Raw genomic sequence first — 461,373 nt, 5'->3', positions numbered from 1 at the left:
GAAAGATGAAAAATTTAAACAAGATATTTATTTAAATACAAAAGTAAAAGAAGCGCTTTTAGCGTACGTACAATCTTTTGATGCTCAAAGAGAAAACTACGTATTTCAATCTAATAAAACGACAAATTCAATTACGCGTCAACAAGCTTATCGGGTGATTCATAATGCTGCGGAAGCAGTTGGAATTATTGGGAAGATTGGAACGAATTCAATGAGAAAAACATTTGGGTTTCACGCGTACAAAAGAGGAATAGCGATTGCGCTACTGCAAAAACATTTCCATCACGCAACGCCATCAGAAACGCTCAAATATTTAGGTATTTCAAAAGATGAAAAGTTTAAAACGGAGATCGATGTAGATTTGTAAAAGCCGTAACTAAAAATTTTAGGGGGCGGAAAATATGAATATTAGAGAAAGTGAACTTCCGGGTATTGGTTGTAAGTTTGAAGTAATTACGAAAGGTAATGAAAAAATGGTTATCGTTATTCATGATGATGGAAGAAGAGAAATGTATCATTTTGATGTGGATCATGATGAGAGTATTTCAAGCATTTCTCTTCGCGATTCTGAAGCGAGACAAATTGCGGCTATATTAGGCGGAATGGTCTATAGGCCACAAGCGTTAGACACGATTGAGATGGCTTTTGAAGGATTATCAATTGAGTGGTTTAAAATAGAAAATAACGCACCAGTCGTACAAAAGACAATTGGTAGTTTACATGTTCGAAAAACATATAACGTAACAATCATTGCTATTTTGAAAAAGAATATGAAGAAATTTTTCAATCCAGGTCCAGATTCTATCATTGAGGCTGGTGATATGCTCGTATTATCGGGTGAAAGACATGAAGTGAAGAGAATTATTAATGAGTTGCTTTCAGCGGGAGGTGACTCATAATCGATGGATACTTTAGTCTTTGAAGTTGGAACTGCGTTAGTATTAGTAGCTTTTGCAGCTATCCTCGCTGCAAAGTTAAAGTTTTCGATTATTCCGTTTCTCATTATACTCGGTATGCTAGTGGGGCCTCATGCCCCAGATTTAGGGCTTATCGATTTAAGGTTTATTGAAAGCGGAGAAGTAATTTCCTTCCTCGGCCGTGTTGGCGTCATATTCCTCTTATTCTATTTAGGCTTAGAATTCTCAATAAAAAAATTAATTAAATCCGGAAAGTCGATTGCTTTTGGGGGAACTGTTCATATATCGCTTAATTTTATATTAGGTTTGCTTTACGGATATATAATGGGTTTCCCCTTATTAGAAACATTAATTATTGCCGGAATCATAACAATTTCCTCGAGTGCAATTGTCGCAAAAGTAATTGTTGATTTAAGGCGATCTGGTAATAAAGAGACGGAGCTAATTTTAGGAATCATTATGTTTGATGATATCTTTTTAGCTGTATATTTGTCAGTTGTTTCAGGGTTAGTACTCGGAGGGGCAACGTCATTTGTAGGTGCTCTTACATCTGTTTTAATCGCAGTAGGCTATATGTTATTATTCTTTATAATCGCTCGAAAAGCTACGCCGTTCCTAAATAAAGTATTAGATATTTCGTCTAATGAAATTTTTATTATCGTAATATTCGCTATTTTATTCTTTGTGGCTGGTTTTTCAGAAACGATTCATGTTGCTGAGGCGATTGGAGCGTTATTATTAGGGCTTGTCTTTTCTGAAACGGAGCATAGTGATCGAATCGAGCATCTTGTCGTTCCGTTTCGTGATTTCTTTGGAGCTATATTCTTTTTCAGTTTCGGTTTAAGTATAGATCCATTTTCTCTTGGAGGAGCCGTGTGGTTGGCCTTAGGAGCAGTTTTCATTACTCTCATCGGTAATTTTATCGCTGGAATGGCTGCGGGACGTAAAGCAGGGTTATCACATAAGGCATCTACGAATATCGGATTAACGCTTGTATCACGCGGAGAATTCTCCATTATTGTCGCAAATATTGGAATTGCGGGCGGCTTAATGGCGACGATTAAACCATTCTCAGCTTTATACGTGTTAATATTGGCATCGTTAGGTCCTTTGTTAACGAAAGAGTCTGGGAGGATATACTCTCTGTTGGATAAAATATTTAAATGGAGCGCTAAAGAACGTGCGAAGCGAGAAAAAGAAGTTGGGTAATATAAAAAAGAGGAGACTGCATGAAGTGAATGCAGTCTCCTCTTTTTTATAGATTGTTGCTGCTGTCGTTTTTTTCGGTAAGTCGATATAATTAGAAAATCTCTGATATATTTTCAAGCGACAATCAATATAATTTCATTTACCGATAAACCATTATCTGAATTTCATCAACTATTAATCAGTTGCCTTCCTATTTAAAAACGACTACAATTTTACTGTTATATATGAACGAAAAAAATAGAATAGGAGGGGAGAATATGCCAAGGAAAGTATGGCTATTAGTAGCTGGGATGATTATTAATGTCACGGGTGCTTCTTTTTTATGGCCTTTTAATACAATTTATTTGCATGATCATCTAGGGAAATCTTTATCAGTGGCTGGAATGGTATTAATGATCAACTCGCTTACTGGTGTAATCGGAAACTTGCTCGGCGGTGTTTTATTTGATAAATGGGGCGGTTATAAATCAATTTTAGTAGGAATTGTCATTACACTCGTATCGATTTTAGGTCTTGTGTTCTTCCACGGTTGGCCGTTATATGTTGTATGGCTAGCATTAATTGGCTTTGGTTCTGGAATGGTCTTTCCATCGATGTATGCGATGGTTGGTACAGTTTGGCCAGAGGGCGGAAGACGAGCATTTAATGCGATGTATGTTGGACAAAACGTTGGTATTGCGATTGGAACAGCGTGCGGTGGTTTAGTTGCGTCGTATCGTTTTGATTATATTTTCTTAGCGAACTTTATTTTATACTTTGTTTTCTTCTTAATTGCTTTTATTGGATTCCGTGGTATGGAAGACAAAAAAGGGTCAGAGGTACAAAAAGAAGTCGAAACGAAAAAAGGGTGGTCACTTACACCGGGATTCAAAGCACTTCTTATTGTGTGTGTAGCATATGCTTTATGCTGGGTTACATACGTACAGTGGCAAGGGGCGATTGCAACACATATGCAAGAATTAAATATTAGCCTTCGTCACTATAGTTTATTATGGACGATAAACGGAGCGATGATTGTTTGTGCGCAGCCGCTCGTTAGTATGCTAATTCGCTGGATGAAGCGTTCTTTAAAACAACAAATTATGATTGGGATTTTCATTTTTGCGGCTTCATTCATTGTGTTAAGTCAAGCGCAGCAATTTACGATGTTCCTCGTTGCGATGGTAACATTAACGATTGGTGAGTTATTCGTATGGCCAGCGGTTCCGACCATTGCAAATATACTTGCACCGAAAGATAAATTAGGATTTTATCAAGGGGTCGTAAATAGTGCGGCGACTGTAGGGAAAATGTTCGGACCAGTCGTTGGCGGAGCAATTGTTGATTTATACAATATGGAAGTATTGTTTATCGCAATCATGGTAATGCTTGTAGTAGCGCTTATAGCAACGAGCATTTATGATAAACGAGTAAAAGTAGAAGAAACAGTTGAAGAAAAAATTGCAGTTTAGTTTGACGGAACATGTAACATGTTTTAGAATATATTTAAATTAACTCATATTTGTAATAACAGTGAAAAGGAGTAGTAGTAATAGAAGCTGGTTTAGAGAGTTGACGGTCGGTGCAAGTCAATCCACGTTTCGTTATGAACTCGCCTTTGAGTTGCAGTTGTGAAACTAATAGTAGCAATTGCCGTTAATCCACGTTACGGATCTAAGCGAATGTATATTTTACATTAATTTAGGGTGGTACCGCGGGAATCTATAACCTCTCGTCCCTTTCTAGGGATGAGAGGTTTTTTGTATTTTGGGCGGTGAAAATAAATAGAATTTCAAGGAGGGTATCTCATGAGCTTTAATCATCAAGAAATTGAGAAGAAGTGGCAAGGATATTGGGAAGAGAATAAAACATTCCGTACGCCAGATGAGACAGAAAAACCAAAATTTTATGCACTAGATATGTTTCCATATCCATCAGGTGCAGGCTTACACGTAGGACATCCAGAAGGTTATACAGCGACAGATATTTTATCTCGTATGAAGCGTATGCAAGGATATAACGTTCTTCATCCAATGGGATGGGATGCATTCGGTCTTCCAGCAGAGCAATATGCACTTGATACTGGAAACAGCCCGGCAGAATTTACAGAGCTTAATATTAATACGTTCCGTAATCAAATTAAAGCATTAGGCTTCTCTTACGATTGGGATCGTGAAGTAAATACAACGGATCCAAACTACTACAAGTGGACACAATGGATTTTCCTAAAACTATTTGAAAAAGGCTTAGCTTACGTTGATGAAGTACCTGTAAACTGGTGCCCAGCACTTGGTACAGTACTTGCAAACGAAGAAATCATTGATGGTAAGAGTGAGCGCGGTGGGCATCCGGTTGAGCGTCGTCCGATGAGACAGTGGATGTTAAAAATTACAGCTTACGGAGATCGTCTATTAGAAGATCTAGATGAGCTTGATTGGCCAGAAAGCTTAAAAGATATGCAACGTAACTGGATTGGTCGTTCTGAAGGTGCAGAAGTACACTTTAACATCGACGGTACAGATGAAAAATTCACAGTTTTCACAACGCGTCCTGATACACTATTCGGTGCAAGCTACTGTGTACTTGCTCCAGAGCATGCACTTGTTGCTGACATTACAACTGCTGAGCAAAAAGAAGCTGTAGAAGCTTATATTAATTCTGTAAAAATGAAGAGTGATTTAGAGCGTACAGAACTTGCGAAAGAGAAAACTGGTGTATTCACTGGTGCTTACGCAGTTAACCCAGTAAACGGTGAGAAATTACCAATCTGGATCGCTGATTACGTTCTTGCAACTTACGGAACAGGTGCTGTAATGGCGGTTCCAGCTCACGATGAGCGTGACTATGAATTCGCATCAACGTTCAATCTTCCAATGAAGGAAGTTGTAAAAGGCGGAGACATTACGAAAGAAGCATACACAGGTGATGGTGCACACGTAAACTCAGCATTCCTTGATGGCTTAAATAAAGAAGAAGCAATCGCAAAAATGATTGAATGGCTTGAAGTGACGAGCGCAGGAAATCAAAAAGTAACGTACCGTCTACGTGACTGGTTATTTAGCCGTCAACGTTACTGGGGTGAGCCAATTCCAGTAATCCACTGGGAAGATGGCACAATGACAGCTGTGAAAGAAGAAGAATTACCATTAGTTCTTCCGAAAACAGAAAACATCCGTCCTTCAGGTACAGGTGAATCACCACTTGCTAACATTGACGAGTGGGTAAATGTTGTTGATCCTGAAACTGGTAAAAAAGGTCGTCGTGAAACGAACACAATGCCACAATGGGCTGGTAGCTGTTGGTACTACTTACGCTACATGGATCCAAACAATAACGAAGCACTTGTAGATCCTGAAAAAGTAAAACAATGGCTTCCAGTTGATATTTATATCGGCGGTGCAGAGCACGCTGTACTTCACTTACTATATGCTCGTTTCTGGCATAAAGTATTATATGATATCGGTGTAGTTCCAACGAAAGAGCCGTTCCAACAATTATTCAACCAAGGTATGATTCTAGGTGAAAACAACGAGAAAATGAGTAAATCAAAAGGTAACGTTGTAAACCCTGATGATATCGTAGCGAGCCATGGTGCAGATACACTTCGTCTATACGAAATGTTCATGGGACCATTAGATGCTTCAATCGCTTGGTCTGAAAATGGTCTTGACGGAGCTCGTCGTTTCCTAGACCGCGTATGGCGCCTATTCGTTCAAGATAACGGTGAATTAAGTGAGAAAATTACTGATGCACCAAATAAAGAGCTTGAAAAAGCTTACCATCAAACAGTGAAGAAAGTAACAGAAGACTATGCAGAGCTTCGCTTCAACACAGCGATTTCTCAAATGATGGTATTCATCAACGATGCATACAAAGCTAATACACTTCCGAAAGAATATGTAGAAGGTTTCGTAAAAATGATTGCACCAGTTGCACCTCATATCGGGGAAGAACTTTGGAGCAAGCTTGGTTACAATGAAACAATCACATATGCAAGCTGGCCAACATTTGATGAGTCTAAACTTGTAGAAGATGAAGTTGAAATCGTTGTTCAAATTATGGGCAAAGTTCGCGCAAAATTAACAATGAGTAAAGACGCATCAAAAGAAGAAATGGAACAACTTGCACTTGAAGCAATTAAAGAACAAATCGAAGGAAAAACAGTTCGTAAAGTAATTGTCGTTCCTGGCAAACTTGTTAACGTTGTTGCAAACTAATGAATGAAAGAAAAGCTCAGAGCCTTTATGCTCTGAGCTTTTTTATATAGAAAATAATTTCTGGATCACCTTCATCTAAGTTTTCAATTATTCCACTACGCATAAATCCATTCGCTTTAAAAACTTTTTGCATATTTGCATTCGATTCGTTCGTTGAAGAAAAAATTTTTTGCGTAGGAGAATTACTTAACATATAGGAGATTAATGAGCTTGCATGGCCTTGTCTTCTTTTTGTTGGCGAAACAATGATTAATGAGAGGAACGTGTAGCTAAAGAAGTTCGTATCATACGTCAGAAAACCTAAAATAGAATTGTCTTCTTTTACAATGATGCATTTCTCCTCATCAATAGCGTGTTTAATATAATTTCGTCTACTATCGTCTCCGATTACATCAATATCTATATGTAAGATTGAATCTAAATCGTCGTTTGAAGCTTTTGTTACGTTCTTCAATAGAAATACCTCCTTTTAAAGTGGAGAAAGAATAATCAGTCAATTGATTCTATCACGGATGAGGAAAAAGGTGAGGAATTCTTATGCAGACAAACACCTATTTTTAACTAGGAAATATGATACAAAAGGTAGGTTAAATTGAAAACAAGGGGTGAAAGGAATGAAAGGGATGGACAATAATGCACCGCATGGCTTCTTCGGAGGTGGATCGGATAGTTATGAACAAATGATGTTAATGGGAGGAGCAGGGCAACAAGGATACGGTGGAATTCCGAGCTGGATGGGTGGAGTACATGGAGGATTTCCAACATCGGTGGCTGGAGCACAAACAGGGATTCCGACATTGGTAGGAGGAGCACAAGGGGGAGTACCTGTAGGTATGCCAACTACATTTCCATCTTTCGTAGGAGGAGCACAAGGAGGAGTACCTGTACCTGGCGTCGGTGTTGTAGCTGGTGGAGTCGGAGGCTTCCCTCAAGGTGTTCACGGTCATCATGTGCACCACGGCCATCACCAACATCATGGTCATCACCAACATCATGGTCATCACCAACATCATGGTCATCACCAACATCATGGTCATCACCAACATCATGGTCATCACCAACATCATGGTCATCATCAACATCACGACCATCACCAACATCATGGCCATCATCAGCAACAAGTACATCATCACGGTCACCACCATATTCATCCGCAAGCTGTTCTTTTCCAAACACACCAAGGCCAACATCATCACCAAGGCCAACATCATCACCAAGGTCAACACCACCACCAAGGTCAACACCACCACCAAGGTCAACACCACCACCAAGGTCAACACCACCACCAAGGTCAACATCATCATCAAGGTCAACAGCATCATCAAGGTCAACACCATCACCAAGGTCAACATCATCACCAAGGCCAACAGCATCATCAAGGCCAACAACAATATCAGCAATATCAACAACAGCAACAATCGTCTCCTTGGACAGGGGGAATTGGAGCAGGAGGAGCAGGGGCAGCAGCAGGAGCAGCTAGTATTAGTGGAGCAGCAGGACACGCGGGGCACGTGGGTCATTAATGAGCTGCAGAAAAAAAGACATAATAAAAAACTGCTAGGAAATCCTAGCAGTTTTTTTCAGCTTCTTGGCGCTGACGTTCAATTTCAGCACGAAGTTGTGGTTCTGGTGCTTGCCAGCCTTCTGGTTTTAAAATTTTGCCGTCGCCTTCACGGAATCGAGGTTTCCCATCAGGGAATAGTTTTGCCATGTTTGCGTTGTTTACAATCTCGAATCCTTTATCTGGACGTACGCCCATTTCTGCAAACGTTCCGAATGCAAAGTAAATAAGGTCAATAAGTGCATCGTATTGATCTTCAACAGTAGTTGCTTCTAGAAATTCTTCTAGCTCTTCTTGCATAAAACTTGCACGGATTTTTGCGCGCTCTTCTGTTAGTTTTGTTGGAGTATTTGTTACAGGATGTCCGAAATCTTCATGCATTTTTGCAACAAGCTCGTACCCTTTATCTAAACCTTTTTCGTTTGTCATGTTGTTTCATCCTTTCTCACTTTGTGCCGAATTTCATTGTAACATAAGGTGATTATTAAATAAAAAAGGATGTTCTAAAAATATATTGAAACATTCTCTTCTTAGTATGGGTTGTTACTATTGTCAATTTTTGTAGGTAAATCGATATTTTGTGTCGAATCGTTGATATATTTTGAGTTATGGTAGATATATTTGAAAAATCGTTGATATAAATTCATGTACTGTAGCGCTGATTCCAAAATAGAAAATAAAAAGGATGTCATCTAGTCAAAAATCTCGACTTATGAGACATCCTCGCTCGTTATTCTTCTTTTTTTATTAAAATGGATAAAATAAGGTCGATGCCGAACATACCAACGAGTAACATCGGTATAACGACAAGTAAATAACGTGTGAAGGAAACATTTTTTAAGTATGTATGAGCAAATAAAAAGACGCCGAGAAATAAAATACCGTTTAAAATAGGCTTTACTAATTTTTTAGACATAAGCTCCCCCATAAATATCTTCTCTCTCTATCTAAAATAAAAACTCCTCTATCCGTTGTACCATGCCGGAGAGAGGAGTTCAATCATTTCTCATTCAATTACACCAGAATTTGTAATGTTTACGGTGTATTTTATATGAATCGGAACATCTTTGTACATTTGTCTCCACTCTTCTAATTTGAAGGGGCGATAATGGTGTTTATATTTTGCTCCTAGCCCGAGGGGATCGACGCCTAAAGATTTGAACTGCTTAATTAATTTGGCAGCCTGTACGTCCAATTGTTTTTGTACATTTTTTTCAATGTTTTTTGTGTTCTTGTTATTTTCTAAGTTAATTTGTTTTGATAATTCTTGAATACGTGCATCAAGATGAACGTGAATGAAAAAAGAAGGCTTTCCGTTTTTAATCTTTATATCGTAAGTTGGAACAGAACGAATATTATTAATCATTACGTACGCAGAATCTGTTTTAAATTCATGTGAATCTAATTTATGTTTTTCTAACAGTCCTTTAAATATGAACATATCTTTTTGCGCAATTTTACCGATATATTTATCTTTTTTAAAAAGACCAATTCCGGTGATTTTTATTTTATCACCATGTTTCTTTAAAATTGGAATATAGTAGTCTTGCCCTTCTTGATAATAACGGAATGCTCCTACATGCAGATTATCCGTTGGTAAAGGACCGGTCTCCATATTATGTTCTAGCAACTTTTTTATATAAATTGCAACGTTATATGAAGTTGTATATTTGCCTTTTAAAAGTTCGGTACCATTCCCCTCTAATAAAGCAACATATAAAGCGTTTCCTATATTCACATCTCGAAGTAATGTATCGAATGAAGTAGACATTCCTTTTTTTGCAAGTCTTATCGTATATAGAGCGACACGCATTTGTCCGCTAGCAAACGGTTGAGAAGACTCTAAAGATGTGTCTGCTTTTACTTGTTTTACCGCATTTGCGCTGCCTTCAAAAACTTGAACTTTATTTCCTTTTTTCTGAATGGGACAAACGAATGTCACTTTTATTTTATTATCTTTTGCTACATCAAAAACGCTTCCTTGAATAAGTTGTACATCATCGATAATATTTTTTTGTAAACATCCAGTTAAACTGAAGAATGTTATACAAGAAATAAGTATTAATTTGCTTTTGATTTTTTCCATTTTCTTTTCACCCACACAATAATAAATAGAATTGGGATGTATACATAAATGAGCCAAAAACTAACTTTTGATGCATTACTAATAAAGTTATTAATATCGTGTCTGTTTGTTAAAAGTTGTGAAACAATGAGGGTGATAAGGATGAAAGCAATTAAAACACCTCTTTGTTTTACGCGAAATATTTCGTGAGTTCCTCTCACTGCAGCCCATAAGGGGAGGATGAAACTAGTGACAATAACGAGTGCATAAGCTGAAATTGCAATATATTCTAGTCTTTCTATAAATGGTAATTGGATTACTTGGGTCATAGAAAGTTGCGACCATATCGTTTTTAACAATTGTTTTTCACTAAAAAATGCAAAGGCTAAAAGGGTACTAAATAAATATAGAAGATTTGAAAATAGTGCCCCGTATTGAGCGTATTTATGAGATTGCATAGGTTTTTTCACAAATGGATAAACCATGAGGTAAATCTCAAAACCGGTCATACTGTAGATGGACAGTTGAGAGGCTTTTAAAATATCTGAAAAAGAATGTGTGAATATAGGAAGTAGATTATCCCAATGTGAGTATTTCAAAACAAATAGGCTAAGCAATAAATATCCCAATGTACCACCAACAGATATAACACAAATACCAGTAATGACACGAAAGCCAGAAGAAATAATGTAATAGCTAACTAAGCATAAAAAGAGTGTTAACATCCAAGTTGAAGCGGTAGGAAACATCCACACTTGAATAATTTCAACGTATGTTCGAATGACGGAAATACTGACGATTAAAAAATAAGCAGCAAAGATGATATTAATACCGTCCCCAAGCCATTTTCCAAATGTTTGCCGATGTAAATCAATTAAATTACCGTTTGTTTCTTTTAATAAGACATACATCATCCATATAAGAATATGGATACAGAATCCTGTGATTAAAACTCCCATCCAGCCGTCGTATCCAGCAGCTTTTGCAATAATTCGAGCGAATCCGAGAACTCCGGCACCAAATTGTGCACTGTGAATTAAGAAGAAAACAAAGACAGGAGATATTTGATATTTTTCTTGAACTTTACTCATCAATGCACCTCATTTCTTAATCATCAAAGTCCGATCTATGTTTTGTTGAAATTCCTTTCGTTGCTTTTTTTACATGTTGTGGTCTTGCTTGCACATCTCTTGTATCAATCATTGTTAAAGGGAAACGAATCCAAGAATCTTTAACGGATTGTTGTCTTGTCGGATAAAACAAAGCGTACGGCTTACGTAAGGACGTAAGCCTGAATAGATGAGTAAATAAGAAGATAAATCCAAGAGAAATCCCGAAAAGTCCTCCTATTTCTGCAAACATAAGAAAAGGAAAGCGTAGTAATCGAACAGCGTTACCCATTTTATAAATAGGTGTAATAAAAGAAGCGAGTGCTGATAATGCAACAATAATTAATAAAATATTACTCGTTAAACCAGCTTGTACAGATGCTTGTCCGATTACGATACCGCCTACAATACCGAGTGTTTGACCGACCTTCATCGGTAACCTTGCACCAGCTTCTCTTAATAAATCGATTGCAAGTTCTAAAAAGAGCGCTTCAATTAAAGGTGGAAACGGTACTTGTGCCCTTGATAAAATCAAAGTTTCAAGTAAGTCACTTGGAATGAGTTCATAATGATAATTTAAGACTGCAACGTATAACGGTGTAGCGCAGATTGAAAATAGAACGGCGATTAATCTTAAAATCCTTGAAAATGTAGCGTACATCCAGGAGACGTTATAGTCTTCTGGTGAAATGAAAAAATCGAAATAGGATACTGGAGTAAGTAGCACGCTTGGAGAACCATCAACAAAAATAGCGATTTTTCCATCAATGAGTGCTTTTGTAACTCTATCAGTGCGTTCTGTATTGATATAGAGAGGGAAAATCGATTTTTCACCCATCAATTCTTGTATATAAGCACTATCATTAATTTGATCATATTCAAGAGCGCGTAATGATTCCTCGAGAAAATCTACATTATCTTTTTCAGCGAGGTTGTCTAAATACATCATGACAACTTTTGTTTTGGAAAACTCGCCGATAATCATTTCTTTTGTTTGTAAATCTAAAACAGGAAGACGTTTTCGAACTAAATTAATGTTTGTATCAATATCCTCTACGAAACCTTCTTGTGGTCCAATAACAGTTGATTCGTTTAAAGGAGGGGTTGGTGCACGATAATTATCAATTGCAATGTTTGCAAGCATACATTTTTGATCTTGCTGCTTCAATTGAATAATTGCATGTCCTTTTAAAACCATGTCCTCAATTTTTTGTAAGTCATTCGTAATTGTGATACCACTCATCGGAATATGTTCCTTCAGTTCTTCTAGTGAAGCATTAGGTCGTTCCAAAAGAGTAGGCATTAAATACTTTTGCAATTTCTCCCCATCAAGTGAAGGACGATAGTAAGAAATCCAATATGGCATCGTTTCATCATCAGATGTGTGATAATTAACAAAATCACTAGACTTCTTGAGCTTCTCTATTAAATCTTGTAGTGAATGAATACGGTCTTTTTCTGGCTTCGAAAAATCATAAATACTATTACTTCCAGAGCTTTGTTGTTTATTCTGAGAAGAATCATTTTGTTTCGAGTTTTGCTGTTTCTCATGAGAAGAGTCGTCTTGTTTAGAATTTTGTTGTTTCTTATGAGAGGAATCGTCTTGTTTCAAGTTTTGCTGTTCCTCATGAGAAGAGTCGTCTTGTTTAGAATTTTGTTGTTTCTCATGGGAAGAGTCGGCTTGTTTAGAATTTTGTTGTTTCTCATGAGAAGAGTCGTCTTGCTTAGAATTTTGTTGTTTCTCATGAGAGGAATCGTCTTGTTTCGAGTTTTGTTGTTTCTCATGAGAGGAATCGTCTTGTTTCGAATTTTGCTGTTTCTCATGAGAAGGATCATCTTTTTTAGAATTTTGCTGTTTCTTATGAGAGTAATCATCTTGTTTCGAGTTTTTTTGCTCGCTACTATCACCTTTATTATGTTTCATACTTCTAGTCTGATCTTTGTTCACAATCTCTTGATTACTAGGCTGCTGCTTCGGGTTATCTGCTTCTTTTGTCTCTGTTGAATTTGATTTTTTTTTCTTACGTAGCCAATTCCAAATCATATGTATGCCCTCTTTGATTTTTGTAATATAGTGCTATTTTGTGGCTAATTTTGTATATTATTCATTTATTTATGAAAAGAAGAAGGAGATTGATTTGCATAGAAAAAAACCTTTAGTAAGCAGTTCATACTATAACGGGAAGAGGGAGAGTCTGTGCAAATTGTAAAAAAAGAGAAGTTTGCATTAAATGAGTTTACATTTGAAAATGGTAGGGAAATTCCTGTTCAAATGGGATATGAGACGTATGGTATTTTAAATAGAGAAAGGTCAAATGCCATTTTGGTTTGTCATTATTTTAGTGCAACAAGTCATGCAGCAGGAAAATATACTGTGCATGATGAGGAGTCTGGTTGGTGGGATGGGCTAATTGGACCTGGAAAAGCGATTGATACAAATAAATATTTTGTTATATGTACTGATAATCTTTGTAATGTACAGGTGAAGAACCCGTATGTAATTACAACGGGACCGAAGTCGATTAATCCAGAAACAGGGGAAGAGTATGTTATGGATTTCCCTGTGTTTACCTTTCTTGATGTAGCTCGTATACAATATGAGTTAATAAAAAATATGGGAATCTCAAGGTTACATGCTGTAATAGGGCCGTCGGCGGGTGGAATGATTGCGCAGCAATGGGCTGTTCACTACTCTCATATGGTAGAGCGAATGATTGGCGTTATTACGAACCCGCAAAATCCAACTATAACGTCAGTAAATGTAGCGCAAAATGCGATTGAAGCAATTCAACTAGATCCAAGTTGGAAGGGCGGGAAATATGGAGAAACACAGCCAATGCAGGGGCTTCATTTAGCAAACAGAATGATGTTTATGAACGCGTTTGATGAGCATTTTTATGAAACGGAATTTCCTCGTAACAGTATTGAGGTAGAACCTTATGAAAAGTTTTCTACATTAACATCATTTGAGAAAGAGATAAATAAAGTGACATACAAAAGTATAGAGTTAGTAGATGCAAATTCGTGGATGTACACTGCGAAAGCAGTTTTATTGCATGATATTGCGCATGGATTTTCTTCTTTGGAAGAGGCTCTTTCTAACATAGAAGCGAATGTACTTATGATTCCGTGTAAACAAGATTTACTTCAGCCGTCTCGTTACAATTATAAAATGGTAGACATTTTGCAAAAACAAGGGAAGTATGCGGAGGTCTATGAAATAGAAAGTATAAATGGGCATATGGCGGGAGCGTTAGATATCCATTTATTTGAAAAGAAAGTTTATGAATTTTTAAATCGGAAAGTGTCTAGTTTTGTGTAGAAAATAAATGATGTGAAAAAGGTGCAATATGTGTAGTAGGCACCTTTTTTTACATGATTTGTAGACGGAAAATATATGTAGCGATTGCTATACCGAAGAACGCTATACTAAGTAATAGAAATAAGAATGACATTTCTTGGGGAGATTTTAACTTTTTATTATTTTTCATGCTGAGTACAATAATTGCGGCGGTTAAAAAAATAATGCTCATAATGAAAAGAAAAAGTGTCATTTTAATCGACTCCTTTCATAAAACAAGTATATTGAGGATACAATGCGATAGAGATGTTTGTAAAGAATAAGTTTTACGGAGAAATTGAGAAATAAATTCTCCATTCTTTGCGTTCCTTCTTTTGCATGCTAAAATTGATTAGAAATGGTTGTTTAAAGAAGAAACGAAAGGTTTTATTGTATATAAGGAGGAACGACATATGACAGAAGTAAAAACAATTACAACAGAAGAAGTACAAGAACGTTTAGAAAATGGAGAAACGTTATTTTTAGTAGATGTAAGGGAAGATGAAGAAGTAGCAGCAGGGAAAATTCCAGAAGCGGTACATATTAAAATGGGTGATATCCCAAATAAAGTAGACTTCTTTAATAAAGAGAATGAATATATCTTTATTTGCCGTTCGGGAATGCGCAGTGAGAATGTATGCCATTATTTAAATGAGCAAGGATTTAAAACAGTGAATATGGTTGGCGGTATGCTTCAATATGAAGGCGAAATGAAATAGTTAATTACTAAAAACTTGAAACGAGTCTGTTTCAAGTTTTTTTCTTTTGCATACAGTATACAAAAGGAGGAGGGGGAAATGGGGATTAATTTGCGTAAAGTAAAAATTATTAATAATACAGGAGCTGTTAATGTCGGCGACTGTTATGATATCTCACCTTTAGCTGTAGCGAAAATATACGCGGGTGCTGGAGGATCGAGTGCGGCGATTTTTTTAAATGGAAAAAGGCAGCCAGAAGCGGTGATTAGAACATCAGTATTCCTTCCGCCATTAGCAACGAGCACACGTACATTAGGTTCGTAGAGGAAAGGTAGAGTGTAATTATGCCTGCGCATATAAAAGAGTTTGTTATTGTTAATAATACTGGGAATATATTTACAGGTGACAATTTGAGTGATACTTCATTTACTGCTACGAAATCGTATAGTGGTTCAATGGGGTGTACTTGGATTGATGTTGTTACAGTAATAGGAACAGAGACGAAGCTTTGTTTACAGCCGGGTGATTCTGTGACGACAACATATACACGAGGTACTCCTGCTGGTACTGTAACAGCAACAAATATGGGGCAAAGTGTAAATGCATCGAGTATAGCGCAAGCTGTCCCGAATACAGATAATATGGATTCAATTGCTGGACTCCCTTAAGGAATTAAGGGAGTTTTTATTATTTAAAATAAAAATAGTCTTGGGGATTATTTTTGTAAATAGATTAAGAAGAAGAGGTTTATTTATTATGAAAAAGTTGGTTTTTAGGTGGTGAAAGTGTGAAAAATCGTGATAATAAAGGGAAACAAAATTCATTAAACTCTAATTTCAGAATTTCACCAAATCTTATTGGCCCTACTTTTCCTCCCGTTCCAACGGGATTTATTGGCATTGGGATTACTGGCCCAACAGGTCCACAAGGTCCGACTGGCCCACAAGGACCAAGAGGATTTCAAGGCACAATGGGGGAGATGGGCCCAACAGGACCTCAAGGTGTGCAAGGAATTCAAGGTCCAGTCGGACCAATAGGTGCGACTGGACCAGAAGGACAGCAGGGGCCACAAGGATTGAGAGGACCACAAGGAGAAACTGGAGCGACAGGTTTACAGGGTGTGCAAGGATTACAAGGGCCCATTGGTCCAACAGGTCCGACTGGAGTACAAGGGATACAGGGTGTACAGGGATTACAGGGTCCGATTGGAGCTACCGGACCTGAGGGTTCTCAAGGAATCCAAGGAGTGCAAGGGATACCGGGAGCAACAGGTCCACAAGGGATTCAAGGAGTGCAAGGAATCCAAGGGACAGAGGGACCGAGTGGAAGTACGGGAACAACAGGAGCAACAGGTCAAGGGATTACAGGCCCGACAGGAATAACAGGTCCAACAGGGATAACTGGACCTTCAGGAGGCCCTCCAGGTCCAACTGGCCCGACAGGAGCAACAGGTCCTGGGGGTGGACCGAGTGGAAGTACAGGGGTGACAGGACCAACAGGAGCAACTGGAAATACTGGAGCAACAGGTCAGGGGCTAACCGGTCCGACAGGAAGTACAGGAGAAACAGGTGCGCAGGGGCTACAAGGAATACAAGGAATTCAAGGGCCAATTGGCCCAACAGGTCCAGAAGGGCCACAGGGAATTCAAGGTATCCCTGGTCCGACGGGAGTAACTGGTGAGCAAGGGATCCAAGGTGTTCAGGGGATTCAAGGAATAATGGGAGCAACCGGAGATCAAGGCCCACAAGGTATACAGGGAGCTATAGGACCTCAAGGTGTAACAGGAGCAACCGGAGATCAAGGTCCACAAGGTATACAAGGAGTACCAGGTCCATCAGGAGCAACGGGACCACAAGGAGTTCAAGGGATACAAGGTCCGATGGGTGAGATAGGCCCAACAGGTCCAGAAGGCCCAGAGGGACTTCAAGGCCCGCAAGGAATACAAGGAGTGCCAGGTCCAGTTGGAGCAACGGGTCCAGAGGGGCCACAGGGGATACAAGGCATACAAGGACCGGTAGGAGCAACGGGCCCACAAGGCCCACAAGGAATACAGGGAATACAAGGTGTGCAAGGGATAACGGGAGCAACAGGAGCACAAGGAGCAACCGGAATTCAAGGGATACAAGGGGAAATAGGAGCAACCGGTCCAGAGGGCCCGCAAGGAGTGCAAGGTGCTCAAGGGGCAATTGGTCCAACAGGTCCGATGGGGCCACAGGGAGTGCAAGGAATTCAAGGGATTCAAGGAGCAACAGGTGCACAAGGAGTGCAAGGACCACAAGGAATTCAAGGGATACAAGGTCCGACGGGAGCGACAGGAGATACGGGAGCAACTGGGGCGACAGGGGAAGGAACTACAGGTCCAACAGGGGTAACGGGACCTTCAGGAGGACCAGCAGGACCGACTGGCCCAACGGGACCATCAGGTCCGACAGGAGTGACAGGTCCATCCGGTGGGCCACCTGGACCGACCGGAGCAACCGGTTCGACAGGGGCAACCGGAGATACCGGAGCGACAGGGCCGGTTGGAGTGACAGGAGCGACAGGAGAAACGGGAGCAACCGGAGTGACGGGTTTACAGGGTCCACAAGGAATACAAGGTGTGCAAGGAGAAATAGGTCCAACAGGCCCGCAAGGAATTCAAGGTCCACAAGGGATACAAGGAGTAACTGGGGCGACGGGAGATCAAGGTCCACAAGGAATACAAGGTCCTCAAGGAATTCAAGGGCCAACTGGACCACAAGGAATTCAAGGAGAACAAGGTCTACAAGGGATACAAGGAGTAACCGGGGCGACGGGAGCACAAGGACCACAGGGAATTCAAGGGATACAAGGAATCCAAGGTCCGACCGGTCCACAAGGCCCAACTGGAATACAAGGAGTGCAAGGGGAAATAGGTCCAACAGGTCCTCAAGGAGTGCAAGGCTTACAAGGTCCACAAGGCCCAACCGGGGACACGGGTGCAACAGGAGCGCAAGGCCCACAGGGAATTCAAGGACCAACGGGAGTCACGGGAGCGACCGGAGCAACCGGAGCAACAGGGCTACAAGGAATTCAAGGCCCGCAAGGAATTCAAGGTCCAACCGGAGCGACGGGAGTAACCGGTTCACAAGGAATCCAAGGTCCAACAGGCCCAACCGGAGCCACTGGAGCGACCGGGGCGACTGGAGTTAGTACAACTGCAACGTATGCATTTGCGAATAATACATCAGGAAGTGTTATTTCTGTTTTATTAGGCGGTACAAATATCCCATTACCAAACAATCAAAATATTGGACCAGGAATAACCGTTAGTGGTGGAAATACTGTATTTACAGTTGCCAATGCAGGGAATTATTATATAGCCTATACAATTAATTTAACAGCAGGATTACTTGTAAGTTCGCGTATAACTGTAAATGGAAGTCCGCTTGCGGGAACGATAAACTCCCCAGCAGTGGCTACTGGTTCATTTAGTGCAACAATAATTGCTAATTTGCCTGCTGGAGCTGCCGTTAGTTTGCAATTATTTGGAGTAGTTGCACTGGCTACATTATCTACGGCAACGCCAGGAGCTACTCTAACGATTATTAGATTAAGTTAATAAGTAGAAAACCTTGGAACTTTTATGTTTCAAGGTTTTTTTATCCCAGTATTTGAGAGTAACTCTCGCTAATCAGAGGGGAATGGATAACTTCCTATTGTTTAAAGTTTCACTTTATTCACCTTAGCAAAAACATCGCAGTTCGAAAATATATTATAATAGAATGAAAAGAAAGAAATTTGGCAGAAAGGGAGGGTGGCGATGCAGGAGATGGTTAAAGACTTTTTTGGACGCCCACTTCAAGATTTACGCATATCTGTCATTGATCGTTGCAATTTTAGATGTACATATTGTATGCCAGCAGAAGTATTTGGGCCTGATTATGCTTTTTTGAAAGATGAGTTTTTACTGACGTTTGATGAAATTGAACGTTTGGCAAAAGTGTTTGTTAGCATCGGTGTACGAAAAATTAGACTTACTGGTGGCGAACCACTGCTTCGTAAAGATTTAACAAAACTTATTGCACGTCTCGTGAAAATTGACGGGCTAGTAGATATAGGGTTAACGACAAATGCAATTCATTTAACGAAGCAAGCGAAGGCATTAAAAGAAGCTGGATTACATAGAGTGAATGTTAGTTTAGATGCGATAGATGATGATACATTTAGAAATATTAATGGTCGAAATATTAATACGAAACCTGTGATTAAGGGCATTATAGCAGCAAAAGAGGCAGGGCTTGAAGTAAAAGTAAATATGGTTGTGAAAAAAGGGATGAACGATCATCAAGTACTACCGATGGCTGCATATTTTAAAGAACAAGGAATCACGCTTAGATTTATTGAGTTTATGGACGTTGGTAGTACGAATGGATGGAATTTTGATCAAGTAGTTACGAAGCGGGAATTAATTGAGACAATTCATGGAGTGTATCCGCTTGAGCAAGCTGAAGCGCATTATTTTGGTGAAGTTGCGAAACGATATCGGTATGTTGGAACAAATGTAGAGGTCGGTTTTATTACTTCTGTTTCTGAGTCGTTTTGTTCTTCTTGTACGAGAGCGAGAATTTCGGCGGATGGAAAGTTCTATACTTGTTTGTTTGCGACGGAAGGATTGGATATAAGGGAACTTCTTAGAGATAATCTTTCGGATGAAGAGCTATTACATGTTATACAAGATGTATGGATGAATAGAAAAGATAGATATTCAGATGAACGGACAGAAGAAAGTGCAAAAAATCGTCCGAAAATTGAAATGTCTTATATAGGAGGATAAGGAAGGGGGCTATCGTATGCAGGAGCGATATTCAAGACAAATATTATTTCCTGGTGTTGGAGAAGAAGGGCAGCGAAAAATAAGAGAGAAGCATGTGCTTATTATCGGCGCTGGTGCCCTAGGTGCGGCAAATGCAGAAGCGATTGTTAGAGCAGGTGTTGGAAAAGTAACGATTGCAGATCGTGATTATGTAGAATGGAGCAATTTACAAAGACAACAATTATATACAGAAGAAGATGCAAAGCAGTATAAACCGAAGGCGGTAGCGGCAGCAGAACATTTAAAAGCGATTAATTCTGAGGTGGAAATTAATCCAGTTGTAACTGATGTAACGGTGCAAGAAATGGAAGAACTAGTGAATAGTGTAGACTTAATATTAGATGCGACAGATAATTTTGAAACGCGTCTTCTCATTAATGATATTTCACAAAAGTATAATATTCCGTGGATATATGGTGGTTGTGTCGGAAGTTACGGAGTGACTTATACAATTTTACCAGGGAAAACACCGTGTTTCCGCTGTTTAATGGAGCATCCGGCGAGTGGAGCAACATGTGATACAGTTGGTATTATACAGCCAGCGGTGCAGTTAGTAGTTGCGCATCAAATAACAGAAGCATTGAAAATATTAGTAGAAGACTTTGGTGCGCTTCGTGAAACGATGCTATCGTTTGACCTTTGGAATAATCAGCAGATGGCATTTAAAGTGAATAGGCAGAAAAAAGATACGTGTTTATCTTGTGGAAGATTACGTACATATCCGAGTTTAACATTTGAAGCACAAACGAAAACGGAAGTGTTATGTGGGCGGAATACAGTACAAATTCGTCCAGGGATGCGGAAAGATTTTAATTTAGAAGAAACTAAAAAGCGCTTACAAAAAAGTGTAGAGGTAAAGGCAACACCTTATTTATTATCATTCCCGATAGAAGAATATCGATTTGTTCTATTTACAGATGGTAGGGCGTTTATTCATGGGACAAATGATATGAATGTAGCGAAAAGTTTATATGCAAGATATATAGGTTGAACCTAAAGGAAATCCTTTAGGTTCAACGGAGAGGATTACGAATTTCTCGTATAATCGCCACTTTTTCCACCTGTTTTTTCAAGTAAGTACGTTTCACCAATAATCATACTTTTATCAACAGCTTTACACATATCATACACGGTAAGAGCCGTAGCAGAAGCAGCTGTTAAAGCTTCCATTTCAACGCCAGTGCTACCTTCTGTTTTAACTTTTACTTCAATAAGTAATCGATATTGTTCATTTGATTGTTGCCAATCGAAAGAAACGTCAACACCTTTTAATAATAAAGGATGGCACATTGGGATAATATCAGAAGTGCGTTTTGCAGCCATAATGCCTGCGATTTGGGCAACTGCTAATACGTCACCTTTCCCAATTTCATTGTGAGAGATTTTATCGTAAATTTCTTTCGTAACTACAATGCTAGAGCACGCAATTGCTGTTCGAACGGTTGTTTTTTTGTCGCTTATATCAACCATCTTCGCGCGTCCTTGGTCATTAAAGTGTGTGAATGAAGACATGGAATTCCTCCTTGAAGTAATTTCTGTTTAATATATAAAGTTTAATCGAGATAAAAAAAATTGCAAATATGAGGTGAGAAACGATGGTAGAAAAACGAATTCCAATTCAAGTTGCTGAGGCAGTAGAGCGGGTAATGAAATATGCGAAGCATGGTGAAGTAGAAGAAGTTTCTATTACGGAAAGTTACGGGAGAATTCTTGGGGAAGGTGTTGTCTCAGATCATGACGTTCCTCATTTTGATCGTTCTCCTTACGATGGTTTCGCAATTCGAGCAGAAGATACGAAAGAAGCGAATCAAGAGAATCCAGTTGAATTTGAAGTGATAGGAGAAATTGGAGCGGGGTCTGTTTTTGTAGAAGAGGTAGGTTCTTTTGAAGCAGTTCGTATTATGACGGGAGCAGCTATTCCAGAGGATTGCAATGCAGTCGTAATGCTAGAACTGACAGAAGGATTTGAGAAGAACGGAAAAACATATATGAGGTTAAAGCGTCCTTTTAATAGTGGTGACAATGTGTCATTTAAAGGAGAAGATATAAAACAAAATCAAGTTCTCGTTAAGAAAGGTGTTGCAATTAATCCAGGTGTTGCTGCGCTATTAGCGACGTTTGGATATAGTACTGTGAAAGTTGTAAAACAGCCTGTTGTCGGTATTGTAACGACAGGGAGTGAATTACTAGAAGTACACGAGTCGTTAGAGCCAGGAAAGATTAGAAATAGTAACTCTTATATGATTGCCGCTCAAATTATGAAAGCTGGTGGAAAGGTCCGATATTATGGCCAACTTGCTGATGAGCTAGATGCATGTTTTACAGCTGTTCAATCGGCGATGGAGGAGGTTGATATTTTAATTACAACAGGCGGTGTTTCGGTAGGAGATTATGACTACTTACCAGCTATATATGAAAGATTACAGGCGAATGTCCTCTTTAATAAAATAGCTATGAGACCAGGAAGTGTAACGACAGTAGCTGAAGTTGATGGGAAGTTACTTTTCGGTTTATCAGGAAATCCGTCCGCTTGTTATGTGGGCTTTGAATTATTTGTGCATCCGATTATAAAAACGTATTTGTATGCGAAGGAGCCTCACGTATATAGAGCTGATGCTATTTTACAAAAAGATTTTCCAAAGCCAAATCCATTTACTCGTTTCGTAAGAGCAAACGTGACGATCGTGGATGGGGCATTACAAGCGATGCCGGTCGGTTTAGATAAATCGAGTGCGGTCTCTTCACTTGCGGATGCAAATGCGTTTATCGTGTTGCCCGGAGGAACGAGAGGATTTGAGGCAGGGATGAAAGTATCCGTATTATTGTTAGAGCATTCGGAGGGATGTGATTGGCCTTGGGCAAAGCCTCTTCAATCATACAAATAGTAGGGTATCAAAATAGCGGGAAAACAACACTTGTAGAGAAAGTTGTGCATGCTTTAGCCGAAAGCGAAATGAAAGTTGCTACAATTAAACATCACGGGCACGGAGGTTTTCCAGAAGTAGCACAAAAAGATAGTGAAAGACACAGAAAAGCCGGTGCTGTCGTAAGTAGTGTAGAAGGTGCGGGATTACTTTCACTTTCTTCGTTAAGAGAGGAATGGTCCTTACAAGAAATTATTCGCTTATATGAGTTTTTTGAAGTGGATACAATTTTAATAGAGGGCTATAAAAAAGAGAACTATCCGAAAGTAGTGTTACTTCGTTCTGCGGAAGACGTTGAACTTGTACATAAAGTAGAAAATGTAGTAGCGGTTATTACGTGGTATAATGCGCCGGTAAATTTACGAGAAGAATATAAAGTATTTCATATAACAGAAGAAAAGTTGTACATAGACTGGTTTTTACAAACGGTTAGGAGTGCGAAATGATAAATACATATTATGAAGTAATTGATACAGAAATCTCGATTGAAGAGGTAGCGAAGAAAGTAATGCGCCGTGAATGCGGTGCTGTTACAACGTTTATTGGAACGGTTAGGGAGTTTACGAAAGGGCGTCGTACATTATACTTAGAGTATGTCGCTTATAAGACGATGGCAGAAAAGATGTTACAGAAAATAGGCTTAGAAGTGAAGGAGAAATGGCCAGATACACACGTTGCGATTACGCATCGCATCGGTACATTGCAAATTTCTGATATCGCGGTTGTTGTGGCTGTTTCAACGCCGCATCGTAAAGCGGCCTATGAAGCGAATGAATATATTATGGAACGCATAAAACAAATCGTTCCCATTTGGAAAAAGGAGTTTTGGGAAGATGGTGACTCGTGGATTGGTGACCAATTAGAAAAAACGCCATATCCGGCGGGAGAGCCTGGGAAGGAGTTATAAGTATGATTCGAGTATTGTTATTTGCGCACTTGCAAGAAGAAGCAGGAACAAGTGAATTACGAATAGAGAAAGAAAATATTACGGTTGCAGAGTTAAAAGATATTGTTGCCAATGAATATAATGTACCAGTATCAGCGCCAATTATGGTTGCAATTAATGAAGAATACGCAAATGAAGATGATAAAATTCAATCTGGTGATGTTGTTGCACTCATACCGCCAGTGAGCGGTGGTTAATATTGGATTCATTAAAACGACTTTCCTGAATAGGGGAAGTCGTTTTTTTATGGTATTTTTGAGAACACTAATTTATAGAACAAGGAGGGCATTATGAAAAAAATATGTGTAATGATGACGATGATATGTTCTATCTTTCTCTTTTCTCCAAGCGACTCTTTGGCGAAAGAATCGAAAGAACAACTTTTAGAGAGTACGCTCTTAAATCGATATTACTCCGTTATAAGGCAAGCGACAGAAGATCAATATGAATGCGATTCAGTTATAAATATAAAGCGTCTCGGCAAGAAAGATGAATTCGTTCCTCGATTTGAAGTGACGCTACAATTTCTTACTTTTCAAGGTGCACATAATCCGCCAAATGACAAAGTTACACTTACTTTGGAAGATAATTTAGATCACATAAAGATCAAGAAAGTGGAAAGAGAAAAAAATGTTTCTAGTGCGATCGCAGAAAAGGTTTGCGCACAAGCGAAAGAAAAAATGAAAGCACACTCTAACAGTGTAGAGCGGTAACTGATGACATTTCGTAAAGAAAGGTAATGAGCCATGGATATATTTTTAGCGATTTTACCAGCTATATTTTGGGGAAGTATTGTGCTATTTAACGTGAAACTGGGCGGTGGACCGTATAGTCAAACGCTTGGCACAACGCTTGGTGCACTTATTTTCTCGATTGTTGTTTATATTTTTGTAAAGCCAGTATTTACTCCTACCGTTATTGGAGTTGGAATTGTGTCAGGTTTATTTTGGGCACTTGGTCAGGCGAATCAATTGAAAAGTATTGATTTAATGGGTGTTTCGAGGACGATGCCAATTTCAACAGGACTGCAATTAGTTGCGACGACTTTATTTGGCGTTATCGTATTTCATGAATGGTCCACGACAATTTCAGTCGTCCTTGGAATTTTAGCGCTCGTTTGTATTCTTATCGGTGTTATTTTAACGTCACTTCAAAGTGAAGAAGAAAAAAATGCAGAGCAAGCAGCAAATTTTAAAAGGGGCATCATAATTTTATTAATTTCAACAGTCGGTTATTTAGTTTACGTAGTAGTTATTAGGCTATTTAACGTAGATGGTTGGTCGGCTTTATTACCACAAGCAGTTGGTATGGTGTTAGGAGGTATTTTACTTACGTTTAAACATCATCCATTTAATAAATATGCGATACGAAATATTATTCCAGGATTAATTTGGGCAGCTGGAAATATGTTTTTATTCATTTCGCAGCCGCGTGTCGGAGTCGCAACAAGCTTTTCACTATCGCAAATGGGAATTGTTATTTCGACGCTTGGCGGGATTCTTATATTAGGCGAAAGAAAAACGAAACGTCAATTAACAGGTATCGTTGTTGGGATCGTTTTTATTATTGCAGCTGGAATTATGTTAGGAATTGCAAAAGGTTAAGGAGGTATTGAAATGTATAGTGATTTAGAAGGGAAAGTCGTCGTTATTACAGGATCAGCAACGGGTCTCGGAAGAGCGATGGGAGTAAGGTTTGCTAAGGAGAAAGCAAAGGTCGTTATTAACTATCGCTCACGAGATTCAGAAGCGAATGATGTGTTAGAAGAAATTAAAAAGGTAGGCGGAGAAGCGATTGCTGTAAAAGGTGATGTGACGGTCGAGGCAGATGTTATGAATCTCATTCAATCTGCTGTGAAAGAGTTTGGTACGCTCGACGTTATGATTAATAATGCAGGAATAGAAAACGCGGTACCGTCGCATGAAATGCCGTTAGAAGATTGGAATAAAGTAATCAATACAAATTTAACAGGCGCTTTTTTAGGAAGCCGTGAAGCGATTAAATATTTTGTGGAACACGACATTAAAGGATCTGTCATTAATATGTCTAGCGTTCATGAGAAAATTCCGTGGCCACTATTCGTGCACTACGCAGCAAGTAAGGGCGGTATTAAACTTATGACAGAAACGTTAGCGTTAGAATATGCACCAAAAGGTATTCGAGTAAATAATATTGGACCAGGTGCAATTAATACGCCAATTAATGCCGAAAAGTTTGCTGATCCAAAACAGCGGGCTGACGTAGAAAGTATGATACCGATGGGCTATATTGGGAAACCGGAAGAAATTGCAGCGGTAGCAACTTGGCTCGCTTCATCAGAGGCGAGTTATGTAACGGGAATTACGCTATTTGCAGATGGTGGAATGACGTTATATCCATCGTTTCAAGCTGGGCGTGGGTAATATAAAAGGACGAAGAGATAAAACTCTTCGTCCTTTTTTTACAAAAAAAATAGCGGTCAGCTATTTTAAATTTAGTGATTAATTGTATCTTGAAGAAATTCTGTTGCTTGATGTTCAGTAACATTTTGTACGAGCGCGACTTCGCTGATCATCATTTTTCGTGCATTATCTAGCATTTGTTTTTCGCTCGCATTTAATGTTCTCTCTTTATTACGGCGAAGTAAATCCCGAACCACTTCTGCGCTATCTTGTAAATTGCCATTTTTCATTTTTTCCATATTCATTGTATATCTTTGTTTCCATGAGAGTGATGGGTCTGACTCCCCGTTTTGAAATTCAAGAAGTATATCATCTAACGTACCTCGATCAACGATATAACGAATACCTGATTTTTTTAATTGTTCCATCGGAAGCATTACTTGCATATCTTTACTAATGATGCGTATCACACAATATTGACGTGAAGTACCTAATATTTCTTTCTCTTCAATTGCTTCGATAATTCCTGCACCGTGCATTGGATAAACGATTTTATCACCAATTTGAAACAAATCATCCACCTCCATATGTGGTAACCACTTTTAATGATAACATAAGTTCGTAAAAATGTCAAATTTTATATAATACCATATTGAATACATTTGAGTCAATATGTAAAAGGTCTTTTTTTATGTATTTTTTTATGGTTTTATGTGAAATAAATATAGGTGACTTTTTTAGAAAAATAGTACAGGGTGAAGAAGGGGCATATCCACTTATTTTTAAGCATAAAATGTAAAATCGCTAATACAATATACCTAAATCCGTTCTTTGCAAAGGAGGGAGAGAAGGTGGGGCACACAATAAAAATTGATATTACAAATAAAGTTGTAGCTAAATTTAGATCAAATTATTTGGAATTATATACGAGTAAATTTATGATAGGTAAGTTTTATGTCTATACTGAAGATAAACAATATGTGTTAGAAGACGGATATATATATGAAAATGGAAAGTTTTATCGCATCATAGATACGCACCGTGGCAATAATCAAGCGGCGGAGGGCTGCGATCTAGGATGGTGTGAACATGATTCGTGTGAAAGTGTTTGATGAAAGTCACGAAAAAGACTTAGAAGACGCTGTAAATGTGTTTTTGAAAAAGATTGATGATAGTCACTTTGTAGATATTAAGTACCAAGTTGGTGTTTCTATTAACGATGATGAAAACCAAATTTATTGTTTTTCAGCAATGATTGTTTATAAAGCATAAAAAAGAGCTGGGTGAGCCAGCTCTTTTTTATGCTTTATCCCGCATTAACGGGCAGTAAGACTCCCACCTCAAAATTTAGCGCATACGAGGAAGTTAGGTGGGAGGCAATTGCCCGTAAAAGCCCGATTGGTTCAACTAATAATCAGTGGGGGATGAATAAAACCCCCCACTGATTAAAGTTTCACTTTATGTTGGGACAACATGGGTTGGTAATACGTTCATAATAGATTGGGGTGCGCCTAATTTTTTTGTCGCTAAAAGGTTTGCCTCTGTTTCATGATCTTGGGCATCTTTACACATACCGAGGTGATAACGATCACCTAAAAATGGATCAATATAAAAACCGTTTTTGAATACTTTATCATTCGGATGTTTTTCATGGTGAATGTCAGAACAGTTAATGCAATAGAACATAGCTTTCATCCCGATACGATAAACTTAACTAAATCTATATAATTCAATCAAATTTACACAAGTTAGTGCTTCATCGTGTTCTCGCAACCCCGAAGGGACGAGGGGTATAACACTCCACACGAGGCAGTATCGTTACCTCCTATTATCAAGCATTTATTTTACCCATCTTGATAAATTTATCGCAGCATTTACATCCCTATCATGATGGCTATTGCACCTAACACAACGCCACTCACGTATTTTTAAACTCCACTGTCCTTCTGGTTGGACTGAATGGTCGTATTTAACGCCGCAACATGAGCAAATCTTACTTGAGGCGAACCATTTATCAGCTTTTACATACTCAGTGCCGTACTTCTCACACTTGTATGATAAACATTGAAAGAAGAAGTTTAATTTTTGAAATGAAAATGCTTTTGATAGTTTTTTGTTTTTTAACAGGTTTGAGATAGATAAGTCTTCCACAACAATCCTCATTGGTTTGGTTTTCACCAATGTAGCTGTTGCTTGATGGATATGGTTATTTCGGATATTCGTAATTTTCCTAGATAACCGCAGGTGCTCAGCTTTAGCTTTTTCATATCCGACAGATTGAATTTTTACACCTTTTTTAAATCTCCTAGACATATCTCTTTGTGCTGACTTTTTCCTTTTCAAAAGTTTTTTAACCTTAGCATCTTTGTTTATATTTCGTTCTTTCATACCATTAGAAGCTACAAAAAGCTCTTTTAAACCAACATCCACACCAATCGACTCATCGGTTAGTTCTTGTGATTCAAAGTCTTCTTGGAACCCTACACTCATCCACCAGTGACGACCATCAAAGGTAACTCTTGGATTTGATGGTTTTTTATTTCTTGGTAGTTGTTGGCTTGTTTTCACTTCTCCAATAGACTGAATATGAACTACTTTCTTTCCTATAACCAGTCTTTCATAATTGGCATAAAATCCTTGGATTAAATCTTTTTTGGATTTATAAGAAGTGTGATAACCATTTTTGTACTTTTTGAACGAATTTTTTCTCGCCTTATCAAAATCTTTTGAAGCCTGTTTGGGAACTTGTGCATTGATGTCTTCTAACCACTCATATCTCTTTCGCTTCTTGATCTTTGTAAATCGTTTCTGTAAAGCTAACTGTGAAACAGATTTTCCAAATAGCTTATAGTATCTATCACTCATTCTTTTACAATAGTTATAAGCAAATCTTGCAGCACCAGCATGGTTTCTAAGCACTTTTTCTTGTTCAGGCGTTGGAATTAGTCTGACTTTCTTCGCCAATATCATCAGAATTTAACTCCTTTAATGAAAGATTTGTTCTTCTGAATAGTAGCGTGTTCCACTAGCATTCTCCTGAGAGCACTCGGATGCAAACCTGTTAATTCTGATACTTGACTAACTCGTAAAAATTTCATTATTATCCTTACCTCATTGAATTTAACATAGCACATACGTTCGATAGATTCAATGAGGTTTGATAGATTTAATTAAATGTATCTCGTTCAACTAAGGGCGCAATTCCTTAGCCAGTTCTCTTATGAACTTCTCATGTTTTCACATGAGCGCAGACTATATGTTTATCTCTTTAGAGATAGAGGATTTTTCCACCACCATAGGCTTGTGGTGTACTCTCGTCAGTTATACGAGATAGTCGTTGAACGTTCATCTTATCCATTTTGACTTAGATGATTCGAGGCGGAAGACCCATTGTTCTAATGTTTAGGATTTAACCTTGCATCATCTGATTGATTTTTTCTGCTTTCGCAACATTCACGCTCGCCATTTCTAGCCACGTTGTAGTTCAATCAGCTTTAGGGATTGCCCGCAGTTAACCCTCCCTACTAGCCAATCACTTGACTAGCAGGGCTTACTGATATATTTAATTAACTTTGGTTATAATTGGTTAAATAAATCGTAACAGTTAGTTACCCTTTTTATTTTGTTTGAAAAAAGTGAGTCGGTAGTCATTTCGCTCCTAAGGAAATGTTGAGGAGAAGAGAAATAACTACCTACTCAAATGGTGGGCATATTCCTTCTGATTTTTTATATCTTGCGTATTGCCTCTTGAGGGAAGGAGGAGAGACGATGTACGCATGATATAAGTAAGGCACTTCTTTCAATATGAATGATGGAGTTTCATGTTGAGAGAAGTTTTTATTTTTTATTGCCTTTGTGAGTATATTATGAGGGAATGCTGAGAGGGTGTTTGTCCTGTTGAAAAAATGTTGAGAATTTCTCAACGGTAAAAAGAATTAGTGTTGACATGAAACTAAAAGGTGTTATATCATTCAAATACAACTAAAAGGTGTTATGTTTTAATGCCGGATAAAGGAGCTAAAAAAATGACTCAACAAAATACATTAAACGATATTAAACAAACAATCGTTTTTAACGCGTCTATTCAAAAAGTATGGAATGTAGTGTCAACTGCAGAAGGAATTGCATCATGGTTTATGCCGAATGATTTTGAATTAGAGGTAGGACATGAGTTTCATGTTCAATCACCATTTGGACCGTCACCATGTAAAGTGTTAGAAATTGATGAACCAAACCATTTATCTTTCTCATGGGACACAGATGGCTGGGTTGTTTCATTCCATTTGAGAGACTTAGGAGAGAATAAAACAGAATTTACATTAATTCACGGCGGTTGGAAACATCCTGATGAAATTCTGCCGAAAGCGAATGCGAAGAGCTCTATTATTCGTGATAGAATGAATGGCGGCTGGGTAGCGATTGTAAATGAAAAACTGAAAAAGGTTGTTGAAGGATAAATGTCTTCGTCAGCAGCGAAATATGATGTATTTCAAGCAATTGCTGATCCGACCCGCCGAGAAGTGTTACGGTTATTAAGTGATAAAGAGTTACCAATTTCAAAAATAACGGATCATTTTCCGATGAGTCGTACGGCTGTTGTGAAGCATCTTTATATTCTTTCAGAAGCGAATTTAGTAAGTGGAAGAAAGAGTGGAAGAGAGAAGATATATTGTTTGCAGCCGGAGCCGTTAGAAGAATTAAAGCAGTGGCTCTCATATTATGAACGATTTTGGGATAATAAATTGTCCGTGCTTAAACATATTGTGGAGAATGAAGAATAAAAGAGGATGACCATTTGGGTCATCCTCTTTATTATTGCTCACTTGTTTGTGTAGCTGGTTTTAATAAGAGCCAAGCAATAATTAATGTAAATACTGCTAATACGAAAGTACTCATATAAATAACGTGTACACTTGCTGCTAATGCAGATTGTGATTCAGTTGCTACGTTTGCTGTAGTTCCGCCGTGTCCGCCAGATACAAGATCAAGGTTTTTAATACCACGTGCGTGAATCATCGTATTGAAGATTGTACCGAATATTGCAGCACCTAACGTTTGACTAAATGTATTAATAAATGTGTTTAAACCAACGGCTGTTCCGCGTGTATGAGCTGGTACGGCTGCTTGAATTGTTACCATGTAAATAGGTGTCACAAGCCCCATGCCTAAGCCGAATAATCCGACTGCAACATAAATAAGGAACGATGGTGAATTTGTTGACAATGTAAATAATAAGAAGGTAGCAACTGATAAAATGCTAGCTCCAAGTAAAATAATTTGTTTCGTTTGTAATTTGCCAACTAAGTTACCGGAGAACATAGCACCGAACGTCCACATAACAGGAATTGGCATTAAAATGAGTCCAGCATCTGTCGCATTTTTTCCTAATACACCTTGGCTCCAAATTGGAAGGTACATTGTAATACTAATAATCATCGCACCGGCAATAAGAGTTAATATGTTTATCGTAGATAATGTACGGTTAGAGAAAAGTGCTAGCGGAATTAATGGTTCCGGAGATTTTTTCTCGATGTATAAGAAAATAATGAATGACACAGCCGCAAAGATTAATAGACCGATGATTGTAATGTCTCCCCAGTTTTGCTTACTGCTACCTGTTAATAATGCGTATAGTAAAGCAATTGTACTTAATGAGAAGACTGTCGCACCAAGATAGTCGATATGCTGCTTGGCGGCAGACTTAACAGATTCCTTATAAGAAGTGGCAAACATTAAGCAAGCGATAATTCCGAAAGGAACGTTTAAGAAGAAAATATAACGCCAAGAAAGAGAATCAACTAAAAAACCACCTACTAACGGCCCGACAACACCAGATACACCCCAAACGGCACTCATCCAGCCCTGTGCTTTCGCGCGGTCTTTCGCTTCGCTATATAAGTCTCCAATAATCGTCATTGTGATTGGCATAACAGCGCCAGCGCCTATACCTTGAAGAGCACGGAAGAAGATTAATTGTTCCATCGATGTAACGACACCGCAAAGTGCAGAGCCGATTAAAAAGATTGTAGCTCCGATAAGCAGAACTTTTTTACGACCGAATAAATCAGCCAATTTTCCGTATATTGGAGTCGAAACCGCTGTGGCAAGCATATAAATTGCGTAAACCCAGCTAACAAGTTCGACGCCTGACAAATCACTCGTTATACGAGGGATTGCTGTACTAACAATCGTTCCTTCTACGGCAGAAAGAAACGTCATTAGCATTAAAGACACCATGACTTTTTTTCTCATATGTTTTCCCCTTACCCTTTTTTAAATATTCAACAATATAAAATATAAAGGTACTAAGGTATATAAAGCAACAAATAAGTAATGGGAAGTTAGGAGGAGTGTATATTTGTCGCTTATTGTCGGTAAGTCGATATATTTGAGAAATCGCCGATATAAGTTGCAGAATCGCTGATATTTTTGAAACATCGCTGATATAAGTCGTGGAATCGCTGATATAATTTCGTGTACCTATAAAAAAGAAACAGGAATCCTGTTTCTTTTTTAATATTGCATTTTCGCATTTTCTCCAGCTGTAGTTCCAGCAATTCTACCAGTAACGAGAGCAGATGTAATGTTATAACCGCCCGTATAACCGTGAATATCAAGAACTTCTCCGCAGAAATATAAGCCATTCGTGAATTTAGAAGACATTTCTTTCGGATTAATTTCTTTAACAGATACGCCTCCGCCAGTAACGAATGCTTTTTCAATTGACTGCGTACCATTTACATTCACAGTAAATTCTTTAAAGTCTTTCACAAGTGCACGAATCTTTTCATGAGAAACTTGTCCAGCTTGTTCGCTACCGTCAATTTCATTTTTTTCTAATAAGAATAGGAAGTAACGCTCGGGAACGTATCCTTTTAACACGTTTTTAATTCCTTTTTTCGGATCTTCTTTCATTTGTTTCAGCATGCGCTGGAATAGTTGTTCACTATTTTCTTCTGGTAATGCATCAATACTCATTTGTATTGTATTCGTTTTAAACTTTTTCAGTGCTTTCACGACGAATTGACTACAGCGAAGAGCAGCAGGACCAGATAGGCCGAAATGAGTGAAGAGCATGTCCATTTTGTGAGAAATGATAGCTTTTCCTTTCGGGTTTAATACGCTTAAGTTTATATCACGTAAAGCAAGACCTTGTAATGAGCGATCACGTATAAACGGCTCGTTTGAAAGGATTGGTACTTCTGTTGGAAATAATTCTGTAATTGTATGACCACCTTTTTCAGCCCAAGCGTATCCGTCTCCAGTAGAACCAGTTTGAGGAACAGATTTTCCGCCAACAGCGATAACGACGTGATTCGTTTCTAACACTTCGCCTGTTTGTAATACAACTGCTTTCGTTTGACCATTTTCATATTCAATCGTTTCAACAGGTGTATTCGTACGGATTTTTACACCTAAATCTTTTAATCGTGTTAAAAGTGCGTCTACTACCGATTGCGCTTTGTTTGATACAGGGAACATACGGCCATGATCTTCTTCTTTCAATTTTACCCCGAGATTTTCGAAGAATGTAATAATATCTTCATTATTAAAAATAGAAAAAGCGCTGTATAAGAAGCGGCCGTTTCCTGGTATATGTTTAACGATTTCATCAAGTGGTAGACGGTTCGTTACGTTACAACGACCACCACCAGAAATCGCAAGTTTGCGCCCTAGTTTATTTCCTTTATCAAGAAGTAAGACATTTGCGCCTTCTTCTGCAGCACCGATTGCAGCCATTAGCCCAGAAGGCCCGCCACCGATTACAATAACATCATAATGCATAATATATCGACCTCATTTTCTACATTTCCTGCCTAAAAGAATAGCATGTTTTCCCTTAAAAGAAAAATAGAGTGAAGTACTGCTTGAGGGGAGAATTGTGGTACAATACAAAAGTTAGAGTTCAGCGTTATATAGGAAGTAGGAGGATTTTCGTATGTCCGATTCAAAATTTCTGCGCGGAACGCTTATTGTGACGTTAGGGACATTTTTAGTAAAGTTCTTAGGCATGATTTACGTCTTTCCGTTTCATGCATTAGTAGGCACAGAAGGCGGAACGCTCTATACATATGGATATATTCCATATACGATATTTTTAAGTATTGCAACGGCAGGGGTGCCGCTTGCTGTTTCAAAGTTTGTTTCCAAATATAATGCACTTGGAGATTATAAAACGAGCCGAAGAATGTTCCGCTCGGGAATGGTTATGATGATAGTAACAGGAGTTCTTTCCTTCTTAGTACTGTACATGACCGCACCATTATTTGCAGAAGCAATGCTTGGTAAACAAAGTTTACAAAATAAGGTAGAAGAAGTTACGACGATTATTCGCCTCGTAAGTTTCGCACTTATTGTTGTACCGGCAGCAAGTTTGATTCGTGGTTATTTCCAAGGTCACCAATCGATGGGACCGACTACGGTGTCACAAATTATTGAACAAATTATTCGTATCGTCTTTTTACTAGCGGGTAGTTTCATCGTTATTAAAATACTTGGCGGTACAGTAGCAACAGCAGTCGGAGTTGCGACATTCGCTGCATTCGTTTCAGCAGTTGGAGCACTCGGCGTATTAATTTGGTACTGGTTAAAACGTAAAAAATATTTGGATCAATATTTAATTGAACAAACTGTACCAGAATCGACAGTAAGTACCGTTCAATTGTTTAAAGAGTTATTTGCGTATGCAATTCCTTACGTTGTAATTGGGTTAACAATTCCTTTATATCAACAAATTGATACATTGACATTTAACTCTATTATGCAGGCAATTGGTCAAGGTGATATCGCAGAGCGAGCGCTCGGTATTTTCACAATGTGGACGCATAAATTAATTATGATTCCAGTATCGCTTGCAACAGCGTTTAGTTTAACGCTTGTACCAGCGATTACAAAATCATTTACGGAAAAACAATATCGCTATTTAAAATTACAAATTACACAAACATTCCAGGCGAATATGTTTTTAACATTGCCAGCAGTTGTCGGTATTTCAACACTGGCTTATCCAATTTACACTGCGTTTTACGATTCAGATCCATTAGGTGGACAAGTGTTAATGTGGTATGCACCAGTTGCATTGTTATTTGCTTTATTTACGGTAACAGCCGCGATTCTGCAAGGGATTAATCAACAAAAACATGCGATTGTCGCACTTGTTATGGGTGTTATTTTGAAATTTGTATGTAACGTAATCTTTATTCGATATTTCGGTACAGTAGGAGCGATTTTAGCTACTGCAGTCGGTTTTTTAGCTTCCGTATGGTATACGAATAGACAAATCCAAAAACATGCACACTATTCATTTGGTGTTGTATATAAGAGAACATTCCAAATTGCAGTATTAACACTTGTAATGGTCGTGGCGGTAAAACTATCACAGTGGATTCTATCCTTCATGATTTCGCCAGATGGCCGTATTGGTGCTTTAATTACAGTTGCGATTTGTGCAGGTGTTGGTGGTCTTGTTTACGGTCTGTTAGCAATTCGCACAGGAGTACTTGAAAGAGTATTTGGCGGAGAAGCGTTAGAGAAAATTCAGCGTAAACTTGGCAGTAGATTCAAAATAAAGTTGAAATCAAAAGGGGCGTAAATACGTCCCCTTTTCTATGATAAATAAAGAAGGTGAAAAACGTGAGATTAGATAAATTATTAGCGAATATGGGATACGGAAGTAGAAAAGAAGTAAAGAAATTATTGAAAGACGGCGTTGTGAAGATTGATGGAACGCCGGTGAAAGATGCAAAGGTTCATGTAAATGTAGAAGAGCAAGAAGTTATGATTCACGGTGAAGTTGTAGAATATAAAGAGTTTGTTTATTTAATGCTGCATAAACCACAAGGTGTAATTTCAGCTACAGAAGATGATAATCACGAAACAGTAATAGATTTATTAGAACTAGAAGATGCAATCTTTGATCCGTTCCCAGTTGGACGACTTGATATCGATACGGAAGGTTTCTTATTGATAACAAATGACGGGAAGTTATCACATCAATTATTATCTCCGAAAAAGCATGTGCCGAAAAAATACTATGCACACGTTGCAGGAGTTGTAACGGAAGAGGATGTAAAAGAGTTTGCTAAAGGTGTTATTTTAGACGATGGTTATGAAACGAAACCAGGTGCACTTACAATATTAAAAAGCGATGATGTTTCTGAAATTGAGCTTGTGATTACAGAAGGAAAATTCCATCAAGTGAAGCGCATGTTTGAAGCAGTAGGGAAAAAGGTTGTTTACCTAAAGAGAACAGAGATGGGTCCGTTAGTATTAGATGAAGAACTAGAACTTGGAGAATACCGAGAGCTAACAGATGAAGAAGTAGAAATGTTAAAAACATATCAAGTAGATACTGAGAAGTAGTCCTGTTTTTAGGCGCAGAAAAGACCCCTTTCTAATGAGTTAGAAAGGGGTATGTATTTATTTACATACAATTATTTTTTCGTTATGAGGTCATTCTCACTTTCTTTCCTGTTGTTGTCCACTTACCGCGGCAAGGGCTATACACGAGTTCATTAAACTGCAACACATTTAGATCACGTTGTATCGTTCGCGGTGTGATCCCGAACTCATCTACAAGGTCTTTCGTCGTTACCGTTCCGTTTTCATTGATGTACATATAAATTGATTTAATGCGTGTTAGCATACGAGTAGTTGTAGGTTTCAAGAGAAAACCACTCCTCTACTAGTTTTTTTGACCCCATTCAGGAAAGAAGGTCGTTACTACCATTGTACTCTACATGATAAAATTCATGCTTTAATCTACTTAAATTTTACAAAAGTTTAACAAAATTTCATATAGAAAAATATTGGTAGTTGACATTGTATATATGATCAGTCAACTAACACATAAAATTCTACGTAAAACGCCAAATTCCTGCAAAATTTTTTGAAAAAATAAAAGAAAAACTAATGGGAAATATCTGAATTATTACAATTGTTCGGTATTGGACTTTCGTGTATGGCATAAGGGATTTCGGTTTGCTATGATGAAAGAGATAATATAGCGAAGGATGGATGCGTGATGTCAGCGATTAATTGGACAGAAGAAGTTGCAAAACGAAAAGATGATTTAATTCGTGATACACAACAATTTTTGCAAATTAAAAGTGTGTGGGAAGAAGAGTCGGCGAAAGAGGGCGCACCGTTCGGTGAAGGTGTAGAAAAAGCTTTATCTTTCATGTTACATAAAGGAGAATTAGAAGGTTTTTCTTCTAAAAATTTAGAAGGTTATGCAGGTCATCTTGAAATGGGAAAAGGAGAAGAACTAGTAGGTATTCTTTGTCATGTTGATGTTGTACCAGAAGGAGATGGCTGGACGACTCCTGCATATAGTGCAGATATTCGCGAAGGAAAGATTTTTGCACGTGGTGCAATTGATGATAAAGGCCCAACGATGGCAGCTTATTATGCGATGAAAATTGTGAAAGAATTAGGGTTGCCTCTTTCAAAACGCGTTCGTATGATTTTAGGAACAGATGAAGAAAGTAACTGGAAATGTGTAGATCACTACTTTAAAAACGAAGAAATGCCAACAATCGGTTTTGCGCCAGACGCGGACTTTCCAATTATTAATGCAGAAAAAGGAATTTCTGATATACAAGTTGTGCAAAATGGTAGTGAAGAGAAAAAAGGTGTATATGAACTCGTTTCATTTGAGTCAGGCCGCCGTTTAAACATGGTTCCTGATTTTGCAAAAGCGGTTATTACAGGTGAAGATGTAAATGCACTTACAGTAGCATATGAAGAGTATTTAAAAACGGCTAAAAAAATAGGGAACTCAACTATAGAAGGAAATACAGTGACGTTGCAAATAGAAGGAATTTCAGCACACGGATCTACTCCAGAAAAAGGAGAAAATGCAGGTTTACTATTAGCAAACTTCTTAACTACAGTTTCACTTGATGGAAAAGCAAATGCATTTGCGACATTTGCAGCAGAAACATTTACTGGTGATATTTTTGGTGAAAAAGCTACTATTGCTTATAAAGACGAAGTTAGCGGTCCGTTAACAGTGAATGTCGGTCGCCTTTCTTATACGAAAGAAAACGGTGGCAACTTAGGGTTAAACGTACGTTACCCAGTTACGACTAACTTTGAAGAAATGATTGCGAAGTTAAAAGAATACGTTAGTATTCATGGATTTGAAGTAGCGGATTATTCTAACTCTCGTCCGCATCACGTCGATAAAGACCACGTATTAATTCGTACGCTGCAGCGCGTGTATGAAGAACAAACAGGAGAAAAAGCAGAGCTATTAGCAATCGGTGGTGGTACTTACGCCCGTTCATTGAAAGCTGGCGTTGCATTTGGCCCGCTATTCCCTGGAAAAGAAGAACTTGCGCATCAAAAAGATGAGTACATTGAAATTGAAGACTTATTAAAAGCAACAGCAATTTACGCGCAAGCAATTCATGAATTAGCGAAATAAAGGATATATGAATAATGACCGCCCTCTACTTTGGAGGGCGGCTTCTTTTTAACTGAATGAGATAAGAAAGAAAAGCAACAATAAAAAGAAGGAGATGATATAAATGGAGCCGCATTATTTTGTCGCAATTACTTTACCAAATTATATAAAAGAAGTGCTCTCTAATTATAAAGAGGATATGGAGGAGGAATTACCATTTCGCTCGTGGGTACATAAGGAAGACTATCATATTACCCTTTCCTTTTTAGGAAGTGCGACAGAGGAACAATTAGAAGGAATAAAGAATGGATTACAAACACTTATAGAAAAAAAGGAACTACCTTTCACATTACAAGGATTTTCAACATTTGGCATGGAAGACAGGCCACGTATTTTTTGGGCGAAGGTAAGTGAGAATCATGAGTTGTTTCAGTTACAAAAGCAAGTGCATGCGATTTGTGAAGGGAATGGGTTTTCTTTAGAAACACGTCCGTATCATCCACATATTACTGTTGCTCGTAAATGGATGGGAGAAAGAAAGTTTCATTTGGAAAATATAAAAAAAGTGCCTGAAATATCATTTCAAGCGGATACAATTACTTTATACGAATCTCACGTGAAGGAAACACCGAAATATAAATCGATTGCTGAAATAAAACTACAAAAATAGAATGTATGAAAACGTTTTTTATACAGGTGAATATACTATAGAGAATAATGGAGTTACTGTATAGAGTCTTGCTAATAAGAAAAGCTTTATTATTTGCAGCTCGTATACTCACACAAAGGCCCGATTGGTGGGGGCTAATAATTAGCAGGGGATACCCTGAATTGATTAAAGATTCACTTTATTTTAATTTTGAGAATGATGGTGATTTTTTTATGTTGAAAGTAAAACGTCCATTTGATGCCTATTTAGATGAAATGAATAAAATTACAATTTTGCTCCCACATGCGTATGGAACAAGTCGGACATTTCGTTTGCAAGAAGGAAATAATGTGAAAGATTTACCGATTGCTCATACTATTGCGCTTCCAGATGCAACAAAGTATGAGTGCTTTATAGAAGAGTCACTAGATGTGGGGAAGTATTATACAGTACGAGATGAACGGAACGAAGAAACGGATTTACAAATAGGCGCTGTTATTCGAACGGCAATTTTCGATGAGAAGTATTATTACGAAGGCACAGATTTAGGTGCTGTATACAAAAAAGAAGCAACAACATTTAAAGTGTGGGCTCCAACTGCGAGGCTTGCAAAAGTAAGATTTTATAAAAGTGATAAAGAATATACCGATTATGACATGCATAGAGAAGAAAATGGTGTTTGGGTTCATGCATTACAAGGGGATCATGATGGGGCTCGATATACCTTCCTCGTCTGTATTAATTTAATATGGAATGAAGCGGTGGATCCATACACAAAGTCAACGACTGCAAATGGGAAATACGGTGTTGTTATCGATTTGGAAAAGACGAATGTAACGAGACGAGAGGAATTACCACCATTACAGTCAATGACAGATGCTATATTGTATGAACTGCATATTCGTGATGCGACTATTCACCCAAATAGTGGAGTGAATAAAAAAGGAACATATAGAGGGTTGATGGAAGAGGGAACGACGGGACGGAATGGGACGTTAACAGGATTGTCTCATATAAAAGATTTAGGTGTTACACATGTTGAATTATTACCGTTATCTTGTTTCGGTGGTGTAGATGAGGCAAATCCTTCCGGCGCATATAATTGGGGTTACAATCCATTATATTACAATACGCCAACGGGGTTTTATGCTACAAACCTTGCTGATCCGTATAACAGGATAGTAGAGTGTAAGCAATTGATTGAAACATTTCATGAGAACGGTATCCGAGTAGTTATAGATGTTGTATATAATCACGTTTATGAAAGAGAACTATCATCATTTGAAAAGCTTGTTCCAGGTTATTATTTTCGCCATGGCGAAGATGGTATGCCTTCTAATGGGACGGGAGTTGGAAATGATATAGCGTCTGAACGGAAAATGATGAGGAAATTCATTATAGAGTCTATTTTATATTGGCTGACGGAATACAATGTTGATGGATTCCGATTCGACTTAATGGGGATTTTAGATGTTGATACAATGAACATAATAGAAAAAGAAGTGCGAAACATAAAGCGAGACGCATTGTTATTAGGAGAAGGATGGGATTTACAAACACCGCTTCCTCTTGAGGAAAAAGCAACGTTAAATAATGCAAGAAAAATGCCACATATCGCGCAGTTTAATGATCAATTTCGTGATGGAATAAAAGGTAGCACATTTAATGTAAATAAACGTGGTTTTGCGTTTGGTGGGCATGTAGACTGTCGGCATTTACAGTATATAGCATCAGGTAGTCTTTTAAGTGTGAAAGAAACAGGATTATTTCTAGAACCGGTACAAAGTATTAACTATGTAGAATGTCATGACAACATGACGATGTGGGATAAACTAGTGCGCAGTAATGAAGAACCGGAAGAGATTTTGAAAAAACGGCACCTTCTAGCAAGCGCAATAGTTATTCTTTCGCAAGGAATTCCTTTCTTACACGCAGGACAAGAGTTTTATCGTACGAAGAATGGAAATGAAAATAGTTATAATGCAAATGATGAAATAAATCGATTAGACTGGGATCAAAAAGAGAAAGAGATGGAGACAGTTAACTATATAAAAGGGTTAATTGCGATTCGCAAAGAGCACGGGGCATTCCGATTACAAAACGCAGATCTTATAAAAAAGCATATGACTTTTTTGCAAACATCTACAGAAGTACTTGCATACCACCTAGAGCATGTAGAATTGTTTGGGCCGTGGAAAGAAATTGTCGTTTTATTTAATAGCGGTTTGGAAGCTAAAACGGTGCAGCTTCCAAAAGAAGGAACGTGGCATGTGTTAGTAAACGAAAAGCAAGCGAAAATAGAGCCAATTTCTTCATTTAGAGGAAAGGAACTTCAATTGGCTCCCATTAGCACGTATATATTGACGATAATGTGACAAATCGCTACTTGACGATGAGAATGTAATAAATGTAGAATTGACAAAGGTGACGATTTTGATAAGTTGTCATTCTATGAGTGGTTTTGTAAAATAAAATAGAGAGTTTTTGGCTTATGCCAAGTTTTCTTTTCATTTACAGTAAAATATATATGAATCCACAACATGTGTAGAAATGTTGCGGTTTTTCTTTTCATAACTATAAAAGATAAGGATTTGTTAACGGGTAATGAATATGGAATGGTTGGAACAATTATTAGGAAAAGAGTGGAGTCTTGTACCGGCTGGTGGAGTAACGGGCGATGCATATATTGCGCAAAACGGACAACAGAAGTTATTTTTAAAGCGGAATACATCGCCCTTTTTAGCGGTATTGTCAGCAGAAGGAATTGTTCCAAAATTACTTTGGACAAGAAGGGTAACGAACGGTGATGTGATTTCTGCTCAAAAATGGCTTCCGGGACAGAAGCTAGAGCCAGAGGATATGAAACTAGAACGTGTTGCGAAACTTTTGAAGAAAATACACTCCTCTAAAGCGCTTGTGCAGATGATTCAAAGACTTGGGAAGCAGCCGCTTCACGCCCAAGAGTTATTACAACAATTGCAACTTGTTTTAAGGGGAGATATAAGGGTAGATGAAACAATTCAGCAAGGCCTTCAATATTTAACGGATTCATTAAAAAGTATTGAATACAATGAATTCGTTGTATGCCATTGTGATGTAAACCATAACAACTGGATATTGTCGGACGAAGATGAGTTGTTTTTAATTGATTGGGATGGAGCTGTCATTGCTGACCCAGCTCTAGATCTAGGTATGTTATTATACTGGTACATTCCGCGTCATGAATGGAGTGAGTGGCTCGGGTATTATGATATTGAAATGGATGAATCATTGCTTAGGCGTATGAGATGGTATGTAATAGCACAAACGATTTTATCTATTCAATGGCACACAACAAAAAAACAGCAAGCAGAAGCTGAATATTGGCATCAATATTTACAGCAACTACTTGCTTCAGAATAATACTTAAGAAAAATTGTCCATTCCAGCAATCCACTGAGTAAGTTGTTCTTGATTATTGGAAATATGGTTGTCCAAATTAGAGGAAGATTTACCCGATTGACTATAAGAATATACATCGTTTAGCATTGTTTTAGCGTCATTACTTATATTATCGTTTGCGAGTAACGATTGAATGAGGCGCTCTAATTGCTCGCATTCAGAAACTGTCCCGCAGCAATCGCTTTGGTGATTGACTAAAATATCTTTCAGCACTTCTAATTGATGTTGTTGACTAATTGGCATGAACGGATCATCCTTTCGATTGTTTTTCTCTTCTCGGAATGTAAGAGAAAAAGCTACGTCGTCATGGAATGTTTAATGCTGTATGTAGTTTTTATCAAAATGGTACATCTTATACTTGAAAGAAACGGACCGAGTGCTCGTACGTACTTGGTTTTTTGTTTGGTAGATTGATTAAAACAGAAAAAAGGAATCATTCCTTTAAAATAGCTTTGTAAAGAGAGGGAGACATCTATGCGTTTAAGACATAAACCATATGCATTAGATCGAATTAATGAGTATTCACATATCGTAATTGGAAACCCAGAAGAGCGCGCGGGTAATTGGAAAGAAGTATTTGGAAATGAACAACCCATTCACATTGAAGTAGGTACAGGTCGTGGCCGCTTTATGTACGATATGGCAAAAGCAAATCCACATATTAATTATATTGGAATTGAAAAATTTACGAGTGTTGTTGTAGATGCACTTGATAAATTAATTGAAGAAGAATTACCGAACTTAAAGTTAATAAATAAAGATGCTGAAGATTTAACAGTTTTCTTTGCAAAAGGTGAAATTGATCGTGTTTATTTAAACTTCTCAGATCCATGGCCGAAGAATCGTCACACGAAGCGTCGTTTAACGTATAAAACGTTTTTACGCAATTATGAAGAAGTGTTAGTAGAGGGCGGAGAAATTCATTTCAAAACAGATAACCAAGGGTTATTTGAATACTCTCTAATGAGTATGGCTGAGTATGGTATGTTACTAACTTACTTAAGCCTAGATCTTCATAACAGTGATTTTGAAGGTAATATTATGACTGAGTACGAAGAGAAGTTCTCTAGTAAAGGTCATCGTATTTATCGAGTTGAAGCGAAGTATCGCACAGAGCCTATGCAGTAATGCATAGGTTTTTTTATAACTAAAATAATCAGAATTTTATGTTAAAATTAATGTAAAAGGGGGATGTGTGATGGAAGAATTACGAATTGGAGATATAAAAGTGATGTGGTTAAAAGGTGGGAACACACATTTAGATGGCGGGGCAATGTTTGGCGTTGTGCCGAAAGTACTTTGGTCACGAAAATATAAACATAACGATACAAATCATATATATTTACGAACAGATCCGTTACTTTTGCAAACGAAAGATGGAAATATGCTTATTGATTCTGGAATAGGAAACGGTAAATTGAATGAGAAAATGAAGAGAAATCAAGGAGTAACGGAAGAGTCATCGGTTTATGAATCTTTAGAAAAACTGGGATTAAAGCCTGAAGATATTCACTACGTCTTAATGACGCACCTTCATTTTGATCATGCATCTGGTTTAACGAAATGGGAAGGGGATCACCTTGTACCGGCGTTTCCGAATGCGAAAGTTTATGTAAGTGAGACAGAATGGAATGAAATGAGGAACCCAAATATTAGATCCCGTAATACGTATTGGAAGGAAAATTGGGAGCCGATTGTAGAGCAAGTTGTTGCGTTTCAACAAGAAATCGAAATTACGGATGAAATAAAGATGGCGCATACAGGCGGACATAGTGATGGACATGCAGTCATTGCTTTAGAAAGCAAAGGAGAAACGATGCTGCATTTAGCAGACCTATTGCCGACACACGCACATCAAAATGTATTATGGGTCATGGCTTATGATGATTATCCGATGACATCGATTGAAAATAAGCAAAAGTGGATGAAATATGGTGCTGAAAACGATGCGTGGTTTTCATTTTATCATGACGCATATTATCGTGCAGTGAAGTGGAATGAGGAAGGACATATTGTAGAAAAAATTGAGAGAAAAACGAGTATAGAAGCTTAAAAAAAGGAGGTTGTTCCATCATATTTATTGGAGCAGCCTCTTTTTTATTGTCGGGTTTTGTCGGTAAGTCGATATATTTAAACAAACGCTGATATAATTTGAATTGCGCCGATATAATTGGGAAATCGCTGATATAAATCGAGTTGCGCCGATATATTCCGAAAATCGCTGATATAATTTTAATCACTATCCGCAATTTTTCAAAAAAAAGAGGTTCACCTAATGGGAAACCTCTTTTTATGCTGCTATTACCTCTAAAACAGTACCTGTTTTAGCATCAACTAAAAATTCAAATCGTTCTTGTATATCATCTAACATTGTTGTAAGACCGCCGCGATAAACTTCATACGCAACATCATATTTTTCAAATGTCTCTGGAACCATATGTACCCAAGAGCCAGTAATTTCACCTTTATGATTTAATGCTTGTTTCACCATTTTCAATGCTTTTTCTGAAGAAATATGGGATTGTTCTTGTACTTTGTTTGCAACGAAATAACCAGCTGCAAATCCAACGCCAAGACCTGCTACTAAACCTTTCCAGCTCATATATTCACCTCAATTCTATAAAATAAAAATAGTGTACCGATAATAATTATAAAGCAAATGCAGCTAAAAAAGAAGAAACTAGAAACATTTCGAAAATTTCGTTACAATAAAAAAGGTATTCTACTAAGGTTTGAAAGAAGGGGACTTCGTGAATAAAGAGACATTACAATTATTTCGTGCGTTAACAGAATTACAAGGTGCGTCAGGTTTTGAACATGATGTACGCCGTTTTATGAAGCAAGAATTAAGCAAATATGCTGATGAAATTGTGCAAGACGGTTTAGGTAGCGTATTTGGTCTGAAAAAAGGGGACGAAACTGGCCCACGTGTTCTTGTAGCAGGTCATATGGATGAAGTAGGTTTCATGGTTACGCAAATTACGAAAAACGGAATGCTTCGTTTTCAAACGTTAGGCGGCTGGTGGAGCCAAGTGCTATTAGCGCAGCGCGTACAAGTGATGACGAAGAATGGTCCTGTTATAGGGGTTGTTGGTTCTATCCCTCCTCATTTATTAAGTGATGCGCAACGTGCAAAAACGATGGATATAAAAAATATGCTAATCGATATAGGTGCAGATAGTTATGAAGATGCGATTGAAATTGGTGTAAAACCAGGACAACAAATCGTGCCAATCTGCCCGTTCACACCGATGGCAAATGAGAAGAAAATTATGGCGAAAGCTTGGGACAATCGTTATGGATGTGGCCTGGCAATCGAGTTATTAAAAGAATTAAAAGATGAAACATTACCGAATACATTATACTCTGGTGCTACTGTACAAGAAGAAGTAGGTCTTCGCGGAGCACAAACAGCTGCTAATATGATTCAACCAGACATTTTCTATGCGCTTGATGCAAGTCCAGCAAACGATGCTTCTGGTGATAAAACGCAGTTCGGTCAATTAGGAAAAGGTGCTCTTCTTCGTATTTACGATCGTACGATGGTAACTCATCGAGGAATGCGCGAATTCATTTTAGATACAGCAGAAACACATAATATTCCGTACCAATACTTTATTTCACAAGGTGGGACAGATGCGGGCCGTGTACATACAAGTAACTCAGGTATCCCATCAGCAGTAATTGGTGTTTGTGCTCGCTACATTCATACGCATGCTTCTATTTTACATGTTGATGATTATGCAGCAGCAAAAGAACTTATTACAAAGCTTGTAAGAACAACGGACAAAACGACGTTAGAAACAATTAAGAATAACGCGTAAAGAGGAAGGGCTGCAGAGCTCTTTCTTTTTTTAGGTAGGAGAGATGACCCAGCGATGTGTAGTAGCGGTCAGTGCTTAATTAGTGCTCGAATAATGCATGAAGACCGCGGAAGAATGTTTTTGTGTTCGGGACCAAAAATATTGTGGGAAGTCACCTTCTACTATAGGTAGAAGGGATTCCTTGGTGGTGTGTGGTAGTGGTTGGCACTTCATTTGTGCTGAAGTGGATATTAGAACAGAATAATGAATTCTTATAGAGGTGAACGAAATGAAGGTAGTAGTTGGATCGAAGAATAAAACGAAGGTTGGGGCTGTGGAGAAGGTATGGAAAGATGCTGAAATTACATCTCTTTCTGTCCCATCGGGAGTATCGGCACAGCCATTTTCAGATGAAGAGACGATGCAAGGAGCAATTAATAGAGCGAAGCGAGCATTGCAAGAAGGAGAAGCTCAAATTGGTATTGGGTTAGAAGGCGGCGTGATGAAAACGGATCACGGTTTATTTATGTGTAACTGGGGCGCACTCGCAACGAGTGACGATAAGATATTCGTTGCCGGAGGAGCACGTATTAAGTTACCAGACGATTTTTTAACGCCTCTTGAAGATGGTAAAGAGTTAAGTGAAGTGATGGAAGAGTTTGTAGAGCGGAAAGATATTCGTAGTCACGAAGGTGCTATCGGTATTTTTACAGACGATTATGTCGATCGAACGGAATTATTTGTACACGTTGTTAAGTTACTCGTTGGGCAATATAAGTATGATAAAAAGCAAGCATAAACCTTGCACCGTGTACGATGTATGGTAGTATAAAGAAAAGATTATAGTGTGAAAAAAGTGCACGCATTAGAGGAGGAAATATAGATGAAATCATTAGAAAGCATGGAACAATTCCAAGAATTAAAAAATGAAGAGAATGTAGTCTTCATGTTCTCAGCAGAATGGTGCCCAGATTGCCGTTTCGTTGATCCATTTATGCCAGAAGTAGAAGAGAAGTATAGTGATTTCTCATTTTACTATGTAGATCGTGATGAGTTTATTGATCTATGCGTAAAATTAGACGTATTTGGCATTCCGAGCTTTGTAGCGTACAATAAAGGTGAAGAAACTGGACGCTATGTAAACAAAGATCGTAAAACACAAGAGCAAATCGAAGAGTTTATTGAAGGTTTAAAATAAAACAATTAGCCAATTGAATTGTAAAAACAACCTCTACCTTCGCGGGGGAGGTTATTTTTTTGGAAGGGAGGAAAAAGAGATGAAAATGACAAGTAAAAAGATGAAAGACGAGTTAATGAAGAAATTATCTCGACCAGAATGGGATTTTCATTATGATAGCGAGAAAGAAGTTCTTCGTATTGAACAAACAAACTCGAAAAAAGGTATTAACGTATCACTTCCAGGAGTAGTAGCGAAATGGGAAGTGAACAAAGAAAAGGCGATTGAAGAGGTTGCTTATTATGTACAAGAAGCGTTAATTGCAATGCATAGAGAAGAAAATAGCACGGCGAAAATTTTACCTGTTATTCGCTCTACTTCTTTCCCAAAACAATCAGAAGAAGGAAATCCGTTTATTATGACGGATCATACGGCGGAAACACGTATTTATTACGCGCTAGATTCTAATAAAACGTATCGCCTAATTGATGAGCGCTTATTACAAAAATTAGAGCTTACAGAGCAGCAAGTGCGCGAAATGGCATTATTTAATGCTCGCTCATTAGGTTATGAATTTAAGCAGGACACAGTAGCGGATAATACATTCTACTTTTTAAACACAAATGATGGGTATGATGCGAGTCGTATTTTAAACGAAACGTTACTACAATTGATGCGTGAAAAGATCTCTGGTGACATGGTTGTTGCTGTTCCTCACCAAGACGTATTAATTATTGCTGATATCGTCAACGAAATCGGTTATGATATTATTGCACAAATGACAATGAAATTTTTTGCCGAAGGGCATGTTCCGATTACATCACTTTCATTCGTTTATGAAGATGGGGACTTTGAACCAATCTTTATTTTAGCGAAGAATCGGAAGAAGACAGATGGAAAAGAGAAAGGATGAACGAAGTGAACGTTTTTTATAACCTTGAAGGAATTGGTGACACTTTAATTGTTGCCTTACAAGATATTACTTTAGAGAACCGTACTTTTGATCGTAAAGGAGATGTTGCACGCGTATACGATCGTGAAAGCAATGTAACAGCAGGATTCAACATCTTTAATGCATCTTCTTACTTAGAAGTAAAAGAAACAGGTAACCTGACATTAACGAAAGAGCTTGTAGAAACAATCAACGAAATTTTAGCGAAGAACGGCTTTGAAGAAAAAGTAGAAGCAGATCTTTCTCCGAAATTTGTTGTAGGTTATGTAGCTGAAAAAGAAAAGCACCCAAATGCTGATAAATTAAACATTTGTACAGTAGAAATTGGTACAGAAACATTACAAATCGTATGTGGTGCACCAAACGTTGATGCAGGACAAAAAGTTGTCGTTGCAAAAATCGGTGCTGTTATGCCAAGTGGTATGTTAATTAAGCCAGCTGAGCTTCGCGGTGTTCCTTCTTCTGGAATGATCTGCTCTGCACGTGAATTAGAGCTTCCAGACGCTCCGCAAGAAAAAGGTATTCTTGTATTAGAAGATAGCTTTGAAGTTGGACAAGAGTTTAAATTTTAATTGATATAAGAAAAGAGAGGTTGTCCTTTTGGACAGCCTCTCTTTTCTTTTTATCATTCTTTGTCGGTAAGTCGAAATTTCGTATTGAATCGTTGATATATTGAGAGTTGTGATGGATATATTTAAAAAATCGTTGATATATTGAGAGTTGTGATAGATATATTTAAAAAATCGTTGATATATTGAGAGTTGTGATAGATATACTCAAAAAATCGTTAATATGATAAGGGTGTCACCTTTTTTAAAAAAATCTATATTGTATTTTATAAACAATCTAGTTAAAATTTAGAAAAATAGAAGGGGATAAACGTATGAAACAACAACCAAAAATCGCAGAACTTCTAAAACGAATTGAAACTTCAAAACAGCAAGATGTTGAGCTAGGTACTTATGAAATATATGTATTTAGTGAAGATGAACTGGAAAAAGGGCAGATCGGTTATCGATATGATAAACATAAAAATTCATTAATAAGCAATGAAAGTGGAAAATGGCAAGAAGAATGGATTGTTATTGGATATGAAACAGATATGGGTGATCCAGTTTTCGTGAATGTGGATGATGACGCTTATCCAGTCTATACGGCAGAGCGTGGTACAGAAACGTGGCAGCCTGTTTATATTGGAAGTATGGATGAGGTTATAAAACAATTATAAGAAAAACTTTGAGTCCGGTGCAAAGTGATGGGAGAGAAGCATGAAGTATATAAAAATAATGATCATGACTGCATTCATTGGAATATATATGGGAGGTTGTTCACAAGAACAGTCGAAAAAAGAAACATTATCTTATACACAAGAAAATAGTAAAGATGATAAGAAAGAAGCACCGGTAGAAAAGCAGCAAGAAGAACAAGAAAAAAAAGAAGAATCGCAAACAATTCAAACGAATGAACAAGTAGAAACTAAGCGGGAGGAAGTATCGGCCGAGGAAAAGAAAGAGGAAAATACGCCGGTGAAGCCAACTGAGCAACTTATGCAAAATAATGAACAAAAAGTAGAGAGTAATGAAAAACAAGGAAAGTTTCTCGTCGTTATTGATCCAGGGCATCAACAAAAAGCAAATTTAAATTTAGAACCGATTGGACCAGGGGCAACGACGCAAAAATATAAAGTGACAGATGGTACAACGGGTGTTGTGACGAAAAAGAGAGAGGCTGTACTTGTATTAGAAATGTCTTTTTTATTAAAAGAAAAGCTTGAAGCAAAAGGGATACAAGTAGTAATGACGAGAACGTCACAAGATGTTGATATAAGCAATAAAGAACGTGCGACATTCGCAAACGATCATAAGGCAGATTTATTTTTACGCCTTCATGCAGATGGTTCTGAAAATCCAAATCAAAGTGGGTTTGCTGTATTGACGCCAGCAGAAGGAAGTCCCTATACGAAAGAGATTTATGCAGAAAGTCTTCAAATCTCGCAAAAGATAGTAAATAAAATGAGAGAAAACAATCAGGTGAAAGTAAATGGGATTAAATTTAGGGATGACCTTTCTGGATTTAATTGGGCGAAAGTTCCTGGCGTACTATTAGAGCTCGGGTTTATGTCCAATCAGGATGAAGATAAAAAATTATCTGACCCGCAGTATGTAAATTCTTTACTGCAAAGTGTAACAGATAGTGTAGATGAATATCGGAAGAGTAAAGCTTAAAAGCAGTCTTACATGGAAGGCTGCTTTTTTCTATATGAAAACAATCGTAAATTAGAATGTTATGGATAAATATGACATGCTTAATTTTACCTGCACTTTTTGCCGAATGCTGATACAATAAAGGATGTTACTATTTAGTAGAAAGAGTGGTAAGCATGTTAGATTGGATGAAAAAGCTGTTTAACAAAGAGGAAGAACAAACAGCGATGAATAAAGAAGCAATGAAACAAATTGAAAGTCAGCCGAAAATTCCTCGTGTAAACCACTACACTGAAGCAAGAGAAGCACAAATGGCAAGCAGAAATGCAGGTAAATGCCGTTTTCCATTAATACCAGATGATGGATTTGATGAGGATGACGTAAGAGAATTACCTCACTTTGAAGAACAACCTGTTCAAAGAGGTATATACGAAGAGCAGCCTACTCAAAGAGGAATAAAAGTGGAGAGAAGTAGACGGCAGTATGTGGAGAATGCAGTTTCTACATACGAAGAGCCGGAAGTGCAATATGAACCGGATCCAGAGCCAGTCGTAAAAAAAGTATCTGTATCGCCGCAAGAAAGTAGCCGTAGACCATTTCGTCCAACAGAAATGATTTCGCCGATTTATGGATATAATCGTCCTTCAGTAGAGAAAAAGGAAGAAAAGCAGGAGGAAGAAAAGGAAAGAGAAGATCTTGAAATATCTGTAGAGGGCAAATCAGTCGTTGATGCATGGTTAGAGAAAAAAGGGTATACATTATCTTATTTCTCAGAAGGAAAAGCACCGACTTCTTCTAGTCATCAAGACGTTGATCAGCAAGGTCAACAGAGTAAAAAGGAAGAAAAGTCAGTTGTTGATCAATGGCTCGAGAAAAACGGTTATGAAATTGAGCGCCAAGAGCCAGTAGTAGAAGAAAAAGAAGTAATTCAAGAAATAAATACACCGCAGGAAGTTTCAGCGGATGAATTACTTCATAAAACGGTAGCTGAGCGTATGGAAGATGCAGAGCAAGAAAAAGATGTAGTGGTGCTAAATGAAAACATTTTACAAGAGGAATTAGTAGATTCCAAAGTAGAGCACGAGGATACAATATTATCAGAAGAAATTAAACGTAATACAGAAATAGAACAACCTATTATGGAAGTAGAAAAGCAAGCTCCAGAAGAATCAGTGATTGTCAAAGCAGAAGAAAAACTTGAAGAAACAATCATTGTGGAAATACCAGAAGAGCTTGGAGAAGTTGCAGAAGTAATGGCGGAAGCAGAAGTAGTGGTGGAAGCAGAAGAAACTGAAGAAGCAGAAGTAATTGCAGAAACAGAGGGGTCTAAAGTAGAAGCAATTGTAGAACTTGAGGAAACGCAGCAAGAAATGGTATTAGATGAAGCAATTGAACAAAAAAATGAATTCATACATGTTGCTGAGGCTGATGAACAAACGATGGAAGATGTCCAAAGTTTTGCGAATGTTTTAATTGCAGAAACAGAGGAAAGTAAACTATTTGTAGAAGAAGGGCCAGTCGCTGAAGAACAACCAGTTGTAGAAGAAGGGCCAGTCGCTGAAGAACAACCAGTTGTAGAAGAAGGGCCAGTCGCTGAAGAACAACCAGTTGCAGAAGAAGGGCCAGCCGCTGAAGAACAACCAGTTGTAGAAGAAGGGCCAGTCGCTGAAGAACAACCAGTCGCTGAAGAACAACCAGTTGTAGAAGAAGGGCCAGTCGCTAAAGAACAACCAATTGTGCAAAAAGAAGAGCCAAAACGTGAGAAAAAGCGTCATGTACCATTTAATGTTGTTATGTTGAAACAAGACAGAACGCGATTAATGGAAAGACATGCGGCTAGAACGAGTGCAATGCAATCTTCTATGAGTGAGCGAGTAGAGAATAAGCCTGTACACCAATTAGAAGAACAACCAACGCAACAAATGGTAGTAGAACCACGAGTGGAAGAACAACCAGTGCAACAAGTGGTAGTAGAACCACAAGTGGAAGAGAAACCAATGCAGCAAGTGGTAGTAGAACCACAAGTGGAAGAAAAGCCAATGCAGCAAGTGGTAGTAGAGCCACAAGTGGAAGAAAAGCCAATGCAGCAAGTTGTAGTAGAACCACAAGTGGAAGAACAACCAGCGCAACAAATGGTAGTAGAATCACGAATGGAAGAACAACCAGTGCAACAAATGGTAGTAGAATCACGAGTGGAAGAAAGACCAGTACAACAAATGGTTGCAGGGCAAGTACAAAAGCCAAGTTCAAGTACAGAACCACAAGAGAAAGCATATGTTGTAAATCAAAGAGAGAACGATATGCGAAATGTATTACAAACACCACCAACATATACCGTTCCGCCATTAGCATTATTGTCAATCCCGCAACAGTCAGCGTTAGATAATACGGAATGGTTGGAAGAGCAAAAAGAATTGTTAGATACAACGTTTAATAATTTCCATGTTGGAGCACATGTTATTAATGTATCGCAAGGGCCGGCAGTAACTCGTTTTGAAGTACAGCCAGATCCAGGTGTGAAAGTAAATAAAATTACAAACTTAAGTGATGATATTAAGCTGAGTTTAGCTGCGAAAGATATTCGTATTGAAGCACCAATTCCAGGGAAGAGTGCGATTGGAATTGAAGTTCCAAATAAAGAAAGTAAGCCAGTATTTCTTCGTGAAATTTTAAGAAGTCCTGTGTTTACAAAGAGTGAATCACCACTTACTGTTGCGCTTGGACTTGATATTTCTGGTGATCCAATTGTAACCGATATTCGAAAAATGCCACACGGACTTATTGCGGGTGCAACGGGTTCTGGTAAAAGTGTGTGTATTAACGCAATTTTAACGAGTATTTTATATAAAGCGAAGCCACATGAAGTGAAGTTAATACTAATTGATCCGAAGATGGTTGAGCTTGCACCATATAATTCTGTTCCGCATCTTGTAGCACCTGTTATTACGGATGTAAAAGCAGCTACTGCTGCATTAAAGTGGGCAGTTGAAGAGATGGAACGCCGTTATGAATTGTTCGCGCATGCTGGTGCCCGTGATTTAACGCGTTATAATACGATTGTAAGCGAGCGAGAAATTCCGGGTGAGACATTGCCTTACATTGTTATCGTCATTGACGAGTTAGCTGATTTAATGATGGTGGCACCTGGTGATGTTGAGGAGGCGATTTGTCGTATTGCCCAAAAAGCTCGTGCTTGTGGTATTCACTTATTAGTTGCAACGCAGCGTCCATCGGTAGATGTTATTACAGGTTTAATTAAATCAAATATTCCAACGCGTATAGCGTTTACTGTATCATCTCAAGTTGATTCGCGTACGATTATCGATATTGGTGGCGCGGAAAAATTACTTGGCCGTGGTGATATGTTATTCTTAGGGAACGGTACATCTAAGCCAGTTCGTGTACAAGGTGTATATGTATCGGATGATGAGATTGAAAAAACAGTTGATCATGTGAAAAAGCAAATGAAGCCGAATTACTTATTTAAGCAAGAGGATTTATTAGCAAAATCAGAACAGAGTGAGTCGGAAGATGAACTATTTTTAGATGCATGTCAATTTGTTGTAGAACAAGGGGGAGCGTCCACATCTTCTGTACAGCGAAAATTCCGCATCGGTTATAATCGCGCGGCACGTCTCATTGAAGAGATGCAATCGCAAGGGATTATTTCTGAAGGAAGAGGAACGAAACCGAGAGATGTCCTTATTTCTGAGGATGAATTCGCTGCTATGCAGGAAACAAATATATAGTAAACGGTTTTGCTGTATACTAAGAGAAAATGTTGGATAGTAAAGTAGGGAGTAAAGCGACATGAAAGAAATTGAATTAAAATTAAAAGGTGAAATAAATAGACTAACAAATAGAACATTTAAATTTGACGAACGTGTTGGAGAAGGTTGGTTCTCTGCCGTTTACTTTTTAAAGACTAGAGAAATCATTGAAGAATTTCGCCCGAAAAGTATTGTAACGATGCAATTTTTCCAAAAGGAAAATGCAGTTCTTTGCGGAACAGATGAAGTAATTGCATTGCTGCAAACATTCGCTAAAAATCCTGAGGAACTTGAAATTAACTCTTTAAAAGATGGCGATAATATTAGTCCATTTGAAACAGTGTTAACAATTCATGGTCCTTATGAAAATTTCGGATTTTTAGAAGGTGTCATTGATGGGATTTTAGCTCGTCGTACATCGGTTGCGACAAACGTATATAACGTTGTCCAAGCTGCACGTAGTGTAGATAAAGAAAAACCAGTTATTTTCATGGGAGACCGTGACGATCATTATACACAACAAGCTGGTGACGGTTATGCAGCATACATCGGAGGTATGAGCGCACAAGCGACGCATGCGATGAATGAATGGTGGGGCAGAAGTGGTATGGGGACGATGCCTCACGCATTAATTCAAATGTTTAATGGTGATGTTGTGGAAGCCGCAAAAGCATATCATAAGAAATTCCCAGAAGATGAATTAGTTGTATTAATTGATTACAATAATGATGTCATTACAGATGCACTTCGCGTAGCGCGTGAATTTGGATCAACATTAAAAGGTGTGCGTGTCGATACGTCTCGTACAATGATTGATCAATACTTCATTCGTCACCCAGAAGTACTTGGAACATTCGATCCACGTGGTGTAAACCCATCGCTTGTATTTGCACTTCGTAAAGCACTTGATGAGGAAGGATTCCAGCATGTAGACATCGTTGTAACTGGTGGATTTGATGAGAAGCGTATTCGTGAATTTGAAGCTCAAAACGTGCCTGTGGATATATACGGGGTAGGAAGTAGCTTATTAAAAATGAATATTGGCTTTACTGGTGATAACGTAGAATTAAATGGAAAACCAGAAGCGAAAGCTGGCCGTAAATATCGTCCAAACCCACGTCTAGAGCGTGTTCAATTAGAAACAAGAGAAGATATGTAAAAGAGAGAAAAACTGATAGGTGATTGACCCTATCAGTTTTTCTGTTATCATAGTATAGCGGCTTCTTTTTTGCTATAATGGACTTGATATGGGCATACAAAGAAGTACGTACGAGTTTATCCTGATAAGTGAAGAGAAAGAATAACTTCACTACATCAAAATGTATGATGATTACCAAAATAAGAAAAGATTCATATACTGTCTTATAGATAGGCCGTTGTATTAGTTCGAAATGTTGGAGGTTCTTTAAGATGACAGTTTACCATTTTGTAGGAATTAAAGGAACAGGAATGAGTTCATTAGCACAAATTCTTCATGACATGAAGCATACTGTTCAAGGGTCTGATTATGAAAAGCGTTTCTTTACACAAACAGCGTTGGAAAAGCGTAATATCTCAATCCTTCCTTTTGATAAAAATAATGTTAAAGAAGGACAAGTGATTATTGCAGGAAATGCATTCCCTGATACGCATGAAGAAATCGTAGCAGCGAAAGAATTAAACATCCCAGTACATCGTTACCACCACTTTTTAGGTGACCTTATGAACCAATACACAAGTGTTGCTGTAACTGGTGCACATGGAAAAACATCAACAACAGGTTTGTTAGCCCATGTAATGCAAGGTGCACACCCGACATCTTACCTTATTGGCGATGGAACTGGGCATGGGGTAGAAAATAGTAAGTATTTTGTATTTGAAGCTTGTGAGTATCGTCGTCATTTCTTGTCTTACAATCCAGACTATGCAATTATGACAAATATTGATTTTGATCATCCAGATTATTTTGCAGACATCAATGATGTATTTGGTGCATTCCAAGAGATGGCATTGCAAGTGAAAAAGGGTATTATTGCATGTGGTGATGATGAAGAACTTCAAAAAATTCAAGCGAAAGTACCTGTTATTTTCTATGGATTTGGAGAAGATAATGATTTCCAAGCACGTAACATTCAAAAGAGAACAGATGGTACAATATTCGATGTATTCGTTCGTAATACGTACTATGACACGTTCAAAATTACAGGATACGGCAACCACAGCGTATTAAATGCATTAGCAGTAATTGCGCTTTGCCATTACGAAAATGTTGATGTAGAAGCAGTTAAACATCAATTAACAACTTTTGAAGGCGTAAAACGTCGCTTTAATGAAAAGCCGATGGGAGAGCAAGTTATCATCGATGACTACGCACACCATCCGACAGAAATTAACGCAACGATTGAAGCTGCTCGTCAAAAACACCCAGAGCGTGAAGTTGTCGCTGTATTCCAGCCACATACATTCTCACGTACAGAAAAGTTCTTAGATGAGTTCGCAGAAAGCCTAAGCAAAGCTGACCAAGTATACTTATGTGATATTTTCGGATCAGCACGTGAAAACAAAGGTGACTTAACAATCGAAGATCTGCAAAAGCGTATTGACGGTGCAGAACTAATTACAGATACAACAACGGATGTATTAAAGAAACATAAAAACGGCGTTCTAATTTTCATGGGCGCAGGAGACATCCAAAAATTCGAAGCAGCTTACGTAAAAGAAGTTCAAGTTGCAGAGAAGTAATAGAAAAGACGCATAGCTTGGCTGTGCGTCTTTTTTGTTGTGTTCATATTTTATCCCGCTATTTGTGGGCAGTAAAACTCCCACTGATTAAAGTTTCATTTTATTTGCGTATTGACCTAGAGTTAACTCTAGGTTGTAAGATAAATATGTAAAAACAAGGGGGAGAGAACATGTATAAAATCGGTGAAGTAGCAGAGTTAACAGGGATGGGGATTCATACTTTGCGCTATTATGAGAAGTTAGGTTTATTACCACCACCAACGCGAAATAGCGGCATTCGTCAGTATACAGAAGGTGATGTGCGTCTATTAAAATTCTTATATTCATTAAAGCAAACTGGAATGTCATTAGAAGAAATCGCTGAGTTTGCAAGTGATGGATGTATTATAGAGGAAATCAAGCAGCGGAAAGAGGAAGTACCTACGAAAGTAAAAAAGAGAATTTTAATTTTAACAACTCACTTAGAGCGGTTAAAAGAACAACAGGAACAATTGCAAAAAGTAGTTCAACTAACAGAAGAGAAATTAGAAATTTATTACGGTTTTTTAGAAGAGAAAAACTCGGAGGCTGACAATGAAGAATAAAGTATATGCGCAGCTGTTAGGATTTGCGATATTTACTGGTGGGACATTTAACGCTTCGAAATATGCGGTGCAGTATTTCGAAGCGATTCATATAGCGGCATGGCGCTTTGGAATTGCTGCACTTGTGATGTTATGTCTATTAAAAATACGAAAAGATTTTGAGTGGGAAGTATGGAGACAGAATAGGGCTTATTACCTTTTGCTTGGTATAGTTGGTGTATTCGGCTTTAACTTCTTTTTCTTTTTAGGAATGAAATATACAGAAGCTATGAATGGTGCACTTATTATGTCGACAAATCCGCTCGTTACGACGTTATTAGCAAGTGTCATTTTACGAGAGAAAATAGTGAAGAGCCAAGTAATTGGAATGTTACTTGCGCTACTTGGTGTTGTTTTTGTGCTTACACAAGGCTCGTTTACCGCACTACAACATTTATCATTTTCTAAAGGGGATTTTTATATTATACTAGGGAATATTTGTTGGGCGTTATACGGTGTACTAGGTAGAAGATTTATTAAAGCTGGTAGCCCAATACAAACGACGACATATACGATGACGATTGGTGCGCTTGCCTTTATTATGATATCTTCCACGCAAAAAAGTATAGTACCCGTTTCGGAGGTTCCTTTATTAGCTTGGGGAGCGATTCTCTTCATGGCAATGGGAATGAGTGTGCTTGGTTACTTATGGTGGAATAATGGAATTGTTCAAATTGGTGCAGCGAGAACATCTTTATTTTTTAATTTAGTGCCTGTTGTTACAATGCTTATTTCTTTTATAGAAGGAGTAAATATAACACCCGCACAATGTATAGGGATGATATTAGTTGTTACGGGAGTATTGTATTCTTCCGGTTTTATACAAATAAAATCAAAAGAAAGTGTGAATATTTAACATTTTTTATTTTGAGATGTTAGAATAATAAGAAAAATAAAAAGGGGTTAAAAAACATGTTCACACTCAGAGTAGATGATGAAATTGAACTACAACTATTAGAAAAACATCATAAAGAGGAATTATATGAATTATTAGATCAAAATCGTAACCATTTAAGAAGATGGCTCCCTTGGGTAGATGGGACGAAATCCGCTGATGCTTATGATGAGATCTTTCCAATGTGGTTAAAGAAATTTGCAGAGGGAGACGGTTTTGAAAGTGGTATACGCTACAAAGGGAAGCTCGTTGGAATGGTAGGCATTCATCCGGTAAGCTGGGGGAAGAAAGCGACGAGTCTTGGATATTATCTTACAGAAGATGCTGGTGGGAAAGGCATTATGACGCGTAGCGTAAAGGCTGTACTTCATTATGCATTTGAAAATTTAAAGCTGAATAAAGTTGAAATCAGGTGCGGTGTTGAAAATGTGAAAAGCCGCGCGATTCCAGAACGTTTAGGGTTTAAATTAGATGGTATTTTAAGAGATGATGAATGGATATATGATCATTTTCATGATATTGCTGTTTATAGTTTACTAGCTTCAGAATGGAAGGAAATTCGATGAACGAGCAGATTTGTATTATCCCTTATGAAAATAAGTTTCAAGATGAAGTAGTAGATCTCGTTGTTCATATTCAGCAAAAAGAGTACAATGTCCCAATTACGAAAGAAGAGCAGCCTGACTTACTTGAAATAGAAACGTTCTATCAAAGGAATTACGGAAACTTTTGGGTTGCAACTTATGGTGGGAAAGTAGTTGGAACAGTAGCTTTGTTAGATATTGAGAATCAGCAAGTAGCGCTAAGAAAAATGTTCGTAAAAAAAGAATTTCGCGGAAAAGAATGGGGTGCATCACATAAGTTGCTCCAAACAGCAATTTCGTGGGCTGAGAATAAAAAGCTGAAAGATATTTATTTGGGAACGACAGTGAAATTTTTAGCGGCGCATCGATTTTATGAAAAGAATGGTTTTCAAAGTGTGAATGTAGAAGAGTTGCCAAAAAGTTTTCCAGTGTTAGAGGTAGATAAGAAATTTTATAGGTACATTGTGAAAAAGGTCATGTAGAAATGGCCTTTTTTTATGAACTAAAATGGAAAAAAATGTTATAATTTAAGTTAGGGGGTGCGTGTATGAACATTCCGATTCAAAGAAGTAAGTCGGTAGTAATTTTCGTTTGTCTCACGTTAGTTTTTATGTTCGTATATCCACTTGTCATGCTTTTCGCAAATAAAGAGCAGTGGATGTCAGCATTAATTGGGATGGGTTTATGCTTTATTGTAAATGTACCACTCGTTTGGGAAGTATTTATTAAAAAACATAAAGTAGAAAATGGCGTGCTAAAGTACGGTATTTTAAATGATGATATCGTATTGAAAGAGATAAGAATAATTCGTCAAGTTGGGAAGTCCCTTGAAATTACGACGAATGCATACAAAGTACATATGATTGCGATGCCGCAAGATATGACGCAGTTTGTATCACTTGTAGAAAAAGAAAATCCGAATGTGAAAATAGAAATGGTAGGGAAGAAATGAAATATGTAAAACCTTTGTTTTGCTTGGAAATTTTGTTCGTGATTGTTGGCTGCACTAGAGTATATATGAAATGGGATCTGCCTTTATATGTTCCGATATTGATTGGTACTATTGCAGTGGCGCTTTTGTATTATTTTCACTTCCAGCAAACAAAAAGCGAGAAAAGTAGCTCAATATAGAGTGAAGATAAAAAAACGCTCGGATAAAATCCCGAGCGTTTTTGTTATTATTTTAAGTTCTCTGGGTTTAAAGCTTCTAGTTCAGATACAACGAAGCGTCCGTCTTTACGGATTAGTACGTCGTCGAAGTAAATTTCGCCGCCGCCATATTCAGGGCGCTGGATGCATACTAAATCCCAGTGGATGTTAGAGTTGTTGCCGTTCCATGCATCGTCGTAAGCTTGTCCAGGAGTGAAATGGAAGCTACCATCGATTTTTTCATCGAATAGGATGTCTCCCATTGGATGTAAGATGTATGGGTTTACGCCAATTGCGAATTCACCAACGTAGCGTGCACCTTCGTCTGTATCAAAGATTTTGTTAATGCGCTCTGAATCGTTTGCAGTTGCTTCAACGATTTGGCCGTTCTCAAACTTAAGTTGTACATTTTCAAATGTATAACCGTTGTAAGGAGATGGTGTGTTGTAAGAAACTGTACCGTTAACAGAATCACGAACTGGTGCAGAGTATACTTCACCGTCTGGAATGTTTAAATGACCTGAGCATTTAATAGCTGGAATGTCTTTAATAGAGAATGTTAAGTCAGTTCCAGGACCAGTTAGGCGAACTTTATCTGTTTTATTCATTAATGTAACAAGGCTATCCATCGCCTTATCCATTTTACCGTAGTCTAAGTTACATACTTCGAAGTAGAAGTCTTCGAAAGCTTCTGTGCTCATTTTAGCAAGCTGTGCCATAGAAGCATTTGGGTAGCGAAGAACAACCCAGCGTGTTTTCGGAACACGGATGTCTCTATGAACTTTTTTACCAACTGTTTGACCGTGAACTTTCATGCGCTCACTTGGAACGTCAGCTTGTTCGTTAATGTTGTCGCCAGAGCGAAGCCCGATATAAGCGTCCATATCTTTCATTACGCTCGCTTCATATGCAGCGATTTGTTCGAAATGTTCTTCAGTAGCACCCATTAATAAAGAGCGATCTACTTGATGATCTTTTAAAGAAACGAATGGGAAACCACCAGCTGCATATGCTTCTTTTACAAGTGCAGTTACAAGTTCCTTTTGTAAGCCAAAGTTTTCAATTAATACTTTCTCGCCTTTTTGTAAGCGAATAGAGTAGTTAATTAAATTGTATGCTAACTTTTCAATGCGTGGATCTTTCATATGTAAAGCCTCCCTACTAATTATGTATCCTTTCTTATTGTAACCTACTTAGTGGAATTTGTTGAATCATTTATGTTAAAGTTAACGAATAAGTATGAAAATTCTAATGAAAAGATAGGGATTAGAATGAAACGGAAAATGATTGTATAATAGGATAAAGTATGAAAAAAGATAAAGGAAGTGATGAAATGCAAGTTCTTTTATATGTAAGTGCGGCTATTATCGCGGTTGCTTTTGCTGTGTTAGTAGTGTATGTATGTAGAACGTTGTTATCGGTTCAGAAGACGTTAGAAAACGTTGCAAGCACGTTAGAAGGTTTAGAAAAGCAAATGCAAGGAATTAGTGTAGAGACGGAGCAATTATTACATAAAACAAATGCGTTAGCTGATGATATTCAACAGAAGTCGCAATCATTAAATAAAGTGGTAGCAGGTGTAGATGGAATTGGAACAACAATCCATTCTTTAAATACGAAACTTCGTAATGTATCAGAGTCTGTTACGGACGAAATTGAAAATAATGCAGATAAAGTAGCGCAAGTTGTACAGTGGAGTAGTGCGGCGATTGAAGTATACAATCATTACCGTGCATCGAGACAAGAGAAGAAGGTTGAAAAAGAAGAGCGTAAATTAGAAAAAATTGAGAAAAAAGCTGAAAAGAACGAGAAGCGCTCTAGATTTCGTATGAGAGGTGAATCTTGATGAATATGACAAAACTTGAAACAATTGAAGAGCTTGAAGTCTTAGTAGAAAAGAACGAGCCTTATGTTCTTTTTAAACATAGTACGACATGCCCGATTAGTCATGGTGCATACACAGAGTTTCAAGCGTACTGCAATGAAGAAAGAGAAGTACCAGCGTATTACTTATACGTGCAAGGTGCGAGAGATGTTTCGAATCGTGTTGCAGAACAGTACAGTATTAAGCACGAATCACCACAAGTGTTATACATAAAAGATGGGCTAGTAGTATGGAATACTTCTCATTGGAATATTAAAAAAGATGCTTTAGAAGAGAATATAAAGTAAAAAGAAGCAAGCTAAAGGTGCTTGCTTCTTTTTTTTGTTTTTGTTGAAATATATTTAATGGTACACTATGAATAGTTCAAACTAAATAATTAGATTGTTGAAAGTGGGTTTTAAGTAATGAAGAAAATGGCATTATCCTTCGCAGTCGTAAGCTTATTACTGGGAGCTTGTAGTAATAATACGATTAGCAAGAAGGATGAAGTTATACAAAAAGATACAAAAGAAAAAAGTATGATTCCGAGAACTGCTGTTTCTAAAGATTATTATAGAACTGTTATTCCTTTAAAAGAACAAAAGGTTATTAATACAGCTAATATAAAAACAAATTCTAAATTAGATTTAGCAGAGTATGAAAATGGTTTAATGAATATTGCAATGCAACAATTTGATACAGAAAATCACGTATTACAATTAAATCAGTATATTCCAGAGAAGTTAATTGATGAACTAGTCGCGAAAGTAGAAGCACCAGTTTTAACGAATATTATAGAACAAGACTATTTCGGGAAACAGAATTCAAATGAATTAAGTTTATCTGGTGTCATGATTGGTTTATCTATGTCTACAAGTGTATCAAATGAAGAAGCCATTTCTAAAGGTACTGAAGTTGCTAAACAACTTATAGAAGCTATTAATAAAAATGATAAATATAACAAATCTCCAATTACGTTTGCTATTTTTAAACAAGAAAGTACAAGTTCGTTAAAAAATGGTACGTATATTGCTAGTGCTACCGTTCAAAAAAATGATACGAACCTTGGAAGTTGGAATACAATCGATGAAAAAGCGTATTCATATCCTTCTGATGAATTTACACAAGCACATGGAGAAGATAATACAAAAATAAGTGAATTTGGTAAGGCAATAAAAGAGTTTTCTCCTGGAGATTTTATCCCAGTTAATGCTAAAGTTACTTATAAGAAAAATCAAATGGATACATTAAATATGAATATTGTTATTAAATATAATGGTAAAACAGAATTAATGGCTCTTACTCAAATGGCTGCTCAAGGTATGTTAGAGAAATTGCCTAAAGATGCGAAAGTACAATTACAAATAAAGTCCGAGAGTAAAATCGAGGCAGTTATTGTAAAAGAGAAAAACAGCGATAAACCGTTTGTTTCCTTCTTGTAAAAAAAGACAGTTTTAAACTGTCTTTTTTTATTGTGAGTGAAAATGTTCGATGTTTTTTTATAGTAATTCATTGCGGTATATCGTGTGATAATTGTATATGTACCAGCTATAATAAGTTGTCTTTATGTGAACAAGGTATTCGCACGTATGAAAGAGCGACGTATAATACGCTTAATATCTCCGCTGTATCGATTTTAAAGAAAGAAACACATTTACCTATCGTTGTCGATGTTACGCATTCTACAGGGCAACGTGACCTTCTGCCACCAGCTGCAAAAGCAGCGATGGCAATTGGTGCAGATGCAGCGCAGTAAATGAATATCTCACAGTTCAATGACTTTATGAAAGAATTAAAAGTATTTGGAAGTAAATCACAAAAAAGAAATAAGCATTCCAAAAAACATTTTGGAACAGTTTCCTCTCTATTATATAGTGCCTGTTGTGTTCGATTTTTGTTGGTAAATCGATATGTTTAAAAAATTGTTCATATAATTTGAGTTGCAATCGATATATGCGAAAAATTGCTCATATAATTTGAGTTGTGGTCGAAATATGCGGATAATCGCCGATATAATTTGAGGTGTGGTCAATATATTTGAAAAATCGCTCATATCAATTTCATTTACTATCGTACGGTTTAAAATAAGGTTTCTACTTATGAAACATCTATATTTTTACAAAAAATACCCTTTTTTTCATAAAAAATACGAAAATACGAGAAAAGAAGCGAATTTTTTCGAAACTTTTGCGGGAAAATATTGTATGAGCCTGCGTTTTTATCGTATCATTAGTAAAAGGAAGAACTCGGGACGATTGGTGGCATCTGCAAATAGAGTTGATGTCTTTTTTTCATTCAAGTAACCGATACATAAAAATAGATAACAAAAATAGAAGGAGTGTGCGATGAGATGAACGTAACAATCTATGATGTAGCGCGCGAAGCGAACGTTTCAATGGCTACCGTATCTCGCGTTGTGAACGGTAACCCAAATGTAAAGCCTACAACAAGAAAGAAAGTATTAGAAGCAATTGATCGTTTAGGATACCGCCCAAATGCGGTAGCACGTGGACTAGCAAGTAAGAAGACAACTACAGTGGGTGTTATTATTCCTGATATCTCAAATACGTTTTATGCAGAACTTGCTCGTGGAATTGAAGATATCGCAACAATGTACAAATATAACATCATTTTAAGTAACTCTGACCAAAACAAAGAGAAAGAGTTCCATTTATTAAATACGATGCTTGGAAAACAAGTAGACGGAATTGTTTTCATGGGTGAAGATATTACAGACATTCACATTGAAGAATTTAAAAAGTCCCCAGTACCGATTGTATTAGCAGCATCATTTGATGAGCAAAATGAAACGCCATCAGTAAATATTGATTATACACAAGCAGCTTACGATGCAATGAAGCACTTTATTGAGCAAGGACATAAACGTATCGGTTTCGTCTCTGGTCCTTTCATTGATAAAGCGGGAAGCGCTAAAAAGTTACAAGGTTATAAAAAAGCTTTAGAAGAAGCAAGTATTTCATATGATGAAAATCTTGTAATCGATGGAGATTACACATATGATTCAGGTATCGAAGCATTCGAAAAGCTTTGGAGCATGGATGAAAAGCCAACAGCTATCTTCGTATCTTCTGATGAAATGGCACTAGGTGTAATCCACGCAGCTCAAGATGCTGGATTAAACGTACCAACTGATATAGAAGTACTTGGCTTCGATAATACACGCCTTGCACTAATGGTACGCCCGCAGCTTTCAACAGTTGTACAGCCAATGTATGATATCGGTGCAGTAGCAATGCGTTTATTAACAAAGTATATGAACAAAGAAAAAGTGGAAGATCACACTGTTATCTTACCTCACCGTATCCAATTTAGAGATTCAACGAAGTAAGTATAAAAAAGCTCACAGCGATTGCTGTGAGCTTTTATTCATATTCAGGATAGTATTTTTTAACTACTGTATCTACAGTTTCATTTTTCTTAACGTGTAAAAATCTTGCGTACAATTCTTTTCCTGTTTCAAATGGCGTTTCATCTAACTCAAAAACATGAAGTACTTTTTGAAACTTCCATGTTACTTGTTGATCGTATACATTATCGTACGTATTTTCTGATTGTATAGCGATCTTTTTCCCTAGATCATGAGCTTCCTCTAAACTGTTCGCTTTAACGAGAATGATACTTTCTTCAAAAAGCGTATCGTGATTCTCTTCATAATGCTCATCTATCTTACTAGGATTAGGCTCACCTGAATGAACAGATTCAAACAATAATTTTACAGCGTACATTTGGGAAATCTCCTTATGCCGAATGTTTCACTTTATAAACAATACTTGCTACAAGTGAAGCTGGTATTGTAAATACGTTACTTTGATAATGGTAATGTACTTGGGATTCTTCATAAGACATTTTGTCGTATAGTTCATTTTGTGCGACATTCATTTTTTGCTGTTTTTCTTTGAACATCTTAATGTAGTTATACTGTATTGGGACGAGAATGATGAAATAGGCTAATACGATTAGTGAAATCCATATCATTATGAACACTCCCTTACAAAGAATATTTCTATATAACAATTATATCAACAAAAGGGAAAAACAACCATTTATTTGTAACGAAAATCGATTTTCTTCCTGCAATGTTATTCTAGGCTATAATATAGAATAGGATCCCTTGTTATATGTCACATAAGTGCAAATTCAACTATTATAGGGCAATGTCATGTATAATAGAAAGAAAAGGTTTGTGAGGGGGGAGAAAAGATGATCATTCTTTGGATAATTACGCTTTGCACGACTGCTTTTTTTGCATATATGACGTTAAAACAAAATGGCTTAAAGCGATTTGTTCCAGGAAGTATTCTTGCAGGAATTGCCCTTATCACGTATGTAATTTCTATTTTTACTGAAAGTGTATCAGTGGACATGAGCACAAGTTTAATGTTCATCGGTATTACACTATTTGCAGGTAGTATTATGGTACTTATGGTTGCTGGTATTATTTTATTTATTCATATGAATTCGGAAACGTTATAACATATAAAAAAGGCATGTCCCGAGAGGGGCATGCCTTTTTATCCGTTCAATTATGCTCTATCTTTAGAAGAATTTTGTTGTTTTAATAAGTCGCGAATTTCGCCAAGAAGTTCTTCTTCTTTTGTTGGTTCTGGAATTTCTTCTGTTTTTTCTTCTTCTCTTTTAGAAGTTAGTTTGTTGAATACTTTAACAAACATAAAGATAGCTGCTGCAATAATTAAGAAGTCAAAAATTGTTTGGATGAAGTTACCATACATAATAGATGACTTACCAAATGTGATTTTTAAATCTGTAAAGTCAACGCCACCTAATACCATACCAAGTAATGGTGTGATGATATCTTTTACTAAAGAACTAACGATTTTACCGAATGCAGCACCGATTACAACCCCGACAGCTAAATCAATTACATTCCCTTTGAAAGCGAACTTTTTAAACTCGTTCCACATGTGTTAATCCCATCCTTTCCACGTTTCATTATGAAATTTATAATTCCTATCAACATATTCTATAGAAATTTACGAGAGAAATAAAGGGGAAATGGGAATGAAAGTAAATTCTGAAAAATGTATCCGTTTTAATTTTTATTTACTTTGTCAAGTAGAGTTTGTAGCATTTGTTGCGTTTTTAATCCTTCTAATCCATCTACAACAGGCTTCGTATCTCCGTGTACACATTCAATAAAATGATGAACAGCATCTTCAAAACCACGCTGCTTTAACGTCGTTTCCCATGAGGGAGAACCGCTTTGTGAAACGGAATTTTCCTGTTCGATTTCAAATGTATTCATATTTTTTACGCGAATGATTTTTCCTGCTGTTACAAGTTCAATTTGTTCTAAATTTGTACCAGCATGGCGGTGCATTGCTGTTGAAAGTAATAGTCCGTTTGTTGTTGTATATGTATGATGGCCGTAAAGAAGTTCATTTTTCTCATTTATTTGCATCATATTATGAACGACGTTAAGGTCATCATTAGCTAACCAGCGAGCAGTATCTACAATATGTAAATAATCATCTAACATAGTAAAGTCGTACGTATTTGGCCCCACTTTATTTGTACGGTGTTTTTCAATTCGAATCCATGAAATAGCATTAGCCTGTTCTTTTGCAGCAACGTACATAGGAACGAAGCGGCGGTTAAATCCGACCATTAATTTTCGATTGTATTTTTCGCTCAATTCGACTAGTTTTTCAGCTTGTTCTACTGTAGCTGCTAACGGCTTATCTACATAAACATCGATTCCTTTTTTCAGAAGTTCAGAAACGATTTCATAATGTGTAGCAGTGGAACTATGAACGAAAACTGCATCACATTCTGAAGCTAACGTTTCAATAGAATGAAAGTCTTGAATACGGTATTGCTGACAAATTTGTTTTCTTTTTTCCGCGTTAGGTGTAAATGCCCCAACAAAATGCCAATCTAATTCTTTCGTAAGTGTTGGAAGATATGCCTTTTGTGCAATACTTCCAAGTCCAATCATCCCAATTTTAGGTTTATTCATTTGTATTCCCACCCTATCAATATTGATGTAACGGGTTAAATGTAGCATAGGGTGGGGGAGGAAGGCAAAAGTTAGCTTTTTACTTACGTCCTTCTACTAGAATCTTCTCTATCTCTTCAAAATTATGAGCACGAGCATGCTCTAGTGGGGTGACACCATCATTATCGGGAATGTTTACATCTGCGCCGTGTTCAATGAGCAGGCGAATGACTTGTTGTTGTGTTTCATCGCCGTTACTTAGTACGATAGCTTCCATTAAAGCTGTCCATCCGAGATTATTGACATGGTTTACATCGATATTTGTTCGCGTGAGGAGTTCTTTTATAACAGTAATATAGCCATGTTCTGAGGCTGGGATAAGAGCTGTTCCACCGTAACGATTCGTAAGCGCTGGATCCGCAACAGCATCAATTGTTAGTTTTAAAATGTCTAAGTAACCTTCCGCACCGGCGTATAGAAATGGATTGTTTTTTATATTATCTTGGATATTTACATCGGCGCCAGCATCGATAAGAGCTTTCGCGGTCTTTATATCATTTTTGTATGTGGCAATCATAAGCGGGGTGCGTCCTTGACTATCCGTTGCATTTATATTTGCTCCTTGTTTTAATAAAGATATAACAGTGTTCGTTTCGTTTTTTTCAGTAGCTGCTAGTAGTGCAGTCTCCATGTTTGTCATCTCCTTTTTTACTTCTTGTTCTTGCGAGCATCCTTGTAAAAAAATTACACAACATATCATGCTTAATGTTTTTTTGAACATGGAATTTCAACCTCCTAATTTCAACTGTAAAATAAGAACATTAAATTTTTATAAACTGACGCTAAAATTACTATAAAATCGCTTGAGTAATTGAACATATATTTTTATGCTTATGAATATGAAAGTTGAATCAATCGGGCGTTTACGGGTAGCCCGACTTTCATCTAACTTTTTGTTTTAACCGAATTTTGAGGTGGAAGTCTTACTGCCCACAAATAGCGTGATAAAGTGAGGATGTAAATGATGTCTATTAAAACAAGATTTTTATTTTCTTATATCGCTGTTATTCTCGTCTCCATTACGCTTATTTTAGTTGCGGGATTTTTAATTGTATTTTCCATAACAGGTGACTTGGAAGCAGTGAAAAATTTTTATAAAAGTTCTTATATTCAAAAGCCGCTGACTCCAGAAGAAGAGAATGCGTATCTTGAATTGAAAGGAGCGGCAAAGCAACATCAATATCAACTATTAGATGAATCGTTCGTTGCATCACTTGAAAAAGAAGGTGTGAAAATAGTTGTAAGAAAGGGAGAAACCATTTCTTATGCTACAAAGGGTTTTGAAAGTTCGACTGTAACAGAAGCCCTTCCGAAATTTGAAGCAGCAAATATTAATAGTCGTGGTACAACGGAACTAGGCGATACATTTTATCGGTATGTAAAATTTGATTTTTCTTTTCAAAATAATGAAGAAGGGAGTATATTTGTACTAAAAAAGCAAAGTTCGTTTGTAGATCTTACACAAAAATTATTTCCGATTTTGTTCGTAGCACTTTTACTGTTAGCCATTTTGCTCATTGGGTTAGTAAGCTATTTCGTCTCAAAAAGTGTGATAAAACCAATCTTTGTATTGAAAGATGCGACGGAGAGAATTAAAGAAGGGAATTTAGAATTTCAAATTCCAGTTACATCACATGATGAAATAGGTCAATTGAATCAAGGGTTTGAGGAAATGAGGAAGAAGTTAAAAGAATCGATTGAAGTACAAACGCAGTATGAAGAAAATCGAAAAGAGCTCATTTCAAACATCTCCCATGATTTGAAAACACCGATTACATCTATTATCGGATATGTGGAAGGAATAAAGGACGGGGTAGCAAATACCCCGGAAAAAATGGATAAGTATTTAACAACGATTCATACGAAAGCAAAACATATGGATACACTCATTGATGAACTATTTTTATTTTCGAAGCTCGATTTGAATCAAGTCCCATTCCAGTTTGAAACGGTTGAATTAAATATGTTTATGCAGGAATTAATAGAAGAGATGCAGATGGATTTAAGTGAAGAAGGTATAGAAGTGTACTTACAATTACATCCATCACCACTATATGTAACGGCTGATTGCGAAAAGATAAATAGAGTGATATCAAATTTAATTCATAATAGTGTGAAATACATGGATAAAGAAGAGAAAAAAATTGCTGTAACAGTATCGAGTGATAACGATAAAGTTATTGTGAAAGTGATGGACAATGGATCAGGTATAGAATCTGATACACTTCCTTATATTTTTGAACGGTTTTATCGTGCAGAGCAATCTCGAAACTCTAGCACAGGTGGAAGTGGACTTGGTTTAGCGATTGCGAAGCAAATTGTGGAAGAACATGGCGGAGAAATTTGGGCGGAAAGTGAGCCTAGAGAAGGCACAAGCATTTTCTTCTCATTGGAAAAAGTAGAGAAATGTGGTGAGTAAATTGAAAAGAATCTTACTAATAGAAGATGAAGTAAGTATTGCAGAATTACAGCGAGATTATTTAGAAATTAGTGATTTTCAAGTTGATGTAGAGCATTCTGGAGAAATAGGCTTACAAATGGCTCTGCAAGAAGACTATGATTTAATTATTTTAGATATTATGCTTCCGAAAATCAATGGATTCGAAATTTGTAAACAAATACGTGCTATAAAAGATATTCCGATTTTACTTGTTTCAGCCAAAAAAGAAGATATAGATAAAATTCGCGGACTCGGATTAGGAGCGGATGATTATATAACGAAACCGTTTAGCCCAAGTGAATTAGTCGCAAGGGTAAAGGCACATATTTCTCGTTATGAAAGATTATCAGGAAATGTAAGTAAGCAACGTGATACGTTATATATTCATGGAATCTCTATCGATCAACGAGCGAGGAAAGTTTTTATAAACAATGAAGAAATCGCGTTTACAACGAAGGAATTTGATTTATTAACATTCTTTGTAACGCACCCAAACCAAGTATTAAATAAAGAACAGTTATTTGAACGTATTTGGGGATTAGATTCTGCTGGCGATTTAGCTACTGTTGTCGTTCACATTAGAAAGTTACGTGAAAAAATTGAAAGAGATCCTGCCCACCCGCAATATATTGAAACGGTATGGGGAGCTGGTTATCGTTTTAATGTGTAGTAAACCTGTCAAAGTGTTGACAGGTTTTTTATATGCGTAATAGTGTATTACACTTATGATTTGAATTTTAAAGGGAATATTAGGTAATTCGTGTTAAAATATAAAGAGAAATAAAACGCAGGATGGTTTGAGAGGAAGTGTTAGGTTTTGGGGGATGTACGAAAGAATATTAAATCAAACAAGGCTTTAAAGATTGGGACTAATATCATACTTATTTTATTAATTATTGGTGCAATACAAATGTTTTATGATAAAGATTATACAAATGACCATTTAGGTGGATTATTTTTGGTGGCTTTTTGGATGGTTAGAAGTATGTTTGGTATTACGATCAGCGTAAAAGAAGGAGATAAAAAGTCAGTATTTATTGATTTAGGTTTAGTCCTTTTTTCTTTTTATCTTTTATTTTATTATAGTATGAAGTTTTTCTTCTAAAAAATAAAGCTCAAAGTCATATAGAGACTTTGAGCTTTTATTAGTACATTAGTCTGTGAATTCATATGTTATTTATTTAGATTTTTTTAATAGTAACTGAACTCAAAACTGGATTTTCCCTGTTATAACGTTTTGTAAAATTCTTGTGTGATAGAAATAAAGTGGGTAGCCTCTTCTAAAAAAGGATAATGGTTACTGTCCTCAAATGGAATAAAGATAGAATTACGTATACCCTCATGCATCTCGATAGAATATTGAATTGGGCACTGCACATCGTGTCGTCCGCACATAATAAGTGTCTTTGTTTTAATAGAAGGTAAAGACCCTCTTAAATCAAATGAAGAATATTCATGAGCGAAAGCGTTCATGCGGCTGATGGACATTGTTTTTTTGATCGGTCTACAAAAATAAAAGTTATAGTTTTCTGGTTTATACAATGATAATTTTGTTCTCTTAGTAGATAGTTCCTTTCGCTCTTCATTTGTAAGATGAGGGTTTTTCAAGTTCTCGATTAGTTCTTGCATATAATGAAATTGTGGATGGTAGGAATGGTAAATACAGTTTGATGTTTTCGTATAATCACTTGCTGCAGCTCCGGTTACGACTAATGATTGTAAGGAATTCGGATATGTAATCGCATACAAAATTCCAAGCATACCACCTGTTGAATGACCGGCGAAATGCCATGTTGGAAGTTGTAATGCTTCTCGTATTGCTTCTAAGTCGTGGATTGTTTCAATCATGCTTAATTCGTTTTCTGACTGGGCGGTTACAGAGCTACCGGCATCTCGTAAATTAATGAGAAATACACGATGCGTAGCAGTAAAAACATCCGCAAAGTAATCACCAGTTTCATTAAATTGTGAATAATGGTGTGTAACACAAAGCGGTTCACCATTCCCTTTTGTAAAGAGTTCAAATGTACCACGTTTCGTGCGGAGCATTTGTCGTTTCCACATAATATCACGACCTTTTCTCGTAAAAGTTGGGCCAGGCTGTTATGAAATGAAAATATATCAGCGATTATTAGAATATATCGGCGCAACTCGAAATATATCAGCGATTATTAAAATATATCGACTTACTGACAGAAATCGACAATAAATAAAAGGAGGCTATTAAAAAACGAGCCTCCTTTTCGTTTAGTACAAAGATTTTGTCATATTATTCCGAATAATTTCAAGGGATTTCGCTACAGTTAATGCATTCTTTTCTTCAATTTCTGGTTTACGGGGGATAGGTTTATACATGTTGTCTGGATCTTCCCATGTGAGGGGAAGTTCTGTTTCTGCTTGTCCTTTCCAAGCGTCAATCCATTCTGGAGGGAGATAACCTGAGATGTTTTGGATGTTGTTCATTTCGAGCCAAATGAGCGCCCACGCTCTTGGGACGACGCGCCAGTGGTCATAGCCACCGCCGCCGACAGCGATCCAGCGACCGTCGCAATATTCATTAGCGATTTCGCGAGCGAGCTTCGGTATTTCACGGTAAATATTCATCGTTGCACAAAGGTGTGTAAGTGGATCGTAATAATGCGCATCTGCACCGTTTTGCGTTAAAATAATATCCGGTTTAAAGTATGCGGCAACTTCTTTTACGACAGTTCGATATGATTCTAGAAACGATTCATCTTCTGTAAAAGCATCGAGTGGAACGTTAAAAGAATAACTATAGCCATTACCTTGTCCACGTTCATTTACAGCGCCAGTTCCAGGGAATAAATAACGTCCGGTTTCGTGTAATGAAATGGTGCATACGTTAGGATCATCGTAAAATGACCACTGTACACCATCACCGTGATGAGCATCTGTATCAATATATAAAACACGTAAACCGTATTTCTTTTGAATGTATTTCATTGCGATGGAACTATCGTTATAAATACAAAAACCAGATGCCTTGCCACGGAAGCCGTGATGTAAGCCGCCGCCTAAATTAAGTGCGTGTTTTACTTTTCCAGAAAGAACAGCATCGACAGCTGTTAACGTACCGCCAACGAGCAGTGCACTTGCCTCGTGCATATTTGGAAACATCGGTGTATCTTCTGTTCCGAGTCCATATGTCATCGCAATTGATTTTTCTAACTTTCCTTCTCCAGCACGTTTTACCGCATGTATGTACTCCTCTGTATGAACGTAGGCAATCTCTTCATCTGTAGCCATCCGTGGTGAGATGATTTGAGAGGGAGAGATGAAACCGCCCTTTTGTAATAAATCATACGTAAGTGTGACGCGCAGTTGGTTAAAAGGATGATCAGGGCTAAATGAATAGCCCCGAAAGTCATCCGAATAAATAAACGCGCTACTCATGCTTGCATCCCCATGATGTTTGGCCATAATACGCGGTAGCCTTCTGCTTCAAGTGCATCAATCACTTTTAGCGGATTCATCGTTTGAATGCGGAAAACAAGTACTTTATCATTCTCATCTTTTGCTGGATAGACGAGAACGCTCACGATATTTATTTGTAAATCACTAAAAATAGCAACGACTTTTCCAAGAATACCAGGTTCATTTTTTACTTGAATTTCAATTTGTGAACTTGGTTGATGTGCTCCTGTTAATTTTACTAACGTGTGCAGTACTGTAGATTCTGAGATGATACCAACTAACTTACCAGCCTTTGTAACAGGAAGGCAGCCAATTTTATTTTCAAAAAATAAAGTAGCAATTTCCTCAACGAAATCGAGAGGGTGGCAAGTCATTACAGGATGTTTCATAATAAGTTCGAGCGGTTGCTTCAGCATATCGAGTGAAACTTGTTCATCTAGAATAGACGGACTTGCATCTCTTACATCCCGATCAGAAATAATGCCTACGACGTGATTATTTTGATCGACAATTGGAATGTGCCGAATTCCTTTCGTGCGAATCGTTCGGATTGCTGTTTCGATTGTATCGTTTGGATGTAGCGTAACTACATTTTGATTCATAATTTCTTCTACAATCATTCCAGTTGCCCCCTTTATTAATACATAAAACGATTGTGAAAACGTAGACGGTCAAATGCTTGAATAGAATCCGTATCGACGCGATTACCGATGCGGACCATTAAACAGTTGGCAGGATGTGAACAAATTTCAGGATCATCTGTAGCCATCCATTGTAAACCACCAGCATTCATCATCTTTTCCATTACTTTTCGGTACTCCCAAACATTTAAACCTGTTTGTTTTAAATCCCAGTGCCAATAATATTCAGTCGTCAATATAATGTAATCTTCCATATAATCGTCCATCATAGACACTTCTAATAAGTTCTTTCCGACAGAGCACCCACGGAAGGCTGGGACGACTTCAATTGCCCCGAGCTCAATTAAGTTTTCCATTTTTCCTTCTGACCATCGTTCGAGCGGATCGGGATACAAATATGTAACATATCCAACAATCGTTTGGTCATGTCTAGCAATAATGAGACGTGCTTCTGGTAATTTAGAAATTTCGACAATTGCTTTATATTGCTGCTCGGCAGGACGAAACGCAATTAAATCTGGATGGAATTCATACATTTCAAGATTATGGGTAGAGACAGGACCTTCAATAATTAAAGTGCCTTTCGCTGTTTTCAAGTTTCTAGCATTATATATTTTTTTATGAATCAATGTATTGCTCACCACCTTGAGGGTTTGTGAATCTATTAATATCGTACTTTATAATATATGCGATGTGAATCGAATTTTGTCATTAAAAATTTGTCTAAAAATCAACAAATATACTGAAAATTTTAAATAATATCATTATAATAGATAATAGAATACATAGGAGGGGGATGTAAAGTATGAAAGTAGAAACGCTTCCTGTCATTAAAGGAGAAAATAATTTGCCGAATTATGAAGAGGCATACGCGAATTTTAACTGGGAAGAGGTTAATAAAAATTTTACTTGGAATGAGACAGGCCGAGTAAATATGGCGTATGAAGCAATTGATAAGCATGCGAAATCTGATCGAAAAAATAAAGTAGCCCTTTATTATCAAGATGGATCGCGAAAAGAGAAATATACATTTAAGGAAATGAAGGATTTTTCTAATAAAGCAGGAAACGTCCTAAAAAATTATGGCGATGTTGAAAAAGGCGATCGCGTTTTTATTTTTATGCCACGTTCTCCAGAATTATATTTCGCGCTTTTAGGTGCAGTGAAATTAGGAGCAATTGTTGGACCGCTATTTGAAGCATTTATGGAAGGCGCAGTTCGTGATCGTTTAGAAGATAGCGAAGCAAAGGTGTTAATTACAACTCCTGAATTGTTAGAGCGTATACCATTAAATGATTTACCAGCTTTAAAAACAGTCTTTCTTGTTGGAGATAATGTAGAAGAAGGCGGTAAAACAGTAGCGTTCAATCCTTTATTTGAACAAGCTTCAAAAGAATTACATATCGAATGGTTAGGCCGCGAAGACGGTTTAATTCTTCACTATACGTCTGGTTCTACTGGTAAGCCAAAAGGTGTTCTCCATGCGCAAAATGCAATGGTTCAGCACTATCAAACGGCGAAATGGGTATTAGATTTAAAAGAAGATGACGTATATTGGTGTACTGCTGACCCGGGCTGGGTAACGGGAACTGCTTACGGCATTTTTGCACCGTGGTTAGTCGGAGCATCAAATGTTATTTTAGGTGGACGATTTAGTCCAGATGCATGGTATGAAGCACTGCAAGATTACGGTGTAACAGTTTGGTATAGTGCACCGACAGCGTTCCGTATGTTAATGGGAGCTGGACAAGATGCAATTAAAAAATACGACTTATCACAAGTACGCCACGTATTAAGCGTAGGTGAGCCATTAAATCCAGAAGTAATTCGCTGGGGTATGAATGCATTTGGACTTCGTATTCATGATACGTGGTGGATGACAGAAACAGGTGGACAAGTTATTTGTAACTATCCTTGTATGGAAATCCGTCCAGGTTCAATGGGTAAACCAATTCCAGGTGTGAAAGCAGCGATTGTTGATAATGAAGGAAATGAAGTGCCTCCATACACAATGGGTAACTTAGCAATTGGTAAAGGTTGGCCAGCTATGATGCGTGGAATCTGGAATAACCAGCAAAAATATGAGTCATACTTTATGCCGGGAGACTGGTATGTATCAGGTGATTCAGCTTATATGGATGAAGACGGATACTTCTGGTTCCAAGGACGTATTGACGATGTAATTATGACGTCAGGTGAGCGAGTTGGACCGTTTGAAGTAGAAAGTAAACTAATCGAGCATGCTGCTGTTGCAGAAGCTGGTGTAATTGGTATTCCTGATCCGGTGCGCGGCGAAATTATTAAAGCGTTTATCGCACTTCGAGCAGGATACGAACCATCTGATGAATTAAAAGAAGAAATTCGTCAATTTGTAAAAAAAGGCCTAGCAGCTCATGCAGCGCCACGACAAATTGAATTTAGAGATAAATTACCGAAAACGAGAAGTGGTAAAATTATGCGCCGCGTATTAAAAGCGTGGGAGTTAAACTTACCAACAGGTGACTTATCAACGATGGAAGATTAAGAGAGAAAGGTCTGAACGAAAAATGTTCAGGCCTTTCTTTTTTATGATATCATGAACTTATATATATAAGTTGAAGGGGATAGTATGATGAAAACAGAAAAAGAAAAGATGATACTAGGAGAAATGTACATACCGGCTGATCCAGTTTTAGTACAAGAAAGAGAGCAAGCACGTATATTAACGAGAAAATTAAATGATACGCCAGAAGAGCAATTGAAAGAGCGTAGCGAAATCGTAAAAGAATTATTCGGAACGACAGGAGATAATATTCATCTTGAATCTTCTTTTAGATGTGATTACGGCTATAACATTCATGTCGGTGAAAATTTTTACGCGAACTTTGACTGTACGATTTTAGACGTATGCCCGGTAACAATCGGAGTGAACTGTATGTTAGCTCCAGGTGTTCACATTTATACAGCAACGCATCCACTCGATCCAATTGAGCGTATAAGCGGATCAGAATACGGAAAACCAGTTACAATTGGCGATAACGTATGGATTGGCGGAAGAGCAATTATTAATCCAGGTGTAACAATTGGAGACAATGCGGTGATCGCATCTGGTGCTGTCGTAACGAAAGATGTGCCTAATAATGTAGTAGTTGGCGGGAACCCTGCAAAGATTATAAAAAAACTAAAATAATATTTGAACGAAGTGCCTTCCTCGTCTGCATACATTTATGAAAGAATAGATGAGGGAGGCTTTTATATGTCTAATAAATTACTTCTTGCTTTTGCTTTAATTGGAATTATAGTTGTATTTTCTTGTGGTCTTTTCTTACCGATACCAATTGGATATAGAGTATCAATGATTACAGCTGGAGTTATAATGGGTGTTCTGTTTTCAATCATTATTCCATTTGATAGAAAACATATAGTACGGAAAAATGGATATAAAATTGATTTTATAAAAACAAAAGTGTATTTTCGCTGGAATGTATTTGATACTATTTCTGTCTGCCTTGCGTTGTATGCATGCATATGTGTGCAAGCGTTAAATATTTTAGTTGCAATGGGATTTACGATTCAAAACCCATATGTTCAATTTTTTACAAATCAATCACAATTGTGGATTTTTATTGCGATTGCATATTTAATTTCCCGTATTTCATTAACGTTAAAAGGAATAAAGGAGATCAAAAATCATGGCGCAAATTGGGATTGAGGAGGAGCTCATGCTTGCGTATCAAAGTGGAGATAAACAAGCGGGAGAAAGACTATATGTTTTAATCAAACCAGCGCTATACACATTTTTATATCGATTTAACCGAGATGAACAATTAAGTATCGATCTTGTGCAAGACACGTTTTTGACGCTAGAGCGTAAGAAACATATGTATGAACTTGAAAAAGGTAAAATAAAAACATATTTATTTCAAATTGGTTATCGTCTTATGATTAATAAATTAAATAGGAGAAAAAAGTGGCGTACGCTTTTGCCATTTTTAGTGCCGATTCCGGAAAAAGAATTTTCTCACGAAGATCGGCTCACAGTAAGAGAAGCAATTTTGAAAGTTCCAGAAGAGCAAAGAGCGGTCCTAATCCTTTCTTATTATCATGACATGCAGCAAAAAGAAATTGCAGAGATATTAAACATTCCGATTGGAACGGTGAAATCGAGACTTCATAACGGGATAAAGAAATTGAAACAATTGCTGGAGGTGGACGAAATTGAGCGAAAATCCCTTTAAGAGTGAATATAAGTTAAAGCAACATTTAGATAGTGATCATGTAGAAATACCAGACTTTCCAAAAACGGTAAGTCGATTCGATCGATTAATCGGGTTTCTTGGTTCCCCAGCGAAAGATCCTGTGGAGGCGACCATTGGGAATGATTTATCGGTTGTGTTTCATGTATCGTTATTAGTTGGGGTTCCAATTCTTTCTCTTATTACGATACTCTTTATGACGTTGTAAAGGATTGGCAAGGAGAGAAACCGGGCCTCTATTTGACACGCCTATATAAATGATGGTATAAAGAAAAGTATATGAATAATTGAGCGTGGAAAGGGAGAAGTAGTGATCATTTCCCTGTTTTAGAGAGCTGATGGTCGGTGGAAATCAGCACATAGATGATCGCGAATTACGCCCCTAGAGCATCTTTTTTCGATTGAATTGTATTCAAAAGGGAAAAGACGGTGCTAAGCCGTTATGTAAATAAGGTGGTAGGCTTTTTTTGCCTGCAACTAGGGTGGTAACGCGATAATCAAAATCGTCCCTTATTTGAAGGGGCGATTTTTTTATGTTTTCAACTTTCACGCCAGTAATGAACTTAAAGGAGAGTATGTAGGATATGGGTATTTTACAAGATCTTGAATTTCGCGGTCTAATTAATCAGCAAACAGATGCTGAGGGCCTTGAGCAATTATTAGAAAAAGAAAGCGTTAAATTATACTGTGGTTTCGACCCGACAGCGGATAGCTTACACATCGGTCATATGTTACCAGTATTAATGTTACGTCGTTTCCAATTAGCTGGTCATCAACCAATCGCACTTGTTGGCGGTGGTACTGGTATGATCGGTGACCCAAGTGGTAAAAAAGCAGAGCGTACATTAAATACGAAAGATACAGTTGCTTACTACACAGAAAGCATTAAAAACCAACTTTCAAACTTCTTAGAGTTTGAAAACGTGGACAACCCAGCAACAATGGCTAACAACTATGACTGGCTTGGTAACTTAGATGTCATTTCATTCTTACGCGATATCGGTAAAAACTTCGGTTTAAACTATATGTTAGCAAAAGATACAGTAGCATCTCGTTTAGAGACGGGTATTTCATTCACTGAGTTTAGTTACATGATCTTACAATCATACGACTTCTTAAACTTATACCAACACCATAATTGCCGCCTACAAATCGGTGGTAGTGACCAATGGGGTAACATTACAGCTGGTCTTGAATTAATCCGTAAATCAGAAGAAGATGCGAAAGCATTCGGTTTAACAATTCCACTTGTTACAAAATCTGACGGTACGAAGTTTGGTAAAACAGAAGGCGGCGCAATTTGGTTAGATCCAGAGAAAACAACTCCTTACGAGTTCTACCAATTCTGGATTAACACAGATGACCGCGACGTTGTTAAATACTTAAAATACTTCACATTCTTATCTCATGAAGAAATTCTTGAGCTTGAAAAGCAAGTAGCTGAAGCGCCAGAAAAACGTGCAGCACAAAAAGCGTTAGGTTCTGAAATGACAAAACTTGTTCACGGTGAAGAAGCATTAGAGCAAGCGATTAAAATTTCAGCTGCACTATTCAGCGGTTCTGTAGCAGAACTGACTGCAAATGAAATCGAACAAGGATTCAAAGACGTACCATCTGTAGAACGTACTGCAGAAGATACAGTATTAATCGACTTACTTGTAGAAAGCAAAATCTCTCCATCAAAACGTCAAGCACGTGAAGATGTAACGAACGGTGCAATCTACGTAAACGGTGAGCGTACACAAGCATTAGACTATGTTGTAACAGAAAACGACCGCATCGAAGGTAAATTCACAATCATTCGCCGCGGTAAGAAGAAATATTTCTTAATTCGTTACTAATCAGAAACGAATATAAACAAATAGTACCCCGGATTGTAGGCTGAAAGGTTTATGATTCGGGGTTTTTATGTATGAATTTAGATTACCTTACGAGTTCTTGTAAATAGAATATGAAGAATTAATACGAGCATATAAAGTAAGCTAATGAGCATAACAATAAATGCTGTTGGATAAAATTTTGCTGCATATATAAAGAAATCGATTTGATAAATATCTTGGTAATTTGAAACGGTGCCTTTAAAATAATTCGTAAACTTAGCGCTATATTTCCATTCATCAGGATAATCTATTAAATTACTCCCCTGATACCAACTCATAAGTGTTGAAGTAATAAAAAGCATACATGCACTGCCCAATTGAACCATTTGGTTTATCGTCAAAAGAAATCAACCTCCTATTTTATGGTTATTATAGCGTGTATTCGTATTCCTGTAACCTTTTTGTTGTAATCTCCTTTTCGAGTTCATACGGAAATCACATGTAAGCGGTATGATAAACGTATAACAAATAGAAAGGAGTGGTAAAACAAAATGTCACTAGAAGCGCTCATTATTTTTTCTTTGCTAAATGCGGGTCAGCTTGCAGAGAATTCGAAGGTTGATATACATAAAGAGCAAAAAGATGCTTATGTATATGTTCAAAAAGAGGAAAATAAATAACTTTATTTTATATATACGAAAAAAGAGGGTATCCCAGAAGGTCGTTAAAAATGACCCTTTGGAGATATCTTCTTTTGTTATTCATGTATTACTTTTAATGAAATTTGTCCTCTGGGGAGGATAGGTAGCGTAGGGGGCATTTCTACTGTTAGACAACATTTTAAAAAATAAAGGGGGGTGTGAAATGTCTACGAAAATCTATAAATTATTACATAATAAAAGCCACAACTCATATGAGTGTGACTTAAATGTTTTTATTCAGCCTCAGGCTCGAAGCGTAAAGTGATTAAAACTCAAATGAAACCATAAGATATCTAGCAGGATTTATTTTCCTAGATTTGAAATTGTTATATCAATTTTGTTTCTTTTTGCAGTGTTTAAAGCGTTACTTAGTAAATCTAAAAAAGTTGTACCTGTTGGAGTAGCATGATAATTGGCTAAACTAGTTATTTTATTAGGGATTTTATTTCCCCAAGGTGGCTGTTTTTCCATGTGCTCAATATCCCAAATGACTTCGGCAGGAGGTAATTCACGTAAAATTTTTCTTATCTCTTCTACATTTTGAAGTGCTTCTTCTGTGTCCTCCCAACGTAACTTGTCGAAATATAAATTCTTCATTAATAGTGGGTACTTAGTGCCCCAACCTTCAGACTCTGTATGATATGACATGGTTGAAAAAAAGCTATGTAAAAAATCAGGGTGCCCTGTTTCATAGAAAAATATATCTACTTTAAATCCTACTGCCATTAATATCAATCCTCTCGCTTAAATATTACCTCGGGTGTTTCTTTAGACTTTTCTCTTATTTTTCTTACGATATCAAATAAAGCTTCTTCAGGAACAGTTTGTCCTCGTATATCAATGATGACAGTTTGCTTTGTACCTATAGGTAAATTATCAACCCTATCATTAACTTGTTTAACAATAACTCTAACTAGGTTACTTCTTTTTGATGAAGTAGACAAGTCATAATTTTTCACTTCCAAGCTGTGACCCTTTGTGTAAAAATCAGGTCTTGTACTAATGCTTCTAGTAACATTTTTAATTTTTGAAAGTCTTGTACATGAAGAGGGATCTCGGTGAATTTTTCTTTCAAAACAATTAACTCCTTTTATCATCTGTTTTTTGCACTTATCCATTTCTATACACACGCCAGCCATTATATTTTTTGTCCCAAACTAGCCTCAATTAGCCCCAAGTGCATACTTTTTAATGCTTTATTTTGCATTATTAATGATAAATAAAAAAAGCCCAGGCCCCTTGATAAACAAGGTTCCTAAGGCTTTTAATAATACTCTTTGCAGAGTACCGAGATTAACGAGAGTAGAACTCTACGATTAATGCTTCGTTGATTTCAGCTGCTAACTCAGAACGCTCAGCGTGACGAGTGTAAGTAGCTTCTAATTTATCAGCATCGAAAGTTAAGTATTCTGGTACGAAGTTGTTAACTTCGATCGCTTCTTTAACAACAACAAGGCTGTTAGATTTTTCGCGAACGCTGATAGTTTGACCAGGTTTAACGCGGTAAGATGGGATATCTACGCGAGCGCCATCAACCATGATGTGACCGTGGTTTACTAATTGGCGAGCTGCACGACGAGTGCGAGCTAAGCCCATACGGTAAACTAAGTTGTCAAGACGAGCTTCAAGAAGGATCATGAAGTTTTCGCCGTGCTTACCAGGCATTTTACCTGCTTGGTCAAATGTGCGACGGAATTGACGCTCAGTCATGCCGTACATGTGACGAAGTTTTTGTTTCTCTTGTAATTGTAAACCGTATTCTGAAAGTTTCTTACGTTGGTTAGGACCGTGAGGACCTGGTGCGTAAGGGCGTTTTTCTAATTCTTTTCCTGTGCCGCTTAGAGAGATTCCAAGACGACGAGACAGTTTCCAAGCTGGACCTGTATAACGAGCCATAGTTGACTCCTCCTTTAAAAATGTTTTTATTTACGTAAAATAAAAACAGACGTAATCGATATTTACGGGCATTTTGTTTTCATGTACCTTCGCTCCAGCAGCAGGGAGTTACGAGATACACCTCCGTAGAGGAACAAAATACAAACGATAAACTCACATTACAAGGCTGCCTTTTTATTTTACACAAACGCTATTATATCTTTTACCCAGAGTTTCGTCAAGCGAGTACGTTTTTGTTTTATGCATATAAATTTTGGAAATTAATATAAGAAGGAATTTAAAACAATATAAAAGAAGAGATAGAAACACAAATGAAACGCTTACATAAAATGTAGTAAAAACATTCATCAGTTTTTTAATGGTGAATATGCGGGATAAAAACATAAAGGGGATGTTTTTATGAAAAAGAAGCATATGGAGACAGCGTTAATTCATCACGGTTATACATCTGAGGAACATAAAGGAAGTTTAACACCACCGTTATTTCAAACGTCTACATTTACATTTGAGACTGCGCAGCAAGGAGAAGCGAGTTTTGCGGGAGTAGATCCGTCTTATATTTACTCAAGACTTGGAAATCCGACTGTAAAATTATTTGAAGAGCGCATGGCTGTGTTAGAAGGGGCAGAAGAAGCACTTGCTTTCGGATCCGGAATGGCAGCTATTTCAGCAACGTTAATTGGCTTTCTAAAAGCTGGAGATCATATTATTTGTTCAAACGGATTATATGGGTGCACGTACGGATTTTTAGAAGTGTTAGAAGAGAAATTTATGATTACACATTCGTTTTGTGATATGGAGACAGAGACTGATATTGAAAATAAGATTCGCCCAAATACAAAGCTCATTTTCGTTGAAACACCGATTAATCCAACGATGAAATTAATCGATTTAAAACAAGTGATTCGAGTTGCGAAGCGAAATGGCCTACTCGTCATTGTTGATAATACGTTTTGTTCACCTTATTTACAAAGACCGCTTGAGCTTGGTTGTGACGCAGTTGTGCATAGTGCGACAAAATATATTGGTGGCCATGGTGATGTTGTAGCGGGTGTAACAATTTGTAAAACGAAAGTGTTAGCTGAAAAAATTCGTCCGATGCGAAAAGATATCGGCGGTATTATGGCGCCGTTTGATGCGTGGTTATTATTACGCGGATTAAAGACGTTAGCAGTAAGAATGGATCGTCATTGTGATAATGCAGAAAAAATTGTATCGTTCCTAAAAAATCATGATGTAGTAGAAGGGGTTTGGTACCCAGAAGGGGAGTTAGCATCTCGCCAAATGAAACGGGGCGGTGGCGTTATTTCTTTTTCTGTCAAAGGCGGGAAAGAGGAAACGCAAGCGTTTATCAATGACCTTCACTTTATTACGATCGCGGTAAGTTTAGGTGATACAGAAACGTTAATTCAGCATCCAGCAACGATGACGCATGCTGCGATTCCAGCGGAACTAAGAAAAGAAATGGGTATTTTCGATAATTTAATACGTTTATCTGTCGGTTTAGAATCGTGGGAGGATATCATTTCTGATTTGGAGCAAGCGTTAAAGAAAATATCTACTGTTAGTAATCAATAAAAAAGAGTGAGCTATCGGTTTCGTACATTACGTACTTAATCGATAACTCACTCTTTTTCTTATATATGTTTTAACAGTGTTTCCACAAACTTTTCTAAATAGTGCTGATCTACTTCATCGAAACGATTTTTTTCAGGACTATCAATATCCAGCACACCAATGACATTTCCGTCTTTTATAATCGGTACAACGATTTCCGAATTAGAGGCACTATCGCAAGCGATATGTCCTGGGAATTGGTGAACGTCCGCTACAAGTTGCGTTGTTTTCGTTTCAGCTGCTACGCCGCAAACGCCGCGTCCAAATGGAATACGTACGCATGCTGGCATTCCTTGGAATGGCCCGAGAACGAGCTGATTTCCTTCTGTTACATAAAAGCCAACCCAATTAACGCGATCTAAAAATTGGTTTAATAATGCGGACGCATTTGATAAGTTTGCGACTACGTTTAATTCGCCAGTTAATAATGCATCCAGTTGTTTAATTACTGTCTCATACTGCTTTTCACGAGAACCTGCATAACTTTCTTTTGTAAACATGGAAACAACTCCCTTTTTATCGAGATGTGTAAAATATTAGCAAAATACGATGTATTTCACATGACTTTGTCGATAGAAAATTAAAGGAATTTGTCTTAAAAGTCAAGAAATTTAAACTATAGCTGTTCAGTGAGAGGAAGTGAGCGCATGAAGCAGACGAAACAAAAAGTAATTGATGCGGCAATATCGTTGTTTAATACGAAAGGTTATGACGGGACATCAGTGCGAGACATTGCAAAGCGAGCGGATGTGAATGTAGCGAATATTTCATACTATTTTGCTGGAAAGCAAGGCCTATTAGAGCAGCTTATTACTGATTTTTTAGAAGGATATATTCATGTGATTGAAACGTCCTTTGAACAGAGAGAGTATTTGTCGGCTAAAGATGTGATGGTGCAAATGGTGCGCGGGATTTTACGATATCAATTTGAAAATAGGGAACTGACACGTTTTTTTTATAGAGAGCTTTCGCTTGATACGACATTAATTCGTGAAGTGATGACCGTTTATTTTTCTAAAGAAAGATATTATATCGAGCAAATCATTAGAGAAGGACAAATGAAGAAAGAGTTTCGAAAGGTATCTTTTACAATGTTTATGACGCAATTAAAAGGCATGATAAATATGCCGTTTTTATATCCGCAGTATATATCAGAAGTATTGCATTCTTTTCCATCCGAAACATTTTTCTTAGAAATGTATACGAAGGAAATTGAGCAATGGATGGAACAAGCATTATGTAAAACGAATATGTATCAGGAATGGCCAAGAGCTGTTCATATGTGAAAAATCCCCACCTAACGAACCGAGGTGGGGATTCTTGTAGTTTCTTTTCTTTGCCATAAATTGTTACATAATAGCGCAATAATTGTTAATGAGGCTCCGGCAATTTCGATTTTGTCGACCGTATAACCTCGAAATATGGAACCGATAAGTGCAAGGACAGGAACTAAATTCATAAATAATATGCCGTTAATAGATGAAATATAGCGATTCCCCATATTCCAGCAAAACACAGCGATAACACCTGCAATAATCGACATATAAAAGAGTTCAAAACGAACGCTCACAATTGTGCGTAATGATGGTACAGTAATGACGTTTGTGTAAGTTAATAAAGTGACAATAACGATGAGTGACATTGAACCGAACAAACAAGTTAACGTTGTATATCGAAGTGGTGACCAAGATTGAAAACGAGCACCGCCATTTGTATAAATGACCCAGCAAGTAACGCCGCATAACATCAATATATTCGTAGATAAGTGACTTGCAGCTCCAAATAATAAGTGAATATTTCCTTTTGAAATGACAAGCATAACACCGAGTAATGCAACGAACATACAAAGAAAAGTGTAGTTTTGTGGACGCTTATTTTTTGTTATCCATTGTAATGATAAGGCAATTAGTGGCATGAGAGACTGAATCATCGCTGCATGGATTGCTCCAGAAGGTCCGGCAAGTTGTTGTCCGTAGAAAACGAGAAAACCATATCCAGCGAAACCGACTGTTCCGTAAAAAAATAAAGAAAGTGTTCGTTTTTCTAAGCGGAGCGAATGTGTCCCTTCAGTGATTAATAGCAAAATAAGAAAAATAATAGCTGCAGATCCGTAGCGAATAGTTGTGAAAAAGAACGGATCGATAAATTGTAAGGCGTTTGCCATTACAGGAAACATAAATCCCCAGGCAGTTACGGCAAGTAAGCATAGGAGGGATCCGAAGAGCATTTGTTTTTTGTTCAAGAGTACCATTCTCCTTTACATTTCGTTATAGTAAGTTGATGAAATAAGTATAAAGAGTAATGATTTATAGAAGGAAATATCGATTTTTTATAACAGTTATAACTTTTTGTTAGAGGTGTATATGATGGATTTAGAGGCAGTACGATCGTTTATGGAAGTAAAGCATACGCGCAGTTTATCAAAGGCAAGTAAGCTTTTACATATTTCACAACCAGCGCTTAGTAAACAAATTCAAAGATTAGAAGCGGATTTAGAGGTTACTTTACTCAAGCGTTCTGCTCAAGGAGTGGAGTTAACAGAGGCTGGTGAGATATTTATAGCAAGAATGTTACCGATTTTGGAACAAATACATGAAGTGAAAACGGAGATGAAGAAGTATCAAGAGAAACGGAGAATTTCGATAGGTATATTGCCAAGTTTAGCGGCGTATTACATATCGAAATGCAAAGATATATTAGGTGATGGATTCGAAATAGAATGGAAAATTGAGCATACGAAAGTATTAATGGAATTGTTTAAAGAGCGGAAGATTGAAGCGATGTTCATTGATTCAGTAGTAGAAGGCGCTACATATATAAAAGAAATGCGGGAGGAAAAAATTGTTTGTGTAGTTTCAAATGATCATCCTTATAAAGAGAAAACAATAATCCGAATGGAAGGTTTGGAACATGAGAAATTAATTGTGTACCCAGAAATATGTGATGTAAGGAAAATGATTATGAACATGTTTCAAGGTATAGGTGCGAAACCAATCATTGCGTTTGAAACTTCTTATGCAGAACCGATGCTTGCGATGGTCGGAGCTGGACTTGGCATCACTTTACTTCCAGAAATGTCAGTGGAGCAAGCGGTAAAGCAGGGGAATGTGCATGTGATTTCTGTTGAACCCCCACTCATGCGCAAAATCTATTTCGTATCTCATATGAAAGAGTGCCCGTTATGGCAATCATTTGAGGATAGGTAGTGAAGCGGGCGGAAGATTAAGAAAGATTACAATTGCATTTAAAGAAACATGAAATTTTAAAAAAAACTAGGTCAAAAACACGTCATTACATGGTATGATTAGTACATTGTTAGTTGTTAAATATAGGGGAATTCCCTTTTTATACATAATGCCTTCCATTTCATAAACGGAACGGACAAAAAAAGAGATATAACTAGGAGGCTTTTTTGCATGGATTCTATCCTGACGATCGTTATCATTGTAGTAAGCTCTATTCTAGTGCTGCTCATGATAGAGCTTGTGATAAGAAATCGTTCATATAAAGATATTGAAGCACTGGAGCAGTGGAAACAAGAAATAAAAGATAAACCTGTGGCAGATGAACTAAAGCGAGTAAAAGATTTGAACATGACAGGTCAAACAGAAGAACTGTTTGGTAAATGGCGTGAAGAGTGGGATGAAATCGTATCAACAACTCTTCCAAAAGCTGAAAAAGATTTAGGGCAAGCGCGAAAATTCGCCTCGCAATTCTCCTTCCGCAAAGCAAAGCATGCGATGAACGAATCCATAAGTGGTTTAGATGACGCTGATAATCGTATTACAGACATTTTAAATGAATTACAGCAACTGTTAGAAAGCCATGAAAAAAATAGCTCGGAAATTGAAGGGTTACGTGATACATATCGTAGTATGAAAAAGAGTGTTCTTGCCCATCGACACATGTATGGAGCAGCTGAGCAGAGAATTGAAGAGATGCTAGATGCCGAATCTAATAAATTTAATAGTTTTGAAGAAGCAACAAATAATGGCGACTATTTAAAAGCGAGAGAAATTGTTATTAGTTTGGAAGAAGGTTTAGCTAATTTAGAAATCATTATTCACCAAATTCCAGATTTATTGGTAGAGTGTCAAGCAACGTTACCAGTTCAACTGGAAGATTTATTACACGGACATAATGATATGGTAAGACAAGGTTATGTATTAGATTACCTGGAAATCCCTAAAGAAGTCCGCGATATGACGACACAACTACAAACATGTTTAATGGATATACAGGAGCTTCATATAACGGAAGCGGCTGAAAAAGTAGAAAAATTAAAAACTCGTTTAGACGGTTTTTATGATCAACTAGAACAAGAAGTGCATGCGAGACATTATGTAGAGCAAAAAACACTTTCTGTTTATGAAGATTTAGAAGAACTTCGTGAAGAAACAATTGAAACGAAAGCAGAAACGCAACTTGTGAAACAAAGCTATCAGTTACAAGATAAGGATATTGAGTCTCAAAAAGTAATTGAAAAGCAAATGCACATTTTAATGAAACGTTTTGAAGTGATGCAATTACGCGTTGCTGAACAAGATATTGCATTCTCTATAATTCGTGAGGAACTAGAAGAGGTTTATGAGCAATGTGAAACTTTAAAAGTACTTCATGCAGAATATAAAGAAATGCTACAAACGATGCGTAAAGAAGAATTTGAAGCGCGTGAGAAGTTGCAGGAAATGCGCAATACAATTTTTGAAACGAAACGCTTTATGCAAAAGTCGAATTTGCCAGGTCTTCCAGTGAGTATTATGGAAGATTTACAAAGAGGGCAAATGGCAATGCAAGCTGTATATGAGCAATTAGAAATAAAACCGTTAAATATGCATGCTGTAAATAGCAGTTTAGAAGAGGCATACACAACTGTTAACGGTGTAGCTGAAATGACAGAAGAGTTAATTGGACAAGCGTATTTAGTTGAAAAATTAATTCAATACGGAAACCGTTACCGCAGTCATGATGAAAATCTTGCAGAAAGCTTAAATTATGCAGAGAAATTATTCCGTGAATATCAATACGATGCAGCTTTAGAACAAGCGGCTTCTGTACTAGAGCAACTTGAACCTGGCGTTGTTCAAAAAATAGCTGAATATGTAGACAATGAACAAACCCTTTCATAAAGGGTTTGTTTTTTTGTGTAATTTTGAAGGCGATGTTGCTATAATGAATAGCGGAATACAGTAAGGTTATTCGTTTCAAAATAAAGTGAAACTGTAATCAGTGGGGGGGATTCATCCTCACTGATTACTAGCCTTCACCAATCGGGATAAAACGGAACCTTTGTGTAGTCTTAGCGTAATTACACGTATTTATGATATGATTATATGATGTGATAGCGCTGAAAGGGGAAGAACGATGATCTATTTTGATAATAGTGCGACGACGAAGCCATATCCAGAAGCCCTTCAATCGTACGTAACGGTTGCTGGGAAATATTTTGGAAATCCTTCTTCTATTCATTCGCTTGGAGGAGAGGCAGAGCGTCTATTAACACAATCAAGAACGATTGCAGCGCAGCTTCTTCACGTAAAACCTTCTGAAATTATTTTCACATCGGGTGGAACGGAAGGGAATAACCTTGCGATTAAAGGGATAGCGATGAGGAATCGTTCGCGCGGCAAACATATCATTACAACAAATATTGAACACGCGTCTGTGTTTGAGGCATATAAGCAATTAGAAGAACTCGGGTTTGATGTAACATATTTACCGGTTAACGAGCATGGTGTTGTATCGGTAGAGGATGTGAAGCGAGTGCTTCGTGAAGATACAATTCTTGTTTCAATTATTCATGTGAACAACGAAACTGGAGCAATTCAGCCCGTTGCTGAAATTGGAACGTTATTATCGAATTATCCGAAAATAAGATTCCATGTGGACCATGTACAAGGGATAGGAAAAGTACCGCTTAATTTATATGCTTCGCATATTGACCTTTGCTCAATATCTGGGCATAAATTCCACAGTGTAAAAGGAACAGGTCTTCTTTACGTGCGTGATGGCGTAAGATTAGATCCGATTTTATCAGGTGGTCAACAAGAGCTTAAGTATCGCTCTGGTACAGAGAACTTACCTGGCATTGTAGCGATGGTGAAAGCACTTCGCATGACAATGGAACAAGTGAAAGAAAAGATAGCTCATTTGCAAAGTTTACAAACAGAGCTTGTACGTTTCTTTAAAGAAATGGAAGATGTAACAATTAATACGTCGCTTGCATATGCAGCACCACACATTTTAAATGTGTCGTTTGTCGGTTTAAAACCGGAAGTGGTCGTTCATGCTTTAGAAGAACACGGTGTATATGTATCAACGAAGTCTGCTTGTTCTTCAAAAGCAAATGAAGTGAGCAGAGTGTTAGTGTCAATGGGAGTACCGCATGCAGCTGCTGCAAGCGCTATTCGTATTAGTCTAGCACCAGACAACACGATGGAAGAAGTAAAACAATTTGAAGGTATTGTAAAAGAGACAATGCCAAAATTATATGAAGTGATGAGGTAAAGAAATATGATGACATATGAATATATTTTAGTACGTTACGGAGAAATGACGACAAAAGGTAAGAACCGTTCTAAATTTGTAAGCACATTAAAAGATAACGTTAAGTTCAAACTGAAAAAATTCCCAAACATTAAAATCGATGCAACACATGACCGTATGTACATTCAGTTAAATGGCGAAGACCATGAAGCGATTGCTGAAAGATTGAAAGATGTATTTGGTATTCATAAGTTTAATTTAGCGATGAAAGTACCATCAGAATTAGAAGATATTAAAAAAGGTGCATTAGCAGCTTTCTTACAAGTAAAAGATGATGTGAAAACATTTAAAATTACAGTGCACCGTTCTGATAAACGTTTCCCAATGAAGACGATGGAGTTACTTCCAGAAATTGGCGGGCACATTTTAGAAAATACAGAGGATATCACAGTAGACGTCCATAATCCAGATGTGAATGTACGTGTAGAAATTCGCAGTGGTTACAGCTATATTATGTGTGGTGAGCACATGGGAGCTGGCGGTTTACCAGTTGGCGTTGGCGGAAAAGTAATGGTACTTCTTTCTGGTGGTATTGATAGCCCAGTAGCAGCGTACTTAACGATGAAACGCGGCGTATCTGTGGAGGCAGTTCACTTCCATAGTCCACCTTTCACAAGTGAGCGTGCGAAACAAAAAGTAATCGATTTAGCACAAGAGTTAACGAAATACTGTAAACGTGTAACACTTCACCTTGTTCCATTTACTGAAGTGCAAAAAACGATTAATAAAGAAATTCCATCTAGTTATTCTATGACAGTAATGCGTCGTATGATGATGCGTATTACAGAGCAGATTGCAGAGGAGCGTAATGCACTTGCAATTACGACTGGTGAAAGTCTTGGACAAGTAGCGAGCCAAACGTTAGATAGTATGCATACGATTAATGAAGTGACAAACTATCCTGTTATTCGTCCGCTTATTACGATGGATAAATTAGAAATTATTAAAATCGCTGAAGAAATCGGCACATATGATATCTCAATTCGTCCATACGAAGATTGCTGTACAGTATTCACACCAGCAAGCCCAGCGACGAAGCCGAAGCGTGAAAAAGCGAATCGTTTTGAAGCGAAATATGATTTCACACCATTAATCGAAGAAGCTGTAGCAAACAAAGAAACAATGGTATTACAAACGGTAGAAGTAGTAGCGGAAGAAGAAAAATTCGAAGAACTTTTCTAAAACCATAAATTACCATATCTAAAATGTGTATGAAGTCATGTTATTTATCACACTCTATACTCACAAGGAGGTGATATAACATGGCACGTAGCACAAATAAATTAGCGGTTCCTGGTGCTGAATCAGCATTAGACCAAATGAAATACGAAATCGCTCAAGAGTTTGGTGTTCAACTTGGAGCGGATGCAACATCTCGCGCTAACGGTTCTGTTGGTGGCGAAATTACGAAACGTCTAGTTTCACTAGCTGAGCAACAATTAGGCGGTTTCCAAAAATAATTCCATATACAATGGCTTAGAAAGAGCGGGTTCTCCCCGCTCTTTCTTTTTGTTGTTCGTATTAGTATAAATTCATTTCGACAAAAGCATAAAAAAATTGTCAAAAGAAGAGGGTTCAAAATTTACTGAAAATTCTTTATTATATAAGGGAGGCATAAAGAAAAAGGAGGATGTTTATGAAGAGAGAGGAATTGTTGGCACCACCATCTTATAATTTAGTTTCAGAAATAGAGAAATATACAGACGATAAAGAGAAGCTTGCTTTAATTTGGCAAGATGATAAAGGGAATAGACGAGAAGTTACATATTTTGAATTAATGCAAGGTGCAAATAAAATTGGAAACGCTTTTATAAAAAGTGGCTTACAAAAAGGGGACAAGCTCCTTATTATGATGCCGCGTTTAATTGAAGCTTACATGACGTATATCGCTGCGATTAAAGCAGGGTTTGTCGTAATTCCGAGTTCGGAAATGTTGCGTAAAAAAGATATTGAATACCGCATTGGACACGGAGAAGTAAAAGCGATTGTAAGTTATGAACCATATATCGGACAGTTTGATAACATAGGGGCGATGGAATCTCTTCAAAAGTTCGTTCTGAGCGAGCAGTCAGTAGACGGATGGATCAATTTAAAAACAGCATTAGAAACAGAAAGTGACATGTTAGAAATGGCGAAAACAGATAAAGAAGATATGGTCTTTTTATCTTATACGTCAGGGACGACAGGAAACCCGAAAGGTGTTGTTCATACGCATGCGTGGGCATACGCTCATTTACGTACGAGCGCCCCAAATTGGCTCGGAATTGAAGAGAATGATGTTGTATGGGCAACGGCTAGTCCAGGGTGGCAAAAGTGGATTTGGAGCCCGTTTTTAGCAACTCTCGGTTCAGGAGCAACAGGATTTGTATACAACGGTAAGTTTGAACCGAAAACGTATTTAAATTTATTAGACGATAATAAGGTGAATGTGCTTTGTTGTACACCGACTGAGTATAGATTAATGGCAAAGGTAGAAGACTTGACTGAGTACAATTTAGAAGCGTTACATAGCGCTGTATCCGCAGGTGAGCCGTTAAATAGAGAAGTCATTGAAACGTTCCAAAAGCACTTTGATATTACAGTAAGAGATGGCTATGGGCAAACGGAAAATACATTACTTGTTGGCGTAATGAAAGGGATGGATATTAGACCGGGATCAATGGGGAAACCAACGCCAGGAAACCATGTTGATATCGTTAATGAAGAAGGAACCCCAGTGCAGGTAGGAGAAGTTGGCGATATTGCAGTTCATATTGAAACACCAGCCCTCTTTAAGCAATATTATAAAGATGATGAACGCACAGCGATGCAATTCCGTGGTGATTATTATATTACGGGTGATAAAGCGAAAAAAGATGAAGACGGCTATTTCTGGTTTGAAGGGCGTGGAGATGATATTATCATTAGCTCTGGTTACACAATCGGGCCGTTCGAAGTTGAAGATGCACTTGTAAAACATCCTTACGTAAGAGAATGTGCGGTTGTCGCAAGTCCGGATGAAATTCGAGGGAGTGTCGTGAAGGCATTTATCGTATTAAGAGAGAATATAGAAAAGAACGAAGAAACATTAATTCCAGTGCTACAACAACACGTGAAAGAACTCACTGCACCATATAAATATCCTCGCAAAATTGAATTTGTAGATGAACTACCAAAAACGATTTCCGGAAAAATTCGTCGTATTGAACTTAGAAAACAAGAGATGGAGCTCCCTTCCAAATAATTTTGAAAATAGAGAAGTAAATAGTTGAATGAAATGTAAAAGGATGATATTATAAAAACGAACACAAGTTCGATTTTATAAACTAAAAAAAGAGGTGTCCGTATGATTTTAGGTATTAATCCGTACTTAGTTTTAGATGGTAGTGGGCAAGAAGCTGTACAGTTTTACAAAGAGGCATTAGACGCAAAAGTAGAAGTAATGCAAACTTTTGGTGACATGCCTGAAAATCCAGAATACCCGATTCCAGCTGAAGCGAAAGAGCGCGTTTTACATGCTACTTTAAAAGTTGGTAATACGGACCTTATGATTTCTGATACATTCCCAGGTCAAGGGCATGCAATCGGATCTCAAGTAACAATCGCAATTCAAATTAGTAATGCAGAAAAAGCAAAAGAAGTATTCGAAAAGTTACAAGAGGGTGGAGAAGTTATTATGCCACTTCAAGAAACGTTCTGGAGCCCAGCATACGGACAACTAAAAGATAAATTTAGCATTGAATGGCAAATTACAACGTCTACTACTGAACAAAAATAATTTTGGGAAAGCACCATTTTTAATTCAAATGGTGCTTTTTTTATACGGATTAATCTCGTAGACTAAAGGGAAAAAGGGGATGAGCATATGGGAGAAATTTGGTATGGCGGCACCATTTACACGATGCGAGAAGAGAATGAAAAAGTAGACGCTGTTTATGTTGAAAACGGTGTGATCGTTGATGTTGGGAGTAAAGAAGAGTTAGAAGACCGATATGCTACTACGGTTAAATTGCACGATTTAGAAGGCAAAACGATGATTCCAGGTCTCGTTGATAGTCATATGCATCTTATTGGGCATGGAGAGAGGTTACTCCGTCTAGATTTATCAAATTGTACATCTTATGGCGAAGTACTTACTCTTGTTCAGAAGCAAGTAGAAGACGCGCCAAAAGGTTGTTGGATTATCGGAGAAGGCTGGAATGAAAATAACTTTACAGATACGAAAGATGTTCACGCACGTGATTTAGATGCAATTTCGAAAGAACATCCCATTTTATTAAAACGAGTTTGTCGTCACGTTACATGGGTGAATTCATACATACTGCAAGAAGCGAACATAACAGAAGAGACGCAAGATCCGAAAGGCGGGAAAATTGGCCGGGATGCATCAAATAAGTTAACAGGGCTTTTATATGAACAAGGACAAGAATTAATGAAACACGTTCAGCCTGAAATTGATGAAGCTTATTTACAAAGAGCTTTGCAAACAGCGATTAAAGACTGCTGGCAATATGGAATCGTTGGTGGGCATACGGAAGATTTAAATTATTACGGTGGTTTTAGAAAAACGTATAATGCGTTTTCTTACGTTATAAAAGAAATGCCATTTAAAGCGCATTTACTCGTTCATCATGAAGTAGCAAATGAAAGAAAAAAATATGAAAATGAGCACTATATTGAATTTGGTGCGATGAAAATTTTTTCTGACGGTTCTTTTGGCGGAAGAACTGCTTTATTAAGTGAATCGTATGAAGATGCGAAGGAAACAAATGGAGTTGCGATTTTCTCACGTGAAGAGCTTGCAAGTTTAGTGAAAAAAGCACGTGATTTACATATGCCAGTTGCCATTCATACTATCGGTGACTTGTCGCTTGAATATGTCATTGATGCGCTTGAATTACATCCACCAGCAGAAGGGGTACGTGACCGTATTATTCATTGCCAGCTAGCTCGTGAAGAGTTGATTGAAAGAATGAAACACTTGCCAGCTATTATTGATATTCAACCGGTCTTTGTTTCATCAGATTTTCCATCAGTCATTGAAAAACTAGGCGAGCGTCGTCTTCGTTACGCGTATGCTTGGAAGACGTTACTGGACGCAGGCTTACATTGCAACGGTGGTTCAGATGCTCCTATTGAACAAGTGAATCCGTTTTTAGGCATATATAGCGCTGTTACACGTAGAAGTTTTATTGACGGTGTATGCTATATGCCTGAGGAAAGATTAACGGCATATGAGGCTGTTTCTTTATTTACGACAGGAAGTGCTTATGCAATAGGAAAAGAAGCGAAGCGAGGACAAATTATAAAAGGATATGAAGCAGACTTTACGATATTAGATCGAAACATATTTGAAATAGAGGCAGAAGAAATAAAAGAAGTACAAGCGGAAATGACCGTCATTGATGGCCAGGTTGTCTATAGAAAAGATGCGTAAAATATATCAGCGATTTTCGGAATATATCGACTGTAACTCGAAATATATCAGCGATTATTGAAATATATCGACCGTAACTCGAAATATATCAGCGATTATTAAAATATATCGACTTACCGACAAAAACTGACAAAAATAACGGCCCGATAGCGAGAGATTGTTGGCCGCACCAATCGGGATAAATAAATAACCGCAGAATTATGGGATCCCATAATTTTGCGGTTATTTTACTACTATAAAAATGTTCTCTGTACTTTTTCCCAGAAGGAATTGTTTTTTAATTTTACTGTTTTAATTTGTTTATCGCTTAAGCGTACAACAGCTTTTTCAACTTGTTTAATGCTAAGCGCTTCGTTATCCATGCCGATAACAGGATAATCGTTACCGTCTGGTTTAAGTTTTAAAGTTAGTGTACGTTCGTGGTTTAAGATGAACGGTGAACCGAGCGTACGGTATGTGTTGTTATTTAAAGATGCTAGTTCGCTTACTTGGAAACATGGGATAAGCGGATCGACAACGGCACCATGCAATGATTTGTTGTAAGCTGTACTTCCTGTTGGGGTAGAAACAACTAAACCGTCACCTCTAAATGTTTCGAAATATAAATCATCAACGTGAACATCTACAACGAATGTTTTAATAATGCTAGAACGTAATGAGAATTCATTTAAACAATGGAAAGATGTACCGTGATCTATATCTACCTGAATTGTTGGATATTTTCGCACTTCAATTTCATTTTTTGTAATTTCTTGAAGGGCTGTATCAACGTGATCAATGTGGAAATCACAGTAGAAAGAAATTTCATCTTTCGTAGAAATCCCTGCGTATAAGCAATCTTCTCTAAAACCAGTTTTACGAACGGCTTGTAAGAAAGTTGCATCATCTCCAACACTGACGATAGCGTTTGCATTTTTTGGTTGATCTAATATGGTAAATCCATTCTCTTCTAAAATACGATAGATTGGTTTCATCTTTTCAACGAGCGTTGCTTTGTCATCACCATAAAAGAAAAATAAATTGCGACGATCTGCCATTATGTATCCCTCCACTGCAGTTAAATTTTCTGTTTTTCGTGCTACATATCATTAGAGTCCGTTCCCTGATGATATGTTCAAATAATATATTTCGATATAAATTGTCAAAATACCTTTTTATTTTTAGAAAAATTTTTATATTCAATCTTACGGAACTCTGTTTAATGATGAATAAACTTGTCGATAATGGGTACGGAGTGAAAGGATGATACGTATGAAGTGGCTCGTAATTGGAATAATAATTCTTCTCCTTTTTATTTTGCTTATACTATTGTCGAAAATAAAGCTTAAAGTGACATTTTTATATTCAGAAATGGAAAAGCAATGTTTGTTTCAAGTGAAAATATGGATGATTCGATATACATTTGATGTGTTGGAAAGAATTGAAAAACAGCAGAAAAAGACAGGACAGAAAATCGAAAAAGCTGAAAAGGACGGCGGAATAGATAATAAAATTATGGCGCAACTTGACAGCATCGGGGAACTGATAAAAAGGCTTCAAAAAGTTCATACTATCGTTAAAGATTTTCTCAAACGAGTGAAAATCAATGGTTGGAAATGGCATACGCAAATTGGAGCAGGCGACGCAGCTAGTACTGGAATTGTCACTGGATATGCATGGGGGACAAAAGGAATGGCTGCTGGAGTTATAGGACAATATATGCATATTGTCGATGTACCAGAATTTGAAATTACCCCTGTTTTTCAAGGGAAGGGATTTGCATCAAGGTGCGAGTTAACAGCATCTTTTCGTATATTTCGTGCTATAAAAACAGGATTCAAATTACTCATGTTTATGAGAAAGCAAAAATCTGGTATGACAGAAAAATCTGTTCAAGCATAGGGGGGATATAGAGTGGACCATCCAATTCAAGGTTTAATGACAACAGCAATGCAGCATTTAAAACAAATGACTGATGTAAATACAATTGTTGGTGATCCAATTAAAGCAGCAGATGGAAGTGTAATTCTTACTGTTTCGAAAGTAAGCTTTGGTTTTGCTGCTGGTGGAAGTGAATTTGGTAAAGTAGAACATTCAGGTCGTCATCCATTTGGCGGGGGAAGTGGTGGAGGAGTTTCTATTAATCCTGTTGCCTTTCTTGTTATAAATGGAGATGGTGTGAAAGTATTACACTTAGATAAGCAGACACACGTCATTGATAAAATAATTGAATTAGCACCACAAGCTGTTGATAAAGTGAAAGAAATGATGGATAAACGAAAAGAAGATGATCCTGAATTTCAAATTTAACGAATAAAGAAGCTAATCAATGGATTAGCTTCTTTAATTTTTTTGTAAATAAAGCGATTTTATTTGCATTATCGATGGGGACAAACTATCATTTACATTGTACATATTTTGTTTAAATAAGGGAGGATTTTCAAGTGGCAAACGTAACTTTTAAAGGTAATCCAATGACTTTAGTTGGAACAGAAGTTAAAGTTGGCGATCAAGCGCCAAACTTCCAAGTATTAGCAAACGACTTATCTCCAGTAAGTTTAGAAACATACAAAGGCGAAGTAAAATTAATTAGTGTTGTACCTTCAATCGACACAGGTGTATGTGATGCACAAACACGTCGTTTTAACCAAGATGCAGCAGGTATTGAAAACGCGAAAGTATTAACAATTAGCGCTGACTTACCATTCGCTCAAAAACGCTGGTGTGCAGCAAACGGTTTAGAAAATGTTGTAACACTTTCTGATCACCGTGACCTTTCATTCGGTGAAGCTTACGGCTTAGTAATGAAAGAACTTCGTTTACTTGCTCGTGCAGTATTCGTAGTAGATAGCAATGACAAAGTAGTTTACGCAGAATACGTAAGCGAAGGTACAAGCCATCCAAACTATGAAGCAGCATTAGAAGCAGCTAAATCTGCAAAGTAATAGGAAGGAAATGACCTCTTATAAAGAGGTCGTTTTTTCTCATCTATTGCTGCGAATGGTAACGATAGATGAGAAAAAATGTTATATCATACATAACTTGAAAGGGAGCTCTTTACAGGAGGTCGCTTTTTCTTTTTGGAAAAAATCACTTTGTGGTATGATATAAGTTATGTGTAAAAGAGAGAAGGAGGAATGTACGTGAGTCAGACAGTGGAAACATTATTTTCTATTTTTGATTCTTCTACGGTAGTTTTACGTAAAGAATTAGATGTAACATATTTAGAGGCGCTTGTAGAAACAGGTGATAACTTGTTTGAAGGTGCGATTTTACAAGAGGAATTATCCGAATCAACAATTGAAAGGTTGAATCGTGAATATAGTACGTTTAATGAAGAAACATATAAAGGTGAAGAAATTCGTAAAGCATTTCAGCTAGCCATTTTAAAAGGAATGAAAGAGGGCGTACAAGCAAATCACGAAATGACGCCAGATGCAGTTGGAATGTTCATGAGCTACTTATTCCATAAATTTATGCAAGGCAAAACAGAAATTACTGTTTTAGATCCTGCAATTGGAACAGGTAATTTAATGACTACAGTATTTAATAGCGCTAAAGAAGAGCTAGCAATGAGTGGATTTGGTGTAGAAGTGGATGAAGTGCTAATTAAACTTGCTTTAGTAAATGCAAATTTACAAAAGCATGGAATCGAATTCTTCCATCAAGATGGACTAGCACCACTTTATATTGATCCAGTTGATGCAGTCGTTTCAGATTTACCAATTGGTTATTATCCAAACGAAATCAGTGCGAGTGAATATAAGTTAAAAGCAGATCAAGGAATGTCATATGCGCATCACTTATTTATTGAACAAAGTGTGAAACATACGAAAGAAGGCGGGTATTTATTCTTCTTAGTACCAAACTTTATTTTTGAAAGTGATCAAGCGCCGAAACTACATGCATTTATTAAAGAAACATGCTTTATTCAAGGTTTGTTACAGCTACCTGTTTCCATGTTTAAAAACGAGAAAAATGCAAAAAGTATATTTGTTCTCCAAAAGAAAGGCCAAGGTGTAACAATGCCGAAACAGGCACTACTAGTGGAATTACCTAAATTCTCTAATATGAAGGCTATGGAGAACATTATGGATCAATTAAATACTTGGTTTGCAACACAAAAGTAACACGATATATATGTAACAGGGTTAGTGATTAATGTAGTACAGTTGTATAGAATATGTCATATTTTTTAATGTATACAAGATTTAACTGAATTTTTTTGAAATCTGTAATATATTTTTTTTCTTGGTGTTACAATTTTTTCACTTGAAATATATGTCGGACGATGTTTAAATTAAAATCGTGAGTATAAAATTTACTGATGATGAAACGTTTTCATAGTGAGTGAATTTAATTAGATAAAATCGAGCGGTTTGTGGAATGATCCACACAACTACCAAGAGAAAAAGGGGCGAAAGACTAGATGTCAAAAATCATCGCGATTAACGCAGGAAGCTCTTCCTTAAAATTCCAATTATTTGAAATGCCAAGTGAAACAGTATTAACAAAAGGTTTAGTAGAACGTATCGGTTTAGAAGATAGTATCTTCACTATTACTGTAGATGGCGAAAAACAAAAAGAAATTACAAACATCCCAGATCACGCAGTAGCAGTTAACATGCTTCTTAGCAAATTAACTGAAAATGGAATCGTAAAATCTCTTGATGAGATTGGCGGTATCGGTCACCGTGTTGTACACGGCGGCGAAAAATTTGCGGATTCTGTTTTAATTACTGATGAAGTATTAGCGGAAATCGAAGAATTAAGCGATTTAGCACCACTTCACAACCCAGCAAACCTTGTTGGTATTAAAGCATTCCAAGAAGTATTACCAAACGTACCAGCAGTAGCAGTATTCGATACAGCATTCCACCAAACAATGCCGGAATCTGCATTCCTATACAGCTTACCGTATGAGTACTATGAGAAATTTGGTATCCGTAAATACGGTTTCCACGGAACTTCTCATAAATACGTAACTGAGCGTGCGGCTGAATTATTAGGTCGTCCAATTGAAAGCTTAAGCCTACTTTCTTGTCACTTAGGTAACGGTGCAAGTATCGCAGCAGTAGAAGGCGGTAAGTCTATCGATACTTCTATGGGCTTCACTCCACTTGCTGGTGTAACAATGGGTACACGTTCTGGTAACATTGACCCTGCGTTAATTCCATACATCATGGAAAAAACAGGCCAAACTGTAGAAGAAGTAGTTAACGTATTAAACAAGAAGAGTGGTATGTTAGGTCTTACTGGTTACTCTAGTGACCTACGTGACATCATTGCGAAAGAAGAAGAAGGCGATCACCGTGCGAAAGTAGCACTTGACGTGTTCGTAAGCCGTATCCATAAATACATTGGTTCTTACACAGCTCGTATGAAAGGCGTTGACGCTATCATCTTTACAGCTGGTGTAGGTGAAAACAGTGCAATTATTCGTGAGCGCGTATTAGAAGGCCTTGAGTACATGGGCGTATACTTCGACGCAAAACGCAATAACGTATTCGGTGAAGAAGCATTCATCAGCTTCCCTCACTCTCCAGTAAAAATTATCGTAATTCCAACTGACGAAGAAGTTATGATTGCTCGTGACGTACTACGTCTTGGAGATATTGGTTAATATATGAAAAGAAAGACGAGATCCTATAGGATTTCGTCTTTTTAATATATTTTAAAATTCCATCTGGATATAATAATTTTTCCTTCTGAATGAATGCAGTAATGGGAACCCATTTTGCATATGACGCTGTTTGCTCATCTTGTATATTCACTATTTCCATTTCATATAGTGATCTGTCTAATAAACGCAAAGAATATAGTTGAATAATCTCATGACCAATTTCCTCATCTAGATGAAAGATGTTTTCTAAGCAACCTAAATAATCGATAATTTCTACTTCTGTATGAAGCTCTTCATTAAACTCTCGAATAACTGTTTCATCTGATTTTTCTCCGAGTTCAATTGATCCACCAAGAGGACGGTAATAGGTTTCATTGTCTATATTATATTCTTGTAGTAGAAGTCGATTGTGATGTATAACAATACCAAAGGATTTTGCACGTGGGTACATGAATATGATCGCTCCTTATTCATTTATATGTGGATAATTATAAGTTGAAATATAGAGAAAATCACCTTTTTATTTCACGTTGTTGAGCTAATTGTAATACCGTCTAATAGTTCTTTCCAAAATGCTTCATTGTACTGGTATATATCCATCACTGGGCATTTTATAACGCAAATGTTTTGTAATCCCCAATCTTCTTCAGTGATAGTTGGTACATCGGCAGGAAGTAATAAAAGGACGGAGAAGTTATGCTTGACCATTTGAGATAAAATTTGTTCAAGAAAAAGTGCTTCTTCATATGTTCCCCCGGTTCGAATAAACAATATGGATTCTTCCATTTCTACTGTAGTTAGAAAACGATTAATCCGATGCTCATAATTTAATTTAATATCTGTATAAGAAGGCCAAGAAGTTGGTGTATTTACATCTGTTTTAAAGTCATGGCAGGAGTCAATTTCATAAATGTTGTCTCGTAGTCTTAATTTCGCATCATCATCCCAAAATGAGATGAAGGACAAATTTTCTAATTCTAAAAAACGGTGAAAGCGATTTTGTAATAATAAATTTACTTTCTCTAATGAAGGACTTAGCATAAAATCAATAACGCCAAAAAATGGGGATAATCCTAGTTGATATAAAGCCCAAGCAGGCCAGCAGTTTTGTCCTAAGCTAAATACAGCATTATACTTTTGTTTTATATTGGATAGATTCATGTGATTCATCTCATCCTTTTTGCTAATATTTTATGTCATTAAAAAATGGTATGTGAATGGAGATAGACAAGCATATTTGCAAAGAATAAGCAGAAATATGTTACAATAGAAAAAAATCGAACGAGGTGGTTGTTACGATGCGATCGAAGCGAGAACAAGCCATTTTAGACAATATAAAGGAATGGGAAGCGCAATTAGTTGAGCAAGAAGCGACCGATTTTCAAAAAGTGTTTGATAAATGGTTACATACTACAGTTGCGAAATTACCTGAGAAAAAACGAAAAGAATTCTTTACGAAAGCAGATGGATGGCTTTTTCATTTGCATGCACTGATTCAAAGTTCACAATCACAATTAGATGCACGTAATCGTATTTTAGGAACATCAAGATTATTTAATGAATCAATTGAACAACTTGAAGATTTGAAAGCATTATCTATTGATCAGTTAACATACATAGCAGAGCAACAAACAGCACGTCATCGTCTATATTCATTCGTGCAAGGCGGAGCAACGGGTGCTGGAGGATTATTATTATTGACAGCTGATTTTCCGGTTATGATTGCGTTAAATGTGAAGGCTGTCCAACTTATTGCAACATCGTTTGGGCATGATGTGAACAAGCCTTATGAAATGATGCTGGCGTTAAAGGTGTTTCATGCGTCATTATTGCCAGGAAGACTTCAGCAATACGCTTGGTACAACTTGCTACGAGAGCTGGAGCAAGAAGATTCGTTCTTTTATGAAGGAGACGAAGCAGTGTTACAAACAGCCTCTACCGAAGTTTTGTTAAAGCAAATTTTGAAAACATTTTCAATTTATGCTCTTCGTCGTAAATTATTCCAAGGTATCCCAGTCATCGGAATGGCAATTGGATCTACAGTAAATTATCGTTTAACAAGAAATGTTACTGAATTTGCCAATCGATTTTATCAAGTGCGCCACATAATGGAGAAAGAAAAAAAATCATAAAAAAAGCGAGAGGCCGAAGCCTTTCGCTTTTTTAATTTGTTGCATGTTTTTTGGTCATTGGAATAGATACTGGTTGCTTTTCTGCTGCTTTTTCTGCTTTTGGATAATAAATTAAATCCAATGTTTTTGCCTGTACGGCAATTGAAAGAATAGTAAAAGCAATTTCTGTCCAATTTAAATAATATAATGAAAGCGCAAGAACAATCGCGTCAAAGACGAAGAAAATTTGCCCAATTGTAAAACGAGTTCGTTTACTTAATACAATTGTTAAAATATCGTCTCCACCGGTTGCACCGCCAAATCGCAATATAAAACCGAGTCCAATACCAGCTAAAGCACCGCCAACTATTGCAGCTATAAATAAATTGTTTGATAAATCTACCGTAAATGGAGAATAATTTTCCATAAGGGAATAAAATACTCCGAATGAAATTGAACCTAAAAATGAATAGCCAACCATTTTTTTACCTAAAAATGAAGCGCACAGTAAAATAATTGGGATATCCATTATTATAGTTGAAATAGATGGTGAAATATCATAAAAATTTTGGATGAATAGTGCAATACCTACAAATCCACCTTCTGTTAAGTGGTTTTGGAAGTGAATGTGATATAGCGCTGCCGCTAAAATAAATGAACCGATTAAAACCATAAAAACTTCTTTAATAATTTGTCGACTTTGGATGTTCCTCATCGTTATTCCTTCTTTCCGTAGTTAGTAGTCCTTTTTGTGTTGTAAACTAACTACGAGCTCACATGTAGCTTTCAGTTAGTTTACGAAAAAACTAACTACGCTATATGTCGCTGAAGAAATAACGAATAATCCTCTCGTCCATCAATTCTCCCTACCTTCGTTTTAGTTTAAGTCTTAAAACGACTAAACAAAACGTGGAGTAGGATTCGTCATTTAGCAATCCTGCTCTTCTTTGTTTTGTTTAGCTAATAACAATTAAGTCCTAAACAAAACGCTACGTGTAAGAAGAGTCTTTTTTTTGCCAAATTATCCTTCGGGCAATCATAATTTCCCCACTCTCGTATTTTTTTCGCTAGACTAAAGTATCTGAGCTGAAAAATACGCTACGTGTATGATTCGTCAATACGATGCCACATGCTCCTTCGAGCGATCATGATATCAAAATCCCTTCCTTCAAGATTTATATTATTATATCATACTTTCAAAAAATGTATGCGGATGGAAACCGACAATAAACGGAGGGAATCTACAAAAATTGTTATGTTTAAATATTTTGTAGAAAAGCCTAAGTTATTTTGTAGGATTGGACAGTTTTTAGAAGTTTGTCCAATAAGTAAGCAAAGATGGTTTTTTATTCAGTTGTATTGTTTTCGTCACCTTTATCTTTAAAAAATGCATCCCAGCTAATCACACTTAAAAATGTTAAAGCGATAATAATGAAAGCTCGCATCATTTTGAGGCCTCCTTTTGTACATAGTATATGAATATCTTACTTTGTAATGTGTCATTTTTTTACATATTATATTAATATAGATAGATGAAAGGGAGAGTGGAGATATGCTAAAAGACATGTTTAAAAGAAGAGAATTAAAATGCGTTTCATGTCAGAAAAAGATTGAATATGAAGAAGAGCTAGTTGCTTTTGTGAAGTTGCCGAAAGAAAGAAGTATATTAGTAGGTCCGTTTGATGTATGTTTAGCAAAAACGGCGCAAGAAATATATTGCAAAGCTTGTTACGACAAAAAAGCATGACCCAAAGTGAATGAGGGGCATGCTTTTTTCATTGGTGTGCTTTTCCCTCAGATACATTTTGGGTGAGGCGATACCAAAGCCAAAGGTCGTTAATAATAGAGGCTAAATCAGCTATTTCAGAATTAAGCCTACAGGAAATTTCAAAATTATCTTCGTTATTTAAACGATGTTGTTTTTGATTAATGTAATGTTCAATCTCTTTTATACGATCAGGTATTTTTCCGCGAATTTGCTCCCATTTTAATAAAATACCATGCTGTGTTTTTTCAGAGATGTCTTCCCATTCTTCTTGTATGTTTGGCACTGCAATTCCTAGATGTTCATTGTATATAAAATACTTTTCCATAGACACACCTCCAATTTCCTGCCTCTATTTTACATAAAAAAAGAAAGAAATTCGACGAAATTGTTTGAAAAAAAATTATGAATTCCCCTTGATTCATTTTATGAAAGGTGTTAAAGTTTGAATTATTATAAGAAATAATGAATATTTATTCTTTAGGGGGATGTAAAATGGAGAAGAAAAAAGTTGTATTAGCATATTCCGGAGGTCTTGATACTTCCGTTGCAATTAAATGGTTACAAGAGAAGAATTATGATATTATCGCGCTTTGTTTAGATTTAGGGGAAGGAAAAGACTTAGCGTTTGTAAAAGAAAAAGCACTTTCAGTAGGTGCAATTAAATCGTATATGATTGATGTTCAAGAAGAATTCGCGAATGAATATGCATTGATGGCGATGCAAGCACACACGTTATACGAAGGGAAATATCCTCTTGTCTCTGCATTATCTCGTCCACTTATTGCGAAAAAATTAGTAGAAATCGCAGAACAAGAAGGCGCAACTGCAGTTGCACACGGATGTACAGGGAAAGGGAATGACCAAGTTCGTTTTGAAGTTTCTATTCAAGCATTGAATCCATATTTAGAAGTGATTGCGCCTGTACGTGAATGGAAGTGGTCACGTGAAGAAGAAATTGCATATGCAAAAGAAAACGATGTACCAATTCCAATTAATTTAGATAGCCCATTCTCAATCGATCAAAACTTATGGGGACGCAGCAACGAATGTGGAATTTTAGAAGATCCATGGGCAGCGCCGCCAGAAGATGCATACGAAATGACATTAGCATTAGAAGATACACCGAATAAACCAGAGTTTGTAGAAATTGGATTTGAAGCAGGAGTACCGACGACTTTAAATGGCACTTCATATTCACTGTCAGAACTAATTAAAACGTTAAATGCCCTTGCTGGAAAACATGGCGTTGGACGTATCGATCACGTAGAAAATCGTCTTGTCGGTATTAAATCTCGTGAAGTATACGAATGCCCAGCAGCAATGACGTTAATTACAGCGCATAAAGAGTTGGAAGATTTAACACACGTGAAAGAAGTAGCACATTTTAAACCGGTGATTGAACAGAAAATAACGGAACTTATTTATAATGGCTTATGGTTCTCTCCTTTAAAACAAGCGCTTCATGCATTTTTACAAGAAACGCAAAAGCATGTAACAGGTACAGTGCGTGTGAAATTATTTAAAGGTCATGCGATTGTAGAAGGGCGTAAATCTGAATACTCGTTATATGATGAGAAATTAGCTACGTATACTGCCCAGGATGAATTTAATCATGATGCAGCAGTTGGATTCATTTCATTATTCGGTTTACCGACGAAAGTATACAGTCAAGTGAATCAAAAGAAGGTGGAAGCGTGAGCAAACTTTGGGGCGGACGTTTTACAGAAGAAGCGGAAGCGTGGGTTGAAGAGTTTGGAGCGTCCATCTCCTTCGATCAACAATTAGTCAATCAAGATATAAATGGGAGTATTGCACACGTAACGATGCTAGCAAAGCAAGGGATCGTTACGAAAGAAGAAGCCGAGAAAATAAAGCTAGGTCTTCAATATTTATTAGAAGAAGCGAAACAAAATAAGTTACATTTCTCAGTTGAAGCTGAGGACATTCATTTAAACATTGAAAAGATGTTAATTGAAAAAATCGGTGAAGTGGGAGGGAAACTTCATACAGGCCGAAGCCGTAACGACCAAGTGGCAACAGATATGCATTTGTATATAAAAGAAAAGGTAGAAGATATTATAAAAGCTACAAAACAATTGCAAACTGTTCTTGTTCATCAAGCAGAAAATAATATTGAAACAATTATGCCTGGCTATACGCACTTGCAACGTGCGCAGCCTATATCATTTGCACATCATATTCTTGCTTACTTTTGGATGTTAGAGCGCGATGTGAATCGTTATGAAGATTCGTTAAAACGCATTAACATTTCACCACTCGGAGCAGGAGCGTTAGCTGGGACGACATTCCCGATTGACCGAGAATATAGTGCGGAGCTTCTCGGATTTAATGGCATCTATGAAAATAGTTTAGATGCGGTAAGCGATCGTGATTTCATACTGGAGTTTTTAAGTAACTCATCTATGCTCATGATGCACTTATCACGCTTTTGCGAAGAACTTATTTTATGGAGTAGCCAAGAGTTTCAATTTATTGAAATGAGCGATCAATACGCAACGGGAAGCAGTATTATGCCGCAAAAGAAAAATCCGGATATGGCGGAACTAATCCGCGGTAAAACAGGCAGAGTATACGGTAATTTATTCAGTTTACTTACAGTAATGAAAGGATTACCGCTCGCGTACAATAAAGACTTACAAGAAGATAAAGAAGGAATGTTTGATACAGTAAAAACAGTAGAAGGATGCCTTCATATTATGGCAGGCATGCTGGAAACGATGACTGTAAACAAAGAAAAAATGGGGCAAGCTGTGACCCAAGATTTCTCTAACGCAACAGAAATTGCGGACTACTTAGCAAGTAAAGGACTGCCATTCCGTCAAGCTCATGAAATTGTTGGGAAGTTAGTTCTACATTGCACACAAAAAGGAATTTATTTATTAGATGTACCATTTGAAACGTATAAAGAAATGAGTTCGTTATTTGAAGAAGATTTGTATGAAGTTCTTTCGCCGTATGCTGCTGTAAAGCGCCGTAACAGTGCTGGCGGGACTGGGTTTGAGCAAATTGAAAAAACTTTGGAGAAGGCGAAGGGGTTAGTTGGAGAGTTTGTAGGAATTAAATGATGTATGAGATACAAGGTAAGGTGCTTTTTATAGAAAGTACCTTACCTTTTTGTATTTAGATTTTTACAGGAGTATTTATCATTCCATAATCATAAAATGATGTTTCTCATGTATGGCTAATAGTTGAATAAATTGAATCAAATTAGGATAGTGAGCAATTGGATCTAAAAATACGATATGCCCTGCAATATTTTCTTCTATATTTTGAATGAGTTTTTTTATTTCATTTGTTTCACGTGTAAGTAATTCTTCTAATTGAGTTACATTCATAGATTGATAGACTTTTTTTGAAGGGATTAAAATCCAAGGTGCTTTCATTCCTTTGCCATGCTTTTCTTTATATTCGGCATAAATGTCATGTATGTCAGTTGCGAATGGGGTGTTTCTTCTGAGCTTGGCATAAGGGATAAGAGTGAAAGAGAATTTAATCGCTACTTTTAGCATTTTTGCAATTAAATATAGGTGATAAAAATGCTCTCCAATAGACCATTTTCCATTCTTTTGCTGATACCACAGTTGTTCTTGAGATAGTGAATGGAGATGAGGAAGGAACTGGCTTCTTTGTACATGTAATGTATGAAAATGCTTTGAGATATTTTCAGATTTCATATTTTGGTATCCTCCACACGTATTTTTCCTAATTATAACATTTTTAGTGGGAATGTAATTAAGCCTAGAACAGTCTGTTCTAGGCTTAAAATTTCATCGCTTAATCATACTTATGTCGATCTTCCGTAATTCGAATATACTCAATATCCATCAAATCTCGCAGTAATGCACCGTTACTTAGTTCAATTCCATGTGTCTCTTTAAAATGTGTACGAATCGTATCTAACATTTCGATTTCTTTCCCATTCACATCTAAAATAATACGTTCAGAATCATCCATGTAGCATCCTCCTTTTCTAAACACATATATTTTGTCCGTCTATTTCTAAAAAATGTATGTTAACGTAATGTTAGGAAATAAGAAAGGGATGGAAAATGAGACGTATTTATTTTATAGGGCTAATTTTGTACACATTAATTGTATTACATGTTGCATTCCCAAATATCTTTTCATTTGAGGATGTAGAAACAGTACACGTTGCGATATTTATTTTTGCTCTATTTGTAGTAGATTGCTTTATTTCTATATGGCTTTCGAAAAGAAAAGATATACAAGGCAAAAAAGAAATGGAACGGAAAAAGAGAAAACGTTCATTTTGGATGATGACGTACTGTTTATCTTTAGTGCTTACTGCTGCTTTTTTTAGTGAGCATATTCCATTAGAAAGATTAAATATTGGTTTTGGAGCGTTCGTATTTGCATATTATTTTTTCATGCACTTTCTTCCTTATATGAAAGAAAAGCGAGGAGAAGAGGAAGATCCGCTTGTAGAAGAAGCGAGAGAACGAGAGCATAAGAGAATAGAAGAAGATATACAAAAACTCGGAGAACAAAAATGGTATTTGAAGTCTAAAATTATATATGTTCTTTGCTTTATCACACCGCCAATCGGTTATTTGTATGTGTTCTTGCTTCGTAAAAAAATGAAAGAAGATGCAAAGCAAACGTACTTAACGGTTGCGACGATCATGATGGCATTATGGTCTTTGAAGTTCTTACCGCCATATGTGCTGGCAGTTGCAGTTGTTGTGGTTGTTTGTCTTGTATTTATAGTGAAGTATGTGAAATGAAAAACACCAAGCCCATGTGGGCTTGGTGTTTTATCTATAAATTAAAGATCACCTTGCTCCTCATCACCACGAACAACAAGGACATCGCATTTCGCATAGCGAATAATATGTTCAGAGACGCTACCAATTAGGAAACGTTCAACAGCATTTAAACCAGTTGCACCACACATAATTAAATCTACTTTATGGTTTGGAGCGATTTCTTTTGAAATTTTAGATTTAGGATTACCAAATTCTAATACAGTTTCAATTTTTTCAAGGCCAGCTTCAAGCGCAGTTTTTTTGTAGTCTTCTAATAAGTCTTCTGCAAATAGATTTGCACGTTCAGCAATTGCGCGGCTATAAGCTTCTACTGCTGAGTATGCTTTTACATCAACGATATGAGCAATTGTTAATGTTGCATTGTTTCGTTTTGCGACTTGAATTGCTTTTTTAAAGGCTTTTTCTGCTTCTTTAGAACCGTCCACCGCGATTAAAATATTTGTATATGTATTATTCATAGTAAATTCCTCCCAATCATTTTTATTACCTTTTACAACTTTATTATAAAACAAATTTTGGTAATGTGCTTGTCGGAAACGTTACAGAATTTTGAAAACTTTGTTTTAATTCATTTTAGTTGTAATTGGTGCGAGAACTTGTTACATATGAACTATAGCAATTTAAAAGGGGGCAGTTTTGTGAGACATGCGCTCATTACAGCCGGTACGAAAGGTTTAGGAAAGCAAGTAACAGAAAAATTATTGGCTAAAGGCTATTCAGTAACAGTAACATATCATAGCGATATAACGGCTATGGAAACGATGAAAGAAACATATAAAAATATGGAAGAGCGTCTACAATTCGTGCAAGCGGATGTCACGAAAAAGGAAGATTTACATAAAATAGTAGAAGAAGCGATGAGCCGTTTTGGCAAAATTGACTTTTTAATTAATAATGCTGGTCCATATGTATTTGAACGGAAAAAGTTAGTCGATTATGAAGAAGAAGAATGGAATGAAATGATTCAGGGCAATTTAACAGCGGTATTTCATTTATTAAAACTTGTCGTTCCGGTCATGAGAAAACAGAACTTTGGCCGTATTATTAATTACGGATTTCAAGGGGCAGATAGTGCACCGGGATGGATTTATCGCTCAGCTTTCGCGGCAGCAAAAGTAGGACTTGTTTCATTAACGAAAACAGTTGCTTACGAAGAAGCGGAATACGGTATTACTGCGAACATGGTATGTCCTGGTGATATTATTGGTGAAATGAAAGAGGCGACAATTCAAGAAGCACGCCAGCTGAAAAGTCATAACACACCAATTGGTAGATCTGGAACAGGTGAAGATATCGCAAGAACGATTTCGTTTTTATGTGAGGATGATTCCGATATGATTACCGGTACAATTATTGAAGTGACTGGTGCAGTGGATGTTATTCATAGACATCGATAGAACAAAATAAAATGGAGTTTTAAATAATTGGACAGTTTATCCTTCATACTGAGAGATGAGGATAATACTGTCCTTTCATGTAATATTAAATCTATCGGAAAACTTGTGTTATTTTTTTGTCAAATATTGAGATATTATGTTAGAATATAAGGGCGTAGAAAGCGCTTTAAAAAATGATTCAGGGGTCATTTCATAACTCAAGGGGGAACTAATAATGCGTATCGGTATTCCAACAGAAATTAAAAACAATGAAAACCGTGTGGCAATGACGCCAGCGGGAGCAGTACATTTAGTACAAAATGGTCATGAAGTTTTTGTTCAAAAAGGAGCAGGTTTAGGATCTGGCTTTACAGATGAAGAATATGTACAAGCTGGTGCGAAACTTGTTGAAACTGCTGAAGAAGCATGGAACCAAGATATGGTTATGAAGGTAAAAGAGCCAGTTGCAAGTGAATACGGTAATTTCCGCGAAGGTTTAATTTTATTCACATACTTACACTTAGCTCCAGAACCAGAATTAACGAAAGCATTAATTGATAACAAAGTGGTATCAATTGCATACGAAACAGTACAATTAGACAATCGTTCTTTACCATTACTTGCACCTATGAGTGAAGTAGCTGGTCGTATGTCTGCACAGATCGGTGCACAGTTCCTTGAGAAAAACAAAGGTGGTAAAGGTATTTTACTTGCAGGCGTTCCAGGGGTGAAACGCGGAAAAGTAACAGTTATCGGTGGTGGTCAAGCTGGTACAAACGCAGCGAAGATTGCAGTAGGTTTAGGTGCAGATGTAACAATCATCGACTTAAGTGCAGAACGTCTTCGTCAATTAGATGACATTTTCGGTAACCAAGTAAAAACGTTAATGTCTAATCCTTACAACATTGCAGAAGCAGTAAGAGAATCTGATCTTGTTATTGGTGCGGTATTAATTCCAGGTGCAAAAGCGCCAAAACTTGTAACAGAAGAAATGATTCAATCAATGGAACCAGGTTCTGTCGTTGTAGATATTGCGATTGACCAAGGTGGTATTTTCGAAACAACTGACCGTATTACAACTCATGACAACCCAACTTACGAAAAACATGGCGTTGTTCATTATGCAGTTGCAAATATGCCAGGTGCGGTTCCACGTACATCAACTCTTGCATTAACAAACGTAACAGTACCATATGCAGTACAAATTGCTAACAAAGGCTATAAAGACGCTTGCTTAGGCAATTCTGCATTACTAAAAGGTATTAACACATTAGATGGATATGTAACATTCGAAGCAGTTGCAGAAGCACACGGCTTACAATACGCTGATGCAAAAGAGCTTCTTGAAAAAGCTCCTGCTTTATCATAATAGAAATATATGTAGAGCCTTCCTTTTATTAGGAGGGCTTTTATTTAAGGGGAAAACATTGTACAATTAAAATAAAAAGAAATAAAGATGTAAATAGGAGGGGCAATATGGGGTATATTTATGATATTTTGTCAGTGGGTTTGCTTATAGCAGGAATTATTACAATGGTTGTAGGCAAAAAGAAAAATGATCTGAAATTAAGAGGGATTGGTATTGGGATTGTAACTGCAGTACTTATCATTGGATTACCAGATTTTGCAAAAGGTTACATGGAAGGTGTACTTTCTGCTGGAGATAGTGCATTTCCGATAAAATAGAAAGGATGATCTTTAATTTCTCTTATAGTTAGGAGAGATTGGAGGTCATTTTTTATTTGAATTTTCCATATGGAATTTTTTTCTTGTTAGTAAAATGCCTCTTATGCTAATTTAAAGATAAGTATATAAAGGGGTGTAAAGAGGGGGATTCTATGGAAAAGATAAATTTAATAGATTTAACAAAAGATATAAAAGATCAACATAAAAACTTCGTCGTTTCAAATGTAAATAGTCATTGCTTACGAATCGCTGTATTTACTGGTGAATATGATTGGCACTATCATTCTAATTCGGATGAGTTATTTATTGTATTAGAGGGAGAATTACTTATCGATTTTCAAGACGGAGAAACAGCGGTTTTAAAGCCGAATGATTCTATCTTAATTCCAGCATGTACGATTCATAGAACGAGAGCATTCAAGAGAACTGTAAATCTTTGTTTTGAAAATATAGAGGCTGATACGATTATAGTGGAGCAATTATGAGGGAATTATCTGTAGCCCAGTATAGAAAAATACTTTCGATTTTAGAAAGTAATACAAGAACCACAACTTTTGCTTATGCAGTATGTGATCAAACGATAGATGGTAGGGTTTTTGCAAACGAGGAGTTAACAGCAGGACTAATTATCACAGCTAATGGCATTCATTATTTATTTGGTAATACGCAAGATGAAAGTTATAACGAAGATGTATTTTCGTATATAAAAACGGCCATTGAAAAAACAGAGAAGAGATTTACATTGTTCACTTCGAGTGAAGAGTGGGAAATGATGTTAGAAGAGCGTTTTAGTAATGTGCTTCGGAAAATCCCGCGAATGAAATTTCAAAGAGTAACCTTTGAAGAGAGAAAGCGAGATTGTAACAAAAATACATATGAAGTGAAGCGTATTGATAGAAGAGATATAGAACGAAGTAATGAATTTACACAGGCGTATTATAAAGAATATTGGGGATCAAATGAAGCATTTTTGAATGATGGTTTTGGATTTTGTATAGAACAAAATGGGATGACTGTAGCGGAATGTGTTTCGATATTTAGTGGGAATGGATTTGCTGAAATTGATATCGTGACGCATGAAGCGTATCAAGGGAAAGGGTTAGCTCAAGCTGTCGCAACACGTTTCATTGAACATTGTATACAAAATGATATTACACCGTGTTGGGATTGTTATGTAGACAATATTCCTTCGCAAAAATTAGCTAGTAAATTAAGTTTTCATCATCCAATAGAATATGGTTTGTTTGTACGTAAGAGAATGGGGGAATGAAAATGAATGTGGAGTTAACGAGATTTAAAGTGAAAAAAGGTAAAAGTCATCGTGTAGATGAATGGATGCAGCTTCTTAATGACAATATGAAAGAAGTGCTGTTGACACTAAACGACGAGAAAATGTACGTAGAGACAATTTTCCGGGAAATAAGAGATGGAGAAGAATACTTATATTGGTATTCTGTGCAAGGAGAAGGCGGGGCTCTTGTCGAAAATTCTCATCATGAAATTGATAAAAAGCATGTAGCGTTTTGGTATGAGTGTATTGATGAAGAAGCACCGTCTGTTGATATGAAAACAGAAGTTGTTATGATTCAAGATGTTGTGAAGGAAGCGATGAAATAATAGAATAGTGTTTTTTGGAGAAGCACATTAAAATAGATGTGCTTTTTATTATGCAAAATTTTAAAAAAGAAAAGCTGTATTTAGATATTTTTAAGTGAAAATAAAGGGGGATTTCAAGAGCATTTTAGGACAAACTATAATGAAAAGACCTACCAATATACGGTGTAGTCGTAACAGGAAAAATAGAGGATTTACAAAGTTTACAAGGGTTACCGTATATTAAGGTTGCTGTTAGAGGTGTAACAGTTGAGAAATATTGATTACGAGTAATTAATGTGAATAATCAGAAAATTTATGTTATAATATGGGAAAAGGAGGTTTATATGAGGCAAATACATGGAGCAATTTATATTTACATAACAATGTTTTTCGTGGCGATATCCTATGGATTGGGGCACGTGTATTCGCATCCTATACTAACTTTTTTAAGCGGAGCATGTATGGCGTTTGCGCTTCTTGTCCACCTTTTCTCAGTTTGGATCGTAAAATTTCAATTAAATATTAGTGAAATAGAAGAAGGCACTTTTTAAAGGGCCTTCTTTTTTAGTAATATTGGCGAAGTCCTTGTAGTAATTTTTCAATTTCGTATTCAGTTTCCTTACATATAGATATTGTACGTAATCTGAAAAATAAGCTACGTAAGAAAGCTTTTATATTTCCGTATAGAAATTCGTATGATTCAATATGTAGCGTTGATTTTTGAACTTGTAATTGAGTTGCTAAATCACGAAGGGCTAATATGAGTACTTCTTCCTTTAGGCCATTTTGCAGCATTGCGACAATTGGATAAACGAGACGCTCATCTTCTTCGTATTTGTAATAGATGGAATGAACACAAACTTTGTTTAATAAAGTTTGTAATATTTCTTCGTAATATAAATTTTCCAGTTTAGGACTATTCACAAGCGCTTCAAATGTATCGGAAGCATGAGCGACACTATGCGCCCAGCCACGTTCTTGGACATAGCCTCGTAAGTCGTGCTCTTTGTTCATATATAAAATTAATTGATCTTTTACATTTAATATATCAGTCTGTGATAAGAAATTATGATTTGTATCCGCATCAATAATGGGCGCAATTAATAATGTCGTAAATGCACGGGTAAATACCGCATCTTCGTCATCCGAATGAATCTTATACAATAAATATTTATCACTGATGCTTTCTAATAATAGTTTCTGCAAGTGTGAGTGTGAAATATAGCCCTTCTTGATGAGATGATAAAAAGTAGAGTAAATAAGTTTATCCCTTAAATAACTATCAGTAACACCGATATGTTCAAGCATATTGGAACTTAAAGAATCAATATGAATTGTGTTGTCCAGTATGTAATTATTATTACGAATTTCTTCTAACTGTTGTTGTAACATATAAACCTTCTATTTTAGAAAATTCTGCATTTTAATAATATAATAAAAGGAAGAAATAGACAATAAAGTGAAGCTTTAATCAGTGGGGGGTTCATCCCCCAACTAACTTCTTTGCTTTCACCGAATTTTGAGGTTGGGGTCTTACTGCCCGTTACTGCGGGATAAATAAGTGCTTTTGAATGGAGGGCATTATGAAGAGAGCATTATTCTTTTTTATAAGTATTTTCTTTTTAGGAAGTTGTTCGATTTCGTATGTTACTTTTTCTAGCGAGAGCAAAAGTTGGACGGGGCAATATAAAGGGCATATTAAGGATGACAGTGAAGATGGAAATACAGAATTTAAAAATTTGGAGATTTCTATTCATGGGACCTTTAGTACAATGACAGAAACGTCAGAAGTTCATAAAGGAGCAAGGATTGAAATGAAATCTTCTTGTGTAAGTTGTGCGCCTCTATCTAAAGATGAACTGATAGAGATTGTGATTAAATGGGATGATAAGTATGAAGAGAAGATGGTTTTAAAGCGGAAATAGCAAACATAGAGTGAGGGATAAAAATGAGTAGGAATATGAGAGTTTCTATGTATATATTTTTTAGTGTATTTCTAATCATATTATCAGCGTGTACTACAAAACAAGTAGAGGTAAAAAAAGTACCTGAAGAAGGGTATGTCATAGTAAGAAATGATGCGGTATTTTTTGTCGGTGATAAAACGTTTAATACAAAAGTAGAGTTGCAACATTATATAGAACAACAAATGAATAAAGAACATCCATCAGATATAGTGTTGAGCTTTAAGGAGAAAAACGCATCTAATCAATTAAAAACAGGAGATAAAATAAAAGTATGGTCTTCTCACATACTTGAAAGTTACCCAGGACAAATGATTGTAGAGAAATTTAAAGTAGTAGAAAAATAGAAAAAGGCAGCAATTAAGCTGCCTTTTTCTTATTTTACAAATTGTAATTCTTTCGGGAATTTCGTTAAAATTTCTGATCCGTCTTTTGTGATGTAAATATCATCTTCAATACGAACGCCACCTACGTTTGGTACGTAAATACCTGGTTCGATTGTGAAGACCATACCTTCTTTTAATAGAGAATCGTTGCCTTCTTTTACATCTGGATATTCGTGAACGCTAATTCCAAGTCCGTGACCAAGTCGGTGCGGGAAGAAGTCTCCGTAACCTGCATCCGCGATAACAGAACGAGCAGCATTATCAATTGCGCCAAGTGTAACGCCTGGTTTACATGCTTCAACTGCTTGTAGTTGTCCAGCAAGTACAGTGTTGTAAATGCGAGTTTGTTCTTCAGAAAGTTCACCGAATGCTACTGTACGTGTAATATCAGAGCAATAACCGTCAATAATTACGCCTAAATCAAATAGTACGAAATCGCCGCGCTTCATTTGGTTAGCACCTGGAATACCGTGTGGAAGAGCAGAGTTAGCACCTGCTAATACCATCGTATCAAATGACATTTTATGTATGCCTTTTGTTTTTAATTCGTGTTCAATAATTGCTAATACTTCTAGTTCGCTACGGTTTTCTTTAATTGCATTTACCCCAACTTCAACAGCATAGTCTGCCATTTTAGCTGCTTCACGTAAAATAGAAAGTTCTTTTTCATCCTTAATTAAACGAAGCTCGCGAACTTTTTCCTCTGCTGATTTGAAAGCTGCATTTGGGAATAATTTTGTTAATTCTTCGTAACGTTCTACGTTTAAATGTTCTTTTTCAATTGCAACTGCATTTGCATTGATGCCACGGTCTTTAATTGCTTTTGCAATCATATCCCATGGTCTGTCAGTATCAGTAAATCCGATAATTTCATGTGCCCATCCAGCGTTACGTGCTTGGCCTTCTTCCATTTTAGGGCAAATTAAAATAGGCTCTTTTTCTTGGAATACAAACATACCAAGTAGTCTTTCGTGTGGTTCACAGTGGAAGTTTGTCATGTAGAAAACGTTTGGTGTAGAAGTTAAGAACGCGGCTTCTACGTTTTTTTCTTTTAGCCATTGCATTAAATTTTCTAATCTAGCATTCATCGATTGGCACCCCCGAGATATTTAATTACAAATATAACTTTACCTCGGAAGAAAGCGTTATGACAAGTAAATAGATGTTAGAAAAGACAGGGAATTGAAAAATCATGTAGAATAAAAAGTGAGAATGTGAATAGGGGAGGAATGTAATAATGAATGTATCTTATCATGGGCATTCAGTTGTAAAGATTGAAACGAATGGAAAAGTGATTTTAATTGATCCATTTTTAACGGGAAATCCGAAAACAGATTTAAAGGCTGAAGATGTAAAAGTAGATGCAATTCTTTTATCGCACGGTCATGGTGATCATGTTGGAGATACAGTAGAGCTTGCGAAGAAAAATAATGCAGTTGTTGTGGCGCCATTCGAACTAGCGACATTTTTAAGTTGGCAAGGTGTAGAAACACATCCGATGCATATTGGTGGTTCACATGAATTTGACTTCGGAAAAGTGAAGTTTACACAAGCATTCCACGGCTCTAGTTATATTGATGAAGAAAATAAGACGATTACATATACAGGTATGCCAGCGGGTATTTTATTTACAGCAGAAGAGAAAACGGTTTACCATGCAGGGGATACGGCTCTATTCTCTGATATGAAGTTAATTGGGGAACTGAATGATATAGATATAGCGTTTTTACCAATTGGTGATAATTTCACAATGGGACCAGAAGATGCTGTTTTAGCAGCAAAATGGATTCATGCGAAAACTGTTGTACCGATGCATTACAATACGTTCCCAGTTATTGAACAGGATCCATATCAATTTGTAGAAAAACTACAAAATTGTACAGGGAAAGTATTAGAAGTTGGAGAAAGTATTACGCTATAAAACAGATACCCTTCATTTGAAAAGACAAGTGAAGGGCTTTTTATGCGTGTAGTACAGCTTTTAAAGTCTGTATTTGTTTAGTTGACTCTTCTCTTTTTGAACGCGGCTGTTCAGGAGTTTCATTCAAATCCATTGCAACTTTTTTCCCATCTACACAAGCTAAAAATACTGCGCCTATAACCTCTAAAATTTTTTTCATCATGTATTCGCTCCTTTGTTTCATTTCTTGTCTTAATTGTATATGGAAGTGTGTGGACGAACTATCGAACGAGATGACAATAGCATTACATTGTTGTAATGGAATGACTAGTGGAATGTAAGGGTCATTTTGTTATAAAAAAAATAGTACAGATATACAAAGAGAGAGTGTAACAGTTTTGAAAATATAGTATACTGGGAATACAACACATGAAGAATTTAGGGAAAAGAAAGTATGGTGAAACCATTTGGCTACCAAACATAATCAAATTTTAGAACATATTAATAGCCTACCGGTAGGGCATAAAATTTCTGTAAGGCAAATTGCGAAAGATTTGAGTGTAAGTGAAGGGACAGCTTACCGTGCGATTAAAGATGCAGAAAATAAAGGATATGTTAGTACAATTGAACGTGTCGGAACAATTCGAATTGAACAAAAGAAGAAAGAGAATATCGAAAAACTAACATATGCAGAAGTCGTTAACATTGTCGATGGTCAAGTACTTGGAGGCAGAGAAGGACTACATAAAACATTAAATAAATTCGTAATCGGGGCTATGAAATTAGAAGCGATGATGCGCTATACAGAAGCGGGGAACTTGCTTATCATCGGGAACCGTACGAATGCACATCAATTAGCATTAGAAACAGGGGCCGCTGTATTAATTACAGGTGGATTTGATACAGAAGAGCATGTGAAAAAGTTAGCAGACGAATTGAAGTTGCCGATTATTTCCAGTAGCTATGATACATTTACGGTCGCAACGTTAATTAACCGCGCGATTTATGATCAACTTATTAAGAAAGAAATTGTACTCGTTGAAGATATTTTAACACCGATTGAAGAAACACTATATTTAAAGCCTAGTGATATCGTGCAGAAATGGCATGAGTACAATGAAGAGACGATGCATGGACGTTATCCAATTGTGGATGAAAATAAAAAGGTGTTAGGTATCGTAACTTCGAAAGATATGATTGGTGTTGCGAAAGATACACCAATTGATAAAGTGATGACGAAACACCCTATTACGGTAAATGGAAAGATGTCTGTCGCAGCTGCAGCGCGTATGATGGTATGGGAAGGTATTGAATTACTTCCTGTTGTGGAAGATGGAAATAAATTGCAAGGTATCATTAGTCGTCAAGATGTACTTCAGGCATTACAGATGATTCAGCGTCAACCACAAGTTGGTGAAACGATTGATGATATTGTAACGAATCAATTTATGACGCCGAAAGAAGCAAAAAATGAGCATTTGTATCAATTTTCAGTGACACCACAAATGACGAATTCAATCGGAACATTATCTTACGGTGTATTTACAACAATTGTGACAGAAGCAACAAACCGTGTCATTCGTGCTCAGAAGAAGAGTGATTCAATTGTTGAGAACTTAACAATTTATTTTGTAAAGCCGGTTCAGATTGATAATGTTGTATCCGTTCATCCGAAAGTATTAGAAATTGGCCGTAAATTTGGTAAGGTTGATGTAGAAGTACACCATGAAGGTAATGTTGTTGGAAAAGCATTACTTATGGTGCAATTGATTGATAAATAAAAAGATGGAACAAATCGTTTTGATTTGTTCCATCTTTTTTTATGTAGAGAGTGATTTATATAATATTAAATGACAGAATATTAATTTATTTAGATGGTAGACTATGTTACAATTATATTGTAAGAAAATGGATTTTGAGGAGGCGGTATGCAATATGTCATCAGAAATAATCTTCTTTGGTGGTATCGCACTATTTTACTTTCTTGTAATGATACCGATCCAATATTTATATTTACAAGGTTTACATGAAAAAAGGAAACGTACAGGATTATCTCAGCGAGAACTATATGAAAAAATGTCTTTTGAAGAGGAACAATTACATTTTCATGTGCAAGGCAACCTATTTAATATACCTTCTGCGTTTGTTGCATATATGATTTTAAAAAGTAGAGGACGTAAAAAAGCATCACAATGGTGATGCTTTTTTACGTTGCTTCATAAGCTTCTGCTTCTTTAACTGCTAATGGAAAGAAATGTTTATATTGGCGAAATCCATTAAATGCACTCGCACTACCAAATAGAACGAATAAAACACCGACGATCATACGAGCGGTTGAAAGTTCTAAAAAGAATTGGTTTATCCCGAAGAATAAGACGAATGAACCGAGTGCCATTGCGGATTTTCCTGAGAGCCAACCTTTTTCCATTGGGCGGTTTGTACGAAAGTATTTTGTTTTGTAGAAGAGGTACAACATAAATGAGACGATAATACAGAAGACTAATACTGGCATAATGCACACTCCCATCGCTTTGTGAAAAATTATAGTGAAGAAAAAAGAAATATCTAAACTTTCTAATTTTTATTATAAAGCAATTGTTCGCATGTATGAAATACTTTCCGTTATAATGGAGGATAAAGTGAAGAAGTTGAATAAAAAGGAGATTATACATATGCATGAGCAAATTTTAGGAGCAATTAAAGAATTTGAGACAATTATTATTCATCGTCATGTGCGTCCGGATCCAGATGCGTTAGGTTCACAAGGCGGTCTTGGTACGATTTTGCAAGAATCGTTTCCAGAGAAAAATATTTATACGGTTGGGTACAATGAACCGTCACTAGCATACTTACGAGTAATGGATAATATTGAAGATAGCGTATACGAAAATGCACTTGTTATCGTTTGTGATACTGCGAACCAAGAACGTGTTGACGATCAACGCTATACAAAAGGGAAGATGTTAATCAAAATTGATCATCATCCAAATGAAGATCCGTACGGAGATATTACGTGGGTAGATACGACAGCAAGTTCTACAAGTGAAATGATTTATGAGTTTTATAACTATGGAAAAGATAAAGGATTAAAAATAACAAAAGAAGCAGCTCGCCTTATTTTAGCAGGGATTGTTGGGGATACAGGTCGTTTCTTATTCCCGAATACAACAGCAAAAACACTCCTTTACGTAAGTGAGCTTGTTGATATGGGTGTGAAATTCACAGATTTATACAATGAAATGTATAAGACAAAAGAAAAAATCGCTCGTTTAAATGGCTATATTTTACAAAATTTTACGATGGTAGAAGAAGGAGCAGCTTACATTAAATTAACGAAAGAAGTATTAGAAGAATTTGATGTACTTCCTTCTGAAGCATCTGGTGTTGTTGGAGCTCTTGGTAATATTGACGGATTAAAGGCATGGGTTCTATTTTTAGAGGAAGACGATGTAATTCGTGTTCGCCTTCGTTCAAAAGGGCCAGTTATAAATAAATTAGCAATGCAATATAACGGCGGAGGACATCCGATGGCTTCTGGTGCAAAAGCATCTTCTTGGGAAGAAGCGGATCGTCTGTTTGCTGATTTACGTGATATTTGTAAATAAGAGAGTATATGTTAAAACGAAAAGAAGGAGCGGCGCTTAAGCCCTCCTTCTTTATTTTTCTTTCTCTATATCAATACTAATTTCAAGTACAGTATCAAAAGAAATTGTATCGACTTTAAAGCGGTATATACGATCGTAATGTTTGTACGTTTTGTTTTCGATTGCTTTTTTGAGTAGGTCTTTATTTTTTGCGATACTTTGAATGTTTTTCGTTAAAAGATGCTGGAGGTCATTATGGATAGAAGTGGTCATATTTTCGAGTGTTAGATTGTCTAAATCATATTTTTCTCGATTTATTATTTTTATTTTAATCTCTTGAATTGTTAAGAGACGTTTATTTTCTGTGTTCAACTTTTCTTGATCTTCGAGAAGGACGTGGAGCTTTGCTTCTTGTTTTTCTATAATTTCTCTTTGTTCTGCTATTTTACTAGCTTGTTCTTCTTGAAAAACACCGTATATGTACAAAAAAATAAACCAGCTTAACACGCCTCCAACAGCAGCACCAGCTAAAACTAAGTACCATCTTTTTGCTGTATTGGCACTTGGCACTCTCATACATGTTCCTGCGTTAGCCATTTAATAATAATAAGACCTGTTTGCATACCGCCAGTTGCGAAAAAAATAAGGAGAATTTGTTTTACGATATCTTTCATATCTCCGCCAAAGAAACTTCTTTCAAAGCTATAAAAGGTATCGAATGTTCCGCCGATTGCTGCAACGAGTGCCCAAATTCTTAAATTTTGGGCGAATTGATTAATGTAAGTTAGAGCTGGTTTTCCGATAAGAAACGCACCAAATCCACCAATTAATGAACCGCCAAGTATAACCCCAAAGGCAATAAAATAACTAATAATAAGCAGAGAGAAAAAAGTATGTTCTCTTACATCCATCGTCATTCCCCTTTCTTCTTCATATATATGGACAAAGTATGAGAAGTATGTTTTGATTTCCGCTTTCCTCATCACCTATAATGAAAGTAGTCAAATAGGTAAAGAGAGGGTACAACAGTGAAGTTTGTGCATTTACAATGTCAAACCGTTTTTAGTTTATTAAAAAGTGCTTGTAAAATTGATGAGCTTGTAGTCAGGGCGAAAGAGCTTGGTTTTTCATCGTTGGCTATTACGGATGAAAATGTTATGTATGGCGTTATTCCGTTTTATAAAGCATGTAAGAAACATGGTATACAGCCTATTATCGGCTTAACAGCTTCTATTTTTAGTGAAGAAGAAGAAAAGTCTTATCCGCTCGTCTTACTTGCTGAAGATGAAATAGGCTATCAAAATTTATTAAAGATTTCTAGTAGCATTATGACGAAGTCAAAAGAGGGTATTCCGAAGAAGTGGCTTGCGCATTATGCGAAAGGATTAATTGCTATTTCACCAGGTAAAGATGGGGAAATTGAACAATTATTATTAGAAGACAAAGAGGATCAGGCGGAAGAAGTAGCTTGTACATATCAAAATATGTTCGATAATTTTTATATGAGTTTGCAGCATCATGCGATTCAAGATGAACTGCTCCTGCAAGAAAAATTACCTGAATTTATTAGTAAGGTAAATGTCCCAGTCGTTGCAACAAATGATGTGCGCTATATTAATCAAAGTGACGCGCTCGTTCACGAATGTTTACTATCAGTTGAAAGTGGAACGAAAATGACTGATCCAGACAGGCCGAGGCTGAAGACAGATCAATATTATTTAAAGTCATCGGATGAAATGGAAGCACTATTTTCTCACACGGAAGAGGCGATTTACAACACTGTAAAAATTGCAGAACGTTGTAAAGTAGAAATACCGTTTCATGTAAATCAATTACCGAAATTTCCTGTTCCATCTAACGAGACGAATGATACTTACTTACGCCGTGTTTGTGAAGAAGGCTTGCATAAACGTTATGGTACGCCAAAAGAAGTGCATATAAAGCGTTTGAATCATGAACTAAACGTCATTTCTAGTATGGGATTTAGTGATTATTTTCTCATCGTATGGGACTTTATGAAGTATGCACATGAAAATCATATTTTAACAGGACCAGGCCGTGGATCGGCAGCTGGCTCACTCGTTTCGTACGTATTAGAAATTACAGATATTGATCCGATTGAATACGATTTGTTATTTGAAAGATTTTTAAATCCCGAACGTGTGACCCTTCCGGACATTGATATCGATTTTCCAGATATAAGACGTGATGAGATGATCCGATATGTGAAAGATAAGTATGGTCAGCTCCGCGTGGCGCAAATTGTAACGTTTGGGACGCTTGCAGCGAAAGCAGCAATTAGAGATATTGCTCGTGTAATGGGGCTTCCGCCGCGAGACATTGACATATTTTCAAAACTTATTCCATCAAAGCTTGGTATAACGTTAAAAGATGCATATGAAGAATCACAATCACTCCGTGAGTTTATACAAGGGAATCTTCTTCATGAGCGTGTGTTTGAAATTGCAAAACGTGTAGAAGGCTTACCTCGTCATACGTCTATTCATGCCGCTGGCGTTATTATGAGTCAAGAACCGTTAACAGGTAGTGTAGCAATTCAAGAAGGACATAACGATGTTTATGTTACGCAATATCCTGCTGATGCATTAGAAGAACTCGGGTTGCTCAAGATGGACTTTTTAGGCTTACGTAATTTAACGTTACTTGAAAATATTATAAAGTTTATTGTGAAAAAAACGGGGAAAGAAATTGATATAAGGAATTTACCTCTCCAAGATGAAAAGACGTTCCAATTGCTAGGGAGAGGGGATACAACGGGGGTATTCCAGCTTGAATCAGGTGGTATGCGAAATGTACTTCGCGGATTAAAACCGAATGAGTTTGAAGACATTGTCGCTGTTAACTCGTTATACAGACCAGGACCGATGGAGCAAATCCCAACCTTTATTGAATCGAAGCACGGAAAAAGAAAAATTGAATATTTACATCCGGATTTAAAGCCGATTTTAGAAAGAACATACGGGGTAATTGTATACCAAGAACAAATTATGCAAATTGCATCGAAGTTAGCAGGATTTTCGCTCGGAGAAGCGGATTTATTACGCCGAGCAGTGAGTAAAAAAAATCGTGATATTTTAGATCAGGAACGTCAGCATTTCGTGCAAGGTTGTTTGCGAAACGGATACGATGAGACATCAGCGGATAAAATTTACGATTTAATTGTAAGATTTGCGAATTACGGTTTTAACCGAAGTCACGCTGTAGCTTACAGTATGATCGGATATCAGCTTGCCTACTTAAAAGCGAATTATACATTGGAATTTATGACAGCATTATTATCAAGTGCAATTGGAAATGAAGATAAGATTGTGCAGTATATACGAGAAACGAAGCGGAAAGGTTTCCACGTTTTGCCACCGTCACTTCAGAAGAGTGGTTACAACTTCCAAATAGAAGGGAATGCGATACGTTACAGCTTACTTTCAATTCGAAATATCGGAATGGCTACAGTGACGGCATTGTTAGAAGAACGAGAGAGCAAAATGTTTGAGGATTTATTTGAATTTTGTCTTCGTATGCCAGCGAAGTTTGTAACAGAACGAAATTTAGAGGCGTTCGTCTGGTCGGGATGTTTTGACGATTTTGGTATTTCGAGAACGAATTTATGGAAAAGCCTTAAAGGAGCGTTAGAGTACGCAAATCTTGCCCGTGATTTAGGGGATGCTGTTCCAAAATCAAAATATGTACAAGGAGAAGAGCTCTCTTTTATTGAACAGTTAAATAAAGAGAAGGAAGCACTTGGCTTTTATTTATCAAGCTATCCGACAGCGCAGTATGTGAAGTTAGCAAAAGAATTAGAAATTCCATCTCTCGCTCAGGCGATGCGAAATAAGAAAAAAGTACAAAGGGCTATCGTGTATATAACAAGTGTGAGAGTCATTCGTACGAAAAAATTGCAAAAGATGGCGTTTATTACATTCTGTGATCAAAATGATGAAATGGAAGCGGTTGTTTTCCCGGACACGTATATACATTTCTCAGACAAGTTACAAGAAGGGGCAATTGTTTTAGTTGACGGTACGATTGAGCTAAGAAATCATAAGCTGCAATGGATTGTAAACGGACTATATCCGTTAGAAGAAATGGATGTTTATGAAGAAAAGAAAGATGCATCTGTTTACGTGAAATTGCCGTCTCAGTATGAAAAAAAGCTTTTGAATCAGGTTACAAAAATATTGTTTGACTATTCGGGTTTTGCGAAAGTACTAATTTATTATGAAAAGGAACATAAAATGGTACAATTATCTCGAAGTTTATCGATTCATCCAAGTGAAAAATGCTTAGGAACACTTCGTGAAATTGTCGGGGAAGAGAATGTAGTTGTGAAAATATAATGGACAATTTCCCTACACTTCGATTATTATAGTAGTAGTGTTCGTGGTCAGACCACTTGGAGAAATTGATACCAGCTAGAATAATTTGAGGAGAGTGGATAGTTTGTCAACACTTCGTGAAGAAGCACTTCACATGCATAAAGTGCATCAAGGAAAATTAGAAACTGTATCAAAAGTAAAAGTAGAAAATGCAAAAGATTTAAGTCTTGCATATTCTCCAGGGGTTGCAGAGCCTTGTAAAGAAATTTATGACGATAAAAGTAAGGTATATGAATATACGATGAAGGGAAATATGGTAGCAGTTGTGACGGATGGAACGGCTGTACTCGGTCTTGGTAACATTGGACCTGAAGCATCTCTTCCAGTAATGGAAGGTAAAGCTGTATTATTCAAGAGCTTTGCTGGTGTAGATGCATTCCCAATCGCCTTAAATACAAACGATGTAGATAAAATTGTTGAAACTGTAAAATTAATGGAGCCAACTTTTGGCGGCGTTAACTTAGAAGATATCGCAGCACCAAACTGCTTCATTATTGAAGAACGTTTGAAGAAAGAAACAAATATTCCTATCTTCCATGATGATCAACACGGAACAGCTATCGTAACAGTAGCGGGCCTTGTGAATGCGCTGAAATTAGTTGGAAAGAAAATGTCTGACATTAAAGTTGTCGCAAATGGCGCAGGTGCAGCAGGTATTGCAATTATTAAACTTTTATATCGCTATGGAGTACGCGACATTATTATGTGTGACCGTAAAGGTGCAATCTATGATGGTCGTCCTACTGGTATGAATCCAGTGAAAGATGAAGTTGCAAAATATACAAATAAGAATCGTATAGAAGGTTCTTTAGCTGATGTTGTACAAGGTGCGGACGTATTCATTGGTGTATCTGCAGAAGGTGCATTAACAGAAGAGATGGTTCGTACTATGAATGACAATGCGATTATTTTTGCAATGGCGAATCCGGTTCCGGAAATTATGCCAGAATTGGCAAAAGCAGCGGGCGCAGCTGTTGTTGGAACAGGTCGTTCTGACTTCCCGAACCAAGTAAATAATGTACTAGCGTTCCCTGGTATTTTCCGCGGTGCACTTGACGTACATGCGACACAAATTAACGAAGAAATGAAGATGGCAGCTGTACAGGCTATTGCTGAGCTTGTAGCAGAAGATGAGTTGAATGCAGACTATATCATTCCGGCACCGTTTGACGCGCGTGTAGCGCCTCGAGTGGCAGCTTACGTTGCGAAAGCAGCAATGGAGACAGGAGTAGCTCGTCGTCAAGTAGATCCAAATGAAGTTGCTGAGAAAACAAAACAATTAGCGCTGATTGGTAAAGAATAAGCGAGGAATTTCTATTGACATCATCAAATACAAAAGTATATCTCGAAATTGTAAAAAAAATCCGTTCCATTATGGAAGAGGATGGATTGGTAGCAGGGGATCGTTTGCCGTCTGAGCGGGAGCTAAGTTCACGCTTAAACGTAGGACGCTCATCTGTAAGAGAAGCATTGCGTGCTTTAGAACTGGTAGGGTTAATTGAAACGAGACGTGGTGAAGGGACGTTTATTCGAAACTTTTACGATAACGGTCTTGTACAACTAATTGCTCCGTTTCTATTGCAAGATGAGAAAACAATTCGTGATTTATTACAAACAAAACGATTGCTTGAGAAAGATATGATTCGAATTGTATGTAATTTACCGAAAGAAACATTTTCTAAAGTGCTAAGTAGATTACAGAAAGTGCTTGAAGAAAATGAAAGTTCGATTCCAATGCTTCACCAAACGTTCTTTAAAACACTAATTGAACAAGTCGATAATTATTTACTATATCGCATTTGGATGATCGTAAATGATTACGTAGCAACTCTTTCTTGTAAAGTTTCAGGAGATTCTATCAATATGTATAGAAAGCTTTATGCTACTTTGGAAGAAAAACAAGAAAATGATGCACTAAAAATTTACGATGAATTAGTAGAGAATATACAGTTTCACTCGTAATGTATAAAATTTGTCGAAATGACCATGACACGTTATGACAAACATTCTACCGCATAGCGGTTAAAGTTAAACGTAAAGAGAGAGGTTATTAGACAGATTGAGAAGATAAGGCTAACATCAAACATTGGTGTTAGCCCCATTTTCTTCTTACGCTAACCTTAGCTCTCAACGAAGGGGGTCAAATTGTGCTAAGAGATTTATTCGTGAAAAAGAAAAAGTATGCTGCAATACCTTCAGAACAAGTACGAAAAGATGTACCAGATGGCGTTATGACAAAATGTCCGAAATGTAAAAAAATCATGTATACGAAAGAACTTCTGAAAAATTTAAAAGTATGTGTGAACTGTGGATATCATCATCCTATGAATGCATGGGAGCGCCTTGATAGTATATTGGACGAAGGGTCATTCCGTGAGTATGACAAAGAAATGGTTTCATTAAATCCACTCGAGTTTCCGGGATATGAAGAGAAATTAGAGAACGATCGTAAGAAGACTGAATTGAATGAAGCGGTTGTAACTGGTGAAGGAACAATTGATGACATGCTTGTTGTTGTTGCAGTAATGGATTCTCGTTTTCGAATGGGGAGCATGGGCTCTGTTGTAGGAGAAAAAATTGCCCGTGCGGTTGAAAAGGCATACGACTTACAAGTTCCATTTATTATCTTTACTGCTTCGGGTGGTGCCCGTATGCAAGAAGGTATATTAAGTTTAATGCAAATGGCAAAAACAAGCGTAGCTTTGAAAAAGCATAGTAATGCAGGAGGGTTATTTATTTCTGTTATGACTCACCCAACGACGGGCGGGGTTTCAGCGAGTTTTGCTTCACTTGGTGATTATAATCTTGCAGAGCCAGGTGCACTTATCGGATTTGCTGGTAGACGTGTAATTGAACAAACAGTGCGTGAGAAACTACCGGAAGATTTCCAAACGGCAGAATTTTTACTAGACCATGGTCAATTAGATGCGGTTGTGCATCGTGATGATATGAAAGAATCACTTCGTAAGATTTTAGAAGTTCATCAAGGAGGGGAAATGGCTGTATGGCAGAGCTAGAATTTGAAAAACCAGTTGTTGAGCTAAGAAATAAGATCCGTGAACTGAAAGACTATACGAAAAACAGCCAGATGGACTTCAGTGAGGAGATTCGTATTTTGGAAGACAAGCTAGAAAATTTAGAGGAAGATATATACGGCAATATGAAAGTATGGGACCGTGTGCAAATTGCTCGTCATGCAGAACGACCGACAACGCTCGATTATATTGAGCACTTATTTACTGATTTTTTTGAATGTCATGGAGATCGCCTATTTGGCGATGATGCAGCGATTGTCGGCGGCATTGCGAAATATAAGGGGATGCCTGTAACTGTAATTGGGCATCAGCGCGGAAAAGATACGAAAGAAAATATTCGTCGTAATTTTGGGATGCCTCATCCAGAAGGATATCGAAAAGCACTGCGTCTCATGAAACAAGCGGAAAAGTTTAATCGTCCTATTATTTGTTTCATCGATACGAAGGGAGCTTATCCTGGTAAAGCAGCTGAAGAACGTGGACAAAGTGAAGCTATTGCCCGCAATCTATTTGAGATGGCAGGTTTAACGGTACCAGTTATTTGTATCGTTATCGGTGAAGGCGGTAGTGGTGGTGCGCTAGGTCTTGGAGTAGGAGATTACATTCATATGCTAGAAAATTCCACTTATTCTGTTATTACACCAGAGGGTGCAGCGGCAATTCTTTGGAAAGATGCAGGAAAAGCGAAGGAAGCTGCAGAAGCAATGAAAATTACAGCAGCAGATTTGAAAGAATTAGGTGTAATTGATGAAATTATTCCAGAGGCAAAAGGTGGAGCTCACCGTAATCTTTTAAAACAGTCAGAAAATATAGACTTAATGATTAGAAAAACTTTTGAACAATTAAACGGAATTTCGAAAGATGAATTAATCGAAAAACGTTATGAAAAATATATGAAAATTGGGCAAGTTTCGTTTTCAAACGCTTCCATTGGGATAAAATAAGAAAAGCGTGCGTTCCTCTTCGCGAATGCACGTTTTTATTATGAAAAGACACATCTTCTCCATTGTGTTTTTATATTTTTTCGTGTTATTTTATTATAAGGCAAATAATCTTTATGAGGTGAGTACAAATGAAACGTATTGGTGTATTAACAAGTGGTGGAGATTCACCTGGTATGAATGCTGCCATTCGTGCAGTTGTTCGTAAAGCGATTTTCCATGATATTGAAGTATATGGTATTTACCATGGATACGCTGGATTAATTTCTGGTCACATTGAAAAATTAGAACTTGGTTCTGTTGGCGATATTATCCACCGCGGTGGTACGAAATTATATACAGCAAGATGTCCTGAGTTTAAAGACCCAGAAGTACGACTAAAAGGTATCGAGCAATTAAAGAAACACGGTATCGAAGGACTTGTTGTTATTGGTGGAGATGGCTCTTACCAAGGTGCTAAAAAATTAACTGAACAAGGATTCCCATGTGTTGGTGTACCAGGTACAATCGACAATGATATTCCTGGAACAGACTTCACAATTGGTTTCGATACAGCTTTAAATACTGTTATTGATGCAATTGATAAAATCCGTGACACAGCTACATCTCATGAACGTACATATGTTATCGAAGTAATGGGACGTCATGCTGGAGACATCGCATTATGGGCTGGTTTAGCTGATGGTGCAGAAACGATCTTAATTCCAGAAGAAGAGTATGACATGGATGATGTAATCGCTCGTCTAAAACGCGGTAGCGAACGTGGGAAAAAACACAGTATTATCATTGTAGCTGAAGGTGTTGGAAGTGCAATTGACATCGGTAAGCATATTGAAGAAGCAACAAACTTTGATACTCGTGTAACTGTATTAGGTCACGTACAACGTGGTGGATCACCAAGTGCACAAGACCGTGTATTAGCAAGTCGTCTTGGCGCAAGAGCAGTTGAGTTGTTAATTGCTGGTAAAGGTGGACGCTGTGTAGGTATTCAAGATAATAAACTTGTTGATCATGACATTATCGAGGCGTTAGCTCAAAAGCATACAATCGATAAAGATATGTATCAATTATCTAAAGAATTATCCATCTAATCGGCGTAATGTCGGATATTTGGGAACGGTTTCATAATTTTCGGAGGTGCAATATGCGTAAAACTAAAATTGTATGTACAATAGGTCCTGCTAGTGAAAGTATTGAGAAATTAGAACAATTAATGGAAGCGGGTATGAACGTTGCTCGTTTAAACTTCTCTCATGGTAGCCATGAAGAGCACGGCGCTCGTATTAAAAACATTCGTGAAGCTTCAAAGAAAACTGGTAAAACAGTTGGTATCTTACTTGATACAAAAGGTCCAGAAATCCGTACTCACGACTTCGTAGACGGACAAGCTGAACTTGTAACAGGTGCAGAAGTAGTTCTTTCTACTGAGCAAGTATTAGGTACTGCAGAGAAGTTCTCTGTATCTTATGCTGGTCTTTATGATGATGTAGACCCAGGTTCTCGCATTCTAATCGATGACGGTCTTATCGAGCTAGAAGTAATCGAAAAAGCTGACGGAAATATCCGTACAAAAGTTTTAAACAGTGGAACTGTAAAAAATAAAAAAGGTGTTAACGTACCAAACGTAAGCATTAAGCTTCCTGGTATCACTGAAAAAGACGTAAAAGATATCATCTTTGGTATCGAGCAAAAAGTTGATTTCATCGCAGCATCTTTCGTTCGTAAAGCATCTGACGTATTAGAAATCCGTGAATTACTAGAAGAGCATAATGCTCAATACATCCAAATCGTACCAAAAATCGAAAACCAAGAAGGTATCGACAATATCGATTCAATCTTAGAAGTTTCTGACGGTTTAATGGTAGCTCGTGGTGATATGGGTGTGGAAATTCCACCAGAAGAAGTACCTTTAGTGCAAAAACGTTTAATCAAAAAATGTAACGTATTAGGTAAACCAGTTATTACTGCAACGCAAATGTTAGATTCTATGCAACGTAACCCACGTCCAACTCGTGCGGAAGCAAGTGACGTAGCTAACGCAATCTTCGATGGTACGGATGCAATCATGCTTTCAGGTGAAACTGCTGCTGGTCAATATCCAGTAGAAGCGGTAACAATGATGGCTAACATTGCAGTACGTGTTGAAAAATCATTACAATACGAAGATATGTTCAAAAAACGTATTAAAGAGTTCACTCCAACAATTACAGATGCAATTAGCCAATCTGTTGCGCATACAGCACTTGCTCTTGATGTAGCTGCGATCGTAGCTCCAACAGAAAGTGGACATACTGCGAAAATGATCTCTAAATATCGTCCGAAATCTCCAATCGTAGCTGTAACATCTGACGAGCAAGTAGGACGTCGTCTTGCGCTTGTTTGGGGTGTACAAGCATTTATGGCTGGGAAACGTGCAGCGTCTACTGACGAAATGTTAGATACTGCGATTCAAACAGGTATGGATGCGGGTCTAATCGGACTTGGAGACACTGTAGTAATCACTGCGGGTGTTCCAGTTGCTGAAACTGGTACAACAAACTTAATGAAAATCCATGTTGTTGGTGAAGAAGTTGCTAAAGGACAAGGAATCGGTCGTAAAGCTGCAAAAGGTAAAGTAGTTGTAGCAAAAACAGCTGCTGAAGCTGTAGCGAACGTAAACGAAGGTGATATCCTTGTTACAACAAGCACTGATAAAGATATGATTTCTGCAATCGAAAAAGCTGCTGCTTTAGTTGTAGAAGAAGGTGGCTTAACTAGCCATGCAGCTGTTGTAGGCGTATCAATCGGTATTCCTGTTATCGTTGGTGTAAACGGCGTAACAGCAACTTTAAAAAATGGCCAAGAAGTAACAGTTGATGCGGCACGCGGAATTGTTTATAATGGACATGCGGAAGTGCTATAAGAAGTAATACGGAGAGAAGGAGCGGAGTCCTTCTCTTTTTTTTACACAAAAACATGATAGAACTATTTTAAAACGTCTAAATTTGCTTTTACAAGCTGCTTGTTATGAAGTTTAATGTGAATGGGTGTCTTACTTCTGTTTAGTCTATATGAGCGTTTTAGGGGTCTTTAAAGCGATTTGTGAAAGGGGTGCAGAACTATGAAATGGTTGTTATTCTTGTTGATTTTAATACCGGCGGTTGAGATTACGGTATTAATTGGGTCGAGTCATGTAATAGGGTTATGGTCTACGTTCGCTATGATTGTATTTACTGGTGTTGTAGGTGTATATTTGGCGAAAAGGCAAGGGTTTAAAGTGCTTAGAGAGATTCAATCTAAGTTGAATAGAGGAGAAATGCCAGGCGAGGCAGTACTAGATGGTATTTTTGTATTTGTAGGAGGTATTCTTTTAGTGCTTCCTGGATATGTGACGGATGTAATGGGGTTTATTTTTGTTGTCCCTTTTACTAGGGCTTTATTGAAGCCGCTTGTTATGAAGTGGATGGAATGGAAGTTTAGAAAGAGATCTACTATTATTATTCAGAAGTAGTGCTTAGATTATAGCGATCTAAGCACTACTTTTTTTATTCTGCAAAAAGCCTGATTGGTACGGGTTAATAATTAGTGGGGGATGAACAAAACCTGATTGATTAAAGTTTCACTTTATTGTGTAGGATATATATTTCTGATTGAACATGTAAATTGGATACTATTTGTTCTTAATGAATAGGATGTAGAAAAAATCCGCTATATTGAAGTTTTATTTTTGTGTATGAAGGATCGAGGAACGTAATGAAATCTGATAAAAGCAGGGAAATCGTTAGTTGAAGCCTTATCTTATACTGGTTTGTATATTTATTCATTTACATAAAAAGTAATAAATGTAAGTAATAATTATAAAATAAATAGAATAAAAATGTATTTTAGGTTGAAAAATCCGTTTTTATATGCAAAAAAACAAGAGAATTATCCTTTTTTGGGCAATTCTCTTTTTGCATGTAGTTAGTATGAAAAAGAAGTACAAGGAATAATGAGTGGGAAATTGCACTCATTATTCCTTAAGTTTTTTGTGTGAATTAGAAATTATTGTTTTGAAGAGGGTGAACCTTTAATGTATTTCCACAAGTCATGGAAGACATGAGCTTTGTGTAATGTATTAAGTAGTACTAATGTGACTGGACCGATGATTAATCCTAAGAAACCGAAGAGCTTAAAGCCGATAAATAGAGCGACTAGTGTCGCTAATGGATCAAGACCAATATTAGATGAAAGCACTTTAGGTTCCATAATTTGTCTTTGGACAATCACGACGATGTATAGAATGAGAAGACCGATGGCGAATGCAGTGTCGCCAGTGAAAAATACGTATATAACCCAAGGGACGAAGACGGCTCCTGTCCCTAAGTATGGGAGTAAATCTACAACACCTGTAATAATCGCGATAGTAATGGCGTATGGTACGCGTAATATTAAAAGTCCGATTAGTACAATAACGGTTGTCATAGATACGAGTGTAAGTTGCGCTTTAACAAAACCGAACAAAGCTTTTCTTAAATCGACAAAAATAGTTTTTCCGTAGCCATGTACACGATTCGGTAGAAGTTTTCTTGCTTTTTGAGCAAGACGGTGCCAATCGTAACTAATGAAGAAAGTGGCTAATAAAATGAATACAAGAACAGTTAGAGTTGTTGGTAATGCACTAATGAAATTTGTTAATCCACTTATAATAGCTGTTAAAAGTTCTTTCATTTGTGTTGTTGCTTCAGTTCCTAAGTTTTGGATGTTTTTTGTAATTGTATAACGCTGCGGTTCTCCAAGATGATTAAATTTAGAAATTAAATCGTCATAGAGAGGCATAATATGATTAAGTGCAAATTGCTCTGCGAATTTAACGATATCCGGAAACTTTACTGTAACAAGTTGTAGTAAGTATGTTGTGGCAGATATTGCTTCTGTTACAAGGTATGTAACAAGCCCGACGATAGCTCCGAATACGAGAATTAAGCTAACGAGTACTGCTAGTGCGCGAGGGAATTGTAGTTTTTGATTAAGGAAATTGACGACAGGATTAATCAAATAAGCAAATGCAAAAGCGATAATAAAAGGATAGATAAGTCCTGACATGTATAGTAATACATAGAACCCAGCTACCGTTGCTACAATGACAAATATGAGTCGCAATATCATATATAGTAAGTTTCGGTTCAAAGATGTATACCTCCCATTCCAATTTGTATTAGCCTAATTCGTTCAACTTATAACGAGTAGCATTCACTGATTAAAGTTTCACTTTTATGTTATAGTGGAATGATGGATTTTCCCTGCTTTTTCAGTACATGAACGACTGTAAAAGCTTGTTGATGATGCTTCTACTATATGGTAAAAACTTCATTTTCTCTTCTTTTTATTTTACCTGTTTCTTGTTAGAAAAGAAAGGAGAGACCATCGTTTTCAAAAATGTATATATGCTTTGATTTTTTTGGGTTACAGTCTCGTTTTGTAAGTTAAAAATGCATACAAAAATGAAATTGTTGGCTTATTCTCATTGGCAAATAGACATCGATATGACATGTATAACGATAGGTTTAAAGGTATTTTTGTTTGGAAGCGAGTTCATTATTTTCAGAAAGGAAGTGCAAACATGATTAGTCAGTCAACGTTATTTTTATTCATACTACTTATTATAGGACTTATTGCTAAAAACCAATCGCTTACTGTAGCCATTGGAGTGTTATTCTTATTGAAGTTTACGTTTTTAGGAGATAAAGTCTTTCCTTATTTACAAACGAAAGGGATTAACCTTGGTGTAACAGTCATTACAATAGCAGTGCTCGTACCGATTGCGACAGGGGAAATAGGCTTTAAACAACTCGGAGAAGCAGCGAAATCATATTATGCATGGATTGCTTTAGCCTCAGGTGTGGCGGTCGCTTTGTTAGCGAAAGGCGGCGTACAATTATTGACGACGGACCCTCATATTACAACTGCGCTTGTTTTTGGGACGATTATAGCGGTTGCCTTATTTAATGGGGTGGCTGTAGGCCCGTTAATTGGGGCTGGAATTGCCTATGCAGTTATGAGTATTATACAAATGTTTAAATAAGGAATTTTATAGTAATATAAAATTTTTGAATTCTTTCTGTTCACAAAAGTCAGATAATTGTTTATAATAGAATTAGAAACTTTGAAAAGTTACATAACAGCAGAGACTTTACACCAGATAAAATAAAAACAACATAAAACAATTTTATAATGATATTGTTTTATGTTGTTTTTATCATAAAACTCTTCGGAATTCATTTTCCTCACTAACTTGTTGTTCTGAGCGTGAGGATTCGGGGAGACATTCACGCTCATGCTTTCCATGTAAGCAATGGACATTAAGAGGGGAACATCGCAACAAATGTGCATGATCGTGCATTTTGCTTGCCTAAAGAGTGAACGGGCGTTCATAATTCATAAGGGGAGCAAATAGATATAAGGAGCAAGGTTGGGAGAATTTTTCAGGAAAAGGAGAGAATGTCATGACTGTTATTCGAGGTTTAGAAGGGGTAGTAGCAACAACATCATCTGTGAGCTCTATTATTGATGATACATTAACTTATGTTGGGTATAATATTGATGATTTAGCTGAGAATGCTACATTTGAAGAAGTAGTGTACTTATTATGGCACCGCAAGCTTCCTAACGAACAAGAACTAGCGGAATTTAATGAAACTGTATCAGAATACTATAAAGTGCCAGGTGAAATTTTAACATATTTAAAACAAGTAGATTTAAAGATCGCACATCCTATGTCTGTTTTACGAACTGCAATTTCCATGCTATCATTATACGATGAGAGCTCTGAAATTATGGATGAAAAGTCCAATTATTTGAAAGCGGTTAAATTACAAGCTCAAGTGGGAACTTTAATTGCCGCTTATGCAAGAATCCGTAAAGGTTTAGATATTGTTGAACCGAGAAAAGATTTATCATTAGCTGCAAACTTCTTGTACATGTTAAATGATCGTGAGCCAAATGAAGTTGAAATTGAAGCTTTTGATAAGGCGCTTGTACTTCATGCAGATCATGAGTTAAACGCTTCTACATTTACTGCACGTGTTTGCGTAGCTACACTTTCAGATGTATATTCTGGTATTACTGCAGCAATCGGTGCGTTAAAAGGTCCTCTTCACGGCGGGGCAAATGAAAATGTAATGAAGATGTTAACTGAAATTGGCGAAGAAGAAAATGTAGAATCATATATTCATAATGCTCTTCAAAATAAAGTGAAAATCATGGGCTTTGGTCATCGTGTGTATGAGCAAGGTGATCCACGTGCAAAACATTTACGTGAAATGTCTAAGAGATTATGCGTGCTTTTAGGAGAAGAGAAATGGTATAATATGTCTATCAAAATTGAAGACATTGTAACAAAAGAAAAAGGTCTTCCACCAAATGTTGATTTCTATTCAGCTTCTGTATACCATTGTTTAGGAATTGACCATGACTTATTTACACCTATTTTTGCAATTAGCCGTATGTCAGGCTGGTTAGCTCATATTCTAGAACAATATGAAAACAACCGTTTAATCCGTCCGCGTGCTGATTATAATGGACCAACACATCAAGTATATGTTCCAATTGCACAACGATAAGCGAAAAACACTATTTCGATAGTAAAAATACGCTTTCAAAAGTCTGATTTTTTTGGGAAGATGTAATGATTAGAATATTTTAATTTGACTAACGGTTTGAACTGAGGGGTTATTCCCTCAGTTTCATACATATGAAATTTCAAACATGGGGGTTATCACATTGACGACAGGTGAAAAAATTACTGTAACTAATGGTGTTATGAATGTACCAAACAATCCGATTATTCCATTTATCGAAGGAGATGGAATTGGTCCTGATATTTGGGAAGCTGCATCTCGCGTACTAGAAGCAGCAGTAGAAAAAGCTTATGATGGTGAGAAGAAAATCGTTTGGAAAGAAGTGCTTGCAGGGGAAAAAGCATTCAACCAAACAGGCGAGTGGTTACCAGAAGAGACTTTAAATTTAATCCGTGAATATTTAATCGCAATTAAAGGTCCACTTACAACTCCAGTTGGCGGTGGTATTCGTTCTCTAAACGTAGCGCTTCGTCAAGAATTAGATTTATACGTATGTCTACGTCCAGTTCGTTATTTTGAAGGTGTTCCTTCACCTGTAAAACGTCCGGAAGATACTGATATGGTTATTTTCCGTGAAAATACAGAAGACATTTATGCTGGAATTGAATATGCACAAGGATCTCCAGAAGCAGAAAAAGTTCTTGCTTTCTTAAAAGAAGCAATGGGTGTTAATAAAATCCGCTTCCCAGAAACATCTGGTATTGGTATTAAACCAATTTCAGAAGAAGGGACAAAGCGTCTTGTTCGTGCTGCAATTCAATATGCAATTAACGAAAAACGCTCTTCTGTTACATTAGTTCATAAAGGAAACATTATGAAATTTACAGAAGGTGCTTTCAAAAACTGGGGTTACGAAGTTGCGGAACAAGAATTCGGCGATAAAGTATTTACTTGGGCTGAATATGATCGCATCGTTGAAAAAGATGGCAAAGATGCAGCGAATAAAGCGATGGCAGACGCAGAAGTGGCTGGAAAAATCATTGTAAAAGATTCTATTGCAGATATCTTCTTACAACAAATTTTAACTCGTCCACGTGAGTTCGATGTTGTTGCAACAATGAACTTAAATGGAGACTACATCTCTGATGCACTTGCTGCACAAGTAGGTGGAATTGGTATTGCACCTGGTGCAAACATTAACTATGTGACTGGACATGCTATCTTTGAAGCTACACATGGTACAGCTCCAAAATATGCAGGTTTAGATAAAGTAAACCCGTCTTCTGTTCTTCTTTCTGGTGTATTATTACTAGAACATTTAGGATGGAATGAAGCTGCGAAATTAGTAACTGATTCAGTTGAGAAAACAATTGCATCAAAAGTAGTAACATACGACTTCGCTCGTCTAATGGAAGGCGCAACAGAAGTGAAATGTTCTGAATTTGCTAATGAGCTTATTAAAAACATGGATGTAGCGATAATCAAAAACGCATAATTAAAGTGGGGGGTAAATTATGACAATCAAACGCAAGAAAGTTTCAGTCATCGGTGCAGGATTTACAGGAGCAACAACAGCATTCTTATTAGCACAAAAAGAACTTGCAGATGTTGTATTAGTGGACATTCCACAACTGGAAAATCCAACAAAAGGGAAAGCGTTAGATATGTTAGAAGCGAGCCCAGTACAAGGTTTTGATGCTAACATTATTGGAACATCTGATTACGCAGATACTGCTGATTCTGACGTTGTCGTTATTACAGCAGGTATTGCACGTAAGCCTGGTATGAGCCGTGATGACTTAGTAGCAACAAACTCTAAAATTATGAAAAGTATTACGCGCGACATTGCAAAACATTCACCAAATGCGATTATTGTTGTATTAACAAATCCAGTTGATGCAATGACATATTCTGTATTTAAAGAAGCAGGATTCCCGAAAGAGCGTGTTATCGGGCAATCGGGCGTATTAGATACAGCTCGTTTCCGTACATTCATTGCACAAGAATTAAATTTTTCTGTGAAAGACATTACAGGATTTGTTCTTGGTGGACACGGTGACGACATGGTACCTCTTGTACGTTATTCCTATGCGGGTGGCATTCCGTTAGAAACGTTAATTCCGAAAGAGCGTTTAGAGGCAATTGTAGAACGTACACGTAAGGGTGGCGGAGAGATTGTAGGCTTATTAGGAAACGGTAGTGCATATTACGCACCAGCGGCTTCTTTAGTTGAAATGACAGAAGCAATCTTAAAAGATCAACGCCGTGTATTACCGGCTATTGCGTATCTTGAAGGTGAATATGGTTATAGTGACCTTTACTTAGGGGTACCAGTAATTCTAGGTGGTAACGGAATTGAAAAAATTATTGAATTAGAACTTCTTGCAGAGGAAAAAGAAGCGTTAGATCGCTCTGTAGAATCTGTACGTAACGTTATGAAAGTTCTTGTTTAATAATTAAATATAAGCGGAAAAAGATTCGGGGCCCCGAATCTTTTTCTACTATTTAATGAAATGTTTTTTTGAAATAATATGAAAACGCTATCATTTGTAGTATCCTATAATGAAACTGTAGATTTATACTATACATTGCCCTCATCATAGTAAATTTCGGATAAGGTATCGCTTTTAGTAGGATAATAAGGTGAAAAAATCGGAGGGGGTTGTAACATGTTAAAGAAAAAAGTTCAAATTGGTCGTAAAATGGATGAAATTACAGTAGGAGAGAAACTATCTATCACTGAAAAAATTGAGGATAAAGATTTGTTATTGTATTTAGGGCTAACGAATGATGCCAATCCATTATATATTCAGCATGATTACGCATCCCAAACTCCGTATGAAAAGCCGATTGTACCAAGCATTATGCTAACGGGAATGATTACAACGGCGGTTACGAAATATTTACCAGGTCCAGGTAGTCATATTATTAGGAAGGACCTTACGTTCGTGAAGCATGTTCACCATTATGAAACGTTACAAATCCACTTTGAAGTTGTGGCTGTTTCTGAGGAGGCACATACAATTGATATGCTTGTATCTGCTCATGATGAAAAAGGAGAAACGGTTGTTAAAGGTTCATTAACGGTAACGCCACCTTTTAAATCTGTTTCCATTATGGAAAAAGCATTAGATAATTTTTAAAACATGAAAATATGAATAGCGCTAGCATACCTTTAATAAGGGAGCTAGCGCTATTTTTAGTTGAAGAATCCTTCAGCGAACCCTGCAGCAAAATCTGAACAACCCGTTTTAATCGTATCCCAGCTTGGAGCGTTAAAAGTAAGAATACATGTTACTACTAAAGTTAGAATAGGTAGTACTAGTCGCATAATAGAACCTCCGTATATATAACATTCGTATATATTAATTATTATATGAAATTATCACATACTTTAATAACTGAAGTCAATTGAAGGAGGGATTTTTTAAGTGAGATGGAAAAGGGAAGACGTTATTTTTGAAACGATAAGAGAAGCTGAAGTGTGGGCAGACGGGATCGCGAATGAAATATACGGAAGGGTATTTGATGGATATGAAACACCGGACTATAAAATAGCGTATGTTCTATCTTTTTTCTTAGCACAAAATCGAGAATTCAATGTTCATACGGAAGTAGAATGTAATGAGAATATAGAATTGTATAAAGTGTGGATAGTAACACGTTAATTGAGCCGAGTGTAATTGTTTTTAGAGATAACGAGAGCATAATCTGAATCCATGAATAGACAATTATATTGAGGGGGGACCTGTTTTCTAGTATGATGAGAATAACGGGGAAAATACTAGGGTGAAGAAGGTTTCAAGTCTATAACTTGGAGGAAAAGAATGAACAATCGTATTTTAGTAGTTGATGATGAGGAATTTATCTTAACTTTAATTGAATTTAATTTACAACAAGCTGGTTTTGAAGTTATAACAGCGATGGACGGAGAAATGGCGCTTCAAAAAGCGACAACAGAACGTCCGGATTTAATTATATTAGATTTAATGCTTCCAAAAATGGATGGTATGGAAGTTTGTAAAGAATTACGATTGCAGCGTGTTATGACGCCGATTTTAATGTTAACAGCAAAAGATGATGAATTTGATAAGGTGCTAGGTCTTGAACTTGGGGCGGATGATTATATGACGAAGCCATTTAGTCCAAGGGAAGTTGTTGCTCGTGTGAAGGCGATTTTACGTCGTACGAAATTACAGCAAGAAGAGCAAGTTGCAGAAGCGCCAGATGAAGATAGCATCCTAATTGCAGACCTTAAAATTTTACCGGAGTTTTATGAGGCTTATTTCCAAGGAAGAAAGCTTGAATTAACCCCAAAAGAATTTGAACTACTTGTTTATCTTGCGAAAAATAAAAGTCGCGTGTTGACGCGTGATCAATTATTAAGTGCTGTATGGAATTATGATTTTGCTGGTGATACACGAATTGTTGATGTTCATATTAGCCACTTGCGCGATAAAATTGAAAAAAATACGAAAAAACCGACGTACATTAAAACGATACGTGGTTTAGGATATAAATTAGAGGAGCCAAAAGGGGATGAATAAATTTCGTTCCAGGCTTCTTTTTACATTTGTTTCTCTTATTGTGTTTATTTTAGTTGGACTAGGTTTACTGTTAGAAACCGTGTTTGAAAACTATTATATAGATCATGCGAAAGAGAGAATGGTAAAAGAAACAGGATATGTTGCGGTATTAGCAGAAGAACAAGGTTTTGAGGATGTTTTAAAAAGGCCGTATGTATTTGAAAAGTTAGAAGAAAAAATACCAGCTTCTATTATATTTGTAGATGAAAAAAAGAAAGTTCAATATGGCAAAGGGCAACAATCTGCATTTAGTCAAGAGATGATTAAAGAACTTTCTGCCGAAACAGCGAAACAACGAAATAAAGTCATTACGAAAGAAACGGATCAGAAGAATGAATTTTATCATGCGGTGTTCGTTCAAGATGTAACAGGGAAACAAGGATACATTTTGGTGAAAAGTACAATTGAGCCTTTGAAAGATGTTCATCAAAAAACGTGGGGATTATTAATTATCGGATTTGTTATCGCTTGTCTTGTAGTCGTGTTTTTAGGTATGAAAATTACAGGGCAATATATTAGGCCAATTGAATCAGTTACGAAAGTTGCGATTGAATTAGCGAAGGGAAATTATAAAGCACGTGCTTATGAAAGTCATTCGGATGAAACAGGAATGCTGAGTAAAGCGATTAATATTTTAGCTCGTAATTTACAAGAGATGACACTTGAACAAGAAATGCAACAAGATCGTCTGCATACGTTAATCGAAAATATGGGAAGTGGAATGATTTTAATTGATAGCCGCGGTTATATAAACCTTGTAAACCGTTCTTATAAAGAGACTTTCCACGTAACAGATGAAGAATATTTAGATCGCTTATATTATGAATCGTTCCACCATACAGAAATTATAGAGCTTGTGGAAGAAATCTTTATGACAGAAGTGAAAGTGCGTAAACAAATGTTATTGCCACTTGGAATTGAGCGAAAGCATTTCGAAGTATATGGAGCGCCGATTATCGGGACGAACCATGAATGGAAAGGGATTGTTCTCGTATTCCATGACATAACAGAGTTAAAGAGATTAGAACAAATGAGAAAAGACTTTTTAGCAAATGTTTCTCATGAACTAAAGACGCCAATTACTTCTATTAAAGGTTTTTCAGAAACGCTCTTGGATGGAGCGATGGATAATAAGAAATTTTGCGAACATTTCTTACACATTATTTTAAAAGAAAGTGAACGCATGCAGGGGTTAATTGAAGATTTATTAGATTTGTCAAAGATTGAGCAACAAGGGTTTAAATTAAATATGGAAACCGTTGATATGAAGGGACTTATTGAAGATATTCATATGGTGCTTGACAATAAAGCAGGCGAAAAAGAAATCTCTTTACAAGTGAATGTATTAAAACGTGTCTCTGTCATTGGAGATCCTGGTCGTTTGAAACAAATCTTTATTAATTTAATTAATAATGCAATCGTATATACACCGGCTGGAGGCGTTGTTTCTGTTGAATTAGCAGAAGATAAATACAATGCTTATATAAAAGTATCTGATACTGGAATTGGTATTAGTAAAGATGAAATCCCACGTATTTTTGAACGTTTTTACCGAGTGGATAAGGCGAGAAGTAGAAATACTGGTGGTACAGGTCTTGGATTATCGATTGTAAAGCATTTAGTTGAGGCACATCACGGTACAATTACTGTGGATAGTGAAGTTGGGGAAGGGACAACATTTACAGTTGTTTTACCGAAATCGGCAACTGAAAAATAGGATGAAGGATATTTACAATATATTAACAATGGCTTAATTAAATATTAATAAAGCTCTGTTAATATAATACATGAAAACCCCTTCATCCAAGGAGTAATTTTGGACGAGAATAGTTATGCTGTTCTCGTCACTTCCCTTTATGCCAATATAAGTTTGATATATATGAAAGAAAAAAACCGTTATTTTTCTTCTCTCTATTAGTCATGTTAATATAGAGAGAGGAAAGGAACGGTTTTTTTTCTATGTGAAAATCGTTTCAAATTTGTATGGGGAGGTTTCTATTGTGGAAAAAAAAGTCGTATTAGTAGATGGTAATAATATCGCGTATCGTGCTTTCTTTGCACTACCGCTTTTAAATAACGACAAAGGTATACATACGAACGCAATTTACGGTTTTACAATGATGTTAATGAGAATATTAGAGGAAGAAAAGCCAACGCATATGCTTGTTGCGTTTGATGCAGGAAAAACGACATTCCGTCATAAAACGTATAGCGAGTATAAAGGAGGACGTCAAAAGACTCCACCTGAGTTATCAGAACAATTCCCGTTTATTCGTGAGATGCTTGATGCATTTAATGTACCGCGTTATGAACTAGAAAATTATGAAGCGGATGACATTATGGGGACGTTAGCGAAAGAAGCGAGTGAGCAAGGGTTTCATGTTAAGGTTATTTCAGGAGATAAAGATTTACTTCAACTTGTTTCTGATAATACGCTTGTATGTATACCTCGAAAAGGGATTACAGAAGTAGATGAATATACGAAAGAAGCTTTATTTGAGAAATACAGTTTATCACCAAAGCAAATTATCGATATGAAAGGTTTAATGGGGGACCAGTCAGATAATATTCCGGGTGTACCAGGAGTTGGTGAAAAAACTGCAATTAAATTGTTAACGCAATTTGAAACGGTTGAAGCAGTGTATGAAAATATCGATCAAGTAAGCGGGAAGAAATTAAAAGAAAAACTAGAAGCGAATAAAGAACAAGCTCTTATGAGTAAAGATCTTGCAACTATTATTACAGATGCGCCGATTACAGTGCATGTGGATGATATGGAGTATAAAGGATATGAAGCAAGTGATGTGATTCCAATGTTCGAGAATTTAGGATTTACATCTCTTTTGAATAAATTAGGTGTTACGCCAGAAGAAACAGCTCCAGCTGAATTAGATGATATTACATTTGATATTGTGGAAGAAGTTACAGAAGAAATACTTCAGCAAGATAGTGCACTTATTGTAGAAGTACAAGAAGATAACTATCATAAAGCGGACATTCAAGGTTTTGGTATTCAAAATGAAAATGGTTGCTACTTTATTCAGACGGACATAGCTCTTGCATCCGAAGCTTTCAAAGCATGGCTTGCAAATGGAGAAATGAGAAAGCATACATTTGATGCGAAGCGAGCTATCGTTGCACTCAAATGGAAGGGTATAGATATTCAAGGAATCGACTTTGATTTATTAATTGCTGCTTATTTACTTGATCCAGCTGATACGGATAAAGATTTCCGTACTGTAGCGAAAATGAAAGAAACGCATGCCGTGAAATCGGATGAAGAAGTTTATGGAAAAGGTGCGAAGCGTGCTGTTCCAGAGCTAGAAGTAGTAGCGGAGCATGTAGCTCGAAAAGTGCATGTATTATATGATGTAAAGCAAACGTTCTTGGAAGAATTAAAAAAGAACGAGCAATATGAATTGTTTACAGAGTTAGAATTACCACTTGCACGTGTACTAGCTGATATGGAAGTAAAAGGTGTAAAAGTTGATACGGAGCGCCTTCGTAATATGGGAGAAGAACTTGCGGGTAGATTAAAGGAAATGGAACAGGAAATTTATAAGCTTGCGGGAACAGAATTTAATATTAATTCACCGAAGCAACTTGGGGTTATTCTGTTTGAGAATTTAAACTTACCAGTTATTAAAAAGACGAAAACAGGTTATTCTACGTCAGCTGATGTACTAGATAAACTTATGAATCATCATGAAATTATTCCAAACATTTTACATTATCGTCAGTTAGGGAAATTAAATTCAACTTACATTGAAGGTTTACTAAAAGTTGTACATGAAGATTCATCGAAAATTCATACTCGCTTTAATCAAGTTTTAACACAAACAGGTCGATTAAGTTCAACAGATCCGAACTTGCAAAATATACCGATTCGATTAGAAGAAGGAAGAAAGATTCGTCAGGCATTTGTTCCATCAGAAGAAGGATGGATTATGTATGCGGCCGATTATTCACAAATTGAACTTCGTGTATTAGCTCATATTGCAAATGATAAAGGGCTAGTTGAAGCGTTCCAACATGATATGGATATTCATACGAAAACAGCTATGGACGTATTCGGTGTTGGAAAAGATGAAGTAACTTCGAATATGAGACGACAAGCGAAAGCTGTTAACTTCGGAATTGTGTATGGTATTAGTGATTACGGTCTTTCACAAAACTTAGGAATTACAAGAAAAGCAGCAGCGGAATTTATTGAAAAGTATTTAGAAAGTTTCCCTGGTGTACAAGAATATATGGATGACATCGTAAAAGATGCGAAACAAAAAGGGTATGTGGCTACCTTATTAAATCGTCGCCGTTACATTCCGGAAATTACGAGTCGTAATTTCAATTTACGTAGCTTTGCTGAGCGTACAGCTATGAATACACCAATTCAAGGTAGTGCTGCAGATATTATAAAGATAGCTATGATTATTATGGCAGATCGTTTAGAAGAAGAAGGATTACAAGCGCGTCTTCTTCTGCAAGTACACGATGAATTAATCTTTGAAGCACCAAAAGAAGAAATTGAAAAATTAGAGAAGCTTGTACCAGAAGTAATGGAGCATGCAATTGAACTCGCAGTTCCACTGAAAGTTGATTATTCTTACGGTCCAACTTGGTACGACGCAAAATAAGGAAGTGATGAAATGCCTGAATTACCAGAGGTTGAAAACGTCAGACGGACACTCGAAAATCTTGTAACAGGAAAAACGATTGAAGATGTTATTGTTACGTATCCAAAAATAGTAAAACGACCAGATGATGCGGAAATCTTTAAAGAAATGCTCAGAGGCGAGAAAATTGAAACGATAAAGCGAAGAGGTAAGTTTTTGCTTTTATATGTAACGAATTATGTTATCGTTTCACATTTGCGTATGGAAGGAAAGTTTTTACTGCATCAAGAGGATGAGCCAATTGATAAGCATACGCACGTCCGTTTCTTATTTACAGATGGAACTGAATTACATTATAAAGATGTGAGAAAGTTTGGTACGATGCATCTCTTTAAAAAAGGTGAAGAGTTGAATCAAATGCCTCTTGCTGACTTAGGTCCAGAGCCATTTGATGCTGAATTGACACCACAGTATTTACAAGGAAAATTGCAAAAGACAAATCGTAAAATAAAAGTCGTATTATTAGATCAGCGTCTTTTAGTAGGGCTTGGAAATATATATGTAGATGAAGTTTTATTCCGTTCTCATATCCATCCAGAGCGAGAAGCTGCATCTTTAACGCAAGAAGAAATCGAAAGAATTTACGAAGCAATTGTTACAACGCTAGGCGAAGCAGTGAAGCGAGGCGGAAGCACAATTAGAACGTATATGAATTCGCAAGGGCAAATTGGTTCATTCCAAGAACTTTTAAATGTATATGGGAAAAAGGGAGAACCATGTGTAACTTGTGGCACGATATTAGAAAAAACAGTTGTTGGCGGAAGAGGGACGCATTATTGCCCAATTTGTCAGCCTAGAATATAGAAAAGAGATAACATCGGATAGGCATTTGTCATATACATACAGCAGAGCTATGTATAAGGGAGGAGCTTACCGATGTACCTTTATTTATCTCTTATTTTATTAGCTTTTACATTAAGCTTAGATAGCTGTAGTGTAGGGCTGACATATGGTTTGAGAAGCGTAAGAATTCCACTAAGATCAATTATAATTATCGGAATCTGTTCAGCGGCTGTTATGCTTGTTTCAATGGGAATTGGACATATGATTGCGAAAATATTTTCACCTGTTATCGCAACGCGTATCGGTGGGCTTGTTCTTATTGGAATAGGGATTTGGGTATTATATCAATTTTTTCGGAGTGATAAAAAGGAAGAACCGAAGCAAGAAGAGAAGGTTTGGAAACTAGAAATTGCTTCACTTGGGTTAGTAATTCAAATTTTACGGAAACCGACTGTTGCAGATTTTGATAAATCGGGAACTATTTCTGCAGGAGAAGCGCTACTTCTTGGTATCGCACTTTCCGTGGATTCGTTTGGTGCTGGAATTGGTGCATCTTTATTAGGTTATGCACCCGCTATGATGGCAATATTAGTTGCAGTTATGAGTTCTTTATTTTTGTTTATTGGAATGAAGCTGGGTACAGTTTTATCGAATATGAAATGGTTACAAAAATTTACATTCCTGCCTGGGGTATTACTCATTATTATTGGAATTTGGAAAATGTAAGTATGGGCGTGGAACATTAGTTTCGCGCCTTTTATTATGAGGAGGAGAAGTATTATGACAGTGGTAATTGGATTAACGGGAGGAATTGCAAGCGGAAAAAGTACGGTATCAGAAATGTTTCGTGGGCTAAGTATACCGGTTATTGACGCAGATGTTATTGCAAGAGAAGTTGTAGAACGAGGAAAACCAGCATATAACAAAATAGTAGAAGTATTTGGAACGGAAGTGTTACAAAAAGATGGAGAACTGGATCGGCCGAAATTAGGAAATGTTGTTTTCTATAATGAAGAAAAACGATTGCAGTTAAATAAAATTGTTCATCCTGCAGTACGTGAGGAAATGAATGCACAAAAGGAAATGTACATAAAAGAAAGTATGCAAGCGGTTGTGTTAGATATCCCTCTTTTGTTTGAAAGTAAATTAACAAGTCTCGTTGACCGCGTTTTAGTTGTAGCTGTCACGCCTGATACGCAATTAAAACGTTTAATGGAGCGAAATAATTTTTCGGAAGAAGAAGCAAAAGCACGTATACAATCGCAAATGCCGTTAGAAGAAAAAGTGAAGCATGCGGATGAAGTAATAAATAATGATGGCACAATTATGGGAACGAAAACACAATTACAGGGAATTTTAAAGAAATGGAACATTATTGACTAAAAAATTGTGAAATTAATGAAAATGCTTAGTGACATATCCCCTTTTTGTGTTATACTATTATTGGGATTGGAGATAAATAGTATAACGCATTCAAGGGGGATAACATATTATGACTCGTGTGGCAATTAATGGATTTGGACGTATTGGGAGAATGGTATTTCGTCAGGCAATAAAAGAAAGCGCATTCGAAATTGTAGCAATCAATGCAAGCTATCCATCTGAAACGTTAGCACATTTAATTAAATATGATACAGTTCACGGCAAGTTTGACGGAACAGTAGAAGCATTTGAAGATCACTTATTAGTTGATGGGAAAATGATTCGCCTTTTAAACAACCGCGATCCAAAGGAATTGCCTTGGACAGATCTAGGTGTTGAAGTTGTAATTGAAGCAACTGGTAAATTTAATTCAAAAGAAAAAGCAATTCTTCACGTTGAAGCTGGAGCGAAAAAAGTTATTTTAACAGCGCCTGGTAAAAATGAAGATGTAACAATTGTAGTTGGTGTGAACGAAGACCAATTAGATATTACAAAACATACCGTTATTTCAAATGCATCTTGTACAACAAACTGTTTAGCGCCTGTTGTGAAGGTGTTAGATGAGCAGTTTGGAATTGAAAACGGTTTAATGACGACTGTTCACGCTTATACAAATGACCAAAAAAATATTGATAACCCACATAAAGATTTAAGAAGAGCACGTGCTTGCGGACAATCAATCATTCCGACAACGACAGGTGCTGCGAAAGCGCTAGCAAAAGTTCTTCCGCATTTAAACGGAAAACTTCATGGTATGGCACTTCGTGTACCAACACCAAACGTGTCCCTTGTTGACTTAGTAGTAGATGTAAAACGTGATGTGACAGTTGAAGCTATTAACGATGCATTCAAAACGGTTGCAAACGGTGCGTTAAAAGGTATTGTAGAATTTAGCGAAGAGCCTTTAGTATCTATTGACTTTAATACAAATACACACTCAGCTATTATTGATGGCTTATCTACAATGGTAATGGGTGATCGTAAAGTAAAAGTACTTGCTTGGTATGATAACGAGTGGGGCTACTCTCGTCGTGTTGTAGATCTTGTAACGTTAGTTGTTGACGAATTAGCGAAACAAAAAAATGTGCAACATATTTAAGTGAATAAGGGAGAGGGCAAGTGAATATTGCCCTCTCTTTTTTTAATTTTTTCTGAAAAGGAAAAAAATTATATGAGTATATTTTGGAAAGTGGACATACCACGAAGCGTTGTTATTACTGTATTTGTGAATCATTTCTTTTTTTTTAGGGAAAAGTAAAGAGGAAAATATGACAGAAAATCGAAAAAACTGTTGTTGCAAAATGAAAATAAACAAAGTATACTAACACTCGTAAACTTAAGAGCTGAGGTACGTAGTCACTACTTAAAGGGTTAGGACCTCTCTGGACTAACTTTCCCCCGTGGTAGTGGAGCAAGCCAAATTGCAAATTAGTTTTCAATTCGAACAGTTAGAATAAATTTACAAGGGGGAACTGTAGAATGGATACTATGGATACGATGGGTCGTCACGTGATCGCTGAACTTTGGGATTGCGATTTCGACAAGCTTAATGACATGCCGTATATTGAACAATTATTTGTGGATGCAGCACTAAGAGCTGGTGCTGAAGTGCGTGAGGTTGCTTTCCATAAATTTGCACCACAAGGTGTAAGTGGAGTAGTAATTATCTCGGAATCACATTTAACAATTCATAGCTTTCCGGAGCACGGTTACGCAAGTATTGATGTTTATACTTGTGGGGATCGTATTGATCCAAATGTTGCTGCAGAATATATTGCAGAAGGTTTAAACGCGAAAACGCGTGAGAGCATCGAGCTTCCTCGAGGCACTGGTAGCTTCGAAATTAAGCAGAGAGAAACAAAAGCTCTTTAAAAAAGAACATAATTGATTTAAAATGTAAAGAGGTGTATAATGCACCTCTTTTTTAGTTTATAAAAAAGGAAAAACATAACGTGTTCATTAGTTAGTTAAATGGAGCTCTCACACATAAGTTAGTGCTACATCTACCATCTTATTTTGTTGGGAAAATAGATGATGAAATCATGTATTTAAACTTAGAGTGGTAAGAGCATTAGAATGAGTTATATAATATTGTATATATATTTTTACGTGAATGAAGTAGAGAAAAATAAAAATCAAATTGTAAGGGAGTGAATGAATTGCGTTGTCCATCCTGTTCTCATAATGGCACAAGAGTGTTAGATTCGCGTCCGGTAGACGAAGGGCGCTCTATTCGAAGAAGGAGAGAGTGTGAAAGTTGTTTAAGTCGCTTTACGACATTTGAAAGAGTAGAAGAGTCACCTCTTATCGTTGTTAAAAAAGAAGGCACACGAGAAGAGTTTAATAAAGAAAAGATTTTACGCGGTTTAATTAAAGCATGTGAGAAAAGACCAGTATCTTTAAGACAATTAGAGGAAGTAACACAAAGTGTGGAACGTGAACTTCGTAATTTAGGTATATCAGAAGTGAAAAGTGATATGATTGGTGAAATTGTTATGGAAGAACTTCGTGATATCGATGATGTTGCTTACGTACGCTTTGCTTCTGTATATCGTCAATTTAAAGATTTAAATGTATTTATTGAAGAATTAAAAGATATACTGCAAAAAGAAAGAGAATAGAAGCTGTATTCAATTCTCTTTACATACTGTAAGTAATGAGGTAAGAGAGCTAGAAGCGTAAGCTAATAGCTCTTTTTCGCTAATAATCATTGGGGATTTTGTTCATCCCAAAATGATTATTAGCCTTCACCAATCGGGCATTTACGGGAAGGTATCTCCTGCCAAACTTCCGTGCATTCGCCGAATTTTGATGCGGGAGTCTTACTGCCCGCAAATAGCGAGATAAAATATATAATGAAGATAGAACGAATGAATTAGAGGATAGATTGGATGAGAGAAAGGAAAAGCAAGAATGCAAAAACAGTCATGGATGGAGCTATTGCCGATTGATCGTTATAAAGTAAGTACGAAAGGACTACTACATAATTACGACCGAAAAGTGTTAACGATGTTGTATCAGCCGTTAATAGGTAGTAGAGCTTTTAGCTTGTACATGACGCTATGGGGGGCGTTAGAGCAAGATCGTGTATTTGGAAAAGAGAATACACATCATTCCCTTATGGTGACCATGCAAATGCAACTTCCCGAAATATATGAGGAACGAGTAAAGCTAGAGGCAATTGGGCTTTTAAAGGTATATATTAAGAAAGAAAAAGATATTCGAATGTTTATATACGAATTGCAACCACCTTTATCTCCAAAGCAGTTTTTTGATGATATTGTTTTAAGTATCTTTTTATACAATCGATTGAGTCGGACAAAATATAATCAAGTAAAACAATATTTCTTAGAAGAAGAATTTGATTTTGCTTCTTATGAAAATATTACACGTTCTTTTAATGAGGTGTTTGATTCGTTTAATCCAGGACAGCTTGAGCATGCGCAAGAAGAACTCCGTATTCCAAAAGCGACAATGATGCCAAATAATGAAAAGGGAGATGCTCCTAAAGTTTGGAACGATTTCTTTGATTTCTCCTTATTTGTAGACGGATTGTCCGCTCTTGTTCCTAAAAAGGCGATTACAGATCAAGTGCGAGAATGTGTCATTACACTTGCTTACGTGTATGGTGTGGATGTGTTATCGATGCAAAATATCGTTCTTGGTGCGGTGACAGAGATGCAAACAATTGATATGGAAAGGCTTAGAAAAGGAGCGCGCGATTGGTACCAATTCGAAAATGGTCAAGCGTTACCAATATTAAGTGAAAGAGTACAGCCACACGCTGCACGTACGATGAAAGAGAAAGAGCCTTCATCGCAAGAAGAGATGCTTATAAAACAATTAGAAGAAATCTCACCAAAACAACTATTGAAAGAGATTTCTGGTGGTGCAGAGGCGACGAAAGCGGACTTGCAAATTGTTGAGGATGTTATGATCAATCAAAAATTAACGCCAGGAGTTGTGAATGTACTTATTTATTACGTTATGCTACGCTCAGATATGAAGCTTGCGAAAACGTATGTGGAGAAGATTGCTGGGCATTGGGCTCGTAAAAAGGTCGGTACAGTAGCTGAAGCAATGGCGCTAGCAAAAGAAGAAAACCGTCAATACCAAGAATGGGCTGAGACGAAGAAAAAAGGTCGTACAGCGAAGAAAACAGTACGAAAAGAAATGGTACCAGATTGGTTGAAAGAAGAGCCGAAAGAAAAAGAAACTGTGAAAAATGATGTAGGTGCGGAAAAAGATACAAGTACGTTAGAAGATGAACGAAAACGACTAGAAGAAGTGTTGAAAAAATATAAGCGTGATTAATAGAAGAGAATGAACGCTCTTTGAGGTGAGAAAATGGAGCATATTCAAAATTCATTTACAAAATTAATGGAAAATGAAAATTTTAAAAACAGATATGAAGTATTAAAGGCGGAAGTGATGGCACATCCACGTGTGAAAGAATTTATAGACGAGCATAAAGGCGAAGTAACAACTTCTATGATTGAGCGCAGTCTTGTGAAGTTATATGAATATATTGGACAATGTGTAGGTTGTTCAGATTGTCCGGATCTAGGGACATGTAAAAATATGCTGCAAGGATATGAGCCGAAGCTCGTTATCCAAGGTAAGATGATTGATATTCAATACGATCGTTGCATTAGAAAAGTAGCATATGATGAGAGAAAAAAATATGAAAAACTCGTTCAAAGTGTATATATGCCAACGGATATTTTACAGGCGACTATGGAAAATTTAGACCCTTCAGAGTTAAATGCACGTATTGATGCAATTGGTGCAGCGAATGAATTTTTAAGCACATATGAACCGGGTAAAAAAGTACAGGGACTATATCTTTACGGTAAATTTGGTGTAGGGAAAACATATCTTTTAGGGGCGATTGCGAATGAGCTTGCTCGAAAGAAAATAAGTTCCATGCTCGTATACTTCCCAGAATTTTTACGTGAAATTAAAAGTTCGATTCAAGATAATTCAATTGGAGAAAAGATTGATGCGGTTAAACGGGTACAAGTTTTAATGTTAGATGATATCGGAGCGGAAGCGATGTCTAGTTTCGTACGTGACGATGTACTCGGTGCAATCTTACAATTCCGTATGCTAGAAAACTTACCAACGTTCTTTACGTCTAATTTTGATTTCAAACAGTTGGAACATCACTTAACGTATACACAGCGCGGTGAAGCAGAAGAAATGAAAGCGGCCCGTATTATGGAACGAATTAAATATTTAGCGAAACCAATTACAATCGGTGGGAAAAACCGCCGTCATAAGTAAAGAGCAAGCTGAGAAGCTTGTTCTTTTTTTGTTTTGAATGCTTTTCAGCGTAGTCGAATTGTAAAACGAACAGTTCTTATTGAAAATTCATAGTAGCTTGTATCATTTTTTTCTCCCTCCCTTAATATATATAAAATTAGCAAGCCATATCGAGTGGATTTTCTAACGAAAGGAAATGCAATTCTACTAAGAGTGAACTTCCACGGGCCAAACTCTTATAGGATTTGTAACGTATAGATACAATCCTTTAGAGCGGGGATAAAAGGGGGGACAAAAGTGATTGAAATTTGCTTCGAAGAAAAAAATGATGCTATGTACGTATATAAACAACTACTGAAAAGGGCGGAAGTGTTATATAAAGAAACGAGTGTGTATTTACAGGAACAAAAAGTTGTAATTCACATACCAGTATGTGAATCACACTATATTGAAAAGATTTTATTGCCAGTCATGGTATATTTCATTGTGAATGTGAAACAAAATGAGTGGATTTATACAATTTTAAAAGAAAAGTTTTTTTATGAAGAACAAGAAGAGTGTCATCAAATATTGCATATAGCACAAGAAGTTTTAAAGGGAAGAAGAAATGGGGTTGCTCGTGAGTTAACACGTTACACATTTGAATCGTATATTAAGTCTTCTTTAAATAATTGGCTTTGTGATCCGCTCTCATTCTCGTTTTCATCATATGTTCGTTTTCGTCTTCGTACATATAGGGAAATGGTAGCTAAGCTTACTGAAGTGGCAATTGATGAGTATAAGATGGAACAAGAATATCAAATGTTCATTGAGACGCTCCGGCAACAAGTTAGTAATCGAAAGTCACGTTTGTCCTGTATGCATCTTATTTTTGATGAAAGTTTTATTTTCTATGATGATAAAGGTAGACGTTTAAAACAGGAGAAATTGGTCCAATATATAGATGAAGATTTGCTAAAGCAAAAAGATGTATATATTGATACAAAAGTAATTGCACCACTTCTTTCTATTTCACCGAAAAAAATCTATTTGTATACGAAAGAACAAGACCATAATATGATTATTACTTTGCGAAACGTATTTCAAGAACGGATACAAATACACGGATTACATGAGTTTGAACGCAATGTGAAAAATTTAAAAAATAAAGGTAACGCCCTTGATTTTCTAAGTTTTTGAGCATATAATTACCTACATAAATGAAATATATTGAAATGTCATGATGAGGACATGAGTAGTTTTCTACGATTTTCAGAGAGGGAAGCCTTAGGGTGTGAGCTTCCTAGTACGGGATTATTACTTACCACCTCTAAACTTTAGCAGTGAACGATTTTTTTAGTAATTGCTAACGGACAACACCGTTATGTTGAACTTGAGCAATTAACAATCATGTTAATTGGAACAAGGGTGGAACCACGAATTCAACACTCGTCCCTTTTTACGGGATGAGTGTTTTTTATTTTGAGAAAAAGAGGAGTGACCAGTGATGGCAGATGTAGTTAAAATTACTTTCCCTGATGGAGCTGTGAAGGAGTTTCCAAAAGGCGTAACAACTGAAGAAATCGCAGCTTCTATTAGCCCAGGCTTAAAGAAAAAAGCTGTAGCTGGAAAATTAAACGATGAGATGATCGATCTTGTTACACCAATCGAAGAAGATGGTGCAGTTTCTATTATTACATTAGATTCAGAAGATGGCTTATACATTTTACGCCATTCAACAGCCCACCTTTTAGCACAAGCGTTAAAACGTTTATATAAAGATGCTAAGCTTGAGCTTGGCATTGGTCCAGTAATTGAAAATGGCTTCTACTACGATATTGATATGGAAGAAGCAATTACAGTTGAAGACTTCAAGAAAATCGAAAAAGAAATGCAAAAAATCGTGAACGAGAACTTAGAAATCGTTCGTCATGAAGTACCACGTGCAGAAGCACTTCGTCGTTTTGAAGAAATCGGCGATGAGTTAAAATTAGATTTAATTAACGATCTTCCAGAAGATGCAGTTATTTCAATCTATGAGCAAGGCGAATTCTTCGACCTTTGCCGCGGTGTTCACCTTCCATCTACAGGAAAAATTAAAGTGTTTAAATTATTAAGCGTTGCAGGTGCTTACTGGCGCGGCGATAGCAATAATAAAATGCTACAACGTATTTACGGTACTGCATTTGTTAAGAAAGCAGAATTAGATGAGCATTTACGTATGCTTGAAGAAGCGAAAGAGCGCGATCACCGTAAATTAGGTAAAGAATTAAAATTATTTACTAATAGCCAAAAAGTAGGACAAGGTTTACCACTTTGGTTACCAAAAGGTGCAACGATCCGTCGTATTATCGAGCGTTACATCGTTGATAAAGAAGCAAGCTTAGGCTATGATCACGTATACACTCCAGTACTAGGAAGCAGAGAGCTATATGAAACTTCTGGTCACTGGAATCACTACCGTGATGGTATGTTCCCATCAATGGAAATGGATAATGAAGAGTTAGTTCTTCGTCCAATGAACTGCCCTCACCACATGATGGTTTATAAAAACGATATTCACAGCTACCGTGAATTACCAATCCGTATTGCGGAACTTGGAACAATGCACCGCTATGAAATGTCAGGTGCGTTATCTGGATTACAACGTGTACGCGGAATGACTTTAAACGATGCGCACATTTTCGTACGCCCAGATCAAATTAAAGAAGAGTTAAAACGTGTTGTAAACTTAACTCTAGAAGTGTACAAAGATTTCGGTTTAGAGAACTATTCATTCCGTCTATCTTATCGTGACCCAGCAGATACTAAAAAGTACTATGCTGATGATGAGATGTGGGAAAAAGCACAAGGTATGTTAAAAGAAGCTATGGATGAAATGGGTCTTGATTACTACGAAGCTGAAGGTGAAGCGGCGTTCTACGGTCCAAAACTTGACGTTCAAGTTCGTACTGCTCTTGGAAAAGACGAAACACTTTCAACTGTACAATTAGACTTCTTACTTCCAGAACGCTTTGAATTAGCTTACGTTGGTGAAGATGGAAAACAACATCGTCCAGTTGTAATTCACCGTGGTGTTGTATCAACTATGGAACGTTTCGTAGCATTCTTAATTGAAGAATACAAAGGTGCATTCCCAACTTGGTTAGCTCCAGTTCAAGCGCAAGTAATTCCAGTTTCTCCGCAAGTGCATTTAGACTATGCGAAGAAAGTACAAGATGAATTGCGCCGTGCTGGTATTCGTGTTGAATTAGATACTCGCGAAGAGAAAATTGGTTACAAAATTCGTGAAGCACAAATGCAAAAAATTCCGTACATGCTTGTAGTAGGTGACAATGAAGTAACTGAAAATGGCGTAAACGTACGTAAATATGGTGAACAAAAATCAGAAACAATCGCATTAGATGCTTTTGTTGACATGATTAAAGTAGAAGGAAAACGATAAGAAAGAGCCGCGGTATATCGCGGCTTTTCTTTTTAATATAAAAGAGAAAAACTAGAAAAAATAACCATGTAACTCTTATCATAAAAAAGTATTGCATGTATGCTAGTTGTTTGTTACAATATTTCTTGTTGTTAGTAAAACACATCGCGTCTTCTTGACAGACGTCATGTCCTATGATAAACTCATCAAGGATAATAGAATATTGTTTTGTGGAACAAGTAGAAGCACCCGCTTCTCACCTGATGGACGCATTCGCAGTTAGCAGGTAAATGTATTTCTTACTTAAGATTTTACAAGTGTGGGTGTCGTATGCCCGCACTTTTTTTGTCGGGTTCTATGACTACAAAATATGTTCTGAGAAAACCTTGGAGGTGGCTTACTATTAGCAAGGATATGATGATTAACGAGCAAATTCGTGCACGTGAAGTACGTTTAGTTGGCGCAAATGGCGATCAACTTGGAATCAAGTCTCGTAATGACGCTTTAGACTTAGCTGCAAATCTTAATCTTGATTTAGTATTAGTTGCTCCAAATGCGAAACCGCCAGTATGCCGCATTATGGACTACGGTAAATTCCGCTTTGAGCAACAGAAGAAAGAAAAAGAACAGCGCAAAAATCAAAAAGTAATTAGCATGAAAGAAGTTCGTTTAAGTCCAACAATTGATGAACACGACTTTAACACAAAACTTCGTAATGCTATCAAGTTTTTAGAGAAAGGCGACAAGGTTAAAGCGTCAATTCGCTTTAAAGGACGTGCCATTACTCATAAAGAAATCGGTCAACGTGTTTTAGATCGCTTCTCAGAAGCTTGTGCTGAAGTTAGTACAATTGAATCTAAGCCTAAAATGGAAGGACGTAGTATGTTCTTAGTTTTAGCACCGAAAAACGATAAGTAATAGATAGAGGAGGAAATACCTATGCCTAAACAAAAAACTCATCGCGGCGCTGCAAAGCGTTTCAAAAAGACTGGATCAGGTAAACTGAAACGTTCTCACGCTTACACAAGCCATTTATTCGCTAACAAATCTACAAAAGCTAAACGTAAACTACGTAAAGCTGGTGTAGTAAGCGCTGGTGACTTCAAACGCATTCGTCAAATGCTTGACAACTTAAAATAAGTTCGGCTGATATATAGAACAATTAGGAGGTAATATTATGCCAAGAGTAAAAGGTGGTACAGTTACTCGTCAACGTCGTAAAAAAGTTATAAAATTAGCAAAAGGTTACTACGGTTCTAAAAATACATTATTCAAGGTTGCTAACCAACAGGTTATGAAATCTCTAATGTATGCATTCCGTGACCGTCGTCAAAAGAAACGTGACTTCCGTAAATTATGGATCACACGTATCAACGCAGCAGCTCGTATGAATGGTCTTTCTTACAGCCGCTTAATGCACGGTTTAAAAAATGCTGGCATCGAAGTTAACCGCAAGATGCTTGCTGACTTAGCTGTTCATGACGAAAAAGCTTTCGCTGAATTAGCAACAGTTGCAAAAAACAACATTAACTAATTAATTAGTTGAAACCTTAGAAGAATTTTCTTCTAAGGTTTTTTGTTTGTTTTCAAAGAGAAGTTTGAAGTGAATGAAGCTCTAAAGATTTATGGACGCATCGTTATCGATATGACAAAATCAACATAAAAACTATAGCGATATAGAAGAATATGCATATGAAGTCAGGAGAATTCTCCTGGCTTTTTTCAATTATGCTCGTTTGGAAAGAAGAGTATCTTTCCTAGCCGAAACGACACTGCTATAATGGAAAGATGATATGGAACTTTCATCAGATGAACAATATACGAGCGATGACTGAAACGTATTTGTAAATTAAGGACAAGCTATTTTATAAAGAGGTAGATAGCTGACTTATTCATAAGAACTGAAACATAATAATGAACTTTGAGATGAAACAACATTGTTGCATAAAATGCGATGTTGGAGGAGGACAATAGAATGGACTTACTACAACTATTTAAATTACAAAAAGAATTAGATGACCGTATTGCAAAAGAACATGACTTACAACCGAAAAAGTTGTTAAAAGAAAAAATGCTAGCTCTTCTTGTAGAAATTGGAGAACTTGCAAATGAAACACGCTGTTTTAAATATTGGAGCAATAAACCAGCATCAGAACGTGAAGTAATATTAGAAGAATACGTAGATGGTTTGCATTTTATTTTATCAATCGGAATCGATTTAGGTATTGATAAAAACTTCCTATTCTATAAATGTGCACAAACGAATAAAACACAAGTGGAAATTTTCTTAGACACATATGCGAAAGTAATTCGTTTTACAGATCAACCATCTATCACGAACTATATTGAATTATTTACAAGCTATCTTCGACTTGGACAAGCACTTGAATTTGGACAAGAAGAAATTGAAAAAGCGTATTTAGATAAAAATGAAGTAAATCATCAGCGTCAAACACAAGGATACTAATTTAATTTTTGAATATTTCAATTTCCTTTTGTATAATAAGGTGACTGAAGAAAAAGGAGGGTGTTGGCAATGACAAAATTAGACGCGACATTGACAATGCTAAAAGAGTTAACAGATGCACGTGGTATTGCTGGTAACGAGCGTGAACCACGTGAAGTAATGAAGAAATATATTGAGCCGTTTGCGGACGAACTTTCTACTGATAATTTAGGAAGTTTAGTCGCGAAAAAAGTTGGGGAAGAAAACGGCCCGAAAATTATGGTTGCAGGTCATTTAGATGAAGTTGGCTTTATGATTACGCAAATTGATGACAAAGGCTTCCTTCGTTTTCAAACAGTTGGTGGCTGGTGGTCACAAGTTATGCTTGCACAGCGCGTGACAATTGTAACGCGTAAAGGAGATGTAACAGGTGTAATTGGTTCAAAACCACCACACATTTTACCTCCAGAAGCTCGTAAAAAGCCAGTTGATATTAAAGACATGTTTATCGATATTGGTGCTTCTAGCCAAGAAGAGGCAATGGAGTGGGGCGTACGACCAGGAGATCAAGTTGTACCTTACTTTGAATTCCAAGTGATGAAGAATGAAAAAATGTTACTTGCAAAAGCATGGGATAACCGAATCGGTTGTGCGATTGCAATTGACGTATTAAAACAATTAAAAGATGAAAAACATCCAAACGTTGTATACGGCGTTGGAACTGTACAAGAAGAGGTTGGTCTTCGTGGTGCAAAAACATCTGCGAATTATATCAAACCAGATATCGCGTTCGCAGTAGATGTTGGTATCGCTGGAGATACACCGGGTGTAACGTCAAAAGAAGCGCAAAGTAAAATGGGCGATGGACCGCAGATTATTTTATATGATGCTTCTGTTATTGGACATACAGGTTTACGTGATTTCGTAGTTGATGTTGCTGACGAACTACAAATTCCATACCAATATGATTCAGTAGCTGGCGGGGGAACAGATGCAGGTGCGATTCACATTTCTGTAAATGGTATTCCGTCTATGGCAATTACGATTGCGACACGCTACATCCATTCGCATGCGGCAATGTTACACCGTGATGATTATGAAAATGCAGTGAAGTTAATTGTAGAAGTTATTAAACGTCTTGATAAAGAGGCTGTACATAACATTACATTTAATTAATAGAAAAAAGCGAAGGAGAATCTCCTTCGCTTTTTTATGTGTTAAAAAGGTCTTTCTAATCCTGCGGCAGTATGGGCCCCTAAAATAATTAAACGAGTTAATTGCATGGCCATAAAATGCGGGGTATATATCATCCCCCTTTTTAACCATGACATAATCATCCCGATGTGAGCCCCTGTCACATAACTAATTAGAATATCACGAGGAACCATAAGATCTTTATCATCTGGTTGTGAAATTGATAAGCTTAATGTTAAATGCGTTTGTATTGTTTTCATCATTTTATAAGAGTAGTTTCCTGCAGCTTTATCCCCGAGCATAACATTATAGAAGTTCACGTTTTCTGCGATGTGTTCGAACAGAGCCAAAAATGTTGGATGTGGTGAATCGAATGTAAGTTGAAAATCCTCTTTATTTTTATTTTTCGGTTTGATTACTTCTGCTAGCTTCTCTAACATTTCTTCAATGCTTTTGTCTAATAAGTCGTATTTATCATGGTAATGGCTATAAAATGTAGCGCGATTTACAGGAGCGCGTTCTGCGATATGTTGAACAGTTACATTTTCAAACCCTTTTTCGCCTACTAAAGCGACAAAAGCATCCTGTATGAGTTGTCTCGTCCGCTTTACACGTGGATCATTTGTATTTTTAATAGACATTTTACTTCTCCTCGTTTCATTTTATACACTTAAACAACAAATCGTTATTATATTGTTGTTTAAGCGACATTTCATACTTAAATTGTCGGTTGTAGATTCGAAATAATTATTTATAATTATAAACGATAGTCCTTTAGAAATCAGCACCACTCGCAGGTAGACGAAATCCGGTTTATGCTGCTGAAGGTGTGCTTTTTTTGTTTAAAGGTTAATATAATTAACAATTAAACAGTATAAACAATAAGGGTGTAAATAGTTTAGAAAAAAATTATATGCGATATAAGGAGAGGAATGCAATGAATCAGTTTCGAAGAATGGTGATTATCAACATTATCACATTAATTGTACTAGTTGGCGGCGGCATTGGTGGTTATTACTATTACAATCAAGCGGAAAACTATTTAAAAACAGAAAATGCAAAAATTGATGGAAAGGTAATTCCAATTGCTTCACCAGCAGCAGGTAAATTGACTGACTGGAAAGCTGAAGTAGGAAAAAACTACAATGAGAACGATAAATTAGGTGCTGTCACTGTAGCTGGAGCAAATGGGGAGCAAACAGTAGACGTAACAATTCCGCAAAACGCGACAGTTGTACAATCAAACGCAACGACAAATGCTTTCGTTGGAGCTGGTAGCCCAATTGCTTATGCATTTGATATGAACAATTTATGGGTAACAGCAAACATTGAAGAAACAGATGTTGACGATGTGCAAAAAGGTCAAGATGTAGACGTGTATGTAGATGCATACCCAGACACGACGTTATCAGGAAAAGTAGAGCAAGTTGGATTAACAACAGCGAATACATTCTCTATGTTACCATCAAGCAACGCAACAGCGAACTATACGAAAGTAACACAAGTGGTACCAGTTAAAATTTCTTTAGATCATAGTAAATCAGTAAATATTGTTCCTGGCATGAATGTGACAGTTCGTATTCATAAGTAAGGGGGAGATGAGATGTCCTCAATTGCAATTGCAGGATATGCACTATTTTGTATAATCGTCTTCTTCCTTGTAAATCGTCTTTTACGAAAGAAAAAAACGAACGTGGGAGAAGAACAAGTCCCAGCCGTAAGTAAAATAGAAGTAAGTAAGGTAGAAACAGAAGAAAAAGAAATTGAACGAAAGCAAGAAACAGAAATTTCTAATGTAGTTGAGTTAGAAACAGGTAAGCAAGAAGAAGTAAAACAAGAAAAAGAAATGCCGAAAAAACAAACGTCTATGCCTATAGAGAATGTGAACGTAAAAGCAGTTGTAACAGTATTAATTCTCGGGATGTTCGTTTCTATTTTAAACCAAACGATCATTAACGTTGCATTGCCTCCGTTAATGAATGAATTTAATGTATCAACTTCAACAGCACAATGGTTAATTACAGGCTTCATGCTCGTAAATGGTATTTTAGTACCGATTAGTGCCTTTTTAGTTTCACGATTTACGTATCGTAAATTGTTCGTAGCGGCAATGTTATTCTTCACGGTAGGATCTATCATTTGTGCTACTTCAGGAAACTTTACAATGATGATGACGGGCCGAGTGATTCAAGCGGTTGGAGCGGGTATTTTAATGCCGGTTGGTATGAATATTTTCATGACATTATTCCCGCCTCATAAGCGAGGAGCAGCTATGGGATTACTAGGGGTAGCGATGATTTTAGCACCAGCTATCGGACCAACTGTAACAGGATGGGTAATTGAAAACTATAGCTGGAACTTAATGTTCTACGGAATGTTTGTGATTGGTTTAATTATTACTTTCCTATCTTTAAAATTCTTTACACTAGCTCAGCCGGTATCTAACACAAAGCTAGATGTATTCGGTGTTATTAGTTCAAGTATTGGACTAGGTAGCTTATTGTATGGATTTAGTGAAGCGGGAAATAATAGCTGGACTAGTGCAGAGGTTGTGATATCACTTATCATTGGTGTAGTAGGTATTGCAGTATTTATTTGGAGAGAGCTAACAACGGACAATAAAATGCTTGATTTACAAGTGTTTAAATATCCAGTATTTACTTTTACTTTAGTAATTAACGCAATCGTAACGATGGCATTATTCGGAGGTATGCTATTACTTCCAGTATATCTACAAAATATTCGTGGCTTTACGCCAATTGAATCTGGTTTACTACTTCTTCCAGGATCATTAATTATGGGGATCATGGGACCAGTAGCAGGTAAATTATTCGATAAATATGGCATTCGTCCATTAGCGATAATTGGATTGGCAATTACAACTTATGCGACATATGAATTTACAAAATTATCGATGGATACACCGTATAGCGTTATTATGACGGATTATATTATACGTTCAATTGGTATGTCATTCATTATGATGCCAATTATGACAGCTGGTATGAACGCGCTGCCGATGAAATTAATTTCTCACGGTACAGCAACGCAAAATACGTCAAGACAAGTAGCTGGTTCAATTGGAACAGCGATCTTAATCACACTTATGACGCAACAAACGACTGCTCACGTAGCGGATTATGGCAACATGTTAACAACGTCAAATCCAATTTTAGTTGATAAAGTACATGGTATGGGTCAAAGCTTAGCGGCTTTAGCTGGATCAGCTCAAGCGGGAGATGCGATGAGCACGCAACTATTATTCGGACAAATCTCAAAGCTATCTGCAATTAACGGTATTAACGATGCCTTCTTAATTGCAACAATACTCGCAGGTATTGCTTGGGTGTTATCGTTCTTCTTGCCATCAGGCAATAAACCAAATAGAAAAGCAGGGAATTAATTTCCCTGCTTTTTTGTGTTTTTTATGTAGTTAGATATAAAAGATGATAACTAGTTACAGAGCATAATCCTGTTATAACCAAAATCGTCCCCATAGAACGAATACTTGATATTTGTCTGCCACTTATAATAGCTACTAGTCCAGCTAATGAGAAGAAGCACCAATATAAAGTTCCCGAAATTGGAACCATTCCCTCTAAATCTATTCCATAACCTATACAAATGATAGGAACAACGATAAGTGATATGCTAATTAAACCAGCTATAACGATAAGTGATTTTCGATATTTAATTCCGGCAGCAATTAAATAAATGCCAACGATGCCTTCACATAATAACAAAATAGGGGCTAAGATAAGCCAAATAAATAAACCAGTAGATTCCATATGTAATAACTCCTTAATGAATAAAATATGAATCAGGCATGGACAATAGCTGCAAACAGTCCTATTGAGAAAATAATGAGTCCCATGTTGCGTATACTCTTAATTTTTGAATGTACCCCATTCAATCCTGCTAATAAACCAGCTAGAGAGAAAAGCATCCAATATAGGACAGGTGGAATGTGGAGAACGTTCTCTCCATTGATACCTTTGTTTAAAAAAAGTAAAAGGCATTATAACGAATGAAAAGCAAATAATCCCCATTAAGGTAACAAGTAATTTCCGATGTTTAATTTCTGTTACCATTAAAAAATACCACCAGCAATCCCGCATAGTAAGAGAAGTGGCGTAAAAAGCATCCAAATAATACTGAACATATGTAAACTCTTTTATGTGAATTAAGTTATATTTTACTACATGAGGTTTATTTTGGATATTATTAATAAAATCGAAAAATAGTTATTGGCGATTTGAAAAGCTAGAGGATAGTGTAACAAAAATTATACTGACGCCTGTCCTAACTTCTGGTGAAGAAGGAGAAAAGAAAACGAATTATCGAAAAGTGCTAACGGAAGAAGAGTTTGAAGTTGTTATAAAAGAGTAAAAAGAGGTATCGCGATGATACCTCTTTTTAACTTAAGAATGCTAACATATTATTCATAATATGAAATAACATAGCTGGAATAATGGATTTTGTTTTCTTGCATAAAATAGCCATTAATAATCCCGTGAAGAAAGTAATTACCATTACTCCGAGTGAGTATGTATGAGCGATACCAAAGAAGAAACTTGTTAAGACTGCTGCAATCCAAAATGGAAAGCGTTCAGAGAAAAAGTGGAGTAAAAAACCACGGAAAATAAGTTCTTCAAAAATTGGGGTGAGTATCGCAAAGCCGATAAGTAATAATATTTGATACTGTTCAAATACGTCTAAGTTTAGTGCAGAAGCTTGTTGCTTTGTTGCGTCTTGGAACACATATTTTAAAAAGATATAATTGAGCACGATGCTTATAGCGAAGAAAAGAAGTAAGTATACGTATGTGCGCCATTCTTTCAGTGCTTTAAAATTAAAAGATTTTAATAGTAAATTTTTTGCGGGTTCGAATTTAAAAATGAAGAATAACAACACGGTTAGTTGTAATCCGATACTTGCAGTATTTGCAATAGATTCATACAGGGCAATTTGTTTTTTATTTTCGAGTCCGGCTGTATAAATTGTTAAGGGCATTGCGAGGAACACAGTAATGAGTCCAGTTCCGAAAAAAGCAAATAAAACGGAGCTAATGAATTGTCCCCATGACATAGAGTATTTCTGTTCATAAGGAAGTTGTGTAGTGGGTTGCATATGTAGAATCACCTCTTTATATTTATATATTTAATTATAAAGTGTTTTATTTTTATATGTAACATTTAAATATTACATATAAAGGTGTATTTTCCATAAAATAATAAAAGAGGTATCACCCTATAGTGATGCCTCTTTCTCATTGATAACTATGTTCTGCCTTGTTATTTGATTTTGATTGCTCTATTTGCAATTCACGCTCTACCAATCGATCTAACTGCTGAATTGCTTTTAGTGCTTTTTCATAAGAGATAGTTCGATAGTGGTGTGCGCCGCCTGGTTCTTCGTCTGCTTCATCTGCCCACTTAATAATGTTTTGTAGAGGTGTTCTTTCAAGTGATTGTTCTACTAGGAAAGAATCAGTATGCAATAGAATTGCAACAGAAATTTCTTTGGCTTGCTTCGGATGTTCGCCTAATCGGATTAATAACTTATGAGCTCTTTCCGCTCCTTTAATTGCATGTATATCATTCTTTTTATATAAGTCATAGTCCCATTCGCCGCCTGTGTACCATGTATGATGTCCGATATCGTGAAGGAAACCGGCTTTTGTCGCAGCATCGACTGAGGCGTGATGCTTTTTGGCTAAGTGAAACGCATGGTAAGCGACAGCAATCGCGTGGACCATTCCAGAACGATTTACGTATTTTTGGGTAATGTGGTGTTTAAAAATTTGTTCAAGCGTAATACGATGCATAAAACATTCACTCCTTTTATCTAATGGTGTCTGTGAAGAAAATCGATCGGTTTAAATGTATTTTGAACATTGTACTCCATCCGGGTAGCGTTAGTAAAGTAGAAATGTTTAGGAGAAGAAAAAAATTTTCGCAAAAAAATCACCTTGGCTTATGCGAAGGTGATTTTCAAATTGCTTATTTTTTTAATCCTTGCTCTAGCGTTTCTAACATTTCGTGCTTTTCATTTTCATCAGCGTTTTTCCAAATGACTTCGAATAAAACACCAAGACCTGGAAGCATTTTTTCTTCACCGCTTTGAATTGCATCGACAATCGTTTCTTGTAATTGATCTTGTGAATTTCCAGATACATTCGCTAATACAGCACCACGTAAATTAAAACTCATTGCTTTCACCTCTTCTTCAGAATTGAAACTGACGTTAGTTTTTGTTCTTTTTTATGTAAATATGTATGAAAAATAGGCTATAATGATAAGACAAGAAGAGAGGGAAATACATATTATGAAAAACATTGATTCAGTACAAAATCCGCGTGTGAAGCAGTGGAAAAAGCTGCAAACGAAAAAAGAACGCGATAAAAAAGGGTTGTTCTTTGTTGAAGGATTCCACTTAGTGGAGGAAGCTTTAAAGGCAGGAGTTGTAACAGAACTTATCGTTTCAGATCAAACAGACCTTCCGAAAGATTGGACAGTGAATGATGTTGAAATGTATATCGTGCCTGAAGCGATTGTAAAAATACTTCGTGAAACAGAAACGACACAAGGTGTATTTGCTGTCTGTGAAAAGCATGAGAAAGAAGTAGCTCTTACTGATGGGAAATTTCTTTTATTAGACGGCCTTCAAGACCCAGGTAATTTAGGAACGATTATTCGTACAGCTGATGCAGCTGGTATTCATGCCGTTGTGCTTGGAGAAGGTTGTGTTGATGTTTACAATAGTAAAGTACTCCGCTCTACACAAGGTTCTATTTTCCACTTACCAATTGTAAAAGGGAACTTAGAAGAATGGGTAGACAAGTTAAAAGAAAATAACGTTCCTGTATATGGAACAGCTCTTGAAAATGGAGTTCCGTATGGGGAAGTAACACCAGCTGGCAGTTTTGCATTAATTGTTGGAAATGAAGGAAATGGCGTACGCCAAGAAATTCTTGCAAAAACGGATCAAAACTTGTATATTCCGATTTACGGCGGGGCAGAATCATTAAATGTTGCGGTTGCAGCAGGGATTTTAACGTATTATTTACAAAGCCCGGTTGCGAACAAATAAAAAACTTCTTATAATAAGTTGAAGTATATTATATTAAAAGTTAAATAACGAAAAACGTTGATAGAGAAGAGTAACTTACAAAATCGCCATATAGGGAGAGAATGCCTTAGACTGAAAGCATTCTTATGGTAGACGGAAGTGAATTCACCTCTGGAGTTGACGCCAGGACCATGTATATGTAAAGGCGTTCCGGTCAGAATTGATCGTTATAAATAATGAGTGGGCAGACTTGTTCTGTCAATTTAGGGTGGTACCGCGAATTTACCTCGTCCCTTTTTGGGAGCGAGGTTTTTTTATTTTTAAAATTAGGAGGGTTCCAAATGGAAGCACGTTTAAAAGAGCTAAAGCAAAAAGCGTTAGAGCTTATTGAAGAAGCGAAAGAGCTAAAGGGCTTAAATGACGTACGCGTAGCGTATTTAGGGAAAAAAGGCCCAATTACAGAAGTATTACGCGGCATGGGAAAATTATCAGCGGAAGAGCGTCCACGTATGGGAGCATTAGTAAATGAAGTACGTGAAGCGATTCAAACGCGTCTAGATGACAAAATTGGTAACTTAGAAAAAGCAGTAATTGAAGCGAAATTAGCTACTGAAACAATTGATGTTACCTTGCCAGGTCGTCCTGTTGAAACAGGTTGTCACCATCCGTTAACAGCTGTTGTTGAACAAATTGAAGATGTATTCATCGGTATGGGTTATGAAGTAGCTGAAGGAACAGAAGTAGAAAAAGACTACTACAACTTCGAAGCATTAAACTTACCGAAAGATCATCCAGCGCGTGATATGCAAGATACATTCTACATTACAGAAGAAACGTTACTACGTACGCATACATCTTCTGTGCAAGCACGCACGATGGAAAATAACAAAGAAAAAGGCCCAATCAAAATTATTTGTCCTGGTAAAGTGTATCGCCGCGATGACGATGATGCGACGCATTCACACCAATTCATGCAAATTGAAGGTCTTGTAATTGATAAAAACATTCGTATGAGTGACTTAAAAGGTACACTGCAAGTATTCGTGAAAAAGATGTTCGGTGAAGACCGTGAAATCCGTCTTCGTCCAAGTTTCTTCCCATTCACAGAGCCATCTGTAGAGATGGATATTTCGTGTATGATGTGTCACGGTAAAGGTTGTGGCACTTGTAAAGGAACTGGCTGGATTGAAATTTTAGGCGCAGGTATGGTTCACCCGAACGTACTTGAAATGGCTGGTTATGATTCAAAAGAATATCAAGGTTTCGCATTCGGTATGGGCGCAGAACGTATCGCAATGTTGAAATACGGCGTAGATGACATTCGTCATTTCTATACAAATGACGTACGTTTCTTACAACAATTCAAACGAGCGTAAGGGAAGGAGAGGATAAATATGTTCGTATCATATCGTTGGTTACAAGAGTATGTAGATATTAAAGATGTAACAGCACAAGAACTAGCAGACAAAATCACGAAAAGTGGTATTGAAGTAGAAGATGTTGAAGTATTAAATAAAGGTGTAAAAGGTGTTGTAGTTGGTCACGTATTAGAGTGTGAAAAACACCCAGAAGCTGATAAGTTAAGCAAATGCTTAATCGATATCGGTGAAGAAGAACCAGTTCAAATTATTTGTGGTGCTGCTAACATTGCAAAAGGTTTAAAAGTACCAGTTGCAAAAGTTGGCGCTGTACTTCCTGGTAACTTCAAAATTAAAAAAGCAAAACTACGCGGTGAAGCTTCTCATGGTATGGTTTGTGCTCTTCAAGAGCTTGGCATTGATGGAAAGTTAGTTTCAAAAGAATACGCAGATGGTATCTTCATCTTCCCAAGTGACGCTGAAGTTGGTGCAGATGCACTTGAAATTTTAAACTTACATGATGAAGTACTTGAGCTTGGTTTAACACCAAACCGTGCAGATTGCTTAAACATGTTAGGTGTTGCATATGAAGTAGCTGCTATTTACGGCCGTGAAGTAAAACTTCCAGCTATCGACTTACAAGAAACAGCAGAAAAAACTTCTGACTACATTTCTGTAAGTGTAGAAGCGAAAGAAGAAAACCCATTATATATTGCAAAAATGGTGAAGAACGTAAAGATTGGTCCATCACCAATGTGGATGCAAACGCGCCTTATGGCAGCTGGCATTCGTCCAATTAGCAATGTAGTTGATATTACAAACTACATTTTAATGGAATACGGTCAACCGTTACATGCATTCGATTACGATAAATTAGGTTCAAAAGAAATCGTTGTTCGTCTTGCAAAAGAAGGCGAAAAAATTGAAACGTTAGATGATCAAGAGCGTACGTTACAAGAACATCATCTTGTAATTACAAACGGCACAAAAGCTTTAGCGGTTGCTGGTGTAATGGGCGGAGCTGATTCTGAAGTTACAAATGAGACGGTAAACGTTTTAATCGAGTCTGCATACTTTGCAGGTCAAACAGTGCGCCGTACATCAAAAGACTTAGGTCTTCGCAGTGAATCAAGTGCACGTTTTGAAAAAGGAATTGATCCAACACGTACGTTTGAAGCAATTCAACACGCAGCTGCTTTAATGGCGAAATATGCTGGCGGAGAAGCACTTGAAGGTGTAGTAGAAGCTGATAACTTACAAGTACAAGAGCGTACAGTATCTGTTACGGCTGAAAAAGTAAACCGTGTATTAGGTACAGATATTTCTGCAAGTGAAATGGGTACAATGTTCACAAACTTGAAATTCCCATTCACAGAAGTAGAAGGAACATTCCATGTAAATGTACCAGCACGTCGTCCTGATATTACAATTTCAGAAGACCTAGTAGAAGAAGTGGGTCGTCTGTATGGGTATGATCACATTCCAGTTACATTACCTTCTGGAACGATGACACGTGGTAAATTAACATCAGCACAAACGAAACGTCGTAAAGTACGTCGCTTCTTAGAAGGTGCTGGTTTATATGAAGCAATCACATATTCATTAACAAGCGCTGACAAAGCGAAACAATATATGGTTGAGCCGAACGAAAAAGCTCCTGTAAATCTTGCGCTTCCAATGAGTGAAGAGCGTAGTCAACTTCGTTTAAGCTTAGTGCCACAATTGTTAGAAGCAGTTTCATACAATGTTGCACGTAAAAACGACAGTGTTGCTCTATACGAAGTAGGTTCTATCTTCTTACCGACAGAAGCAGGAGAACTTCCGAAAGAAGAACAACATCTTGCAGGTGTTATGACAGGTCTTGCTCTTCACCATGCATGGCAAGGCGAGAAGAAAGTAGTAGACTTCTTCGTTATGAAAGGTGTGCTAGAAGGATTATTCGACGTACTTGGCGTTGCAAACCAAATCGCATATGCACCAGCAAAACGTGAAGGTATGCACCCAGGCCGTACAGCTGACATCGTATTAGATGGCGAAGTAATTGGATTCATCGGTCAATTGCATCCAGAATCGCAAAAACAATTGGATGTGAAAGATACATTCGTATTCGAACTATCTCTTGTAAAAGTATTCGGTGCAGACGTGGAAGAAACTTACTACTTACCAATCCCACGTTTCCCATCGATGACACGTGATATGGCTGTTGTTGTAACGAAAGAAACAAAAGCTGGCGAAATGAAGCAAGTCATTGCTGAAGCTGGTGGAGAACTTCTGAAAGACGTAACACTATTCGACTTATACGAAGGTGAAAAAATGGAAGAAGGCAAGAAATCACTTGCATTCTCTATGACTTACTTCGATGCAGAACGTACGTTAACAGACGAAGAAGTAACAGAAGCACATAACCGTGTATTAACAACGGTAGAAGAGAAATTTGGTGCGGAGTTACGTAAGTAATAAGAAATTGCCGGATCTATTCCGGCAATTTTTTTTATGATGCGATTGTCGATATATTATAAAAATTGCCGATATATTTGAAGTTACGGTCGATATATTGCGAAAATCGCTGATATATTTTCTGGTGTCTTGCATCTTTCCCTCGAATGTAGTACATTAATTTTAGTTTAACAAAATGAAAGACGATGATAAGGAAAAGTAGTATATACTATAATCCATAGCGAGTCAGGGACGGTGAGAGCCTGATGAGGCGGTATATGTGAAGAACACCTTGGAGTTGCTAACCGAAATTGAATCTTGTATTCAAGAGTAGACTTAGACGGGAATCCGGCCTGTTACAAACCGGGAAGTATGTATTACATACGAGTTAAAGTTGGTCTTTATGACAAATTGGGTGGTACCGCGAAGTTTAACCTTTCGTCCCTTTATGGATGAAAGGTTTTTTTGTATTTAAATATATCAGCAAAGGAGAATTTCACTATGGAAAACACATTAGTAAAAAGTCTGTATAGAGATACAGAAAAGTATGCAGATCAAACAGTACAAGTATCAGGGTGGATTCGTAACTTACGTGATTCAAAAGCATTTGGTTTCATCGAATTAAACGACGGTAGCTTCTTCAAAAGCGTTCAAATCGTTTTCGATACAGAATTAGAGAACTTCAAAGAAATTGCAAAACTTCCACTTAGCTCTTCAGTTAAAGTAGAAGGTAAAGTAATTGCAACGCCTGGAGCGAAGCAACCATTTGAAATTAAAGCAGAAAAAATTGATATCGAGGGCTTATCAGATTCTGATTACCCACTTCAAAAGAAGCGTCATACGTTTGAATACTTACGTACAATCGCTCACTTACGCCCAAGAACAAATGCATTCTCTGCAACGTTCCGCGTACGTTCTATCGCAGCATTTGCGATTCACCAATTCTTCCAAGAGCGTGGATTCGTACATGTTCACACACCGATCATTACTGGTAGTGATACAGAAGGTGCTGGCGAAATGTTCCGTGTAACAACGCAAGATTTAAACAACGTATCAAAAGGTGAAGACGGACAAGTTGATGAATCAAAAGACTTCTTCGGTAAAGAAACAAACTTAACAGTAAGTGGACAGCTGAACGCTGAAGCTTATGCATTAGCATTCCGTGATGTATACACATTCGGACCTACATTCCGTGCGGAGAACTCAAACACAACTCGCCATGCAGCTGAGTTCTGGATGGTTGAGCCTGAGATTGCATTTGCTGAATTAGGCGATGTAATGGATCTTACAGAAGATATGCTGAAATATGCAATGAAATATGTATTAGAACACGCACCAGAAGAAATGGACTTCTTCAACAGCTTCGTTGATAAAACAGTTCTAGAGCGCATGAACAATGTGATTAACTCTGACTTCGGTCGTATCACTTATACAGAAGCAATTAAAGTACTTCAAGAATCAGGTGCTGACTTTAAATACCCAGTAGAATGGGGTATTGACTTACAAACAGAGCATGAAAGATACTTATCAGAAGAAATCTTCAAACGCCCTGTATTCGTAACAGACTATCCAAAAGACATTAAAGCGTTCTATATGCGTATGAATGAAGACGGTAAAACAGTAGCTGCTACTGACCTTCTAGTTCCTGGCATCGGCGAATTAATTGGCGGAAGTCAACGTGAAGAAAGAATGGACGTTTTAGTAGAAAGAATTAAAGAACTAGGCATGAACGAAGAGGACTACTGGTGGTACTTAGAACTTAGAAAATACGGCGGTACAAAACACGCTGGATTCGGTCTAGGTTTCGAGCGCTTCCTAATGTACATTACTGGTATGGCTAACATCCGTGACGTAATTCCATTCCCAAGAACTCCAGGTTCTTCTGAGTTTTAAGATATAAAAAAAGCGAGAGCAACTGCTCTCGCTTTTTTTATTGAGAAAGGTTGTAATTGCAACCTGAACTTTATAAAGTATTTCACGACTAGAAAAGATGTTGTTCATAGTTCAATTCCCACTTCATATATAAGTAAAACGAATGCGACATTTATATAGGGAAGGGGTTTTTATACAATGGGGGAAATTCCAAGTCATACAAAGTGGACATTGCGTGACAAGTATATAGTAATCACTGGTGCAACAAGTGGTATTGGATTAGCGGCAGCTAAGGTGTTTGCAAAAAGCGGTGCTAAGCTAGGAATCATTGCACGTAATGAAGCAAAAGCGAATGATGTTATGACTCAACTTGAAAATATAACGGATGGGAATGCAGTGGTAGATATATTTTTCGCTGATATGTCTTCCCAACAATCTATACGCCAGGTAGCTACCAATATTTTAGAAAGATGTCCGAGAATTGATATATTAGTAAATAATGCGGGTGCTTTATTTCAAACAAGGCAAATTACAGAGGTCGGTTTGGAGATGACCTGGGCGGTAAACCATTTAGGTCCATTCTTACTTACAGATTTGTTGTTGGAGCGTTTAAAAGAAAGTGCTCCTGCTCGCGTCATTACCACTGCATCTCACGGTCACAAAATGGCTAAAAAGGGAATTGATTTCGATGATCTAGATGCAGAACAACTGTATCGCGGTATTAAGAAGTTCATGGGCGGTCCTACAATGCGTTATGCACAAACAAAACTAGCTAACATTTTATTCACCTCTGAATTGGCACAGCGGTTGGAGGGAACGGGTGTTAGTGCTTATAGCTTTGACCCGGGGCTAGTGAATACGAATTTTAACCAGGATAATGGTCTAGCTGCTCGCTTAACTATGGCAGCAATGAAACCTTTCTCCCGTACGCCGGAGAAAGGTGCTGAAACTTTAGTATGGCTAGCAGAATCAACTGGATTTACTAATCAGAGTGGTTATTACTATGCCGATAAACAAGTAGGGGAAATGTCTGAAGCTGCCTTGGATAAGGATGCAGCAAAGCGTCTATGGGACATAAGCGAAAACCAAACACGAGAGTAAAAGAGTAGCGAGTATATGTTCAGATTATTATGTTGAATAGTTTTTTACCCTTAAGTAAAAAGTAACCTTGGGGGTGAGTGCAATGAGTAAAAAAGTGAAAAAAGACCATTCAAGATCAATCCTAGGTTCTCCAGAAGTGGAAGGACAAGGGACAACAACACATGAAACTGGTTCTCATAAAGTATCTTCATCAAATAAGAAGCAGAAACGAAGCTAATATAAAAAAGGGAGAGTCTTGGCGGCTCTCCTTTTTTATAGGGGAATTACTAAAAATGAGTTAATTTAGCGATATAGTTAGGAGAGGAAAATAGTAAATGCAATTACATTGAATCGAGAACACATGAAACAAAAAACAGGAGTTTGTAAGCCCCTGTTTTTGTCGATACTATTTCAATAAGCGAAACGCTTTCTCTGTATTAGCAAAATGCAGTTTTACAAACTCAGGTAATCTTTCTTTACCTACTTTTTGAATTAATTTAGCAGCGGCAATATCAACTTGTTTACCAGCACCTTTTGGAAGTAGCATACCAGCTTTTTTACTTAGTTCATCAAATTGTTTTACGAATGAGTAACGAGCTAAAATGGAAGCGGCGGCAACAGCTAAATGAACACTTTCACCTTTCGTAGCGAAGTAAACATTTTCACGCTGTACCTGTTTTTGTTTTGCTAAATACTTATAGTATGTATCAGGTTGCGTAAATTGGTCGATTAAGATGCCTTCTGGTGTTGTAGGAGCAATTTTCGCTAATAAGTTTGTAATGGCTTTATTGTGTAGTAAAGCTTTTAGCTTACCTTGATTATTTCCTTTATCAAATAGCTCGTTATATTTTTCATTATGAAGAACGAGAGAGCTGTAAGGAACAACGTGAAGTAGTTGTTTTGCAATAGCGGTAATTTGAGCATCGTTTAAGTTTTTGGAGTCTTTTACACCAAGTTCTTTTAAAAGTGGAATTTGTTTTGCGTCCACATATACAGCAACTACTGTCATCGGTCCGAAGTAATCACCAGTACCTACTTCATCTGATCCTGCTATAGACATTGTACCGATGGAAGCAGGCGGTGCATAACGATGAGAATCGACCGATTTTTTTACAGTTGTTTTCGGTGTTTGAGAGACAGTTTGCCAACGAGAAGCTTCTGCTTCAGCACGTCCACCTTGGAACATTACTTTTCCAGATTTATATGCTGTAATCGTGCAAGATGGCACCTTTGCCATAAAGATACCGCCTTGCGGAATTTTTGAGCTAAGTGCTTGTTTATATTGTTGTTTCATGTCTTCAATTACTGTAGAACTTGTTTGTATTACGATAGAATTTGACAAAATGGTCGCTCCTTTTTTATATTGTTATTTTTATCATATCGGATTGTTCTTTCTGTTTCCATATTATGATGGTTCATGGTATGATAAACTTTAGGATTCTGTACGTGATTGGAGGCCGGTGAGTTGTCACAACAAAAGGGAAATAAAAGTCGAATTAATGTAGAAATATATGGCCAACAGTATTCAGTTGTTGGCGATGAAAGTACAAGTCATATCCGCATGGTAGCAGCGATTGTGGATGATAAAATGCGCGAACTCAATGCCAAGAATCCTTCGCTTGATACGAGTAGACTAGCGGTATTGACGGCGGTAAACGTCATACACGATTACATAAAATTAAAAGAAGAACATGAGAAGTTGAAAGAAAGTATGACAAAAAAAGGAATGGAATAAACATGATTGATATTATTATCATTTTACTGCTTGTTATGGGATTTTTCCTCGGATTACGCAGAGGTTTTATCTTACAACTTGTAAAGTTAACAAGCTTTATTATCGCATACCTTGTTGCATACTGGTACTGTAAAGATTTAGCGCCAGCACTTGCGAAATTTATTCCGTATCCATTTGATAAAAATGTATCTGTTCCAGAATGGATTGATGCAAATAATATTGAGACAGTATTTTATCAAGCAATTGCGTTTATCGTATTATTTATTATTACAAAAATCGCACTTTCATTACTTGGTAATTTGTTAAATATGTTTGCAGAAATACCGGTGTTAAAGCAAGTAAATGCGTTTGCGGGGGCAATCCTCGGATTTTTAGAAGTATATATTATTTTGTTTGTTTTAATTATTGTTGGAAATATTCTTCCGATTGAACAAATACAAACACCATTACAAAAATCATCAATTAGCAAAATAATTGTAGACGATACACCGATTCTCTCTGAAAAGGTGAAGGAGCTATGGCAGACAGGTAGCAGAGTATAACTTCTCTTTTTTCGGAAAGAGAAGTTTTTTTCTATGAAAGAAAGGCGGGGCAATGATGAAAGTAAATAAAAAACAAGTTATTAAATTACTAGAGACAATCGGGCTTTTTATGGAATTAAAGGGTGCGAATCCATTTAAAATATCTGCATTTCGTAAAGCAGCAGCAGCACTAGAAAGTGATGATCGTAGTCTTTCTGAAATTGAAGATTTCACAAAGATTCCAGGTATCGGAAAAGGAACGGCAGCAGTTATTCAAGAATATATAGAATCGGGAACATCTGAAGTATTACAAGAACTTGAAAAAGAAGTGCCAAGCAGTTTGTTACCTTTATTAAAACTTCCGGGCCTTGGTGGTAAAAAGGTAGCTAAGTTATACAAAGAACTTGGTGTTGTGGATATGGAATCGTTAAAAGCTGTTTGTGAGGAAAATAAAGTACAAGCTTTAGCAGGTTTCGGTAAGAAAACAGAAGAGAAGATATTAGAAGCAATTGATCAAGTAGGATCTCGTCCAGAACGTTTACCGATTGCGATGGTATTACCTATTGCCGGGGAAATAGAGGAGAAGTTGTCGAATATTACCGAAGTAATTCGTTTTTCTCGCGCTGGTAGCTTACGCCGTGTTCGTGAGACAGTGAAGGATTTAGATTTCATTATTGCAACGACAGAACCAGCAGCAGTACGTGAACATTTATTGCAATTCGATAATATGATTGAAGTAATTGCAAGTGGAGATACGAAAGTTTCTGTTCGTCTTCAATACGAATATGATATTTCAATCGATTTCCGTTTAGTAAAACCAGAAGAGTTTATTACAACGCTTCACCATTTCACAGGATCAAAAGACCATAACGTAAAAATGCGCCAAATTGCAAAAGATAAAGGCGAAAAAATTAGTGAGTACGGTGTAGAGAACTTGGAAACAGGTGAAGTAAAAACATTCGAGACTGAGGAAGAATTTTTTGCTCATTTCGGTCTTCCATTTATCCCACCAGAAGTGCGTGAAGATGGAAAAGAAATTGAATTAATTAAAGAGTATCCAAACTTAATTCAGTTTTCTGATATACAAGGTGATTTACATATGCATACAACGTGGAGTGACGGTGCTTTTTCTATTGAAGAAATGGTACAGGCATGTCGTGCCCGTGGATATAAGTTTATGGCGATTACTGATCACTCACAATACTTGAAAGTAGCGAACGGTTTAACGAAAGAGCGTCTTCGTGAACAAGCGAAAGAAATTGAACGCATGAATGAAAAGTATCCAGACATTACAATTTTACGCGGAATTGAAATGGACATTTTACCGGATGCATCACTTGATTTTGATGATGAAGTATTAGCAGAATTAGATTATGTTATTGGAGCTATCCACTCTAGCTTCTCACAAGACCGTGAAACGATTATGAAGCGTCTTCGCGCTGCACTTGAGAATAAACATGTTACAATGATTGCTCACCCGACAGGACGCCTTCTTGGACGTCGCGAGGGTTACGATGTAGACACAGATTTATTAATTGAACTCGCAAAAGAAACAAATACAGTTTTAGAATTAAATGCAAATCCAAACCGTCTAGATTTAAGCGCGAAATTATTAAAACAAGCACAAGATGCTGGTGTAAAAGTAGCGATTAATACGGATGCTCATACACTTGAAATGTTAGAAGACATGGAAACAGGTGTAGCAGCAGCACGTAAAGGTTGGATTCAAAAAGATAACGTGATTAACACGTGGGATATTGAACGTTTATTAGACTATATTAAACGTAATAAGTAACACAAGGGGGACCTGCAACATGTTAGAAAGAACGTTGCGTGTATTAGAATACAATAAAGTAAAAGAACAATTACTTGAACATACAGCCTCTTCACTTGGTCGTGACAAAGTGAAGAATTTAGTACCGAGCACTGATTTTGAAGAAATTGTAGAACTACAAGATACGACGGATGAAGCGGCGAAAGTCATTCGTTTAAAAGGGAGTGCGCCATTAGGTGGTATTACTGATGTTCGCTCAAATGTGAAGCGTGCAAAAATCGGAAGTATGTTAAGCCCAAATGAACTACTTGATATTGCAAATACGATGTATGGTAGTCGCAATATGAAACGTTTTATCGAAGATATGGTTGATAATGGTGTCGAGCTTCCGATTTTAGAAACTCACGTCGCTCAAATTGTATCTTTATATGACTTAGAAAAGAAAATTACAAATTGTATCGGTGATGGCGGTGAAGTAGTCGATAGCGCAAGTGATAAACTACGTGGTATTCGTAACCAAATTCGTACTGCGGAAAGCCGTATTCGTGAAAAGTTAGAGAATATGACGCGTTCTTCAAACGCACAAAAGATGTTATCTGATGCGATTGTAACGATCCGTAACGAACGTTACGTAATCCCGGTAAAACAAGAATACCGCGGTGTATATGGTGGTATTGTTCACGATCAATCTGCTTCTGGACAAACGTTATTTATTGAACCACAAGTAATTGTAGAATTAAATAACGCACTTCAAGAAGCACGTGTGAAAGAAAAACAAGAAATCGAACGCATCTTATTAATGTTAACAGAAGAAGTGGCAGTAGAAGCTGATATTGTTTTGTCTAACGTAGAAGTAGTTGCAAATCTTGACTTCATTTTTGCAAAAGCTTTTTATGCGAAGCGAATTAAAGCAACGAAGCCAATCGTAAATAACGAGCGCTACATGGATTTAAGACAAGCGCGTCATCCGCTTATTGATCCGGAAATTATTGTGCCAAATAACATTATGCTCGGTAAAGATTTCACAACAATTGTAATTACAGGACCGAATACAGGTGGTAAAACAGTTACGCTGAAAACGGTTGGTATTTGTGTATTAATGGCGCAATCTGGTCTTCATATTCCAGTAATGGATGAGTCAGAGATTTGTGTATTTAAAAATATTTTCGCTGATATCGGTGATGAGCAATCGATTGAACAAAGTTTAAGTACGTTCTCCTCACATATGGTGAACATTGTAGATATTTTAGAAAAAGCTGATTTTGAAAGCTTAGTTTTATTCGATGAATTAGGTGCTGGAACAGACCCGCAAGAAGGGGCTGCACTAGCAATTTCAATTTTAGATGAAGTATGTAATCGTGGTGCTCGCGTTGTTGCAACGACGCATTACCCGGAATTAAAAGCATACGGATATAACCGTGAGCAAGTTATTAATGCGAGTGTTGAGTTCGATGTGAACACATTAAGCCCAACGTATAAATTATTAATCGGTGTACCAGGACGTAGTAACGCCTTTGAAATTTCGAAGCGCCTTGGATTATCTGATCGCGTTATTGATCAAGCGCGTAACCATATTAGTACGGATACAAATAAAATTGAAAATATGATTGCGAAGTTAGAAGAAAGTCAAAAGAACGCAGAGCGTGACTGGAACGAAGCAGAAGCGCTTCGTAAGCAATCTGAAAAACTTCATCGTGAATTACAGCGTCAAATTATTGAATTTAACGAAGAGCGTGATGAAAAATTATTAAAAGCGCAAAAAGAAGGGGAAGAAAAAGTCGAAGCTGCGAAGAAAGAAGCAGAGGGCATTATTCACGAACTTCGTCAATTGCGCAAAGCGCAGCTTGTAAACGTGAAAGATCACGAGCTTATTGAAGCGAAGAGCCGCCTAGAAGGTGCAGCGCCAGAGCTTGTGAAGAAACAAAAAGTGAATGTGAAAAACACAGCGCCAAAACAACAATTACGTGCAGGCGATGAAGTAAAAGTATTAACGTTCGGTCAAAAAGGTCAATTACTTGAAAAAGTAAGTGATACAGAGTGGAGCGTACAAATTGGTATTCTGAAGATGAAAGTGAAAGAATCCAATATGGAATACATTAATACACCGAAGCAAACAGAGAAAAAAGCAGTTGCAAGTGTGAAGGGTAGAGATTATCACGTGTCGTTAGAGCTTGACCTTCGCGGTGAGCGTTACGAAGATGCAATGATGCGCGTTGAAAAATATTTAGACGATGCACAGCTTGCAAGCTATCCTCGTGTGTCAATCATTCACGGTAAAGGAACAGGAGCGCTTCGCCAAGGTGTACAAGATTACTTGAAAAAACATCGCGGCGTGAAAAACTACCGTTACGGTGACATGGGCGAGGGAGGCCTAGGTGTAACAGTTGTCGAATTAAAATAGCAAACAACGAAACAAAGGGGAAACCATTATATGTTTATGGACAAACTTGCAAAAGCATTGTTAGCTTGTTGTGGAATATTTTTGGTGATTGGGGTTATTTATTTAGTTGTTTTTGCGAAGTGAAGGAGCGTCAATCGTGGCATAATGATATTGCCATAGATTGACGCTTTTAATATACGAAAAGGAACAAAATATGAAAATCAACCAATACATAAGCGAAGCAAAATCCTGCTCAAGACGCGAAACAGATCGTCTTATTAAAGCTGGACGCGTGGCTATTAACGGCGAAATTTGTACGCACGGTGCTCTCGTGAGCGATGATGATGTTGTAACGATTGATGGGCAGGTTATTGCAAAAGAAGAGAAAGAAAAGGTGTATATCGCTTTTCATAAACCAGTTGGAATTACTTGTACAGCAGCCGATCATATTGAAGATAATATTATTGATTATATCAATTACCCAGAGCGAATCTTTCCCGTTGGACGATTAGATAAAGCATCGGAAGGACTTATTTTATTAACGAATGATGGCGCGATTGCGAATCAAATTTTACACGGAGATCACGAGCATGAGAAAGAATACGTTGTGACGGTAGATAAACCTTTTACAGATTGGTTTATTGATGAGATGTCCAGCGGTGTAAAGATTAAAGATGGAATGACGAAGCCATGCAAAGTGACGAGAGTCGGCCAATCTACATTTCGCATCGTTTTAACACAAGGAATGAACAGGCAAATTCGTAGAATGAGCCGTGCTTTCGGGTTTACTGTAACAAAGCTAAAGCGAGTGCGCATTATGAATATAGAATTACATGAGCTTGAAGTGGGAAAGTGGCGGAGCGTTACAGCTGAAGAGTTAGAAATTTTAATAGGGCAGTTATAGGGAGGGAAAATTTTCTCCCTATATTTTTTTGTCAGAAAAAATAAAACTATTGATTTTTTAAAAAATAGCCCATATAATAAAAAACAACAAGTTTCGACAAGATATTTTATAAAAGTAATGATGAGGACATGAGTTGTTTTCTACGATTCTCAGAGAGGGAAGCCTTAGGCTGTGAGCTTCCTAATACGAAAAGACAATCTTACCACCTCTAAACTTCAAGAGTGAACTGCATGCATGATGCATTGTAATTCTTGGCGGATAAAACCGTTATCAATTTACACGAGCTATAAAATGAGCTTATTTCGTTATAAATTCATTTTATTAGAATAAGGGTGGAACCACGATTTCAACACTCGTCCCTTTGTTAGGGACGGGTGTTTTTTGCGTTCTTTTACGGGGAAGTATGCTTGAAAGAGGAGATTTGACGGATTTTAATTCAGAATATTTTGTCAATTGATTATTTAGGAGGTTAGTAGAAATGAAATCATCTTTAAAATTTTCTGAGATGTTTGCAATAAGTTTAATGTTATTTGCACTATTTTTCGGTGCAGGTAATATGATTTTTCCACCAGCGTTAGGACAAGGTGCTGGAACAGATGTATGGATCGCGTTATTTGGTTTTATCGTAACAGGTGTTGGATTGCCTTTATTAGGGGTAATCGTTATAGCTCTAAAGGGAGATATTAATGAGCTAGCAGGACGTGTGCATCCTATCTTCGCACTTGTTTTTATCACTGCAATTTATTTATGCTTAGGCGTATTCGTAAGCGTTCCGCGTACAGGGACAGTTGCTTATGAAATGAGTGTTGCACCATTTTTACCAAGTGAGATAGCTAGCCAATCCTATCCACTTGTTATCTTTACATTTATTTTCTTTGCGGTAACTTTCTATTTAGCTTTAAATCCTTCAAAATTAGTGGGACGCATCGGTAAAGTGTTAACTCCAATTTTATTAGCTGTTATTGCAATTATTGTAGGTAAAGCACTTATTACACCAATTGGAGAATTTGGTTCACCGACAGAAGCGTATAGTGCTCCTCTTTTCAAAGGTTTTATTGACGGATATTTAACTTTAGATGGACTGGCAGCACTTGTTTTCGGAAATGTTGTCATTAATGCTTTAAAAGCAAAAGGTGTTACAAATAAGAATAGCATTGCGAAAGTAACAATCTTTGCAGGATTTATTGCAGCACTTGGTTTACTACTTGTGTATTTAGCGCTTGCGTATCTTGGAGCTTCTAGTGTATCGCTTGGAATGGGCGCAAACGGAGGCATTATTTTAACAAACGTTGTAAATCATTTATTTGGTAGTTACGGAACATTATTACTAGGTATTGCAATTACAGCAGCATGTTTAACAACTTCTGTAGGTATTGTTGCAGCTTGTGGAGAATATTTCTCTTCCTTATTACCAAAGCTTTCATATCAAAAAGTCGTTTTCATTTTCTGTGTACTAGCATTTATGGTAGCCAATCTTGGTTTAACGCAGTTAAACGCATTAGCATTACCAATCTTAATCGCCATTTATCCAATTGGAATCGTTCTTATCGTATTATCACTTGTTGAAAACTACGTTCGTCTTCCATTAGCGATGTATGTGGGTGGTATTGTAGGAGCGTTCGCAATTAGTTTCTTTGATGGATTACACAATGCAAACCTTCAAATTGCAGCATTAGCACCTATTTTAGATAAAATTCCATTATATAGTGTAGGAATTGGTTGGTTAGTTCCAGGCATAATCGGTATAGGATTTGGTTATATAGTTTCTAAGTTTCAAAAGCAGGAAATTGCTGTAGAAAAATAGAGAAAAGAGGCTTTCTATAATAGAAAGTCTCTTTTTTTTGTAGAAAAAGCCACATATAGAGAAATTCAGATATTAAAAATTTTATACGTAATATAGTTGACAAAAAATTTATGAGTAGGCTAAGATTGACTTAGTTGTGGAAATATTGGAAGGGAAGTGAAGGAAAGGGGTTTCTATAACTATAGTGTTGTTATGGGAAGAGGTGAAAGAAGAGGAAAAGGGATAGTTTATTTTTTTTGATTTATATTGAGAATGATAATCAATGAATAAGTTTTATAATTTTTTCTCAGTTTCTATGCCTTCGTATAAGGAATAGGGTGAGATATTATTTTTAATATTCAATGAGAATGATAATCAATAATACTTATGTTACATAAAAGAATGCTAATTAAATATAGGTGGAAAAGGTTATTTTTTTCTTATAAATTGAGAATAATTATCATTTTCAAAAAGTGAAATGCAAGATAAACAAGGAGGAAACAAGAAAAATGAAAAAGTTTTCTGTATTACCCGCTTTTATTATGACATTTGTATGTATGCTAGCTTTTCTTGTAGTGCCGTTCGGACAAGCTTCAGCAAAATTAGCTGACGGTACGTATGATATTAACTACGTAATACAAAAAGCGGAAAACGAGTCAGCTTCAATGGCAAATGATTATTTTGAAAAGCCAGCTAAGTTAGTTGTAAAAAATGGTGAGATGAAAGTTCAAGTTCCAATGAACCATAGTGCTTGGATTACAGAATTTAAAGCACCGGAGAATGGAAATTTTGTTGATGCAAAAGTAGTGAGTAAGGACGAAGGGGCTGATAAAAGAACGGTTGAATTTAAAGTTGATGATCTATCAAAGCCGTTGGGAGTAAAAATTCATGTTGTTGTACCAAGTGCAAACTATGACCACCACTATACAATTCGTTTTGCGTTTGATGCAAATGTAAAAGCTGTAGGTGGCGATAACGGTGTAGTTGCTGCAACAAAAAATAATGACCAAGCGAAAACAGATACACAAGTAAAAGAAGAAAAAACGAAAGTAGAGAATAAAGAAGCGAATAAAGAAACAAATGAGAGTGGAAAAGCTGAAAAAACAGATAATCCAAAAACGGGAGACGAAGCACGTATCGGATTCTTTGCAGCGTTACTTCTTGTTTCAGGTGTTTTCTTAATTCGTAAAGCGAAGCTAAACAAATAAATATTTCGAAGGGTGATGAATATATGTTTAAACAATTTAAAATGATTATTGCCGTATTTGCTGTTTTATTTACGTTTATCGCAACACTAGGTTCACAAGATGCAAAGGCTGCTACAAAACTAGCTGATGGGAAATATAATATTGCTTTTACTGTATGGAAAGGCGATAAAGATGAATCATCTAGAATGAATAGTTATTTTGAAAGCCCAGCAACATTAACAGTTAAAAATGGAAAACAATATGTTTCATTTAAAGTGAAAGATAGTTCCTCTGTTAAAAGTTTCCAAGTAGAAAAAGATGGTCAATTTATAGAAACAACCGTGTTAAGTGAAAACAAAACAGATAATACTAGAGTTGTAGAATTTGAAGTTGCTGACTTGTCAAAAAAACTAAACGGCAAGGTGAAAATTAATATCCCAATTATTAATTACAATGCTTCATATGATATTCGCTTTGTATTTGATGGGAACAGTGTTAAATAATTAATTTTTTATAAAGGAGCGTTATTTCATTGAACAAGTATCTTAAGATTGTTGTTGCAATGTGTCTAATGATATTTACATTTGTATCAACATTACAACCACTTGCAGTTCAAGCAGCTACCAAGTTAGCTGACGGTGAATATTCAATTGGCTTCAAAGTTTTAAAAGATACATCAGATGAAGAATCGATGATGAATCAATATTCAGTAAGCCCGGGAACTTTAAAAGTGAAGGATGGGAAAAAGAAAGTATCCTTTACATTAACGAATAGTTCATGGATTACGAAGTTTGAAACAGAAAAAGCAGGCCAACTTGTTGAGACAAATGTAATTAGTGAAGATAAAGAAAAAGATACAAGAGTAGTAGAATTTGATGTGGAAGATGTAGAGAAGGTATTAAATGCAAAAGTAAAAGTAGATATTGATTTTTTAAATTATCATCATGACTATGATGTGCGCATTGTCTTTGATCAAAATAGTATTAAACCCGTTCATGTAGAAAAGCCAAATGAAAAAGAGGACCCAGCTAATAAGCCAGATCCAAATGAAAAACCTGATCCGAGTCAGAAGCCCGACCAAAAGCCTGACCCAGATCAACAACCAAATTCTAACACAATTACAGATGGTGAGTACAGCATTCCATTTAAAGTGTTCAAAGATCAAACAGATGAAGAATCCAAGATGAATAGTTACATGGTAAATCCAGGAGTATTAAAAGTAGAAAATGGTAAGAAAAAAGCCGTTATAATACTAAAAAGTAGCTCATTAATTAAAAATTTCCAAACGGAAAAAGATGGTGCATTTGTTGATGCAAAAGTAGTGAGTGAGGATAAGGAAAAAGATACAAGAGTAGTAGAGTTTGAAGTAAACGATTTATCTAAAAAACTAAATACAAAAGTATTTATCGAAATGGCATCAAGAAATTATAAGCAAACGCATGATGTACAACTTTTATTTGAACAAGATAAACTTGAAAAAATTAAAAATGAAGAGAAAAAACCAGAAGTAGAAAAACCAGAAGTAGAAAAACCAGAAGTAGAAAAACCAGAAGTAGAAAAACCAGAAGTAGAAAAACCAGACGATAATAAAAATCCAGATGCTGAAACAATTAAAGATGGTGAATACAGCATCAATTTTAAAACATTAAAAGATCAAACAGAAGAAATTTCAATGATGAACACATATACAAAAAGTCCAGGTGTGTTAAAAGTAAAAGATGGTAAGAAGTATGTATCCTTTACGTTAACGAATAGTGCTTGGATTACAAAGTTTGAATTTGAGAAAAATAGTTCGTTTGTTGATGCAAATGTAATAAGTGAAGATAAAAAAGCTGATACACGCGTAGTGGAAGTAGAAGTACCGGATTTATCGGAAAAGTTAAATGCAAAAGTAAAAGTAGATATCGATTCAATGAATTATCACCATTTTTACGATATTCAATTTGCATTTGATAAAGGTAGCATTAAGCCGTTAAATAACCAAGGCGGAAACGACAACCAAGGCGGAAACGACAACCAAGGCGGAAACAATAACCAAGGTGGAAACGACAAGCAAGGCGGAAACAATAACCAAGGTGGAAACGACAAGCAAGGCGGAAACGACAACCAAGGTGGAAACAATAACCAAGGCGGAAACAACAACCAAGATAATAACACAACAATTGATCCAAAAGCTCTTAAAGATGGTGAATACAGCATTGGCTTTAAAGTGTTAAAAAATCAAACAGATGAAATCTCAATGATGAACACATACACAAAAAGTCCAGGTGTATTAAAAGTAAAAGATGGTAAGAAATATGTATCGTTTACATTAACAAATAGTACATGGATTACGAAATTTGAATTTGAGAAGAATGGTTCTTTCGTTAATACAAAAGTGTTAAGTGAAAATAAAGAACAAAATACAAGAGTAGTAGAAGTAGAAGTAAACGATTTGTCTAAAAAATTAAATGCAAAAGTAAAAGTAGATATTGATTCAATGAATTATCACCATGTCTACGATGTTCAATTTGTATTTGATCAAGATAGTATTAAAGCTTTAGGGAATCAAGGTGGAAGCGACAAGCAAGGCGGAAACAACAACCAAGGCGGAAACAATAACCAAGGTGGAAACGACAACCAAGGCGGAAATGATAACCAAGGTGGAAATAATAAACCGAAAGTAATAGTTGATCCGAAAAATTTAGTAGACGGTCAATATGATATTACATTTAAAGTATTAAAAGATAAAACAGATGAGATTTCAAAGATGCATGACTATGTTGTAAATCCAGCGAAATTAATCGTAAAAGATGGTAAAAAATACATTGAGATGACGCTGAAAAATAGCGTGTGGATTACGAAATTCCAAACGGAAAACAATGAGCTATTCGCTGATGCGAAAGTAATAAGCGAAGATAAAAATGCAAATACGCGAGTAGTACAGTTTGAAGTAGAAGATCTATTTAAAAAATTAAACGCAAAAGTAAAGGTAGACATCGATGAGATGAACTACCATCATTTCTACGATGTACAAATTCAATTTGATACAAATAATATCGGTGCGTTAGGAACTATTAAAGAGGATCCAAAAAATGAACCAAAAAATCCAGTGACTACACCGAAAGTAGATAATGTAAAAACAGTAGGTAATCCTGATTTTAATCGAAATGCAGATGATAAGAAGAAAAACAATGCTACAGATAATGATGCAAAAAAAGAGAAAAACTCAAAAACTGCAGATACAGCACAACTTGGTTTATACATGGTGTTACTGCTAGGTTCACTTGCTTTACTAGTTCGTAAATATAGAGCGGGTAGATTGTAATTTTTGGAGTCTTGATGCATGTTCGCGTGCATCAAGACTTGTTTCATATTGTATGGAAAGGAGTGGTGATTGAGAGTGAAGAAAATTGCAAGTGTACTAATGGCTATCATTTTGTTAATGAGTATAGCCGGGTGCTCATCACCCAAAAAAGAAACAGCAAAGCAGGTAAAGAGTGAGAGTAAAGAGCGCATTGTTGCAACAACAGTGGCTGTTACTGAAATTATGGATGCGTTAGAAGTAGATTTAGTCGGCGTTCCAACAAGTTCTAAAACTTTACCAAAGCGATATAAAGGTTTACCTGAAGTTGGGAATCCAATGAGTCCAGATATGGAAAAGGTAAAATCATTAAAGCCGTCAGAAGTATTATCTGTGACAACACTTGAATATGAATTAAAGCCAGTTTTTGATGGTGTGGGTATGAAAGTAAACTTTTTAGATTTAACAAGCTTGAAAAATATGCAAAATTCTATTAGCGATTTAGGTAAGAAATATGGACGTGAAAAGCAGGCTGAAGAAGTTGTAACTAAGTTAGATAAAAAGGTTGCTAGCATTCAAAAAGAAGTAAAAGGAAAGAAAGAACCGACAGTACTTATTTTGTTAGGTGTGCCAGGAAGTTATTTAGTAGCAACAGAGCATTCTTATATTGGAGATTTAGTGAAACAACTAGGTGGTAAAAACATTGTACAAGGTGAACGAGTAGAGTATTTAGCTTCTAATACAGAGTACTTAAAGAAAGCTGATCCAGATATTATTTTACGAGCAGCTCATGGTATGCCTGATGAAGTTGTAAAAATGTTCAATAAAGAATTTAAAGCGAATGACATTTGGAAGCACTTCGCTGCAGTTAAAAATAACCGTGTTTACGATTTAGAAGAGCGTTTATTTGGAACGACAGGCAATTTAGCAGCAATTGAAGCGTTAGATGAATTGAAAAAAATGATGTATCCGTGATGCATTTTAATATAAAGGAAGAGTGGAATGAATAAAAAAACTTGGAGTTTCCTCATTGTTACTGCATTGCTTATTGTTATGACATCATTGTCAGCGATGAAAGGGAGTTTAGAAGTAGGTATTGTTGAGCTTGTACAAGGGATATTTACAGGGGGAAATGAAGATGTTGAAGTGATTAAAGATTTACGTTTCCCACGTATTATTATTGCACTATTTACTGGAGCAGCTCTGGCTGTTTCAGGTGTGCTTTTTCAAGCTGTTATGAAAAATCCACTTGCTGATGCTGGTGTAATCGGGATATCTTCTGGAGCAAGTTTTATGACACTCGTTATTATTACGTTGTTTCCACAATTATTTTTCTGGACACCAGTATTCGCATTTTTAGGCGGTGCGCTTGCGTGTTATCTCGTTTACTCTTTTTCATGGAAGTCTGGATTAAGTCCACTCCGCATTATTTTAATTGGTATTGCTATTAATGCAATGTTTACTGGATTAAATGAATCATTCGTTACGATTTGTGGATATTTTATTAAGAGTATTAAGCAAACGACGACTTCTAACATAACAATGAAGACGTGGGGCGATGTAGAAATAATGGTGACTTATGGAACGATTGGTCTTATTCTTGCTCTGTTCGTAGGAGCTTGGTGTAACTTATTATCGCTACAAGATAAGACTGCGAAAAACTTAGGCTTGCACGTGACGAGAGTTCGTCTTATTATTTCTGCCATTGCAGTACTCTTAGCGGCAGTATCAACAGCGATTGCAGGTGTTATTGCTTTTGTAGGATTACTTGTTCCGCATATTTCAAGACAATTAGTCGGTTCAGACCATAAAGTATTAATTCCATTTTCTGCTCTTGCAGGGGCGTTATTAATTTTGACGGCAGATACAATTGGAAGGTTAATTGTGCCACCTAATGAAATTCCAGCAGCAACAATTATGGCAGTTATTGGTGGTCCATTCTTAATATTCTTGCTTAGAAAGAGTGATAAAGTTCATGGAAATTAAAAATGTAACCTTTTCATACGATAACGTAACAAATCGTTTAAAGTCTGTTAGTAGTGAAATAGAAATTGGGAAAATTACAACAATTATTGGCCCAAATGGATGTGGGAAATCAACATTACTTAGTGTTATGTCTAGAAATCACGCTCCTAGCAGTGGAGAAGTAATACTTGATGGGAAAGCGATTAGTGAATATAAACCGAAAGAGTTTGCTAGAAAGTTAGCTGTTGTCCATCAACAAAATGAGGCTCCAGCAGATATTACAGTGGAAAAGCTAATAAGCTTTGGGCGTATGCCATATAAAAATATTTTCTCTCCGCAAACAGATGAAGATAGAGAAGCGATTGAGCGTGCACTAGTATGTACGAATTTACAAAGTAAGCGTGATAAGCCAATTTATGCTTTATCAGGCGGAGAGAGACAGCGAGTTTGGATTGCAATGACATTAGCTCAAAATACACCAATGCTTTTCTTAGATGAGCCGACAACATATTTAGATATTTATTATCAGATAGAAATATTAGAGTTAGTGAAAGAGTTAAATGAAGTGTATGGACTAACGATTGTAATGGTATTACATGATATTAATCAAGCCATTCGTTACAGTGATCATATTATCGTTATGAAAGATGGAGAGATTGTTACGAAAGGTAATCCTAATGATGTAATAACAGAAGAAATGGTTAAAGCAATATATGGTGTAGATGTCGTTGTAAAGCAGGATGAAGATACAGGACTATACATGGTACCAATGGGAATCTAAAGGCTGAGCATAATCCGTTTTGAGGTGATAATTTGAATAGTAAGAAAGAACGGAAAAAGAATTCATTTTTTCAACGCATACTTACCATTGTGTTTTTAGGAATCTTTTTCTATTCAATGTATGAATTGGGTGGGATTTTCATGGATTATTATGAAAATCGTAAAGTAATGGCTGAAGCGCAACATATTTATAAGAGAAGTCCAATGGAAGAAAAATCAGAGGATGGGGAAGTACGTAAGCAGTTTCAAGCTCTCCAAAAAATTAATCCGGAGATAGTTGGATGGATTACGATGGATGATACACAAATTAATTATCCAATCGTTCAAGCGAAGGATAATGATTACTATTTATTTCGTAATTACAAAGGTGAAGATATGAGAGCAGGAAGCATTTTTATGGACCATCGTAATGATGTGAAATCTCAAAATCGAAATACGATTTTATATGGCCATCGTATGAAAGACGGTTCTATGTTTGGTAGTTTAAAAAAAATGTTGGATGAAGAATTCTTCATGTCCCATCGTAAATTATATTACGATACATTATTTGAAGGATACGATGTTGAAGTTTTTTCAGTATATACGACAACAACGGACTTTTATTACATTGAAACGGATTTTGAAAATGATGCAGCATATACATCGTTCTTAAAGGAAATTCAAGAAAAATCACTGTACAAAACGGATACGGAATTGACGGCTAATGATGAAATTGTAACACTTTCTACATGTGACTATGCGCTTGATCCAGAGGCTGGAAGGCTAGTTGTACATGCAAAATTAGTGAAAAGAAATTAAAGAAAAAGTATAGAATATGAGAAGTGATAGCGCTCCTCATATTCTATACTTAAAAAATAACTGTTTTTACTGTGCTGCAGCCATTGGCATACGTACAACTTTTACATCATAGTAAGCAATTTTATTATCAAGAATATATTCTGGCATTCCGCCTTGATGTGAGTGAGCATCTTTAAATGCTGAGCTCTTTGTCCAACCTTGGAAATCTTCTTTTGCATTCCAGCGAGTGCTAATTGTTACTTCATCATAATCAACTGTATTTTGCGTTAAAAGAACTTCTAATCCTAAAAATCCTGGCATCGTTTCAACTTTACCTACTTTATTAAAACGCTCAATTAATTTATGTCCATTTCCCTTTGTAATTTTAGCTGTATTTGTAACAATAATCATGTGTATTCCTCCTATAAATCTAGCTATATTTTCAAGAACTCATATACATTAAATGATAATGAAAATCATTATCATTGTCAATAGCAATAATGAAATATATAAATTTTTTTTGAAAGTATGATGTTTATTTCATAAGTTAGTAAATATATTGCGATTAGGTGTAAGGCTGAGCGGGTTGTACTAGCAAAGCGATAATATGGTATAGTGAAACGAGGCTGTTTTTCGGCCTCGTTTTTTACATGCTTCCTACTAATAGAAAGCATTCAAATGGAAAGGAAGACATTACATGCGATCTGAAGTAACTATAAAAATAAAACCGAAATTTATAAAAGAAATTAAAAGTGGATATCCGCTTATTTTAAAAGATGCAATTCAAAATTTAAACGATATTCGTGAAGAAGGGACAATCATCAAAGTAGTAGATGAGAAGAACCAATTTATCGGAAAAGGCTATTATGGAAAACAAAATAAAGGATACGGCTGGATTTTAACGAGAAAAGAGAGTGAACAAATTAATCAATCTTTCTTTGAAAGTAAAATCAAATCTGCCTTACATAAACGAAAACAGTTTTACAAATCAAATGATACGACAGCATTCCGTGTCCTAAATGGTGAAGGTGATGGTCTTGGCGGCTTAATCATCGATTATTATGACGGTTATTACGTAGTGAGCTGGTATAGTGAAGGGATTTATACTTTTAGAGATGAAATCATAGCGGCACTTCAAAAAGTAGCAAACTTTAAAGGTATTTATGAGAAAAAGCGTTTTGATACGAAAGGGAAATACATTGAAGGCGATGATTTCGTAGCAGGAGAGCGCGGTGAGTTCCCACTTATCGTAAAAGAGAATGGTGTGAACTTTGCGGTTTATTTAAATGACGGAGCAATGGTTGGTGTATTTTTAGATCAGCGTAACGTTCGAAAACAAATTCGTGATACATATGCACAAGGAAGAACTGTGTTAAATATGTTCTCTTATACAGGTGCTTTCTCTGTATTTGCAGCACTTGGTGGAGCGACTAAAACAACGAGTGTGGACCTTGCAAATCGTAGTTTAAGTAAAACGATTGAACAATTTAGTGTCAACGAAATTGATTACGAAGCACAAGATATTATTGTAGAAGATGTATTCCTTTACTTTAAATATGCTGCGAAGAAAAAAATGAAGTTCGATATGGTTGTATTAGATCCTCCAAGCTTTGCACGTTCTAAAAAGTATACATTTAGCGCAGCGAAAGATTATAAAAACTTATTAAAAGAAACGATCGCGATTACAGAAAATAACGGTATTATCGTTGCTTCTACAAATTGTAGCGCATTTGATATGAAAAAGTTTAAAGGCTTTATCGATACTGCATTTAAAGAAATGAACGGTAAATACAAAATATTAGAAGAACATTCTTTACCAGAAGATTTTCGTACAATTGATCAATTTAAAGAGGGAGACTACTTAAAAGTAGTTTTCATCGAAAAAATTAAAGGCTAATAAAGAAAAAGGAGCTCGGGTTTACTTGAGCTCCTTTTCTTATTGAACGATATTTTGTACTCTACCGACTTGCCCGTCCTGCAATCGCACTTTAATGCCATGCGGATGGGAAGAGGAGTTTGTTAAAATATCTTTTACAATTCCACGTGTTAATTTGCCTGTTCGTTGATCTTGTTTTAATACAATATCAACTTCAAGACCGGGTGCGATATTAGAACGTTTTTGTCCGTTCATTTATACACCTGTACGTCTACGTTGGTTGTTTGTTTTTTTCGTTTGTTGGTTTTGTAATTTTTTCGTTTCTTGGCTTTGACTTTTTGCATTTTGGCCATTTCCATTTCCTTGCTTTTTCTTAGCAAGTTGTTCGCGCATTAAATCAGCTAAGCTTACTTTTTTATTCTCTGACATGATAAGTCTCCTTTATATAAAGTTAATTATGAACAATCGTAGTGAATTTCATCATATCATTGTTAAGGAAGGAAGGGAAGTTGGTTTGAAAATTCATATAATTGTTTCCAGTCTGTAGTAGTTACGATACAATTGAATTGTTAACGTTTGTAAAAAGGGGATAGAAATATGTCACATCATATTTTATTAGTTGAAGATGATATCTCAATTCAAGAGATGGTGGAAAAGTATTTAATAAAAGAGGGCTTTCAAGTTACAATCGCGTCTGATGGAGAAGAGGGAGTAAATACATATTTAAAAGGTTCATTTGATTTGATTATCCTCGACATTATGATGCCAAAGCTAGATGGCTTAGAGGTTGTACGAATCATTCGAGAAAAAAGTGCCGTTCCAATTTTAATGATGTCAGCAAAAGATACAGATGTTGATAAAGCTGTTGGATTAGGACTTGGGGCAGATGATTACATTTGTAAGCCATTTTCTATGATTGAATTAGCTGCACGTGTAAAAGCGGGTATTCGGAGGTCTACAAAATATTCGACTACGGAAACAACAGAAAAGATGATTCAGATTGGTGATTTAACAATCGATCCAATTAATTTTACTGTAGAAAAAAACGGGAACCCTCTCAAACTTACTTTAAAAGAATTTGAGATTTTAAAACTGTTCGTAAAGAATCAAAATCGTGTATTTACAAAAGCACAAATCTATACGTTAGTTTGGAATGAAGAGTATTACGGTGATGATAACGTTATTAATGTTCATATGAGAAGATTGCGTGAGAAAATTGAAAGTGATCCATCTAATCCAGAATATATTAAAACGTTATGGGGCATCGGCTATAAGTTGGAAGTGATGTAATATGACCAATCTGTTAATGGGCATTATTTTTATATTGTTATGTATCATTTACATACAATATAAGATGAGAAAAAATAGTAGCAAAAACTTACGATACACATATGAAAAATTAGAAAGTATTGTAAATGAAAAAACAGGCGAGACGTTACTCGTTATGACAGATGATCTAGAATTGCAAAAATTATTAGTGGCAATTAATCAATTATTAGATGCAAAACAGAAAACGAATGCAGATCATGCAAAAGTAGAAATTTCGATGAGAAAAATGCTTTCAAATATTTCGCATGACTTGAAAACACCACTAACAGTTATTCTTGGATATACAGAAATGTTAAATAAGGATAAAACGATAAGTGAAGAAGAACAGAAAATATTACTTGAAAAGGTTCATATAAAAACGCTGGAAGTGATGGAACTAATTCATAAGTTCTTTGATTTAGCAAAATTAGAATCTGGTGACAAGGCAATAGAGATAACAAAAGTAAATATGAATGAAGTTTGCCGCGAGAAGATTTTATCTTTTTATGATTTAGTGACGACGAAAGGATTTCATGTTCATATTGATATACCTGAAAGAAATATATATGCACTTGGAAATACAGAAGTATTAGGCAGAGTGTTAAATAATTTAATATCAAATGCAATTACATATGGAGAGGCTGGAAAGACACTCGGTATGACGTTAAGAGATGATGAAACGAGTGTGTATATAGACGTATGGGATAAAGGAAAAGGAATTGATGAATCTCATATTGATAAAGTGTTTGAGCGTATGTACACACTTGAAGATTCGAGAAATAGATTGTACCAAGGAAGCGGTTTAGGGTTAACGATTACGAAAAGACTGGTGGAAGCGATGGATGGAAAAATTCATCTTTCTAGTAAGCCGTATGAAAAAACAATTTTTACAGTTGCATTAAAAAAGATGCAGTTTTAGCTTGTAGAGAAGTAGATTCTACAAGCTTTTTTTTCAGCGTAAGGAATTTGTAAGAAACGGGTAAGAAAAAAGAGATTTCCGTTGTCTATTATAAAAATATAAAGTAGTGCGAAAGGGGAAAGTGACATGACCTATATATTAAAAACGAATCAGTTAACGAAAGTGTTTAAAGGGAAAGAAGTTATTTCTAGCGTTAACATGCATGTGAAAAAAGGAGAGATATACGGTTTCTTAGGACCGAATGGTGCTGGTAAAACAACAATTATGAAAATGATTGCAAATTTAATAAAACCGACGAGCGGCGATATTGAAATTTTCGGTGAGAAGTTAACAGACACATCTTATGAAGTATTAAAAAGAATGGGAACAATTATCGAATATCCAATCTTTTATGATAAATTAACGGCGAAGGAAAACCTAGAATTACATTGTGAATATATGGGCTATTACGATAAAAACGGCATTGATCATGCTTTACATTTAGTGAAACTACACGGCATAGACAATAAAAAAATAAAAGATTTTTCATTAGGGATGAAACAACGACTCGGTATTGCAAGGGCAATCGTGACAAAGCCAGAATTGCTCATTTTAGATGAACCAATTAACGGTTTAGATCCAATTGGTATTAAAGAGTTACGAGACTTATTTAAAATGCTCTGCAAAGAATACGGTATTACATTATTAGTTTCTAGTCATATTTTAGGTGAGATGGAACTAATGGCGGATACAATTGGTGTGATTCAAAATGGAAAACTAATAAAAGAAGTTTCAATGAAGAGTATTAACGGAAAACAAACAGAGTACATTGAAATCACTGTTCCTGATGTGAAACGTGCAGCTTATATTTTAGAAGATAAACTTGGTATAAAAAACTACAAAATAATGAGTGGAACCATGATTCGTGTGTATGATACGTCAGCGTCTCAGCAGGCCATTTCAAAAGCACTTATTATGAACGATGTGGAAATTGAAAGTATTAATAAGAAACATAGTTCCTTAGAAGAATATTTCTTAAATGTAATGGATGGAGAGGGTATTCATGCTTAATGGACTGTGGCTGAACCTGGTAAGTGGATTTATCGTAATGCTAATAAGTGGAATTTTATATTATAGAAAACCAGAGCGGAAATGGTTGTTCATTGTACTAGTGATAGGAATGTTAAGCTTCGTTACTGCTGGAATTAGAATGTTAGCAGCGTAGAGACAGGTATATAAAGAATGGAGGCGTGGTTTATATGTTTAAATTAATGAAGCTTGAATGGAAGAAACATCAATTATCTAGTTACTTTAAAAGTGTAGCAATTTGTATTATAGCAATTTTCGCTGTAGTAAGCCTTATGGCATTGGGAATGAAAGCCGAGGGAGACGTGCTCTTCTCTGACTTCACACAGAACATGGCTTTAGCAAATATTTTTATTAGGATAACATTCATTATTTTTAGTTCGGTCATTTTATCACGTTTAGTAATTGATGAGTATAAGAACAAAACGATACAACTATCATTTATGTATCCGCTACAAAGGAAAATGCTAATGAGTGCGAAATTAACAATTGTTTTTTGTTTTTGTTTTGTGAGCACGATTATCGCGACTTTCATTATTAGTTTGCTCGTATATTTTGTGAGTCCAATGATGGGACTGATTGAAACACCTGCTACGATAGGTGAAATAATAGCTATCGTTCCAGGTACTATTATAAGTGCATTTATGATATCTGGGATAAGTTTAATTCCTTTGTTTTTTGGAATGAGAAAGAAATCGACACCGACAACGATTACTTCGGCAGTAATAATTGGTATGCTGATTAGTGGTAACTTTGGTTCTGGAAATGGTCAAGTAAGTATGTTTGATTTTATAGCTATCCCAATAGTGCTCTGTTTATTAGGAATTTTCATTAGTTATCTATCGTTTCGTAAAATCGACAAGATCGATGTGGCGTGAAGCAAGCCTAAAACAAAAAACGAACTGGGGTATGAATGGTGAAAAAAATAATAGTAATTGCAATATTATTCATTACAATTGCTAGTGTAGTTTTTGGTATTAAGGTATTTCAGGGGAAAGATTTTAAGAAAGAAAAGTCTTTTGAGATAAATAATATAAAAGCAATAGAAGTAGACATTGAAAACTGGAATCTTGAATTTAAAAGTACAGACGCTAATAAAATAGTAATTTCCGCTCAAGGTGAACAAGCAGATAAAGAGATAGATCCCGTCAAAATAGAAAATGATGAAAATAAACTTGTGATTAAGCAAAAACAAAAGGTGAACAGATTTTTTTATGGTTTTACGTTTAGGAAGAAAAATAGTATATCTATAGCTATTCCGAAGAAAGAAATAGATAAAATTGTATTAAATAATAAATCGGGTGATGTGAAAATAAACGATATAGTAGTAAAAAGCATCGTGACAAGAGGCAAATCTGGAGATGGAATGATTACAGGACTATCGGCAGAGAAGGGTGAATTTACATCCGAAAGCGGGGATTTAATGTTAAAAGATAGTTCATTACAAGAAGTAAATATAACTTCCACTACTGGTGATAATTATGTAAAAAATGTAAAAAACGAAAATATGAACATCACTTCAACATCTGGGGAAGTATTACTGAAAGATATGACAGAAGGAAAATCATTATTTGTAGAAACAAAATCAGGGGATATTGGCGTACGGTATAAAGGTGTCCCGGCATCATTGAAGCTTATGGCTAAAAGTAATTCGGATGACGTAATAGTGGATTTAAAAGGATTTAAGAAAGATAAAAGTACAGAAAAAATAAAAGTAGGAACCATTGGTGATGCAAAAAACAAAGTGGAGATTTTAAGTAAGACAGGGGTAATTTATATCGATTAAAATATAAATGAAAGGAGGACTATTATGCTACGTCTTATGAAGCTAGAAATGAAGAAGTTTAAGCTTGGATGGTATGTAAGGAGAGCGATTATTGCAAATATCGCTATACTGGCATTACTGATTTTTACGAGCATCGTTTCTCAAATAGAAGGAGATCCAGAAATGAGAGATCCACAGATGGTTTTGTTAATGGCTAGTACATTAGTAAGAGCAACATTTATTATTTTTGGTAGTGTGTTAATCGCAAGGTTAATAATTGGTGAATATAAAAACAAAACAATACTACTTATGTTTTCTTATCCTATTAATCGGAAGAAAATGATGATTAGTAAGTTGGTTATTACAGCAATATTAACATTTATAACAGTTATTGTATCTAACATTTTAGTAGTAGGAGTTTTCTTTGGGATAGATAGCTATTTTTCAATTCTTCCTAATTCATTCACAATAGATCAATTGAAGCAAGAAGGGATAAACCTTGTTCCTTTAGCCGTTGCAACTGCGGGAATAAGTTTAATCCCACTATATTTCGGAATGCGTAAACGTTCAGTGCCAACTACAATTGTTTCATCCCTTATCGTTGTATCAATTGCAATGAATAGCACTACGTTTTCTGTAGCGACTTTTCTTCCCCTTCAACTAGCACTCGCAGCAATTGGAGTTGTGATTGCATATTACGGAATTAAAAATATAGAGAAGGAAGATATAACTGTATGACAAGAATAAGAAAAAAGAGTTGGCGTTACACCAACTCTTTTTTGTATATGTATGCTTCGTTACTACTCTGTAAATTTAGAGTGTGTGCTTAAATACTCTTGCACTCCTGGAGAAATATTAAAGTTATTAGGACTTTTATATTCGATAGTAAACTCTCCGTCTCTACTTGTCTCAAAGGAGATGGCATAGCTATTCATTTTAGCATCGTAAGAAGTGTTTTTGACTTCTGCATCTAGATTAAAATATTTTGTAATATATTCTTTTGATTCCGTAATTGCTGCTTGTTTTCCCCAAGGGGTACCATAATAGGTGAAATAAAGAGATACACTAATCACTCCAATAATAGAAGTTAGTAAAATAGTTCCCATAGCTATTTTTTTATTTTTTGTATTCAATTTGGTTACTCCTCTTCGTAATATGTATTCATTTTAATCTATCTTTTCCATAAAACAACCATTTAGAAAAAATAGTTTCACATGAAACAAGTTACAGAAAAAGACAAGATGTGTAAACACCTTGTCTTTTTTTGTTTTTACATTTTAGGAACTTCCATTCCGGCGGCAGCCCATTCTTCTTTTGCAGGACCATATACGCCAGGAACTGTTAAGCCAGCTTGCCTCATTAAAACCGTCATTTGTCCGCGGTGGTGATTTTGATGATTAATAAGTGTCATTAAAAATATAGAATTCGGCATAGGACGACCAAAGAAATCATTAATAGTTGCTAAATCTTTATCATTCCATTCGCTTTGAAGTGCTTCAACGAAAGCTGCATTCACTTTATGGTATTCATTTGCAATTTTTTTTGCAGAAGTTGGAACAGGATAATCTTTCGTTTCTCCTTCAAACTTTAGGCCTGTGCCAGATAGTATAACAGGAATTGCCGTTACGATATGCCAAGCAACTCTTCCTAATGTCCAATGCCCAGGCGCAATTTCTTGTGATAAAGATGCATCGGTTAATGAATTAAGCATTTTCTGAGTAGACTCTGCTTCGTATGTCCATGATTGAAAGAAGCCTTCAATTGTTTGGTACATTGTTATCCCTCCTATTTTTGTTCATAGATTAAATTCGTGAGAGATAATATAATCCCTGTTCCACAAGAAATAATTAATTAAGTATTTGCTACAATATGAAAATAATTAGAAAATATTTGTAAAAGTGTCAGGAAACGAATGTGTTCATTCGTATATATAATGAATAAAGAATGGGATAAAGAGTGGTGATAAGGGTGAAGGATATAGAAATAGTAGAAGGTCTTCGAAAACAAGACATGTTAGCATTACATACAGCAATTGATCGATATGGGGATTTAATTTATAAGGTGGTTCATAGTGTTTTAGATACGGCACAGAGCAAGGTATTAGTGGACGAATGTGTTGACGATATTTTATTAATCGTTTGGTACAACATTAGTAGTTATGATGAAAATCGTGGGAAGTTTAGAAACTGGCTTATATCTGTCGCTAAGTTTAAAGCTATTGATTATAAACGAAAAAGTAATAAGGCTTATCAATTACAAGAGCTTCAGCAAGAAATATATGAAGATAGAAAAAATGTCAATTTAACAAAAGAAGAGCGAGATTATAATTTTTACGTTTTAATTAAAGAATTGAATGAAGAAGATAAGGAAATTTTTATAAAAAGGTATTTAGATGAATATAGCGTACAAGAAATAGCGCTTGAATTCGGTATGACACGAGATACGGTATATAGCAGGCTTTCAAGAGGGAGAAAGAAATTGAAGAAGCTGTTGGGGGGAAAGAAATGAATAAAGAAAAGTTACTTCAGGAATTAAATAACTTGCAGTATAGCGATAATTTTGTAGATGATTATAGAAATGATGAGAAAATAGATAAAAAGAAAATAAATCGTACAAAAGAAGTTGTAACAAAAACAATTTTAATGAAACGTTGTTATGAGGTTGTACAAGAAGAGTTACAGGGAAGCGAAGAGATTTTATATAGTATGCTTGTCGAAAATCCTCGTGTGAAAAATTGGCAGACAGGCACAGCCATGACATTAGGGGTAGGCGTTCTTGCGATGAACTTCGGTATTAATAATGTGCTAATCGTTACAAATAAACGGTTGTATGTATTTTTTGTGGATCGTTATTATAATGAAGTTGATATAAAAGTATGTGTATTAAATGAAATAGCTTCTATGAGAACAATATTAGACCGTAAAGGTGGGAGTGAATTTCTACATATAAAGTATAAAAATGATAAGGAGTACGTATTATTGGGAAATGCTGATGATTACAGAGAGTTATTTCAAATAGTAGGTAGACTGAAAGTAGCAAATGGAATAGAACTAAAATTACAGGATAAGAAATTAAAGAGAAAGTTAACTTTAAAACGAAGTGTATTCAATATAATCATGTATGCACTTGTTATATATATTCTGTACAAAGCTTATATTAATTTTATGCCATAATAGGAAAAGACGGCTTCATATATATGAAGCCGTCTTTTAATTAACTTTCTTCCCACTCTTCCTCATCAACCATAAGAAATAAGGTGCCCCAAGTACAGCAACGACAAGGCCAGAGGGAATTTCTTTCGGATATGCGATTGTACGTCCAAGTAAGTCAGCAACAGAAAGAAGGATTGCTCCAAACAGAGCGGAACAAACGAATAATCTTTGATGATTCATACCAACAACAATTCTTGCTAAGTGAGGAGCGACAAGGCCTAAAAAGGCGATTGTACCGACAGCCGCGATATTTATAGATGCAAGAAGTGTCGCTAGTACAATTAGAGCAAGACGCGTTTTATTTACAGGCTGTCCGAGTCCAGTTGCTAAATCGTCTCCAAGTACAAGGACATCAAGTTGTTTCATTAAGAAAAAGATAATTGGTATAAGAATAAGTGATGGATATAGAATGATATTTTCTAAGTGATTCCATCCTCTTGCATACGTACTGCCTGATAGCCATGTTAAAGCAGCAGCAACATTCAAATTCGCTCTAACGATAAAGATTTGAATAATTGCTGAGCCGAGAGCCGAAATACCAATCCCTATTAAAGCAAGAGCTGTTGGACTAAATCCTGCTTTCCATGAGAAGAAGAGGACAATTCCAACTGCAAGTAGTCCGCCGATAAATGCACCAATTGGTAGGAAGAAACCTGGAAGTGCAGGGAAAACATACATAATAGTTAAAGCACCGACACCTGCTCCAGACGAAATACCAATAATCGAAGGGTCGGCAAGTGGGTTTCGTAATATTCCTTGGAAGACAAGCCCACTTATTGCAAGGCATGCGCCAGCAATAGCGGCAACGAGCATTCTTGGTAAACGAAGGTTCATCATCATATTTTTATCAAATTGCGTTAATTGCCCTGTTATAACATTTGTAATGCTTTCGATATAAGCATTACTACCGATTGTAACACCAAGAGCAATCGTCACAATACAAAGCGTGATAGATATGATGATTACCTTTTTATAAGAGTAATAGCGGGAACTAGCTCCAGCTGCATTCGCACCGTTATCATTCATATATTGTTTCGACTTCATCATACGATACACTAAATAAATAAGCCAAGGTGACCCAATCATTGCTGTGACTGCTCCAACAGGAAGTTCTGCACCAGTTGGATCTATTAATCTACCGACGACATCTGCCCCAAGTAATAATACTGCTCCCCATAAGAATGAGGAAAGAAGAAGAGTAAAGTGTTGCCGGTAACCAATAAGGCGCATTAAGTGTGGTGCAACTAAGCCAACAAACCCAATCGGTCCAACGACAGTGACAATTACTGCTGTTAAAAAGATTGCAGCAATGAAGGCGATAAGACGTGTTACTGCTGTTTTTTCACCAAGAGAAACAGCAACATCGTCACCAAGTAAGAGGATGTTGAGTTTACGAGACATAAATAGTAAAACTAGGAAAGAAATAATGATAAATGGAAAAGCAAATTGAACGCCATCCCAGTTATTTTGGATAAGAGAGCCAGCTCCCCATAAAAATAAACCAGCCGTTTCATTTTCATAGAAAAGCTGCATCGTTCCAGTAAAAGCAGAAAGCATTAATGTAACGACCATCCCAGCTAGTGCCATTCTAAGTGGGGTTCCCTTTTTCCCACCAGAAATACGGTATACAAATAAAGCAGTAATAGCACCACCGATAAATGTGAAAAGAAGTGAGTTAATTTGCAGACCTTTCGGTAAGAAAATTGTAGCCGCTACTAGAAAGAAATATGCGCCAGAGTGAATTCCCATTGTACTTGATTCAGCAAGTGGGTTTTTTGTTAATGTTTGCAAAATGACCCCAGATGCAGCAAGAGCACCTCCAGCTAAAATAGCAATTACGGCTCTAGGTAATCGAAGCATGATTAAAGTTTGGTGCTCTAGTGATTGGTTCGGTGAGATAAGAGCATCGATAATCATACTATAGGAAATATTTGCTTGACCTTGTCCGATATGAATAAAGAAAAGGAGGAGCAAGAGAGCTGCTCCTCCTCCGAATACAAGACTTGCTCGAAGTGTATGTTGTAAGCTATTCATCGTGTAATCACTTCTTCGCTGTCATTACATCTGCTACTTGTGTTGCTAAAGATTTTGCAGACTCAGGACCACCGAAAATCCAAGTGTCGCCTTTTAATTTATACATTTTGTTTTCTTTTTTGAACTTTAATTCTTCCCAAGCAGGATTGCCTTTTAGTTGAGTGTCAAAAATGTTATCTTCATCCGCTACAATGTAAATGAAGTTTGAATCTTGTACACTTTGTAATGATTCTACAGTTGTTTGTTTGAAACCATCTGCCTCTGATTTACCCGCTTCAAAAGTGTTTGTTAAACCTAATTTTTTTGTAACTTGTAAAGCTGTAGAATTGTCAGTTAAGATGCGGAATGTTGGCACGTTTTTAGCAGTAAATGCTTGTGCCATTGCAATGTTTTTATCTTTTAAGCCTGCTTTGTCAATTTTTGCTTTTGCATCAGCAAATGTTTTATCCATATCAGCTAATACTTTTTTACCTTGTTCTTCTTTTCCAACAGCTTTTGCAATTTGTTTAAATGTTTCTGTCATTTCAGCAAAGTGATCGTTGTTGCTAGTTGATGGATCAAACATAACTGTAGGAGCAATTTGCTCTAATTCGTTTTTAATTGCTTTACCACGGAATGATGCTGTGATAATTAAATCTGGTTTTAGACGGCTAATTTCTTCTAAGTTTGGTTGTTGACGTGTCCCTACATCTACAACATCTTTACTCGGTTTTGTTTTTGTATTTACCCATTTATTATAATTCTTAATGTCTGCCATCCCTACTGGCTGAACACCAAGTGCTAATAAGTCTTCTGAATATACCCACTCAAGTACAACAACTTTTTTCGCTGGTTTATCTAACTTCGTTTCCCCTTCAGCGTGTTTAATTCTTATAGTTTGATTTTTATTGTCCGCTTTTGTTTCCTTTTTCTCCTCTTTTTGCTGTCCGCATCCAACAGCGAATAGAAGAATTACTATGAAAATACTGAGAATTTTCTTCATCTTCTGCCCCCAAATAAATTATTTAATTTGCAATGTACGATATTGAAAATCGTTATCAATTACAACATCCAAATCATACTATGATGATATTTTAAGTGTCAATATATTTTTAAAATTTTGACGAAAAATAACGAATTATACAGATTTCAATATATGAGGTTGAAATCTATATGTATATGAAAATGCAGAAAAGGAATTTCGTTTAAGCAGGAAGGCGAATGTACAAGCAAAAGGGAAGGGTGTCGCATGTAATAATTATTAGAATGTACGGAATAAAGTATTTCTTTATTATTGGATAGTTGTTTTATAATTCGTTGTTTGTACTGAAAAGATTGAATTTGAAGGAAGGGATCAACATGTCTTCATGGCTCAATAATACAAATGGATATTGTGGGTGTAATAATCAAAATGGTGTACATGTTGATTCATGTTGTTTTAGTTGCGATGGGACAGTACCTAAGCTTGGTCCAACAGGTCCAACGGGGGCAACCGGTTCAACAGGAGCAACGGGAGCAACCGGTGATACAGGCCCAACAGGAGCGACAGGAATAACAGGAGCAACAGGTCCAACGGGGGCAACCGGTGATACAGGCCCAACAGGAGCAACGGGAGCAACAGGTCCAACAGGAGCGACAGGAATAACAGGAGCAACGGGTCCGACGGGAGCAACCGGTGATACAGGCTCAACAGGAGCAACGGGAGCGACAGGGATAACAGGAGCAACAGGAGCAACAGGTCCAACGGGGGCAACCGGTGATACAGGCCCAACAGGAGCAACCGGCACAAGTATAACGGCAACATACGCATTTGCAAATAATACGTCGGGTACAGCAATATCGGTATTACTTGGTGGAACAAATGTCCCGCTTCCAAACAATCAGAATATCGGTCCAGGTATTACAGTGTCTGGGGGGAACACAGTATTTACGGCTGCAAATGCAGGGAATTATTATATTTCATATTCGATTAATATAACGGCTTCATTATTAGTCAGTTCGCGAATTACAATTAATGGGGCACCGCTTGCTGGGACGATCAATTCCCCTGCATTAGCAACCACATCGTTTAGTGCAACAATTATTACGACTCTTGCGGCGGGGAGTGCAATTAGTTTGCAATTATTTGGCTTGTTAGCTGTTGCGACGTTATCAACGACTACTCCAGGAGCGGTATTAACAATTATAAGACTAAGTTAAATAATAACTCTCTTACTCTTTTAAGAGTAAGAGAGTTTGTACATATAATAAGAAGTTAATGAGGTAAAGCATAGTTATATAAAAGTCAGAATATTATGATTGTAACGTTGTTATGACTATAATATAATGAAAACAACCATCATGAATGAACATTCATTTATTTTTTATGTATTTGAAGGGGGAATGAAGGTGGAAAAACCTTGGTTGAAAAGTTATCCAGAGGAAATTCCTAGTACTATTTCTTATGATATTCAGCCACTTCATGGATATTTAGAGAAAATAGCTTCTCGTTATCCAGAAAAGAAAGCGCTTCATTTTTTAGGTAAAGATGTTACATTTTCAGATTTCCATGACAAGGTAAAGAAGTTTGCGAATTATCTGCAAAGGCTTGGTGTTGAAAAGGGAGATAGAGTTGCGATTATGTTGCCGAATTGTCCGCAATCTGTAATCGGTTATTATGGTACTTTGCTTGCGGGGGGGATTGTCGTACAAACGAATCCTCTTTATACAGAAAGAGAGCTTGAGTACCAACTTCATGACTCTGGGGCAAAAGTCATTCTTTGCCTTGATTTAGTGTTTCCGAGAGTTACTAATGTTCAAAATGCCACAAAGCTGGAGCACATTATCGTAACTCGTATTGCAGATTTCTTACCATTCCCTAAAAATTTACTTTATCCATTTGTACAAAAAAAGCAGGCGAATCTTGTTGTGAATGTGTCGGAAAGCGAAACGATTCATCTATGGAAATCAGTAGAAAGGGAAAGTACTGCTGATGTTGAGGTTCCCTGTGATCCTGAAAATGATCTAGCTCTTTTGCAGTATACGGGGGGAACGACAGGATTTCCAAAAGGGGTTATGCTGACGCATAAAAACCTCGTTTCGAACACTTTAATGGGAGCACATTGGTTATATAATTGTAAAGAGGGAGAAGAAGTGATCCTTGGTGTCATTCCGTTTTTTCATGTATACGGAATGACAGCTGTAATGAATTTAAGTATTATGCAAGGGTATAAAATGGTGCTTATTCCGAAGTTTGATATGAAAATGGTTTTTGAAGCAATTAAAAAACATAAAGTTACACTATTTCCAGGAGCGCCGACCATTTATATTGCTCTATTAAATAGCCCTCTTTTAAAAGAATATGATATTTCTTCTATTCAGGCTTGTATTAGTGGCTCTGCACCGCTTCCTGTAGAAGTACAGGAGGAGTTTGAGAGCGTTACAGGTGGTAAACTGGTAGAAGGTTACGGATTAACGGAGTCATCACCCGTTACACATGGGAATTTCTTGTGGGAAAAACGTGTGCCAGGAAGTATTGGGGTACCGTGGCCAGATACGGAGTCAATCATCATGTCACTTGAAACAGGAGAGGCATTACCTCCAGGTGAAATCGGTGAAATAGTTGTTAAAGGCCCACAAATTATGAAAGGGTATTGGAATAAGCCAGAAGAAACGGCGGCTGTATTGCAAGATGGCTGGCTTCATACAGGTGATGTAGGATACATGGATGAGGATGGCTTTTTCTATGTGAAAGATCGTAAGAAAGATATGATTGTTGCTAGCGGTTTTAACGTATATCCTCGTGAAGTAGAAGAAGTGTTATATGAACACGAAAAGGTGCAAGAAGTAGTGACGATCGGTGTTCCTGATCCGTACAGAGGGGAAACTGTAAAAGCATTTGTTGTTTTGAAAGAAGGCGCTGAATGTTCTGAAGAGGAATTAGATCAGTTTGCACGTAAATATTTAGCGGCTTATAAAGTACCGAAAGTATACGAGTTTAGAGATGAATTGCCGAAAACGACAGTAGGGAAAATTTTGCGCCGCGTCCTAATAGACGAAGAGAAGAGGAAGAATGAGGATGAGCAAACGGGCTAAGGCCCTTTCTTTTTGAAAAAATAGGATTGACACTTTTCTAAATAGTCAGTATTATAAGAATATGAATGACTATTCATTCAGTCATCTTCTTGAAGGGGACAGTAAAGTGAAGAAAAATAGACCGAAATACAATCAAATTATTGATGCGGCAGTCATTGTGATTGCAGAGAATGGATACCATCAAGCGCAAGTTTCTAAAATTGCAAAGCAAGCTGGGGTAGCTGATGGCACGATTTATTTATATTTTAAAAATAAAGAAGATATATTAATATCCTTATTCCAAGAGAAGATGGGAGAATTTGTTGAAACAATTCGTCAAAAAACAGCAGGAATTGAAAGCGCTGTAGCGAAGTTATTCATGTTGGTAGAAACGCACTTCTTGCTGTTATCACAAAATGATCCTCTTGCTATCGTTACGCAATTAGAGCTAAGACAGTCCAATCAAGACTTGCGCCTTAAAATAAATGAAGTATTAAAAGGCTACTTACAAGTTATGGATGAAATTTTAGAGACAGGTATAAAGCAAGGTGAGTTTCAGGCGGACTTAAATGTTCGTGTGGCAAGACAAATGATCTTTGGAACAGTAGATGAAGTTGTGACCAATTGGGTAATGAGCGATCATAAGTATGATCTGGTCGCACTTTCAAAAACGGTACATGGGCTACTTATTGCGGCTTGTGGTTATCGTCAATAATGGGAGGGATCATGTTGAAATTCCTATCTGTAAGAGTTGAAGACCATATTGCGGTGGCGACGTTAAATCACGGGCCAGCGAATGCGATGTCTTCACAAGTTATGCATGACGTTACTGAGTTAATTGATCAAGTGGAGAAGGATGATAACATTCGTGTTGTTGTTATTCACGGTGAAGGGCGCTTCTTCTCAGCTGGAGCAGATATTAAAGAATTTACATCTGTTACTGAAGCGAAGCAAGCGACAGAATTAGCACAGCTTGGACAAGTTACATTTGAGCGTGTTGAAAAATGTTCAAAACCAGTTATCGCGGCAATTCATGGAGCGGCACTTGGCGGCGGCCTTGAGTTTGCTATGTCTTGCCACATGCGCTTTGTAACTGAAAGTGCAAAACTTGGTTTACCTGAATTAACACTTGGATTAATTCCTGGTTTTGCAGGTACACAGCGCTTACCACGTTATGTTGGGAAAGCGAAAGCTTGTGAAATGATGTTAACGAGTACACCAATTACTGGTGCAGAAGCATTAAAATGGGGACTTGTTAACGGAGTGTTTTCTGAAGAAACACTTTTAGACGATACACTTAAAGTTGCAAAACAAATTGCTGGAAAAAGTCTAGCAACAACTCGTGCTGTGTTAGAGTTATTGCAAACGACAAAATCGTCTCATTATTACGAAGGTGTACAGCGCGAAGCTCAAATCTTCGGTGAAGTATTTACGAGTGAAGATGGAAGAGAAGGTGTAGCAGCGTTTTTAGAAAAACGTAAGCCTTCGTTTAGTGGTAGGTAGTTCAATTATTTTTTTAATATAAATTAACAGAATTTTAAAATTGATAGAATCTTTCTGAAAAAATAAGGGGGTAAATGGAATGAACATCTACGTACTCATGAAACGAACATTTGATACAGAAGAAAAAATCGTAATTAAAAACGGTGCAATTTACGATGGCGAAGCGGAATTCATCATCAACCCTTACGATGAATATGCGATTGAAGAAGCAATTCAAGTAAGAGACGCACAAGGTGGAGAAGTTACTGTCGTAACAGTTGGTGGCGAAGATAGTGAGAAAGAACTTCGTACAGCATTAGCGATGGGCTGTGATAAAGCGGTATTAATTAATATTGAAGATGATGTTGAAAATGGCGATCAGTTTACAACAGCAAAAGTACTTGCTGAATATTTAAAAGATAAAGATGCAGATTTAATTTTAGGCGGAAACGTTGCGATTGACGGTGCATCTGGACAAGTTGGTCCACGCGTAGCTGAAGCGCTAAATATTCCGTACGTAACGACAATTACAAAACTTGAGATTGATGGTACAAACGTGAAGATTGAGCGTGACGTTGAAGGTGATACAGAAATTATTGAAACTTCATTACCAGTTTTAGTAACAGCACAACAAGGTTTAAACGAACCGCGTTATCCATCGCTTCCAGGTATTATGAAAGCGAAGAAAAAGCCACTGGAAGAAGTAGAATTAGATGATTTAGATTTAGAAGAAGATGATGTGGAAGCAAAGACAAAAACAATTGAAATCTATTTGCCTCCTAAGAAAGATGCAGGAAAAGTGTTACAAGGCGAGCTGCAAGATCAAGTAAAAGAACTTGTATCGTTGCTCCATACAGAAGCGAAAGTAATCTAATAAAATACGAAATTATATATGCAGGAGGGAAAATCTATGGCTCGTAAAGTATTAGTAATGGGTGAAGTTCGTGACGGATCGCTACGTAACGTTTCGTTTGAAGCGGTAGCAGCAGCAAAAACAATTGCAGAAGGCGGTGAAGTGGTAGGTCTTCTAGTTGGAGACAGCGTTGCCACTTTTGCAAATGAATTGATTCATTACGGTGCAGATCGCGTTGTGACAGTTGAAAATGATAAATTAAAATCATATACATCTGATGGTTACGCACAAGCGTTTTTAGCTGTATATGCTGAAGAAAAGCCAGAAGGTATCGTATTTGGACATACAGCACTTGGTAAAGATTTATCACCAAAATTAGCAGCGAAACTTGAAGCTGGTCTAATTTCTGATGTAACTGCTTTAGAAGTTGAAGGTGGAAATGTTATCTTCACTCGTCCGATTTACTCTGGTAAAGCGTTTGAGAAGAAGATTGTAACAGATGGTATCTTATTTGCGACAGTGCGTCCAAATAACATTGCAACTCTTGAAAAAGACGAGTCTCGCACAGGTGACGTGTCTTCTATTACAGTAGATGTGAAAGATTTACGTACAATTATTCAAGATGTTGTCCGTAAAACTGCAGAAGGCGTTGATCTTTCAGAAGCGAAAGTTATTATCGCTGGCGGACGTGGTGTGAAGAGTGAAGATGGATTTAAGCCATTAAAAGAGTTAGCTGATGTACTAGGCGGCGCTGTTGGAGCATCTCGTGGTGCTTGTGACGCTGAGTATTGCGATTACTCATTACAAATTGGTCAAACGGGTAAAGTCGTTACGCCAGATCTATACATTGCATGCGGTATTTCTGGTGCGATTCAACATTTAGCTGGTATGTCTAACTCAAAAATAATCGTTGCAATTAATAAAGATCCAGAAGCAAGTATTTTCAAAGTAGCTGACTATGGTATTGTTGGTGACTTATTCGAAGTTTTACCTCTTTTAACAGAAGAGTTTAAAAAGTTAAAAGTACATTCATGATTTGAGTACCCTTGAGTTCCAAGTGAAGTACCCCTATATATAGAAAAAGGTGAGGGATCCCCTGTCCCTCACCTTTTTAGTATTTCATCCATATTTTTATATAGTATAAAGGAACATTTTTTTGTTACAATACATAACGATACATATTATTCGCCACGTATATAAGTTAATGATATACTCTTGGTAGAATATACTTGAAGGAGGAAATAAAATGGCAATTATAAACGCAAATGACCAAAGCTTCGCAGCTGAAACTAGCGAAGGTGTTGTATTATTAGATTTCTGGGCACCTTGGTGTGGACCTTGTAAAATGATCGCTCCTGTATTAGAGGAAATCGATTCAGAACTAGGTGAAAAAGTAAAAGTAGTAAAAGTAGACGTTGATGAAAACCAAGAAACTGCTCGTCAATTTGAAGTAATGAGCATTCCAGCTCTTTTCGTATTAAAAGACGGTAAAGTAGTTGATCAAGCGTTAGGTTACAAACCGAAAGAAGCGTTAGTAGAATTAGTTTCTAAACACTTCTAAAAGAAAGAAGCTACCATTTGGTAGCTTTTTTTATTTTCCTTTTTTAAACCTTTCCGTTACAATAAAAGAACGTATGTTGGGTGTTTTGTCATTGTATGTTTTTATTTTGAATTTGCAATGATAAGCATGTAGAAATGGAGGTAGGCGAGTGCACGAACATTTGAAAGAGAAATTGGCTATTTTACCAGATCAACCTGGTTGTTATTTAATGAAAGATAAGCAAGGAACGGTTATATATGTCGGGAAGGCAAAAGTGTTAAAAAATCGTGTGCGCTCGTACTTTACTGGTTCGCATGATGGGAAAACACTTCGGCTTGTAGGAGAAATTGTAGATTTTGAATATATCGTAACCTCTTCAAATTTGGAGGCTCTTATTTTAGAGTTAAATTTAATAAAAAAGTATGATCCAAAATATAATATTCAATTAAAAGATGATAAAACATATCCTTTTATTAAAATTACCGCTGAAAAACAGCCGCGCTTACTCATTACGCGTAACGTAAAAAAGGATAAAGGAAAGTATTTTGGCCCTTATCCGAATGCACAATCAGCTCATGAAACGAAAAAACTATTAGATCGCATGTATCCGCTTCGCAAATGCTCAAACATGCCCGATAAAGTGTGTTTATATTATCATATGGGCCAATGTTTAGCACCTTGTGTGAAAGAAGTGACGGAAGAACAAAATAAAGAAATTGTGGATGAAATTATTAAGTTTTTAAATGGTGGACATAAAGAAATTCGTTCAGAATTAGAAACAAAGATGTATGAGGCTTCAGAGAAACTAGAATTTGAACGTGCGAAAGAATTGCGAGATCAAATTGCTCATATAGATGCAATTATGGAAAAACAAAAGATGATTATGAGTGACTTAGTGGACCGTGATGTATTTGGATATGCAGTTGATAAAGGATGGATGTGCGTTCAAGTTTTCTTCGTTCGAAAAGGAAAGCTAATTGAACGTGATGTTTCTATGTTTCCAATCTATGATGAACCAGAAGAGGGATTTTTAACGTTTATCGGTCAATTTTATGAAAACAGCAGTCATTTTAAACCGAAAGAAATTGTTGTTCCAGGAAGTATAGACTCAGAATTAGTAGAACGCTTTTTAGAAGTTGAAGCGACGCAGCCGAAACGTGGTAAGAAAAAAGATCTTGTAGAATTAGCAAATAAAAATGCGAAAATTGCACTTGAAGAGAAATTCTACTTAATTGAACGTGATGAAGAGCGAACGATTAAAGCTGTAGATCAGTTAGGAAAGCAGCTCGGGATTGAAACACCGTATCGTATTGAAGCGTTTGATAACTCAAATATTCAAGGAACAAATCCCGTTTCTGCAATGATTGCTTTTATCGATGGGAAACCAGCGAAGAAAGAGTACAGGAAATATAAAATTAAAACGGTTCAAGGACCAGATGATTATGAGTCTATGAGAGAAGTTGTGAGGCGCCGTTATACAAGGGCGCTTAAAGAGAATTTACCATTACCAGATTTAATCATTATTGACGGGGGAAAAGGTCATCTGGCAGCTGTAAGTGATGTTCTAGAAAATGAGCTTGGGTTATATATTCCGATGGCAGGCCTTGTAAAAGATGACAAACATAAAACATCCCATTTAATTATTGGGGATCCACCTGAACCGGTGATACTTGAGAGGAATAGCCAAGAATTTTATTTATTGCAGCGCATTCAAGATGAAGTGCATCGATTTGCGATTACATTCCATCGTCAATTACACGGGAAATCTGTCATTCAATCAGCACTGGACGATATTCCAGGAATCGGTGATAAACGGAAAAAGGTATTGTTAAAACATTTTGGTTCATTAAAGAAGATGAAAGAAGCTTCTGTAGCAGAATTTGTCGAAGCGGGTATGCCGAAAAATGTCGCGGAAACAATTTATACGTATTTAACAGATAAGAAGACGTTGTAGTTTACAACGTCTTCTGTTTTTTGGTATAATTTCTGAATATTTAAAATAAACGCATCTGAATGAAAATACAAAAAAGTCAACTAAACTTATATGTCTAGTTGACTGTAGATAAGGCTACACTTCAATGAGATCTTTTATATCCCATTTCACAAGAAATGTAATAGAGTCTGAACGTTTTTTCTTTTCTTCGTATGACTCTGCTACGACGTTTCGTTGCTTCTGAATTTGCTCAGCAATGAATCCAGCTTCTAATTGATAAGAAGAATGTCTGTTTTGTTTTTGACGTTCAGCAATGAGAGTGCCTTTAAGTTGGAACTGCATTTCACGACGTTTATGTTCAATAATACTTAAAGTGCCCCAACCAGCTTTTTCAAAGAACTGAATGACTTCTTCAATTGTTTCTAGCGGATATTTTCTTGCAAGGTTTCTACCGGACCAGTATAAAATACCATCTAAATCGTTACCAATTAAATCAGGTAGTAATTCTTCACGTAGCAATTCATAAGCGAAGGCGTTCAATGAAACATCTTCTAAAGATGTTATATCGATTGTATTTTTGCTCACAATATTCCCCTCTTTCTATAGGGCTTATTATATAACATTTCTCATTTATAAAAACAGATTTTTCTTTAGGAAAATCTGAATATATAAGAAGAAAAAAAGAATTGGCAAATTATATGCAAATTATGTATACGTTTTCTTGACGCTTCGACAAAAATAGGAGTAAAATGAACTTGGTATCAAATTATGCTGAAATATTTCGAATAATTTTTTCAGTTTTTCTTATGCCAATAGTGAAAAAACATTATTGTTGTAAATTAATCTGAAAACAGCAGTCAAACATTCAAGGGGGTAATGGGGACATGAAAGGCCGCGAGTATACGTTTCGTAAGTGGCACTCATTAATGGGGGTCATCCCGGTTGGTGTCTTTTTGACGCAACATCTAATTGTAAACAACTTTGCAACAAGAGGAGCAGAGGCTTTTAACAAAGCTGCAGGCTTTATGGAGCTCCTTCCATTCCGGTATGCGCTAGAAATTTTCATCATCTTTTTACCTATACTGTACCATGCTATATATGGCTTATATATTGCATTTACAGCTAAGAACAATGCGGTATCTTACGGTTATTTCCGTAACTGGATGTTCGTCTTCCAACGAATTTCAGGTATCGTTACGCTGATCTTCATTTCTTGGCACGTCTGGGAAACTCGTATTCAAGCAATGTTAGGTAAAGAGGTAAACTACGATATGATGGCAGATATTTTAAACAATCCAGCTATGTTTGCATTCTATTTAGTTGGTGTTGTTTCAACAATTTTCCACTTTGCAAATGGACTATGGACATTCTGCATTAGCTGGGGAATTACAGTGTCTCCACGTTCACAAAGAATCTCTACTTATGTAACATTAGCTATTTTCTTAGGTCTATCTTATGTAGGTGTGAGTGCATTATTAGCGTTCATCGATCCACAGCTAGCAAACCAGTAAGGAGTGGGAGAGCATGAAAGGGAAACTTATAGTAGTCGGCGGTGGCTTGGCTGGCTTAATGGCAACGATTAAAGCGGCAGAAGCAGGAGTAAATGTTGAACTGTTTTCATTAGTACCAGTAAAACGTTCACATTCTGTATGTGCTCAGGGCGGAATTAACGGTGCCGTAAATACGAAAGGTGAAGGGGATTCTCCATGGATCCACTTTGACGATACAATTTATGGTGGGGATTTCTTAGCGAACCAACCACCAGTTAAAGCAATGTGTGAAGCAGCACCTGGTATTATTCATTTAATGGACCGTATGGGTGTTATGTTCAACCGTACGGAAGAAGGACTTCTTGATTTCCGTCGTTTTGGTGGAACACAACATCACCGTACAGCATTTGCTGGTGCAACAACTGGACAGCAATTACTATACGCATTAGATGAGCAAGTACGTCGTCACGAAGTAGCAGGACTTGTAACGAAATATGAAGGTTGGGATTTCTTACGAGCTGTTGTTGATGATGAAGGTGTGTGCCGAGGAATCGTTGCACAAGACTTACAAACTATGGAGATTAAAAGTTTCCAAGCTGATGCCGTGATTATGGCAACAGGGGGCCCTGGTATCATCTTTGGAAAATCAACTAACTCTATTATCAATACAGGTACAGCAGCGTCTGCTGTATATCAACAAGGTGCATATTATGCGAACGGTGAGTTTATTCAAATCCATCCAACGGCAATTCCTGGAGACGATAAGTTACGTCTTATGAGTGAATCTGCACGTGGTGAAGGTGGGCGTGTTTGGACATATAAAGATGGTAAGCCATGGTACTTCTTAGAAGAGAAATATCCTGCTTACGGAAACCTTGTACCTCGTGATATTGCAACGCGTGAAATCTTTGATGTTTGCGTAGAGCAAAAACTAGGTATTAACGGTGAAAACATGGTGTACCTAGATCTTTCTCATAAAGATCCGAAAGAACTAGATATTAAACTTGGTGGAATTATTGAAATCTATGAGAAGTTTACAGGAGATGATCCTCGTAAACTACCAATGAAAATCTTCCCAGCGGTTCACTATTCAATGGGCGGGCTATGGGTTGATTATAAGCAAATGACAAGCATTCCAGGTTTATTTGCAGCAGGTGAGTGCGATTATTCTATGCACGGTGGTAACCGCCTTGGTGCGAACTCACTATTATCAGCAATTTACGGTGGTATGGTAGCAGGACCGAACGCAATTGAGTATATGAAAGGTCTTTCTAAATCATCTGATGCTGTTTCATCTAGTGTATATGAGCAAAATGAATTAATCGAAACAGAGAAATTTAACAATATTTTAACGCTTGATGGTAACGAAAATGCATATGTTCTTCACAAAGAGCTTGGAGAATGGATGACAGATAACGTTACAGTAGTTCGTGAAAATAAAAAGTTATTAGAAACAGATGCAAAAATTGAAGAGTTAATGGCGCGTTACAAATGCATTAACATTAACGATACAGCAAGATGGAGTAACCAGGGTGCTTCATTTACACGTCAACTTGCAAATATGTTTGAGCTAGCTCGTGTTATTACAATTGGGGCATATAACCGTAATGAAAGCCGTGGAGCGCATTACAAACCGGAATTCCCAAATCGTGATGATGCAAACTTCTTAAAAACTACAATGGCAAAATTTGAGGGAGAAGGAAATGCACCAGCATTCCATTACGAAGAAGTGGATGTTTCATTAATTAAACCACGTAAACGTGACTATTCTTCAAAACATGATGTAGCTGCTAAGGGTGAAGAGAAGGGGGATAAGCAACATGTCTGAGAAAACAATCCGCCTCATCATTACGAGACAAGATGGACCAGATGCACAAGAGTTTGACCAAGAGTTTGAAATTCCATATCGTCCAAATATGAATATTATTTCGGCACTTATGGAAATTCGCCGTAATCCTGTTGATTCAAAAGGGAACCAAACAACTCCGATTGCATGGGATATGAACTGTTTAGAGGAAGTATGTGGCGCTTGCTCGATGGTTATTAACGGAAAACCACGTCAATCATGTACAGCGCTTATTGATCAATTAGAACAGCCAATTCGCTTAAAACCGATGAAGACATTCCCGGTTGTACGTGATTTACAAGTTGACCGTAGTCGTATGTTTAACGCATTAAAACGCGTTAAGGCTTGGATTCCAATCGATGGTACGTATGACCTAGGTCCAGGACCAAGAATGCCGGAGAAGAAACGTCAATGGGCTTATGAGCTTTCAAAATGTATGACATGTGGTGTTTGCTTAGAATCATGTCCAAACGTAAACAGTAAATCTGACTTTATTGGACCAGCACCGTTATCACAAGCTCGTTTATTCAACTCGCATCCAACAGGTGAAATGCACAAAGCAGATCGCTTACGTGCAATTATGGGAGATGGAGGGCTTGCAAACTGTGGTAACTCTCAAAACTGTGTGCAATCATGTCCGAAAGGTATTCCATTAACAACTTCAATCGCAGCATTAAACCGTGATACAACAATTCAATCGTTCAAAGATTTCTTTGGTAGCGATAATAACTATTAATAAATATGCCTCTTCATTTGAAGGGGCAATATTTATAAGGTTATTTTTCAGTTTATTCTGCATATTTGTAATTGAAAAGGAGAGAAAATGATGAAGAGAATTTCTTATATTGAAGACTTTAAGCAATGGGAAAGTGGTTTTTCGTTTTACAATCCTGTAAAAGTTCGTTTCGGTGAAGTAGATATGTTTGGACATGTAAATAATGTCATTGCTTTTACATATTTTGAAGAAGCACGTATCGCATTGTTTAAAGAACTTGGATTTATGCAAGAATGGACAAATGAATCATCAGAAACGATGATCGTTGTTGCAGATTTACAATGTAATTTCATCAAACAAATATATTTTGATGAGCAGTTGAAAGTATATGTAAAGGCAGAAACAGTTGGGAATTCTTCTTTAGATTTGCACTATATGGTCAAAAATGCAGAAGGGGAAGTTTGTTTAGTTGGACGCGGTATGATGGTACAAGCATCGAAAAAAACAGGAAGAGGCGAGCCGTGGCCTGAAGAATGGAAGATGAAATTACTAAAATAATAGAAGAGAATACAAAAATAAGAGAGCGAATCGCTCTCTTATTTTTTATCCTTCATTGCCTCTTCTAATGTTAGATGGTGTTTATATATGTATGTGGCATATGGATTACCAACGTAGCGTAAGTGCCATGGTTCGTATGCGTACTCTGTTGTTTCTGTTTTATCTTCTAAATAACGAATGACAAATCCAAACTCATGGGCGTGTTTTGCAACCCATTTCCCTTCTGTTGTCTCGCCAAAGATTGGTTCTAATTGGAATTTAGCAGATTTTGAGCTAATATCCATTGCTAGACCAGTTTGATGCTCACTTGTTCCTGGAATTGCACTTACCGAATTAGCCTCAGTTTTTCCTTGGCGCTTAATATAGGTATTATGTAATGACTGTTGACGTTTGTAAGAACGGTAACCTGAAACTGCTGTAAGTTCTATCCCCTCGTTTTTCGCTGCTTGGAACATTTTCTCAAGCGCATCTGCAGCATCTTTACGAAGTAATGTTTTCTCTTTATCTTTTGGACTAGTAAATGGTACGTTCGGTTTCTTTAAATCTTCTGGAATATACCCATCTGGTAATTTACGATGTTTATTGACTAATACAAGAGCAGAATCTGGATTTGTTACAACGGAAAAATTATCATCTAGTTTTTTTTCATTATGATCAGCTTTTGGAAAAGCAGGAATCTCTTCTTTTGGATGGTTACTATGTTTTTGACTTTCGACAGCTTTCGCCCCATTTTGTAATGGTGATTCAGAACTGAAATAAGCGAAAGATGTGATACCGATTACAATAGTAGCGGCAGAAATAATTATTATTTTTTTCATGATGCCTTGTAATCACAGTCCTTTCTTAATAAAATATGTATTGTTTTTATTATAAGTTTAGTTTGTTGAAAAGGAAATATAAGAGCCGTAACGTAATGAAAATGCAAAGAAAATGTCAGAAAATGTGTGAAATTGTAGTATTTTTTCATATAATTCATTTCTTATCTTTCATGAATTGAATTTTTTATGTAATATATATACATAAGAAGATGTAGCGATTATCGAGAATAAAGAACTTCTTGTATAGACTAGGAGTGAATGGGAATGGATTTTGCAACAATTATTGGACTCATTTTAGGATTTGTAGCGGTAGTAGTAGGGATGGTCGTCAAGGGCGCTGACGTAACAGCCTTATTGAATCCTGCCGCAGCATTAATTATTTTCATCGGTACATTTGCCGCAGTTTGTATTGCATTTCCGATGAATCAACTAAAAAGGGTTCCAAAATTATTTAAAGTTCTTTTTGGTTCAAATAAAAAGGATTTAAGTTACGAACAGTTGCTAGAATTATTTGTTCATTGGACATCTGAAAGTAGAAAATACGGTATTTTGTCTTTAGAGCAACAATTAGACAAAATTCAAGATGAATTTCTTTTACGTGGTATGAAATTTGTGATTGATGGCGTATCCGCAGAAGATTTAGAGCAGATTTTAGAAGCTGAATTAGAAGCAATTGAAGAAAGGCATGCAAAAGGAGCGGCGATTTTTTCACAAGCTGGTACGTATGCACCGACATTAGGGGTTTTAGGTGCTGTTATTGGTCTTGTAGCTGCGCTTGGTAATTTAACTGATATTGACAAGTTAGGACATGCTATTTCAGGTGCGTTTATTGCAACGATTTTTGGTATTTTTTCAGGTTATGTACTATGGCATCCATTTGCAAATAAGTTAAAGCAAAAATCTGCAGCTGAAATCGAGAAAAAACGTTTAATTATTGATTGTTTATTAATGTTACAAGAAGGTACATATCCGTTTATTATGAAGAACCGTATTTTAGGTGCACTTTCTGCAACTGAGCGTAAAAAGCTAGAAATAGGAGCAGAAAAAAATGCGGAGTAAAAAAAATAGAAGAGGTAAAAAGAAAAAACATGATGAGCATATCGATGAAACGTGGTTAATTCCGTATTCTGATATGTTAACGTTGTTATTTGCATTATTCATCGTATTATTCGCAATGAGTAGTATAGATGCTGCGAAGTTTAAACAGATGGCAGTAGCTTTTCGGAGTGAACTAGCAGGTGGAACAGGAAATAAAGAGTTTTTAAGTGACCAGAAGCCGAATGAAGAGAAAGAGTTGTCAGCAAATAGTTTAGAATCTGAGCAGATTAAAAAGAATGCTGAGGCTGAAGTAAAGCAGCAAGAAATGAATGAATTAAAAGCGGTACAAAAAGGTATTGATAAATATATTGAGGAAAAGCAATTATCGTCTTCTTTTAAAACCGATTTAACTGAAAAAGGATTAATGGTAACAATATTAGAAAATGTACTATTCGACTCGGGGAAAGCAGATGTGAAATTAGAATCGTTAGGGATTGCAAAAGAGATGTCTAACCTGCTTGTTTCCGCATCACCTCGTGAGATTACAGTATCTGGTCATACAGATACTGTTCCTATCGCAAATGCTCAGTTTGCATCAAACTGGGAGTTAAGTACACAGCGTGCCGTTAATTTTATGCAGGTATTACTTCAAAATAAAGATTTGCAACCAGGAAAATTTAGTGCAATTGGTTACGGAGAATACCGTTCGATTGCACCAAATGATACACCGGAAGGAAAAGCAAAAAATAGACGTGTAGAAGTGTTTATTTTACCTTTAACGAGAAATATGCAATAAAGAAAGAGGATGGCAAATGCCATCCTCTTTTATTTTGCTTCAAATGATTTTAAGTTGTCACGACGGACTTTATCTTTTTCCGTATCTGATTTTTTGAAATCATAGTCATACAAAGCGCCTTCCCAATCACCGTACATTGGATTAGGGAAAATGATGAATTTCTCACCAAATTGTGCTTTTGAATCTGCAACTGTTTGATTGCGATCTTTTACCGATTTACCATCAAAACCAGTGAAATCAGATAAGTTATCACCGAAGAATAAGACAATATCATGTGTTTGAGAAACGAGTTCACGGCGTTTCTCTTTCCCTTTTTCTTTCGGATCTTGTAATAATATATGTTCTTTCGTTGCTTGAGGAGCACCTACGCGCTCAAGATTTTTAATAGTTGCATCTAGTTGGTTCGTTTTACGATTTGAGATGTAGTAAATATCTACACCTTTAGACTCTGTATATTTTAAGAAATCAATTGCGCCTGGAAGGGCTTCAGCTTCAGCCTTATTAATCCAATCATCCCATTTGTAAGGATAGCCTTTTCCTGTCTTTACACTCATTGCTTGATGAGGACTGTTGTCTAAAACAGTTTCATCTAAATCAAGTACGATAGCAGGTTTTTTTGCTGTCCCTTTTGCAAGAGCTGCATCCAGCTTCAATTGACCGATATTGTACCCTTGGTAGTAAAGTGCTTTCGTTTCACCAGCTGTTTGATACCATAAATCAGCCATTAATTGCTGTTCTGTTAATTTTACTTTTTCTTCTTTGGCTGCTGTTTTCTCTGTCGTTCCTGAACATGCTACAAGCGATGTAGATAGAACCGCTACAGATAATAAAGTGGTAATGCCCCTCTTCATCTTCATATGTATCCTCCTTGATGTTAGAAAATCATCTTATATTATATATTAAAATATAAAAATTTTTTATGAACATTTGCATATTGTCTTTTGTATATATAGTAGTGTGTCCTATATTAGAAAGATGAGCAAAATAATGATAGTCATTTTGACAGGTTTTATTGTCGTAATGACAATTATAATTGACAAATAAACCTTTGTTATTTACAATTTTAACTAAATAGAACAAATGATGGATTAAAGGTAATGTTATATATAAGAGGATGAAGCGTAGTGCTATATTTTATCCTAAATAAACATAATCTTTGAAAGAGAGTACGAATGATAATAAAGGGGAGGCTTTATACTTTGAGTTTACAAATTCAAAACTTAACGAAACTATTTGGGGAATCAAAAGCAGTTAACGGTTTGCAAATTTCGTTACCAAAAGGTGAAGTGCTAGGATTACTTGGACGAAATGGTGCAGGGAAAACAACTACAATCAAAATGCTTCTCGGATTATTAACGCCTAATGAAGGCTCTATTACATGGGATGGAAAATCATTTGGGACTAGTGGGGTAACGATTGGTTATTTACCAGAAGAAAGAGGTTTATATACAAAAAGTAGAGTAATAGACCAGCTGCGATATTTTGGTAGATTAGAAGGAATGACGAAAAAAGAAGTAGATCTTGCCATTGACCACTGGTTAGAGCGATTAGCAATTCCAGAATACAAATTTAAAACGGCAGGAGAGCTTTCAAAAGGGAATCAGCAAAAAATTCAATTAATTGCTGCTCTTCTTCATAATCCTGAACTTCTCATCTTAGATGAACCGTTTAGCGGACTTGACCCAGTCAATGCTGGGATGTTAGCTAGCATTATTGAAGAACAAGTACAGAGCGGGAAGACAATTATTTTATCCAGTCATCGTATGGAACAAGTAGAAGCTTTTTGCCAACATGTATGTATTTTGAAAAAAGGCGAAGCAGTTGTCAAAGGACAGTTAAGTGATATTAAGAAAGAATATGGTTTCCGTAATTTAACGATTGAAGATACAGCAGAGAATGAAAAGGGATTAGAAGCTATACATGTTTCATATGAAAAACAACAAGGCCTTCTTTATATAAAAGTACAAGACGATGCAGAAGCTCTAAAGATTTTACAACAATTGCAAGAACAAGGTGTTACCTTGCGCCAATTTAAAATGTTAGAGCCGACGTTAAATGAAATCTTTGTAGAGAGGGCGAAATAACGATGCGTAAATTTTCTCATGTATTTTCATTTTATTTTAGAGAAGCGTTTTTATCTAAAAAATCATTAATTACGAGTGCGATATTATTTTTAGTTGTATTTGGGATTTTTGCATTTAATCATTTTACTTCAGGGAATGATAAAAGTAAGGATAAAGATAAAATTGCAGTTGTAACAGAAAGTTCCACATACAACGTACAAAAAGAAGAGTTAACTAAGCTATTACCATCAGCAAAAATAACGGTTGGTTCAAAAGCAGATTTTGATAAACTGCATAAACAAGTAGAAGACGGTGAGCTGGATGGTTTGTTTCATGTAATAGAAAAGAATGGAGCTCCAGAGGTTACGTATATGTATAATGGATTTCCTAGCCAAGCAACTTCTGCAATCATGGCAAGTTATTTCAAACAACAATATACAATGGTGACAATTGCAAAGCATAATGTTTCACCAGAAATTGCACAGCAATTGCAAACTGAAATTTCAGTGAAACAAGAAGCAATAAAAGATCGCTCTTCTTCTTTCGGAATTGCCTATTTCTTTACATTTGCTTTATATATGTTTATTGTCGCGTTCGGAAATACAATTGCAATGAATATTGCATCAGAAAAGGCGTCACGTGTAATGGAAGTCATGCTGCCGAAAGTAAAACCGCTTACGATGATGTATGCGAAAATATTAGCAGTTGTTTCAACAGCTTTATTACAACTGGTCATATTAGCGTGCGGTTATCTTATTCCTTATTTGTTAGGGTGGGCCGATTTAGAAAACGCCTCATTATTTGGAATTCCAATTGACTTTACAAAATTAGATGCAAAAGTTATAAGTATGTTCCTTGTTTATTTCATTACGGGATATTTACTTTATGCGATGATGTACGCTGCAGCTGGCGCTGTTGTTTCTAAGACGGAGGATTTACAAGCTGTATCTTTCCCGATAATGATTTTAATTATGGCTGCATTCTTCATTAGTATTAAATCATTAAGTGATCCGAATAGTACTATCGTTGTTGTAAGTTCTTACGTTCCGTTCTTTACACCGATGGTTACCTTCTCACGTATTGTAGCCGGTGAAGCAGGCATGTTAGAAATTACGATAACATTAGTAGTCTTATTGGCGACGATTGGTATATTAAACGCTGTTACAAGTCGTATCTATGTAAATGGTGTAATGAATTACTCAGACAAAGTGAAATTTAAAGATTTAGCAAAATTTATTAAGCGTCAATAATGAGAGAAAAGCATGATTTTCTATTGAAATCATGCTTTTTCTTTATGTATAAATTAAAAATAGTATATAATAGTAAGAGTTGTCTTTTAATAGAATGAATACAAAGGAGGGTGTGCAGATGGGAATTAGTAGTCGTTTTACAGTAGGTGTTCATATGTTGACTTTACTTGCGATAGATCGAAACTCTCGCTGTACCTCTGAATGGATTGCTGGTAGTGTGAATACAAATCCAGTTGTGATTCGTCGCATTACAGGAATGTTGAAGAGAGCAGGACTTGTTGATGTACAAGCCGGTAAAGGTGGTACGACACTTGCTCGTGATTTAGAAGAAATTACATTACTTGATGTATATAAAGCAGTGGAAGTTGTAGAAGAAGGACATCTATTTTCCTTCCATGAAAATCCCAACATTGAATGTCCAGTAGGAGCTAATATTCAATCAGTATTAGAAATTATTTTAATGCAAGCGCAAGAAGCGATGGAAAACGTACTTGCAAATGTAACGGTAGAGCAATTAGTTACAAATTTAAAGTCTAAAATAAAAGAATAAAAAAGCGAGCTTCCTCATAATGAGGGCTCGCCTTTTTTTATTCAGAAATATTGAAAATTCTATTTTTCAGTATTTAAAATGAATTTACCTACGATAGCTGCTACGATACCACCAAGAATTGGTGCTACGATGAATACCCATAGTTGAGAAAGTGCTTCTCCACCAACAAATAAAGCTGGTGCGATACTACGAGCAGGGTTAACAGATGTTCCAGTTAAAGGAATTCCTAATAAGTGAATTAAAACTAATGTGAAACCAATTACTAGTCCCGCTAAAGAAGAACTTCCTTTTTTACCTGTTACAGCTATGATAACTAAAATAAATACGAAAGTTAAAACGAACTCAACTAAAAATGCTCCAGATAAACCAAGAGTTCCGAAACCATTTTGTCCTAAATTATCTAAAGGTGTTTTAGCAGAGCGTAAAATCGTTACTAACGTTGCAGTTCCTAATAAACCACCTAAAATTTGAGCTAATACATAATAACAAAGTTCCATAGCGTTCATTCTTTTGTTAATGAACATAGCTACCGATACTGCTGGGTTAATGTGACATCCAGAAATTGTTCCAATGCTATATGCCATAGCTACAATAGATAGACCGAAAGCCATAGCGATTCCTAATGTTCCAATTCCTTCAATTCCGCCGCCAGTGACAGCTACTCCAGTTCCGAATAATACAAGTACAAATGTACCAATAAATTCAGCGATTGCTTTTTTTAACATAATTTACCTCCTATTAATGCGCATGAAACGTATTATAACATAGGTTTTCGTATAAACAGCCAATGAAATACTATTCTGATAAGGCGAAATAGGGGGACAATAAAAAAGATATGGTTCTATGAAGAAGAACCATATCTTTTGTTATGCTGACTTTTTCTGTTTAATGACTGGAACAGAACGGTTTAAAATACTATTTGCAACCATTCCTAACATAATAATAATCATTCCAAATAGGGAAAGGCCACCAGGGAATGAACCGTTCAAGAACACAATTTCACCAAGTACTGTAAAGACCATCGTTCCAGCTTGTGTTGCTTCAACGGCACCAAGTAAAGCGGGGTTGTCTTTTGCTAAGTCAGTGGCAAAGAAAAATGTCATCGTCGCAATGACGCCGGAACATAAAGCTAACAAAAATCCTTGCAGCATTTGGCTGGATGTTGGAATACCAGTAGTAGAAAATCCGTATATACCAAGTAAAATTGTAATAGGAAGACTGCCTATTGCCATTCCTAATACACGCTGGAATGTATCAAGACGTCCCCCCACAAGTTCCATCATTTTTCGGTTGCCGAACGGATATAAAAAAGCAGCTAATACGACAGGTAAAAACCCTGAAATGAACTGAGTTATTGTAATGTGTCCAGCTGCAGTTGTTTGCATACAAATTACACCTAGTAAAATAAATAATGCTACATATAAACTACGAAGCGGAATTTTTCCGCGTACAAGTTTTGTACCTGACTTCGTTTCTATTTTTACGAAAAATAGTGGTGATAAAAGTAAACCTGCTAATATCGTAACTTGCCAAGTTCCGGCAACGAGCCAAGCCGGAGAGAAGACAGCTGCGAAACTTAATAAAGAATAGAAACCAATCCCTGCAACGGAACCCCATCCGATCCATGCGAATGGATGTTTTTTTAACTCTGCCCATAACCCACCTAAGTTTTTGCGAAATAAAACGATAAGGAATAAAATAGGGAGAGCGAATAAAAAGCGGAAGGAAGCTGTCCAAGCCCAGCTCGTTCCAGATACATTCATTGCTCTATTAATAATAAAAGTTGCAGAAAAAAAGGCTGATGATAAGAGGCCTAATAATATTGCACGCATGAAATATAACACTCCTTTTGAAAATAAATAATTATGTATAGTATAATATACTTTAAGATAATAAAAGTAAACTATTTTATACTTTAAGGTGGTTTTATAGATGAAAGAACATGAAGATATGCAAACGAAAGAAGTCATTCAGCAAGTAGGTCAGCTATTAAGACAAATTCGAAATGAACAAAAATTAAGTTTAGAAGAATTAGCCCAAAAAACAGGAGTTAGTAAATTAACATTAGGGAAAATTGAGAGAGGTGAAACGAATCCAACGTTAGCTGTTATTTGGAAAATAACGAAAGGGTTATCGATACCTTTATCGAGATTAATGGTTGTTGGAGAACCTGTAGCTGTTGCGCGCTGCGGAGAAGGATTTGCAGTAGATGTAGGACAAGCATGGCATTTAGAAACGATGTTCCGTTACACGAAAGAAACAGGGATGGAAATGCACCGTGCTTGTTTAAGAGCGAATAGTATATATGAACCGGAAGCTCATCATGAAGGTGCTATTGAGCTTGTAACGGTAATGAAAGGGAAAGTATCCATTCAAGTGGAGAATGATGTATACGAATTAAACGAGTTTGACTCCATTCAATTTGAAGCGAATAAGAAACATAGCTATAAAAATGAAGAAGATGAAGTGGCTGTATTACATTTAACGATGAAATACTCTTCATGAAAAAATCACCTATAGAATTCTATAGGTGATTTTTTATATGCTCTTCTTAAGTATAGGAAGTGATGCCATTAGTACGAACGTGGCATAAGTAATAAACAAATAAAGTAAACTAAAAATCCCGTTCCAAAACATAAAATAGCAATGACCCAAAGGATACGAATGAGAGTAGAACTAATATCAAAATATTCTCCTAAACCACCACATATACCAAATAGCATTTTATCAGTTTCGGATTTACATAATTTTTTTGACATATAACGATCAACTCCTTTTTTATATGAAGCTATATACTTCTATTCTATATGGAAATTTATGAGAAGACTATGAGGTTGTATTACATTTTTTTAGAGAAACGATCATATTAATTGTCTTAATTTTCAGCGGATATTAAACTTATAGTAAGAGGTATGAGGCGATTTTTAATAAAGGGTGGGGAAATAGAAATGACAGTATATTGGTTGACTGATGTAATGCTTGAATCAAGGTATACATATGAAGAAGGGGCAATTTCACGAACAGAAACAGAATTATGTAGTTTACTCATTGAAGATGGACGAATTAAAAAAATTATAGAAGGGATTGTTCAAGAGGAAGGGATAGTAACTCTTGATGCGAATCGCTTATTAATTTTGCCGTCTTTCGAAGAGATGCATATTCATATTGATAAAACATATTATAGTGGGCCTTGGAAAGCTTGTATGCCAGCAGACAGTATTTTTACACGTTTTAATGAGGAAGAGAAGATTTTGCCAAAGCAATTAACAACTGCTCAAGACAGGGCGGAAAATATGCTAGAGTTACTACTTCGAAATGGTACAACGAATATTAGAACGCATTGTAATGTTGATCCAATTATTGGACTTCATAATTTGGAGGCGACGTTAGCTGCATTAGAAACATATAAAAATCGGATGTCTGGTAGAATCGTTGCTTTTCCGCAACATGGATTATTGCGCAGTAATTCTGTACAACTTGTGAAAGATGCGATGCGTATGGGTGCGAATCTAGTCGGTGGAGTGGATCCAGCTACAGTGGATAATGATATCGAAAAATCATTACATACGATTATGGATATCGCAGTAGAATTTAATGCAGATGTTGATATTCATTTGCATGATGCGAATAATCTAGGAACGTTTACGATGAAGAGGTTGGCAAGCTTAACAGAAGAAGCAGGGTGGCAAGGTCGTGTAACAATTAGTCATGCGCTTGGACTTGGTGGTGTTACTGATAAAGAAGCTGAAGAAGTGGCAGAAAGACTAGCAACTTTAAGTATTGATATTACTTCAACGGTGCCAATTGGTAAACAAGTAATTCCAATTCCATTATTAGATAAAAAAGGTGTTAAAGTTTCATTAGGAAATGATAGTATTACAGATCATTGGTCGCCGTTTGGAACTGGCGATATGCTTCAAAAGGCAAATCGATTAGCAGAGCGTTTTGGGTGGAGTGACGAAAGGTCTTTAGGAAAAGCACTTCGCTTTATTACGGGAGGAAAAGAAACGTTAAACAAGGAAGGGAAACGAGCTTGGCCAAATGTAGGAGATGAAGCGAGCTTTGTTTTAACGAATGCAACATGTACTGCTGAAGCGGTAGCGCGTCAAACGGAAAAGCGTTTAGTCGTGTATAAAGGGGATATTGTTGTTGGAAGTTTAAATGAGGTGGAATTAAATAATCTTGTGTAGAAGAATCGTTTAAATAATTTGAGGAGGGTTCTAATTGAGAATATAGAACTCTTCTTTTTTATTCTTACAATATATTTCGTATAGGAAAGCTAGAAGGGATGAAAAATTTGGACAATCAACATAACCAAAATCATATTATGGGAACTTTGCAATGGTTTATATTTTTATTAGCGAATTCAATCGCACTACCAATTGTCGTTGGTGGGTTATTTCATCTTACGACGGAAGAAATATTTTATTTAATGCAGCGTACGTTTTTTGTAGTTGGTATATCTTCTTTTTTACAAGGATGGATTGGACATAGACTACCAATTGCGGATGGGCCAGCTGGATCTTGGGTTGGTGTATTTACCGTACTTGCTTATGCAACGGCCGGACAGGATCAATTACATAGTACACTGCAAATTTTGGAATTAGGAATGATCATTTCCGGTGTTATTTTAATAGGATTAGGAGTAACTGGTTTTATTGGACGTATTTTATTTTTATTTACGCCGGTTGTGACAGGGACGTTTTTACTTTTATTATGTTTACAATTAAGTGGTGTATTTTTAAAAGGAATGCTAGGAATTACAGCTACTATTTCTCAAATTGATGGATTTACAGCAATAATCGCGTTTAGTATATTTCTGTTCGTTATTATACTATCTAATTTTGGAAAAGGTTTCGTTAAAAGTTATGCCGTTTTAATAGGATTAATTAGTGGGTGGATTATTTTTCTCATTGCAGGGAAAGTGACAATCCCATCTCAAGTAACTCATTTTGTGCAACTTCCACAAATATTTGCTTGGGGTCTTCCAAAGTGGAATACAGGGATGGCTGTATCGAGTTTCGTTATGGTATGTATTTTAGTTTCAAATACAGTGGCAGCTATTATAGCGATTAATCAAGCTACGATTCATAAAGCGACTATTGAACAAAAACAGTTGAAGGATGGTACGTGGGTTGGAGGGATTTCACATATCATTTCTTCCGTATTTTCAACTGTAGGTGTCGTGCCGCTACCGGCGACAGCGGGATTTATACGTTTAACAAAACAAAAGTATATACGATCGTTCTTACTAGCATGTATATTACTAGTCGTAATGTCGCTGTTTCCGAGTATTATTCGTTACTTAGCATCGTTGCCATCCGCTGTCGCATCTGCAGTGTTAATGGCTTCGTTCGTACAGTTAATTGGAATTGGATTTAATAATATAAAACAAGTGCCGATGAGTGAAAGGAATATAACGATTTTAGGCGTTGCAGTATTATTTGGCAGCGGCGTTATGTTTTTACCGTCTGGAGCACTCCAATCATTGCCGTCTGTTATGCAATATATATTCGGGAATGGTTTATTTGTAGGTACAGTTGTAAGTATATTGCTAGAACAAATATGGCGTACTGGAAAGTAAGTGGATAAAAAGAGTGTCCGCACTGTATAAAAGTCTAAAATAACATAGGAAATAAAGCCCATTTTTATTCACCACCTGCACATTTCGTTCATACAATATCTTGACTAAATAAACACCCAACTTACACATACACAGCTCTGGCTTAAGCAAGGAGGGTTATACCAGTTGAAGGAAAAAGCGTATCAATCTAAACCTTTACTCACAAAGAGAGAGAGAGAAGTATTTGAATTACTGGTTCAAGATAAAACAACGAAAGAAATTGCAGGTGAACTTTTTATAAGTGAAAAGACAGTTCGCAACCACATCTCAAACGCAATGCAAAAGCTAGGGGTTAAAGGACGTTCACAAGCAGTTGTTGAGCTTCTTCGCATGGGAGAGCTCGAACTATAAGAAAGCAGCCGACTTTTATATGAAAGGTCGGCTATTTTTCTGTTTGTTTCACGTGCTATATGAATGATAAAAACGTTTCATACATAAATAGGTAATAAGGAGGGGATATGTTGAAAAGGATACTGTTAGTTTCAACAAGTGCTCATGATATGAATGGACACCCGACTGGTTTGTGGCTGGAAGAGCTCGCAGCTCCTTATCTTTTATTTAAAAAAGCTAAGTTCGATGTTGATATTGTTTCTATAAAAGGCGGAAGAGTGCCGATTGATAGAGTATCTATTCCGAATGGCATACCTCGTGAATTTAAGCATGTCGCTTCTTTATTGCAAAATACGAGGGCGATTTCAACTGTCCATTCTTCAGAGTATGATGCGGTATTATTTGGTGGTGGACACGGGGCGATTGTAGATTTTCCAGGTAATCCATATGTAGCAAATTTAATTGAGAATATGTATAACAATAACCGGATTGTAGCGGCTGTTTGTCACGGGGTAAGTTCTTTAGTTGGTGTGAAAAATAAAGATGGTTCATTTTTTGTTGCCGGTAAGCGTATAACAGGTTATACAAACGATGAAGAAAAAGCTGTACATTTAGAAAAGCGAGTTCCATTTTTGCTAGAAAGTAAATTGAAAGAAGAAGGGGCCTTGTTTTATGTAGCTCCTAATTTTACGCCACATGTTGTAGTGGATGGTCGTTTAATTACAGGGCAAAATCCGCAGTCTAGTGTGGAAATAGGTAAAGCTATAAGAAGAGCTGTAAATAAATTATAGAAAAAATACCCGCTACTAATAAAGGGAGCGGGTATTTTATTGCGAAAGGAATATTTTTTGTATAGTGTAGATTGAAAATACAATAAACTAAAAAGACATAATGAGTATAATAACTTCATTTATAATCATTCATGAATTTGCTATACTATTTTGTATGAACAAAAGGGGAGGCTCTTTTAAATGAGAAAAGTTGCGTGTGCAAATACTTATATTAATAAAATAAAGCCTATTATTCGAAAAACGAGTTTTAGCCAATTAAAAATAGATGAAATCGCGAAATATATGGATATTAGTAAAGCTACTTTATATAAACGTTTTTCTTCGAAAGATGAGATTATTGAAGCGGTAGTAGAGGATTTCATAAACTATCTTCTTGAAGGTGATGCGGATAATCAAGATGAAAGTCTGTCCTTTGCAGAACGTTTCCAAAAGACGTTTATCCATTCTTTAAAATGTGTGACGTATATTTCGGATATCTTTTTGCAAGATTTGAAAGAAGCGTATCCGCATTTGTCAGATCAGTTAGTCGCTGCACAACAAAATCGTAATCGTAATTTACAAATGTTTTTTGAGTCGGGTATGGGACAAGGATACTTTAATAAAATGAATGCGCAATTATTTATGGTACAAGATGATGTGATGTTAAGGCGTATTATAGATCATTCTTTTTGTATTCAATACGATATTACGTTAAAGAAAGCGATACTGGATTTTTATCAATTAAAGAAGTATCAACTTTTTAAGCCGGAGTATATAGAAGCAATTGATGATTCTGAAATTGAAAAAGAAATTATTGCTATTTTGCAAATGATTTCGTAAAAAAGCAGGTTTTCCTATACGAATGGAAAACCTGCTTTTTTTATTACATGTTATTTTTTACGTGTTGTAATACGAATTCAGCTACTGGGCCACCTGAAGCCGGATTTTGACCAGTGATAACACGATTATCTTCTACAGCGTAAGCTTCCCAAGGCTGCGCAGCTTTTTCGTAAAGCCCTCCATTTTTAATGAGTTCATCTTCTGTTAAAAATGGAACAAATTGATCCAATCCAGCTAGTTTTTCTTCTTCATTTGAGAATCCTGTTACTTTTTTACCGCTAATTAAACGTTCCCCATTACTTAATGTGATATGAAATAAACCAGCAGCTCCGTGACAAACAGAGGAAACAATTCCGCCATTTTCATAAATGTTGCGGCTAATCATTTGAAGTTCTTTATTTTCTGGGAAGTCCCAAATCACACCGTGACCGCCTGCGTAATAAATAACAGCGTAGTCTTCTGGATTCACTTCACTCGGTTTCATTGTAGAACCGAGACGATTCATAAACTCTTTCTTTTGATACCATTCCCAATCGATGCTCTCCGCCATTGCTAAACTATGCGGATCAATCGGTGTATAACCACCTTGTGGGCTGACATAATCTACTTCGTAACCAGCTTCTTCAACTTTTTTAACGAAATGGACGGCTTCACCAAGCCAAAGCCCAGTAGCTCGATTTAAATTTGGATATTTTTCTACGCTCGTCAACACAACTAACATTTTTTTCTTCATCATAATCCTCCTGTAATGTTTCTTCTATATAAAAGTTCTTTATTTACTTCATTTTATTAAGTTAGAAATTGCAAATTTGAATAACCATGTCAGTCCTCCTTATATCGGATTCGAAATTAGTGTATAACAATTTTTGAACAAAGTAAACCAAAAACACTAAATTAGTTTACTTTGTATATTTTTCATTGACAAACTGTAATGCTGAAACTATGATAGTTCCATGAATATCGAACAACATACATGTTTCGTTTCGAATTCAATTTGTCGCGCGATAAATTTATACATTTAATGAAGTTGTTTAGTGGTGGTAGAGGAGCTAAATAACTGTATTTTTTCATTTGCAGTTACTACAATCAGGAGAGGTGTTACACATGGGGGAAGATATAAGTAACCATTCAAAATGGTTTGTTTTCACATTATGTTTTATCGTTTTATTAGGACCGATGAACGCGGTTTTATTTAATGTAGCGTTAGAAGATATTGCTAGTGATTTGTCGATTAGCCAATCGAAAGTCAGTTGGGTTGTAGTAGGGTATTCCTTAGTTGTCGGTATTGGTTCGATAATATATGGGAAACTGGCGGACCGTTACAGTGTAAAAAAACTATTAATAACTTCCATTATCATATTTGTAGCTGGTTCAATTATTGGATTTGTAAATCAATCTTATGCGATTGTCATTTTCGCAAGATTAGTGCAGGCGAGTGGGGGAGCGGCGTTTATTGCGCTTAGTATGATTGCGGTGGAAAAATTAGTTAATCCTGCTAAGAAAGCGGGTGTGCTAGCAATGATTAGTTCTTCTATTGCATTAGCAGTTGGTATCGGTCCTTTAGTTGGTGGAGCAATTACGAATACGTTAGGATGGCCGTATTTATTTTTATTTATGGTTATTTCAATGATTGGTATTTTCTTGCTTGTAAAATTTATGCCAGAAGAGGTGCAACATACCGATGAAGTGTTCCGCTTTGATTTCATTGGAGCAGTTTTATTATTTGTATTGATTACGACCGTTTTATTAGGTGTAAATATGAATAGTTGGCTATTTGTGCTATCTGCTGCTTTCTTATTTTTATTCACGGTTCGTATGAAGAACGCGGAGAATCCCTTTATTGATATTGAGTTATTTACGAATAAACCATTTCTGCGTTTAATTGCGGTTGGATTTATAATTAATGTGGCGCTATGTGCTAGTTTGTTATTATTACCATTACTGCTAGGGAGAGAGTATAGTTTATCTCCGTTCGTTATCGGGATTGTATTGTTTGTTGCATCTCTCTTTGGTATTGTATCTAGTTTTGTTACCGGAAAGATTGTTCCTTCGTTTGGGGATGTGAGACTGATTAATGTAGCGTCTGTAGTTATGATCGTTGGTTTTTTAATTTTAGGGCTTATTCCGAAAGGGAGCTTTATTGTTATTTTAGTAGCGATTATTTTAACATTTATGAGTTATTCAGCTATTCAAGTATCATTAAACACATTTATACCGAAAACATTACATCCAGCTAAAGTTGGATTGGGACTTGGTTTATATAATTTAATTAACTTTTTCGGTATGGCATTTGGACCAGCTGTAGCGAGCAAAATTATGGAGTCTACAAATAGTTATCGTTTGAATTTTAGTTTAATCGTCATTTTAATTTCTGCTCATTTCTTCTTATTAATAGGAATGTCTTCTTTCCAAAAAAAAGATGGAGCAATAAAGTGAAACTTTAATTAGTGGGGGTCTTACTGCCCGGCAAATAGCGAGGTAAATATGCAATTTATATAGAAGAAACCGACTTTCGTATAGAAGGTCGGTTATTTTTCTGTCTTGCAAATTATGAAAAAAAGGAGCAAAATAAAAAAGGTCCTAGTCTATACAGGTACAAATGAAAATTTTCATACAGAAGCAGTTTAAGTGAGCGAACTTAAAGTGTGTAAAATATAATGATAAAATAAGATGATGAATGAGAAAACGGGTGATGAAGTTGAATAGAGCAATCGGTGTTATCGATTCAGGAGTTGGTGGTTTAACTGTAGCGAAGGAATTAATTCGTCAGTTGCCGAAAGAGCGTATTATATATTTAGGGGATACAGCGCGTTGCCCTTATGGTCCACGTTCTCGAGAAGAAGTGCGTCAATTTACGTGGGAAATGACGGAGCATTTACTAGATTTAAATATCAAGATGTTAGTTATTGCGTGTAATACAGCAACTGCGGTTGTATTAGAAGAAATGCAGAAACAATTACCAATTCCGGTAGTGGGAGTTATTCACCCAGGATCACGTACAGCTTTAAAAGTGACAAATACGTATCATGTTGGGATTATTGGTACGATTGGAACGGTGAAAAGTGGTGCATACGAAGAAGCGTTAAAGTCTATTAATAACCGTGTTATGGTAGAAAGTTTAGCATGTCCGCCTTTCGTCGAACTTGTAGAAAGTGGGAATTTCGAAAGTGAAATGGCGTATGAAGTTGTAAGAGAAACATTGCAACCGCTGAAAAATACCGATATTGATACACTTATTTTAGGTTGTACACATTATCCAATTTTAGGTCCTGTTATTAAAAAGGTAATGGGAGATAAAGTGCAACTAATTAGTTCTGGTGATGAAACAGCGCGTGAAGTAAGTACAATTTTATATCATAGTAAAATGTTGAATGAGGGAGAGGAACAAAGTGATCATCTCTTCTTAACAACAGGGAAAATAGGCCTATTTAAAGAAATTGCATCAAAATGGTTCGGTCAGCCGATTGAAAATGTGAAGCATATTCATTTAGAAGAATAATAATAGAATTCATATAAGTGAACCCCTGAGAAATTAGGGGTTTTTTGTTTATCCCGCTATTTGCCGGGCAGTAAGACCCTGCTGATTAAAGTTTCACTTTATAAGAAGCACAGCTTGTTCTAAAACGTGAAATAGCTCGTATACATAATAGTACAAACTTAGTTTTTAGGGGGGAAAGGCATGCCTAAATCCACTTTTAAATGGGTTATTGGTGCTACGGTAAGTGCTGTTTTATTAACAGGGTGCGGCTTCATAAATCAGGAGAAAGCGACCGAACAAATTGATCCACCAAAAAAAGTTACGTATACAGATGGTGAAAAGAAAGGGACGGCTCAAAATAAACAAGGGCAAACGATAAATAGAGAAATATACTTAGTTGATAAAAATGGATATGTTGTACCGCAAACAATCGCAATGCCTACTCCAAAAGCGAATGAAGTAATACAGCAAACGCTAGAATACCTTGTGAAAGATGGGCCGGTAACCGATTTATTACCGAATGGGTTCCGTGCAGTCATTCCAGCAAATACATCGATGACTCTAGATTTGAAAAAAGATGGGACAGCAGTAATTGATTTCTCTAAAGAAATGAAAAACTATGCAAAAGAAGAAGAGCGTCAAATTGTTGAGTCAGTAGCGTGGACTTTGACTCAATTTAAAGAAATAAAACAAGTGCAGTTTCAGATAAATGGTGAAAAGTTAGCGAAGATGCCTGTCGCGGGTACACCGCTTGGAGAAGGGGTGAGTCGTGCGAATGGTATTAACTTTGATGATGAACAAGTGGCAGATGTAACAAATACAAAACCAGTTACGCTTTACTTTATGGCGCAAAATAATGATAAGCAGCAATATTATGTACCGGTAACACGCCGCGTTGTAGAGGGAAAAGAAAATGATTATGCAACCATTATAGATGAACTTGTAAAAGGACCGATTCATCAATCGCTCCTGAATGATTTTAACCCAGGAGTTAAGCTTATTACGAATCCGAAATTGCAAGACGGAAATCTTACATTAAACTTTAATGAAAATATATTTGTAAACCCAGATAAAAATATGGTTTCAAATTACGTATTGAAGTCGGTAGTTTTATCTTTGACAGAAAAGAAAGGCGTAAAAAGTGTTTCTATTGAGGTAAATGGTAAAGCAAATCTTATAGATGAAAAGGGCGGAAAGTTAATAAAACCTGTAGATCGTCCAGAAAACGTGAATACAGGTAGTTTTTAATCGTGGATAATTTGATATACTTAAGTAAGAAAGGGGAATTGCTTTTTGGGTTCCCCTTCTTTTATTGTATACATATCATACATTTAAATTTGGCTATACTAACAAGTAGTTATGAGGAGGTTATTTTTATGCGAGTAGATGGTAGAGAGAAAACAGAATTACGCCATATACATATTCATACGAATTATTTAAAACACCCAGAAGGATCAGTATTAATTGAAGTTGGGGATACAAAGGTAATTTGCTCAGCGACAATTGAAGAGCGTGTCCCACCGTTTATGCGCGGGGAAGGAAAGGGCTGGGTAACAGCTGAATACGCGATGATTCCGCGTGCAACAGAACAACGTACAATCAGGGAGTCAAGTAAAGGGAAAGTAACTGGACGTACAATGGAAATCCAGCGTTTAATTGGACGAGCATTACGTGCGGTAGTTGACTTAGAAGCACTTGGCGAGAGAACAGTTTGGATTGACTGTGATGTTATTCAAGCAGATGGTGGAACGAGAACAGCTTCTATTACAGGTGCATATGTAGCGATGGTATTAGCGTTTGAGAAGTTATTACAAGCAGAAAAAGTATCTAAAATTCCAGTAAAAGATTATTTAGCAGCAACGTCAGTGGGAATTGTGGAAGAGCAAGGTGTTGTTTTAGATTTAAACTATGCAGAAGATTCTAAAGCGGACGTTGATATGAACGTGATTATGACTGGAAAAGGTCAGTTTGTCGAAGTGCAAGGAACTGGAGAAGAAGCGACGTTTAGCAGAACACAGTTAAATGAACTACTTGATGCTGCGGAACAAGGCATTTTCCAACTAATTGACATGCAAAAAGAAGCGTTAGGTGACATCGTATCTCATATAGAGTAGAGGTGGAAAATATGAAACAAGTTGTTGTTGCGACAAAAAATATGGGGAAAGTGCGTGAGTTTGCTGAGTTATTTGAGCGCTTTGATTTAGAAGTGAAATCATTACACGATTTTCCTCATATTGAAGAAGTCGAAGAAACTGGTGAAACGTTTGAAGAAAATGCAATCTTAAAAGCAGATAGTTTGAGTAGACAGTTGGATTCTATCGTAATTGCGGATGATTCAGGTCTGATCGTAGATGCTTTAAACGGAAAACCAGGCGTGTATTCAGCTCGGTTTGCAGGAGAGCCGAAAGACGATCAAGCGAACATGGATAAAGTGTTACAAGAATTAAATGGAATTGACTTTGAAAAACGTAAAGCGCGTTTCTACTGTGCATTAGCAGTTGCATTCCCAGAAGCGGATAAAGAACCGGTCATTGTGAATGGAACGTGTGAAGGGTACATTTTAGAACAGCGCCGCGGGGAAAACGGCTTTGGATATGATCCAATCTTTTATGTAGAAGAATATAAAAAAGCGATGGCAGAACTAAGTTCAGATGAGAAAAATGCCATTAGTCACCGCGGACGTGCTCTTCGTAAGTTAGAAGAAAAAATTCCGGAATGGTTTTTAGGAGAATGAGGGAGAGAGATTGATGAAAGCTTTAATAGTAAGCGATAGTCATAGCTCTGTGAAGGAATTACAGCAGTTAAAAGAGAAATATGAAGGGAAAGTAGATGTCATGATCCATTGTGGTGATTCGGAGTTAACGCCTGCTCATGAAGAACTGCAAGGTTTCCATGTTGTAAAAGGAAATTGTGATTATGCTAACTTTCAAGATGAAATTGTAACTGACGTAGATGGCATTCGCTTCTTAGTTGTGCATGGACATCGTCATAACGTGAAAATGACTTTACAAACGTTAGCGTACTATGCAGAAGAAGAGGGGGCACAAGTTGCATGCTTCGGACATTCTCACGTATTAGGTGCGGAATTTATTGATGGAGTTTTATTTATCAATCCAGGAAGTATTTTATTACCACGTCAGCGTGTAGAAAAGACATTTGCCTTATTAGAAATGAATGAAAAACATATAGATGTTCGCTTTGAAACATTAGACGGACAACTAGTTGAACAAGCAGTTTTTAAAAGAGGATAAGAAAAATTATCCTCTTTTAAAAAAGGTGTTGACTTTATGTATGGATATACATATAATAAATATTGTCGATAGGGCAACAGCGCTAACGAAGAAAAATAAAATAACATATGCGGGTGTAGTTTAGTGGTAAAACAAGAGCCTTCCAAGCTCTGGTCGAGAGTTCGATTCTCTTCACCCGCTCCATGTCCCAGTAGCTCAGCCGGATAGAGCATACGCCTTCTAAGCGTACGGTCGGGAGTTCGAATCTCTCCTGGGACGCTAAGAAAACCTTGTTATCTTTTGATAACAAGGTTTTTTTTTGTCTAAAAATTGATGTATGTGCAAGAGGTGTAAAAAATATAACGTAACATATAATAATTATTATATACAACAGATTAAAGTGCATTAAGAAAAGAGCGCCATTTATGCGCTCTATTTCTCTTGTTTAATTTAAAGAATCAATAGGCTTATGATGGAACTTAAATCCATATCTATATTATCCCAATTGTTCACTTAGAGTGTTATAAAACTTTTTATCATTCTAGTACAATTGAGCACCCGTTATCGAAACTTATCCCCGACAGTGTGTTACAATTAATAGAAGCGGAAAACGAGAATCTCCAATTGACTGGACGTGTGATTGGTTGGACAGTTTAAGAAGGTTGTATAAAAAAGGGAGATGGCGCAAAGATGGCGAGAGCAAAAGAGAATGATTTAACGGAGAAATTGGCAGAAGGTCAACGGAAATATGGTGACGGTAACTTTACAATACAGAACATCGGTGATGAAACTAACCCGAATTGGACTGTCGTAAAAAATGTGAGGAAGGGATCGGCAGGCATTCGCGAAGAGGAAGATATATTAAGACTGCGATCAAAATATATAAAATAGTACGGAAATGAGCGGACCGAGAGTTCGAATCTCTCCTGGGACGCTAAGAAAACCTTGTTATTTTTTGATAACAAGGTTTTTTGTTTAGTTATTAATAAACTTCTCAAAGACAAAACCATAATCTTTCACATTATATTGTTTTTTCGTATCAACGAGCCAGTTAAAGGCGATTTCATTCATCTCTTTAAATTGCTCTGCTAAATTTACTTGTGCATTTGAGATACGGCTAAAAGCGTTAGATGCCATATCTAGACTTTTATGTGCATACTGCAATGTAATATCGTTGTCGTATGAAATTTCTTCTATTTTAAGTAAAGCCTTATATAAATCTTTTAATTCTTCAATGTGTTTTTTATGAACATCAATTGAATAATGCTCATCTCCCATTTGAAACTTAATTTCTACATCTAAATCAATCGTTCCGGCAGTTTCAAGTGCTACGTTTTTAATTTGATATTTACTATAGCTAAAGCGGCGTAGTGTACGTTTTTTACTTGTTGCGCTTGTGCCATCTAGGTGGATTAATCCTTTGTTTGTGAAACAATATTCATCTGATTTTGATTTAATTAGAAAATAAATTTTCTCTCCATCTTCATGCATCACGTAATCATCAGCATCAACCTTATCGTAATCTTTCGGTGTAATGACAGACCCTACATCGCTTAGTCCTAATACATCTGCAGCCATTTTTTTAAACATATATAATCCCCCTTTTAAATTCTTAATTATACAAAAATATATTAACATGATTTTAACAAAATGTTTTCTTGTAAGGCGAAAATATTTGAAGGTAAGTTAAGAAAAATAACGAATATTATTTCGATCCTAAATTATTTAATAAATCCATTAGTTTGAGAGTTGATTCTCCGAAAAATTATCAAGAGAAAAAGTTAATATTGCAAGTGATTATAGAGAAATTCCATGAAAGCACCTCAAGCGATAGGAGGTGTTTTTCTAACCCTTTTGAAATCTTACAATTCTGTAAGGTAACTGTAAGGTAGTTCGATGGTAAGAAATTGCTAATCTTTTATAATGAAGGTAACAACGATAAAACGAGGAGGAAGAAATGATGAAGGGATTAGTTGTAACAGGCTTAACAGTTGCTTTTGGATTTGTAGCGTATGAGAAATTAACGTATGTAGTTGATGTTGTAAAACATTTAATCGCTTAGTAAAAAAACTACCATGAGAGGGAAAGGGAATGAGTGAATGAATGGAATGGTTATTTGGAATTATAGGTACTTGTAGTGTAGTGTTATTGTTCTTTGTCCCGAGTGGTATACTTAGTTCGACAACGAGTTTGTTTTTCTTAAGTTTGTTTGCTTGCACGATGCTTATTATTATGTTTTTAATGAAGCGAAGTAAGCCAATCTTCTATTTTAGCATGATTGTTATGGCAATTATTGTTCTCCAAATTATTACCCTTGTAATATACCCCACAATTATAAAAGCTTTCCATTAATGATGAATCCTCTGCGTCTGTTGCTGAGGATTTTTATTTGTATAATTTTGATTTTTTAATAAAGATTTAGCTGTATTGAAATATAAAAATAGAATATTTTTATATTTCAAACAAAAGGTTTTAGATTGTTGTGTTCTTATTACGCATTTGATATATTTACTTTGAAGATCATTAAAATCTAGAAAAAGAGGCGGACGTATGGATAAAAAAGAAAATACGGTCGTATTGTTTCCGCAACTATCAGAACGCTATATTGATGAAGGTTTTTTAGCACTGAAAGAGCGGGAATTCGAAGATGCATTGCGCTGCTTTGAAATATTACGTCAGTATAATGCAGAAACGGAACAAACGGAATTAGCTTCCGTTATTTGTTTGCTGGAATTAAAACGTATGGAAGAAGCGAAAGACAAATGTGAACAGCTGCTTGAAACAGGAGCTGTCTTATTTGGTGATATTCTTGAAACGTATGTGACGATTTTAGTTCAAACAAATGATTATGAAGGCGTTATTGAAACTGTTGAAAAAGTTTTGCGAACGAAAGATATAATGCCTGAGCAAAAGGAAAAATTAGCGCAACTCGCTTTATTTGCAGAAGGTATGCTAAATGAAGAAGACACGTCGCTAATTGATTCAAATTTCGAATTGGATGAATTTACTAAGGAGATTTTTGGAGAAAACTTTGGGCAAAAGCTGAGAGCGATTCAACAGATTTCGTTAAAAGACTTGGATCTCGCATTACCTGTTTTAAAGAAATTTTTAATAGACGAAAAGCAACATCCTTATTTGAAAACTTCTATTTTGTATAAAATGATAGAAAATCAAGTAGAAGAAGAGATAGAAGTAGAAAAGTTTGGAAATAGGGTTAAAGTGATTCCAGCATTTACAGGTCATAATGAGGAGCAATCCGATAACATTATACATACATTATCAAGCCGATTGGAGCAAAATTATCCCGATATATTTAGTGCGATGGTTGCATATTGGAAAGAATTACAAATTAGCGTTTTCCCATTTGCACTATTAATGGATAAAGTAGAGATTTGGGCTGCTGTTTTAGAGAGAATTGGAAGAAAACGTTTCGGATTGGCTATTGATGAAGAAGAACTTATGACAGCATATAATATTGAATTAGAAGAGTTTCATATTGCCTATCAATGGTTATTGCGTGTTGAAAGAGAAGGATATTTGCCCGTATAATTATGAAAAAGAATCGTTCAGTTCTTGAAACGAGCATATTCTATGTTATAATGTAAGGGTTGCAAAAGGCAGAAATCTGCCTGTTTGTAAGAGAAGAGAAGTGTAATTCTCTTACTTAATATGTTTCATATTAGTCTCGAACAAAATATACCGTAGTTGTCTTTTAGACAACTAGTAGATTGGAACATTATATCTGAAAGCATTTGCTAGAGGATTATTTGTACATTTATTATTTCGAAAAAGAGATAATGAATATTTTGATCTATAGAGGTATGTGCATACATTATTATAGTTGGAGGGAAAGAATAAATGGCTGCAAAATGGGAAAAATTAGAAGGTAACGTAGGCGTTTTAACAATTGAAGTTGATGCTAAAGAAGTAAACAACTCTATCGACGCTGCGTTCAAAAAAGTAGTAAAAACAATCAACGTACCAGGTTTCCGTAAAGGAAAAATGCCTCGTCCGTTATTCGAACAACGCTTTGGTATCGAATCTTTATACCAAGATGCTTTAGATATCATCTTACCAAAAGCATACGGTGAAGCAATCGATGAAGCTGGTATCTTCCCAGTTGCTCATCCTGAAATCGACATCGAGAAGTTCGAAAAAAATGCTAACCTTATCTTCACTGCAAAAGTTACAGTGAAACCTGAAGTTAAATTAGGTGAGTACAAAGGTTTAGCAGTAGAAAAAGTTGAAACAACTGTAACTGACGAAGATGTAGAGAATGAAGTAAAAGCTTTACAAGAGCGTCAAGCTGAACTAGTTGTTAAAGAAGAAGGAACTATTGAAAATGGTGATACAGCTGTAATCGACTTCGAAGGTTTCGTTGATGGCGAAGCATTTGAAGGCGGAAAAGGCGAAAACTATTCTCTTGCAATCGGTTCTGGTACTTTCATCCCAGGTTTCGAAGAGCAAGTAATTGGTCTTAAATCTGGTGAGTCTAAAGACGTTGAAGTATCATTCCCAGAAGAGTACCATGCTGCTGAATTAGCTGGCAAACCAGCAACATTCAAAGTAACAATTCACGAAATCAAAACAAAAGAACTTCCTGAGTTAAACGACGAGTTCGCTAAAGATGCTGACGAAGAAGTTGCAACTCTTGATGAATTAAAAACAAAACTTCGTACAAACTTAGAAGAAGGCAAAAAGCACGAAGCTGAGCACAAAGTACGTGACGAAGTAGTAGAATTAGCTGCTGCTAACGCTGAAATCGACATTCCAGAAGCTATGATCGACACTGAGTTAGATCGTATGGTTCGTGAATTCGAGCAACGTTTAAGCCAACAAGGTATGAACCTTGAGCTTTACTACCAATTCACAGGTACTGATGCTGACAAATTAAAAGAGCAAATGAAAGAAGATGCACAAAAACGTGTAAGAATCAATCTTGTTCTTGAAGCTATCATTGAAGCTGAAAACATCGAAGTTACTGAAGAAGAAGTAACTGCAGAAGTTGAAAAAATGGCTGAAATGTACGGTATGCCAGTAGACGCTATCAAGCAAGCTCTTGGAAGCGCAGACGCTTTATCTGAAGATCTTAAAGTGCGTAAAGCTGTAGACTTCTTAGTAGAAAACGCTGCATAATAAAATAACAAGGCGCGATTTTAATCGTGCCTTGTTTTATAAATATAGAAATATATTTATAAAACTTTTCGATGAAGAAGGAAAAGTTCCTTTATAAGTCGAATATACATATTTCAAAAGTTTTAAAAACTTTTTATTTGTACATAACTAGTCATATTATTTGTATTTCTCGCTACGTAGTGACATAATATGTATTTACATACGATACATTTATCGTGTACATACGAAGGCAAGAGGTTAGCACTTTGTAAGGGGTGTGAAAATATGTTTAAATTTAATGATGAAAAAGGGCAATTAAAATGTTCTTTCTGTGGTAAAACACAAACGCAAGTTCGAAAGTTAGTTGCAGGTCCAGGTGTTTACATTTGTGACGAGTGTATCGAGCTTTGTACTGAAATTGTACAAGAGGAGCTTGCGAAGGACGAAGAAGTAGAATTCAAAGATGTACCGAAACCGGTAGAAATTCGTGAAATCTTAGATGAGTATGTCATCGGACAAGATAACGCGAAAAAAGCACTAGCGGTAGCGGTATATAACCATTACAAACGTATTAATTCTAACAGCAAAATTGATGATGTAGAATTAGCGAAGAGTAATATTTCACTTATTGGGCCAACAGGTAGTGGTAAAACATTATTGGCACAAACATTAGCGCGTATTTTAAATGTTCCATTTGCAATCGCGGACGCAACATCTTTAACAGAAGCTGGATACGTTGGGGAAGATGTAGAAAACATTTTACTAAAACTAATTCAAGCGGCTGATTATGATGTAGAAAAAGCGGAAAAAGGAATTATTTATATTGATGAGATTGATAAAGTGGCACGTAAGTCCGAAAATCCATCAATTACACGTGATGTATCTGGTGAAGGTGTACAGCAGGCACTTCTGAAAATTTTAGAAGGTACTGTAGCAAGCGTTCCACCTCAAGGTGGTCGTAAGCATCCGCATCAAGAATTCATTCAAATTGATACAACGAATATCCTATTCATTTGTGGTGGAGCGTTTGATGGCATTGAGCCAATTATTAAACGTCGCCTTGGTGAAAAAGTAATTGGATTTGGTTCAGAGAAGAAAAATGCTGATGTAAATGAAAAGCATGTTCTATCTCACGTATTACCAGAGGACCTTTTAAGATTTGGTTTAATTCCAGAGTTTATCGGTCGTCTTCCAGTTATTGCGAACCTAGAGCCACTTGATGAAGATGCTCTTGTTGATATTTTAACGAAACCGAAAAATGCACTTGTTAAGCAATTCCAAAAACTGTTGGAGCTTGACGATGTTGAGTTAGAGTTTGAAGAAGGCGCACTGATTGAGATTGCGAAAAAAGCAATTGAACGTAAAACAGGTGCTCGTGGACTTCGTTCTATTATTGAAGGCTTAATGCTTGATGTAATGTTTGAACTTCCATCTCGCAAAGATATCGAGAAGTGTATTCTTACGAAAGAAACAGTAGCTGATAATGAGCCACCGAAATTGGTGCTACAAGACGGTACTGTACTTGATACAAAAACATCTGCATAATGCGAAAGAGAAACAGCAATTTTTATAATTGCTGTTTTTCTTTATGTTTAGCTACGTTCTTCCGCGGAAATACTAAATGATAAAACATTGCGGGAGGAAATAAATGATGAGCTGGACAAATATATTTTTACTTGTTCAACTTGTTTTTGGTGTAATTGTCGGATTATATTTTTGGCACTTACTTCGAAATCAGCGAACACAAAAAGTTTCAATTGATCGAGAATCAAAAAAAGAATTAGAACAGCTTCGTAAAATGCGTGAGATTTCTCTAACAGAGCCGCTTGCGGAAAAGGTGCGCCCTACATCCTTTTTAGATATTGTAGGGCAAGAAGACGGGATTAAGTCGTTAAAAGCGGCTCTTTGTGGTCCGAATCCGCAACATGTAATCATATATGGCCCGCCAGGTGTCGGAAAGACAGCGGCAGCGCGTCTTGTATTAGAAGAGGCGAAACGAAATCCGAAATCTCCATTTCGTACGAATGCAACATTTATCGAACTTGATGCGACGACAGCTCGGTTTGATGAACGTGGTATTGCAGATCCTTTAATTGGCTCGGTTCATGATCCGATTTATCAAGGTGCTGGTGCGATGGGGCAAGCAGGTATTCCACAACCGAAAAAAGGCGCAGTAACAGATGCACATGGTGGTATTTTGTTTATTGATGAAATTGGTGAACTACATCCGATTCAAATGAACAAAATGTTAAAGGTGTTAGAAGATCGAAAAGTATTTTTAGAAAGTGCGTACTATAGTGAAGAGAATACGATGATTCCAACGTATATACATGATATTTTTCAAAAAGGTTTACCAGCAGATTTCCGCTTAGTTGGAGCGACAACACGTTCACCAGAGGAAATTCCACCTGCTATTCGGTCTCGTTGCTTAGAGGTATTTTTCCGTGAGCTAGATACAGAAGAAATTCAAAAAGTAGCGAAGAATGCAGCCGACAAAGTGGAAATGCAAATCGGTGAGAACGGTATTGAAATGATTGGTATGTATGCAAGAAATGGACGAGAAGCAATTAATCTCGTGCAAATCTCTGCTGGTATGGCGATAAATGAAGAACGTTCTTTCATTAAAGATGAAGATATAGAGTGGGTTGTTCATTCTAGTCAGCTTGCACCGAAATATGAAAAACGTATTTACCCTATTCCGAGGATCGGTCTTGTAAACGGACTTGCTGTATACGGACCGAATACAGGAGCGTTATTAGAAATAGAAGTAACAGCAATCACGGCGAAAGATAAAGGGTCGGTAAATGTTACCGGTATTGTAGAAGAGGAAAGTATTGGTAGCCAAACGAAATCAATTCGTCGTAAAAGTATGGCGAAAGGTTCTGTAGATAATGTATTAACAGTACTTCGTTCTTTAGATGTGTTGCCAGAAGGGTACGATATACATATTAATTTTCCAGGTGGTATCCCGATCGATGGTCCTTCTGCAGGGATTGCTATGGCAACGGGTGTTTACTCAGCCGTGCATCGTACATATGTGAATAATGAAGTGGCGATGACAGGTGAAATAAGTATACATGGAGAAGTGAAGCCTATTGGTGGTGTATACGCAAAAATAAAGGCTGCGAAAAAAGCAGGAGCTAAGAAAGTCATTATTCCTGCTGAAAACATGCAACCGTTTTTGTACACAATAAAGGGAATTGAAATCATTCCTGTTCGTAAGTTAAAAGAAGTATTTGAGCTAACATTTATGCAGGAAAATATGCATCGAGAGCTTGATGTACATACTACTGTAGACGAAACAGATGCACAATCCATGTGAGAATGAATGATAATAAAATTTGCCAGACTTCGTTTAAGTTTGTATGCTTAAGCGGAGTCTTTTTTTCTTTTCATAAGGGAGAAAAAACAAGGGATTTATAATTGCTCAGAATCTCTGCAATTGCATCTAGATGTATTGTAATATAAAATAGTTGAACAGGAGTTTAATTTATTATGGAGGTGCTATGTCTAGTATGAATACGAATGAAAGAATCGTACCCCTCCTACCATTAAGAGGCGTTCTCGTATATCCAACGATGGTTCTGCATCTTGATGTAGGACGTGATAAATCGATACAGGCACTAGAGCAGGCGGCAATGGATGAAAATATCATCTTTTTAGCGATGCAAAAAGAAATGAATATCGATGATCCGAAAGAAGATGACATATATAGTGTAGGTACAGTGGCGAAAGTGAAGCAAATGTTAAAATTGCCGAACGGTACGCTTCGTGTCCTTGTAGAAGGTTTACATAGAGCAGAAGTAGTAGAGTTTATCGAGGAAGAAAATGTAGTACAAGTTTCTATTAAAACGGTAACTGAAGAAGTGGAAGATGATTTAGAAGAGAAAGCTCTTATGCGTACGTTACTGGAGCATTTCGAACAATATATTAAAGTTTCGAAAAAAGTATCAAATGAAACATTTGCAACGGTAGCTGATGTAGAAGAACCAGGAAGACTAGCTGATTTAATTGCTTCTCACTTGCCAATTAAAACGAAACAGAAACAAGAAATTTTAGAGATTGTATCTGTGAAAGAACGATTACATACACTTATTTCAATTATTCAAGATGAACAAGAGTTACTTAGTTTAGAAAAGAAAATTGGACAAAAAGTGAAACGTTCAATGGAACGCACGCAAAAAGAATATTTCTTACGTGAGCAAATGAAGGCGATTCAAACTGAACTTGGCGATAAAGAAGGTAAGGGCGGGGAAGTAGAAGAACTTCGTGAGAAAATTGAACAGTCAGGAATGCCTGAAGAAACAACGAAGGCTGCACTGAAAGAATTAGATCGTTATGAAAAGCTACCAGCAAGTTCTGCGGAGAGCGGTGTTATTCGCAATTATATTGATTGGTTATTAGCACTTCCGTGGACAGAAGCGACAGAGGATATGATTGATCTTGTTCATTCTGAAGAGATTTTAAACAAAGATCATTACGGTCTTGAAAAAGTAAAAGAGCGAGTGCTTGAATATTTAGCTGTACAAAAATTGACGAACTCATTAAAAGGACCTATCCTTTGTTTAGTAGGCCCTCCAGGGGTCGGGAAAACTTCGTTAGCTCGTTCAATTGCGACATCATTAAATCGTAATTTTGTCCGTGTATCCCTTGGTGGTGTGCGTGATGAATCTGAAATTCGTGGTCACCGTCGTACATACGTTGGAGCAATGCCGGGACGCATTATTCAAGGTATGAAAAAGGCGAAAACAGTTAATCCAGTCTTCTTATTAGATGAGATTGATAAAATGTCTAACGATTTCCGTGGCGATCCATCAGCAGCATTACTTGAAGTGTTAGATCCAGAACAAAATCATAACTTCAGTGATCATTACATTGAAGAACCATATGATCTATCGAAAGTTATGTTTGTAGCAACCGCTAATACACTTTCAAGTATTCCGGGTCCATTACTTGACCGCATGGAAATTATTTCGATTGCTGGGTATACAGAACTGGAAAAGGTGCACATTGCTCGAGAGCATTTATTGCCGAAACAATTAAAAGAGCATGGCTTACGAAAAGGTAATTTACAAGTACGTGATGAAGCGCTTCTTGAAATTATTCGTTATTATACACGTGAGGCTGGTGTTCGTACGCTAGAGCGCCAAATTGCAAAGGTTTGTCGTAAAGCAGCGAAAATTATCGTTACAGCGGAACGTAAACGTATTGTTGTGACAGAGAAAAATATTGTAGATTTACTTGGTAAACACATATTCCGTTATGGACAAGCAGAGAAAACAGACCAAGTCGGAATGGCAACCGGGTTAGCTTATACAGCAGCGGGCGGCGATACACTTGCAATTGAAGTGTCTGTAGCGCCAGGTAAAGGGAAATTAATTTTAACAGGGAAACTTGGGGATGTTATGAAAGAATCAGCACAAGCTGCGTTTAGCTATATTCGTTCTCGTGCCGAAGAGCTTCATATCGATCCAAATTTCCATGAGAAAAATGATATTCATATTCACGTTCCAGAAGGAGCAGTTCCAAAAGATGGACCGTCAGCAGGTATTACGATGGCAACGGCACTTATTTCTGCACTAACAGGTATTCCTGTAAGTAAAGAAGTTGGTATGACAGGTGAAATTACACTTCGTGGCCGTGTATTACCAATTGGTGGATTGAAAGAAAAAACATTAAGTGCTCATCGCGCAGGCTTAACAAAAATTATTTTGCCAGCAGAGAACGAGAAAGATTTAGATGATATTCCAGAAAGCGTAAAAGAAAATCTTACGTTTGTGCTTGCATCTCATTTAGACGAAGTATTGGAGCACGCATTAGTAGGAGTGAAACAATGAAAGTAACAAAAGCAGATATTGTAATTAGTGCTGTTAAACCAGAACAATATCCAGACAGTGATTTACCAGAAATTGCATTAGCAGGTCGTTCAAATGTCGGGAAGTCTTCCTTCATTAATAAAATTTTAAATCGTAAAAAGTTAGTACGTATTTCTTCTAAACCAGGAAAAACGCAAACGCTGAACTTTTTCTTAATCAATGAAATGATGCATTTTGTTGACGTTCCAGGTTATGGATATGCGAAAGTATCTAAAACGGAACGTGCAGCATGGGGCAAGATGATTGAAACGTACTTTACAACACGTGAGCAATTAGATGCAGCTGTATTAGTAGTAGATTTACGTCACCAACCAACAAACGATGATGTGATGATGTATGATTTCTTAAAGCATTATGAAATTCCAACAATTATTATTGCGACGAAAGCCGATAAAATTCCGAAAGGGAAATGGCAAAAGCATTTAAAAGTTGTAAAAGAAACGCTTGCTGTTGAAATTGGCGATGAAATCGTTCTATTCTCTTCTGAAACAGGACTTGGAAAAGAAGAAGCGTGGAAGGCAATTCATAAAATGACAAAAACAAAAAACGCGTGACGAATGTCGCGCGTTTTTTGTTTGTATAAATTTTTAGCGTACGTTTAATGTTACTTCAATATTCCCTCGTGTTGCTTTAGAGTACGGACATACACCGTGAGCGGCTTCTACAAGTTCTTGTGCTTCGGCATGAGAAACGCCAGCGACATGTACGTCAAGTACAGCAGATAGTCCGAAACCACCATCTGTATCTTTTCCGATAGAAACGTGAGCAGTTACTTCTGTACTTTCCACTTTCACTCGTTTTGTACGAATGACAAGTTGCAATGCACTATCAAAACAAGCGGCATAACCAGCGGCAAATAGTTGCTCAGGGTTTGTTGCTTCCCCGCCAGCACCACCTAATGCTTTCGGCATTTTTACATCAAGATTTAATATGCCATCATCTGAAACTACTTTCCCGTTTCTTCCACCTGTTGCTGTTACTGAAGCAGTATATAATTTATCCATGTTTATTCCCCTTTTCTATCATTTATTGTTTTCATTGTTTCAATTAGTTTATTTAATTGGGTTAATAAAGAACGATACTCTTGCTCTGTAATTCCTAAATTTGTAGCCATCGTTTTCGGTAATGAACAAGCCTTTTCTTTTAAATCTTTACCTTGTTCTGTTAATTCAATACAAACTTTTCGCTCATCTTCTTTTGAACGAACACGTTTTACAAGGTTTAATGATTCCATCCGTTTTAGCATAGGTGTTAACGTGCCGGAATCTAGAAATAGACGTTCTCCAATTTCTTTTACTGTTAGTCCGTCTTGTTCCCATAGTACAAGTAAAGTAATGTACTGAGGGTACGTAATACCCATTTCGTCTAAATACGGTCGATAAAAACGTGTAACCTCTCTAGAACAGGCGTAAATAGAAAAACAAAGTTGGTTATCTAGATGCAAAGAATCTTCTATCATGAATAACTCCTTTCTTTTTAAATTGTGCACAATTTAATTTTGTAAAACTAATATAACGAAAAATAAATACAATGTCAAATACATTGTATTGAGAAAGTGTGTGCTATATTTTGGAACAATCATACATATTTTCCTTCATGATGAAAGAAGATAGGAAAGATGATGTTATAATTTATATGGAATAGTTTCCATCACTTGATTATGAGGACTTTTTTTGGTAACGTACAAATAGAGTTATTAATTTATAATCATTATAAAGTAGGGAGCTTTTTATTAGTTTTACTGAATCTCCTTTATTACATACGGAGAATATATAAAAAATAATCGGTTGTTCACACGATTGTCAGATTCATAAGAGGAAAGTTGTATTATGATAGTAGATAAAGTGATAAAACGGGTGAAGGGGGACATGCTGCGTGCATATTCTTGTTGTTAGTGTAAATTATCGAACAGCCCCTGTAGAATTTCGTGAGAAACTCACATTTCAGGCAGCAGAGCTAGAACAAGCAATGACTACATTACAAAGTCAAAAGAGCGTGTTAGAAAATGTCATTGTATCAACTTGTAATCGCACTGAGATTTATGCTGTTGTCGATCAATTACACACGGGACGGTATTATATTAAGAAGTTTTTAGCTGATTGGTTTCAGCTTGAAATAGAAGAAGTCGCACCATATTTAACTATTTTTGAACAAGATGGTGCAATAGATCATTTATTCCGCGTAACGTGCGGTTTAGATTCTATGGTAGTTGGAGAAACGCAGATTTTAGGTCAAATAAAAGATAGCTTTTTAGAAGCGCAACAAGTAAAAGCGACAGGTACAATTTTTAATGAATTGTTTAAGCAAGTCATTACGTTAGCAAAACGCGCTCACTCAGAAACAACAATTGGTGAGAGTGCAATGTCTGTTAGTTATGCTGCTGTTGAACTTGGAAAGAAAATATTTGGTGAGTTAACAGATTGTCATGTACTTATTCTTGGTGCTGGTAAAATGGGAGAACTTGCATTACAAAATTTATACGGAAGCGGTGCTCGTAAAGTAACCGTTATGAATAGAACGCTTTCAAAAGCGGAAGTAATGGCTGAGAAATATATGGGACATGCAAAATCTTTAAGTGAATTACAATGTGCATTATTAGAAGCGGACATTTTAATTAGTTCCACTGGTGCATCAGAGTATGTCATTACGAAAGAGATGATGACAAAGGTAGAGAAAATGCGCTCTGGTCGTCCTTTATTTATGGTTGATATTGCAGTGCCACGTGATATTGATCCAGCAATTGATGAGTTAGAAGGTTCTTTCTTATATGACATTGATGATCTGCAAGGAGTAGTGGAAGCAAATCGTGCGGAGCGTTTGAAAGAAGCAGAGAAAATTCAATTTATGATTGAAGAGGAAATTGTTCTATTTAAAACGTGGTTAAGTACACTTGGTGTTGTTCCGTTAATAGCAGCTCTTCGTGATAAGGCACTTGTAATTCAAAGCGAAACGATGGAAAGTCTTGAACGAAAAATACCAAATCTTAGTGATCGTGAGAAAAAAGTAATTAGTAAGCATACGAAAAGTATTATTAACCAATTATTAAAAGACCCAATTTTAGTAGCAAAAGAAATAGCTGCTGAAGAGGGGGCGGGCGAAAAATTAGCGTTATTTGCAAAGATTTTTGATTTAGAAACGGAAGAAGTAGAGAGTCGTGCGGAAGAAGTAGAACATAAAAGAGTGTGGACACCATCCGTTCCATCTTTATAATTTGGAAGGATGATCGGATGAGTTTTTTAAATAACAGTATTATTTATCATATTGCAATTATTTTATATGCTTGTAGCATTAGTTTATATTTTATAGATTATTTCCAAAGTAACCGAAAGGCGAACCGATTTGCTTTTTGGTTACTTTCGATTGTATGGGTATTGCAGTCTATTTTTATGTTGCTTAGGGCGACAGATTCAGAAACGAATCCCATTTTAACTTTATTATCAGGGATTTATTTTTATGTTTGGTTATTGATTACGATGTCGTTAGTCATAAATCGATTTATGCGCGTTGACTTTTTAGTCTTCTTTACAAATGTTGTAGCATTTGGCGTAAGCGCCTTTTCTATTTTTACACCGCTCGGAAAGATGTCGCCAGTACTTGCAGAGCAATTAGTTTCAGAACTTGTATACGTGCATGTTGGAATGGCGATTATTTCTTATGCAACGTTTACGGTATCGTTTATTTTTTCTATTATGTATTTACTGCAATATCGCCTATTAAAAAAGAAAAAGTGGAATGCGAGATTAAGAAGGTTAGGGAATTTGCCGAAGCTTGAATCTACGTCTTACGGGTTAAATTTATTTTCTGTTCCATTTTTCTTACTAGCAATTTTATTAGGATGCATATGGGGATATACAAAATTGGACAATTTTCATTGGTATGATACGAAAGTAATCGGTTCGTTTGTCGTTCTATTTGTATATTGTACGGGCTTGTATTTACGAGCGGCAGATGTGTTGCAAGGGAAGAAAATTGTACTGTGGAATGTAGGGGCCTTTCTCGTAATGCTAGTTAACATTTTTCTATTAAGTAGTTTATCTAATTTCCACTTTTGGTATTTATAATGAGGAGAGAGAATTATGCGCAAAATTATTGTAGGTTCACGAAAGAGTAAGCTAGCATTGACGCAAACAAACTGGTTTATTGATCAGTTAAAAGCACTTGGTTTACCATATGAATTTGAAGTGAAAGAAATTGTCACTAAAGGTGATGTGATTTTAGATGTTACTCTTTCAAAAGTAGGCGGAAAAGGTTTGTTCGTTAAAGAAATTGAACATGCGTTACTTATGAAAGAAATCGATATGGCTGTACATAGTATGAAAGATATGCCAGCCGTACTTCCAGAAGGATTAATGATTGGCTGTACACCAAAGCGTGTTGACCCTCGTGATGCTTTTATTTCTAAAAGCGGAGAATCATTTAAAGATTTAGCAGAAGGTGCGATTTTAGGAACGAGTAGTTTAAGACGTAGTGCACAGTTATTAGCTGCGAGACCAGATTTACAAGTGAAATGGATTCGCGGAAATATCGATACACGTTTACGTAAATTAAAAGAAGAAGATTATGATGCAATTATTTTAGCGACAGCTGGATTACAAAGAATGGGCTGGGATGATGAAGTGATTACAGAACATTTAGATGAAACGTTATGTGTACCAGCTGTAGGACAAGGTGCATTAGCGATTGAATGTCGTAAGGACGATAACGATTTATTACAGTTGTTATCGCATATGAATGATGCTGTAACAGAGAGAACAGTGGCAGCGGAGCGAGTATTTCTTCATAAACTTGAAGGTGGATGTCAAGTTCCGATCGCTGGATATGCAACTCTTACAAAGGATGATGCAATCGAATTAACAGCTCTTGTCGGTTCTATGGACGGCTCTGTTTTATTAAAAGAGACAGTGGTAGGCGTTGAACCAAAGGAAGTAGGGCTAGAGGCTGCGGACCGTTTAATTAAACAAGGCGCAAAAGAACTCATTCTTGCTGCAAATAAGGGACAAAGATAAATATGAATGCTCTTGCTGGCAAAACAGTATTGATTACACGTGCCCAGCATCAAGCGAAACAAATGAGTGTAGCAGTGAAAGAACGGAGCGGAATTCCATTGGAAATTCCGCTTTTGCGTATGGAAGGCACATCTCATAGGCGAATTCACCATACAGCAAGGCGGCTACATTCGTATGACTGGGTTATTTTTACGAGTAAAAATGGTGTAACTTTTTTTCTAGATGGTTTAGAAAAGAAACTACCATTAACTATTAAAATCGCTGCGGTAGGCGTGAAAACAAAATTAGAGTTAGAAAAAAGGGGCTATCAAGTTCATTTTGTTCCAACCTCATTTGTTGCAGAAGTGTTTGCCGAAGAGTTTCTAAAAGAATTAAGTGGAAACGAGCGTATTTTATTTCCGAAAGGGAATTTAACGAGAGATGTAATTCCAGTTAAACTTCGGGGAATTGGTGTTTCTCTAGATGAGCTAATCGTATACGGTACGAAAGTAAATGTAGAGAAAAAACAAGAACTTATAACAGCATTGAAAGTAAGGGAAGTAAATGTTATTACATTTACGAGTCCTTCAACTGTTGATAGTTTTGTTCGTTTACTGGAGGGCACAAACTGGAGAGAATGGACAAAAAAATGTACAATTGCTTGTATAGGGCCTATTACGGAAAAAGAAGCGAACCTTTATTTTCCGCATGTTATTGTGCCGAAAGAGTACACTGTAGAAGCATTACTACAATGCATTTGTGAATCTATAAAGTGAAACTTTAATTAGTGGGAGGTTCATTCCCCACTAATTATTAGCCCTCACCAATTGGGCGTTTATGGGCAGTTGATTTCCCATCTAACTTCTTTGCTCTAGCCGAATTTTGAGATGGGAGTCTTACTGCCCGTTAACGCGGGACAAAATAAAAGAATGGGGATAGAAATTTATGAACTCTTTACAATTTAATCGTCATCGTCGCTTAAGACAAAGCGGGGGCATGCGTGCGCTTGTGCGTGAAACGTTTTTACATACGGAAGATTTTATTTACCCTATTTTTGTATTAGAAGGAGAGAATGTTCGTAATGAAGTTCCTTCTATGCCGGGTGTATATCAAATCTCTTTAGATTTATTGCAAGCTGAAATGCAAGAGGTTGTTGATTTAGGTATTCGTTCTGTTATTGTATTTGGTTTACCTGCTGAAAAGGATGAAGTTGGATCATCAGCATATTGTGATCATGGAATTGTACAGCGTGCCATTAAGCAAATTAAAGATGAGTTCCCTGAGTTAGTAGTAGTTGCAGATACATGTTTATGTCAATTCACAAGCCATGGTCATTGCGGTGTAATTGAAGATGGTATTATTTTAAATGACGAGTCTCTTGCAGTACTTGCGAAAACAGCTGTAAGCCAAGCGAAAGCAGGAGCGGACATTATTGCGCCATCAAACATGATGGACGGATTCGTAACAGCAATTCGCCATGCGTTAGATGAGAATGGTTTTGGACACGTACCAGTTATGTCGTACGCTGTGAAATATTCATCAGCATTTTATGGACCGTTCCGTGATGCTGCACACGGCGCGCCGCAATTTGGTGACCGTAAAACATATCAAATGGACCCAGCGAACCGTATGGAGGCATTCCGTGAAGCAGAATCAGATGTAGTGGAAGGTGCTGATTTCTTAATTGTAAAGCCAGCTCTTTCTTACTTAGATATCATTCGTGATGTGAAAAATAACTTTAATTTACCAATCGTTGCTTACAACGTAAGTGGTGAATATTCAATGATTAAAGCGGCAGCGCAAAATGGCTGGATTAATGAAAAAGAAGTTGTGCTTGAAAAATTAATTAGCATGAAACGTGCAGGAGCAGACTTAATTATTACGTATCATGCGAAAGATGCAGCAAAATGGTTACAAGAAGGAGGCGCTAAATAATGAAAAAGTTTGATAAATCGATTGCGGCGTTTGAAGAGGCACAAGACTTAATGCCTGGTGGCGTAAATAGCCCTGTTCGTGCCTTTAAATCTGTTGGTATGAATCCATTGTTTATGGAGCGTGGAAAAGGCTCTAAAGTATATGATATTGATGGAAATGAATACATCGATTACGTATTATCATGGGGTCCTTTAATTCATGGTCATGCAAATGATCGTGTTGTTGAAGCGTTAAAATCTGTTGCTGAAAGAGGTACAAGCTTCGGTGCGCCGACAGAAATCGAAAATAAATTAGCGAAACTTGTTATTGAGCGTGTACCATCGATTGAAATTGTCCGCATGGTTAACTCTGGAACAGAAGCGACAATGAGTGCACTACGTTTAGCTCGTGGTTATACAGGCCGTAACAAAATTTTAAAATTTATTGGTTGTTACCACGGTCATGGTGATTCGTTATTAATTAAAGCTGGTTCTGGTGTGGCGACTCTAGGTTTACCAGATAGCCCTGGCGTACCAGAAGGTGTAGCGAAAAATACGATTACAGTAGCTTATAATGATTTAGAAAGTGTGAAGTACGCTTTTGAACAATTCGGTGATGATATTGCTTGTGTAATTGTAGAACCAGTAGCAGGGAATATGGGGGTTGTTCCTCCGCAACCAGGATTTTTAGAAGGGCTTCGTGAAGTAACAGAACAAAACGGTGCACTGCTTATTTTTGATGAAGTAATGACAGGATTCCGTGTTGCTTATAACTGTGGACAAGGTTACTACGGTGTAACACCTGATTTAACTTGTTTAGGTAAAGTAATCGGTGGTGGCTTACCAGTAGGGGCGTACGGTGGTAAAGCAGAAATTATGCGTCAAGTTGCGCCGAGCGGGCCGATTTATCAAGCTGGTACTTTATCAGGTAACCCACTTGCAATGGCAGCAGGTTATGAAACGTTAGTACAATTAACGCCAGAATCATATGTAGAGTTTGAGCGTAAAGCAGAAATGTTAGAAGCGGGACTACGTAAGGCGGCTGAAAAATATGGTATTCCTCATCATATTAACCGTGCAGGCTCTATGATTGGTATTTTCTTTACAGATGAGCCGGTTATTAATTACGATACAGCGAAATCTTCAAACTTAGAATTCTTCGCGGCTTACTATCGTGAAATGGTAGAACAAGGTGTATTCTTGCCACCATCTCAATTTGAAGGTTTGTTCTTATCGACAGCGCATAGTGATGCAGATATTGAAGCGACGATTGCAGCGGCTGAAATTGCAATGTCAAAGTTACAAGCATAATATATTAGAGAAAATCGCTCTCCATAAGGGGAGCGATTTTTTTTATTCATAAAGTGGGCTTTACATACATAAATCTGTAATGACATATAGTTTGGGAGGGGGAAAAGAAGTGACAACAGATCATTCGTTACGATTTTCATTAAAAGAATCTGTTTGGTTCCAAAAAGGACAGGAAGTCGAAGAACTTTTGTCAATTTCGTTAGATCCAGACGTTGAGATAGAAGAGCTTGATCATGAAGTTATCGTGAGAGGGCAGTTAGATTTAACGGGGGAGTATGTTGCAAGGCAAGATGATTCGGCCTATTCATTAAGAGAACTATCGCCAGCAAAGTCAATTGATTATGTAGAAACAAGGGAAGATGGGGTGAATGAACTTGTTCATTCCTTTCCACTTGAAATATCAATTCCAAGAAATCGAGTGAAAGTAATTGAAGAATTATATGTATCAATTGAAGAATTTGATTATGAATTGAAGGAAAATGGTTGCTTACAATTATTAGCGGATATATCTATTACAGGTTTATGTGATGAGGAAAGAATCGAGGATGAAGAGGAAGAAACGGCGTATGCTGAGTTAGAAGATGATTCAGCTGAAGGGGATGAAAATAGACCCGCGCCGCATGTAGCGGAACCAACCTATAAAGAATCAGATGAATGGGAAGATTACGCATTTGAACCGTTCCAGCTAGAAGAAAGAAAAGAGCAAGAAGAAGCGGAAGAGGAATTGGCAGAACATGAATTTGCGGAGCGTGAAGAGGGGCAAGAAACGACGCTGCAATTTGAATTGTTTGGACGAAAAGATTATCAAAAAGAAAAGGCGAAAAAGCAGGAAGAGCAAGAAGAGGCATACTCACAGCGAGATGAAAATGCGCTTTATTTAACACAATTATTTACGAAAGAACCGGAAGAAGAATTTACGAAGTTAAGAATGTATTTCGTGCAAGAAGGGGATACAATCGAATCTGTTGCAGAACGTTATGACACGTCTGTACAAAATTTATACCGTGTTAATCAAACAGAAGATATATATTTAACTACGGGACAAATTATTTATATTCCCGTTTCAAAAGCAAAGGTGAAATAAGGGGGTGAGTGCTTTCACTCCCCTATTGTCCTAGAGGCTATGTTTTGAATAGAAAGGGTCATTCGTATGGATATTGAATTACGAAATCGCTATGAACCCATTGTAAGGCAATATAGATTGGATACGCAGCATATGGAAGAGCACGGAAGTGTAACGAAAATTTACACGAATCAAGGTCCATATGCGCTAAAGAAAATAGAAGATAGAAAGTTAGAGCGGAATAACTTTCTACATCATATTCAATATTTGAAGGAGAAAGGTTTTTCAAATTATGTACCTATATACCATGCGACGGATGGGAATTATATTTTAAGTGACGGGACTTATAATTATTATTTAATGCCTTGGTTAGAACGTGCGGAAGGAAACGGCGAGGATAATGATCAATACCATAAAATGTTTCAAACACTTGGAACGTTGCACCAAAAAACGGTGAAAGAAGAAACATATACAGAAGAAGATTTAGAAAAACATTACACAAGTATATCCGATCGTTGGGAAAATGATGGTGAGATGTTAGAAGAGTTTCTTGTAGAATCTGAAGCGAAGTGGTATATGTCTCCGTTTGAATTACAATATTGTACGTACTATCATCATGTAATGAGGGCGCGTGAATTTGCAACGAAGCAATTAAATGAGTGGAACGATGCGATGAAAGAAAAAGATAAAACACGCATTACTTTTGTGCATGGTAACGTGTCACTTAATCATTTTTTATTTGACTATGAACGGAATGGCTATTTTATTAGTTTAGAAAAATCGAAGTTTGCAACGCCTGTGCAAGATATTGTAGGGTTTTATTCGCGGTCTTTAAACACATATCCAATTGCGCGAAGTGATCGTTTTGAATGGTATCAAATGTACCAAAAAAACTTCCCGTTTACGAAAGAAGAGCAACTGCTTATGTATGCTTACATGACCTATCCATCGCAATTTATTCGGCAAATTGAGTCTTATAAAAAAAGAAGGCAGAGTCGCAATAAGGAAAATGAGATTCGCGGAGTAAAGAGCTTGCAACAATCACATTGGCTCGTTAGCAATGTAGAATATTTCCTGTCACAATTACAAGCTGCCCAGCAAGGGAACGGATAAAGTGAAACTTTAATCAGTGGCGGGGGGATTACCGCCCGTAAATAGAGGGGTAAAAAAGATAAGTGGAGGATGCTACTTATCTTTTTTATATTCGCCCGGAAAGTGATAGTCTTAAATTTATCTTGACGAATAAGGTTTCGTTTTTTACACTATTGTATATAATAATTAACAATCATATAAATGCCTTGAAGGGGAAGAGTATAACATGAAACGTCTTCAGAGAGGAGAATCATTAGCTGGGAGATTCTCTAGATAGTTATGTTAGAAGGTAGCCCTGGAGCATCTTTTCTGAACGGAATAGTTCTCATTAGGAAAAGACGGATTTGTCCGTTATCAAATTAAGAGTATAAGCAAATTCTGAATTTGTTTGTAAATAAAGGTGGTACCGCGATGTCCCTCGTCCTTTTTTGGATGAGGGGCATTTTTTATTTTAAGGAGGGAAAATAATGTCAAACACGGAAAAGAATTTACCAACTAAATATGATCATATGTCCGTTGAAGAAGGCCTTTATCAATGGTGGCTTGAAGGCAAATATTTCGAAGCAACAGGAGACGAGAAGAAACAACCGTATACAATTGTAATTCCACCTCCGAACGTAACTGGTAAGTTACACTTAGGTCATGCTTGGGATACAACTCTTCAAGATATTTTAACTCGTACGAAGCGTATGCAAGGATACGATGTATTATGGCTTCCAGGAATGGACCATGCGGGTATCGCAACACAAGCGAAAGTAGAAGGAAAACTTCGTGAAGAAGGTATTTCACGTTACGATCTTGGCCGTGAGAAATTCCTTGAAAAAGCTTGGGAGTGGAAAGAAGAGTACGCTTCTCACATTCGTCAACAATGGGGGAAAGTTGGTTTAGGACTAGACTATTCTCGTGAACGTTTCACATTAGACGAAGGTTTATCTGATGCAGTTAATAAAGTATTCGTTCAATTATACGAAAAAGGCTTAATTTACCGCGGTGAATATATTATCAACTGGGACCCAGCAACACGTACAGCTCTTTCTGATATCGAAGTAATTCATAAAGAGGTTCAAGGTGCATTCTACCATATGAACTATCCGTTAACAGATGGTTCTGGTCACATTCGTCTTGCAACTACTCGTCCAGAAACGATGCTTGGTGATACAGCTGTAGCAGTTCATCCAGAAGACGATCGTTACAAACATTTAATCGGAAAAACAGTTACCCTTCCAATCGTAGGCCGTGAGATTCCGATTATTGCCGATGAGTACGTAGAAAAAGACTTTGGAACAGGCGTTGTAAAAATTACACCAGCTCATGACCCGAATGACTTTGAAGTAGGTAACCGTCATGACTTACCACGCATCTTAGTAATGAACGAAGATGGAACGATGAACGAAAAAGCTGGTAAGTATAACGGTATGGACCGTTTCGAATGCCGTAAAGCGTTAGTGAAAGACTTACAAGAAGCGGACGTATTAGTAGAAATTGAGCCTCATATGCATTCAGTAGGTCATAGTGAGCGTAGCGGTGCAGTTGTTGAGCCTTATTTATCAACACAATGGTTCGTAAAAATGGCTCCACTTGCAGAAAAAGCAGTAGCACTTCAACAAAAAGAAGAAGAAAAAGTAACGTTCGTACCAGAGCGTTTTGAAAACACATACTTACGCTGGATGGAAAACATTCATGACTGGTGTATTTCTCGTCAATTATGGTGGGGACACCGCATTCCAGCTTGGTATCATAAAGAAACTGGTGAAGTATACGTAGGTACTGAAGCGCCAGCGGATATTGAAAACTGGAATCAAGATAACGACGTACTTGATACATGGTTTAGCTCAGCGTTATGGCCGTTCTCAACACTTGGTTGGCCAAATGAAGAGGCAGTAGACTTTAAAAAGTTCTATTCAACAGATGCTTTAGTAACTGGTTATGACATCATCTTCTTCTGGGTATCTCGTATGATTTTCCAAGGTTTAGAGTTTACAGGAGAGCGTCCATTTAAAGATGTATTAATTCACGGTTTAGTTCGTGATGAACAGGGACGTAAAATGAGTAAATCTCTTGGTAACGGTATCGACCCGATGGATGTTATCGAGAAGTACGGTGCAGATGCAATGCGTTACTTCTTATCAACAGGAAGTGCACCAGGCCAAGATTTACGTTTCAGCATGGAAAAAGTAGAATCTACTTGGAACTTCATTAATAAAATTTGGAACGCATCACGTTTCGTATTAATGAACATGGATGATATGAAGTATGAAGAAATCGATTTAACTGGTGAAAAATCAGTTGCAGATAAGTGGATTTTAACTCGCTTAAACGAAACGATTGAAAGTGTAACACGTAACATGGATAAATATGAGTTCGGTGAAGCTGGTCGTTCATTATACAACTTCATTTGGGATGATTTCTGTGACTGGTACATTGAGATGGCGAAACTTCCACTATACGGTGAAGATGAAGCAGCTAAGAAAACAACTCGTTCTATTTTAGCTTACGTATTAGACCAAACGATGCGTCTATTACACCCATTCATGCCGTTCGTAACAGAGAAGATTTGGCAACATTTACCGCATGAAGGCGAGTCTATTACAGTAGCGGCTTGGCCAACAGTTCGTGAAGATTTACAAGATAAAGAAGCGGCAGCAGAAATGCACCTTCTAGTTGATATCATTCGCTCTGTTCGTAACATCCGTGCAGAAGTAAATACGCCAATGAGCAAAAAAGTTCAAATGCAAATTAAAGCAAAAGATGAGGCTATCCTTGCTCAACTTACGAAAAACAGCTCTTACATTGAGCGTTTCTGTAACCCAAGTGAATTAACAATTCAAACGAATTTACAAGCGCCAGAAAAAGCGATGACTGCAATCGTATCAGGTGCAGAGTTATTCTTACCGTTAGCTGATCTTATCAACCTTGACGAAGAGAGAGCACGTCTTGAAAAAGAACTTGAGAAGTTCGATAAAGAGGTAGAACGTGTACAGAAGAAACTTTCAAACCAAGGATTCGTAGCGAAAGCTCCTGCGGCAGTTATTGACGGAGAGCGTGCGAAAGAGCAAGATTACCTAGAAAAACGCGAAGCAGTTCGCCAACGTCTAGCAGATCTTGAGAAATAAAGTGTATTTTAGAGACTCACTATATTGGTGAGTCTCTTTTCTTTGCGTATAATAGAATGATGAAGGTTGTCTTTTGAAAGGGGAAAACATACGTGATACATACATACGAAGAAGCGATAGGGTGGATTCATAGTCGATTGAAGTTTGGTATTAAACCAGGATTAGAAAGAATGAACTGGATGCTAGAAGAACTCGGAAATCCAGAGCGTCATATAAAATGTGTTCATCTTGCTGGTACAAATGGAAAAGGTTCAACTTTAACGTATATGCGCTACATGCTAGAAGGCGCAAAATATAAGGTTGGAACATTTACCTCTCCTTACATTGAAACATTTAATGAGCGTATTAGTGTGAACGGAACACCAATTGCAGATGAAGAGATTGCGGAACTTGTAAACATAGTAAAGCCAGTCGTTGAAAAACTAGACGAGACGAATTTAGGGGAAGCGACTGAGTTTGAGATTATTACTGTTATGGCAATTTGTTATTTCGGTAAAATCAATTTCTGTGATGTTGTTTTATTTGAAACAGGGCTTGGAGGGCGCTTTGACTCTACGAATGTTATTCATCCTGTTCTCACAATTATTACAAATATCGGTCACGATCATATGCATATTTTAGGGGATACACTAGGAGAAATTGCGTATGAGAAGGCAGGAATTATTAAGTCGGGTGTTCCGGTTATTACAGGCGTGCAAGATGATGAAGCATTGCAGGTCATTCAAAAGGTTGCAAAGGAAAATCATGCAAACTTATATGAACTGGGCAAACATTTTACAGCGTTACATAAACAGTCTAACGAAGATGGGGAACGTTTTGATTTTGCTTGTCCTTTCGCATCTTTTGAAGATGTTCGAATGTCAATGAAAGGTGTTCACCAAGTAGGAAATGCCTCACTAGCACTTATGGCAATTATGTATTTAAAAACATATGTATCATTTTTAATTGAGGAAGAGGAAATAAGAGCTGGATTACATGAAGCGTATTGGATTGGCCGATTTGAAAAGCTGAAAAATAATCCTGATATTATAATAGATGGTGCTCACAATCCAGAAGGTATTGAGAGTCTTGTGAAAACAGTAGAGGCACATTATAAAGATAAAAATATAATAGTTTTATTTACTGCGCTTGGTGATAAACAGTTGCATAATATGGTAGGTCAATTAGAAACAATTGCCGATGAAATTATTTTTACAACATTCGCCTTTGATCGTGCCATTTCCGCTGACAAACTTGCAGCGCATTCGCAAAAAAAATCAAAATTAGTCTTTGAAAATTGGAAAGAGGCAATTGATACAAAGGTTGAAATGATAGGGGGAAATGATGTCTTTATCATAACGGGTTCTCTATATTTCATTTCTGAAGTTAGAAAATATATTCGCGAGAAAAACTAGATAGCCTTTGCTATCTAGTTTTTTTGTTCTACAAATGAAGTCAAATGCATACATATAAGATAATTATATAGGGTTATTTGGCGAATTTCTCTGACAAATATCTCGTTTTTTTGTGAAATGAATATGATATGATGCGGACAACGACAAGAGGTGAGGTGTGAGTGTATGGACAAGCAATCACGAACGATCTCGGTGAAAGTAAATGGAACAGAAGCGAAGTATGAAGAAAAGAAGAAAGATGAGTTTGAATGGATGGTAGTGGAAAGTGAAAGACCGAAAAACGTTGTTCCGTTTCAAAAAAAGAAATCAGCGTCCATGGAAAAATACAGAAAGAAGTGGAGTAATACATTAATTGTAATTGTTACAACTGCAATTATAATTGGTACGGCGTTTGGAATGGGAATGCTGCAGTTACTCACAGGACAAGGGACAACAGGGGAAAGTACGGTAACGGCTTCGAAGCAGACTGGAAATGAAGAATCAAAAGTGGATGGAACGGCAGAACAAACACCAGCATCAAAAGAGGAAAAACAAAAAGCGCAGACAGGAACGGCATTAGAGCCAATGAAATTATTTTTTGTTCAAGGTGGGCTTTATTCTTCCAAAGAAACGGGACAGGCCGCTCTTGAAGAATGGAAAGGTAACGGAGGGGTTGCTGCTTTGAAACCGAGCGGTGATAAGTATGCACTAATTGTTGGTATTGCTAGCGATGAACAGGCTATAAATCAATTAATGACGCAGTATAAAAATGATGGTGTCTCCGTTTTAAAAAAGAACTGGGATATTACGGATAAAGCGTTGCTTAAAGATGATAAAGAAATAGGAGCATTCTTAACAAAAGTACAGCCATTATATACTCATTTAGCAAAATATGCTTCTAGCGTACAAGCTGGTGGGAAAAGTAATGCAAAAGATATAGAAGTAATTGAGAAAGAATGGAAAGCGATTGAAAAAGTAGGGAAAAGTATGAAGCAGGAGGAGGTAAAAAAACTGTATATGTATACGTCAATAGCTGTGCAAACAGTGAAGGACGGAAAGGGCGATAAAGAATCTTTGGCGAAATTAAATCAAGTTGTTATTGATGGTATACTTTCGTATGAAAAAATTGTTTCGCAAAAAGTGAAATGATAAGATAATGAAATGACGAAGAAAGAAGTATAGATACTTCTTTCTTTTCTTTTAAATTTAGAGCAAAGTGCTTTCTCTATGGCTGGAATATAATCGTATGCAGTAAAGAAATATTATTTTGTTTAGAGAAAATAATATTTCTTTCATTTGTGGATAAACTATTCCTTTGATACGATTGATGTAAATTGTTCTGCTTCATGTGAGAAAGGAAGGAGAAAATATGAGAAAAATTATTTTAGCTTCAGGATCACCTCGGAGGAAGGAATTGCTGGAGTTAGCTGGCGTACCGTTTGAAATCGTTGTAAGTGAAGTGGAAGAAACGATTGGTGCGTATTCATCACCTCCTGATATCGTTATGTCCCTTGCCCTGCAAAAAGCATCTGCGGTAGCAGAAAATAATAGTGATCACATTGTGTTAGGTGCAGACACAATCGTTACATATGAGTCGCGTATTCTTGGAAAGCCTTCTAATGAGGTTGAGGCGAAAGAAATGTTACAATTATTATCAGGAAAAACACACGAAGTGTATACAGGTGTGGCAATTATATCGAAAGAAAAAACGGTCACTTTTTATGAGCGTACAGAAGTTACGTTTTGGGAATTAACAGAAGAAGAAATTGACGTATATGTTGCATCGAAAGAACCTCTTGATAAAGCAGGAAGTTATGGTATCCAAGGAAAAGGGTCTATTTTTGTTCAACATATTCAAGGAGATTACTACAGTGTAGTCGGCTTACCAATTGCACGTCTTGTCCGGGAATTAAAACAATTTGATATTGATGTAACCCATGCGTAAAATTGCATGGGGTTTTCTTTGAGAGAACAGGTAAAAGGGGTGGAGAGATGAACGGTATTCGTGATGTTGTCAGAGAAGAACAGCCACGGGAGCGTTTATTATTAGAAGGAACAGGGAGTTTATCAAATCGGGAGCTTCTTGCAGTGTTACTCAGAACAGGTTCTAAAGAAGAGACAGTTTTAAAGTTGTCAGATAAAATTTTACATCACTTTGATGGTTTACGTATGTTGAAAGATGCAACGTTAGAAGAGTTAATCAGTATTCATGGTGTTGGGATTGCAAAGGCATCTCAGCTTATGGCTGCTTTTGAACTAGGTAGAAGAATGGTACGTTTAGAGTATCAAAATCGATATAGCATTCGAAGCCCAGAAGATTGTGCGAAATACATGATGGAAGAACTACGCTTTTTACAACAAGAGCATTTTGTTTGTTTATATTTAAATACAAAAAATCAAGTTATACATAGGCAAACGATATTCATTGGAAGTTTAAACACGTCAATTGTACACCCAAGGGAAGTCTTTAAAGAAGCGTTCCGCCGTGCAGCAGCCTCTATCATATGTCTTCATAACCATCCCTCAGGAGATCCTACGCCGAGCCGAGAAGATATTGAAGTAACAAAACGTTTAGTAGAATGCGGCCAGATTATCGGAATTGAAGTGCTTGATCATATTATAATAGGTGACCATAAATTCGTGAGTTTAAAGGAAAAAGGTCATATTTAAGACTATGCTTTTTACTTATTTTGTTTTATAATGTGATTTATGAGTTTTTTGTAGAAAATTATCTGCAAAAAGGATATAGATATAAAAAACGTACTGTTTTTATAATATAAAATAAGAAAAAAAATGAGTCCGTGAAAACAAGAAAGGAAGATAAAAAATATGTTTGGATTTGGTGGCTTTACTCGCGATCTTGGAATAGATTTAGGAACTGCGAACACGCTTGTATATGTAAAAGGAAAAGGTGTAGTTTTACGTGAACCTTCAGTAGTAGCATTACAAACTGATACGAAACAAATCGTTGCTGTAGGTAGCGATGCAAAACAAATGATTGGTCGTACACCAGGAAACGTAGTAGCACTTCGTCCGATGAAAGACGGTGTAATTGCTGATTACGAAACAACAGCAACAATGATGAAATATTACATTCAACAAGCTCAAAAATCAAACGGCTTCTTCTCACGTAAACCGTATGTAATGGTATGTGTACCGTCTGGTATTACAGCTGTTGAAAGACGTGCAGTAATTGATGCGACTCGTCAAGCGGGTGCTCGTGATGCATATCCAATCGAAGAACCATTTGCAGCAGCAATTGGTGCGAACTTACCTGTTTGGGAACCAACTGGTAGTATGGTTGTTGATATCGGTGGTGGTACAACAGAAGTTGCAATCATCTCATTAGGTGGTATCGTAACAAGTCAATCAGTTCGTGTTGCTGGTGATGATATGGATGATTCAATCATTCAGTACATTAAGAAAAGCTATAACTTAATGATTGGTGAAAGAACAGCAGAGGCATTAAAATTAGAAATCGGTTCTGCAGGCGAGCCAGAAGGTATCGAGCCTATGGAAATTCGTGGTCGTGATTTAGTAAGTGGTTTACCAAAAACAGTACTAATTCAACCAGAAGAAATTGCGGATGCATTAAAAGATACAGTAGATGCAATTGTAGAATCAGTTAAAAATACGTTGGAAAAAACTCCACCTGAATTAGCGGCAGATATTATGGACCGCGGTATTGTATTAACAGGCGGTGGTGCATTACTACGTAACTTAGATAAAGTGATTAGTGAAGAAACAAATATGCCAGTTCTTGTTGCAGAAGATCCATTAGATTGCGTAGCAATTGGAACAGGAAAAGCATTAGATAATATCGATCTTTTCAAAACGGCTGCTCGATAATATTGCAAAATAAAAATCAATGGAATTAAGAGGGTGTGAACGTGCCACAGTTTTTCTTAAACAAAAGATTAATTGTTTTGTTAGTTAGTATTATTCTTCTCGTGGCATTGATTGGAATCTCATTGAAAGAACGGAACAGTTTAACATGGCCAGAGCAGTTTGTTAAAGACACTGTCGGTGTTGTAGAACGTGTATTCCAAAAGCCAGCGAAATATGTAGCTGGATTCTTTGAAAATGTAGAGGATGTAAAGCGCACGTATGAAGAGAATAAAGAATTAAAAGCAAAAATAGATAACTATGCGAGTTTATCAGTTAAAGTGAAGCAATTAGAGGAAGACAACAATAAATTAAGACAGCTAACTGAAAAAAAAGAGTTGCCGAGCGATTTTTCTGAAATTCCAGCTACTGTTGTTTCTCGCAATCCAGATAAATGGTACGATTTAATTGGAATTGATAAAGGAGCACAGCAAGGGATTAAAAAGGATATGGCTGTTATGACTTCAAAAGGTTTAGTTGGACGCGTGAAAAGTGTATCTCAATTTACAGCATCAGTAGAGTTGTTAAGTTCTATGAGTCGAACAAATCGTGTTTCTGCTGTTGTACATGGAAATGAAAATATCTTCGGTTTAATCGAAGGTTATGACAAAGAAAAAAAATTGTTACTTTTCACAAAGATTGGCTCTGATGCACCAGTAGCTAAAGGTCAAATGGTTGTAACGTCTGGACTTGGTGGGGAGATTTTCCCGAAAGGTCTTGAGATTGGGGAAATCGTTGATGTTCAACCAGATGCATACGGTTTAACAAAAACAGCTTATGTAAAACCTGCCGCTGATTTAAATGACGTAGAGCATATTATAGTAGCTAAACGTGATATGAAATCAGCGCCATTAGAATAGGAGGAGGAGAAGAGATGATGAAGATTTTAAAAAGAGCAGCTCTTCCTCTTTTGCTCCTTTTTGTTTTTCTGTTTGAAAATATGTTTGCTACTATTGTTCCAACAGAAGTTTTTTGGAAAGACAGTATAGCAGCGCCGCATTTCTTTATCATTGTGTTATGTTTTGTTACTGTGTACTATGGTCCGGTCCAAGGGATTTATTACGGGCTATTATTTGGTTTCTTATTTGATACCGTATACACAGAACTTGTCGGTATATATATATTTGCTTATCCGATTTTAGCTTATTTAGTTTATAGTGTGATGAAGGTACTACAATTGAATTTATTCATTGTTGTGTCTATCGTATTAGCTAGCATTGTAGCATTAGAATATTATGTGTATGGATTTTTAACTTTGTTAGGACGTACTCATATGTCGGCGTATGTCTTTTTCACGGATCGTCTCCTTTCTACTTTATTGCTGAATGGAATTTTCATATTGATAGTTTGTTTCCCACTGAGACGATATTTAGTGCGTCTTTCAAGAGCGATGGAAGAAAAAGAAAAAAGGATTTTCTAATTTTATGTCGAATTGAATCGGTGGGGTGAACTTTAGTGGAAGAAAAAAAGCAACAAAATGTAACGATAAAAGGGACAAAAGACGGGATAACGCTTCATTTAGATGACTGCTGTTCATTCTCTGAATTACTGAAAGAATTGGACGAAAAACTATCTACACATTACTATGATGGCGATGGGCGTTCTTTAATTGAAGTGCATGTGAAAGTGGGAAATCGTTATTTAACAGAAGTCCACCAAGAAGAGCTTCGTACGTTAATTCGTAATAAAAAGAATCTTGTTGTGGATTCAATTGAAAGTGATGTTATAACTAAATCGGAAGCAATAGCATGGAAAGAAGAAACAGAGATTGTCCCTATTTCCAAAATTGTTCGCTCTGGACAAGTTTTACATGTAAAAGGAAATTTATTGTTAATTGGAGATGTTAATCCAGGCGGAACGGTTATCGCTGGGGGGAATATTTTTGTCGTAGGATCATTAAGAGGGATTGCACATGCTGGGTATTATGGGGATTCAGAGGCTGTAATCGCTGCATCTGTTATGAACCCGATGCAACTTCGAATTAGTGATGTGGCAATGCGGGCTCCGGAAGAGAAAGAAGACGGAGCGGAGACGGCAGAATGTGCGTATATTAATGAGGACAATCACATTGTTGTCGATCGCCTGCAACTTCTCACTCATCTTAGACCTAATTTAACAAAGTTAGAAAGGGGAATTGTATAGCTGTGGGAGAGGCAATAGTAATTACATCTGGAAAGGGCGGAGTAGGTAAAACTACAACGTCTGCGAACATTGGTACAGCCCTAGCCTTATCTGGAAAGAAAGTGTGCTTAATTGACACAGATATTGGTCTTCGAAATTTAGACGTAGTAATGGGGCTGGAAAATCGTATTGTATTTGATCTTGTTGATGTCGTTGAAGGGCGTTGTCGTTTACCTCAGGCTCTTATTAAAGATAAACGTTTTGATGATCTTTATTTATTACCTGCAGCACAAACGAGTGATAAATCAGCGGTAACACCTGAACAAATGGATGAATTAATACAAGTATTACGTCAAGATTATGATTACATATTAATTGATTGTCCTGCGGGGATTGAGCAGGGATTTAAAAATGCGGTAGCTGGTGCGGATAAAGCAATCGTTGTTACGACGCCAGAAGTATCCTCAATGCGTGATGCAGATCGTATTATTGGGCTTTTAGAAAAAGAGGATATTGAACCACCGAAACTTGTTATTAACCGTGTGCGTAGTCATATGCTTCATGAACAGGATATGTTAGATGTTGATGAAATCGTACGTACATTATCAATCGAGCTTCTTGGTGTTGTTGAAGACGATGATGAAGTTATTCGTGCTACAAATACAGGTGAACCTGTAGCGTTGCAACCTAGTGGAAAAGCAGCGTTAGCTTATCGTAATATTGCAAGACGCTTGTTGGGTGAGAATGTACCATTACAAGCATTTGAACAAGAAAAGGTATCGGTATTTACAAAGATGAAAAACTTCTTTGGCATCCGTTAAAAGCACTTCGCACATATGCGAAGTGCTTTCTTTTTTTCTTCATACGAATATCTTTCTTTCCTAGCTCATACATATGTACAAACTGTATACAACTGTTTCTATTTAAATAAGGTTAGCGAAAGAAGGGAGACAGTATGAAGAATAGAAGTGTAGAAGAAATTAAAAAGCGGATTGCGAAAAGGAAGGCAGAGCAAGAAAGAATGGAGGAAGAGCAGTATTTTGCCGGGGGGAATTTTGATAGTGAAGGGGTATTTATTGAAGAGGGAGAAAAGGAAATTCATCCTTTGTTTCGAAAGGAAGTCTTTTTCTTCAAAGTTTTATTATCAGCAATCTTAGTTCTTTCAATTGCTATTTTGTATAAGAATGCGCCTTCTTCTTTCGATGGTGCTAAAGCTGTTACAGAAAAAGTGATGAAAGAGGAGTTTCAGTTTGCTACTGTAGCGAAATGGTATGAAAAACAGTTTGGAAAACCTCTCGTCTTCTATTCGCCTAACGAGAAAAAGGAAGGGACTATTCAGCAAAAAGACTATGCAATTCCTGCTTCAGGAAAGGTAATGCAAGGATTTCAAAAAAATGGCCAAGGTGTATTTGTCCAAACGGCTACAAATGCAACAGTTGAGTCAGTAAATGAAGGATTAGTTGTTTTTGCGGGTAAGAAAGAGGAACTTGGAAATACAGTTCAAATTCAACATGCAGATGGCACGGAGTCGTGGTATGCAAATTTAAATGATATGTCAGTAAAGTTATATGATTACGTTTCAAAGAAACAAAAAATTGGAACGGTGAGTAATGATGCAAATAATAAAAATGGGAAATTTTATTTCGCAATAAAAAAGAATGAAAAATTTGTTGATCCGATTCAGGTGATTTCATTTGATTAAATATAAGGAAGTTTTAACGAAAATTTCAGTGCATCCGTTGTTTTGGGTTATTATAGTTATTGGTATTTTTACGGCGCGTTTTAAAGAGTTACTATTGTTGTTTTGTATCGTACTCATTCATGAACTCGGTCACGCTTTTGCAGCAGCGCATTATAATTGGCGTATTAAAAAAATTCAACTGTTACCGTTTGGTGGTGTGGCTGAGCTTGAGGAACATGGAAATAAATCATTGAAAGAGGAACTTGTTGTCGTAATTGCAGGACCTATTCAACATATTTGGATGATGCTAGTAGGGTATATATTGTTTGAGATTGGCTGGCTGAATGCGGAATTATATTATTTTTTTATGTGGAATAATATAATTATTTTAGCCTTTAATTTACTCCCTATTTGGCCACTTGATGGCGGGAAAGTGTTGTTTAATGTATTATCATATCGTTTTCCTTATTTACAAGCACATGAAAAAATGATGCAATTGTCATGTGTTTTTTTTAGTGTCATATTAGGATGGCAGTTACTTTGGAATAGTAACAATATTATGATGTGGGTACTACTCATATTTTTAGCAATATCGTTATATCAAGAATGGAAGCAAAGACGTTATGCGTTTATGCGCTTTTTATTAGAGCGTTATTACGGAAATAAAAGAGGGATTGAAAAGATTGCACCTATAGAGGTGCAATCAGAAGATCGTTTATATACGATTTTCACCAAATTTCGTAGAGGATATAAGCATTCTATTATCGTCCATGGAGAATATAAAGAGCATTACACATTGGATGAAAATGAATTACTCTATGCGTATTTTACTGAAAAACGAACAACTTCATCTGTTGAAGAATTAATCGGTTAGTGTTGACGATAGCACTAACCTTTTATTATTGTAAAAACAAAGAAGATTATAAAGTGAGGAAAGAAATTTGAAAACCTTATACATGAACTATGCTGGATCGGAAAAGCGCGTTGCAATTGAAGAGAAGAACAAAATTGTTGAATTTTTATGGAAACGTAATGAAGAACAAGAGATTGTTGGGTATATTTACGTTGGACGTATCGTAAGAACAATTGCTGGAATGAATGCAGCATTTGTAAACATCGGTTTAGAAAAACATGCGTACCTTTCATATGATGATGTACCGTCTTCTTATCGTATACATGAAGGACAAGCAGTACTCGTACAAGTTGTGAAAGAGGCAATTGATACGAAAGGACCGAAATTAACAGCGAATATAGAATTTACCGGGAAATATGTCGTTTATATGCCATATGATGAAATGCGCGCTGTTTCTCGGAAAATAAAAAACAATAAAAGAAGACAGCAGTTACTCGAAATTGAAGTAGAAGGGACAGGAGGGTATATTTTCCGCTCCGCTTCTGAAAAAGGAGAAATTGAAGAAATACAAACTGAAATGCAAAGGTTACAGCAGTTATATGAAGAGTTAAAAAGAAAAGAGGGCCAAGGAAAGGCACCGCTATTACTTCATCGACCAGCGACTTTTTTAGATCGTGTATTTCAAGAGAATCCAATTGAAACAATCGAAAAAATAGTTGTAGATACAAGAAGTGTAGTAAAAGAATTAGAAGACAAGGTCGGAAAAGAAAAAGTATCTTTTTATAATGAAAAATCTTCGATGTTTAATCATTTCGGAATAGAGCGAGAAATTGAAAAAGCACTTCAAAAAATTGTGTGGCTCCAAAACGGTGCTTATTTGATTGTGGAACAAATGGAGACGATGACTGTAATAGATGTGAATACGGGGAAGTTTACCGGAAAACAAAATTTACAAGATACAGTACTTCGTACAAATGAAATGGCCGCTGACGAAATCGCTCGCCAATTAAGACTTCGTGATATTGGTGGAATGATATTAATCGACTTTATTAATATGAAAAAACGAGAAGATAAAGAAAAGGTAAGAGAACGTCTCATAGCTGCTATGCAAAATGATCGCACTTATACAAGAGTACTTGGGTTTACTGAGTTAGGGATTTTGGAGATGACACGTAAACGTAAAAAACATTCTTTACGTGACGTATTGCTAGAAGAGTGTGTACCGTGTAAGGCGACGGGGTATGTAATGTCGTATGAAACGATTGCTTATGAGTTAGAGCGAGAACTCATTACATATGGCAATATAGAGGATGAAGCAGTATTAATTGCTGCACCTCAAGATCTGCAAAAACAATTTTTACAAAAAGAATTACAAAAAAATATTCCATTTGAAATTTATTTCAAAGATGATACTATCGAAAAGTACGCTATTATAAGATTTGGAAGTGAAAAAGAAATTGTAGAACGGAAAAAATAGTTAGCAGAACATTTATTGACAACCGTCTATGATTCATGATAACATCTTTATGTTATAGTTTATAGCACCTAAACGGCTATATGCTACAACCGCACAAGACAGGTTCCCTAAAGGCATTTATGTCTACCTCGTTTTTGGCGAGTCTTAGTAATTAAGAGGAGGTGCAAGTATGTACGCAATTATCGAAACAGGTGGAAAACAAATTAAAGTTGAAGCTGGTCAAGCAATCTACATTGAAAAATTAGATGTTGAAGCTGGTGAAACTGTTACTTTTGACAAAGTTCTTTTCGTTGGTGGCGAAAACGTTAAAGTTGGTAGCCCAGTTGTAGAAGGCGCAACAGTGACTGCTAAAGTTGAAAAACAAGGTCGCGCTAAGAAAATCATCGTTTTCAAATACAAAGCGAAAAAGAACAATCGTAAGAAACAAGGTCATCGTCAACCTTACACTAAGCTAGTTGTTGAAGCTATCAACGCTTAATTCAGGTTAACATGATTAAAATTACGATAAGTCGCACGAAATTAGGAAGTATCCAATCATTTAAAATGACTGGACATGCCGATTATGCGCCACATGGACAAGACCTTGTCTGTGCTGGAACTACAGCGGTTGTGTTTGGTTCTATAAATGCAGTGGAAGAGCTTTGTAATGTGCAGGCAACTATTGAACTCGGAAGTGATGGTGGATTCTTAACGTATGAATTGCCTAATGATTTAGACGTTCATGCAGCAGAAAAAGCTCAAACGCTTTTAGAAGGATTAGTTGTTTCGCTAAAGACGATCGAACTTGATTACGGAAAGTATATCCGTTTAATAGAAAAAGTGCAGGAGGTGTAACGTATGTTAAGATTAGATCTTCAGTTTTTCGCATCTAAGAAAGGTGTAGGTAGTACAAAGAACGGTCGTGACTCTCAGTCAAAACGTCTTGGTGCTAAACGCGCAGATGGTCAAACGGTTTCAGGTGGTTCAATTCTTTACCGTCAACGCGGTACAAAAATTTATCCAGGTGTTAACGTTGGTCGTGGTGGCGATGACACTTTATACGCGAAAGTTGACGGCGTAGTACGCTTCGAGCGTCTTGGCCGTGACCGCAAACAAGTGAGCGTATATCCTGTTGCTCAAGAAGCATAAGAACTCACGGAAAACTCTAACCTGAGTGCAGGTTAGAGTTTTTCTATATTAAGGGGTATCTAAATGAATGAAAAATGGACAATTATAGATGCGTTGCGTCATTCAAGACATGATTGGCTCAATCGTATGCAGATGGTTAAAGGAAACCTTTCCCTTGGAAAAGTGGAAGAGATTCATCGGCTCATCGATCGTTTTGTCCAAGAAGCGAGACAAGAATCCAATCTGATGGGGTTATCAATGCCTTTATTTTCAGAGTGGATTTTAACATATAATTGGAAACAGCAGCCGTGCTTATTGGAGTACGAAGTATTAGGAGAATTACATAACTTATCTCACTTAGATGAGACTGTATGTACATGGGCGAATCAATTCTTCTCAATGCTTCAGCATAGTTTAGACGTATATGTTGAAAATTATGTTTGTATCACAATTGAATGTGACGCGGAGAATGCTCGTTTCTTTTTTGATTTTCGTGGTAAGCTAACGAGTGTAGAAGAACTACAGAATTGGCTTGCGAACCAAAACAATAAATGGTATTCCATTTCTTATACAGTACGAGACGAAGAAGTCTCAGTTATATTACAACCAATCGAAAAAAGTGTGGTGAAATAATGTTTGTAGATCAGGTCAAGATATATGTAAAAGGCGGCGACGGTGGTAACGGAATGGTTGCGTATCGTCGTGAGAAGTATGTTCCAAAAGGTGGCCCAGCAGGTGGCGACGGTGGTAAAGGCGCAGATGTTGTTTTCGTTGTTGAGGAAGGCTTACGTACATTAATGGACTTCCGCTACCAACGTCATTTCAAAGCTGATCGTGGTCAGCACGGAATGAGTAAAGGTCAGCACGGACGTAAATCTGAAGATTTAATCGTAAAGGTTCCACCAGGAACAATAGTAAAAGATGAAAAAACAGGTCAAATTCTTGCCGATTTAGTAACGCATGAACAAACAGCTGTAATCGCAAGAGGTGGCCGAGGTGGCCGTGGTAACTCGCGTTTCGCAACAGCTACGAATCCAGCACCTGAAATCGCTGAGAACGGAGAACCAGGTCAAGAACGTGATGTCATTCTAGAACTTAAAGTGCTAGCAGACGTTGGACTTGTTGGATTCCCAAGTGTAGGTAAATCTACATTATTATCTGTTGTATCATCAGCGCGTCCGAAAATTGCAGAGTATCACTTTACAACAATCGTTCCTAATCTTGGTGTTGTTGAAACTGGTGATAACCGCAGCTTCGTTATGGCTGACCTTCCTGGACTAATTGAAGGCGCACATGCTGGCGTCGGACTTGGACACCAATTCTTACGTCATATCGAACGTACACGTGTAATTGTACATGTTATTGATATGTCTGGTTTAGAAGGCCGTGAGCCATATGAAGATTATGTCACAATTAATAATGAATTAAAAGAATATAATATGCGTTTAACAGAGCGTCCACAAGTTGTTGTAGCAAACAAAATGGATATGCCGGATGCAGAAGAAAACTTACAAGCATTTAAAGAGAAAGTGGGAGACGAAGTAAAAATCTTCCCAATCTCAGCTGTAACGAAACAAGGTGTTCGTGATTTACTATTTGAAGTAGCGAACTTATTAGAAACAACACCAGAATTCCCAATGTACGATGTTGTTGAAGAGTCTGAAGCAAGTGTAATGTATAAATTTGATGCTGAAAGTCTTAAATTTGAAATTACACGTGAAAGTGACGGCACGTTTGTTATTTCTGGTTATGATATCGAGAAGACATTCAAAATGACTGACTTCTCACGTGATGAATCTATACGTCGTTTCGCTCGCCAAATGCGCGGAATGGGTATTGATGAAGCGCTTCGTGCACGTGGTGCAAAAGACGGAGATATTGTAAAAATTCTTGAATATGAATTTGAATTTATCGATTAAGACTGCCAAAGTATGGCGGTCTTTTTTTTATTCTGCTATTTGCAAGTAGTAAGATTCCCGCCTCAAAATTCAGCTGAAGCAAAGAAGTTAGGTGTGAATCAGGCTGCTAGTTAAAAATTACGAAGATAGGAAAAAATCCCCACTAATTAAATTTTCAATTTATAATAGAAAAAGAAGTAATTTTAGAAGAATATTTATGGGGAGAAAGAGAACATGTATAAAATATTAATTGTAGAAGACGATGAGAAAATTGCGGGAATATTAGAGGAGCATTTAGAAAGGTATGGCTATCAATCATTTAGAGCAATTGATTTACGTCATATAAAAGATGAATTCGTAAAAGTGAATCCACATCTCGTATTACTGGATATCAATTTACCATATTTTGATGGTTTCTATTGGTGTCGTCAAATCCGCACTGTATCGAATGCGCCGATTATTTTTGTTTCTGCAAGAACAGGGGAAATGGATCAAGTAATGGCAATTGAAAATGGCGGAGATGATTACATTACAAAGCCATTCCATTTAGATATTGTCATGGCTAAGGTGAAAAGTGCACTTCGACGTGGGTATGGTGAGTATGCTTCTGCGGCAGAAAGTGATTGTTTAGGTGTGAATGGACTTTTGTTATTCCCGTCCCAACACGTTGTTGAGTGGCAAGGGCAACAAACAGAGCTGACAAAAAATGAATTTTACTTATTAGAGTGTTTAATGAAACAAGCGAATCAATATGTAACGCGTGAAGAATTGTTAGAAGCTCTGTGGGATGAAGTAGCTTTTGTTGATGATAATACACTGACTGTGAATGTAAAGCGCGTAAGGAAGAAACTAGAGGAGCTAGGTATTAAAAATGCGATTGTAACGAAACGTGGATACGGTTATGCGCTTCTTACAGAGTGGAGTGAAGGGCATGCAGGTTAAAAGTTACCTCATAGACCGCTTTGCTTTACTTCTTTCTTATGTTGTAAGTCTTTGTTTATTTGGACTCGTATTGCAGTTGCAAAGTCTTTTAGAAAAAAGATCAATTGATTGGAGTACGTGGTTATACGGACTTTTATTAGGGACAGTTGTGTTTACTGTATACCTCATTTACGATTACCGAAAAAGAAGTGTTTTTTTAAAGAGAATCGAAAAATATGTTGCTGATGGAAATACATTACATGATTCTTTACTTATTGATACTTCGTATACGACAGAACAAGAGATGATCGTTGAATCTTTTACGCTATTAAGACAGCAATATATGAATGAAGTTCATAAACAGCATGCGAAAGAGCAACAGCAAATGATATTTATGAACCAATGGATTCATCAAATGAAGACACCAGTATCTGTTATTGAGTTACTATTACAGAAGTTTGGTAAAGAGCATCGTGAAGCGAGAGCAACAGTTGAAAGTATTCGTGAAGAAAATAACCGTATACTAAATGGTTTAGATTTAGCGTTACATATGGCAAGGTTAGAGCAATTTGCGAAAGATTATAAAGTAGAAGTAGTAAATGTGATAGATATTATTCGAGGTATTATTAATGAAAATCGAAAGTCTTTCATTCAATCGTCTGTATTTCCGAAAGTAATGTTTGAAGAAGATACTTGTATGGTTGCATCTGATAGAAAATGGCTTAGTATTGCTATAGGGCAAATTGTTGTAAATGCAATTAAGTATACGAGAATTTCAGAAGCAGAGAAAAAGGAAATTCAATTTCAAATTGAAGAGAAAGATCAAAAGGTGTTATTACATATTAAAGACAATGGAATCGGTATTCCGGAGCAAGATGTAAAGCGTATATTTGATCCGTTCTTTACGGGGATAAATGGCCGTAAAACGAGAGAAGCGACTGGAATGGGTTTATATATTACGAAGGAAATTTGTGATAATTTACATCACGGTATTTATGTGCAATCGGCTGAAGGGGAAGGGACAACATTTACGTTCCAATTTGCAAAAGATGAAGAATATCATACATTAATGAGAAAAATGACAAAACTGTAAGATAACAAAACGTTTTGTAAGGGAAATCACTCGTTTCTTTTTCTTATTTTTCTTATAGTAAATGTAAGAAGAAAACACATAGGGGGATTAGAAATGAGTGTTCTTGAAGTAAAAGGATTAACGAAGGTGTATCAATCAAAAGGTTCAGTAGCGACGACTGCTTTAAATGATATAAATTTTAAAATAGAAGAAGGCGAATTTGTAGGGATTATGGGTCCTTCAGGAAGCGGAAAAACAACGCTTTTAAATTTATTAGCAACAATTGATAAGCAAACTTCAGGTCATGTGCTTGTAAATGGCGAAGAAATTAATCAAATGCGTGCTGCAAAATTAGCGGAGTTTCGCCGTACACATTTAGGATTCATTTTCCAAGATTTTAACTTACTTGATACGCTATCGATTAAAGAAAATATCATTTTACCACTTGTAATGGCGAAGAAATCTGTAAATGAAATCGATGCAAAAGTGCTTGAGATTGCAAAGTTTTTAAATATCGAAGGCATTTTAAATAAAAAAGTATATGAAGTATCAGGCGGCCAACAACAACGTGCAGCAGCTGCGAGAGCGATTATTCATGAACCGACGTTAATCTTAGCGGATGAGCCAACTGGAAACTTAGATTCTAAGTCGGCAAAATCATTAATGAGCGCGTTGCAAGATTTGCATGAACAAAAGAAAGTAACAATTGCAATGGTAACGCATGATCCAGTAGCGGCGAGTTATTGCGAACGTATTCTTTTCATACGTGATGGAGAGATTTTCTCAGAAATACATAAGGGAAGAACGAAACAAGCCTTTTTCCAAGAAATTTTGGACGTACTTGCGATGCTAGGAGGAGAATATCATGAACTTTCGCCAGCTCGCGCTTAATAACGTAAAAGGAAATTGGCGTAATTATAAAGCGTTTCTTATTAGCAGTTGTTTATCGATTGTCGTATTTTTCATGTATGCTTCCTTCATTTATCATCCAGATGTCGTAAGCGGTAATATTAGTATGAGGGAGATGATTTCAAAAGGGTTAGAATCGATGAATTATATTGTAGTCATCTTCTCAGCACTTTTTATTTTATATGCAAATTCAACATTTTTAAGAGCAAGGAAAAAAGAGTTTGGTCTATTAACATTAATAGGCGGAACAAAATCACAACTTGGCCGAATGATTATATTAGAACAGCTTATGTTAGGTAGTATTGCAATTGTAGTAGGTATTGGACTTGGTATGCTTTGTTCAAAATTATTCTTCCAAGCATTAAGCGTAATATTGAAAATAGATAAAACACTTCCACTCGTATGGAATAGTAAAGCGGTTTTGATTACAGCGGGTGTATACTTTATTCTATTTTTAATTCTATCATTGTTTAGCGTTTGGACAGTAGGACGCTTGCAAATTATTGATTTATTAAGAGAAGCAAGAAAACAGAAAGTAGAACCTTTTGCGTTTACATGGTTATGCGTAGTTGGTATAGGATGTATTATTGTTGCATATGTACTTAGCTTCCAAGTAACATTTATGAATTTTGTCATCCTGTTTTTACCGATTGTAGGGCTGACGATAGGCGGAACTTATTTACTATTTACACAAGGTAGTACAGTCGTATTAAAGGCATTACAAAAACGAAAAAAATCTTTTTATACATATCCAAATATGTTCGTACTTAGCAATCTTATTTATAAAATGAAAGATAATGCCCGTTTTCTATTTGTAATTTCTATCATTACGGCGGTTGTATCTTCAGCAGTTGGTACGCTGTACGTATTTTTTGAGGATATGAGTTATAAGGCAGTAACTAGTACCCCGCATGCTATTTCTTATGAGGAAAAGGGAATCCATATGCATAATGTCATAAAAGAGGGAAAAACAAAAGAATTAATAAAAAAACACGGATTTGAAGAAGCGCGAGAAGTAACGTACGTAAAACTTCCTGGAACGCAAAAAATCACAATGTTTAACAGTGAACATGAGATGCCAATGGCGATTGTTTCAGAAAAAGAATATAACGCTGAAGTACGTAAACAAAAGAAAGAGCAAGTTAGAGAAGTTCATAATGCACCAGGTAGTGCAACGATGGTCATAATGGATATGGCGAATGATATGATGAAGATAGATCGTACGAAACCGTATGAAATTAAAATTAACGGACAAAAGCAATCTGTTCAATTAAATGAGCCAACTTCATTTTCTGTTTTTAATGATAGTGAATATCTCATTGTGAATGATCAAGATTTTGAGAAATACGCAAAGCTTGTACCAGATGAAGAAAAGACGAAATATTACGGTTATTATATAGAAGACTGGAAAAGTACGGAAGACCTTGTGTTAGATTTGAAAAAGGAGATTGCACCAGATAAGCAAGAGGAGTTAAATAACTCGGTGCTCGCTTATAAAAATATAAGGGAATCAGGAGCAATTACAATGTTCATCGGTTTCTTCGTAGCGGTACTATTCTTCTTCTTCGCTTGTAGTATGACATACTTTAAATGGTTTAACGATAAAGAACAAGATCGTATTCAATTTAAATCGTTAAAGAGAATCGGTATGACAGATAAAGAAATTCGTAAAATTGCAATTCGACAAATGGGCGTTATCTTCTTTATCCCGATTTTAATCGGTTCTATTCATAGCGGGTTTGCTCTTCATACGTTAGGAAAAATGCTTTATATTGATTTATGGAAATCAGGTGCGATTGTAATTGGGGCATACATTGTAGCTTCTGCAATTTACTTTATGATCGCGCAAAGAGGATATTTAAAACACGTAAAAAGCTAGGGAAACCTCTAGCTTTTTGCCTATGTAGTAAGTTACAGGGGGACGATAGATGAACATTCGGCAACTAGCGCTGCAAAATATAAAAGGAAATTGGCGTAATTATAAAGTATTTTTCTTAAGTAGTTGTTTTGCGATATTTGCGTCTTTTGCATATATGTCGGTTATTGTGCATCCGTATATGCAGGAGACGATGTGGTATCAAAACGTACGCTGGGGACTTATTATATGTAATGTTATAATCATTTCTTTTTTCGTTATATTTATTTTGTACTCTACTTCTATTTTCATAGAGGCACGTAAGAAAGAATTAGGGTTATATATGTTAATGGGAGCGACGAAATCTAACGTAATTGGAGTGATAATGACCGAGCAAATATTAATCGGGATTTTCGCGAATATTTTCGGGGTTGGGCTTGGTATGATCTTTTTGAAACTCTTTTTTATGGTATTTAGTATGTTACTGGGCCTTCCGAAAGAACTCCCTGTCATATTTGATGTGAGAGCAATTGGGGTAACGTTTGTTACATATATGGTCGTTTTTATTGTCTTATCTTTTATAAGTGCTTTACGCATATGGAATATAAAAATCATTCGGTTATTGAAAGAATTTCGAACAGATAAAAAAGAGAAGAAAACATCAATGTGGCTTTGTATATTCGGTTTTATTTGTTTAGGTATAGGATATGCGTTAGCGTTACAAGCGACGATGCCAACGATAGCATTCTATTTTTTTCCTGTGTCTATACTTGTCTTTTTCGGAACTTATTTTTCTTTTACACACGGAACTGCTCAAATATTAGAAATAATAAAACGAAATAAAAAGATTATGTATACATATCCGTATTTATTTATAGTAAACCAATTGTCACATCGAATGAAAGAAAATGGTCGCTTTTTCTTTCTGATGTCTATGGCAACGACGTTTGTAGTTACGGCAACAGGTACGGTGTTCTTATATTTTTCTAGCATGCAAGATATGTGGCGAACTGGAGGGGTACACTCGTTTTCATACATAGAAAAAGGTATTTCTACTCATGAAGTCTTTGAGGAAGGTGCGGTTGAAAAATTACTGAATCAATACGGGTATGATGATTTTCAATATATGAGTTTTGTTGGAGTGTATGCATCCTTTCGGTCTAATAAAGGAGAAACAACAATAGCACCGCTTATAAAGGAAAGTGAATATAACCAAGAAGCGAGGAAACAAAAAAAGAAAATGTATCGTCCTAAAAAAGGTACAGTGACACTCGTTTATTATAATAAATACAATAATTCGAATGTATATAATCAAAAAGAGATTCAATTGCAAGTAATGAGTCAACCATATTCATTCGTATTTAACGGTCAGAAAGAAGGGGTTCAATTTAACTATCACCCTTCGTACATTAATGGTCTGTTCTTCGTTATGAATGATGAAGATTTTGACAGTATAGCAAATCAGGTTCTCGATTCTGAAAAAATGATATATAGAGGCTACACATTACCAAATATCGAAAAGACGAAGAAATTAAATGAAGATTTACGGAAACATATGAAACAAGATAATAATAATGCGTTTCGAAGTAATATGGAGTTATATGTAAATATGAAAGAAGGCGGCGATATTACTCTATTTGTAGGCTCATTCATTAGTATATTATTCTTTCTTACTTCATGTAGTATCGTATATTTTAAATGGTTTCATAATATTGCATCGGACCGAAAGCATTATGGTGCACTCTCTAAACTTGGAATGACGAAGGAAGAAGTATGGGAAATTTCTCGCTGGCAATTATGTATGCTATTTTTTGCGCCAATTATAGTAGGGAGTATGCATAGTGCAGTTGCGTTATATACGTTTCATAATACTTTCTTTATGGATGGATCATTAGGAAAAGTAGGCTTGTTTATTCTGTATTATATCGCTGCATGCATCGTTTATTTCTTCTTCGCTCAAAGAGAATATAAGAAACATTTAGACTAGCGAATGCTAGTCTTTTTTTAATATTCGAAATTTACATAGAAGAATATAAAAAAGTATGGTATAACAGTAAGAAAACGAAAAAGAGGGGAAAAGACGATGATTCGAGTAGGATATTTAGGACCAGAAGCAACATTTACAAATATGGCGGTGAGTCGTTTTTTTCCGGAAGCAGAGCATGTACCGTATCGAACGATTCCGGATTGTATAGATGCAGCCGCAAATGAAAGTGTAGATTTCGCAGTCGTACCGTTAGAAAACGCAATAGAAGGTTCAGTAAATATAACGGTCGATTACCTCGTGCATGAGCGACCACTTTCTATTGTAGGAGAAATTACAGTACCAATTCAGCAACATTTACTCGTACATCCGCAGTATGCAGAAGTGTGGGGAGAAGTATATGCAGTGCATTCACATCCGCATGCTATCGCACAATGTCATAAGTTTTTAAATGAAGAATTAAAAGGGGTAACTGTTCGAGACATGACATCAACAAGTGCTGCTGCACAATATGTGAAAGAACATCCTGAAGAAAAAATCGCTGCCATTGCAAATGAAGCAGCCGCAGAAAAATACGGATTAACAATTGTAAGACGTGACATTCATACGCATAAAAACAATCATACACGCTTCCTAGTGCTCCATAAGAAAAAGAAAGTAATACTCTCAAATAACGGAGAAAACCGCGGGGAGAAAACGACGCTTATGATAACGTTACCTGCAGATTATGCAGGGGCACTATATCAAGTGTTATCAGCTTTTGCATGGAGAAAATTAAATTTATCAAAAATCGAATCGCGCCCGATGAAAACAGGACTCGGAAATTACTTTTTCTTAATCGATGTCGATAAAGCATACGATGACGTATTATTGCCAGGCGTAACGATGGAACTTGAAGCGCTCGGTTTTTCTGTTACTGTGCTGGGGACCTATTCTTCTTATTGGTTGTAAAGGGTAAGGGAGAGTATTTGTCGTATTTTGTAGTTAAATCGATATAATTTCAGTCGATAATATACCGTCTGATAGATAAATAAAATCCCACCATTTATAGGTGGGATTCTTTACTTTAACTTAGCAAGACGATCCTCTAACTGACCACGCCAAATATTGGCTAGTTCAGGAACAGCAAGAATCTTTTCAATGCCATCTTTATCTTTTCTATTATGAAAATAAATTTCGTTAGAAAACAAAACAGATACATTGTTTGATGGACGTTTTAGCAATGTGATTTTAGAATCTTTACGTACAGTACCTTCTTGAAGAACGCGGCATAGGTAGCCAGTAAATCCAGTTGCTACAATGCGCGGCAGTATGCCAGGAATACCGAGGCGTTTTGAAATAGTGCTACAAGGTACTCTTGCTTGTGTCACTTGAATGATTGCTTCACCAAGTTGATATGTATCTCCGATGCAAACATCACGCTCTAACATATTTGTTACGGTAATGTTTTCGCCAAATGTGGAAGCTGGAAGCGTAGTTTGAAATTCCTCTTCCCATAGTGCGTAATGCTCGTGTGGGTACACACAAACAGCGCGATCAGGACCGCCGTGATGTTTTAAATCCGCTACGTCATCACCACGAAATCCGTCTTTTGAGAGAAAGGCCTCTTCTGTAGGATCTTTACATATACCTGTTATCATTTCTTTATCTTCGCCATATTTCATTTGTTTCGGTTTACCAGTACTAAAGTGAACGAGTTCAATTCCCATATTCGATCTCCTTTACGATTGATTACAATATTATAGCATTAAAAAAGCACAGAGAATTATAAAAACTCTGTGCTTTACATTAATAAACGAGAAATCCTGCTTTATCTAAAGCCTCGCAAGCAGCGTCTAATTTTTCTTTAGAATCTGCTTCAATTGTATGTAAGTGAATACCATCTGTTAGTTGCGAAAGATAGGAAGCATTTGTATTTTCGATTTTTTGTAAATATTGCTCTACATCAAATCGATTACTTACCATAATTGATGCTGTTAAGTCGCCGTATACAGGGTGCTCAACTTTTACGTCTTTAATCGTAACGCCATGATCAACAAGCATTGTAAGTTCTTGACGTACTTCTGCTGGTTTATGTTGGCATACAATCACGCGTTCAAAAGCCTGTTGCTTCTCCTGTGGTTTTAAATATAAATAGCCTTGAGCAGTTGCGATAATTGGCTCGTTTCTTGCTTTTAGTAAGGAGATATCTTGCACAATAACTTGTCTACTTACGTTTGTCTTCTTAGATAGTTCGTTTCCAGATAACGGTTCATTTGCAGCAAGCAGCCACTGAAGGATAAGTTGTCGTCTTTCTTCACCTAAAATTTTTTTTTGTTCATTTTGTTTCATTATGATTTAACACCTCTATAAAATTGATTTCCAATTGTGTGTAGTGCATGAATAGTAGTATCAATTTGTTCTTTCGTTGTTTGTTGTCCGAAAGAGAAGCGGACATATTGTTTAGCCTCTTCATACGTTCTTCCAATTGCAAGCATTGTTTTCGAAGGTTCTTGTTTACCAACTTGGCAAGCACTTCCGGTCGAGATGGCAATACCGCGGCGGTTGCATTCTAGCATTGTATATTGACCTTCTATTCCTTTTATTGTAACCCCAATAATATGTGGTAAACAAGAAGTAGAATGACCTTCTACTTCAATTTCTAGCGGAAGTGTTTGTAATTCCTCTAAAAAGTAGGATCGTAACTCTTTAAAACGTAAACTTTCTACCTGTTGATTTTTCAATATATTTTCAGCAGCTGTTAAAAAAGATGCGATGCCAGGAACGTTCACTGTGCCTGGGCGAAATCCTTTTTCGTGAGAAGTTCCCGGGAATATTTGTGCCCAGCGAACTTGCGGATTTATATAGCAAGCGCCGACACCTTTTGGACCGTATATTTTGTGTGCTGAAACAGAAAGACTATCAATTCCCATCTCAAAAACATGGATAGGCAGTTTACCAAACGTTTGCACACAATCCGTATGAAATAAAATATTATATGTTTTTAAAAGGGCCCCAATTTCTGCTATGTTTTGAACAGTCCCAATTTCAGAGTTACCATGCTGTATACTTGCTAGCACAGTATCTTCTGTAATAGCTGCCTCTAAATCTACTAAACAAATGAGTCCGCTTTTATCAACAGGAATTTCAGTGATCGTATAGCCTTTTGATTTTAGAGATTGAAAATAACTTCGAATGGATGCATGTTCCATAGGTGTCGTAATAATATGCTTCTTATTTCGGGCACTTAGAAGTGATTGAATCGCAAGATAGTTCGATTCCGATCCACAGCTTGTGAAAAATACTCCTTGTTCTTTGCCTCCAATCATTTCCGCAAATGTTTTTCGGCAAACTTGTAATAAAGAAGAAGCCGTTCCTCCAATATCATGTAAACTTTGTTCATTTCCGAAGTATTGCGAAGCTGCTTTCATATATGTTTGTAACGCTTCCTCGCTCATAGGTGTAGTAGCTGCATAGTCAAGATATATCATCATGTAAGTTCCTCTCTCTAGTAAGAGTTACATTTCTTTTACTTTTTAAATGGTAGTAGTGAAAATAAGAATTATAAAAAAACTCTTGTCATTATTTTAAAACTATGTAAATATAGGTGTCAAGACAGTTGAAAAGTGTAAAGTAGGAGGCAACAATTATGCCAAGTGCAGATGTCTTAATTATTGGAAGTGGCGTTGCGGCACTTCGTGTTGCAAAAGAGATTTGTCACGAAAAGAATGTGATTATTATCACAAAGGAGACGAAACGTAATAATAATACACATTTAGCTCAAGGTGGAATTGCCGCAGTGGTAGCGACATATGACAATCCTAATGATCATTTTGAAGATACGTTAGTAGCAGGGTGTCATTATAACAATGAAGAAGTGGTCCGTTATTTAGTCGAGGAAGGACCGAAAGAAATTAATAACCTTATTGAAAGAGGAATGAAATTTGATGGAGATGAAACAGGTCCTCATCTTGGAAAAGAAGGGGCGCATCGAAAACGTCGTATTTTACATGCAGGTGGCGATGCAACAGGAAAGAATTTATTAGAGCATCTTATTCAAGAAGTAGCTCCATACGTTACGGTAGTGGAACAGGAAATGGTGCTCGATTTTATTATAGAAAAAGATAAATGTGTTGGGGCTTTAACTCGCAACAATAAAGGAGAACTGAAACGTTACAATGCAGATTATACGGTGTTAGCTTCAGGCGGTATTGGCGGTTTATACGCCTTTACTTCTAATGATGAGACAATTACAGGCGATGGACTTGCAATGGTGTACCGCGCAGGTGGGGAACTTGTAGATTTAGAGTTTATACAATTTCATCCGACGATGTTATACGCGGGTGGGCGTTGTTCCGGTCTCGTGTCCGAAGCTGTTCGCGGAGAAGGAGCTGTCCTTATAAATGGAAAAGGACAGCGTTTTATGATGGAGATACATCCTGAACAGGATCTAGCCCCGCGTGATGTAGTGGCTAGGGCTATTCATGAACAGCTACTTGCGGGTGAAAAAGTGTACTTAAACATCGAAATGATTCAAAACTTTGAACAACGCTTTCCGACCGTGTCATCGATATGTAAAACAAATGGAGTCGATATAAATAAAAAACTTATTCCGATCGTGCCCGGTACTCATTTTCACATGGGCGGCGTGAAAACGAACTGTGATGGAGAGACGTCTATTCTGAACTTATACGCAGTCGGTGAAGTAGCTTGTAACGGGGTTCATGGTGCAAATAGATTAGCGAGTAATTCATTATTAGAAGGTCTTGTGTTTGGAAAAAGAATCGGACGACACATTTTATCTAGAGAGACAAAAGAAAAGGTGAACATGCTAGCCGAAAAGGAAGCAAAGTTTATCGTTCTGAATCATTTACCGACGAAAGAAGAAATACAAAAATGCATGATGAAATATGTTGGGATTGTGCGAACAGAGCACAGTTTATCTTATGCGAAGAGATGGCTTAGTAAGTATGGTGTTCGAAATATGATATTACAACATGATGTTCTTACGAATGAAGAGATAACGCTTATTAATATGTTAACGGTTTGTGAGCTTATAGTTGTGTCAGCCTTGCAAAGAGAAGAAAGTATTGGCGGGCATTACCGGAGTGATTATCCAGATAGAAATATAGGAAAGAAAGAGATTGTTCGAGTAAAGAGAAAACTACAAATTGTGTGATGAGGGGAAGAGGGGCTTTATGAACACGATAAAAGTTAAAGAAGCATTAAATCGATTTTTTTTAGAAGATATAGGGGAAAGAGATGTAACATCTCAGCTTATTTTTCCAGATAACTTGCTTTCGAAAGGAGCGTTTCTTGCGAAGGATACAGGGGTCTTTGCAGGACGTTTAGTAATTGAATCAGGATTTAAATTAATTGATGAGAGAATTGAAGTAGAGCTTCATAAAAAAGATGGGGATCTTGTAGAAAAAGGCGAAATCATTGCAACTGTGCAAGGTCCAATTGCCTCGTTATTAACAGCAGAGCGCGTTATATTAAACGTTATTCAGCGTATGAGTGGGATAGCCACGATGACACGTAAAGCGGTTCTTGCGTTAGATAGTAGTCATACTCGCATTTGTGATACGCGAAAAACGATGCCTGGGCTACGTATGTTTGATAAATATGCAGTCGTGTGCGGAGGTGGATTTAACCACCGCTTCGGTTTATATGACGGTGTCATGATTAAAGACAATCATATTGCGTTTGCTGGTTCTATTACAAAAGCTATTACATCGGTGAAAGAAAAATTAGGACATATGGTGAAAGTAGAAGTGGAAACAGAAACGGAGGAGCAAGTGAGAGAGGCAGTAGCAGCCGGTGCGGATATTATTATGTTTGATAACCGTACGCCAGATGAAATTCGAGAGTTTTCAAAGATTGTGCCAAGCGCCATTGTTACGGAAGCGTCAGGTGGCATTACAGTTGAAGATTTATTGAAATATGGAAAAACAGGGGTAGATTATATTTCACTTGGATTGTTAACACATTCAGTGAAAGCACTTGATATTAGTTTCAATATTGAAGCGTAAGGAAAGTGGCTTAGAGGGGGAGAAAGGTATATGAGTATTTTAGAAAAAGTACAGCCAATTGAAACGATGTTACCAGAGCGTTATTACACAATGTCAACGGAAAATATGGAAAAGCGTGTTCGTGAAATTAAAGAAAAAATGGGGAAAACGTTATTTATTCCAGGGCATCATTATCAAAAGGATGAAGTTGTACAATTTTCTGATGCAGCAGGGGACTCACTTCAGCTTGCGCAAGTTGCAGCGAGTAATAAAGAAGCAAAATACATTGTGTTTTGTGGTGTGCACTTTATGGCAGAAACAGCAGATATGTTAACGACAGATGAACAAGTTGTCATCTTACCAGATATGCGCGCAGGTTGTTCAATGGCGGACATGGCAGATATTGAACAAACAGAAAGAGCGTGGAAAGAGCTCACGAAGTTATTTGGAGATACGATGATTCCGTTAACGTATGTAAATTCTACAGCTGCAATTAAAGCGTTTTGCGGTCGTAATGGTGGAGCGACAGTAACTTCTTCAAATGCAAAACAAATGGTTTCTTGGGCGTTTACACAAAAAGAGCGTCTTGTCTTTTTACCAGACCAACATTTAGGAAGAAATACAGCGTACGATTTAGGTATTCCGTTAGATAAAATGGCGGTATGGGATCCACATACAGATTCATTAGAATACGATGGAAACATAGAAGAAATCCAAGTGATTTTATGGAAAGGATATTGTTCAGTTCATCAAAACTTTACAGTGAAAAATATTGAAAGTGTGCGGAAAAATCATCCGGATATGAATATTATTGTACATCCAGAATGTTGCTATGAAGTTGTAGCCGCTTCCGACTATGCAGGTTCAACAAAATACATTATTGATATGATTGAATCAGCTCCAGTTGGAAGTAAATGGGCAATTGGTACAGAAATGAATTTAGTGAACCGAATTATTCAGCAACATCCAGATAAAGAAATTGTTTCACTTAATCCATTTATGTGTCCGTGCTTAACGATGAATCGAATTGACCTCCCTCACTTACTATGGGTGCTTGAAACGATAGAAGGCGGAGAAGAGATTAACGTTATTAGCGTAGACAAACAAGTAACGAAAGAAGCAGTTCTCGCATTAAATCGTATGTTAGAGCGTGTTTAAAGCAACGGGAATACCGTTGCTTTTTTTCATACATATAATCATAACGAGAGCGAAATGGGCATACATTGTTTTGAAGAAATCATTGTGGTTTTTATGCCTATTCCACTTCCAACTATATTGAAAATAGAAGAAGTGATAAAAGTGAAAAGAAGTTAATGTTATTTAGAAAGGGTTACTTCATGAGATTTGTTACTTATAGATAAGTTATACAGGAGGGGGAAAATTTGAAAATTCATATCGTGCAAAAAGGGGATACCCTTTGGAAAATTGCGAAAAAGTACGGAGTGGATTTTGACACGCTGAAAAAAACAAATACACAGCTTAGTAATCCAGATTTAATCATGCCAGGTATGAAAATTAAAGTACCATCAAACGGCGTCCACGTGAAACAGCAAGCTGGAGCAGGATCAGCACCTCCAAAGCAATACGTAAAAGAAGTGCAACAAAAAGAATTTGCAGCAACACCAACGCCGCTTGGAATAGAAGATGAGGAAGAAGTTACGTATCAATCGGCACCAATTACCCAGCAGCCCGCTATGCAACAAACACAAAAAGAAGTGCAAGTAAAACCGCAAAAAGAAGTACAGATAAAACCACAAAAAGAAGTGCAAGTAAAACCACAAAAGGAAATGCAAGTGAAGCCGCAAAAAGAAGTACAGGTGAAACCACAAAAAGAAGTGCAAAAAGAACAGCCAATTCAAAAAGAAAAACCAGCTGAAAAACCGTCTGTTATTCAAAAGCCACCTGTTATAGAAAAACAAAAACCAGCGGAAAAAGAAAATACGAAGTTTTCGATAAATGTATTACCACAGCCGCCGCAACCGCCAATAAAAACGAAAAAAGAATATAAAATTTCAGATGTAATTAAAAAAGGAAGCGAGTTAATTGCTCCGCAAATTACGAAAATGAAACCTAACAACGTCATTTCTCCGCAAACGAAAAAGGATAATATAGTATCACCGCAAGTAAAAAAAGAAAATGTAGGAAACATAGTATCGCCGCAAGTAAAGAAAGAAAATGTAGGAAACATAGTATCGCCGCAAGTAAAGAAAGAAAATGTAGGAAACATAGTATCGCCGCAAGTAAAGAAAGAAAATGTAGGGAATATAGTATCGCCGCAAGTGAAAAAAGAAAATGTAGGAAACATAGTGTCGCCGCAAGTAAAGAAAGAAAATGTAGGGAATATAGTATCGCCGCAAGTGAAGAAAGAAAATGTAGGAAGCATAGTATCACCAAATGTATCGAAAGAAAATGTGGTTATCCCACAAGTCATACCGCCAAATATTCAAGTACCAAATATAATGCCAATGCTGGATAACAATCAACCACCAAATATAATGCCAATGCTGGATAACAATCAACCACCAAATATAATGCCAATGCTGGATAACAATCAACCACCAAATATAATGCCAATAATGGATAACAATCAACCACCAAACATAATGCCAATAATGGATAACAATCAACCACCAAATATGATGCCGATTATGGATAATAACCAAATGCCGAATATGATGCCGATTATGGATAACAATCAAATGCCGAATATGATGCCGATTATGGATAATAACCAAATGCCGAATATGATGCCGATTATGGATAACAATCAAATGCCGAATATGATGCCGATCATGGATAACAATCAAATGCCAAATATGATGCCGATCATGGATAACAATCAAATGCCAAATATGATGCCGATCATGGATAACAATCAACCACCGAATATGATGCCATATCAAATGCCGTATCAACAGCCGATGATGCCGCCGAATCCATATTATCAACAACAAAACCCATATTACAATATGCCATATCAGCAAGGGGCACCTTTTGGACCACAGTATACGTCTATGCCAAATCCAAATATGATGCCAATGGATAATAATATGCCGCCACTCATACAAGGTGAGGAAGATTGTGGATGCGGAGGAGAGAGTAGGTTATATAGTCCGCAGCCTGGGGGACCACAATACGCTAATCCTTTATATTATCAACCAACGCAGTCTGCATATGCACCACAGCCAGGGACGATGTATTATCAACCAGATCCACCAAATGTATTTGGAGAGCCAGTCGCAGAAGAAGAGGACGAAGAAGAAGTTTAAAAAAAGGTGGGATTATTTCCACCTTTTTTGTATGTAGAATTGTTTTGAAAACGGAAGATTTACATCAAGTGTTAGAAAATTCCCAGTGAAATATTAACAGTGTAAAAACCTTCTCTGTTACTCATCATAAGAGGGAGCTTTTCAGAAGAGAAGTTCATTCTAACAGAGGGGGTTTTTGTATTGAATACGAAAGTAAAAGTGATTGCTGCTTCTTTGTTAGTTACCAGTGCATTAGCTGCATGTGGTACACCAAAAGATAACAATGCGATGGATGGACGTAACTACAATTACGAGCGTACATCTTATAATGATACACATCAGTATCGTGATAATGTAGCGCGTAACGATCGTTATACAGATTATGTAACATATAGAAACGGTCGTAACGATACAGGATATAATAATTATTACCGTGATGTAAATTACAATGGGCAAATTGCTAATCCGCATCCAACTCGTAATATTACAATGAACAATTCATACATTAACAATGATGGTAAAACTGCAGAAAGAATTACAAATCGTGTGAAACGTATGAATAACGTAGACCGCGTGTCTACGGTTGTATATGGAAACGACGTAGCGATTGCAGTAAAACCACGTAACACAGCGACAAATGAAACGGCGATGGCGAACGAAATTCGTCAAGCGGTTTCAAATGAAGTTGGAAACAGAAACGTATATGTTTCTGTAAGAAATGATATGTTTACTCGTGTCGATGCAATGAGTACGCGTCTACGTAACGGTACAGTTACAAACGATTTTAATCGTGACATAGTGAATATGTTCCGAGACATTCGTTACGGTTTAACTGGTACAGTGCGATAGCAAAACAAAAGAGGAAGGGATTGCCCTTCCTCTTTATTCATCGTTATCTTGTAAACGACGTTTTTTAATAAAATAACTAACGGAATAAGAAACTAAAAAGCATATGAAGAAAATACTACCTGTTAGAAGTGCTTCAAACAGAGGTCTTTCTGGACTGAAAATGATATAAATAATGGCTATAATAGTTCCTACAATAAGAGAGCGTAAAATAATTTTGTAATAAGGAGTTAACTTTATATCCTTTTCGCCTTCTTCTACATCGATAGAAACGCTTAACTGTAAATAACTAAGTACGATACTTGTAAGGATAAATAATAACCATAATGGAGATTTCGTAATTTGATCCATTCCTTCAGTGAATCCGATATAGCCTAAAATGCCAATTATACCAAGCGATTGAAAAAGAAAGGCAATACGTATGTTTTTTAATGTTTTCAGAATGAGACGTTCATCCTTTATTTTTTTCACAATATCCATCTCCTGTTTATTATGATTTCGCTGTTACATTAATTGTAACATATATATTACATTTATCATTTTATAATTTACATAAAGTTCGTTTGGGTGAAAGAGAAAATAAAATATTTGTTATAAAAATGTTGCACTTATACGTTATTAATGTTATATTAGCAAAGCGATGAGCTAATTTACGTAAGACGAGAGATATGCTTAAGTGCTAAACACGCGAATGTGGTCGCCTGGTCTCTCGCCGTAAACGCATCAAGACGCCTGCTTGCAGGCGTCTTTCATTTTATATAAAAACAAATGCTAATGCAGATAAGGATAAAACCTTATCTGCATTTTTTTATTTTTGAGAGAAATGTAATGTGGTTGTTTATATGGATAAAACCTCCACTTTCGGCAAAACTACTAATGAAAGTTTGATTTTGCCTAAAAGAGGTGAACGGAAATGAAATGGATACTGATTGCAGTGCAAGCTTTCGTGATGATGTTTTGTTTAGCCTATGAAACGAGTGTGAGGGCGGAAGGACCAGTACCAGAAGTAACAGAAAAAGAATCTGAAGTTACAATTTTATTAGAGCGTATGTATGTTGATGGAGAAGTAAGTGAAGAAATATTTACAGAAAAAGTAGCGGATTTAGAAAAGTTTTTACAGCAATATAAAGAATGGCAACTCGTTGATCGTGATGATGTACAAATTGTATTGCAAAAGAAAGTGGACGATATTTCTCCGTTATTGAAGACGAGCGGCTATTTTGGTGTTTCAGAGGAAGGGATATTACAAATTTTCAAGGGTGTACCAAAAAGTGATAATGCGATTCATTCTTTCTTTCAAATTGATATGAAAAAACTTGAGAGTTATGAGCGTGCGAAATTGAAACGTGGTATTCGTATAAAATCAAAAGAAAGTTTTGTGAAGACGATTGAAAAAATGAAGCAATATGCAGTGCAAAATAAGAAAAAAAGCAGCTCATGGTGAGCTGCTTTTTCTTACTTGTTTTTAGCTAAAATTTCTTTTGCGATTTCATCAATTAGCATATCTTTTCCGATTGGATTGAATGCTTTCGTATTGAAGATTTCATTCGATACTTCATATACGTGATTGTTTTTTACTGCTTTATTGTCTTTCCAAACAGCACTATTTTTATAGTCTTCGTACACTTTATCAGCCTCGCCGCCGAAGTTTACAATAAACATTTGATCAGGTTGGAATGCAACAAGCCCTTCTAATGATACTTGCGCCATCGTTTGTTTTAAATCTGTACCTTTTGTTGCTGGAAGTTTTAAGTCGTTAAAGATGATGTCACCGTATCCGAAGCTACCGTATACACGGAAGTTTTGTGGTGTAACTGCGACAAACATAAAGTTTTCATCTTTTGTTTTTTCTTTAATTTTTTTAGATAAAGAGTCTGCTTTTTTATCGTAGTCGGCAATCCATTTGTCAGCTTTCTTTTCTTCATCAAATAGTTTACCTACTTCTTTAAACTTACCGCGCCAGTCTTCTAAGTTTGTTTCTAGAACAACAGTCGGTGCAACCTTTTCTAATTGATCATAAATTTTTAATTGACGATTATTTAAAATAATTAAGTCCGGTTTTAAAGCTGTAACAGCTTCTAAATCAACTTTAGGTGCCCAGTACCAGCCAACTGCTTTTACGCCATCTAGCTTGTCTGTTAAGTGATTTTGGATTTTATCTTTATATGTATTTGCTGTACCAACAGGTTTGTGTCCAAGAAGTAATAACTCTTCTGTTGATCCAGATAAGTCAACAATTCTCTTTGGATTTACTGGAATTGTAGCTTCCCCTTTAGCGTGTTTCACAACTTTTGTTTTCGGTTGTTCTTTTGCTTTTGACGCTTCTTTTTGAGAAGAACAGCCAACGATAGAAAGAACGACTAGCATAATAGTTAATAAAATAAATAACTTACGTTTCATCCTGATGTAACCCCTTTAATTAGTATTGATAATCATTATCGACTCCTGTATATTAAGGTGCTTTATCTTTTCTGTCAATGGAAAATAACAGAAGTTTTAAACAGAGAACATTTGTTGGGGTAGTCTCGCTTTTCTATCATTAAATATGTTAAAATGGAATACATGATTTAAGAGGGAGAGATCGTATTTTGTTTGAATATGTTACAGGTTACGTGGAGTATGTAGGACCGGAATATGTCGTAATTGACCATAATGGAATTGGGTACCAAATTTTCACACCAAATCCGTATGTATTTCAAAGAAGTAAGCAAGAAATCCGTGTCTATACATATCATTATGTGAGAGAAGATATTATGGCACTTTACGGGTTTAAAACACGTGAAGAGCGTTTATTATTTACAAAATTGTTAGGTGTGTCTGGCATTGGGCCAAAAGGCGCTCTTGCGATTTTAGCTTCTGGTCAAACAGGACAGGTCGTTCAAGCGATTGAACATGAAGATGAGAAGTTTTTAGTGAAATTCCCGGGCGTCGGAAAGAAAACAGCGCGCCAAATGATTTTAGATTTAAAAGGAAAACTAGCAGATGTTGTACCAGATGCATTTGTTGATTTGTTCTCAGATGTTGAAAGTTTTGATGAGAAGAAAGGTTCCTCAGTTGAACTTGATGAAGCACTGGAAGCACTGCGTGCACTTGGTTATGCAGAACGGGAAGTTTCTCGTGTTGTACCAGAGTTATTAAAAGAATCATTAACGACGGATCAATATATTAAAAAGGCACTTAGTCTTTTACTAAATGGTAAGAGGTGAGTATAATGGACGAACGTCTCCTTTCAGGGGAATCTGGATACGAAGATGCGGATTTAGAGTATTCATTACGGCCACAGACGCTCCGTCAGTATATTGGCCAAGATAAAGCGAAACATAATTTAGAAGTGTTTATTGAAGCGGCGAAAATGCGTGAAGAAACGTTAGATCACGTACTTTTATATGGACCACCTGGACTTGGTAAAACGACGCTTGCGAATATTATTGCCAATGAAATGGGTGTTAACATTCGAACGACGTCAGGTCCCGCAATTGAAAGACCAGGAGATTTAGCAGCGGTATTAACAGCACTTCAGCCTGGAGATGTATTGTTTATTGATGAAATTCATCGTTTGCATAGATCAATTGAAGAAGTACTATATCCTGCGATGGAAGATTTTTGCCTTGATATCGTAATTGGAAAAGGACCGTCAGCACGGTCTGTACGTTTAGATTTACCTCCATTTACATTAGTTGGAGCGACAACACGTGCCGGAGCATTATCAGCGCCGCTCCGTGACCGTTTCGGTGTACTTTCAAGATTAGAGTATTATACAGTGGATCAGCTTTCTGCGATTGTTGAACGTACAGCGGAAGTATTCGAAGTGGAAATTGATTCGTTAGCCGCACTAGAAATTGCAAGACGTGCCCGTGGTACACCTCGTATTGCGAATCGTTTATTACGACGTGTACGTGACTTCGCACAAGTTCGCAGCGACGGAACAATTGCAATGGAAATTACACAAATGGCATTAGAACTACTGCAGGTAGATAAATTAGGACTCGATCATATTGATCATAAATTATTGCTCGGTATAATTGAGAAATTCCGTGGTGGCCCAGTTGGATTAGAGACAGTTTCGGCAACGATTGGAGAAGAATCTCATACAATTGAAGATGTGTATGAGCCGTATTTATTACAAATTGGCTTTTTACAACGAACGCCAAGAGGCCGAATCGTAACGCCACTTGCGTATGAACATTTCGGAATGGAGATGCCAAAAGTATGACGGAGATACCGAAATTGCTTATAACAGCAGGTATCTTACTCATTGTTGTTGGCTTAGCTTGGAAGTTCATTGGAAGGCTTCCAGGCGATATTTTTGTGAAAAAAGGTAACGTTACCTTTTATTTTCCTATCATTACATGTATTGTGTTAAGTATTGCATTATCTTTTATTATGTATATAATAAATCGATTCAAATAAGAAATAGGTGGATACAGTTATGGATATTAATCTGTTTGATTTTCATTTACCAGAAGAACTTATTGCACAAGTCCCGTTAGAGGATCGTGAAACATCAAGATTAATGGTGTTAGACCGTGAAACTGGTGATATTGAGCATAAACATTTTACGGACATTCTTTCTTACTTACATGAGGGGGATTGCTTAGTTTTAAATGAAACGAAAGTTATGCCTGCTCGCTTGCACGGTGTGAAAGAAGATACAGGCGCGCACATTGAAGTGCTTCTTTTGAAACAAGAGGAAGGCGATAAGTGGGAAACGCTTGTTAAGCCAGCGAAACGTGTAAAAGAAGGAACTGTAATTTCTTTTGGTGAAGGGAAATTAAAAGCAACTTGCACAGGGACTGCAGATCAAGGTGGGCGTCAGCTTGAATTTTCATATGACGGCATCTTCTATGAAATTTTAGATGAACTTGGGGAAATGCCACTTCCTCCATATATTAAAGAGACACTGGAAGATCGCGATCGCTATCAAACAGTATATGCGAAAGAAATCGGTTCAGCAGCAGCGCCGACAGCGGGACTTCACTTTACAGAAGAGTTACTTGAGAAGTTAAAGAAAAAAGGCGTTCAGTTAGCATTTATTACACTTCACGTAGGGCTTGGAACATTTAGACCAGTTTCTGCAGATACGATTGAAGAGCATCATATGCACGCAGAATATTACTATATGTCTGAAGAGACAGCGGCATTATTAAATCGTGTGAAAGAGAATGGTGGACGTATTATCACTGTAGGTACGACATCAACTCGTACGTTAGAAACGATTGCGACCGATCATAGTGGTAAGCTTTGCGCAGCTTCTGGTTGGACAGATATTTTTATGTACCCAGGATATAAATTTAAAGCAATTGATGGTTTAATTACAAACTTCCATTTGCCGAAATCAACATTAATTATGCTTGTAAGTGCATTTTCAAATAGAGATAATGTACTTCATGCTTATAATGAAGCAGTAAAAGAAAAATATCGTTTCTTTAGCTTCGGTGACGCAATGTTCGTTGCATCTCACGCTAAAATGAGAAACAAATAAAAGGAGTAAATTATGACAGCAATTCGTTATGAATTTATTAAAACTTGTAAACAAACGGGTGCGCGTTTAGGTCGTGTACACACGCCGCACGGTTCATTTGATACACCAACATTCATGCCAGTTGGTACACTTGCAACAGTTAAGACAATGTCACCAGAAGAATTAAAAGCAATGGATTCTGGCATTATTTTAAGTAATACGTATCATTTATGGCTACGTCCAGGTCACGAAATTGTTCGTGAAGCAGGTGGTTTGCATAAATTTATGAACTGGGACCGTGCAATCTTAACGGATTCTGGTGGTTTCCAAGTATTCAGTTTAAGTGACTTCCGCCGTATTGAAGAGGAAGGCGTTCACTTCCGTAACCACTTAAATGGAGATAAATTATTCTTATCACCAGAAAAAGCGATGGAAATCCAAAATGCATTAGGTTCAGATATTATGATGGCATTTGATGAGTGTCCACCGTTCCCAGCTACTTTTGAATATATGAAGAAATCTGTAGAACGTACAAGCCGCTGGGCAGAACGTTGCTTAAAAGCGCATGAACGTCCACAAGATCAAGGTTTATTCGGTATCGTACAGGGCGGAGAGTTTGAAGAGCTTCGTCGCCAAAGTGCAAAAGACCTTGTTTCAATGGACTTCCCTGGTTATGCTATAGGTGGTTTATCTGTTGGTGAACCGAAGGATATTATGAATCGTGTGCTTGAGTTTACAACACCACTTCTTCCAGATGATAAGCCACGTTACTTAATGGGAGTAGGTTCTCCTGACTCGTTAATTGATGGGGCAATTCGCGGCGTTGATATGTTTGACTGCGTACTTCCAACTCGTATCGCTCGAAATGGTACATGTATGACAAGTGAAGGCCGTCTAGTTGTAAAAAATGCGAAATTCGCAAGAGACTTCGGTCCGCTTGATCCTAATTGTGATTGCTACACATGTAAAAATTACTCTCGTGCGTACATTCGTCACTTGATGAAATGTGATGAAACGTTCGGAATTCGTTTAACGTCTTATCACAACCTTCATTTTCTGTTAAACTTAATGGAGCAGGTGAGACAAGCTATTCGTGAAGACCGTCTTGGTGATTTCCGCGAAGAGTTCTTTGAACAGTATGGCTTTAATAAACCGAATGCTAAAAACTTCTAATACATAATTTAAAAGGAGGAACAAAAGATGAATGCAGGTATGATGAATATCGTTATGATCGTTGCGATGTTTGCGATTTTCTATTTCTTATTAATTCGCCCGCAACAAAAGCGTCAAAAAGCAGTTGCTCAAATGCAAAACGAATTAGCAAAAGGTGATGCTATCATAACAATTGGTGGCTTACACGGTACAATCGAATCAGTAGATGAAACGAAAATCGTTGTTAAATCTGGTGGTGCACACTTAACTTTCGATCGCAATGCGATTCGTGAAGTTGTGAAAAACTAATGAGGAAGGCCCTGCATGAAATGTGCAGGGCCTTTTTTTAATTATTTTGCTTTGACATATTTACACCGAAAATACCACCGAGTGTACTCGCGCCCATTAATGCCAATTGGTAAAGTAACTGTGAGTTCGATAAAGTTTGAGAGAAGCCTAAATAGTTAACTAGAAAAACGAGTATGGCGAATGTGAGTCCTGTTGTAAAACCAACTAGCCAACCTTTCCCTTGTGCTTTTTTACCAGCAATAAACCCAGACATAAGCATAGATAAAAGAGCTAGTATCAAAATAGTGACGGTTAATGTACTTTCATTCATGTTCGTAAACTTTAATAATAGAGCCATAACCATGCTAGTAATAGATGCGAGAATTAGTAGGGTAATAATACCGAAACCAATTGCAGTTGATAATTTTTTCGTTCCATCCATTTATGCATTCCCCCTTTTTAATACAAGCATATTTCTCTTTTGCTTAAGTTAGACTATTTTCTTTTCTATAGGGGAATCTATAAGTAAAAAAGGAGATGTAGAAATGGAATGGGTATCGATAATTGGCCGGACGATGCTTTTGTATATCATTATCTTAATTATTTTCCGTCTTATGGGTAAACGTGAAATTGGAGAGCTAAGTGTATTAGATTTAGTCGTATTCATTATGCTTGGTGAAATGGCTGTAGTAGCGATTGAAAATACAGATAAATCACTTTGGCATCAATTAGTTCCGATGACTTTCCTTATGTGCATACAAATCATTTTGTCGGTTATTTCTTTGAAGTTTCAACGATTTCGGCATTTAATAGAAGGGGAGCCTGCTATTCTTATAAATGCGGGAAAAATTGATGAAAAAAAGATGAGAAAACAGCGCTATAACATAGATGATTTAATGATGCAATTAAGGGAGCAAGGGGTCGGAGACGTGCGGGATGTGGAATACGCTATTTTGGAACCATCAGGGAAGTTATCCGTTTTTCAAAAACAAAAAAGTAAAAAGAGTAAAAATGATACGCCTATTTTTACTCTGCCATTAATTATTGATGGAGAAATTCAATCTAATCATTTGCAAATGATTGAACATACAGACGAATGGCTCATTGAAAAACTAAAAAACTTAGGTTATAACGATATAACACAAATTTTATACTGTAGTTTTCAAAATGGACAATTTTTTGTTGATTTGAAAGAAAACTAAAAGCTTACCATTTTAAATAGTAAGCCCGGAAAAGTCTCGCTAATGAAAGTTTTACTTTATTTCAAAAATGAAAGTTTACGAATGATAGGGAGGCGACTTAACTCCTCTTTTCGAATTAGTTTAAAGATGAAGAGGAGAACGACATAAACCAGTGTTGTTAAAGTGATTTCCCATAATGTTTGTATACCAAGAGAATGAGAGAAAATAATATACTTATGAAGGTAAAAACCGAAGGCACCTGCAATACCGATGGCAAGTCCGCCGAAAATATAGTCTTTTGCGTAAATGGTAAATGTAATCTTTTTTAAAACGGTAGCGTAGTGAAGGAATGTTACTGTTACTATATTTGCTGCAATAGCGAGAGCAACCCCCATCATTTGAAATTCTGGCTTTGAAGCTAGTACAAAAATAACGATTAATTTCACGATGGCGCCAATAAATGTGTTCATCATAGCAGCGCGTGCTAAATTTAAAGCTTGCAATACAGATGTAAGTGGACTTTGAAAATAATGAAATAAAAAGCAAGGTGCAAGTAGCTGAATGAATGCTGTTGCGCTGTCTGATCCGTACATAAGAGTTAAAACAGGGGAAGCGAATACGTATAATATAACGACAGACCACCCACCAGTAATTAATGAAATTCGAAGTGCTTGTTGTAAACGGTGCTCCACTAATTTATGTTGCCTTTTTGCCATTGCTTCACTAATTGAAGGAACGAGCGCTGTAGAAAGAGCGTATGTAATGAAGGCGGGTAGTGATAGGAGCGGGAATGCATAACCGTTTAATATACCGTATTGCTGGGTTGCGACAGAAGCGGCAACTCCGGCAATCGCTAAACTTTGCATAACGACGATAGGTTCAAAAAAATAAGAAACAGAACCGATTAAACGACTTCCTGTAGTTGGAAGGGCGATATCCATAAGAGAATAAAATGTACCTTTGCTCTCCTTTACGGTAGTGAAAAATCTAGAGCGTATAGATAAGTGTTTTTCACGTTGGAATAAAGTGAGTAAGAATAATAAGGATGCAACTTCGCCGAGAACGGCTGATAACATAGCGCCGGCTGCAGCATATTCTACGCCATAAGGTAAAAATATTCGAATACATACAGCGATAATTGTAATGCGGACAACTTGTTCGATCACTTGAGCATAAGCGCTAGGTTTCATATTTTGTTTCCCTTGGAAATAACCGCGTAAAACAGAAGAAACAGCAATAACAGGAACGACAGGTAAAATGGCCATTAATGGATAGTACGTTCTTTCATCGGTTAATAATGTTTTCGCTAAAATAGGTGTGAGGAGCATAATGCCCATTGTTAAAATGATGCTAATAAAGGAAGTGACAGCTAGTGATACGGTTAATATTTTTTTTATTTTTTGTTTATCGTTCACCGCTTCCGCTTCTGCTACAAATTTTGCGATTGCGACAGGAAGACCGATTTGTGTTAATGTAATTGCTAAAATGAATGTAGGAACGGCCATCATATAAAGGCCAACGCCTTCTTCTCCTAGTATACGTGCCATTACAATCCGGTTAATAAATCCAAGAATTTTGGTAATAAAGCCGGCAATCATTAAAATAAATGCGCCTTTTAAAAAGCTTTGTCTCGTCATGGTCTTCTCCTACCTTCTCAAAATCAGTGGAATGATTTACAATAATTTATATGCACGTACGAGACAAGAATGACAAGCATTTAAGAGAGTGAAGTATGATAGTGCTCTTGAAAGTAGTTATTGCTGTCCATTAGAGCGGGAATAAAAGCGACTTTTCGTGCTGAAATTATAAGGAGATGTTACGTATGTTAGAAAAAGAAGATTTGGTAGAATCATACCGCGGACAGTTACAAGTCGTTTTAGTTAGTAAAGTAGAGGAGTTTCAAATGTTCGGTTATGACAGAGTGACAGATGATGACATTTGGAAGTTTCTTAAAGTGAAAAAGTGGAAAAAGATAGACAGTAATGTTAGGTTGTATGAATTAGTGAACGATGTATTAAGAATAACACCTAATGAATATATGACATATTTAACTGTTGAAGCATACCAAGCGCCACTTTGGTCATTTGATGAGTATGAAAATAAATAACTGACTGCAATTGGTTTGTTCTTCCTTTTGCAGTATAATGATAGGTATTGATAAAGAGGAAATAACGATGTCTAAGATTATATGTAAAGGAGGTAGTGAAGAAGAAAAATAAATAATGAAAGTGTAGGTATTGCGTAAGGTTTACCGACACAGCTAGTGATGAACTAGCAAAAAACAAATGTATTTTATAGAAAGGAAGTCTACTAACTAGGTGTATGCACACGTATAGCAGTGAATCGTAAGAGATTTATTGAAAGTGTTAGTAGCAGAAAGAGGGTACATATGGCAAAGCGTGGTACGAGAATTGCCGCCTTTTTCCTCATCGTTTTATTAATCGGTGGCGTAATTGGTGCGGCAGGAAAAGACATAGCAAAAGGAATTAGTCTAGGACTAGACCTTCGCGGTGGTTTTGAAGTTCTGTATGAAGTAAAACCAGCCAAAAAAGGCGATAAAATTGACCGAGAGGCACTTGTAAGTACAGTAGGTGCTCTTGAAAATCGTGTCAATGTTCTCGGTGTAAGTGAGCCGAACATCCAAATTGAAGGAGAAAATCGAATTCGTGTACAGCTTGCTGGTGTACAAGATCAGCAAAAAGCACGTGAAATGTTATCAACACAAGCGAAATTAACATTCCGTGATGTGGATGACAATCTTCTTATGGATGGTACGGATTTAAAAGGCGGCGGAGCGAAGCAAACATTTGATGAGCAAGGCCGTGCGAGCGTAGGTCTTACATTAAAAAGCGCTGAAAAATTCCGTGCAGTAACTGAAAAAATTTCAAAGATGCCACCACCAACGAATTTAATGGTAATATGGCTTGATTTTGAAGAAGGAAAAGATTCGTATAAAGCAGAATCTGCAAAACCGAATCCGAAGTTTTTATCAGCAGCAACAGTAAGCCAAGTGTTTAACCAAGCTGAAGTATCTATCGTAGGTGGAAACTTTACAGTTGAAAGTGCGAAAGAACTTTCATCTTTATTAAATGCAGGTGCACTTCCTGTTGATTTAAAAGAAATGTATTCAACATCTGTTGGAGCGAAATTTGGTCAACAAGCATTAGAGCAAACGATTTTCGCTAGTGCAATCGGTATTGCTATTATCTTCTTATTTATGCTTGTATTCTACCGTTTACCAGGGCTTGTAGCGGTTATTATGTTAGGTTTATACATTTTCGTTACATTACTTGTCTTTAACTGGATGCATGCGGTTCTTACGTTGCCAGGTATTGCGGCATTAGTGCTCGGGGTAGGTATCGCAGTTGATGCGAATATCATTACGTACGAGAGGTTAAAGGAAGAGCTGAAAATTGGTAAGTCAATGATGTCAGCATTTCGTGCTGGTAACCATCGTTCATTAGCGACAATTTTAGATGCGAACATTACAACAATTGCAGCAGCCGGTGTATTATTTGCTTACGGTAATAGTTCTGTAAAAGGTTTCGCAACAAGTTTAATTGTTAGTATTTTAGTCGGTTTCATTACGAACGTATTCGGTACTCGTTTCTTACTAAGTTTACTTGTAAAGAGCCGTTACTTCGATAAAAAACCATCTTATTTTGGTGTTAAGGAAAAGGATATTATTCCATTAACAAAAGGTGTAGTACATCCGCCAACGAGATTTGATCGTATTAACTTCGTAAATATCGGTCATAAATTCTTCTTATTCTCAATTGTAGTCGTAATTGCTGGGGCAATTATATTACCGATTTTCAAAATGAATCTTGGTATTGACTTTGCAAGTGGTACACGTATCGACTTGCAATCAAAACAAGCAGTTACTGTTGCTGATGTTCATAAAGATTTTAAAGAATTGAAAATCGATGTGAAGGAAGAAAATATTGTACCGACTGGAGATGACAATAAAGGTTTCGCAGTTCGTACATTAGGTGTTCTATCAAAAGATGAAATTGCGAAAACGAAAACATTCTTCCACGATAAATACGGTACAGATCCGAATGTAAGTACAGTTTCACCGACAATCGGTAAAGAGATTGCACGAAATGCATTTATCGCAGTATTGATTGCTTCTGCAGTAATCGTTTTATACGTAAGTATTCGTTTCCGTCTTACGTACGCAGTATCTGCAGTAATCGCATTATTACATGATGCCTTCGTTATGATTGTTGTATTTAGTCTTTTCCGAATAGAGGTAGACTTAACGTTTATCGCTGCGGTATTAACCATTATTGGTTACTCTATCAATGACTCAATCGTTACGTTTGATAGAAACCGTGAATTATACAAACAGAAAAAACGAGTTCGTGATTTAAAAGATTTAGAAGAAATCGTAAACTCAAGTATTCGTCAAACAATTGGTCGTTCAATTAATACTGTTTTAACAGTGTTGTTCCCAGTAATTGCACTACTTATTTTCGGTAGTGAATCACTGCGTAACTTCTCACTTGCGTTATTAATTGGATTAGTTGTAGGTACGTACTCTTCTATTTTCGTTGCTTCTCAAATTTGGTTAATGCTTGAAAACCGTCGTTTGAAAAAGGGCAAAAACAAGAAGAAGGTTGAGAAAGAAGTATCTGAACCACAAGTATAAAAAGGTGATGCCTCATTAGGAGGCATCTCTTTTTTCGTTTGTGGATACAATAAGATAGCAACTTTTTACAGAAGAAAGATGGAAGAAAGTGGTGATGTTATCGTTGTTTTTGATACAATAAATCGGGATAACAAGATAGGTTAAGAAAAGAAGGGATTTTAATTATGGAAAAAGATGAACGTTTTAAACAGGCCGAGTTTGGTGCTATTGTCGGAATCGTTGGTAATATTATATTAGCGATTGTAAAGGCGGTAATTGGTTATATCGGGAACAGTAAAGCACTATTAGCGGATGCTGTGCATTCTGCATCAGATGTAATTGGTTCGCTAGCTGTACTTTTTGGATTGCGAGCAGCAAAGCAACCACCAGATGAAGATCACCCGTACGGTCATGGTAAAGCGGAATCGATTTCAGCGATTATTGTTGCAGTATTATTATTTATTGTGGGCATCGAGATAGCGATTTCGTCTATAAAAGCTTTTTCGCAAGAACTAGAACCACCGAAAGGAATTACGATTTTTGCTGTTATTCTTTCGATTGTCGTGAAAGAAGGAATGTTTCAATATAAATTCCGATTAGGGAAGAGGGTAAATAGTGATGCAATTATTGCAAATGCATATGAGCACCGTTCGGATGTATTTTCTTCAATTGCAGCTTTAATCGGTATTTGTGCAGCTATTATCGGTGGTAAGCTAGGTTTAGATTGGCTTGTATATGCGGATCCGGTTGCGGGGTTATTTGTTTCACTCCTTGTTGCAAAGATGGCGTGGAGTATTGGGGCGGAAGCGATTCATGCAACGCTTGATCATGTACTTCATGAGGAAGATGTTATTCCGCTTAGAGAAGCTGTCCTGCAAGTAAATGGTGTGAAAAAAATCGGTTCTTTATATGCGAGAGAACATGGTCACTATGTTATTGTCGATATTAAAGTTTCTGTAGATCCATACATTACTGTAGAAGAAGGACACCGCATTGGAAAACATGTGAAAGAAATGCTTATGAAACAAGATAATGTACAAAATGTGTTTGTACATATAAATCCGTATTCTCCAAATTAAATATCATTAACATTTTAGTATATAGATATTGCATCGTAGTTTGCATTATATTGTCACCCCTTAATCTGTCTTGTATAATAAACAGGTTAAGGGGTGATTTCGTGTTACAACCGAAGACGCGTTGGAAAGAAAAAGAATATAATGAAGAGCGAGTGAGTGAATTAGCAAAAAAGTTACAACTATCACCACTTGTCATTTCGTTATTCCTCGGTAGAGGATTAGATACAGAAGATAAGATTTTAGATTTTTTAAATACAGAAAATCAAGAATTTCACGATCCGTTTTTATTAGAAGGAATGGATAGAACGGTAGAACGTGTAAATAAGGCGATTCAAAATGGAGAGCAAATATTAATATTTGGTGATTATGATGCGGACGGAGTAAGTAGTACAACGGTTTTATATCTTACTCTGCAAGAATTAGGTGCAGAGGTAGAATTTTATATTCCAAACCGTTTTACAGAAGGTTATGGACCGAACGAAGAAGCGTTTCGTTGGGCGCATAGTGCAGGGTTCTCACTTATTATTACTGTCGATACTGGTATCGCAGCGGTACATGAAGCGAAGGTAGCGAAGGAACTTGGAATAGATCTTATTATTACGGATCACCATGAGCCACCGCCAGAATTACCAGAAGCACTCGCGATTATTCATCCAAAACTAGATGGCGGTGTGTATCCGTTTCATTATTTAGCCGGTGTAGGTGTTGCGTTTAAAGTTGCACATGCATTATTAGGTCGTGTACCAGAACATTTATTAGAAATTGCAGTAATCGGTACGGTAGCCGATTTAGTATCACTTCATGGCGAAAATAGATTGCTAGTGAAGCGCGGTTTAAAACATATGCGAATGACGAAAAATATTGGTTTAAAGGCATTGTTTAAAGTTGCTAACGTTTCGCAAAGTGAAATTACAGAAGAAAGCATTGGATTCTCAATCGCACCGCGTATTAATGCAGTTGGGCGTTTAGAAGATGCTACGCCGGCTGTACACCTATTATTATCAGATGACCCAGAGGAAGCGAAAGAACTGGCTGAAGAAATTGATGAGCTGAACAAACTTCGAAAAGATATTGTAAAGCAAATTACAGAAGAGGCTATCGCTGAAGTGGAAAATAAATTCCCGCCAGAAGAAAATAAAGTGTTAGTGCTTGCAAAAGAAGGCTGGAATCCAGGTGTAATTGGAATTGTCGCTTCTAAATTAGTTGAACGTTTTTATCGTCCAACAATTGTATTAAGCATTGATCCTGTCAAAGAAACAGCAAAGGGTTCAGCACGTAGTATCGCGGGATTTGATTTGTTTGCAAACTTGTCGGATTGTAGAGAGTTATTACCGCACTTCGGAGGGCATCCGATGGCCGCGGGAATGACGCTACATATGAATGATGTAGATGAGTTACGTCGCCGCTTAAATGCGCAAGCGGATGCAATTTTAACAGAAGCGGATTTTATTCCAATCACAGCAGTTGATACATTTTGTAAAGTGGAAGATGTAACGCTTGCAGCAATTGAGGATATGCAAAAGTTAGCGCCATTTGGTGTTGGAAATCCGAAACCACGTCTTGCAGTGAAAAATGCTGAATTAGAAAGTATTCGTGCAATCGGATCAGATGGTTCACATTTAAAAATGGCACTTCGTGACGGACAGGCAACACTGGATACAATTGGATTCGGATTTGGTGCGTATGCAAAAGAAATTTCTCCAGTTGCTAAGGTATCTGTAATAGGAGAGGCATCCATTAATGAATGGAATAATTTTAAGAAGCCACAATTAATGGTACAAGATATTGCTGTAGAGGCATGGCAATTATTTGATTGGCGTAGTATGCGTAATGTGGAAGCAAATTTAGCAGAACTTCCGAAAGAAAAAATAACAATGGTGTATTTTTCTGAAGAGGTATTGAATAAGTTTTCTTTAGAAGACTATAAAGAACATCTTGTGCATGCATCAGAGGTAACTCATTTAGATGATCAATACATCGTGTTACTCGATTTGCCAAAAGGAACAGATGAATTGCGTGATTTATTTAAAGTAGGATTCCCATCTAGAATCTATACGTTATTTTATCAAGAGAACAATCATCTATTTAGTACAGTCCCAACGAGGGAACATTTTAAATGGTACTATTCTTTCTTAAACCAAAAATCACCATTTTCTTTAAGACAATATGGGGAACAACTATGTCGCCATAAAGGTTGGTCAAAAGATACAGTAAATTTCATGACACAGGTGTTTTTTGAGTTAGAATTTGTTACAATAAAAGACGGTGTCATTTTTATGGCCGAACAAAAACAAAAGCGTGATTTAATTGAATCGAACACATATCGTGAGAAAATGAACCACTTACAATTAGAAAAAGAATTGGTTTATAGCACATATCAGCAACTATATACATGGTTTGAAACGATTCGTAATCATAAATAAGTAGAACAGTTAAGGTAAAGGATTTGTATTTACAAACCTTTTATATCTGAGGAGGATTCAGAAATATGGATTTCAAGCAACATATCGCAATTGTACCGGATTATCCGAAAGAAGGTATTGTGTTTAAAGACATTACACCTTTAATGAACGACGGTAAAGCATACAAAGCAGCAACAGATGCAATCGTTGAGTATGCAAAAGAAAGAGATATTGATGTTGTAGTAGGACCAGAAGCTCGTGGTTTTATTATCGGTTGCCCAGTTTCTTATGCATTAGAAGTAGGATTTGCGCCAGTTCGTAAATTAGGAAAATTACCACGTGAAGTAATTACAGTTGACTACGGAAAAGAATATGGTACAGATGTTTTAACAATCCATAAAGATGCAATTAAACCAGGTCAACGCGTATTAATTACTGATGATCTATTAGCTACAGGTGGAACAATTGAAGCAACAATTAAGCTAGTTGAAGAACTTGGCGGAGTTGTAGCAGGGATTGCATTCTTAGTAGAGCTTACTTACTTAGATGGTCGTAAAATGTTAGATGGTTACGATGTATTAGTATTAGAAAAATACTAATCACTATATAGGTAAAACTACGGTGATAAAAAGTACCCGTGAATCTCTTGGAGAGGAGCGGGTACTTTTGTATAATTGAACAAAAAAATAAGGTGAAATGTCAGTAAAATCTTTTCCTTTTCACAATTCACAATCATTGGGTTATAATGATAGAATATAATTTATTCTATTTAATAAATACAAAGTCAATTTTCAATAAAAGGTGATTCGATGGCAAATGAGCAAGTACTAACAGCTGAACAGGTACTCGAGAAAGCAAGTCAATATTTAGCGGATGAAGATATTGAGCTAGTGGCACGTGCTTATGAATATGCACGCGATGCACATAGCGAACAATATAGAAAATCGGGTGAACCATATATTATTCACCCAATTCAAGTTGCAGGTATTTTAGTTGATTTACACATGGATCCAGCTACAGTATCGGCAGGTTTCTTGCATGATGTAGTGGAAGATACAGAGATTACATTAGAAGATATTGAACGAGAATTTAATAAAGAAATCGCTATGCTTGTCGATGGTGTTACAAAGCTCGGAAAGATTAAATATAAATCTCATGAGCAGCAACAAGCAGAAAACCATCGCAAAATGTTTATCGCAATGGCTCAAGATATTCGAGTTATTTTAATTAAACTAGCTGATCGTCTTCATAACATGCGTACATTGAAACATTTGCCTCAAGAGAAGCAGCGTCGCATTGCGAATGAAACGTTAGAAATCTTTGCACCTTTAGCACATAGACTCGGAATTAGTACTATTAAATGGGAGTTAGAGGATACGTCACTTCGCTACTTAAATCCGCAACAATATTATCGTATTGTAAATTTAATGAAGCGTAAACGTGCAGAGCGTGAAGAATATTTAGATGAAGTAATGACTGGTATTCGTGAGAAATTAAAAGAAGTTTCCATTCAACCTGAGATTTCTGGAAGACCAAAACATATTTACAGTATTTATCGTAAAATGGCATTGCAAAATAAACAGTTTAATGAAATTTACGATTTACTAGCTGTACGTGTCGTTGTAAATAGTATTAAAGATTGTTACGCGGTGCTTGGAATTATTCATACTTGCTGGAAGCCAATGCCAGGTCGTTTCAAAGATTATATTGCAATGCCGAAAGCAAATCTATATCAATCTCTTCATACGACGGTAATTGGACCGAAAGGTGATCCGCTAGAAGTGCAAATTCGTACGAAAGAAATGCACGAAATTGCAGAATTCGGTATCGCGGCACATTGGGCGTATAAAGAAGGAAAGACCGCAGAAACAACAGGTACATTAGAGAAGAAACTAACTTGGTTCCGTCAAATATTAGAATGGCAAAATGAAGCTTCTAATGCAGAAGAGTTTATGGAGTCATTAAAAATTGATTTATTCTCTGACATGGTATTCGTCTTCACACCGAAAGGCGATGTAATGGAATTACCACTTGGATCTGTTCCAATTGACTTTTCTTATCGTGTCCATTCAGAAATCGGGAATAAAACAATTGGTGCAAAAGTAAATGGGAAAATGGTGACCCTTGATTATAAATTAAAAACGGGTGACATCATTGAAATTTTAACATCGAAACATTCGTATGGCCCAAGCCAAGATTGGGTGAAACTTGCTCAAACATCTCATGCGAAAAATAAAATACGTCAATTCTTTAAGAAACAGCGTAGAGACGAAAATATTGAAAAAGGCCGTGAACTTGTTGAAAAAGAAGTACGTGGTCTAGAGTATGAGATGAAAGAAGTGTTAGCTCCTGACAATTTAAAACGTGTTGCTGAGAAGTTTAATTTTGCAAATGAAGAAGATATGTTTGCAGCAGTTGGATATAGCGGAATTACAGCGTCGCAAATTGTTACGCGACTAACGGACAAGTTCCGTAAGCAGCGTGAAGAAGAAGAAATTGTTGAAGTTAAAGAAGTTCGTAAACCGATGAAAATTCGAAAATGGGATTCTGGTGTAAAGGTAAGTGGTGCTGACAATTTATTAATTCGTTTGTCAAAATGCTGTAACCCAGTTCCAGGTGATGATATCGTTGGGTATATTACGAAAGGTCGGGGCGTATCGATTCACCGTCGTGATTGTGTAAATATTCATACAGAAGAAGCTGTAGAGCGCTTATTAGAAGTAGAGTGGGAAGGTAGCCCTGAAAAAGAAATTGAATACAACGTTGATATCGAAATTTCAGGCTATGATCGCCGTGGTTTATTAAATGAAGTATTGCAAGCTGTTACAGAGACGAAAACATACATTTCAGCTGTTTCTGGTAGAAGTGATCGTAATAAGATGGCAACGATTAATATGTCGATCTCGATTCGTAACTTACAACACTTGAAAAAAGTAGTAGAACGCATTAAACGTGTTCCTGAAATTTATGCAGTACGACGCATGATGCATTAATAGGGAGTGTAGAAAAGATGAGAGTTGTTTTACAACGATCAAAAGAGGCGTCTGTCACAGTAGATGGTGAGATTGTAGGACAAATTCCATTCGGTTTAACATTACTAGTTGGCATTACGCATGAAGATACTGAAAAAGATGCAACGTACATTGCGGAAAAAATCGCGAACTTACGCATCTTTGAAGATGAGAGCGGAAAGATGAACCATTCTGTACTCGATGTAGAAGGACAAGTTCTATCAATTTCGCAATTCACATTATATGGCGATTGCCGCAAGGGAAGACGTCCAAACTTTATGGATGCTGCGAAACCTGACTATGCAGAGCATTTATACGATTTCTTTAATGAAGAAGTTCGTAAACAAGGATTGCATGTAGAAACAGGGAAGTTCGGTGCAATGATGGACGTTTCTTTAATCAATGATGGTCCGGTGACCTTAATTGTAGAAAGTAAATAGTATGGCCTAAGAAGAGAGGATTATATAATCCTCTCTTTTTTATACTTTGTTGTATGTTTTGTTCATTTATCCCGCTATTTGTGGGCAGTAAGAACCCCACCTCAAAATTCAGCGGAAGCAAAGAAGTTAGGGGGCGGGCTGCCCGTAAAAGCCCGATTGGTGAGGGCTGATAATCAGTGGGGGATGAACAAAACCCCCACTGATTAAAGTTTCACTTTATCATAGGATTAATTCGAAGGGGAATAAAAGGAAAAGAAGGTGTAGCATGCTTCAAGAATTCAATATAACTTTACGTTTTATGCTAGAGTTATGTGTTCTTGGGATTGTTGGATACTGGGGATTTCGGGTAGGAACAATAACGGCTATAAAAATTACACTTGCTATTATTTTTTCGATTGTTGTTGCAGTCATTTGGGAGCTATTTGGAGCTCCGCATGCAGAATGAGAAGTACAAGGTATATTGCATGTATTGTTAGAGATTATCATGTTTGAAGCGGATGTTGCAGCGTTGTATCATTTGAAGTATCCTATGCTGGCGAGTGGATTGGTAACTATTATTGTTATAAATCGAATGCTGATGTTGATTTGGAATCAATAGCTTGGGTTATCCATTATATAGTATAATGTAAAAAATGGTAAAAACATTCGGATGTATGTGTGAAAAGGGGAGATAGTATATGAATTGGTCAATCTTTAAAGATTTGAAATTTTCATTGCGATTTAGCTTAGCTATTTTTTTACATGCATTAGGAGTTACTTTCGCAGTGCTAAGTTACAGTACTTGGGCAGTATTTGTAATAGCAGCAATGGTTGTAACAACCTTTATGATTCAAAGAGCGGATTATTTATATAAAAGTGGTATGGAATAACGTTATTCGTTTATACGTATAACTACCTCATCAATATGGAACAATAAAAAGTAAAACATCCATATTGAATGTGAGGGATATACGTATGCGTATGAATGAAAAAGGGCATTCTGTTACAAACGGTGCAAATCAACTGTTTAACGTGAATTTTCATGATTTTATTTCAAAAGAACAAAACAATACTTCGATGGAGCTTGCTTCTGAGTTTGGAATTTCTCTTCAAGATGTAAAGCGTCTTAAGAAGCAGATTGAACGCTCTTAGAACACTTGACAATCGTACTCAACAAACGTATAGTAATTTTATATTTACATATGAATATAACCGTTGATAGAGAAGAGTAAATGAGATACACATGGAAAGAGAGGAGATGTCTTAGGCTGAAAACATTTCTACATGATGACTGATTGAATGACACTCTAGAGGTTTCAACTTGAACGGCATATATGCTTAGTAGGGATGAACGCACATTTAAGCGTTATTAAAAAAGTGGAAGCATACGTGCTTCAATTAGGGTGGCACCACGGGTATAATACTCTCGTCCCTACTGTTCAAACAGTAGAGGCGGGAGTTTTTTTATTTTTATTAAGATTAAAACAATTTGAGGAGGAACTGAATATGTCTATTCAAATCCCACGCGGAACGCAAGATATTCTTCCAGGCACTGTTGAGTTATGGCAGTATATCGAAGGGCAAGCACGCGAAATTTGCCGTCGTTACAATTATAAAGAAATTCGCACACCAATTTTTGAACACACTGAGTTATTTTTACGTGGTGTTGGTGATACGACAGATATCGTACAAAAAGAAATGTATTCATTCCAAGATCGTGGTGAGCGCAGTTTAACATTACGTCCAGAAGGTACTGCACCTGTTGTACGTTCTTACGTTGAAAACAAAATGTTCGGTGACGCAACGCAACCAACAAAGTTATACTATATCGGTCAAATGTTCCGTTACGAAAGACCACAAGCAGGTCGCTATCGTCAATTCGTACAATTCGGTATTGAAGCAATCGGTAGTAACGACCCTGCAATTGATGCAGAAGTAATTGCACTTGCTGTAGAGTTTTACCGCGGCATGGGCTTAAAAAATATTAAAGTTGTATTAAACAGCTTAGGTGATGCAGCGAGCCGTCAAGCGCACCGCGATGCATTAATCGCTCATTTTGAGCCACGCATCGGCGAGTTCTGCTCTGATTGCCAATCTCGCTTAGAAAAGAATCCACTTCGTATTTTAGACTGTAAGAAGGACCGTAACCATGAATTAATGGGTACAGCACCATCTATTACAGAATACTTAAACGAAGATTCAGCAGTATACTACGATAAAGTTCAAGAACTATTAACGATGATGGATGTTCCATTTGAAAAAGATCCAAACTTAGTGCGTGGTTTAGACTACTATCAACACACTGTTTTTGAAATTATGAGTGAGGCAGAAGGTTTCGGTGCTATCACTACATTAAGCGGTGGTGGCCGTTATAATGGACTTGTACAAGAAATCGGTGGACCAGAAATGCCAGGTATCGGTTTTGCGATGAGTATTGAACGTCTAATTATGGCGCTAAAAGCTGAGAACATTGAGTTACCAATTGAACATAGTATTGATTGTTACGTTGTAGCTCTTGGTGAAAAAGCGAAAGACCATGCTGCGAAAGTTGCGTTTGATCTTCGTAAAGCTGGATTATCAGTCGAAAAAGATTATTTAGATCGCAAAATGAAAGCACAATTTAAATCAGCAGATCGTTTAAATGCGAAATTTGTAGCTGTATTAGGGGAAGATGAGCTAGATAAAGGCATCATTAACTTAAAAGATATGGCAACAGGCGGACAAGAAGAAGTAGCATTAGATGTATTTGCTTCATACGTAGCAGAGAAATTAATATAGGGGGAACTTACAGTGGCTGAAAGAACACATGCATGTGGAAAAGTAACAGTAGAAGCTGTTGGACAAACAGTTCAATTAAAAGGTTGGGTACAAAAACGTCGTGACTTAGGTGGATTAATCTTCATCGATTTACGTGACCGTACAGGTATCGTGCAAGTCGTATTTAACCCAGAAACATCAAAAGAAGCACTAGAAGTAGCAGAAACGATTCGTAGTGAATACGTATTGCACGTAGAAGGTACAGTTGTTGAACGTGGTGAAGGCGCAATTAATGACAATATGGCAACTGGTCGTATTGAAGTACAAGCAACGAGAGTAAACGTATTAAACGCAGCGAAAACAACACCAATCATTATCGCTGATGATACAGATGCATCAGAAGATGTGCGTTTAAAATATCGTTACTTAGACTTACGTCGTCCTGTAATGTTTAACACATTCAAAATGCGTCACGACGTAACGAAAACAATTCGTAACTTCCTAGATACAGAAGACTTCTTAGAAGTTGAAACTCCAATTTTAACGAAGAGCACACCAGAAGGAGCTCGTGACTATTTAGTACCAAGCCGTGTACACGACGGTGAATTCTATGCATTACCACAGTCACCACAATTATTTAAACAACTTCTTATGGTCGGCGGATTTGAGCGTTACTATCAAGTAGCACGTTGTTTCCGTGACGAAGATTTACGTGCGGATCGTCAACCAGAATTCACGCAAATCGATATCGAAGCTTCATTCTTAACGCAAGATGAAATTTTAGATATGATGGAGCGTATGATGACGAAAGTTATGAAGGATGCAAAAGGTGTAGAAGTTAGTGCACCATTCCCTCGTATGAAATATGCTGATGCAATGGCTCGCTACGGTTCTGATAAGCCAGATACACGCTTTGAAATGGAACTAACAGACCTATCTGAATTTGCAGTAGATTGTGGATTTAAAGTATTTACAAGTGCTGTAGAAAGCGGCGGACAAGTAAAAGCAATTAATGCAAAAGGTGCCGCAAGCAAATACTCTCGTAAAGACATTGATGCATTAACTGAATTCGTAAAAGTATACGGTGCAAAAGGTCTAGCTTGGCTTAAAGTGGAAGAAGACGGCTTAAAAGGACCGATTGCGAAATTCTTCGGAGAAGAAGATGCAAAAGCGTTAATGAGTACATTAGAAGCTACTGCTGGCGATTTATTACTATTCGTAGCAGATAAGAAAAGCGTTGTTGCAGATAGCTTAGGTGCACTTCGTTTACGTTTAGGTAAAGAGCTTGAGTTAATAGATGAAAGTAAATTTAACTTCCTATGGGTAACTGATTGGCCACTTCTTGAGTACGATGAAGATGCAGATCGTTACTTCGCAGCTCACCACCCATTCACAATGCCATTCCGTGAAGACGTTGAGCTATTAGAAACAGCACCAGAAAAAGCACGTGCACAAGCATATGACCTTGTATTAAACGGTTATGAGCTTGGTGGCGGATCACTTCGTATTTACGAGCGTGACGTACAAGAAAAAATGTTTAAAGCACTTGGATTCTCACAAGAAGAAGCGCAAGAACAATTCGGATTCTTATTAGAAGCATTCGAATACGGTACACCACCACACGGCGGAATTGCATTAGGTTTAGACCGTCTTGTTATGTTACTTGCAGGTCGTACGAACCTTCGTGATACAATTGCATTCCCGAAAACAGCAAGCGCAAGCTGCTTATTAACAGAAGCTCCAAGCCCAGTTGCAGAAGCTCAGCTTGAAGAACTGAACTTAAAATTAAGCTTGAAAGAAGAGAAGTAAGAATAGGGTCTAGATGGTTATACTATAGCCGTCTAGACTTTTTTTGAGAGGAAGTTTAAAAAGTCCGGTTTAGATAACTGTCGCATTTCGTCGTTGCTTCGCCAGTCCGGTGCTCGAGTAGTAAAGCTACACTGCGCTCCTCCTAGCATCAGCGCCTCGATCTGCTCGGCTCTCTAAATCCTCCTTTTTAAACGTATATTGAGAGGAAGTTTAAAAAAGTCCGGTTCAGATGGCAGTCGCATTTCGTCGTTGCTTCGCCAGTCCGGTGCTTGAGTAGTAAAGCTACACTGCGCTCCTCCTAGCATCAGCGCCTCGACCTGCTCGGTTATCTAAATCCTCCTTTTAAAACGTGTATGTAGGAAGAAATAAAAGTCCGGTTTATATTATGTTTTTGTTTGAAATATGTATTTTTAGGAATTCTATAACTTTTTCTATACAAATAGTCGGAAAAACGCTAGAATACATGGTAGACCATTTTTGTAATAGGAGTGTAGAGCTGAATGTTACATCAATTTTCACGTAATGAATTAGCCTTCGGTAAAGAAGGACTTGAAATATTAAAAAATAGTACAGTCGGTATTTTAGGAATTGGCGGCGTAGGATCATTTTCAGCTGAAGCGTTAGCACGTTCTGGCGTAGGACGTCTCGTATTAGTTGATAAAGACGTTGTAGATATTACAAACGTAAACCGTCAAATTCACGCATTAGTATCTACTGTAGGACGTTCAAAAGTAGAATTAATGAAAGAGCGTATTGCAGACATTAATCCGGAATGTGAAGTAATTGGATTAGAAATGTTTTATACAGATGAAACATATGAAGAGTTCTTTAAACACGGTTTAGATTTCGTAGTGGATGCATCTGATACGATTACGTTCAAAATCCATTTAATTAAACAATGTTTACGTCGTAAAATTAAAATTATCTCATGTATGGGTGCAGCAAATAAAATGGACCCAACTCGTTTCCGTATTGCGGACATTTCTAAAACACATACAGATCCGATTGCGAAAGTAATTCGTACGAAGCTTCGTAAAGAGGGTATTAAAAAAGGTGTAAAAGTTGTCTTCTCTGACGAAAACCCAATCGTAATTCGTGAAGAAGTACGTAAAGAAATCGTACCAGACGAAAATGCAAAAATTCGTAAGGCGAAATTACCACCTTCTTCAAATGCATTCGTACCATCTGTGGCAGGCTTAATTATGGCAAGTCACGTTGTACGTGAGCGTATTAAAAATGTAGAAGTGAAGCGTGTAGGGCAAGAATAAAAGGAAAGCATATATCCATTTCGGATATATGCTTTTTCTATGTTTTAAAGAATTATTGATATTTGCATCACTACTAGTTCAAATGTAAGTAAGGTTAATAAGTAATGATCATATTTATCTGATTTATAGGCGGATGTATTTTTTAGACTGTTAATGGTGAAAAGAGCTAAAGTCAGGACGAGAAGGCCAAGAGTTATAATGACATTACAGTAAAAATTATCTAATATATTTTGGGAGTTTCCTTGTATGACAGGGAGAAATATTATTGTCAATTTTTGTCGTTAAATCGATATTCTTTTTCGAATCGTTGATATATTGCAAGTTGTGATAGATATATTTGAAAAATCGTTGATATATTGCAAGTTACGATAGATATATTCGAAAAATCGTTGATATAATTTCATTTACCGATATATCTATATACGGTTCACCGAAAACAAACAGGGATGTCACTTAATCAAAAAAGTGACATCCCTGTTTTTAATTCTCTGCAGAATAAATAATATCTAAATTCCCGTTTTGATCGGTTTTGAAAATGGGAGCAATCTGTTCTTCTTGTTCTTCAACTGAAACAAGTTTTCGAGCACGATCCATAATTCTAACAAGCATTGCATAATCTTCTTCGATTGCTTGTTGTTTTTTTGTGAGTACCGCTAATTTTGCTTCAAGTTCATGATTCGTTTTTTGCAAGGAAGTAAGCTGATCTTGTAATACCTCATTTTCAGTTTGCAACTTTGCGGTTGAAGGGTTATTATGTTCCATGTTTTGCAAAAATGAGATGACATTTTGCATTGTAAGTTCCTGTTGACTTGGCGTGATATTTTCTGAAAACTCGGCATCGATTACGAGCTGCCGAGTTTGTGTAAACTGCTCTTTTTCTATTTTAGCTTCAGAACGTTTTAATTCTTTACGTTGTTTTTTTGCAATCTGTACCGCATCTTCGTAATTCGCTCGTACTTCAGCATTCCATCTAAAACCGCAAGCTGCTGAAGTGCGGTTCAAAGCATCGCCAATTTCATCGAATGCTTTGATTTGTGTACTGCCGCTACGAATATGTCGTAAAACAGTTTCTGCTAAAAGGAGATCGTCTTCTCTTGTCCATGCATCTTGACGTGTTTTCATAAGCGAAGCCTCCGTAATGGTGACGTTTTCGTTTATGTTACCCTTTATTTTTCGTTTTATTCGAACTTTGTAATCTTTCATAAACAGTAGAAAGTGCTTGCTCAAATTTCCCTGTTGTTTTCGGTTTATAATATTGCTTGTTTTTTATTTTATCAGGTAAGTATTGTTGGTGTACCCAGCCATTTGGATGGTCATGTGGATATAAGTATCCAATGCCTCGACCTAACGATTCAGCGCCTTTATAGTGACTGTCTTTTAAATGACCTGGAATGTCACCTGTTTGACCGTTACGTAAATCGTGCAATGCAGCATCAAGTGCTTTATAAGCTGAATTTGATTTTGGTGATAAGCATAGCTCGATAACGGCATTTGCAAGTGGTATGCGTGCCTCTGGGAATCCAACTCGTTCAGCTGACTCGATCGCTGCAAGTGTGCGCGGTCCAGCTTGCGGGCTAGCAAGTCCGATATCTTCATATGCCATAATAAGAAGGCGTCTACCGATACTTTGTAAATCACCTGCTTCAATAAGGCGTGCTAAATAATGAAGTGCTGCATTTACATCACTTCCGCGCACTGATTTTTGAAATGCCGATAATACGTCATAATGAGCATCTCCACCTTTGTCATGAACGAAACTCTTTTTTTGTAAGCATTCTTCTGCGATTTCTAGCGTGATTTCCGCAGCTTTGTCGTCAGTTGTAAAGCTAGATAAAACAGCTAATTCAAGTGCATTATAAGCTGAACGCATATCTCCGCCTGATGCATTTGCAAAGTGATGTAATGCTCCATCCGTAACAGTTACATCATATTCCCCAAGCCCTTTTTCTTTATCTTCAAGAGCTCGTTTTAAACCAATTAAAATATCATCTTCTGTTAGTGCGTGTAACTCGAAGATTTGACATCTGCTTCGGATAGCAGAGTTTATCGCATGGAATGGATTACTCGTCGTTGCACCGATTAAAGTAAGGAGTCCACTTTCTAAATGAGGTAATAGAAAGTCTTGTTTCGCCTTATCTAACCTGTGAACTTCATCTAAAATTAAAACGAGGTGTCGATGCATCTTCGCTTCTTGTACGACAACTTCTATATCTTTTTTATTGTGAGTAACAGCATTTAATAGGCGAAACGGTGTTCCAGTACTTCCCGCAATTGCGCTAGCTATTGATGTTTTTCCTGTACCTGGAGGACCGTATAAAATCATAGATTGAAAATGATTTGCTTGGACCATTCGCCATAAAATCTTTCCTTCACCAACTAAATGCTGTTGTCCAATAATTTCTTGAATATTTGTAGGGCGCATTCGATGTGCGAGTGGTTGTTTCATTTTTACCGTCTCCCTTACTATATAATCTCATTCTATCGTATCATTTTTTTTTAGTGGAATTTGAAATAGGATGCTGTTTTATGGGAAAGATGAATATGAATATTTTTATTTTTCTTTCAATTTTAATAATTTCCGAGTTTTTCAATGCGATTTTATGTTATCATTTTGATACACAAGTTGAAATTTCTTATAATACTATATTATGCTATAATTTCATAGGATTTTAAATTGTGTTCTTTTATAAAGTGAAACTTTAATCAGTGGGGGTTTTGTTTATCCCCTACCTAACTTCTTTGCTCCAGCCGAATTTTGAGGTGGGAGTTTTACTGCCCGCAAATAGCGGGATAAATAAGATATAACCAATAGAAGTGAAAATTTGAAAAGAGGTGCAAAATAGATGAAGATTTCAACAAAAGGCCGCTACGGCTTAACAATTATGATCGATCTTGCAAAAAAGTTTGGTGAAGGTCCGATTTCATTAAAATCAATCGCACAGGCACATGACTTATCGGAACATTACTTAGAACAATTAATTTCACCACTTCGTAACGCTCGTCTTGTAAAGAGTACGCGTGGTGCATATGGCGGATATGTATTATCTGATCAACCGGCTAACATTACAGCTGGGGATGTAATCCGTGTACTAGAGGGTCCAATTAGTGTTGTAGAAATGATAGAAGAAGAAGAACCAGCACAGCGCCAATTATGGATGCGTGTTCGAGATGCGGTGCAAGAAGTGTTAGATAGTACAACTTTAGAAGATTTAGTGCGTTATGAGGAAGAAAATCACGGGGGCTATATGTTTTACATTTAATTCCTTGTGAAACGATTTGGAAAGAAGGAGATTTAATGGAACGCATTTACTTAGATCATGCTGCGACATCTCCGACTCACCCAGAAGTGGTCGAAAAGATGATTCCATATATGACAGAAACATTCGGAAACCCGTCTAGTATTCACTTTTATGGACGTCAAGCGCGCCATGCAGTAGATGAGGCGAGACGCGTGTGTGCAAAAAGCATCCATGCGAACCCGAATGAAATTATATTCACGAGCGGTGGTACAGAAGCTGATAATTTAGCGCTTATAGGTGTAGCACACGCAAACCGTCATAAAGGTAACCACATTATAACGACGGAAATTGAACATCATGCGATTTTGCATACGTGTGAATTGCTTGAGCGTGAAGGGTTTGAAGTGACATATTTACCTGTCGATGAAACGGGGCGTGTTCAACTTTCTGACATACAAAAGGCATTAACAGAAGAGACAATTCTTGTATCTATTATGTTTGGGAATAATGAAGTAGGGACGATGCAATCGATTGCGGAAATAGGAAAACTGCTAAAAGAGCATCAAGCTTATTTTCATACAGATGCGGTACAAGCTTACGGTTTAGTAGAAATAAATGTGAAAGAGTTTGGGATTGATTTATTATCAATTTCAGCGCACAAAATTAACGGGCCAAAAGGCGTAGGGTTCTTATACGCTAGTGCAAATTTGAAATTTGAACCGTTATTAATAGGCGGAGAGCAAGAAAGAAAACGCCGTGCTGGTACTGAAAATGTACCTAGTATTGTCGGACTTCAACATGCAATTCTTTTAGCTGAAAAAACTCGTGAGCAAAAAAATGCCCAATATGAAGAGTTTAAAGATATAATGGTATCTGTCTTCAAAAATGAAGGCATTACTTTCGAGGTAAACGGAAACTTGGAATATCGCTTACCACATGTGTTGAATATTAGTTTTACAGGAATGAACATTGAACCATTTCTTGTGAACTTAGACTTAGCTGGCATTGCAGTATCAAGTGGTTCTGCTTGTACAGCTGGTTCGATTGATCCATCACATGTATTAGTGGCGATGTTCGGAAAAGACTCCGATCAAATACGTTCATCCGTACGCTTTAGTTTCGGTCTTGGAAATACGAAAGAGCAAATTGAAAAAGCGGCGTACGAAACAGTGAAAATCGTGAAGCGATTAACACAAAATTAGCATGGGAGGTGACATGATGAACAAACTACCTCACGAAACACGCGTTGTCATCGGGATGTCCGGTGGCGTCGATTCATCTGTAGCAGCTCTTTTATTAAAAGAGCAAGGTTATGATGTGATCGGAATTTTTATGAAAAACTGGGATGATACAGATGAGAATGGTGTCTGCACAGCAACAGAAGATTACAATGATGTAATTGAAGTGTGTAACCAAATCGGTATTCCGTATTATGCAGTAAACTTTGAAAAACAATACTGGGACAAAGTATTTACGTACTTCTTAGATGAGTACCGAGCTGGTCGTACACCAAACCCAGATGTAATGTGTAACAAAGAAATTAAATTTAAAGCATTTTTAGAGCATGCAATTGCGCTTGGTGCTGATTATGTAGCGACAGGCCATTATGCACGTGTTGCTTATATGGACGGCGAATATAAAATGCTTCGCGGCGTTGATGACAATAAAGACCAAACGTATTTCTTAAATCAATTAAGCCAAGAGCAATTATCAAAAACAATGTTCCCATTAGGTGAATTAAAGAAACCGCAAATTCGCGAAATGGCGACAGAAGCTGGTTTAGCGACAGCGGCGAAGAAAGATAGTACTGGTATTTGCTTCATTGGCGAGCGTAACTTTAAAGATTTCTTAAGTAACTATTTACCAGCGCAACCAGGTGTGATGCAAACGTTATCTGGTGAAGTGAAAGGAAAACATGACGGTTTAATGTACTATACAATTGGACAACGTCATGGCCTTGGTATTGGTGGTAACGGTGATCCATGGTTCGCTGTTGGGAAAAACTTAAAAGACAACATTTTATATGTTGATCAAGGATTCCATAATGAACTTCTATATGGTGATGAAGTTATCGCTACGAATGTAGGATGGGTAAGTAACAAAGCAAAAGAAACAGAATTTAAATGCACAGCGAAATTCCGCTATCGTCAAGCAGATAATAAAGTAACGGTTCAAATTGTTGATGAAAATACAGTTCGTATTCTTTGTGATGAGCCAATTCGTGCGATTACGCCAGGCCAAGCAGTTGTTTTCTATGATGGAGATGAGTGCTTAGGTGGCGCTACAATTGATGAAGTATATCATAGTGGTAAGAAATTAGATTATTTAGGATAAAACGAGAAGCCTCTGCCGATTAGCGGTTAGAGGTTTCTTTTACATAAAGCGAATTTTCGTTCGCTTGGAAAATACATTCTTTGTTATAATTTGTTGTAGAGGTGAAGGACATGTCAAACAAACTTGAAACAGGTATTCAATATATGCAAGAAGGAAACTGGGAAGAAGCAGCTAAAAATTTTACAGAAGCAATCGAAGAAAATCCGAAAGATGCGCTTGGATATATTAACTTTGCGAATTTATTAGATGTATTAGGTGATAGTGAACGAGCAATTTTATTTTATAAGCGTGCATTAGAGTTAGATGATAAATCTGCGGCTGCTTATTATGGCTTAGGAAACGTATATTACGGTCAAGAGCAATTTGCAGAGGCAAAATCTGTATTTGAACAAGCAATGCAATCGGGCTTACAGTCAGCTGATGTAACATTTATGTTAGGTATTACACATGTGCAACTTGGAAATGATCGTCTTGCATTACCATTTTTACAAAGAGCGACGGAATTAGATGAAGACGATGTAGAAGCTGTTTTCCAATGCGGACTTTGCTTCGCGCGACTAGAACATATTCAAGAGGCAAAACCTTATTTTGAAAAGGTATTAGAAATGGATGAAGAGCATGCAGATGCGTATTATAATTTAGGTGTTGCGTACGTATTTGAAGAAAATAACGAGAAAGCTCTTACTTTATTTAAGAAAGCAACTGAAATTCAGCCAGACCACTTTTTAGCTGGTAATGGTATTCGTTTATTAGAGCAAGAAGCTGAATAAAGTGAAATAATAGTTTAATGCGCAGTTACCCCTCATCTAAAGATTGTGAAAGAGGTGGGGGATGTACTGCTCATTAAGGTGAAAAGAACTCGGGAAGGAGAGGAAAGATGGGAAATCAACATGCCATAGATTTGTTTGAGGAAGAGAAAAAATTTATAAAAGCGCAAGTTCTTCATACCATTTTCCACAACGAAGAAAACCTCTATTCCGTTGTCAGTATGAAAATCATTGAAACGAATGAAACATACGACGAAAAAAAAGTAATGATAAACGGTCATTTTCCCCGTATGCATGAAGATGAAGTGTTTACATTAACAGGTCATTTTAAAGACCACCCGAAGTATGGGAAACAATATTTAGTTGAAACGTTTAAGAAAGAATTGCCGCAAACAAAAGCAGGTATGGTGCAATATTTAGCGAGCGATTTATTTAAAGGGATTGGAAAGCGTACGGCTGAAAAAATCGTAGATCACCTTGGTGAGCATGCCATTTCTAAAATTATGGATGATCCTGATGCGTTAAATGGTGTTGTTAACAAACAAAAAGCACAGGAAATATATGAGACAATTGTGGAGCATCAAGGGTTAGAGAAAGTAATGAGCTTTTTAAATGGTTACGGTTTTGGAACGAAGCTTTCTATTAAAATTTATCAGCAATATAAAGAAATGACATTAGAAGTGATTCGTAATAATCCATATCAACTTATTGAAGAAGTGGACGGGATTGGTTTTGGACGAGCAGATGATATAGGACGTGCGTTAGGTATATCGGGTAATCATGATGACCGTGTACGTGCGGGATGTTTTTATACGTTAGAGAATGTTTCACTGCAGCTCGGTCACGTTTATATGGGGAAAGATCAACTTGTAAGAGAAACGATGTCACTTTTAAATAATCAAGAAGGTAGAGTGACTGAGGAAGACATTATAGGCTGTGTTGAAATGATGCAAAGTGAAGGGAAAGTTATCATTGAAGAAGAACGAGTGTACTTAGCATCGTTATTTTACTCTGAAAAAGGTGTTGTAAAGTCTATTCGTAGGCTTATGAATCAAGAGGAAACCCCTTCATTTCCTGAAGCAGAAATGTTAAAAACATTAGGTGAAATTGAAGAACAGCTGAAGGTGCAGTATGCACCGTTTCAGCAAGAAGCAATTCAAACGGCACTTCATAAGCCGATGATGTTATTGACAGGTGGACCAGGAACGGGGAAAACAACAGTTATTAAAGGAATTGTTGAAATGTACGCGTCCTTGCATGGGGTATCATTAAATCCGAATGAATACAGTGATGATAATCCATTTCCAATATTATTAACGGCTCCAACAGGAAGAGCAGCGAAGCGAATGAGTGAATCTACCGGGCTCCCTGCTTGTACAATTCATCGTCTGCTTGGTTGGACGCCAGAAGGGTCTTTCCAGCGTAATGAAACCGATCCAGTTCAAGGGAAGTTACTCATTATTGATGAGTTTTCGATGGTAGATATTTGGCTTGCAAATCAGCTATTCAAGTCACTTCCGACAAATATTCAAGTTATCGTTGTAGGTGATGAAGATCAGTTGCCATCTGTAGGACCTGGACAAGTGTTAAAAGATTTATTAAATGCAGGAGCCATTCCAACGGTAAAACTTACAGAAATTTATCGTCAGGCGGAAGGTTCGTCTGTTATTCAGCTTGCCCATGCGATAAAAGACGGAACACTTCCACCGGATTTAGCTCAAAATAAAAAAGATCGTTCATTTATCAGCTGTGCAGGGGCTCAAATTGTTGAAGTTGTAAAAAAAGTATGTGAAAACGCGAAGACGAAAGGGTTTAGCGCAAGAGATGTCCAAGTGTTGGCACCTATGTACCGCGGACCAGCAGGTATTAATGTGTTAAATGAAGCTCTTCAAGAAGTGTTTAATCCGAAAAAAGAAAAAAGTAAAGAAATTGCCTACGGTGACGTTGTGTATCGAAGAGGTGATAAAGTACTTCAATTAGTCAATCAGCCGGAAAGCCAAGTATTTAATGGTGATATTGGAGAAATTGTTTCGGTGTTTTATGCAAAAGAAAATGTTGAGCAACAGGACATGATTATCGTTTCATTTGATGGAATCGAAGTAACGTATACAAAGCCGGATTTAAATCAAATTACCCATGCATATTGCTGCTCGATTCATAAATCACAAGGTAGTGAATTTCCAATAGTTATTATGCCGATTGTAAAGAGCTACTACCGTATGTTACGTCGTAATTTAATTTACACGGGCATTACAAGAAGTAAGAAATTCCTTATTATTTGTGGGGAGGAAGCGGCTTTTCAATCCGGTGTAAATCGCCTTGACGATGCAATGCGTCAAACGACTTTAGCTAGTCGTTTGCAAGAATCACAAGGAGAGGTGCAGATGGTAACGGTTAATGGCGAGGAAATGGACGTGGAAAACATTTCACCGTATGATTTCATGTAACGAGGTGAAATTATATAGTGAAACTTTCAAACGTATAACGTTGAAAGGCTCCAGCAATGTATAAATGAATGCGGTTTGGACATAATGGCGAATAGAATCTGGGAGACTGTAAGGAGATGAAAGCCATATGTTTATTTGTCCAAATTGCAAAGGGAAAGACATCGGAAAAATAGGTGTCAACCAATTTTATTGCTGGAATTGTTATATCGAATTATCGGTTTCAAAGGGGAAAATCCATACGCATCAAGTAGAGGAAGATGGTTCATTAAGCTCTCTTGATGATTTATTTGATGAGAACGAAAGAACGATCGGATAACGAAAAGGGGGATTTACTTTGAATCTACGCAATTCATTAATCGCATTAGGTGTTGGAGCTGCAGCATATCAATATGCTCGCAAGCAAGATGTATTTTCAAAACGCAATATGAAAAAAGCACGTAAGATGATTAAATCTTATTTATAAACGTAAAAAACTCCCTTCATGATAAGGGAGTTTTTTTATGCGCTCGTATGCAAATATAAAAGTCCAATTTCAGAGAAGAGATAAGATAGACCGTAACACCCAACACCAAGCATTCCGTAATGAAATAATTGCTTCGCCCTCTCTTTTCGTGAGGAACGAATAAAGAAACCTTTCCAAATACCAAATCCGATACAAACCCATTCAAGAATCATAAAAAGTGCTGATAATACGAGCATAAATAAAACCATTATGAGTCCTCCTGATTATATTGTTTCATGCTGCATTCTCAGGGATGGTTGTCCTTGTTATGTTATGTATATGTACGTCTTTACAAAACAGTATGGTCTGTATGAAAAGATTTTAAAAGTTTTGCACATAACCTACCCTATTTATTTTCAAAATAAAGGTGGAGGAGGTTTTTCGTGTGAAGAATCTTAAAATCATTTGGATATACCGTTTAGGATTATTGTTACTTGTATTTCTTTGTTTGCTTGTCTTCTTAAAGATCAAGCCACTATGGGCGCCGATTATTTTTGTATGTAAAGTGGCGATTACACCGTTTCTTATCGCTTGTTTTATTGCGTATTTATTGCATCCTTTAATTGAAAAAATTCATAAGGAAGGGATGCCGCGCACACTCGCTATTTTGCTCATTTACATCCTGTTCTTTGGCGGGATTGGCTATGGGATTTATAAAGGAACGCCAGTTGTTATTAAACAGTTACAAGAAATTAATGAACAATTTCCGCAGTTCACAAAAATGTATGATTCTTGGATGGATGGCGTTACAGAACAAACAGCGAATTTCCCATCATTTATTCATGAAAAGGTAAAGCAAATTTTCGTTGGTGTAGAAATGAAGATACAAACGCTTTTAAATAAAGTTATGAGCACAGCCCGTGGTGTACTGGATTCATTGCTCATTATTTTCTTGATTCCGTTCATTGTATTTTACATATTAAAAGATTACGGTGAGTTTTATCATATCTTTTGGAAACTAGTTCCGAGTAAGTGGCGTAGTACGGGTCAAATGCTTGCGAAAGAAATTGATAAATCACTCGGAAGTTATATTCGAGGACAGTTATTTGTTTGCTTAGTATTAGGGGGAGTATCTGTTCTTTCTTTTTGGTTTATCGGTATGAAGTATCCATTGCTGCTCGGCATTATTATTGGGGTAACGGATATAATCCCATACTTTGGTCCTATTTTAGGGGCGATTCCCACGTTGATGATTGCGGCAACGGTATCAACGAGTTTACTCATTAAGGCGGGGATTACAATTGCTATTTTGCAATTTTTGGAAAGTAACATTTTATCGCCTTACATCGTTGGTAAGTCGCTTCGTATGCACCCCGTTATTATTATGCTTGCCTTACTAGTTGGAGGAGAGATAGCCGGGATTGTAGGATTGCTAATATCGGTTCCGATTTTAGCAGTTATTCGTACAGTGATTGTTCATGTGAGGCCTCTTTGGAAAAGAGAAGATGTTTAAAATGAAGCCCTCTATTTAAAAAATAGAGGGCTAATCATATGATTATTTAGGGAGCTGATTTTTTATTTTTTGAACAAAAGAGCTCACATCAGTTGTTTGAATATGTTTTATTCTTTTCCATTCCGTATCATACATAAATACAATTTGATTGCTGAAAAGGCGCTTTTGTTCTTTTAGATTAGAAATTTTTGCGAAAGCGTACTCTTCAAATATTGGATTCTTACTTACATCTGGTCCATAAAAGAATAGCCTTTTGTCCGTTAAAATCAATAGGCCTGGCCTTGCGACGGAACGATAAATAAATATGTCTAATGAACATGCTGCATAAAAAAGAATTTTTTCATCAGTTGTTAACATTTCTCTAGCTTGATTCAATAAAGTTGTCATTGTAATCGCTCCTTTATTGTTAATAATTTAATTATAACAAATAATTTAATATTTAGAAATTTGTATAAAGTATTTTTTGTGAGGAGATTCCTATTTAGTAATAAATGCATAATATATTGAAAGGCTGTTAAGAATGAATAGTAGAATAACTATGAGTAATAAACAATTGATACAATATAAATGATTATCTACATTGACAAACTTAAGAGAATTCTATTATATTTAGTCATATAATACATTAAATCAATGACGGAACAAGTACGTTACAGTCCATTTGTAGAGAGAAGCTTCCACTGGCTGAAAGGAGCTTTAAATGAAGGGTAACAGAAAGCTAATCCTGAGAGCAGCTAATCACTGCCGTCTTGCCACGTTACGGCACCATGAGGTGATGAATTGATTGTTATAATAATCAATTCATAATTAGGGTGGTATCGCGAGTTAACTCTCGTCCCTTTTATAGGGGCGGGAGTTTTTTATATTTAAGGAGGAAAATACAATGAAACAACTAACAGGCGCACAAATTCGTCAAATGTTTTTAGACTTTTTCCAAGAAAAAGGACATGCAGTAGAACCTAGTGCATCACTAGTTCCACATGAAGATCCATCTCTTCTATGGATTAACAGTGGTGTAGCAACATTAAAAAAATATTTTGATGGACGCGTAATCCCGCAAAATCCACGTATTACAAATGCTCAAAAATCAATTCGTACAAACGATATTGAAAACGTAGGGAAAACAGCTCGTCACCATACATTCTTTGAAATGTTAGGGAACTTCTCGATCGGTGATTACTTCAAAGAAGAAGCAATTACTTGGGCTTGGGAATTTTTAACGAGCGACAAGTGGATTGGATTCGATAAAGAATTACTATCAGTTACAATCCATCCGGAAGATGAAGAAGCATTTACAATTTGGAATGAGAAGATGGGTGTTCCAAAAGAGCGCATCATCCGCTTAGAAGAAAACTTCTGGGATATCGGTGAAGGACCAAGTGGACCGAATACAGAGATTTTCTATGATCGCGGGGAAGCTTACGGTAATGACTTTAGTGACCCAGAATTATATCCGGGCGGAGAAAACGAGCGTTACTTAGAAGTATGGAACCTTGTATTCTCTCAATTTAACCATAATCCAGACGGTTCATATACACCACTTCCTAAGAAGAACATTGATACAGGGATGGGTCTAGAGCGTATGACATCTATCGTTCAAGATGTACCTACGAACTTTGATACGGATCTATTCATGCCAATGATTGGTGCAACAGAATCAATTTCTGGTGAGAAGTATCGTAATGGAGACTTAGAAAAAGATATGGCGTTTAAAGTCATTGCTGACCATATTCGTACAGTAACATTCGCTGTTGGTGACGGTGCTCTTCCATCTAACGAAGGCCGTGGTTATGTATTACGTCGTTTATTACGCCGTGCTGTTCGTTATTCTAAGAAATTAAACATCAACCGTCCATTCATGTTTGAATTAGTACCGGTTGTTGGAGAAGTAATGAAAGACTTCTATCCAGAAGTACTGGAAAAGAAAGATTTCATCGCAAAAGTTGTGAAAAATGAAGAAGAACGCTTCCACGAAACACTTCATGATGGTGAAGCAATTTTAGCTGAAGTTATTGCAAAAGCGAAAGAAGAAAAAACAACTGTTATTTCTGGCGTAGATGCGTTCCGTTTATACGACACGTACGGTTTCCCAATTGAATTAACAGAAGAATATGCAGAAGAAGCTGGTATGACAGTTGACCATAAAGGTTTTGAAGCTGAAATGGAAAAACAACGTGAGCGTGCACGTGCTGCTCGTCAAGACGTTGATTCTATGCAAGTTCAAGGCGGTGTACTTGGTGAAGTTAAAGTAGCGAGCGAATTCGTTGGTTACGGTACAGTTGCAACAGAAAGTAACATTGTTGCACTTGTGAAAAACGGTGAGTATACAGATAGCTTACAAGCAGGTGAAGAAGGACAGTTAATGCTTGATGTAACACCATTCTATGCTGAGAGCGGCGGACAAATTGCAGACCGTGGTTACCTTCTTGCTGATGGCGTGAAAGTTGTTGTAAAAGATGTACAAAAAGCACCAAATGGTCAAAACTTACACAAAGTAGTTGTGGAAGAAGGTACATTAACGAAAGGTGCGGCTGTAAAAGCTGTTATCGATACGAAAAACCGTAGTAGCGTTGTGAAAAACCATACAGCAACTCACTTACTACACCAAGCGTTAAAAGATGTACTTGGAACGCATGTTAACCAAGCAGGTTCTCTTGTAACTTCTGAACGTTTACGCTTTGACTTCTCTCACTTCGGTCAAGTACAAGCTGACGAATTAGAAAAAATTGAGCGTATCGTAAACGAGAAAATTTGGGAAAGTATTAACGTTGAGATTTCTCAAAAATCAATCGAAGAAGCGAAAGAAATGGGTGCAATGGCATTATTCGGTGAAAAATACGGTGATGTTGTACGCGTTGTACAAGTAGGCGATTACAGCTTAGAGCTTTGCGGTGGTTGTCACGTTGATAACACAGCTTCTATCGGTATTTTCAAAATCGTTGCTGAGTCTGGTATCGGTGCAGGAACTCGTCGTATTGAGGCGGTAACTGGTAAGTCTGCATACGAATTAATGAACGATCAAGTAGGTTTATTAAAAGAAGCAGCAGGAAAAATGAAAACAAATCCGAAAGATATTTTAACGAGAGTTGATGGCTTATTTGCTGAAGTGAAACAACTTCAAAAAGAAAATGAATCTCTTGCTGCAAAATTAAGCAATATCGAAGCTGGAAACTTAACTGATTCAGTAATGACAGTTGATGGCGTAAACGTATTAGCAGCGAAAGTAAATGTTGCAGATATGAACAACTTACGTACGATGATGGATGACCTTAAAAATAAATTAGAGTCTGCAGTTGTTGTATTAGTGTCTGTAAATGACGATAAAGTAAACATTTTAGCTGGCGTAACGAAAGATTTAATTAGCCAAGGTTACCATGCTGGTAAACTTGTGAAAGAAGTAGCTTCTCGTTGTGGCGGTGGCGGTGGTGGCCGTCCTGATATGGCTCAAGCGGGCGGTAAAAACCCAGCACAAGTTGAAGAAGCTTTAGCATTTGTACAAGAGTACGTTAAATCTGTTTCAAAATAAAGAGATAGTAGTGTACAATGGTAGGGAGAGGAGAAGTTCTTCTCCCTATACTTACTATATAAGTGAGGTGCTTGAAATGGACGGTTTTGATAAAACAATGAAGTTTAGCATTCAAGATGAAAAACAGAGTGTCCATGTAAATGATGTACTTTTAACTGTGTATGATGCACTTCAAGAAAAAGGCTATAATCCGATTAACCAAATCGTCGGTTATTTATTAAGTGGAGATCCAGCATACATACCTCGCCATAAAGATGCACGAAGCATCGTTCGCAAACTTGAACGTGATGAGATAATTGAAGAGCTTGTGAAGTCTTACTTGAAACATCATCGTGAGGAGTAGTTTATGCGGATATTAGGTTTAGATGTAGGTACAAAAACAGTCGGAGTTGCAATGAGCGACGAAATGGGCTGGACAGCACAAGGATTGGAAACAATCAAGATTAACGAAGAACGAGGTCACTTTGGTTTTGACCGTATTTCTGAGTTAGTAAAGCAGTACAATGTGGACAAAATAGTAGTAGGTTTACCTAAAAATATGAATGGTACAATTGGCCCACGTGGTGAAGCGTGCCAGCAATTTGCAGAAAACCTACGAGAGCTGTTACAATTAGACGTTGTAATGTGGGACGAGCGTTTGTCGACGATGGCGGCGGAGCGTCTACTCATTTCAGCTGATGTAAGTCGTAAGAAGCGAAAGCAAGTAATCGATAAGATGGCTGCAGTCGTAATCTTACAAGGATTTTTAGATAGTAAATAAGAGGTGACCAAAATGGAAGAAAATCAAATTACAATTGTAGACGAAAAAGGTAACGAACATTTATGTGAGATTGTTTTCACTTTTGATGCTGAAAAATTTGGCAAAAAATCATATGTAGTCTTCTCTCCAATCGGTGAAGTAGACGAAGATGGAGACCAAATTTATGATGCAATGGCTTATGAGCAAAATGAAGAAGAGGGCGGAACTTTACTTCCAATCGAATCTGAAGAAGAGTGGGAAATGGTACAAGAAATGTTCAACACTCTAGCTGATGAGCAAGAAGCTGAATAATAAGTACTGAGAAGATGGACGATATATAGTCCATCTTTTTTTATATGTAAAATGAAAGATTTTTTGTCGAAACTGTGTAATCCTTTGTAGTATAATGAGACGGATTGTAGAAAAATAAAATATCTGTCAAAAAATGATAGGTAAGTTTATTGTGATTTTTCATCGTGTTGTATAGAAAGACGTACATATGGCCTACAATTGAATAAGGAGGAAGAGTTTTGATAGAGAATCAAGTGAAAAAGAAGCGTAGACGCATTTTTTTATTTTCGATTATTGCACTGCTTTTAGTTTGTGGTTCAGTCTATGCGTATATTTCATCGGCATTAGGACCAGTTGATAGCGGGAATAAAAAAGAGATTGAAGTAGAAATTCCGAAAGGATCATCTACTAGTAAAATTGGTGAAATTTTAGAAGAAAAGGGTGCTGTGAAAAACGGTACAGTTTTTAGCTTTTATACAAAGGCTAAATCAAAAAATTTACAAGCTGGTACATATTTATTAAATCCTTCAATGAGTGCCTCAGATGTCATTGAACAAATGTCATCTGGTAATGTACATCGTCCAGCTCTGTATAAAGTGACGATAAAAGAAGGAGCGCAAGTAACTGAAATTGCAGAAACGGTTGCGAGTGAATTAAAGTGGAATAAAGATGATGTTACGCGTCAATTAAACGATAAAGCATTTATTCAAAAAATGCAGCAAAAGTATCCGAAGTTATTAACGGATAAAATCTTTGATAGTAATATTAAATATCCATTAGAAGGGTATTTATATCCTGCGACGTATTCGTTCTATAAGAAAGATACAACGTTAGAAGAAATCGTAATTCCAATGCTTGAGAAAACAAATGCAATCATTGTTCAAAACGAGGCGAAAATGAAAGCGAAGAACTGGGATGTTCATCAGCTTTTAACATTGTCTTCACTGATTGAAGAAGAGGCGACTGGTTTTACAGATCGCCAAAAGATTTCTAGTGTTTTTTATAATCGCTTAGCAAAAGGTATGCCCCTTCAAACAGATCCAACGGTATTATACGCGCTTGGAAAGCATAAGCAACGTGTATTATACGAGGATTTAAAGGTGAATTCACCGTATAATACGTATGTTGTAAAAGGATTACCAGTTGGACCGATTGCGAACTCTGGTAAACATTCAGTGGAAGCTGCGTTAGAACCTGCGCAAACAGATTATTATTATTTCTTAGCTGCACCAAGTGGTGAAGTGTACTATGCGAAAACATTAGAAGAGCATAATGCATTAAAGCAAAAATATATTACGAAAAAACAGTGAAATGGGGAGGGATAGCGAAAAAGGTCGCACATCCCTCTTTTTTGTGGTAAAATATATCGGGTTAAAAACTGGCAGAAGAATCGTTTTTAATATCAAAACGGGACGTACAAGCTAAGGGTAAAGCTGGCTTGTATTTTTATTGCATTCTATGTGTGAAAAGACGTCATAGAGGCACTTCTCCATGTAAATAAGGAGGACCATTTATGGAGGATGCAGTTAACGAGTACCTATTATCATTTATTGATCCAAAAGATAAATTAATTCTTGAAATGGAAGAATATGCAACAGAAAATCATGTGCCGATTATGGATCGACTTGGAATGGAATTTATGCTGCAATTTTTACGTTTAATTGGACCGAAAAGCATTTTAGAGCTTGGTACAGCAATTGGCTATTCTAGTATTCGTATGATGCAAGCTATTCCAAATTCACGCATTGTGACAGTTGAGCGCAATCGTGAACGATATGAAAAAGCACTTGAATATATAGAACGTTCCCCAGTAAAAGAACGTATTTCAGTTATATACGGTGATGCGTTAGAGACGGGTGAACAAGTAAAAGAACACGGAACATTTGACGTTATTTTTATTGATGCAGCAAAAGGACAATATCGTCGCTTTTTTGACTTATATGAACCGTTATTAAACCCTGGTGGCGTAATTATTTCAGATAATGTTATGTACCATGGTCTTGTAACGACAAAAGAGAAAATTGAAAATAGACGTACACGTGGTTTAATCCGTCGTATTAAGACGTACAATGAATGGCTTATGAACCATGAAGGATATGATACAACGATTTTCCCAATTGGAGATGGAGTAGCTGTTAGTAAAAAGAGAGGATGACCAAGGTATGAAGAAACCTGAATTGTTAGTAACGCCAAGAGCGGTGGCGGATATCGAACCTCTTGCGAAAGCAGGAGCAGATGCAGTAATGATCGGTGAACAAAAGTTTGGTTTACGTTTAGCAGGGGAATTTTCACGTGAAGATGTAAAAAAATCTGTTAAAATTGCACATGAAAATGGTGTGAAAGTATACGTAGCAATGAATGCTATGTTCCATAATGATAAAGTAGAAGAATTAACAGATTACGTTGCATTTTTAAACGAAGTACATGTAGATGCAATTGTCTTCGGAGATCCAGCGGTATTAATGGCTGTTCGTGAAGTAGCACCAAATATGCAACTGCACTGGAATACAGAAACGACAGCAACAAATTGGTTCACTTGTAACTACTGGGGGCAAAGAGGAGCGAAGCGTGCTGTATTAGCTCGTGAGCTTAGCTTAGATGAAATTGTTGATTTAAAAGAAAATGCTGAAGTGGAACTTGAAGTGCAAATTCACGGTATGACTTGTATGTTCCAATCGAAGCGTTCGTTAGTAGGAAACTACTTTGAGTATCAAGGACGTAATCTTGACATTGAAAAGAAAAAATATGAAGAGAATATGTTCTTGTATGACCCAGAGCGTAACAATAAATATCCAATTTATGAAGATGAAAATGGTACTCACATTATGAGTCCGAATGATATTTGTTTCATCGATGAATTAGAGGAACTAATTGAGGCTGAAGTTGATAGCTTAAAAATCGATGGTGTACTAAAAAGCTCTGAATACATTATTGAAGTAACGAAGAAATATCGTCAAGCGATTGATTTGTGTGTGGAAGATCGTGATGCGTATTATGACGTGAAAGATGATCTATATAAAGAAATAGAAGAAATGCAACCAGTAAATCGTCCATTAGATACAGGATTCTTCTTTAAAGAAACGGTTTACTAAACGAGGAGGGTGTAGGAAATGACTGTACAAGAAATTTCACGAGTGATCGATGGCAAGCGCGTTATTGTGAAGAAACCTGAACTGTTAATCCCTGCGGGTAACTTAGAAAAATTAAAAGTAGCTATCCATTATGGGGCAGATGCTGTATATTTAGGTGGACAAGAATTTGGTCTTCGTTCTAATGCAGGTAACTTTACGCTAGAAGATATGGCAGAAGGCGTTGAATTTGCAAAGAAATATGGAGCGAAAATATACGTAACAACAAATATTTTCGCACATAATGAAAATATGGACGGGCTAGAGGAATATTTAAAAGGGATTGAAAAAGCTGGTGTAACGGGAATTATCGTTGCAGATCCGCTTATTATTGAGACGTGTAAACGTGTAGCGCCTTCTGTTGAGGTGCATTTAAGTACACAACAATCGCTATCCAACTGGAAAGCAGCACAGTATTGGAAAGAAGAAGGTTTACATCGTCTTGTATTAGCTCGTGAAGCAAGCTATGAAGAAATGAAAGAAATTAAAGACAAAGTGGACATTGAAATTGAAGCATTCGTCCATGGTGCAATGTGTATCGCATATTCAGGAAGATGTACATTAAGTAACCATATGACAGCGCGTGATTCTAACCGTGGTGGTTGTTGTCAATCTTGTCGCTGGGACTATGACTTAGTTCAAACGGTATCACAACATAAAGATGCAAAAGAGCTTCCTTTATTCCAAGAAGAAGATGCTCACTTTGCGATGAGTCCAAAAGATTTAAATTTAATCTTGTCAATTCCGAAAATGATTGAAATTGGAATTGATAGCTTAAAAGTTGAAGGACGTATGAAATCTATCCATTACGTAGCGACTGTAGCAACTGTATATCGCAAAGTAATTGATGCGTATTGTGCGGATCCGGATAACTTTGAGTTTAAACAACAATGGTTAGATGAGCTTGATAAATGTGCAAATCGTGATACAGCTCCTGCATTCTTTGAAGGGGTTCCAGGACATCAAGAGCAAATGTTTGGAAATCATAGTAAGAAAACAACGTATGATTTTGCTGGTTTAGTGTTAGATTATAATGAAGAAACGGGCATCGTAACGCTTGAGCAACGTAATCACTTCAAACCAGGACATGAAGTGGAGTTCTTTGGACCAGAAATAGAAAACTTTACGCAGACGGTGGAGAAAATTTGGGATGAGGATGGAAACGAATTAGATGCAGCGAGACATCCGTTGCAAATCGTGAAATTCAAAGTGGATCAACCAGTGTATGTGAATAATATGATGCGCAAAAACATACTTCAATAAGAAAGAGTGGTAGTCGAATGGGGACGAATAAGCCTGTTGTAATTGGAATCGCTGGTGGTTCAGGATCAGGAAAAACAAGTGTAACGAAAGCGATTTTTGACCATTTTAAAGGTCATTCCATTTTAATCTTGGAGCAAGATTATTATTACAAAGATCAAAGCCATTTACCGATGGAAGAGCGTTTAAAAACAAATTATGATCATCCGCTTGCGTTTGATAATGATCTGTTAATTGAACATTTGCAGCAGTTGCTTGCATATGAGCAAATTGATAAGCCTGTATATGACTATACATTGCATACGCGTTCAGAAGAAATTATTCCAGTTGAGCCGAAAGATGTAATCATTTTAGAAGGAATTCTTATTTTAGAAGACCCACGTCTTTGTGAGTTGATGGACATTAAGTTATTCGTTGATACAGATGCAGATCTTCGTATCCTGCGCCGCATGCAGCGTGATATTAAAGAGCGCGGTCGTACGATGGATTCAGTTATTGATCAATACGTAACTGTTGTGCGTCCAATGCACAATCAATTTATTGAGCCTTCTAAGAAATTTGCGGATATTATTATCCCTGAAGGTGGACAAAACCATGTTGCAATTGATATTATGGTGACAAAAATTGCAACAATTCTTGAACAAAAAGTAAATTTGTAATAGCATAGTAAAAGATATACGATAGGAAGGGATTTTTTCCCTTCCTATCGAATACAATGAAGCATGCAACCTCATCTATATATAGGTGAGGGCATATTTATATCAACTTTCCATACATATCTTCTTTAAAAGAAGAATTGGAAATACGGGGTTGTATGTGACAACTCCGCTAGTGCAAGGGTACTAGAAACCTCCGCTAACAATGGAAGCGGAGGAGTTTTCATATGGAACTCCTCTTTTTTCGGGGGATTGGTATATAAAAGGAGTGGAAAATATGTCAACAGAAAAAACATACCCTATGACGCAAGAGGGTAAGCAAAAATTAGAGAACGAAGTTGAGCAATTAAAAACAGTAAGACGTAAAGAAGTAGTAGAGCGTATTAAAATCGCGCGTAGCTTCGGCGATCTTTCTGAGAACTCTGAGTACGATGCAGCGAAAGATGAGCAAGCGTTCGTAGAAGGACGTATTACACAATTAGAAAACATGATTCGTAACGCAGTTATCATCGAAGATAATGGCGAAGAATCTACTGTCGTTACATTAGGTAAAACAGTAACATTTAAAGAATTACCAAATGGAGATGAAGAAGCTTACACAATCGTAGGTAGCGCGGAAGCTGACCCATTCGAAGGAAGAATTTCTAACGATTCTCCAATCGCAAAGAGCTTATTAGGTAAGCAAATTGGTGAGAAGGTAGCAATTCAAACACCAGGCGGAGAAATGCAAGTAGAGATTATCTCTGTTAAATAATAAAAATCACTCGTGTAAAAACGAGTGGTTTTTTTATTTGTATAAAAGGTTAAACACCTCGTCCAAACTATAATAGACGAGGTGTTTTTTTATGAAAATAAGACGGAGAATTACAGTTGTTTTAATTTGTTTTATATGTGTGATGTTTTTATTACTTTGTCGTTTACTCCAAATACAGATTATAGATACTGAATCTTTTACTGATCGAAATATTAATTTAATCGAAAGAAGCGTTACGCAACGAACACAATCACTTACAGTAGATAATGGAAGAGGACATTTTACAGATCGGAATGATAAAGAAATTGGTGAAGAGAAATACCCAGTTTTAATTATTTTTCCTTTTTTACAAATAAAAAATGACATGTTAAAGAAAATTGCGCATATCATTGGTGTGTCGAGACAAGAGATAAAAATACAAATGAAAGATAAAAAAAATGCATTTATACTCCAAAGAGGAAATGAGCCATTTCCTTTAGTACGAGAGCAGATGGAGAAGATTAATCAATTAAATGTATTGGGCATTGTAGCGGCTGAAGTTCGATTAAAACAAACTGGAGGGACAAATCATTTAGTGGGTGAAGTGGGGGAGAATGAACGAGAATTCCAAAAGCGATATGGAGAAGTAGAAAAAATTTCAAAACAAACGCCAATTGGTATTTCTGGATTACAGCAATCTTTTGATGAATTTTTATTAACTGATGGAGAGGCAAAAGTATTGTATCAAGTGGACCGGCAAGGAGAACCGATTTTTGGAAAACAGGCGAAATACACTTCGCCAGGAAATCCATTTTATCCAGTTACAATTCAAACTACTTTACATAAAGAGTTGCAGCAAAAAGCTGAAGAGACAATTGAAAAAAGTGAAATAAAGAAGGGGGGATTAGTATTACTTGATGTAAAAACAAATGAAATACTAGCGATGGTTAGCAAACCATCTTTACAGGTTAAAAACGAAAGATTATATAAAGCTACACTTGAAAATCAAATGTTAACACCGCATTTTCCTGGTTCTGTTTTTAAAACAGTAGTTGCAACGGCAGCGATTGATCAAAATATAAATGTATTGAATCGCACATTTAATTGTAATAAAGATTTATATGGTGAAAACGACCCACAAGTTTTGATGGGAACACTTAGTTTTAAAGGGAGCTTTGCTAGAAGCTGTAACAGGGCATTCTCACAGTTAGGTAACGAGCTAATACAAAAGGATAAGATGGTGTTAGAAACGTACGTAGCGGCTTTAGGAGCAGTTGGAAAGGTTGGTTGGAACGGTTCGGTATTTCATACATCGCGTTTCGAGCAAATGCCAGAGGAGAAGAGTGCTATTATCTGGGGGAGTGAGGAAAATAAGACTAGTAAAAAAGCGGTAGCGCAAACAGCAATTGGACAGAAAGATGTACGTATATCACCTCTAGCAATCGCTAATATGATGGCGACGATTGCTAGGAATGGAGAAAAAATGGAAGTGAAAGCTGTTAAAAAAATAGTGTATAAAAATGGAAGTGACTTTTTTACATTTGAAAACCATAAATTAAATGGAAAACAGCTTTCTTATGAAACAGTAAAAACATTACAAGAGTTATTAAGAGGCGTTGTAACAACAGAGAAAGGAACAGGAGCAGCATTCAGGTCGTTGCCACTAAGTGTCGCTGGAAAATCTGGGACAGCACAAACAGGGAAAGGAATGAAGGTCAATCGCTGGTTTGCAGGTTATTTTCCATATGAAAATCCAAGATATGCTTTAGTTGTCGTTGATATAGAAACGGACAGCAGTGTAAATAAAGTCACATCCATTTTCAAAGATATCGTAGAAGAAATCCATCGATTAGAGAATGAAAAGTAATCTTGCAATTCATAGTGAAATGTTTTCATTTCATGAAAATATTATTGTAAATGTTCAACCTTTCTAGATTTAATGTTACAATAGCAAGTATGAAAAACTGCATGGAGGTTTGAAGAATGGCAGGAGGATCTAGATTCCAACAGAAACAACAAAAACGTCGTCAAAACGGTGTTTTAAATATTGCAATCGCTATTGTATTAGTGGCAGTAGCTATTGTAGCATATCAATTGTTCGTTCCTGACACAAAAGAGCAAGCGTCTTCTAATGATAAAAAGGTAGCTCAGCAAACAACAAAAGAAAATAAAGCTGAGAAAGCTAAAGGTAAAGAAGAGACGAAGAAGGACGAACAAGAGAAGGCAGAGGCTAAGAAGAAGGAAGAAGAAGAGAAGCAAAAGGCTGAAGAAGAAAAGCAAAAAGCTGAAGAAGAAGCGAAAGCTAATGAGAAAGTGGCAGCTGAAAAAACACAGCCAAAGGCAACAGATGCTTATACGAAACCTTCTTGGAAGCCAGTAGGTACAGAGCAAGGTGCAACACCTGCGATGACGTTTAACAAAGGTACAGCAGATTGGAATGAGATGAATCAAGCGATTTCCGCTGCAATCGACGTTCCGGTAGAGCAATTAGTTATTCATAGAATCGGAAATAACGGTAAGAATAAAGCTTACGGCAACGTACAAGATAAGCAATCAGGTAAAAAATATTATGTAAATATTGATTGGGTAGAAAATGAGGGCTGGAAACCAGTGCTTGTTCAAACTCTAAACTAAAAAAGAGAAGCTCCTAGGAGCTTCTCTTTTTTAGTTAGCATAATTTCTTTAATTTAAAATGAACAACCGCGCTGTAATACGGTCTTTTGCTTTCGGGATCCATAACCATTTGATGCGAGATGTGATGAACTTCAAGCATAAGTGCTTTATTATTATCAATTTGTTCACTAATTTTTCTTTCTAAGGAAGCTAAGTCTCCCGCTTCAAAAAATTCTATTTTATCTTCTAACATTTCAAAGGTAAATGACATGAAGATGCCCCCTCTCCTATGTAATCAACTACAGTGTAACAAAGAAAAGAAGGAAATACCACGTGCATTTCAATTGACATTTTTAGAAAGAGGGAATATCATACTGATAAAACCGATAAGAAAAAGGGGAATTTTTATGGGCACAGAATTTAATGGTTTATTTGATGAGTGGGCTCATACGTACGACTCATTCGTACAAGGCGAAGATATACAATATAAAGAAGTTTTCGCCCATTATGAGGACATTTTAGAGGATGTAGTTAACAAGTCATTTGGTAACGTATTAGAATTTGGTGTTGGTACTGGCAATTTAACAAATAAATTATTACTTGCCGGTCGTACAGTTTACGGTATAGAACCGTCGCGTGAAATGCGCATGATTGCAAAAGAGAAATTGCCAAAGGAATTTTCTATTACAGAAGGTGATTTTCTTTCGTTTGAAGTTCCGAATTCAGTTGATACCATTGTAAGCACCTATGCATTTCATCATTTAACAGATGATGAAAAAAATGTAGCTGTTGCGAAGTATAGTCAATTGCTAAACAAAGGTGGTAAAATAGTGTTTGCTGATACGATATTTGCAGATCAAGATGCATATGATAAAACTGTTGAAACAGCAAAACAAAGAGGTTTTCACCAGTTAGCAAACGATTTGCAAACGGAATACTATACACGTATTCCAATCATGCAGACTATATTTGAAAACAATGGCTTCCATGTAACGTTTACGAGATTAAATCATTTCGTTTGGGTAATGGAGGCAACTAAGCAATAGAAAGAGGGATTAGATTGAGAATTGCTGTAATTGGAGCAATGGAAGAAGAAGTACGTATTTTACGTGACAAATTAGAACAAGCAAAAACAGAAACGGTTGCGGGTTGTGAATTTACGAAAGGACTATTAGCAGGACATGAAGTAATCTTGTTAAAGTCTGGTATTGGTAAAGTAAATGCAGCGATGTCAACGACAATTTTATTAGAAAAATATAAGCCTGAAAAAGTAATTAATACTGGTTCAGCTGGTGGATTCCATCATTCTCTAAATGTTGGAGATGTAGTTATTTCAACAGAAGTTCGTCACCATGACGTAGATGTAACAGCATTTAACTATGAATATGGTCAAGTACCAGGAATGCCACCTGGATTTAAAGCTGATGAGGCATTAGTTGCATTAGCTGAGAAATGTATGCAAGCTGAAGAGAATATTCAAGTTGTAAAAGGTATGATTGCAACAGGTGATTCATTTATGAGTGATCCGAACCGCGTTGCAGCAATTCGTGATAAATTTGAAAATCTTTATGCAGTAGAAATGGAAGCGGCAGCTGTTGCACAAGTGTGCCACCAATACGAAGTTCCGTTTGTTATCATCCGCGCACTTTCCGATATTGCTGGTAAAGAATCAAATGTTTCATTTGATCAATTTTTAGATCAAGCAGCCCTTCATTCTACAAACTTTATCGTAAAAGTACTAGAAGAGTTAAAGTAATGTAACAAAAAGGCAACTGTCTCATATAAAGAAAATACATACAGTTGCCTTTTCTTTATTGGCAAATAAGGGGGAGAACACGATGAATGTATATCGTGGAGTTCATGAGTTAATTGGTCATACACCAATTGTAGAAATTACTCGGTTTTCACTTCCAGAAGGGGTCCGTTTATTTGCGAAGCTTGAATTTTATAACCCAGGCGGAAGCGTTAAGGATCGTTTAGGAAGAGAATTAATCGAAGACGCGCTAGAAAAAGGGCTTGTCACGCAGGGTGGAACAATTATTGAACCGACTGCTGGAAATACTGGTATTGGACTGGCACTTGCAGCGTTAGAACATGATTTACGCGTTATTGTTTGTGTACCAGAGAAATTTAGTATTGAGAAACAAGAATTAATGAAAGCGCTAGGCGCAACAGTCGTGCATACACCGACTGAACAAGGAATGACCGGAGCAATTGCAAAAGCAAAAGAGTTAGTAAATGAAATACCGAATTCATACTCTCCAAGTCAGTTTGCGAATGAAGCAAACCCACGTGCTTATTTCAAAACATTAGGTCCTGAACTTTGGAATGCATTGAATGGAGAGATTAACATATTTGTTGCTGGAGCAGGAACCGGCGGTACATTCATGGGAACTGCATCTTATTTGAAAGAAAAAAATATAGATATTAAAACAGTTATTGTAGAACCAGAAGGATCTATTTTAAATGGTGGTAAAGCTGGTTCACATGAAACAGAAGGAATTGGTCTTGAATTTATTCCACCATTTTTGAAAACATCTTATTTTGATGAAATTCATACGATTTCTGATCGAAATGCATTTTTACGAGTAAAAGAATTAGCGCAAAAAGAAGGACTTTTAGTTGGGAGCTCTTCAGGAGCAGCATTTCATGCAAGTTTACTGGAGGCAGAGAAAGCAACACCAGGTACAAATATTGTAACGATTTTTCCTGATAGTAGTGAGCGCTATTTAAGTAAAGACATATACAAAGGATGGGAATAAAAAATGAGAGCAAAGACAAAGTTAATTCATGGTATTCGCATAGGAGAACCTTCAACTGGATCTGTAAACGTACCGATTTATCAAACAAGTACGTATAAACAAGAAGCAGTTGGTAAGCATCAAGGATATGAATATTCACGTACAGGCAACCCAACACGAGCAGCTTTAGAAGAAATGATTGCCGTATTAGAAAACGGTCATGCTGGATTTGCATTTGGTTCGGGAATGGCTGCTATTACAGCAACAATTATGTTGTTCTCAAAAGGTGATCACGTTATTTTAACAGATGATGTTTATGGGGGAACGTATCGTGTTATTACGAAAGTATTAAACCGCTTCGGTATTGAGCATACATTTGTAGATACAACAAACTTAGAGGAAGTTGTAGAAGCAATTCGTCCAAATACGAAAGCGATCTATGTGGAAACACCAACGAATCCACTACTAAAAATTACTGATATTAAGAAAATATCTACTCTTGCTAAAGAGAAAGATTTATTAACAATTATTGATAATACATTCATGACGCCATATTGGCAGTCGCCGATTTCTTTAGGAGCAGACATTGTACTTCATAGTGCAACGAAATATTTAGGAGGTCATAGTGACGTAGTTGCAGGTCTAGTAGTGGTAAATAGCCCACAACTAGCAGAAGACCTTCACTTTGTACAAAACTCAACGGGAGGTATTCTTGGACCACAAGATAGCTTCTTACTACTTCGCGGTTTAAAAACGTTAGGAATTCGTATGGAAGAACATGAAACGAATTCACGCGCAATTGCTGAATTCTTAAATAATCATCCAAAAGTAAATAAAGTATATTATCCAGGCCTTGAATCACATCAAAACCATGAATTAGCAACAGAACAAGCAAACGGATTTGGTGCTATCATCTCATTTGATGTAGATAGTGAGGAAACATTGAATAAAGTACTTGAGAAACTGCAATACTTTACACTTGCTGAAAGCCTAGGAGCAGTCGAAAGTTTAATTTCTATCCCATCTCAAATGACACATGCATCAATTCCAGCAGATCGTCGTAAAGAATTAGGAATTACAGATACATTAATTCGTATCTCTGTCGGAATTGAAGATGGTGAAGATTTAATTGAAGATTTAGCACAAGCGCTAGCATAATAAAAATGCACTGCTAATGTGGAGCAGTGCATTTTTATTATGTTTATTTGTGAAATATTTCACAAATTAGACATACACAAATGAAATGATTTCATGTATATTGAATTCATGAAATGTTATTCACGAATAAATTTGTGAAATATTTCACAAACAATGGGATTCATGTAGGACGGTAACTCTATTTTTTTTCGCTAATCGGGACTTCTTATGACCTATAGGGACTTATAAAGACCGTGATAACAGAATAGGAGGAAATTTACATGGTAGTCAAAGAGAAAGTTGTAAATGAAATGCAAGAGGTAAAAGAGATGATTGATACGTTAGTAAATAACGGTCAAGAAGCTTTACAAGCATTAGAAAGTTTTACACAAGAACAGATTGACAACATTGTTCATGAAATGGCACTAGCAGGTGTTGATCAACATATGTCGCTTGCAAAATTGGCTGTTGAAGAAACAGGCCGTGGTGTCTATGAAGACAAATGCATAAAAAATATTTTTGCCACTGAATATATTTGGCATAGTATAAAGCAAGATAAAACGGTAGGAGTTATTCATGAAGATCCTCATGAAGAAATAATAGAAATTGCGGAACCAGTCGGTGTAGTAGCTGGAGTAACGCCAGTAACGAATCCAACGTCAACAACAATGTTTAAAGCATTAATCGCGATAAAAACGAGAAATCCAATTATTTTCGCATTTCATCCTTCTGCACAAAATTGTTCCGTTGCAGCGGCCAAAACAGTATATGATGCAGCGGTGAAGGCGGGTGCGCCAAAGCATTGTATTCAATGGATTGAAAGACCATCTGTCGAAGCAACGAAACAATTAATGAACCATGATGGTGTCGCACTCGTTCTAGCAACTGGAGGCGCTGGTATGGTGAAATCGGCTTATTCTACTGGTAAACCAGCACTAGGTGTAGGTCCTGGTAATGTACCGTGTTATATAGAGAAATCAGCACATGTAAAACGAGCTGCTAATGATTTAATTTTATCGAAAACATTTGATAACGGTATGATTTGTGCATCGGAACAGGCAATCATTATCGATAAAGAAATTTATGATGATGTCAAAACAGAAATGATTGCAAATAATTGTTACTTTGTAACAGAGGAGGAGAGAAAGAAATTAGAAAAGCTCGTTATAAATGAAAATACATGTGCAGTAAATAGTGATATTGTAGGGAAAACTGCACAGTATATTGCCGAATTAGTTGGGATTACTGTGCCTGAACATACAAAAATACTTGTAGCTGAAATTAAAGGAATTGGGGCAGCGTATCCACTATCTCGTGAGAAACTGAGCCCAGTATTAGCTTGTGTAAAAGCGAATTCATTAGAAGAAGGATTTACATATTGCGAAGAAATGTTGAATCTTGGAGGTTTAGGGCATTCAGCAGTCATTCATTCTACAAATAAAGAAGTACAAAAACAATTTGGTTTACGTATGAAAGCTTGCCGTCTTATTGTAAATGCACCTTCATCACAAGGCGGAATAGGTGACATATATAATGGGTTTATTCCATCGCTTACACTTGGTTGTGGTTCATATGGGAAAAACTCAGTTTCTCAAAACGTAACAGCGACTCATTTATTAAATATAAAAAGGCTGGCAAATAGAAAAAAGAATATGCAGTGGTTCAAGTTGCCACCAAAAATTTATTTTGAAAAACATGCTACGGCGTATTTAGCAAATATGCCTAATATTTCACGCGCATTTATTGTAACGGATCCAGGAATGGTTGAGCACGGCTATGTAGACACAGTTACGCACTATTTACGTAAGCATGCAAATGATGTGAAAGTTGAAGTGTTCTTTGAGGTCGAGCCAGATCCGTCAGATGAAACTGTTTTTAAAGGTGCGGAAATGATGAGAAGCTTTAAGCCTGATGTAATTATTGCACTTGGTGGCGGTTCAGCTATGGATGCGGCAAAAGGGATGTGGTTATTCTATGAGCATCCAGAAACATCATTCTATGGCATTAAACAGAAATTTTTAGATATAAGAAAACGTACATGTAAATATCCGGAATTAGGAAATAAAGCGCAGTTTGTTGCCATTCCAACAACATCAGGAACAGGGTCAGAAGTGACACCATTTGCGGTTATTACAGATAAGAAAAATAATATAAAGTATCCGCTTGCAGATTATGAATTAACACCAGATGTAGCGATTGTTGATCCGCAATTTGTAATGACAGTACCACCACATGTAACAGCAGATACTGGTATGGATGTTTTAACACATGCAATTGAGGCGTATGTGTCTGTTATGGCAAATGACTATACAGATGGATTAGCATTAAAAGCTATTGATCTCGTATTCAAATATTTACCGAGAGCATATAAAGATGGAAATGATGAAGAAGCAAGAGAAAAAATGCATAACGCTTCTGCAATTGCAGGGATGGCATTTGCAAATGCTTTCCTCGGTATTAATCACAGCTTAGCACATAAGATTGGACCAGAATTCCATATTCCGCACGGACGCGCAAATGCCATTCTAATGCCGCACGTAGTCCGCTATAATGCTATTAAGCCAAGAAAACACGCATTGTTCCCAAAATATGAGTACTTTGTGGCAGATGAAAGATATGCACATATAGCGAGAATGCTCGGGCTTCCAGCAAGTTCGGCAGCAGAAGGGGTGGAATCACTTGTCCAAGCAATTATTGAGCTTGGAAAAAGCTTGAATATTAATATGAGTATTATGGGGCAAGGAGTCGATAAAGAGAAATTTGAAGAGGTTGTTGGAGTATTAGCAGAACGGGCTTTTGAAGACCAATGTACAACAGCTAATCCGAAATTACCGCTCATTTCAGAGTTGAAAGAAATTTATATGGAAGCATATAAAGGTGTGGAATAGATAGGAAAGAGTCGCAATTAAGCGGCTCTTTTTCTTTTGGAAAACATCTCCCCGAATGGCTGCATTTACTTGTCTTTCAGTTTCATAGAATATGATACAGTGAAATGGAGGAGTGAGAATATGATGAAAGAATTACAAGGGAAAATAGAAGATTATACTCGGTTCGGACAGATCCTTCTCGCTGTAAGCACATTGTTAATGGTTGGCTTATTGATTCCGAATGGAGCAAAAGAAACGATACAATTTTTTGTTATGATGGGGAGCATCGTTATATTTTTAAGTTTATCGTTCTTTTTCTTTCAGCGTGTAAAAGTGATGCGTGACCAGTTGGAGGAAAATGAATGTGAGTAATAGTATTAAATAGAGCGCTACAAAAAGAAAGGATCTTTTTGTAGCGCTTTTTGTTTTTTTTTGAAGAAAATGTATGCGTTTTTGTTGACAATGATAATCCTTATCAATTAAAGTAGAATAGTAGTTAATGATTATCATTATCAATTAGAGGTGGAAGAATGAAAAAGTCTATTACGCTATTTACAGCGATTTTATCTGTTTTTTTCTTATTAATAGGTTGCAATGCAAAGGGAAACGACAAAGCGTCTGCAACCAAAACAGAAAAAGGAAAAGAAAAAATCGAAATTACCGACCTATCGGGAAGAAAGGTAACATTCGATAAAACACCAGAGAGCTTTGCAACATTAAGTATGGGTGATATGGATATTATTCATGCTTTAGGCGGAAAGATTATAGGTCGTCCAGATACGAAATTAACTCTTCCGGAGGAGTTAAAGAAAGCGCAAGTAATTGGGAATGCACATCAGCCGAATTTTGAGCAAATTGCTAGCTTAAAGCCAGATGTACTTGTTGCTAACAATGGATTCCAAAAGAATGTTCCAACGGTTGAAGGTCAAGGGACGAAAGTAGTCATTTCTACTGCAAATTCTGTACAAGATATTCAAAAGAATATTGAAATATACGGAGCAGTAATGAAGAAAGAAGATAAAGCAAAAGAACTGAATCAAAAAATGAATGATCAAATGAAGAAATATGAGAAAAAGAGTGATGTGAAAGCATTGCTAGTGTATGGAGCACCAGGAACTTATTTAGCAGCATTACCAACATCTCTGTCAGGTGACATTTTAGAGAAAACGGGCGGAAAAAATATTGCAGCTGGTTTTCCAGAAATGAAAGAATATCCGCAATATGCACAGCTAAGTGTAGAACGTATTATTGAGGCGAATCCAGATGTAATTTATTTAATTACACACGGAGACCCGAATAGCGTGAAAAAAGCATTTGAAGGCGAAATGATGAAAAATGAAGCGTGGAAAAATTTAGATGCAGTAAAACAAAATCGTGTAGTTATTTTACCACCAGACTTATTTGGATCAAATCCTGGAACAAAAGTAACAGAAGCTATGGACTTTATGTATAAAAGTATACAAGATGTAAGGAAATGATAAGTATGGAGAGTAATGAAGTAGTAAGAGAAAAGGAACATCCTTTTGCGAAAAAAAGATGGGGAATAGCAGTTATTTTAGTCGTATTAACGATTCTAGGTCTTTTTTACGGTCTTTTCGCGGGAAGTTTATCCTTTTCTTTACGAGACATCCTAACAGGGATGCAAGATGAAGGTTCGATAGTTCATCGAATTGTATGGGATCTTCGTATACCAAGGGTGCTCGTTGGATTTATAGTAGGAACGTGTTTAGCGACATCAGGTGCATTATTGCAAGGGGTTATGAGAAACCCTCTTGCAGACCCTGGTATTATCGGGGTTTCATCTGGAGCGGGTCTTGTAGCAATTATAATTATGATTTTATTTCCTCAGCACATGGCTTTTTTACCGCTAGGGGCGTTTTTAGGAGCTTTCATCACAGCAATGGTCATCTATGCTTTATCATGGCAAAAAGGGGCACCACCTTCAAGAATTGTCTTAGTAGGTGTGTCGATTAATGCATTGATTGGTGCAGCAACGTCAGCATTAATGTTATTACATAGTGACAAAGTACAATCTGTTTTACCGTGGTTAGCTGGTGGCATTGGTGGTGTAAGCTGGGCACATTTAAATATGATTATTTATTATGCGATATTTGCTATTATATTAGCCTTCTTTGGTATTAAGCATATTCGAGTATTAATGCTTGGAGATGAAATAGCAAAGTTATTAGGACATAACGTGGAAAAAAGTCGTTTTTATTTAATCGTAGTAAGTACATTATTAGCTGGAATAGCAGTTAGTGTTTCTGGACTTATTGGGTTTGTCGGTCTTGTTGTACCGCATATGCTACGTTTATTAGTTGGAAATGATTATAAATATTTGCTGCCTCTATCATGTCTTGGCGGCGGGGTATTACTTGTTTTTGCGGATGCGATAGCTCGAAGTTGGTTCGATCCAATCGAATTGCCTGTTGGTATTTTATTATCCTTCTTAGGTGGTCCGTTCTTCTTATATTTAATTCATAGAGGAGGAAAACAACGTGATTTCCGTTGAAAAAGTGTTTTACGCACATTCTGAAAGATTTCAAATGCAAAATATGAATGTACATATTAAAGCTGGAGAAGTTGTTAGTTTAATTGGACCGAATGGATCGGGGAAATCTACTTTGCTTCGTTTAATGGCAAGGCTACTTAAACAAAGCGAAGGGGAAATCATTTTAGATGGGAAAAATATTCATACGATGAAGAGTGCCGATGTAGCGAAGCAATTAGCGATGTTACCACAAATGCATGATCATCAATTAGGTTTAACAGTGAAAGAATTAATTGAATTTGGAAGAGGCCCCCATAAATCATGGAGTGTTCGCTTAAATAAAGAAGATGAAGAAATTGTTAATTGGGCATTGTCTGTTACAAATCTTGAAGGGTATGAATATCGTCTTTTACAATCTTTATCAGGAGGAGAAAGGCAGCGTGCTTGGATTGCAATGACGCTAGCACAACGCACGAATGTTTTATTATTAGATGAGCCAACAACTTTTTTAGATATCGTTCATCAGTTGGAAGTAATGGAACTTGTGAAACGATTAAATGAGGAGTTTGGTATGACAATTGTAATGGTTTTACATGACATTAACCAAGCTACTCAATATAGTGATCGTTTACTCGTATTAAAGCGAGGGGAGATTCAGTATGACGGTGTACCAGAAGAAGTATTATGTCATGAAATGTTTCAATATGTATTTGGTATAGAAGTGGATATTTTTCAAGGAAGTGACAAACCATTTTTTACACCGAAACGAATTTCTAAAAAAGGAGAAGAGCGATGCATACAGAAGAGCGTATTACCACTGAGTTAGTAAGAGAATTTGTTATGGCAGCTCACGGAAATTTAGAAAAAGTACAGGAACTGTTGGTTGAATCGCCCAGCTTACTTCATGCCTCTTACAATTGGGGCGGATCAGATTGGGAAAGTGCCTTAGGAGCATCGGCACATGTAGGTCGTAAAGATATTGCTCTTTATTTACTGGAAAAGGGTGCTCGCATGGATATTTTTGCTGCAGCTATGCTTGGAGAGTTAGAAGTTGTACAAGCTATTTTAGTAGCACAACCAGAAGCATTACGTGCATCTGGCCCACATGGTATTTCCCTTCTTCAACATGCGCGAATGGGTGGAGAAAAAGCACAGCGTGTGTTTGATTACTTAACAGTGCTCTCTTAATGACCGCAAAAGTTCTTATGTGCGGTAAACTTTTCACTTTCAAATAATTGAAAAGTTTACCGCCCGTTAGAACGGGATAAGTATCTAGTATATTTGAAAATCCTACACCCCCCTCAATTGTAGTTTTCTTTGTACTAGTTATGATATGGATGCAGTAGACAATATTTGTCTACTGCTTTTTTTATCGGGTAAAAGAATGAACATTCTGCATTTTTTGTTTCGTTCATTTATAATAGGTAGTAATACTTATTATACATGTAAAATATGGTCGTGAAATAAAGAACACATTAGTGGGAAGGAGTGCAGAAATGTTTCATACAGATCGTTTACAAGTTCGCAAATATACAATGGATGATTTACAGTTCTACGCTTCACTATGGGGAAACGAGAAGGTAATGCGCTATATTGGAAATGGAACGTTAAAAACATATATGCAATGCAAAAAAAGCTTGGAGGAGTGGGTAATTCCTAATTATAAAAATGGTCTCGGTTTATTTGTAATGATTGAAAGGGAAACGGGAATACGAATTGGTCATGCGGGACTAGTAAAGCAGAAGATAGATGGAAAAGAGGAAATTGAAATTGGTTATTGGTTACTTCCTCAGTATTGGGGAAAAGGGTATGCGAAAGAAGCAGCTGCGGCATTTCGAGACTACGGTTTCCAAGCATTACAAATGAATAAATTAATTTCTCTTATTAATCCGAACCATCCCGCCTCAATATTTGTTGCTAGAAAAACAGGGCTTAGTTATGAGAAAACAACTTCATTTCAGGGGATGGATGTTCTTGTTTATTCGATTAAGCGAGTTGGATGAAAAAAGGTAAATTGCATCTTTTGAAGAATGGTATATAAAAATAAAGGGGGGATTACATGTATATTTACCATAATGGGCTTATTATCCGTGAAGGAACGAATGGAGTACCAGCATATGCAATTAAAACTTTATTTGAAGATGCCGGTTGGAGTAATGATAATATCCCTTCTTGGCAAATTGAAAAATTTACGCTTGCATTTGAAAATTCAACATGGGCTTTCACAATTTGGGATGAAGAAGAAATGGTTGCGATGGTTAGAGTGATTTCTGATCAAATGATGGTTGCTAACATAGTAAATTTGGTTGTGAAGTGTGAGTATAGGGGGAAAGGATTGGGTAAGAAACTTGTAGCTCTTTGTTTACAAAAGCTTCCCCATGGTGATTGGTTTGCACATACATCTGCGAACAATTTTGATTTTTATAGAAGTTGTGGATTTGAAGTTAGAGAGTTATCCAGAAATGGTACATGTGCGTATTATGGATACCAAATCGCAAAAAGAGATGGTCATCGGTAAATGGGTGAAAAGTAAAGAAATACAGTTATAAGTATTTCTAATTATTTTTTGTAATAGAAAATGAATTAAGACTCATTTCATGATAAAATGAAAGAAAATTCAGTTTATTATTAGGGGGATAAAAATGAGTATAAAAGTTGGGGAAGTATTTAAATATGAAAGAAGATTTACTGAGGAAGAAGTTTTCGAATTTGCAAATATTACAGGTGATAAAGGGAGACATCATATGGAATATGATGAGAATGGCCGATTAATGGTTCATGGTTTATTGACTGCTAGCATTGGAACGAAAGTAGGCGAAGAGTTACATTACATAGCAAGAGAATTAGTAAGTGAGTTTATTAGACCAGTTTTTACAGGGGATACGATTACTTGTGAATTAACTTTAACAAATATAGAGCAAATGGAAGGGTATAAAAAAGTTTCAATCGAATCAGTTTATCGCAATCAACATGAAAAGACGGTGCTAGTTGGGACAAGTTACGGGATTATACGAGAATAAAAAAGAAGCCTGTTTGAAGCAGGCTTCTTTTTTATTGATTAGTAAACGCGTTTTCGATTCTCCGCATGACTAGAGATAAGTAATAGTGCGGATTCTTTTCCTACATTACGAACAATATGTGGAACGCATGCATTCCAAGAGAAAGAATCACCTTCTTCTACAATTGCAATATCTTCACCATGTTGAACTTCTAGCTTTCCGCGTAATAAAAGATGACACTCTTCACCTTCATGGGCATTTGGTGAGTTTTCTTTCGGAAACCCGGCAGGAATTTCTACGAGATTCAGGCGAAGGCCACCTTGCTCCGCAACATGTTCAATTCTTTGCTCATCTTTGCCGTATACACTGTATTTTCGTTCTTCTTTTTTAACAATTTTCAATCGATCTTTTTGTTCTAACAATAAATAGGGAAGGGGAACGTTTAAAAAATTTGAGATCGTTTCTAACGTTGAGATAGATGGTGATGTTTTATTATTTTCAACCTGACTCATAAAGCCTTTAGAAAGACCTGTTCCTTCACAAATTTTTGCAATTGTTATGCCTCTACGTTGACGAATTTCACGTATTGCAGAACCAATATTCATAAAATCAAGCTCCTTTTTGTAAACAACTATTTGTATCATAGCAAAAAAAATATATTTTTTCCCAATGAAAATGAATTGACGAATAAAAAAAATTAGTGTATGTTTTGTAATGTGAATAAAAGTTTTATATAAGAAAACTATAAAGGAGAGAAAGAAATGAATCAACATATTGGTAACTTAATTATTCGTATCGTGTTAGGGGTAACGTTCTTTATGCACGGTTTAACAAAATTCCAATCAGGAATTGACAATATTGCAGGGTGGTTTACAAGCATTGGTTTACCAGGAGGACTGGCATACGGTGTAGCAACATTTGAATTAGTTGGAGGCCTATTATTAATTCTAGGTTTAGGTGTAAGATATATTGGATTATTATTTGCACTTGTTATGGTTGGGGCAATCGTAAAAGTGAAATGGTCAGCTGGTTTATTGGGAGATGGAAAAAATCCTGGTTTCGAATTAGAACTTGCATTATTAGCAATGGGTGCATACTTATTTGTTGCAAAAGCTGATGGTTTTGTAGATAATTTCTTAAAAGAAAAAATGTCAAAGAAGAACTAATTTAAATGGGGGGGCTAACAAGATGAGTTTTCAACTTCATCCCGATACAACACTTGATGTTGTTCATTTATACGTATCTAATGTAAAGAAATCACTAGAGTTTTATACGGAAGTACTAAGTATGAAGGTGCTAAAAGAAGAAGAAGCAGTCGTTACATTTGGGAATGAAAATGATGAACCACTTCTTATCATTGAAGAAAAGAAAGAAGCTTTTCCGAAGCAAAGAGCAAGAACAGGGTTATATCATTACGCAATTTTATTACCAAGTAGGCAGGATTTAGCGAATGTTCTTCGTCATCTTGTAGAGATGGTATATCCACTACATGGTGGAGCCGATCATTACTTTAGTGAAGCTCTTTATTTAGCTGATCCAGATGGAAATGGGATTGAAATTTATCATGATCGACAAAAAGAAGTTTGGCGTGATGAGAATGGAGAACTCCCATTTGTTAGTAACCCGTTAGCTGGTGAAGAATTATTACAGCAAGGAAGTACATGGAATGGATTTCCAGCTGGTACTGTGATGGGGCATATTCATTTCCATGTAGCTGATTTAGAGGAAGCGAAACGTTTCTATGTTGATGGTCTTGGTTTTGAAATAACGATCCCAGCTCGTAATGGAGCGTTGTTCGTATCAGCAGGTGGTTATCATCATCATATCGGTTTAAATACGTGGCAAGGTGAAGGGGTACCACCGCAAATGCCAGGTTCTGTTGGTTTGAAATATTTCACAATTGTACTAGCGGATGAAAAACAAAAAGAGCAAGTATGTGAAAGCTTAAAAAATATTGGCAAAATTGCTACGTACAAAGATGGAATATTACAAGTCGAGGATCCATTTGGACATTGTATCCATTTCAAAATAAAAAGAGAAGCCTAAAAAGGCTTCTCTTTTTTTATTTTCTTATAATTGCATTTTCGTTTTGTAAAAATAGTTCATCAAATTGTTTTGCAAGCTCAAAATCTAGTTTCGTTAAACCTTTTGCATTCCAAGATGACAAAGTAATAATAACTGCTTTATACTGGATAAGGATAAATGGATGGTGATTATGTTCTTCTGATAGTTTGGCGGCTTCAGAGACAAATTCGACTCCTTTTAAGTAGTCGGAAAACATATATTTTCGTTCAATCCATTTCTCATCTTTTACCATCCATTTATCTACCTTCAATAACTCCTCGCGAACTTCTTCTTCAGTTAATCTTAGCATCATTTCTCACACCCTTTACTGGAAGTAACGTAAGACCATTGTTAATAAGGCGTGTTACAGCTTCGTCAGTTGTGAAAGTAGAAAGTTGATGTAGTAATGCTGCAGATGTTTCATGCCCTTTGTTATGCTCTAAAAGTAATTCTAATATTTCAAGGCGAAGCAGCCATTCTTTCGCATAAAATGTATTTAATACTTCTTGAATTGCTACTAATTGATCGATATGCGCGTCGTGTAAAATCCCCTCACTTCGAATATCTCGAACTGTTTGATACATACGTTCAAGTTCATTCAGTACAAGTGGAGCAGGAATTTCTTGAACTTCTTCATCCATTGGGAAAAATGCTGCTGCATCTGCGGCACCTGGGAATACTGAAGTGATTTGTGAGCCAACAGCCATATCAAATGCGCCCCATGAAGCATCAAATAGTAAACGATCTTTATAAGTAACTGTACAATCTATAAACGAGATAAGGGCAATTTTATTATCATTCTTTACAATATCAGTTACTGTTCCTTTTACATGAATGTCACTTGCAAAAGTAAAATCTGCGCTGTTTCCAATTGTAATGCCTAATGAATGTAACTTTTCTTCTGTACAATCTTCTAGTGCGATATTACCATTTAGTAATCCGATCGGTGTCCCGAATCCATCACTGTGTACAGAGGTAGAATGATTTGCCAACTGCTTATTATGAATTGCTAATGCAGTTGGAGAGCTTGTTCGCATGTAAATGACTTCGCCGGCATCATTTTTAATTGTTTCTGTAAATGTGCCCGTAATTTGTAATCCGCTACTTAACTCAGTTGTGGCATGATTTTCGGAGTGAATTGCTTTTTCTAATCCTTCTGTGCCACCTGTTTTGAATGCCATCGTTTCAGAGAACGTCTCAAGCGCCTCAGTTAACTCTTCAAATGATTGACAAACAAATAGCTGTGGTTGCATTTTTGTCACATCATAAGTTGTCCCTGTGCAAGCTTCAATTGAGAAAGGAACTTTTTCTACAGCATCTGTTAAGCAATGTTTGCTTTCGCCGACAGAGGAAAGAAGACCAGCACCGTAAATTTTTGGATCGTCAATATTTCCAATTAATCCGTACTCCACTGTCCACCAGAAAAGACGTGAAATTTGTTCAGCTTCTGATAAACCAGAAACTAAGTTTTGTTTTTCAATTACAGCATTTTCAGCAGCCTTAACTTCATCAGGAGTAGAAGTAGGGCTTTCTTTGACAATCGTTAATGTACGAACAGCTTCAAATGCATCATGTTCTTCTTTTGTAGAGAAAGCTTTTGCACCAATTTGCCCAAAACGTTTCACATATTTTGCATATGTAGGATCAAGTAAAATCGGTGCGTGTCCTGCCGCTTCGTGTACAATATCTGGAGCTGGTGTGTACTCGATATTTTCTACTTTACGAATATCTGTTGCAATTGGTAGTAATCCGTTCCCCTGAAAATCGAAAAATGCGACGCCAGGAATAAGGCCATCAATTGTTACAGCTCCCCAGCCGCTTGGTGCTAAGCATTCATTCATTTCTTCTACCTTTGGAATTGCATCTATATTAATACCAGATGATTGTAGTCCATTCACATAGGCTGGATGGGCAACGTCTTTTAAGAAGCTATGATTTTGTCTCATAATGTAACGCCACACAGCGTGATTCACCGGTGTGTATTGATCATAATGTTGTGTGGATACGAATGGTTTTAAATGCGATGGGATTTCTATTTTCTTTGTCATTTAGACATCCTCCTTGTTTTCTATAAAATTGAATATGAGTTTCGTATAGCTTATATCACCCCCTTTCAAATTGTAAGCGCTTATAAAATTTTATCATAAGATTCGGAATTATTTAACATTTGTTTCTTTGAGAAATAGAAAAAGCCCCTATCGGAACATCCGATAGGGGCGAAAGAATCGCGGTACCACCCTATTTGTAAGTGAAAATACACTTACATCTCAATTCATGATAACGGAAAAACTCCGTCTTTTCCTTCATGCATAAAAGCACTACGAAAAAGAAGCTCCAGAATTGTAATTCGTACTTATATATGTGCTAATTTCCACCGACCACTAGCTCTCTGTAACAGGGATATAATATACTACTGCGATTCTTTCAATGCGTATATATGAAGTTGTATAAAAGGGAAGGACGCAAAAAAGCCCCTATCGGAAAATCCGATAGGGACGATAAAAATCGCGGTACCACCCTAATTGTAAACATAAAAATTGTTTACCACTCACTTTAAGATAACGGAAAGATCCGTCTTCCTCTTCATGCACTATGTGCACTACGGGAAAGAAGCTCCAGAATTGTAATTCACGCTTGTATATGTACTGATTTACACCAACCATCAGTTCTCTAAGACAGGGATATAAGTCGCTACTAGTATTCCTTCAAAGCCGATATATAATTCGTTCAACTAAACTATGTTTCGTATTATAAAACTATTTTTAAAAGATTGTCAACAATAATTTAATTATTTTACTTCTAAATCAACATTCAAATTAGATGTATTTCCAGCGGCATCAGTTGCTACAATGTGAATTGTATTCTTTCCTTGCTGTAATTGACTACGATCGAAATAAATTTCGTAGTTTTTCTCCCAATGGTTCAGGAATGCATTTTCCCATGTACCATTCCCGTTAATTTCATATTGTATCGTGACAGGATGCCCTGGAGCAACCCATCCGGATTCTGTCATCCAATCTAACAGTATATCAGTTACTTTCCCTCTAATTATGAGATTTTCTTGATCAACTTCGTGTGTTAATTTAGGTGCAGTGCGGTCGACAAACACAGCCCCTGTTTGTTTCGTTTCTCCACCAGAATTAGAAGCAACAGCTTCAATTTGGTATAAGCCGTCAGGCAGAGGGGATCCACCAACTTTTGTACCATTCCATTTGAAAGATTTATAACCTGGTGTTTCATTTTTACCTTGATAAACGATACCTTGATAGGTTACTCGGTCTTTCGTAATTAAATTAGCGTGAAACGTTACATCCTCAACGGGTGTAACTAAATAGTAATTGATAAGGTTGTCATCTAGTATTTGGTCATTATTTGGACTGAAAGTAGAATTAACAATTTCAAGGCCATCAATACGTTTGTATTCTTTTGGATCAATGCTAAATGTAAATGGAATACGTATTTCTTCTGTCTTACCTTGTTCTTTTACATATACATTCCCTGTATATACACCTTGTGGCAAAGAACTATCCACAGTAATGGTAAAAGGTTTTTCTATGTTACTATTCGGTTTTACGCTCACAGAAGAAGCGAAAGAAGTTTGAACTTTCGTTTTTGTATCTAATAGTTCAATGCGAGTTGAAAAGTTTTTCTTTTTGCTAGAAAGATTTTGTAATGTAATATTTTGTGTTAATTTTACTTTTCCGCTATTTGGTTTAATTAGACCGAAACTTACATTGTTTGGTGTAACTAATGCGTCCGCTTTTACTGCTTTTGGAATATTAATTAAGCCCGATCCTTGTGTCATAACAGGATATGTGTTTTCATTTACGTCTTTTAATGTTTCGGCTGTATTGGCAAGAGATGATTTTAATTGTTCTGTCGTCCAATCAGGATGCATTTGACGTAATAGAGCAACGGCTCCAGCTACTTGCGGCGCAGCCATACTTGTCCCATTGTGAGATTCATAGCCACCTCTTGGTACTGTACTTGTAATTTGTACGCCAGGTGCAACAACATCAGGCTTTATAAGCCAACTTCCTTGTGATGGTCCCCTTGAACTAAAATTACCAATAAGTTCTGTTTGTTTTGGTTGTCCAATTTTTATATTTTTCTTTCGTTTTGTAATTAAATTTTTCAACTCTTCGCCATTCGTATTGGATAGCTGCATAACAGGAAGAGCTACTTCTTCACGACCAAAATATTCTGGCATAATATTAATTTCTTTTTCGTTAGAAATTAGTAGCACGCCGAGAGCGCCAGCTTGTTTTGCTTGTTCTGCTTTTACTAACGTGCTCGAAGTCCCTTGTAAGACAAGCGCGAACTTACCTTTTACATCTTGTTTAGCGTAATCACTTGGATTACCGTATCCAACATATACAAGCTGGGCATCGTTTCCTACTTGGAAATCCGATTTTGATAACGGTAATCCTTGGTAAGATTTATTGGAACCAGCTACTTGGAATGTTGGAAATGGAATAGAAACTGTAGATGCTCCAACAGAGATGACACTACTTGCATTCCCAGGTGCATCTACAGACCAAGGTTTGGGTCCATCATTTCCATTTGATACGACCGCAGTAACACCAAGTTTCGCCGCACGTTCTAGCGTCATTGTTACAGGTTGATCGGGTACATTTAAATCTTGACCAAGAGATAGATTTAAAACATCGGCACCATCTTGAATAGCATGCTCAATACCTTGAATAATATCTTCGGTTGTACCAGTACCCCCATCATTCATGACACGGTAAGCAAGTATAGAGGCATTTGGAGCAATCCCTTTTATTTTTCCATTACCAGCGATAATTCCAGCAACATGAGTACCGTGTACGTTTCCGTCCATCGGATCATTATCTTCATCGACTGTATCATAGCCGCCGATATAATTTGCTTTTAAATCAGGGTGTGTATAGTCTACACCTGAATCGATAATAGCGACTTTCATTCCTTTTCCATCAAGTGGTTTGCCAGTCGGATCTTTTGAATTCCAAGCTTCAGGCGCACCAACTGTCGGTCCTCCAATATTTGGTGTTTCTTGATTAGCCGGACTTTTTGACGTTTCATGTAATTTGTATGTTAAGTTTGGATAAATTGCTTTTACTTCAGGTAAAGAAGCTAGAGCGGTAATTTGATCCCCTGGAATAGAGATAGAAAACCCAGAAAATAACGTACTATACGTTTCTTTTATCGTTGCTTTCGGTGCTTTTTCTTTTATTTTCTTAGTAGTATCTTCTTGTGCTTTTTTTAGTTGCGCATGATAAGACTGGGCATTATTATTTTGTAAATCTGGAGCATGTTGAATGTTACTTTGTGAAGCGAGTGGAGCATGTTGCAATTCTACAATGACAGATATTTCTTTTGATGTTTTTGTTTCAACATTTTGCGCAATTTTATTTTCTCCCCATTGTGTAATGTTTGCTTTTAACTGTGGACTAAATTGCTTCTCTTTTTGCAGTGATTCAGCATGGGCGCTTAAAGCTCCAAAACTGGAAAAGACGAGCGCCATACTCAGTAGTGTAGATGTAGTTTTTTTCATAGAAACTCCCCCTGATAAAAAGTGCTAATATTCCGAAAAATAATCTTACAAATTTATCTCAAATTACATAATCGGATGTTAGATAAACTATATTTTCGACATAATTCATACCAATCCTCTATGAATTTAAAATTTCTTGGGAAATTTTTTCTGATTATGTCGAATAGGTATTTTTTACATATTGTAGGTGGACATTGAGGAATGCTATGAGGGAAATGGAGGGGTATTATGAAACGGTTCATAGTAAGCGTTGGTACAATGTTAGTCTTATTTTTATGTTCAATCATTAATAGTAGCGCAGAAAATAATGAAGCGAAAATTGCTTTTATTCGTCATCATGACCTCTGGATTAAAGTTGAGGGGAAAGAGAAACAACTTACAAAAGGAGAGTATATAACAGGGCCAAAGTGGTCTCATGATGGAGAGTGGCTGGCATATGTAAAAGGAAAGAAAGAAGGTAGTCTTGAGTTATATCGGCTGAAAGATGGAAAGAAAGTTACGCCGTTTCACTCAGAAGCATCGAATTATCAATGGTCACCAACAGAAAATATAATTGCATTTATATTTACAGGTACATTAAATACATTTGATGTAGAAAAAAAGAATACAGATTTTGAAAATGTATCGGCAGGTGTAGGAGATTATGCATGGTATCCTGATGGAAAGAAGTTTTTTGTATCATCTGAAGCACATTTACTTCCAACAGGGTGGACAGGAGCCCAGCTATATGAAGTACAAAAAGATGCACATATGAATCCTCATAAAATGAAGCATTTGTATGCATTACCAAATGAACATGATGATTTCCTAGCATTAGTTGCAAGTGGCTTTCAGTGGTCGCCAGATCAAAAGTGGATTTCATTTTTAGCAGTACCGACAGCTTCATGGTCAGCTGATAGCAATACGCTTTGCTTAGTTCGTGCAGATGGTAGTCGTTTTGAAAAGGTAGATCAAATGTTATTAAACACACAATGGTTCAAATGGGCGCCAGCCAACAATATATTGGCCTATATTGAAGGAAGCGGGAGAGTTGCGTTAGAGAATAAACATTTAAAAGTAAAAGAATTGCCAGCACTTCAACAGAACACATTTACACCGAAAGGATATGTCGATTGGGATTTTACATGGAAGAATGATAACGTAATTATCGTTTCACGAGCAAAAGAGGCGGGGATAGAAACTCCACCAGAAAAAAGACCACTACCATCTTTATATGAAATCGATAGTACAAGCGACGAACAACATCGAATCACAAAGCCACCTCATAGGCAAGGAGATTATCATCCGCTCTTCATGAATAAGAGTAATCAATTAATATGGATACGTTCAGACCGTAAGAAAGCGGATGTATGGCTTGCTCATAAAGATGGAAAGCATGAAATGAAGTGGATTGAAAATATAGATGTACCAGAGTGGTATTATGAGAAATGGAATTGGGAAAATGTTATCTCGGTGAAAGAAGAATAAAAAACCTGCCTAAAAGATAATTTTAGGCAGGTTTTTTATTGTTATTTATGTGTTTTATTTGGCTTCTTTTTCGCTGGGTTTCCGTTCCCCTGACGTTTTCTATTTTGTTCATCTTTTGCTTGTTTTTCATGCAGTGTATCTAAAAAATCATTCGAGTTACTCATTTTTCTATCGCTCCTTTCATTTCGTCCTAATTACTATAACCATTTAGGAGGATAATCATGAGATAAAAAGTTAAGCGCTTAATTTTCTTCGGTAGTATATGTAAAAGATGCCATACGTAATAAATAGCATAAATAAAATTTGTAACTCTATATTTTCTTTTAAAATAGTTGCGATAGAAGATGGTAAGTAAGGTGATGTATTGTTTGTTTCTACACCTAACCATTTGTTTAAGAGGTTAATGGTACAAAACATAAAAACACCGGACCAGCTTGCAATAATTGCTTTCTGTTTAATTTTTGTTTCTCGTTCATCATCTGTAATCCAAGGATTAGCAGTTTTATCACTACTAAAAAATCCGTTTATATATCCCCATATAATCATTCCAATTAAGATGGTTATCCATTTCATATTTATAATTCCCCTCTTCCTTGTAAAAAGTATTTTACATATGCAATTGTAATATTTTCCTGTTATTTATGTCAAATACTTTTTACATATTGTTTTTTTATAGCAGGAATAATGAATGAGATAGGGAAGAAATTATGTTGAAGGATTTCATGGAGAGAGGAGGATGGGTATGAAACTCGTCTTTGTTCGGCACGGTGAAGGAGAACATACAAAGGATTTGCCGGCAAGTTTACAAATGTTGAATCCATCATTAACGGATGAGGGAAGGAATCAGGCTGGATTCATTCAATTCAATGTACCATTACAGAAAACAGATATATTAATCGCTAGCCCTACACTTAGAACTTTACAAACGGCGGCGATATGGAGTGAGAAAGTAGCTTGTCAAAAAATCGTTCATCCATATGCATCCCCACGTATTTTTCCTTATCGAGAAGGAGCGAAAACATTACCATGTGATCACATAGTAGATCAAGGAATAATAACAAATTTATTTCCACATTTTTCGATTGCGAAAAGTACAAATAAGCAGTTATGGACGGAAGGTATAAATACTATTTCAGAGAATCGTTTTCAGCAAATAGTAGATGAATTTCTTCTTTGGTGTTATGAGCTGGGGGGCGGAAAGAATTTGCATTGTATCTCACGACGGGACAATTACAGCGTATCGGCAATATTTACAGAAAGTCGTTTTAACTAGATCTGATTTTTTGAAAGAAACGGGTATATATAAAATGGATGTATCCCTTAATAGTTTGATTGAGGAGATCTAATTATAGGATGGAGGGTGTATGTTGAATGTTGCACTAGTAGTTGGCTTTAATTCTGATTTAGAGGCACAATCAATCCGAGCATCGCTTGAATATTTTGGGGCAAGAGTTGTGACATATTGGATTGGTAGGCCGAATGATTTCGTGGAAATTCTTTCTGGAAAGAACTTATATAACGATATCAATTATGTTGTTTTTTGCTTTCATGGTGAGGAAGGAAAGTTTGTCATGGAAGAGTTAGGTGAAGATATTTACGAACAAGATGAACCGAGAGGGAACTTTGGAGCGAAAGAAATTTATAAATATGCAAAATTGCATAATACACATATTGTAAATAGTGGGTGCACGTTAGGGGAGGGGAAATTAGCAGAATCATTTTTATATAGTGGCGCGAAATCGTATATTGGGTCGATAGATTACGTAGATGGGAATGCAGCGCTTATGTTTACAATACGCTTATTTTACAGTGTTATTAACCATGACAAAACGTTAGAAGAAGCCTTTCAAGAAGCGAGATTAATTGATGAAGAGACCGATACTTTTCGATTATATAAGTAGTGCGAGACGTGTTTATTTAAATATAGAATAAACACGTTTCACATTTAGCACACATTTTTTTTACAATTTTTTCAATGAAAATGATTATCACCTGTGGTATGATATGTTCAAGTTTTTATAGGTAATAAAAGTTACTATATAAACGTTAGTTTTTAATGTTTAATATGTATGACACAAATTATTCATAATTAACGTTTGAAAAATAAGTAACTAATGTTATTATATTATCTGTAACTGACTTAATTACACCTTTAGGAGGAAGATATGGTTATTCAATTTTTAAGAGAAAACAAAGCAGTTTCTTTTGTATTAGCAGTAATTCGAGTATATCTTGGTTACACATGGTTAATGGCTGGAATTGGTAAACTACAAGGAAAAGGATTCGATGCAACGGGTTATTTACAAGGTGCAATTGAAAAATCTAAAGGAGCACAACCGGCTGTTCAATCTTGGTGGGCATCATTTTTACAAGAATTTGCAATTCCAAATGTAGATTTGTTTAATACACTTGTAACATGGGGAGAAATTTTAGTTGGAATTGGTTTAATTGTAGGCTGTTTAACAAAAACAGCGGTCTTTTTTGGCCTTGTAATGAACTTTTCCTATATGTTTAGTGGGTCAATCGGTGTGAACCCTGAGATGGTTATCTTATCTATGTTTGTTCTTGTTTCCGGTATGAACGCTGGGAAATTTGGAATGGATGGTTTCATTATCCCGAAAGTATTGGGATCAAAAACTCAAAAACGTCAAAAGCAAGCTGCTTAATATATGAAAACGGGTATCTCAAAATGAGATACCCGTTTATGTTATTTTTCAAATTGGATCGGATTATTGTTAAAGAAGTCTTTTACATACCCTACAAATTCTTGTGGTTCTTGGCGAAATGGTGCGTGATAACCTTTTTCAATAATATGTAAAGTGCTGTTTGTTAAGAATTGGTGATACGTTTCTCCTTCTTTCCAAGAAACGCTACTATCATTTCTTCCCCATATAATTAAAGTTGGTTGTTTCATTTCATTTGCATTGATTTTAAGTCGTCTAGGCCATAACTTCATTTTATTATAATGCTCTTCATCATTACGCTTGAATTTCACTTTGCTCTCATCATAATCTGCAATTGAAGAAACGGCACTTAAATCAGTCGACAACTGTGGCTTTGGTGATCCTTGTTTATGAACGAATGTATGAGGGCCACCTGTAGCGTCAGTTAAAATAAGGTGGGTAACCGCTTCAGGGTATAAATATGTTAAATTAAGAGAAATTTCTCCACCCATCGAATGCCCTAATATTGCGAATGAATCATACCCTAGTTTTTTCATTAACTTATAATACAAATTTGCATGAGTTGGGAAAGAATAATAAAAATCCATCGGCTTAGATGAACGCCCGAATCCTAAAGCATCTACAGAAATAATCGTATGATCTTTTGCTAAATCGGAATAAATCTTTTGGAAACCATCTGATGATCCTCCAAATCCATGGATCATAAGTAAAGGTGGTTTTTCATTACCGATTTTTTTAAAGTAAATCGTTTGACCGTCTATTTCTACCATTTTTTCCTCGGTAGCTAGTTTTGCTGTAATTGTATTTTTAACTTGTTTTACTTGTTCTACTGGCTTTTCTGCTGCACTACATCCTACTAATAGTGTAAGAGTAAGACAACCTACCATAAAATAGCTAAACTGCTTCAATTAGTTGTCTCCTTTCTAACATAATGCTGTATCTATCACAGCAAATAGCATATTACGATTTCCAGGAAGTTGGCTACCATTTTTTATCATAAGAGGTGAAAGGAGCGTTTCTTGGAAATTGTCTGTTTGAAGAAAGTTACGAAATGTAAATTGTGAATGCGGGACATCAATTCGTACGATACCATGCCAACACTCACAAATCTTTTTTAATAATCGAATAGCATCTTCCTCTTGTTTTGCGATAAGTGGATTGATACATAAAATATTCCCTTTCTGTATACAGAAGGAAAAAGCTTCTATACAGTTATTTCTCTCAATTTTAAAAGAGTGTACAGCTCTTGGTAATAATAATGAGTAGAGTAGAGAGCGATTGGCACCAGTTACAATTTCATCGAGAGAGGTAATAGAGATAAGGTCTTTTTCTTTCACTTGTTGTGTTTGAACGGTATTCGTCTTAGTAGTTTGTTTTTCAAAACGATGTATCGTCGTTACTGTTTGAAATCCGCATGATGTGTATAAGGGCTCGCCAGCTTTTGTTGCAATAAGTGCAATTGGTTGTTTTGAGTGAGCGTGTTTCAAACAGCTATCTAGTAACATACGTCCAATTCCTCGTCCTTGAAAATGAGGATGAACGATTAACATGCCAATGGAAGAAAAGCTACTTGTAAAGGGAAATACACCTCCAGTTGCAATGAGTTTATTTTCATGAATATAACCTACAAGTGTGCCAATAGAGAGGTACATTTTGAATTGTTTTTTCATAAAGATTTCATCTTGTAACCATCCAACAGATTTGCAAAGATTGAGTAATTCAACAATGAAAGATTCATTTAGCTTTACTATTTTCATAAAAGTACACCACATTTCTATTTGTTTTCATAAAAATAGATTCGAAATGTAAAATAAGAGGTTTACGTTAAAGGAAATCCAACTTGTTTATATTTAGATTGTAAAGGGAACGATGCTTGATATGAAAAGACAAACTTATACAAATTATAACTTATATTTACATAAGTTAACAAAAAATTTACATATAACTAATTTTCCCTTAACAGTCTTCTATTAAATTTGATAGTGGGAAATGAATAACCTAATTAGGGGGACAAGACAGTGAAAAAGTTTGTAAAAAAAGCATGGCCATTTGCAGTTGTGGCGTCGTTAGCAGTTACTTCGGTAGCAACATGGAATTTTACACGTTCTAGTGAGGTTAATGCAGATGAGAGCGGAAACAATGCAAAGATTAAAAATGTTATTGTGTTAATTGGAGATGGCATGGGTCCTTCATATATGACGGCTCATCGTTATATGAAGGATAATCCAAAAACATTCGAGATGGAATCTACAGAATTTGATAAGCATCTTGTAGGAACACAAAAAACATATCCGGAAGATGAACATGAAAATATTACAGACTCTGCATCAGCGGCAACAGCTATGTCAGCAGGGATTAAAACATATAATGCGGCAATTGCGGTTGATAATGATAAAGCAGAAGTGAAAACTGTTCTTGAACAAGCGAAAGAAAAAGGGAAATCAACGGGACTTGTTGCGACTTCTGAAATTACACATGCAACACCAGCTGCTTTCGGTGCTCATGATATTAGCCGTAAAAATATGGACGTAATTGCAAATGATTATTTTGATGAAAAAATTAAAGGGAAGCATAAAGTTGATGTTATGCTTGGCGGCGGTGTAAAGAACTTTGTTAGAAAAGATCGTAATCTTACAGAAGAGTTTAAGAAATCTGGTTATAGCTACGTAACAGATCGAGATCAATTGTTAAATGATAAAAATGATCAAATCCTTGGTTTATTTGCACCAGGCGGTTTAGATAAAATGATTGATCGCAATGAGAAAACACCTTCACTAGAAGAAATGACGAATGCAGCAATTGAACGTTTAAACAAAAACAAAGATGGTTTCTTCTTAATGGTTGAAGGAAGTCAAATCGACTGGGCTGGGCATGATAATGATATTGTCGGTGCAATGAGTGAAATGGAGGACTTTGAAAAAGCATTTAAAGCAGCGATTGAGTTTGCGAAAAAAGATAAAAATACGTTAGTCGTTGCAACCGCAGACCACGCTACAGGTGGATTATCTCTAGGTGCGAATGGTGAGTACAACTTTAAAGTAGATCCAATTAAAGCTGCAAAACGTACACCAGACTTTATGGCAAATGAGATTGCAAAAGGTGCAAATGTAGAAGAAACATTGAAAAAATATATCGATTTACAATTAACACCAGAAGAAATTAAAGCTGTAAATGATATAGCTCCATCAAAAGATGTAACGAAGATTGATAATGCGATTGAAGATATCTTCAATAAGCGTTCGGTTACAGGGTGGACAACAGGTGGACATACAGGTGAAGATGTAAACGTATATGCATTTGGACCAGGTAAATACTTATTCTCCGGTGTTCAAGAGAATACAAATATAGCGAAACGTGTCTTTGATATTGTTGGTGGTGGCGACCCGAATAAAGGAAGACGCTAATTATGAACGAAAGTGAGGCAAAATGCCTCACTTTTCTTTTTAGGAGATGGACAGATGAGATTTTTTTTACGGAATTTAAGTTTTCTTCTATTCTTTGTATTATTGCTAGTTGGATGTCAACCTCAAGAGAATAATATAGAACAAAAACCTACTACGAAAAAAACTGAAGAAAAAGTACAGATAACGAAAGAGGAAGAACAGTCTATTCAAGATGTTATTGAGGCATTTGTACGGACGACGAATGAACGAAAATTTGCTGAACATATGGAGTTATTTTCAAAGAAGCTACCTAGTGCCGAAGACTTAAAAACACAAAAAGAAGCAGCTTTTCAAAAAGGAAATAAAAAAATTGAATTGGAACATATAGATATGAAAGCTAGTAAAGCAGGATATATCATTGTTGAAACAAAGGAAAAAGAATTAGATGGGGAAATTGCTATTCAAAAGAAAGTACAGTATGCGCTTGGAAAAGAAGATGAGACCTGGAAGATCGAAGAGGTCCGCACGATAGAGAAGAAATAAAAAAGGTTCTCCTTGAAGAGAACCTTTTTTATAGTGGTAACAGAATTTGATTTGAGCATGCTTCAATGTCATCAATATCTTGGCGAATGGTTGCCATTTTATTATCAAGATCTTCAGCTTTCATTGCTGCATCATGTAGTTCATCTTTTAAATATTCAGGTATATTTCCTTCATATTTATAATAAAGTTTATGTTCTAAACTTGCCCAAAAGTCCATTGCAAGTGTACGTAACTGAATTTCTGCAAATACATCTTTTGTACCAGAATTTAGTGATAAGGGATACTTAATAATCATGTGTAAACTTTTATATCCGTTTCCTTTTGGGTTAGCGATATAATCTTTTACTTCTATGACTTCCATATCCTCACGCTTTTGAATTACTTCTTTTAAATGATAGATGTCTTCTACGAAGCAACATGTAATACGAATACCAATGATATCTTGCAAATTTGTTTGAGCATTTTCAATTGTTGGCAATAAGTTTTTTCGCTCTAGCTTTTTTATAATACTTTCAGGTTGTTTTAGTCTAGTTTTTATATGTTCAAACGGGTTGTAATCCTCTAAAAATTGAGCTTCCCGGTTCATAATTTCAAATTTTGTTTTTAACTCTTCTAAAGCAAATGTATACGGTAATACAAAAGCTTTCCAGTAGTTGACTGTTGATTGATTATATTCCATTTATATACACACCTTTTCCTATTTACAAGTGAGGTTGTTATTTATACTAAATACCAAATCATATAAGCGCAAGCAGCAAATGATGAGATCATAAAACGATATTTAGTTTTCATACTTTCAACTCCTTTCGAGTGAGATTCTATATGAGTAAACGTGATTGTTAATAAATTCACTATGTACAACTTCTATAGTAATAGATTCATGTGAATTTCGTATGAACTAATTGTTTCAGCTTTTTGTCTTTTTTTGTAAATCATAATTATTATCTGTAATTTAAAGTGTTTTAATTTGATTTATTCATTTGTATAATTTAATGTATATTTAAATTTATAGTTATTAAGGAGGATATATGGTGAACTTTGAAGAATTGGCAACTGCTAGGCGTTCCGCAATGAAATTTATACAAGGCATAGAAATCCCTGATGAGGATTTTAAAAAAATATTTGAGTTAACAAAGCTTTCCCCCTCTTGTTATAATTTGCAACATGCACATTATGTCGTAATTCGTGATCAAGAGCGAAAAGAAAAATTAAAAGAATTAGCTTTCGGACAATATAAAGTAGCGAGTGCATCTGCTGTAGTGCTTGTTTGTGGTGATAAGAGAGCGTATCAAAATGTTGAAAATATTTATTTTGGTATGAAGGTTTTAAAAATGATTGATGAATGTGAATATGAAGATACAATTAGGCAAACGAAAGGGTTATATGAAAGAAAAGGAGAGCGCTTCATGGAAGAGGAAGCGATTAGAAATGCTTCGTTAAGCGCAATGACTTTTATGTACGCTGCTAAATATTACGGCTATGATACGTGTCCAATGATTGGTTTTGATGAAAAAGCAGTACAAAATGAGTTGAATATGCCAGGGCATATAGTACCTGTTTTAATGGTTACGATAGGGAAAAGTGATACCACTAAAATTCGTCCTAGAGGATATCGAAAGCCAATTAGCGAGTTCGTTACATACGAATCGTTTTAATCAAAATGATAGATTACTAAAAACAAAAGGGTTCTATTTAGAATCCTTTTGTTGTGTGATTGACAAATAGAATGAAGTTATATAATATATAAATCGTAATCATTACGTTTTAGTTGCAATCTTTGAAAGAGAGGAGAATTACATATGCGTGTAAATATTACATTAGCTTGTACGGAGTGCGGTGATCGTAATTACATTTCTAAAAAAAATAAACGAAACAATCCCGAGCGCATCGAACTAAAAAAATATTGTCCACGATTAAAGCGAGTAACGTTACATCGTGAAACGAAGTAAAAGACTAGAGATTTCTCTAGTCTTTTTTTATTAATAAGTTTTGGATTTGTTTGTTATAATTACCTTAAATTGTAACGCAGGGAGAGGTATGATGAATCAAAAAGATAAAGAAAGAAAAGAGCAAGTGGCTCATATGATTGACATTCCAGATGAATATAGGCTTGTTGTAGATGATCAAGAAGGTGTGGATGACCCATATCATCTAGTATGGTGGGAGCATAAAGAGGATGAGGAGAGAACGATACAAATTACGTTGAATAGACATACTGGTAATTTAATTGAATTTAGTATAGATGATGAAATTTATTTTTCGAGTGGTAAGGAAGCGATAGATGAGAATAAAGCAAGAGAGATTGCAAATGCATTCTTAAAAAAATATACAAAAGAAGGATATGAGTTTTATACATATATAACGGTTAAGGATGACAGGCGTGGGTGGAAAGAAGTAAATTATATGCAAGAAGTGAATGGCTACCCATTACCGAATGCAGGGTGTGTTGTGCGAGTTCATCCTTCAGGCAATGTTGTACATTTTCGTTATAATGGACAAAAAGCTATTGAGAAAAAACCGTTATGGCCAAGTGAAATTGTTGAGGAGAACGTCGTTTTAGAAAATCTGAAAGCTAGACAAGATATGAGACTTGTATTTGTAGATTTAACACATTCTTCATGTAAATATGAAAATGGTGAGGAAGTAAAAGGGTATCATCTTGTATATGAACCAGAACCTAGTCATGCGTTTATTGATGCAAGTACAGGTAAAGATTTGTTTGGAACAGATCATTATAAATTGCCTCTAACTGTAGCTGTTGAAAACCCGAAAAAAGGTATTCGACAAGATGATATATTCGATTTGTTTGATTGGGATAAAGAAAATTTTACAAAAGTTGCTGAGAAGGAAAATGATTATGAAATAAGGATGAAATTTGTTCCGAAAGAGGAATTACAGAAACAGAAAGAAGAAAAGAATCCATATTTAATGAATGAATTTTTTAAAAAGCATTTACCGATGTTAAAATATAATAATTTTGTTGGCATTATGATTGATAAATCTACCAATGAATTAACTGGTTTTATAAAACTGACAGACGATAATGAAGTAAAGCAAATACTGTCTAGAGAGGAATGCATACAAAAAGCACTTCAATTTTTGGAACAAGTTATTCCAGATGTCACACAATATCTACGTCTTTGGGAAGAACGTGAAGAAGCAGAAGATGGGATTGAAAGGTTTACCTTTTCCGTATATGTGAATGGTATTCCAGCAGAGTATAACCAATTTAGAGTCAATATCAATGCAGAAAATGGTGCTGTGATGCACTACTCCGGAGAGTCTAGCAAATTTATAAAAGAATTACTTACATATGAAACAACAATAAAAATAACAAAAGAAAAAGCGCTAGAAATATACAGAGGGGCCATGCGAGTGAATTTAGAATGGTTTTTAGAAAATGATGTAGAGGAAACGAACTACGTACTACTGTATAAACAAACAACGGATGAAAATCATAAAGAATCCTTCGATTGTAGTCGAGAAATTCGTTATATTGATGCGCATACTGGGGAGAAAATTTGGAGTGAATAAGGAAAAGGTCTTCGAGAGAAGACCTTTTTTTAGAAATAACGATTTATTCTTCGTATATATCGATTTTGTATAACCACTTTTGTACACTAGCAGGTGGTCCTTCTGTTCTCCACTTTGTTGTGCACATTCCACAGGAACAGTGAATTTTTCCTTTTGCAAAAATACCAGCTGTTTTAGGTGTATGTCCCCATGCATGTTTTACGATAATCATCTTTCGGCGCATCGTACGCTGACGTTGGTGCCTTGTATAAGCACGTGTTCTTTCAAATTTCATATTTGTATAATCCCTCCTTGTAGTACAAGTAGCTTGCAAGAGCGTACAAGGAGTTCATCTCTTACCAGCTACTTATGAACAAGAGGGTAATGAAATGTTTCATATTCCACTCTCCAATCTTTTGTTTAAGTATATGTAGCAAAGCTTTTTGAGACAAATATTATGCGTAAAAACATATTGGAATGATATCGTACAGACACAAACAACCTCACGCCCACATACACATAATAAAGACCACTATTTTGGCGGAGGTGAAAGGTTTGAGTCTATTCGCCGCAATTGGATATATGGTTCGAGAAGTGTTTGTCTTTGTTTCTTATGTGAAGAACAATGCGTTCCCGCAGCCGTTATCATCAGATGATGAGAGAAAGTACTTAGAGTTAATGGAGCAAGGTGATGCTCAAGCGAGAAATCTTTTAATTGAACATAATTTACGGCTTGTAGCTCATATCGTTAAAAAATTTGAAAACACAGGAGAAGATGCAGAAGATTTAATTTCAATTGGTACAATTGGGCTCATTAAAGCAATTGAGAGTTATTCAGCAGGGAAAGGAACAAAGCTTGCGACGTATGCAGCACGCTGTATTGAAAACGAAATTTTGATGCATTTACGTGTACTAAAGAAAACGAAAAAAGACGTTTCACTTCATGATCCGATCGGGCAAGATAAAGAGGGGAATGAAATATCGCTTATTGATATATTAAAATCTGAGTCTGAAGATGTAATTGATATGATTCAGCTTAGTATGGAGTTAGAAAAGATTAAAGAGTATATCGATATTTTAGACGAACGAGAGAAAGAAGTTATCGTAAAGCGCTTTGGACTTGGGCTTGATAAGGAGAAAACGCAGCGGGAGATTGCGAAGGCACTTGGTATTTCAAGGAGCTACGTATCAAGAATTGAAAAGCGTGCGTTAATGAAAATGTTCCATGAATTTGTAAGAGCAGAGAAAGAGAAAAAAGCGAAAGAATAATGTGCATTGCAAGCAGCCAAATTTTAAAATGGGCTGCTTTTCTTTTTGTAAATAAGGAAAGAAAACGAGTTGTATTAAGAAGAAATACATGTTCACTGTTGAAAATGACGGATTCTATCTGTAATATTAGAGGGTGCTAAACAATTTAAGAATAATACCATACTTAACTTAGTTTTCGATTTGCATAATGAACAGTTCTATATGATATGTGGGAATAAGAACCAGTTTTACATATGATATAGAAAGAAAATAAGGGAAAACTAAAGTTATAGACTGGTTAGGAGGTTTCGCAATTTGCGACGTACATTATATCGACTTATGATAGAACTTACAAATGGTCGCTTTACTTCTTATATATTACGTAAATTTGCACAATCTCGTTTGAGCTCCATCATAATTCCATCATATGCGAAAGTTTTTCAAATTAATCAAGATGAGATGGAAAAGGGTTTGAAGGAATATAGAACATTGCATGACTTATTTACGCGTAGGCTAAAAGAAGGAAAGCGTAGTATTGATACAGATACATCGAGTATCGTGAGCCCTGTTGATGGTGTTTTTGCTGACCACGGTCCTATTGAGGATACAAAAACATTTGATATTAAAGGTAAGCGTTATTCAATTGTGGATATGCTAGGTAATGAAGAACGTGCAAAGCGATATGCAGGCGGTACATACATGGTCATTTATTTGAGTCCAAGTCATTATCATCGCATTCATAGTCCACTTTCTGGGGCTGTGACTGAAAGATTTGTACTCGGTAGAAAATCATATCCGGTAAATGCAGCTGGTATGGAATACGGTAAAGAACCACTGTCAAAAAATTATCGTTCTGTTACAGAAGTGAATAGTGACGGCGAACATATGGCACTTGTAAAAGTAGGGGCTATGTTTGTTAATAGTATTGAGCTTTTGCATGAAAGAAGTACTGTTCAAAAAGGTGAAGAAATGGCATACTTTACATTTGGTTCAACAGTTGTATTATTGTTTGAAAAAGATATGATAGAAGTAGTGCAGAATTTGAAGAGCGGACAAGAACTTCGTCTCGGTGAAAAAATTGCTACTCGATTAACTCACAAGTAAAGAGAAGATTTTATAATCGTAAATAAGAGTTATGGACAAAGATGCTTAATGATGAAATCCCCTAGATGGGAGTACTTGTTTATTCGAGAGCCATCGTAGGATGGCTCTTTTTACAGGTTATTAGTAATCTATATATACTCAAGAAGATTTGGCAAGCTTGTCCTCTAATGAGCGTCTAATAATTTCTTGTTTTATAAGTAAAATGAAGTCGGGATTTAATTTTAGTTCTTTTGCTTTATAATAAGACTCAGTGAGTAACTCAGTAGATAACTGTTCCATATGTTTTGTTTTCAAGGTGAGTCACCTCCTAATAATATAAGGATTGATTCGTTGTTGCATTTAATGTACCAAAAAAATATGACAGTCACAAACAAGTGGTTATCCACATACCACAGTGGATAAATTGTGTATAGATTGTTAGTAAATTCCAAATTGACTGAAAAATTAATGTGGAAAGTGTGTACAATTTTATCCACAGGTTGTATATCGAAAAATGTTGTCGAAAAATTTTATGAAAAATCCTCAAAGAGGTGAAAGAAATTGAAATTATTTTTACCAAATGAATATGTGAAAAATGTATATCATGTTCAACCAGAAGATTTGAAAAAACGTGGAATTAAAGGAGTTATTACTGATTTAGATAACACGTTAATTGAATGGGATCGTCCAAATGCAACGCCGCAACTTGAAGAGTGGTTTTTAAAAATGAAAGAGCAAGGCATTCAAGTAACGGTCGTTTCGAATAATAATGAGCAACGTGTGAAAGACTTTGCTGATCCATTAAATATTCCATTTATTCATAGTGCACGTAAACCATTTGTTCGTGCATTTAAGCGTGCGATACAAGAGATGCACCTGCAGCCGGATGAAGTTGTAGTAATTGGGGATCAGTTGCTTACAGATGTGCTTGGTGGGAATCGTGTAGGACTTCATACAATCTTAGTTGTGCCAGTAGCGCAAACGGATGGATTGGTGACTCGCTTTAATCGAAAAATTGAACGAAGAATTATGAAAAATATGAAGAAAAAAGGTTTAATTAACTGGGAGGAATAAAGTTTGACTGAAACAATTAAATGTATTGGTTGCGGTGTAGAAATTCAAACAGAAAATAAAAATGAAGTTGGGTATGCGCCTGCCTCATCTTTAGAAAAAGAGCAAGTGATTTGTCAACGCTGTTTTCGCTTGAAACATTACAATGAAATTCAAGATGTATCGCTAACAGATGATGACTTCCTACGCATTCTAAATGGAATTGGAAGGTCAGATGCATTAGTAGTCAAGATTGTAGATATTTTTGATTTTAATGGTAGCTGGTTACCTGGCTTACATCGTTTCGTAGGAAATAATAAAGTATTACTTGTAGGAAATAAGGCGGATTTAATTCCTAAGTCAGTAAAACATGATAAAGTAAAGCATTGGATGCGCTATAGTGCAAAGCAGTTAGGATTAAAGCCAGAGGATGTCTTTTTAATTAGTGCAGCGAAGGGACAAGGGATTGCTGAATTAGCGGATGCTATTGAGTATTATCGCGACGGCAAAGATGTTTACGTTGTTGGATGTACGAATGTAGGAAAATCTACATTTATTAATCGTATGATTAAAGAATTTAGTGATGAGACTGAAAATGTAATTACAACATCTCATTTCCCAGGAACAACACTTGACTTAATTGATATTCCATTAGACGAAGAATCTTCTTTATATGATACGCCAGGTATTATTAACCACCATCAAATGGCTCATTATGTTGGAAAGGAAAGCTTAAAGCTTATTACACCAACAAAAGAAATTAAGCCGATGGTATTCCAATTAAATGAGGAACAAACATTATTCTTTAGTGGATTGGCACGCTTTGATTATGTAAGTGGTGGTCGTCGTGCGTTTACTTGTCACTTCTCAAATCGTTTAACAATTCATCGTACAAAGCTTGAGAAAGCAGATGAATTGTATAAAAATCATGCCGGAGATTTACTAAGCCCGCCAACACCAGAAGAATTAGAAAATATGCCTGAGCTGGTGAAATACGAGTTTAATATTCGTGAACCGAAAACGGACGTTGTATTCTCTGGATTAGGATGGGTTACTGTAAACGAATCAGGAGCAAAAATTGTTGCTCACGTACCAAAAGGAGTAAGTGTTTCATTGCGTAAATCTTTAATTTAATATGGAGAGGGATTTATGAAACAATTATATGGTGTAATCGGAAATCCAATTGGACATTCATTATCGCCCGTTATGCATAACGATGCATTTGAACACTTGAATATGGATGCCCATTATCATGCGTTTCTTGTAGAAGAAGGGCTAGGGGAAGCAGTAAGAGGTTTAAAAGCGTTAGGTATTTCAGGATTTAATGTAACAACTCCGCACAAAGTTGCTATTATGGATTATTTGGATGAGATTGACCCACTAGCAAGGCAAATTGGTGCAGTAAATACAGTGGTTCATAAGGATGGAAAATTAATTGGCTACAATACAGATGGAATCGGTTTTGTCCGAGCCTTACAGTCAATTAGTAGTGAACCACTTCAAGAGAAACGTATTTTATTACTTGGCGCTGGTGGTGCTAGCCGAGCTATTTATTTTTCTCTTGCTGATGTAGGTGTGAAAGAAATTGATGTAGCAAATCGTACAGTCGATAAGGCGAAAGAACTTATTGCTGCATGTGCGGCTGATGTTCATTCTGTTGCTTTATCGTTAGAAAAAGCGACAGAAGAACAAGGGAATTATGATATTATCATTCAGACGACAACAAGAGGTATGCATCCGCATGTCGAACATACGCCATTACAAATTTGTTCGTTAAAAGAAGGAACAATTGTATCAGATATAATTTATAATCCATTTGAAACGAAAATTTTATGTGAGGCAAAAGAGCAAGGTGCAATCATTCAAAATGGTATTGATATGTTTGTTTATCAAGGGGCACTTGCATTTGAAATGTGGACAGGACGCGTGCCAAATATTGATAGAATGAAACAATTAGTAATGAGAAAGCTTGGAGGCTAATTATATGTTAACAGGAAAACAAAAAAGATTTTTACGTGCACAGGCACATCATTTAACACCAATTTTTCAGGTTGGAAAAGGCGGCGTAAATGAAAATATGGTGAAACAAATTGGAGAAGCATTAGAGGTTCGTGAATTATTTAAAGTGAGCGTGCTACAAAATTGTGAATTCGATCGTCGTGAAGTTGCAGAAGAACTTGCACAAGGTGCACGTGCTGAAATCGTTCAAGTAATTGGAAGCACAATTGTTTTATATAAAGAATCAAGAGAAAATAAACAAATTAAGCTTCCTCGATAAAAAGATTAGCATGCGGTACTTTTATTGCTAGTGCTTAATGATGTAGAGAGCGAAACCAATTGAACTTTTATTAACAGTGAACTCTCTTCGAATTGATAGGAAGAGAGTTGCTGTATGTAAAAGGAAGGGGCGTTTCTTTTGAGAAAAATTGGCATCATTGGCGGTACATTTGATCCGCCTCATTATGGGCATTTGCTAATTGCAAATGAAGTATATCACGCTTTGGACTTGGAAGAAGTATGGTTCCTGCCAAATCAAATTCCGCCACATAAACAAGGGCGGAATATTACAAGTGTAGAAAGTCGTTTAAAGATGTTAGAGCTTGCGACTGAGGAAGAAGCATACTTTTCAATTTGTTTAGAAGAGCTAAACAGAGAAGGCCCATCTTATACGTATGACACTATGTTACAATTAACGGAAAAGTATCCGGATGTGCAGTTCCACTTTATTATTGGTGGAGATATGGTTGAGTATTTGCCAAAGTGGTATAACATTGAAAAGTTACTTACACTTGTAACTTTCGTTGGAGTTACGAGACCAGGTTATACATTGCATACGCCTTATAATATTGTAAAAGTGGAAATTCCAGAGTTTGCAGTTTCTTCTTCTTTGTTACGTGAGAGGTATATGGAGAAGAAAACGTGCAAATATTTACTTCCGGAAAAAGTACAGGTATATATCGAGAGGAATGGGTTGTATGAATCGTGAGGAAGCACTTCATATTGTCAAACAACAAATGCATGAAAAGCGTTATGTACACACAATAGGTGTAATGGAAACAGCGATTGAACTGGCTCGTTTATATGATGTAGATGAGAAAAAGGCAGAAACAGCTGCTATCTTTCATGATTATGCAAAATGTAGAGCGATTTCAGAAATGGAAGAGATTATTAAGAGGGAAGGTTTGCCGAAGGATCTACTTCACTATAACAAAGAGTTATGGCATGCACCTGTTGGGGCATACTTAGTAGAAAAAGAAGTAGGCATTACGGATCCTGAAATTTTGCAAGCTATTACATACCATACAAGTGGTCATGAGAAAATGACGATGTTAGATAAAGTGATTTATGTAGCAGATTACATTGAGCCGGGGCGTAAGTTTCCTGGTGTAGAAGAAGCGAGAAAACTCGCATATAAAGATATAAATCAAGCGTTACTGTTTGCTTTAAAGCGAACAATTCAATTTTTAATGGAAAAAGATCAAACGATTTATCCATTAACATTCCAAACATACAATGCAGTTATCAAGGAGGAAATTATTAAATGAAAGATAAAGATTTATTAGTATTAGCAGCAAAAGCAGCTGATGATAAGAGAGCAGAAGATATGGTTGTACTAAATATGCAAGGGATTTCACCAATTGCAGACTATTTCATTATTTGTCACGGAAACTCTGATAAACAGGTGCAAGCAATTGCGCGTGAAATTAAAGCGAAGGCGCATGAATTCGAAATTAATGTACAACGTATGGAAGGTTTTGATGAGGCTCGTTGGGTATTAGTAGACCTTGGTGATGTGGTTGCTCATGTATTCCATAAAGATGAGCGTGATCACTACAATTTAGAGCGTCTATGGGGCGATGTACCACGTGAAGATATTACTGAAGAGTTAGATCAATGAAATACGAACAATTTGCATTACTGTATGACGAACTGATGAATGATGTCCCGTATGATAAATGGGTAGAGTTCACAGAGGAAAGTTTGCAGCATGCGGGCATGAAAGAGGCAAAAATTCTTGATGTAGCATGTGGAACTGGTAACGTAACACTACCGCTTATGCGAAAAGGTTATGATTTAACTGGTGTCGATCTTTCAGAAGAAATGTTAACTGTCGCACAGCAGAAATTAGGAGGAGAAGGTTATTTTCTTCCTTTTTACCAACAAGATATGAGAGAACTTGATGTTCCTGGTGAATTTGATTGTGTAACAATCTTTTGTGATTCGTTAAACTATGTATTGCAAGAAGATGGAGTGCAAGAAACGTTTAGAAGAGTCTTCCATCATTTACGTCAAGATGGCTTGTTTTTATTCGACGTACACTCTTTATATAAAATACATCACGTATTTCAAAATGAAACATATACAGTGAATGGCGAGGAAATATCACTTATTTGGAACTGTTTCCCTGGAGAAGAATCCAATAGTGTGGAACATGATTTGACATTCTTTGTACAAGATCCAGAAGAAGATGTATATCATCGTTTTGATGAATGTCACGTGCAACGAGCATATTCGGTTGAAGAATTAACGAAATGGCTTGAAGAGGCTGGATTTACAGTGCTTCGCGTCACAGGAGACTTTGAACGAATTGAAGTGACAGAACAAACAGAGCGCATCTTTTTTATGGCGAAGAAGAATGGATAAAACAAAAGCAACCGATAAGGTTGCTTTTGTTCAGAGTGTTGGGAAACCCTTTAGGGTTCCCAACATTCTGCAATCCTTTTTAATTTTAGTAAATGAAAACAATATAAAATAATAAATTTTAGAAAAACAACCCTCCACCAGACCCTTTTTGGTTAGGTGAAGGGCTATTTTTTTCATGTTTTGACAAGCTGCGGTGAGGTAAGCTTGCATTTGGACAGACTTCAGCCCTCGAAACCGAGCATATCGATAGCCATGTAGTTCTTTGGCATCCGCAAAGCTTCGCTCTATAGTTGAACAGCGTACTTTATACAGTCTTTTCCCTGTAGCTGTTAGTTTGTTTTTTCTAGCGATATCTTTATATTTTTCCCATATATGATGAGTGATAACTTTTTGTTTTTGTTTTTTTGAAAAGCATACCTCACGTAGCGGACAAACAGCGCAGTCTTCTGGATTTGATTTATATTGACGATATCCTTCGCGATCCGTTGTCGTATATTCTAAAATACATCCCATCGGACAAGCAAATACATTCATTTCTTTTACATATTTAAATTGGCTTTTCGGAACGTCTTTATTTCGCTTTCCAAATCGGCGATACCCCATCACCATAAATATATTCTGTTCTGATAGTTTCTTACAGATATAACCTGTAAAATAGCCTGCATCAAGAGCTACAGCTTCAACTTTGAATCCGAATTTATTAGTTTGAGCTTGTAGACGTGCTAAATACGGCTCGGAATCCGCCATATTTCCAGCCGTTATATAGGTATCTGTAATAATATTATATTTCGCATCAGTCGTACGATGATCTAAGAAATGAAAACCGTTCGGTTTTCCATCCCTCATTAAAAATCCACTATCTGGATCCGTTGTACTGATACGAGTTTTTTTAGTGGGGGTATCACTTTCCTTTCTAGGTCTTAATTCTTTTTTCCATGTACCTCACGATCTTCGATTACCGCAGCTTCTAGTTCATCTATATAGAACTTTGCCTTTTCTTTTTTATATTTATGTACAAATTTATTTTTATTGGCATTCGCCTTAATGTGTGTAGAATCTGTCATCAACGCACGTCCTCCCACCATACGGTGCTCGGTCGCTTGACTCACAATCTCATCAAAAATTTCTTCGAAAATATTTGTATGAATGAAACGAGTACGGCGATTCCAACTGATTGTAGAATGATCTGGAATTGTATCTGATAGAGAAAAACCTAGAAACCAACGGTAGGCAATATTCGTTTTGATCTCCTTTTCCAATTGTCGCTCTGAACGAATACCATAAAAATATCCGATAAACATCATCTTAAATAAAACGATAGGGTGAATTGACGGACGACCATTGTTTTCACAGTAATAAGGGCGTAACTTTTCCTCAATAAAATCAAAACTGATTGTCGCTTCAATCGCACGAAGGAAATGGTCTTGCGGAACTAATTCTTCTACAGAAACGGATACACGCTCATCACGATGATTTTTTAAAGCACCCATCATAAAAAATCTCTCCTTTACCTCTTTTTTATCAGTGTTGACACATAAAAAGAGGTTCAGACACATAAACAGGCTGTGGAGAAGACTTTCTCCACAGCCTGAACAAAAGCAACCGATAAGGTTGCTTTTGTTTTTTTAGAAAAGATTTGATTTTATTTCTAGAATATTAAAAAGATGATACATGTAAAGTACAAAAATGCTAGTTTTAGTGAAAATGTAGCATAAAAAAGATACGTATTAATAAAAAGGATTTGGAATGGCGATGGCGTATTTATTATGTGTGTTTATTGAATTGCTGATCAACGCATTTTAAATCTTCATCAAACTTCTCGTGTGTCCGTTCGATTAATTTATGAAACATATCTCCAACATGTTCTTCTAAAACTAGAATACCTTCTCCTGTAACGCCGCCTTTGACACATACCTTTTCTTGTAAGGTAGGTAATGTGAAAATCTCTTTTTCAAGTAATTTCCCCATTCCAACGACCATTTCACTTACTAAAGTAGTAGCTTCTTCATGTGTAATATTTGTTTTATCTACAGCAGCGTTAATGAAACATTGTAATAAATAACTAAAGAATGCAGGGCCGCAGCTTGCTATATCAGATGAAACGCGCGTTATATCTTCTTCTATTACAAGTGGAGTAGAAATTTTTTTGAATAGCCGAAGTAGTTTTTGTTGCCACTCTTCAGAGCATTTACTTCCAAATGTAAATAATGATGCGCCAGATAGGGCGCGGTTTGTAATGCTCGGAATGATACGTGCGACGTGGCAAGGTACAAGTGTCTCTAATTGTGATGGAGATATTGGACTTGTGATAGAAACTAAGCACTTTTCATCAGAAAAATATTCAGCATATTTTTGTAGGATAGGGTATATATCTTTCGGTTTAACGCAAATAAAAATAAGTTGTGATTGTTCGAGTACTTCTGGGATTGTTTTGGCTATATGAATAGAAGGGTATTTTTCCTTTATATGATATGCTTTGGCAGGCGTCCGATTAATGATTGTAAGGCACGAAGGTTTGACAGCACGGGTCTCTAAAAATGCATCGATTAGTATATTCCCCATGTTTCCTGTCCCTATAATTCCTATGTTCAATGTTTCATCCCTCCTTCGTAACAGCTTTCTCCTAAACAATATGAATGATGTTATAAATTTATGATTAGAGGTGTAAAATGATGTGGGATTTTCCGAAAAAATGGTTGGGGTTAGTAGCTATTATTGTAACTGTACTTTTTCTTTTTTTCTGGAAAACAAACCAGCATACAGAGCGATCGGTCATTGCAACGGATGTTCAGGCGAAAGATGTAGAGAAAAAAAGTAAACCGAAAATATTAGATGCAAAGGAACAGAAAAAAATACTAATTGATATGAAAGGGGCCGTTGTTAAAGAGGAGGTGTATGAAATGAAAGAAGGGGATCGGTTCAAGGATGCCGTTGAAAAGGCGGGTGGTTTTTTGCCCGAGGCAGATATAAAGAAGGTGAATTTAGCACAAATTGTACAAGACCAAATGATTCTTTATGTACCCAATAAAAATGAGCAAGTGCAAGATGTGGCTACCTCTTCAAAGGGGGAAGGGAAAGTTCAAATAAATGCAGCTTCTAAAGAGCAACTTGAAAAAATCACAGGCATTGGCTCTCGAAAAGCGGAAAGTATTTTGAAATATCGAGAGGAACATGGTCCGTTTCAGAAAATAGAAGATTTATTAGAGATTGATGGGATTGGTGTGAAGTCTTTGGAAAAAATAAAAGATCAAATTATTATTCCGTAAAAGATTGACGAAGTTTTTCTTCATTCGCTACACTACAAGTAGACAAAAAAGAAGGTGAAAAATATGGAACGAATTTCGTGGGATCAATATTTTATGACGCAAAGTCATTTGTTATCTTTACGTAGTACATGTACAAGACTTGCAGTAGGGGCAACAATCGTTCGTGACAAGCGGATTATTGCTGGCGGCTATAATGGTTCAATTAAAGGTGGGGTGCATTGTATCGATGATGGATGCTATGTCATTGATAATCATTGTGTTCGTACAATTCATGCAGAAATGAATGCTTTATTACAATGTGCCAAGTTTGGTGCGAAAACAGAGGAAGCAGAAATTTACGTTACGCATTTCCCTTGTTTACAATGTTGTAAGGCAATTATTCAAAGTGGTATTACAGCGGTTTATTATGCGCAGGATTATAAAAATCATCCATACGCCATAGAGTTATTTGAACAAGCGAATGTAACAGTGAAGCACGTTCCACTAGAATATGATATTGCTGCATTAGAGGAGCAAAAACGTTATACGGAGTTAAAAGAATTATTTGCGTCTTTCGAAAAAGATAATTTATCAATGGAAGAATTACAGCATGTATTCACGAAAGCAAAAATGATGCTATAAGGAGTGAGTATAAGTTGCATGAACAATGGGGCTATATTGCAATCTCTTTTATAATGGGGATTGCAATCGCCTTTTCCTTGTCATTTTTATGGATTGCTTGTTGTTTCGTTTTATATGTTTTCTTCTGTTTATATCGTACTTCGCGTAAAACCTTCATTTTTTGTATGATAGCGTGTTTTAGTGGTGCTATGTACACTTCGTGTGTTCAAGGACAAAATAAGCCTCTAGGGGAGCCCTATGAAGCTACAAGAGGGGTGATACAAAATACACCTCTTATTAATGGGGATCGCCTATCTTTTCAATTTGAAGATCAGAATAAAAATACAGTGCAGTTAAGTTACAAAATGAAATCAGCCTTGGAAAAGAAACAATTACAACAATTATATGCGGGAGTATCCTGTGTATTCAAAGGTGAGAGGAAAGAACCGCAAACTGCTCGGAATTTTCATGGTTTTGATTACCGAGATTATTTATATAAACAAAATATTCATTTTATATTCCATGCTACATATATTTCTGAGTGCCAAAAAACATCATTATCATTTGTGCAATGGATTCTTTTTTATAGGCAGCACATAATCTTTAAAGTTACAGAAATGTTTCCAGAGCAATCAGGTGCTTTTATGAATGCATTATTATTTGGTGACCGACAACAAATGACGTTTGAAGTTGAAGAACAGTATCAGCAATTTGGTCTTGTGCATTTATTGGCGATTTCAGGGTCGCATATTGTTCTGTTAATGGTGATAGTTTACTTTGTTTTACTGAGAAGTGGTGTGACGAAGGAGATGGCGACAGTATTTCTAATTGTTTGTATTCCAGTGTACATGATTATAGCAGGCGCATCACCATCTGTTATAAGAGCTTCTATAACAGGTGTTTTATTGTTGGTTGCTTTCATTTGTTCTGTTCGCTTATCTAGTTTAGATGCCTTAAGTATAACGGCTATATGTATGCTTATATACGACCCATATCTTGTTTTTAATATAGGATTTCAATTTTCATTTGTAGGTAGTTTCGCTTTAATTTTATCTGCTCCGATACTACTAAGGCATAGTAATGGAGTAATTCGAAATGCTATTTATATTTCTATTATCTCGCAGCTCGTTAGTACCCCGATTTTGTTATATCATTTTGGTTATTTTTCTCCATATAGTATTTTCCTCAACTTCATATACGTTCCATTTTTATCTATAATTGTATTACCATGTAGTATTATTATTCTGGTATTTATACCAATTATCCCATTTCTCGCAAAAGGACTTGCGAATGTACTGTCAGTAGGTTTAATTATTTCTAATAATTTACTAAGTTACTGTGAAAGATTACCGTTTACCCGCCTAGTTTTCGGGCAAACACCCATACTTCTTATAGTTGTATATTGTGTGATAATTATTAGTATATTGATCGTCTTGGAAAGAGGGATGCCGAAAAAAATTGTGTTCATAGTCATGAGTGGCTTTCTTTTTATTAGCACGTGTCATTATGTATACCCGTATTTTCGCGAGAGTGGGAGTGTGACATTTATTGATGTTGGACAAGGTGATGCAATATTAATTCGACTTCCATATGATAAAGGGGTTTATCTTATTGATACAGGTGGAACACTTCGGATAAATAAAGAAGAATGGCAACGGAAAAAGCATGAATTTTCTGTTGGTCACGATATTCTTGTTCCTTTTTTGCAAAAGGAAGGTGTGAAAACAATTGATAAATTAATCATAACGCATGGAGATGCGGATCATATAGGTGCCGCATCGGATTTATTATCGTATATAACTGTAAAAGAAGTTGTATTTGGTCAAAAGAAACAAGAGACAGTATTAGAAAAGGTGTTAAAGAAAAAAGCATTAGAAAAAGAAGTGAAAATAAGTATAGTGGAAGAAGGGGAGTGTTGGAGTATAAATGGAGCGGAATTTTTTATACTAGCTCCGAAAGGGAAAGAAAAAAGTGAAAATAACTCTTCAATTGTAATGTGGGCCAAATTAGGAGGATTAACATGGCTGTTTACAGGTGATTTAGAAGAAGAGGGAGAGGAACTTTTAGCATCGACATATCCATATTTACGGGCGGATGTTTTAAAAGTTGCGCATCATGGGAGTAAAACGTCATCTACAGCACCTTTTTTGAGGCTTATACAGCCTAGTATAGCGATTGTTTCTGTGGGAGAACGGAATAGGTATGGACATCCGGATAAGGAGGTGATAGAGCGTTTTGAGAAGATGGGTACTGAAATATGGCGAACGGATAAACAAGGTGCTATTTCCTATGTTTTTAAAGGGGAAACCGGAACCTTTAAAAGTAAAATCACATATGATGAAATACATAATAGATGAAAAAGAGAAGACTGCCATGAAATGGCAGCCTTTAAGAACCGATGAATTTAATAACAGTTGCAATAATGAAAAGTGTTGCGAAAAAACCAAATGAGACGATAAATCCTACCCCTGAATCAATAGCGTCATTGCGTTTACTTTGAACATTTTGTTCAAAATCATTCATTTAGAATCCCTCCCCAACATTCCACTTTAGTATAAAATATTGTCAGAAAAAAATCTACAATTTCCATATGAAGAGGAACCGAGTATTTTACTACTTTCTAGTTCGTTAAGTGACATGAGTTTTTCGTTTCCAAGCATGTTAAGAGTTGGCACTTATACTCGGATTTTTATTGTGAATAATAAAGGGAAGGTGATTACCGCACACCAATAAGAAACCCGGGACTTATTGCGTGGCGTTTAATATAAATAAAGGGGCGGGTTGTAAAGCCTGTTCCTTTGTACTTGTAAAACAAAAGCTAGGGCATTAGTATAAATATATATTGCCAAGTTAGGGAGTAGGAAAAAAGTATGAGTGATATACATAAAAAAATTAAAAAGAAGCAGTTTGCTCCGTTATATTTACTGTATGGAACGGAAGCGTTTTTTATAAATGAAACAATAAAGCTTATTACAACAGAAGCACTTGAAGAGGAAGATCGAGAATTTAATGTTGTGACATACGATTTGGAAGAATCGTATTTAGAAGATGTGGTTGAGGATGCGCGTACACTTCCTTTTTTTGGGGAACGGAAAGTACTATTAATGAAATCACCACTTTTTTTAACTTCACAAAAAGAAAAGTTAGAACAAAATATAAAAATTTTAGAAGAATATATTGGTGAACCTTCTCCATTTTCTATTCTTGTTTTTGTTGCGCCTTACGAAAAACTCGATGAACGAAAAAAAATTACAAAACTATTAAAGAAAACAGCGGATGTAGTAGAAGCGAATGCGATGCAAGTGCAAGATGTTCAGAAATGGATTGGTGCTCGTGCTGATGAAGTACATGTGCATATTGATAATGCAGCTGTTAGTTTGTTATTAGAGCTTGTGGGAAGTAATGTAACGATGTTGGCGAAGGAAATGGACAAGTTAACGTTATACGTTGGTATGGGCGGAGAGATTACACCAAAACTTGTTACAGAGCTTGTGCCGAAGTCTGTGGAGCAAAATGTATTTGCTTTGACAGAAAAAGTAGTGAAAAAGGATATTGCGGGTGCAATGCAAATTTTAGATGGATTATTTACGCAGCAGGAAGAACCGATTAAATTGCTTGCGTTATTAGTGAGTCAATTCCGCTTGCTGCATCAAGTGAAAGAGTTGCAACAACGTGGTTACGGACAAAATCAAATCGCGTCTCATATTGGTGTACATCCGTATCGTGTAAAGTTGGCGATGAATCAAACGAAGTTTTTCTCTTTTGAAGAATTAAAAAAAGTTATTATAGAATTAGCGGAAGCTGATTATAGTATGAAGACGGGGAAAATGGATAAGAAACTTGTGCTTGAGTTTTTCCTGCTGCGGCTAAATCATATGTAGTGATACAAAAAAGTTCATGTACTTGTTACGTGAACTTTTTTGTATATAAAAAAACGATCCAAATGGATCGTTTTTTAAACGCCTTACGCGTTTACTTGTTTCGCTAAGCGAGATTTTTGACGAGCTGCAGCGTTTTGGTGGATAAGACCTTTACGAGCTGCTTTGTCAAGTTTTTTAGAAGCAGTTTTGAAAGCTTCTTTAGCATTTTCAAGATCGTTATTAGTAACTAAAGCTTCTACAGTTTTAACAGCAGAACGCATGTCAGACTTGATAGAAGCGTTATGTGCACGACGCTCTTCGCTAAGTTTAGCGCGTTTGATAGCAGATTTGATGTTTGCCATACTTTTCACCTCCCTGGTGCAATCGAATGACTCGATTCTTAACATAGAACAAGTGATATTCTATCAAACGGTGAAGAGAATTGCAATAGTATATCAATGAAATTTCACGTAAAGGAAAGAATGACCTTATATAACTTTGGGAAATCTAACGATATTTACTATGAATTACGGAGGAGATACGATGAAAGAACCATTAGATTTAAGTAAATATAGTGTTAGAACTGACCTTGCTGTAGAAGCGCATCAAATGTTGCAAGAACGCCAAGAAGAACAAGAAGGGGTACAAGGAGTTATTGTAAAAGAGAGGGAAGAAGAGGGTATTACAATTACAAAAGTCACAATTGATGAAGTTGCATCTGAATCGATGGGTAAAAAACCTGGAAATTATTTAACGCTTGAAGTGCAAGGTATACGTCAACAAGATACGGAACTGCAACAAAAGGTAGAGCGTATTTTTGCGAAAGAATTTTCTTATTTCTTAGAAGAGGTTGGCGTTACAAAAGAAGCGAGCTGTTTAATTGTTGGTCTTGGGAATTGGAATGTAACACCGGATGCACTTGGACCGATAGTTGTAGAAAACGTATTGGTAACGAGACATTTGTTTCAATTGCAGCCTGAAAGTATAGAAGAAGGTTTTAGGCCTGTTAGTGCAATTCGTCCGGGAGTAATGGGAATTACAGGAATTGAAACGAGCGATGTTATTTATGGAATCATTGAGAAGACGAAGCCAGACTTTGTAATTGCAATTGATGCGTTAGCTGCACGCTCTATTGAACGTGTAAATAGTACGATACAAATTTCGGATACAGGGATTCATCCTGGATCTGGTGTTGGGAATAAACGTAAGGAGCTAAGTAAAGAAACATTAGGAATCCCTGTTATTGCGATTGGTGTTCCAACTGTAGTAGACGCAGTTTCTATTACGAGTGATACGATCGATTTTATTTTGAAGCACTTTGGAAGAGAGATGAAAGAGGGACATAAGCCGTCACGGTCTTTATTACCAGCGGGATTTTCATTCGGAGAAAAGAAAAAATTAACAGAAGAAGATATGCCGGATGAAAAAAGTCGGAATATGTTTTTAGGTGCTATTGGTACGTTGGAAGAAGAAGAAAAAAGAAAATTGATCTATGAAGTACTGTCTCCTCTCGGTCATAATTTAATGGTGACCCCAAAAGAAGTAGATGCTTTTATAGAGGATATGGCAAATGTAATAGCGAGTGGGTTAAATGCAGCGCTGCATCATCAAATTGACCAAGATAATACAGGAGCATATACACATTGAGGGGGAGAGACGATGATAGTTTAAGTCGTTTTGCACTTCTGTGTATATGTAGTACAGTTTTATGTTTACTTATGATGATAGCAGGAGTTGCGCTTGCTAATCATGGTTTGAAAAGTATGAAAGGTTATCAGCAGCTGTCGTATGAACAAATAGCTCATATGACAGGGACAGAGGGTGCGAGTGCTGAATCAGAAATTTTGGGAAGTTCGTTTTCAACTATTGAGAAACAAAAACAATTAGAAATTTTAAGAAGTTTTAATGTCGTAGAAGGAATTGGTATGGCGATAGCAAGTGTTGCTTATGAAATAACAAAGTTTGGAACGGATATAGTTGTTGGGAAAGTGAAAGAGATTTTTAGCTAAGAGTAGCAGGAAGAACGGTTGTCTTATCGTTTTGTACGACAGCCGTTTTTTAATTTGAAAAAGGTTTGTCTCTTATGGTTTGTTCGCATAAGATATAGATAGAATGATTTGTCTTGTAAGCAGCACGAGTTTTCATTGAATCTTTGCTGCTCTATTGATATAATCAGTGCTAGTGTATATTGGCGAGACTATTAGGAGTTGAGAACATAGATGAATAAAGAAGAAAGAGCAAAAAGACAGTCCAAAATTCGTAACTTCTCCATCATTGCTCACATTGACCACGGGAAATCAACGTTGGCAGACCGTATTTTGGAGAAAACAAACGCGTTAACACAGCGCGAAATGAAAGCTCAGTTGCTTGACTCTATGGATTTAGAGCGTGAGCGCGGTATTACAATTAAATTAAATGCAGTACAATTAACGTATAAAGCGAAAGACGGTGAAGAGTATATTCTTCACTTGATCGATACGCCAGGACACGTCGATTTTACGTACGAAGTATCTCGTAGTTTAGCGGCTTGTGAAGGTGCAATTCTTGTTGTTGATGCAGCGCAAGGGATTGAGGCGCAAACATTAGCAAACGTATATTTAGCGCTTGATAATAATTTAGAAATCTTACCAGTTATTAATAAAATCGATTTACCAAGTGCGGATCCAGAACGCGTACGTCAAGAGGTAGAAGATGTAATCGGTTTAGATGCATCGGAAGCTGTACTTGCTTCGGCAAAAGCAGGCATTGGTATTGAGGACATTTTAGAACAAATCGTTGAAAAAGTACCAGCTCCGACGGGTGATTCAGAAGAGCCGTTACAATGTATGATTTTCGATTCCTTATATGATCCATATCGTGGTGTAATTGCATATATCCGTGTTGTAAACGGAACGGTAAAAGTTGGCGATAAAGTACGTATGATGGCAACTGGTAAAGAGTTTGAAGTAACAGAAGTAGGTGTATTTACACCGAAAACAACGCAGCGTGATGAGTTAACTGTAGGTGATGTAGGTTTCTTAGCAGCATCTATTAAAAACGTAGGTGATACACGTGTTGGGGATACGATTACACATGCGAAACGTCCGGCTGCAGAGGCGTTACCAGGTTACCGTAAATTAAACCCGATGGTATTCTGTGGGCTGTATCCAATTGATTCTGCTCGTTATAACGATTTACGTGATGCGTTAGAAAAATTAGAGTTAAACGATTCTGCTCTTGAGTTTGAACCAGAAACATCTCAAGCGCTAGGATTTGGTTTCCGTTGTGGATTCTTAGGTTTACTTCACATGGAAATCATTCAAGAACGTATTGAACGTGAATTTAAGATTGACTTAATTACAACAGCGCCAAGCGTTATTTATAAAGTTTATTTAACAAACGGTGAAGATGTTATTGTTGATAATCCATCTAATATGCCAGATCCACAGTCTATCGATCGTGTAGAAGAGCCGTTTGTTAAAGCTTCAATTATGGTTCCGAATGACTATGTTGGAGCTGTAATGGAAATTTGCCAAGGTAAACGTGGAACGTTTATTGATATGCAATATTTAGATGAAACGCGTGTTACATTAACATATGAAATCCCGTTATCAGAAATCGTATATGACTTCTTCGATCAATTGAAATCAAATACGAAAGGATATGCATCATTTGACTACGAGTTAATTGGTTATAAACCGTCTAAACTTGTGAAAATGGATATTCTTTTAAATAATGAACAAGTGGATGCTTTATCATTCATTGTGCACCGTGATTCAGCGTATGACCGTGGTAAAGTAATCGTAGAGAAATTAAAAGAATTGATTCCAAGACAACAGTTCGAAGTGCCAATTCAAGCTACTATTGGAAACAAGGTTGTAGCACGTTCTACAATTAAGGCGATGCGTAAAAACGTACTTGCAAAATGTTACGGTGGTGACATTTCTCGTAAGCGTAAACTTCTTGATAAGCAAAAAGAAGGTAAAAAACGTATGAAGTCTGTTGGTTCTGTAGAAGTACCGCAAGAGGCATTCATGGCTGTACTGAAAATGGATGACAACTAATATAAAATAAAGAAGGAGTCGTTTATGCGGCTTCTTTTTTTCTGTATCATTACTTTTTAGACATCTTAGTATCTCTCATTTACAATAGTGAGAGAGCTTTTTAGTTCATACAGAGTTAGGAGATTATTAATGTCCGAAAATATTCGAAAAGATATTCAAGAGAAACTACAAAATGGTAATTTTAATTGTGAAAAGGAATTGACGCTTTCTATTATTAGTGGAAAGTGGAAAGTTGTGATACTGTGGCATCTTGGTGTGGAAGGGCCTCATCGTTTTAGCGAATTACAACGGTTATTCCCAAGCATTTCTCATAAAGTTTTGTCGAACCAATTAAAAGAGTTAATGGAAGATGGGATTGTTGATCGAACAGTATATCCCGAAATTCCTCCTCGTGTTGAGTATTATATGACGGAACTAGGCATGTCACTTTTACCAATCGTTGAAATGATGTATGATTGGGGAAAAATGCGAATGGAACAAATCCGTAATACGTTAGAGAAGTAGAGAACCCTCCGGAGTGCGGAGGTTTTCTTTTTAGAAAGGTAGGAGTTATATTTGGTACAAGCTGCATATATTCATATTCCGTTTTGTCAGCATATTTGTCACTATTGTGATTTTAATAAAGTGTTTATTGAACGCCAACCGGTAGATCAATATTTAGAGTACTTAGAGAAAGAAATAATAAATACGGTTCAAAAAGTACCGTTTGATAGTATGAAAACGATTTTTGTTGGTGGAGGAACGCCGACAGCATTAAATATGGAACAGACAAAAAAATTACTCGAGATTATTAATCGTCATTTGCGTCCGTTTGCTCCGAATTGTGAATTGACATTTGAAGCGAATCCAGGAGATCTGCCGAAAGAGAAGTTGAATGTACTGCTAGAAGGTGGAGTGAATCGAATTAGTTTTGGTGTGCAAACGTTCCGTGATGAACTGCTGGAGAAAATCGGGCGCAAGCATACGAGGGAAGATGCATTCCTAGCGATTCGAGAAGCTCAAGAGGTAGGCTTTAAAAATATTAATGTAGATATTATTTATGCTTTGCCAGGACAAACGATAGAAGATGTGAAGGAAACATTAGACATTGCTTTTACGCTTGGTGTACAACATTTCTCGGCATATTCATTAATTGTGGAACCCAAAACAGTGTTTTATAACTTAATGAATAAAGGGAAATTGCGTCTTCCGGGTGAAGACCATGAAGCGAAAATGTATGAAATGGTAATGGATGAAATGGAGAAACACGGTTATAGCCAGTATGAAATTAGTAATTTCTCAAAAGGTGACAATAAAAGTAGACATAATCTCACATACTGGAATAATGAAGAGTATTATGGTTTTGGAGCTGGAGCTCATAGTTATGTAAATGGGGAACGTATTCAAAATGTAGGTCCGCTGAAGCAATATTTTAATAAAATTGATGAAACAGGATTTCCTTATTTAGATGTTCATGAAGTGACTGAGAAGGAAAAAATGGAAGAAGAGTTGTTTTTAGGACTTCGAAAAACAAAAGGTGTTTCTAAAATAGCATTCCAAAAGAAATTCAATATGGAGATGGATCAAGTTTTCGCGAAGCAGTTACAAGGCAATCAAGAACAAGGGTTGCTTGAAGAAAGAGATGGATATGTGCGTTTAACACGAAAAGGGAAATTATTAGGGAATGAAGTGTTCCAGTCATTTTTGATTGACTAATTAAATGTTTCATAAACGTGAAAAAAATTCATTATTTCGTGACGTTTCCGTTGACAATTGAATGTCAATTTTGGTAAGTTATTAATAGATTTAGCACTCGAAGACAAAGAGTGCTAACAGAGGTGATGATGAGATGCTTACGGAACGTCAGCTCTTAATTTTACAAACAATTATTGATGACTTTATTGGATCAGCGCAGCCCGTTGGGTCTAGAACGTTGGCTAAAAAAGAAGAAATCACATTTAGTTCAGCTACTATTCGAAATGAAATGGCTGATTTAGAAGAATTAGGTTTTATTGAAAAAACACATAGTTCTTCTGGACGGGTTCCTTCTGAGAAAGGATACCGATTTTATGTAGACCATCTTTTAGCGCCGCAAAACTTACCGAACGATGAAATTGTACAAATTAAAGATTTATTTGCTGAAAGAATTTTTGAAGCAGAAAAAGTTGCACAGCAATCTGCTCAAATTTTATCAGAGCTTACGAGCTATACGGCGATTGTTCTAGGGCCTAAGTTAAGCACAAATAAACTTAAAAACGTACAAATTGTGCCGCTTGATCGTCAAACAGCAGTCGCTATTATTGTAACGGATACAGGGCATGTACAAAGTAAAACGATTACCGTTCCGGAATCTGTTGATTTATCAGATTTAGAAAAAATGGTTAACATTTTAAATGAAAAGCTATCTGGTGTACCGATGGCAGAACTTCATAATAAAATCTTTAAAGAGATTGTTACAGTTTTACGTGGGTATGTTCATAATTACGATAGTGCGATAAAAATGTTAGATGGTACATTTCAAGTTCCGTTATCGGAAAAGATATACTTTGGAGGGAAAGCGAATATGCTTTCGCAACCGGAGTTCCATGACATTCATAAAGTAAGATCTTTGCTGACGATGATTGATAATGAGGCTGCGTTTTATGACATTTTGCGTCATAAACAAGTCGGAATTCAAGTGAAAATTGGTAGAGAAAATTCTTCTACGGCAATGGAGGATTGCAGTTTGATTTCTGCAACGTATTCGATTGGAGAAGAGCAACTTGGAACAATTGCAATTTTAGGTCCGACGAGAATGCAATACTCTCGTGTAATTAGTTTACTGCAGTTATTTACAAGACAGTTTACAGACGGACTTAAAAAGTAAATGAGAGTAATACATTCGCTCAAGTGATGAAATTTTCATTGCTGTGTGTAATATATAATGCTTAGGTAATCATGCTAAGCATGATACCTAATACCTTTTAAGGAGGTGAAAATTGTGGAAGAGCGTAACGAACAAGTGGTAGAAGAAGTGAAAGAAGCGCAAGTTGAAGAAGCTGTCACGCCAGAAAACAGTGAAAAAACTGTAGAAGAAAAAAGTGAGGCTGCTCTTTTACAAGAAAAAGTAGATGAGTTACAAGCGAAACTAACGGAAACGGAAGGTCGCACATTACGTCTACAAGCTGATTTTGAAAATTATAAGCGCCGTGTCCAAATGGATAAACAGGCTGCTGACAAATATAGAGCACAAAGTCTAGTTTCAGATATTTTGCCAGCTCTTGATAATTTTGAAAGAGCGATGCAAGTGGAAGTGACTGACGAGCAAACGAAATCCTTGTTACAAGGTATGGAAATGGTGCATCGTCAATTGCTAGAAGCGTTGACTAAAGAAGGTGTGGAAGCGATTGAAGCTGTTGGTAAACAGTTTGATCCGAATGAACACCAAGCTATTATGCAAGTGGAAGACAGTGAATTTGAATCAAACGCGGTAGTTGAAGAATTCCAAAAAGGTTATAAACTAAAAGACCGTGTGATTCGCCCATCAATGGTAAAAGTAAATCAATAATTTACATAAAAGTAGGAGGATTCGCCATGAGTAAAATTATCGGTATTGACTTAGGTACAACAAACTCTTGTGTAGCTGTTATGGAAGGTGGAGAACCAAAGGTTATCCCAAATCCAGAAGGAAACCGTACAACACCTTCTGTTGTAGCTTTCAAAAATGAAGAGCGTCAAGTTGGGGAAGTTGCGAAGCGCCAAGCAATTACAAACCCAAATACAATCATGTCTGTTAAACGTCATATGGGTACAGACTACAAAGTAGAAGTTGAAGGTAAAGATTTTACACCTCAAGAAATTTCTGCAATCATTTTACAAAACTTAAAAGCTTCTGCTGAAGCATACTTAGGTGAAACAGTAACGAAAGCTGTTATTACAGTACCTGCATACTTCAACGATGCAGAGCGTCAAGCAACGAAAGATGCTGGTCGTATCGCTGGTTTAGAAGTTGAGCGTATTATTAACGAACCAACAGCAGCAGCACTTGCTTACGGTTTAGAAAAACAAGATGAAGAGCAAAAAATCTTAGTATATGACTTAGGTGGCGGTACATTTGACGTATCTATCCTTGAGTTAGCAGACGGCACATTCGAAGTTATTTCAACTGCTGGTGACAACCGCCTTGGTGGAGATGACTTTGACCAAGTTATCATCGATCACTTAGTAGCTGAATTCAAAAAAGAAAATAACATTGATTTAAGCCAAGATAAAATGGCACTTCAACGTTTGAAAGATGCAGCTGAAAAAGCGAAAAAAGATCTTTCAGGTGTAACACAAACACAAATTTCATTACCATTCATTAGTGCTGGAGCTGCTGGCCCATTACACTTAGAATTAACGTTAACAAGAGCAAAATTCGAAGAGCTTTCAGCAGGTCTTGTTGAAAGAACATTAGAGCCGACTCGTCGTGCATTAAAAGACGCTGGCTTTGCTCCAAGTGAATTAGATAAAGTTATCCTTGTTGGTGGATCTACTCGTATCCCAGCTGTTCAAGAAGCTATTAAACGTGAAACTGGTAAAGAGCCATACAAAGGCGTAAACCCTGATGAAGTTGTAGCATTAGGTGCTGCGGTTCAAGGTGGCGTACTTACTGGTGATGTAGAAGGCGTACTATTATTAGACGTAACTCCACTTTCTTTAGGTATTGAAACTATGGGTGGTGTGTTCACGAAATTAATCGAGCGTAACACTACAATTCCAACAAGTAAGTCACAAGTATTCTCAACAGCTGCTGATAACCAACCGGCAGTAGACATTCATGTACTACAAGGTGAGCGTCCAATGTCAGCTGACAACAAAACATTAGGTCGTTTCCAATTAACGGATCTTCCACCAGCACCACGTGGTATTCCACAAATCGAAGTAACATTCGATATTGATGCGAACGGTATCGTTAACGTACGTGCAAAAGACTTAGGAACAAGCAAAGAGCAAGCTATTACAATTCAATCATCTTCAGGTCTTTCTGATGAAGAAGTAGATCGTATGGTACAAGAAGCAGAAGCAAATGCTGACGCTGACCAAAAACGTAAGGAAGAAGTTGAACTTCGTAATGAAGCTGACCAACTTGTATTCCAAACAGATAAAGTTGTAAAAGATTTAGAAGGTAAAGTAGATGCGGCTGAGGTTACAAAAGCGACAGAAGCGAAAGAAGCGTTGCAAGCGGCAATTGAGAAAAACGATCTTGATGAAATCCGTGCGAAAAAAGATGCTTTACAAGAAATCGTACAACAATTAAGCGTTAAATTATACGAGCAAGCTCAAGCAGCTGCAGGGCAAGCAGAAGGTGCACAAGGAGCACAAGACGCTGGCGCGAAAAAAGATAATGTAGTAGACGCTGAATTTGAAGAAGTAAAAGAAGACAAGTAATTTAAGTACAAACATAATAAGTAAGATGACAAAAAGTCAAAGTCAAGCGTGCCTTGGCTTTGGCTTTTTTCATAAATGAGGAGAAATGTGTGAGGATCTTAAGTTTTTTAGCTTGCATACTGTAAGTGAGGAAACTTTGTTGCAAAGCACTTTCTTTCGGTGTTAAAATTACGTTTATGTGAAAGATTCGGGGGTTGCAAATTTATGAGTAAACGAGACTATTATGAGGTCCTTGGGCTTAGCCAGGGCGCTTCAAAAGATGAAATTAAAAAAGCGTATCGTCGTTTGGCTAAAAAATACCATCCAGACGTAAGTAAAGAAGAAAATGCAATTGAAAAGTTTAAAGAAGTACAAGAGGCATACGAAGTGTTGAGCGATGATCAAAAGCGTGCGCAGTACGATCAATTTGGTCATGCTGGTGCAAATCAAGGCTTCGGTGGCGGAGGAGACTTCGGCGGTGGCTTTGGTTTTGAAGATATCTTTAGTTCGTTCTTTGGCGGCGGCGGTGGCGGCAGACGTCGTGATCCAAATGCTCCGCGCCAAGGTGCTGACTTACAATATCAAGTCACTTTAGACTTTGAAGAAGCTATTTTTGGTAAAGAGTTAAACGTTGAAATTCCAGTAGAAGATCCATGTGATACTTGTAAAGGTAGCGGGGCAAAACCAGGAACTTCAAAAGAAACATGTAAACATTGTTCAGGATCAGGTCAAGTAAGTGTAGAACAAAATACACCGTTTGGTCGTATTGTAAACCGTCAAGCTTGTGGTCATTGTTCAGGAACTGGTCAAATGATTAAAGAAAAATGTACGACATGTCACGGTTCAGGTAAAGTACGTAAGCGTAAAAAAATTAACGTTAAGATTCCAGCTGGTATTGATAATGGCCAACAAATTCGTGTATCTGGAAAAGGTGAAGCGGGCGTAAATGGTGGACCGGCAGGAGATTTATATGTAGTTGTTCATGTAAGAAATCATGAATTCTTCGAGCGTGAAGGTGATCATATTATTTGCGAAATGCCATTAACATTTGCGCAAATGGCACTTGGTGCTGAAGTAGAAGTTCCTACTGTTCATGGGAAAGTGAAGCTGAAAATTCCAGCAGGAACACAAACAGGAACAGAATTCCGCTTAAAAGGAAAAGGTGCTCCAAACGTACGTGGATACGGTCAAGGAGATCAATATGTAGTCGTTCGTGTTGTTGTACCAACAAAATTAAATTCACATCAAAAAGATTTATTACGTGAATTTGCAGGGCAAGAAGAGCAGGATGATAGTTTATTCGGAAAGCTTAAACGTGCTTTCAAAGGGGAATAATGGAAATAAAAAATGGAGTTGGTAAATTGTGAAATGGTCAGAAGTTAGTATTCATACAACAGAAGAAGCAGTAGAAGCTGTCTCTCATATTTTACATGAAGCTGGTGCTAGTGGAGTTGCAATTGAGGATCCAGCAGAGTTGACGAAAGAGCGCGAGCAACAATATGGTGAAATTTATGCATTGAACCCAGATGAATACCCGGCAGAGGGTGTATTAGTAAAAGCATATTTCCCACAAACGGATTCTTTACAGGAAACGATTGCGGGTGTAAAATCATCTATTGATGTGCTTCCATCTTACGACATTGAAATTGGTACTGGAAATATTACCATTAACGAAGTCAATGAAGAAGATTGGGCTACTGCTTGGAAAAAGTATTACCATCCAGTACAAATTTCTGATACATTCACAATCGTACCGACATGGGAAGAATACACACCATCTTCTCTGGATGAAAAAATCATTGAATTAGACCCGGGTATGGCGTTTGGTACAGGAACTCATCCAACAACAACGATGTGTATTCGTGCTTTAGAAAAAACAGTTCAATCAGGTGATACTGTCATTGATGTAGGAACGGGTTCAGGTGTACTTAGTATTGCAGCGGCAAAATTAGGTGCGTCTTCTGTTCAAGCATACGATTTAGATCCAGTTGCAGTGGAAAGTGCGGAAATGAATGTACGTTTAAATAAAACAGATGATATCGTATCTGTTGGACAAAATAGTCTTTTAGAAGGTATTGAAGGACCTGTTGATTTAATCGTAGCGAATTTATTAGCAGAAATTATTCTTCTATTCCCTGAAGATGCAGCACGAGTTGTAAAATCAGGTGGATTATTCATTACATCTGGTATTATTGCAGCGAAAGAAAAAGTAATTTCTGAGGCGTTAGAAAAAGCTGGATTTACAATTGAAGAAGTATTACGAATGGATGATTGGGTAGCAATTATTGCACGAAATGCGTAATATAGATTTTAGTTTATAATGAAAAGGGGAGTCTCTCACTATAAGGTGAGGGACTTGCCGTTTGTTATATGAAAAATGATAACGTTTCGTTCTTTTCGTAAGTGTTGACTTACGAAAGGAACGAAACTCTACTAAGGTGATTATATGCAACGTTATTTTGTAGAAGAAAAACATGTAAGTGAAGCAAAGATTCGCATTGTAGGTGATGATGTACATCACATTGCGAGAGTAATGCGTATGTCAGCTGGTGATCACATTTATTGCTGTGTAAACGGAAAAACAGCAGTATGTTCAATTGATGAAATTACCAGTGAATTTGTTGAGACAGCTATTGTAGAATGGGTAGAGGCATCAAGTGAACTTCCTGTGTTCGTGACGATTGCAAGTGGACTGCCAAAAGGAGACAAGCTAGAGTTAATTTTTCAAAAAGGAACCGAGCTTGGGGCAGCCGCATTTTTACCATTTCAAGCATCTCGCTCTATCGTAAAATGGGATGCGAAAAAAGCTGATAAAAAAGTTGAGCGTTTAAGAAAAATTGTGAAAGAAGCTGCGGAACAATCGCATAGAAGTGAAGTTCCAGAAGTACATGCTCCAGCATCGTTTAAGCAATTGCTTTCAATGAGTGGTGAGTATGATGTTTGTCTTGTTGCGTATGAAGAAGAAGCAAAACAAGGCGAGAAATCTAATTTTGCGAAAGCTTTAACGACAATGAAACCAGGTCAAAAGCTATTAATTGTATTTGGCCCAGAAGGCGGTTTAGCTGAGGAAGAGATTACGGCGCTTCGTGAACATAAATTTGTACTATGTAGTTTAGGACCAAGGATTTTAAGAACGGAAACGGCACCGCTTTATGCGTTAAGTGCTGCTTCTTATCATTTTGAATTGATGGGGTGATGATCAATGTCAACTGTTGCGTTCCACACGTTAGGTTGTAAAGTAAACCACTATGAAACAGAAGCTATTTGGCAATTGTTTAAACAAGGTGGTTATGAAAGAACTGAATATGAAAAGAAATCTGATGTATATGTTATTAATACATGTACAGTAACAAATACTGGAGATAAAAAAAGCCGTCAAGTAATTAGACGTGCTGTGCGTCAAAATCCAGATGCGGTTATTTGTGTAACGGGATGTTATGCGCAAACATCTCCAGCTGAAATTATGGCAATTCCAGGTGTAGATATTGTAGTTGGTACACAAGATCGTGAAAAGATGTTAGGATACATCGAAGAATTCCGTAAAGAGCGTCAACCAATTAATGCTGTCCGTAACATTATGAAAACACGTGTATACGAAGAACTTGATGTACCATATTTCACGGATCGTACACGTGCTTCATTAAAAATACAAGAAGGTTGTAATAACTTCTGTACGTTCTGTATTATTCCTTGGGCGCGTGGTTTAATGCGTTCTCGTGATGGAAAAGAAGTTATTAAACAAGCGCAGCAATTAGTGGATGCAGGCTATAAAGAAATCGTATTAACTGGTATTCATACAGGTGGATACGGTGAAGATATTAAAGATTATAACTTAGCTGGATTACTTCGTGATATGGAAGCAGAAGTAGGTGGATTAAAACGTCTTCGTATTTCTTCTATTGAAGCGAGTCAAATTTCAGATGAAGTAATTGAAGTGTTAGACAAATCTGAAGTAGTTGTACGCCACTTGCACATTCCGTTGCAATCAGGATCTAATACTGTATTAAAACGTATGCGTCGTAAGTATACAATGGAATTTTTCCAAGAGCGTTTAGATCGTTTGAAAGAAGCGTTACCAGGTCTTGCGATTACATCAGACGTAATTGTTGGCTTCCCAGGTGAAACAGAAGAAGAATTTATGGAAACGTACAATTTCATTAAAGAGAATCGCTTCTCTGAGTTACACGTATTCCCTTATTCAAAACGTACGGGAACACCTGCAGCGCGTATGGAAGATCAAGTTCCTGAAGATGTGAAGAATGATCGTGTTCACCGTCTAATTGAACTATCTAATCAATTAGCGAAAGAGTATGCTTCACAGTTTGAAGGAGAAGTACTTGAAATTATCCCGGAAGAGCAATTTAAAGATGGCGATCGTGAAGGGTTATATGTAGGTTATACAGATAACTATTTGAAAATTGTCTTTGAAGGGTCAGAAGAATTAATTGGTAAGCTAGTGAAAGTGAAAATTACGAAAGCTGGTTATCCATATAACGAAGCGCAATTTGTTCGTGTTATTGAAGATGATGTGAAAAAAGAATCAGCGAGCGCGTAAAAAAAAGCATGCAAACGGAAACGGTTTGCATGCTTTCTTTTTTCATGGAAAAGTTAAGTGTTGAAAAGGTGCAATGATAAAAATATAGTTGTTTTCAGTGGAAAAGGATGATAGCTATTTGCATAGCTTTAAAAAGGAAGAGCATCTATTCCTCTTTTATTCTGTCAAATAGTTGACCTGAAGTGATAAAATGTATTATAATCGTAAAAGACATGCTGAAGAAGTGTTTCTTTTTGCATGCTGAAGTTAGTATGTAAGTGTGATGTTTCGGAGGGAGGGAAAGAGAATGTCAAAAACAGTCGTTCGTAAAAACGAGTCTTTGGAGGATGCACTTCGCCGTTTTAAAAGATCGGTTTCTAAAACTGGTACACTTGCTGAAGCAAGAAAGCGCGAGTTTTATGAAAAACCAAGTGTAAAACGTAAGAAGAAATCTGAAGCGGCAAGAAAGCGTAAATTCTAAGAGAGGGTGTAAGTTATGAGTCTTCTCGGTCGTTTAAACGATGATATGAAACAAGCGATGAAGAATAAACAAAAAGAAAAATTAACCGTTATTCGTATGGTTAAGGCTGCTTTACAAAATGAAGGTATTAAACTGCAACATACTCTTACAGAAGAAGAGGAATTAACAGTTTTAGCTCGTGAAGTAAAACAGTATAAGGACTCCCTCCTTGAATTTAAAAAAGCTGGTCGTGAAGACCTTGTTGATAAACTGCAAAGTGAAATTCAGATTTTAAGCGCATATTTGCCGGAGCAATTAACTGAAGAAGACCTGATTGATGTAATCAAGCAAGTTATTTCTGAAGTTGGTGCGACATCAAAAGCAGATATGGGTAAGGTGATGACTGCTGTTATGCCGAAAGTAAAAGGTAAAACAGACGGATCACTTGTGAATAAGCTGGTTATCCAGCTATTAGCATAAAAAAACGTCTCATTTCGTATGAGACGTTTTTTTATGCTTTTTTTCAGTTTGGACGTGATATTACAAGCTCTTTTTTCATACATATGGGATGAGAGGAGGTCTTTTAAGATGAAAAAATTAGAACAAATGAAGAATTGGTTAACGAAGCAAATAGACCTGCCAGTGGATGTGCTAATGGATCTACCTCGGATCACGCTTGTTGGGCAAGTGCATATCTATATAGAAAATCATCAAGGTTTATTAGTGTTTTCAGATAAAGAAGTAAGATTGTTGCTAAAACATGGTCAATTATTAATTAAGGGGCAATCCTTCGTTATTAAAACAATCCTTCCAGAGGAGCTTTTGCTTGAAGGGATCATTGAGCAAGTGATGTTTTTAGAAAGTGAAAAGCAAAAAGAGTGAGGGAAACTTCCGTATGTGAAGTTTTTCTTCTTTATTCTCGTGATTCGACCTTACTATTCAGTTATCTCGCTATTTATGGGCAGTAAAATTCTTTATATCATTTTCGTACGAGCTATTTTGCTAATTAAAGTGAAAAGTAGTATGTCTACTTTTGGGAAAGGTAGTGGAGGTAGTAGATGAAAAATAAATGGTTTATAAAGTGGCTTGGATATGTAAAAGTACGAATTGAAGGTAGAGGAGCGGAACGGTTCGTTAATGAATGCGTACGTAGAAAATTATTAGTTTGGGATGTTAAGAAGATTGCTGATGAAACGTTAGTTTTTTGTATGTTGTTACGCGATGTGAAAAAATTAAAACCAATTTATAGAAAAAATGAATGCAAATTATATTTCATTGGACGCTACGGTTTTCCTTTTTGGAATAAGCGTTTAATTAAAAATAGTGGGTTTTTAATCGGTTTTTTAATTTTCTTTTTTGGTATGATTGCAATGTCAAATATGGTTTGGAAAATTGAGATTACAGGAGTGAAACCTGAAACAGAATATATATTGATGAAAGAATTGGATAAAATGGGTATTAAGAAAGGAAAACTACAGTTTCAAATGCCTAGTGTAGAAGATGTGCAACGCCATTTGACGGACAATATTAATGCGATTACTTGGGCGGGGCTGGAAGTAAGAGGGACCACCTATCATTTTAAAATTGTGGAAAAAAACGAGCCGAAAAAAGAAAAGGAACAGCATCCACAAAATTTAGTGGCAAAAAAAGAAGCAATTATTACAAAAACGTTTGTAGAGGTTGGAAAACCAGTCGTTATGAAAAATGACCATGTTGAAAAAGGACAACTTCTTGTATCAGGTATATATGGTAATGAGGAAAACCCGTCAGTTGTTTCGGCGAAAGGTATTGTATATGGAGAAACTTGGTATACATCCGAGGTGAGTGTGCCGCTGAAAACACAATTTCAAGTGTATACTGGTAATGCGTATAATGAATACTTTCTTAAGTTTGGGAGTGCAAAAATAAAAATATGGGGATTTCAACATGATAAGTATAAACGCTCTCGTACTGAACATGTAAAACATGATGTGAAATTATTTGGTTTTACATTACCGATTGCATATGAAAAAGATATTGTACGAGAAGAGGAAGAAGCGAATCGAGAATACACAGAAAAACAGGCATTGAAAGTAGCGAAAGAGATGGCTGAAAAAGAACTAAAGAAAAAATTGGATGAACATGCTATGATTGTAAGTGATAAGATTTTGAGTAAAGAGGTTGAGGCGGATCAACTAAAAGTTACATTGCATTATACTGTAATTGAAAATATTGCAGAGTCACAACCGATATCCGAATCCGATATTCAAGGAGACTGAGTAATGGCAGAACAATTAGTAGAAATGAACCAACAATTGGAAAATACTAACGAAGCAATCGCTCTTTTTGGAGTCAATGATGCTCATTTAAAAGTAATGGAACGAGAACTTAATGTATCTATCGTAACTAGAGGTGAAACAGTTCATGTGTCTGGGGCAGATGAAAACGTGACACTCGTAGAAAAAATCTTACAGCAATTACTTGTTGTTATTCGTAAAAGTGTATCCATTACAGAAAGAGATGTTGCGTATGCAATTCAGCTCGCACAACAAGGGAAAATTGCTCAATTTGAAGAGTTATATGAAGAAGAAATTTTTAAAACGGCAAAGGGTAAATCTATTCGTGTAAAAACAATGGGACAAAGACGATATATTCATGCGATGAAGAAGAATGATATTGTATTTGGGATAGGACCTGCTGGAACTGGAAAAACGTACTTAGCTGTAGTAATGGCTGTAAGAGCGTTAAAACAAGGGTATGTAAAGAAAATTATTCTAACAAGGCCTGCTGTAGAAGCTGGAGAGAGTTTAGGTTTTTTACCAGGGGATTTAAAAGAGAAGGTAGATCCATATTTACGTCCATTGTATGATGCACTGCACGATATTCTTGGACAAGAATATACGCAGCGTATGATGGAGCGAGGTGTAATTGAAATCGCGCCTCTTGCTTATATGAGAGGGCGTACGCTTGATGATTCATTTGTTATTTTAGATGAAGCGCAAAATACAACTGGTGTCCAAATAAAAATGTTTTTAACAAGATTAGGTTTTAGTTCTAAAATGGTTATAACAGGGGATCCTTCGCAGGTAGATTTGCCAAAAGGGGCAAAATCAGGTCTTTCTATTGCTACAAATGTTTTATCTGGTGTATCGGGACTTTCGTTCATTACATTAGAGCAAAGCGACGTTGTGAGACATCCGTTAGTGCAACGTATTATTGAGGCGTATGATAAAATGGAATGATCCTATTTGTCAGGATCATTTCTTTTTGTATGATAAGGTTGGCGAATAGCAATTTTTTTACTATCATGAAAGAAGAAGAGTATAAGCGATAAATGACGTATGATTCTAAAAGTGTCGCTTGTTAGAAGAAACGAAAGCTATAAATAGTTTCACTTTATTTCTGGAGAGGAGAAGGTATTGAAATCATGTCAAGATCTCAAGAAATTTCTAAGTGGTTTCGTAATTTACAACATTCGAAAAAACTAAGTTGGATTTCTTACGTTTTATTAGGAGCAGTGCTGTTTTTTGCACTTATGAATAATGTAAAACCAGAGCAATTAGATGTTACAACATATTCTATTGCGAAAAAAACAATCCATTCTCCTATTAAAATTGAAGATAAAGTTACAACGGACAAAAAGAAAAAAGAAGCCGCTACAAAAGTTGAAGATCAATATACATATAAAAGTGAGTATAAACAAAATAAAGTGGATATTGTGAATGACGTCTTTGCTAAAGTAGATGAAGTGATACAAGAGATCAAAGCGGTTGGACCGGATGAGCAAAAAAAGATTACTGATGCTGAAAAAGTGGACAAGTTGAAAAAAAAATTGCCTACTGATTTAACGAAAGAATTATCTGATTCAAACTTACTAAACTTAATTAATGCAGATTCGAACCAATTAGTATTAGCAAAAGATGCAGCAGTTACAGCTATTAATAGTATCATGACTGAGCATATTAAAATGGACGAATTGAAGGATGCGAAGGAACGATATGTAAGTGAGATGAATAGTGTTAATGTTGATAATGGTTTAAAGGAATCTATTAAGGCGTTAGGGAAATATGCGATTTCTGCAAACTATTTTTATGATCCGACCTTAACAAAAGAGAAGAGAAAAGCGGAAGAAGATTTAGTTCCACCTGTTTATATTCTTCAAGGGCAAGTCCTTGTTAGAGAAGGTGAAACGATTTCAAGTGATATGTACAATCAGTTGAAATTAGTTGGTCTGTTAGAAAAAGGGAACAGTTTTCAACCCTATGTTGGATTAGCGGTACTCATTGGTGTGCTATTGTACTTTATGCATAAGCAATTTGAAGTATTTTTACAACGGAAAAGGGAAGATAGACCGTATATTTTAGCGTACATTACCATTTTGTCGATCACGATCGTTTTAATGAAAATCATTAGCTTGTTCCAAAAGCTTGAATATGCAGGGATCGCGTATGTCGTTCCAGTTGCAATGGGAACAATACTTGTAAAACTAATGATTGGTGATCGATTTGTTTTTTTAACAAGCATGATTTTTTCTGTATGCGGAAGCATTATGTTTAATGAAGGAGTAACGAGCACCCTGAATTATAGTGTGGGGATCTATGTGTTACTAAGTTCACTATCAGTTAGTATTTTCTTGAGAGAAAAAAATCGTCGTACGATGATTTTACAAGCGGGTATACTCGTTTCTGTGTTAAATGTGGTCGTATTGGCAGCGTTATTATTGTTGCGTAATGGGAATTTTTCGCCTCTTGAAATTGGTACACAATTATTGATGGCTTCTGTTTCAGGGATTATCTCTTCGGTGTTAGCTATGGGGATTTTACCATATTTAGAGAGTGGACTTGGCATTGTATCAAGTATGAAGCTTATGGAACTATCAAGTCCAAATCATCCGCTTTTGCGTAAGATTTTGCTAGAAGCGCCAGGGACATATCACCATAGTGTAATGGTAGCGAATCTTTCTGAAGCTGCTTGTGAAGCAGTCGGGGCAAATGGTGTATTAGCCCGTGTAGGGGCGTATTATCATGATGTAGGAAAAACGGTACAACCACAGTTCTTTATTGAAAATCAGATGGGGATTGAAAACCCACATGATAAACTCGCCCCTGTAACGAGTAAAGATATTATTATCGCTCATGTAACGGACGGGGTGAGGATGCTAGAAGAGTACCATATTCCGCAAGAAATTATTGATATTGCTGGACAACATCATGGTACAACGTTACTTAAATATTTTTACTATAAGGCGATTAAAGAAGATAAAGAAAAATATACAGAAGAGATGTTCCGTTATCCAGGATCCAAAGCAACTTCTAAAGAGTCGGCGATTGTTGGGATTGCTGATAGTGTAGAGGCCGCGGTGCGTTCTATGAATCATCCAACGCCAGATCAAATTAATAATTTAGTGCAAAGTATTATTAAAGATCGTTTGCAAGATGGACAATTTAGTGAATGTGATTTGACATTTAAAGAGCTACAAATCGTTGGAAAAACGTTATGCGAGACGTTAAATGGTATTTTCCATTCGCGTATTACATATCCGGAACTACCGGAAGAGAAGGAGAAAGAATGAGTTTATTAATTGATTTTATTGATGAAACAGAAGAAGTGAAAGACGATTATATAAGTTTGATTCGAGAGCTGGTAGAGAAAGCAGCTCAAATGGAAAACATAGAAGAAGGGGCAGAATTATCGGTTACGTTTGTAGATAATGAACGTATTCGTGAAATAAACCGTGATTACCGAGATAAGGATCAGCCTACGGATGTTATTTCTTTCGCTATGGAAGAAATGGGAGAAGGTGAAATGGAAATTGTCGGTGCGGAGATGCCGCGTATGTTAGGAGATCTTATTATTTCTATTCCAAGAGCGAAAGAGCAAGCTGAAGAATATGGACACTCTTTTGATAGGGAACTTGGGTTTTTAGCGTTACATGGCTTTTTACATTTGCTTGGTTATGATCACATGACAGAAGAAGATGAAAAAGAAATGTTTGGAAGACAAAAAGAAATTTTAGAAGCATTTGGATTAGGACGATGAAAAAAGGAGAACTTTTAGATAGTTTTGGATATGCTATAGCTGGTATATTCTTTTGTCTTCGTCATGAAAGAAATATGAGAATTCATTATTTAGCCGCAGTCATTGTTATATGCTGCGGCTTTTATTTCCATATTACGAAAATAGAGTGGGTGGTATTACTTATTGTGATAGGGATTGTAATGGGTTTAGAGATGGTAAATACGGCTGTGGAAAAAACAGTAGACTTAGTGACTGCTGATATACATCCATTTGCGAAAATTGCAAAGGATGTCGCAGCAGGAGCGGTTTTACTCTTTGCAGTTATAGCCGTTATAATTGGTGCTATTATCTTTGTACCGTATGTGGTATAGTTGCATTCCGAAGCTTTTATTAAGCCTTGGAAGTGCTATAAAGGCCTTTAGTGAGAGAGTGTATCTATTCACAGCTGTGAACAGGAAGGATGCGGGATATGAATAGTAAACAATTAATTCAAGAAGCAATCGAAGCGCGTAAACAAGCGTACGTACCATATTCAAAATTTCAAGTAGGTGCAGCATTATTAACGCACGATGGAAAAGTATATCGTGGCTGTAATGTTGAGAATGCATCCTATGGCTTATGCAACTGTGCAGAAAGAACTGCTTTATTTAAGGCAGTTTCTGAAGGGGATAAAGAGTTTGTAGCTATTGCGGTTGTAGCAGATACAAAACGCCCAGTACCTCCTTGTGGAGCATGTCGACAAGTTATGGTAGAATTATGTAAACAGGATACGAAAGTATACCTATCAAATTTACATGGTGACGTTCAAGAGACGACAGTCGGAGAATTGTTACCAGGAGCATTTTTAGCGGAGGATTTACATGAATAGAAAAGGTTATAAATCAGGTTTTGTCTCTATTATTGGCAGACCGAATGTTGGGAAATCTACATTTTTAAATCGTATTATCGGCCAAAAAATTGCCATTATGAGTGACAAGCCACAAACGACTCGTAATAAAATTCAAGGCGTATATACAGAAAATGATTCACAAGTAATTTTCATTGATACACCAGGAATACATAAACCGAAACATAAACTAGGTGACTTCATGGTGAAGATGGCTCAAACGACATTGAAAGAAGTTGATATTGTTCTGTTTATGGTCAATGCAACTGAAGGATTTGGTCGTGGTGAGGAATTCATTATTGAGAAATTACAAGAAACGAAACAACCGGTATTTTTGGTAATTAATAAAATTGACCAAGTTCATCCAGAGCAATTATTAGAGTTAATTGATCAATATCGTAAACTACATGAGTTTGCAGAGATTGTACCAATTTCTGCATTAGACGGTAATAATGTAGAAGCGTTAATTGGAGCAATTAAAAAATATTTACCAGAAGGACCGCAATACTACCCAGATAATCAAGTAACGGATCATCCGGAGCGATTTATTATTGCAGAGCTTATTCGTGAAAAAGTACTACATTTAACACGTGAAGAAGTGCCACATTCTGTAGCGGTTGTTATTGATGCAATTCAGAAGCGTGAGGGCGGTGCAGTTTATATAAATGCAACGATTGTTGTTGAACGTGCATCACAAAAAGGAATTATTATTGGGAAACAAGGGAAGATGTTAAAAGAAGTCGGGAAACGAGCTCGTTTTGATATTGAAGCACTTCTTGGTTCTAAAGTATTTTTAGAGGTATGGGTAAAAGTACAAAAAGATTGGCGCAATAAGATGTCTCAGCTTCGTGATCTTGGTTTCCGCGAAGACGAGTACTAAAATAAAGTAAGGCTGTAATCAGTGGATGCTTGCTCATCCGCTGATTATTGGTTTTTGTAAACTTTAATAAATTAGGAAAAATTTTTCTCACATGAAAATGGACAAAATGGGTCAATTTAATAACAAAGGAAATTGGTTTATAGGCTACGCTTATTGAGAAAGGTGGATTCTTATGCTAGATTTTACCTGGAAGTTTTTCTCCAAAACAGGAAGCATTGAAACGTATTTGCTTTTAAAAGAGATGGAAAAAGACGTAAACGATGAGATGGATCAACATGATGAGGAGCTAGCGCATCTAGACTCTCCAATTTCTTGACCCGTTTTGTTCAAACCTTGGATGGTGACGAACATGTTTCAAAAAGTTGAGGGCATCGTTATCCGTACGACAGATTACGGAGAAACGAATAAGATTGTTACAATATTCTCAAGAGAATTCGGTAAGATAAGTGCAATGGCAAGAGGAGCGAAAAAACCGAAAAGTCGGTTAGCATCTGTTTCGCAACTTATGACACATGGGCATTTTCTTATTCAAGTGGGATCTGGGCTTGGAACTTTGCAACAAGGCGAGATTATTTCAACTATGAAAGAAATTCGCGAGGATATATTTTTAACTGCTTATGCATCATTTGTTGTTGAGTTAACTGATAAAGCAACAGAAGATAAAAAACATAATCCGTACTTATTTGAAATGTTATATCAAACGTTGCATTATATGTGTGAGGGTGTTGATCCAGAAGTATTATCATTAATTTATCAAACGAAAATGCTTCCGGTATTAGGGATGCGCCCGTATTTTGATACATGTGCGATTTGTCATCAAGAAACAGATTTTGTCGCCTTCTCTGTCAGGGAAGGCGGTTTTCTGTGCTCACGTCATGCGGAGCAAGATCCGTATCGTATACCGGTGGGAGAAGCTGTACATAAATTGTTACGTCTTTTCTTCCATTTCGATTTACATAGGCTCGGCAATGTATCAGTGAAGGATAGCACAAAAAAACAAATGCGCTTAGTATTGAATACATATTATGATGAATATTGCGGAATTTATTTGAAATCAAGACGTTTCCTAGAGCAACTTGATAAGTTTCAAATATAATTTGGGGCCGTATACGGTCCTTTTTACATACTTTCTTTTTCGAATAGCATATTTAGTATATAATATTTAAGAGATAGTATAACTTTTTTCGTTGTGCATTAAAGGTGGTGATTATCATAGAGCTGAATAAACGGCAAGAACATATCATTCAGATTGTAAAAGATCACGGTCCTATTACAGGGGAGTCAATTGCTGCGCAATTGGGTTTAACACGTGCAACGCTAAGACCAGACTTAGCAATTTTAACGATGGCTGGTTATTTAGAAGCGCGTCCACGCGTAGGTTATTTTTATACGGGGAAAACTGGGGGGCAGCTATTATCTGAAGCTGTTAAGAAAATTAAAGTGCAAGATTATCAATCTAGACCGGCTGTAATTGATAAAAATGTATCAGTATACGATGCAATTTGTACGATGTTTTTAGAGGATGTTGGTACATTGTTTGTTGTAGATCAATCTACACTATTAGTTGGTGTTGTGTCTCGAAAAGATCTATTAAGAGCTAGCTTAGGGAAGCAGGATTTAACCTCTCTTCCGGTTAATATTATCATGACAAGGATGCCAAACATTGCCATGTGTCGTAGAGAAGATTCTTTATATGATATTGCGATGGAATTAATAGAAAGACAGATTGATGCGATGCCGGTTGTGAAAGATACGAAGCAAGGTTTAGAAGTAATTGGACGAATTACAAAAACAAATATTACACGTGCGTTTGTAAACCTAGTAAATAACGAATAAGTGTAATTTGTTTAAAGTGAGGTAATGTAATGGATAATAAAATCGTATATGTCGTATCTGACTCTGTAGGAGAAACGGCTGATTTAGTTGTTCGAGCAGCAATGGGGCAATTCCCATTTGCTCCTGATATTAGACGTGTACCGTATGTAGAAGATACAGGGACATTAAAAGAAGTGATTTCGATTGCTAAGAGTAATCAAGCGCTTATTTGTTTTACGTTAGTAAAGCCGGAAATGCGCCAGTATTTAGTGAAAGAGGCTGCAAAAGAAGGGGTAGAGGCATACGATATTATCGGACCTCTTATCGATCAAATTGAAGAAATTACAGGGCAAGTGCCGAGATATGAGCCGGGTGTTGTTCGTAGATTAGATGAAGAGTACTTTAAAAAGATTGAAGCAATTGAGTTTGCTGTAAAGTACGATGATGGTAGAGATGCACGAGGTATTTTAAAAGCGGATATCGTGTTAATTGGAATTTCACGTACATCAAAAACACCACTTTCTCAATACTTAGCTCATAACAAACGGTTGAAAGTTGCCAATGTGCCGCTTGTACCAGAAGTGGATCCACCTGAGGAATTATATCAAGTGGCAAAAGAGAAATGTTTCGGTTTGAAAATTACACCGGATAAGTTAAATCATATTCGAAAAGAACGATTAAAATCACTTGGATTAAGTGACGGCGCAACATATGCCAATATTAATCGTATTCAAGAAGAGATTGATCACTTTGAAGCAGTAATTAGTAAAATAAATTGTCAAGTAATTGATGTATCGAATAAAGCGATTGAAGAAACAGCAAATATTATTGTGAATGCAGTGCAAAACCAAAAAATGTTTTAGCACATTTACCGAAGGTGAATGTGCTTTTTTCGCTCATATGAAATACGATACTTGTTGGATTAGTAATAGATTATAGCGGAGTGGTTATACTTATATTCTTCTGTTTTTTTATTATGTGAAAAGCATGGTTTAGTTATCCTAAAGTAGAAGATGAAAAAATAAAGGGATATGTAGCGTAGTTGAAGAAAATATATTATAATAAAAAATTGTGATAAAAACCTATATTTTACGTTTAGACTTTAATTTTTCAGAATAAACTAGGGATAGGATTTACAAAAAAGACATGTAATTACATTAAATCGACAAAATCTATACAAGAAAACGCACATTATGGAAGGATTCACAGAAGGGATGTAGAATACAGAAATATGCAAAACATCAATAACGTATTAGTTGATGCAGATGCATATCCCGTGAAGGATGAGATTGTGCAAGTTGGAACTGAATTTCATGTCGAAATTGTGTTTGTCGCATCGTATACTCATCGTTCAAGAAAACAGCAAGGCAATTGGATTTATGTAGATTCTGGACAAGATGAAGTTGATTTATATCTATCAACTTGCAAAGGTAACAGATCTCATGATCATACAGTATATGAGGCTTGCTAGTCTTCTTGTAAAAAAGGTGTATATGTATTGTCTTCAAGAGGTGCATTTGTAATAGATGAGCATATGAATACAATTTTATATAGTAGTATGTATCTGCGAAGTTACGCAGACAAAGGGCCTATATAAGAGGTCCGAAGTCGTTTACACAATGTGATCGACAATACTTTCTAACAAGTTTAGAAAAAATATTGTCGAATTATAAAGGAATTTTTTAATTTATATCGAATACAAAATACGACACGGAGATGGAGTTATGGGCAACAGAATTCCCGAAGAAGTTGTTGAACAGATTCGGACGTCATCCGATATTGTAGAAGTGATTGGTGAATACGTTCAACTTAGAAAGCAGGGACGTAACTATTTCGGCCTTTGTCCATTTCATGGTGAGAATTCTCCTTCATTCTCTGTTTCATCTGATAAGCAAATTTTTCATTGCTTCGGATGTGGAGAAGGTGGAAATGTATTTTCCTTTCTAATGAAAATGGAAGGACTTGCTTTTACCGAGGCTGTTCAAAAGTTAGGTGAAAGAAATGGAATTGCGGTTGCAGAGTATACATCAGGGCAAGTACAACAAGAAGACATATCTGATGACACTGTCATCATGCAACAGGCTCACGAACTTTTGAAAAAGTATTATCATCATTTATTAGTAAATACGGAAGAGGGAAATGAAGCACTTTCATATTTATTAAACCGTGGTATTACGAAAGAGATGATTGAGAAGTTTGAAATTGGTTATGCATCACTTGCTTGGGATGCTGCAACGAAAATTTTACAAAAAAGAGGTTTATCGCTGTCTAGTATGGAACAAGCCGGTCTTCTAATAAGAAGTGAGAAGGATGGTAGTCATTATGATCGCTTCCGTGGAAGAGTTATGTTTCCAATCCATACGTTACAAGGTAAGGTGATAGCGTTTAGTGGAAGGGCTTTAGGAGATGACACTCCGAAATATTTAAATAGCCCTGAAACACCGATTTTTCACAAAAGTAAATTGTTGTATAACTTCCACCAAGCAAGGCCGTTTATTAGAAAGCGTGGGCAAGTAGTCCTTTTTGAAGGGTATGCCGATGTACTAGCTGCGGTAAAGAGTGGTGTGGAAGAAGCTGTTGCGACAATGGGAACAGCTTTAACTGAAGAACAAGCAAAACTTCTGCGACGTAACGTTGAAACTGTTGTTCTTTGCTATGATGGTGATAAAGCAGGACGAGAAGCGACGATGAAAGCAGGGCAATTACTGTTAAAAGTTGGTTGCCAAGTGAAAGTCACATCCTTGCCAGATAAGCTTGATCCTGATGAATATGTGCAACAATATGGGACAACCGCTTTTGAAAATCTTGTGAAATCAAGTATAAGTTTTGTTGGTTTTAAAATAAATTATTTGCGTTTAGGGAAAAATTTGCAAGATGAGTCTGGCAAAGAAGAATATGTGAAAAGTGTTTTAAAAGAGTTGTCGTTGTTACAAGACGCGATGCAGGCAGAATCATATTTGAAGTCGTTATCGCAAGAGTTTTCTTATTCAATGGAAACACTTTTGAATCAATTGCACCAATATCGCAAAGAACAAAAGGTACAGCAAAAACAAATAAAGCAGGTTTCTAAGCCGTCTCAAGTTGTTCAAACAAAACCGAAGTTAACAGGTTTTGAAAGGGCAGAAAGAGAAATTATTTATCATATGTTGCAAAGTGCAGAAGTAGCCGTTCGCATGGAATCCCATATAGAAGATTTTCATACAGAAGAACATAAAGGGATTTTATATGAACTATACGCATATTATGAAAAGGGAAATGAACCTTCAGTCGGAACATTTTTAAGTTGGCTCTCTGATGAAAAGTTGAAAAACATTATCACTGATATTTCGACGGATGAATTTATTAATCCAGAATACACAGAAGAAGTGTTACAAGGCCATTTAGAGACGCTTAGACGTCATAAGGAAAAACTTGTAAAGATGGAAATCATCTTTAAAGTAAAACAGATGGAAAAAACAGATCCTGTAGAGGCTGCTAAATATTATGTAGCATATTTACAAAATCAAAAAGCGAGAAAATAGCTTTTTTGGTAAAGATTTAGTATAATGAATGTTTGTATCTCGCGTAAGGAGGGGAACAGATGGCTGACAAACCAGCTCGTTCTAAACAAATTGAAACTGAAATGACCCTTGAGCAAGTGAAAGAACAACTCACTGAGGTCGGAAAAAAACGTGGCGTTCTTACATATGAAGAGATCGCAGAACGCATGAATGGATTTGAAATTGAATCCGATCAAATGGATGAATACTATGAATATTTAGGTGAACAAGGGATTGACCTAGTTGGCGATAACGACAACGAAGAAGGTCCTAATAATCGCCAAATTACAAAAACGGAAGAAGAATTCGACCTTAATGATTTAAGTGTGCCACCAGGTGTGAAAATCAATGATCCTGTTCGTATGTACTTAAAAGAAATTGGTCGCGTTGACTTACTATCCGCTGAAGAAGAAATTCGACTTGCGACGCGTATTGAAGAAGGCGATGAAGAAGCAAAACGCCGTCTTGCGGAAGCGAACTTACGTCTTGTAGTAAGTATTGCAAAGCGTTACGTGGGCCGTGGTATGCTTTTCTTAGACTTAATCCAAGAAGGAAATATGGGTCTAATTAAAGCGGTTGAAAAGTTCGATTATCGTAAAGGTTTCAAATTTAGTACGTATGCAACTTGGTGGATTCGCCAAGCAATTACACGTGCGATTGCAGACCAAGCGCGAACAATTCGTATTCCAGTTCATATGGTTGAAACGATTAATAAGTTAATTCGTGTACAACGTCAATTGTTACAAGATTTAGGACGCGAACCATCTCCTGAAGAGATTGGTGAAGAAATGGATCTTGCGCCAGAAAAAGTACGCGAAATCTTAAAAATTGCACAGGAGCCAGTTTCTCTTGAAACACCAATTGGTGAAGAAGACGACTCCCATTTAGGTGACTTTATTGAAGACCAAGAAGCAACATCGCCTGCGGACCATGCAGCGTATGAATTGCTAAAAGAACAATTAGAAGATGTGTTAGATACACTAACAGATCGTGAAGAAAATGTTCTACGTCTTCGTTTCGGTTTAGATGATGGACGAACTCGTACGCTTGAAGAAGTTGGGAAAGTATTCGGCGTAACGAGAGAACGTATCCGTCAAATTGAAGCGAAAGCACTTCGCAAATTAAGACATCCAAGTCGTAGTAAGCGTCTTAAGGATTTCTTAGAATAGGCTAACTTTAAGTTTACTTCACTTTTGTGAAGTAAACTTTTTTGTTTTGTTAATTTTTGTTAAAATTTAGCTATCGGCAACGATTACAATTTCTTGTAATTTATTTTACAGAATTGTCTTTTGATTTGCAAATGCTCATTTTTCGATTTTTCGATTAATTTTGTTTATTCTATACAAAAAAATATGTAGAAAAGCGAAAAATATGATGAGAAACGTTAATAATTATCGAAATAATAAGCGATATAACAATAAAAAACAATAAACTGAATTTATGGAATATTTTCAACAAGTGATAGTTTACTCTTTTCGGATAGAGCGTTTTCAAGTACAATGGAAATGACTGAATCATCTAACTATTTAGGGGTATAGAGGGGGGAGAAGAGATATGAAACGTAATCCGCTGATTCCGTTCGCTCTTATTGCAGCATTAGGTATTATCGTTATGTTTGTATTTTCATTTCAGGGGCTAAATAAATCTAAAGAGTTAGCTGATACAAAAAATGGCGGGAAGCCAGCGCAAACAGCATCAAAGCCAGAGGATATTGTGAAGCAAAGCTGTACGAGCTGTCATGGTGATCAGTTACAAGGGGCGGTAGGGCCTAATTTACAAAAAATTGGTGGAAAACTTTCAAAGGATGAAATTAAAGAAATTCTTTCGAAAGGAAAAGGTAACATGCCGGCCAATTTAGTACCAGCTGATCAAGCGGCTAAAGTAGCTGATTGGCTATCTAAGAAAAAATAAGGTTCCATAAAACAAGCCTTTTGCTTTTGCAAAAGGCTTGTTTTTCTATACTTTCTAAAATACGATGAGTAATAGAGAATGGAATTGTTGTTATGGGCTTGCAACAACTACTATAAATTCATTATCATGGAGACAGACTGACAAGAGAAGGAGTAATGGAAATACATGAATGAAGTAAAGCTTTCAAAACGATTAGAAGAAGTTGTGCGCGAGATTCCAGTAGGATCTACAGTAGCTGATATTGGATCGGATCATGCGTATTTACCGTGTTATACAATTATAAATAATATTGCTACAAAAGCAGTTGCAGGAGAAGTTGTAGATGGGCCGTTTCGTTCTGCGCAAGCAACTGTAGCTGAAAGTGGCTTACAAGATAAAGTGGACGTTCGTAAAGGGAATGGATTAGAAGTAATTACACCAGGGGAAGTAGATGTAATTACAGTTGCTGGTATGGGTGGAGCACTAATTCGTGACATTTTAGAAAGTGGTAAAGAAAAGTTAGAAGGTGTAACACGTTTAATTTTACAGCCGAACATTGCAGCACATCACATACGTGAATGGTTTATTGAAAATGGCTGGGAGCTTATCCGTGAGAAAATCGTAAAAGAAGACGGGAAAATTTACGAAATTTTAGTTGGGGAACGAGGAAATATTGCAGCACCTTACTCGGATAATAAACAAGCTGAATTATTTATGGGTCCATTTTTAATAAAAGAAAAAGGTGAGGCTTTTGTTGAAAAGTGGGAAGGAGAATTGAAAAACTTCCAAAATATCTTAAAACAATTAGAACGTGCAGCAGATTCTGAAGAGACAAAAACGAAACGTGTAGAAGTAGAAGCGAAAATGAAAATGATAGGGGAGATTTTATCATGAGTAAAATTCCAAATGGCCATGAGGTTATTTCTTTATTTGAAAGTATGTACCCGAAGCATTTAGCGATGGAAGGGGATAAGATTGGCCTGCAGATCGGGGCGCTTAATAAACCCGTGCAGCACGTATTGATTGCTTTAGATGTAACGGAGGAGGTTGTAGATGAAGCAATTCAATTAGGAGCGAATGTCATTATTGCGCATCACCCTTTAATTTTTAATCCGTTAAAAGCGATTCATACAGAGAAAGCGTATGGGAAAATTATTGAAAAGTGTATTAAGAATGATATTGCCGTTTATGCCGCTCATACAAATGTAGACGTTGCTAAAGGTGGAGTAAACGATTTACTCGCTGATGCGTTAGGATTACAAAATACAGAAGTATTAGCTCCAACATACGCAGAAGAAATGAAAAAAATTGTTGTGTTTGTGCCAGTAACTCATGCAGAAGAGGTTCGTAAAGCATTAGGAGACGCAGGTGCGGGTCATATCGGCAATTATAGCCACTGTACGTTCAGTAGTGAGGGAGCAGGCGCGTTTGTACCTCAGGAGGGAACAAATCCTTATATCGGGGAAACTGGGCGGTTAGAACGTGTGGAAGAGGTACGTATCGAAACGATAATTCCAGCTTCACTACAAAGAAAAGTTATGAAAGAGATGTTGGCAGCTCATCCATACGAAGAAGTGGCATATGATGTATATCCTCTTGATAATAAAAGTGAAACGTTAGGGCTTGGAAAAATAGGCTATTTACAAGAAGAAATGACACTTGGACAGTTTGCTGAACATGTGAAACAATCATTAGACGTGAAGGGCGCAAGAGTTGTCGGCAAGTTAGGTGATAAAGTGCGTAAAGTTGCTGTACTTGGTGGGGATGGTAATAAATATATAAACCAAGCGAAATTTAAAGGGGCAGATGTATATGTAACAGGTGACATGTATTATCATGTCGCTCATGATGCGATGATGCTCGGTTTAAATATAGTTGATCCAGGACATAACGTTGAAAAGGTAATGAAGCAAGGTGTGCAAAAGCAACTGCAAGAAAAAGTAGATGCGAAAAAATTCAATGTACAAATTCATGCTTCGCAGTTACATACAGATCCATTCACATTTGTATAAGAAAAATAAAAACCGTTGCTCATGTAGGCAACGGTTTTTATTATTGTTCTTTTTTCACTTTTACACGAGGTAAGATTTTTTGAAGTGGTACTTTTCGAATTCTTTCCCACGTAGCCGGATTCATTGGGTCATATTGATCTAAGAAAGCGATAACCTCTTTTGTAATTGGTGTTGGAGTAGAAGCACCTGCTGTAACAGCTACGTTTTCTACACCTTGTAGCCATTCTAATTGAATTTCACTTACATCCGCAACACGGTAAGCTTTCGTACCAGCAATTTCTTGTGATACTTGCGCTAAGCGATTCGAATTGTTACTTTTTGGATCACCAACAACGATTGTTAAATCTGCAACATCCGCTTGTTTAGCTACAGCTTCTTGACGAACTTGAGTTGCTAAACAAATTTCCTTATGGAATTCTGCTGTTGGAAATTTTTTCTGAATGTCCTCCATTAAATGTTGAACATCCCATTGACTCATCGTTGTTTGATTCGTAACTAAAATTTTATCCGTTGGGATTTCTAATGTTTCTAAATCATCCGCTCTTTCGATAAGGTGAACGATATCAGGTGCAATACCAACCGCGCCTTCTGGTTCTGGATGGTTTTTTTTGCCGATATAAATGACATGATATCCTTCAGCTTTTTTTGCTTCAATAAGGTCATGTGTTTTTGTAACATCTGGACAAGTTGCATCGATTGTCGTTAAACCTTTTTCTTTTGCACGTTGTTTAACTTCAGGAGAAACACCGTGAGCAGTAAATATAACAGTACCAGAATCGATTTGATCTAAAATATCTAAGCGACTTGGTCCGTCTAACGTAATGATTCCATCTTCTTCAAAAGCGTCTGTAACATGTTTATTGTGAACAATCATACCTAAAATATAAATAGGTCTCGGTAATGATTTATCTAATGCAGCGTTACGTGCAATTACCATTGCATCGACAACACCGTAGCAATAACCACGAGGGGAAATTTTAACAATTTTCATATGAGTAATCCTCTCCTTCTAAACAAGGGATACTTTTGTGCATAGTCCTTTACATTATAAAGGAGGAGAGGATAGAAAACAAAGGATTGTTACACATATAGTTTGGGTTTTGTTGCTATTTTTTGAACAGGCTCCTCTCGTACTTCTGTTTCTATGGCTGGCTCAATCACTATTTTTTTTCTTTTTCTTTTTTTTTGTGGAGGAGGGGGAGTTGCTACCTCAACCTTTTCTGTTAGATCTTCAGTTTGATCTTCTTCCGTACTTTTTCCAGAGGTGAGGATTTTAACAATGCTTGGTAGGTTACGCATAATGGGACCGTACTGTTCGACGACAGGGCTTACAGATTGAACGACTTGTGATACTTTTTCGATATTGTTTATCATATTAGTTGGATTCGAAATTAAATTCGAAAAAAAACTGCCGATGCCGCTGCTAGATGCTGCTGTAGTGGCTGCACCGCCGCGCGTTTCGTTTGATTCATACATTTGAGGGGGAATCATTTGCTCTGGATACTGCTGCATGTATGGTTGATATTGCTGTGAGTATTGATGCGGGTATTGTTGTTGGTATTGCTGTTGATATTGCTGTTGCTGTTGATATTGCTGTTGATATTGGGGTGGCTGTTGTTGGTGCATCATTGGCGGCTGTCCTTCTATTTGTCGATAAGGCGGAACCATTTGCATGAAAGGTTCGGTTGGATCGTGTTTTTTAAAGAGTTTAGCAAGGAACCCTTTCTTTTTTTGTGCCATCGGTGGTAGTTGTGGAATGGGGTATGGTGTATAAGGTTGTTGGCCTGGATTCGGATACATTTGCCTTACGGGAGATTTTGGAAACATGTGAGAAATCCTCCTTTCTTCAGTTAGGTATATACACATACAATATGCAATAAGAGTGAAGAAGGTTAGTTTTTGAAGTAAAAACCTAAACTAAAGATGGATTTTACTTGTAGATTTCGATATAATGTAGACTTGACTGATTTGTGCGCGCAGTAGAAATTTAGAAAGAAGGTGTAACTTATGACACAACAAACTTTTACACAGTATGATTTTAAACCATTTTTAATAGATGCAATTCGTGAACTACGCTTTACAGAGCCGACAGGAATTCAACAGAAAATTTTCCCGGTCGTGAAAAAAGGTGTAAGTGTAATTGGACAATCCCAAACAGGTTCTGGGAAAACACATGCATACTTACTTCCTACATTAAACAGAATTAATCCAAGTCGTGAAGAAGTACAGCTTGTTATTACAGCTCCTACTCGTGAGTTAGCACAACAAATTTACGAAGAAATCGTGAAATTAACAAAGTTCTGTGCAGAAGATCAAATGATTACAGCACGTTGTTTAATTGGTGGAACTGATAAACAACGATCGATTGAAAAGTTGAAAAAACAACCACATATTGTAGTTGGAACACCAGGACGTATTAAAGACTTAGTAGAAGAAAAGGCGCTATTTGTTTATAAAGCGGATACTATTATTGTCGATGAAGCGGATTTAATGCTTGATATGGGATTCATTCAAGATGTAGATAAAATTGCAGCACGTATGCCTAAAAACTTGCAAATGCTAGTTTTCTCTGCAACAATTCCTCAAAAATTAAAACCATTTTTGAAGAAATATATGGAGAATCCAGAACATATTCATATTAATCCGAAACAAGTTGCAGCAGGAAATATTGAGCATTACCTTGTGCCTTCAAGACACCGTAATAAAATTGAATTAGTGAAAAATATGCTACTTCAATTTAAACCGTACTTAGCAATTGTGTTTACAAACACGAAGAAGAAGGCTGATGAAGTAGCCGATGGATTAGCTGAACGTGGGTTAAAAGTAGGGCGTATACACGGTGATTTATCACCACGTGATCGTAAAAAAATGATGAAACAAGTTCGTGATTTAGAGTTCCAATACATTGTCGCAACAGATTTAGCGGCACGCGGTATTGATATTGAAGGAATTAGCCATGTTATTAACTATGAACTTCCATCAGATTTAGATTTCTTCGTTCACCGCGTTGGAAGAACTGCACGTGCGGGTCATTCAGGGATTGCAGTGACAATTTATGATCCAGCAAATGAAGAAGCGTTAGATAGTTTGGAAAAACAACGTCATATCGAATTTAAGCATGTAGATTTACGCGGAGATGAGTGGGCGGATTTAGGTGACCGTCGTCGTCGTAAGAGTCGTAAAAAACCAAATGATGGACTAGATGTTATGGCAACAAAAGTTGTTAAAAAGCCGAAAAAAGTAAAACCAAACTATAAGCGAAAACTTGCAACAGAACGTGACAAAGTGAAGAAAAAATATAGCAATAAAAAAAGATAAGGGATTTCCCTTATCTTTTTTTTATCCAGCTATTTGTGAGAGTCGTAATCAATATGGGTAGAAAAATATGGATTAAAGCTTCACTTAATCCAGTTCATTTAAATGAAGAGTATAGTCTGTTTAAATAGTCATATAAATTTGTGTAGTGCGTTTTTTGTGAACAAACAATTCACTACATATTTCTACAAATTATGCTATCATTATAACTATTGTATATTGAAGAGGTGATTGTATGTTAAAGATTGGATCTCATGTCTCAATGAGTGGTAAGAAAATGTTATTAGCAGCAAGTGAAGAGGCTGTTTCATACGGTGCAACGACGTTTATGATTTATACAGGTGCACCGCAAAATACACGAAGAAAACCAATTGAAGAATTGAACATAGAAGCAGGACGTAAACATATGGAACTGAATGGTATTGAGGAAATTATCGTCCATGCACCATATATTATTAACGTTGGTAATACGACGAAGCCAGAAACATTCCAATTAGGTGTAGACTTCCTGCGCATGGAAATTGAAAGAACAGCGGCATTAGGTGTTGCGAAACAAATTGTTCTTCACCCAGGAGCGCACGTTGGTGCTGGAGCAGATGCAGGTATTCAACAAATTATTAAAGGGCTTAATGAAGTAATAACGCCTGAACAGACGGTTAACATTGCGCTAGAGACGATGGCTGGAAAAGGAACAGAGTGTGGTCGTAGCTTTGAGGAAATTGCAAAGATTATTGATGGTGTAAAATATAATGAAAAGCTATCTGTATGTTTTGATACGTGTCATACGCATGATGCGGGTTATGATATTGTAAATGATTTTGACGGTGTATTGAACGAATTTGACAAGATTGTTGGTGTAGATCGATTACAAGTGCTTCATATTAATGATAGTAAAAATGTGCGTGGGGCCGGAAAGGACCGTCACGAAAATATCGGTTTTGGTCATATCGGTTATAAAGCATTGCATCATATTGTACATCATCCGCAGTTAATGAACGTGCCAAAAATTCTTGAAACACCATATGTAGGTGAAGATAAAAAAGATAAGAAGCCACCATATAAATTAGAAATCGAAATGCTGAAAAACGGTACTTTTGATGAGGGGATTCTTGAAAAAATTAAAGCGCAATAAGGAGGGGGGTATCCCCTCCTTATTTTAGTAGTTGCTGAAATAAAGTGTTTACTTGTTGCGCGGTAGCAGGGGAAGTTACTTTTGCGATTTGTTTTAAGAGTTCTAGTCGCTCATTATTATCATAAATGTTAATATTCTTTCCTTTCATAAGTAAAACAATTTGATCAGCTTGTGCAGTTGTAATTGAAACTTCATATTCTTTACTATATTTCAATAACTCTTTTGTAGAAATATGATTTAATTTTTTATTCACAATTTGTTTAATGAGATTCATCGAGTTATCCTCCTTCATACGTTCTTCTATCGAAATATATGAGTGCGTAGCTTGTACATATTCTTATAGAGTTTCTTTTTTCATGAGGAAAAGAAGCGTATGTTATAATGTAAGGACAAAACTACAGAAAAAGAATATAAGGAGGACTTATGGAACAAAAGCAACATCGAAAAGAAAGCGTTATCCATCTCATTTATCGTTTAGTAATGATTATTTTTGGGGCAGCGTGCGCGGCGGTAGCGATTGAATTATTCTTAATGCCAAATAAAATTATTGATGGTGGAATTATTGGTATTTCTCTTATATTAGATTATCTTACTCCTAATATTTGGTGGTTAAGTTTTTCTACTTTAGTTGTTATCCTCAACATTCCGTTTATGTACTCTGGGTATAAGCAAATCGGAAAAACATTTATGTTATCCTCAGCATTTGGGATTGTAGCTTTAGCATTTATTGAATCGACATTACATGCTGTTCCACCATTTACAACTGAGCCCATTTTAGCAACAGTTTTTGGTGGCCTTATTTTGGGGCTTGGTGTAGGACTTGTTATTCGTCATGGCGGATCAATGGACGGAACAGAAATTATGGGGATTTTATTAACGAAGAAATTACCGTTTTCTGTTGGTGAATTCGTAATGTTTGTGAACTTATTTGTTTTTGCATGGGCAGCATTTGTATTTGGTGTCGAACAAGCTATGTATTCTGTTATGACGTACTATATTGCATTCAAAACAATTGATACGGTAATTCAAGGTTTAGATGAAACGAAAGCAGTTTTAATTGTATCAGATCAGTATGAGGAAGTATCAAATGCCATTTTGCATCGTCTCGGTCGTGGAACTACAAAGCTTGTAGCCAAAGGTGGTTACACGGATAAAGAAAAAGAAGTTATTTATGCAGTTGTAACGCGTTTGGAAGTGACGAAGTTAAAATCAATTGTGCATGAAATTGATGAAAATGCATTTGTTACGATTATGAGTACACAAGAAACAAATGGTGGTAAGTTTAAATCAGCTATCCACTAAAAAGTTACTTGGAATATTTTTCGAAAGCAGAGAATTTTTCTCTGCTTTTTGTTATAATAGTAAGGTTTCTTGAAAAAATAGATATAATTTAGGCAGATTGGTTTACAACTATAATAAGCTGTACTATAATTCAAATAGATATAAATCGGAATCATTCTGAATTAAAATAGGTGAGATGCTATGAATAATATATTGGAAATAGAAGGATTAACGTTTCGATATGAAGATCGAAATGTGTTAGAAAATATTAATTTGCAAGTTCCGAAGGGAGCTTTTTTAGGTTTAGTTGGGCCAAATGGTTCTGGGAAATCCACTTTACTAAAATGTTTATTAGGCGTTTTAAAGCCTAAACAAGGGAGTATTCGCTTGTTTGGTGTTGATAGCAAGAAGTTTAAAGAATGGAACAAACTTGGCTATGTATCCCAAAAGGCAAATAGTTTCAACTCTGGTTTTCCAGCAACTGTTTTTGAAGTTGTGTCAATGGGGCTCGTTTCGAAAAAAGGTCTTTTTCGCTTTTTCACGAAAGACGACAAGGCGAAGGTAGAAAAGGCGATTGCTGATGTAGGGATGAGTGAATTTCAAGGTCGCAATATTGGAGAGCTTTCTGGTGGACAACAACAACGTGTATTTATTGCTCGTGCGCTCGTTAGTGATCCTGAATTACTTATTTTGGACGAGCCTACTGTTGGGATTGATGTGAAAAATGTGGAAAGTTTTTATGAGATATTAGAGGATTTAAACAAAAGGCTTGGGATTACATTGATTCTTGTTACTCATGATATGGGGGCTGTTACCGAGAAAGTAACACATGTTGCATGTCTAAACCAACATTTACATTTTCATGGGAATGTAAAGGAGTTCCGAGAGTTAGAAGATGCAGAAATGTCCGTCTTATATGGACATCATGTCCATCGTTTAAAACACGAGCATGAGCATCACGGGAGGATATAATGATACAAGATTTTTTACAATATGACTTTTTACGTAATTCTTTATATGCAGGTATTTTAATTGGACTTGTTGCACCGCTTATCGGTGTGTTTGTTGTTATTCGTCGTTTATCTCTTATTGCAGATGCATTAAGTCACGTGACGTTATCAGGTATTGCAGCAAGTTTACTACTTGAAAAAACAATTTTTACAGGTGGCTTTTTAAATCCCCTATATATGGGGATGATTTTCTCGATTGGGGGAGCGTTACTAATTGAAAAGTTACGAACTGTATATAAGCATTATCAAGAATTAGCAATTCCGATTATTCTTTCAGCAGGAATGGGAATTGGAGTTATTTTCATTTCACTTGCAAATGGATTTAACACAGACTTATTTAGTTATTTATTTGGTAGTGTAAGTGCTGTAACGAGTACGGATTTAATTATTATTGGGATTGTAGCAATTGTTGTTATTGCGACAATTATTTTATTATATAAAGAGCTGTTTTTATTATCATTTGATGAGGAATACGCAGTATCAACTGGTCTAAGGGCAAAATGGATTCACTTTATCTTCATTATATTAGTTGCTCTTGTCATTGCAGTATCAATGCGTGTAGTAGGTGTTCTTCTCGTATCCTCATTAATGACGTTACCAGTTGCAGCAAGTATTCGTATTGCTAAAGGATTTAAACAAACAATTTTCTTTTCCATTTTATTTGGTGAAATTGCAGTAATTGGTGGAATGTTTGCTTCGTATCAACTTGATCTAGCACCAGGTGGTACAATTGTTATGATAGCAGTTCTTATTTTAATCGGTGCGATTTTATGGAAGAAGAAAAAAACTGCATAAAGTAGGGATAGGTATGAATCTAACAGAAGCTTTACGCCTAATGAAAGAAAAAGGATACAAACATACTGGGAAAAGGGAAGAGATGCTCAGATTATTTGCAGCTCACAATCGTTATTTAACAGCAAAAGATGTTTTAGAGCATATGAAGGATGATTATCCAGGTCTTAGTTTTGATACGATTTATCGTAACTTAACGGTTTTTGCTGAAATCGGCGTTTTAGAACAAACAGAATTAAATGGTGAAAAACATTTTCGTTTTACATGTTCCATTATGGAACATCATCATCATTTTATTTGTTTAGATTGCGGGGGAACGAAAGAGATTACTTCCTGTCCAATGGATTTTATGAATAAAGATTTTAACGGTTATGAAGTAACAGGGCATAAATTTGAAATATACGGCCGTTGTCCAAAATGTGCAAAATAAAAACTCGTCGGTTATATAACTGACGAGCTTTTTTGCATAAAAAAGAAGGTTGCTCACAAATATTGTGGGCAACCTTCTTTTTATTGTTCTTGTGTTTCTTTTTCTTTATCTCTTTCAGCAGCCATTTCAGCAGCAATTACATCGATTTCTTTTTTCAGTTCTTCTACCATTGTTTCTTCTGGTACTTTACGAACAACTTGCCCTTTACGGAATAATAATCCTTCTCCACGTGCACCGGCAATACCGATATCAGCTTCACGAGCTTCACCAGGGCCGTTTACAGCGCAACCAAGTACTGCAACTTTAATTGGTACTTGCAGTGTAGAAATATATTCTTCCACTTCGTTAGCGATGCTAATTAAATCAATTTCAATACGACCGCAAGTTGGACAAGAGATAAGTGTTGCTGCATTAGATGCAAGACCGAATGACTTTAATAGTTCACGTGCAACTTTTACTTCTTCAACTGGATCAGCACTTAATGAAATACGAAGTGTGTTTCCGATGCCTTTACTTAAAATTGCTCCAAGACCAGCGGCACTTTTTACAGTTCCAGCAAACAATGTGCCAGATTCTGTAATACCTAAATGTAATGGATAATCAAAAGCGCGAGCAGCTTTTTCATATGCTTCAATTGCTAAATTAACATCAGAGGCTTTCATAGATACGATAATATCGTGGAAATCTAAGTCCTCTAAAATTTTAATGTGATGTAGTGCGCTCTCAACCATGCCATCTGCAGTTGGGTATCCGTACTTTTCTAAAATGTGACGCTCTAATGAACCAGCGTTTACACCGATACGGATTGGAATGCCGCGCTCTTTTGCTGCATTTACAACAGCTTCTACTTTATGGCGACGACCAATGTTACCTGGATTGATACGTACTTTATCAATGCCACCTTCAATTGCTTTTAAAGCAAGGCGATAATCAAAATGAATATCAGCAACAAGTGGAATGTTGATTTGTTTTTTAATATCAGCAATAGCATTTGCTGCGCGTTCATCTGGAACGGCAACACGAACAACCTGACAACCAGCTTCTTCTAAACGTTTAATTTCAGCAACTGTTGCTTCAACATCATGTGTTTTTGTTGTTGTCATACTTTGTATAATTAATTCATTATTACCGCCAATTGTTAAATTACCGACTTTAACTGGACGTGTTTTTGTACGATGAGTCATTTCATTCACGAATAGATCGCTCTCCTTATAAAAGAAGTTTCTTATTTAGTCCCTCATATCAATGATAGTATACGTGATATAGGGCTATAGAAACCGAAGTGCTCGGTTTCACTTTTACTATTGTATCAGCGCCTTTATGTAATTGACAAGGATTAAGTGATCGCTTATTGATATAACGGGAATTTATAAGTCTTTCCAATTTGAATTTTTGTAGCAGATGTACTTTTATTTAATTGTTTAAAGTCATCAATTACCTTTTCAATAGAAGGGATTTTTTTCTTATTAATTTGTTCTGTAATCGAAAGAACGGTCTCACCAGTTTTTACTTCAATTGCTTTATAAGTAACATCTGTTTCTTCCTTTTTGCTTTGTTTTGTAGTTGTTTCTTCTTTTTTTATAGTTTGAGCAGCTGTTGTTTTTTTGTATGAACTTAACATCGGTAAAGTACCGATTTTTATATCGTAATAAAATATATAACCGAGAACAAGCACGAATAAGAATATACCTAATCTCTTCATATTCTTCACTCCTTTGCTAGGAATATATGCTTGTCCAAAAAAAAAATGCCTATTTAGGCATTTTTTATCGTTCTTATTTTTCTTTCGGTTGTGGAACTTCTTTAAGTGTTAAGTATAGAACAATTAAAACAACTGCGATATAAATGAATGTTGAACCAGGTACGACGATTTTAAATAAATCCATAATCATAAAGAAGATTGTTGGAATTGTGTAACTGTAAGCAGTTAATGTCCAAACTTGTTTGTAGGATAATTTACGTTGTCCGCTCATAGCAGAACCGATGAACGCAAGTAAAGTCACGCCTACAAAAGTAATGAATAATTGGAATAGGTACACTAAAAATCCGATAACAAATAATAAAATTGGATAGATACTATCGAATAGAGAAATAAAGTCTTGTAAATCTTTTTTCTCAAGAGATGCACCTAATAAGTCGTTATAGGAATACGTTTGTGTTTGACCATTTCCCATGGAGACTACTTTATCTTTTAAAACAAATAAACCCGTTTTATTTTGATATTTTTCTAAGTCTGTTGAATTTGGATCAAATACGAAAAGGGCATTGCCATCTTCTTTTTCGATAGGTTGATCAATATCTGCTGTTAGTTCGCCATTTTCAATTTTAAAATCAGGTAAATCTTTTTCGATTACTTTATTTACCATATTAACACCGTCTTGAATAACGCTACCGTACAAGAAAGTTCTTGGAATAGTAGTGATTAAGCAAAGAAGCATAATATACAAAATGGTTTTACCGATTTTTTGAAAACGGAAAAGCGCAATATCTTTAGGCGAATATACGCTTTTTGCTAGCTGTTTAAAAATGGACATAGATTCACTTCCTTTATGTATGTATAAAGTCATTGTAACGTAGGAATCTAGAGAATCTCAAGATATATTATATTTACATATAGTGGAGATAACTAAATTTCTTTTTAATAATTTTCTTCTTTTAAATGAGAAAAATACAATTGACACTTTTCTTTTTTATATGGTAAATTTATCTTACATTTCTTAAAGGATATATCCGATAGGAATTCAATTGTTTAATATGTTATTACATACATAATTATGGACCCTTAGCTCAGCTGGTTAGAGCAGACGGCTCATAACCGTCCGGTCGTAGGTTCGAGTCCTACAGGGTCCATACCCATTTCACATGTTTATTATGTCAGCAGGAAGCTTCCTTGTAGAAGGAAGCTTTTTTTACGGAATATATGAGCATTTTAATTGAAAAGAAGTGGGAATTTTGCTACTTTAATGATAGCAAGACAATGTGATTTATTTGTTTGCACCCTATGGCAATTAGGGTAGAATGAAGTTGTATGTCACACATATGGTGGCAATACATAAACTGGGAGGAATATAACAATGGCAAAACACGAATTACCAAACTTACCTTATGCGTATGATGCTTTAGAGCCTCACTTTGACAAAGAAACAATGAACATCCATCATACAAAACATCACAACACGTACATTACAAACTTAAACGCTGCTTTAGAAGGTCATGCAGAACTAGCTGACAAAAGCGTTGAAGAATTAGTTGCAAACTTAAACGAAGTACCAGAAGCAATCCGTACAGCAGTACGTAACAATGGTGGTGGACATGCTAACCATACATTCTTCTGGACAATTCTTTCTCCAAACGGCGGGGGACAACCAGTAGGCGAACTTGCAACTGCGATTGAAGCGAAATTCGGTAGCTTCGATGCATTCAAAGAAGAATTCGCAAAAGCTGGCGCAACTCGCTTCGGTTCTGGTTGGGCTTGGTTAGTAGTAAACAATGGTGAGTTAGAAGTAACAAGCACGCCAAACCAAGATTCTCCTCTAACTGAAGGTAAAACTCCAGTTATCGGTTTAGATGTTTGGGAGCATGCTTACTACTTAAATTACCAAAACCGTCGTCCAGACTACATCGGTGCATTCTGGAACGTTGTAGATTGGAACGCTGCTGAAAAACGTTACCAAGAAGCAAAATAATTATAATAATTATAGAAAAAAGCTAGGACAATGCTCCTAGCTTTTTTCTATGCTTTCCTTTTACATAATTGGGCTTGTCTTTGGAAGACTAGAACATGAAGTAAAGGAGAGTTGTGTATGAAGTGGAAACATATAATTGGTGACGTTGAAGTGAATCGGGATTTAGTGTTATTGCTCCTTATTGGAGGTTTATACACGCTCGCAATTTCTTTATCGAATACGTTTGTTAATATTTATTTATGGAAACAAACACAAAATTATGTGAATCTTGGCTTGTATAATTTGGCCAGCGTTGTATTGCAGCCTCTCACATTTCTTATAGGTGGGAAATTAGCGAAACGTATTGACCGCTCAATCTTGTTACGAATAGGCGTAGGCACGTTAGCAATTTTTTTTATCGTTGTTTTAGTAGCGGGAAAAAGCGCTTCTCACTATATTTTATTAATGGGGGCTCTTTTAGGAGTCGGATATGGTTTTTATTGGCTCGCGTTTAACTTATTGACATTTGAGATTACAGAACCAGAAACAAGAGATTTCTTTAATGGGTTTCTTGGACTTCTTACATCCTTCTCTGGAATGATTGGACCGATAGCGGCAGGATACACAATTTCACGTATGGCAAAATGGAGTGGTTATACTGTCATATTCTTTCTTTCATTAGTGCTATTTGCAATTGCTGTCGTTTTAAGCTTTTTTTTATCTAAGAGAGAATGTGAAGGGCGTTATGAAATGACAAAAGTATTGAAAGAGCGACGGATTGATAAAAATTGGGGGAGAATTACACGTGCTCATTTTTTCCAAGGGTTGAGAGAGGGAACATTTATTTTTGTTATTTCAGTATATGTGTACTTAGCAACCGATAGTGAGCTCGCATTAGGGAAATATAGCTTAGTCAACTCCGCTGTATCATTTGTATGTTACTACTTAGTTGCTCGTATGTTAAAGAAAGAGTGGCGAAAAAAAGCGATTTTGCTTGGAGGCATTATTTTATATGCGGTCGTATTTTTAGTTATATTCAATGTTACATACACAAAATTACTTATTTATGCAGCATGTATCGCGATCGCATACCCTATTTTACTCGTTCCGTACGGGTCAATGACATATGACGTAATTGGTAGAGCGAAAAATGCGAGAGAGTGGCGTGTAGAGTATGTAGTTGTCCGGGAATTATGGTTAAATGCTGGAAGGATTTGTTCGGTTTTAAGTTTTTTATGTGCTGTGTTATTCTTTCCGCCTGAAAAAAGTTTACCTTTCTTACTATGTATTTTAGGTGCTGGACATTTTCTTATTTATTTTGCAGTTAAAAATGTCAAATATGATGAGGGAAATGTGGGGAAAACCAGCGTTGTAGCGCAAGAAACTACTCAGAATCAAACTGAACCAGAAGGTTAACTTATCGTTTGTTTTATGCTAAAATAGAAAAAGATGTAAGACAGCAGTGAGGACACCTGTATGAAGGTGTCCCTTTCACATTACATAGCTGTTGGTAGAGGGGGTTTGTATGAGCAAGAAGCAGAAACAACAAAAGAAAAAAACTCACGTTCCTTTTCGATTAAACGTGCTGTTTTTTTGCGTATTTTTAATGTTCTCCGCGGTTATTGTAAGGCTCGGATATGTACAAATTGTTCGTGGTGAGGAATATAAGAATGAAGTAGAGAAGAAAGAGAATTCAACGATAAGTAATCCTGTACCGCGCGGGAAAATCTTTGACCGCTATGGGCGACCTGTAGTAGATAATACAGCTGTTCGTACTATTACATTTACAAAAATGAAAGGATCAACTGCAGAAGATCGCTTAGAAACAGCGAAAAAATTAGCAGAGTTGATTGAAGTACCGACAGATAAATTAACAGATCGAGATAAAAAAGATTATTGGATTGCGATGCATAAAGAGGAAGCGAAAACAAAAATTACGAGTAAAGATCGTCAAGAATTGAAAGATAACAAAATTGACGATAAAGAATTAGACGAGCGTCAACGAAGTCGTGTGACAGAAGAAGAGATTAATCAATTATCCGCAAAAGATTTAGAAATACTAGCGATTAAAAGTAAGATGGACGGCGGATATGCAATGACACCTCAAGTTATTAAAAAAGATGCTACAGAAAAAGAATATGCGATTATTAGCGAGAGCCTAGCAACATTACCAGGTGTAGATACGAATGTTGATTGGGATCGAAAATATACGTATGATGATTTATTCCGAAGTGTTCTTGGTGGGGTGTCGACGGCGGATGAAGGTTTACCGAGAGAAAGACTAGATTACTATCTTGTTCGTGATTATAATCGAAATGACCGAGTAGGGAAAAGTTATCTTGAACAGCAATATGAAGATAGCCTGCACGGTACGAAAGCAGAAGTGAAAAATATTACAGATAAAAATGGTAATATTTTGGAAACGATTAATGTATCGCAAGGACAAAGCGGTAATGACCTGAACTTAACAATTGATATGGAATTACAAAAGCGTGTGGAAGATATTCTTGCGAAAAACTTAATGAGATTTAAAGGAGCGGAACCTCTTTTAGATCGTGCTTTCGTTGTTATGACGAATCCGAAAAACGGTGAAGTGTTATCTATGGCTGGAAAACAGCTTGTTACGAATGATGAAGGAAAAACTGATGTGAAAGATTTCGCTTTAGGTACGATGACAAGCTCGTATCCTGTAGGTTCAACAGTAAAAGGTGCAACGATTCTGACAGGGTATCAAACAGGTGCAATTCAACCAGGATCGGTACAGTTAGATGAACCAATCAAATTAAAAGGTACACCGACGAAATCATCTTGGAAAACAATGGGATATATTAATGATCTTACAGCGTTAAAAATGTCTTCTAACGTATATATGTTTAAAACAGCGATGAATATTGCTAATGTTCCATATGTGAGAGGTGGTACGTTAGATATAAAACAAAAATCATTTGATACGATGCGTTACTATTTCGGGCAGTTTGGATTAGGTGTAAAAACAGGAATTGATTTACCGAATGAATCTGCTGGTCAGATGGGTAGAACAGACAATATCCCAGGGTTTTTACTTGATTATGCAATCGGTCAATATGATACGTATACACCACTTCAATTAGCTCAGTATATTTCAACAATTGCCAATGGTGGATATCGTATGCAGCCGCAAGTTGTGAAAGAGATTCGTCAACCGGCAGTGAAACCGGAGGAAGTTGGAAAAGTTGTTCATTCGATGGAACCGAAAGTGCTAAATCGTATTGATATGCCTGAATCACAAATTAAACGTGTTCAAGAAGGATTCAGACAAGTATTTAACGATTCGGGTGGTACAGCTACAAAATACTTTACAGGTGCAAAATATAAAGCTGCAGGGAAAACCGGTACAGCCCAAACTGTGTATGGCGGAGATAAAGAGATTGGTAGAAATGCAAAAGGTGAGCGTGTTCAAGTTTATAACTTAACATTAGTAGGTTATGCGCCACTTGAAGACCCTGAAGTAGCATTTTCTGTTGTTGTTCCGTGGGTACATGATGATAAGACTGGTATTAATGGATATATTAGTCGTGAAATTATGGATGCTTACTTTGATTTGAAAAACCAAGAAATAAATGGTGAAGCTCCAAAAGATGCAAAAGATAATAAAAATGAAAAAGAAGATCAAGATGAGGAATAAAAAAGTTGTAAAAAAAGCACACTATCTGAAAAGATAGTGTGCTTTTTTTTATGGTTTATGCATATCGTGTAATAAATGTGGACAAGTATAAAATATTGGAAAAAGCACGCGGTCTCACAAATGATAATTTTATATTGTGTATAGGGGGATAACTGTCTTATGGACTAATTAATTATCAGTGGAAATGAATAGCGGCTACTGATTAAAGTTTTATCTTATGTTGATTCCTGTGGAACTTTACAAAACTTTTACAAACAATTAAAACCGAATTAATAGTTTAGCAGTATTCTTATATCTGTAATCCTGTTATTTCCGGTTACTTCTAGGAGGAAGAACACGTGAAATGGATGAGTGCATCGATTAAAGTTTTTATATTATCGACATGGTTCCTTTGTTTTGGCATATCTACTGCATTTGCTGTGAACGAAATGGGAGAAGTGAGAGTTGATGGATCCTCAACGGTTTTTCCTATTATAGAAGCAGTAGCGGAGGAATATACAAAGGAGCATCCAAACGTGAAAATTTCTATTAGTGTTTCTGGAACTGGAGGAGGATTTAATCGTTTCAGTAAAGGAGAAGTGGATATAAATAATGCTTCGAGAGTAATGAAACAAGTGGAAGAAAATGAAATGAAGAATAACTCCATTCAGTTTACACCCTTTGAGGTTGCTTATGATGGTCTTACGATTGTTGTAAATCGTCACAATACTTGGGTAGACAATATGACAGTAGACGAGTTACGTCTCTTATGGAGTGAAGATGGAAGAGAGAAGCGATGGTCGCAAGTTCATTCAACATGGCCACGTGCACAAGTGAAGTTTTATGCACCAGGTGTAGACTCTGGTACTTATGATTATTTTCAAAATGTCATCTTACAAAATCGTCGCATTGTAAAAAAAGTCTCTTTGTCTGAAGATGATCAAGTTATTATGCAAGGAGTAATGCATGATAAAAATGCCATTGCTTTTGTAGGATATGCTTATTATATGGCCAATCGAGATAGGGTGAAAGCGATAAAAGTGAACGGTGTATTTCCGACGAAAGAGACTATTCAATCAGGTGATTATAAGCCGTTATCTAGATCGTTATTTACTTATGTGAATGATGCATCTATCCGACAAAAAATAAATGTAGCAAATTATGTTGAGTTTATGATCAAACATGTTGGTAACCTCGCTGAAGAGGTTGGATATGTAAAATTACGAAAAGAAAAATATAATGAACAGCTGCGAATGTTAACAGAAATCAAAAGGTAATGTCAGGGTGGAAAGGGGTTTTCATCTTTGGCTCATAATGACAAAAGTCAAATTACATTTTCTGTACAACATTTGATTGAAAGAAATACAAAACAAAGAAAAAAAACGCAACGAATCAATCAAATAGTTCCATTATTATTAAAAATAATTGCTAGTGTGTCTATTGTGACGACAATTGGAATTATTTTTACGTTGGCAAATGAAACAATGATGTTTTTTCAAAAAATATCATTATACTCCTTTTTGACGGAGAAAGAATGGTTACCGTTTTTTGAAGATCCTAAATTCGGTATATTACCACTTATATGTGGAACAGTCCTTGTAACAGCAATCGCCATGTTTGTAGCAATTCCTATCGGTTTAGCGTGTGCTGTATTTTTGAGCGAATACGCTTCAAACGGTGCGCGAAAAATATTAAAGCCGATGTTAGAACTATTAGCAGGTATCCCGACAATTGTATATGGTTTTTTTGCATTAACAGTTGTCACGCCACTTTTACAACGAATGATACCGGATTTACAGTTTTTTAATGCAATTAGTCCAGGAATCGTGATTGGATTTATGATGATACCTACAGTTGCATCTTTATCTGAAGACTCGATGAGAGCTGTGGCGAAAGGAACGAAAGAAGCCTCGTTAGCGCTCGGTGCGACTCGGTTTGAGATGGTAAAACAAGTAGTGTTTCCCGCAGCTTTTACAGGAATTATGGCAGCGATTATATTAGCGGCTTCTAGGGCAATCGGTGAAACAATGATAGTTGTAATTGCAGCGGGATCCACACCGAATGTATCGCTGGATCCGACGCACTCTATTCAAACGTTAACAGCCTATATTGTGCAAGTGAGTTTAGGCGATGCTCCGCATGGAACGATTGCTTATTACAGTATGTATGCCGTAGGCGCAACGTTATTCTTGTTTACTTTTATAATGAACATCATTTCGCAGTATATTGTGCGCCGTTTTAGGAGGGTGACATAATATGCGAATGTTGAATCATAAAAAAATACAAGAAAATATGGCATCACGTTTTTTTAAAGATCGAATTTACAAATTGTTATTTTATATAGCAATTTTGTTTTCAATCGTAATTTTGCTTATTTTGCTTTTTCAAATTTTTGAAAAAGGGTTAAGCTATCTTTCAATAGATTTCTTTACAAACTTCGCTTCACGTAATCCGAAAGAAGCCGGGATTGCTGCAGCTTTGTCGGGGACAATATTATTTATGAGTATTGTTATACCGGTCTCGTTTATATTTGGAGTCGGGACTGCCCTTTATTTAGAGCAATATGCGAAGGAATCTATATTTAAAAAGGTAATAGAAATTAATAATCAAACGTTAGCAGGAGTACCTTCCGTTGTATTTGGATTACTTGGCTTAACTATTTTTGTATATGCTCTTCATTTAGGCGAGAGTATTGTTGCAGCGGCGCTGACGATGAGTTTGCTCGTCTTACCGACAGTTGTTGTAGCTAGTCAAGAAGCGATACGATCTGTACCAAGTTCATTATTAGAGGCTTCTTACGGATTAGGTGCTACGAAGTGGCAAACGATGTATCAAATTGTATTGCCGGTAGCTTTCCCAGGAATTATAACGGGTTGTACGTTAGCGGTATCAAGAGCAATTGGAGAAGCGGCACCGTTGTTAGTAATCGGAGCATTAGCGTTTGCAAATTATGTTCCATTTAGTATGTTTGATAGATTTACAGTTTTACCAATTCAAATTTTTAATTGGATGAGTAGACCACAAGAAGAATTTCAGTATGTAGCAGCAGCTGGGATGATTGTTTTGCTAGGTCTGTTACTCTTTATCAATATATTTGTCTTATGGTTACGGAATCGAAAATAAGTTGGAAGTGGATGAAAGGGGAATTCAAATGGTAGCAACAGTAGTAAATGTACAGGTGAAAAACGAAGAGAAAATCCAGACTGCTCCAAAAAAAGTAGTATTTGATACGAAAAACCTAAATTTATGGTATGGAGAAGACCATGCTTTAAAGGATATTAACTTAAGTATTCATGAGAATGAAGTTACAGCAATTATTGGACCAAGTGGTTGCGGTAAATCAACGTACTTAAAAACATTAAATCGTATGGTAGAGTTAGTACCGATCGTTCGAACTACAGGCGTGATTGAATATAGAGAACGTAATATATTTGATAAATCGTATCCAGTTGAAGAATTACGCACACATGTAGGAATGGTGTTCCAAAAGCCAAATCCATTTCCAAAATCTATTTATGAAAATGTAGCATATGGACCGAAAATCCACGGTGTTCGTGATAAAAAAACGTTGGACGAAATTGTTGAAAAAAGTTTACGCGGGGCAGCAATTTGGGATGAATTAAAAGATCGTTTGCATGATAACGCATACGGTTTATCTGGTGGACAGCAACAACGCTTATGTATTGCACGTTGCTTAGCAATTGAACCAGACGTTATTTTAATGGATGAACCAACATCGGCGTTAGATCCAATTTCGACGTTAAAAGTAGAAGAATTAATTCAAGAGTTAAAGAAAGACTTTAGTATTGTAATTGTAACGCATAACATGCAACAAGCAGCGCGTATTTCAGATAAAACAGCTTTCTTCTTAAGTGGGGAAGTTGTGGAGTATACAGATACAAATAAATTATTCACAACCCCTTCAGATAAGCGTACAGAAGACTATATCACAGGACGATTCGGTTGATATCGCTAGCAAGGCTAAGAGAAAATGCCCTCTTAACAGAGGGCATTTCTTATTTTTACCTCATTTTAATAGAGAATTAAAACTTCTCCTATCTTACTGCTTATGGCAAGTATAAGAGGTTAGATAGGAGATTTATATAAAATGGCACATAATATTGAGGGGGAAGAAACGATGGTAAGAGAACAGTTTCAGTGTGATTTAAAAACGTTACAGCAAAAGGTAATTGAGCTTGGTGAATTAGCAAAGGAAGCTTTATTAATTGCTATGGAAGGTCTGCATACAAGAGATGTAGAGAAAGCGTTAGAGGTCATTGATGGTGATTACCGCATGGATAATTTAGAAGAGGAAATAAACGATCTTGCTCTTATGCTTATTACGAAGCAACAGCCTGTAGCAAGTGATTTAAGAAGAATTTTTATTTCAATTAAAACAGCGACAGATTTAGAGCGTATTGCAGACCATGCTGTTAATATTGCGAAATCCACAATTCGTCTTGGAGAAAAAGAAGTAACAGTTAGTTTGCAAAATCTTGATGAAATGTTTGCGATTGCTCATAAGATGCTAAATTTAGCATTGGAAGCATACGAACAAGAAAATTTAACTTTTGCTAAACAAATTGCTGAGATGGATGATTCAGTTGATGAAATATATGGGAAGGCAATTCGTGAATTTATATCCTCGATCCCTGAACAACCAGAGGCTATTACACAAATTACACAATTATCCTTTGTTGCAAGATATATTGAGCGTGTAGCAGATCATGTTACAAATATTGCTGAGAATGTATTTTATTTAGTAAAAGGAAAGCATTATTTATTGAATGAATAGGAAGGAAAGTAGGTGATGAGAAATCACCTGCTTTTTTTAGTCAAAACATGACAAAAAAAGCTCATTGTTTCCTTTAGTTTATGATGATAAGATGTATCATAATATAATGGGAAAATTAGTATTATTGGTTTTTATTCAGTGCTTTTTTACTAAGTTAATAGTAAGCGCTTTCTTTGTTGTTTGAGGGTGATAAAAATAGCCCTTCTTATTAAAGTTTCATTTTATATGGAAGAAGATTATAAGCAGAGATTTTCCATAGCACAATGATTTGTTGAAACAATCAAGCTTATATTGCTAGTTCATGTGGGATAGAGAATATACATATGGTGTATGGATTTATTGAACATTATATAAGTGGAGGCTGAAGTATATGAAGGGGGTTATTTTAGCTGGAGGAAAAGGAAGACGCCTTAGACCATTAACATGTAATACTCCAAAGCCGATGTTGCCATTATTAGAAAAACCAGTTTTGGAATACAATATTGAATTGTTACGTCAGCATGGTATTCGTGAAATTGCAATTACAGTTCAATATATGAGTGCGGCCATTAAGCAATATTTTGGCGATGGTAGTAAATGGGGAGTTAACTTGTACTATTTTGAAGACTCCCCTCCACTTGGAACGGCAGGAAGTATTAAACAAGCGGAAAACTTTTTAGATGAAACATTTGTTGTTATAAGTGGAGATGCATTAACTGATTTTCGATTATCAGAAGGAATTGCGTTTCATGAACAAAAGAAAAGAATGGTAACTATGTTTGTAAAGGAAGTAGAAAACCCACTCTCATTCGGTTTGGTTGTAATGAACAAAGAGCAAGAGGTTACACGATATATAGAAAAACCAAGCTGGAATGAGGTAATCTCCAATATTGTGAATACAGGGATTTATATTATGGAGCCAGAAATCTTTTCTTACATACCACCCCGAGAATTTTTTGATTTCAGTCAAGATGTGTTTCCATTATTAGCAAATAAGAACGCGTTATTTGCATATTTGTCAGAAGGTTATTGGTTAGATATCGGTACATTTGATCAATATCGACAAGCACAATTTGATTTGTTAACGAAAAAATTGCAAGTACCTATTCCTTATACGGAAGTGTTACCGATGGTATGGATGGGAGAAGGTGTGACGATTGGAAAAGGGACGAAAATTTATGGCCCATCTTTTATTGGAGAAGGAGCAAAGATTGGTGAGGGGGCTGTAATTGAGCCGTACTCTATTATCGGGAAAAATAGTATTGTTTCAAGTTACTCTCATCTTCAAAAAAGTATTGTTTTTGCAAATGCTCACATTGGGGAGTATTGTGAGCTATTAGAAACGACAATAGGAGAGCATACAATGGTTGAAGATGACGTTACGTTGTTTCAAAAAAGTATTGTAGCGGATCATTGTCATATAGGGAAGAGTACGGTCATTAAGCAAAAAGGAAAATTATGGCCTTATAAGGCCATTGATAGTCATTCGATAGTAGGATCGGCTGGTGTTCAAGAAAGTGAAAAAAGCGCTGGCTGGTTACAAAAAAGCCGTATTGTAGGGAGAGGGAATGTTGAGATTACTCCGCAATTTATTGTAAAAGTGGCGATGGCGTATGGATCTCTTTTCGGAAAAGGGGAAAGCATACTAATTGGGAGTCAAGAACATATAGAAACAACTTCTTATAAAAATTTATTTTTACATGCTATTCATGGTATCGGGATTCATACGATGGAATGTAAAGAGATGAACGAGTCACTTTTTCAGTATAGCATTCATAATTTGCAATGTGCAGGTGGGGTTTTCGTTCAAGTGGAAAATGAAAAAGAAGTTGTTATAAAGCTGTATGGTAAGGATGGGATGCTGTTAACGTATAAGCAGCAAAAAGCAATAGAACAAGTATATATGTCCGAGTCGTTTTATTACGTATGTGAGAAAGAAATGGGACAAAATACGCCAGTCCACGTTTCTTTAAATGACTATATAGAAGCTGTATTAGAATGCATTGATATTGAACAAATACAAAAACAAAAGTTTCATCTTCTTATTAATAAGAGAAATGATATGTTACAACATTTACTTATGCTCTTTCTTCAAAGGCTTGGGTGCACAGTTACATGGATTTATGCGGGCGAACAAAAAGATCATGTGAAAGCTTTGATGAAATCAAGTAAAGCGAATATGGCGCTTATGTTTTCTGAGCAAGGAAATTATTTCGAGTTATATGATAATCATAGTAATATTTACCAAGGTACAGATTTTGAAGAAATAGATCTTCCTGACTTATTACTGGAATCAAAAGGGAATATTTACCCAATGTCTTTGAAATTAGGAGAATGTTACCTTCTATTTTATATACATGATGAAAAAAAGGCGTTTCAAGTAAAGTGGAAACGAGATATTTTATATCGAATTGGAAAGTTATTCGAGTTAATAGCACTGCAAGAAAAGGCGTTTCTTAGCATAGTAGAGCAATCACCGCCGCTTTATTTACTTTATGATGAAGTTGTGTGTTCATGGAACGAAAAAGGGAAAGTGATGAGGAAATTATTGGCCGATATGGAAAGAAAGGAAGAAGGTATATTTGAAGGAGTGCAGTTCAAATATACCGAAAAAGAGTGGTCTTATATCGTTTCTGATACAAAACAACCAAAATTTTTGGTGTATTCACATGCTAGAAATCCAGTGATAGCAAGGGAAAACATGAAAAATCTTATAGAAAAAATTAGACAATATCAAAAGGTGTAGAATTTTTATTTTAAAAGTGGTATTATGGTATAGTCTGATTTAAGTTATTAGTACTGGAGGGAAATAAGAATGCGTGTGAATATTACTCTAGCATGTACAGAATGCGGAGATCGTAACTATATCTCAAAGAAAAATAAACGTAACAACGCTGAGCGTATCGAGCTTAAAAAGTATTGCAAGCGTGACAAGAAGTCTACGTTACACCGTGAAACAAAGTAAGCAGTAGGAATATTTTCCTACTGTTTCTTTTTTTATTCGATTCCTATATTAAAAGTGATACACTATCATCATAGAGTAAAGTGTCACTGTAGGGGGGAAGATGTGTGAAAGAAGAGAAAATACGTTTACGTAAAAAAATAATAGAACACATGAATTCTTTATCGGAAGAACAGTATACAACTTTATCAGAGCAAATCGCAGTTTCGTTGTATGCGCAAAAAGAGTGGGTTGAAGCTGAAACAATTGGAATCACTCTTTCAATGGAAAATGAAGTGAATACATATCCTATTATCGAAAAAGCTTGGGAAGAAGGAAAGAAAGTTGTAGTTCCGAAGTGTAATAAAGGAACAAGAACAATGTCCTTCCGGCAAATTAGTAATTTTGATCAATTAGAAACAGTGTATATGCATTTGCGTGAACCGATTCCATCGCTTACTGAAGAAGTGAATGCGGATGAAATTAACCTTCAAATCGTACCAGGCGTAGCTTATACAGAGCGAGGAGAACGGATTGGATACGGCGGGGGCTATTATGATCGTTATCTCGTGCATTATAAAGGGAAAACGCTATCATTAGCTTATGATTTTCAAATGGTAAAACAAATTCCAGTGGAACCATTTGATAAAAATGTAGAAAAAATTATTACAGAAAAAGGAACAATGGTTATAAATGGGCTTGTATAGACAAATAAAAATTGACGAGACTTTTTCTTCTTGATTATAATAAAATATGTGAACGTTTTCTTATTATAATTTTTTATAGTAAGTGAGCATAGAGGGTGATGAAATGGTATCTATTTATGATATTCAGCAATTGCTAAAGAAATTTGGTACGATTATTTATACGGGTGATCGAATTGCAGATTTGCAATTAATGCAAGATGAGCTACGTGAATTAAATCAGTCACAGCTAATCGATCCACAAGACTATCAAACAGCTTTATTTTTATTGAAGCAAGAAATTCAAAAAGAGCTAAATAAGAATTAGATAAAGGTAGGTAAGCAACATGGAAGAGAAATGGTTAGTTGGTGTTGACCTTGGTGGTACAACGATTAAATTAGCATTTATTAATGTATACGGTGAAATTTTACATAAGTGGGAAATCCCTACGAATACAAATGAGCAAGGAAAACATATTACACTTGACGTAGCGAAGGCAATTGATAAAAAATTAGAAGAGTTAGGCGAATTAAAAAGCAAGTTAATTGGTATTGGTATGGGAGCTCCTGGTCCTGTGCATGTGGCATCTGGAATGATTTATGAAGCGGTTAATTTAGGGTGGAAAAACTATCCATTAAAAGATTTACTAGAAGTAGAAACAGGGTTACCTGTTGTAATTGATAACGATGCAAACTTAGCAGCGCTTGGCGAAATGTGGAAAGGTGCTGGCGAAGGAGCAAAAGATTTAATTTGTATGACGCTTGGCACTGGTGTCGGTGGTGGTGTAATCGCCAATGGTGAGATTGTACACGGTGTAAGTGGTGCTGCTGGTGAGATTGGACATATTACAGTCGTTACAGAAAATGCTTTCCCATGTAATTGCGGAAAATCTGGTTGTTTAGAAACAGTAGCTTCTGCAACGGGTATTGTGCGTGTTGCTATGCAGAAAATACAAGAGACTGATAAAGAAAGCATGTTACGTTCTATGTTAGCAGAAGAAGGACGTATTACATCAAAAGATGTTTTTGAAGCGCACGGACAAGGTGATGAACTAGCAAATGAAGTAGTAGAAAAAGTAGCTTCTTATTTAGGATTAGCTGTAGCGAATCTTTCTAGTACGTTGAACCCAGAGAAAATTGTTATTGGTGGAGGCGTGTCTAAAGCTGGAGATGCACTATTAGAACCAATTCAAAGTTATTTCGAGCAATATGCTTTCTCACGTGCTGTAAAGAGTACGAAGTTAGCCATTGCAACACTTGGTAATGATGCAGGTGTTATTGGAGGAGCTTGGCTTGTAAAAAAGCACAAATACGAAGCGAAGATGATATAAGTTGTGAAATGTGAAAAGAGGAAGGGGGAAACCCTTCCTCTTTTTGCGTAAAATCTTGATGAAGAATAACATGTAAGTGAATTAAGCTGCTGGCGGATACCCGTTATATAGAACAGTCATGATCGTAAACCATCCGAAAACGAGTACAGTCGCAATTGCAAAGCCGCCTGCGAAAAAGTTCTTTTCGCGAAGTGTTCTAAGCGTAGCAAAAACAGCTAACAGAGTGACAAGCGTAAAAATAATAACAAGGCCCATACAATATCCTCCTCTGTCTACCTATTCTTAAATATGAGTTTTTAGAATATTTACTCTTTTACATTGTACATGTTTTAAAAATGATTGTCGAGATAGCATCCTTTCTTTTCCTAAGAGAAAGAAATGTTGTATCATTAAAAGTAAGTTTAATAACTGGAGGAGATTTTCATATGAAATGGACACAAATGCCGTTAGGACCATTACAAACAAATGCTTATATTTTAACGAATGATCAAAATGAGTGTATTATCTTTGATCCTGGTCATGAAGGAGAGAAGCTCGTTACATATTTACAAGAAGAACAATTAAAACCACTGGCGGTTTTATTAACGCATGCCCACTTTGATCATATTGGTGCTGTTGATGCGGTAAGAGACGCTTTCCATATTCCTGTATACGTACATAAAGAAGAAGCAGATTGGTTAGGAGATGGAAATGTAAATGGCTCTCAAATTTTTATGATGAACCGTAGTATTACAGCTAAGCCAGCGGATCATATTATTGATGCAGAAGGTACATTAACAGTCGGTTCATTTAATTTTGAAATTTTTGAGACGCCAGGACACTCTCCAGGAAGTATTTCTTATTATAGTAAAGAGGCGAATGCAGTGTTCTCAGGAGATGTATTATTCCAAATGAGTATTGGAAGAACTGATTTACCTGGTGGAAGTTTTGCTGAATTAATTGGAAGTATTGAAGAGAAATTATTCGTATTGCCAGATGAAACAGCGGTGCTATGTGGACATGGTCCAGAAACAAGCATCGGTTTTGAAAAAGAAAATAATCCATTTTTACAATAAGGAGTCATTATGGGGATGGAGCTCATTTTAAGAGAATGGATGGGGAAAGAGAAAGATTATTCGATTTCATATAGTACGTATATGAACCTCGTATTGTATGCAGAAGGGCATGGCTATTATATGAAGGACCGTGAAAAGATTGGAAGACAAGGCGATTTTTTTACAAGTAGCAATGTATCCTCTGCTTTTGCAAAAACATTTGCTAAGTTTTTTATTCGTCTTGTTGAGAATGATGAAGTCGCTCCAAATATTTGTGAGATTGGCGGGGGAACAGGAAAGTTTGCCTATGATGTTTTACAAGAATGGAAGCAATTATCTCCGGAAACCTTTATTGATTTAAACTATTCAATGATTGAAGTGAGCCCTTTTCATAGAAAATTACAACAAGAGAATCTGTGCTCATTTTCTAATGTATCGTATTATACATCTTATAGTAAAATGGGAGAGTCATTCGAAGGAATTCTTTTTTCGAATGAGTTATTTGATGCATTTCCTGTTGAAGTAATTGAGAAGAGAAATGGAATGTTGTATGAAGTACGTATTACGTATACAGAGGAAGGGAACCTTGCTGAAGTATGTAGACCGTTAGATAAAAGAATCGGTCGCTACTTACTGAAATATAACATTCATATTGCAGAAGGGCAGCGTTTTGAGGTGCCAATTGCGATGGAAGATTATATAAAAGGAATTGCAAAATGGTTTCAAAAAGGTATATGTATTACAGTTGACTATGGATACACAAAAGCAGAATGGACGTACCCTGCGCATCGAGAAGGAAGTTTACGTGGGTATTATAAGCATAAGTTAATACGTAATCCTTTAGCGTATCCAGGGGAAATGGATCTTACTACTCATATTCATTGGGATGAGTTAAAGGAGATTTTTAACCTTCAGGGAATGAGTGCAGTATGGCATAAGAAGCAATCTGAGTTTTTGTTAGCTGCAGGAATATTAGAACAGCTTACGAGTCATCAAGATACGAATCCTTTTTCTGAAACTCAAAAACAAAATCGAGCAATTCGTTCTATGATTTTGAACGGAGGATTAGGGAATGCCTTTGATGTTGTTATACATACGAAAGACATACAGAATTTACATCTGAATCGGTATTTAACAATATAAAAAACAAGACACAGCATATTTCTGTGTCTTGTTTTTTAATACGACGTATGTAGTATTATATATTTCCTCTCATGATATATATTTATATTAAAGATATGAGATGAAAAATATAGAATACGTTCTTTTTCTCTGTTTATTAGTCCCTAACCTAATAATACGCGAACGAGTTGAATAATTGTTTCGTTTTCTACTTTGTAGTAAATTTCTAATCCTTTTCTTTCACTAGAAACGATTTTAGCACTTTTTAATTTTGCTAAATGCTGTGAAATTGTAGACTGTGGCATGTTTAAGCCAGTGTACATTGTAGAAACGTTGCTTGGACCACGCTCGATTAATCCTTTTACGATACATAAACGAACTGGGTGAGCAAGTACTTTCAATAATTCTGCATTGCTTTCATAAAGTTCTATTTCTTTTTGAAAGGTTTCTAACATGTTCTTTTCCACCTCCGTGTGAGCTGTTATACCATACTATACATACCAAAAAATTAAAGAAAAGAAAACAGTTGTTGCAGAAAAAATTTCCTAAAGTAAAGAAATTGTAAGAAAAGAGACCCTGATGTAAATAAAATGGATAAATTAGCACAGTTTTGTAAAATGACGCTTTTGGGCGAAAATTTTGATGCGTTTTAAAAATTGAAAGATATAGATATATTTGTAACACAATTTTATCATGATTTTCTTATTCTTTCAAATGAATATACAAAATTTTTAAAATAATATGACAAAGGAATTATAATGCTATATATAGAATATAAAACAGGTTAAAAGAAGCCCGATGTAATCAGCTTTTTTATGAGGATAATGAGACACTTGAGTGTAGCTGATCAATCTTAGAATGATCAAGTCATTCGTCATTTATGCTAGAGCTCATCTTTTAGCAACTTTAAAAATCTGTGATTCCATATATTCTCATAAAATTCAATTGTCTCTTTTGCGGACATAAATGGATTGTTTAATGTAGAAGTTATTTTAGGTGCCATAAAGTTTTCGTACCCTAGTCCGTGAGCAAATTTAATCGTAGCATCCATACAGTACTCTGTCTGGGCGCCACAAAATTCAATACGATGTACAGATAATTGATCTAAAATTTCTTTTAAGTTTGTTTTATAAAATGAATTTGCATGTGTTTTTCTCACAAAGAAATCATGGTCTTGAACATCTAGATCAGTATGAATAGCCCAAAGTTCTTTTTCGGGTACTAAATGATCATCACAATGTTGAACAAAAATGATTGGTTTATTTGATTTTCTGTATGAAGAAATTCTTTTATTTACTTTTGTAAGCAAGTTTTGTAAATCAAATAAATGCTCTCCGCTATAACATACCCCATTTTGTAAATCGATAACGATTAAAATATCAGAACAAGTATCCATTATTTTTACCCCCTTTTATTTCTTAATATATCGATAAAACCATTATTTGTAAATAAGTGATGTGCTTTTATCCCACTATTTGTGGGAGGCGGGCTGCCCGTAAACGCCCGATTGGTGAAGGCTAATAATGAGTGGGAATGAACAAAACCCCCAATGATTAAATTTTTGTACAGAGATAATAAAGTAGTTTTATTTACAATAAAATTCTTTAAAAAACAATAAAGTTGTTTTATTATAATTGGGGTAGAGTCAAGAAAATACGCATTTACAACGATAAGTATTTTGATACAAGTCTTATGAGACATTATGAGGTCTAATTGAAAGGTGATTGGATTATGTACCGATAGGTTTTACTCTATTGAGATTGTGAAGTTTCCTACTTAAACTAACGGGGCAGGTTAGTTAGATAAAGGGATATTTGGATTAAGATAGATGTAAGTAGAAAAACTACTAAAGTAATAAGATTTGCTTCAGTAAAATAAGGTATATTATATTTGTTGAATAGATTCTCTGTAAAGACAAGAAAAGTAGGTGAACAAAGTGGGCAAATATCAATTGGATTACAAAAGTCAGGTAGCTGTGGCAAAGTTTCATGAAAAACAGACGCCTGCCAAATTTGATAAAAAGCAGCAACTTGAAAAATTGCGTGCGGAGTATTTGAAAAAGAAGCAAAAACAAACAGATAAATAATATGTTTTGTTTGTCTGATTGTTTTGTATTCGGTGTAAACAAAAGGAAATAGGTAAGTTATTCATCGTTCAAATATATACAGGCTATTTTTTCAAACATCTTTCTTAATGAACTAACGCATGCGTTAGTTCATTAAGAATAAATAAAAAAGTCGATTCCTTGAGAGGGGAATCGGCTTTTTTTAATAAGTGATATTTCCTTAGCGTTGTAAATCCGCATTTTCCTGACGCTACCCCTCATTAGACTAACGAGGAGGATGGTTGAAGAAGCCAAAAAAATTTGAGTACAAAAAGAAAAAACACTAAAAAGAATATACTAAACCGCATAAAAAGAAGATATGAAAACTTAATCTCATATCTTCTTTTCTCTCTACGCATTTACAGGTTCTTCTACATAAGAGAGGGCATTTTCAAAATCGGATATTAAATCGTTAACATTTTCAAGACCGACTGATAAGCGAAGTAATGAATTAGAGATACCTCTTTCATCACGAGCTTTTTGCGACAGCGCGGCGTGGGACATTTTAGCTGGGTAGGAAAGAATCGATTCGACAGCTCCTAAACTCACTGCAAAAACAGGTAATTTTACTTTTGATAAAAATTGGCGGAGTGCATCTTCTGACTGCAAAGTAAACGATAAGACCGCTCCAGCTGACGTTGCTTGAGATTGTTGAATATTAAATCCAAGATGTGTTTGTAATCCCGGATAATAGACATTTTGTACTTTAGCATGCTCTTGCAAATAGTGTGCAATTTTATTGGCATTTGCAGCTGAGTGCTCAAGACGTACATGTAATGTTTTTAGACCGCGAAGTACGAGAGAACAATCTTGAGGTCCTAAAATAGCGCCAAATGCATTTTGTAAAAATCCAAGCTTTTGAGCGAGTTCGGCATCTGTTACGACCGCTAATCCGGCAGTAACATCACTGTGACCAGCAATAAATTTTGTAGCACTATGAAGAACGACATCGGCGCCAAGATCAAGTGGCTTCTGGAATAATGGTGTCAAAAAAGTATTATCAACAAATGTAAGAGCACCAATAGATTTTGCGAGTTTAGAAACCTCGCGAATATCTGTTACTTTTAAAAGTGGGTTAGATGGTGTTTCTACATAAAAGAGTTTCGTATTCGATTTAATATTTTGCTTTATTTCTTCTAAATTGGTCATATCAACAAATGTATGTGAAACACCGTAACGGGAGAGTACTTCAGTTATAATTCGATAAGTGCCTCCGTATACGTCTTCTGAAATGAGAACGTGATCGCCTTGTGAAAGAAGGAGAAAAGCAGTAGAAATCGCTGCAATGCCTGAGGCAAAGGCGAATCCTTTTGTTCCGCCTTCTAATAAAGCAATGATATCTTCCAGAGCTTCACGAGTTGGATTTCCAGATCTGCTATAGTCGTATTTGCCAAAAGTATCTACATCAAACTGGTGAAATGTTGATGTGTTATAAATGGGAACGTTAACAGCTCCTGTTTGTGCATCGTGTTTATATTGGTTGTGTAGTAAGAGTGTATCTATAGAATAACTCATATTCTCACACCTTCTTTTACAAGTTTAATGGCTTGATTTAAGTCTTGAATTAAATCATTGCTGTTTTCAATGCCCACGGAGAATCGAAGAAGACGATTACATACACCGTTCGCCGTTCTGATTTCTTCTGGAATATCAGCATGTGTTTGCGTTGCTGGATAAGTCATTAAACTTTCTACACCACCAAGACTTTCGGCAAATGTGATTAAGGATAAAGATTGTAAGAATGGATTAATCCAAGCTTCATCTTTAAGTCGGAATGAAATCATACCGCCTCTCCCTGGATAAAAGACATCTGTCACACCATCCTCATCATTTAAATAAGCAACAACTGCTTTCGCATTTTCTTCATGTTGTTTCATGCGAAGCGCTAAAGTTTTCATACCACGAATTAATAGCCATGAGTCAAATGGGCTTAAGACAGCACCGGAGGCATTATGATAATGAGCGATTTCCTCACAAAGTTCCTTTCCTTTTGCAACGACAAGTCCGCTTAATACATCATTATGCCCACCTAAATATTTCGTTGCACTATGAAGTACGATGTCAGCACCTTCTGTTAATGGCTGCTGTATATAAGGCGTGTAGAATGTATTGTCTACGATAAGAAGTAGTCTGTGTCTTTTCGCTACAGTTGCGACAGCGGCAATATCAGTAACTTGCATTAATGGATTAGTCGGAGTTTCTATGAAAATAGCCTTCGTTTCAGTTGTGATAGCTTGCTCAATTTGTTTAATAGATTGTGTATTTACGTATCTACATCGAACATTCCACTTTTTTTCGTGTTCGGAAAATAAGCGATACGTTCCCCCGTATAAATCTTCGGATACAATAAGTTCATCTCCAGAACGGAATAATGAAAGGACGAGGAGAACAGCTGCCATACCTGAACTACAGGCATAACCTTGTTGGCCATATTCTAAGTCTGCGATTGCCTGTTCTAAAAGACCACGAGTTGGATTTCCAGTTCGTGAATAGTCAAAGCCGGTAGATTTACCAAGTCCTTCGTGACGATAAGCGGTTGAGAAATAAACGGGTGGATTAACAGTTCCTGTTGTAGTTTCGCTACGATTTCCGATTTGTGCTAGTTTTGTTTCGATAGTTGACATGTAAAAATTCCTCCTTTTTAAATTGAACCAGTAGTTGAATATAAAATAAAAAAAGCCTTCTAAGAAGAAGGCTTTCGGATTGAATAGAGTCTTCTTCTCATCTGTCAAATCTTTCACAATTTGCTGGAATTAGCACCTTATTAACAAATGTTAATGGTTGCTGAGGCGTCATAGGGCCAGTCCCTCTACCTCTCTAGATAAGAATGTTCGTATGAAATTTTTATTATGTTTTTAACTTTACAACAAAAGTTAATTGAATTGCAACTTTATTTTAAATAATTTTTATTTTTCCGCAAGTGTCATTGACTTTTATATTTGTGCATGCTAAATTTATAAAAAATTAACAAACATTGTTAAAAGGGGAACGCATTTCCTTTTAGCTACATAAATAAAATAATAAAGACAACTCTTATTGAGAGCGGTGGAGGGAAAGGCCCTGTGAAACCCGGCAACCTTCAAACGAAATGTTTGAAACGGTGCTAATACCTGCAAAACGAATGTTTTGCATAATAAGAGGCGGAACAATTATGTCCCCCTCTTCAAAGTGAAGAGGGGGTTTTTATATTGATAGAAATGAGGGAGATTCGTGAAATTACTAGATTTATTATCAAAAGGAATTGTAATAGGTGATGGTGCGGTTGGAACGTTATTACATTCACATGGTTTGCAAAGTAGTTTTGAAGAATTGAATGTATCTGATCCAGACCTAATTATATCGATTCATAAACAATATGTAGCTGCTGGTGCAGATGTGATTCAAACAAATACGTATGGAGCAAATGAGGCGAAATTACGTATGTATGGCTTAGAAAATCAAGTTGTTCAGATTAATAAAGCGGCAGTGAAGCTTGCGAAAGCATCTGTTACAAACAGAAATGCAATTTTAGGAACAATCGGTGGTATGAAACATATCGGAGCTGTCACAACGACTGATATGGAGCGAGAATTTATGCTACTTGAACAGGCAGGTGCTTTACTAGAAGAACAGGTTGATGGATTACTATTAGAAACTTTTTACGATGAATTTGAATTACTTCATGCCGTTAAAGTATTGCGTAAGCAAACGAATATTCCGATTGTTGCTCAAGTAGCGTTACATGAAGCAGGTACGACTCAAAATGGAAATGATGTCAATGAAATATTAAAGCAGCTTATAGATTACGGTGCAAATGTTGTTGGATTGAACTGTCAACTAGGGCCACTTCATATGACGGAAGCTTTCAAAATGATATCGATTCCGCAGAATGGCTATTTATCAGCATACCCAAATGCAGGTCTCCCAAATTATGTGGAGGGGCGTTACGTATATGAGGGAAGCCCAGCTTATTTCGAAGCGATGACACCAAAATTTATTGAGCAAGGTATTCGGTTATTGGGTGGTTGTTGTGGTACGACTCCAGAACATATTCAAAGTATGAAGCGCGCTGTTGCGAATGTTACACCTGTAATAGAAAAAGACACAATTCAAAGACCGAAAGTAGTTCATACACACGAGAAGCGTTCGAAGGCAAAGGTTACTCTTGCGGAAAAGGCAAAAAAACAAACGACAGTTGTAGTGGAATTAGATCCGCCGAAAACGTTAGATACACAGCGGTTTTTTGAAGGAGCAAGAGCGTTAAAAAGAGCGGGAGCAGACGCTATTACTCTAGCAGATAATTCATTAGCATCGCCTCGTGTTTCGAATATGGCAATGGGCGCACTATTAACGAAGCACGATATTCCAGTATTGACACATTTAACGTGTAGAGACCATAACGTCATTGGACTACAATCTCATTTACTAGGTTTATCAGCGTTAGGTATGGAGGAAGTATTAGCTTTAACTGGTGATCCAGCGCGCGTTGGTGATTTTCCGGGAGCAACTTCTGTATATGATCTGTCCTCTATAGAGTTAATTAAAATGATTAAAGAAATGAACGATGGACGTTCCATTTTAGGGAAATCCATTGGACCGGCAACAAGGTTTTCAGTCGGAGGTGCTTTTAATCCTCACGTAAGGCATTTAAAAGCAGCGGTAAAGCGAATGGAACGAAAAATAGATGCTGGGGCTGAATATTTCTTAACACAGCCGATATATGATGTTGCTTTAATAGAAGAAGTATATGAAGCAACAAAACATTTGGAACAACCTATTTTTATTGGAATTATGCCATTAGTAAGTAAGCGGAATGCAGACTTTCTCCATTTTGAGGTGCCGGGTATTACTCTTCCTGAAGAAATAAGAGAGAGAATGGATGGACACGAAACGAAAAAGGCAGCTATCGAGGAAGGGATTCGTATTTCACAAGAGTTGATCGATGCAGCGATGAAATATTTTAACGGTATCTATTTAATTACACCATTTCTAAAATATGAAATTACAGAACATCTTGTTAAATATGTGAGAGAAAAGCAAGAAGTGAAAGAAGGTATTAATTGATGAAGTGTATAGAAGAAAAATTACAAAATAACATTTTAATATTAGACGGTGCAATGGGGACAATGATACAACAAGAGGACTTAACTGCGGAAGATTTCGGAGGAGAAGAGTACGAGGGCTGTAATGAATATTTAGTAGAAACAAGGCCGGATGTTATTTTAAAGATTCATAAAGCTTATATTGAAGCTGGAGCTGACATTATTGAAACAAATACATTTGGGGCGACAAATATCGTATTAAGTGATTATGAGCTGTCTCATTTAGATGAAGAACTAAATGAAAAGGCAGCACGATTAGCGAAACAAGCTGTTAAAGAAAGTGGGAATGAAGTATATGTTGCAGGTGCGATGGGACCGACAACGAAAGCAATTAGTGTTACAGGAGGAGTTACATTTGAAGAACTAATAGAAGCTTATACTAGGCAGGCGAGGGGATTATTAAATGGCGAAGTTGATGTGTTACTCGTTGAGACGAGTCAAGATATGCGTAATGTGAAAGCTGCTTATATTGGAATTCAAGCTGCTTTTGAAGAACTAAATAAAATTGTTCCTATTATGATCTCTGGGACGATTGAGCCGATGGGGACGACTCTGGCTGGGCAAACAATTGAGGCTTTTTACTTATCCGTAGAACATATGAAGCCATTATCTGTTGGATTAAACTGCGCGACTGGTCCGGAGTTTATGAGAGACCATATTCGTTCTTTATCTGATTTATCGGAGTGTTACATTTCTTGTTATCCAAATGCAGGTCTTCCTGATGAAGATGGACATTATCATGAATCTCCATCTTCTCTCGCTGAAAAAGTGAAGCGATTTGCTGAAGAAGGATGGATTAATATTATTGGTGGTTGTTGCGGCACAACACCAGAACATATAAGAGCAATGAAAGAAGCGCTAGCATCTCTTACACCGCGTGAGCAAAATGAACGAGCCGGACATGGAATTAGTGGATTAGAGGCGCTGCAATATGATGAGTCTATGAGACCGTTATTTGTGGGTGAAAGAACGAATGTTATAGGGTCACGTAAATTTAAACGATTAGTGGCAGAAGGTAAATTTGAAGAGGCTGCTGAAGTGGCAAGAGCACAAGTGAAGAAAAATGCTCATATTATTGATATTTGTATGGCAGACCCTGACCGTGATGAAATAGAAGATATGGAAAAATTCTTATCAGAAGTTACAAAAGTGTTAAAAGTACCGATTATGATTGATTCAACAGATGAAAATGTAATGGCGAGAGCACTTACTTATATTCAAGGGAAAGCTGTTATTAACTCTATTAACTTAGAAGATGGAGAAGAGCGTTTTGAAAAGGTAACGCCACTGCTTCGCAAGTATGGTGCCGCAATTGTAGTTGGGACAATTGACGAAGATGGTATGGCAGTAAGTGCTGAAAGAAAACTAGAAATTGCGAAAAGAAGTTATGAATTATTGACGACGAAATATGGTATACGCCCGTCAGATATTATTTTTGATGCACTTGTATTTCCAGTAGGGACAGGTGATGAAGAATACATCGGTTCAGCGGCAGCGACGATAGAAGGAATTCGACTTATTAAAGAAGCGTTACCAGAATGTTTAACGATTTTAGGTGTGAGTAATATATCATTTGGTTTACCACCAGCTGGACGTGAAGTGTTAAATTCTGTC

General features: G+C 36.6%; 474 protein-coding genes, 3 tRNA genes, 8 pseudogenes, 2 riboswitches and 13 other annotated features (2 of these 500 running past the window's edge). Of the genes and pseudogenes, 375 read left to right on the top strand and 110 right to left on the bottom strand.

The window, feature by feature from the left end; all coding sequences use genetic code 11:
* The 5 genes from MHH42_RS24000 to leuS all read left to right on the top strand — a co-directional run.
* On the top strand, positions 1–367 hold the 3' portion of the coding sequence (locus tag MHH42_RS24000) for a tyrosine-type recombinase/integrase (protein WP_097837491.1). It extends 200 nt beyond the left edge of the window; the window shows 367 of its 567 coding nt (coding positions 201–567); its start codon lies off the left edge, out of view; it ends in the stop codon at positions 365–367.
* 34 nt (positions 368–401) lie between these two features.
* On the top strand, positions 402–899 hold the full coding sequence (locus MHH42_RS23995) for a cation:proton antiporter regulatory subunit (RefSeq protein WP_001026058.1): 498 nt from the start codon (positions 402–404) through the stop codon (positions 897–899).
* A 3-nt stretch (positions 900–902) separates the two neighbouring features.
* A complete protein-coding gene (locus MHH42_RS23990; protein WP_000380433.1) occupies positions 903–2,126 on the top strand; it encodes a cation:proton antiporter in 1,224 nt (407 codons plus the stop codon).
* Positions 2,127–2,383: 257 nt separating this feature from the next.
* Complete coding sequence (locus MHH42_RS23985; RefSeq protein ID WP_001137542.1) at positions 2,384–3,577, top strand: MDR family MFS transporter; 1,194 nt, start codon at positions 2,384–2,386, stop codon at positions 3,575–3,577.
* 52 nt (positions 3,578–3,629) lie between these two features.
* Positions 3,630–3,848, top strand: a binding site (T-box leader).
* Between the two features lie 65 nt (positions 3,849–3,913).
* Entirely contained in the window at positions 3,914–6,322 is a 2,409-nt protein-coding gene (gene leuS / locus MHH42_RS23980) for a leucine--tRNA ligase (RefSeq protein WP_000009469.1), read from the top strand.
* A gap of 25 nt (positions 6,323–6,347) precedes the next feature.
* On the opposite strand, the gene MHH42_RS23975 is transcribed toward leuS, so the two are convergent.
* Positions 6,348–6,776: a GNAT family N-acetyltransferase gene (locus MHH42_RS23975; protein WP_000800326.1), complete on the bottom strand. Its 429-nt coding sequence runs from the start codon at positions 6,774–6,776 to the stop codon at positions 6,348–6,350.
* A gap of 160 nt (positions 6,777–6,936) precedes the next feature.
* Here MHH42_RS23975 and MHH42_RS23970 point away from each other — a divergent pair, with 160 nt between their 5' ends.
* The gene (locus tag MHH42_RS23970; protein WP_340894324.1) at positions 6,937–7,845 is read left to right on the top strand and encodes a VrrB protein; all 909 of its coding nucleotides are present in this window, start codon (positions 6,937–6,939) and stop codon (positions 7,843–7,845) included.
* 44 nt (positions 7,846–7,889) lie between these two features.
* Here the strand turns inward: MHH42_RS23970 and MHH42_RS23965 are convergent, their stop codons facing one another.
* The 5 genes from MHH42_RS23965 to MHH42_RS23945 all read right to left on the bottom strand — a co-directional run bounded on the left by MHH42_RS23965 (position 7,890) and on the right by MHH42_RS23945 (position 13,101).
* Positions 7,890–8,312 carry a hypothetical protein gene (locus MHH42_RS23965; protein ID WP_000180546.1) on the bottom strand — a complete coding sequence of 141 codons (423 nt, stop codon included), beginning with the start codon at positions 8,310–8,312 and terminating at the stop codon, positions 7,890–7,892.
* Between the two features lie 301 nt (positions 8,313–8,613).
* The gene (locus MHH42_RS23960; protein ID WP_000038783.1) at positions 8,614–8,799 is read right to left on the bottom strand and encodes a hypothetical protein; all 186 of its coding nucleotides are present in this window, start codon (positions 8,797–8,799) and stop codon (positions 8,614–8,616) included.
* A gap of 90 nt (positions 8,800–8,889) precedes the next feature.
* The gene (gene gerHC / locus MHH42_RS23955) at positions 8,890–9,969 is read right to left on the bottom strand and encodes a spore germination protein GerHC (protein WP_000411379.1); all 1,080 of its coding nucleotides are present in this window, start codon (positions 9,967–9,969) and stop codon (positions 8,890–8,892) included.
* Positions 9,945–11,039: a spore germination protein gene (locus MHH42_RS23950; RefSeq protein ID WP_097873169.1), complete on the bottom strand. Its 1,095-nt coding sequence runs from the start codon at positions 11,037–11,039 to the stop codon at positions 9,945–9,947. Before MHH42_RS23950 ends, gerHC begins: the two co-directional genes overlap by 25 nt.
* Positions 11,040–11,055: 16 nt before the next feature.
* A complete protein-coding gene (locus MHH42_RS23945) occupies positions 11,056–13,101 on the bottom strand; it encodes a spore germination protein (RefSeq protein WP_340894322.1) in 2,046 nt (681 codons plus the stop codon).
* A gap of 153 nt (positions 13,102–13,254) precedes the next feature.
* Between MHH42_RS23945 and MHH42_RS23940 the strand changes: the two genes are divergently transcribed.
* Positions 13,255–14,379 carry a homoserine O-acetyltransferase family protein gene (locus MHH42_RS23940; protein WP_340894321.1) on the top strand — a complete coding sequence of 375 codons (1,125 nt, stop codon included), beginning with the start codon at positions 13,255–13,257 and terminating at the stop codon, positions 14,377–14,379.
* A 49-nt stretch (positions 14,380–14,428) separates the two neighbouring features.
* Here MHH42_RS23940 and MHH42_RS23935 read toward each other — a convergent pair whose 3' ends face one another.
* Positions 14,429–14,611 carry a hypothetical protein gene (locus MHH42_RS23935; RefSeq protein ID WP_000171892.1) on the bottom strand — a complete coding sequence of 61 codons (183 nt, stop codon included), beginning with the start codon at positions 14,609–14,611 and terminating at the stop codon, positions 14,429–14,431.
* A gap of 199 nt (positions 14,612–14,810) precedes the next feature.
* On the opposite strand from MHH42_RS23935, the gene MHH42_RS23930 reads away from it, so the two are divergent.
* The 6 genes from MHH42_RS23930 (at position 14,811) to MHH42_RS23905 (ending at position 20,920) form a co-directional block, all read left to right on the top strand.
* Positions 14,811–15,116, top strand: a complete 306-nt coding sequence (locus MHH42_RS23930; protein WP_000141215.1) for a rhodanese-like domain-containing protein — start codon at positions 14,811–14,813, stop codon at positions 15,114–15,116.
* A gap of 78 nt (positions 15,117–15,194) precedes the next feature.
* Positions 15,195–15,419 (top strand): spore germination protein, encoded by a 225-nt coding sequence (locus tag MHH42_RS23925; RefSeq protein WP_000512461.1) that lies wholly within the window; start codon positions 15,195–15,197, stop codon positions 15,417–15,419.
* A gap of 20 nt (positions 15,420–15,439) precedes the next feature.
* A complete protein-coding gene (locus tag MHH42_RS23920) occupies positions 15,440–15,763 on the top strand; it encodes a hypothetical protein (RefSeq protein WP_097873172.1) in 324 nt (107 codons plus the stop codon).
* A gap of 119 nt (positions 15,764–15,882) precedes the next feature.
* Positions 15,883–18,675, top strand: a complete 2,793-nt coding sequence (locus tag MHH42_RS23915) for a BclA-related collagen-like exosporium protein (protein ID WP_097873173.1) — start codon at positions 15,883–15,885, stop codon at positions 18,673–18,675.
* A 201-nt stretch (positions 18,676–18,876) separates the two neighbouring features.
* Positions 18,877–19,890: a GTP 3',8-cyclase MoaA gene (gene moaA / locus MHH42_RS23910; protein ID WP_001157125.1), complete on the top strand. Its 1,014-nt coding sequence runs from the start codon at positions 18,877–18,879 to the stop codon at positions 19,888–19,890.
* Between the two features lie 16 nt (positions 19,891–19,906).
* Positions 19,907–20,920 (top strand): molybdopterin-synthase adenylyltransferase MoeB, encoded by a 1,014-nt coding sequence (locus MHH42_RS23905; protein ID WP_001158077.1) that lies wholly within the window; start codon positions 19,907–19,909, stop codon positions 20,918–20,920.
* Between the two features lie 35 nt (positions 20,921–20,955).
* Here the strand turns inward: MHH42_RS23905 and moaC are convergent, their stop codons facing one another.
* The gene (gene moaC, locus MHH42_RS23900; protein WP_000094155.1) at positions 20,956–21,441 is read right to left on the bottom strand and encodes a cyclic pyranopterin monophosphate synthase MoaC; all 486 of its coding nucleotides are present in this window, start codon (positions 21,439–21,441) and stop codon (positions 20,956–20,958) included.
* A gap of 83 nt (positions 21,442–21,524) precedes the next feature.
* On the opposite strand from moaC, the gene moeA reads away from it, so the two are divergent.
* The 7 genes from moeA (at position 21,525) to MHH42_RS23865 (ending at position 26,201) form a co-directional block, all read left to right on the top strand.
* Positions 21,525–22,814, top strand: a complete 1,290-nt coding sequence (gene moeA, locus MHH42_RS23895; RefSeq protein WP_340894313.1) for a molybdopterin molybdotransferase MoeA — start codon at positions 21,525–21,527, stop codon at positions 22,812–22,814.
* Positions 22,778–23,299, top strand: coding sequence for a molybdopterin-guanine dinucleotide biosynthesis protein B (mobB, locus tag MHH42_RS23890; RefSeq protein ID WP_002156535.1), 522 nt, complete (start codon positions 22,778–22,780; stop codon positions 23,297–23,299). Before moeA ends, mobB begins: the two co-directional genes overlap by 37 nt.
* Entirely contained in the window at positions 23,296–23,760 is a 465-nt protein-coding gene (gene moaE, locus MHH42_RS23885; RefSeq protein WP_000611224.1) for a molybdopterin synthase catalytic subunit MoaE, read from the top strand. Before mobB ends, moaE begins: the two co-directional genes overlap by 4 nt.
* Before the next feature lie 2 nt (positions 23,761–23,762).
* The gene (gene moaD / locus MHH42_RS23880) at positions 23,763–23,996 is read left to right on the top strand and encodes a molybdopterin converting factor subunit 1 (RefSeq protein WP_000621781.1); all 234 of its coding nucleotides are present in this window, start codon (positions 23,763–23,765) and stop codon (positions 23,994–23,996) included.
* A gap of 93 nt (positions 23,997–24,089) precedes the next feature.
* A complete protein-coding gene (locus tag MHH42_RS23875) occupies positions 24,090–24,512 on the top strand; it encodes a DUF3888 domain-containing protein (protein ID WP_097873175.1) in 423 nt (140 codons plus the stop codon).
* A gap of 33 nt (positions 24,513–24,545) precedes the next feature.
* Positions 24,546–25,403: a glucose uptake protein GlcU gene (gene glcU, locus MHH42_RS23870; RefSeq protein ID WP_097873176.1), complete on the top strand. Its 858-nt coding sequence runs from the start codon at positions 24,546–24,548 to the stop codon at positions 25,401–25,403.
* Positions 25,404–25,415: 12 nt separating this feature from the next.
* Positions 25,416–26,201 (top strand): glucose 1-dehydrogenase, encoded by a 786-nt coding sequence (locus MHH42_RS23865; protein ID WP_000286691.1) that lies wholly within the window; start codon positions 25,416–25,418, stop codon positions 26,199–26,201.
* Between the two features lie 71 nt (positions 26,202–26,272).
* On the opposite strand, the gene MHH42_RS23860 is transcribed toward MHH42_RS23865, so the two are convergent.
* On the bottom strand, positions 26,273–26,767 hold the full coding sequence (locus tag MHH42_RS23860; protein ID WP_000451446.1) for a CarD family transcriptional regulator: 495 nt from the start codon (positions 26,765–26,767) through the stop codon (positions 26,273–26,275).
* A gap of 264 nt (positions 26,768–27,031) precedes the next feature.
* Here MHH42_RS23860 and MHH42_RS23855 point away from each other — a divergent pair, with 264 nt between their 5' ends.
* Together MHH42_RS23855 and MHH42_RS23850 are read left to right on the top strand one after the other, a co-directional pair.
* Positions 27,032–27,292, top strand: a complete 261-nt coding sequence (locus MHH42_RS23855) for a DUF2553 family protein (protein WP_000510186.1) — start codon at positions 27,032–27,034, stop codon at positions 27,290–27,292.
* Positions 27,270–27,452: a sporulation protein Cse60 gene (locus MHH42_RS23850; RefSeq protein ID WP_000621749.1), complete on the top strand. Its 183-nt coding sequence runs from the start codon at positions 27,270–27,272 to the stop codon at positions 27,450–27,452. Before MHH42_RS23855 ends, MHH42_RS23850 begins: the two co-directional genes overlap by 23 nt.
* A 186-nt stretch (positions 27,453–27,638) precedes the next feature.
* On the opposite strand, the gene MHH42_RS23845 is transcribed toward MHH42_RS23850, so the two are convergent.
* Both MHH42_RS23845 and MHH42_RS23840 read right to left on the bottom strand, forming a co-directional pair.
* The gene (locus MHH42_RS23845) at positions 27,639–27,866 is read right to left on the bottom strand and encodes a DUF3973 domain-containing protein (protein WP_000498975.1); all 228 of its coding nucleotides are present in this window, start codon (positions 27,864–27,866) and stop codon (positions 27,639–27,641) included.
* A 153-nt stretch (positions 27,867–28,019) separates the two neighbouring features.
* Positions 28,020–29,150, bottom strand: a complete 1,131-nt coding sequence (locus MHH42_RS23840) for an RNA-guided endonuclease InsQ/TnpB family protein (protein WP_097873177.1) — start codon at positions 29,148–29,150, stop codon at positions 28,020–28,022.
* Between the two features lie 1,055 nt (positions 29,151–30,205).
* On the opposite strand from MHH42_RS23840, the gene MHH42_RS23835 reads away from it, so the two are divergent.
* Both MHH42_RS23835 and MHH42_RS23830 read left to right on the top strand, forming a co-directional pair.
* A complete protein-coding gene (locus tag MHH42_RS23835) occupies positions 30,206–30,637 on the top strand; it encodes an SRPBCC family protein (protein ID WP_033661377.1) in 432 nt (143 codons plus the stop codon).
* Positions 30,638–30,961, top strand: coding sequence for an ArsR/SmtB family transcription factor (locus tag MHH42_RS23830; RefSeq protein ID WP_097873135.1), 324 nt, complete (start codon positions 30,638–30,640; stop codon positions 30,959–30,961).
* A gap of 31 nt (positions 30,962–30,992) precedes the next feature.
* Here the strand turns inward: MHH42_RS23830 and MHH42_RS23825 are convergent, their stop codons facing one another.
* Positions 30,993–32,432: an MDR family MFS transporter gene (locus MHH42_RS23825; protein WP_340894299.1), complete on the bottom strand. Its 1,440-nt coding sequence runs from the start codon at positions 32,430–32,432 to the stop codon at positions 30,993–30,995.
* A gap of 261 nt (positions 32,433–32,693) precedes the next feature.
* Complete coding sequence (locus MHH42_RS23820) at positions 32,694–33,965, bottom strand: BaiN/RdsA family NAD(P)/FAD-dependent oxidoreductase (RefSeq protein WP_000558865.1); 1,272 nt, start codon at positions 33,963–33,965, stop codon at positions 32,694–32,696.
* A gap of 154 nt (positions 33,966–34,119) precedes the next feature.
* On the opposite strand from MHH42_RS23820, the gene MHH42_RS23815 reads away from it, so the two are divergent.
* Together MHH42_RS23815 and MHH42_RS23810 are read left to right on the top strand one after the other, a co-directional pair.
* A complete protein-coding gene (locus MHH42_RS23815) occupies positions 34,120–35,772 on the top strand; it encodes a putative polysaccharide biosynthesis protein (protein WP_001284037.1) in 1,653 nt (550 codons plus the stop codon).
* Positions 35,773–35,813: 41 nt separating this feature from the next.
* The gene (locus MHH42_RS23810) at positions 35,814–36,542 is read left to right on the top strand and encodes a pseudouridine synthase (protein WP_001234943.1); all 729 of its coding nucleotides are present in this window, start codon (positions 35,814–35,816) and stop codon (positions 36,540–36,542) included.
* 82 nt (positions 36,543–36,624) lie between these two features.
* Here MHH42_RS23810 and MHH42_RS23805 read toward each other — a convergent pair whose 3' ends face one another.
* Positions 36,625–36,846, bottom strand: a complete 222-nt coding sequence (locus MHH42_RS23805) for a DeoR family transcriptional regulator (protein WP_000805512.1) — start codon at positions 36,844–36,846, stop codon at positions 36,625–36,627.
* Between the two features lie 357 nt (positions 36,847–37,203).
* Between MHH42_RS23805 and pepV the strand changes: the two genes are divergently transcribed.
* The 4 genes from pepV to MHH42_RS23785 all read left to right on the top strand — a co-directional run bounded on the left by pepV (position 37,204) and on the right by MHH42_RS23785 (position 42,640).
* Positions 37,204–38,610 carry a dipeptidase PepV gene (pepV, locus tag MHH42_RS23800; protein ID WP_001274244.1) on the top strand — a complete coding sequence of 469 codons (1,407 nt, stop codon included), beginning with the start codon at positions 37,204–37,206 and terminating at the stop codon, positions 38,608–38,610.
* A 103-nt stretch (positions 38,611–38,713) separates the two neighbouring features.
* A complete protein-coding gene (gene thpR / locus MHH42_RS23795; protein WP_000433245.1) occupies positions 38,714–39,259 on the top strand; it encodes an RNA 2',3'-cyclic phosphodiesterase in 546 nt (181 codons plus the stop codon).
* A 212-nt stretch (positions 39,260–39,471) separates the two neighbouring features.
* Positions 39,472–41,613 (top strand): type I pullulanase, encoded by a 2,142-nt coding sequence (gene pulA, locus MHH42_RS23790; RefSeq protein ID WP_340894783.1) that lies wholly within the window; start codon positions 39,472–39,474, stop codon positions 41,611–41,613.
* 229 nt (positions 41,614–41,842) lie between these two features.
* The gene (locus MHH42_RS23785) at positions 41,843–42,640 is read left to right on the top strand and encodes a phosphotransferase family protein (protein ID WP_002039786.1); all 798 of its coding nucleotides are present in this window, start codon (positions 41,843–41,845) and stop codon (positions 42,638–42,640) included.
* A gap of 3 nt (positions 42,641–42,643) precedes the next feature.
* Here the strand turns inward: MHH42_RS23785 and MHH42_RS23780 are convergent, their stop codons facing one another.
* Positions 42,644–42,922 carry a YtzH-like family protein gene (locus MHH42_RS23780; protein ID WP_001122853.1) on the bottom strand — a complete coding sequence of 93 codons (279 nt, stop codon included), beginning with the start codon at positions 42,920–42,922 and terminating at the stop codon, positions 42,644–42,646.
* Positions 42,923–43,153: 231 nt separating this feature from the next.
* Here MHH42_RS23780 and trmB point away from each other — a divergent pair, with 231 nt between their 5' ends.
* Together trmB and MHH42_RS23770 are read left to right on the top strand one after the other, a co-directional pair.
* Positions 43,154–43,807: a tRNA (guanosine(46)-N7)-methyltransferase TrmB gene (gene trmB, locus MHH42_RS23775; protein WP_001239372.1), complete on the top strand. Its 654-nt coding sequence runs from the start codon at positions 43,154–43,156 to the stop codon at positions 43,805–43,807.
* Positions 43,808–43,877: 70 nt separating this feature from the next.
* Complete coding sequence (locus tag MHH42_RS23770; RefSeq protein WP_340894293.1) at positions 43,878–44,732, top strand: YtnP family quorum-quenching lactonase; 855 nt, start codon at positions 43,878–43,880, stop codon at positions 44,730–44,732.
* A gap of 237 nt (positions 44,733–44,969) precedes the next feature.
* Here the strand turns inward: MHH42_RS23770 and MHH42_RS23765 are convergent, their stop codons facing one another.
* A complete protein-coding gene (locus tag MHH42_RS23765) occupies positions 44,970–45,281 on the bottom strand; it encodes a PepSY domain-containing protein (protein WP_000118536.1) in 312 nt (103 codons plus the stop codon).
* A 148-nt stretch (positions 45,282–45,429) separates the two neighbouring features.
* On the opposite strand from MHH42_RS23765, the gene MHH42_RS23760 reads away from it, so the two are divergent.
* The 16 genes from MHH42_RS23760 (at position 45,430) to MHH42_RS23685 (ending at position 60,539) form a co-directional block, all read left to right on the top strand.
* Complete coding sequence (locus MHH42_RS23760) at positions 45,430–46,503, top strand: M42 family metallopeptidase (RefSeq protein WP_070173844.1); 1,074 nt, start codon at positions 45,430–45,432, stop codon at positions 46,501–46,503.
* Positions 46,504–46,771: 268 nt separating this feature from the next.
* Positions 46,772–47,281, top strand: a complete 510-nt coding sequence (locus MHH42_RS23755) for a DUF84 family protein (protein ID WP_000869945.1) — start codon at positions 46,772–46,774, stop codon at positions 47,279–47,281.
* An 84-nt stretch (positions 47,282–47,365) separates the two neighbouring features.
* Positions 47,366–47,680, top strand: coding sequence for a thioredoxin family protein (locus tag MHH42_RS23750; protein WP_000838192.1), 315 nt, complete (start codon positions 47,366–47,368; stop codon positions 47,678–47,680).
* A gap of 79 nt (positions 47,681–47,759) precedes the next feature.
* Positions 47,760–48,572 (top strand): DUF1444 domain-containing protein, encoded by an 813-nt coding sequence (locus MHH42_RS23745; protein ID WP_097873128.1) that lies wholly within the window; start codon positions 47,760–47,762, stop codon positions 48,570–48,572.
* A complete protein-coding gene (gene ytpR, locus MHH42_RS23740) occupies positions 48,569–49,183 on the top strand; it encodes a YtpR family tRNA-binding protein (RefSeq protein WP_001006772.1) in 615 nt (204 codons plus the stop codon). The genes MHH42_RS23745 and ytpR overlap by 4 nt, the downstream gene beginning before the upstream one ends.
* A 311-nt stretch (positions 49,184–49,494) precedes the next feature.
* Positions 49,495–49,839: a hypothetical protein gene (locus MHH42_RS23735; RefSeq protein WP_000813346.1), complete on the top strand. Its 345-nt coding sequence runs from the start codon at positions 49,495–49,497 to the stop codon at positions 49,837–49,839.
* Positions 49,840–49,879: 40 nt separating this feature from the next.
* Positions 49,880–50,836: an N-acetylmuramoyl-L-alanine amidase gene (locus MHH42_RS23730; protein WP_340894287.1), complete on the top strand. Its 957-nt coding sequence runs from the start codon at positions 49,880–49,882 to the stop codon at positions 50,834–50,836.
* A 155-nt stretch (positions 50,837–50,991) separates the two neighbouring features.
* A complete protein-coding gene (locus tag MHH42_RS23725) occupies positions 50,992–54,564 on the top strand; it encodes a DNA translocase FtsK (protein WP_340894286.1) in 3,573 nt (1,190 codons plus the stop codon).
* A gap of 61 nt (positions 54,565–54,625) precedes the next feature.
* Entirely contained in the window at positions 54,626–55,744 is a 1,119-nt protein-coding gene (locus tag MHH42_RS23720; protein ID WP_000658377.1) for a nicotinate phosphoribosyltransferase, read from the top strand.
* A 251-nt stretch (positions 55,745–55,995) separates the two neighbouring features.
* Positions 55,996–57,306, top strand: coding sequence for a UDP-N-acetylmuramate--L-alanine ligase (gene murC, locus MHH42_RS23715; RefSeq protein WP_000219460.1), 1,311 nt, complete (start codon positions 55,996–55,998; stop codon positions 57,304–57,306).
* A gap of 170 nt (positions 57,307–57,476) precedes the next feature.
* The gene (locus MHH42_RS23710) at positions 57,477–57,890 is read left to right on the top strand and encodes a MerR family transcriptional regulator (RefSeq protein ID WP_000276596.1); all 414 of its coding nucleotides are present in this window, start codon (positions 57,477–57,479) and stop codon (positions 57,888–57,890) included.
* Positions 57,880–58,785 carry a DMT family transporter gene (locus MHH42_RS23705; protein ID WP_000792466.1) on the top strand — a complete coding sequence of 302 codons (906 nt, stop codon included), beginning with the start codon at positions 57,880–57,882 and terminating at the stop codon, positions 58,783–58,785. The genes MHH42_RS23710 and MHH42_RS23705 overlap by 11 nt, the downstream gene beginning before the upstream one ends.
* Positions 58,786–58,841: 56 nt before the next feature.
* Entirely contained in the window at positions 58,842–59,390 is a 549-nt protein-coding gene (locus MHH42_RS23700; protein WP_000494649.1) for a GNAT family N-acetyltransferase, read from the top strand.
* Positions 59,387–59,890 (top strand): GNAT family N-acetyltransferase, encoded by a 504-nt coding sequence (locus tag MHH42_RS23695; protein ID WP_097837539.1) that lies wholly within the window; start codon positions 59,387–59,389, stop codon positions 59,888–59,890. Before MHH42_RS23700 ends, MHH42_RS23695 begins: the two co-directional genes overlap by 4 nt.
* 65 nt (positions 59,891–59,955) lie before the next feature.
* Positions 59,956–60,360, top strand: coding sequence for a PH domain-containing protein (locus MHH42_RS23690; RefSeq protein ID WP_001025038.1), 405 nt, complete (start codon positions 59,956–59,958; stop codon positions 60,358–60,360).
* Complete coding sequence (locus MHH42_RS23685; protein ID WP_081339638.1) at positions 60,357–60,539, top strand: hypothetical protein; 183 nt, start codon at positions 60,357–60,359, stop codon at positions 60,537–60,539. The genes MHH42_RS23690 and MHH42_RS23685 overlap by 4 nt, the downstream gene beginning before the upstream one ends.
* A gap of 47 nt (positions 60,540–60,586) precedes the next feature.
* Here MHH42_RS23685 and MHH42_RS23680 read toward each other — a convergent pair whose 3' ends face one another.
* Entirely contained in the window at positions 60,587–61,702 is a 1,116-nt protein-coding gene (locus MHH42_RS23680) for an aminopeptidase (protein ID WP_000654730.1), read from the bottom strand.
* Between the two features lie 188 nt (positions 61,703–61,890).
* On the opposite strand from MHH42_RS23680, the gene MHH42_RS23675 reads away from it, so the two are divergent.
* The 5 genes and pseudogenes from MHH42_RS23675 (at position 61,891) to ccpA (ending at position 65,770) form a co-directional block, all read left to right on the top strand.
* Positions 61,891–62,403: a DUF948 domain-containing protein gene (locus tag MHH42_RS23675; RefSeq protein ID WP_033657337.1), complete on the top strand. Its 513-nt coding sequence runs from the start codon at positions 61,891–61,893 to the stop codon at positions 62,401–62,403.
* The gene (ytxJ, locus tag MHH42_RS23670) at positions 62,403–62,729 is read left to right on the top strand and encodes a bacillithiol system redox-active protein YtxJ (RefSeq protein WP_070173840.1); all 327 of its coding nucleotides are present in this window, start codon (positions 62,403–62,405) and stop codon (positions 62,727–62,729) included. The genes MHH42_RS23675 and ytxJ overlap by 1 nt, the downstream gene beginning before the upstream one ends.
* Before the next feature lie 117 nt (positions 62,730–62,846).
* Complete coding sequence (locus tag MHH42_RS23665) at positions 62,847–63,863, top strand: CamS family sex pheromone protein (protein WP_000738035.1); 1,017 nt, start codon at positions 62,847–62,849, stop codon at positions 63,861–63,863.
* Between the two features lie 95 nt (positions 63,864–63,958).
* Positions 63,959–64,177 (top strand): annotated as a pseudogene (locus tag MHH42_RS23660) (bifunctional 3-deoxy-7-phosphoheptulonate synthase/chorismate mutase); the annotation flags it as partial.
* A gap of 594 nt (positions 64,178–64,771) precedes the next feature.
* Positions 64,772–65,770 (top strand): catabolite control protein A, encoded by a 999-nt coding sequence (ccpA, locus tag MHH42_RS23655; RefSeq protein WP_001103299.1) that lies wholly within the window; start codon positions 64,772–64,774, stop codon positions 65,768–65,770.
* A gap of 34 nt (positions 65,771–65,804) precedes the next feature.
* Here ccpA and MHH42_RS23650 read toward each other — a convergent pair whose 3' ends face one another.
* The gene (locus MHH42_RS23650; protein ID WP_000271416.1) at positions 65,805–66,167 is read right to left on the bottom strand and encodes a DUF4288 domain-containing protein; all 363 of its coding nucleotides are present in this window, start codon (positions 66,165–66,167) and stop codon (positions 65,805–65,807) included.
* 13 nt (positions 66,168–66,180) lie between these two features.
* Positions 66,181–66,417: a DUF3949 domain-containing protein gene (locus tag MHH42_RS23645; RefSeq protein WP_000637896.1), complete on the bottom strand. Its 237-nt coding sequence runs from the start codon at positions 66,415–66,417 to the stop codon at positions 66,181–66,183.
* A 225-nt stretch (positions 66,418–66,642) separates the two neighbouring features.
* Here MHH42_RS23645 and MHH42_RS23640 point away from each other — a divergent pair, with 225 nt between their 5' ends.
* Positions 66,643–66,915 (top strand): DUF3917 domain-containing protein, encoded by a 273-nt coding sequence (locus MHH42_RS23640; protein ID WP_000585028.1) that lies wholly within the window; start codon positions 66,643–66,645, stop codon positions 66,913–66,915.
* Positions 66,916–66,965: 50 nt separating this feature from the next.
* Here the strand turns inward: MHH42_RS23640 and mscL are convergent, their stop codons facing one another.
* From mscL to MHH42_RS23625, 3 genes are all read right to left on the bottom strand, one after another.
* A complete protein-coding gene (mscL, locus tag MHH42_RS23635) occupies positions 66,966–67,364 on the bottom strand; it encodes a large-conductance mechanosensitive channel protein MscL (protein ID WP_000267005.1) in 399 nt (132 codons plus the stop codon).
* A gap of 128 nt (positions 67,365–67,492) precedes the next feature.
* Positions 67,493–68,419, bottom strand: coding sequence for a Gfo/Idh/MocA family protein (locus MHH42_RS23630; RefSeq protein WP_001039683.1), 927 nt, complete (start codon positions 68,417–68,419; stop codon positions 67,493–67,495).
* Between the two features lie 79 nt (positions 68,420–68,498).
* The gene (locus tag MHH42_RS23625) at positions 68,499–69,179 is read right to left on the bottom strand and encodes an ankyrin repeat domain-containing protein (RefSeq protein WP_340894272.1); all 681 of its coding nucleotides are present in this window, start codon (positions 69,177–69,179) and stop codon (positions 68,499–68,501) included.
* Positions 69,180–69,422: 243 nt separating this feature from the next.
* Between MHH42_RS23625 and MHH42_RS23620 the strand changes: the two genes are divergently transcribed.
* The 3 genes from MHH42_RS23620 to MHH42_RS23610 all read left to right on the top strand — a co-directional run bounded on the left by MHH42_RS23620 (position 69,423) and on the right by MHH42_RS23610 (position 72,003).
* A complete protein-coding gene (locus MHH42_RS23620) occupies positions 69,423–70,877 on the top strand; it encodes a sensor histidine kinase (RefSeq protein WP_340894270.1) in 1,455 nt (484 codons plus the stop codon).
* A 1-nt stretch (position 70,878) separates the two neighbouring features.
* A complete protein-coding gene (locus MHH42_RS23615) occupies positions 70,879–71,568 on the top strand; it encodes a response regulator transcription factor (RefSeq protein ID WP_340894267.1) in 690 nt (229 codons plus the stop codon).
* A 147-nt stretch (positions 71,569–71,715) separates the two neighbouring features.
* A complete protein-coding gene (locus tag MHH42_RS23610; protein WP_000503083.1) occupies positions 71,716–72,003 on the top strand; it encodes a hypothetical protein in 288 nt (95 codons plus the stop codon).
* Positions 72,004–72,125: 122 nt separating this feature from the next.
* On the opposite strand, the gene MHH42_RS23605 is transcribed toward MHH42_RS23610, so the two are convergent.
* The 4 genes from MHH42_RS23605 to acuA all read right to left on the bottom strand — a co-directional run bounded on the left by MHH42_RS23605 (position 72,126) and on the right by acuA (position 75,603).
* Complete coding sequence (locus MHH42_RS23605; RefSeq protein ID WP_340894781.1) at positions 72,126–72,947, bottom strand: alpha/beta fold hydrolase; 822 nt, start codon at positions 72,945–72,947, stop codon at positions 72,126–72,128.
* Between the two features lie 198 nt (positions 72,948–73,145).
* Positions 73,146–74,312 (bottom strand): acetoin utilization protein AcuC, encoded by a 1,167-nt coding sequence (gene acuC, locus MHH42_RS23600; RefSeq protein ID WP_000092814.1) that lies wholly within the window; start codon positions 74,310–74,312, stop codon positions 73,146–73,148.
* Positions 74,309–74,953 (bottom strand): acetoin utilization AcuB family protein, encoded by a 645-nt coding sequence (locus MHH42_RS23595; RefSeq protein ID WP_002123078.1) that lies wholly within the window; start codon positions 74,951–74,953, stop codon positions 74,309–74,311. Before MHH42_RS23595 ends, acuC begins: the two co-directional genes overlap by 4 nt.
* 17 nt (positions 74,954–74,970) lie before the next feature.
* Positions 74,971–75,603 carry an acetoin utilization protein acetyltransferase AcuA gene (acuA, locus tag MHH42_RS23590; protein WP_000581385.1) on the bottom strand — a complete coding sequence of 211 codons (633 nt, stop codon included), beginning with the start codon at positions 75,601–75,603 and terminating at the stop codon, positions 74,971–74,973.
* 176 nt (positions 75,604–75,779) lie between these two features.
* Between acuA and acsA the strand changes: the two genes are divergently transcribed.
* The 6 genes from acsA to tyrS all read left to right on the top strand — a co-directional run bounded on the left by acsA (position 75,780) and on the right by tyrS (position 81,050).
* Positions 75,780–77,498 (top strand): acetate--CoA ligase, encoded by a 1,719-nt coding sequence (acsA, locus tag MHH42_RS23585; protein ID WP_000862062.1) that lies wholly within the window; start codon positions 75,780–75,782, stop codon positions 77,496–77,498.
* Positions 77,499–77,582: 84 nt separating this feature from the next.
* A complete protein-coding gene (locus MHH42_RS23580) occupies positions 77,583–78,143 on the top strand; it encodes a maltose acetyltransferase domain-containing protein (RefSeq protein WP_016099034.1) in 561 nt (186 codons plus the stop codon).
* A 66-nt stretch (positions 78,144–78,209) separates the two neighbouring features.
* Positions 78,210–78,665 (top strand): hypothetical protein, encoded by a 456-nt coding sequence (locus MHH42_RS23575; RefSeq protein ID WP_000066426.1) that lies wholly within the window; start codon positions 78,210–78,212, stop codon positions 78,663–78,665.
* Positions 78,646–79,191 (top strand): RNA polymerase sigma factor, encoded by a 546-nt coding sequence (locus MHH42_RS23570; RefSeq protein WP_000057201.1) that lies wholly within the window; start codon positions 78,646–78,648, stop codon positions 79,189–79,191. Before MHH42_RS23575 ends, MHH42_RS23570 begins: the two co-directional genes overlap by 20 nt.
* Positions 79,172–79,417 carry a hypothetical protein gene (locus MHH42_RS23565; protein WP_001293783.1) on the top strand — a complete coding sequence of 82 codons (246 nt, stop codon included), beginning with the start codon at positions 79,172–79,174 and terminating at the stop codon, positions 79,415–79,417. The genes MHH42_RS23570 and MHH42_RS23565 overlap by 20 nt, the downstream gene beginning before the upstream one ends.
* A gap of 77 nt (positions 79,418–79,494) precedes the next feature.
* Positions 79,495–79,723: a binding site (T-box leader), on the top strand.
* Between the two features lie 70 nt (positions 79,724–79,793).
* Positions 79,794–81,050 carry a tyrosine--tRNA ligase gene (tyrS, locus tag MHH42_RS23560; protein ID WP_000512079.1) on the top strand — a complete coding sequence of 419 codons (1,257 nt, stop codon included), beginning with the start codon at positions 79,794–79,796 and terminating at the stop codon, positions 81,048–81,050.
* 77 nt (positions 81,051–81,127) lie between these two features.
* On the opposite strand, the gene MHH42_RS23555 is transcribed toward tyrS, so the two are convergent.
* Positions 81,128–81,430 carry a YjdJ family protein gene (locus tag MHH42_RS23555; protein WP_000154645.1) on the bottom strand — a complete coding sequence of 101 codons (303 nt, stop codon included), beginning with the start codon at positions 81,428–81,430 and terminating at the stop codon, positions 81,128–81,130.
* A gap of 150 nt (positions 81,431–81,580) precedes the next feature.
* Here MHH42_RS23555 and MHH42_RS23550 point away from each other — a divergent pair, with 150 nt between their 5' ends.
* The gene (locus tag MHH42_RS23550) at positions 81,581–81,709 is read left to right on the top strand and encodes a hypothetical protein (protein WP_000050940.1); all 129 of its coding nucleotides are present in this window, start codon (positions 81,581–81,583) and stop codon (positions 81,707–81,709) included.
* Between the two features lie 324 nt (positions 81,710–82,033).
* Here the strand turns inward: MHH42_RS23550 and MHH42_RS23545 are convergent, their stop codons facing one another.
* The 3 genes from MHH42_RS23545 to rpsD all read right to left on the bottom strand — a co-directional run bounded on the left by MHH42_RS23545 (position 82,034) and on the right by rpsD (position 83,626).
* The gene (locus MHH42_RS23545; protein ID WP_097879405.1) at positions 82,034–82,456 is read right to left on the bottom strand and encodes an immunity 70 family protein; all 423 of its coding nucleotides are present in this window, start codon (positions 82,454–82,456) and stop codon (positions 82,034–82,036) included.
* Between the two features lie 5 nt (positions 82,457–82,461).
* Positions 82,462–82,869: a hypothetical protein gene (locus MHH42_RS32465; protein WP_445661854.1), complete on the bottom strand. Its 408-nt coding sequence runs from the start codon at positions 82,867–82,869 to the stop codon at positions 82,462–82,464.
* Positions 82,870–83,023: 154 nt separating this feature from the next.
* Complete coding sequence (gene rpsD, locus MHH42_RS23530; protein ID WP_000135316.1) at positions 83,024–83,626, bottom strand: 30S ribosomal protein S4; 603 nt, start codon at positions 83,624–83,626, stop codon at positions 83,024–83,026.
* Between the two features lie 399 nt (positions 83,627–84,025).
* On the opposite strand from rpsD, the gene megL reads away from it, so the two are divergent.
* Positions 84,026–85,204: a methionine gamma-lyase gene (gene megL / locus MHH42_RS23525; protein WP_340894259.1), complete on the top strand. Its 1,179-nt coding sequence runs from the start codon at positions 84,026–84,028 to the stop codon at positions 85,202–85,204.
* A 59-nt stretch (positions 85,205–85,263) separates the two neighbouring features.
* Here the strand turns inward: megL and MHH42_RS23520 are convergent, their stop codons facing one another.
* A complete protein-coding gene (locus MHH42_RS23520; protein ID WP_000494323.1) occupies positions 85,264–85,743 on the bottom strand; it encodes a GAF domain-containing protein in 480 nt (159 codons plus the stop codon).
* Positions 85,744–85,890: 147 nt separating this feature from the next.
* Here MHH42_RS23520 and refZ point away from each other — a divergent pair, with 147 nt between their 5' ends.
* Positions 85,891–86,529 carry a forespore capture DNA-binding protein RefZ gene (gene refZ / locus MHH42_RS23515; RefSeq protein ID WP_000814925.1) on the top strand — a complete coding sequence of 213 codons (639 nt, stop codon included), beginning with the start codon at positions 85,891–85,893 and terminating at the stop codon, positions 86,527–86,529.
* A gap of 11 nt (positions 86,530–86,540) precedes the next feature.
* Here refZ and MHH42_RS23510 read toward each other — a convergent pair whose 3' ends face one another.
* Positions 86,541–87,485 carry a DMT family transporter gene (locus MHH42_RS23510; protein WP_001036045.1) on the bottom strand — a complete coding sequence of 315 codons (945 nt, stop codon included), beginning with the start codon at positions 87,483–87,485 and terminating at the stop codon, positions 86,541–86,543.
* Between the two features lie 124 nt (positions 87,486–87,609).
* Between MHH42_RS23510 and MHH42_RS23505 the strand changes: the two genes are divergently transcribed.
* The 8 genes from MHH42_RS23505 to MHH42_RS23470 all read left to right on the top strand — a co-directional run bounded on the left by MHH42_RS23505 (position 87,610) and on the right by MHH42_RS23470 (position 97,205).
* Entirely contained in the window at positions 87,610–88,449 is an 840-nt protein-coding gene (locus MHH42_RS23505; RefSeq protein WP_033668558.1) for a LysR family transcriptional regulator, read from the top strand.
* A 210-nt stretch (positions 88,450–88,659) separates the two neighbouring features.
* Positions 88,660–90,372 carry a septation ring formation regulator EzrA gene (gene ezrA / locus MHH42_RS23500; protein ID WP_016109199.1) on the top strand — a complete coding sequence of 571 codons (1,713 nt, stop codon included), beginning with the start codon at positions 88,660–88,662 and terminating at the stop codon, positions 90,370–90,372.
* A gap of 235 nt (positions 90,373–90,607) precedes the next feature.
* On the top strand, positions 90,608–91,750 hold the full coding sequence (locus tag MHH42_RS23495) for a cysteine desulfurase family protein (RefSeq protein WP_000638978.1): 1,143 nt from the start codon (positions 90,608–90,610) through the stop codon (positions 91,748–91,750).
* A gap of 6 nt (positions 91,751–91,756) precedes the next feature.
* Positions 91,757–92,971, top strand: coding sequence for a tRNA uracil 4-sulfurtransferase ThiI (gene thiI / locus MHH42_RS23490; protein WP_000989269.1), 1,215 nt, complete (start codon positions 91,757–91,759; stop codon positions 92,969–92,971).
* 80 nt (positions 92,972–93,051) lie between these two features.
* Positions 93,052–93,249, top strand: a complete 198-nt coding sequence (locus MHH42_RS23485; protein ID WP_000124490.1) for an alpha/beta-type small acid-soluble spore protein — start codon at positions 93,052–93,054, stop codon at positions 93,247–93,249.
* Positions 93,250–93,425: 176 nt separating this feature from the next.
* Positions 93,426–95,012 carry an acyl-CoA synthetase MbcS gene (mbcS, locus tag MHH42_RS23480; protein ID WP_000817732.1) on the top strand — a complete coding sequence of 529 codons (1,587 nt, stop codon included), beginning with the start codon at positions 93,426–93,428 and terminating at the stop codon, positions 95,010–95,012.
* A gap of 102 nt (positions 95,013–95,114) precedes the next feature.
* Complete coding sequence (locus tag MHH42_RS23475; RefSeq protein ID WP_000600354.1) at positions 95,115–95,546, top strand: VOC family protein; 432 nt, start codon at positions 95,115–95,117, stop codon at positions 95,544–95,546.
* Positions 95,547–95,633: 87 nt separating this feature from the next.
* Entirely contained in the window at positions 95,634–97,205 is a 1,572-nt protein-coding gene (locus MHH42_RS23470) for an amidohydrolase (RefSeq protein WP_340894254.1), read from the top strand.
* A 233-nt stretch (positions 97,206–97,438) separates the two neighbouring features.
* Here MHH42_RS23470 and MHH42_RS23465 read toward each other — a convergent pair whose 3' ends face one another.
* Entirely contained in the window at positions 97,439–98,242 is an 804-nt protein-coding gene (locus tag MHH42_RS23465; RefSeq protein WP_016109195.1) for an NAD kinase, read from the bottom strand.
* A gap of 205 nt (positions 98,243–98,447) precedes the next feature.
* On the opposite strand from MHH42_RS23465, the gene MHH42_RS23460 reads away from it, so the two are divergent.
* The 5 genes from MHH42_RS23460 (at position 98,448) to ackA (ending at position 102,807) form a co-directional block, all read left to right on the top strand.
* Positions 98,448–99,086: a DUF2953 domain-containing protein gene (locus MHH42_RS23460; RefSeq protein ID WP_016109194.1), complete on the top strand. Its 639-nt coding sequence runs from the start codon at positions 98,448–98,450 to the stop codon at positions 99,084–99,086.
* A 12-nt stretch (positions 99,087–99,098) separates the two neighbouring features.
* The gene (gene ytfJ, locus MHH42_RS23455) at positions 99,099–99,494 is read left to right on the top strand and encodes a GerW family sporulation protein (RefSeq protein WP_000350003.1); all 396 of its coding nucleotides are present in this window, start codon (positions 99,099–99,101) and stop codon (positions 99,492–99,494) included.
* 134 nt (positions 99,495–99,628) lie between these two features.
* Positions 99,629–100,129 (top strand): thiol peroxidase, encoded by a 501-nt coding sequence (tpx, locus tag MHH42_RS23450; RefSeq protein WP_000024525.1) that lies wholly within the window; start codon positions 99,629–99,631, stop codon positions 100,127–100,129.
* 198 nt (positions 100,130–100,327) lie between these two features.
* Positions 100,328–101,314, top strand: a complete 987-nt coding sequence (locus tag MHH42_RS23445; protein ID WP_000084373.1) for a class I SAM-dependent methyltransferase — start codon at positions 100,328–100,330, stop codon at positions 101,312–101,314.
* A 299-nt stretch (positions 101,315–101,613) separates the two neighbouring features.
* Entirely contained in the window at positions 101,614–102,807 is a 1,194-nt protein-coding gene (gene ackA, locus MHH42_RS23440; RefSeq protein WP_000034585.1) for an acetate kinase, read from the top strand.
* Here ackA and MHH42_RS23435 read toward each other — a convergent pair.
* Together MHH42_RS23435 and MHH42_RS23430 are read right to left on the bottom strand one after the other, a co-directional pair.
* A complete protein-coding gene (locus tag MHH42_RS23435) occupies positions 102,764–103,258 on the bottom strand; it encodes an NUDIX hydrolase (RefSeq protein WP_070173837.1) in 495 nt (164 codons plus the stop codon). The two genes, ackA and MHH42_RS23435, sit on opposite strands and share 44 nt — an antisense overlap.
* A gap of 74 nt (positions 103,259–103,332) precedes the next feature.
* On the bottom strand, positions 103,333–103,968 hold the full coding sequence (locus MHH42_RS23430; protein WP_001054281.1) for a DUF1796 family putative cysteine peptidase: 636 nt from the start codon (positions 103,966–103,968) through the stop codon (positions 103,333–103,335).
* 137 nt (positions 103,969–104,105) lie between these two features.
* Between MHH42_RS23430 and MHH42_RS23425 the strand changes: the two genes are divergently transcribed.
* The gene (locus tag MHH42_RS23425; protein WP_001256857.1) at positions 104,106–104,939 is read left to right on the top strand and encodes an EcsC family protein; all 834 of its coding nucleotides are present in this window, start codon (positions 104,106–104,108) and stop codon (positions 104,937–104,939) included.
* A gap of 31 nt (positions 104,940–104,970) precedes the next feature.
* On the opposite strand, the gene MHH42_RS23420 is transcribed toward MHH42_RS23425, so the two are convergent.
* The gene (locus tag MHH42_RS23420; protein ID WP_340894251.1) at positions 104,971–105,633 is read right to left on the bottom strand and encodes a YitT family protein; all 663 of its coding nucleotides are present in this window, start codon (positions 105,631–105,633) and stop codon (positions 104,971–104,973) included.
* 837 nt (positions 105,634–106,470) lie between these two features.
* Between MHH42_RS23420 and MHH42_RS23415 the strand changes: the two genes are divergently transcribed.
* The gene (locus MHH42_RS23415; RefSeq protein WP_000910296.1) at positions 106,471–106,665 is read left to right on the top strand and encodes a hypothetical protein; all 195 of its coding nucleotides are present in this window, start codon (positions 106,471–106,473) and stop codon (positions 106,663–106,665) included.
* A gap of 28 nt (positions 106,666–106,693) precedes the next feature.
* Here MHH42_RS23415 and MHH42_RS23410 read toward each other — a convergent pair whose 3' ends face one another.
* A complete protein-coding gene (locus MHH42_RS23410; protein WP_016109192.1) occupies positions 106,694–107,011 on the bottom strand; it encodes a hypothetical protein in 318 nt (105 codons plus the stop codon).
* Positions 107,012–107,178: 167 nt separating this feature from the next.
* Here MHH42_RS23410 and MHH42_RS23405 point away from each other — a divergent pair, with 167 nt between their 5' ends.
* Entirely contained in the window at positions 107,179–108,384 is a 1,206-nt protein-coding gene (locus MHH42_RS23405; RefSeq protein ID WP_000412319.1) for an argininosuccinate synthase, read from the top strand.
* Positions 108,381–109,772, top strand: a complete 1,392-nt coding sequence (argH, locus tag MHH42_RS23400) for an argininosuccinate lyase (protein ID WP_097854248.1) — start codon at positions 108,381–108,383, stop codon at positions 109,770–109,772. Before MHH42_RS23405 ends, argH begins: the two co-directional genes overlap by 4 nt.
* Positions 109,773–109,850: 78 nt before the next feature.
* Here the strand turns inward: argH and MHH42_RS23395 are convergent, their stop codons facing one another.
* A complete protein-coding gene (locus MHH42_RS23395; protein WP_098129434.1) occupies positions 109,851–110,381 on the bottom strand; it encodes a DinB family protein in 531 nt (176 codons plus the stop codon).
* 100 nt (positions 110,382–110,481) lie between these two features.
* The gene (locus MHH42_RS23390) at positions 110,482–110,661 is read right to left on the bottom strand and encodes a hypothetical protein (protein ID WP_000342762.1); all 180 of its coding nucleotides are present in this window, start codon (positions 110,659–110,661) and stop codon (positions 110,482–110,484) included.
* A 95-nt stretch (positions 110,662–110,756) separates the two neighbouring features.
* Between MHH42_RS23390 and MHH42_RS23385 the strand changes: the two genes are divergently transcribed.
* Entirely contained in the window at positions 110,757–111,452 is a 696-nt protein-coding gene (locus MHH42_RS23385; RefSeq protein WP_097854246.1) for a hypothetical protein, read from the top strand.
* Between the two features lie 41 nt (positions 111,453–111,493).
* On the opposite strand, the gene MHH42_RS23380 is transcribed toward MHH42_RS23385, so the two are convergent.
* On the bottom strand, positions 111,494–111,952 hold the full coding sequence (locus MHH42_RS23380) for a universal stress protein (RefSeq protein ID WP_001066672.1): 459 nt from the start codon (positions 111,950–111,952) through the stop codon (positions 111,494–111,496).
* Between the two features lie 147 nt (positions 111,953–112,099).
* On the opposite strand from MHH42_RS23380, the gene MHH42_RS23375 reads away from it, so the two are divergent.
* The 8 genes and pseudogenes from MHH42_RS23375 (at position 112,100) to MHH42_RS23345 (ending at position 116,703) form a co-directional block, all read left to right on the top strand.
* A complete protein-coding gene (locus tag MHH42_RS23375) occupies positions 112,100–112,891 on the top strand; it encodes an SDR family oxidoreductase (protein WP_002039744.1) in 792 nt (263 codons plus the stop codon).
* 214 nt (positions 112,892–113,105) lie between these two features.
* Complete coding sequence (gene ald, locus MHH42_RS23370) at positions 113,106–114,239, top strand: alanine dehydrogenase (RefSeq protein WP_001219395.1); 1,134 nt, start codon at positions 113,106–113,108, stop codon at positions 114,237–114,239.
* Between the two features lie 107 nt (positions 114,240–114,346).
* Positions 114,347–114,556: a hypothetical protein gene (locus tag MHH42_RS23365; RefSeq protein WP_000540692.1), complete on the top strand. Its 210-nt coding sequence runs from the start codon at positions 114,347–114,349 to the stop codon at positions 114,554–114,556.
* Positions 114,557–114,708: 152 nt separating this feature from the next.
* Positions 114,709–115,041 (top strand): cupin domain-containing protein, encoded by a 333-nt coding sequence (locus MHH42_RS23360; protein WP_000411489.1) that lies wholly within the window; start codon positions 114,709–114,711, stop codon positions 115,039–115,041.
* Positions 115,038–115,826 carry a GNAT family N-acetyltransferase gene (locus tag MHH42_RS23355; RefSeq protein ID WP_001208746.1) on the top strand — a complete coding sequence of 263 codons (789 nt, stop codon included), beginning with the start codon at positions 115,038–115,040 and terminating at the stop codon, positions 115,824–115,826. Before MHH42_RS23360 ends, MHH42_RS23355 begins: the two co-directional genes overlap by 4 nt.
* Positions 115,827–115,828: 2 nt before the next feature.
* Positions 115,829–116,173, top strand: a complete 345-nt coding sequence (locus tag MHH42_RS23350; RefSeq protein ID WP_002060104.1) for a DUF6176 family protein — start codon at positions 115,829–115,831, stop codon at positions 116,171–116,173.
* A 143-nt stretch (positions 116,174–116,316) separates the two neighbouring features.
* A pseudogene (locus MHH42_RS32460) lies at positions 116,317–116,433 on the top strand (anti sigma factor C-terminal domain-containing protein); the annotation flags it as partial.
* A gap of 63 nt (positions 116,434–116,496) precedes the next feature.
* Complete coding sequence (locus tag MHH42_RS23345) at positions 116,497–116,703, top strand: hypothetical protein (protein ID WP_001248905.1); 207 nt, start codon at positions 116,497–116,499, stop codon at positions 116,701–116,703.
* A 13-nt stretch (positions 116,704–116,716) separates the two neighbouring features.
* On the opposite strand, the gene MHH42_RS23340 is transcribed toward MHH42_RS23345, so the two are convergent.
* Complete coding sequence (locus tag MHH42_RS23340; RefSeq protein WP_340894246.1) at positions 116,717–117,544, bottom strand: DUF2785 domain-containing protein; 828 nt, start codon at positions 117,542–117,544, stop codon at positions 116,717–116,719.
* A gap of 179 nt (positions 117,545–117,723) precedes the next feature.
* Between MHH42_RS23340 and MHH42_RS23335 the strand changes: the two genes are divergently transcribed.
* Both MHH42_RS23335 and MHH42_RS23330 read left to right on the top strand, forming a co-directional pair.
* Positions 117,724–118,077: a hypothetical protein gene (locus MHH42_RS23335; RefSeq protein ID WP_340894245.1), complete on the top strand. Its 354-nt coding sequence runs from the start codon at positions 117,724–117,726 to the stop codon at positions 118,075–118,077.
* A 23-nt stretch (positions 118,078–118,100) separates the two neighbouring features.
* Positions 118,101–118,463, top strand: a complete 363-nt coding sequence (locus MHH42_RS23330; RefSeq protein WP_016109182.1) for a DUF3221 domain-containing protein — start codon at positions 118,101–118,103, stop codon at positions 118,461–118,463.
* Between the two features lie 29 nt (positions 118,464–118,492).
* Here MHH42_RS23330 and pepQ read toward each other — a convergent pair whose 3' ends face one another.
* Positions 118,493–119,590 carry a Xaa-Pro dipeptidase gene (pepQ, locus tag MHH42_RS23325; RefSeq protein WP_340894243.1) on the bottom strand — a complete coding sequence of 366 codons (1,098 nt, stop codon included), beginning with the start codon at positions 119,588–119,590 and terminating at the stop codon, positions 118,493–118,495.
* Between the two features lie 149 nt (positions 119,591–119,739).
* On the opposite strand from pepQ, the gene MHH42_RS23320 reads away from it, so the two are divergent.
* Positions 119,740–120,423, top strand: a complete 684-nt coding sequence (locus tag MHH42_RS23320; RefSeq protein ID WP_097854243.1) for a metal-dependent hydrolase — start codon at positions 119,740–119,742, stop codon at positions 120,421–120,423.
* Between the two features lie 40 nt (positions 120,424–120,463).
* On the opposite strand, the gene MHH42_RS23315 is transcribed toward MHH42_RS23320, so the two are convergent.
* A complete protein-coding gene (locus tag MHH42_RS23315; RefSeq protein ID WP_000976100.1) occupies positions 120,464–120,625 on the bottom strand; it encodes a hypothetical protein in 162 nt (53 codons plus the stop codon).
* 244 nt (positions 120,626–120,869) lie between these two features.
* Here MHH42_RS23315 and MHH42_RS23310 point away from each other — a divergent pair, with 244 nt between their 5' ends.
* Entirely contained in the window at positions 120,870–122,183 is a 1,314-nt protein-coding gene (locus MHH42_RS23310) for a DRTGG domain-containing protein (RefSeq protein WP_000201581.1), read from the top strand.
* A 154-nt stretch (positions 122,184–122,337) separates the two neighbouring features.
* Complete coding sequence (locus MHH42_RS23305; protein ID WP_000093555.1) at positions 122,338–122,601, top strand: DUF3949 domain-containing protein; 264 nt, start codon at positions 122,338–122,340, stop codon at positions 122,599–122,601.
* Positions 122,602–122,608: 7 nt separating this feature from the next.
* Here MHH42_RS23305 and MHH42_RS23300 read toward each other — a convergent pair whose 3' ends face one another.
* Positions 122,609–122,914: a YtpI family protein gene (locus MHH42_RS23300; protein ID WP_001144779.1), complete on the bottom strand. Its 306-nt coding sequence runs from the start codon at positions 122,912–122,914 to the stop codon at positions 122,609–122,611.
* Between the two features lie 160 nt (positions 122,915–123,074).
* On the opposite strand from MHH42_RS23300, the gene MHH42_RS23295 reads away from it, so the two are divergent.
* Positions 123,075–124,007, top strand: coding sequence for a DHH family phosphoesterase (locus tag MHH42_RS23295; protein WP_000545153.1), 933 nt, complete (start codon positions 123,075–123,077; stop codon positions 124,005–124,007).
* 51 nt (positions 124,008–124,058) lie between these two features.
* Here the strand turns inward: MHH42_RS23295 and ytrI are convergent, their stop codons facing one another.
* On the bottom strand, positions 124,059–124,562 hold the full coding sequence (gene ytrI, locus MHH42_RS23290; RefSeq protein WP_001265733.1) for a sporulation membrane protein YtrI: 504 nt from the start codon (positions 124,560–124,562) through the stop codon (positions 124,059–124,061).
* Positions 124,559–124,972, bottom strand: a complete 414-nt coding sequence (locus tag MHH42_RS23285; RefSeq protein WP_002034291.1) for a YtrH family sporulation protein — start codon at positions 124,970–124,972, stop codon at positions 124,559–124,561. The genes ytrI and MHH42_RS23285 overlap by 4 nt, the downstream gene beginning before the upstream one ends.
* A gap of 42 nt (positions 124,973–125,014) precedes the next feature.
* Between MHH42_RS23285 and dnaE the strand changes: the two genes are divergently transcribed.
* The 8 genes from dnaE (at position 125,015) to MHH42_RS23245 (ending at position 135,846) form a co-directional block, all read left to right on the top strand.
* Positions 125,015–128,341 (top strand): DNA polymerase III subunit alpha, encoded by a 3,327-nt coding sequence (gene dnaE, locus MHH42_RS23280; protein WP_070173836.1) that lies wholly within the window; start codon positions 125,015–125,017, stop codon positions 128,339–128,341.
* A 133-nt stretch (positions 128,342–128,474) separates the two neighbouring features.
* On the top strand, positions 128,475–129,683 hold the full coding sequence (locus MHH42_RS23275; RefSeq protein ID WP_162148121.1) for an NAD(P)-dependent malic enzyme: 1,209 nt from the start codon (positions 128,475–128,477) through the stop codon (positions 129,681–129,683).
* 14 nt (positions 129,684–129,697) lie between these two features.
* Entirely contained in the window at positions 129,698–130,342 is a 645-nt protein-coding gene (locus MHH42_RS23270; protein ID WP_070173835.1) for a FadR/GntR family transcriptional regulator, read from the top strand.
* 185 nt (positions 130,343–130,527) lie between these two features.
* Complete coding sequence (gene accD, locus MHH42_RS23265) at positions 130,528–131,397, top strand: acetyl-CoA carboxylase, carboxyltransferase subunit beta (protein WP_000942864.1); 870 nt, start codon at positions 130,528–130,530, stop codon at positions 131,395–131,397.
* Positions 131,385–132,359, top strand: coding sequence for an acetyl-CoA carboxylase carboxyl transferase subunit alpha (gene accA / locus MHH42_RS23260; protein ID WP_000818790.1), 975 nt, complete (start codon positions 131,385–131,387; stop codon positions 132,357–132,359). The genes accD and accA overlap by 13 nt, the downstream gene beginning before the upstream one ends.
* 128 nt (positions 132,360–132,487) lie before the next feature.
* Positions 132,488–133,447, top strand: a complete 960-nt coding sequence (gene pfkA, locus MHH42_RS23255; protein ID WP_000821156.1) for a 6-phosphofructokinase — start codon at positions 132,488–132,490, stop codon at positions 133,445–133,447.
* Between the two features lie 53 nt (positions 133,448–133,500).
* On the top strand, positions 133,501–135,258 hold the full coding sequence (pyk, locus tag MHH42_RS23250) for a pyruvate kinase (protein WP_001232683.1): 1,758 nt from the start codon (positions 133,501–133,503) through the stop codon (positions 135,256–135,258).
* A 198-nt stretch (positions 135,259–135,456) separates the two neighbouring features.
* Positions 135,457–135,846 (top strand): FxsA family protein, encoded by a 390-nt coding sequence (locus MHH42_RS23245; RefSeq protein ID WP_000871649.1) that lies wholly within the window; start codon positions 135,457–135,459, stop codon positions 135,844–135,846.
* 533 nt (positions 135,847–136,379) lie between these two features.
* Here MHH42_RS23245 and ytvI read toward each other — a convergent pair.
* A complete protein-coding gene (ytvI, locus tag MHH42_RS23240; protein WP_340894238.1) occupies positions 136,380–137,504 on the bottom strand; it encodes a sporulation integral membrane protein YtvI in 1,125 nt (374 codons plus the stop codon).
* A 433-nt stretch (positions 137,505–137,937) separates the two neighbouring features.
* Here ytvI and MHH42_RS23235 point away from each other — a divergent pair, with 433 nt between their 5' ends.
* From MHH42_RS23235 to MHH42_RS23215, 5 genes are all read left to right on the top strand, one after another.
* Positions 137,938–138,399 (top strand): DUF441 domain-containing protein, encoded by a 462-nt coding sequence (locus MHH42_RS23235; RefSeq protein ID WP_000625507.1) that lies wholly within the window; start codon positions 137,938–137,940, stop codon positions 138,397–138,399.
* A 421-nt stretch (positions 138,400–138,820) separates the two neighbouring features.
* Complete coding sequence (gene citZ, locus MHH42_RS23230; RefSeq protein WP_016109178.1) at positions 138,821–139,936, top strand: citrate synthase; 1,116 nt, start codon at positions 138,821–138,823, stop codon at positions 139,934–139,936.
* A gap of 160 nt (positions 139,937–140,096) precedes the next feature.
* Positions 140,097–141,389 carry an NADP-dependent isocitrate dehydrogenase gene (gene icd, locus MHH42_RS23225; protein WP_000206907.1) on the top strand — a complete coding sequence of 431 codons (1,293 nt, stop codon included), beginning with the start codon at positions 140,097–140,099 and terminating at the stop codon, positions 141,387–141,389.
* 19 nt (positions 141,390–141,408) lie between these two features.
* Positions 141,409–142,347, top strand: a complete 939-nt coding sequence (gene mdh / locus MHH42_RS23220; RefSeq protein ID WP_000153227.1) for a malate dehydrogenase — start codon at positions 141,409–141,411, stop codon at positions 142,345–142,347.
* A gap of 216 nt (positions 142,348–142,563) precedes the next feature.
* On the top strand, positions 142,564–143,037 hold the full coding sequence (locus tag MHH42_RS23215; RefSeq protein ID WP_000914174.1) for a MaoC family dehydratase: 474 nt from the start codon (positions 142,564–142,566) through the stop codon (positions 143,035–143,037).
* A gap of 56 nt (positions 143,038–143,093) precedes the next feature.
* Here the strand turns inward: MHH42_RS23215 and MHH42_RS23210 are convergent, their stop codons facing one another.
* The gene (locus MHH42_RS23210; protein WP_001241584.1) at positions 143,094–143,225 is read right to left on the bottom strand and encodes a hypothetical protein; all 132 of its coding nucleotides are present in this window, start codon (positions 143,223–143,225) and stop codon (positions 143,094–143,096) included.
* 100 nt (positions 143,226–143,325) lie between these two features.
* Here MHH42_RS23210 and MHH42_RS23205 point away from each other — a divergent pair, with 100 nt between their 5' ends.
* The 19 genes from MHH42_RS23205 to MHH42_RS23115 all read left to right on the top strand — a co-directional run bounded on the left by MHH42_RS23205 (position 143,326) and on the right by MHH42_RS23115 (position 163,648).
* Positions 143,326–143,562 carry a hypothetical protein gene (locus tag MHH42_RS23205; RefSeq protein ID WP_001267375.1) on the top strand — a complete coding sequence of 79 codons (237 nt, stop codon included), beginning with the start codon at positions 143,326–143,328 and terminating at the stop codon, positions 143,560–143,562.
* Between the two features lie 159 nt (positions 143,563–143,721).
* Positions 143,722–144,441, top strand: coding sequence for a two-component system response regulator PhoP (gene phoP / locus MHH42_RS23200; RefSeq protein ID WP_001065218.1), 720 nt, complete (start codon positions 143,722–143,724; stop codon positions 144,439–144,441).
* Positions 144,434–146,197, top strand: coding sequence for a sensory box histidine kinase PhoR (phoR, locus tag MHH42_RS23195; protein WP_016109177.1), 1,764 nt, complete (start codon positions 144,434–144,436; stop codon positions 146,195–146,197). Before phoP ends, phoR begins: the two co-directional genes overlap by 8 nt.
* A 283-nt stretch (positions 146,198–146,480) precedes the next feature.
* Positions 146,481–149,114: a DNA polymerase I gene (gene polA, locus MHH42_RS23190; protein WP_000412836.1), complete on the top strand. Its 2,634-nt coding sequence runs from the start codon at positions 146,481–146,483 to the stop codon at positions 149,112–149,114.
* Between the two features lie 12 nt (positions 149,115–149,126).
* Entirely contained in the window at positions 149,127–149,957 is an 831-nt protein-coding gene (gene mutM / locus MHH42_RS23185; protein WP_070173834.1) for a DNA-formamidopyrimidine glycosylase, read from the top strand.
* Positions 149,958–150,029: 72 nt separating this feature from the next.
* Entirely contained in the window at positions 150,030–150,662 is a 633-nt protein-coding gene (gene ytaF, locus MHH42_RS23180; protein WP_000281731.1) for a sporulation membrane protein YtaF, read from the top strand.
* 54 nt (positions 150,663–150,716) lie between these two features.
* On the top strand, positions 150,717–151,319 hold the full coding sequence (gene coaE, locus MHH42_RS23175) for a dephospho-CoA kinase (protein WP_000219291.1): 603 nt from the start codon (positions 150,717–150,719) through the stop codon (positions 151,317–151,319).
* A 109-nt stretch (positions 151,320–151,428) separates the two neighbouring features.
* The gene (locus MHH42_RS23170; protein ID WP_000198973.1) at positions 151,429–152,457 is read left to right on the top strand and encodes a glyceraldehyde-3-phosphate dehydrogenase; all 1,029 of its coding nucleotides are present in this window, start codon (positions 151,429–151,431) and stop codon (positions 152,455–152,457) included.
* 389 nt (positions 152,458–152,846) lie between these two features.
* Positions 152,847–153,230 carry an adenosylmethionine decarboxylase gene (speD, locus tag MHH42_RS23165; protein WP_002003660.1) on the top strand — a complete coding sequence of 128 codons (384 nt, stop codon included), beginning with the start codon at positions 152,847–152,849 and terminating at the stop codon, positions 153,228–153,230.
* Positions 153,231–153,517: 287 nt separating this feature from the next.
* Positions 153,518–153,979, top strand: a complete 462-nt coding sequence (gene nrdR / locus MHH42_RS23160) for a transcriptional regulator NrdR (protein WP_001203687.1) — start codon at positions 153,518–153,520, stop codon at positions 153,977–153,979.
* Positions 153,980–154,271: 292 nt separating this feature from the next.
* Positions 154,272–155,672, top strand: coding sequence for a replication initiation and membrane attachment family protein (locus MHH42_RS23155; protein WP_001171837.1), 1,401 nt, complete (start codon positions 154,272–154,274; stop codon positions 155,670–155,672).
* A gap of 33 nt (positions 155,673–155,705) precedes the next feature.
* Positions 155,706–156,644 carry a primosomal protein DnaI gene (dnaI, locus tag MHH42_RS23150; protein ID WP_000400118.1) on the top strand — a complete coding sequence of 313 codons (939 nt, stop codon included), beginning with the start codon at positions 155,706–155,708 and terminating at the stop codon, positions 156,642–156,644.
* Positions 156,645–156,920: 276 nt separating this feature from the next.
* Positions 156,921–157,802 carry a putative sporulation protein YtxC gene (gene ytxC, locus MHH42_RS23145; protein ID WP_000569634.1) on the top strand — a complete coding sequence of 294 codons (882 nt, stop codon included), beginning with the start codon at positions 156,921–156,923 and terminating at the stop codon, positions 157,800–157,802.
* A gap of 31 nt (positions 157,803–157,833) precedes the next feature.
* Positions 157,834–158,062: a binding site (T-box leader), on the top strand.
* 47 nt (positions 158,063–158,109) lie between these two features.
* Positions 158,110–160,047: a threonine--tRNA ligase gene (gene thrS / locus MHH42_RS23140; protein ID WP_000786073.1), complete on the top strand. Its 1,938-nt coding sequence runs from the start codon at positions 158,110–158,112 to the stop codon at positions 160,045–160,047.
* A gap of 210 nt (positions 160,048–160,257) precedes the next feature.
* Positions 160,258–160,378: a sequence feature (ribosomal protein L20 leader region), on the top strand.
* Positions 160,379–160,440: 62 nt separating this feature from the next.
* Positions 160,441–160,944 (top strand): translation initiation factor IF-3, encoded by a 504-nt coding sequence (gene infC / locus MHH42_RS23135; RefSeq protein WP_000973214.1) that lies wholly within the window; start codon positions 160,441–160,443, stop codon positions 160,942–160,944.
* A gap of 21 nt (positions 160,945–160,965) precedes the next feature.
* Positions 160,966–161,166 (top strand): 50S ribosomal protein L35, encoded by a 201-nt coding sequence (gene rpmI, locus MHH42_RS23130; RefSeq protein WP_001125945.1) that lies wholly within the window; start codon positions 160,966–160,968, stop codon positions 161,164–161,166.
* Positions 161,167–161,203: 37 nt separating this feature from the next.
* Complete coding sequence (rplT, locus tag MHH42_RS23125) at positions 161,204–161,560, top strand: 50S ribosomal protein L20 (RefSeq protein WP_001138362.1); 357 nt, start codon at positions 161,204–161,206, stop codon at positions 161,558–161,560.
* Between the two features lie 441 nt (positions 161,561–162,001).
* On the top strand, positions 162,002–162,493 hold the full coding sequence (locus tag MHH42_RS23120) for a dUTP diphosphatase (RefSeq protein WP_000365051.1): 492 nt from the start codon (positions 162,002–162,004) through the stop codon (positions 162,491–162,493).
* Between the two features lie 69 nt (positions 162,494–162,562).
* A complete protein-coding gene (locus tag MHH42_RS23115) occupies positions 162,563–163,648 on the top strand; it encodes a M42 family metallopeptidase (RefSeq protein ID WP_000163548.1) in 1,086 nt (361 codons plus the stop codon).
* 41 nt (positions 163,649–163,689) lie between these two features.
* On the opposite strand, the gene MHH42_RS23110 is transcribed toward MHH42_RS23115, so the two are convergent.
* The gene (locus MHH42_RS23110) at positions 163,690–164,307 is read right to left on the bottom strand and encodes a TetR/AcrR family transcriptional regulator (RefSeq protein WP_000023657.1); all 618 of its coding nucleotides are present in this window, start codon (positions 164,305–164,307) and stop codon (positions 163,690–163,692) included.
* 296 nt (positions 164,308–164,603) lie between these two features.
* On the opposite strand from MHH42_RS23110, the gene MHH42_RS23105 reads away from it, so the two are divergent.
* Positions 164,604–165,257, top strand: coding sequence for an HlyD family secretion protein (locus MHH42_RS23105; protein WP_001071409.1), 654 nt, complete (start codon positions 164,604–164,606; stop codon positions 165,255–165,257).
* Between the two features lie 12 nt (positions 165,258–165,269).
* Positions 165,270–167,069, top strand: a complete 1,800-nt coding sequence (locus MHH42_RS23100) for a DHA2 family efflux MFS transporter permease subunit (RefSeq protein WP_000094770.1) — start codon at positions 165,270–165,272, stop codon at positions 167,067–167,069.
* 22 nt (positions 167,070–167,091) lie between these two features.
* Here MHH42_RS23100 and MHH42_RS23095 read toward each other — a convergent pair whose 3' ends face one another.
* Together MHH42_RS23095 and MHH42_RS23090 are read right to left on the bottom strand one after the other, a co-directional pair.
* Complete coding sequence (locus tag MHH42_RS23095; protein WP_000446230.1) at positions 167,092–167,454, bottom strand: hypothetical protein; 363 nt, start codon at positions 167,452–167,454, stop codon at positions 167,092–167,094.
* 13 nt (positions 167,455–167,467) lie between these two features.
* Positions 167,468–167,828 (bottom strand): annotated as a pseudogene (locus MHH42_RS23090) (ammonia permease).
* 62 nt (positions 167,829–167,890) lie between these two features.
* Between MHH42_RS23090 and MHH42_RS23085 the strand changes: the two are divergent.
* Positions 167,891–168,055, top strand: a pseudogene (locus MHH42_RS23085) (DUF4179 domain-containing protein); the annotation flags it as partial.
* A 27-nt stretch (positions 168,056–168,082) separates the two neighbouring features.
* On the opposite strand, the gene MHH42_RS23080 reads toward MHH42_RS23085, so the two are convergent.
* The 3 genes from MHH42_RS23080 to sspI all read right to left on the bottom strand — a co-directional run bounded on the left by MHH42_RS23080 (position 168,083) and on the right by sspI (position 169,878).
* Positions 168,083–168,796 (bottom strand): CPBP family intramembrane glutamic endopeptidase, encoded by a 714-nt coding sequence (locus MHH42_RS23080; protein WP_016109172.1) that lies wholly within the window; start codon positions 168,794–168,796, stop codon positions 168,083–168,085.
* A gap of 139 nt (positions 168,797–168,935) precedes the next feature.
* Complete coding sequence (locus MHH42_RS23075) at positions 168,936–169,493, bottom strand: HD domain-containing protein (protein ID WP_000554798.1); 558 nt, start codon at positions 169,491–169,493, stop codon at positions 168,936–168,938.
* A gap of 175 nt (positions 169,494–169,668) precedes the next feature.
* Entirely contained in the window at positions 169,669–169,878 is a 210-nt protein-coding gene (gene sspI / locus MHH42_RS23070) for a small acid-soluble spore protein SspI (RefSeq protein WP_000009509.1), read from the bottom strand.
* 82 nt (positions 169,879–169,960) lie between these two features.
* Here sspI and MHH42_RS23065 point away from each other — a divergent pair, with 82 nt between their 5' ends.
* The 6 genes from MHH42_RS23065 to MHH42_RS23040 all read left to right on the top strand — a co-directional run bounded on the left by MHH42_RS23065 (position 169,961) and on the right by MHH42_RS23040 (position 177,721).
* Positions 169,961–170,758, top strand: coding sequence for a TrmH family RNA methyltransferase (locus MHH42_RS23065; RefSeq protein WP_002060131.1), 798 nt, complete (start codon positions 169,961–169,963; stop codon positions 170,756–170,758).
* A gap of 48 nt (positions 170,759–170,806) precedes the next feature.
* Positions 170,807–171,035 (top strand) — a binding site (T-box leader).
* A 43-nt stretch (positions 171,036–171,078) separates the two neighbouring features.
* The gene (pheS, locus tag MHH42_RS23060; protein WP_000388217.1) at positions 171,079–172,113 is read left to right on the top strand and encodes a phenylalanine--tRNA ligase subunit alpha; all 1,035 of its coding nucleotides are present in this window, start codon (positions 171,079–171,081) and stop codon (positions 172,111–172,113) included.
* 18 nt (positions 172,114–172,131) lie between these two features.
* Positions 172,132–174,552 carry a phenylalanine--tRNA ligase subunit beta gene (gene pheT / locus MHH42_RS23055; RefSeq protein ID WP_097837551.1) on the top strand — a complete coding sequence of 807 codons (2,421 nt, stop codon included), beginning with the start codon at positions 172,132–172,134 and terminating at the stop codon, positions 174,550–174,552.
* A 176-nt stretch (positions 174,553–174,728) separates the two neighbouring features.
* Positions 174,729–174,980, top strand: a binding site (T-box leader).
* Between the two features lie 52 nt (positions 174,981–175,032).
* Positions 175,033–176,424, top strand: coding sequence for an asparagine--tRNA ligase (gene asnS, locus MHH42_RS23050; protein WP_000432186.1), 1,392 nt, complete (start codon positions 175,033–175,035; stop codon positions 176,422–176,424).
* 177 nt (positions 176,425–176,601) lie between these two features.
* On the top strand, positions 176,602–177,504 hold the full coding sequence (locus MHH42_RS23045) for an SDR family NAD(P)-dependent oxidoreductase (protein ID WP_070173832.1): 903 nt from the start codon (positions 176,602–176,604) through the stop codon (positions 177,502–177,504).
* Positions 177,505–177,586: 82 nt separating this feature from the next.
* Positions 177,587–177,721, top strand: coding sequence for a YuzL family protein (locus MHH42_RS23040; protein WP_000039591.1), 135 nt, complete (start codon positions 177,587–177,589; stop codon positions 177,719–177,721).
* A gap of 168 nt (positions 177,722–177,889) precedes the next feature.
* Here the strand turns inward: MHH42_RS23040 and rnhC are convergent, their stop codons facing one another.
* Complete coding sequence (gene rnhC / locus MHH42_RS23035; protein ID WP_070173831.1) at positions 177,890–178,825, bottom strand: ribonuclease HIII; 936 nt, start codon at positions 178,823–178,825, stop codon at positions 177,890–177,892.
* 123 nt (positions 178,826–178,948) lie between these two features.
* On the opposite strand from rnhC, the gene zapA reads away from it, so the two are divergent.
* The 13 genes from zapA (at position 178,949) to srtB (ending at position 194,593) form a co-directional block, all read left to right on the top strand.
* Positions 178,949–179,218: a cell division protein ZapA gene (gene zapA / locus MHH42_RS23030; protein WP_000082703.1), complete on the top strand. Its 270-nt coding sequence runs from the start codon at positions 178,949–178,951 to the stop codon at positions 179,216–179,218.
* 2 nt (positions 179,219–179,220) lie between these two features.
* Positions 179,221–179,760, top strand: coding sequence for a CvpA family protein (locus MHH42_RS23025; protein ID WP_000565405.1), 540 nt, complete (start codon positions 179,221–179,223; stop codon positions 179,758–179,760).
* 55 nt (positions 179,761–179,815) lie between these two features.
* On the top strand, positions 179,816–181,534 hold the full coding sequence (gene polX, locus MHH42_RS23020; RefSeq protein WP_070173830.1) for a DNA polymerase/3'-5' exonuclease PolX: 1,719 nt from the start codon (positions 179,816–179,818) through the stop codon (positions 181,532–181,534).
* 19 nt (positions 181,535–181,553) lie between these two features.
* Positions 181,554–183,914: an endonuclease MutS2 gene (locus MHH42_RS23015; protein WP_000893740.1), complete on the top strand. Its 2,361-nt coding sequence runs from the start codon at positions 181,554–181,556 to the stop codon at positions 183,912–183,914.
* A gap of 193 nt (positions 183,915–184,107) precedes the next feature.
* Positions 184,108–184,797 (top strand): 23S rRNA pseudouridine(2604) synthase RluF, encoded by a 690-nt coding sequence (locus MHH42_RS23010; protein WP_000700727.1) that lies wholly within the window; start codon positions 184,108–184,110, stop codon positions 184,795–184,797.
* Positions 184,798–184,905: 108 nt separating this feature from the next.
* Positions 184,906–185,161, top strand: a binding site (T-box leader).
* A gap of 114 nt (positions 185,162–185,275) precedes the next feature.
* A complete protein-coding gene (gene brnQ6 / locus MHH42_RS23005; protein ID WP_000842656.1) occupies positions 185,276–186,601 on the top strand; it encodes a branched-chain amino acid transport system II carrier protein BrnQ6 in 1,326 nt (441 codons plus the stop codon).
* A 488-nt stretch (positions 186,602–187,089) separates the two neighbouring features.
* Complete coding sequence (gene isdC, locus MHH42_RS23000) at positions 187,090–187,788, top strand: heme uptake protein IsdC (protein WP_000714743.1); 699 nt, start codon at positions 187,090–187,092, stop codon at positions 187,786–187,788.
* A gap of 23 nt (positions 187,789–187,811) precedes the next feature.
* Entirely contained in the window at positions 187,812–188,270 is a 459-nt protein-coding gene (locus tag MHH42_RS22995; RefSeq protein ID WP_070173829.1) for an NEAT domain-containing protein, read from the top strand.
* A gap of 29 nt (positions 188,271–188,299) precedes the next feature.
* Positions 188,300–191,074 carry an NEAT domain-containing protein gene (locus tag MHH42_RS22990; RefSeq protein ID WP_340894222.1) on the top strand — a complete coding sequence of 925 codons (2,775 nt, stop codon included), beginning with the start codon at positions 188,300–188,302 and terminating at the stop codon, positions 191,072–191,074.
* Between the two features lie 69 nt (positions 191,075–191,143).
* Positions 191,144–192,025 (top strand): heme ABC transporter substrate-binding protein IsdE, encoded by an 882-nt coding sequence (gene isdE, locus MHH42_RS22985; protein WP_070173827.1) that lies wholly within the window; start codon positions 191,144–191,146, stop codon positions 192,023–192,025.
* A 27-nt stretch (positions 192,026–192,052) separates the two neighbouring features.
* Positions 192,053–193,036, top strand: a complete 984-nt coding sequence (locus MHH42_RS22980; protein WP_340894221.1) for a FecCD family ABC transporter permease — start codon at positions 192,053–192,055, stop codon at positions 193,034–193,036.
* Positions 193,026–193,796 carry an ABC transporter ATP-binding protein gene (locus MHH42_RS22975; protein ID WP_000403759.1) on the top strand — a complete coding sequence of 257 codons (771 nt, stop codon included), beginning with the start codon at positions 193,026–193,028 and terminating at the stop codon, positions 193,794–193,796. Before MHH42_RS22980 ends, MHH42_RS22975 begins: the two co-directional genes overlap by 11 nt.
* Positions 193,797–193,828: 32 nt before the next feature.
* Complete coding sequence (gene srtB, locus MHH42_RS22970; RefSeq protein WP_002106599.1) at positions 193,829–194,593, top strand: class B sortase; 765 nt, start codon at positions 193,829–193,831, stop codon at positions 194,591–194,593.
* A gap of 66 nt (positions 194,594–194,659) precedes the next feature.
* On the opposite strand, the gene isdG is transcribed toward srtB, so the two are convergent.
* Complete coding sequence (isdG, locus tag MHH42_RS22965; protein WP_000587821.1) at positions 194,660–194,983, bottom strand: heme oxygenase; 324 nt, start codon at positions 194,981–194,983, stop codon at positions 194,660–194,662.
* Between the two features lie 286 nt (positions 194,984–195,269).
* Between isdG and MHH42_RS22960 the strand changes: the two genes are divergently transcribed.
* Entirely contained in the window at positions 195,270–196,469 is a 1,200-nt protein-coding gene (locus MHH42_RS22960) for a class I SAM-dependent rRNA methyltransferase (protein WP_001255942.1), read from the top strand.
* Positions 196,470–196,508: 39 nt separating this feature from the next.
* Here MHH42_RS22960 and MHH42_RS22955 read toward each other — a convergent pair whose 3' ends face one another.
* Together MHH42_RS22955 and MHH42_RS22950 are read right to left on the bottom strand one after the other, a co-directional pair.
* A complete protein-coding gene (locus MHH42_RS22955) occupies positions 196,509–196,703 on the bottom strand; it encodes a YwbE family protein (RefSeq protein ID WP_074607606.1) in 195 nt (64 codons plus the stop codon).
* Positions 196,704–196,877: a hypothetical protein gene (locus MHH42_RS22950; RefSeq protein ID WP_001293579.1), complete on the bottom strand. Its 174-nt coding sequence runs from the start codon at positions 196,875–196,877 to the stop codon at positions 196,704–196,706. It lies immediately after the preceding gene.
* Positions 196,878–197,045: 168 nt separating this feature from the next.
* Between MHH42_RS22950 and MHH42_RS22945 the strand changes: the two genes are divergently transcribed.
* The 7 genes from MHH42_RS22945 to MHH42_RS22915 all read left to right on the top strand — a co-directional run bounded on the left by MHH42_RS22945 (position 197,046) and on the right by MHH42_RS22915 (position 202,243).
* Positions 197,046–197,738 (top strand): response regulator transcription factor, encoded by a 693-nt coding sequence (locus MHH42_RS22945; RefSeq protein WP_000018038.1) that lies wholly within the window; start codon positions 197,046–197,048, stop codon positions 197,736–197,738.
* A gap of 1 nt (position 197,739) precedes the next feature.
* Positions 197,740–198,675: a HAMP domain-containing histidine kinase gene (locus MHH42_RS22940; RefSeq protein WP_070173826.1), complete on the top strand. Its 936-nt coding sequence runs from the start codon at positions 197,740–197,742 to the stop codon at positions 198,673–198,675.
* A gap of 126 nt (positions 198,676–198,801) precedes the next feature.
* Positions 198,802–199,725, top strand: a complete 924-nt coding sequence (locus MHH42_RS22935; protein ID WP_000221075.1) for an ABC transporter ATP-binding protein — start codon at positions 198,802–198,804, stop codon at positions 199,723–199,725.
* Positions 199,718–199,879: a hypothetical protein gene (locus MHH42_RS22930; protein ID WP_000931813.1), complete on the top strand. Its 162-nt coding sequence runs from the start codon at positions 199,718–199,720 to the stop codon at positions 199,877–199,879. The genes MHH42_RS22935 and MHH42_RS22930 overlap by 8 nt, the downstream gene beginning before the upstream one ends.
* A 34-nt stretch (positions 199,880–199,913) precedes the next feature.
* Positions 199,914–200,618: an ABC transporter permease gene (locus MHH42_RS22925; RefSeq protein ID WP_061529674.1), complete on the top strand. Its 705-nt coding sequence runs from the start codon at positions 199,914–199,916 to the stop codon at positions 200,616–200,618.
* Positions 200,619–200,653: 35 nt separating this feature from the next.
* Positions 200,654–201,526 carry a DUF4097 family beta strand repeat-containing protein gene (locus MHH42_RS22920; protein ID WP_070173825.1) on the top strand — a complete coding sequence of 291 codons (873 nt, stop codon included), beginning with the start codon at positions 200,654–200,656 and terminating at the stop codon, positions 201,524–201,526.
* A 24-nt stretch (positions 201,527–201,550) separates the two neighbouring features.
* On the top strand, positions 201,551–202,243 hold the full coding sequence (locus tag MHH42_RS22915) for an ABC transporter permease (RefSeq protein WP_070173824.1): 693 nt from the start codon (positions 201,551–201,553) through the stop codon (positions 202,241–202,243).
* A gap of 62 nt (positions 202,244–202,305) precedes the next feature.
* On the opposite strand, the gene MHH42_RS22910 is transcribed toward MHH42_RS22915, so the two are convergent.
* Together MHH42_RS22910 and MHH42_RS22905 are read right to left on the bottom strand one after the other, a co-directional pair.
* Positions 202,306–202,638, bottom strand: a complete 333-nt coding sequence (locus tag MHH42_RS22910) for a YfjL-like protein (RefSeq protein WP_070173823.1) — start codon at positions 202,636–202,638, stop codon at positions 202,306–202,308.
* Between the two features lie 137 nt (positions 202,639–202,775).
* Positions 202,776–203,279: a DinB family protein gene (locus MHH42_RS22905; RefSeq protein WP_000284958.1), complete on the bottom strand. Its 504-nt coding sequence runs from the start codon at positions 203,277–203,279 to the stop codon at positions 202,776–202,778.
* A 185-nt stretch (positions 203,280–203,464) separates the two neighbouring features.
* On the opposite strand from MHH42_RS22905, the gene MHH42_RS22900 reads away from it, so the two are divergent.
* The gene (locus MHH42_RS22900; RefSeq protein ID WP_081339644.1) at positions 203,465–204,013 is read left to right on the top strand and encodes a sigma-70 family RNA polymerase sigma factor; all 549 of its coding nucleotides are present in this window, start codon (positions 203,465–203,467) and stop codon (positions 204,011–204,013) included.
* On the top strand, positions 204,010–204,678 hold the full coding sequence (locus MHH42_RS22895) for a septation ring formation regulator EzrA (protein WP_070173821.1): 669 nt from the start codon (positions 204,010–204,012) through the stop codon (positions 204,676–204,678). The genes MHH42_RS22900 and MHH42_RS22895 overlap by 4 nt, the downstream gene beginning before the upstream one ends.
* Before the next feature lie 36 nt (positions 204,679–204,714).
* On the opposite strand, the gene fhuB is transcribed toward MHH42_RS22895, so the two are convergent.
* Both fhuB and MHH42_RS22885 read right to left on the bottom strand, forming a co-directional pair.
* Positions 204,715–206,751, bottom strand: coding sequence for a Fe(3+)-hydroxamate ABC transporter permease FhuB (gene fhuB / locus MHH42_RS22890; protein ID WP_001087100.1), 2,037 nt, complete (start codon positions 206,749–206,751; stop codon positions 204,715–204,717).
* A 7-nt stretch (positions 206,752–206,758) separates the two neighbouring features.
* On the bottom strand, positions 206,759–207,733 hold the full coding sequence (locus MHH42_RS22885) for an ABC transporter substrate-binding protein (protein WP_070173820.1): 975 nt from the start codon (positions 207,731–207,733) through the stop codon (positions 206,759–206,761).
* A 356-nt stretch (positions 207,734–208,089) separates the two neighbouring features.
* Here MHH42_RS22885 and MHH42_RS22880 point away from each other — a divergent pair, with 356 nt between their 5' ends.
* The 8 genes from MHH42_RS22880 to uvrC all read left to right on the top strand — a co-directional run bounded on the left by MHH42_RS22880 (position 208,090) and on the right by uvrC (position 216,612).
* On the top strand, positions 208,090–208,929 hold the full coding sequence (locus MHH42_RS22880) for a BclA C-terminal domain-containing protein (RefSeq protein WP_070173819.1): 840 nt from the start codon (positions 208,090–208,092) through the stop codon (positions 208,927–208,929).
* Positions 208,930–209,118: 189 nt separating this feature from the next.
* The gene (locus MHH42_RS22875) at positions 209,119–210,804 is read left to right on the top strand and encodes a long-chain-fatty-acid--CoA ligase (protein ID WP_340894204.1); all 1,686 of its coding nucleotides are present in this window, start codon (positions 209,119–209,121) and stop codon (positions 210,802–210,804) included.
* Positions 210,805–210,910: 106 nt separating this feature from the next.
* The gene (locus tag MHH42_RS22870) at positions 210,911–211,498 is read left to right on the top strand and encodes a TetR/AcrR family transcriptional regulator (protein ID WP_000742218.1); all 588 of its coding nucleotides are present in this window, start codon (positions 210,911–210,913) and stop codon (positions 211,496–211,498) included.
* Between the two features lie 11 nt (positions 211,499–211,509).
* Positions 211,510–212,286: an enoyl-CoA hydratase gene (locus MHH42_RS22865; RefSeq protein WP_000911298.1), complete on the top strand. Its 777-nt coding sequence runs from the start codon at positions 211,510–211,512 to the stop codon at positions 212,284–212,286.
* Positions 212,287–212,365: 79 nt separating this feature from the next.
* Positions 212,366–213,139 carry an electron transfer flavoprotein subunit beta gene (etfB, locus tag MHH42_RS22860; RefSeq protein ID WP_070173818.1) on the top strand — a complete coding sequence of 258 codons (774 nt, stop codon included), beginning with the start codon at positions 212,366–212,368 and terminating at the stop codon, positions 213,137–213,139.
* A gap of 36 nt (positions 213,140–213,175) precedes the next feature.
* Positions 213,176–214,153: an electron transfer flavoprotein subunit alpha gene (gene etfA / locus MHH42_RS22855; protein ID WP_070173817.1), complete on the top strand. Its 978-nt coding sequence runs from the start codon at positions 213,176–213,178 to the stop codon at positions 214,151–214,153.
* 211 nt (positions 214,154–214,364) lie between these two features.
* Complete coding sequence (gene trxA / locus MHH42_RS22850; RefSeq protein ID WP_000974757.1) at positions 214,365–214,679, top strand: thioredoxin; 315 nt, start codon at positions 214,365–214,367, stop codon at positions 214,677–214,679.
* 148 nt (positions 214,680–214,827) lie between these two features.
* Positions 214,828–216,612 (top strand): excinuclease ABC subunit C, encoded by a 1,785-nt coding sequence (uvrC, locus tag MHH42_RS22845; RefSeq protein ID WP_000544286.1) that lies wholly within the window; start codon positions 214,828–214,830, stop codon positions 216,610–216,612.
* A 114-nt stretch (positions 216,613–216,726) separates the two neighbouring features.
* Here the strand turns inward: uvrC and MHH42_RS22840 are convergent, their stop codons facing one another.
* On the bottom strand, positions 216,727–217,176 hold the full coding sequence (locus MHH42_RS22840; RefSeq protein WP_000042215.1) for a YslB family protein: 450 nt from the start codon (positions 217,174–217,176) through the stop codon (positions 216,727–216,729).
* A 299-nt stretch (positions 217,177–217,475) separates the two neighbouring features.
* Here MHH42_RS22840 and sdhC point away from each other — a divergent pair, with 299 nt between their 5' ends.
* The 4 genes from sdhC (at position 217,476) to MHH42_RS22820 (ending at position 221,200) form a co-directional block, all read left to right on the top strand.
* The gene (gene sdhC / locus MHH42_RS22835) at positions 217,476–218,102 is read left to right on the top strand and encodes a succinate dehydrogenase cytochrome B558 (RefSeq protein WP_000678354.1); all 627 of its coding nucleotides are present in this window, start codon (positions 217,476–217,478) and stop codon (positions 218,100–218,102) included.
* 13 nt (positions 218,103–218,115) lie between these two features.
* Positions 218,116–219,909 carry a succinate dehydrogenase flavoprotein subunit gene (gene sdhA, locus MHH42_RS22830; protein WP_070173816.1) on the top strand — a complete coding sequence of 598 codons (1,794 nt, stop codon included), beginning with the start codon at positions 218,116–218,118 and terminating at the stop codon, positions 219,907–219,909.
* A complete protein-coding gene (sdhB, locus tag MHH42_RS22825) occupies positions 219,902–220,663 on the top strand; it encodes a succinate dehydrogenase iron-sulfur subunit (protein ID WP_001291830.1) in 762 nt (253 codons plus the stop codon). Before sdhA ends, sdhB begins: the two co-directional genes overlap by 8 nt.
* Positions 220,664–220,753: 90 nt before the next feature.
* Positions 220,754–221,200: an acyl-CoA thioesterase gene (locus MHH42_RS22820; protein ID WP_070173815.1), complete on the top strand. Its 447-nt coding sequence runs from the start codon at positions 220,754–220,756 to the stop codon at positions 221,198–221,200.
* 38 nt (positions 221,201–221,238) lie between these two features.
* Here the strand turns inward: MHH42_RS22820 and MHH42_RS22815 are convergent, their stop codons facing one another.
* Complete coding sequence (locus MHH42_RS22815) at positions 221,239–222,018, bottom strand: M15 family metallopeptidase (protein ID WP_000720189.1); 780 nt, start codon at positions 222,016–222,018, stop codon at positions 221,239–221,241.
* A gap of 264 nt (positions 222,019–222,282) precedes the next feature.
* Here MHH42_RS22815 and motA point away from each other — a divergent pair, with 264 nt between their 5' ends.
* Complete coding sequence (gene motA / locus MHH42_RS22810) at positions 222,283–223,077, top strand: flagellar motor stator protein MotA (RefSeq protein ID WP_000344856.1); 795 nt, start codon at positions 222,283–222,285, stop codon at positions 223,075–223,077.
* The gene (motB, locus tag MHH42_RS22805; protein WP_001256738.1) at positions 223,067–223,852 is read left to right on the top strand and encodes a flagellar motor protein MotB; all 786 of its coding nucleotides are present in this window, start codon (positions 223,067–223,069) and stop codon (positions 223,850–223,852) included. Before motA ends, motB begins: the two co-directional genes overlap by 11 nt.
* Before the next feature lie 29 nt (positions 223,853–223,881).
* On the opposite strand, the gene MHH42_RS22800 is transcribed toward motB, so the two are convergent.
* Positions 223,882–224,709, bottom strand: coding sequence for a 5'-nucleotidase, lipoprotein e(P4) family (locus tag MHH42_RS22800; protein ID WP_000782780.1), 828 nt, complete (start codon positions 224,707–224,709; stop codon positions 223,882–223,884).
* A 342-nt stretch (positions 224,710–225,051) separates the two neighbouring features.
* Between MHH42_RS22800 and MHH42_RS22795 the strand changes: the two genes are divergently transcribed.
* From MHH42_RS22795 to MHH42_RS22785, 3 genes are all read left to right on the top strand, one after another.
* Complete coding sequence (locus tag MHH42_RS22795) at positions 225,052–225,936, top strand: ABC transporter ATP-binding protein (RefSeq protein ID WP_000058105.1); 885 nt, start codon at positions 225,052–225,054, stop codon at positions 225,934–225,936.
* 2 nt (positions 225,937–225,938) lie between these two features.
* Complete coding sequence (locus tag MHH42_RS22790) at positions 225,939–227,165, top strand: ABC transporter permease (protein ID WP_070173814.1); 1,227 nt, start codon at positions 225,939–225,941, stop codon at positions 227,163–227,165.
* A 118-nt stretch (positions 227,166–227,283) separates the two neighbouring features.
* Entirely contained in the window at positions 227,284–227,715 is a 432-nt protein-coding gene (locus MHH42_RS22785; protein WP_000512996.1) for an Rrf2 family transcriptional regulator, read from the top strand.
* Positions 227,716–227,774: 59 nt separating this feature from the next.
* Here the strand turns inward: MHH42_RS22785 and MHH42_RS22780 are convergent, their stop codons facing one another.
* Positions 227,775–228,440, bottom strand: coding sequence for an aquaporin (locus tag MHH42_RS22780; protein WP_070173813.1), 666 nt, complete (start codon positions 228,438–228,440; stop codon positions 227,775–227,777).
* Between the two features lie 141 nt (positions 228,441–228,581).
* A complete protein-coding gene (locus tag MHH42_RS22775; RefSeq protein ID WP_070173812.1) occupies positions 228,582–229,547 on the bottom strand; it encodes a DMT family transporter in 966 nt (321 codons plus the stop codon).
* Between the two features lie 100 nt (positions 229,548–229,647).
* Here MHH42_RS22775 and MHH42_RS22770 point away from each other — a divergent pair, with 100 nt between their 5' ends.
* Complete coding sequence (locus tag MHH42_RS22770) at positions 229,648–230,220, top strand: helix-turn-helix domain-containing protein (protein WP_000658048.1); 573 nt, start codon at positions 229,648–229,650, stop codon at positions 230,218–230,220.
* A 68-nt stretch (positions 230,221–230,288) separates the two neighbouring features.
* Here MHH42_RS22770 and MHH42_RS22765 read toward each other — a convergent pair whose 3' ends face one another.
* The gene (locus MHH42_RS22765; RefSeq protein WP_000038412.1) at positions 230,289–230,474 is read right to left on the bottom strand and encodes a PspC domain-containing protein; all 186 of its coding nucleotides are present in this window, start codon (positions 230,472–230,474) and stop codon (positions 230,289–230,291) included.
* A gap of 189 nt (positions 230,475–230,663) precedes the next feature.
* Here MHH42_RS22765 and MHH42_RS22760 point away from each other — a divergent pair, with 189 nt between their 5' ends.
* The 5 genes from MHH42_RS22760 (at position 230,664) to MHH42_RS22740 (ending at position 235,278) form a co-directional block, all read left to right on the top strand.
* Positions 230,664–231,905: an amidohydrolase family protein gene (locus tag MHH42_RS22760; protein ID WP_070173811.1), complete on the top strand. Its 1,242-nt coding sequence runs from the start codon at positions 230,664–230,666 to the stop codon at positions 231,903–231,905.
* A gap of 98 nt (positions 231,906–232,003) precedes the next feature.
* Positions 232,004–233,299 carry a purine/pyrimidine permease gene (locus MHH42_RS22755; RefSeq protein ID WP_000792689.1) on the top strand — a complete coding sequence of 432 codons (1,296 nt, stop codon included), beginning with the start codon at positions 232,004–232,006 and terminating at the stop codon, positions 233,297–233,299.
* Between the two features lie 165 nt (positions 233,300–233,464).
* Positions 233,465–233,689: a spore germination transcription factor GerE gene (gene gerE, locus MHH42_RS22750; protein ID WP_000659484.1), complete on the top strand. Its 225-nt coding sequence runs from the start codon at positions 233,465–233,467 to the stop codon at positions 233,687–233,689.
* 107 nt (positions 233,690–233,796) lie between these two features.
* Entirely contained in the window at positions 233,797–234,459 is a 663-nt protein-coding gene (locus MHH42_RS22745; RefSeq protein ID WP_070173810.1) for a type 1 glutamine amidotransferase domain-containing protein, read from the top strand.
* A 180-nt stretch (positions 234,460–234,639) separates the two neighbouring features.
* Positions 234,640–235,278, top strand: a complete 639-nt coding sequence (locus MHH42_RS22740) for a TetR/AcrR family transcriptional regulator (protein ID WP_001233003.1) — start codon at positions 234,640–234,642, stop codon at positions 235,276–235,278.
* 43 nt (positions 235,279–235,321) lie between these two features.
* On the opposite strand, the gene MHH42_RS22735 is transcribed toward MHH42_RS22740, so the two are convergent.
* Complete coding sequence (locus MHH42_RS22735; protein ID WP_016109143.1) at positions 235,322–236,011, bottom strand: type 1 glutamine amidotransferase domain-containing protein; 690 nt, start codon at positions 236,009–236,011, stop codon at positions 235,322–235,324.
* 371 nt (positions 236,012–236,382) lie between these two features.
* Between MHH42_RS22735 and MHH42_RS22730 the strand changes: the two genes are divergently transcribed.
* From MHH42_RS22730 to MHH42_RS22690, 9 genes are all read left to right on the top strand, one after another.
* A complete protein-coding gene (locus tag MHH42_RS22730; RefSeq protein WP_340894186.1) occupies positions 236,383–237,714 on the top strand; it encodes an MFS transporter in 1,332 nt (443 codons plus the stop codon).
* 256 nt (positions 237,715–237,970) lie between these two features.
* On the top strand, positions 237,971–238,777 hold the full coding sequence (gene racE, locus MHH42_RS22725) for a glutamate racemase (RefSeq protein WP_000773999.1): 807 nt from the start codon (positions 237,971–237,973) through the stop codon (positions 238,775–238,777).
* Between the two features lie 180 nt (positions 238,778–238,957).
* Complete coding sequence (locus MHH42_RS22720) at positions 238,958–240,004, top strand: GerMN domain-containing protein (protein WP_340894184.1); 1,047 nt, start codon at positions 238,958–238,960, stop codon at positions 240,002–240,004.
* A gap of 128 nt (positions 240,005–240,132) precedes the next feature.
* Entirely contained in the window at positions 240,133–240,870 is a 738-nt protein-coding gene (gene rph, locus MHH42_RS22715) for a ribonuclease PH (RefSeq protein WP_001261767.1), read from the top strand.
* Positions 240,871–240,881: 11 nt separating this feature from the next.
* A complete protein-coding gene (locus tag MHH42_RS22710) occupies positions 240,882–241,490 on the top strand; it encodes an XTP/dITP diphosphatase (protein ID WP_000815932.1) in 609 nt (202 codons plus the stop codon).
* Between the two features lie 13 nt (positions 241,491–241,503).
* A complete protein-coding gene (locus MHH42_RS22705; protein ID WP_000645513.1) occupies positions 241,504–242,007 on the top strand; it encodes a metallophosphoesterase in 504 nt (167 codons plus the stop codon).
* A gap of 109 nt (positions 242,008–242,116) precedes the next feature.
* Positions 242,117–242,190, top strand: a tRNA-Gly gene (locus tag MHH42_RS22700).
* Position 242,191: 1 nt separating this feature from the next.
* Positions 242,192–242,265 (top strand) — tRNA-Arg (locus MHH42_RS22695).
* Positions 242,266–242,676: 411 nt separating this feature from the next.
* Entirely contained in the window at positions 242,677–242,877 is a 201-nt protein-coding gene (locus MHH42_RS22690) for a hypothetical protein (protein WP_000090056.1), read from the top strand.
* Between the two features lie 84 nt (positions 242,878–242,961).
* Here the strand turns inward: MHH42_RS22690 and MHH42_RS22685 are convergent, their stop codons facing one another.
* Complete coding sequence (locus MHH42_RS22685; protein ID WP_000473869.1) at positions 242,962–243,576, bottom strand: PH domain-containing protein; 615 nt, start codon at positions 243,574–243,576, stop codon at positions 242,962–242,964.
* Between the two features lie 113 nt (positions 243,577–243,689).
* On the opposite strand from MHH42_RS22685, the pseudogene MHH42_RS32455 reads away from it, so the two are divergent.
* The 8 genes and pseudogenes from MHH42_RS32455 to ysxC all read left to right on the top strand — a co-directional run.
* A pseudogene (locus MHH42_RS32455) lies at positions 243,690–243,802 on the top strand (group I intron-associated PD-(D/E)XK endonuclease); the annotation flags it as partial.
* 287 nt (positions 243,803–244,089) lie between these two features.
* Complete coding sequence (locus MHH42_RS22680; RefSeq protein WP_001983650.1) at positions 244,090–244,338, top strand: hypothetical protein; 249 nt, start codon at positions 244,090–244,092, stop codon at positions 244,336–244,338.
* Positions 244,339–244,536: 198 nt separating this feature from the next.
* The gene (locus MHH42_RS22675; RefSeq protein ID WP_000358250.1) at positions 244,537–245,535 is read left to right on the top strand and encodes a hypothetical protein; all 999 of its coding nucleotides are present in this window, start codon (positions 244,537–244,539) and stop codon (positions 245,533–245,535) included.
* A gap of 309 nt (positions 245,536–245,844) precedes the next feature.
* The gene (tig, locus tag MHH42_RS22670; RefSeq protein WP_000729256.1) at positions 245,845–247,122 is read left to right on the top strand and encodes a trigger factor; all 1,278 of its coding nucleotides are present in this window, start codon (positions 245,845–245,847) and stop codon (positions 247,120–247,122) included.
* A 264-nt stretch (positions 247,123–247,386) separates the two neighbouring features.
* A complete protein-coding gene (gene clpX, locus MHH42_RS22665; RefSeq protein WP_000472286.1) occupies positions 247,387–248,646 on the top strand; it encodes an ATP-dependent protease ATP-binding subunit ClpX in 1,260 nt (419 codons plus the stop codon).
* A gap of 106 nt (positions 248,647–248,752) precedes the next feature.
* The gene (gene lonB / locus MHH42_RS22660) at positions 248,753–250,423 is read left to right on the top strand and encodes an ATP-dependent protease LonB (protein WP_033657339.1); all 1,671 of its coding nucleotides are present in this window, start codon (positions 248,753–248,755) and stop codon (positions 250,421–250,423) included.
* A 184-nt stretch (positions 250,424–250,607) separates the two neighbouring features.
* The gene (gene lon / locus MHH42_RS22655) at positions 250,608–252,938 is read left to right on the top strand and encodes an endopeptidase La (protein WP_000097313.1); all 2,331 of its coding nucleotides are present in this window, start codon (positions 250,608–250,610) and stop codon (positions 252,936–252,938) included.
* Positions 252,935–253,531 (top strand): ribosome biogenesis GTP-binding protein YsxC, encoded by a 597-nt coding sequence (ysxC, locus tag MHH42_RS22650; RefSeq protein WP_000869123.1) that lies wholly within the window; start codon positions 252,935–252,937, stop codon positions 253,529–253,531. Before lon ends, ysxC begins: the two co-directional genes overlap by 4 nt.
* Before the next feature lie 33 nt (positions 253,532–253,564).
* Here ysxC and MHH42_RS22645 read toward each other — a convergent pair whose 3' ends face one another.
* Both MHH42_RS22645 and MHH42_RS22640 read right to left on the bottom strand, forming a co-directional pair.
* On the bottom strand, positions 253,565–253,981 hold the full coding sequence (locus MHH42_RS22645) for an organic hydroperoxide resistance protein (protein ID WP_000359777.1): 417 nt from the start codon (positions 253,979–253,981) through the stop codon (positions 253,565–253,567).
* A gap of 2 nt (positions 253,982–253,983) precedes the next feature.
* The gene (locus tag MHH42_RS22640; RefSeq protein WP_000568750.1) at positions 253,984–254,436 is read right to left on the bottom strand and encodes a MarR family winged helix-turn-helix transcriptional regulator; all 453 of its coding nucleotides are present in this window, start codon (positions 254,434–254,436) and stop codon (positions 253,984–253,986) included.
* Between the two features lie 416 nt (positions 254,437–254,852).
* Between MHH42_RS22640 and hemA the strand changes: the two genes are divergently transcribed.
* From hemA to pheA, 32 genes are all read left to right on the top strand, one after another.
* Complete coding sequence (gene hemA, locus MHH42_RS22635) at positions 254,853–256,187, top strand: glutamyl-tRNA reductase (RefSeq protein WP_000547854.1); 1,335 nt, start codon at positions 254,853–254,855, stop codon at positions 256,185–256,187.
* Between the two features lie 17 nt (positions 256,188–256,204).
* Positions 256,205–257,038 (top strand): cytochrome c biogenesis protein, encoded by an 834-nt coding sequence (locus tag MHH42_RS22630; protein WP_000009003.1) that lies wholly within the window; start codon positions 256,205–256,207, stop codon positions 257,036–257,038.
* Positions 257,039–257,053: 15 nt separating this feature from the next.
* Positions 257,054–257,983 (top strand): hydroxymethylbilane synthase, encoded by a 930-nt coding sequence (gene hemC / locus MHH42_RS22625; RefSeq protein WP_016109137.1) that lies wholly within the window; start codon positions 257,054–257,056, stop codon positions 257,981–257,983.
* 2 nt (positions 257,984–257,985) lie between these two features.
* Positions 257,986–258,738: a uroporphyrinogen-III synthase gene (gene hemD / locus MHH42_RS22620; protein WP_340894177.1), complete on the top strand. Its 753-nt coding sequence runs from the start codon at positions 257,986–257,988 to the stop codon at positions 258,736–258,738.
* A gap of 169 nt (positions 258,739–258,907) precedes the next feature.
* Positions 258,908–259,897 carry a porphobilinogen synthase gene (hemB, locus tag MHH42_RS22615; protein WP_016109135.1) on the top strand — a complete coding sequence of 330 codons (990 nt, stop codon included), beginning with the start codon at positions 258,908–258,910 and terminating at the stop codon, positions 259,895–259,897.
* Positions 259,897–261,186, top strand: a complete 1,290-nt coding sequence (gene hemL, locus MHH42_RS22610) for a glutamate-1-semialdehyde 2,1-aminomutase (RefSeq protein ID WP_016109134.1) — start codon at positions 259,897–259,899, stop codon at positions 261,184–261,186. The genes hemB and hemL overlap by 1 nt, the downstream gene beginning before the upstream one ends.
* Before the next feature lie 79 nt (positions 261,187–261,265).
* On the top strand, positions 261,266–262,270 hold the full coding sequence (gene spoVID, locus MHH42_RS22605) for a stage VI sporulation protein D (protein WP_340894175.1): 1,005 nt from the start codon (positions 261,266–261,268) through the stop codon (positions 262,268–262,270).
* A gap of 66 nt (positions 262,271–262,336) precedes the next feature.
* Positions 262,337–263,362, top strand: coding sequence for a spore coat protein YsxE (gene ysxE, locus MHH42_RS22600; protein WP_000350668.1), 1,026 nt, complete (start codon positions 262,337–262,339; stop codon positions 263,360–263,362).
* A 176-nt stretch (positions 263,363–263,538) separates the two neighbouring features.
* Positions 263,539–263,770 (top strand) — a binding site (T-box leader).
* A 38-nt stretch (positions 263,771–263,808) separates the two neighbouring features.
* The gene (locus tag MHH42_RS22595) at positions 263,809–266,454 is read left to right on the top strand and encodes a valine--tRNA ligase (protein ID WP_000072227.1); all 2,646 of its coding nucleotides are present in this window, start codon (positions 263,809–263,811) and stop codon (positions 266,452–266,454) included.
* Between the two features lie 92 nt (positions 266,455–266,546).
* Positions 266,547–267,848: a bifunctional folylpolyglutamate synthase/dihydrofolate synthase gene (locus MHH42_RS22590; protein WP_097837559.1), complete on the top strand. Its 1,302-nt coding sequence runs from the start codon at positions 266,547–266,549 to the stop codon at positions 267,846–267,848.
* Positions 267,849–268,013: 165 nt separating this feature from the next.
* Complete coding sequence (locus MHH42_RS22585; RefSeq protein ID WP_016109132.1) at positions 268,014–268,976, top strand: hypothetical protein; 963 nt, start codon at positions 268,014–268,016, stop codon at positions 268,974–268,976.
* Between the two features lie 220 nt (positions 268,977–269,196).
* Entirely contained in the window at positions 269,197–269,772 is a 576-nt protein-coding gene (locus MHH42_RS22580; protein ID WP_001226282.1) for a Maf family protein, read from the top strand.
* Between the two features lie 47 nt (positions 269,773–269,819).
* Positions 269,820–270,497 carry a DNA repair protein RadC gene (radC, locus tag MHH42_RS22575; protein WP_001013401.1) on the top strand — a complete coding sequence of 226 codons (678 nt, stop codon included), beginning with the start codon at positions 269,820–269,822 and terminating at the stop codon, positions 270,495–270,497.
* 159 nt (positions 270,498–270,656) lie between these two features.
* Complete coding sequence (gene mreB / locus MHH42_RS22570; RefSeq protein WP_000466737.1) at positions 270,657–271,676, top strand: cell shape-determining protein MreB; 1,020 nt, start codon at positions 270,657–270,659, stop codon at positions 271,674–271,676.
* 41 nt (positions 271,677–271,717) lie between these two features.
* Positions 271,718–272,572 (top strand): rod shape-determining protein MreC, encoded by an 855-nt coding sequence (mreC, locus tag MHH42_RS22565; protein WP_001135475.1) that lies wholly within the window; start codon positions 271,718–271,720, stop codon positions 272,570–272,572.
* Positions 272,573–272,586: 14 nt separating this feature from the next.
* Positions 272,587–273,132 (top strand): rod shape-determining protein MreD, encoded by a 546-nt coding sequence (gene mreD / locus MHH42_RS22560; RefSeq protein ID WP_000975760.1) that lies wholly within the window; start codon positions 272,587–272,589, stop codon positions 273,130–273,132.
* Between the two features lie 35 nt (positions 273,133–273,167).
* Complete coding sequence (gene minC / locus MHH42_RS22555; RefSeq protein ID WP_000391516.1) at positions 273,168–273,854, top strand: septum site-determining protein MinC; 687 nt, start codon at positions 273,168–273,170, stop codon at positions 273,852–273,854.
* A 2-nt stretch (positions 273,855–273,856) separates the two neighbouring features.
* On the top strand, positions 273,857–274,654 hold the full coding sequence (gene minD / locus MHH42_RS22550; RefSeq protein ID WP_000503310.1) for a septum site-determining protein MinD: 798 nt from the start codon (positions 273,857–273,859) through the stop codon (positions 274,652–274,654).
* A gap of 134 nt (positions 274,655–274,788) precedes the next feature.
* On the top strand, positions 274,789–275,535 hold the full coding sequence (gene spoIVFA, locus MHH42_RS22545) for a stage IV sporulation protein SpoIVFA (RefSeq protein ID WP_000797540.1): 747 nt from the start codon (positions 274,789–274,791) through the stop codon (positions 275,533–275,535).
* The gene (gene spoIVFB / locus MHH42_RS22540; protein ID WP_000598976.1) at positions 275,528–276,388 is read left to right on the top strand and encodes a stage IV sporulation intramembrane metalloprotease SpoIVFB; all 861 of its coding nucleotides are present in this window, start codon (positions 275,528–275,530) and stop codon (positions 276,386–276,388) included. The genes spoIVFA and spoIVFB overlap by 8 nt, the downstream gene beginning before the upstream one ends.
* A 67-nt stretch (positions 276,389–276,455) precedes the next feature.
* Complete coding sequence (locus MHH42_RS22535; RefSeq protein ID WP_340894169.1) at positions 276,456–277,844, top strand: Rne/Rng family ribonuclease; 1,389 nt, start codon at positions 276,456–276,458, stop codon at positions 277,842–277,844.
* Positions 277,845–277,921: 77 nt separating this feature from the next.
* Positions 277,922–277,999, top strand: a sequence feature (ribosomal protein L21 leader region).
* A gap of 14 nt (positions 278,000–278,013) precedes the next feature.
* Positions 278,014–278,322, top strand: a complete 309-nt coding sequence (rplU, locus tag MHH42_RS22530) for a 50S ribosomal protein L21 (protein WP_000270907.1) — start codon at positions 278,014–278,016, stop codon at positions 278,320–278,322.
* A gap of 11 nt (positions 278,323–278,333) precedes the next feature.
* Positions 278,334–278,678, top strand: a complete 345-nt coding sequence (locus tag MHH42_RS22525; protein ID WP_001973720.1) for a ribosomal-processing cysteine protease Prp — start codon at positions 278,334–278,336, stop codon at positions 278,676–278,678.
* A 3-nt stretch (positions 278,679–278,681) separates the two neighbouring features.
* Complete coding sequence (gene rpmA / locus MHH42_RS22520; protein ID WP_000944957.1) at positions 278,682–278,972, top strand: 50S ribosomal protein L27; 291 nt, start codon at positions 278,682–278,684, stop codon at positions 278,970–278,972.
* Positions 278,973–279,035: 63 nt separating this feature from the next.
* Positions 279,036–279,584: a sporulation initiation phosphotransferase B gene (locus tag MHH42_RS22515; protein ID WP_001003572.1), complete on the top strand. Its 549-nt coding sequence runs from the start codon at positions 279,036–279,038 to the stop codon at positions 279,582–279,584.
* Positions 279,584–280,870, top strand: a complete 1,287-nt coding sequence (gene obgE / locus MHH42_RS22510; RefSeq protein WP_000497121.1) for a GTPase ObgE — start codon at positions 279,584–279,586, stop codon at positions 280,868–280,870. Before MHH42_RS22515 ends, obgE begins: the two co-directional genes overlap by 1 nt.
* Before the next feature lie 213 nt (positions 280,871–281,083).
* Positions 281,084–281,791, top strand: a complete 708-nt coding sequence (locus tag MHH42_RS22505) for a response regulator transcription factor (RefSeq protein ID WP_000276708.1) — start codon at positions 281,084–281,086, stop codon at positions 281,789–281,791.
* The gene (locus tag MHH42_RS22500) at positions 281,781–282,863 is read left to right on the top strand and encodes a HAMP domain-containing histidine kinase (protein ID WP_001197402.1); all 1,083 of its coding nucleotides are present in this window, start codon (positions 281,781–281,783) and stop codon (positions 282,861–282,863) included. The genes MHH42_RS22505 and MHH42_RS22500 overlap by 11 nt, the downstream gene beginning before the upstream one ends.
* Positions 282,864–282,956: 93 nt before the next feature.
* The gene (locus MHH42_RS22495; protein WP_000114533.1) at positions 282,957–283,733 is read left to right on the top strand and encodes an ABC transporter ATP-binding protein; all 777 of its coding nucleotides are present in this window, start codon (positions 282,957–282,959) and stop codon (positions 283,731–283,733) included.
* Positions 283,708–285,630 (top strand): ABC transporter permease, encoded by a 1,923-nt coding sequence (locus MHH42_RS22490; RefSeq protein WP_340894166.1) that lies wholly within the window; start codon positions 283,708–283,710, stop codon positions 285,628–285,630. The genes MHH42_RS22495 and MHH42_RS22490 overlap by 26 nt, the downstream gene beginning before the upstream one ends.
* 49 nt (positions 285,631–285,679) lie before the next feature.
* Positions 285,680–287,593, top strand: a complete 1,914-nt coding sequence (locus tag MHH42_RS22485) for an ABC transporter permease (RefSeq protein ID WP_340894164.1) — start codon at positions 285,680–285,682, stop codon at positions 287,591–287,593.
* Between the two features lie 96 nt (positions 287,594–287,689).
* Positions 287,690–288,541 carry a prephenate dehydratase gene (pheA, locus tag MHH42_RS22480; RefSeq protein WP_340894161.1) on the top strand — a complete coding sequence of 284 codons (852 nt, stop codon included), beginning with the start codon at positions 287,690–287,692 and terminating at the stop codon, positions 288,539–288,541.
* 110 nt (positions 288,542–288,651) lie between these two features.
* On the opposite strand, the gene MHH42_RS22475 is transcribed toward pheA, so the two are convergent.
* The 3 genes from MHH42_RS22475 to MHH42_RS22465 all read right to left on the bottom strand — a co-directional run bounded on the left by MHH42_RS22475 (position 288,652) and on the right by MHH42_RS22465 (position 291,063).
* Positions 288,652–289,299, bottom strand: a complete 648-nt coding sequence (locus MHH42_RS22475) for an MOSC domain-containing protein (RefSeq protein ID WP_000510705.1) — start codon at positions 289,297–289,299, stop codon at positions 288,652–288,654.
* Between the two features lie 79 nt (positions 289,300–289,378).
* A complete protein-coding gene (locus MHH42_RS22470) occupies positions 289,379–289,921 on the bottom strand; it encodes a transcription repressor NadR (RefSeq protein ID WP_000812272.1) in 543 nt (180 codons plus the stop codon).
* Positions 289,921–291,063: an IscS subfamily cysteine desulfurase gene (locus MHH42_RS22465; RefSeq protein ID WP_000973768.1), complete on the bottom strand. Its 1,143-nt coding sequence runs from the start codon at positions 291,061–291,063 to the stop codon at positions 289,921–289,923. Before MHH42_RS22465 ends, MHH42_RS22470 begins: the two co-directional genes overlap by 1 nt.
* A gap of 155 nt (positions 291,064–291,218) precedes the next feature.
* Here MHH42_RS22465 and nadB point away from each other — a divergent pair, with 155 nt between their 5' ends.
* From nadB to MHH42_RS22440, 5 genes and pseudogenes are all read left to right on the top strand, one after another.
* Positions 291,219–292,748: an L-aspartate oxidase gene (nadB, locus tag MHH42_RS22460; RefSeq protein WP_097837562.1), complete on the top strand. Its 1,530-nt coding sequence runs from the start codon at positions 291,219–291,221 to the stop codon at positions 292,746–292,748.
* 19 nt (positions 292,749–292,767) lie between these two features.
* Positions 292,768–293,601 carry a carboxylating nicotinate-nucleotide diphosphorylase gene (nadC, locus tag MHH42_RS22455; RefSeq protein WP_340894157.1) on the top strand — a complete coding sequence of 278 codons (834 nt, stop codon included), beginning with the start codon at positions 292,768–292,770 and terminating at the stop codon, positions 293,599–293,601.
* 30 nt (positions 293,602–293,631) lie between these two features.
* On the top strand, positions 293,632–294,738 hold the full coding sequence (gene nadA, locus MHH42_RS22450) for a quinolinate synthase NadA (RefSeq protein WP_098637801.1): 1,107 nt from the start codon (positions 293,632–293,634) through the stop codon (positions 294,736–294,738).
* A gap of 224 nt (positions 294,739–294,962) precedes the next feature.
* Positions 294,963–295,125: pseudogene (safA, locus tag MHH42_RS32450) on the top strand (SafA/ExsA family spore coat assembly protein); the annotation flags it as partial.
* A 1,904-nt stretch (positions 295,126–297,029) separates the two neighbouring features.
* Entirely contained in the window at positions 297,030–297,677 is a 648-nt protein-coding gene (locus MHH42_RS22440; RefSeq protein ID WP_001093526.1) for a YhcN/YlaJ family sporulation lipoprotein, read from the top strand.
* A 33-nt stretch (positions 297,678–297,710) separates the two neighbouring features.
* Here the strand turns inward: MHH42_RS22440 and MHH42_RS22435 are convergent, their stop codons facing one another.
* Positions 297,711–298,154: a branched-chain amino acid ABC transporter substrate-binding protein gene (locus MHH42_RS22435; RefSeq protein WP_097837410.1), complete on the bottom strand. Its 444-nt coding sequence runs from the start codon at positions 298,152–298,154 to the stop codon at positions 297,711–297,713.
* Positions 298,155–298,587: 433 nt separating this feature from the next.
* On the opposite strand from MHH42_RS22435, the gene MHH42_RS22430 reads away from it, so the two are divergent.
* The gene (locus tag MHH42_RS22430) at positions 298,588–299,118 is read left to right on the top strand and encodes a BofC C-terminal domain-containing protein (protein WP_000871206.1); all 531 of its coding nucleotides are present in this window, start codon (positions 298,588–298,590) and stop codon (positions 299,116–299,118) included.
* A gap of 11 nt (positions 299,119–299,129) precedes the next feature.
* Here MHH42_RS22430 and MHH42_RS22425 read toward each other — a convergent pair whose 3' ends face one another.
* Positions 299,130–300,074, bottom strand: a complete 945-nt coding sequence (locus MHH42_RS22425; RefSeq protein ID WP_000823617.1) for an iron-hydroxamate ABC transporter substrate-binding protein — start codon at positions 300,072–300,074, stop codon at positions 299,130–299,132.
* Between the two features lie 188 nt (positions 300,075–300,262).
* Here MHH42_RS22425 and ruvA point away from each other — a divergent pair, with 188 nt between their 5' ends.
* Genes ruvA through yajC form a run of 6 tightly spaced genes read left to right on the top strand, consistent with a single transcriptional unit; the run spans position 300,263 to position 304,596 of the window.
* Positions 300,263–300,880, top strand: a complete 618-nt coding sequence (gene ruvA, locus MHH42_RS22420; protein ID WP_000464514.1) for a Holliday junction DNA helicase RuvA — start codon at positions 300,263–300,265, stop codon at positions 300,878–300,880.
* 5 nt (positions 300,881–300,885) lie between these two features.
* Positions 300,886–301,887, top strand: coding sequence for a Holliday junction branch migration DNA helicase RuvB (ruvB, locus tag MHH42_RS22415; protein WP_000344470.1), 1,002 nt, complete (start codon positions 300,886–300,888; stop codon positions 301,885–301,887).
* Positions 301,884–302,084, top strand: a complete 201-nt coding sequence (locus MHH42_RS22410) for a DUF2905 domain-containing protein (protein WP_000136158.1) — start codon at positions 301,884–301,886, stop codon at positions 302,082–302,084. Before ruvB ends, MHH42_RS22410 begins: the two co-directional genes overlap by 4 nt.
* Before the next feature lie 19 nt (positions 302,085–302,103).
* Entirely contained in the window at positions 302,104–303,156 is a 1,053-nt protein-coding gene (gene queA / locus MHH42_RS22405; RefSeq protein WP_070173794.1) for a tRNA preQ1(34) S-adenosylmethionine ribosyltransferase-isomerase QueA, read from the top strand.
* 12 nt (positions 303,157–303,168) lie between these two features.
* On the top strand, positions 303,169–304,308 hold the full coding sequence (gene tgt / locus MHH42_RS22400; protein WP_000125368.1) for a tRNA guanosine(34) transglycosylase Tgt: 1,140 nt from the start codon (positions 303,169–303,171) through the stop codon (positions 304,306–304,308).
* Positions 304,309–304,335: 27 nt separating this feature from the next.
* Positions 304,336–304,596: a preprotein translocase subunit YajC gene (gene yajC, locus MHH42_RS22395; RefSeq protein ID WP_000991114.1), complete on the top strand. Its 261-nt coding sequence runs from the start codon at positions 304,336–304,338 to the stop codon at positions 304,594–304,596.
* A 37-nt stretch (positions 304,597–304,633) separates the two neighbouring features.
* Here yajC and MHH42_RS22390 read toward each other — a convergent pair whose 3' ends face one another.
* A complete protein-coding gene (locus tag MHH42_RS22390; protein ID WP_000349137.1) occupies positions 304,634–305,017 on the bottom strand; it encodes a TIGR04086 family membrane protein in 384 nt (127 codons plus the stop codon).
* Positions 305,018–305,120: 103 nt separating this feature from the next.
* On the opposite strand from MHH42_RS22390, the gene MHH42_RS22385 reads away from it, so the two are divergent.
* Positions 305,121–305,777, top strand: coding sequence for a DUF421 domain-containing protein (locus tag MHH42_RS22385; protein ID WP_000455378.1), 657 nt, complete (start codon positions 305,121–305,123; stop codon positions 305,775–305,777).
* Positions 305,778–305,833: 56 nt separating this feature from the next.
* Here MHH42_RS22385 and spoVB read toward each other — a convergent pair whose 3' ends face one another.
* Positions 305,834–307,393 carry a stage V sporulation protein B gene (spoVB, locus tag MHH42_RS22380; RefSeq protein WP_340894149.1) on the bottom strand — a complete coding sequence of 520 codons (1,560 nt, stop codon included), beginning with the start codon at positions 307,391–307,393 and terminating at the stop codon, positions 305,834–305,836.
* A 185-nt stretch (positions 307,394–307,578) separates the two neighbouring features.
* On the opposite strand from spoVB, the gene MHH42_RS22375 reads away from it, so the two are divergent.
* From MHH42_RS22375 to MHH42_RS22315, 13 genes and pseudogenes are all read left to right on the top strand, one after another.
* Positions 307,579–307,863: a post-transcriptional regulator gene (locus tag MHH42_RS22375; RefSeq protein WP_000890217.1), complete on the top strand. Its 285-nt coding sequence runs from the start codon at positions 307,579–307,581 to the stop codon at positions 307,861–307,863.
* Between the two features lie 282 nt (positions 307,864–308,145).
* Complete coding sequence (secDF, locus tag MHH42_RS22370) at positions 308,146–310,410, top strand: protein translocase subunit SecDF (protein ID WP_001119095.1); 2,265 nt, start codon at positions 308,146–308,148, stop codon at positions 310,408–310,410.
* A 164-nt stretch (positions 310,411–310,574) separates the two neighbouring features.
* Entirely contained in the window at positions 310,575–311,468 is an 894-nt protein-coding gene (locus MHH42_RS22365; protein ID WP_000409731.1) for a cation diffusion facilitator family transporter, read from the top strand.
* Between the two features lie 101 nt (positions 311,469–311,569).
* Positions 311,570–313,891: a single-stranded-DNA-specific exonuclease RecJ gene (gene recJ, locus MHH42_RS22360; RefSeq protein WP_098827127.1), complete on the top strand. Its 2,322-nt coding sequence runs from the start codon at positions 311,570–311,572 to the stop codon at positions 313,889–313,891.
* Positions 313,892–313,956: 65 nt separating this feature from the next.
* The gene (locus tag MHH42_RS22355; RefSeq protein ID WP_000346217.1) at positions 313,957–314,469 is read left to right on the top strand and encodes an adenine phosphoribosyltransferase; all 513 of its coding nucleotides are present in this window, start codon (positions 313,957–313,959) and stop codon (positions 314,467–314,469) included.
* Positions 314,470–314,679: 210 nt separating this feature from the next.
* Positions 314,680–316,863, top strand: a complete 2,184-nt coding sequence (gene relA / locus MHH42_RS22350; protein ID WP_001262799.1) for a GTP diphosphokinase — start codon at positions 314,680–314,682, stop codon at positions 316,861–316,863.
* 17 nt (positions 316,864–316,880) lie between these two features.
* The gene (locus tag MHH42_RS22345; RefSeq protein ID WP_001266954.1) at positions 316,881–317,321 is read left to right on the top strand and encodes a D-tyrosyl-tRNA(Tyr) deacylase; all 441 of its coding nucleotides are present in this window, start codon (positions 316,881–316,883) and stop codon (positions 317,319–317,321) included.
* A gap of 265 nt (positions 317,322–317,586) precedes the next feature.
* Positions 317,587–317,919 (top strand): annotated as a pseudogene (locus MHH42_RS22340) (YrdB family protein).
* A 79-nt stretch (positions 317,920–317,998) separates the two neighbouring features.
* On the top strand, positions 317,999–318,190 hold the full coding sequence (locus MHH42_RS22335; RefSeq protein ID WP_001104578.1) for a hypothetical protein: 192 nt from the start codon (positions 317,999–318,001) through the stop codon (positions 318,188–318,190).
* A gap of 85 nt (positions 318,191–318,275) precedes the next feature.
* Positions 318,276–318,452, top strand: a complete 177-nt coding sequence (locus tag MHH42_RS22330) for a hypothetical protein (protein ID WP_001242605.1) — start codon at positions 318,276–318,278, stop codon at positions 318,450–318,452.
* 54 nt (positions 318,453–318,506) lie between these two features.
* Positions 318,507–318,737 (top strand) — a binding site (T-box leader).
* A 69-nt stretch (positions 318,738–318,806) separates the two neighbouring features.
* Complete coding sequence (hisS, locus tag MHH42_RS22325) at positions 318,807–320,078, top strand: histidine--tRNA ligase (protein ID WP_033657340.1); 1,272 nt, start codon at positions 318,807–318,809, stop codon at positions 320,076–320,078.
* 12 nt (positions 320,079–320,090) lie between these two features.
* The gene (aspS, locus tag MHH42_RS22320; RefSeq protein ID WP_000840919.1) at positions 320,091–321,866 is read left to right on the top strand and encodes an aspartate--tRNA ligase; all 1,776 of its coding nucleotides are present in this window, start codon (positions 320,091–320,093) and stop codon (positions 321,864–321,866) included.
* Positions 321,867–322,366: 500 nt separating this feature from the next.
* Positions 322,367–323,134, top strand: a complete 768-nt coding sequence (locus tag MHH42_RS22315; RefSeq protein ID WP_000903182.1) for a tRNA threonylcarbamoyladenosine dehydratase — start codon at positions 322,367–322,369, stop codon at positions 323,132–323,134.
* Between the two features lie 480 nt (positions 323,135–323,614).
* Here MHH42_RS22315 and MHH42_RS22310 read toward each other — a convergent pair whose 3' ends face one another.
* Positions 323,615–324,256 carry an RsfA family transcriptional regulator gene (locus MHH42_RS22310; protein WP_070173790.1) on the bottom strand — a complete coding sequence of 214 codons (642 nt, stop codon included), beginning with the start codon at positions 324,254–324,256 and terminating at the stop codon, positions 323,615–323,617.
* 37 nt (positions 324,257–324,293) lie between these two features.
* Positions 324,294–325,580, bottom strand: a complete 1,287-nt coding sequence (locus MHH42_RS22305; RefSeq protein WP_070173789.1) for a replication-associated recombination protein A — start codon at positions 325,578–325,580, stop codon at positions 324,294–324,296.
* A gap of 397 nt (positions 325,581–325,977) precedes the next feature.
* On the opposite strand from MHH42_RS22305, the gene cymR reads away from it, so the two are divergent.
* From cymR to MHH42_RS22270, 7 genes are all read left to right on the top strand, one after another.
* Positions 325,978–326,394 carry a cysteine metabolism transcriptional regulator CymR gene (gene cymR / locus MHH42_RS22300; protein WP_000704116.1) on the top strand — a complete coding sequence of 139 codons (417 nt, stop codon included), beginning with the start codon at positions 325,978–325,980 and terminating at the stop codon, positions 326,392–326,394.
* Between the two features lie 35 nt (positions 326,395–326,429).
* Positions 326,430–327,575 (top strand): cysteine desulfurase family protein, encoded by a 1,146-nt coding sequence (locus MHH42_RS22295; RefSeq protein WP_016109124.1) that lies wholly within the window; start codon positions 326,430–326,432, stop codon positions 327,573–327,575.
* Between the two features lie 16 nt (positions 327,576–327,591).
* The gene (gene mnmA / locus MHH42_RS22290; RefSeq protein WP_001038014.1) at positions 327,592–328,707 is read left to right on the top strand and encodes a tRNA 2-thiouridine(34) synthase MnmA; all 1,116 of its coding nucleotides are present in this window, start codon (positions 327,592–327,594) and stop codon (positions 328,705–328,707) included.
* Positions 328,708–328,817: 110 nt separating this feature from the next.
* On the top strand, positions 328,818–329,477 hold the full coding sequence (locus tag MHH42_RS22285; protein WP_000066402.1) for a tetratricopeptide repeat protein: 660 nt from the start codon (positions 328,818–328,820) through the stop codon (positions 329,475–329,477).
* A gap of 107 nt (positions 329,478–329,584) precedes the next feature.
* On the top strand, positions 329,585–331,921 hold the full coding sequence (gene recD2 / locus MHH42_RS22280) for an SF1B family DNA helicase RecD2 (protein WP_340894142.1): 2,337 nt from the start codon (positions 329,585–329,587) through the stop codon (positions 331,919–331,921).
* A gap of 127 nt (positions 331,922–332,048) precedes the next feature.
* On the top strand, positions 332,049–332,237 hold the full coding sequence (locus MHH42_RS22275; protein WP_000469281.1) for a hypothetical protein: 189 nt from the start codon (positions 332,049–332,051) through the stop codon (positions 332,235–332,237).
* Between the two features lie 18 nt (positions 332,238–332,255).
* Positions 332,256–332,384, top strand: coding sequence for a YrzQ family protein (locus MHH42_RS22270; RefSeq protein ID WP_001053553.1), 129 nt, complete (start codon positions 332,256–332,258; stop codon positions 332,382–332,384).
* 35 nt (positions 332,385–332,419) lie between these two features.
* On the opposite strand, the gene MHH42_RS22265 is transcribed toward MHH42_RS22270, so the two are convergent.
* Positions 332,420–332,632, bottom strand: coding sequence for a hypothetical protein (locus MHH42_RS22265; protein ID WP_000242555.1), 213 nt, complete (start codon positions 332,630–332,632; stop codon positions 332,420–332,422).
* 176 nt (positions 332,633–332,808) lie between these two features.
* On the opposite strand from MHH42_RS22265, the gene MHH42_RS22260 reads away from it, so the two are divergent.
* Positions 332,809–333,876, top strand: coding sequence for an AI-2E family transporter (locus tag MHH42_RS22260; RefSeq protein WP_000793112.1), 1,068 nt, complete (start codon positions 332,809–332,811; stop codon positions 333,874–333,876).
* Between the two features lie 42 nt (positions 333,877–333,918).
* Here the strand turns inward: MHH42_RS22260 and MHH42_RS22255 are convergent, their stop codons facing one another.
* Complete coding sequence (locus MHH42_RS22255) at positions 333,919–334,263, bottom strand: PH domain-containing protein (protein ID WP_016109123.1); 345 nt, start codon at positions 334,261–334,263, stop codon at positions 333,919–333,921.
* Positions 334,264–334,500: 237 nt separating this feature from the next.
* Positions 334,501–334,719: a binding site (T-box leader), on the top strand.
* A 40-nt stretch (positions 334,720–334,759) separates the two neighbouring features.
* On the opposite strand from MHH42_RS22255, the gene alaS reads away from it, so the two are divergent.
* The 12 genes from alaS (at position 334,760) to MHH42_RS22195 (ending at position 346,843) form a co-directional block, all read left to right on the top strand.
* The gene (alaS, locus tag MHH42_RS22250; RefSeq protein ID WP_000811807.1) at positions 334,760–337,402 is read left to right on the top strand and encodes an alanine--tRNA ligase; all 2,643 of its coding nucleotides are present in this window, start codon (positions 334,760–334,762) and stop codon (positions 337,400–337,402) included.
* Between the two features lie 76 nt (positions 337,403–337,478).
* Complete coding sequence (locus tag MHH42_RS22245) at positions 337,479–337,745, top strand: IreB family regulatory phosphoprotein (protein WP_000348591.1); 267 nt, start codon at positions 337,479–337,481, stop codon at positions 337,743–337,745.
* 3 nt (positions 337,746–337,748) lie between these two features.
* On the top strand, positions 337,749–338,162 hold the full coding sequence (gene ruvX / locus MHH42_RS22240) for a Holliday junction resolvase RuvX (protein WP_001221202.1): 414 nt from the start codon (positions 337,749–337,751) through the stop codon (positions 338,160–338,162).
* 12 nt (positions 338,163–338,174) lie between these two features.
* Positions 338,175–338,453: a DUF1292 domain-containing protein gene (locus MHH42_RS22235; RefSeq protein WP_000392249.1), complete on the top strand. Its 279-nt coding sequence runs from the start codon at positions 338,175–338,177 to the stop codon at positions 338,451–338,453.
* A gap of 218 nt (positions 338,454–338,671) precedes the next feature.
* Positions 338,672–339,742, top strand: coding sequence for an endolytic transglycosylase MltG (mltG, locus tag MHH42_RS22230; protein WP_000572128.1), 1,071 nt, complete (start codon positions 338,672–338,674; stop codon positions 339,740–339,742).
* Positions 339,743–339,945: 203 nt separating this feature from the next.
* Complete coding sequence (locus tag MHH42_RS22225) at positions 339,946–340,587, top strand: O-methyltransferase (protein WP_000389100.1); 642 nt, start codon at positions 339,946–339,948, stop codon at positions 340,585–340,587.
* A gap of 7 nt (positions 340,588–340,594) precedes the next feature.
* Entirely contained in the window at positions 340,595–341,524 is a 930-nt protein-coding gene (locus MHH42_RS22220) for a peptidase U32 family protein (RefSeq protein WP_000742797.1), read from the top strand.
* 18 nt (positions 341,525–341,542) lie between these two features.
* A complete protein-coding gene (locus MHH42_RS22215; RefSeq protein WP_000217962.1) occupies positions 341,543–342,823 on the top strand; it encodes a peptidase U32 family protein in 1,281 nt (426 codons plus the stop codon).
* A 17-nt stretch (positions 342,824–342,840) separates the two neighbouring features.
* The gene (udk, locus tag MHH42_RS22210) at positions 342,841–343,479 is read left to right on the top strand and encodes a uridine kinase (protein WP_000537080.1); all 639 of its coding nucleotides are present in this window, start codon (positions 342,841–342,843) and stop codon (positions 343,477–343,479) included.
* A 274-nt stretch (positions 343,480–343,753) separates the two neighbouring features.
* A complete protein-coding gene (greA, locus tag MHH42_RS22205; protein WP_000102593.1) occupies positions 343,754–344,230 on the top strand; it encodes a transcription elongation factor GreA in 477 nt (158 codons plus the stop codon).
* A gap of 91 nt (positions 344,231–344,321) precedes the next feature.
* Positions 344,322–346,076 (top strand): peptidoglycan D,D-transpeptidase FtsI family protein, encoded by a 1,755-nt coding sequence (locus tag MHH42_RS22200; protein WP_000702462.1) that lies wholly within the window; start codon positions 344,322–344,324, stop codon positions 346,074–346,076.
* A 116-nt stretch (positions 346,077–346,192) separates the two neighbouring features.
* Positions 346,193–346,843, top strand: a complete 651-nt coding sequence (locus tag MHH42_RS22195; RefSeq protein ID WP_000897105.1) for a YrrS family protein — start codon at positions 346,193–346,195, stop codon at positions 346,841–346,843.
* A gap of 34 nt (positions 346,844–346,877) precedes the next feature.
* On the opposite strand, the gene MHH42_RS22190 is transcribed toward MHH42_RS22195, so the two are convergent.
* Complete coding sequence (locus MHH42_RS22190) at positions 346,878–347,093, bottom strand: YrzA family protein (protein ID WP_000010978.1); 216 nt, start codon at positions 347,091–347,093, stop codon at positions 346,878–346,880.
* Positions 347,094–347,229: 136 nt separating this feature from the next.
* On the opposite strand from MHH42_RS22190, the gene MHH42_RS22185 reads away from it, so the two are divergent.
* The 13 genes from MHH42_RS22185 (at position 347,230) to MHH42_RS22125 (ending at position 359,078) form a co-directional block, all read left to right on the top strand.
* Positions 347,230–347,868 (top strand): class I SAM-dependent DNA methyltransferase, encoded by a 639-nt coding sequence (locus MHH42_RS22185; protein ID WP_000536326.1) that lies wholly within the window; start codon positions 347,230–347,232, stop codon positions 347,866–347,868.
* 14 nt (positions 347,869–347,882) lie between these two features.
* Positions 347,883–348,578 carry a 5'-methylthioadenosine/S-adenosylhomocysteine nucleosidase gene (gene mtnN, locus MHH42_RS22180; protein ID WP_001217044.1) on the top strand — a complete coding sequence of 232 codons (696 nt, stop codon included), beginning with the start codon at positions 347,883–347,885 and terminating at the stop codon, positions 348,576–348,578.
* A gap of 82 nt (positions 348,579–348,660) precedes the next feature.
* Positions 348,661–349,584, top strand: coding sequence for an O-acetylserine dependent cystathionine beta-synthase (locus tag MHH42_RS22175; RefSeq protein WP_001103866.1), 924 nt, complete (start codon positions 348,661–348,663; stop codon positions 349,582–349,584).
* Between the two features lie 3 nt (positions 349,585–349,587).
* Entirely contained in the window at positions 349,588–350,721 is a 1,134-nt protein-coding gene (locus MHH42_RS22170; protein WP_001201921.1) for a bifunctional cystathionine gamma-lyase/homocysteine desulfhydrase, read from the top strand.
* A 260-nt stretch (positions 350,722–350,981) separates the two neighbouring features.
* Positions 350,982–353,588 (top strand): bifunctional acetaldehyde-CoA/alcohol dehydrogenase, encoded by a 2,607-nt coding sequence (gene adhE / locus MHH42_RS22165; RefSeq protein ID WP_340894130.1) that lies wholly within the window; start codon positions 350,982–350,984, stop codon positions 353,586–353,588.
* A gap of 123 nt (positions 353,589–353,711) precedes the next feature.
* Complete coding sequence (locus tag MHH42_RS22160) at positions 353,712–353,939, top strand: YrhC family protein (protein ID WP_033657341.1); 228 nt, start codon at positions 353,712–353,714, stop codon at positions 353,937–353,939.
* A 158-nt stretch (positions 353,940–354,097) separates the two neighbouring features.
* Positions 354,098–355,045 (top strand): ABC transporter substrate-binding protein, encoded by a 948-nt coding sequence (locus tag MHH42_RS22155; RefSeq protein WP_000748487.1) that lies wholly within the window; start codon positions 354,098–354,100, stop codon positions 355,043–355,045.
* A 5-nt stretch (positions 355,046–355,050) separates the two neighbouring features.
* Positions 355,051–356,079, top strand: a complete 1,029-nt coding sequence (locus MHH42_RS22150; RefSeq protein WP_070173787.1) for a FecCD family ABC transporter permease — start codon at positions 355,051–355,053, stop codon at positions 356,077–356,079.
* Positions 356,066–356,884, top strand: a complete 819-nt coding sequence (locus MHH42_RS22145; RefSeq protein WP_070173786.1) for an ABC transporter ATP-binding protein — start codon at positions 356,066–356,068, stop codon at positions 356,882–356,884. Before MHH42_RS22150 ends, MHH42_RS22145 begins: the two co-directional genes overlap by 14 nt.
* Positions 356,851–357,246, top strand: a complete 396-nt coding sequence (locus MHH42_RS22140; RefSeq protein ID WP_000556701.1) for an ankyrin repeat domain-containing protein — start codon at positions 356,851–356,853, stop codon at positions 357,244–357,246. Before MHH42_RS22145 ends, MHH42_RS22140 begins: the two co-directional genes overlap by 34 nt.
* A 308-nt stretch (positions 357,247–357,554) precedes the next feature.
* Positions 357,555–358,061: a GNAT family N-acetyltransferase gene (locus tag MHH42_RS22135; RefSeq protein ID WP_000469138.1), complete on the top strand. Its 507-nt coding sequence runs from the start codon at positions 357,555–357,557 to the stop codon at positions 358,059–358,061.
* Between the two features lie 56 nt (positions 358,062–358,117).
* The gene (locus MHH42_RS22130; protein ID WP_000276121.1) at positions 358,118–358,576 is read left to right on the top strand and encodes a GNAT family N-acetyltransferase; all 459 of its coding nucleotides are present in this window, start codon (positions 358,118–358,120) and stop codon (positions 358,574–358,576) included.
* 124 nt (positions 358,577–358,700) lie between these two features.
* On the top strand, positions 358,701–359,078 hold the full coding sequence (locus MHH42_RS22125; protein WP_000025016.1) for a MaoC/PaaZ C-terminal domain-containing protein: 378 nt from the start codon (positions 358,701–358,703) through the stop codon (positions 359,076–359,078).
* 38 nt (positions 359,079–359,116) lie between these two features.
* Here MHH42_RS22125 and MHH42_RS22120 read toward each other — a convergent pair whose 3' ends face one another.
* On the bottom strand, positions 359,117–359,662 hold the full coding sequence (locus MHH42_RS22120) for a helix-turn-helix domain-containing protein (protein ID WP_340894125.1): 546 nt from the start codon (positions 359,660–359,662) through the stop codon (positions 359,117–359,119).
* A gap of 156 nt (positions 359,663–359,818) precedes the next feature.
* Here MHH42_RS22120 and MHH42_RS22115 point away from each other — a divergent pair, with 156 nt between their 5' ends.
* Positions 359,819–360,223 (top strand): DoxX family protein, encoded by a 405-nt coding sequence (locus tag MHH42_RS22115; protein ID WP_001071553.1) that lies wholly within the window; start codon positions 359,819–359,821, stop codon positions 360,221–360,223.
* A 22-nt stretch (positions 360,224–360,245) separates the two neighbouring features.
* Positions 360,246–361,103: a VOC family protein gene (locus tag MHH42_RS22110; protein WP_000009832.1), complete on the top strand. Its 858-nt coding sequence runs from the start codon at positions 360,246–360,248 to the stop codon at positions 361,101–361,103.
* A 16-nt stretch (positions 361,104–361,119) separates the two neighbouring features.
* On the opposite strand, the gene MHH42_RS22105 is transcribed toward MHH42_RS22110, so the two are convergent.
* The 3 genes from MHH42_RS22105 to MHH42_RS22095 all read right to left on the bottom strand — a co-directional run bounded on the left by MHH42_RS22105 (position 361,120) and on the right by MHH42_RS22095 (position 366,657).
* Entirely contained in the window at positions 361,120–361,434 is a 315-nt protein-coding gene (locus MHH42_RS22105) for a 4a-hydroxytetrahydrobiopterin dehydratase (RefSeq protein WP_000979552.1), read from the bottom strand.
* On the bottom strand, positions 361,415–363,169 hold the full coding sequence (locus MHH42_RS22100) for an aromatic amino acid hydroxylase (protein ID WP_000162268.1): 1,755 nt from the start codon (positions 363,167–363,169) through the stop codon (positions 361,415–361,417). The genes MHH42_RS22105 and MHH42_RS22100 overlap by 20 nt, the downstream gene beginning before the upstream one ends.
* A gap of 161 nt (positions 363,170–363,330) precedes the next feature.
* Positions 363,331–363,558 (bottom strand) — a binding site (T-box leader).
* Between the two features lie 51 nt (positions 363,559–363,609).
* Positions 363,610–363,839 (bottom strand) — a binding site (T-box leader).
* 70 nt (positions 363,840–363,909) lie between these two features.
* Positions 363,910–366,657, bottom strand: coding sequence for a S8 family serine peptidase (locus MHH42_RS22095; protein ID WP_070189716.1), 2,748 nt, complete (start codon positions 366,655–366,657; stop codon positions 363,910–363,912).
* Between the two features lie 228 nt (positions 366,658–366,885).
* On the opposite strand from MHH42_RS22095, the gene MHH42_RS22090 reads away from it, so the two are divergent.
* Positions 366,886–368,124 (top strand): eIF2A-related protein, encoded by a 1,239-nt coding sequence (locus tag MHH42_RS22090; protein WP_000819442.1) that lies wholly within the window; start codon positions 366,886–366,888, stop codon positions 368,122–368,124.
* A 41-nt stretch (positions 368,125–368,165) separates the two neighbouring features.
* Here MHH42_RS22090 and MHH42_RS22085 read toward each other — a convergent pair whose 3' ends face one another.
* Entirely contained in the window at positions 368,166–368,288 is a 123-nt protein-coding gene (locus MHH42_RS22085) for a DUF4023 domain-containing protein (RefSeq protein WP_000071861.1), read from the bottom strand.
* Positions 368,289–368,358: 70 nt separating this feature from the next.
* Positions 368,359–368,697 carry a hypothetical protein gene (locus MHH42_RS22080; RefSeq protein WP_000871278.1) on the bottom strand — a complete coding sequence of 113 codons (339 nt, stop codon included), beginning with the start codon at positions 368,695–368,697 and terminating at the stop codon, positions 368,359–368,361.
* A 169-nt stretch (positions 368,698–368,866) separates the two neighbouring features.
* Between MHH42_RS22080 and MHH42_RS22075 the strand changes: the two are divergent.
* The 3 genes and pseudogenes from MHH42_RS22075 (at position 368,867) to MHH42_RS22065 (ending at position 370,790) form a co-directional block, all read left to right on the top strand.
* A pseudogene (locus tag MHH42_RS22075) lies at positions 368,867–369,470 on the top strand (histidine phosphatase family protein).
* Positions 369,471–369,488: 18 nt separating this feature from the next.
* On the top strand, positions 369,489–370,025 hold the full coding sequence (locus MHH42_RS22070) for a hypothetical protein (RefSeq protein ID WP_000935637.1): 537 nt from the start codon (positions 369,489–369,491) through the stop codon (positions 370,023–370,025).
* 264 nt (positions 370,026–370,289) lie between these two features.
* On the top strand, positions 370,290–370,790 hold the full coding sequence (locus tag MHH42_RS22065; RefSeq protein ID WP_000236610.1) for a DoxX family protein: 501 nt from the start codon (positions 370,290–370,292) through the stop codon (positions 370,788–370,790).
* 41 nt (positions 370,791–370,831) lie between these two features.
* On the opposite strand, the gene MHH42_RS22060 is transcribed toward MHH42_RS22065, so the two are convergent.
* Together MHH42_RS22060 and MHH42_RS22055 are read right to left on the bottom strand one after the other, a co-directional pair.
* A complete protein-coding gene (locus MHH42_RS22060; protein WP_000808868.1) occupies positions 370,832–371,716 on the bottom strand; it encodes an alpha/beta fold hydrolase in 885 nt (294 codons plus the stop codon).
* Between the two features lie 15 nt (positions 371,717–371,731).
* A complete protein-coding gene (locus MHH42_RS22055) occupies positions 371,732–372,565 on the bottom strand; it encodes a GNAT family N-acetyltransferase (RefSeq protein WP_000706708.1) in 834 nt (277 codons plus the stop codon).
* A gap of 261 nt (positions 372,566–372,826) precedes the next feature.
* On the opposite strand from MHH42_RS22055, the gene MHH42_RS22050 reads away from it, so the two are divergent.
* Positions 372,827–374,212, top strand: a complete 1,386-nt coding sequence (locus MHH42_RS22050; RefSeq protein ID WP_016109114.1) for an alkaline phosphatase — start codon at positions 372,827–372,829, stop codon at positions 374,210–374,212.
* A 54-nt stretch (positions 374,213–374,266) separates the two neighbouring features.
* Complete coding sequence (locus MHH42_RS22045) at positions 374,267–374,734, top strand: hypothetical protein (protein WP_001210411.1); 468 nt, start codon at positions 374,267–374,269, stop codon at positions 374,732–374,734.
* Positions 374,735–374,762: 28 nt separating this feature from the next.
* Here MHH42_RS22045 and MHH42_RS22040 read toward each other — a convergent pair whose 3' ends face one another.
* Positions 374,763–375,413, bottom strand: a complete 651-nt coding sequence (locus MHH42_RS22040; protein ID WP_000456209.1) for a GTP pyrophosphokinase — start codon at positions 375,411–375,413, stop codon at positions 374,763–374,765.
* 349 nt (positions 375,414–375,762) lie between these two features.
* On the opposite strand from MHH42_RS22040, the gene MHH42_RS22035 reads away from it, so the two are divergent.
* The 3 genes from MHH42_RS22035 to MHH42_RS22025 all read left to right on the top strand — a co-directional run bounded on the left by MHH42_RS22035 (position 375,763) and on the right by MHH42_RS22025 (position 378,268).
* The gene (locus MHH42_RS22035; RefSeq protein ID WP_070173785.1) at positions 375,763–376,389 is read left to right on the top strand and encodes a nitroreductase family protein; all 627 of its coding nucleotides are present in this window, start codon (positions 375,763–375,765) and stop codon (positions 376,387–376,389) included.
* A 144-nt stretch (positions 376,390–376,533) separates the two neighbouring features.
* Positions 376,534–376,683 (top strand): 50S ribosomal protein L33, encoded by a 150-nt coding sequence (rpmG, locus tag MHH42_RS22030; RefSeq protein WP_001265617.1) that lies wholly within the window; start codon positions 376,534–376,536, stop codon positions 376,681–376,683.
* Positions 376,684–376,771: 88 nt separating this feature from the next.
* Positions 376,772–378,268, top strand: a complete 1,497-nt coding sequence (locus MHH42_RS22025) for a YcdB/YcdC domain-containing protein (protein WP_139138346.1) — start codon at positions 376,772–376,774, stop codon at positions 378,266–378,268.
* 43 nt (positions 378,269–378,311) lie between these two features.
* On the opposite strand, the gene MHH42_RS22020 is transcribed toward MHH42_RS22025, so the two are convergent.
* Entirely contained in the window at positions 378,312–378,542 is a 231-nt protein-coding gene (locus tag MHH42_RS22020; protein WP_000667452.1) for a hypothetical protein, read from the bottom strand.
* A 260-nt stretch (positions 378,543–378,802) separates the two neighbouring features.
* Here MHH42_RS22020 and sigK point away from each other — a divergent pair, with 260 nt between their 5' ends.
* Positions 378,803–379,516: an RNA polymerase sporulation sigma factor SigK gene (gene sigK, locus MHH42_RS22015; RefSeq protein WP_000051382.1), complete on the top strand. Its 714-nt coding sequence runs from the start codon at positions 378,803–378,805 to the stop codon at positions 379,514–379,516.
* 294 nt (positions 379,517–379,810) lie between these two features.
* Positions 379,811–380,599 (top strand): phosphatidylserine decarboxylase, encoded by a 789-nt coding sequence (locus tag MHH42_RS22010; RefSeq protein WP_001254986.1) that lies wholly within the window; start codon positions 379,811–379,813, stop codon positions 380,597–380,599.
* 138 nt (positions 380,600–380,737) lie between these two features.
* Here the strand turns inward: MHH42_RS22010 and MHH42_RS22005 are convergent, their stop codons facing one another.
* Complete coding sequence (locus MHH42_RS22005) at positions 380,738–380,893, bottom strand: sporulation histidine kinase inhibitor Sda (protein WP_000850093.1); 156 nt, start codon at positions 380,891–380,893, stop codon at positions 380,738–380,740.
* Positions 380,894–381,139: 246 nt separating this feature from the next.
* Here MHH42_RS22005 and MHH42_RS22000 point away from each other — a divergent pair, with 246 nt between their 5' ends.
* The 8 genes from MHH42_RS22000 to MHH42_RS21965 all read left to right on the top strand — a co-directional run bounded on the left by MHH42_RS22000 (position 381,140) and on the right by MHH42_RS21965 (position 386,272).
* Positions 381,140–381,652, top strand: coding sequence for a YqeG family HAD IIIA-type phosphatase (locus tag MHH42_RS22000; protein ID WP_000765312.1), 513 nt, complete (start codon positions 381,140–381,142; stop codon positions 381,650–381,652).
* A 3-nt stretch (positions 381,653–381,655) separates the two neighbouring features.
* The gene (gene yqeH / locus MHH42_RS21995) at positions 381,656–382,762 is read left to right on the top strand and encodes a ribosome biogenesis GTPase YqeH (protein WP_000140803.1); all 1,107 of its coding nucleotides are present in this window, start codon (positions 381,656–381,658) and stop codon (positions 382,760–382,762) included.
* Between the two features lie 15 nt (positions 382,763–382,777).
* Positions 382,778–383,608, top strand: coding sequence for a shikimate dehydrogenase (aroE, locus tag MHH42_RS21990; protein WP_000812081.1), 831 nt, complete (start codon positions 382,778–382,780; stop codon positions 383,606–383,608).
* Between the two features lie 4 nt (positions 383,609–383,612).
* Positions 383,613–383,906, top strand: a complete 294-nt coding sequence (gene yhbY / locus MHH42_RS21985; protein ID WP_000955228.1) for a ribosome assembly RNA-binding protein YhbY — start codon at positions 383,613–383,615, stop codon at positions 383,904–383,906.
* A gap of 138 nt (positions 383,907–384,044) precedes the next feature.
* The gene (locus MHH42_RS21980) at positions 384,045–384,614 is read left to right on the top strand and encodes a nicotinate-nucleotide adenylyltransferase (protein WP_001226034.1); all 570 of its coding nucleotides are present in this window, start codon (positions 384,045–384,047) and stop codon (positions 384,612–384,614) included.
* Positions 384,604–385,173, top strand: coding sequence for a bis(5'-nucleosyl)-tetraphosphatase (symmetrical) YqeK (yqeK, locus tag MHH42_RS21975; RefSeq protein ID WP_001078252.1), 570 nt, complete (start codon positions 384,604–384,606; stop codon positions 385,171–385,173). The genes MHH42_RS21980 and yqeK overlap by 11 nt, the downstream gene beginning before the upstream one ends.
* Positions 385,170–385,526: a ribosome silencing factor gene (rsfS, locus tag MHH42_RS21970; protein ID WP_000653199.1), complete on the top strand. Its 357-nt coding sequence runs from the start codon at positions 385,170–385,172 to the stop codon at positions 385,524–385,526. The genes yqeK and rsfS overlap by 4 nt, the downstream gene beginning before the upstream one ends.
* Positions 385,523–386,272: a class I SAM-dependent methyltransferase gene (locus MHH42_RS21965; RefSeq protein WP_000873061.1), complete on the top strand. Its 750-nt coding sequence runs from the start codon at positions 385,523–385,525 to the stop codon at positions 386,270–386,272. The genes rsfS and MHH42_RS21965 overlap by 4 nt, the downstream gene beginning before the upstream one ends.
* Before the next feature lie 30 nt (positions 386,273–386,302).
* On the opposite strand, the gene MHH42_RS21960 is transcribed toward MHH42_RS21965, so the two are convergent.
* Both MHH42_RS21960 and comER read right to left on the bottom strand, forming a co-directional pair.
* Positions 386,303–387,765, bottom strand: a protein-coding gene (locus MHH42_RS21960; RefSeq protein WP_375166148.1) for an IS1182 family transposase whose coding sequence is annotated in 2 segments (ribosomal slippage) — positions 386,303–387,204 and positions 387,204–387,765 — 1,464 coding nt in all. Because the reading frame shifts where the segments join, the coding sequence is not laid out codon by codon here.
* A 271-nt stretch (positions 387,766–388,036) separates the two neighbouring features.
* Entirely contained in the window at positions 388,037–388,864 is an 828-nt protein-coding gene (gene comER, locus MHH42_RS21955) for a late competence protein ComER (protein WP_001020545.1), read from the bottom strand.
* A gap of 77 nt (positions 388,865–388,941) precedes the next feature.
* Between comER and MHH42_RS21950 the strand changes: the two genes are divergently transcribed.
* From MHH42_RS21950 to MHH42_RS21940, 3 genes are all read left to right on the top strand, one after another.
* The gene (locus MHH42_RS21950; protein WP_340894115.1) at positions 388,942–389,538 is read left to right on the top strand and encodes a helix-hairpin-helix domain-containing protein; all 597 of its coding nucleotides are present in this window, start codon (positions 388,942–388,944) and stop codon (positions 389,536–389,538) included.
* Positions 389,539–389,601: 63 nt separating this feature from the next.
* Positions 389,602–390,159: a ComE operon protein 2 gene (locus MHH42_RS21945; RefSeq protein ID WP_000439772.1), complete on the top strand. Its 558-nt coding sequence runs from the start codon at positions 389,602–389,604 to the stop codon at positions 390,157–390,159.
* A 14-nt stretch (positions 390,160–390,173) separates the two neighbouring features.
* On the top strand, positions 390,174–392,495 hold the full coding sequence (locus MHH42_RS21940) for a DNA internalization-related competence protein ComEC/Rec2 (RefSeq protein ID WP_016109111.1): 2,322 nt from the start codon (positions 390,174–390,176) through the stop codon (positions 392,493–392,495).
* Between the two features lie 31 nt (positions 392,496–392,526).
* Here the strand turns inward: MHH42_RS21940 and MHH42_RS21935 are convergent, their stop codons facing one another.
* Positions 392,527–392,661 (bottom strand): YqzM family protein, encoded by a 135-nt coding sequence (locus tag MHH42_RS21935; protein WP_000997609.1) that lies wholly within the window; start codon positions 392,659–392,661, stop codon positions 392,527–392,529.
* A gap of 347 nt (positions 392,662–393,008) precedes the next feature.
* Here MHH42_RS21935 and holA point away from each other — a divergent pair, with 347 nt between their 5' ends.
* Positions 393,009–394,019, top strand: coding sequence for a DNA polymerase III subunit delta (holA, locus tag MHH42_RS21930; protein ID WP_001279927.1), 1,011 nt, complete (start codon positions 393,009–393,011; stop codon positions 394,017–394,019).
* Between the two features lie 83 nt (positions 394,020–394,102).
* Here the strand turns inward: holA and rpsT are convergent, their stop codons facing one another.
* Positions 394,103–394,360, bottom strand: a complete 258-nt coding sequence (gene rpsT / locus MHH42_RS21925) for a 30S ribosomal protein S20 (protein ID WP_001274011.1) — start codon at positions 394,358–394,360, stop codon at positions 394,103–394,105.
* Positions 394,361–394,541: 181 nt separating this feature from the next.
* Between rpsT and gpr the strand changes: the two genes are divergently transcribed.
* The 32 genes from gpr (at position 394,542) to MHH42_RS21765 (ending at position 425,421) form a co-directional block, all read left to right on the top strand.
* A complete protein-coding gene (gpr, locus tag MHH42_RS21920; RefSeq protein WP_000662628.1) occupies positions 394,542–395,645 on the top strand; it encodes a GPR endopeptidase in 1,104 nt (367 codons plus the stop codon).
* Positions 395,642–396,007, top strand: a complete 366-nt coding sequence (locus MHH42_RS21915) for a YqxA family protein (protein WP_016109110.1) — start codon at positions 395,642–395,644, stop codon at positions 396,005–396,007. The genes gpr and MHH42_RS21915 overlap by 4 nt, the downstream gene beginning before the upstream one ends.
* Positions 396,008–396,217: 210 nt before the next feature.
* Entirely contained in the window at positions 396,218–398,041 is a 1,824-nt protein-coding gene (lepA, locus tag MHH42_RS21910; protein WP_001030961.1) for an elongation factor 4, read from the top strand.
* Positions 398,042–398,170: 129 nt separating this feature from the next.
* On the top strand, positions 398,171–398,545 hold the full coding sequence (locus MHH42_RS21905) for a winged helix-turn-helix transcriptional regulator (protein ID WP_001293547.1): 375 nt from the start codon (positions 398,171–398,173) through the stop codon (positions 398,543–398,545).
* A 51-nt stretch (positions 398,546–398,596) separates the two neighbouring features.
* On the top strand, positions 398,597–399,736 hold the full coding sequence (gene hemW, locus MHH42_RS21900) for a radical SAM family heme chaperone HemW (RefSeq protein WP_000249450.1): 1,140 nt from the start codon (positions 398,597–398,599) through the stop codon (positions 399,734–399,736).
* Between the two features lie 133 nt (positions 399,737–399,869).
* Positions 399,870–400,886, top strand: coding sequence for a heat-inducible transcriptional repressor HrcA (gene hrcA / locus MHH42_RS21895; RefSeq protein ID WP_000954961.1), 1,017 nt, complete (start codon positions 399,870–399,872; stop codon positions 400,884–400,886).
* 114 nt (positions 400,887–401,000) lie between these two features.
* The gene (gene grpE, locus MHH42_RS21890) at positions 401,001–401,567 is read left to right on the top strand and encodes a nucleotide exchange factor GrpE (RefSeq protein WP_016109108.1); all 567 of its coding nucleotides are present in this window, start codon (positions 401,001–401,003) and stop codon (positions 401,565–401,567) included.
* A 26-nt stretch (positions 401,568–401,593) separates the two neighbouring features.
* Positions 401,594–403,429, top strand: coding sequence for a chaperone protein DnaK (gene dnaK, locus MHH42_RS21885; RefSeq protein WP_016109107.1), 1,836 nt, complete (start codon positions 401,594–401,596; stop codon positions 403,427–403,429).
* 204 nt (positions 403,430–403,633) lie between these two features.
* Positions 403,634–404,743: a chaperone protein DnaJ gene (gene dnaJ, locus MHH42_RS21880; protein ID WP_000043955.1), complete on the top strand. Its 1,110-nt coding sequence runs from the start codon at positions 403,634–403,636 to the stop codon at positions 404,741–404,743.
* Positions 404,744–404,771: 28 nt separating this feature from the next.
* Positions 404,772–405,710, top strand: a complete 939-nt coding sequence (prmA, locus tag MHH42_RS21875) for a 50S ribosomal protein L11 methyltransferase (RefSeq protein ID WP_000872123.1) — start codon at positions 404,772–404,774, stop codon at positions 405,708–405,710.
* 144 nt (positions 405,711–405,854) lie between these two features.
* Positions 405,855–406,604 carry a 16S rRNA (uracil(1498)-N(3))-methyltransferase gene (locus tag MHH42_RS21870; RefSeq protein WP_001190139.1) on the top strand — a complete coding sequence of 250 codons (750 nt, stop codon included), beginning with the start codon at positions 405,855–405,857 and terminating at the stop codon, positions 406,602–406,604.
* A 6-nt stretch (positions 406,605–406,610) separates the two neighbouring features.
* A complete protein-coding gene (mtaB, locus tag MHH42_RS21865; protein WP_000108698.1) occupies positions 406,611–407,963 on the top strand; it encodes a tRNA (N(6)-L-threonylcarbamoyladenosine(37)-C(2))-methylthiotransferase MtaB in 1,353 nt (450 codons plus the stop codon).
* Between the two features lie 286 nt (positions 407,964–408,249).
* Positions 408,250–408,423 (top strand): 30S ribosomal protein S21, encoded by a 174-nt coding sequence (gene rpsU, locus MHH42_RS21860; RefSeq protein WP_000048061.1) that lies wholly within the window; start codon positions 408,250–408,252, stop codon positions 408,421–408,423.
* Positions 408,424–408,438: 15 nt separating this feature from the next.
* Positions 408,439–408,882, top strand: a complete 444-nt coding sequence (locus MHH42_RS21855; RefSeq protein WP_000054576.1) for a GatB/YqeY domain-containing protein — start codon at positions 408,439–408,441, stop codon at positions 408,880–408,882.
* 108 nt (positions 408,883–408,990) lie between these two features.
* On the top strand, positions 408,991–409,284 hold the full coding sequence (gene yqfC / locus MHH42_RS21850) for a sporulation protein YqfC (RefSeq protein ID WP_000732262.1): 294 nt from the start codon (positions 408,991–408,993) through the stop codon (positions 409,282–409,284).
* Between the two features lie 176 nt (positions 409,285–409,460).
* On the top strand, positions 409,461–410,660 hold the full coding sequence (gene yqfD / locus MHH42_RS21845; protein ID WP_340894100.1) for a sporulation protein YqfD: 1,200 nt from the start codon (positions 409,461–409,463) through the stop codon (positions 410,658–410,660).
* A gap of 3 nt (positions 410,661–410,663) precedes the next feature.
* Positions 410,664–411,623: a PhoH family protein gene (locus MHH42_RS21840; RefSeq protein ID WP_000840526.1), complete on the top strand. Its 960-nt coding sequence runs from the start codon at positions 410,664–410,666 to the stop codon at positions 411,621–411,623.
* Between the two features lie 185 nt (positions 411,624–411,808).
* On the top strand, positions 411,809–413,953 hold the full coding sequence (locus tag MHH42_RS21835; RefSeq protein ID WP_000091506.1) for an HD family phosphohydrolase: 2,145 nt from the start codon (positions 411,809–411,811) through the stop codon (positions 413,951–413,953).
* Positions 413,950–414,420, top strand: coding sequence for an rRNA maturation RNase YbeY (ybeY, locus tag MHH42_RS21830; protein ID WP_000054674.1), 471 nt, complete (start codon positions 413,950–413,952; stop codon positions 414,418–414,420). The genes MHH42_RS21835 and ybeY overlap by 4 nt, the downstream gene beginning before the upstream one ends.
* On the top strand, positions 414,417–414,770 hold the full coding sequence (locus tag MHH42_RS21825; protein WP_070173783.1) for a diacylglycerol kinase family protein: 354 nt from the start codon (positions 414,417–414,419) through the stop codon (positions 414,768–414,770). The genes ybeY and MHH42_RS21825 overlap by 4 nt, the downstream gene beginning before the upstream one ends.
* Before the next feature lie 98 nt (positions 414,771–414,868).
* Positions 414,869–415,267: a cytidine deaminase gene (locus MHH42_RS21820; protein ID WP_001086291.1), complete on the top strand. Its 399-nt coding sequence runs from the start codon at positions 414,869–414,871 to the stop codon at positions 415,265–415,267.
* On the top strand, positions 415,260–416,165 hold the full coding sequence (gene era / locus MHH42_RS21815) for a GTPase Era (RefSeq protein ID WP_001080234.1): 906 nt from the start codon (positions 415,260–415,262) through the stop codon (positions 416,163–416,165). Before MHH42_RS21820 ends, era begins: the two co-directional genes overlap by 8 nt.
* A gap of 172 nt (positions 416,166–416,337) precedes the next feature.
* Positions 416,338–416,481, top strand: coding sequence for a YqzL family protein (locus tag MHH42_RS21810; protein WP_000883923.1), 144 nt, complete (start codon positions 416,338–416,340; stop codon positions 416,479–416,481).
* 33 nt (positions 416,482–416,514) lie between these two features.
* Positions 416,515–417,261: a DNA repair protein RecO gene (gene recO, locus MHH42_RS21805; protein ID WP_000487005.1), complete on the top strand. Its 747-nt coding sequence runs from the start codon at positions 416,515–416,517 to the stop codon at positions 417,259–417,261.
* Between the two features lie 107 nt (positions 417,262–417,368).
* Entirely contained in the window at positions 417,369–418,001 is a 633-nt protein-coding gene (locus MHH42_RS21800; protein WP_000583755.1) for a helix-turn-helix transcriptional regulator, read from the top strand.
* 29 nt (positions 418,002–418,030) lie between these two features.
* Positions 418,031–418,843 carry a pyruvate, water dikinase regulatory protein gene (locus MHH42_RS21795; RefSeq protein ID WP_000368950.1) on the top strand — a complete coding sequence of 271 codons (813 nt, stop codon included), beginning with the start codon at positions 418,031–418,033 and terminating at the stop codon, positions 418,841–418,843.
* A gap of 368 nt (positions 418,844–419,211) precedes the next feature.
* Positions 419,212–419,451 (top strand): DUF188 domain-containing protein, encoded by a 240-nt coding sequence (locus MHH42_RS21790; protein WP_002039621.1) that lies wholly within the window; start codon positions 419,212–419,214, stop codon positions 419,449–419,451.
* 253 nt (positions 419,452–419,704) lie between these two features.
* Entirely contained in the window at positions 419,705–421,501 is a 1,797-nt protein-coding gene (gene dnaG, locus MHH42_RS21785; RefSeq protein WP_000528230.1) for a DNA primase, read from the top strand.
* 59 nt (positions 421,502–421,560) lie between these two features.
* Positions 421,561–422,688 carry an RNA polymerase sigma factor RpoD gene (rpoD, locus tag MHH42_RS21780; RefSeq protein ID WP_000764067.1) on the top strand — a complete coding sequence of 376 codons (1,128 nt, stop codon included), beginning with the start codon at positions 421,561–421,563 and terminating at the stop codon, positions 422,686–422,688.
* Between the two features lie 385 nt (positions 422,689–423,073).
* Positions 423,074–423,430 (top strand): cytochrome c550, encoded by a 357-nt coding sequence (gene cccA / locus MHH42_RS21775; protein ID WP_000828150.1) that lies wholly within the window; start codon positions 423,074–423,076, stop codon positions 423,428–423,430.
* Positions 423,431–423,595: 165 nt separating this feature from the next.
* Positions 423,596–424,303, top strand: coding sequence for a tRNA (adenine(22)-N(1))-methyltransferase (locus MHH42_RS21770; RefSeq protein ID WP_001006556.1), 708 nt, complete (start codon positions 423,596–423,598; stop codon positions 424,301–424,303).
* Complete coding sequence (locus MHH42_RS21765) at positions 424,300–425,421, top strand: Nif3-like dinuclear metal center hexameric protein (protein WP_097837416.1); 1,122 nt, start codon at positions 424,300–424,302, stop codon at positions 425,419–425,421. Before MHH42_RS21770 ends, MHH42_RS21765 begins: the two co-directional genes overlap by 4 nt.
* 40 nt (positions 425,422–425,461) lie before the next feature.
* Here the strand turns inward: MHH42_RS21765 and MHH42_RS21760 are convergent, their stop codons facing one another.
* Both MHH42_RS21760 and vrrA read right to left on the bottom strand, forming a co-directional pair.
* A complete protein-coding gene (locus MHH42_RS21760) occupies positions 425,462–426,412 on the bottom strand; it encodes a 4-hydroxy-3-methylbut-2-enyl diphosphate reductase (RefSeq protein WP_000706652.1) in 951 nt (316 codons plus the stop codon).
* A gap of 89 nt (positions 426,413–426,501) precedes the next feature.
* Complete coding sequence (gene vrrA / locus MHH42_RS21755; protein ID WP_340894096.1) at positions 426,502–427,248, bottom strand: VrrA/YqfQ family protein; 747 nt, start codon at positions 427,246–427,248, stop codon at positions 426,502–426,504.
* A gap of 180 nt (positions 427,249–427,428) precedes the next feature.
* Here vrrA and MHH42_RS21750 point away from each other — a divergent pair, with 180 nt between their 5' ends.
* Complete coding sequence (locus tag MHH42_RS21750) at positions 427,429–428,739, top strand: DEAD/DEAH box helicase (protein ID WP_000194009.1); 1,311 nt, start codon at positions 427,429–427,431, stop codon at positions 428,737–428,739.
* Positions 428,740–428,971: 232 nt separating this feature from the next.
* Complete coding sequence (locus MHH42_RS21745; protein WP_000912447.1) at positions 428,972–429,868, top strand: deoxyribonuclease IV; 897 nt, start codon at positions 428,972–428,974, stop codon at positions 429,866–429,868.
* Between the two features lie 19 nt (positions 429,869–429,887).
* On the opposite strand, the gene MHH42_RS21740 is transcribed toward MHH42_RS21745, so the two are convergent.
* Positions 429,888–430,142, bottom strand: coding sequence for a DUF2624 domain-containing protein (locus MHH42_RS21740; RefSeq protein ID WP_001048958.1), 255 nt, complete (start codon positions 430,140–430,142; stop codon positions 429,888–429,890).
* A gap of 149 nt (positions 430,143–430,291) precedes the next feature.
* On the opposite strand from MHH42_RS21740, the gene MHH42_RS21735 reads away from it, so the two are divergent.
* The 4 genes from MHH42_RS21735 (at position 430,292) to MHH42_RS21720 (ending at position 433,381) form a co-directional block, all read left to right on the top strand.
* Entirely contained in the window at positions 430,292–431,170 is an 879-nt protein-coding gene (locus MHH42_RS21735) for a YitT family protein (RefSeq protein WP_000435959.1), read from the top strand.
* 180 nt (positions 431,171–431,350) lie between these two features.
* The gene (locus tag MHH42_RS21730) at positions 431,351–432,121 is read left to right on the top strand and encodes a metal ABC transporter ATP-binding protein (protein WP_001059665.1); all 771 of its coding nucleotides are present in this window, start codon (positions 431,351–431,353) and stop codon (positions 432,119–432,121) included.
* On the top strand, positions 432,121–432,954 hold the full coding sequence (locus MHH42_RS21725; RefSeq protein WP_000613814.1) for a metal ABC transporter permease: 834 nt from the start codon (positions 432,121–432,123) through the stop codon (positions 432,952–432,954). The genes MHH42_RS21730 and MHH42_RS21725 overlap by 1 nt, the downstream gene beginning before the upstream one ends.
* A 13-nt stretch (positions 432,955–432,967) precedes the next feature.
* Complete coding sequence (locus MHH42_RS21720) at positions 432,968–433,381, top strand: Fur family transcriptional regulator (protein WP_001054515.1); 414 nt, start codon at positions 432,968–432,970, stop codon at positions 433,379–433,381.
* A gap of 80 nt (positions 433,382–433,461) precedes the next feature.
* Here the strand turns inward: MHH42_RS21720 and ispG are convergent, their stop codons facing one another.
* From ispG to yqgB, 3 genes are all read right to left on the bottom strand, one after another.
* Positions 433,462–434,565, bottom strand: coding sequence for a flavodoxin-dependent (E)-4-hydroxy-3-methylbut-2-enyl-diphosphate synthase (gene ispG, locus MHH42_RS21715; protein WP_162861751.1), 1,104 nt, complete (start codon positions 434,563–434,565; stop codon positions 433,462–433,464).
* A 164-nt stretch (positions 434,566–434,729) separates the two neighbouring features.
* Positions 434,730–435,083 (bottom strand): hypothetical protein, encoded by a 354-nt coding sequence (locus MHH42_RS21710; RefSeq protein ID WP_000825413.1) that lies wholly within the window; start codon positions 435,081–435,083, stop codon positions 434,730–434,732.
* A gap of 73 nt (positions 435,084–435,156) precedes the next feature.
* A complete protein-coding gene (yqgB, locus tag MHH42_RS21705) occupies positions 435,157–435,915 on the bottom strand; it encodes a protein YqgB (protein ID WP_000021677.1) in 759 nt (252 codons plus the stop codon).
* A gap of 242 nt (positions 435,916–436,157) precedes the next feature.
* On the opposite strand from yqgB, the gene MHH42_RS21700 reads away from it, so the two are divergent.
* The 14 genes from MHH42_RS21700 (at position 436,158) to glcK (ending at position 450,418) form a co-directional block, all read left to right on the top strand.
* Positions 436,158–436,231: transfer RNA gene (locus MHH42_RS21700), tRNA-Ile, on the top strand.
* A gap of 224 nt (positions 436,232–436,455) precedes the next feature.
* Positions 436,456–437,067 (top strand): superoxide dismutase [Mn], encoded by a 612-nt coding sequence (sodA, locus tag MHH42_RS21695; protein WP_001052031.1) that lies wholly within the window; start codon positions 436,456–436,458, stop codon positions 437,065–437,067.
* A gap of 117 nt (positions 437,068–437,184) precedes the next feature.
* Entirely contained in the window at positions 437,185–438,462 is a 1,278-nt protein-coding gene (locus MHH42_RS21690; protein ID WP_070173780.1) for an MFS transporter, read from the top strand.
* A gap of 109 nt (positions 438,463–438,571) precedes the next feature.
* Complete coding sequence (locus MHH42_RS21685; RefSeq protein WP_000038999.1) at positions 438,572–440,710, top strand: peptidoglycan D,D-transpeptidase FtsI family protein; 2,139 nt, start codon at positions 438,572–438,574, stop codon at positions 440,708–440,710.
* Positions 440,711–441,048: 338 nt separating this feature from the next.
* Positions 441,049–441,966, top strand: a complete 918-nt coding sequence (locus MHH42_RS21680) for a PstS family phosphate ABC transporter substrate-binding protein (RefSeq protein WP_000871833.1) — start codon at positions 441,049–441,051, stop codon at positions 441,964–441,966.
* A gap of 27 nt (positions 441,967–441,993) precedes the next feature.
* Complete coding sequence (pstC, locus tag MHH42_RS21675; RefSeq protein ID WP_000940899.1) at positions 441,994–442,944, top strand: phosphate ABC transporter permease subunit PstC; 951 nt, start codon at positions 441,994–441,996, stop codon at positions 442,942–442,944.
* 1 nt (position 442,945) lies between these two features.
* Positions 442,946–443,812: a phosphate ABC transporter permease PstA gene (gene pstA / locus MHH42_RS21670; RefSeq protein ID WP_001242538.1), complete on the top strand. Its 867-nt coding sequence runs from the start codon at positions 442,946–442,948 to the stop codon at positions 443,810–443,812.
* Positions 443,813–443,840: 28 nt separating this feature from the next.
* Positions 443,841–444,656, top strand: a complete 816-nt coding sequence (gene pstB, locus MHH42_RS21665; protein WP_000226691.1) for a phosphate ABC transporter ATP-binding protein — start codon at positions 443,841–443,843, stop codon at positions 444,654–444,656.
* Positions 444,657–444,827: 171 nt separating this feature from the next.
* Positions 444,828–445,484 (top strand): phosphate signaling complex protein PhoU, encoded by a 657-nt coding sequence (phoU, locus tag MHH42_RS21660; RefSeq protein ID WP_033657342.1) that lies wholly within the window; start codon positions 444,828–444,830, stop codon positions 445,482–445,484.
* 370 nt (positions 445,485–445,854) lie between these two features.
* Positions 445,855–448,209 (top strand): sugar phosphate nucleotidyltransferase, encoded by a 2,355-nt coding sequence (locus MHH42_RS21655; protein WP_070173779.1) that lies wholly within the window; start codon positions 445,855–445,857, stop codon positions 448,207–448,209.
* A gap of 69 nt (positions 448,210–448,278) precedes the next feature.
* Positions 448,279–448,428, top strand: coding sequence for a 50S ribosomal protein L33 (rpmG, locus tag MHH42_RS21650; protein ID WP_001265616.1), 150 nt, complete (start codon positions 448,279–448,281; stop codon positions 448,426–448,428).
* A 104-nt stretch (positions 448,429–448,532) separates the two neighbouring features.
* Positions 448,533–449,111 (top strand): 5-formyltetrahydrofolate cyclo-ligase, encoded by a 579-nt coding sequence (locus tag MHH42_RS21645; protein ID WP_000656839.1) that lies wholly within the window; start codon positions 448,533–448,535, stop codon positions 449,109–449,111.
* A gap of 103 nt (positions 449,112–449,214) precedes the next feature.
* Positions 449,215–449,415, top strand: coding sequence for a YqgQ family protein (locus MHH42_RS21640; RefSeq protein ID WP_000253699.1), 201 nt, complete (start codon positions 449,215–449,217; stop codon positions 449,413–449,415).
* Positions 449,416–449,434: 19 nt separating this feature from the next.
* Positions 449,435–450,418: a glucokinase gene (gene glcK, locus MHH42_RS21635; protein WP_000391710.1), complete on the top strand. Its 984-nt coding sequence runs from the start codon at positions 449,435–449,437 to the stop codon at positions 450,416–450,418.
* An 81-nt stretch (positions 450,419–450,499) separates the two neighbouring features.
* On the opposite strand, the gene MHH42_RS21630 is transcribed toward glcK, so the two are convergent.
* On the bottom strand, positions 450,500–450,673 hold the full coding sequence (locus MHH42_RS21630) for a DUF2759 domain-containing protein (RefSeq protein WP_000524850.1): 174 nt from the start codon (positions 450,671–450,673) through the stop codon (positions 450,500–450,502).
* Positions 450,674–450,843: 170 nt separating this feature from the next.
* Between MHH42_RS21630 and MHH42_RS21625 the strand changes: the two genes are divergently transcribed.
* Together MHH42_RS21625 and MHH42_RS21620 are read left to right on the top strand one after the other, a co-directional pair.
* Positions 450,844–451,473 (top strand): MBL fold metallo-hydrolase, encoded by a 630-nt coding sequence (locus MHH42_RS21625; protein WP_070173778.1) that lies wholly within the window; start codon positions 450,844–450,846, stop codon positions 451,471–451,473.
* 9 nt (positions 451,474–451,482) lie between these two features.
* Positions 451,483–452,595: a class I SAM-dependent methyltransferase gene (locus tag MHH42_RS21620; protein WP_070173777.1), complete on the top strand. Its 1,113-nt coding sequence runs from the start codon at positions 451,483–451,485 to the stop codon at positions 452,593–452,595.
* 143 nt (positions 452,596–452,738) lie between these two features.
* On the opposite strand, the gene MHH42_RS21615 is transcribed toward MHH42_RS21620, so the two are convergent.
* Positions 452,739–453,029, bottom strand: coding sequence for an ArsR/SmtB family transcription factor (locus tag MHH42_RS21615; RefSeq protein ID WP_000894375.1), 291 nt, complete (start codon positions 453,027–453,029; stop codon positions 452,739–452,741).
* 428 nt (positions 453,030–453,457) lie between these two features.
* Positions 453,458–453,970 (bottom strand): cysteine hydrolase family protein, encoded by a 513-nt coding sequence (locus MHH42_RS21610; protein WP_070173776.1) that lies wholly within the window; start codon positions 453,968–453,970, stop codon positions 453,458–453,460.
* Between the two features lie 540 nt (positions 453,971–454,510).
* Between MHH42_RS21610 and MHH42_RS21605 the strand changes: the two genes are divergently transcribed.
* Complete coding sequence (locus tag MHH42_RS21605) at positions 454,511–454,660, top strand: hypothetical protein (protein WP_000521653.1); 150 nt, start codon at positions 454,511–454,513, stop codon at positions 454,658–454,660.
* A gap of 369 nt (positions 454,661–455,029) precedes the next feature.
* On the opposite strand, the gene metC is transcribed toward MHH42_RS21605, so the two are convergent.
* Positions 455,030–456,193 (bottom strand): cystathionine beta-lyase, encoded by a 1,164-nt coding sequence (gene metC / locus MHH42_RS21600; protein WP_016109094.1) that lies wholly within the window; start codon positions 456,191–456,193, stop codon positions 455,030–455,032.
* Positions 456,190–457,302 carry a cystathionine gamma-synthase/O-acetylhomoserine thiolyase gene (gene metI / locus MHH42_RS21595; protein ID WP_000103906.1) on the bottom strand — a complete coding sequence of 371 codons (1,113 nt, stop codon included), beginning with the start codon at positions 457,300–457,302 and terminating at the stop codon, positions 456,190–456,192. Before metI ends, metC begins: the two co-directional genes overlap by 4 nt.
* A 94-nt stretch (positions 457,303–457,396) precedes the next feature.
* Positions 457,397–457,506, bottom strand: a riboswitch (SAM riboswitch).
* A gap of 202 nt (positions 457,507–457,708) precedes the next feature.
* A riboswitch (SAM riboswitch) is annotated at positions 457,709–457,818 on the top strand.
* Between the two features lie 70 nt (positions 457,819–457,888).
* Between metI and MHH42_RS21590 the strand changes: the two genes are divergently transcribed.
* Together MHH42_RS21590 and metH are read left to right on the top strand one after the other, a co-directional pair.
* The gene (locus MHH42_RS21590; RefSeq protein ID WP_070173775.1) at positions 457,889–459,721 is read left to right on the top strand and encodes a bifunctional homocysteine S-methyltransferase/methylenetetrahydrofolate reductase; all 1,833 of its coding nucleotides are present in this window, start codon (positions 457,889–457,891) and stop codon (positions 459,719–459,721) included.
* Positions 459,721–461,373 carry the 5' end (the start) of a methionine synthase gene (gene metH, locus MHH42_RS21585; protein ID WP_000649705.1) on the top strand. 1,746 nt of this gene lie beyond the right edge of the window, so the window shows 1,653 of its 3,399 coding nt (coding positions 1–1,653); the start codon lies at positions 459,721–459,723; its stop codon lies beyond the right edge, outside the window. Before MHH42_RS21590 ends, metH begins: the two co-directional genes overlap by 1 nt.

Origin of the sequence: Bacillus sp. FSL L8-0099, from assembly GCF_038006385.1 — a bacterium.
GTDB classification, from domain to species: domain Bacteria; phylum Bacillota; class Bacilli; order Bacillales; family Bacillaceae_G; genus Bacillus_A; species Bacillus_A toyonensis.
This window is presented reverse-complemented; position numbering and strand designations above follow the sequence as displayed.

What these genes read in the sequence shown, in the direction of transcription:
- MHH42_RS21655 (WP_070173779.1), top strand. Translation starts at nt 445,855, where the DNA reads ATGAAGGGGGTTATTTTAGCTGGAGGAAAAGGAAGACGCCTTAGACCA.
- MHH42_RS22315 (WP_000903182.1), top strand. Translation starts at nt 322,367, where the DNA reads ATGTTACATCAATTTTCACGTAATGAATTAGCCTTCGGTAAAGAAGGA.
- nadA (WP_098637801.1), top strand. Translation starts at nt 293,632, where the DNA reads ATGAGTATTTTAGAAAAAGTACAGCCAATTGAAACGATGTTACCAGAG.
- spoVID (WP_340894175.1), top strand. Translation starts at nt 261,266, where the DNA reads ATGACATATAGTTTGGGAGGGGGAAAAGAAGTGACAACAGATCATTCG.
- acsA (WP_000862062.1), top strand. Translation starts at nt 75,780, where the DNA reads ATGAAAGTAGAAACGCTTCCTGTCATTAAAGGAGAAAATAATTTGCCG.
- pulA (WP_340894783.1), top strand. Translation starts at nt 39,472, where the DNA reads ATGTTGAAAGTAAAACGTCCATTTGATGCCTATTTAGATGAAATGAAT.
- MHH42_RS23645 (WP_000637896.1), bottom strand. Translation starts at nt 66,417, where the DNA reads ATGATATGGATTTCACTAATCGTATTAGCCTATTTCATCATTCTCGTC.
- MHH42_RS23110 (WP_000023657.1), bottom strand. Translation starts at nt 164,307, where the DNA reads ATGTCTATTAAAAATACAAATGATCCACGTGTAAAGCGGACGAGACAA.
- MHH42_RS22995 (WP_070173829.1), top strand. Translation starts at nt 187,812, where the DNA reads ATGTTTAAACAATTTAAAATGATTATTGCCGTATTTGCTGTTTTATTT.
- MHH42_RS22025 (WP_139138346.1), top strand. Translation starts at nt 376,772, where the DNA reads ATGATGAATCAAAAAGATAAAGAAAGAAAAGAGCAAGTGGCTCATATG.
- MHH42_RS23435 (WP_070173837.1), bottom strand. Translation starts at nt 103,258, where the DNA reads ATGTACCCACGTGCAAAATCCTTTGGTATTGTTATACATCACAATCGA.
- MHH42_RS23945 (WP_340894322.1), bottom strand. Translation starts at nt 13,101, where the DNA reads ATGATTTGGAATTGGCTACGTAAGAAAAAAAAATCAAATTCAACAGAG.
- secDF (WP_001119095.1), top strand. Translation starts at nt 308,146, where the DNA reads ATGGCAAAGCGTGGTACGAGAATTGCCGCCTTTTTCCTCATCGTTTTA.
- MHH42_RS22585 (WP_016109132.1), top strand. Translation starts at nt 268,014, where the DNA reads ATGGACAAGCAATCACGAACGATCTCGGTGAAAGTAAATGGAACAGAA.
- yqeK (WP_001078252.1), top strand. Translation starts at nt 384,604, where the DNA reads ATGAATCGTGAGGAAGCACTTCATATTGTCAAACAACAAATGCATGAA.
- MHH42_RS23340 (WP_340894246.1), bottom strand. Translation starts at nt 117,544, where the DNA reads ATGTTACAACAACAGTTAGAAGAAATTCGTAATAATAATTACATACTG.
- MHH42_RS23725 (WP_340894286.1), top strand. Translation starts at nt 50,992, where the DNA reads ATGTTAGATTGGATGAAAAAGCTGTTTAACAAAGAGGAAGAACAAACA.
- ytxJ (WP_070173840.1), top strand. Translation starts at nt 62,403, where the DNA reads ATGAATATGACAAAACTTGAAACAATTGAAGAGCTTGAAGTCTTAGTA.
- MHH42_RS23305 (WP_000093555.1), top strand. Translation starts at nt 122,338, where the DNA reads ATGTCATCAGAAATAATCTTCTTTGGTGGTATCGCACTATTTTACTTT.
- MHH42_RS23960 (WP_000038783.1), bottom strand. Translation starts at nt 8,799, where the DNA reads ATGTCTAAAAAATTAGTAAAGCCTATTTTAAACGGTATTTTATTTCTC.
- sdhA (WP_070173816.1), top strand. Translation starts at nt 218,116, where the DNA reads ATGAAAGGGAAACTTATAGTAGTCGGCGGTGGCTTGGCTGGCTTAATG.
- MHH42_RS22435 (WP_097837410.1), bottom strand. Translation starts at nt 298,154, where the DNA reads ATGGATATTGTGAAAAAAATAAAGGATGAACGTCTCATTCTGAAAACA.
- spoVB (WP_340894149.1), bottom strand. Translation starts at nt 307,393, where the DNA reads ATGACGAGACAAAGCTTTTTAAAAGGCGCATTTATTTTAATGATTGCC.
- MHH42_RS22295 (WP_016109124.1), top strand. Translation starts at nt 326,430, where the DNA reads ATGGAACGCATTTACTTAGATCATGCTGCGACATCTCCGACTCACCCA.
- MHH42_RS21730 (WP_001059665.1), top strand. Translation starts at nt 431,351, where the DNA reads ATGAATAATATATTGGAAATAGAAGGATTAACGTTTCGATATGAAGAT.
- infC (WP_000973214.1), top strand. Translation starts at nt 160,441, where the DNA reads ATGATGATTAACGAGCAAATTCGTGCACGTGAAGTACGTTTAGTTGGC.
- MHH42_RS23520 (WP_000494323.1), bottom strand. Translation starts at nt 85,743, where the DNA reads ATGTTTACAAAAGAAAGTTATGCAGGTTCTCGTGAAAAGCAGTATGAG.
- MHH42_RS23625 (WP_340894272.1), bottom strand. Translation starts at nt 69,179, where the DNA reads ATGTTCAAAAAAACATTAAGCATGATATGTTGTGTAATTTTTTTACAA.
- MHH42_RS22080 (WP_000871278.1), bottom strand. Translation starts at nt 368,697, where the DNA reads ATGAAATGGATAACCATCTTAATTGGAATGATTATATGGGGATATATA.
- MHH42_RS22465 (WP_000973768.1), bottom strand. Translation starts at nt 291,063, where the DNA reads ATGATGATATATCTTGACTATGCAGCTACTACACCTATGAGCGAGGAA.
- MHH42_RS23405 (WP_000412319.1), top strand. Translation starts at nt 107,179, where the DNA reads ATGGAGAAGAAAAAAGTTGTATTAGCATATTCCGGAGGTCTTGATACT.
- pepV (WP_001274244.1), top strand. Translation starts at nt 37,204, where the DNA reads ATGTCAGCGATTAATTGGACAGAAGAAGTTGCAAAACGAAAAGATGAT.
- MHH42_RS21905 (WP_001293547.1), top strand. Translation starts at nt 398,171, where the DNA reads ATGTCCGAAAATATTCGAAAAGATATTCAAGAGAAACTACAAAATGGT.
- MHH42_RS21770 (WP_001006556.1), top strand. Translation starts at nt 423,596, where the DNA reads ATGAATGAAGTAAAGCTTTCAAAACGATTAGAAGAAGTTGTGCGCGAG.
- MHH42_RS23745 (WP_097873128.1), top strand. Translation starts at nt 47,760, where the DNA reads ATGAAAATGACAAGTAAAAAGATGAAAGACGAGTTAATGAAGAAATTA.
- ytpR (WP_001006772.1), top strand. Translation starts at nt 48,569, where the DNA reads ATGAACGAAGTGAACGTTTTTTATAACCTTGAAGGAATTGGTGACACT.
- MHH42_RS23475 (WP_000600354.1), top strand. Translation starts at nt 95,115, where the DNA reads ATGATTTTAGGTATTAATCCGTACTTAGTTTTAGATGGTAGTGGGCAA.
- tyrS (WP_000512079.1), top strand. Translation starts at nt 79,794, where the DNA reads ATGGGTATTTTACAAGATCTTGAATTTCGCGGTCTAATTAATCAGCAA.
- MHH42_RS22245 (WP_000348591.1), top strand. Translation starts at nt 337,479, where the DNA reads ATGGACGGTTTTGATAAAACAATGAAGTTTAGCATTCAAGATGAAAAA.
- MHH42_RS23415 (WP_000910296.1), top strand. Translation starts at nt 106,471, where the DNA reads ATGCTAAAAGACATGTTTAAAAGAAGAGAATTAAAATGCGTTTCATGT.
- MHH42_RS23300 (WP_001144779.1), bottom strand. Translation starts at nt 122,914, where the DNA reads ATGCCAGTATTAGTCTTCTGTATTATCGTCTCATTTATGTTGTACCTC.
- MHH42_RS23640 (WP_000585028.1), top strand. Translation starts at nt 66,643, where the DNA reads ATGATCATTCTTTGGATAATTACGCTTTGCACGACTGCTTTTTTTGCA.
- pheS (WP_000388217.1), top strand. Translation starts at nt 171,079, where the DNA reads ATGGAAGCACGTTTAAAAGAGCTAAAGCAAAAAGCGTTAGAGCTTATT.
- MHH42_RS21740 (WP_001048958.1), bottom strand. Translation starts at nt 430,142, where the DNA reads ATGAATCTCATTAAACAAATTGTGAATAAAAAATTAAATCATATTTCT.
- MHH42_RS21720 (WP_001054515.1), top strand. Translation starts at nt 432,968, where the DNA reads ATGAATCTAACAGAAGCTTTACGCCTAATGAAAGAAAAAGGATACAAA.
- MHH42_RS23730 (WP_340894287.1), top strand. Translation starts at nt 49,880, where the DNA reads ATGAAGTATATAAAAATAATGATCATGACTGCATTCATTGGAATATAT.
- ispG (WP_162861751.1), bottom strand. Translation starts at nt 434,565, where the DNA reads ATGACTCATCGTACAAAAACACGTCCAGTTAAAGTCGGTAATTTAACA.
- MHH42_RS22095 (WP_070189716.1), bottom strand. Translation starts at nt 366,657, where the DNA reads ATGAAAAAAACTACATCTACACTACTGAGTATGGCGCTCGTCTTTTCC.
- MHH42_RS23170 (WP_000198973.1), top strand. Translation starts at nt 151,429, where the DNA reads ATGACTCGTGTGGCAATTAATGGATTTGGACGTATTGGGAGAATGGTA.
- glcK (WP_000391710.1), top strand. Translation starts at nt 449,435, where the DNA reads ATGGAAGAGAAATGGTTAGTTGGTGTTGACCTTGGTGGTACAACGATT.
- MHH42_RS22235 (WP_000392249.1), top strand. Translation starts at nt 338,175, where the DNA reads ATGGAAGAAAATCAAATTACAATTGTAGACGAAAAAGGTAACGAACAT.
- MHH42_RS22410 (WP_000136158.1), top strand. Translation starts at nt 301,884, where the DNA reads ATGACGGAGATACCGAAATTGCTTATAACAGCAGGTATCTTACTCATT.
- MHH42_RS23080 (WP_016109172.1), bottom strand. Translation starts at nt 168,796, where the DNA reads ATGCAACCCACTACACAACTTCCTTATGAACAGAAATACTCTATGTCA.
- lon (WP_000097313.1), top strand. Translation starts at nt 250,608, where the DNA reads ATGTCTAGTATGAATACGAATGAAAGAATCGTACCCCTCCTACCATTA.
- MHH42_RS23295 (WP_000545153.1), top strand. Translation starts at nt 123,075, where the DNA reads ATGCATGAGCAAATTTTAGGAGCAATTAAAGAATTTGAGACAATTATT.
- MHH42_RS22525 (WP_001973720.1), top strand. Translation starts at nt 278,334, where the DNA reads ATGATTAAAATTACGATAAGTCGCACGAAATTAGGAAGTATCCAATCA.
- MHH42_RS22730 (WP_340894186.1), top strand. Translation starts at nt 236,383, where the DNA reads ATGGGGGAAGATATAAGTAACCATTCAAAATGGTTTGTTTTCACATTA.
- yqfC (WP_000732262.1), top strand. Translation starts at nt 408,991, where the DNA reads ATGAAAAAATTAGAACAAATGAAGAATTGGTTAACGAAGCAAATAGAC.
- MHH42_RS23865 (WP_000286691.1), top strand. Translation starts at nt 25,416, where the DNA reads ATGTATAGTGATTTAGAAGGGAAAGTCGTCGTTATTACAGGATCAGCA.
- MHH42_RS23845 (WP_000498975.1), bottom strand. Translation starts at nt 27,866, where the DNA reads ATGTTCTATTGCATTAACTGTTCTGACATTCACCATGAAAAACATCCG.
- MHH42_RS22115 (WP_001071553.1), top strand. Translation starts at nt 359,819, where the DNA reads ATGAATCAACATATTGGTAACTTAATTATTCGTATCGTGTTAGGGGTA.
- MHH42_RS22775 (WP_070173812.1), bottom strand. Translation starts at nt 229,547, where the DNA reads ATGCGTGCAATATTATTAGGCCTCTTATCATCAGCCTTTTTTTCTGCA.
- sdhB (WP_001291830.1), top strand. Translation starts at nt 219,902, where the DNA reads ATGTCTGAGAAAACAATCCGCCTCATCATTACGAGACAAGATGGACCA.
- MHH42_RS22385 (WP_000455378.1), top strand. Translation starts at nt 305,121, where the DNA reads ATGGAATGGGTATCGATAATTGGCCGGACGATGCTTTTGTATATCATT.
- MHH42_RS22150 (WP_070173787.1), top strand. Translation starts at nt 355,051, where the DNA reads ATGGAGAGTAATGAAGTAGTAAGAGAAAAGGAACATCCTTTTGCGAAA.
- pyk (WP_001232683.1), top strand. Translation starts at nt 133,501, where the DNA reads ATGCGTAAAACTAAAATTGTATGTACAATAGGTCCTGCTAGTGAAAGT.
- MHH42_RS23045 (WP_070173832.1), top strand. Translation starts at nt 176,602, where the DNA reads ATGGGGGAAATTCCAAGTCATACAAAGTGGACATTGCGTGACAAGTAT.
- clpX (WP_000472286.1), top strand. Translation starts at nt 247,387, where the DNA reads ATGTTTAAATTTAATGATGAAAAAGGGCAATTAAAATGTTCTTTCTGT.
- MHH42_RS23750 (WP_000838192.1), top strand. Translation starts at nt 47,366, where the DNA reads ATGAAATCATTAGAAAGCATGGAACAATTCCAAGAATTAAAAAATGAA.
- MHH42_RS23010 (WP_000700727.1), top strand. Translation starts at nt 184,108, where the DNA reads ATGAAAATCAACCAATACATAAGCGAAGCAAAATCCTGCTCAAGACGC.
- MHH42_RS23015 (WP_000893740.1), top strand. Translation starts at nt 181,554, where the DNA reads ATGTTAGAAAGAACGTTGCGTGTATTAGAATACAATAAAGTAAAAGAA.
- MHH42_RS23675 (WP_033657337.1), top strand. Translation starts at nt 61,891, where the DNA reads ATGCAAGTTCTTTTATATGTAAGTGCGGCTATTATCGCGGTTGCTTTT.
- MHH42_RS22815 (WP_000720189.1), bottom strand. Translation starts at nt 222,018, where the DNA reads ATGAAAAAAATAATAATTATTTCTGCCGCTACTATTGTAATCGGTATC.
- megL (WP_340894259.1), top strand. Translation starts at nt 84,026, where the DNA reads ATGAAAAAGAAGCATATGGAGACAGCGTTAATTCATCACGGTTATACA.
- MHH42_RS23735 (WP_000813346.1), top strand. Translation starts at nt 49,495, where the DNA reads ATGAAACAACAACCAAAAATCGCAGAACTTCTAAAACGAATTGAAACT.
- MHH42_RS22770 (WP_000658048.1), top strand. Translation starts at nt 229,648, where the DNA reads ATGAAAGAACATGAAGATATGCAAACGAAAGAAGTCATTCAGCAAGTA.
- mnmA (WP_001038014.1), top strand. Translation starts at nt 327,592, where the DNA reads ATGAACAAACTACCTCACGAAACACGCGTTGTCATCGGGATGTCCGGT.
- hisS (WP_033657340.1), top strand. Translation starts at nt 318,807, where the DNA reads ATGTCTATTCAAATCCCACGCGGAACGCAAGATATTCTTCCAGGCACT.
- MHH42_RS23550 (WP_000050940.1), top strand. Translation starts at nt 81,581, where the DNA reads ATGTCACTAGAAGCGCTCATTATTTTTTCTTTGCTAAATGCGGGTCAG.
- rpsD (WP_000135316.1), bottom strand. Translation starts at nt 83,626, where the DNA reads ATGGCTCGTTATACAGGTCCAGCTTGGAAACTGTCTCGTCGTCTTGGA.
- MHH42_RS22645 (WP_000359777.1), bottom strand. Translation starts at nt 253,981, where the DNA reads ATGGATAAATTATATACTGCTTCAGTAACAGCAACAGGTGGAAGAAAC.
- MHH42_RS22880 (WP_070173819.1), top strand. Translation starts at nt 208,090, where the DNA reads ATGTCTTCATGGCTCAATAATACAAATGGATATTGTGGGTGTAATAAT.
- MHH42_RS22475 (WP_000510705.1), bottom strand. Translation starts at nt 289,299, where the DNA reads ATGGGAATTGAACTCGTTCACTTTAGTACTGGTAAACCGAAACAAATG.
- MHH42_RS22745 (WP_070173810.1), top strand. Translation starts at nt 233,797, where the DNA reads ATGTTGAAAAGGATACTGTTAGTTTCAACAAGTGCTCATGATATGAAT.
- MHH42_RS23755 (WP_000869945.1), top strand. Translation starts at nt 46,772, where the DNA reads ATGAAGGTAGTAGTTGGATCGAAGAATAAAACGAAGGTTGGGGCTGTG.
- MHH42_RS23630 (WP_001039683.1), bottom strand. Translation starts at nt 68,419, where the DNA reads ATGAATAAACCTAAAATTGGGATGATTGGACTTGGAAGTATTGCACAA.
- MHH42_RS22430 (WP_000871206.1), top strand. Translation starts at nt 298,588, where the DNA reads ATGAAATGGATACTGATTGCAGTGCAAGCTTTCGTGATGATGTTTTGT.
- MHH42_RS22955 (WP_074607606.1), bottom strand. Translation starts at nt 196,703, where the DNA reads ATGAACGGACAAAAACGTTCTAATATCGCACCCGGTCTTGAAGTTGAT.
- moeA (WP_340894313.1), top strand. Translation starts at nt 21,525, where the DNA reads ATGGTAGAAAAACGAATTCCAATTCAAGTTGCTGAGGCAGTAGAGCGG.
- adhE (WP_340894130.1), top strand. Translation starts at nt 350,982, where the DNA reads ATGGTAGTCAAAGAGAAAGTTGTAAATGAAATGCAAGAGGTAAAAGAG.
- MHH42_RS23115 (WP_000163548.1), top strand. Translation starts at nt 162,563, where the DNA reads ATGACAAAATTAGACGCGACATTGACAATGCTAAAAGAGTTAACAGAT.
- sdhC (WP_000678354.1), top strand. Translation starts at nt 217,476, where the DNA reads ATGAAAGGCCGCGAGTATACGTTTCGTAAGTGGCACTCATTAATGGGG.
- rpmA (WP_000944957.1), top strand. Translation starts at nt 278,682, where the DNA reads ATGTTAAGATTAGATCTTCAGTTTTTCGCATCTAAGAAAGGTGTAGGT.
- MHH42_RS22760 (WP_070173811.1), top strand. Translation starts at nt 230,664, where the DNA reads ATGACAGTATATTGGTTGACTGATGTAATGCTTGAATCAAGGTATACA.
- MHH42_RS22755 (WP_000792689.1), top strand. Translation starts at nt 232,004, where the DNA reads ATGAAAAATTTGGACAATCAACATAACCAAAATCATATTATGGGAACT.
- phoR (WP_016109177.1), top strand. Translation starts at nt 144,434, where the DNA reads ATGAATAAATTTCGTTCCAGGCTTCTTTTTACATTTGTTTCTCTTATT.
- citZ (WP_016109178.1), top strand. Translation starts at nt 138,821, where the DNA reads ATGACTGTTATTCGAGGTTTAGAAGGGGTAGTAGCAACAACATCATCT.
- MHH42_RS22505 (WP_000276708.1), top strand. Translation starts at nt 281,084, where the DNA reads ATGTATAAAATATTAATTGTAGAAGACGATGAGAAAATTGCGGGAATA.
- mbcS (WP_000817732.1), top strand. Translation starts at nt 93,426, where the DNA reads ATGAAGAGAGAGGAATTGTTGGCACCACCATCTTATAATTTAGTTTCA.
- moaE (WP_000611224.1), top strand. Translation starts at nt 23,296, where the DNA reads ATGATAAATACATATTATGAAGTAATTGATACAGAAATCTCGATTGAA.
- MHH42_RS22305 (WP_070173789.1), bottom strand. Translation starts at nt 325,580, where the DNA reads ATGAAACAACCACTCGCACATCGAATGCGCCCTACAAATATTCAAGAA.
- MHH42_RS22225 (WP_000389100.1), top strand. Translation starts at nt 339,946, where the DNA reads ATGGAGGATGCAGTTAACGAGTACCTATTATCATTTATTGATCCAAAA.
- MHH42_RS22705 (WP_000645513.1), top strand. Translation starts at nt 241,504, where the DNA reads ATGAAAGCTTTAATAGTAAGCGATAGTCATAGCTCTGTGAAGGAATTA.
- MHH42_RS22595 (WP_000072227.1), top strand. Translation starts at nt 263,809, where the DNA reads ATGTCAAACACGGAAAAGAATTTACCAACTAAATATGATCATATGTCC.
- MHH42_RS21795 (WP_000368950.1), top strand. Translation starts at nt 418,031, where the DNA reads ATGGATAATAAAATCGTATATGTCGTATCTGACTCTGTAGGAGAAACG.
- mutM (WP_070173834.1), top strand. Translation starts at nt 149,127, where the DNA reads ATGCCTGAATTACCAGAGGTTGAAAACGTCAGACGGACACTCGAAAAT.
- MHH42_RS21810 (WP_000883923.1), top strand. Translation starts at nt 416,338, where the DNA reads ATGCTAGATTTTACCTGGAAGTTTTTCTCCAAAACAGGAAGCATTGAA.
- MHH42_RS22490 (WP_340894166.1), top strand. Translation starts at nt 283,708, where the DNA reads ATGAACTTTCGCCAGCTCGCGCTTAATAACGTAAAAGGAAATTGGCGT.
- MHH42_RS23345 (WP_001248905.1), top strand. Translation starts at nt 116,497, where the DNA reads ATGAGGCAAATACATGGAGCAATTTATATTTACATAACAATGTTTTTC.
- cccA (WP_000828150.1), top strand. Translation starts at nt 423,074, where the DNA reads ATGAAACGTAATCCGCTGATTCCGTTCGCTCTTATTGCAGCATTAGGT.
- MHH42_RS22885 (WP_070173820.1), bottom strand. Translation starts at nt 207,733, where the DNA reads ATGAAGAAAATTCTCAGTATTTTCATAGTAATTCTTCTATTCGCTGTT.
- rpsT (WP_001274011.1), bottom strand. Translation starts at nt 394,360, where the DNA reads ATGGCAAACATCAAATCTGCTATCAAACGCGCTAAACTTAGCGAAGAG.
- rpoD (WP_000764067.1), top strand. Translation starts at nt 421,561, where the DNA reads ATGGCTGACAAACCAGCTCGTTCTAAACAAATTGAAACTGAAATGACC.
- MHH42_RS23420 (WP_340894251.1), bottom strand. Translation starts at nt 105,633, where the DNA reads ATGAGGAACATCCAAAGTCGACAAATTATTAAAGAAGTTTTTATGGTT.
- MHH42_RS23765 (WP_000118536.1), bottom strand. Translation starts at nt 45,281, where the DNA reads ATGAGCTGGAAAGGTTTAGTAGCAGGTCTTGGCGTTGGATTTGCAGCT.
- MHH42_RS23485 (WP_000124490.1), top strand. Translation starts at nt 93,052, where the DNA reads ATGGCACGTAGCACAAATAAATTAGCGGTTCCTGGTGCTGAATCAGCA.
- MHH42_RS22640 (WP_000568750.1), bottom strand. Translation starts at nt 254,436, where the DNA reads ATGATAGAAGATTCTTTGCATCTAGATAACCAACTTTGTTTTTCTATT.
- metC (WP_016109094.1), bottom strand. Translation starts at nt 456,193, where the DNA reads ATGAGTTATTCTATAGATACACTCTTACTACACAACCAATATAAACAC.
- pepQ (WP_340894243.1), bottom strand. Translation starts at nt 119,590, where the DNA reads ATGAATGCTAGATTAGAAAATTTAATGCAATGGCTAAAAGAAAAAAAC.
- MHH42_RS21790 (WP_002039621.1), top strand. Translation starts at nt 419,212, where the DNA reads ATGCAAAACATCAATAACGTATTAGTTGATGCAGATGCATATCCCGTG.
- MHH42_RS22495 (WP_000114533.1), top strand. Translation starts at nt 282,957, where the DNA reads ATGAGTGTTCTTGAAGTAAAAGGATTAACGAAGGTGTATCAATCAAAA.
- MHH42_RS22780 (WP_070173813.1), bottom strand. Translation starts at nt 228,440, where the DNA reads ATGTTAAAAAAAGCAATCGCTGAATTTATTGGTACATTTGTACTTGTA.
- MHH42_RS23360 (WP_000411489.1), top strand. Translation starts at nt 114,709, where the DNA reads ATGGAAAAGATAAATTTAATAGATTTAACAAAAGATATAAAAGATCAA.
- refZ (WP_000814925.1), top strand. Translation starts at nt 85,891, where the DNA reads ATGAAGCAGACGAAACAAAAAGTAATTGATGCGGCAATATCGTTGTTT.
- MHH42_RS23320 (WP_097854243.1), top strand. Translation starts at nt 119,740, where the DNA reads ATGAATGTATCTTATCATGGGCATTCAGTTGTAAAGATTGAAACGAAT.
- isdG (WP_000587821.1), bottom strand. Translation starts at nt 194,983, where the DNA reads ATGATTATTGTTACAAATACAGCTAAAATTACAAAGGGAAATGGACAT.
- MHH42_RS21825 (WP_070173783.1), top strand. Translation starts at nt 414,417, where the DNA reads ATGAAAAAAGGAGAACTTTTAGATAGTTTTGGATATGCTATAGCTGGT.
- hemL (WP_016109134.1), top strand. Translation starts at nt 259,897, where the DNA reads ATGAAAAAGTTTGATAAATCGATTGCGGCGTTTGAAGAGGCACAAGAC.
- motA (WP_000344856.1), top strand. Translation starts at nt 222,283, where the DNA reads ATGGATTTTGCAACAATTATTGGACTCATTTTAGGATTTGTAGCGGTA.
- MHH42_RS23385 (WP_097854246.1), top strand. Translation starts at nt 110,757, where the DNA reads ATGAGACGTATTTATTTTATAGGGCTAATTTTGTACACATTAATTGTA.
- MHH42_RS23105 (WP_001071409.1), top strand. Translation starts at nt 164,604, where the DNA reads ATGAATCAGTTTCGAAGAATGGTGATTATCAACATTATCACATTAATT.
- MHH42_RS21690 (WP_070173780.1), top strand. Translation starts at nt 437,185, where the DNA reads ATGAAGTGGAAACATATAATTGGTGACGTTGAAGTGAATCGGGATTTA.
- MHH42_RS23920 (WP_097873172.1), top strand. Translation starts at nt 15,440, where the DNA reads ATGCCTGCGCATATAAAAGAGTTTGTTATTGTTAATAATACTGGGAAT.
- ruvB (WP_000344470.1), top strand. Translation starts at nt 300,886, where the DNA reads ATGGACGAACGTCTCCTTTCAGGGGAATCTGGATACGAAGATGCGGAT.
- MHH42_RS23970 (WP_340894324.1), top strand. Translation starts at nt 6,937, where the DNA reads ATGAAAGGGATGGACAATAATGCACCGCATGGCTTCTTCGGAGGTGGA.
- MHH42_RS22310 (WP_070173790.1), bottom strand. Translation starts at nt 324,256, where the DNA reads ATGAAAACACGTCAAGATGCATGGACAAGAGAAGACGATCTCCTTTTA.
- phoU (WP_033657342.1), top strand. Translation starts at nt 444,828, where the DNA reads ATGGTAAGAGAACAGTTTCAGTGTGATTTAAAAACGTTACAGCAAAAG.
- rpsU (WP_000048061.1), top strand. Translation starts at nt 408,250, where the DNA reads ATGTCAAAAACAGTCGTTCGTAAAAACGAGTCTTTGGAGGATGCACTT.
- ruvX (WP_001221202.1), top strand. Translation starts at nt 337,749, where the DNA reads ATGCGGATATTAGGTTTAGATGTAGGTACAAAAACAGTCGGAGTTGCA.
- cymR (WP_000704116.1), top strand. Translation starts at nt 325,978, where the DNA reads ATGAAGATTTCAACAAAAGGCCGCTACGGCTTAACAATTATGATCGAT.
- yajC (WP_000991114.1), top strand. Translation starts at nt 304,336, where the DNA reads ATGAATGCAGGTATGATGAATATCGTTATGATCGTTGCGATGTTTGCG.
- MHH42_RS23825 (WP_340894299.1), bottom strand. Translation starts at nt 32,432, where the DNA reads ATGAGAAAAAAAGTCATGGTGTCTTTAATGCTAATGACGTTTCTTTCT.
- moaC (WP_000094155.1), bottom strand. Translation starts at nt 21,441, where the DNA reads ATGTCTTCATTCACACACTTTAATGACCAAGGACGCGCGAAGATGGTT.
- MHH42_RS22140 (WP_000556701.1), top strand. Translation starts at nt 356,851, where the DNA reads ATGCATACAGAAGAGCGTATTACCACTGAGTTAGTAAGAGAATTTGTT.
- MHH42_RS23065 (WP_002060131.1), top strand. Translation starts at nt 169,961, where the DNA reads ATGATAAGACAAGAAGAGAGGGAAATACATATTATGAAAAACATTGAT.
- MHH42_RS23685 (WP_081339638.1), top strand. Translation starts at nt 60,357, where the DNA reads ATGAAATATGTAAAACCTTTGTTTTGCTTGGAAATTTTGTTCGTGATT.
- MHH42_RS23650 (WP_000271416.1), bottom strand. Translation starts at nt 66,167, where the DNA reads ATGTACGCTGTAAAATTATTGTTTGAATCTGTTCATTCAGGTGAGCCT.
- asnS (WP_000432186.1), top strand. Translation starts at nt 175,033, where the DNA reads ATGGAAAACACATTAGTAAAAAGTCTGTATAGAGATACAGAAAAGTAT.
- udk (WP_000537080.1), top strand. Translation starts at nt 342,841, where the DNA reads ATGGGGACGAATAAGCCTGTTGTAATTGGAATCGCTGGTGGTTCAGGA.
- MHH42_RS23580 (WP_016099034.1), top strand. Translation starts at nt 77,583, where the DNA reads ATGATGAAAACAGAAAAAGAAAAGATGATACTAGGAGAAATGTACATA.
- MHH42_RS22200 (WP_000702462.1), top strand. Translation starts at nt 344,322, where the DNA reads ATGAAAATAAGACGGAGAATTACAGTTGTTTTAATTTGTTTTATATGT.
- MHH42_RS22065 (WP_000236610.1), top strand. Translation starts at nt 370,290, where the DNA reads ATGGTTATTCAATTTTTAAGAGAAAACAAAGCAGTTTCTTTTGTATTA.
- MHH42_RS23330 (WP_016109182.1), top strand. Translation starts at nt 118,101, where the DNA reads ATGAGTAGGAATATGAGAGTTTCTATGTATATATTTTTTAGTGTATTT.
- MHH42_RS21820 (WP_001086291.1), top strand. Translation starts at nt 414,869, where the DNA reads ATGAATAGTAAACAATTAATTCAAGAAGCAATCGAAGCGCGTAAACAA.
- MHH42_RS22945 (WP_000018038.1), top strand. Translation starts at nt 197,046, where the DNA reads ATGTCACATCATATTTTATTAGTTGAAGATGATATCTCAATTCAAGAG.
- MHH42_RS22335 (WP_001104578.1), top strand. Translation starts at nt 317,999, where the DNA reads ATGAATTGGTCAATCTTTAAAGATTTGAAATTTTCATTGCGATTTAGC.
- MHH42_RS21725 (WP_000613814.1), top strand. Translation starts at nt 432,121, where the DNA reads ATGATACAAGATTTTTTACAATATGACTTTTTACGTAATTCTTTATAT.
- radC (WP_001013401.1), top strand. Translation starts at nt 269,820, where the DNA reads ATGAACGGTATTCGTGATGTTGTCAGAGAAGAACAGCCACGGGAGCGT.
- yqgB (WP_000021677.1), bottom strand. Translation starts at nt 435,915, where the DNA reads ATGTCCATTTTTAAACAGCTAGCAAAAAGCGTATATTCGCCTAAAGAT.
- MHH42_RS23780 (WP_001122853.1), bottom strand. Translation starts at nt 42,922, where the DNA reads ATGCCAATTAGTCAACAACATCAATTAGAAGTGCTGAAAGATATTTTA.
- ackA (WP_000034585.1), top strand. Translation starts at nt 101,614, where the DNA reads ATGTCAAAAATCATCGCGATTAACGCAGGAAGCTCTTCCTTAAAATTC.
- MHH42_RS22190 (WP_000010978.1), bottom strand. Translation starts at nt 347,093, where the DNA reads ATGTCATTTACCTTTGAAATGTTAGAAGATAAAATAGAATTTTTTGAA.
- MHH42_RS22390 (WP_000349137.1), bottom strand. Translation starts at nt 305,017, where the DNA reads ATGGATGGAACGAAAAAATTATCAACTGCAATTGGTTTCGGTATTATT.
- thpR (WP_000433245.1), top strand. Translation starts at nt 38,714, where the DNA reads ATGGAGCCGCATTATTTTGTCGCAATTACTTTACCAAATTATATAAAA.
- relA (WP_001262799.1), top strand. Translation starts at nt 314,680, where the DNA reads ATGGCAAATGAGCAAGTACTAACAGCTGAACAGGTACTCGAGAAAGCA.
- MHH42_RS22330 (WP_001242605.1), top strand. Translation starts at nt 318,276, where the DNA reads ATGCGTATGAATGAAAAAGGGCATTCTGTTACAAACGGTGCAAATCAA.
- thrS (WP_000786073.1), top strand. Translation starts at nt 158,110, where the DNA reads ATGGCAGATGTAGTTAAAATTACTTTCCCTGATGGAGCTGTGAAGGAG.
- MHH42_RS22285 (WP_000066402.1), top strand. Translation starts at nt 328,818, where the DNA reads ATGTCAAACAAACTTGAAACAGGTATTCAATATATGCAAGAAGGAAAC.
- recO (WP_000487005.1), top strand. Translation starts at nt 416,515, where the DNA reads ATGTTTCAAAAAGTTGAGGGCATCGTTATCCGTACGACAGATTACGGA.
- MHH42_RS23770 (WP_340894293.1), top strand. Translation starts at nt 43,878, where the DNA reads ATGGAAGAATTACGAATTGGAGATATAAAAGTGATGTGGTTAAAAGGT.
- MHH42_RS23950 (WP_097873169.1), bottom strand. Translation starts at nt 11,039, where the DNA reads ATGAGTAAAGTTCAAGAAAAATATCAAATATCTCCTGTCTTTGTTTTC.
- MHH42_RS22935 (WP_000221075.1), top strand. Translation starts at nt 198,802, where the DNA reads ATGACCTATATATTAAAAACGAATCAGTTAACGAAAGTGTTTAAAGGG.
- MHH42_RS23235 (WP_000625507.1), top strand. Translation starts at nt 137,938, where the DNA reads ATGATTAGTCAGTCAACGTTATTTTTATTCATACTACTTATTATAGGA.
- hrcA (WP_000954961.1), top strand. Translation starts at nt 399,870, where the DNA reads ATGCTTACGGAACGTCAGCTCTTAATTTTACAAACAATTATTGATGAC.
- MHH42_RS23700 (WP_000494649.1), top strand. Translation starts at nt 58,842, where the DNA reads ATGTTCACACTCAGAGTAGATGATGAAATTGAACTACAACTATTAGAA.
- MHH42_RS22265 (WP_000242555.1), bottom strand. Translation starts at nt 332,632, where the DNA reads ATGGTTTTATTTATGCTCGTATTATCAGCACTTTTTATGATTCTTGAA.
- MHH42_RS23095 (WP_000446230.1), bottom strand. Translation starts at nt 167,454, where the DNA reads ATGGAATCTACTGGTTTATTTATTTGGCTTATCTTAGCCCCTATTTTG.
- MHH42_RS22195 (WP_000897105.1), top strand. Translation starts at nt 346,193, where the DNA reads ATGGCAGGAGGATCTAGATTCCAACAGAAACAACAAAAACGTCGTCAA.
- MHH42_RS23350 (WP_002060104.1), top strand. Translation starts at nt 115,829, where the DNA reads ATGAATGTGGAGTTAACGAGATTTAAAGTGAAAAAAGGTAAAAGTCAT.
- MHH42_RS23335 (WP_340894245.1), top strand. Translation starts at nt 117,724, where the DNA reads ATGGAGGGCATTATGAAGAGAGCATTATTCTTTTTTATAAGTATTTTC.
- MHH42_RS22170 (WP_001201921.1), top strand. Translation starts at nt 349,588, where the DNA reads ATGAGAGCAAAGACAAAGTTAATTCATGGTATTCGCATAGGAGAACCT.
- MHH42_RS23505 (WP_033668558.1), top strand. Translation starts at nt 87,610, where the DNA reads ATGGATTTAGAGGCAGTACGATCGTTTATGGAAGTAAAGCATACGCGC.
- ysxC (WP_000869123.1), top strand. Translation starts at nt 252,935, where the DNA reads ATGAAAGTAACAAAAGCAGATATTGTAATTAGTGCTGTTAAACCAGAA.
- MHH42_RS21610 (WP_070173776.1), bottom strand. Translation starts at nt 453,970, where the DNA reads ATGGATACTTGTTCTGATATTTTAATCGTTATCGATTTACAAAATGGG.
- alaS (WP_000811807.1), top strand. Translation starts at nt 334,760, where the DNA reads ATGAAACAACTAACAGGCGCACAAATTCGTCAAATGTTTTTAGACTTT.
- MHH42_RS23595 (WP_002123078.1), bottom strand. Translation starts at nt 74,953, where the DNA reads ATGATTGTAGAAGAAATTATGAATCAAAATGTAGTTACGCTACATCCA.
- MHH42_RS23120 (WP_000365051.1), top strand. Translation starts at nt 162,002, where the DNA reads ATGGACTTACTACAACTATTTAAATTACAAAAAGAATTAGATGACCGT.
- dnaJ (WP_000043955.1), top strand. Translation starts at nt 403,634, where the DNA reads ATGAGTAAACGAGACTATTATGAGGTCCTTGGGCTTAGCCAGGGCGCT.
- MHH42_RS22160 (WP_033657341.1), top strand. Translation starts at nt 353,712, where the DNA reads ATGAAAGAATTACAAGGGAAAATAGAAGATTATACTCGGTTCGGACAG.
- MHH42_RS22580 (WP_001226282.1), top strand. Translation starts at nt 269,197, where the DNA reads ATGAGAAAAATTATTTTAGCTTCAGGATCACCTCGGAGGAAGGAATTG.
- MHH42_RS22040 (WP_000456209.1), bottom strand. Translation starts at nt 375,413, where the DNA reads ATGGAATATAATCAATCAACAGTCAACTACTGGAAAGCTTTTGTATTA.
- MHH42_RS21750 (WP_000194009.1), top strand. Translation starts at nt 427,429, where the DNA reads ATGACACAACAAACTTTTACACAGTATGATTTTAAACCATTTTTAATA.
- MHH42_RS22035 (WP_070173785.1), top strand. Translation starts at nt 375,763, where the DNA reads ATGGTGAACTTTGAAGAATTGGCAACTGCTAGGCGTTCCGCAATGAAA.
- MHH42_RS21640 (WP_000253699.1), top strand. Translation starts at nt 449,215, where the DNA reads ATGGTATCTATTTATGATATTCAGCAATTGCTAAAGAAATTTGGTACG.
- MHH42_RS22630 (WP_000009003.1), top strand. Translation starts at nt 256,205, where the DNA reads ATGAGTTTTTTAAATAACAGTATTATTTATCATATTGCAATTATTTTA.
- ezrA (WP_016109199.1), top strand. Translation starts at nt 88,660, where the DNA reads ATGGATTCTATCCTGACGATCGTTATCATTGTAGTAAGCTCTATTCTA.
- MHH42_RS21765 (WP_097837416.1), top strand. Translation starts at nt 424,300, where the DNA reads ATGAGTAAAATTCCAAATGGCCATGAGGTTATTTCTTTATTTGAAAGT.
- MHH42_RS22485 (WP_340894164.1), top strand. Translation starts at nt 285,680, where the DNA reads ATGAACATTCGGCAACTAGCGCTGCAAAATATAAAAGGAAATTGGCGT.
- MHH42_RS22055 (WP_000706708.1), bottom strand. Translation starts at nt 372,565, where the DNA reads ATGAAAATAGTAAAGCTAAATGAATCTTTCATTGTTGAATTACTCAAT.
- MHH42_RS22135 (WP_000469138.1), top strand. Translation starts at nt 357,555, where the DNA reads ATGTTTCATACAGATCGTTTACAAGTTCGCAAATATACAATGGATGAT.
- MHH42_RS23710 (WP_000276596.1), top strand. Translation starts at nt 57,477, where the DNA reads ATGTATAAAATCGGTGAAGTAGCAGAGTTAACAGGGATGGGGATTCAT.
- mdh (WP_000153227.1), top strand. Translation starts at nt 141,409, where the DNA reads ATGACAATCAAACGCAAGAAAGTTTCAGTCATCGGTGCAGGATTTACA.
- rsfS (WP_000653199.1), top strand. Translation starts at nt 385,170, where the DNA reads ATGAAAGATAAAGATTTATTAGTATTAGCAGCAAAAGCAGCTGATGAT.
- racE (WP_000773999.1), top strand. Translation starts at nt 237,971, where the DNA reads ATGAAGTTGAATAGAGCAATCGGTGTTATCGATTCAGGAGTTGGTGGT.
- greA (WP_000102593.1), top strand. Translation starts at nt 343,754, where the DNA reads ATGTCAACAGAAAAAACATACCCTATGACGCAAGAGGGTAAGCAAAAA.
- mtaB (WP_000108698.1), top strand. Translation starts at nt 406,611, where the DNA reads ATGTCAACTGTTGCGTTCCACACGTTAGGTTGTAAAGTAAACCACTAT.
- MHH42_RS23575 (WP_000066426.1), top strand. Translation starts at nt 78,210, where the DNA reads ATGTCTAATAAATTACTTCTTGCTTTTGCTTTAATTGGAATTATAGTT.
- MHH42_RS21840 (WP_000840526.1), top strand. Translation starts at nt 410,664, where the DNA reads ATGGCAGAACAATTAGTAGAAATGAACCAACAATTGGAAAATACTAAC.
- MHH42_RS23705 (WP_000792466.1), top strand. Translation starts at nt 57,880, where the DNA reads ATGAAGAATAAAGTATATGCGCAGCTGTTAGGATTTGCGATATTTACT.
- brnQ6 (WP_000842656.1), top strand. Translation starts at nt 185,276, where the DNA reads ATGAAATCATCTTTAAAATTTTCTGAGATGTTTGCAATAAGTTTAATG.
- moaD (WP_000621781.1), top strand. Translation starts at nt 23,763, where the DNA reads ATGATTCGAGTATTGTTATTTGCGCACTTGCAAGAAGAAGCAGGAACA.
- MHH42_RS21685 (WP_000038999.1), top strand. Translation starts at nt 438,572, where the DNA reads ATGAGCAAGAAGCAGAAACAACAAAAGAAAAAAACTCACGTTCCTTTT.
- MHH42_RS22120 (WP_340894125.1), bottom strand. Translation starts at nt 359,662, where the DNA reads ATGAATATTGGTTCTGCAATACGTGAAATTCGTCAACGTAGAGGCATA.
- MHH42_RS23390 (WP_000342762.1), bottom strand. Translation starts at nt 110,661, where the DNA reads ATGGATGATTCTGAACGTATTATTTTAGATGTGAATGGGAAAGAAATC.
- etfA (WP_070173817.1), top strand. Translation starts at nt 213,176, where the DNA reads ATGGCTCGTAAAGTATTAGTAATGGGTGAAGTTCGTGACGGATCGCTA.
- MHH42_RS23245 (WP_000871649.1), top strand. Translation starts at nt 135,457, where the DNA reads ATGAAATGGTTGTTATTCTTGTTGATTTTAATACCGGCGGTTGAGATT.
- MHH42_RS21870 (WP_001190139.1), top strand. Translation starts at nt 405,855, where the DNA reads ATGCAACGTTATTTTGTAGAAGAAAAACATGTAAGTGAAGCAAAGATT.
- pfkA (WP_000821156.1), top strand. Translation starts at nt 132,488, where the DNA reads ATGAAACGTATTGGTGTATTAACAAGTGGTGGAGATTCACCTGGTATG.
- gerHC (WP_000411379.1), bottom strand. Translation starts at nt 9,969, where the DNA reads ATGGAAAAAATCAAAAGCAAATTAATACTTATTTCTTGTATAACATTC.
- MHH42_RS23905 (WP_001158077.1), top strand. Translation starts at nt 19,907, where the DNA reads ATGCAGGAGCGATATTCAAGACAAATATTATTTCCTGGTGTTGGAGAA.
- MHH42_RS22110 (WP_000009832.1), top strand. Translation starts at nt 360,246, where the DNA reads ATGAGTTTTCAACTTCATCCCGATACAACACTTGATGTTGTTCATTTA.
- MHH42_RS23965 (WP_000180546.1), bottom strand. Translation starts at nt 8,312, where the DNA reads ATGACAAACGAAAAAGGTTTAGATAAAGGGTACGAGCTTGTTGCAAAA.
- glcU (WP_097873176.1), top strand. Translation starts at nt 24,546, where the DNA reads ATGGATATATTTTTAGCGATTTTACCAGCTATATTTTGGGGAAGTATT.
- phoP (WP_001065218.1), top strand. Translation starts at nt 143,722, where the DNA reads ATGAACAATCGTATTTTAGTAGTTGATGATGAGGAATTTATCTTAACT.
- mscL (WP_000267005.1), bottom strand. Translation starts at nt 67,364, where the DNA reads ATGTGGAACGAGTTTAAAAAGTTCGCTTTCAAAGGGAATGTAATTGAT.
- MHH42_RS22175 (WP_001103866.1), top strand. Translation starts at nt 348,661, where the DNA reads ATGAATGTATATCGTGGAGTTCATGAGTTAATTGGTCATACACCAATT.
- MHH42_RS22090 (WP_000819442.1), top strand. Translation starts at nt 366,886, where the DNA reads ATGAAACGGTTCATAGTAAGCGTTGGTACAATGTTAGTCTTATTTTTA.
- MHH42_RS22500 (WP_001197402.1), top strand. Translation starts at nt 281,781, where the DNA reads ATGCAGGTTAAAAGTTACCTCATAGACCGCTTTGCTTTACTTCTTTCT.
- MHH42_RS21835 (WP_000091506.1), top strand. Translation starts at nt 411,809, where the DNA reads ATGTCAAGATCTCAAGAAATTTCTAAGTGGTTTCGTAATTTACAACAT.
- MHH42_RS22365 (WP_000409731.1), top strand. Translation starts at nt 310,575, where the DNA reads ATGGAAAAAGATGAACGTTTTAAACAGGCCGAGTTTGGTGCTATTGTC.
- MHH42_RS23690 (WP_001025038.1), top strand. Translation starts at nt 59,956, where the DNA reads ATGAACATTCCGATTCAAAGAAGTAAGTCGGTAGTAATTTTCGTTTGT.
- ytrI (WP_001265733.1), bottom strand. Translation starts at nt 124,562, where the DNA reads ATGAGAGTGCCAAGTGCCAATACAGCAAAAAGATGGTACTTAGTTTTA.
- MHH42_RS22255 (WP_016109123.1), bottom strand. Translation starts at nt 334,263, where the DNA reads ATGACAACTTTATTGAATCAAGCTAGAGAAATGTTAACAACTGATGAA.
- motB (WP_001256738.1), top strand. Translation starts at nt 223,067, where the DNA reads ATGCGGAGTAAAAAAAATAGAAGAGGTAAAAAGAAAAAACATGATGAG.
- MHH42_RS22130 (WP_000276121.1), top strand. Translation starts at nt 358,118, where the DNA reads ATGTATATTTACCATAATGGGCTTATTATCCGTGAAGGAACGAATGGA.
- MHH42_RS23990 (WP_000380433.1), top strand. Translation starts at nt 903, where the DNA reads ATGGATACTTTAGTCTTTGAAGTTGGAACTGCGTTAGTATTAGTAGCT.
- MHH42_RS22355 (WP_000346217.1), top strand. Translation starts at nt 313,957, where the DNA reads ATGGATTTCAAGCAACATATCGCAATTGTACCGGATTATCCGAAAGAA.
- pheA (WP_340894161.1), top strand. Translation starts at nt 287,690, where the DNA reads ATGATTCGAGTAGGATATTTAGGACCAGAAGCAACATTTACAAATATG.
- nadB (WP_097837562.1), top strand. Translation starts at nt 291,219, where the DNA reads ATGCCAAGTGCAGATGTCTTAATTATTGGAAGTGGCGTTGCGGCACTT.
- MHH42_RS21935 (WP_000997609.1), bottom strand. Translation starts at nt 392,661, where the DNA reads ATGAATGATTTTGAACAAAATGTTCAAAGTAAACGCAATGACGCTATT.
- MHH42_RS22940 (WP_070173826.1), top strand. Translation starts at nt 197,740, where the DNA reads ATGACCAATCTGTTAATGGGCATTATTTTTATATTGTTATGTATCATT.
- MHH42_RS22960 (WP_001255942.1), top strand. Translation starts at nt 195,270, where the DNA reads ATGCGATCTGAAGTAACTATAAAAATAAAACCGAAATTTATAAAAGAA.
- MHH42_RS23460 (WP_016109194.1), top strand. Translation starts at nt 98,448, where the DNA reads ATGATACGTATGAAGTGGCTCGTAATTGGAATAATAATTCTTCTCCTT.
- MHH42_RS23875 (WP_097873175.1), top strand. Translation starts at nt 24,090, where the DNA reads ATGAAAAAAATATGTGTAATGATGACGATGATATGTTCTATCTTTCTC.
- tgt (WP_000125368.1), top strand. Translation starts at nt 303,169, where the DNA reads ATGACAGCAATTCGTTATGAATTTATTAAAACTTGTAAACAAACGGGT.
- MHH42_RS32465 (WP_445661854.1), bottom strand. Translation starts at nt 82,869, where the DNA reads ATGGCTGGCGTGTGTATAGAAATGGATAAGTGCAAAAAACAGATGATA.
- trmB (WP_001239372.1), top strand. Translation starts at nt 43,154, where the DNA reads ATGCGTTTAAGACATAAACCATATGCATTAGATCGAATTAATGAGTAT.
- MHH42_RS22515 (WP_001003572.1), top strand. Translation starts at nt 279,036, where the DNA reads ATGAATGAAAAATGGACAATTATAGATGCGTTGCGTCATTCAAGACAT.
- MHH42_RS23465 (WP_016109195.1), bottom strand. Translation starts at nt 98,242, where the DNA reads ATGGCAGATCGTCGCAATTTATTTTTCTTTTATGGTGATGACAAAGCA.
- MHH42_RS23860 (WP_000451446.1), bottom strand. Translation starts at nt 26,767, where the DNA reads ATGGAGGTGGATGATTTGTTTCAAATTGGTGATAAAATCGTTTATCCA.
- MHH42_RS22980 (WP_340894221.1), top strand. Translation starts at nt 192,053, where the DNA reads ATGAATAAAAAAACTTGGAGTTTCCTCATTGTTACTGCATTGCTTATT.
- MHH42_RS22915 (WP_070173824.1), top strand. Translation starts at nt 201,551, where the DNA reads ATGCTACGTCTTATGAAGCTAGAAATGAAGAAGTTTAAGCTTGGATGG.
- MHH42_RS23570 (WP_000057201.1), top strand. Translation starts at nt 78,646, where the DNA reads ATGGCGCAAATTGGGATTGAGGAGGAGCTCATGCTTGCGTATCAAAGT.
- MHH42_RS22125 (WP_000025016.1), top strand. Translation starts at nt 358,701, where the DNA reads ATGAGTATAAAAGTTGGGGAAGTATTTAAATATGAAAGAAGATTTACT.
- MHH42_RS23365 (WP_000540692.1), top strand. Translation starts at nt 114,347, where the DNA reads ATGGGGTATATTTATGATATTTTGTCAGTGGGTTTGCTTATAGCAGGA.
- MHH42_RS22220 (WP_000742797.1), top strand. Translation starts at nt 340,595, where the DNA reads ATGAAGAAACCTGAATTGTTAGTAACGCCAAGAGCGGTGGCGGATATC.
- MHH42_RS23815 (WP_001284037.1), top strand. Translation starts at nt 34,120, where the DNA reads ATGTCCGATTCAAAATTTCTGCGCGGAACGCTTATTGTGACGTTAGGG.
- etfB (WP_070173818.1), top strand. Translation starts at nt 212,366, where the DNA reads ATGAACATCTACGTACTCATGAAACGAACATTTGATACAGAAGAAAAA.
- recD2 (WP_340894142.1), top strand. Translation starts at nt 329,585, where the DNA reads ATGGGAAATCAACATGCCATAGATTTGTTTGAGGAAGAGAAAAAATTT.
- MHH42_RS22185 (WP_000536326.1), top strand. Translation starts at nt 347,230, where the DNA reads ATGGGCACAGAATTTAATGGTTTATTTGATGAGTGGGCTCATACGTAC.
- MHH42_RS23785 (WP_002039786.1), top strand. Translation starts at nt 41,843, where the DNA reads ATGAATATGGAATGGTTGGAACAATTATTAGGAAAAGAGTGGAGTCTT.
- trxA (WP_000974757.1), top strand. Translation starts at nt 214,365, where the DNA reads ATGGCAATTATAAACGCAAATGACCAAAGCTTCGCAGCTGAAACTAGC.
- mreD (WP_000975760.1), top strand. Translation starts at nt 272,587, where the DNA reads ATGATGAAGATTTTAAAAAGAGCAGCTCTTCCTCTTTTGCTCCTTTTT.
- MHH42_RS23695 (WP_097837539.1), top strand. Translation starts at nt 59,387, where the DNA reads ATGAACGAGCAGATTTGTATTATCCCTTATGAAAATAAGTTTCAAGAT.
- yhbY (WP_000955228.1), top strand. Translation starts at nt 383,613, where the DNA reads ATGTTAACAGGAAAACAAAAAAGATTTTTACGTGCACAGGCACATCAT.
- MHH42_RS22020 (WP_000667452.1), bottom strand. Translation starts at nt 378,542, where the DNA reads ATGAAATTTGAAAGAACACGTGCTTATACAAGGCACCAACGTCAGCGT.
- MHH42_RS22765 (WP_000038412.1), bottom strand. Translation starts at nt 230,474, where the DNA reads ATGTCAAAAAAATTATGTAAATCCGAAACTGATAAAATGCTATTTGGT.
- MHH42_RS23720 (WP_000658377.1), top strand. Translation starts at nt 54,626, where the DNA reads ATGAAAGAAATTGAATTAAAATTAAAAGGTGAAATAAATAGACTAACA.
- hemD (WP_340894177.1), top strand. Translation starts at nt 257,986, where the DNA reads ATGAATGCTCTTGCTGGCAAAACAGTATTGATTACACGTGCCCAGCAT.
- MHH42_RS21945 (WP_000439772.1), top strand. Translation starts at nt 389,602, where the DNA reads ATGGAACGAATTTCGTGGGATCAATATTTTATGACGCAAAGTCATTTG.
- MHH42_RS21710 (WP_000825413.1), bottom strand. Translation starts at nt 435,083, where the DNA reads ATGAAGAGATTAGGTATATTCTTATTCGTGCTTGTTCTCGGTTATATA.
- MHH42_RS21855 (WP_000054576.1), top strand. Translation starts at nt 408,439, where the DNA reads ATGAGTCTTCTCGGTCGTTTAAACGATGATATGAAACAAGCGATGAAG.
- MHH42_RS21760 (WP_000706652.1), bottom strand. Translation starts at nt 426,412, where the DNA reads ATGAAAATTGTTAAAATTTCCCCTCGTGGTTATTGCTACGGTGTTGTC.
- MHH42_RS23930 (WP_000141215.1), top strand. Translation starts at nt 14,811, where the DNA reads ATGACAGAAGTAAAAACAATTACAACAGAAGAAGTACAAGAACGTTTA.
- thiI (WP_000989269.1), top strand. Translation starts at nt 91,757, where the DNA reads ATGATGACATATGAATATATTTTAGTACGTTACGGAGAAATGACGACA.
- MHH42_RS22820 (WP_070173815.1), top strand. Translation starts at nt 220,754, where the DNA reads ATGAAGAGAATTTCTTATATTGAAGACTTTAAGCAATGGGAAAGTGGT.
- MHH42_RS21950 (WP_340894115.1), top strand. Translation starts at nt 388,942, where the DNA reads ATGATGTGGGATTTTCCGAAAAAATGGTTGGGGTTAGTAGCTATTATT.
- rph (WP_001261767.1), top strand. Translation starts at nt 240,133, where the DNA reads ATGCGAGTAGATGGTAGAGAGAAAACAGAATTACGCCATATACATATT.
- MHH42_RS22215 (WP_000217962.1), top strand. Translation starts at nt 341,543, where the DNA reads ATGACTGTACAAGAAATTTCACGAGTGATCGATGGCAAGCGCGTTATT.
- coaE (WP_000219291.1), top strand. Translation starts at nt 150,717, where the DNA reads ATGACAGTGGTAATTGGATTAACGGGAGGAATTGCAAGCGGAAAAAGT.
- MHH42_RS22425 (WP_000823617.1), bottom strand. Translation starts at nt 300,074, where the DNA reads ATGAAACGTAAGTTATTTATTTTATTAACTATTATGCTAGTCGTTCTT.
- moaA (WP_001157125.1), top strand. Translation starts at nt 18,877, where the DNA reads ATGCAGGAGATGGTTAAAGACTTTTTTGGACGCCCACTTCAAGATTTA.
- MHH42_RS22925 (WP_061529674.1), top strand. Translation starts at nt 199,914, where the DNA reads ATGTTTAAATTAATGAAGCTTGAATGGAAGAAACATCAATTATCTAGT.
- MHH42_RS22690 (WP_000090056.1), top strand. Translation starts at nt 242,677, where the DNA reads ATGGCGAGAGCAAAAGAGAATGATTTAACGGAGAAATTGGCAGAAGGT.
- MHH42_RS23620 (WP_340894270.1), top strand. Translation starts at nt 69,423, where the DNA reads ATGTCTATTAAAACAAGATTTTTATTTTCTTATATCGCTGTTATTCTC.
- hemB (WP_016109135.1), top strand. Translation starts at nt 258,908, where the DNA reads ATGAACTCTTTACAATTTAATCGTCATCGTCGCTTAAGACAAAGCGGG.
- murC (WP_000219460.1), top strand. Translation starts at nt 55,996, where the DNA reads ATGACAGTTTACCATTTTGTAGGAATTAAAGGAACAGGAATGAGTTCA.
- leuS (WP_000009469.1), top strand. Translation starts at nt 3,914, where the DNA reads ATGAGCTTTAATCATCAAGAAATTGAGAAGAAGTGGCAAGGATATTGG.
- MHH42_RS22740 (WP_001233003.1), top strand. Translation starts at nt 234,640, where the DNA reads ATGAGAAAAGTTGCGTGTGCAAATACTTATATTAATAAAATAAAGCCT.
- metI (WP_000103906.1), bottom strand. Translation starts at nt 457,302, where the DNA reads ATGTCAACTATCGAAACAAAACTAGCACAAATCGGAAATCGTAGCGAA.
- isdC (WP_000714743.1), top strand. Translation starts at nt 187,090, where the DNA reads ATGAAAAAGTTTTCTGTATTACCCGCTTTTATTATGACATTTGTATGT.
- MHH42_RS22865 (WP_000911298.1), top strand. Translation starts at nt 211,510, where the DNA reads ATGTTGAAATTCCTATCTGTAAGAGTTGAAGACCATATTGCGGTGGCG.
- spoIVFA (WP_000797540.1), top strand. Translation starts at nt 274,789, where the DNA reads ATGAAGAATAGAAGTGTAGAAGAAATTAAAAAGCGGATTGCGAAAAGG.
- MHH42_RS22905 (WP_000284958.1), bottom strand. Translation starts at nt 203,279, where the DNA reads ATGTACCAAACAATTGAAGGCTTCTTTCAATCATGGACATACGAAGCA.
- MHH42_RS22105 (WP_000979552.1), bottom strand. Translation starts at nt 361,434, where the DNA reads ATGATGCTAAGATTAACTGAAGAAGAAGTTCGCGAGGAGTTATTGAAG.
- MHH42_RS23850 (WP_000621749.1), top strand. Translation starts at nt 27,270, where the DNA reads ATGATTCGTGTGAAAGTGTTTGATGAAAGTCACGAAAAAGACTTAGAA.
- pstA (WP_001242538.1), top strand. Translation starts at nt 442,946, where the DNA reads ATGCGAATGTTGAATCATAAAAAAATACAAGAAAATATGGCATCACGT.
- MHH42_RS23315 (WP_000976100.1), bottom strand. Translation starts at nt 120,625, where the DNA reads ATGATGAAAAAAATTTTAGAGGTTATAGGCGCAGTATTTTTAGCTTGT.
- MHH42_RS22345 (WP_001266954.1), top strand. Translation starts at nt 316,881, where the DNA reads ATGAGAGTTGTTTTACAACGATCAAAAGAGGCGTCTGTCACAGTAGAT.
- MHH42_RS23430 (WP_001054281.1), bottom strand. Translation starts at nt 103,968, where the DNA reads ATGAATCTATCCAATATAAAACAAAAGTATAATGCTGTATTTAGCTTA.
- ybeY (WP_000054674.1), top strand. Translation starts at nt 413,950, where the DNA reads ATGAGTTTATTAATTGATTTTATTGATGAAACAGAAGAAGTGAAAGAC.
- ald (WP_001219395.1), top strand. Translation starts at nt 113,106, where the DNA reads ATGCGTATCGGTATTCCAACAGAAATTAAAAACAATGAAAACCGTGTG.
- MHH42_RS23380 (WP_001066672.1), bottom strand. Translation starts at nt 111,952, where the DNA reads ATGAATAATACATATACAAATATTTTAATCGCGGTGGACGGTTCTAAA.
- MHH42_RS22800 (WP_000782780.1), bottom strand. Translation starts at nt 224,709, where the DNA reads ATGAAGATGAAGAGGGGCATTACCACTTTATTATCTGTAGCGGTTCTA.
- MHH42_RS22680 (WP_001983650.1), top strand. Translation starts at nt 244,090, where the DNA reads ATGGAATGGTTATTTGGAATTATAGGTACTTGTAGTGTAGTGTTATTG.
- obgE (WP_000497121.1), top strand. Translation starts at nt 279,584, where the DNA reads ATGTTTGTAGATCAGGTCAAGATATATGTAAAAGGCGGCGACGGTGGT.
- MHH42_RS23155 (WP_001171837.1), top strand. Translation starts at nt 154,272, where the DNA reads ATGCAAAAACAGTCATGGATGGAGCTATTGCCGATTGATCGTTATAAA.
- rpmI (WP_001125945.1), top strand. Translation starts at nt 160,966, where the DNA reads ATGCCTAAACAAAAAACTCATCGCGGCGCTGCAAAGCGTTTCAAAAAG.
- MHH42_RS23830 (WP_097873135.1), top strand. Translation starts at nt 30,638, where the DNA reads ATGTCTTCGTCAGCAGCGAAATATGATGTATTTCAAGCAATTGCTGAT.
- MHH42_RS23355 (WP_001208746.1), top strand. Translation starts at nt 115,038, where the DNA reads ATGAGGGAATTATCTGTAGCCCAGTATAGAAAAATACTTTCGATTTTA.
- acuC (WP_000092814.1), bottom strand. Translation starts at nt 74,312, where the DNA reads ATGAGTAGCGCGTTTATTTATTCGGATGACTTTCGGGGCTATTCATTT.
- MHH42_RS22975 (WP_000403759.1), top strand. Translation starts at nt 193,026, where the DNA reads ATGGAAATTAAAAATGTAACCTTTTCATACGATAACGTAACAAATCGT.
- MHH42_RS21735 (WP_000435959.1), top strand. Translation starts at nt 430,292, where the DNA reads ATGGAACAAAAGCAACATCGAAAAGAAAGCGTTATCCATCTCATTTAT.
- queA (WP_070173794.1), top strand. Translation starts at nt 302,104, where the DNA reads ATGGATATTAATCTGTTTGATTTTCATTTACCAGAAGAACTTATTGCA.
- rpmG (WP_001265616.1), top strand. Translation starts at nt 448,279, where the DNA reads ATGCGTGTGAATATTACTCTAGCATGTACAGAATGCGGAGATCGTAAC.
- MHH42_RS22720 (WP_340894184.1), top strand. Translation starts at nt 238,958, where the DNA reads ATGCCTAAATCCACTTTTAAATGGGTTATTGGTGCTACGGTAAGTGCT.
- MHH42_RS22070 (WP_000935637.1), top strand. Translation starts at nt 369,489, where the DNA reads ATGTTGAATGTTGCACTAGTAGTTGGCTTTAATTCTGATTTAGAGGCA.
- lonB (WP_033657339.1), top strand. Translation starts at nt 248,753, where the DNA reads ATGAGCTGGACAAATATATTTTTACTTGTTCAACTTGTTTTTGGTGTA.
- yqfD (WP_340894100.1), top strand. Translation starts at nt 409,461, where the DNA reads ATGAAAAATAAATGGTTTATAAAGTGGCTTGGATATGTAAAAGTACGA.
- MHH42_RS21745 (WP_000912447.1), top strand. Translation starts at nt 428,972, where the DNA reads ATGTTAAAGATTGGATCTCATGTCTCAATGAGTGGTAAGAAAATGTTA.
- sspI (WP_000009509.1), bottom strand. Translation starts at nt 169,878, where the DNA reads ATGAGTTTTAATTTACGTGGTGCTGTATTAGCGAATGTATCTGGAAAT.
- MHH42_RS23375 (WP_002039744.1), top strand. Translation starts at nt 112,100, where the DNA reads ATGAACTATAGCAATTTAAAAGGGGGCAGTTTTGTGAGACATGCGCTC.
- MHH42_RS22085 (WP_000071861.1), bottom strand. Translation starts at nt 368,288, where the DNA reads ATGAGTAACTCGAATGATTTTTTAGATACACTGCATGAAAAACAAGCA.
- MHH42_RS23040 (WP_000039591.1), top strand. Translation starts at nt 177,587, where the DNA reads ATGAGTAAAAAAGTGAAAAAAGACCATTCAAGATCAATCCTAGGTTCT.
- sodA (WP_001052031.1), top strand. Translation starts at nt 436,456, where the DNA reads ATGGCAAAACACGAATTACCAAACTTACCTTATGCGTATGATGCTTTA.
- MHH42_RS21620 (WP_070173777.1), top strand. Translation starts at nt 451,483, where the DNA reads ATGGGGATGGAGCTCATTTTAAGAGAATGGATGGGGAAAGAGAAAGAT.
- MHH42_RS23985 (WP_001137542.1), top strand. Translation starts at nt 2,384, where the DNA reads ATGCCAAGGAAAGTATGGCTATTAGTAGCTGGGATGATTATTAATGTC.
- MHH42_RS21965 (WP_000873061.1), top strand. Translation starts at nt 385,523, where the DNA reads ATGAAATACGAACAATTTGCATTACTGTATGACGAACTGATGAATGAT.
- MHH42_RS23935 (WP_000171892.1), bottom strand. Translation starts at nt 14,611, where the DNA reads ATGACACTTTTTCTTTTCATTATGAGCATTATTTTTTTAACCGCCGCA.
- dnaG (WP_000528230.1), top strand. Translation starts at nt 419,705, where the DNA reads ATGGGCAACAGAATTCCCGAAGAAGTTGTTGAACAGATTCGGACGTCA.
- MHH42_RS23215 (WP_000914174.1), top strand. Translation starts at nt 142,564, where the DNA reads ATGTTAAAGAAAAAAGTTCAAATTGGTCGTAAAATGGATGAAATTACA.
- MHH42_RS22275 (WP_000469281.1), top strand. Translation starts at nt 332,049, where the DNA reads ATGTTTATTTGTCCAAATTGCAAAGGGAAAGACATCGGAAAAATAGGT.
- MHH42_RS21630 (WP_000524850.1), bottom strand. Translation starts at nt 450,673, where the DNA reads ATGGGCCTTGTTATTATTTTTACGCTTGTCACTCTGTTAGCTGTTTTT.
- MHH42_RS22100 (WP_000162268.1), bottom strand. Translation starts at nt 363,169, where the DNA reads ATGACAAAGAAAATAGAAATCCCATCGCATTTAAAACCATTCGTATCC.
- rplU (WP_000270907.1), top strand. Translation starts at nt 278,014, where the DNA reads ATGTACGCAATTATCGAAACAGGTGGAAAACAAATTAAAGTTGAAGCT.
- MHH42_RS23665 (WP_000738035.1), top strand. Translation starts at nt 62,847, where the DNA reads ATGAAGAAAATGGCATTATCCTTCGCAGTCGTAAGCTTATTACTGGGA.
- ccpA (WP_001103299.1), top strand. Translation starts at nt 64,772, where the DNA reads ATGAACGTAACAATCTATGATGTAGCGCGCGAAGCGAACGTTTCAATG.
- MHH42_RS23495 (WP_000638978.1), top strand. Translation starts at nt 90,608, where the DNA reads ATGATCTATTTTGATAATAGTGCGACGACGAAGCCATATCCAGAAGCC.
- vrrA (WP_340894096.1), bottom strand. Translation starts at nt 427,248, where the DNA reads ATGTTTCCAAAATCTCCCGTAAGGCAAATGTATCCGAATCCAGGCCAA.
- MHH42_RS23470 (WP_340894254.1), top strand. Translation starts at nt 95,634, where the DNA reads ATGGGAGAAATTTGGTATGGCGGCACCATTTACACGATGCGAGAAGAG.
- MHH42_RS22790 (WP_070173814.1), top strand. Translation starts at nt 225,939, where the DNA reads ATGCGTAAATTTTCTCATGTATTTTCATTTTATTTTAGAGAAGCGTTT.
- MHH42_RS22470 (WP_000812272.1), bottom strand. Translation starts at nt 289,921, where the DNA reads ATGAAACAAAATGAACAAAAAAAAATTTTAGGTGAAGAAAGACGACAA.
- pstB (WP_000226691.1), top strand. Translation starts at nt 443,841, where the DNA reads ATGGTAGCAACAGTAGTAAATGTACAGGTGAAAAACGAAGAGAAAATC.
- speD (WP_002003660.1), top strand. Translation starts at nt 152,847, where the DNA reads ATGGATACGATGGGTCGTCACGTGATCGCTGAACTTTGGGATTGCGAT.
- MHH42_RS23680 (WP_000654730.1), bottom strand. Translation starts at nt 61,702, where the DNA reads ATGAAAGATCCACGCATTGAAAAGTTAGCATACAATTTAATTAACTAC.
- MHH42_RS23210 (WP_001241584.1), bottom strand. Translation starts at nt 143,225, where the DNA reads ATGCGACTAGTACTACCTATTCTAACTTTAGTAGTAACATGTATTCTT.
- MHH42_RS22735 (WP_016109143.1), bottom strand. Translation starts at nt 236,011, where the DNA reads ATGAAGAAAAAAATGTTAGTTGTGTTGACGAGCGTAGAAAAATATCCA.
- hemC (WP_016109137.1), top strand. Translation starts at nt 257,054, where the DNA reads ATGCGCAAAATTATTGTAGGTTCACGAAAGAGTAAGCTAGCATTGACG.
- MHH42_RS23840 (WP_097873177.1), bottom strand. Translation starts at nt 29,150, where the DNA reads ATGATATTGGCGAAGAAAGTCAGACTAATTCCAACGCCTGAACAAGAA.
- MHH42_RS23410 (WP_016109192.1), bottom strand. Translation starts at nt 107,011, where the DNA reads ATGGAAAAGTATTTTATATACAATGAACATCTAGGAATTGCAGTGCCA.
- MHH42_RS23925 (WP_000512461.1), top strand. Translation starts at nt 15,195, where the DNA reads ATGGGGATTAATTTGCGTAAAGTAAAAATTATTAATAATACAGGAGCT.
- MHH42_RS23275 (WP_162148121.1), top strand. Translation starts at nt 128,475, where the DNA reads ATGCATAAAGTGCATCAAGGAAAATTAGAAACTGTATCAAAAGTAAAA.
- MHH42_RS21625 (WP_070173778.1), top strand. Translation starts at nt 450,844, where the DNA reads ATGAAATGGACACAAATGCCGTTAGGACCATTACAAACAAATGCTTAT.
- MHH42_RS23395 (WP_098129434.1), bottom strand. Translation starts at nt 110,381, where the DNA reads ATGAAATCTGAAAATATCTCAAAGCATTTTCATACATTACATGTACAA.
- dnaK (WP_016109107.1), top strand. Translation starts at nt 401,594, where the DNA reads ATGAGTAAAATTATCGGTATTGACTTAGGTACAACAAACTCTTGTGTA.
- ytaF (WP_000281731.1), top strand. Translation starts at nt 150,030, where the DNA reads ATGTACCTTTATTTATCTCTTATTTTATTAGCTTTTACATTAAGCTTA.
- gpr (WP_000662628.1), top strand. Translation starts at nt 394,542, where the DNA reads ATGAAAGAACCATTAGATTTAAGTAAATATAGTGTTAGAACTGACCTT.
- MHH42_RS21615 (WP_000894375.1), bottom strand. Translation starts at nt 453,029, where the DNA reads ATGTTAGAAACCTTTCAAAAAGAAATAGAACTTTATGAAAGCAATGCA.
- nadC (WP_340894157.1), top strand. Translation starts at nt 292,768, where the DNA reads ATGAACACGATAAAAGTTAAAGAAGCATTAAATCGATTTTTTTTAGAA.
- MHH42_RS22920 (WP_070173825.1), top strand. Translation starts at nt 200,654, where the DNA reads ATGGTGAAAAAAATAATAGTAATTGCAATATTATTCATTACAATTGCT.
- lepA (WP_001030961.1), top strand. Translation starts at nt 396,218, where the DNA reads ATGAATAAAGAAGAAAGAGCAAAAAGACAGTCCAAAATTCGTAACTTC.
- MHH42_RS23100 (WP_000094770.1), top strand. Translation starts at nt 165,270, where the DNA reads ATGTCCTCAATTGCAATTGCAGGATATGCACTATTTTGTATAATCGTC.
- rpmG (WP_001265617.1), top strand. Translation starts at nt 376,534, where the DNA reads ATGCGTGTAAATATTACATTAGCTTGTACGGAGTGCGGTGATCGTAAT.
- MHH42_RS23995 (WP_001026058.1), top strand. Translation starts at nt 402, where the DNA reads ATGAATATTAGAGAAAGTGAACTTCCGGGTATTGGTTGTAAGTTTGAA.
- MHH42_RS22045 (WP_001210411.1), top strand. Translation starts at nt 374,267, where the DNA reads ATGAGATTTTTTTTACGGAATTTAAGTTTTCTTCTATTCTTTGTATTA.
- era (WP_001080234.1), top strand. Translation starts at nt 415,260, where the DNA reads ATGAATAGAAAAGGTTATAAATCAGGTTTTGTCTCTATTATTGGCAGA.
- holA (WP_001279927.1), top strand. Translation starts at nt 393,009, where the DNA reads ATGAGTGATATACATAAAAAAATTAAAAAGAAGCAGTTTGCTCCGTTA.
- MHH42_RS22710 (WP_000815932.1), top strand. Translation starts at nt 240,882, where the DNA reads ATGAAACAAGTTGTTGTTGCGACAAAAAATATGGGGAAAGTGCGTGAG.
- MHH42_RS23075 (WP_000554798.1), bottom strand. Translation starts at nt 169,493, where the DNA reads ATGCATCGTATTACGCTTGAACAAATTTTTAAACACCACATTACCCAA.
- ysxE (WP_000350668.1), top strand. Translation starts at nt 262,337, where the DNA reads ATGGATATTGAATTACGAAATCGCTATGAACCCATTGTAAGGCAATAT.
- MHH42_RS23545 (WP_097879405.1), bottom strand. Translation starts at nt 82,456, where the DNA reads ATGGCAGTAGGATTTAAAGTAGATATATTTTTCTATGAAACAGGGCAC.
- dnaI (WP_000400118.1), top strand. Translation starts at nt 155,706, where the DNA reads ATGGAGCATATTCAAAATTCATTTACAAAATTAATGGAAAATGAAAAT.
- fhuB (WP_001087100.1), bottom strand. Translation starts at nt 206,751, where the DNA reads ATGAATAGCTTACAACATACACTTCGAGCAAGTCTTGTATTCGGAGGA.
- MHH42_RS22375 (WP_000890217.1), top strand. Translation starts at nt 307,579, where the DNA reads ATGTTAGAAAAAGAAGATTTGGTAGAATCATACCGCGGACAGTTACAA.
- mreB (WP_000466737.1), top strand. Translation starts at nt 270,657, where the DNA reads ATGTTTGGATTTGGTGGCTTTACTCGCGATCTTGGAATAGATTTAGGA.
- MHH42_RS23605 (WP_340894781.1), bottom strand. Translation starts at nt 72,947, where the DNA reads ATGCTCCGCACGAAACGTGGTACATTTGAACTCTTTACAAAAGGGAAT.
- MHH42_RS22785 (WP_000512996.1), top strand. Translation starts at nt 227,284, where the DNA reads ATGGGAATTAGTAGTCGTTTTACAGTAGGTGTTCATATGTTGACTTTA.
- polX (WP_070173830.1), top strand. Translation starts at nt 179,816, where the DNA reads ATGAAAGTAAATAAAAAACAAGTTATTAAATTACTAGAGACAATCGGG.
- MHH42_RS23835 (WP_033661377.1), top strand. Translation starts at nt 30,206, where the DNA reads ATGACTCAACAAAATACATTAAACGATATTAAACAAACAATCGTTTTT.
- MHH42_RS22685 (WP_000473869.1), bottom strand. Translation starts at nt 243,576, where the DNA reads ATGTTTAAAAAAATGGCTGCAGATGTATTAGGACTAAGCGATGTAGGG.
- MHH42_RS23425 (WP_001256857.1), top strand. Translation starts at nt 104,106, where the DNA reads ATGCGATCGAAGCGAGAACAAGCCATTTTAGACAATATAAAGGAATGG.
- accA (WP_000818790.1), top strand. Translation starts at nt 131,385, where the DNA reads ATGGCAGAGCTAGAATTTGAAAAACCAGTTGTTGAGCTAAGAAATAAG.
- MHH42_RS22675 (WP_000358250.1), top strand. Translation starts at nt 244,537, where the DNA reads ATGGATAAAAAAGAAAATACGGTCGTATTGTTTCCGCAACTATCAGAA.
- MHH42_RS22155 (WP_000748487.1), top strand. Translation starts at nt 354,098, where the DNA reads ATGAAAAAGTCTATTACGCTATTTACAGCGATTTTATCTGTTTTTTTC.
- MHH42_RS22930 (WP_000931813.1), top strand. Translation starts at nt 199,718, where the DNA reads ATGCTTAATGGACTGTGGCTGAACCTGGTAAGTGGATTTATCGTAATG.
- MHH42_RS22895 (WP_070173821.1), top strand. Translation starts at nt 204,010, where the DNA reads ATGAATAAAGAAAAGTTACTTCAGGAATTAAATAACTTGCAGTATAGC.
- MHH42_RS22950 (WP_001293579.1), bottom strand. Translation starts at nt 196,877, where the DNA reads ATGTCAGAGAATAAAAAAGTAAGCTTAGCTGATTTAATGCGCGAACAA.
- aroE (WP_000812081.1), top strand. Translation starts at nt 382,778, where the DNA reads ATGAAACAATTATATGGTGTAATCGGAAATCCAATTGGACATTCATTA.
- pheT (WP_097837551.1), top strand. Translation starts at nt 172,132, where the DNA reads ATGTTCGTATCATATCGTTGGTTACAAGAGTATGTAGATATTAAAGAT.
- tig (WP_000729256.1), top strand. Translation starts at nt 245,845, where the DNA reads ATGGCTGCAAAATGGGAAAAATTAGAAGGTAACGTAGGCGTTTTAACA.
- rplT (WP_001138362.1), top strand. Translation starts at nt 161,204, where the DNA reads ATGCCAAGAGTAAAAGGTGGTACAGTTACTCGTCAACGTCGTAAAAAA.
- MHH42_RS23025 (WP_000565405.1), top strand. Translation starts at nt 179,221, where the DNA reads ATGATTGATATTATTATCATTTTACTGCTTGTTATGGGATTTTTCCTC.
- MHH42_RS23820 (WP_000558865.1), bottom strand. Translation starts at nt 33,965, where the DNA reads ATGCATTATGATGTTATTGTAATCGGTGGCGGGCCTTCTGGGCTAATG.